Annotated in this window: 289 protein-coding genes, 3 tRNA genes and 14 pseudogenes; 197 read left to right on the top strand and 109 right to left on the bottom strand. The window is 70.2% G+C overall.

The window, feature by feature from the left end; all coding sequences use genetic code 11:
• The 6 genes and pseudogenes from DDP54_RS16890 to DDP54_RS16865 form a co-directional block, all read left to right on the top strand.
• Positions 1-418: pseudogene (locus DDP54_RS16890) on the top strand (UxaA family hydrolase); the annotation flags it as partial.
• A 53-nt stretch (positions 419-471) separates the two neighbouring features.
• A complete protein-coding gene (uxaC, locus tag DDP54_RS16885) occupies positions 472-1,893 on the top strand; it encodes a glucuronate isomerase (RefSeq protein WP_109133134.1) in 1,422 nt (473 codons plus the stop codon).
• Between the two features lie 17 nt (positions 1,894-1,910).
• Positions 1,911-3,251, top strand: a complete 1,341-nt coding sequence (locus DDP54_RS16880) for a mannitol dehydrogenase family protein (RefSeq protein ID WP_242448551.1) — start codon at positions 1,911-1,913, stop codon at positions 3,249-3,251.
• Positions 3,252-3,295: 44 nt separating this feature from the next.
• Complete coding sequence (locus DDP54_RS16875; RefSeq protein ID WP_109133133.1) at positions 3,296-4,684, top strand: MBL fold metallo-hydrolase; 1,389 nt, start codon at positions 3,296-3,298, stop codon at positions 4,682-4,684.
• A gap of 381 nt (positions 4,685-5,065) precedes the next feature.
• Positions 5,066-6,031, top strand: coding sequence for an aminoglycoside phosphotransferase family protein (locus DDP54_RS16870; protein ID WP_109133132.1), 966 nt, complete (start codon positions 5,066-5,068; stop codon positions 6,029-6,031).
• A gap of 36 nt (positions 6,032-6,067) precedes the next feature.
• A complete protein-coding gene (locus DDP54_RS16865) occupies positions 6,068-6,628 on the top strand; it encodes a dihydrofolate reductase family protein (RefSeq protein WP_109133131.1) in 561 nt (186 codons plus the stop codon).
• Positions 6,629-6,644: 16 nt separating this feature from the next.
• Here DDP54_RS16865 and DDP54_RS16860 read toward each other — a convergent pair whose 3' ends face one another.
• Positions 6,645-7,181, bottom strand: coding sequence for an Lrp/AsnC family transcriptional regulator (locus tag DDP54_RS16860; protein ID WP_109133130.1), 537 nt, complete (start codon positions 7,179-7,181; stop codon positions 6,645-6,647).
• Between the two features lie 125 nt (positions 7,182-7,306).
• On the opposite strand from DDP54_RS16860, the pseudogene ald reads away from it, so the two are divergent.
• From ald to DDP54_RS16840, 4 genes and pseudogenes are all read left to right on the top strand, one after another.
• Positions 7,307-8,427: pseudogene (gene ald, locus DDP54_RS16855) on the top strand (alanine dehydrogenase).
• A gap of 54 nt (positions 8,428-8,481) precedes the next feature.
• Positions 8,482-9,048, top strand: coding sequence for a GNAT family protein (locus DDP54_RS16850; protein WP_109133129.1), 567 nt, complete (start codon positions 8,482-8,484; stop codon positions 9,046-9,048).
• Between the two features lie 64 nt (positions 9,049-9,112).
• A complete protein-coding gene (locus DDP54_RS16845; protein WP_109133128.1) occupies positions 9,113-11,203 on the top strand; it encodes a M3 family metallopeptidase in 2,091 nt (696 codons plus the stop codon).
• A 21-nt stretch (positions 11,204-11,224) separates the two neighbouring features.
• Positions 11,225-12,598 carry a M20/M25/M40 family metallo-hydrolase gene (locus DDP54_RS16840; RefSeq protein ID WP_109133168.1) on the top strand — a complete coding sequence of 458 codons (1,374 nt, stop codon included), beginning with the start codon at positions 11,225-11,227 and terminating at the stop codon, positions 12,596-12,598.
• 2 nt (positions 12,599-12,600) lie between these two features.
• Here the strand turns inward: DDP54_RS16840 and DDP54_RS16835 are convergent, their stop codons facing one another.
• Entirely contained in the window at positions 12,601-12,834 is a 234-nt protein-coding gene (locus tag DDP54_RS16835) for a DUF5703 family protein (RefSeq protein WP_109133127.1), read from the bottom strand.
• A gap of 113 nt (positions 12,835-12,947) precedes the next feature.
• Between DDP54_RS16835 and DDP54_RS18290 the strand changes: the two genes are divergently transcribed.
• Positions 12,948-13,268, top strand: coding sequence for a primosomal protein (locus tag DDP54_RS18290; protein ID WP_158274566.1), 321 nt, complete (start codon positions 12,948-12,950; stop codon positions 13,266-13,268).
• A 33-nt stretch (positions 13,269-13,301) separates the two neighbouring features.
• Here DDP54_RS18290 and DDP54_RS16825 read toward each other — a convergent pair whose 3' ends face one another.
• Complete coding sequence (locus tag DDP54_RS16825; RefSeq protein WP_109133126.1) at positions 13,302-14,264, bottom strand: aldo/keto reductase; 963 nt, start codon at positions 14,262-14,264, stop codon at positions 13,302-13,304.
• Positions 14,265-14,350: 86 nt separating this feature from the next.
• On the opposite strand from DDP54_RS16825, the gene DDP54_RS16820 reads away from it, so the two are divergent.
• The gene (locus tag DDP54_RS16820) at positions 14,351-15,244 is read left to right on the top strand and encodes an undecaprenyl-diphosphate phosphatase (protein WP_109133125.1); all 894 of its coding nucleotides are present in this window, start codon (positions 14,351-14,353) and stop codon (positions 15,242-15,244) included.
• A 70-nt stretch (positions 15,245-15,314) separates the two neighbouring features.
• Positions 15,315-16,577 (top strand): cysteine--1-D-myo-inosityl 2-amino-2-deoxy-alpha-D-glucopyranoside ligase, encoded by a 1,263-nt coding sequence (gene mshC, locus DDP54_RS16815; RefSeq protein ID WP_109133167.1) that lies wholly within the window; start codon positions 15,315-15,317, stop codon positions 16,575-16,577.
• A 37-nt stretch (positions 16,578-16,614) separates the two neighbouring features.
• Here the strand turns inward: mshC and DDP54_RS16810 are convergent, their stop codons facing one another.
• The 4 genes from DDP54_RS16810 to DDP54_RS16795 form a co-directional block, all read right to left on the bottom strand.
• Positions 16,615-17,478 carry a PAC2 family protein gene (locus tag DDP54_RS16810; protein WP_109133124.1) on the bottom strand — a complete coding sequence of 288 codons (864 nt, stop codon included), beginning with the start codon at positions 17,476-17,478 and terminating at the stop codon, positions 16,615-16,617.
• Positions 17,479-17,637: 159 nt separating this feature from the next.
• Positions 17,638-19,935, bottom strand: coding sequence for a glycoside hydrolase family 3 C-terminal domain-containing protein (locus DDP54_RS16805; RefSeq protein WP_109133123.1), 2,298 nt, complete (start codon positions 19,933-19,935; stop codon positions 17,638-17,640).
• A 50-nt stretch (positions 19,936-19,985) separates the two neighbouring features.
• Positions 19,986-21,485, bottom strand: a complete 1,500-nt coding sequence (locus DDP54_RS16800) for a glycoside hydrolase family 43 protein (RefSeq protein WP_197711473.1) — start codon at positions 21,483-21,485, stop codon at positions 19,986-19,988.
• Positions 21,482-23,671 carry a beta-galactosidase gene (locus tag DDP54_RS16795; protein WP_109133122.1) on the bottom strand — a complete coding sequence of 730 codons (2,190 nt, stop codon included), beginning with the start codon at positions 23,669-23,671 and terminating at the stop codon, positions 21,482-21,484. The genes DDP54_RS16800 and DDP54_RS16795 overlap by 4 nt, the downstream gene beginning before the upstream one ends.
• Before the next feature lie 283 nt (positions 23,672-23,954).
• Here DDP54_RS16795 and DDP54_RS16790 point away from each other — a divergent pair, with 283 nt between their 5' ends.
• From DDP54_RS16790 to DDP54_RS16765, 6 genes are all read left to right on the top strand, one after another.
• Entirely contained in the window at positions 23,955-24,944 is a 990-nt protein-coding gene (locus DDP54_RS16790) for a LacI family DNA-binding transcriptional regulator (RefSeq protein ID WP_242448550.1), read from the top strand.
• A 215-nt stretch (positions 24,945-25,159) separates the two neighbouring features.
• Entirely contained in the window at positions 25,160-26,689 is a 1,530-nt protein-coding gene (locus tag DDP54_RS16785; RefSeq protein WP_109133120.1) for an ABC transporter substrate-binding protein, read from the top strand.
• A gap of 61 nt (positions 26,690-26,750) precedes the next feature.
• Positions 26,751-27,692: an ABC transporter permease gene (locus DDP54_RS16780; RefSeq protein WP_109133119.1), complete on the top strand. Its 942-nt coding sequence runs from the start codon at positions 26,751-26,753 to the stop codon at positions 27,690-27,692.
• Positions 27,689-29,509, top strand: a complete 1,821-nt coding sequence (locus DDP54_RS16775) for a dipeptide/oligopeptide/nickel ABC transporter permease/ATP-binding protein (RefSeq protein ID WP_109133118.1) — start codon at positions 27,689-27,691, stop codon at positions 29,507-29,509. Before DDP54_RS16780 ends, DDP54_RS16775 begins: the two co-directional genes overlap by 4 nt.
• Positions 29,509-30,372 carry an ATP-binding cassette domain-containing protein gene (locus DDP54_RS16770; protein WP_109133117.1) on the top strand — a complete coding sequence of 288 codons (864 nt, stop codon included), beginning with the start codon at positions 29,509-29,511 and terminating at the stop codon, positions 30,370-30,372. Before DDP54_RS16775 ends, DDP54_RS16770 begins: the two co-directional genes overlap by 1 nt.
• A gap of 86 nt (positions 30,373-30,458) precedes the next feature.
• Complete coding sequence (locus DDP54_RS16765) at positions 30,459-31,196, top strand: HAD family phosphatase (protein ID WP_242448549.1); 738 nt, start codon at positions 30,459-30,461, stop codon at positions 31,194-31,196.
• A 46-nt stretch (positions 31,197-31,242) separates the two neighbouring features.
• Here DDP54_RS16765 and DDP54_RS16760 read toward each other — a convergent pair whose 3' ends face one another.
• Positions 31,243-32,133, bottom strand: coding sequence for a PD-(D/E)XK nuclease family protein (locus DDP54_RS16760; protein WP_242448563.1), 891 nt, complete (start codon positions 32,131-32,133; stop codon positions 31,243-31,245).
• A 261-nt stretch (positions 32,134-32,394) separates the two neighbouring features.
• Here DDP54_RS16760 and DDP54_RS16755 point away from each other — a divergent pair, with 261 nt between their 5' ends.
• From DDP54_RS16755 to dop, 4 genes are all read left to right on the top strand, one after another.
• Entirely contained in the window at positions 32,395-33,528 is a 1,134-nt protein-coding gene (locus DDP54_RS16755) for a site-2 protease family protein (RefSeq protein ID WP_109133116.1), read from the top strand.
• Positions 33,529-33,567: 39 nt separating this feature from the next.
• On the top strand, positions 33,568-34,644 hold the full coding sequence (locus DDP54_RS16750; protein WP_242448548.1) for a tRNA (adenine-N1)-methyltransferase: 1,077 nt from the start codon (positions 33,568-33,570) through the stop codon (positions 34,642-34,644).
• A gap of 76 nt (positions 34,645-34,720) precedes the next feature.
• Positions 34,721-36,355 (top strand): proteasome ATPase, encoded by a 1,635-nt coding sequence (arc, locus tag DDP54_RS16745; RefSeq protein WP_109133115.1) that lies wholly within the window; start codon positions 34,721-34,723, stop codon positions 36,353-36,355.
• 55 nt (positions 36,356-36,410) lie between these two features.
• The gene (gene dop / locus DDP54_RS16740; protein ID WP_109133114.1) at positions 36,411-38,018 is read left to right on the top strand and encodes a depupylase/deamidase Dop; all 1,608 of its coding nucleotides are present in this window, start codon (positions 36,411-36,413) and stop codon (positions 38,016-38,018) included.
• 54 nt (positions 38,019-38,072) lie between these two features.
• Here the strand turns inward: dop and DDP54_RS16735 are convergent, their stop codons facing one another.
• Positions 38,073-40,856, bottom strand: a complete 2,784-nt coding sequence (locus DDP54_RS16735) for a hypothetical protein (RefSeq protein ID WP_146192466.1) — start codon at positions 40,854-40,856, stop codon at positions 38,073-38,075.
• A 140-nt stretch (positions 40,857-40,996) separates the two neighbouring features.
• Positions 40,997-42,733, bottom strand: a complete 1,737-nt coding sequence (locus DDP54_RS16730) for a hypothetical protein (RefSeq protein ID WP_109133112.1) — start codon at positions 42,731-42,733, stop codon at positions 40,997-40,999.
• A 113-nt stretch (positions 42,734-42,846) separates the two neighbouring features.
• Between DDP54_RS16730 and DDP54_RS16725 the strand changes: the two genes are divergently transcribed.
• Genes DDP54_RS16725 through hisF form a run of 6 tightly spaced genes read left to right on the top strand, consistent with a single transcriptional unit; the run spans position 42,847 to position 47,831 of the window.
• On the top strand, positions 42,847-43,044 hold the full coding sequence (locus DDP54_RS16725) for a ubiquitin-like protein Pup (protein ID WP_109133111.1): 198 nt from the start codon (positions 42,847-42,849) through the stop codon (positions 43,042-43,044).
• Positions 43,045-43,050: 6 nt separating this feature from the next.
• The gene (prcB, locus tag DDP54_RS16720) at positions 43,051-43,899 is read left to right on the top strand and encodes a proteasome subunit beta (RefSeq protein WP_109133110.1); all 849 of its coding nucleotides are present in this window, start codon (positions 43,051-43,053) and stop codon (positions 43,897-43,899) included.
• A complete protein-coding gene (gene prcA / locus DDP54_RS16715; protein WP_109133109.1) occupies positions 43,896-44,714 on the top strand; it encodes a proteasome subunit alpha in 819 nt (272 codons plus the stop codon). The genes prcB and prcA overlap by 4 nt, the downstream gene beginning before the upstream one ends.
• A gap of 49 nt (positions 44,715-44,763) precedes the next feature.
• Positions 44,764-46,125: a Pup--protein ligase gene (pafA, locus tag DDP54_RS16710; protein ID WP_109133108.1), complete on the top strand. Its 1,362-nt coding sequence runs from the start codon at positions 44,764-44,766 to the stop codon at positions 46,123-46,125.
• Between the two features lie 59 nt (positions 46,126-46,184).
• Positions 46,185-47,045, top strand: coding sequence for an FKBP-type peptidyl-prolyl cis-trans isomerase (locus DDP54_RS16705; protein ID WP_242448547.1), 861 nt, complete (start codon positions 46,185-46,187; stop codon positions 47,043-47,045).
• Between the two features lie 15 nt (positions 47,046-47,060).
• The gene (gene hisF, locus DDP54_RS16700; RefSeq protein WP_109133107.1) at positions 47,061-47,831 is read left to right on the top strand and encodes an imidazole glycerol phosphate synthase subunit HisF; all 771 of its coding nucleotides are present in this window, start codon (positions 47,061-47,063) and stop codon (positions 47,829-47,831) included.
• 10 nt (positions 47,832-47,841) lie between these two features.
• Here the strand turns inward: hisF and DDP54_RS16695 are convergent, their stop codons facing one another.
• Positions 47,842-48,486, bottom strand: coding sequence for a TIGR03085 family metal-binding protein (locus DDP54_RS16695; RefSeq protein WP_109133106.1), 645 nt, complete (start codon positions 48,484-48,486; stop codon positions 47,842-47,844).
• Between the two features lie 158 nt (positions 48,487-48,644).
• Between DDP54_RS16695 and DDP54_RS16690 the strand changes: the two genes are divergently transcribed.
• The 16 genes and pseudogenes from DDP54_RS16690 (at position 48,645) to pyk (ending at position 69,971) form a co-directional block, all read left to right on the top strand.
• Entirely contained in the window at positions 48,645-50,492 is a 1,848-nt protein-coding gene (locus tag DDP54_RS16690) for an ABC transporter ATP-binding protein (RefSeq protein ID WP_242448546.1), read from the top strand.
• Positions 50,489-52,300 carry an ABC transporter ATP-binding protein gene (locus DDP54_RS16685; protein WP_242448545.1) on the top strand — a complete coding sequence of 604 codons (1,812 nt, stop codon included), beginning with the start codon at positions 50,489-50,491 and terminating at the stop codon, positions 52,298-52,300. Before DDP54_RS16690 ends, DDP54_RS16685 begins: the two co-directional genes overlap by 4 nt.
• A 25-nt stretch (positions 52,301-52,325) precedes the next feature.
• Entirely contained in the window at positions 52,326-52,811 is a 486-nt protein-coding gene (hisI, locus tag DDP54_RS16680) for a phosphoribosyl-AMP cyclohydrolase (RefSeq protein ID WP_277949609.1), read from the top strand.
• The gene (locus DDP54_RS16675) at positions 52,808-54,370 is read left to right on the top strand and encodes an anthranilate synthase component I (protein WP_109133105.1); all 1,563 of its coding nucleotides are present in this window, start codon (positions 52,808-52,810) and stop codon (positions 54,368-54,370) included. The genes hisI and DDP54_RS16675 overlap by 4 nt, the downstream gene beginning before the upstream one ends.
• Positions 54,367-54,939, top strand: coding sequence for a Trp biosynthesis-associated membrane protein (locus DDP54_RS16670; protein WP_158274565.1), 573 nt, complete (start codon positions 54,367-54,369; stop codon positions 54,937-54,939). Before DDP54_RS16675 ends, DDP54_RS16670 begins: the two co-directional genes overlap by 4 nt.
• A gap of 82 nt (positions 54,940-55,021) precedes the next feature.
• Positions 55,022-55,342, top strand: a complete 321-nt coding sequence (locus DDP54_RS16665) for an HGxxPAAW family protein (protein WP_109133103.1) — start codon at positions 55,022-55,024, stop codon at positions 55,340-55,342.
• Positions 55,343-55,488: 146 nt separating this feature from the next.
• Positions 55,489-56,094, top strand: a complete 606-nt coding sequence (locus DDP54_RS18860; protein ID WP_109133102.1) for a DUF4190 domain-containing protein — start codon at positions 55,489-55,491, stop codon at positions 56,092-56,094.
• Positions 56,095-56,110: 16 nt separating this feature from the next.
• Positions 56,111-56,539: a DUF2752 domain-containing protein gene (locus DDP54_RS16655; protein ID WP_109133101.1), complete on the top strand. Its 429-nt coding sequence runs from the start codon at positions 56,111-56,113 to the stop codon at positions 56,537-56,539.
• Positions 56,540-56,726: 187 nt separating this feature from the next.
• Positions 56,727-57,539, top strand: coding sequence for an indole-3-glycerol phosphate synthase TrpC (gene trpC / locus DDP54_RS16650; RefSeq protein ID WP_109133100.1), 813 nt, complete (start codon positions 56,727-56,729; stop codon positions 57,537-57,539).
• Between the two features lie 44 nt (positions 57,540-57,583).
• Positions 57,584-58,849, top strand: a complete 1,266-nt coding sequence (trpB, locus tag DDP54_RS16645; RefSeq protein WP_242448561.1) for a tryptophan synthase subunit beta — start codon at positions 57,584-57,586, stop codon at positions 58,847-58,849.
• A gap of 32 nt (positions 58,850-58,881) precedes the next feature.
• On the top strand, positions 58,882-59,682 hold the full coding sequence (gene trpA, locus DDP54_RS16640) for a tryptophan synthase subunit alpha (RefSeq protein WP_242448560.1): 801 nt from the start codon (positions 58,882-58,884) through the stop codon (positions 59,680-59,682).
• Positions 59,679-60,599 carry a prolipoprotein diacylglyceryl transferase gene (lgt, locus tag DDP54_RS16635; RefSeq protein ID WP_109133098.1) on the top strand — a complete coding sequence of 307 codons (921 nt, stop codon included), beginning with the start codon at positions 59,679-59,681 and terminating at the stop codon, positions 60,597-60,599. The genes trpA and lgt overlap by 4 nt, the downstream gene beginning before the upstream one ends.
• A gap of 156 nt (positions 60,600-60,755) precedes the next feature.
• The gene (gene gltB, locus DDP54_RS16630) at positions 60,756-65,327 is read left to right on the top strand and encodes a glutamate synthase large subunit (protein WP_109133097.1); all 4,572 of its coding nucleotides are present in this window, start codon (positions 60,756-60,758) and stop codon (positions 65,325-65,327) included.
• Positions 65,320-66,797 (top strand): annotated as a pseudogene (locus tag DDP54_RS16625) (glutamate synthase subunit beta). The gene gltB and the pseudogene DDP54_RS16625 overlap by 8 nt, the downstream one beginning before the upstream one ends.
• A 179-nt stretch (positions 66,798-66,976) precedes the next feature.
• On the top strand, positions 66,977-68,449 hold the full coding sequence (locus DDP54_RS16620) for a glutamate synthase subunit beta (RefSeq protein WP_109133096.1): 1,473 nt from the start codon (positions 66,977-66,979) through the stop codon (positions 68,447-68,449).
• Between the two features lie 109 nt (positions 68,450-68,558).
• Complete coding sequence (pyk, locus tag DDP54_RS16615) at positions 68,559-69,971, top strand: pyruvate kinase (RefSeq protein WP_109133095.1); 1,413 nt, start codon at positions 68,559-68,561, stop codon at positions 69,969-69,971.
• A 75-nt stretch (positions 69,972-70,046) separates the two neighbouring features.
• Here pyk and DDP54_RS16610 read toward each other — a convergent pair whose 3' ends face one another.
• From DDP54_RS16610 to DDP54_RS16600, 3 genes are all read right to left on the bottom strand, one after another.
• Complete coding sequence (locus DDP54_RS16610; RefSeq protein ID WP_109133094.1) at positions 70,047-71,204, bottom strand: bifunctional 2-methylcitrate synthase/citrate synthase; 1,158 nt, start codon at positions 71,202-71,204, stop codon at positions 70,047-70,049.
• 111 nt (positions 71,205-71,315) lie between these two features.
• Positions 71,316-72,209: a methylisocitrate lyase gene (prpB, locus tag DDP54_RS16605; protein WP_109133093.1), complete on the bottom strand. Its 894-nt coding sequence runs from the start codon at positions 72,207-72,209 to the stop codon at positions 71,316-71,318.
• Entirely contained in the window at positions 72,209-73,735 is a 1,527-nt protein-coding gene (locus tag DDP54_RS16600) for an MmgE/PrpD family protein (protein WP_109133092.1), read from the bottom strand. The genes prpB and DDP54_RS16600 overlap by 1 nt, the downstream gene beginning before the upstream one ends.
• Before the next feature lie 138 nt (positions 73,736-73,873).
• Between DDP54_RS16600 and DDP54_RS16595 the strand changes: the two genes are divergently transcribed.
• Together DDP54_RS16595 and DDP54_RS16590 are read left to right on the top strand one after the other, a co-directional pair.
• A complete protein-coding gene (locus DDP54_RS16595; protein ID WP_109133091.1) occupies positions 73,874-74,377 on the top strand; it encodes an RNA polymerase sigma factor in 504 nt (167 codons plus the stop codon).
• A complete protein-coding gene (locus tag DDP54_RS16590) occupies positions 74,374-74,994 on the top strand; it encodes a methylated-DNA--[protein]-cysteine S-methyltransferase (protein WP_109133090.1) in 621 nt (206 codons plus the stop codon). Before DDP54_RS16595 ends, DDP54_RS16590 begins: the two co-directional genes overlap by 4 nt.
• Positions 74,995-75,014: 20 nt before the next feature.
• On the opposite strand, the gene nhaA is transcribed toward DDP54_RS16590, so the two are convergent.
• Positions 75,015-76,319, bottom strand: coding sequence for a Na+/H+ antiporter NhaA (gene nhaA / locus DDP54_RS16585; RefSeq protein ID WP_109133089.1), 1,305 nt, complete (start codon positions 76,317-76,319; stop codon positions 75,015-75,017).
• A gap of 255 nt (positions 76,320-76,574) precedes the next feature.
• On the opposite strand from nhaA, the gene DDP54_RS16580 reads away from it, so the two are divergent.
• From DDP54_RS16580 to DDP54_RS16565, 4 genes are read left to right on the top strand one after another with little or no spacing between them, the layout of a single operon-like run.
• Positions 76,575-77,156, top strand: coding sequence for a 2-oxoacid:acceptor oxidoreductase family protein (locus DDP54_RS16580; RefSeq protein ID WP_109133157.1), 582 nt, complete (start codon positions 76,575-76,577; stop codon positions 77,154-77,156).
• The gene (locus tag DDP54_RS16575; RefSeq protein ID WP_109133088.1) at positions 77,140-78,333 is read left to right on the top strand and encodes a pyruvate ferredoxin oxidoreductase; all 1,194 of its coding nucleotides are present in this window, start codon (positions 77,140-77,142) and stop codon (positions 78,331-78,333) included. Before DDP54_RS16580 ends, DDP54_RS16575 begins: the two co-directional genes overlap by 17 nt.
• Complete coding sequence (locus DDP54_RS16570) at positions 78,330-79,328, top strand: thiamine pyrophosphate-dependent enzyme (RefSeq protein WP_109133087.1); 999 nt, start codon at positions 78,330-78,332, stop codon at positions 79,326-79,328. Before DDP54_RS16575 ends, DDP54_RS16570 begins: the two co-directional genes overlap by 4 nt.
• Entirely contained in the window at positions 79,328-80,974 is a 1,647-nt protein-coding gene (locus tag DDP54_RS16565) for an NAD(P)-binding protein (protein WP_197711472.1), read from the top strand. Before DDP54_RS16570 ends, DDP54_RS16565 begins: the two co-directional genes overlap by 1 nt.
• A 27-nt stretch (positions 80,975-81,001) precedes the next feature.
• Here the strand turns inward: DDP54_RS16565 and DDP54_RS16560 are convergent, their stop codons facing one another.
• Positions 81,002-81,988, bottom strand: a complete 987-nt coding sequence (locus tag DDP54_RS16560; RefSeq protein ID WP_109133085.1) for a PIG-L family deacetylase — start codon at positions 81,986-81,988, stop codon at positions 81,002-81,004.
• A 170-nt stretch (positions 81,989-82,158) separates the two neighbouring features.
• On the opposite strand from DDP54_RS16560, the gene DDP54_RS16555 reads away from it, so the two are divergent.
• On the top strand, positions 82,159-84,555 hold the full coding sequence (locus DDP54_RS16555; protein WP_242448544.1) for a lysylphosphatidylglycerol synthase transmembrane domain-containing protein: 2,397 nt from the start codon (positions 82,159-82,161) through the stop codon (positions 84,553-84,555).
• Between the two features lie 14 nt (positions 84,556-84,569).
• Here DDP54_RS16555 and DDP54_RS16550 read toward each other — a convergent pair whose 3' ends face one another.
• The 3 genes from DDP54_RS16550 to DDP54_RS16540 all read right to left on the bottom strand — a co-directional run bounded on the left by DDP54_RS16550 (position 84,570) and on the right by DDP54_RS16540 (position 88,496).
• Positions 84,570-85,037, bottom strand: a complete 468-nt coding sequence (locus tag DDP54_RS16550; RefSeq protein WP_109133156.1) for a VOC family protein — start codon at positions 85,035-85,037, stop codon at positions 84,570-84,572.
• A 134-nt stretch (positions 85,038-85,171) separates the two neighbouring features.
• Positions 85,172-88,057, bottom strand: coding sequence for an EAL domain-containing protein (locus tag DDP54_RS16545; protein ID WP_158274564.1), 2,886 nt, complete (start codon positions 88,055-88,057; stop codon positions 85,172-85,174).
• 94 nt (positions 88,058-88,151) lie between these two features.
• Complete coding sequence (locus DDP54_RS16540; protein ID WP_109133083.1) at positions 88,152-88,496, bottom strand: NifB/NifX family molybdenum-iron cluster-binding protein; 345 nt, start codon at positions 88,494-88,496, stop codon at positions 88,152-88,154.
• 139 nt (positions 88,497-88,635) lie between these two features.
• On the opposite strand from DDP54_RS16540, the gene DDP54_RS16535 reads away from it, so the two are divergent.
• On the top strand, positions 88,636-90,429 hold the full coding sequence (locus DDP54_RS16535) for an ABC transporter ATP-binding protein (protein WP_242448543.1): 1,794 nt from the start codon (positions 88,636-88,638) through the stop codon (positions 90,427-90,429).
• Between the two features lie 51 nt (positions 90,430-90,480).
• Here the strand turns inward: DDP54_RS16535 and DDP54_RS16530 are convergent, their stop codons facing one another.
• From DDP54_RS16530 to DDP54_RS16505, 6 genes are all read right to left on the bottom strand, one after another.
• The gene (locus DDP54_RS16530; RefSeq protein ID WP_109133081.1) at positions 90,481-92,829 is read right to left on the bottom strand and encodes a TIM-barrel domain-containing protein; all 2,349 of its coding nucleotides are present in this window, start codon (positions 92,827-92,829) and stop codon (positions 90,481-90,483) included.
• Positions 92,826-94,052 carry a glycoside hydrolase family 15 protein gene (locus DDP54_RS16525; RefSeq protein ID WP_242448542.1) on the bottom strand — a complete coding sequence of 409 codons (1,227 nt, stop codon included), beginning with the start codon at positions 94,050-94,052 and terminating at the stop codon, positions 92,826-92,828. The genes DDP54_RS16530 and DDP54_RS16525 overlap by 4 nt, the downstream gene beginning before the upstream one ends.
• Positions 94,053-94,103: 51 nt before the next feature.
• Positions 94,104-95,390, bottom strand: a complete 1,287-nt coding sequence (locus DDP54_RS16520; protein ID WP_242448541.1) for a sugar ABC transporter substrate-binding protein — start codon at positions 95,388-95,390, stop codon at positions 94,104-94,106.
• Between the two features lie 83 nt (positions 95,391-95,473).
• Positions 95,474-96,229: a carbohydrate ABC transporter permease gene (locus DDP54_RS16515; RefSeq protein ID WP_242448559.1), complete on the bottom strand. Its 756-nt coding sequence runs from the start codon at positions 96,227-96,229 to the stop codon at positions 95,474-95,476.
• Positions 96,230-96,356: 127 nt separating this feature from the next.
• Entirely contained in the window at positions 96,357-97,337 is a 981-nt protein-coding gene (locus tag DDP54_RS16510; RefSeq protein ID WP_109133078.1) for a sugar ABC transporter permease, read from the bottom strand.
• Positions 97,334-98,563, bottom strand: a complete 1,230-nt coding sequence (locus tag DDP54_RS16505; protein ID WP_109133077.1) for an ROK family transcriptional regulator — start codon at positions 98,561-98,563, stop codon at positions 97,334-97,336. Before DDP54_RS16505 ends, DDP54_RS16510 begins: the two co-directional genes overlap by 4 nt.
• Positions 98,564-98,894: 331 nt before the next feature.
• Between DDP54_RS16505 and DDP54_RS16500 the strand changes: the two genes are divergently transcribed.
• Together DDP54_RS16500 and DDP54_RS16495 are read left to right on the top strand one after the other, a co-directional pair.
• Positions 98,895-99,743, top strand: coding sequence for an SMP-30/gluconolactonase/LRE family protein (locus tag DDP54_RS16500; RefSeq protein ID WP_158274563.1), 849 nt, complete (start codon positions 98,895-98,897; stop codon positions 99,741-99,743).
• Positions 99,744-99,872: 129 nt separating this feature from the next.
• Positions 99,873-100,829, top strand: coding sequence for a GGDEF domain-containing protein (locus DDP54_RS16495; RefSeq protein ID WP_109133075.1), 957 nt, complete (start codon positions 99,873-99,875; stop codon positions 100,827-100,829).
• Positions 100,830-100,849: 20 nt separating this feature from the next.
• Here DDP54_RS16495 and DDP54_RS16490 read toward each other — a convergent pair whose 3' ends face one another.
• The 3 genes from DDP54_RS16490 to DDP54_RS16480 all read right to left on the bottom strand — a co-directional run bounded on the left by DDP54_RS16490 (position 100,850) and on the right by DDP54_RS16480 (position 103,684).
• On the bottom strand, positions 100,850-101,188 hold the full coding sequence (locus DDP54_RS16490) for a P-II family nitrogen regulator (RefSeq protein WP_109133074.1): 339 nt from the start codon (positions 101,186-101,188) through the stop codon (positions 100,850-100,852).
• Positions 101,188-102,471: an ammonium transporter gene (locus DDP54_RS16485; RefSeq protein ID WP_109133073.1), complete on the bottom strand. Its 1,284-nt coding sequence runs from the start codon at positions 102,469-102,471 to the stop codon at positions 101,188-101,190. Before DDP54_RS16485 ends, DDP54_RS16490 begins: the two co-directional genes overlap by 1 nt.
• 157 nt (positions 102,472-102,628) lie before the next feature.
• Positions 102,629-103,684: a zinc-dependent alcohol dehydrogenase family protein gene (locus DDP54_RS16480; protein WP_109133072.1), complete on the bottom strand. Its 1,056-nt coding sequence runs from the start codon at positions 103,682-103,684 to the stop codon at positions 102,629-102,631.
• A gap of 242 nt (positions 103,685-103,926) precedes the next feature.
• On the opposite strand from DDP54_RS16480, the gene DDP54_RS16475 reads away from it, so the two are divergent.
• A complete protein-coding gene (locus DDP54_RS16475) occupies positions 103,927-106,200 on the top strand; it encodes a glycoside hydrolase family 3 C-terminal domain-containing protein (protein WP_242448540.1) in 2,274 nt (757 codons plus the stop codon).
• A gap of 65 nt (positions 106,201-106,265) precedes the next feature.
• On the opposite strand, the gene DDP54_RS16470 is transcribed toward DDP54_RS16475, so the two are convergent.
• Entirely contained in the window at positions 106,266-107,462 is a 1,197-nt protein-coding gene (locus DDP54_RS16470; protein WP_109133071.1) for an EAL domain-containing protein, read from the bottom strand.
• A 184-nt stretch (positions 107,463-107,646) separates the two neighbouring features.
• On the opposite strand from DDP54_RS16470, the gene DDP54_RS16465 reads away from it, so the two are divergent.
• Together DDP54_RS16465 and DDP54_RS16460 are read left to right on the top strand one after the other, a co-directional pair.
• Positions 107,647-108,600 (top strand): siderophore-interacting protein, encoded by a 954-nt coding sequence (locus DDP54_RS16465; protein WP_109133070.1) that lies wholly within the window; start codon positions 107,647-107,649, stop codon positions 108,598-108,600.
• Positions 108,601-108,627: 27 nt separating this feature from the next.
• Positions 108,628-108,831, top strand: a complete 204-nt coding sequence (locus tag DDP54_RS16460) for a rhodanese-like domain-containing protein (RefSeq protein ID WP_158274562.1) — start codon at positions 108,628-108,630, stop codon at positions 108,829-108,831.
• Between the two features lie 6 nt (positions 108,832-108,837).
• Here the strand turns inward: DDP54_RS16460 and DDP54_RS16455 are convergent, their stop codons facing one another.
• The gene (locus tag DDP54_RS16455; RefSeq protein WP_109133068.1) at positions 108,838-109,485 is read right to left on the bottom strand and encodes a hypothetical protein; all 648 of its coding nucleotides are present in this window, start codon (positions 109,483-109,485) and stop codon (positions 108,838-108,840) included.
• Between the two features lie 107 nt (positions 109,486-109,592).
• Here DDP54_RS16455 and DDP54_RS16450 point away from each other — a divergent pair, with 107 nt between their 5' ends.
• The 6 genes from DDP54_RS16450 (at position 109,593) to DDP54_RS18750 (ending at position 115,295) form a co-directional block, all read left to right on the top strand.
• Complete coding sequence (locus DDP54_RS16450; protein ID WP_109133067.1) at positions 109,593-110,954, top strand: deoxyribodipyrimidine photo-lyase; 1,362 nt, start codon at positions 109,593-109,595, stop codon at positions 110,952-110,954.
• An 85-nt stretch (positions 110,955-111,039) separates the two neighbouring features.
• The gene (locus DDP54_RS16445) at positions 111,040-112,053 is read left to right on the top strand and encodes a magnesium transporter CorA family protein (RefSeq protein WP_109133066.1); all 1,014 of its coding nucleotides are present in this window, start codon (positions 111,040-111,042) and stop codon (positions 112,051-112,053) included.
• A gap of 92 nt (positions 112,054-112,145) precedes the next feature.
• The gene (gene arsB / locus DDP54_RS16440) at positions 112,146-113,255 is read left to right on the top strand and encodes an ACR3 family arsenite efflux transporter (protein ID WP_109133065.1); all 1,110 of its coding nucleotides are present in this window, start codon (positions 112,146-112,148) and stop codon (positions 113,253-113,255) included.
• Positions 113,256-113,335: 80 nt separating this feature from the next.
• On the top strand, positions 113,336-114,337 hold the full coding sequence (locus DDP54_RS18760) for a metalloregulator ArsR/SmtB family transcription factor (RefSeq protein WP_242448557.1): 1,002 nt from the start codon (positions 113,336-113,338) through the stop codon (positions 114,335-114,337).
• An 89-nt stretch (positions 114,338-114,426) separates the two neighbouring features.
• A complete protein-coding gene (locus DDP54_RS18755; RefSeq protein ID WP_242448556.1) occupies positions 114,427-114,783 on the top strand; it encodes a hypothetical protein in 357 nt (118 codons plus the stop codon).
• Positions 114,780-115,295, top strand: coding sequence for a GNAT family N-acetyltransferase (locus DDP54_RS18750; protein WP_242448539.1), 516 nt, complete (start codon positions 114,780-114,782; stop codon positions 115,293-115,295). Before DDP54_RS18755 ends, DDP54_RS18750 begins: the two co-directional genes overlap by 4 nt.
• 11 nt (positions 115,296-115,306) lie before the next feature.
• On the opposite strand, the gene DDP54_RS16425 is transcribed toward DDP54_RS18750, so the two are convergent.
• From DDP54_RS16425 to DDP54_RS16415, 3 genes are all read right to left on the bottom strand, one after another.
• Positions 115,307-115,522: a hypothetical protein gene (locus DDP54_RS16425; RefSeq protein WP_146192464.1), complete on the bottom strand. Its 216-nt coding sequence runs from the start codon at positions 115,520-115,522 to the stop codon at positions 115,307-115,309.
• 14 nt (positions 115,523-115,536) lie between these two features.
• Positions 115,537-116,184: a hypothetical protein gene (locus tag DDP54_RS16420; RefSeq protein WP_146192463.1), complete on the bottom strand. Its 648-nt coding sequence runs from the start codon at positions 116,182-116,184 to the stop codon at positions 115,537-115,539.
• Between the two features lie 85 nt (positions 116,185-116,269).
• On the bottom strand, positions 116,270-117,589 hold the full coding sequence (locus DDP54_RS16415; RefSeq protein ID WP_109133061.1) for a SulP family inorganic anion transporter: 1,320 nt from the start codon (positions 117,587-117,589) through the stop codon (positions 116,270-116,272).
• A gap of 111 nt (positions 117,590-117,700) precedes the next feature.
• Between DDP54_RS16415 and DDP54_RS16410 the strand changes: the two genes are divergently transcribed.
• Entirely contained in the window at positions 117,701-118,555 is an 855-nt protein-coding gene (locus DDP54_RS16410; protein ID WP_109133060.1) for an SDR family oxidoreductase, read from the top strand.
• 52 nt (positions 118,556-118,607) lie between these two features.
• On the opposite strand, the gene DDP54_RS16405 is transcribed toward DDP54_RS16410, so the two are convergent.
• From DDP54_RS16405 to DDP54_RS16385, 5 genes and pseudogenes are all read right to left on the bottom strand, one after another.
• Positions 118,608-119,978: a sensor domain-containing diguanylate cyclase gene (locus DDP54_RS16405; protein ID WP_109133059.1), complete on the bottom strand. Its 1,371-nt coding sequence runs from the start codon at positions 119,976-119,978 to the stop codon at positions 118,608-118,610.
• Between the two features lie 71 nt (positions 119,979-120,049).
• On the bottom strand, positions 120,050-120,781 hold the full coding sequence (locus DDP54_RS16400; RefSeq protein ID WP_109133058.1) for a glutamine amidotransferase: 732 nt from the start codon (positions 120,779-120,781) through the stop codon (positions 120,050-120,052).
• A gap of 13 nt (positions 120,782-120,794) precedes the next feature.
• A complete protein-coding gene (locus DDP54_RS16395; RefSeq protein ID WP_109133057.1) occupies positions 120,795-121,211 on the bottom strand; it encodes a VOC family protein in 417 nt (138 codons plus the stop codon).
• A gap of 79 nt (positions 121,212-121,290) precedes the next feature.
• The gene (locus DDP54_RS16390) at positions 121,291-122,883 is read right to left on the bottom strand and encodes a GGDEF domain-containing protein (protein ID WP_109133056.1); all 1,593 of its coding nucleotides are present in this window, start codon (positions 122,881-122,883) and stop codon (positions 121,291-121,293) included.
• Between the two features lie 174 nt (positions 122,884-123,057).
• Positions 123,058-125,345, bottom strand: a pseudogene (locus tag DDP54_RS16385) (glycoside hydrolase family 3 N-terminal domain-containing protein).
• Positions 125,346-125,534: 189 nt separating this feature from the next.
• Here DDP54_RS16385 and DDP54_RS16380 point away from each other — a divergent pair.
• The 3 genes from DDP54_RS16380 to DDP54_RS16370 all read left to right on the top strand — a co-directional run bounded on the left by DDP54_RS16380 (position 125,535) and on the right by DDP54_RS16370 (position 127,086).
• On the top strand, positions 125,535-125,930 hold the full coding sequence (locus tag DDP54_RS16380) for a VOC family protein (RefSeq protein ID WP_109133055.1): 396 nt from the start codon (positions 125,535-125,537) through the stop codon (positions 125,928-125,930).
• 3 nt (positions 125,931-125,933) lie between these two features.
• Positions 125,934-126,149, top strand: a complete 216-nt coding sequence (locus DDP54_RS16375) for a hypothetical protein (protein ID WP_109133054.1) — start codon at positions 125,934-125,936, stop codon at positions 126,147-126,149.
• A 169-nt stretch (positions 126,150-126,318) separates the two neighbouring features.
• Complete coding sequence (locus DDP54_RS16370; protein WP_109133053.1) at positions 126,319-127,086, top strand: methyltransferase domain-containing protein; 768 nt, start codon at positions 126,319-126,321, stop codon at positions 127,084-127,086.
• A gap of 109 nt (positions 127,087-127,195) precedes the next feature.
• On the opposite strand, the gene DDP54_RS16365 is transcribed toward DDP54_RS16370, so the two are convergent.
• The 7 genes and pseudogenes from DDP54_RS16365 to DDP54_RS16335 form a co-directional block, all read right to left on the bottom strand.
• Positions 127,196-130,660 carry an HYR domain-containing protein gene (locus DDP54_RS16365; protein WP_158274561.1) on the bottom strand — a complete coding sequence of 1,155 codons (3,465 nt, stop codon included), beginning with the start codon at positions 130,658-130,660 and terminating at the stop codon, positions 127,196-127,198.
• Between the two features lie 267 nt (positions 130,661-130,927).
• Complete coding sequence (locus DDP54_RS16360) at positions 130,928-131,425, bottom strand: DUF6326 family protein (RefSeq protein WP_197711471.1); 498 nt, start codon at positions 131,423-131,425, stop codon at positions 130,928-130,930.
• A gap of 479 nt (positions 131,426-131,904) precedes the next feature.
• Positions 131,905-132,846, bottom strand: coding sequence for a polysaccharide deacetylase family protein (locus tag DDP54_RS16355; protein WP_109133051.1), 942 nt, complete (start codon positions 132,844-132,846; stop codon positions 131,905-131,907).
• 108 nt (positions 132,847-132,954) lie between these two features.
• Positions 132,955-133,595 (bottom strand): annotated as a pseudogene (locus DDP54_RS16350) (helix-turn-helix domain-containing protein).
• Positions 133,596-133,600: 5 nt separating this feature from the next.
• Entirely contained in the window at positions 133,601-134,035 is a 435-nt protein-coding gene (locus DDP54_RS16345) for a VOC family protein (protein WP_109133152.1), read from the bottom strand.
• A gap of 148 nt (positions 134,036-134,183) precedes the next feature.
• On the bottom strand, positions 134,184-136,337 hold the full coding sequence (locus DDP54_RS16340; RefSeq protein WP_109133050.1) for a DEAD/DEAH box helicase: 2,154 nt from the start codon (positions 136,335-136,337) through the stop codon (positions 134,184-134,186).
• Positions 136,338-136,896: 559 nt separating this feature from the next.
• Complete coding sequence (locus DDP54_RS16335; RefSeq protein ID WP_347338543.1) at positions 136,897-140,772, bottom strand: glycoside hydrolase family 2 TIM barrel-domain containing protein; 3,876 nt, start codon at positions 140,770-140,772, stop codon at positions 136,897-136,899.
• A 345-nt stretch (positions 140,773-141,117) separates the two neighbouring features.
• Here DDP54_RS16335 and DDP54_RS18285 point away from each other — a divergent pair, with 345 nt between their 5' ends.
• A complete protein-coding gene (locus tag DDP54_RS18285) occupies positions 141,118-141,429 on the top strand; it encodes a YciI family protein (protein ID WP_158274560.1) in 312 nt (103 codons plus the stop codon).
• Positions 141,430-141,573: 144 nt separating this feature from the next.
• Here the strand turns inward: DDP54_RS18285 and DDP54_RS16325 are convergent, their stop codons facing one another.
• The 4 genes from DDP54_RS16325 to DDP54_RS16310 form a co-directional block, all read right to left on the bottom strand.
• Entirely contained in the window at positions 141,574-142,005 is a 432-nt protein-coding gene (locus DDP54_RS16325) for an SRPBCC family protein (RefSeq protein WP_242448538.1), read from the bottom strand.
• Between the two features lie 5 nt (positions 142,006-142,010).
• On the bottom strand, positions 142,011-142,718 hold the full coding sequence (locus DDP54_RS16320) for a hypothetical protein (RefSeq protein WP_146192462.1): 708 nt from the start codon (positions 142,716-142,718) through the stop codon (positions 142,011-142,013).
• 691 nt (positions 142,719-143,409) lie between these two features.
• Entirely contained in the window at positions 143,410-144,033 is a 624-nt protein-coding gene (locus tag DDP54_RS16315) for an MFS transporter (protein WP_109133045.1), read from the bottom strand.
• A gap of 43 nt (positions 144,034-144,076) precedes the next feature.
• Complete coding sequence (locus DDP54_RS16310) at positions 144,077-144,946, bottom strand: LysR family transcriptional regulator (protein WP_109133044.1); 870 nt, start codon at positions 144,944-144,946, stop codon at positions 144,077-144,079.
• A gap of 89 nt (positions 144,947-145,035) precedes the next feature.
• Between DDP54_RS16310 and mgrA the strand changes: the two genes are divergently transcribed.
• The 4 genes from mgrA (at position 145,036) to DDP54_RS16290 (ending at position 149,001) form a co-directional block, all read left to right on the top strand.
• Positions 145,036-146,067, top strand: coding sequence for an L-glyceraldehyde 3-phosphate reductase (gene mgrA, locus DDP54_RS16305; protein WP_109133043.1), 1,032 nt, complete (start codon positions 145,036-145,038; stop codon positions 146,065-146,067).
• Between the two features lie 55 nt (positions 146,068-146,122).
• Entirely contained in the window at positions 146,123-146,995 is an 873-nt protein-coding gene (locus DDP54_RS16300; protein ID WP_158274559.1) for an NAD(P)-dependent oxidoreductase, read from the top strand.
• A gap of 150 nt (positions 146,996-147,145) precedes the next feature.
• Positions 147,146-148,006, top strand: coding sequence for an aldo/keto reductase (locus DDP54_RS16295; protein WP_109133041.1), 861 nt, complete (start codon positions 147,146-147,148; stop codon positions 148,004-148,006).
• Positions 148,007-148,068: 62 nt separating this feature from the next.
• Positions 148,069-149,001 carry an aldo/keto reductase gene (locus DDP54_RS16290; RefSeq protein WP_277949608.1) on the top strand — a complete coding sequence of 311 codons (933 nt, stop codon included), beginning with the start codon at positions 148,069-148,071 and terminating at the stop codon, positions 148,999-149,001.
• A 955-nt stretch (positions 149,002-149,956) separates the two neighbouring features.
• Here the strand turns inward: DDP54_RS16290 and DDP54_RS16285 are convergent.
• The 3 genes from DDP54_RS16285 to DDP54_RS16275 all read right to left on the bottom strand — a co-directional run bounded on the left by DDP54_RS16285 (position 149,957) and on the right by DDP54_RS16275 (position 154,945).
• The gene (locus DDP54_RS16285; RefSeq protein WP_158274558.1) at positions 149,957-152,137 is read right to left on the bottom strand and encodes a bifunctional diguanylate cyclase/phosphodiesterase; all 2,181 of its coding nucleotides are present in this window, start codon (positions 152,135-152,137) and stop codon (positions 149,957-149,959) included.
• A 1,482-nt stretch (positions 152,138-153,619) separates the two neighbouring features.
• Entirely contained in the window at positions 153,620-153,988 is a 369-nt protein-coding gene (locus tag DDP54_RS16280) for a cupin domain-containing protein (protein WP_109133039.1), read from the bottom strand.
• 480 nt (positions 153,989-154,468) lie between these two features.
• Positions 154,469-154,945: a CoA-binding protein gene (locus DDP54_RS16275; protein ID WP_109133038.1), complete on the bottom strand. Its 477-nt coding sequence runs from the start codon at positions 154,943-154,945 to the stop codon at positions 154,469-154,471.
• A 269-nt stretch (positions 154,946-155,214) separates the two neighbouring features.
• Between DDP54_RS16275 and DDP54_RS16270 the strand changes: the two genes are divergently transcribed.
• The 9 genes and pseudogenes from DDP54_RS16270 to DDP54_RS18025 all read left to right on the top strand — a co-directional run bounded on the left by DDP54_RS16270 (position 155,215) and on the right by DDP54_RS18025 (position 165,885).
• Positions 155,215-156,279, top strand: a complete 1,065-nt coding sequence (locus tag DDP54_RS16270; protein ID WP_347338542.1) for a LacI family DNA-binding transcriptional regulator — start codon at positions 155,215-155,217, stop codon at positions 156,277-156,279.
• Entirely contained in the window at positions 156,276-157,805 is a 1,530-nt protein-coding gene (locus tag DDP54_RS16265) for a sugar ABC transporter ATP-binding protein (RefSeq protein WP_109133036.1), read from the top strand. The genes DDP54_RS16270 and DDP54_RS16265 overlap by 4 nt, the downstream gene beginning before the upstream one ends.
• A gap of 112 nt (positions 157,806-157,917) precedes the next feature.
• A pseudogene (locus DDP54_RS18950) lies at positions 157,918-159,821 on the top strand (substrate-binding domain-containing protein).
• 97 nt (positions 159,822-159,918) lie between these two features.
• Positions 159,919-160,884 carry a ribokinase gene (locus DDP54_RS16250; protein ID WP_109133034.1) on the top strand — a complete coding sequence of 322 codons (966 nt, stop codon included), beginning with the start codon at positions 159,919-159,921 and terminating at the stop codon, positions 160,882-160,884.
• Positions 160,881-161,270: a D-ribose pyranase gene (rbsD, locus tag DDP54_RS16245; protein ID WP_109133033.1), complete on the top strand. Its 390-nt coding sequence runs from the start codon at positions 160,881-160,883 to the stop codon at positions 161,268-161,270. The genes DDP54_RS16250 and rbsD overlap by 4 nt, the downstream gene beginning before the upstream one ends.
• A gap of 383 nt (positions 161,271-161,653) precedes the next feature.
• Positions 161,654-163,051 (top strand): EAL domain-containing protein, encoded by a 1,398-nt coding sequence (locus tag DDP54_RS16240; RefSeq protein ID WP_109133032.1) that lies wholly within the window; start codon positions 161,654-161,656, stop codon positions 163,049-163,051.
• 172 nt (positions 163,052-163,223) lie between these two features.
• Positions 163,224-164,417 carry an EAL domain-containing protein gene (locus tag DDP54_RS16235; protein WP_109133031.1) on the top strand — a complete coding sequence of 398 codons (1,194 nt, stop codon included), beginning with the start codon at positions 163,224-163,226 and terminating at the stop codon, positions 164,415-164,417.
• A 153-nt stretch (positions 164,418-164,570) separates the two neighbouring features.
• Entirely contained in the window at positions 164,571-165,644 is a 1,074-nt protein-coding gene (locus DDP54_RS16230; RefSeq protein ID WP_109133030.1) for an IS630 family transposase, read from the top strand.
• A 4-nt stretch (positions 165,645-165,648) separates the two neighbouring features.
• Entirely contained in the window at positions 165,649-165,885 is a 237-nt protein-coding gene (locus tag DDP54_RS18025) for a hypothetical protein (protein ID WP_146192461.1), read from the top strand.
• A gap of 55 nt (positions 165,886-165,940) precedes the next feature.
• On the opposite strand, the gene DDP54_RS16225 is transcribed toward DDP54_RS18025, so the two are convergent.
• Complete coding sequence (locus DDP54_RS16225; protein ID WP_109133029.1) at positions 165,941-166,342, bottom strand: heavy metal-responsive transcriptional regulator; 402 nt, start codon at positions 166,340-166,342, stop codon at positions 165,941-165,943.
• 54 nt (positions 166,343-166,396) lie between these two features.
• On the opposite strand from DDP54_RS16225, the gene DDP54_RS16220 reads away from it, so the two are divergent.
• The 9 genes and pseudogenes from DDP54_RS16220 (at position 166,397) to DDP54_RS16180 (ending at position 173,403) form a co-directional block, all read left to right on the top strand.
• Positions 166,397-166,753 carry a thioredoxin family protein gene (locus tag DDP54_RS16220; protein ID WP_109133028.1) on the top strand — a complete coding sequence of 119 codons (357 nt, stop codon included), beginning with the start codon at positions 166,397-166,399 and terminating at the stop codon, positions 166,751-166,753.
• A 14-nt stretch (positions 166,754-166,767) separates the two neighbouring features.
• Positions 166,768-167,140, top strand: a pseudogene (locus tag DDP54_RS16215) (FAD-dependent oxidoreductase); the annotation flags it as partial.
• Positions 167,141-167,143: 3 nt separating this feature from the next.
• Positions 167,144-167,380: pseudogene (locus tag DDP54_RS16210) on the top strand (GuaB3 family IMP dehydrogenase-related protein); the annotation flags it as partial.
• A gap of 245 nt (positions 167,381-167,625) precedes the next feature.
• On the top strand, positions 167,626-168,387 hold the full coding sequence (locus DDP54_RS16205) for a DeoR/GlpR family DNA-binding transcription regulator (protein WP_109133027.1): 762 nt from the start codon (positions 167,626-167,628) through the stop codon (positions 168,385-168,387).
• A complete protein-coding gene (gene pfkB / locus DDP54_RS16200) occupies positions 168,384-169,331 on the top strand; it encodes a 1-phosphofructokinase (RefSeq protein WP_109133026.1) in 948 nt (315 codons plus the stop codon). Before DDP54_RS16205 ends, pfkB begins: the two co-directional genes overlap by 4 nt.
• A gap of 1 nt (position 169,332) precedes the next feature.
• Positions 169,333-169,788 (top strand): PTS sugar transporter subunit IIA, encoded by a 456-nt coding sequence (locus DDP54_RS16195; RefSeq protein ID WP_109133025.1) that lies wholly within the window; start codon positions 169,333-169,335, stop codon positions 169,786-169,788.
• Entirely contained in the window at positions 169,785-171,269 is a 1,485-nt protein-coding gene (locus tag DDP54_RS16190; protein WP_109133024.1) for a PTS fructose transporter subunit IIBC, read from the top strand. The genes DDP54_RS16195 and DDP54_RS16190 overlap by 4 nt, the downstream gene beginning before the upstream one ends.
• Positions 171,270-171,367: 98 nt before the next feature.
• Positions 171,368-171,688, top strand: a complete 321-nt coding sequence (locus DDP54_RS16185) for an HPr family phosphocarrier protein (protein WP_109133023.1) — start codon at positions 171,368-171,370, stop codon at positions 171,686-171,688.
• On the top strand, positions 171,685-173,403 hold the full coding sequence (locus tag DDP54_RS16180) for a putative PEP-binding protein (RefSeq protein WP_109133022.1): 1,719 nt from the start codon (positions 171,685-171,687) through the stop codon (positions 173,401-173,403). Before DDP54_RS16185 ends, DDP54_RS16180 begins: the two co-directional genes overlap by 4 nt.
• A gap of 133 nt (positions 173,404-173,536) precedes the next feature.
• On the opposite strand, the pseudogene DDP54_RS18745 reads toward DDP54_RS16180, so the two are convergent.
• Positions 173,537-173,611 (bottom strand): annotated as a pseudogene (locus tag DDP54_RS18745) (bifunctional hydroxymethylpyrimidine kinase/phosphomethylpyrimidine kinase); the annotation flags it as partial.
• A gap of 962 nt (positions 173,612-174,573) precedes the next feature.
• Positions 174,574-175,197, bottom strand: coding sequence for a TetR/AcrR family transcriptional regulator (locus DDP54_RS16170; RefSeq protein WP_158274557.1), 624 nt, complete (start codon positions 175,195-175,197; stop codon positions 174,574-174,576).
• A gap of 100 nt (positions 175,198-175,297) precedes the next feature.
• Here DDP54_RS16170 and DDP54_RS16165 point away from each other — a divergent pair, with 100 nt between their 5' ends.
• The 3 genes from DDP54_RS16165 to DDP54_RS16150 all read left to right on the top strand — a co-directional run bounded on the left by DDP54_RS16165 (position 175,298) and on the right by DDP54_RS16150 (position 177,254).
• Positions 175,298-175,906 (top strand): carboxymuconolactone decarboxylase family protein, encoded by a 609-nt coding sequence (locus DDP54_RS16165; protein ID WP_109133019.1) that lies wholly within the window; start codon positions 175,298-175,300, stop codon positions 175,904-175,906.
• Positions 175,903-176,895 carry a DoxX family protein gene (locus DDP54_RS18740; protein ID WP_242448536.1) on the top strand — a complete coding sequence of 331 codons (993 nt, stop codon included), beginning with the start codon at positions 175,903-175,905 and terminating at the stop codon, positions 176,893-176,895. The genes DDP54_RS16165 and DDP54_RS18740 overlap by 4 nt, the downstream gene beginning before the upstream one ends.
• Before the next feature lie 137 nt (positions 176,896-177,032).
• On the top strand, positions 177,033-177,254 hold the full coding sequence (locus tag DDP54_RS16150) for a PLD nuclease N-terminal domain-containing protein (RefSeq protein WP_158274556.1): 222 nt from the start codon (positions 177,033-177,035) through the stop codon (positions 177,252-177,254).
• 159 nt (positions 177,255-177,413) lie between these two features.
• Here DDP54_RS16150 and DDP54_RS16145 read toward each other — a convergent pair whose 3' ends face one another.
• The 4 genes from DDP54_RS16145 to DDP54_RS16125 form a co-directional block, all read right to left on the bottom strand.
• The gene (locus DDP54_RS16145) at positions 177,414-177,941 is read right to left on the bottom strand and encodes a hypothetical protein (RefSeq protein WP_109133017.1); all 528 of its coding nucleotides are present in this window, start codon (positions 177,939-177,941) and stop codon (positions 177,414-177,416) included.
• 12 nt (positions 177,942-177,953) lie between these two features.
• Positions 177,954-180,161 carry a tyrosine-type recombinase/integrase gene (locus DDP54_RS16140; protein WP_109133016.1) on the bottom strand — a complete coding sequence of 736 codons (2,208 nt, stop codon included), beginning with the start codon at positions 180,159-180,161 and terminating at the stop codon, positions 177,954-177,956.
• On the bottom strand, positions 180,158-181,360 hold the full coding sequence (locus DDP54_RS16135) for a tyrosine-type recombinase/integrase (protein ID WP_109133015.1): 1,203 nt from the start codon (positions 181,358-181,360) through the stop codon (positions 180,158-180,160). Before DDP54_RS16135 ends, DDP54_RS16140 begins: the two co-directional genes overlap by 4 nt.
• Positions 181,361-182,076: 716 nt before the next feature.
• Entirely contained in the window at positions 182,077-183,261 is a 1,185-nt protein-coding gene (locus DDP54_RS16125; RefSeq protein WP_242448535.1) for an ROK family protein, read from the bottom strand.
• 109 nt (positions 183,262-183,370) lie between these two features.
• Here DDP54_RS16125 and DDP54_RS16120 point away from each other — a divergent pair, with 109 nt between their 5' ends.
• The 5 genes from DDP54_RS16120 (at position 183,371) to DDP54_RS16100 (ending at position 189,395) form a co-directional block, all read left to right on the top strand.
• Positions 183,371-184,891, top strand: coding sequence for a sugar ABC transporter ATP-binding protein (locus tag DDP54_RS16120; protein ID WP_197711470.1), 1,521 nt, complete (start codon positions 183,371-183,373; stop codon positions 184,889-184,891).
• A gap of 83 nt (positions 184,892-184,974) precedes the next feature.
• Positions 184,975-185,934: an ABC transporter permease gene (locus DDP54_RS16115; RefSeq protein WP_242448555.1), complete on the top strand. Its 960-nt coding sequence runs from the start codon at positions 184,975-184,977 to the stop codon at positions 185,932-185,934.
• An 84-nt stretch (positions 185,935-186,018) separates the two neighbouring features.
• Positions 186,019-187,080, top strand: coding sequence for a substrate-binding domain-containing protein (locus DDP54_RS16110; protein ID WP_109133012.1), 1,062 nt, complete (start codon positions 186,019-186,021; stop codon positions 187,078-187,080).
• Positions 187,081-187,176: 96 nt separating this feature from the next.
• The gene (locus DDP54_RS16105; RefSeq protein ID WP_109133011.1) at positions 187,177-188,379 is read left to right on the top strand and encodes a Gfo/Idh/MocA family oxidoreductase; all 1,203 of its coding nucleotides are present in this window, start codon (positions 187,177-187,179) and stop codon (positions 188,377-188,379) included.
• An 11-nt stretch (positions 188,380-188,390) separates the two neighbouring features.
• Positions 188,391-189,395, top strand: a complete 1,005-nt coding sequence (locus DDP54_RS16100; protein WP_109133010.1) for a sugar phosphate isomerase/epimerase family protein — start codon at positions 188,391-188,393, stop codon at positions 189,393-189,395.
• 8 nt (positions 189,396-189,403) lie between these two features.
• Here the strand turns inward: DDP54_RS16100 and DDP54_RS16095 are convergent, their stop codons facing one another.
• Positions 189,404-190,429 (bottom strand): hypothetical protein, encoded by a 1,026-nt coding sequence (locus DDP54_RS16095; protein WP_109133009.1) that lies wholly within the window; start codon positions 190,427-190,429, stop codon positions 189,404-189,406.
• A gap of 135 nt (positions 190,430-190,564) precedes the next feature.
• Between DDP54_RS16095 and DDP54_RS16090 the strand changes: the two genes are divergently transcribed.
• Both DDP54_RS16090 and DDP54_RS16085 read left to right on the top strand, forming a co-directional pair.
• Entirely contained in the window at positions 190,565-191,980 is a 1,416-nt protein-coding gene (locus tag DDP54_RS16090) for an IS1380 family transposase (protein ID WP_109130614.1), read from the top strand.
• A 369-nt stretch (positions 191,981-192,349) separates the two neighbouring features.
• Positions 192,350-193,575, top strand: a protein-coding gene (locus DDP54_RS16085) for an IS3 family transposase (RefSeq protein WP_109130919.1) whose coding sequence is annotated in 2 segments (ribosomal slippage) — positions 192,350-192,659 and positions 192,659-193,575 — 1,227 coding nt in all. Because the reading frame shifts where the segments join, the coding sequence is not laid out codon by codon here.
• 1,462 nt (positions 193,576-195,037) lie between these two features.
• Here the strand turns inward: DDP54_RS16085 and DDP54_RS16075 are convergent.
• From DDP54_RS16075 to DDP54_RS16060, 4 genes are all read right to left on the bottom strand, one after another.
• Positions 195,038-196,168 carry an ATP-binding protein gene (locus DDP54_RS16075; protein ID WP_109133007.1) on the bottom strand — a complete coding sequence of 377 codons (1,131 nt, stop codon included), beginning with the start codon at positions 196,166-196,168 and terminating at the stop codon, positions 195,038-195,040.
• Complete coding sequence (locus tag DDP54_RS16070) at positions 196,168-196,905, bottom strand: response regulator transcription factor (RefSeq protein WP_109133006.1); 738 nt, start codon at positions 196,903-196,905, stop codon at positions 196,168-196,170. Before DDP54_RS16070 ends, DDP54_RS16075 begins: the two co-directional genes overlap by 1 nt.
• 134 nt (positions 196,906-197,039) lie before the next feature.
• Positions 197,040-199,355 (bottom strand): heavy metal translocating P-type ATPase, encoded by a 2,316-nt coding sequence (locus DDP54_RS16065; protein ID WP_109133005.1) that lies wholly within the window; start codon positions 199,353-199,355, stop codon positions 197,040-197,042.
• A gap of 107 nt (positions 199,356-199,462) precedes the next feature.
• Positions 199,463-199,681: a heavy metal-associated domain-containing protein gene (locus DDP54_RS16060; protein WP_277949607.1), complete on the bottom strand. Its 219-nt coding sequence runs from the start codon at positions 199,679-199,681 to the stop codon at positions 199,463-199,465.
• Positions 199,682-199,913: 232 nt separating this feature from the next.
• Between DDP54_RS16060 and DDP54_RS16055 the strand changes: the two genes are divergently transcribed.
• The 4 genes from DDP54_RS16055 (at position 199,914) to DDP54_RS16040 (ending at position 202,205) form a co-directional block, all read left to right on the top strand.
• On the top strand, positions 199,914-200,144 hold the full coding sequence (locus tag DDP54_RS16055; protein ID WP_242448534.1) for a hypothetical protein: 231 nt from the start codon (positions 199,914-199,916) through the stop codon (positions 200,142-200,144).
• A gap of 169 nt (positions 200,145-200,313) precedes the next feature.
• Entirely contained in the window at positions 200,314-200,637 is a 324-nt protein-coding gene (locus DDP54_RS16050; RefSeq protein ID WP_242448533.1) for a glutaredoxin, read from the top strand.
• Between the two features lie 3 nt (positions 200,638-200,640).
• Positions 200,641-201,582 carry a cytochrome c biogenesis CcdA family protein gene (locus tag DDP54_RS16045; protein ID WP_109133004.1) on the top strand — a complete coding sequence of 314 codons (942 nt, stop codon included), beginning with the start codon at positions 200,641-200,643 and terminating at the stop codon, positions 201,580-201,582.
• Entirely contained in the window at positions 201,579-202,205 is a 627-nt protein-coding gene (locus DDP54_RS16040; RefSeq protein WP_109133003.1) for a redoxin domain-containing protein, read from the top strand. The genes DDP54_RS16045 and DDP54_RS16040 overlap by 4 nt, the downstream gene beginning before the upstream one ends.
• Positions 202,206-203,193: 988 nt before the next feature.
• Here DDP54_RS16040 and DDP54_RS16035 read toward each other — a convergent pair.
• Together DDP54_RS16035 and DDP54_RS16030 are read right to left on the bottom strand one after the other, a co-directional pair.
• Complete coding sequence (locus tag DDP54_RS16035; RefSeq protein WP_242448532.1) at positions 203,194-204,006, bottom strand: prolipoprotein diacylglyceryl transferase; 813 nt, start codon at positions 204,004-204,006, stop codon at positions 203,194-203,196.
• Between the two features lie 235 nt (positions 204,007-204,241).
• A complete protein-coding gene (locus DDP54_RS16030) occupies positions 204,242-204,571 on the bottom strand; it encodes a DUF2933 domain-containing protein (RefSeq protein ID WP_197711469.1) in 330 nt (109 codons plus the stop codon).
• 565 nt (positions 204,572-205,136) lie between these two features.
• Between DDP54_RS16030 and DDP54_RS16025 the strand changes: the two genes are divergently transcribed.
• From DDP54_RS16025 to DDP54_RS16010, 4 genes and pseudogenes are all read left to right on the top strand, one after another.
• Positions 205,137-205,436, top strand: coding sequence for a heavy-metal-associated domain-containing protein (locus tag DDP54_RS16025; RefSeq protein ID WP_109133001.1), 300 nt, complete (start codon positions 205,137-205,139; stop codon positions 205,434-205,436).
• Between the two features lie 18 nt (positions 205,437-205,454).
• Positions 205,455-208,216, top strand: a pseudogene (locus DDP54_RS16020) (heavy metal translocating P-type ATPase).
• 58 nt (positions 208,217-208,274) lie between these two features.
• Complete coding sequence (locus DDP54_RS16015) at positions 208,275-208,556, top strand: metal-sensitive transcriptional regulator (protein ID WP_109133000.1); 282 nt, start codon at positions 208,275-208,277, stop codon at positions 208,554-208,556.
• Positions 208,557-208,602: 46 nt separating this feature from the next.
• A pseudogene (locus DDP54_RS16010) lies at positions 208,603-209,085 on the top strand (ATPase P); the annotation flags it as partial.
• Positions 209,086-209,131: 46 nt separating this feature from the next.
• On the opposite strand, the gene DDP54_RS16005 reads toward DDP54_RS16010, so the two are convergent.
• Positions 209,132-209,557, bottom strand: coding sequence for a hypothetical protein (locus DDP54_RS16005; protein ID WP_197711468.1), 426 nt, complete (start codon positions 209,555-209,557; stop codon positions 209,132-209,134).
• 346 nt (positions 209,558-209,903) lie between these two features.
• On the opposite strand from DDP54_RS16005, the gene DDP54_RS16000 reads away from it, so the two are divergent.
• From DDP54_RS16000 to DDP54_RS15945, 12 genes are all read left to right on the top strand, one after another.
• Complete coding sequence (locus DDP54_RS16000) at positions 209,904-211,469, top strand: multicopper oxidase family protein (protein ID WP_242448531.1); 1,566 nt, start codon at positions 209,904-209,906, stop codon at positions 211,467-211,469.
• A gap of 315 nt (positions 211,470-211,784) precedes the next feature.
• Complete coding sequence (locus DDP54_RS15995) at positions 211,785-212,423, top strand: DUF3105 domain-containing protein (protein ID WP_242448530.1); 639 nt, start codon at positions 211,785-211,787, stop codon at positions 212,421-212,423.
• A 301-nt stretch (positions 212,424-212,724) separates the two neighbouring features.
• Complete coding sequence (locus tag DDP54_RS15990) at positions 212,725-213,396, top strand: metalloregulator ArsR/SmtB family transcription factor (RefSeq protein ID WP_109132998.1); 672 nt, start codon at positions 212,725-212,727, stop codon at positions 213,394-213,396.
• Positions 213,397-213,481: 85 nt separating this feature from the next.
• The gene (locus tag DDP54_RS15985) at positions 213,482-213,832 is read left to right on the top strand and encodes a DsrE family protein (protein WP_109132997.1); all 351 of its coding nucleotides are present in this window, start codon (positions 213,482-213,484) and stop codon (positions 213,830-213,832) included.
• On the top strand, positions 213,832-214,992 hold the full coding sequence (locus DDP54_RS15980) for an FAD/NAD(P)-binding oxidoreductase (RefSeq protein ID WP_109132996.1): 1,161 nt from the start codon (positions 213,832-213,834) through the stop codon (positions 214,990-214,992). The genes DDP54_RS15985 and DDP54_RS15980 overlap by 1 nt, the downstream gene beginning before the upstream one ends.
• Positions 214,993-215,011: 19 nt before the next feature.
• Entirely contained in the window at positions 215,012-215,305 is a 294-nt protein-coding gene (locus tag DDP54_RS15975) for a sulfurtransferase tusA (protein WP_109132995.1), read from the top strand.
• Positions 215,302-216,504 (top strand): cysteine desulfurase family protein, encoded by a 1,203-nt coding sequence (locus DDP54_RS15970; protein WP_109132994.1) that lies wholly within the window; start codon positions 215,302-215,304, stop codon positions 216,502-216,504. The genes DDP54_RS15975 and DDP54_RS15970 overlap by 4 nt, the downstream gene beginning before the upstream one ends.
• Positions 216,505-216,751: 247 nt before the next feature.
• A complete protein-coding gene (locus tag DDP54_RS15965; RefSeq protein ID WP_109132993.1) occupies positions 216,752-217,024 on the top strand; it encodes an SHOCT domain-containing protein in 273 nt (90 codons plus the stop codon).
• Complete coding sequence (locus tag DDP54_RS15960; protein ID WP_109133141.1) at positions 217,024-217,677, top strand: sulfocyanin-like copper-binding protein; 654 nt, start codon at positions 217,024-217,026, stop codon at positions 217,675-217,677. Before DDP54_RS15965 ends, DDP54_RS15960 begins: the two co-directional genes overlap by 1 nt.
• A gap of 102 nt (positions 217,678-217,779) precedes the next feature.
• Positions 217,780-218,538, top strand: a complete 759-nt coding sequence (locus tag DDP54_RS15955) for a response regulator transcription factor (RefSeq protein WP_109132992.1) — start codon at positions 217,780-217,782, stop codon at positions 218,536-218,538.
• The gene (locus tag DDP54_RS15950; protein WP_109132991.1) at positions 218,535-219,695 is read left to right on the top strand and encodes an ATP-binding protein; all 1,161 of its coding nucleotides are present in this window, start codon (positions 218,535-218,537) and stop codon (positions 219,693-219,695) included. Before DDP54_RS15955 ends, DDP54_RS15950 begins: the two co-directional genes overlap by 4 nt.
• 213 nt (positions 219,696-219,908) lie before the next feature.
• Positions 219,909-220,754, top strand: a complete 846-nt coding sequence (locus DDP54_RS15945; protein WP_109132990.1) for a site-specific integrase — start codon at positions 219,909-219,911, stop codon at positions 220,752-220,754.
• Positions 220,755-221,360: 606 nt separating this feature from the next.
• On the opposite strand, the gene DDP54_RS15940 is transcribed toward DDP54_RS15945, so the two are convergent.
• Complete coding sequence (locus DDP54_RS15940; protein ID WP_109132989.1) at positions 221,361-221,576, bottom strand: hypothetical protein; 216 nt, start codon at positions 221,574-221,576, stop codon at positions 221,361-221,363.
• 53 nt (positions 221,577-221,629) lie between these two features.
• On the opposite strand from DDP54_RS15940, the gene DDP54_RS15935 reads away from it, so the two are divergent.
• Positions 221,630-222,862 carry an IS256 family transposase gene (locus tag DDP54_RS15935; protein ID WP_109130386.1) on the top strand — a complete coding sequence of 411 codons (1,233 nt, stop codon included), beginning with the start codon at positions 221,630-221,632 and terminating at the stop codon, positions 222,860-222,862.
• A gap of 40 nt (positions 222,863-222,902) precedes the next feature.
• Here the strand turns inward: DDP54_RS15935 and DDP54_RS15930 are convergent, their stop codons facing one another.
• From DDP54_RS15930 to DDP54_RS15890, 9 genes are all read right to left on the bottom strand, one after another.
• Positions 222,903-224,315 (bottom strand): FGGY-family carbohydrate kinase, encoded by a 1,413-nt coding sequence (locus DDP54_RS15930; protein ID WP_146192460.1) that lies wholly within the window; start codon positions 224,313-224,315, stop codon positions 222,903-222,905.
• Between the two features lie 17 nt (positions 224,316-224,332).
• The gene (locus tag DDP54_RS15925) at positions 224,333-225,124 is read right to left on the bottom strand and encodes a fructose-bisphosphate aldolase (protein WP_109132987.1); all 792 of its coding nucleotides are present in this window, start codon (positions 225,122-225,124) and stop codon (positions 224,333-224,335) included.
• A 52-nt stretch (positions 225,125-225,176) separates the two neighbouring features.
• Positions 225,177-226,142 (bottom strand): sugar-binding domain-containing protein, encoded by a 966-nt coding sequence (locus tag DDP54_RS15920; RefSeq protein WP_158274554.1) that lies wholly within the window; start codon positions 226,140-226,142, stop codon positions 225,177-225,179.
• 99 nt (positions 226,143-226,241) lie between these two features.
• Positions 226,242-227,309, bottom strand: a complete 1,068-nt coding sequence (locus DDP54_RS15915; RefSeq protein ID WP_109133140.1) for an autoinducer 2 ABC transporter substrate-binding protein — start codon at positions 227,307-227,309, stop codon at positions 226,242-226,244.
• A gap of 105 nt (positions 227,310-227,414) precedes the next feature.
• A complete protein-coding gene (locus DDP54_RS15910; RefSeq protein WP_109132985.1) occupies positions 227,415-228,395 on the bottom strand; it encodes an ABC transporter permease in 981 nt (326 codons plus the stop codon).
• A complete protein-coding gene (locus DDP54_RS15905; RefSeq protein ID WP_109132984.1) occupies positions 228,392-229,435 on the bottom strand; it encodes an ABC transporter permease in 1,044 nt (347 codons plus the stop codon). Before DDP54_RS15905 ends, DDP54_RS15910 begins: the two co-directional genes overlap by 4 nt.
• Entirely contained in the window at positions 229,432-230,958 is a 1,527-nt protein-coding gene (locus DDP54_RS15900) for a sugar ABC transporter ATP-binding protein (RefSeq protein ID WP_242448529.1), read from the bottom strand. Before DDP54_RS15900 ends, DDP54_RS15905 begins: the two co-directional genes overlap by 4 nt.
• Positions 230,959-231,826: 868 nt before the next feature.
• Positions 231,827-233,221 carry an IS1380 family transposase gene (locus DDP54_RS15895; RefSeq protein ID WP_109131250.1) on the bottom strand — a complete coding sequence of 465 codons (1,395 nt, stop codon included), beginning with the start codon at positions 233,219-233,221 and terminating at the stop codon, positions 231,827-231,829.
• Positions 233,222-233,483: 262 nt separating this feature from the next.
• Positions 233,484-234,917, bottom strand: a complete 1,434-nt coding sequence (locus DDP54_RS15890; RefSeq protein ID WP_109132982.1) for a Cof-type HAD-IIB family hydrolase — start codon at positions 234,915-234,917, stop codon at positions 233,484-233,486.
• Positions 234,918-234,979: 62 nt separating this feature from the next.
• Here DDP54_RS15890 and DDP54_RS15885 point away from each other — a divergent pair.
• Positions 234,980-235,757 (top strand): annotated as a pseudogene (locus DDP54_RS15885) (FAD-dependent oxidoreductase); the annotation flags it as partial.
• A 25-nt stretch (positions 235,758-235,782) separates the two neighbouring features.
• Here DDP54_RS15885 and DDP54_RS15880 read toward each other — a convergent pair.
• On the bottom strand, positions 235,783-237,381 hold the full coding sequence (locus DDP54_RS15880) for an IS1634 family transposase (protein ID WP_242448528.1): 1,599 nt from the start codon (positions 237,379-237,381) through the stop codon (positions 235,783-235,785).
• A 110-nt stretch (positions 237,382-237,491) separates the two neighbouring features.
• On the opposite strand from DDP54_RS15880, the pseudogene DDP54_RS15875 reads away from it, so the two are divergent.
• Positions 237,492-238,129: pseudogene (locus DDP54_RS15875) on the top strand (FAD-dependent oxidoreductase); the annotation flags it as partial.
• A gap of 378 nt (positions 238,130-238,507) precedes the next feature.
• Here DDP54_RS15875 and DDP54_RS15870 read toward each other — a convergent pair.
• Both DDP54_RS15870 and mobF read right to left on the bottom strand, forming a co-directional pair.
• On the bottom strand, positions 238,508-238,834 hold the full coding sequence (locus DDP54_RS15870; RefSeq protein ID WP_109132981.1) for a hypothetical protein: 327 nt from the start codon (positions 238,832-238,834) through the stop codon (positions 238,508-238,510).
• A 73-nt stretch (positions 238,835-238,907) separates the two neighbouring features.
• Complete coding sequence (mobF, locus tag DDP54_RS15865) at positions 238,908-241,811, bottom strand: MobF family relaxase (protein WP_109133138.1); 2,904 nt, start codon at positions 241,809-241,811, stop codon at positions 238,908-238,910.
• Between the two features lie 308 nt (positions 241,812-242,119).
• Here mobF and DDP54_RS15860 point away from each other — a divergent pair, with 308 nt between their 5' ends.
• Both DDP54_RS15860 and DDP54_RS15855 read left to right on the top strand, forming a co-directional pair.
• Positions 242,120-242,371 (top strand): type II toxin-antitoxin system prevent-host-death family antitoxin, encoded by a 252-nt coding sequence (locus tag DDP54_RS15860; RefSeq protein WP_109132980.1) that lies wholly within the window; start codon positions 242,120-242,122, stop codon positions 242,369-242,371.
• On the top strand, positions 242,368-242,643 hold the full coding sequence (locus DDP54_RS15855; protein ID WP_109132979.1) for a Txe/YoeB family addiction module toxin: 276 nt from the start codon (positions 242,368-242,370) through the stop codon (positions 242,641-242,643). The genes DDP54_RS15860 and DDP54_RS15855 overlap by 4 nt, the downstream gene beginning before the upstream one ends.
• A gap of 54 nt (positions 242,644-242,697) precedes the next feature.
• On the opposite strand, the gene DDP54_RS15850 is transcribed toward DDP54_RS15855, so the two are convergent.
• The gene (locus tag DDP54_RS15850) at positions 242,698-243,657 is read right to left on the bottom strand and encodes an HIRAN domain-containing protein (RefSeq protein ID WP_158274553.1); all 960 of its coding nucleotides are present in this window, start codon (positions 243,655-243,657) and stop codon (positions 242,698-242,700) included.
• 405 nt (positions 243,658-244,062) lie between these two features.
• On the opposite strand from DDP54_RS15850, the gene DDP54_RS15845 reads away from it, so the two are divergent.
• The gene (locus DDP54_RS15845; RefSeq protein WP_109132977.1) at positions 244,063-247,116 is read left to right on the top strand and encodes an SIR2 family protein; all 3,054 of its coding nucleotides are present in this window, start codon (positions 244,063-244,065) and stop codon (positions 247,114-247,116) included.
• Here DDP54_RS15845 and DDP54_RS15840 read toward each other — a convergent pair.
• A complete protein-coding gene (locus tag DDP54_RS15840; RefSeq protein WP_158274552.1) occupies positions 247,088-248,290 on the bottom strand; it encodes a site-specific integrase in 1,203 nt (400 codons plus the stop codon). The two genes, DDP54_RS15845 and DDP54_RS15840, sit on opposite strands and share 29 nt — an antisense overlap.
• Positions 248,291-248,367: 77 nt before the next feature.
• Positions 248,368-248,441 (bottom strand) — tRNA-Leu (locus DDP54_RS15835).
• A 181-nt stretch (positions 248,442-248,622) separates the two neighbouring features.
• Between DDP54_RS15835 and DDP54_RS15830 the strand changes: the two genes are divergently transcribed.
• Positions 248,623-249,231 (top strand): response regulator, encoded by a 609-nt coding sequence (locus DDP54_RS15830; RefSeq protein WP_242448553.1) that lies wholly within the window; start codon positions 248,623-248,625, stop codon positions 249,229-249,231.
• 205 nt (positions 249,232-249,436) lie between these two features.
• On the top strand, positions 249,437-250,702 hold the full coding sequence (locus tag DDP54_RS15825) for an ABC transporter substrate-binding protein (RefSeq protein WP_109132974.1): 1,266 nt from the start codon (positions 249,437-249,439) through the stop codon (positions 250,700-250,702).
• 223 nt (positions 250,703-250,925) lie between these two features.
• On the opposite strand, the gene DDP54_RS15820 is transcribed toward DDP54_RS15825, so the two are convergent.
• The 4 genes from DDP54_RS15820 to DDP54_RS15805 are packed head-to-tail and all read right to left on the bottom strand — an operon-like array spanning position 250,926 to position 254,978.
• Positions 250,926-251,741: an ABC transporter ATP-binding protein gene (locus tag DDP54_RS15820; RefSeq protein ID WP_109132973.1), complete on the bottom strand. Its 816-nt coding sequence runs from the start codon at positions 251,739-251,741 to the stop codon at positions 250,926-250,928.
• The gene (locus DDP54_RS15815) at positions 251,738-252,655 is read right to left on the bottom strand and encodes an ABC transporter ATP-binding protein (protein WP_109132972.1); all 918 of its coding nucleotides are present in this window, start codon (positions 252,653-252,655) and stop codon (positions 251,738-251,740) included. The genes DDP54_RS15820 and DDP54_RS15815 overlap by 4 nt, the downstream gene beginning before the upstream one ends.
• Positions 252,645-253,631: a branched-chain amino acid ABC transporter permease gene (locus tag DDP54_RS15810; protein WP_109132971.1), complete on the bottom strand. Its 987-nt coding sequence runs from the start codon at positions 253,629-253,631 to the stop codon at positions 252,645-252,647. Before DDP54_RS15810 ends, DDP54_RS15815 begins: the two co-directional genes overlap by 11 nt.
• A 12-nt stretch (positions 253,632-253,643) precedes the next feature.
• The gene (locus DDP54_RS15805; RefSeq protein WP_242448527.1) at positions 253,644-254,978 is read right to left on the bottom strand and encodes a branched-chain amino acid ABC transporter permease; all 1,335 of its coding nucleotides are present in this window, start codon (positions 254,976-254,978) and stop codon (positions 253,644-253,646) included.
• A 324-nt stretch (positions 254,979-255,302) separates the two neighbouring features.
• Here DDP54_RS15805 and DDP54_RS15800 point away from each other — a divergent pair, with 324 nt between their 5' ends.
• Positions 255,303-256,013 carry a GNAT family N-acetyltransferase gene (locus tag DDP54_RS15800; protein WP_109132969.1) on the top strand — a complete coding sequence of 237 codons (711 nt, stop codon included), beginning with the start codon at positions 255,303-255,305 and terminating at the stop codon, positions 256,011-256,013.
• Here the strand turns inward: DDP54_RS15800 and DDP54_RS15795 are convergent.
• Positions 255,926-256,330 (bottom strand): hotdog fold thioesterase, encoded by a 405-nt coding sequence (locus DDP54_RS15795; protein WP_109132968.1) that lies wholly within the window; start codon positions 256,328-256,330, stop codon positions 255,926-255,928. The two genes, DDP54_RS15800 and DDP54_RS15795, sit on opposite strands and share 88 nt — an antisense overlap.
• Before the next feature lie 176 nt (positions 256,331-256,506).
• Here DDP54_RS15795 and DDP54_RS15790 point away from each other — a divergent pair, with 176 nt between their 5' ends.
• The 30 genes and pseudogenes from DDP54_RS15790 (at position 256,507) to DDP54_RS15655 (ending at position 271,054) form a co-directional block, all read left to right on the top strand.
• A complete protein-coding gene (locus tag DDP54_RS15790; RefSeq protein WP_109132967.1) occupies positions 256,507-256,947 on the top strand; it encodes a hypothetical protein in 441 nt (146 codons plus the stop codon).
• A gap of 408 nt (positions 256,948-257,355) precedes the next feature.
• Positions 257,356-257,643 (top strand): hypothetical protein, encoded by a 288-nt coding sequence (locus DDP54_RS15785; protein WP_146192459.1) that lies wholly within the window; start codon positions 257,356-257,358, stop codon positions 257,641-257,643.
• 574 nt (positions 257,644-258,217) lie between these two features.
• Positions 258,218-258,526: a hypothetical protein gene (locus tag DDP54_RS18735; protein ID WP_242448526.1), complete on the top strand. Its 309-nt coding sequence runs from the start codon at positions 258,218-258,220 to the stop codon at positions 258,524-258,526.
• On the top strand, positions 258,490-258,990 hold the full coding sequence (locus DDP54_RS15775; RefSeq protein WP_158274550.1) for a hypothetical protein: 501 nt from the start codon (positions 258,490-258,492) through the stop codon (positions 258,988-258,990). Before DDP54_RS18735 ends, DDP54_RS15775 begins: the two co-directional genes overlap by 37 nt.
• The gene (locus DDP54_RS18275) at positions 258,987-259,157 is read left to right on the top strand and encodes a hypothetical protein (RefSeq protein WP_158274549.1); all 171 of its coding nucleotides are present in this window, start codon (positions 258,987-258,989) and stop codon (positions 259,155-259,157) included. Before DDP54_RS15775 ends, DDP54_RS18275 begins: the two co-directional genes overlap by 4 nt.
• A 190-nt stretch (positions 259,158-259,347) precedes the next feature.
• Positions 259,348-259,611: a hypothetical protein gene (locus tag DDP54_RS15770; RefSeq protein ID WP_146192458.1), complete on the top strand. Its 264-nt coding sequence runs from the start codon at positions 259,348-259,350 to the stop codon at positions 259,609-259,611.
• 10 nt (positions 259,612-259,621) lie between these two features.
• Entirely contained in the window at positions 259,622-259,984 is a 363-nt protein-coding gene (locus tag DDP54_RS15765; RefSeq protein WP_146192457.1) for a hypothetical protein, read from the top strand.
• On the top strand, positions 259,981-260,637 hold the full coding sequence (locus DDP54_RS15760) for a hypothetical protein (protein ID WP_109132961.1): 657 nt from the start codon (positions 259,981-259,983) through the stop codon (positions 260,635-260,637). Before DDP54_RS15765 ends, DDP54_RS15760 begins: the two co-directional genes overlap by 4 nt.
• Complete coding sequence (locus DDP54_RS18270) at positions 260,634-261,086, top strand: hypothetical protein (RefSeq protein ID WP_109132960.1); 453 nt, start codon at positions 260,634-260,636, stop codon at positions 261,084-261,086. Before DDP54_RS15760 ends, DDP54_RS18270 begins: the two co-directional genes overlap by 4 nt.
• On the top strand, positions 261,083-261,610 hold the full coding sequence (locus tag DDP54_RS15750) for an exonuclease domain-containing protein (RefSeq protein WP_109132959.1): 528 nt from the start codon (positions 261,083-261,085) through the stop codon (positions 261,608-261,610). The genes DDP54_RS18270 and DDP54_RS15750 overlap by 4 nt, the downstream gene beginning before the upstream one ends.
• A gap of 4 nt (positions 261,611-261,614) precedes the next feature.
• Positions 261,615-262,313 (top strand): AAA family ATPase, encoded by a 699-nt coding sequence (locus DDP54_RS15745; protein ID WP_109132958.1) that lies wholly within the window; start codon positions 261,615-261,617, stop codon positions 262,311-262,313.
• Complete coding sequence (locus DDP54_RS18265; RefSeq protein ID WP_158274548.1) at positions 262,310-262,456, top strand: hypothetical protein; 147 nt, start codon at positions 262,310-262,312, stop codon at positions 262,454-262,456. Before DDP54_RS15745 ends, DDP54_RS18265 begins: the two co-directional genes overlap by 4 nt.
• Complete coding sequence (locus tag DDP54_RS15740; RefSeq protein WP_242448525.1) at positions 262,444-263,481, top strand: dATP/dGTP diphosphohydrolase domain-containing protein; 1,038 nt, start codon at positions 262,444-262,446, stop codon at positions 263,479-263,481. Before DDP54_RS18265 ends, DDP54_RS15740 begins: the two co-directional genes overlap by 13 nt.
• Positions 263,478-264,047, top strand: coding sequence for a hypothetical protein (locus DDP54_RS15735; protein WP_109132957.1), 570 nt, complete (start codon positions 263,478-263,480; stop codon positions 264,045-264,047). Before DDP54_RS15740 ends, DDP54_RS15735 begins: the two co-directional genes overlap by 4 nt.
• On the top strand, positions 264,044-264,283 hold the full coding sequence (locus tag DDP54_RS15730) for a hypothetical protein (protein ID WP_109132956.1): 240 nt from the start codon (positions 264,044-264,046) through the stop codon (positions 264,281-264,283). Before DDP54_RS15735 ends, DDP54_RS15730 begins: the two co-directional genes overlap by 4 nt.
• Before the next feature lie 97 nt (positions 264,284-264,380).
• Complete coding sequence (locus DDP54_RS15725) at positions 264,381-264,593, top strand: hypothetical protein (protein WP_109132955.1); 213 nt, start codon at positions 264,381-264,383, stop codon at positions 264,591-264,593.
• On the top strand, positions 264,590-265,060 hold the full coding sequence (locus DDP54_RS15720) for an HNH endonuclease (protein WP_109132954.1): 471 nt from the start codon (positions 264,590-264,592) through the stop codon (positions 265,058-265,060). The genes DDP54_RS15725 and DDP54_RS15720 overlap by 4 nt, the downstream gene beginning before the upstream one ends.
• Positions 265,060-265,530 carry a hypothetical protein gene (locus tag DDP54_RS15715; RefSeq protein WP_109132953.1) on the top strand — a complete coding sequence of 157 codons (471 nt, stop codon included), beginning with the start codon at positions 265,060-265,062 and terminating at the stop codon, positions 265,528-265,530. The genes DDP54_RS15720 and DDP54_RS15715 overlap by 1 nt, the downstream gene beginning before the upstream one ends.
• A complete protein-coding gene (locus DDP54_RS15710) occupies positions 265,527-265,832 on the top strand; it encodes a WhiB family transcriptional regulator (protein WP_109132952.1) in 306 nt (101 codons plus the stop codon). Before DDP54_RS15715 ends, DDP54_RS15710 begins: the two co-directional genes overlap by 4 nt.
• Complete coding sequence (locus DDP54_RS15705) at positions 265,829-266,212, top strand: CHC2 zinc finger domain-containing protein (RefSeq protein ID WP_109132951.1); 384 nt, start codon at positions 265,829-265,831, stop codon at positions 266,210-266,212. Before DDP54_RS15710 ends, DDP54_RS15705 begins: the two co-directional genes overlap by 4 nt.
• Positions 266,193-266,711 carry an HNH endonuclease signature motif containing protein gene (locus tag DDP54_RS15700; protein ID WP_109132950.1) on the top strand — a complete coding sequence of 173 codons (519 nt, stop codon included), beginning with the start codon at positions 266,193-266,195 and terminating at the stop codon, positions 266,709-266,711. Before DDP54_RS15705 ends, DDP54_RS15700 begins: the two co-directional genes overlap by 20 nt.
• Complete coding sequence (locus tag DDP54_RS15695) at positions 266,708-267,382, top strand: hypothetical protein (RefSeq protein ID WP_109132949.1); 675 nt, start codon at positions 266,708-266,710, stop codon at positions 267,380-267,382. Before DDP54_RS15700 ends, DDP54_RS15695 begins: the two co-directional genes overlap by 4 nt.
• On the top strand, positions 267,382-267,810 hold the full coding sequence (locus tag DDP54_RS15690) for an HNH endonuclease signature motif containing protein (protein WP_109132948.1): 429 nt from the start codon (positions 267,382-267,384) through the stop codon (positions 267,808-267,810). Before DDP54_RS15695 ends, DDP54_RS15690 begins: the two co-directional genes overlap by 1 nt.
• Before the next feature lie 20 nt (positions 267,811-267,830).
• The gene (locus DDP54_RS15685) at positions 267,831-268,556 is read left to right on the top strand and encodes a ribonuclease H-like domain-containing protein (protein WP_158274547.1); all 726 of its coding nucleotides are present in this window, start codon (positions 267,831-267,833) and stop codon (positions 268,554-268,556) included.
• 2 nt (positions 268,557-268,558) lie between these two features.
• Positions 268,559-269,248 carry a hypothetical protein gene (locus DDP54_RS15680; RefSeq protein WP_109132946.1) on the top strand — a complete coding sequence of 230 codons (690 nt, stop codon included), beginning with the start codon at positions 268,559-268,561 and terminating at the stop codon, positions 269,246-269,248.
• A pseudogene (locus DDP54_RS18730) lies at positions 269,245-269,463 on the top strand (glutaredoxin family protein); the annotation flags it as partial. The gene DDP54_RS15680 and the pseudogene DDP54_RS18730, both read left to right, overlap by 4 nt.
• A 209-nt stretch (positions 269,464-269,672) precedes the next feature.
• Positions 269,673-269,894: a hypothetical protein gene (locus tag DDP54_RS15670; protein WP_109132944.1), complete on the top strand. Its 222-nt coding sequence runs from the start codon at positions 269,673-269,675 to the stop codon at positions 269,892-269,894.
• Entirely contained in the window at positions 269,891-270,160 is a 270-nt protein-coding gene (locus tag DDP54_RS15665) for a hypothetical protein (protein WP_109132943.1), read from the top strand. The genes DDP54_RS15670 and DDP54_RS15665 overlap by 4 nt, the downstream gene beginning before the upstream one ends.
• A gap of 17 nt (positions 270,161-270,177) precedes the next feature.
• Complete coding sequence (locus tag DDP54_RS15660) at positions 270,178-270,657, top strand: hypothetical protein (RefSeq protein WP_109132942.1); 480 nt, start codon at positions 270,178-270,180, stop codon at positions 270,655-270,657.
• Positions 270,650-271,054 (top strand): hypothetical protein, encoded by a 405-nt coding sequence (locus tag DDP54_RS15655; protein WP_109132941.1) that lies wholly within the window; start codon positions 270,650-270,652, stop codon positions 271,052-271,054. The genes DDP54_RS15660 and DDP54_RS15655 overlap by 8 nt, the downstream gene beginning before the upstream one ends.
• Before the next feature lie 317 nt (positions 271,055-271,371).
• On the opposite strand, the gene DDP54_RS18725 is transcribed toward DDP54_RS15655, so the two are convergent.
• From DDP54_RS18725 to DDP54_RS18250, 14 genes are all read right to left on the bottom strand, one after another.
• On the bottom strand, positions 271,372-271,587 hold the full coding sequence (locus DDP54_RS18725) for an HNH endonuclease (RefSeq protein ID WP_277949611.1): 216 nt from the start codon (positions 271,585-271,587) through the stop codon (positions 271,372-271,374).
• Between the two features lie 71 nt (positions 271,588-271,658).
• A complete protein-coding gene (locus tag DDP54_RS15640) occupies positions 271,659-271,874 on the bottom strand; it encodes a hypothetical protein (RefSeq protein WP_109132938.1) in 216 nt (71 codons plus the stop codon).
• Positions 271,871-272,041, bottom strand: a complete 171-nt coding sequence (locus DDP54_RS18260; RefSeq protein ID WP_158274546.1) for a hypothetical protein — start codon at positions 272,039-272,041, stop codon at positions 271,871-271,873. Before DDP54_RS18260 ends, DDP54_RS15640 begins: the two co-directional genes overlap by 4 nt.
• Before the next feature lie 129 nt (positions 272,042-272,170).
• Positions 272,171-272,566, bottom strand: coding sequence for a hypothetical protein (locus tag DDP54_RS15635; protein WP_109132937.1), 396 nt, complete (start codon positions 272,564-272,566; stop codon positions 272,171-272,173).
• A complete protein-coding gene (locus tag DDP54_RS15630) occupies positions 272,563-272,925 on the bottom strand; it encodes a hypothetical protein (protein WP_109132936.1) in 363 nt (120 codons plus the stop codon). The genes DDP54_RS15635 and DDP54_RS15630 overlap by 4 nt, the downstream gene beginning before the upstream one ends.
• Complete coding sequence (locus DDP54_RS18255) at positions 272,922-273,092, bottom strand: hypothetical protein (protein ID WP_158274545.1); 171 nt, start codon at positions 273,090-273,092, stop codon at positions 272,922-272,924. The genes DDP54_RS15630 and DDP54_RS18255 overlap by 4 nt, the downstream gene beginning before the upstream one ends.
• Positions 273,089-273,478 carry a hypothetical protein gene (locus DDP54_RS15625; RefSeq protein ID WP_109132935.1) on the bottom strand — a complete coding sequence of 130 codons (390 nt, stop codon included), beginning with the start codon at positions 273,476-273,478 and terminating at the stop codon, positions 273,089-273,091. The genes DDP54_RS18255 and DDP54_RS15625 overlap by 4 nt, the downstream gene beginning before the upstream one ends.
• Positions 273,475-273,663, bottom strand: coding sequence for a hypothetical protein (locus DDP54_RS15620; RefSeq protein WP_146192451.1), 189 nt, complete (start codon positions 273,661-273,663; stop codon positions 273,475-273,477). The genes DDP54_RS15625 and DDP54_RS15620 overlap by 4 nt, the downstream gene beginning before the upstream one ends.
• A 372-nt stretch (positions 273,664-274,035) precedes the next feature.
• On the bottom strand, positions 274,036-275,049 hold the full coding sequence (locus DDP54_RS15610; RefSeq protein WP_109132932.1) for a hypothetical protein: 1,014 nt from the start codon (positions 275,047-275,049) through the stop codon (positions 274,036-274,038).
• Positions 275,050-275,148: 99 nt separating this feature from the next.
• On the bottom strand, positions 275,149-276,357 hold the full coding sequence (locus DDP54_RS15605) for a DNA polymerase III subunit beta (RefSeq protein WP_109132931.1): 1,209 nt from the start codon (positions 276,355-276,357) through the stop codon (positions 275,149-275,151).
• A 111-nt stretch (positions 276,358-276,468) separates the two neighbouring features.
• Entirely contained in the window at positions 276,469-277,026 is a 558-nt protein-coding gene (locus DDP54_RS15600) for an antirestriction protein ArdA (protein WP_109132930.1), read from the bottom strand.
• Between the two features lie 67 nt (positions 277,027-277,093).
• Entirely contained in the window at positions 277,094-277,411 is a 318-nt protein-coding gene (locus tag DDP54_RS15595) for a hypothetical protein (protein ID WP_109132929.1), read from the bottom strand.
• A gap of 93 nt (positions 277,412-277,504) precedes the next feature.
• The gene (locus DDP54_RS15590; protein WP_109132928.1) at positions 277,505-277,855 is read right to left on the bottom strand and encodes a hypothetical protein; all 351 of its coding nucleotides are present in this window, start codon (positions 277,853-277,855) and stop codon (positions 277,505-277,507) included.
• Positions 277,856-277,938: 83 nt separating this feature from the next.
• On the bottom strand, positions 277,939-278,094 hold the full coding sequence (locus DDP54_RS18250; protein ID WP_158274544.1) for a hypothetical protein: 156 nt from the start codon (positions 278,092-278,094) through the stop codon (positions 277,939-277,941).
• Between the two features lie 1,057 nt (positions 278,095-279,151).
• Between DDP54_RS18250 and DDP54_RS15585 the strand changes: the two genes are divergently transcribed.
• From DDP54_RS15585 to DDP54_RS15525, 14 genes are all read left to right on the top strand, one after another.
• Positions 279,152-280,993, top strand: a complete 1,842-nt coding sequence (locus tag DDP54_RS15585; RefSeq protein ID WP_146192450.1) for a hypothetical protein — start codon at positions 279,152-279,154, stop codon at positions 280,991-280,993.
• A gap of 3 nt (positions 280,994-280,996) precedes the next feature.
• Positions 280,997-282,823, top strand: a complete 1,827-nt coding sequence (locus DDP54_RS18245; RefSeq protein WP_158274543.1) for a hypothetical protein — start codon at positions 280,997-280,999, stop codon at positions 282,821-282,823.
• Positions 282,824-282,839: 16 nt separating this feature from the next.
• Positions 282,840-283,088 (top strand): hypothetical protein, encoded by a 249-nt coding sequence (locus DDP54_RS15575; RefSeq protein WP_109132926.1) that lies wholly within the window; start codon positions 282,840-282,842, stop codon positions 283,086-283,088.
• Positions 283,075-283,554, top strand: a complete 480-nt coding sequence (locus DDP54_RS15570; protein ID WP_109132925.1) for a hypothetical protein — start codon at positions 283,075-283,077, stop codon at positions 283,552-283,554. The genes DDP54_RS15575 and DDP54_RS15570 overlap by 14 nt, the downstream gene beginning before the upstream one ends.
• 12 nt (positions 283,555-283,566) lie before the next feature.
• Positions 283,567-288,411, top strand: a complete 4,845-nt coding sequence (locus DDP54_RS15565; RefSeq protein WP_109132924.1) for a DUF3659 domain-containing protein — start codon at positions 283,567-283,569, stop codon at positions 288,409-288,411.
• Complete coding sequence (locus tag DDP54_RS15560; protein ID WP_109132923.1) at positions 288,411-289,295, top strand: hypothetical protein; 885 nt, start codon at positions 288,411-288,413, stop codon at positions 289,293-289,295. The genes DDP54_RS15565 and DDP54_RS15560 overlap by 1 nt, the downstream gene beginning before the upstream one ends.
• Before the next feature lie 8 nt (positions 289,296-289,303).
• Positions 289,304-289,840, top strand: coding sequence for a C40 family peptidase (locus DDP54_RS15555; protein WP_109132922.1), 537 nt, complete (start codon positions 289,304-289,306; stop codon positions 289,838-289,840).
• Positions 289,841-289,850: 10 nt separating this feature from the next.
• Complete coding sequence (locus tag DDP54_RS15550) at positions 289,851-290,924, top strand: peptidoglycan-binding domain-containing protein (protein ID WP_197711466.1); 1,074 nt, start codon at positions 289,851-289,853, stop codon at positions 290,922-290,924.
• A 1-nt stretch (position 290,925) separates the two neighbouring features.
• Positions 290,926-291,765 carry a hypothetical protein gene (locus tag DDP54_RS15545; protein ID WP_109132921.1) on the top strand — a complete coding sequence of 280 codons (840 nt, stop codon included), beginning with the start codon at positions 290,926-290,928 and terminating at the stop codon, positions 291,763-291,765.
• Positions 291,766-291,895: 130 nt separating this feature from the next.
• A tRNA-Asn gene (locus DDP54_RS15540) sits at positions 291,896-291,968 on the top strand.
• Between the two features lie 65 nt (positions 291,969-292,033).
• Positions 292,034-292,104: transfer RNA gene (locus DDP54_RS18240), tRNA-Trp, on the top strand.
• A 119-nt stretch (positions 292,105-292,223) separates the two neighbouring features.
• Complete coding sequence (locus DDP54_RS15535; protein WP_109132920.1) at positions 292,224-292,754, top strand: hypothetical protein; 531 nt, start codon at positions 292,224-292,226, stop codon at positions 292,752-292,754.
• A gap of 39 nt (positions 292,755-292,793) precedes the next feature.
• Complete coding sequence (locus DDP54_RS15530) at positions 292,794-293,774, top strand: N4-gp56 family major capsid protein (RefSeq protein WP_109132919.1); 981 nt, start codon at positions 292,794-292,796, stop codon at positions 293,772-293,774.
• 285 nt (positions 293,775-294,059) lie between these two features.
• On the top strand, positions 294,060-294,614 hold the full coding sequence (locus tag DDP54_RS15525; protein WP_109132918.1) for a hypothetical protein: 555 nt from the start codon (positions 294,060-294,062) through the stop codon (positions 294,612-294,614).
• Between the two features lie 521 nt (positions 294,615-295,135).
• Here DDP54_RS15525 and DDP54_RS18020 read toward each other — a convergent pair.
• Entirely contained in the window at positions 295,136-295,753 is a 618-nt protein-coding gene (locus DDP54_RS18020; RefSeq protein ID WP_146192449.1) for a hypothetical protein, read from the bottom strand.
• On the opposite strand from DDP54_RS18020, the gene DDP54_RS18015 reads away from it, so the two are divergent.
• From DDP54_RS18015 to DDP54_RS15475, 9 genes are all read left to right on the top strand, one after another.
• Positions 295,731-296,156 (top strand): hypothetical protein, encoded by a 426-nt coding sequence (locus tag DDP54_RS18015; protein WP_146192448.1) that lies wholly within the window; start codon positions 295,731-295,733, stop codon positions 296,154-296,156. The genes DDP54_RS18020 and DDP54_RS18015 overlap by 23 nt on opposite strands.
• Complete coding sequence (locus DDP54_RS15515) at positions 296,153-296,482, top strand: DUF2746 domain-containing protein (RefSeq protein WP_109132916.1); 330 nt, start codon at positions 296,153-296,155, stop codon at positions 296,480-296,482. Before DDP54_RS18015 ends, DDP54_RS15515 begins: the two co-directional genes overlap by 4 nt.
• A gap of 67 nt (positions 296,483-296,549) precedes the next feature.
• Positions 296,550-297,467, top strand: a complete 918-nt coding sequence (locus DDP54_RS18235) for a peptidoglycan-binding domain-containing protein (RefSeq protein WP_158274542.1) — start codon at positions 296,550-296,552, stop codon at positions 297,465-297,467.
• Positions 297,467-297,712, top strand: coding sequence for a hypothetical protein (locus DDP54_RS15500; RefSeq protein WP_109132913.1), 246 nt, complete (start codon positions 297,467-297,469; stop codon positions 297,710-297,712). Before DDP54_RS18235 ends, DDP54_RS15500 begins: the two co-directional genes overlap by 1 nt.
• Positions 297,712-298,611, top strand: coding sequence for a hypothetical protein (locus DDP54_RS15495; RefSeq protein ID WP_109132912.1), 900 nt, complete (start codon positions 297,712-297,714; stop codon positions 298,609-298,611). Before DDP54_RS15500 ends, DDP54_RS15495 begins: the two co-directional genes overlap by 1 nt.
• Before the next feature lie 3 nt (positions 298,612-298,614).
• Positions 298,615-299,748 (top strand): hypothetical protein, encoded by a 1,134-nt coding sequence (locus tag DDP54_RS15490; RefSeq protein ID WP_109132911.1) that lies wholly within the window; start codon positions 298,615-298,617, stop codon positions 299,746-299,748.
• Between the two features lie 15 nt (positions 299,749-299,763).
• Positions 299,764-301,671: a hypothetical protein gene (locus DDP54_RS15485; protein WP_109132910.1), complete on the top strand. Its 1,908-nt coding sequence runs from the start codon at positions 299,764-299,766 to the stop codon at positions 301,669-301,671.
• Positions 301,668-302,069: a peptidoglycan-binding protein gene (locus DDP54_RS15480; RefSeq protein WP_109133136.1), complete on the top strand. Its 402-nt coding sequence runs from the start codon at positions 301,668-301,670 to the stop codon at positions 302,067-302,069. The genes DDP54_RS15485 and DDP54_RS15480 overlap by 4 nt, the downstream gene beginning before the upstream one ends.
• Entirely contained in the window at positions 302,066-302,317 is a 252-nt protein-coding gene (locus DDP54_RS15475; protein WP_109132909.1) for a hypothetical protein, read from the top strand. Before DDP54_RS15480 ends, DDP54_RS15475 begins: the two co-directional genes overlap by 4 nt.
• Before the next feature lie 72 nt (positions 302,318-302,389).
• Here DDP54_RS15475 and DDP54_RS15470 read toward each other — a convergent pair whose 3' ends face one another.
• Together DDP54_RS15470 and DDP54_RS15465 are read right to left on the bottom strand one after the other, a co-directional pair.
• Positions 302,390-302,638, bottom strand: coding sequence for a hypothetical protein (locus DDP54_RS15470; RefSeq protein ID WP_109132908.1), 249 nt, complete (start codon positions 302,636-302,638; stop codon positions 302,390-302,392).
• Positions 302,639-302,969: 331 nt separating this feature from the next.
• Positions 302,970-303,992, bottom strand: a complete 1,023-nt coding sequence (locus DDP54_RS15465) for a tyrosine-type recombinase/integrase (protein ID WP_158274541.1) — start codon at positions 303,990-303,992, stop codon at positions 302,970-302,972.
• Positions 303,993-304,316: 324 nt separating this feature from the next.
• Between DDP54_RS15465 and polA the strand changes: the two genes are divergently transcribed.
• Complete coding sequence (gene polA, locus DDP54_RS15460; RefSeq protein ID WP_277949610.1) at positions 304,317-307,034, top strand: DNA polymerase I; 2,718 nt, start codon at positions 304,317-304,319, stop codon at positions 307,032-307,034.
• 27 nt (positions 307,035-307,061) lie between these two features.
• Here the strand turns inward: polA and DDP54_RS15455 are convergent, their stop codons facing one another.
• On the bottom strand, positions 307,062-307,886 hold the full coding sequence (locus DDP54_RS15455) for a class I SAM-dependent methyltransferase (protein WP_109132905.1): 825 nt from the start codon (positions 307,884-307,886) through the stop codon (positions 307,062-307,064).
• A 239-nt stretch (positions 307,887-308,125) separates the two neighbouring features.
• Here DDP54_RS15455 and rpsA point away from each other — a divergent pair, with 239 nt between their 5' ends.
• The 6 genes from rpsA to DDP54_RS15425 all read left to right on the top strand — a co-directional run bounded on the left by rpsA (position 308,126) and on the right by DDP54_RS15425 (position 315,559).
• Positions 308,126-309,601 (top strand): 30S ribosomal protein S1, encoded by a 1,476-nt coding sequence (gene rpsA / locus DDP54_RS15450; RefSeq protein WP_109132904.1) that lies wholly within the window; start codon positions 308,126-308,128, stop codon positions 309,599-309,601.
• A gap of 145 nt (positions 309,602-309,746) precedes the next feature.
• Positions 309,747-310,376 carry a dephospho-CoA kinase gene (gene coaE / locus DDP54_RS15445; protein WP_109133135.1) on the top strand — a complete coding sequence of 210 codons (630 nt, stop codon included), beginning with the start codon at positions 309,747-309,749 and terminating at the stop codon, positions 310,374-310,376.
• An 83-nt stretch (positions 310,377-310,459) separates the two neighbouring features.
• On the top strand, positions 310,460-312,556 hold the full coding sequence (gene uvrB / locus DDP54_RS15440; RefSeq protein ID WP_109132903.1) for an excinuclease ABC subunit UvrB: 2,097 nt from the start codon (positions 310,460-310,462) through the stop codon (positions 312,554-312,556).
• A 181-nt stretch (positions 312,557-312,737) separates the two neighbouring features.
• A complete protein-coding gene (locus DDP54_RS15435; RefSeq protein WP_109132902.1) occupies positions 312,738-313,760 on the top strand; it encodes a TerC family protein in 1,023 nt (340 codons plus the stop codon).
• Positions 313,761-313,769: 9 nt separating this feature from the next.
• Positions 313,770-314,774 carry a TerC family protein gene (locus DDP54_RS15430; RefSeq protein WP_109132901.1) on the top strand — a complete coding sequence of 335 codons (1,005 nt, stop codon included), beginning with the start codon at positions 313,770-313,772 and terminating at the stop codon, positions 314,772-314,774.
• A gap of 50 nt (positions 314,775-314,824) precedes the next feature.
• Entirely contained in the window at positions 314,825-315,559 is a 735-nt protein-coding gene (locus DDP54_RS15425) for a peptidase E (protein WP_109132900.1), read from the top strand.
• Positions 315,560-315,592: 33 nt separating this feature from the next.
• Here the strand turns inward: DDP54_RS15425 and DDP54_RS15420 are convergent, their stop codons facing one another.
• The gene (locus DDP54_RS15420; protein WP_109132899.1) at positions 315,593-315,883 is read right to left on the bottom strand and encodes a YciI family protein; all 291 of its coding nucleotides are present in this window, start codon (positions 315,881-315,883) and stop codon (positions 315,593-315,595) included.
• A 58-nt stretch (positions 315,884-315,941) separates the two neighbouring features.
• Between DDP54_RS15420 and DDP54_RS15415 the strand changes: the two genes are divergently transcribed.
• Entirely contained in the window at positions 315,942-317,105 is a 1,164-nt protein-coding gene (locus tag DDP54_RS15415; protein ID WP_109132898.1) for an acyl-CoA dehydrogenase family protein, read from the top strand.
• 39 nt (positions 317,106-317,144) lie between these two features.
• On the opposite strand, the gene DDP54_RS15410 is transcribed toward DDP54_RS15415, so the two are convergent.
• Entirely contained in the window at positions 317,145-317,849 is a 705-nt protein-coding gene (locus DDP54_RS15410; RefSeq protein ID WP_109132897.1) for an MBL fold metallo-hydrolase, read from the bottom strand.
• Positions 317,849-319,681 (bottom strand): glycoside hydrolase family 15 protein, encoded by a 1,833-nt coding sequence (locus tag DDP54_RS15405; protein WP_109132896.1) that lies wholly within the window; start codon positions 319,679-319,681, stop codon positions 317,849-317,851. The genes DDP54_RS15410 and DDP54_RS15405 overlap by 1 nt, the downstream gene beginning before the upstream one ends.
• Positions 319,682-319,774: 93 nt before the next feature.
• On the opposite strand from DDP54_RS15405, the gene uvrA reads away from it, so the two are divergent.
• The 6 genes from uvrA (at position 319,775) to gap (ending at position 328,978) form a co-directional block, all read left to right on the top strand.
• Positions 319,775-322,636, top strand: a complete 2,862-nt coding sequence (uvrA, locus tag DDP54_RS15400) for an excinuclease ABC subunit UvrA (protein ID WP_109132895.1) — start codon at positions 319,775-319,777, stop codon at positions 322,634-322,636.
• A 99-nt stretch (positions 322,637-322,735) separates the two neighbouring features.
• Positions 322,736-324,811 (top strand): excinuclease ABC subunit UvrC, encoded by a 2,076-nt coding sequence (uvrC, locus tag DDP54_RS15395; protein ID WP_109132894.1) that lies wholly within the window; start codon positions 322,736-322,738, stop codon positions 324,809-324,811.
• Entirely contained in the window at positions 324,808-325,749 is a 942-nt protein-coding gene (rapZ, locus tag DDP54_RS15390) for an RNase adapter RapZ (RefSeq protein ID WP_109132893.1), read from the top strand. The genes uvrC and rapZ overlap by 4 nt, the downstream gene beginning before the upstream one ends.
• On the top strand, positions 325,746-326,726 hold the full coding sequence (yvcK, locus tag DDP54_RS15385; RefSeq protein WP_109132892.1) for a uridine diphosphate-N-acetylglucosamine-binding protein YvcK: 981 nt from the start codon (positions 325,746-325,748) through the stop codon (positions 326,724-326,726). Before rapZ ends, yvcK begins: the two co-directional genes overlap by 4 nt.
• 19 nt (positions 326,727-326,745) lie before the next feature.
• A complete protein-coding gene (gene whiA / locus DDP54_RS15380; protein ID WP_109132891.1) occupies positions 326,746-327,726 on the top strand; it encodes a DNA-binding protein WhiA in 981 nt (326 codons plus the stop codon).
• Between the two features lie 247 nt (positions 327,727-327,973).
• The gene (gap, locus tag DDP54_RS15375) at positions 327,974-328,978 is read left to right on the top strand and encodes a type I glyceraldehyde-3-phosphate dehydrogenase (RefSeq protein ID WP_109132890.1); all 1,005 of its coding nucleotides are present in this window, start codon (positions 327,974-327,976) and stop codon (positions 328,976-328,978) included.
• Positions 328,979-329,035 lie beyond the last annotated feature (57 nt).

Genomic DNA, 329,035 nt, shown 5'->3' with positions numbered 1-329,035 from the left:
TGCGGTGGCGAAGGCGGGCCAGGCCGATCTGGCTGCCGTCTACGAGTACGCGGAACCGGTCACCGAGCGGGGCCTGGTGTTCATGGACACCCCCGGCTACGACCCCGTGTCCGTGACGGGCATCGTGGCCGGCGGTGCCACGGTGGTCTGCTTCACGACCGGCCGGGGCTCCGTCTTCGGGTGCCGTCCGACCCCGTCCATCAAGCTCGCGACGAACACCGAGATGTTCGAGCGGATGAGCGAGGACATGGACATCAACTGCGGTCGCATCGTCGACGGCACCGCGAGCCTCGCCGACGTCGGTGACGAGATCTTCGAGCGTATCATCGCGGTCGCCTCCGGTGACCTCACGGTGAGCGAGGACCTCGACATCGGGCAAGAGGAGTTCGTCCCCTGGCAGCTCGGCACCGTCACCTGAGCGCCGCGCGCCGACGTCCGCCGCCCGTCCGACCACGTGAAGAGAACGGAACCATGTCCCCCCAGCCTGCCCCGCTCGCCCTGCACCCTGACCGGTTGCTGCCCGTCGACCCCGCCGTGCGCGCCGTCGCGAGGCGTTTGTATGACGAGGTGCGTGACCTGCCGATCCTGTCGCCGCACGGTCATGTCGACCCGCGGATGCTGCTGGACGACGTGCCGTTCCGGGACCCGGCGCAGCTGTTCGTGACGCCCGACCACTACGTCACGCGTCTGCTGCACGCGTCGGGTGTCCCGCTCGAGGAGCTGGGTGTCGGCGAGGGTCCGTTGTCGGAGCCGGCCGCGCGTGAGGTCTGGCGCCACCTGTGCTCACGGTGGGACGTGTTCCGTGGCACCCCGGTGCGTTACTGGCTGGAGTCGGAGCTCGCGGACATCTTCGACGTCACGGTCCGGCCGTCGGCCGACACGTCGGACGTCATCTACGACCACCTGGCCGAACGGCTCGGCCAGGACGCCTACCGTCCGCGCGCGTTGTTCGAGCGGTTCAAGATCGCCGCGCTCGCGACGACCGACGACCCGTGCGACGACCTGTCGGTGCACGCTGCTCTCGTGGCGGACGACACGTGGCACGGCCGTGTCATCCCGACGTTCCGTCCTGACCGGTACCTGGAGGCGTCCGACGCGGGGTGGCCCGCCGCCGTCGCGCTGCTCGGGGCGACCGCGGGTGTCGACACGTCCGGCTACGCGGGCTGGGTCGCGGCCATGGAGAACCGGCGCCAGTACTTCATCGAGCACGGTGCCCGGTCGGCCGACCACGCCCACCTCGACGCGGGCACCGCGCCCCTGGACCCGGCCGAGGCCGAGCGCGTCTATCGCTCGGCGCTCGCCGGCACCGCCACCCACGCCGAGGGCGTCGCCCTGCGCCGGCACATGCTGCTCGAGATGGCGCGGATGTCGACCGAGGACGGTCTGACGATGACGCTCCACACCGGTGTCCTGCGCGGTCACCACGACCCCTCGAAGCGGCGGTTCGGCCCGGACACCGGGCACGACATCCCGATCCGGGGCGACTTCACCGAGCCGCTGCGGCCCCTCCTCGAGCGCTTCGGGACCCACCCCAACCTCAAGCTCGTGCTCTTCACGCTCGACGAGACGGTGTTCTCCCGCGAGCTCGCGCCCCTCGCCGGCTTCTACCCGGCCGTCTACATCGGTGCGCCGTGGTGGTTCCTCGACGCCCCGGACTCGGTCCGGCGCTGGCGGGCCGCGGTCACCGAGACCGCCGGGCTCTCCCGGACGTCCGGGTTCATCGACGACACGCGGGCGTTCTGCTCGATCCCGGCGCGCCACGACATGTCCCGACGCCTCGACAGCGGCTACCTCGCCCAGCTCGTGGCGGAGCACCGACTCGACGAGGACGAGGCGGCCGCGGCCGCGGTCGACCTCGTCAGCGGCCGCCCCCGCGCGGTCTTCGGGCTGTGACCGAGCTCTCCAGGACTGTGAGCGCACCGCCGGTGCGCCACGTCCACCTCGGCCTCGGCAACTTCTTCCGCGCCCACCAGGCCTGGTACACCGACCACGCCGCGGACGGCGCCGAGTGGGGGATCGCGGCGTTCACAGGTCGGTCGCCTGACCTCGCCGCGGCGCTCGCGGCGCAGGACGGTCTGTTCACGCTCGTGACCCGCGCCGCGGACGGCGACCGGTTCGAGGTGGTGCACAGCCTCTCGCGCGCCCACGCCGCGGACGACCAGGCCGCGCTCGTGCGGTACCTGGCTGACCCGCAGGTCCGGATCGTCACCACGACCGTCACCGAGGCCGGCTACGTGCGCCGCGCGGACGGTGGGCTCGACGTCGACCGACCCGAGATCGTCTCCGACGTGGCGACGCTGCGCGCCGACCCGACCGCTCTGGTGCGCACGGCGCCCGCGAAGCTGGTGGCCGGCCTGGCCGCACGTCGCCGGGCCGAGGTCGGGGGACTGACGATCGTGCCCTGCGACAACCTGCCCGAGAACGGCGCGGCGGTCGCCCGGGTCCTGGGTGAGCTCGCGGAGCTGGTCGACCCGGGCCTGGCCGCGTGGATCGGCGAGAACGTGGGCTTCGTCACGACGATGGTGGACCGGATCACCCCCGAGCCCACGGCGGAGGACTTCGCCACCGTCCAGGCGCAGACCGGCGTCCACGATCGGGCTCCCGTCGTGACCGAGCCGTTCACCGAATGGGTGCTCAGCGGGCAGTTCGTCGCCGGCCGACCACGGTGGGAGGACACCGGTGCGACGTTCACCGACGACGTCGTCCCGTTCGAGGAGCGCAAGCTCTGGCTGCTCAACGGGGCGCACTCGATGCTGGCGTACGCCGGCTCGTTGCGTGGTCACGTCACCGTGGCCGACGCGATGCGCGACGCGACCTGCCGCGCGTGGCTCGAGGAGTGGTGGGACGCGGCGTCGTCCCACCTGACCCTTCCGCCCACCGACATCGCCGCCTACCGCGCTGCCCTCACCGAGCGCTTCGCCAACCCGCGCATGCGGCACCGGCTCGACCAGATCGCCTTCGACGGGTCGCAGAAGCTGCCGATCCGCACGCTGCCGACGCTTCGCCGCGAGCTCGCCGCGGGTCGGATCTCGCCGGGAGCCACGCGACCGGTCGCCGCCTGGGTGTGCCATCTGCGCGGCCACGGTGCAGCGGTGACCGACGCGCGGGCCGCCGAGGTCCTGCCGCTCGCCGCCGGTCCGCTGCCCGGCGCGGTCCGCCGCGTCCTCGAGGTCCTCGATCCCGAGCTCGCCGGCAACGACGCACTCGTCGCAGCGGTCCTCGAGCAGGCCCACGAGCTCGAGAGCCCCTGACCCATCCGGTCGCGGTGCAGGGTGGTCCGCGGGACGCTGAGCGCATGAGCCAGCAGGAGTCGGCCACCCTGACGTTCCTCGGCGCCGTCGGGACCGTGACCGGGAGCAAGTTCCTCGTCGAGCACGGCGGCCGGCGGGTCCTCGTCGACTGCGGGATCTACCAGGGCGACCGCGAGTGGCGTCGCCGGAACTGGGACCCGTTCCCGGTCCCGCCTGCCGACATCGACGACGTGATCCTCACGCACTGCCACCTCGACCACAGCGGCTACCTGCCCGCGCTGGTCCGTGACGGGTTCGCAGGGCCGATCTGGATGACCGAGGGCACGGCGGCGCTGACCGCGATCGTGCTGCGGGACAGCGCGCACCTGAACGAGCGGGACGCCGAGTTCGCCCAGGCGGGGGGCTGGTCCAAGCACGAGGTCCCGCTCCCGCTGTACCGGGAGGTCGACGCCGAGAAGGCCATCACCCAGTTCCGCACCATCGCCTACGACGCCCCGACCGAGCTCGGCGGGGGAGTCGGCGTGACGCTCGTCCGGGCGGGGCACGTCCTGGGCGCGGCGAGCGCGCTCGTGACGGCAGGTGCAGCCCGCGTGCTGTTCTCGGGCGACCTCGGCCGCACGACCCACCCGATGCTTCGGCCTCGATCGGCCCCGCCGGCCGCCCGCACCGTCGTGATGGAGTCCACCTATGGCGACCGGACGCACCCCAGGGTCGAGGGGAGGCCGCACGCGGCGCTGGCGGCCTCGATCCGTCGGACTGTCGAGCGTGGCGGCTCCGTGCTCGTGCCGGCGTTCGCCGTCGACCGCACCGAGCTGGTGCTCAAGGCGCTGTCGGAGATGAGGCGCCGCGGCGAGCTGCCGGTCGTCCCGGTGTTCGTCGACAGCCCGATGGCGCTCGCGGCGCTCGACGTCTACCGGCGATCCAGCCTGCGTGGCGAGCTGCGCGACGACGTGTCGCCGGAGCTCGTGGACCTGCCGACGCTCAAGACGGCCCGGACGGCCGAGGAGTCGATGGCGCTCAACAACCCTCGGGTGCCGTGCGTGGTCATCTCGGCCTCGGGGATGGCGTCGGGCGGCCGGGTGGTCCATCACCTGCGCCACATGCTGCCGGACCGGCGCAACACGGTGGTGCTCACCGGGTACCAGGCGGTCGGGACGCGCGGGCGGGCGTTGCTCGACGGGGCGACCGAGCTCAAGATGCACGGCCAGTACGTGCCGGTGCGAGCCGAGATCGTCACCGACGAGGAGTTCTCCGTGCACGCGGACGGAGACGAGCTGGTCGCATGGCTCCGCGAGATGCCTGAACCGCCCGAGACCGTCTACGTCGCGCACGGTGAGCAGGGGTCGACCGAGGCCCTCGCCGCCCGGATCCGCAAGGAGCTCGACGTGACGGCTGTGGTGCCGCGCCTGGGTGAACGAGTCCGCCTGAGGTGACGTGTGGTCGAGGCGGGGAATATCTCGTGTACTGTGGACGCTGAGCAGTACAAGATCAAGAGCTCCCGATCTGCGTGGTGGTGTCAGCATCCCCCGCGAAGGATCGGCTCGGACGCGGAGTACGTTTCCCTAGCGAGGGATGGACGGACGCGGTCCGAGTGGCTCGTGGCCGACAGCCCCGAAGCAAGGCCTGGGGTGGTTCAAGTCGCGCGTGTTGAGAACAAGCGAGCGCGATGGACGGTGACGTAAAGATGCTGACGGCGGCCGACGGCCCCGGATACCAGGCGACAACGCCGGAGTCCGGGGCCGTTGCTGTACCCGGATGTCAGCTGTACCTGGACATCTGCTCGCCTCGGACGTCCCCGACGAAAGGCTGAACCCGTGCGACCGGTCGAGCTGGACATCCCCGCGGTCCTGCTGGGCGGTATCGGCCGCACCGATGGCGGGTCGGCCTGGATCGACCGGCTCCCGGAGCTCGTGGAGCGGGCAATGGTGCGCTGGGGGCTCGAGCTCGGGGAGCCGTTCCGCACCGGCTACGCCTCGTGGTGTGCGCCGACCACGACGCTCGGCAGCCAGGATGCGGTCCTCAAGATCGTGTTCCCGCACGACGAGGCACGGCACGAGGCAGTTGCGCTGCGCGCGTGGGACGGCCGGGGCGCCGCACGCCTCCTCGACGACGCCCCCGAGGACTGGGCGCTCCTGCTCGAGCACGTGCGGCCGGGCACACCGATGACGGAGTGGGATGCGCCCGCCGAGGAGCGCCTGGCCGCCGGTGCCGACGTCCACCGGGACCTGTGCAGCACGCCGGCGGGCCCGGACCTGGCCGCGATCGACCTCCAGGCGGCGCTGCCGTCGGTGCTCGAGGTGTGCCGAGGCTGGTCCGACCTCCTGGCCGACCGCGCCTCGCGCGCGGCCGTCGAGGGCGACCTGGACCTCGACCCCGGCCTGCTCGGACTGGCCATCACGTCCCTGCGCGACCTGCCGGCGTCGGCCGACCGCGACGTCGTCCTGCACGGTGACCTCAACCCCGGGAACCTCCTGCGCGCAACCGACGGCCGATGGGTCGTCATCGACCCGAAGCCGACGCACGGCGACCCCGCCTACGACCTGTGGCCGCTGCTCAGCCAGGTCGCCGACCCGTTCCGCCAGGCCCGGCCGGCTGACGTCCTGCGCCCGCGGCTCGCGCTCGTCGCGGACCGCGCGGGGCTCGACGCGCAGCGCATCGCCGCGTGGTCCGTGGCGAGGGCGTGCGAGCAGGCGCTGTGGACGTGGTCCGAGCTCGGTGACCTCGCGCTCGCGGACAGGCAGCTGCAGCGCGCCGCCGTCTGGGCGTCGCTGGTCGGCTGAGCGCGCGATGTCGGTGGCCGCGGGCACGATGGGTGGATGACACGCACGCAGTACTACGTGGCCGCGAGCATCGACGGGTACATCGCGGACCCGGCCGGATCGCTCGACTGGTTGACACCGTTCGAGGAGGTTCCGGGCGTCACGGCCCACTTCGAGGGGTTCCTCGAGGGCGTCGGCGCGATCGCGATGGGCGCATCGACGTACGAGTTCCTGCTCGGCATGGGCATGGACGAGTGGCCGTACCCGCATCGGCGCACCTGGGTCTTCACGCACCGGGACCTGCCCCGGTTCCCGGGCGCCGACCTCGAGCTCACCGCGGAGGACGTGGGCGCCGTGCACGCCCGCATGGCGGTCGCGGCCGCCGGGAGGAACATCTGGCTCGTGGGCGGCGGCGGCCTCGTCGCCCAGTTCGCTGCGCTCGGGCTGCTCGACGAGCTGTGGCTCGGGGTGGTGCCCGTCGTCCTGGGTGGCGGCGCGCCCGTCCTGCCGCTGCGGCTCCCCGGGAACCTGACTCTCGAGGACGTGACGCGGTTCGGCGCCGGGTTCCTCGAGCTGCGGTACCGGGTGGGCGCGGCGGCCGCGGAGGGCGAGGCCTGAGGAGTGTGCTCAGCGGTCAGCCGCGGGTCGAGCCACCGGGCGTCATGTGCTCGAAGATGAGGCTGGTCTGCGTGACCGCGACCTCGGGGCGAGCGCTGAGCTGGTCGACGACGAACGCCCGGAGCGCCTCGGTGTCGCGGACGGCGACGTGCACGAGGAAGTCGTCGGCGCCGGCCAGGAAGTACACGTCGAGGATCTCGGGCCGTGCAGCGATGTGCCGGGCGAAGGCGGCGAGCTGTTGGCGCGAGCCGGGCTGCATCCGCACCGCCACCATGGCGCGCAGTCCCCGGCCCAGCGCCGCCGGGTCGATGTCCGCGTGGAAGCCCCGGATGACGCCCGACTCACGCAGGAGCCGCACGCGCGCCAGGCAGGTGGACGGGGCGATCCCGACTGCCTCGGCCAGCGCGTTGTTGGCCATCCGTCCGTCGCGCTCGAGCAGCGCGAGCAGGCGCCGGTCGACGTCGTCCAGCCCCGGTCGCCGCCCGCGGTCGGTTCGCAGATCGTTCGGTGCATCGCCTCGGCCAACCGGAGACGGCGAAGGGTGTACGGCCATGAGGTGAAAGTACCGCAGCAGATGCGGTCGTCATCCACATGAAACATGGAAAGTTCACGCTGAGCATGAGACGTGATCGATGCCACACCGCCGCCGCCCAGTGGCCGGACAACCCAGGAGTCGTCATGAGGGTCGGGATCCCCAGCGAGATCAAGAACCGTGAGTACCGCGTCGCGATCACCCCGGCGGGCGTGCACCAGCTCGTCGCCCGCGGTCATGACGTCCTGGTCCAGGCAGGCGCGGGGGAGGGCTCGGCGATCTCGGACGCCGAGTACGTCTCAGCCGGCGCGCGCATCGTCGCCACGGCGGACGAGGCGTGGGCAGGGGCCGATCTGGTGTGCAAGGTCAAGGAGCCGATCGCGGCCGAGTACGAGTTCCTCCGCAAGGACCTCGTGCTCTTCACATACCTGCACCTCGCCGCCGACCGTCCCGACACCGATGCCCTGCTCGCCTCGGGCGTGACCTCGATCGCCTACGAGACGGTGCAGGTCGCGGACGGCTCGCTCCCGCTGCTCGCACCGATGAGCGAGGTCGCCGGTCGCCTGTCGGCGCAGGTCGGTGCGTATCACCTCATGAAGAACGAGGGCGGCTCGGGGCGGCTGCTCGGGGAGTGCCGGGTGTCGACGCCGCGAAGGTCGTCGTGCTCGGCGGTGGGGTCGCGGGACTGCACGCCGCCGAGATCGCCCTCGGCATGCGCGCTCACGTGACCGTCCTCGACCTGTCCGTGCAGCGGCTGCGCGAGCTCGACGTCGCGTTCGGCGGCACCGTACGCACGCTCGCCTCGAACGCGTACACGCTCCAGCAGGAGGTGGCCGACGCGGATCTCGTCATCGGCGCGGTCCTCGTCCCGGGCGCACGCGCCCCGAAGCTCGTGACGGACGACCTCGTCGCCACGATGCGGCCCGGGTCGGTGCTCGTGGACATCGCCGTCGACCAGGGCGGCTGCTTCGAGTCCACGCACCCGACGACGCACGACGACCCGACGTTCACCGTGCGCGGCTCGGTGTTCTACTGCGTGGCCAACATGCCAGGCGCTGTCCCGGTGACGTCGACCCGCGCCTTGACGAACGCGACCCTCCCGTACCTGACGGCGTTGGCCGACCGCGGCTGGGTCGGGGCGCTCCGGGCCGACCCCGCACTGGCACGCGGTCTGATGACCCACGCGGGCGAGCTGTGCAGCTCTGCGGTCGCCGAGGCGCACGGCTACGCCGCGACATCAGTCGCGGATGTGCTAGCGGTCGCATGAGGCGGTCCGGCGAAACACCATGACGACCGGGTAGCAGGCATGCGACCCTGACGCATGGAGCTGATCGAGCTGACCGATGGCGTCGTCCACCTGCGCGCGCCCGACGACCGGGACGTCGACGCGATCGCCGCGCTGTGCCAGGACCCGGCGATCCAGGAGTTCACCACCGTGCCCAGCCCGTACGGTCGCGCCGACGGCGAGGGGTTCGTCCGTCAGGTCGTCCCGGCCGGCTGGTCGTCCGGCACGAACCTCACGTGGTCGGTTCGAGACGCGGCGACCGACCGGCTGGACGGGATGATCGGCCTCTTGGTGCAACCGCCGGGCTCCGCCGAGATCGGCTACTGGCTCGGTGCGCACGCCCGCGGTCGAGGACTGATGTCCCGCGCGACCGCGCTGGTCGTCGATCTGGCGTTCGACCCCGAGCGGCTCGGGCTCGAACGGCTGAGCTGGACCGGCTTCACCCACAACGTGGCCTCGAGGCGGGTCGCTGAGCGGGCGGGCTTCCACATCGAGGGCCACATCCGGGGGTACGCCCTGCAGCGCGGCGGACGACGGGACGCGTGGGTCGGCACGCTCCTCGCGACAGACGCCCGGCCGGTCCGTCCGGCCGTCGACGGCTGAGCGCGAGCGTCCGCGCGCGGCGGAACAGAGTCGGTGCCCTCCGACGGTCGGGGATGATGAGGGCATGACCTCCAGCTTCCTCGACCCGGCCAACCCGTTCGCGACCCCGTCGACGTTGCCGTACGGACTGCCGGACTTCACCGTGATCCGCGAGGAGCACTACCTGCCGGCGCTGCTGGCGGGCATGGCGGAGCAGCGGGCCGAGATCGAGGCCATCGCGACCGACCCTGAGCCCGCGACGCCGCAGAACACGCTGGAGCGGCTCGAGCGGTCGGGGCGCCTGCTGCACCGCGCTGCGACGACGTTCTTCAACCAGTCGAGCGCTGACGCGGCCGCGGGGCTCGACCAGATCGAGGAGCAGGTCGCCCCCCTGCTCGCGGCGCACCACGATGCGATTCACCAGGACGCCCGGCTGTTCGCGCGCCTCGAGGCGTTGCACGCCGCGGCACAGGCCGGTGACCTCGACCTGGAGCCCGACACCGCCTGGCTGCTGCACCGCCTGCGCATCGCGTTCGAGCGCTCCGGCATCGCGCTCGACGCTCCCGCGCAGGAGCGGCTGCGTCGGCTGAACGCCGAGATCACGTCCCTCGAGACGGTGTTCGGCCGGCAGATCCTCGCCGGCGCCAACGCGTCGGCGGTGCTGGTGGCCGACGAGGCCGAGCTCGACGGGATGCCGTCCGACGCACGTGCCGCGGCTGCCCAGGCCGCGACCGAGCGCGGTCACGACGGGCAGTGGCTGATCGAGCTCCAGCTGCCCACCCAGCAGGGTGTGCTCGCCGGGCTGCGGCACCGTCGGCTGCGTGAGCGTGTGCACACCGCCTCCATCACGCGGGGATCGGGCGGTGACGACCACGACACCCGCGGGACCGTCCTCGCGCTCGCACGCCTGCGTGCCGAGCGGGCGCAGCTGCTCGGGTACCCGCACCATGCCGGGTACGTGGCCGCGGACGCGACCGCGCGGACGGCCGACGCGGTCGAGGAGATCCTCGGTCGCCTCGCGCCCGCCGCCGTCACGAACGCACGCGAGGAGGCCGCCGATCTCCAGCGCGCCCTCGAGCGCGACGAGCCGGGCGCCAGCCTCGAGGCGTGGGACTGGGCGTACTACGCCGAGCGTGTCCGCAACGAGCGGCGGTCGCTCGACGACGCCCTCCTCCGGCCGTACCTGGAGCTCGACCGCGTGCTGCGGGACGGCGTGTTCCGCGCTGCCCGTGAGCTCTACGGCCTCACGTTCAGCCCGCGGCCGGACCTCGTCGGCTACCACCCGGACGTCCGCGTCTTCGAGGTCCACGAGGAGGACGGCACCGGGCTCGGGCTGTTCCTCGGCGACTACTGGACGCGCGAGTCGAAGCGGGGCGGCGCGTGGATGAACACGCTCGTCGACCAGTCCGACCTGCTCGACGAGCGTCCCGTCGTCGTCAACAACCTCAACATCCCCAAGCCGCCGCCCGGCGAGCCCACGCTCCTGTCGTGGGACGAGGTCATCACCATGTTCCACGAGTTCGGCCACGCGCTGCACGGCCTGTTCTCCGACGTGCGCTACCCGTCGCAGTCGGGCACCGAGGTGCCGCGCGACTTCGTCGAGTACCCCTCGCAGGTCAACGAGATGTGGGCGTGGGACCCGGCGATCCTGCGCTCGTACGCCGTCCACCACGTGACGGGCGAGCCGATGCCGTCCGAGTGGGTCGACACGCTGCTCGCGGCCCGTCAGGACGGCGAGGGCTTCGCGACGACCGAGTACCTCGCCGCCGCACTCCTGGACCAGGCGTGGTACCGGCTCGCGCCCGACGAGGTCCCGACCGACCCGGCCGAGGTCGAGGCGTTCGAGGCCGCGGCCCTCGAGCGGGCCGGGATCGCGTTCGGGCCCGTGCCGCCGCGGTACCGGACGGCGTACTTCAACCACGTCTTCGCGGGCGGCTACTCGGCCGGGTACTACTCGTACATCTGGTCCGAGGTGCTCGATGCGGACACCGTCGAGTGGTTCGGTGAGCAGGGCGGGCTGTCGCGGGCGAACGGCGAGGAGTTCCGGCGCCGGCTGCTGGCCCGCGGTGGGTCGACCGACCCGATGGGTGCGTTCCGCGACCTGCGGGGACGTGACCCCGAGATCGCCCCGCTGCTGGCTCGCCGCGGCCTGCTGGCGGCCACGACCGAGGTCTGAGCGGCGGGTACGGTGAACGCCATGCCCACCGGCCCCGCTCGCCCGACGTCCGCCGCCCCCGCAGGGCTCCCCACCGGACGCGCCGGGTCCAGCGCTGCCGAGGACGAGGTCGTCGGCCTGTGCCAGGACCTGATCAGGATCGACACGTCGAACTACGGCGACGGCTCGGGACCGGGGGAGCGCGCGGCGGCCGAGCACGTCATGGGGCTGCTGACCGACGTCGGCCTCACCCCGGAGCTCTTCGAGAGCGAGCCGGGACGGGCCAACGTGGTGGTGCGGCTCGAGGGGGCGGACCCGGGCCGGCCCGCGCTCGTGCTGCACGGCCATCTCGACGTGGTGCCGGCCCACGCGCCCGAGTGGCAGGTCGACCCGTTCGCGGGCGAGCTGCGCGACGGCCTGGTGTGGGGCCGCGGCGCGGTCGACATGAAGGACATGGACGCGATGATCCTGGCGGTCGTACGCCAGATGGTTCGCGAGGGCCGCAAGCCGGCGCGTGACGTGGTCGTAGCGTTCTTCGCGGACGAGGAGGCCGGCGGCGCCAAGGGAGCCAGGTGGGCGGTCGACCACCGACCTGAGCTGTTCGCGGGCGCGACCGAGGCGATCAGCGAGGTCGGGGGGTTCTCGGTGGACCTCGACGGTCGCCGGGCCTACCTGCTGCAGACCGCCGAGAAGGGCATCGGCTGGCTCCGGCTCGTCGCGGACGGCCGGGCGGGGCACGGCAGCCAGGTCAACGCAGACAACGCCGTGACGCATCTCGCCGCCGCGGTCGGGCGCATCGGGCAGCACCCGTGGCCGCTGTCGCTCAGCCCGACCGTGCGCACGTTGCTGCAGGGTGTCGCCGACCTCGTGGGCCTGACCTTCGACCCCGAGGACGAGGGTTCGATCGACGCGATCCTCGCGGCGCTCGGGTCGGCCTCGCGGTTCGTGGGGGCGACGACCCGCAACACCGCGAACCCGAGCGGCCTCACGTCCGGCTACAAGGCCAACGTCATCCCCGGCCACGCCGAGGCGACGGTCGACGGCCGGTTCCTGCCGGGGCAGGAGGACGAGTTCCTCGCGACCCTTGCCCGGCTGGCCGGTCCGGACGTGACCCTCGAGCACATCCACCGAGACGTCGCGCTCGAGGTGCCGTTCTCGGGCGGGCTCGTGGACGCCATGGTCGGCGCGCTGGTCGCGGAGGACCCGGGTGCGGTGGTCCTGCCGTACATGCTCTCCGCCGGGACGGACAACAAGTCGCTGTCACGCCTCGGCATCGCCGGCTACGGCTTCGCGCCGCTGCGGCTGCCCGCCGAGCTCGACTTCGCGGGCATGTTCCACGGCGTCGACGAACGTGTGCCGGTCGACGCGCTCCGTTTCGGCGTGCGCGTCCTCGACCGGCTCCTGCGGACCTGCTGAGGTCAGCCGATCGTGTAGTCGAGCGTGCTGCGCACGCGGATGATCCTGCGCCGCAGGGTCACCTTGCGCTCACCCCCGACGTAGAGCACGACGCGGGCGAGCTCCCAGCGGCCGTACTCCGCCTCTTCGGTCAGCCGTCTGCTCGCGTCGCCCTGGCTCGTGGATCTCGGGATGCTCAGCACCCGGAACTCGTACTGCGCGCTCTGCGCCGCCGGGTCGCCCCGAAGGCTCCGCACTGCTGCTGTCTCTGTCACTCGTCACCGTCCGATCTCGCCACAGACCGGGCGGCGCGGGCGCCGTCAGGCCGATTGCAGTGCCATTGTGCACGGTGCGGAGATACCGTCATGCCATGACCGTCGACCCGCGCGCCGCCCTGGACCGCCTGATTGCTGCTCTCGAGGCGCACTTCAACGCCGTCGCCTCCCGTCGGGGCGAGGACGATCCCGGTGTCGACGACGCCTACGACGTCCTCGCGGACGCCTTCGAGGCCTACGACGACGCCCTCGGGACCGTGTACAGCGAGGCCACGCCGTTCTACCTCGCCGAGGAGGACGACGACGAGGACGAGGACGACGAGTCCGAGGGCGAGGACGCGGAGGAGTCCGACGACGCGGACGACGAGTACGACGACGACGTGCTCGTCGACGAGCTCACCACCGAGGACCGCTGAGCCTCGGCGGGCTTCAGGTCAGCGTCTTCCAGGTCAGCGCCGTTCGGGGTAGCCGAGCTGCGGCGCGCTGATCTCGTCGAGCGCCCGCACGATCTCCTCGGGGAGCTCGACGTCGTCGGCGGCGAGCGACCCGCGCAGCTGCGCGGCCGTGCGTGCCCCGACGATCGACGACGTGATCGGCGTGCGCAGGCGCAGCCAGGCGAGCGCGACCTCGAGCGGCGTGCAGTCGAGCCCTGACGCGGCGGTCGCGACCGCCTCGACCACGGCGAGGGACTGCGAGCCGAGGTACGGCTGGACGAACCCGGCCAGGTGCGGGGACGCGGCGCGCGAGTCGGCGGGGATCGTCCGGCGGTACTTGCCGGTCAGCACCCCGCGCCCGAGCGGTGACCAGGCCAGCACGCCGATGCCCAGGTCGGTCGCCGCGGGCAGCACCTCGCGCTCGATGCCGCGTTCCAGCAGCGAGTACTCGACCTCGACCGCGGCGAGCCCGACGTCGTCGGCCAGGAGCGTCGCGGCGCGCGCGACCTGCCAGCCGGGATGGTTCGAGAGCCCCACGTAGCGGGCGCGCCCGCTGGTCACCGCGAGCCGCAGGGCCGAGACGGTCTCGGACAGGGGCGTGTGCGGGTCGGGGACCTGGACGAGCCAGAGATCGACGTGGTCCGTGCCCAGCCGGCGCAGCGACGCGTCGAGCGTGCTGAGCAGGCCGCCTCGGGACGCGTCGGCGCCGCCGCCGGACGCTGCGCTCCGCACCCCGGCCTTGGTGCACAGCACGACGTCCTCGCGAGCGACGACGTCGCCGAGCAGCGAGCCGATCAGCTCCTCGGCGCCACCGTCGGCATAGGACGCCGACGTGTCGACCAGCGTCCCGCCCGCCTCGACGAAGTCCCGCAGCTGCTCGCGGGCCTCGTGCTCGTCGGTGTCCCTGCTCCAGGTCAGCGTGCCGAGGCCGAGGTGGGAGACTCGCAGGCCGGTACGGCCGAGCTGACGCTGTTCCATGACGCGAAGGTTAACCGGCGAGTGTGCTCCCCACCTGGCTGCGGCGCGCACCCGCTCGGCTATCGTTGCGGCTCGTGACAGCAGGCATGGGTGCAGCGGAAGCGATCGTCCTCGGTTTCGTCCAGGGCCTGACCGAGTTCCTCCCGATCTCCTCGAGCGCGCACCTGCGCATCGTCGGCGAGCTCATCGGGCAGTCCGATCCCGGTGCGGCGTTCACGGCGATCACCCAGATCGGGACGGAGACCGCGGTCCTGCTGTACTTCCGGCGCGACATCGCCCGGATCTGCACGGCGTGGTGGCGCGCGGTCCGCGGCGACCACGGCACGGACCTGCGCTCGCGGATGGGTGCGCCGGAAGGGGCGCCGCTCGACCGGGACGCGCTCATGGCGTGGTTCATCGCTCTCGGCAGCATCCCCATCGTGGTGCTGGGGCTGGCGTTCAAGGACTCGATCGAGAGCACGTTCCGCAACCTGTGGCTGATCGTGCTCACGCTCGTCGTGTTCGGCCTGATCCTCGGGTGGGCCGACCGGGTAGGTGCGAAGCACAGGACGATCGACCAGCTGACGCCTCGCCATGCCGTGGCGTTCGGGTTCGCCCAGTCCCTCGCGCTCATCCCGGGCGTCTCCCGCTCGGGCGGGACCATCACCGCGGGACTGCTGCTCGGCTACACGCGCGAGGCGGCAGCCAGGTACTCGTTCCTGCTCGCGGTCCCTGCGGTGCTCGCCTCAGGGCTCTACCAGCTGGTCAAGAGCGTCGGCGACTTCGGCAAGGCAGGGACGCCCGGCGTCGGTGCGACGCTCATCGCGACGGTCGTGGCCTTCGCGGTCGGCTACGTCGTCATCATCGCGTTCCTGCGTCTCATCTCCACGCGCAGCTTCATGCCGTTCGTCATCTACCGGATCGTGCTGGCCGCCATCGTCGTCGTGCTCCTGCTGACGGGTGCGCTGGACGCGGTCGGGGCCGCGCCGGTCGCCGGCTGACGCGGCGCCGGCTGAGCCCGCGGGCCGGACGCCCGCGGTGCCCCGGACCGGTGCCGGTTACTCTGGGGGTGTGCTCACCTGGCCGCCCCCGCAGATCCCTCGGCTCCCTGGACGTGGCGGCCCCGTCCGGGTCCGGGACACCTCCACCGGCGAGCTCGTCGTCGCAGCGCCCGGTGACACCGCGACCCTGTACGTGTGCGGCATCACGCCGTACGACGCGACCCACCTCGGCCACGCCGCGACGTACATCGCCTTCGACCTGCTCGTGCGGTCATGGCTCGACGCCGGTCAGCGCGTGCGTTACGCCTCGAACGTCACCGACGTCGACGACCCGCTGCTCGAGCGTGCGCTCGCAACGGGTGTCGACTGGCGCGAGCTCGCGATCGAGCAGACGGCGCTGTTCGCGGAGGACATGACGGCCCTCGGCGTCGTCCCGCCCGACGTCTACACGGGCGCCGTCGAGTCGATCCCCGCCGTCGCCCAGGCTGTGCGCGACCTCCTTGCGGCCGGCGCTGCGTACCGCGTCGAGGAGCCGGACGCGACCGGGCACGGCCGCGGTGACGTCTACGCGGACCTCAGTGTCGACCCGGACCTGGGCCGCGTCGCCGGCCTAGACCGCAAGGAGATGCTCGAGCTGTTCGCCGAGCGGGGTGGCGATCCTGCCCGCGCCGGCAAGCGCGACCCGCTCGACCCGCTGCTGTGGCGTCGGGAGCGTCCGGGCGAGCCCGCGTGGGACGGCGGCGAGCTGGGCAGCGGTCGGCCCGGCTGGCACATCGAGTGCGCCGTGATCGCGCGGGACGGACTCGGCCTGCCGTTCGACGTGCAGGGCGGCGGCGTCGACCTGCGGTTCCCGCACCACGAGATGAGCACGTCGCACGCCCGGCTGCTCGACGCGGGCCAGGGTGCGCGCATCCACGTGCACGCCGGGATGGTCGGGCTGGACGGCGAGAAGATGAGCAAGTCGCGCGGCAACCTCGAGCTGGTCTCGCGGCTGCGCACGCAGGGCGAGGACCCCATGGCCGTCCGGCTCGCGATCCTTGCGCACCACTACTCGTGCGACTGGGACTGGACCGAGGGGGACCTCAAGCTCGCCCGCGCGCAGCTCGACCGGTGGCAGCGGGCGGTGTCGGGGAACGGTGGACCGGATGCCACGGCCACGCTCGCGGCCGTCCGGTCGGCACTCGCCACCGACCTCGACGCGCCGGCGGCGCTCACGGCGGTCGACGCCTGGGCGGACGACGCGCTGCGGACGGGCGGCACAGCCGAGGCCGTGATCGGTGCTCCGGGCGTCATCTCACGGACGGTCAACGCGCTGCTGGGCATCCGGCTGTAGCGGTCAGGCGCCGGCTGCCCTCAGGCGCTGGTAGCCGTCAGCCGCCGGTCCCCTTGTCACGACGCCGCAGGTACCGCTCGAACTCCTGCGCGATGGCCTCACCGCTCGCCTCGGGCAGGTCGGCGGTGTCCTTCGCCTGCTCGAGCTGGTGCACGTACTCGGCGATCTCGCTGTCCTCGCTCGCGAGCTCGTCGACGCCGGCCTGCCACGCGATCGAGTCGTCGGGCAGGTCGCCGAGCGCGATCGGCTCACCCAGCAGCCCCTCGAGGCGCGTGAGGATCGCCAGCGTGGCCTTGGGCGACGGGGGGTGCGCCACGTAGTGCGGCACGGCGGCCCACAGCGACAGCGCGCGCATGCCGCGGACCTCGGCCTCGTGCTGCAGGACCCCGACGATGCCGGTCGGCCCCTCGTAGGTGTTCGGGTCGACTCCGAGCAGCTCACGCACCGCGGGGTCCTCGCTCGTCGCGGTGACCGGGATCGGGCGGGTGTGGGGCACGTCCGCGAGGAGCGCGCCGACGGTGATGACGGTGTTGACGCCGAGTCCCGCGGCGATGTCGAGCAGCTCCGTGCAGTACCGGCGCCAACGCATCGACGGCTCGATCCCGTGGACCAGCACGACCTGCCGCCCGGACCGTGGTGCCGTCGCGACCGCGACGGCCGTCGTCGGCCAGGTGATCTCACGGCGACCGTCGGGGCCGATGCCGAGCACCGGCCGGTTCACCTGGAAGTCGTGGTACTCCTCGGGGTCCAGCTCGTCGACCTGCTCGGCGCCCCACACCTCGTGGAGGTGCTCGAGGGCCTGGCTCGCTGCGGAGCCCGCATCGTTCCAACCCTCGAAGGCGGCAAGCAGGATCGTCTCCCTCGGGGGGAGCTCGGTCGGCGGGTGCGCCTGCTCGGTCATCCCGTCAGCCTAGGACGCCCACGCACGGGCGGGCAGCGGGACCGCCCCGGCGGGTCGCTCGGTGGCGGCCGGAGGCCCGGCTTTGTCCCTGGTCCGGGCCCGACCGGGGCCCGACCAGGTGCCTGGCCTCGCGGCTCGAGCAGGCACCCGGCCGAGAGGTCACCTGTGCGCGTTCGCCTCGGCCGCCAGGTCCGCGATGTCCTCCTCGCGGACCGGGAAGCCGGGGAACCGGCTCAGGCGGACCAGGGGGATGGCGCGGATCATCGCGCCGTTCTGCGGGTCGAACAACATGTCGGCGACACCGCCGCTCGCGGCCTGGAGCTGAGCCAGGAGGCGCGGCCCCGCGGTGGGGTGGTCGAGCCACGCCGACGCGGTGGAGTCCGGGGCGAGCGCCGGGGTGAGGTCGTCGCCGGGCAGCTCGATCGTGACGGTGCTGCGGATGTCGCGCGAGGACGAGCCGACCCGGATCTCGAACGTGCCGCTCTCCACGACCCAGCGGTGCAGCGACGTGTGCCACCACGAGAACGCGCGAGCATCGAGCTCGATCGTGACGCGCGTGCTCGCACCCGGCTCGAGTGACACCTTGGCGAACCCCTTGAGCTCCTGCTCGGGACGGAACACCTCGCTGTCCGGGTCGGCGACGTAGACCTGCACCGTCTCCTGACCTGCGCGGTCACCGGCGTTGGTCACCGTGACGGAGACCGCGACGGTGGTGTCGACGTCGTCCAGCACCTCGACCTCGACGTCGGAGTAGGTGAACGTCGTGTAGGACAGCCCGTGCCCGAACGGGTAGGCGACGGCCATGCCACGCGAGTCGTACCACCGGTAGCCGATGAGGAGCCCCTCGCCGTAGCGCACCTGCTCGTGCTCGCCGGGGAAGGCCCCGACGGTGGGGTTGTCGACCTGGCGGAGCGGCAGCGTCTCGGCGAGCTTCCCTGAGGGGTTGACGGTGCCGAGGAGGAGGTCGGCGACGGCTGACCCGCCCGCCTGGCCGAGCAGCCAGCCCTCGAGGACCGCCCGGGCGTGGTGCTCCCACGGCATCGCGACGGCGGACCCGTTGGAGAGCACGACGACGACGTTGCTGTTGACCGCGGCGACGGCCTCGAGCAGAGCCACCTGCGGGTCGGGGAGGTCCATGTGGTCGCGGTCGTAGCCCTCGGACTCGTACGACGCGGGCAGGCCGAGGAACAGCAGGACGACGTCCGCGTCGCGGGTTGCCTCGACCGCCTCGGCGACGAGAGCGGGGTCTGCGGCGTCGGACTCGACGACGTAGCCGGCAGCGAAGCTGACCGGTCGGGCGCCTGCCACGGCGCGCGTGAGCGCCGACAGCGCGTCGTCCAGCCGCATCGGGCACACCTGCGAGCTGCCTGCGCCCTGATAGCGGGGAGTGCGAGCGAGCTCGCCGATGACCGCGATGCGGCCGCCTCGGCCGGCGTCCAGCGGCAGCACGCCGCCGTCGTTCTTCAGGAGCACCGCACTGGCCGCCGCGGCCTCACCGGCGAGGGCGTGATGGGCGTCGACGTCGAAGTCGGGCGCGGGCACGAGTGCCGGGAGGGACCGGTTCACCAGCCCGAGGACCCGGCCGGCGGCGCGATCGACATCGGCCTCGTCGAGCGTGCCGTTCGCCACGGCCGCGACGATCGTGCGTGCTCCGGCTCCGCTCGAGGACGGCATCTCGAGGTCGAGCCCGGCGGCGACCGCCAGGTCGCGCTCGTTGACGGCGCCCCAGTCGGACACGACGAGCCCGTCGTAGCCCCACTCGTCCCGGAGCACCTCGGTGAGCAGCCAGTGGTCCTCCGAGGCGTACACCCCGTTGATCTTGTTGTAGGAGCACATGACGGTCCACGGCTGCGCGGTCGCGACGACGTGCTCGAACGCCGGGAGGTAGATCTCGCGCAGGGTCCGCTCGTCGACCTCCGCCGAGACCGTCATGCGGTCGGTCTCCTGGTTGTTGGCGGCGAAGTGCTTGAGCGAGGTGCCCACCCCGCGGGACTGCACCCCGCGCACGACCGACGCGGCCAGCCGGCCGGCGAGGAACGGGTCCTCGGAGAAGTACTCGAAGTTCCGGCCGCACAGCGGCGAGCGCTTCATGTTGACGCCGGGGCCCAGGAGGACGGCGACCTGCTGGGCGCGGCACTCGTCGCCGAGCGCCTCGCCGACGCGATGCAGCAGGTCGACGTCCCACGAGGACGCCAGGCCGGCGGCCGGCGGGAAGCAGGTCGCAGGCACGCTGTCGCCGAGGCCCAGGTGGTCACCGTGCTCGGGCTGCTTGCGCACGCCGTGCGGGCCGTCGGTAACCATGATCGCGGGCACGCCGAGCCGCTCGATCGGCTCGGTGTGCCAGAAGTCCGAGCCGTCGAGCAGGGCGGCCTTCTCCTTGAGGGTGAGGTCCGCGAGGATCGCGGGGATGTCGAGGGCCGGGGGTGCGACCGGGGCGTGCGGATCGATGGTGGTCATGACTCTCCGAAAGCAGTGGTGGGTGCGAGGGGGGCTCAGGAATCCGCGGGTCAGTCGTCGCGGCCGTCGTACCGGACGGTGTCGACGGCGATGAGGCCGTCACGGGCGTACACGCCCAGCACACGGCCGGTGAAGGACGCGGTGACCTCGGCGGAGAGGTAGCGGCCGTCGAGCTCGGCCAGTGCGACGGGTCCGTCGGGACCGTCGTACCCGAGGCGGACGGTGTCCGAGCCCATGTTCTCGAACCCGCTGAACTGGACCGGCACGGTCTCGATCCACAGGGTCAGCGGAGCCTCCGGAGCCGGTGCCGGGGTGCACCACGTCTGCTGAAGGCTCGCGAGGTGGCCCCGCGCGACGATGATGCCGTCCCCCACCTCGATGTCGTAGTGGTGCGCCTCGTCGTAGCGCAGGGTCAGCCCGCCGGTGCCCGCCGTGGCGTCGACGTCGGCGGCCCAGCGCATGCGGTGGTGCGCCTGCCGGAACCCGACGAACTGCGGCCGTGAGCTGGACATGTCGGTGCCGTCGCCGTGCAGGACGAGGTGGCCGGGGCGCTCCGTGAGGTCGGCGACCTCGGCGGGCAGTCGGCGCACCGCGATCCACTCCCCGCCGAGCTCGGCCTCGTCGAACGTGTCCTCGAAGCTGCCCGACGCGGGTGCGGTGAGGATCACGGGCTCAGCGGTGGGCCACCCGTCGACCCAGGTGACGTGCGTGGAGAAGGTCTCGCGACCCATGGGGGAGAACGCGCGGGTCCCGCCCGTGGTGCGCATCCCGAGCAGGACCATGACCCACTCGCCGTCCGGGGTGCGCACGAGGTCGCCGTGCCCGGTGTTCTGGACGGGCCGGCTGGTGCTCCGGGCGGACAGGATGGGGTTCGCCGGGTTGCCCTCGAACGGTCCGTCGGGCCGGCTGCTCCGGGCGATGCTGACCGAGTGGCCACGCTCCGTGCCGCCCTCGGCGATCATGAGGTACCACCAGCCGTCGCGCTGGTAGAGGTGCGGGGCCTCAGGGAACATCAGGCCGGTCCCCGACCACATCGACCGCGGCTCCTCGAGCGCCTTGGCGGCATGGGGATCGATGCGGACCTGCTCGATGCCGTGGTGCGTGCCGAGCTCGTCGCCGACGAGCCGCAGGGCCGAGTACGTCATGTAGCACGTGCCGTCCTCGTCCCAGGCGAGGTCCGGGTCGATGCCGTTGATGCCCTCGACGGGCACGCCGTCGCTCCACGGCCCGGCCGGGTCGGTCGCGCTGAAGAGCATCGTGTTCCGCCCGAGCGCGTCGGTGATCGCGATCCAGAACGTGCCGTCGTGGTACCGGATCGTCGGCGCCCAGGCGCCGCCCCCGGTCGGCACCTGCTCGACGGCGAGCTGCCCGACCCGCTCGGCGACGTGACCGATGAGGGTCCACGTCGACAGGTCTCGGCTGTGGAACACCGGGATGCCGGGCAGGTACTCGAACGTCGAGCAGGCGACGTAGTAGTCCTCGCCCACGCGGACGACGCTGGGGTCCGGGTGGAAGCCGGCGATGGACGGGTTCTTGAGGTCGATCGTCATGAGCTGCTCCGGTCGTCAGAAGGGTGGTCCACGAGGACACGGACGTCCCACGGGCCGAGCCGGATCGTGTGACCGGCGAGCACCGTGGTGTCCGGTGCCAGGACGTCGTCGAGGTCGCGAGGGCAGGTGACGTCGGCCTCGCCCCACGCCCAGTGGTGGAGGAACCAGATGCGGCGCCCGCCCGCAGCCCGTGAGGTCGTCACGCGCACCGAGTCCGGGAGATCGACCCAGTCCTGGGTCACGCGGGTCGGCGTCGCCCACCGCAGGAGCGACGTCGCCAGCGCCTGGTTCGGCACCGTGCCGACGACCGTGATCCGGCCGTCGCCGTGGCGCTGAGTGGTCACCGCCGCCCAGCTGCCGTGGTGCGGGTGGTCGTACCCGACGAGCACGTCGGCGGTCGTGGGCACCAGGTAGTCGCTCCACGCGGTGGCCGCGGCACCCTCGTCGAGACGCAGCTCGGCCGACGCGGATGCCGGGCCGGGTGTCACAGTCACGGGGGAGTGCAGGTTGCTGGACTCCTGGTAGCTGACGCCCGCGGCCGCCGACACGATCGCGGGCTTGACCTCGACGCGAGCGCGGCTCTCCTCGTCGCCGTAGCCCGTGCGGGGTCCGACGACGAGGTGCCCACCCGCGGCCGCGTACGCGACGAGCCACTCCAGCTGGGAGTCCGTCGCGGTGAACTGGCCGACCACGACGAGCACGGGTCGCCGCGCGGCGAACTCCCGCGGGTCCTGAGCCGGTCGGCCGCCCGGGTCCCCGAAGAGCTGGCGCGGGCGGATCGTGTTGACCTGGAGCCCGGCGTCGAACGCTCCCCGGTAGAACGGGAGGGCGAGGCCCCGGTAGGAGTCGGCGTCGCCCCACCCGGTCGCCCCCGGCAGGGGGGACAGGGGGCCGAAGCTCAGCGCCCACTTGGAGTCGCTGTCGTAGAGGAAGGCCACGTCGGCGTCCGGCTCGGCGTCGGTGAGGACCTCCTCGGCGGCGCGGAGCTCGGCTCCGATCCGCGCGATCTCGGCGTAGGCGCGGCCCGGACGACCGTCGTGGGGGAGCACCCCGCCCCAGAACGTCTCGGTGCCGAAGGGCAGCGTGTGCCAGTGCCAGTACTCGACCATCCGGGCCCCGCGGGAGACGAGCGCCCACGCGGACTGCCGCCACTGCCCGTCGTACGCGACCGAGTTGACCGAGCCGTGGCCGATGGACCCGGCATTGGTCTCGGTCACCAGGAACGGCGCCTGGCGCGAGGAGTACATGAGGTCCGCGAGCTGGTAGACGCCCCAGACCCCGCTGACGATCCAGCCCGGCGACATCGGCTCGGTGCTGGGGTAGGTGAGTGCGTCCTGCATCTCGTAGTACGCGTTGCCCGACGCGATCGTCAGCCGGTCGGAGATCCGCTCGTCCTCGACCCCGAGCTGGTCGTACGAGATGCAGGTCGTCACGAACCGTTCGGGGTGGGTCTCGGCGACCTCCTCGCGGACGATGTCCGCCTGCCAGCCGATGTACTCGGTGACGAGCTGCGCCTGGAACCGGCGCCACGCCAGGTCGTACTGGGGCTGCGCGTTGCCGTCCGGCACCCACAGGTCGGCCCAGGTGGACAGGCGGTGCGACCAGTAGACGAGCCCCCACGCCTCGTTGAGCCTCTCCACGGTGCCGTACGTCGCGCGCAGGTGGTCGACGAAGCGCTGGAAGACGCCCGTGTTGTACAGGAGCCGGATACCGGGCTCGTTGTCGACCTGGTAGCCGATGATCGCGGGGTGGTCGAGGTAGCGGCGGATGATCGCGCGGGAGACACGTTCGGCGTAGAAGCGGAACGCAGGGTGCGTGAAGTCCATCTCCTGGCGCGAGCCCCAGCGCATCGGGGTGTTCGTGGCCGTGTCGCCGACGATCTCGGGGTGCAGCCGCGCCATCCACGGCGGCGCGGCGTAGGTCGGGGTGCCGAGGATCACCTGGATCCCGCGGGCGTAGGCGCCGTCGAGGACCGGCTCGAGCCAGTCGAGGTCGAACCTGCCCTCCTCGGGTTCCCAGGTCGACCACACCGACTCGCCGACACGGATCACCGTGAAGCCGGCCTCGACCATGAGGTTGAGGTCGCGGTCCAGCTGCGGCGTGGGCCGGTACTCGTGGTAGTACGCGGCACCGAACAGGACGCCGCTGGGGATCTCTCCCGGGTCGCGCGGGGCGTCGGCGCTCATCGGGCCGGACCCGTCGCGGGGCGGTGGTGGACGTGGCTCGGGGTGCCGTGAAGCGGCCTGTGACAGAGCATCGGTGGTCTCTCCCAGCGCGCCCATCGTCGGGTGCGATCGTCGGGGTCGTCCGCGGGACGACACTGGCTCAGCCGGCTCGGCCGGGCTAGTGGTGTCTATGCCTACACTGCACTCATACGAATAAGCAAGTGTCTTCGTGAGAACGTGCGTGCGAGAGTCAGGCTCTCGCGCTGCCGTTCGCAGCCCGGACCGTCACCGGAAGGATTTGCCAGTGGACCTCAAGCGCATCACGGCTCGCGACGTCGCGGCGCTCGCTGGCGTCTCGCAGAGCACCGTCAGCTACGTGCTGAACGACACGCCGACCCAGTCGATCTCCGCGGCGACGACCGAACGCGTGCTCGCCGCTGCTGCCGAGCTCGGCTACACGCCGTCGGCGGCCGCCCGCGCCCTGCGCCGGGGGACCAGCGAGACGGTCGTCGTCCTCCTGCCGGAGGTCCCGGTGGGCGGGACCATCAGCGCGTTCCTCGAGCAGTTCTCCGACGAGCTGGAGCCGCACGGCCTGACGACCATCTACCGCCGTCAGCGGGCCGACCAGGGCTTGTTGCCCCTGTGGCAGGAGCTCATGCCGGCGGCCGTCGTCAACGTCTTCGCGCTGCCGCTCGCCGACGTCGCGAGGATGGAGGGACGCGGCATCCCGATCATCGGCTCCCACCTGGACCGACCCGAGGACCGCGGCCTCTCGGTGCCGCAGGAGGCCATCGGGCAGATGCAGGTCCGGCACCTCGCCCAGCAGGGCCATGTCCGGATCGGCTACGCGGCCTCCATCGACCCGCGCGTCACGGCCTTCCTCAAGGCTCGCATCGCGGGAGCGCAGCAGGCCTGCCTCGAGCTCGGCCTGCCGGCGCCTGTGGTGCTCGACGTGGCACCCGACGTCGGGCTCGCGGCCGACGCGGTGCGCGTCTGGCGGGCGGGCGCGGAGCCCGTGACCGCCATCTGCGCGTACAACGACGAGGTGGCCTTCGCGGTGATGGCCGGGCTGCGCCGGCTCGCACTCAAGGTTCCGCAGGACGTCGCTCTCATCGGCGTCGACAACGTGCTGTTCGCGCCGTTCGCGGATCCGCCGCTGACCTCGATCGACGTCCACACCGAGCTGCTCGCGCGCCAGCTCGCCCAGATGGTCCTGAGCCGGCTGAACCTCGGCGGACCGGTCCCGGACACCCAGGTCGCGGTGATCGAGCTCGTACCTCGCGCTTCGGCCTGACGGGGGTGGCAACCCCCTGACGTGGGCGAACGCCTCGTCGGGCGGGTGCTGAGAAAAGTGGGACTTGTGCAGTCGTGGCGCGCCATGTACGTTGCTCATACGTCACAGTACCGATACGAATAAGTAGCGGTTTACACCAGCTGTGCGGCGCGTCATCGACGCGATCAATCCCCCGAGCGGCACTGCCGGGCGGGTCTCATCAAGGGAGATGACTCATGCGACGACGCACACTCGCGCTGGGGCTGGTTGGCGCGGTTCTCCTCGCCGCAGGCTGCAGCGGGCAGGGCGGTACCTCGACGGACTCCACCGCAGGTGGGTCGACGTCGGCCCTGATCCTCGGGCAGACCGACATCCCGTCGACGTTCGACATCCAGGGCTACGCCTCGGGTACCAAGACGCAGTACTTCACCGCGGTCTACGACACCCTCCTGCGTCAGGACGGCACGGGCAAGATCGTCCCCGGCCTGGCGACCGAGTGGTCGTACGACGACTCGCGCACCGTGCTGACCCTCACCCTGCACGACGGCATCACCTTCACGGACGGTGCGGCGTTCGACGCCGCCGCGGTCGTCGCGAACATCGACCACTTCCGCCAGTCGAGCACCCCCGACCTGTCGAACGCCGCGTACGTCGCCGGCGAGACCGTCGTCGACCCGACGCACGTCCAGATCACGCTGTCGCAGCCCGACCCGATGATGCTCAACTGGCTCACGCAGCCCCTCGGGTACATGTCGTCGCCGGACTCGTGGGACAACCCGGACGTCGCGACCAACCCGGTCGGCACCGGCCCGTACGTGCTCGACACGAGCGCGACGGTCGTCGGGTCCACGTACGCCTTCAAGAAGAACCCGACGTACTGGGACACCTCGTACACGGTCTACGACACCCTGACGATGAACTACTACGCCGACCAGACGGCGCTCCTCAATGCGCTCCAGGGCGGTCAGGTCGACGCGGCGTCGTGCTCGAACTACTCGGCCCTCAGCCAGGTGCAGTCGGCCGGATATGACGTGAACACCTCCCAGCTCGACTGGCAGGGCCTGATGCTCCTCGACCGCGACGGCGCCATCGACCCCGCGCTCGCCGACGTGCGGGTCCGCCAGGCGATCAACTACGCGATCGACAAGGCGGGCATCCTCACGGCGATCCTGCTCGACCACGGCACCGTGACCAGCCAGATCTTCGGCCCGTCGACCGCCGGGTACGTCAAGGAGCTCGACAGCGCCTACGGCTACGACCCGGCCAAGGCGAAGGAGCTGCTCGCCGCGGCGGGCCACGCGAACGGCCTCACGTTGACGCTGCCGTCCACCGCCGCGATCAACAGCAGCCTGCTGACGACCATCCAGCAGCAGCTGGCCGACGTCGGCATCACCGTGAACTACACGGACGTCGGGACGAACTTCATCTCCGACCTCATGGGCGCCAAGTACTCGGCCTCGTGGATGCAGCTGGCGACGTCGAGCGACTGGCAGACCGCCACGTTCGCGATCACCAAGGACGCGCTGTTCAACCCGTTCAAGACCGAGCGGCCTGAGGTGGACGCGCTGCTCACGACCATCCAGTCCGGGACGGACGAGGCGGCCGGCGCTGCAGCGCAGGAGCTCAACCGGTACATCGTCGAAGAGGCGTGGTTCGCGCCGTTCTACTTCGTCGACAACATCTACGTCAGCAAGCCGGCGGTCAAGGTGACCATGGCGGCCGACATGGTCATCCCGTACATGTACCTCATCCAGCCCAAGGCCTGATCCGGTCGAGGGGGCGGGCGTCAGCCCGCCCCCTCACCACGGCGTCCTCGGAGGAGCCAGCATGGTCAACTTTCTGGTCCGTCGCCTGCTGACGGGCATCGCGATGCTGATCGTCATCAGCACCTTGGCGTTCTCGCTGCTGTACCTGACGGGCACCGACATCGCCCGGAACCTGCTCGGCGACAACGCCTCGGTGCAGGCGGTCGAGCTCCGGGCGCACCAGCTGGGCCTCGACCAGCCGCTGATCAGCCGGTACCTCGACTGGCTCGGCGGCGCCGTGCACGGTGACCTCGGCAAGTCGTGGTTCGGCGGGTCGCCGGTCCTGGACCTGCTCGTCTCCCGCCTCGGCGTGACGCTCTCGCTCGTCGTGATCTCCACGATCATCTCGGCCGTCATCGCCACCGGCCTCGGCGTGTGGGCGGCGGTGCGTCGCGGTGCGGTCGACCGGGTCGTGCAGATCCTGTCCCTCGGTGGCGCCGCCATCCCCAACTACCTCATCGCGCTCGGGCTCGTCACGCTCTTCGCGATCAACCTGGCGTGGTTCGCACCCACCGGGTACACCCGCCCGACCGCGTCCCTCGGCGGCTGGGTCGCCTCGATCACCCTGCCGGTGGTCGCGCTGACGATCGGCTGCATCGCCGGGACCGCCCAGCAGATCCGCAGCGCCATGATCGACGCCCTGCGGCAGGACTACGTCCGGACGCTGCGCAGCCGCGGTCTCTCCGAGCGGAGCGTCGTCTACAAGCACGTGCTGCGCAACGCCGCCGGCCCCGGCCTGTCGGTGCTGGCGCTGCAGTTCGTCGGGCTCCTCGGCGGAGCGGTGATCATCGAGCAGATGTTCGCCGTCCCCGGCCTCGGCTCGCTGTCCGTCTCCAGCACGATCCAGGGCGACATCCCCGTCATCATGGGCGTCGTCGTGATCGTGGCCGTCATCGTGATCGGGGTCAACCTCCTGATCGACGTGGCCCAGGGCTGGCTCAACCCGAAGGCGCGTGTCTCATGAGCGAGCTCACCGCGGCGACCGCTCCGGTCGCCGACCCCACCCGCGCGGTCGACCGCTCCCTCGGGCGACGCCTGCTCAGCGACCCGCTCGCGGCGGTGTCCCTCGGGTTTCTCGTGCTGGTCGCGCTGGCGGCCGTCATCGCCCCGGTGCTCACCCCGCACGCCCCGAACGTCGCGGTGCTGAAGAACGTCCTCGCGGCCCCTGGCAACGGGCACCTCCTGGGCGGCGACAGCGCGGGGCGCGACGTGCTCGCCCGCCTGCTCTACGGCAGCCGCTTCAGCCTCCTCGGGGCGCTGCTCGCGCTCGGTGTCGCGATGGTCGTCGGCGGGGTCAGTGGCCTGGTCGCCGGCTACTTCGGTCGCTGGTTCGACACGTTGTCCTCCGCTGCGGCCAGCGTGCTGATGGCGCTGCCGGGCATGGTCGTCCTGCTCGCGGCGCGGTCGGTCATCGGCACGTCGGCCTGGTGGGCGATGGCGATCTTCGGCATCCTGCTGTCCGCCTCGGTCTTCCGCCTCGTGCGCCACACCGTGCAGTCCGTCCGCAACGAGCTGTACGTGGACGCCGCGCGGGTCTCCGGCCTCAGCGACCTGCGCATCATCTTCCGGCACGTCCTACGGGTCGTCCGGGCGCCCGTCATCATCCAGGCGGCCTCCATCGCGTCCGTCGCGATCGCCATCCAGGCCGGTCTGGAGTTCCTCGGCCTGGGTGACATGAAGATCCCCACCTGGGGCAGCATGCTCAACGACGGGTTCTCCCGCATCTACCAGCAGCCGCTGCTCATCCTGTGGCCGAGCCTGATCATCGCGCTGGTGTGCCTCGCGCTGACCCTCGTGGCGAACTCGCTGCGCGACGCGCTCGAGGGCACATCCAGCCGGCGCACCGCGCCACCGGTTGCCGCACGCCCCGCGGCTGCACCTGCCGCCACGACGTCGGCCGTGACGAGCCCGGCGGCCGCCGCCGAGGGCGAGCACATGCTGCGCGTCGAGCAGCTGCGCATCGGGTACGCCATGGGCGACGGCTCGACCAAGGAGATCGTTCACGGCATCGACCTCGAGCTGCGCCGGGGCGAGGTCCTCGGGCTGATCGGCGAGTCCGGCTCGGGCAAGACCCAGACGGCGTTCGCCGTGATGCGTCTGCTGTCCGAGGGCGGCGGGATCCTCGGCGGCCGCGTGCTGTGGAAGGGCCGCGACCTCGCTTCGCTCCCGGAGCGTGAGATGACGCGGATCCGCGGCAAGGAGATCGCGTACGTGCCGCAGGAGCCGATGAGCAACCTCGACCCGACCTACACGGTCGGCAGCCAGCTGGTGGAGCCCATGCGGATCCACCTCGGGCTGAACAGGGCTCAGGCCCGGACCCGCGCGCTCGAGCTCCTCGGCCGGGTCGGCATCCGCGAGCCGGAGCGCGTGTTCCGTGCCTACCCGCACGAGGTGTCGGGCGGCATGGCGCAGCGCGTGCTCATCGCGGGCGCGATCAGCTGCGAGCCCGAGCTGCTGATCGCCGACGAGCCGACCACGGCCCTGGACGTCACCGTCCAGGCCGACATCCTCGACCTGCTGCGTGACCTGCAGGCCGAGCTGCACATGGGCGTGCTGCTCGTCACGCACAACTTCGGGGTCGTGGCCGACCTGTGCGACCGCGTCGCGGTCATGCGCGAGGGGCTGATCGTCGAGCGCGGCACGACGCGGGACATCTTCGCCCACCACGACCACCCGTACACGACCCAGCTGTTCGACGCGATCCTCACCCCGGACAACGTCCGTCAGCCGTACCACGCGCCCGCCGGCCACGTGGCCCGCACCAGCGAGAGGACCCTGTGATGGCCGAGCTGCTTCTCGACGTGCGGGACGTGGTCGTCGAGTTCCCGGGGAAGGGCCTGCGCGGCAAGCCGTTCCGGGCACTCAAGGGCGTGAGCCTGGACATCCGAGCCGGTGAGTGCGTGGGCCTGGTGGGGGAGTCCGGCTCGGGCAAGACCACCCTGGGGCGCGCGGTGCTCGGCCTGGCGCCGGTGACGTCCGGCTCCATCCGCTTCGACGGGCACGAGATCGGCTCGCTGCACGGCCGTGCACGGCGCCGCCTCGGCAGCGACATCCAGGTCGTCTTCCAGGACCCGTACACGTCGCTGAACCCGTCGATGACCATCGGCGACATCCTCGCCGAGCCGCTCACCGCTCGGAACGTGACCCGGAAGGCGGCCCGCGACCGGGTCGCCGAGCTGCTCGACCAGGTGCGGCTGCCCAGCGATGCGGTGCGGCGCCTCCCTCGGGAGTTCAGCGGTGGTCAGCGTCAGCGTGTCGCCATCGCCCGGGCCCTGGCGCTCGACCCTCGCCTGATCATCTGTGACGAGCCGGTGTCGGCGCTCGACCTGTCGACCCAGGCGCGAGTCCTCGACCTGTTCGTGGAGATCCAGCAGCGCACCGGCGTCGCCTACCTGTTCGTCACCCACGACCTCGAGGTCGTGCGGCACGTCAGCCACCGGGTCGCCGTGATGCACCAGGGGGAGATCGTCGAACGCGGCGAGACCACCGTCGTGACGTCGGCACCCGAGCACCCCTACACCCAGCGGCTCTGGATGGCCTCGCCCGTCCCGGACCCGATCGCGCAGGCCCAGCGGCGTGCTGACCGCCGACGGCTGCTCGTGGCGCAGGCGGCGCAGGACGAGCAGGCGGGGGCGGTCGCCTGACGGTCCCGCTCTGTGGGGGTGGCGTAATCTTCGGTGCGTGGCTTGCTGCACGGCGTCGGCATGCACGGCGACGACAGGAGTGCAGCGTGACCGAGAGGTCTGACAGCATCTCCGCGGGTCACCCCGCGCACCGCGACGACAGCCTGCCCGCCGCCGTCCTGTGGGACATGGACGGCACGCTCATCGACACCGAGCCGTACTGGATGAGCGCGGAGACCGAGCTCGTCGAGGCGCACGGCGGGATCTGGACGCGCGAGGACGGTCTCGCCATGATCGGCAGGCCGATGTCGGCGTGCACCGCGGAGCTGCGATCGCGCGGGGTGGACCTGCGCGACGACGAGATCCGCGACTTCTTGCACAGTCGGGTCGCCGCCGGCGTCGCGTCGGGTGTGCCGTGGCAGGCGGGCGCCGAGGACCTGCTCTCGGCACTGGCGGCCGCAGGTGTGCCGCTCGCGCTGGTGACCTCGTCGTTCGCCGTCCTCGCCGATCCGTTCGCCCGCATGGTGGGGCTCTTCGACGTGGTCGTGAGCGGCGACGAGGTGCGTCACAACAAGCCACACCCTGAGCCCTACCTGACGGCGGCCGAGCGGTTGGGCGTGGACATCGCACGATGCGTCGCGATCGAGGACTCGGCGTCGGGGCTCGCCTCGGCAGGGTCCGCCGGCGCACGCGTGGTCGCGGTCGAGGTCCTGGTCCCGGTCGTGGCTCCCGTCGGGGTGAGCCGCGTGCGGTCGCTCGAGGCACTCGGTCTGCGCGAGCTGGCCCGGATCGCTGCCGGCGACGTGCTCGACCTCCGCGACGTCGAGGCGACCGCCCGGGGCTGACTCCGGATGCTCCGGCCGGGATGCGGAGGACTCGACCGGGCCGCGGCTAGGCCGTGACCGGAGCTGCGCCGAGGGTCGGGGCGATGCCGATCGCTGCCTCGACGGCCCCGTCGGGCACGGTCGGCGGCACGCCGCCGAACGCCGGGCACACGGCCTTGAACGAGCACCAGTCGCACAGCTTCGACGGCCGAGGACGCCAGTCGCCCGAGCGGGCGGAGTCCTCGATCCCGGCCCAGATCGACCGGACCCGGCTCTCGAACGTGACCATCTCCGGCTCGCTCGGCTCGTGCCGCACGATCTGCCCGTCGCCCAGGTACTCGAGCTGCAGGAGCGTCGGCAGCACGCCGCGCTCGCGCCACAGCACGTAGGCGTAGAACCTCATCTGGAACAGCGCCGAGCTCTCGTAGCCGGCGCGCGGCGAACGGCCCGTCTTGTAGTCGACCACGCGGACAGCGCCGTTCGGTGCCACGTCGACCCGGTCGATGATCCCGCGCAGCTGCGGGCCGCCCTCGAGCTGCGTGCGGACGAACACCTCGCGCTCGCTGGGCTGGAGCCGGTTCGGGTCCTCGAGCCTGAAGTACGTGTCGAGCAGGTCGCGCGCACTGGCGAACCACGCGTCCCACTGCTCCGTGGCATCGAAGAGGTCCAGGTACGCGGGTTGCTCGGTGTGCAGCGTCTGCCATGCGCCCGGCAGCATCTCGACCGCGGCGTCGCGTGTCCGGTCGCCGGCAGGCAGGTCGAAGAGCCGCTCGAGGACCGCATGCACGAGCGTCCCGCGGGCCGCGGCCGCACTGGGCGGCTCGGGCAGCCGGTCGATGACGCGCAGCCGGAACAGCAGGGGGCACCGCAGGAAGTCGTTGGCGCGCGACGGCGACAGGCCGGGTGTCGAGCGTCGGGCGATCCCGGCCGGGACCTCGGCTGCGACCTCGCCGGGCAGGTGGGCACCCGCATCGCCGACGATGTCCTCGACGACCTCCTCGGCAACCTCCTCGAGGACATCAAGGGTCACACCGGCGTCGACGACGTCGTCGGCCACGGGCCCGGCGACGAGCGTCGGGTCCGAGGGGGCGGCGGACGTGCGGCCGCCAAGCGGGTCGGGGAGCGCGGTCGAGGTCACTGCTCGAGCCTAGGTGCCGGGCCTGACACCTGGGCGCGCCACGCGTGCGAGGTGCTCAGGGCGGGCACCTAGGCTGACGCGGTGAGCAGCAGCGGCAGTCGACGTGGTGGCACCAAGGGCTGGGTGATCGGCCGGGCTGCCGGCGCCCCGATCATCCTCGCGCCCAGCTGGCTGCTCGCTGCCGTCGTGCTCACCGCGATCTTCGCGCCGACCGTGCAGGCGCGGGCGCCCCAGCTCGGCGCTCTCACCTACGTCGTCGCGCTCGGGTTCGTCGTCCTGCTCTTCGTGTCCGTCCTCGTCCACGAGCTGGCGCACGGCCTCGTGGCGCGGTCGCGCGGTCAGGTCGTGCACGAGTTCGCGATCACGCTCTGGGGCGGGCACACCGCCTTCGGGGGCGCGGCGCCGACGCCCGGGACGAGCGCACTGGTCGCCGTCGTCGGGCCTGTGGCGAACCTGGTCATCGCGGTCGCGTGCTGGGCGGCCGCCCAGGCCGTGCCCTCCGCCGGCCTCGCCGGACTGCTCCTGTACGCCGGCGCCTTCTCGAACGGCTTCGTGGGGCTCTTCAACCTCATCCCCGGGCTGCCGCTCGACGGCGGCCGGGTGCTCGAGGCCCTCGTCTGGCGCGTCACGGGCGACCGGCACCGCGGCGCGGTCGTCGCCGGCTGGGGTGGGCGGGTCGTGGCCGTGGCCGTCGTCGCCTGGGCGCTCGTGCTGCCGATCCTGGAGGGCACGACCCCGGACCTGTACACGATCGTGTGGACCTTCCTCATCGGCTCGTTCCTGTGGAGCGGTGCGACCAGTGCGATCACGGGCGCCCGGACCGGCCGCGCCGTGTCGGCGATCACCGTCGCCGCGGTCGGGCTGCCGGCGACCGTCGTCGAGGCGCACGCGACGCTGGCCGACGCGGACCGGGCCCGCGGGGCTGCGGGTGTCGACGACGTCGTGGTCCTCGCGCCCGACGGACGACCCGCCGCCTACGTCGACCGTGCCGCGGCGGCCGCCGTGGCCCCCGAGCACCGCGCGAGCACCCCGGTCGTGGCGGTCTCGGTCGTGCTACCCGTCGGGGCCGTCGTGGATGCGTCGCTCGAGGGCGCGGCGCTCGTCCAGGCCGTCGGTCAGACCACCCGGATGTCACCCGTCGTGGTGGCGCTGCTCGGCGGTCGCGTCGTCGCGCTCGTGCGAGCCGTCGACGTCATCGCCGCGCTCCGCTCGTAGGCGCGCCCGAGCTCGCAGGCACTCCTAGACTGGTCGACCGTGACCGACCCCACCCTCGCACCCGAGCCCACCGCAGCCCCGACCGCCACGGGGGCGGAGCAGCGCCGCGGCCCTCTGCGGGTGGGGGACCGGGTCCAGCTGACCGATCCGCGCGGCCGCCTCCACACGATCACGCTCACGCCCGGTGCGTCGTTCCACACCCACAAGGGCTACTTCACGCACGAGCAGCTCATCGGCGCACCCGAAGGCTCGGTCGTGCGCAACACGGCCGGGATCGAGTACCTCGCGGTCCGTCCGCTGCTCGCCGACTTCGTCCTGTCGATGCCGCGCGGCGCCGCAGTCGTCTACCCGAAGGACGCCGGACAGATCGTCGCGATGGCCGACATCTACCCGGGTGCGCGGGTCGTCGAGGCCGGCGTCGGCTCCGGCGCCCTGACCATGTCCCTGCTCCGCGCGGTCGGCGACGCCGGCTCGTTGCACTCGATCGAGCGGCGCGAGGACTTCGCCGCGATCGCCCGCGGCAACGTCGAGGGGTTCTTCGGCGGCCCGCACCCCGCGTGGCAGCTGTCGGTCGGTGACCTCTCCGACGTCCTGCCGGGTGCCGTCGAGCCGGGGTCGGTCGACCGCGTCGTCCTCGACATGCTCGCGCCGTGGGAGAACCTCGACGCGGTCGCGACCGCCTTGTCGCCGGGCGGTGTGCTCATCGCCTACGTCGCCACGACGACGCAGCTGTCGAGGCTCGCCGAGGACCTGCGCTCCGACGGCCGGTACACCGAGCCGTCCGCGTGGGAGTCCCTCGTGCGGGGCTGGCACCTCGAGGGTCTCGCGGTGCGCCCCGAGCACCGCATGATCGGGCACACGGGTTTCCTGCTGACCACGCGACGCCTGGCCGACGGGGTCGACGCCCCGCAGCGCCGTCGTCGCCCCGCGAAGGGTGCCTACCCCGATGCCGAGGGCAACACGGGCGTGGCCGTCGACCCGACGATCGTGTCGTCCGACGTCCGCGTGCTTCCCGACGACGCCTGGTCGGCGGAAGCGCTCGGCGAACGAGCCATCTCGGACAAGAAGATCCGGCGCGTCCGGCGTGACGTCGGCCAGGCTCCCGCGATCGATTGACACGACTGGTTAAGGTCGAGCGAGAGCAGCGCACACCGGCGTGCACCGTGAGCGGCACGGAACGGAGGCACACGCCATGACTGACCCGTCCACGACAGGCCGTGACCTGCAGCGCGAGCTGGCGCTGCTGTCGGCGCGCAACGAGCGCATCACCGAGGCGCTCGTCGCTGCGCGCGACCAGATCATCGAGCTCAAACGTCAGCTGGACGAGCTCGCGAAGCCACCGGGCACCTATGCCACGTTCCTGTCGGCACGTGCCGACGGCACCGTGGACATCATCTCGGCGGGCCGCAAGATGCACGTCGGAGCGAGCCCCACGCTCGACGTGCACCACCTGCGCCCCGGCCAGGAGGTCATGCTCAACGAGGCTCTCACCGTCGTCGAGGCAGGCGGCTACGAGGAGGTCGGCGAGCTCGTCACCGTCAAGGAGCTGCTCGGCACGGGTCGGGCGCTGGTCGTCGGGCGCGGCGACGAGGAACGCGTCGTGCGCTTCTCGGGGCAGCTCCTCGAGGCGTCGGTGCGGATCGGCGACGCATTGACGATCGAGCCGCGGACCGGCTTCGTGTTCGAGCGGATCCCGCGGTCCGAGGTCGAGGACCTCGTGCTCGAGGAGGTCCCGGACATCGACTACTCGGACATCGGTGGGCTCGGGCCGCAGATCGAGACGATCCGCGACGCCGTCGAGCTGCCGTTCCTGCACCCCGAGCTGTTCCGCGAGCACGGCCTCAAGCCGCCCAAGGGCGTGCTGCTGTACGGCCCGCCGGGGTGCGGAAAGACGCTCATCGCCAAGGCCGTCGCGCACTCGCTCGCTGCGACCGCCGCCGCGGCCCGCGGCGAGGATGCCGCGGACGCGCGCAGCTACTTCCTCAACGTCAAGGGCCCGGAGCTGCTCAACAAGTACGTCGGCGAGACCGAGCGGCACATCCGGCTGATCTTCTCCCGCGCTCGCGAGAAGGCGTCGCAGGGGCACCCGGTCGTGGTGTTCTTCGACGAGATGGAGTCCCTGTTCCGGACGCGCGGCACCGGGGTGTCGAGCGACGTGGAGACGACGATCGTGCCCCAGCTGCTCAGCGAGATCGACGGTGTCGAGAAGCTCGAGAACGTCATCGTGATCGGCGCCTCGAACCGTGAGGACATGATCGACCCGGCGATCCTGCGCCCGGGCCGCCTCGACGTGAAGATCAAGATCGAGCGGCCGGATGCCGAGGGTGCGCGGGAGATCTTCGGCAAGTACCTCACCGCGTCGCTGCCGATCCACCCGGACGACATCGCCGAGCACGGTGGAGACGCGGCCGCGGCGGTCGAGGCGATGATCAACCGAGTCGTCGAGCGCATGTACACCGAGAGCGAGGAGAACCGCTTCCTCGAGGTGACCTACGCGAGCGGCGACAAGGAGGTCCTGTACTTCAAGGACTTCAACTCGGGGGCGATGGTTCAGAACATCGTCGACCGCGCCAAGAAGTCCGCCATCAAGGACTTCCTCGCGAGCGGGCAGCGCGGCATCCGCGTCGACCACCTGCTCACGGCCTGCGTCGACGAGTTCAAGGAGAACGAGGACCTGCCGAACACGACCAACCCGGACGACTGGGCGCGGATCTCGGGCAAGAAGGGCGAGCGCATCGTGTTCATCCGCACGATCGTCCAGGACAAGAAGGGCAAGGACGGCTCGCGGACGATCGAGACCGTGACGAGCACCGGGCAGTACCTGTAGCCGCACCTTGCGGACCGACCCAGGCCGCCTCGTGCCTCTCGCCTAGGCTGGCGGCGTGAGCGTGCGCCGCGTGATGGGGATCGAGACCGAGTACGGGGTCCTGCAACCGGGGCGTCCGGGGGCCAACCCGATGCTCCTGTCGAGCCACGTCGTGGCCGTGCACGCGACGGCTCGGGAGAGCGCGCGGTCGCGGGCCCGGTGGGACTACGACGACGAGGACCCCCTGCACGACGCGCGCGGCTTCCGGCTGCAGCGCGCGTCCGCGCACCCCTCGATGCTCACCGACTCCCCGTCGAAGCCCGCACCGTCCGGCGACGGCCCGCAGCTGCTCGCGCGCTCGGGGATCGAGGAGTACGACGACCCCGGTGCCGCGAACGTCGTCCTGACGAACGGTGCACGGCTGTACGTCGACCACGCCCATCCCGAGTACTCGTCGCCCGAGGTCACCGGGCCGCTCGACGGGGTGCGCTGGGACCGGGCCGGGGAGCTCGTCATGCTCGCGTCGGTGCGCGCGCTCGCGTCGACCCTCGCGATGCCCGACGTCGCCCTGTACAAGAACAACGTCGACGGCAAGGGCGCGACGTACGGCACGCACGAGAACTACCTCGTCGACCGCTCGGTTCCGTTCTCCGACCTGGCCGCGCGCCTGACCCCGTTCCTGGTGACCCGCCAGGTCTTCACCGGTGCTGGTCGCGTCGGACTCGGCCAGCGAGGCGAGCTGCCGGGCTTCCAGCTGTCGCAGCGCGCGGACTACATCGAGGCCGAGATCGGGCTCGAGACGACGCTGCGTCGGCCCATCATCAACACGCGCGACGAGCCGCACGCCGACCCGGAGCGCTGGCGGCGCCTGCACGTGATCATCGGCGACGCGAACCTCCTCGAGGTCGCCACGTACCTCAAGCTGGGCACGGCTTCTCTCGTCCTGTGGCTCATCGAGCGCTCGGTCACGGAGGGCGGCGCGGGAGGCGCCCTCGCGGCGATCGACCGGCTCGCGCTGAGTGACCCCGTCGACGCGGTGCACGTCGTGAGTCGCGACGTCGCGCTGACCGCGCGCCTCGAGCTCGTGGACGGCCGCCGGCTCACGGCGCTCGAGATCCAGGGCGAGTACCTCGATGCGGTCAGGTCCGCCCTCGAGCACGCCGGCGGCATCGGGGACGACGAGACCCGCGATGTCCTCGACCGCTGGGCCTCCGTGCTCCAACGGCTCGCGGACGACCCCGCGAGCTGTGCCCGTGAGGTCGAGTGGCTCGCGAAGCTGCGGCTCCTCGAGGGGATGCGGCGGCGCGACCACCTGGCCTGGGACCACCCCCGGCTCGCGGCCGTGGACCTGCAGTGGTCCGACGTCCGTCCGGAGCGGGGGCTGTACCACCGGCTCGTCGAGGCGGGTGCGGTCGAGCTGCTCGTCGCGCGCGAGCTCGTCGAGGCCGCCGTCGTGCACCCGCCGGACGACACGCGCGCGTACTTCCGGGGCGAGGCGATCGCACGCTACGGCGGCCAGATCTCGGCGGCGAGCTGGGACTCGGTGATCTTCGACGTCCCCGGGGCGCCGACCCTGCAGCGGGTGCCGATGCGTGACCCCCTGCGTGGCACGCGCGAGCACGTGGGTGCGCTGCTCGACCGCAGCCCCGATGCGGCGAGCCTGCTCGCGGCACTGGGCGCCTGACCGACGGCGCTGCGCGCGGAGGGTCAGGCACCGCGCGACTGAGGGTCTCGACCGTCAGCGCATGCCGGCCACGAACCGCACCGCCTCCTTGGCCTCGCGTAGCCTGCGCTCGTACGTCAGGCCGAGGCCCAGCAGGATCGCCCCGCCGACCGCGAGCAGCATCCACCACTCGACCACGCGCAGTGCCGCGGCCGAGGCAGGGGACAGCTGGACCAGGGCGAGCGCCATGAGCACCGCGCTGCCGACGGCGAACGGAGCCTGCCACCGGCGCACAGCTCCGACGAGGACGGCGACCACGGCGCCCACGAGCACGAGCAGCAGCCGCCACGCCGTCGGATGGGCCCAGCCGGTCGTGAGCGGCACGACGAGCGTGAGGACGAGCCCGGGCCCGAGCCTGCGCCAGGTCGACCGCAGCCTCACCGCGGCCATGTCGAGCGTGCCCACGACGAGCAGCAGGCAGCCGGCGACCACGATGGGCAGGTCAGCGGGCTCTGGTCCGTCGCGCAGCGTCCATGCGACGGTGACCACCGCCGTGAGAGCGAGCCCGAGGTCGCGACGGGCGCCGCCGGCGCTGAGCGTCCCGCTGATCGCGAGGGCCGCACCCGTCGTCACCACCGCAGCCACCCGGAGGAGACCTGTCGTGGACCCGTCCACCGCGAGCAGGCTCGGGGCCACCGCCACGGTCAGCACCGCGGCCAGCCCCCAGCGGCGCTGACCGGCAGCTCGGGAGCGTGCGGCGTCCGGCCGGGAGCGCACCAGGGCGAGGACCGCGACGCCGATCAGCGCTGCCGCCGGGAGCGACCACGACTCGACCGCGAGCATGCGGGCAGGGTCGGGGCCGCGGACGGCGGAGATCGTCGCCCGGACGCCCGGACCGGCCGCAGCGAGCATCGCGCCGCTCCCGAGGAGCAGGTCTCGGGCTCGGTCCGTGGTGCCCCGCGCGGCGGGGTCATGGCCCACGTCGGCTGCCTCGGGTGCGGGCGGCGCGAGCCGCAGCCCGACGGCGACGAGAACGGCCGCCCCCGCGAGGGCAGCCGGGGTGCGCCAGATGCCGGCTTGGTCGATCGCTGCAGGAGCCAGCAGGAGCGGGCCAGCGAGCGGCCACGGAGCCGTGAGCCACGGCGTCATCAGCCAGGCGGCTGTCGGCGAGTGAGCCGCGACCGCCAACCGGCGCCAGCGGGCCACACCCGCCGCGGTCACGACAGCGCCAAGGATCGCGATCGGGACGTCGGGCGGCAACGGGCTGCGCGCCGCGGCAGCGAGAGCGGCGGCGGCGGCGAGCGTGAGGCCGAGGCTCACGAGCAGCGTCCGGTCGGCCCGGCGGGCCGTGCGCTGACCGGGTGCGAGGCTTGGCCGCTCCGGGGTGCGGGCACCGTGGACCGCCAGCGCACCGCCGATCGCCAGGGGGATCGTCCAGCGGACGAACCCGGCCGGCGTGCCGTCGACCGCGACGAGCGATGGTGTGGCGGCGACCGCTGCGACGAGCCACCAGCCCCAGGTCCGGGGCGAGTACCCCGCCCAGCACCACAGCCGCGTGAGTCGGACCGTCGCCGTCGCGACGACGAGGGCGGCAGCACCCGACCATGCCTCGATGCGTGCGACTCCGAAGCCGGCAAGGTTCGGTGCGGACCCGTCGGACGTGGCGATCGCGGCGCTCAGGGCGTGCCGCGCCGGCCCGAGCACGACCACGAGCAGGCCGATCAGGAGCAGGACGTGAACCGCGTCGATCGAGGCCCGTCGGGACGCTGTCCCGTCGTCCGGCGGGGTCGCAGCTCGCAGGCGGAGACCGATCGCGACGACCAGCGCACCGGCGGCGAGCGTCAGGGCGACGCGAGGGACCCGGCCCGCGAGGGCGCCGTCGAGCAGCGCCGTCGGGACCAGGGCAAGTGCCAAGCCCGCGGCGAGCAGCGGAACGTCGTCCGGTGCGCCGAGTCGCCGCCGCCGAGCTCCGACGACCGTCAGGACGACGCCGGCGGGCACGAGGTAGGCCTCGGGGACACCGACGTCGCCTGCGTGGAGCAGGACCCAGGACGCCGCGGCGCCCAGGACGAGGACTCCCCACCGGGCGGTGCGGCGGTCAGGGTGCAGCGACCACGCACCCGCGGTGATCGCGCCGACGAGCAGCACCAGCGCGAGGGCGCCCGGCCCGACGGCGACGGCGACGACGAGTGCGAGGCCTTCGGTCAGCCAGCCGGTCACCTCCAGGACACGCCGCAGGACGGCGTCCGGCGAGCGGCGAGGCTGTGCGCCGGTGGTGGCCAGCGGGAGTGCCAGGAGAACGCTGGAGGCGCCGATACCGGCGATGCCGGCAGCCAGCCCCGGACCGCCCCGGGCGCCGAGTGCGACGTGCAGGCTCACGACGGCGCCCGTGAGGACGGGGGCGAAGAGGGCTCCTGCGACGCGACGCGCCCGGTCCCCGAGGAGCTCGCCGCCATCGACGAGCACCCCGATGATCGCGACTGAGGCGAGCACCCCGACGAGCACGAGGAACGGCGCCAGAGCGGGGGGGTGACCGGCGCGGCCGGACGCCACGAGTCCGGCTACCCAACCGGCGGCGGCCAGCACGCTCGTCGTCGCGAGCGTCGTGCAGCGGTCGAGGCGTTGCCACCGTGCGTCGGGCGACAGGGCTGCCGGCGCCACCACGACCAGGCCGGCCCCCGCAGCGAGCAGCGCACCGAGCGGGCTGCGCACCCCGGCCGCGGCGAAGCCGACGAGCACGGCGCTCCAGGTCGTGACCACGGCCGCTGCCGCGGCGGCGGCCTGTGCCCGGGTACGGCCGACCAGCCATGGCCGTACGCCGATGGCGAGCGCCGCGATCGCGGCGAGGCTCGCAGCCACGAGCCAGCGTGAGCCGTGCGTGGCAACGAGTGCACCGGGTGCTGCGAGTGCACCCGACGCACGCAACGGCGCACGGAGAAGCTTGCTGGCGGGTCGTGTGCCCGGAAGTCGTCGATCGGCGCCGTAGGCGACCGCGCCGGTCAGGAGATAGAGCGCGACGGTACCGGTCCGCCCGAGGGGATCACAGCACCTGCGGCAGCGGGAGCACCGAGCGCGACCGCGGCGCCGAGCCACACGGCGCACCGACGAGCCGGTCTCGTGGCCGCCGACGGGCGAACCGCGAGCCCCAGCAGCGCTGCGACCACGGCTGCGCCCACGACCGAGGCCACGGCGAGGACGGCGCGGTTCGAGCCGGCGGGTTCGATGGCCGCCCGAGCAGCCGCGAACGGGAGCACCAGGACGGCGGGCGCGCCCACGGCGAAGCCGACCAGCAGCGAGCCGTCAGCAGCACCGTCGATCACGCGGACCGTCACCTGTCGCCGCAGCCCGGACGGGCGGTCTGCGGCGAGAGCCGGCAGGGCTCCACGCGCGCGTGCGCCGGCTGCCGCGACGACCGCGACGACCGCTGCGCTGGCGCCGGGCACGACGGCGAGAAGGGAGCCGCCAGCGAGGTCGAGCCGTGCGCAGGCCACGACCGCTGCCGCGCCGGCTGCGGTCGCCGTCAGAGCGCCCGCGGCCGCGGCCCACCACGTCGCCGAGTCCACCGTCGTCCGCCACGAGCGAGCAGTCACGGTGGCCGGACCGGTGCTGGTCCTCGGCACGATGCGGGCGAGCCAGACCTGCAGCGCGCCCAGTCCCGCGAGTGCACCGAGCGCGCCGACCGCCACCGGCCCGTCGCCCCTCGCGTCCGACAGGACGCCACCGACGGCGAGCAGCGCGCCCGCCGCGGTCATGAGCCACGCCGCACCGGTCAGGACGTCCGTCTCGAACCACGCGCGGGGCGCCGGCGACGGGACAGCCGGCGTCGTGCGGTCGAACGCGAAGCGCCCACCCGCCAGCGCGACCGAGGCGACGAGGAGCCAGGCCGCCACCGACGGGCTGGACGCGACGGGGACGAGGAGGACCGGTGCGAGCGGAAGGAGTGCGGTGCCCACCACGCGAGCGACGCGCAGGTGCGTCACCCGGCTCCCTACCAGGAGGAGCGCAGCGCAGACGAGAGCGGCCGCTGCGGCGTACCCGCTGGGCGAGGCCACTGTGACGAGCCCGGTCGCGGCCACCGCCCATGCGTCCAGCAGCAGCATGACCGTCCCGAGCGCCCCGACCGCCTCGGCGCTCGACCGCAGAGCCGCCCGCCGCAGTCGGTCGGCGAGCGCGAACACCACGACCGTGCCGACCGCGACCGTCACCGCACGGCCGGTCAGGCCGATCCAGCCCCAGCTGAAGACGAGGAACACGATGCTCGCGGCGGCGAGGAGGCCGACGCCGAGAACCTGCAGCACGGTCTGGACGCGCCAGTGCGGTCGGGCGGCCCGCGGGGGGACAGGGCCGCGGACGGCGACCGGGTGGTGGGCCGCCGCCGGGAGGCTTCCGCTCATGGTTGTCGGGGCGGGTGCAGCGGTCCGCTGCACCGGTGTCGGCGCGCCCCGGACCGTCCCCGTGACCGCGGGACGTGCGGTGGCCCGGGACGCCGCGGCCGCGTGGTCAGCCTGCTGCGCTCGCATCGCCCGCAGGTGCCCGTCGCGTCGGCTGAGCGCGTCGGCGGCGTGCCGGGACAGGTCCCAGAGGTGCTGGCCCGGCGCACCGGACAGGTCGAGGCCGCACGCGTCGCACGTGCTCCGGGTCAGCGCAGCGGTGCAGTCGGGGCAGCGAGCGGCGTCGGCGAGCAGCTGCCGGACGACGGCGTACGGGGTGGCCGGAGACGTCGGCGCAGATGGCATGGGCGCATCCTCGCGGATCGACCGGCGTCGCGGGTGCGTTGTGCACAGACTCGACTGACGGGCAGGGCCTAGGGTGTGTTCAGCAGGCCCGTTGACGACCCCAGGAGGTCACCATGGCTGGTCAGGAACACGCGCAGTCCCGCCGCGACGACGACGCGCCGGCCGCCGGCCCCGACACCCCGACGCCGGCGACCCCCGCCGCCCAGGCTCGTGATGCCGAGGTCGACGCGCTCCTCGAGGAGATCGACGACGTCCTGGAGACCAACGCGGAGCAGTTCGTGCGCGGGTTCGTGCAGAAGGGCGGTCAGTGACCGCCGATGGGCCAGGACCACAGCGCTGCGGGCCGGTTGCCGGCCGCGTTCACGACACCGGGCTCGTCCTCGTTCGTCGATTTCCTCGCCGGGCACGCCCCCTCGCTCCTGCCGGGGAACAGGCCGCTGCCGGCCGGTGAGGTGCCGCTCGCACCCCACGCCACGACGATCGTCGCGCTCGTCTTCGACGGCGGAGTGGTCATGGCGGGCGACCGCCGAGCGACGATGGGCTCGATGATCGCGAGCCGCGAGATCGAGAAGGTCTTCCCCGCGGACGACTTCTCCGCGGTCGGCATCGCCGGCACGGCGGGCCTCGCGGTCGAGCTCGTGCGCCTCTTCCAGCTCGAGCTCGAGCACTACGAGAAGATCGAGGGCGCGCTGCTGTCGCTCGACGGCAAGGCGAACCGGCTCGCGACGATGATCCGCGGCAACCTCGGCCTCGCGATGCAGGGCCTCGCGGTCGTGCCGCTGTTCGCGGGGTTCGACCTGGACCGGGGCCTGGGACGGATCTTCTCCTACGACGTCACCGGCGGCCGCTACGAGGAGCACGAGCACCACAGCGTCGGATCCGGCTCGGTGTTCGCGCGCGGATCGCTCAAGAAGCTCTGGCGCCCCGGCCTGGACGCCGTCGCCGCGGTGCGTGTCGCGGTCGAGGCGCTCGTCGACGCCGCGGACGACGACTCGGCCACGGGAGGTCCCGACTCCTCGCGCCAGATCTGGCCCGTCGTCGCGACGGTGACGTCGAGCGGGTACCGCCGGGTCGGGCAGGACGAGCTGGGTGCCGTCGTGGAGGCGGTCGCCGAGCAGCGCCGGACCGAGCACGCGCAGGGTCGCCCGGGGGGTGAGTCCCGATGAGCATGCCGTTCTACGTCTCGCCCGAGCAGCTGATGAAGGACCGCGCCGACTACGCGCGCAAGGGCATCGCGAGGGGGCGTTCGGTCGTCGTGCTGCAGTACGACGAGGGCATCGTCTTCGCGACCGAGAACCCGTCCCGTGCCCTGCACAAGATCTCCGAGATCTACGACCGCATCGCCTTCGCCGCCGTGGGCAAGTACAACGAGTTCGAGAACCTGCGCGTCGCCGGGGTGCGGTACGCCGACCTGCGCGGGTACTCCTACGACCGCCAGGACGTGAACGCACGCGGGCTCGCCAACGCCTACGCCCAGACCCTCGGGACGGTGTTCACCACCGAGTCCAAGCCGCTCGAGGTCGAGCTCGTCGTGGCGGAGGTCGGGGCGAGCCCGGAGGGCGACCAGATCTACCGCCTGTCGTACGACGGCTCCGTCGCCGACGAGCACGGGTATGTGGCGATGGGAGGGCTGGCGGACCGTCTCGTCACCCAGCTCGCCGACGCGTGGCGTGCCGGTCTCACGCTCGCCGAGGCCGTACGGATCGCCGTCCTGGTCCTCGGCACCCAGCCGGAGGGCGAGCCGCGTCAGCTGCCGGCGAGCCAGCTCGAGGTCGCGGTGCTGGAGCGGTCGCGCCCGCGCCGGGCGTTCCGGCGGCTGACCGGTCCGGCACTGGACGCCATGCTCGCGGCAGCGCCGAGCCAGCACGAAGCGCCGAGCCAGCACGAAGCCTCGAGCCCGCCCGACGCGCCGAGCCCGCCCACCGAGGCCGGACCGGCCGAGCCGACCGCGTCACCCGAGGCGGACCCGCCGACGCCGTGACGGCAGCGTGACACCGCTCGACGCAGACCCACACGGAGGGGAGGGGCGCATGGACCGCCGCATCTATGGCCTCGAGACCGAGTACGGGGTGACGTGCGCGTCCGACGACGGCCGAGGGCTGTCGGCGGACGAGGTCGCCCGGTACCTGTTCCGGAAGGTCGTCGCGTGGGGGCGTTCGTCGAACGTGTTCCTGCGCAACGGCTCACGGCTGTACCTCGACGTCGGCTCGCACCCGGAGTACGCGACCGCCGAGTGTGACGACGTGCGCCAGCTCATCACGTACGACCGCGGCGGTGAGCGCATCCTCGAGGGTCTCGTCGCGGACGCGCAGCAGCGCCTCGAGCACGAGGGCCTCGCCGGGCGGATCCACCTGTTCAAGAACAACACCGACTCGGCAGGCAACTCCTACGGGTGCCACGAGAACTACCTCGTGCGCCGCCAGGGGGACTTCTCGCGGCTGTCGGACGTCCTCGTCCCCTTCCTGATCACCCGTCAGGTCCTCACCGGTGCCGGCAAGGTGCTGCCGACGCCGCGCGGTGCGGTCTACTGCCTCTCGCAGCGGGCCGACCACATCTGGGAGGCAGTCTCGAGCGCGACGACGCGGTCCCGGCCGATCATCAACACCCGGGACGAGCCGCACGCGGACGCCGAGCTGTACCGGCGGCTGCACATCATCGTCGGCGACTCCTCGATGTCCGAGACGACCACGATGCTCAAGGTCGGCGCGACCGACCTGATCCTGCGCCTCATCGAGGCGGGCGTGCCCATGCGCGACATGGCTCTCGAGAACCCGATCCGCGCCATCCGCGAGATCAGCCACGACATGACGGGGCTGCACCCGTTCCAGCTCTCGAACGGCCGGACGGTCACCGCGGTCGACCTCCAGGAGGAGTACCTCGGGCGCGTCAAGGACTTCATCGCGGCCGATGTCGACCCGACGCCCGACATCAAGCAGGTCGTCGACCTGTGGGAACGGGGCCTGCACGCGCTGCGCACCGGCGATCTCGCCCTCGTCGAACGCGAGCTGGACTGGGTCATCAAGTACCGGATCATCGAGCGTTACCGCGCCAAGCACGGTCTCGAGCTGGGCGACCCTCGTGTCGCGCGCCTCGACCTCGCGTACCACGACATCTCGCGGTCCGAGGGCCTGTACAACCTGCTTGCGGCTCGAGGGCTCGTCGACCGGGTCACGACCGACCTCGAGGTGTTCGAGGCGACGGCCGTGCCGCCGCAGACCACGCGGGCGAAGCTCCGGGGCGACTTCGTGCGCGCCGCCCAGGAGGCCCGGCGCGACTACACGGTCGACTGGGTGCACCTGAAGCTCAACGACCAGGCGCAGCGGACGGTGCTGTGCAAGGACCCGTTCCGGAGCGTCGACGAGCGGGTCGAGAGGCTCATCGAGTCGATGTGAACGCCCCCGGGCACGCACCGTACAGTGTGGCCGGACATCCGACCGGGGGAGGGATCGACGTGCGACGTCTGGTGGCGGCATGCCTGGCTGCCGTGCTCCTGGCCGGCTGCAGCGCGGTCACGGCCCCCGAGCCGGATGTCCTCGTGACGGGTGACCCGGGCTCGCGGCCGACCCTCACGTACGTGACGCCCCTCGCGGTGAGCAAGACGGTCCACAAGGTCGTATGGCAGGGAGCCGGGAGCCCGCTCGTCGACGGTGAGCCGGTGCTCGTGGACTTCTGGCTCGAGGACGCGAGCGATGCGACGGTCGTCAAGGAGAGCTACTCGAGCAGCCCCACACCTCGCCCGCTCACCGTCGAGGACCTCGGCCAGGACCTCTACGACACCCTGCACGGTCAGCGGGTCGGGGCGCGCCTGCTGCAGATCAGCCCCGCTCCGGGCAGCGGCGCGGCCGACTACCCGACGGTGACGGTGCTCGACGTGCTCGCCACGCGAGCCTCGGGCGAACCCGTGACCCCGCGCGAGGGGCTCCCCCCGGTCACGCTCGGCAGCGACGGCTCGCCGTCGATCACGGCGTCGACCGCCGCGCCGCCGACCGACCTCGTGACGCAGCCGCTGATTCGAGGTGCCGGCGCCCAGGTGGCGGACGGCGACACGGTCACCGTGCAGTACACGGGCTTCGCGTGGACGACCGGGGAGCCGTTCGAGTCGACGTGGACCAACCGCAGCCCGGTCTCGTTCGATCTCACGATGGTGCCGGCGTGGGCAAGCCTCGTGGAGCAGCCCGTCGGGAGCCAGGTGATGCTCGTGGTGCCTCCGACGTACCCGCTCGGTGCGACGCAGAGCGAAGAGCTCAAGGGCCAGACCATCGTGTTCGTCATCGACATCCTCGCGACGGGCCCTGCGCCCGTCGCCGGCTGACAGGAGACCTGGCACATGACGCTCGCGCTGCGGGTCATCCCGTGCCTCGATGTCGACGCTGGTCGCGTCGTCAAGGGCGTGAACTTCGAGAACCTGCGCGACGCCGGGGACCCGGTCGAGCTGGCCCGCCGGTACGACGCCGAGGGTGCGGACGAGATCACCTTCCTCGACGTGTCGGCGTCGTCGGGCGACCGCGCCACGATGTACGACGTGGTCAGGCGCACGGCCGAGGAGGTGTTCGTCCCGCTGACGGTCGGTGGCGGTGTGCGCTCGGCGGACGACGTCGACCGGTTGCTGCGGGCAGGGGCCGACAAGGTCGGGGTCAACACGGCCGCCATCGCGCGACCTGAGCTCATCGAGGAGATCGCGGAACGGTTCGGCAGCCAGGTGCTCGTCCTGTCGGTCGACGCGCGCCGGGTGACGGGTGACGTCCGCACCGGGTCGGGGTACGAGGTGACGACGCACGGTGGCCGTCGGGGCACCGGCATCGACGCTGTGGAGTGGGCGGCACATGCTGCGGCTCTCGGCGCCGGGGAGATCCTGCTGAACTCGATGGACGCCGACGGCACGACGGCCGGCTTCGACCTCGAGATGCTGCGCGACGTGCGGAGCGAGGTCACGGTCCCGCTCATCGCGAGCGGCGGTGCCGGGACTGCGCAGCACTTCGTGGAGGCGGCCAGGGCGGGGGCCGACGCGGTGCTCGCCGCGAGCGTCTTCCACTTCCGGACGCTCACGATCGGCGAGGTCAAGGACCACTTGCGGGCCGCGGGCATCACCGTCCGATGACGCCGGGCGGTCAGGCTGTCGGCAGGACCGCCCGCACGGCCTCGACGTCCTGCGGCGCGCCCTCGATCCTGACCTCGGCGGCGGCGCCGCGACCGAACGCGTGCAGCAGCAGCTCTCCGACCTCTCCACGGATCACCACCGTCCCGTGCCCGCCCGGCGCGCGGCGTACCCGTCGGCGCACGCCGTCAGGCCGGACGAGGACGACTCCCGTCGGTACGCGCCGGTAGATCGACGTGCCACGGGTGAGCGAGCTCCACAGCGCCTCGACGTGCTCGGGCTCGAGCGCGCGCGGCGGCACCGGCCCGCCGCCCCGCCGCACGTCCTCGGTGTGCACGAAGAACTCGACGAGGTTCACCTGTTCGCCGGCCCAGGACAGCGGGCTCCACGCGGCGGGCTCGCTCGCAACCCGTGACACCAGGTCGCGGTAGGCCCCCTCGGACCGTGCGGTGTCCCCGAGCTCCTCGACCGCCCGCTCCGTGCGTGCGGCGAGGGCCGGGACGACGATGCCTGCCCCCGCGAGCGGCGAGTGCTCGCGAAGCACGAGGTGCGCCGCGAGATGGCGGCTCTGCCACCCCTCGCACAGCGTCGGGGCGTCGGGTCCGGCGTCGGCGAGAGCCTCGGCGAGCTGTGCGCGGGCGGTGCGGTGCCATGTCATGCCGGAATAATCCCATGGCCGCAGGGGGCTCACGTGCGATGATGCTCGACGCCCCGCCACCGGAAGGTTCTCGCTTGCACCCGCGCGACCGAACACCGACGCGGGCCGCGCTGACAGGTTCGGCGCTGCGCCGTTCGGTCCAGCTCCTGAGCCGGGGGATGGCCTCCGAGCCTCGCACCTACGCGTTCGCGGTCGGGTCGTCGGCCGTCTTCGGTGCGACGACCGTGGCGATCAGCCAGGTGCTGGGCAAGGTGACGAACGAGGTCGTGGTGCCGGCGCTCGACGGGTCCGCGAGCGCACGCGACGGCATCTGGCCGGCCGGGCTCGCCATCGCCGCGGTGGCGCTCGCGCTCGCGGCCGGGGTCGCCGGACGCCGGATCTTTGCGGGGATGGGCTACGTCGACCTGCAGGCCGGCCACCGGACGCGCATCACGCGCCAGCTCCTGCGCCTGCCGATGTCGTGGCACCGACGCCACGCGACCGGCCAGCTGCTGTCGAACGCGAGCTCCGACGTCGAGGCGGCGACCTCGGTCTTCAACCCGCTGCCGTTCGCGCTCGGTGTCGTGGTCATGTTCGTGGTCGCGGCCGTCGCTCTCCTGACGACCGACGTGTGGATCGCGCTCGCGGCGTTCGTCATCCTGCCGGTGGTCATCGGGGTGAACGTCCTGTTCGAGCGCCGGATGACGCCCGCCGCGACGCGCGCCCAACAGCTGCGGGGGGAGGTCGCCGACGTCGCCCACGAGAGCTTCGAGGCGGCGCTCGTCGTGAAGTCGCTCGGGACCGAGGACCGGGAGGAGGCGCGGTTCGCGGAGCGGGCGATGCGCCTGCGGGACGCCAACATCCGCCTCGGCGTCGTCCGTGCCGTCTTCGACCCGGTGATGGACCTCCTGCCGGGGCTCGGGACGCTGCTGGTGCTCGTCGTCGGCACGGCGCGCGTCGCCGCGGGCGCCATGAACACGGGGGACATCGTGGCTGCCGCATACCTGCTGACCCTGCTCGCTGTGCCGGTCCGCGCGTTCGGCTGGGTCCTGGGCGACCTGCCGCGCGCCCTGGTGGGCTACGAGCGCATCGCCGGCGTGCTGGACGCCGGTGGCGAGCGGGCGCACGGCGACCGGGAGCTGCCCGCGAACGGCCGCGGTGCGCGGGTCGAGCTCCGCGGGGTCGGTGTGCGGGTGCCGCTGCGGCCGAGCCTGCCGCAGAGCGCCTCCGACCCGGAGGACGCGGTCCTGCTCGAGGACATCGACCTCGACCTGGCGCCGGGCCGGACCGTCGCGCTCGTCGGGCCGACAGGCGCCGGCAAGACGACGCTCGTCACGCTGCTCAACCGGCTGTGGGACCCGACGTCGGGCACGGTCCTGATCGACGGGGTCGACGTGCGGGACGTCCGCCCGGCCGACCTCGCCGCGCAGGTCGCGCTCGTCGCGCAGTCGGCGTTCGTCTTCGAGGACACCGTCCGCGGCAACGTGACGCTGTGCGACGACGGGGAGCCCGGGGCGCCCACGGACGGGGAGGTCTGGGACGCGCTGCGCCTGGCGCGCGTCGACGGGGTCGTGGCTGCGCTGCCCGGTGGTCTCGACGCGCCGCTCGGGGAGCGCGGTTCGAGCCTGTCGGGCGGTCAGCGGCAACGGCTCGCGCTCGCCCGGGCGCTCGTGCGGTCGCCTCGTGTGCTGGTGCTCGACGACGCGACGTCCGCCGTCGACCCGCGCGTCGAGCAGCAGATCCTCACGGGTCTGCGGGCCACGGCGCCGGGTGACGGGCGTGCGTTCGCGCCGACGGTCGTCATGGTCGCCTACCGGATGTCCTCGGTGCTGCTCGCCGACGAGGTCGTGCACCTCGACTCCGGGCGGGTCGTGGACCGCGGCACGCACGACGAGCTGTTGGAACGCGACCCGGGCTACCGCGACCTGGCGACCGCGTACGAGCGAGAGTCGGAGCGCCGGGCCGTCGCGGCGGACGTCGACAGCGAGCCGCGGGGCCAGACGCCGCCGCCGGGGCTGGGCCGGTGACGGACACGGACGCGTCGGCGGACCACACCATCGGCTCGTCGGGGACCCTGGGCGTGTGGGCGACCCTGCGCCGCGGCGTGCAGGTCTCGCCGCAGCTGCTCGAGGGGTTCCGGGTCACGATGCTGCTCGCGGTGCTCGCGGCGTGCGGGCGCGTCCTCGTGCCGATCGCCGTGCAGCAGACCATCGACTCCGGAGTGCTCGCGTCCGCCGGTCCTGACGTGGCACGGGTCGCCGGCCTCGCTGCCCTCGCCGCGGTCGGGCTGCTGCTGGGCGGCGCGTGCGCGGCGCTCGTCAACGTGCGGCTCATCCGGGCGAGCGAGCGCGGGCTCGCGACCCTGCGGGTCACGGCGTTCCGACACGTCCACGACCTGTCGATCCTTGCTCAGGACACCGAGCGTCGCGGTTCGCTCGTGTCGCGTGTGACGTCGGACGTCGACACCATCTCGCTGTTCGTGCAGTGGGGCGGCATCATGCTGCTCGTCTCGATCCTGCAGATCGCGGTCGCGACGGGCCTCATGGCCGTGTACTCGTGGCAGCTCACGGTCCTCGTGTGGCTGTGCTTCGTCCCGCTGCTCGTCATCCTCGGTCCGCTGCAGAAGCGTGTCAATGTCGCCTACACGCGAGTGCGGGAGCGCGTGGGCGCGCTGCTCGGTGCGATCTCCGAGGCCGTGGTGGGGGCCGAGACGATCCGGGCGTACGGCGCCCAGGCGCGCACGCAGCGGCGCATCGACACCGCGATACGTGCGACCCGTGACGCCGCGGTGCGCGCCCAGAACCTCGTCGCCCTCGTGTTCTCGAGCGGGGTGCTCGTCGCGAACCTCGTCCTCGCCGTCGTCGTCGTGGCCGGGACGTACCTGGGTGTCGCGGGCGCGCTGTCGGCCGGCAAGCTGTTGGCCTTCCTGTTCCTCGTCCAGCTGTTCACCGGTCCGGTGCAGATGGCGACCGAGGTGCTGAACGAGCTCCAGAACGCCGTCGCGGGCTGGCGTCGGGTCCTCGCCGTGATCGACACCCCCATCCAGGTGGTCGACGCCGGTGCTGCCGGCGTCGCGTCGCCGCGAGGACCCGCGACCATCGAGCTGCGCGGAGTGGGGTTCGCCTACCCGGACGGTCCGCCCGTCCTGAGTGGCATCGACCTGACGATCCCGGCCCGGACCTCGGTGGCCGTCGTCGGCGCCACCGGGTCCGGCAAGACGACCGTCGCCAAGCTCATCGTCCGGCTCATGGACCCCACGCACGGCCAGGTGCTGCTCGACGGCGTCGACCTGCGCGCCATCCGGCTCTCCGAGCTCCGCGGCCGCGTCGTCATGGTGCCGCAGGAGGGGTTCCTGTTCGACGCGACCCTGCTCGAGAACGTCGTGTACGGGCTGCCGGGCCTGGACGTCCCCTCGTACGAGCCGGTGGTGCGCGTCGCCGTGGAGAACCTCGGCCTGACCGGCTGGCTCGACGAGCTGCCGCAGGGGCTCGCGACCCCGGTGGGGCAGCGGGGGGACCGGCTGTCAGCGGGCGAACGTCAGCTTGTCGCTCTCGTGCGCGCCTACCTCGCCGAGGCCGACCTGCTCGTGCTCGACGAGGCGACCTCGGCGGTCGACCCGGCGACGGAGGTACGGATCGCTCGCGCGCTCGACTCGCTCACGCACGGGCGCAGCACCGTGACGATTGCGCACCGGCTCTCCACCGCGGAGGCGTCCGACCTCGTGGTCGTCGTCGACGCCGGCCGTGTGGTCGAGGTCGGCCACCACACCGACCTCGTGGCGGACGGCGGCGTCTACGCCGCGATGCACCGGTCGTGGGTCTCCCAGACACGGTGACGGGGCGCCGTGGCAAGATCGCGGGGTGCCCGACCAGCCCACCTCCGCCGCAGCCCCTTCGACCGCAGCACCCTGGACCGCCAGCTCCTCGACCGGGCCCGTCGCGTCGACCTCGTCGGCGCTCGACCCCGAGATCGCTGCGCTGCTCAAGCGCGACGACGCGGGTCTCGTCGCCGCGGTCGTGCAGCAGCACGACACGGGGGAGGTCCTCATGGTCGGCTGGATGGACGACGAGGCGCTGCGACGGACCCTGACGAGCGGGCGCGTGACGTTCTGGAGCCGGTCGCGCAGGGAGTACTGGCGCAAGGGCGACACGTCGGGCCACGCGCAGTACGTGCAGTCGGTCGCGATCGACTGCGACGGCGACGCGCTCCTGGTCCGTGTCGACCAGGTCGGCGCCGCCTGCCACACCGGCGCACGCACGTGCTTCGACGCGGGAGGCCCGCTGCCGGCCGTCGTCGGCCACCGCCCGACCCCGGGCGTCCCGTCGAACCCCGAAGGAGCCTCATGACCACGCCCGCCGCCGCGCCCGCCCCGGTGCAGGTCCCGTGGGGCTCGACGTGGCCGGCGCTCGCGGACTTCCGCACCCTCGCGTCGGACCGTCGGGTGATCCCGGTGGTCCGCCGGCTCCTCGCGGACGACGTCACACCGGTCGGCCTGTACCGGACGCTCGCCGGCGGGCGACCGGGCACGTTCGTGCTCGAGTCCGCCGAGCAGGACGGCACCTGGTCGCGGTACTCGTTCATTGGCGTGCGCTCGCGCGCGACCCTGACGACCCGCGACGGCCAGGCGGTCTGGAGCGGCGACGTCCCGGTCGGGGTCCCGCTCGACGGCGCGCCTCTCGACGTCCTCGCCGAGACCCTCGAGGTCCTGCGGACGCCGGCGGTGCCCGGGCTGCCGCCGCTCACGAGCGGTCTCGTGGGCGCGCTCGGGTGGGACATCGTGCGCCAGTGGGAGCCGACCCTGCCCGCCAAGGCGCCCGAGGAGCTCGGCGTGCCCGAGATGACGCTGTGCCTCGTGAGCGATCTCGTCGTCGTCGACCACCTCGACGGCTCCGTGTGGCTCGTGGCGAACGCGATCAACTTCGACAACACCGACGCGCGCGTGGACGACGCGTACGCCGACGCGCTCGCGCGGCTCGGGGCGATGCAGGACGCGTTGCAGCACCCGGCGCCGCCGGCGGCCGCGGTGCTCGCCGACGCCGGGGAGCCCGAGCTCGAGTTCCGCTCGACGCGCGCCGAGTTCGAGGCGTCGGTGCGCACCGGGCAGGAGGCGATCCGCGACGGCGAGGTGTTCCAGGTCGTCATCTCCCAACGCCTCGACCTCGACTGCCCCGCCGCACCGATCGACGTGTACCGCGTGCTGCGGACCATCAACCCGAGCCCATACATGTACTACCTGCAGCTCCAGGACGCGGACGGCAACGACTTCGCCGTCGTCGGCTCCAGCCCCGAGACGCTCGTGAAGGTCACCGACGGCCGGGTCGTGACGTTCCCGATCGCCGGGTCACGGCCCCGCGGCGCGACGCCCGAGCAGGACCTGGCGCTCGCGGACGAGCTGCTCGCGGACCCCAAGGAGCGTGCCGAGCACATCATGCTCGTCGACCTGTCCCGCAACGACCTGGTCAAGGTCTGCGAGCCGGCGAGCGTCGAGGTCGTCGAGTTCATGGCGGTCAAGCGCTTCAGCCACATCATGCACATCTGCTCGACGGTCGTCGGGCACCTGCGCGAGGGGGCGACCGCGCTCCAGACGCTGATCGCGGCGTTCCCGGCCGGGACGCTCTCCGGGGCGCCGAAGCCCCGCGCGATCGCCTTGATCGACGAGATCGAGCCGGCACGCCGGGGGATCTACGGCGGGACGGTCGGTTACTTCGACCTCGCGGGTGACATGGACATGGCCATCGCGATCCGCACGGCTCTCATCCGGAACGGTCGGGCGAGCGTCCAGGCGGGCGGGGGGATCGTCGCCGACTCGGTGCCGGGGCTCGAGTACGAGGAGTCGCGCAACAAGGCGGCTGCGGCGGTCAGGGCCGTGCAGATCGCCGCGCGGCTCAGATCGGCCCGCGGGTGAGCGAGGGCTCTCGCCGCGGCCGATGGGTCGTGGCGCTGCTGGTCGCTGCGGCCGCGACGGCCGGCTCCACCGTGCCCGCGTGGTTCAGGGCGTCCGGGACGAGCGCGCTCACCGGTGGCGTCGAGGTCGCGGTCCCGGGTGGCCAGGCGGCGCCCGGGGTCCTCGCGGCCGCGGTGGTGCTGCTCGCGGCCGCGGCCGCGGTCGGACTCGTCGGGCGGCTGGCCCGCTGGGTCGTCGTCGCGGTCGTGGCTGCCGCGGGTGTCGTCGTCCTCGTGTCGGTCGTCGGCGTGCTCCGGGACCCCGAACCGGTCGCCACGGTCGCCGTCGCTGCTGTCACGGGGGTGACCGAGCTCGCCGGTCCCGTCGCAGCGACACCATGGCCCTGGGTCGCGTGCGCCCTGGGGCTGCTCGACCTGCTCGCAGGGCTCGGCCTCGCTCGTGCCTCGGCGCGGTGGGGTGCGTCGTCGCGCCGGCACGAGCCGACGACGTCGGCCGCGACCGCCGAGGTCGACGACGACCGGTCGGCCTGGGACGCCCTGACCCGCGGCGACGACCCGACCGCGGGCTGAGCACTCGCCGTGATCGCCGAGGATCCGGACGAGGTGTCAGATACGCTGGGCGTCGATCCGAGAACGAGGAGCGTCGCCCCCCATGGCCGATCAGTCCGTCGAACGTCGCGCCGAGCGCGCGGTCCCCGCGCAGGCCCCCGTCCGTGACCTGTCCTACCTGCCGCCGAGCGCACCTCCGACCAACCACGGGCACACGACCGCGGCCTGGACGACGGTCATCGTCGTGCTCGTCGGCGCGGTCCTGTCCTCCGTCGCGATGATCTTCGCGGCCGTCCCGCTCGTCTGGGCCGGAGGCGTCGTCATCGTGCTCGGGATCGTCGCGGGCAAGGTCCTCCAGATCCTCGGCTACGGCCAGGGCGGCGCAGCGACGCTGGCCAAGCAGGCGCGCACCGGCGGCCACTGAGCCGCAGCGCATCGCTTGCTGACGCGGCGCCGGTGTCGGCGCATCGACGCGTCCGGACCCGTGCCGGCAGCCGACGCGCTATCGTCCAGCACAGTGGCGGTCGTCACACGTCGTCCGTCCGGCCCGACGCGATCTCAGGAGGCCTGATGTCGACCCCGAACGAGCCGCAGGACCCGTATGCCGTCGGCGGCCAGCCCGTGCAGCCCGGCGACGGCCCACCCGAGCCGCCCGCTGAGCCCACGTTCCCCGCTGCCCCGCCGTACGGCGCACCGCCCGTCCAGCCTCAGCAGCCCGGGTACCCGGTCGGCCAGCCCGGCTACCCGGCGGCGCCGCCCTACGGCGCACCGACCGTCCAGCCCGCCGACCCGGCGGCCCCGCCCTACGGCGCGAGCCCGCCCTATGGCGCGACCCCGTACCCGGCGGCATCTGCGTACGGTGCTGCGCCCGGCTACGGCGGCGCGTACGCCTACCCGAAGAACAACCTCGCGATCTGGTCGATCGTCCTCGCGGTCCTCGGCATCGTCCTGCTGTGCGGCCCGTTCACGGGTATCCCCGCGGTGATCCTCGGGAACAACGCGAAGCGAGCCGTCGCGTCCGGAGAGGCCAACAACGGGAGCCTGGCGACGGCCGGGATCATCGTCGGATGGATCGCGATCGGCCTCGCGGTGCTCGGAGCTGCGCTCTTCGCCCTCCTGGTGGCCAACGCGGGCAGCTGGAGCGACTACGTCGACACGTACTCGACCACGCGCTAGCGGCGGCCTCGCGGTCGTGCGGCACCCCGTGGCGGACCTCGACCGCCTGCGGGGACCCCTCGTCGTCGGCGGGCTCGTGGCCGCCGCGACGGCGTACGTGGCGGTCGTGGACCCGAGCTCGCCCGGCCACTACCTCGGGTGCCCGCTCTACGTCCTGACGGGCCACTTCTGCGCGGGGTGCGGCGCGCTGCGCGCCACTCACGACCTCGCGCACGGTGACCTCGCGGGAGCCTGGGCGATGAACCCGCTGTGGGTCGTGGTGGTGCCGCTGCTCGTCGTCGCCTGGCTGTGCTGGACCGCCCGATCATGGTGCGGCCCGGCCGCAGCGAGCGATGTTCCCGCCGTCCGGCGTGGCGTCTGGGTCCCGTGGGTCGTGCTCGTGGTGACCGTGGCGTTCACGGTCCTGCGCAACGTGCCGGTCCTCGCGCCGTGGCTCGCGCCCTGATCCACACGCCCCGGGTGCACCGCGTCAGCCGGACGGCCGGCGCTGCTGGCGAGGCGGTCTGCGGTCGACGGGCGACGTCCGAGTCCTGATCGCGTGGTCTGTCCCCCTCGCGGTCGCCTCTACGATGGCGGCAGGGCCGCGGCCGTCACAGGCGCGGCGGCTCGACGACGAGGGGAGTGAGGCACCGATGACCGTGCTGGACGAGATCGTCGCAGGCGTTCGAGAGGATCTGGCGCAACGCGAGGCCGCGACGCCATTGGCAGCAGTCAAGGAACGCGCAGGCCGCATGACCGAGGCCAAAGACTGCATCAGTCGGCTGCGCGTCAGCGACGCCGTGACGGTCATCGCCGAGGTCAAGCGCTCGAGCCCGAGCCGCGGCTCCCTCGCGTCGATCGCCGATCCCGCCGCGCTCGCGCTCGAGTACGAGAAGGGCGGCGCCGCCGTCATCTCGGTCCTGACCGAGCAGCGGAAGTTCAACGGCTCGCTCGCCGACCTGGACTCTGTCCGGGGCGCGGTCGACATCCCCGTGCTGCGCAAGGACTTCATCGTCACCCCGTACCAGGTCTGGGAGGCGCGAGCGCACGGCGCCGACCTCGTCCTGCTCATCGTCGCCGCCCTCGAGCAGACGGTGCTGACGTCCCTCATCGAGCGCGTGCACTCCCTGGGGATGACTGCGCTCGTCGAGGTGCACGACGTCGACGAGGTCGCCCGGGCGGTCGATGCGGGCGCCAAGGTCATCGGGGTCAACGCGCGCAACCTCAAGACGCTCGACGTCGACCGGACCACGTTCGCCCGGGTCGCACCGTCGATCCCCGCGGGGATCGTGAAGATCGCCGAGTCGGGTGTCCGCGGCCCGCACGACGTCATGGACTACGCGCGGGCAGGGGCGGACGCCGTGCTTGTCGGCGAGGCGCTCGTCACCGACGAGGCTCCCCGCAAGTCGGTCGCCGACCTCGTCGCCGCCGGGGCGCACCCCTCGTTGCGGGCGGTCCGGCAGTGAGCGGGTCGTCCACCGAGCCCGTCACGACCGCGCTCCAGGACGCGCTGGCGTCAGGGCCGCTGAGCACCCACGCGGGGCCGTACTTCGGCAGCTTCGGGGGCCGGTTCGTGCCCGAGGCGCTCATCGCGGCGCTCGACGAGCTCGACGCCGAGTACCACAAGGCGCTCACCGACCCGGCGTTCGGCGCCGAGCTGGCACGGCTCCACAAGACGTACACGGGGCGGCCCAGCCCGCTCACGGAGGTGCCGCGGTTCGCGACGCACGTGGGCGAGGGCATCCGGGTGTTCCTCAAGCGCGAGGACCTCAACCACACCGGCTCGCACAAGATCAACAACGTGCTCGGACAGGCGCTGCTGGTCAAGCGCATGGGCAAGACCCGGGTCATCGCCGAGACGGGTGCGGGCCAGCACGGCGTCGCGACCGCGACCGCCGCCGCGCTCATGGACCTCGAGTGCACGGTGTACATGGGCGAGGAGGACATGCGCCGCCAGGCCCTCAACGTCGCGCGCATGCGCCTGCTCGGTGCCGAGGTCGTCCCCGTGACGATCGGCACGCGCACGCTCAAGGACGCGATCAACGAGGCGCTGCGGGACTGGGTCGCGAACGTCGACTCGACCCACTACCTGCTCGGCACCGTCACGGGGCCGCACCCGTTCCCGGAGATGGTGCGCGACTTCCACAAGATCATCGGCGAGGAGGCCAAGGTGCAGCTCGCCGAGGAGATCGGCCGGTTGCCCGACGCCGTCGCGGCCTGCGTCGGCGGCGGGTCCAACGCGATGGGGATCTTCAACGCGTTCCTCGACGAGCTGGGCGTCCGGCTGTTCGGGTTCGAGGCGGGCGGCGAGGGCATCGCCTCCGGACGGCACGCGGCGCGGTTCAGCGGTGGGGCGACGGGTGTGCTGCAGGGCACCAAGTCGTACCTGCTCCAGGACGAGGACGGCCAGACGCTCCCGAGCCACTCGGTCTCGGCCGGGCTCGACTACCCGAGCGTCGGCCCCGAGCACGCCTGGCTCCACGACATCGGCCGGGCCGAGTACCGCCCGGTGACCGACGTCGAGGCGATGGACGCGTTCCAGGTGCTGTGCCGCACCGAGGGGATCATCCCCGCGATCGAGTCCGCGCACGCCCTCGCGGGGGTGATCAAGCTCGGTCCCGAGGTCGCAAGCTGGTCGCTCCCGGCGGGGCAGGCCCCGGTCATCCTCATCAACCTGTCGGGACGCGGCGACAAGGACGTCGCGACCGCCGCGAAGTGGTTCGGGCTGATCGACGAGCAGGCTGCCGCCGCGCCCACCGAAGGGGCGCAGCTGTGAGCCCCGTCGAGGTCCGGCGTCGCACTGGTGACCTGCTCACCCGGCTGGCTGCCGGGACCGCGGACTCGCCCGGGCGCGCGGCATTCATCGGCTACCTGCCGCTCGGCTACCCCGACGTGCCCGGGTCGGTCGACGCGGCGCTCGCCATGGTCGACGGCGGCGTGGACATCGTCGAGCTCGGCCTGCCGTACTCCGACCCGGTCATGGACGGCCCGACCATCCAGCACGCGGTCGAGCACGCGCTCGCCGGCGGCGCGCGGGTGCGGGAGATCTTCGGGGCGGTGGAGCGGGTGGCCGCGTCCGGCGCGCCCGTGCTCGTCATGTCGTACTGGAACCCCGTGCTGCGCTACGGGGTCGAGAAGTTCGCGCGTGACCTGGCCTCCGCCGGCGGTGCGGGGCTCATCACCCCCGACCTGATCCCGGACGAGGCGGGGGAGTGGATCGCCGCGTCGGAGGAGCACGGCCTCGACCGGGTCTTCCTCGTGGCCCCCAGCTCCACCCCTGAGCGGCTCGCCTCGACGTCGGCCGCGTCTCGCGGGTTCGTCTACGCGGCGTCGACCATGGGCGTCACGGGGGAGCGCGGGACCGTCGGGACCCACGCCGAGCAGCTCGTCGCGGACACGCGAGCCGCGGGCGCCGAGCACGTGTGCGTCGGCCTCGGGGTCTCCCGCGCCGCGCAGGCCGCGGAGGTCGCGCGGTATGCCGACGGCGTGATCGTGGGGTCGGCCCTCGTGCGGGCGCTCCTCGAGGCGGACGACCGCACGTCGGGGCTCGACGCGCTGAGGGCGGTGGCGGCCGATCTCGCGGCGGGCGTGCGCGGGGCGCGACGATGACGGGGACGGCGCTGACGGCTCTCGCGGGCAAGGCGGGGGCGCTCGCGCTGCCCGCGTCGATCCCCAGCCCGTCGCAGGGTGTGTGGAATCTCGGACCCTTCCCGCTGCGGGCCTACGCGTTGGCGATCCTGCTGGGCATCGTCGCCGCTGTGATCCTGACCCGACGGCGTTGGGTCGAGCGTGGCGGGATCGCCGACGACGTCCTCGAGATCGTGTTCTGGGCCGTGCCGTTCGGCATCGTCGGCGGCCGGGTCTACCACGTGATCAGCTCGCCCGACGCGTACTTCGGGCCCGGGGGGCACCCGTGGAAGGCCTTCGCTATCTGGGAGGGCGGGCTCGGCATCTGGGGTGCGATCGCACTCGGCGGGCTCGGCGCCTGGATCGGATGCCGTCGCCAGGGCGTGCGGACGCCGGCGTTCGCCGACGCGGTCGCGCCCGGCCTCCTCGTCGCCCAGGCCATCGGCCGGCTGGGCAACTGGTTCAACCAGGAGCTGTTCGGCGGTCCGACCACGCTGCCGTGGGGCCTGCAGATCGATGACGCGCACCTCCCCGCCGGGTACCCCTCCGGGACGCTCTTCCACCCGACGTTCCTGTACGAGCTGCTCTGGAACCTCGCGGCGGCAGCGGTCCTCATCTGGCTCGACCGCCGGTTCAAGCTCGGTCACGGTCGGGTGTTCGCCCTCTACGTGGTGCTCTACACGAGCGGGCGGCTGTGGATCGAGCTCCTGCGCATCGACCCCGCGCACACCATCGGCCCGTTCCGGCTCAACGTCTGGACCTCCATCGTCGTCGGCCTCGGAGCGCTGGTAGCGTTCGTCGTGGTCTCACGGCGGCATCATGGTCGCGAGACGACGCTCCTGCGAGATCCACCGGCAACGCAGGGCGACGAAGAGACGGCACCGGAAGCCACCCGCTGACCGCGGCCGTAGTGTGACCTACCACACAAGTATCGACGAGACTGCCCCGAAACCCGGGCGGGTATCGTCGCCACGCGTTCGGGCCGATGACGTCCCGCGTAACCCTTCTGTTCGTGTTGGGCCCCGATAGCCGGGGAAATCGTGAGGACGGTTCAGATGTCCGCGTCGCCCGTGATCCCCGGTGGACTGCGTGCCCCGTCCGCACTCGGTCTGTACGACCCAGCGACCGAGCGTGACGCGTGCGGCTTCGCCTTCGTCGCGACCCTGCGGGGGACGCCCGGCCGCGACATCGTCGACGCCGGGCTGACGGCGCTGCTCAACCTCGACCACCGCGGCGCCGTGGGCGCCGAGGAGGACAGCGGCGACGGTGCGGGGATCCTCACCCAGATCCCGGACGCCTTCCTGCGCGACGTCGTCGACGCCGAGCTGCCGCCCGTCGGCCAGTACGCGATCGGCCTGGCGTTCCTGCCGGTCGAGCAGGACGCGATGTGCGCCGCGATGCGCGCGATCGAGGCGATCGCTGCCGAGGAGAAGCTCGACGTCCTCGCCTGGCGCGACGTCGCCGTGACCGTGGACCTCGTCGGGCCGACCGCGCGGTCGTCGATGCCGGCATTCCGCCAGCTCGTCGTCGCGGACCCGTCGCGTGAGCTCGCGGGCGTCGACCTCGACCGCCGCACGTACCGGCTGCGCAGGCGCGTGGAGCGCGAGGTCGGCGTGTACTTCGCGTCGCTGTCGTCCCGCACGATCGTCTACAAGGGCATGCTGACCACCGGCCAGCTCGAGCCCTTCTTCGCCGACCTGTCCGACCCGCGCTACGCGAGCGAGCTCGCGCTCGTGCACTCACGGTTCTCGACGAACACGTTCCCGTCGTGGCCGCTCGCCCAGCCGTTCCGCATCGTCGCGCACAACGGCGAGATCAACACCGTGCGCGGCAACCGCAACTGGATGTCGGCCCGCGAGGGGACGCTCGAGAGCGAGGCTCTGGGCGACCTGGCGCCGCTCCTCCCGGTCTGCACCCCGGGCGGCAGCGACTCCGGCAGCTTCGACGAGGTCCTCGAGCTCCTGCACCTCGCGGGGCGCCCGTTGCCGCACGCGATCATGATGATGATCCCCGAGGCGTGGGAGAAGCATCAGCAGATGGACCCCGCGCGGCGGGCCTTCTACGAGTACCACTCGACTCTGATGGAGCCGTGGGACGGTCCGGCGGCGATGACCTTCACCGACGGCACGCTCATCGGAGCGGTCCAGGACCGCAACGGGCTGCGTCCGGGACGTTTCTGGGTGACCGAGGACGGTCTGGTCGTGCTCGCGAGCGAGGCCGGTGTGCTTGACCTCGACCCCTCGACCGTGGTGCGCAAGGGTCGGCTCGAGCCGGGTCGGATGTTCCTCGTCGACACCGGGCAGGGTCGGATCATCGAGGACGACGAGGTCAAGGCGCAGCTCGCTGCGCAGCGGCCGTACGCGCAGTGGGTCCGGGAGAACTCGATCTCGCTCGACCAGCTCCCCGAGCGCGAGCACGTGCGCCACTCGGCTGCGTCGGTGCGTCGTCGCCAGCGCGCGTTCGGCTACACCGAGGAAGAGCTGAAGATCATCCTCGGGCCCATCGCCACGAACGCGGCGGAGCCGCTCGGCGCGATGGGCTCGGACACCCCGGTGGCCGTGCTGTCGAGCCGGCCGCGTCTGCTCTTCGACTACTTCACCCAGATGTTCGCGCAGGTCACGAACCCGCCGCTCGACGCGATCCGCGAAGAGCTCGTCACGGCGCTCGCCGGCGCGATCGGACCCGAGCCCAACCTGCTCGACGACACCCCGCTGCACGCGCGCAAGCTCCTGCTGAACTTCCCGGTGCTCGACAACGACGAGCTCGCCAAGATCGTGCACATCGACCGTGACCCCCAGCTCGCGGGTGTGTTCCGCGCGATCACCGTCCGCGGCCTGTACAAGGTCGACGGTGGCGGCGCCGCGCTCGAGGCACGACTCGAGGAGATCTTCGCGCAGGTCGACAGCGCGATCGCGGCCGGCGTGTCCTTCATCGTCCTGTCGGACCGTGACGGCGACGCCGACCTCGCACCGATCCCGTCGCTGCTGCTGTCGAGCGCCGTGCACCATCACCTGCTGCGTCAGCGCACCCGCACACGCGTCTCGCTCGTGGTCGAGGCGGGCGACGTCCGCGAGGTGCACCACGCCGCGCTGCTCATCGGATACGGCGCGGCCGCGGTCAACCCGTACCTCGCGATGGAGAGCGTCGAGGACCTGGCACGCAGCGGCTACCTGCCGGGTGTCTCGCCCGAGAAGGCCGTCGCGAACCTCATCAAGGCGCTCGGCAAGGGCGTCCTGAAGGTCATGTCGAAGATGGGCATCTCGACGATCGCGTCCTACCGCGGCGCGCAGGTGTTCGAGGCGATCGGGCTCTCGCACGCGCTCGTCGACCGGTACTTCGCCGGCACGACCAGCAGGCTGGACGGCATCGGGCTCGACGTCATCGCTGCCGAGGTCGCGGCGCGGCACGCCGACGCGTACCCGGCGAGCGGCAACCGGCAGCCGCACCAGCGTCTCGCGGTCGGCGGCGAGTACCAGTGGCGGCGCGACGGCGAGGACCACCTGTTCGACCCCGAGACCGTGTTCCGGCTGCAGCACGCGACCCGGACCCGGCAGTTCGACGTGTTCCGCCAGTACTCGAACCGCGTCAACGAGCAGTCGAAGCGGCTCATGACGATGCGCGGCCTCCTGACGTTCCGGACGGGGGTGCGCCCCGCGGTCCCGATCGACGAGGTCCAGCCGGTCAGCGAGATCGTCAAGCGGTTCAGCACGGGCGCGATGTCCTACGGCTCGATCTCCGCCGAGGCCCACGAGACCCTCGCGGTCGCGATGAACTCGATGGGTGCGAAGTCCAACACCGGCGAGGGCGGCGAGGACACCGAGCGCCTCCACGACCCCGCCCGTCGGAGCGCCATCAAGCAGGTCGCCTCCGGTCGGTTCGGCGTCACCTCGGAGTACCTGACGAACGCCGACGACCTCCAGATCAAGCTCGCGCAGGGCGCGAAGCCGGGTGAGGGCGGTCAGCTGCCGGGTCACAAGGTGTACCCGTGGATCGCCGCGACCCGGCACTCGACGCCTGGGGTCGGCCTCATCTCGCCGCCGCCGCACCACGACATCTACTCGATCGAGGACCTCGCCCAGCTGATCCACGACCTGAAGAACGCCAACCCGGTCGCGCGCATCCACACGAAGCTGGTCAGCGAGTTCGGCGTCGGCACGATCGCCGCCGGGGTCGCGAAGGCCCACTCGGACGTCATCCTCATCTCGGGTCACGACGGGGGCACCGGCGCGAGCCCGCTCACGTCGCTCAAGCACGCCGGCACGCCGTGGGAGCTCGGGCTCGCCGAGACCCAGCAGACGCTCGTGCTCAACAACCTGCGGGACCGCGTCGTCGTGCAGGTCGACGGACAGCTGAAGACCGGCCGGGACGTCCTGGTCGGAGCGCTGCTCGGCGCCGAGGAGTTCGGCTTCGCGACGGCTCCGCTGGTCGTCTCGGGCTGCATCATGATGCGCGTCTGCCACCTGAACACGTGCCCGGTCGGGGTCGCGACCCAGGACCCCGAGCTGCGCGAGCGGTTCACGGGCAAGCCGGAGTTCGTCGTGACGTTCTTCGAGTACATCGCCCAGGAGGTGCGCGAGCTGCTCGCCGAGCTCGGCTTCCGCAGCATCGAGGAGGCCGTCGGCCACGTCGAGCTGCTCGACACCGTGCCGGTCATCACGCACTGGAAGGCCCAGGGCCTCGACCTCGAGCCGGTGCTGGCCGTCCCGTCGCCCGTCGAGGGCTCCTCGCTGCGGCACACGACGGGTCAGGACCACGGCCTCGACCGTGCGCTCGACCACCAGCTCATCGCGCTCGCGCAGCCCGCGCTGGACGCCGGGACGCCGGTCCACATCGCGCTCCCGGTCCGCAACGTCAACCGCACCGTCGGCACGCTGCTCGGGCACGAGGTCACGAAGCGCTACGGCGGCGCGGGCCTGCCCGACGGCACGATCGACGTCGAGGTCACGGGTTCCGGCGGGCAGTCGTTCGGCGCCTTCCTGCCGCGCGGCATCACGCTGCGGCTCTTCGGCGACGTCAACGACTACGTCGCCAAGGGCCTGTCGGGCGGCCGCGTCGTCGTGCGCCCCGACCGCAACGCGGTGCTGACGGGCGAGCACAACGTCATCGCCGGCAACGTCATCGGCTACGGCGCGACCTCGGGTGAGGTCTTCCTCCGCGGGCTCGCGGGCGAGCGTTTCGGGGTCCGCAACTCGGGCGCGACGCTGGTCGTCGAGGGCGTCGGGGACCACGGCTGCGAGTACATGACGGGCGGGACGGTGCTCGTGCTCGGGCGGACGGGGCGCAACTTCGCCGCCGGCATGTCGGGTGGGGCGGCGTACGTGCTGGACCTCGAGCCTGCCCTCGTCAACATCGACGCCGTGCGCACGGGCGAGCTGTCGCTCGACGCGCTCGACGACGACGACGCCGAGGTGGTCGAGAGCCTGCTGCGGCGCCACCTCGACGAGACGGCCTCCCCGGTCGCCGCCCAGCTTCTCGTCGACCTCGCCGAGACCCGTGGCCGGTTCACGCGCGTCATCCCCGCCCAGTACGTGCGGGTGCGTCGCGCGCTCGCCGAGGCCGCGGCCGACGGCCGGGACATCGGCGCGCCGGGAGTGTGGGACGAGATCTTGACGGTGGCCCATGGCTGACCCCACGGGCTTCCTCAAGGTCCGGCAGCGCGAGCTGCCGCCGTACCGGCCGGTGCCGGTGCGGATCCTCGACTGGCGTGAGGTCCGGGTGGACCCGGACCGCGCCGAGCTGCCGATGGTCGCCCGGCAGGCCGGGCGCTGCATGGACTGCGGCATCCCGTTCTGCCACAACGGCTGTCCGCTGGGCAACCTCATCCCGAGTGGAACGACCTGGTGCGCACCGGGCACTGGGCGGACGCGAGCGAGCGTCTGCACGCGACGAACAACTTCCCGGAGTTCACCGGGCGGATCTGCCCGGCGCCGTGCGAGTCGAGCTGTGTGCTCGGCATCAGCCAGCCGCCCGTGACGATCAAGAGCGTCGAGGTCACGATCGTCGACGAGGCCTTCGCCCGCGGGTTCGTCGTCCCGCAGGTGCCGCAGCGGCTCACGGGTCACACCGTGGCCGTGGTGGGCTCGGGCCCGGCAGGGCTCGCGGCGGCTCAGCAGCTGACGCGCGCGGGGCACACCGTCGTGGTCTACGAGCGCGACGACGCGATCGGCGGGCTGCTGCGCTACGGCGTCCCGGACTTCAAGCTCGAGAAGCGGCACATCGACCGCCGGCTCGCTCAGATGGAGGCCGAGGGGACGCGGTTTCGCGCCGGGGTCGAGATCGGCCGCGACCTCACCTGGGAGCAGCTGCGCGCACGGTTCGACGCGGTCGTGCTGGCTACCGGCGCGACGGTCCCGCGCGAGCTGGCGCTGCCGGGGCGCGAGCTCGACGGGGTGCACGTCGCGATGGACTACCTGCACCAGTCCAACGCCGTCGTCGCGGGCACCGAGGTGCCGGACCAGATCACGGCGGCGGGCAAGCACGTCGTCGTCATCGGCGGCGGCGACACCGGATCCGACTGCGTCGGCACCGCGGTGCGTCAAGGCGCCGCCTCCGTGACGACGCTGGCGATCGGCAAGCAGCCGCCCACCGAGCGACCCCCGAGCCAGCCGTGGCCGACCGACCCGACCCTGTTCGAGGTCTCGAGCTCGCACGAGGAGGGTGGCGAACGCAGCTACCTCGCCTCGAGCGTCGCGTTCGTCGGTGGGGACGGCGATGCTGCGGGCCGCGTGCGCGCGCTGCGCCTGGCGCGGACCGAGTACCTGCCCGACGGCCGTCGCGTGCCGACGCCGGGCACCGAGCACGACATCCCTGCGGACCTCGTGCTCATCGCGATGGGGTTCACCGGCCCGGAGACGGCCGACCTGACCGCACAGACGGGCGTCGAGCTCACCGGCCGCGGCCTCGTCGCGCGCGCGGAGGACTTCGCGACCTCGGTGCCCGGGGTGTTCGTCGCGGGCGACGCCGGCCGCGGTCAGTCGCTCGTGGTCTGGGCGATCGCCGAGGGGCGGGCCGCCGCAGCGTCCGTCGACCTCTACCTCTCCGGCGGCACCGAGCTCCCCGCGCCGGTCACGGCGACCACGGTGGCCCTGCGCCCCTAGCCCACCCCGACCGACGTCATCGTCGGTACCCATCGAGGGTTCGGACGTCCCGTCCGGCACCTGATCACGACACGAAAGGCCCGGTCAGCACATGCGCGCAGCACGCGTCGATGCCGACGTCGCGGCTACCGGCGACCCGGCGGCGACATCGGTCCGGGACCAGCACCTGGAGGCAGAACGTGGCTGACCCGACCGGATTCCTGAAGGTTCGTGAGCGCGAGCTGCCACCGGACCGCCCCGTCGCGGTGCGGCTGCTCGACTGGTCCGAGGTGCATGCGCACCGCCCGGGCGACACCGGCGACCTCGAGGTCCTCACGCGGCAGGCGGGTCGCTGCATGGACTGCGGCGTGCCGTTCTGCCACAACGGGTGCCCGTTGGGCAACCTCATCCCGGACTGGAACGACCTCGCGTGGCGTGGGCAGTGGGCGGACGCGAGCGAGCGTCTGCACGCCACGAACAACTTCCCGGAGTTCACCGGGCGGATCTGCCCGGCGCCGTGCGAGTCGAGCTGCGTCCTGGGCATCAACCAGCCGCCGGTGACCATCAAGAACGTCGAGGTCACGATCGTCGACGAGGCCTTCGCCCGCGGGTTCGTCGTCCCGCTGATCCCCGACCGGCTGACGGGTCAGACGGTCGCCGTGGTCGGCTCGGGGCCGGCCGGCCTGGCCGCGGCGCAGCAGCTCACGCGTGCGGGGCACACCGTGGCGGTCTACGAGCGCGCCGACCGCGTCGGCGGCCTGCTGCGCTACGGGATCCCCGAGTTCAAGCTCGAGAAGCGGCACGTGGACCGCCGGATCGCCCAGATGGAGGCCGAGGGCACCGTGTTCCGGACCGGCGTCGAGGTGGGTGTCGACATCTCGGGGCGCGAGCTGCGCGACCGGTACGACGCCGTCCTGCTCGCGGTCGGCTCGACCACCGCCCGGGACCTCGTCGTGCCCGGCCGGGAGCTGGGTGGCATCCTCCAGGCGATGGCCTTCCTGCCCGACGCGAACCGTGTCGCCGTCGGCGACGTCGTCGAGGCGCAGGTCACCGCGGCAGGCAAGGACGTCGTCATCATCGGCGGCGGCGACACCGGGGCGGACTGCCTCGGGACGTCCCTGCGGCAGGGCGCGAGGTCGGTCGTCCAGCTGGAGATCATGCCGCACCCGCCCACCGCCCGGCCGGACGCCCAGCCGTGGCCGACGTACCCGATGCTCTACCGCGTCGCGAGCGCCCACGAGGAGGGTGGTGAGCGGCTGTACGCGGTCAGCACCCAGGAGTTCCGTGGCGACGACGACGGCAACGTGCGTGCGCTGCAGCTCGTCGAGGTGGCGATGGTCGACGGCCGGTTCGAGCAGGTCCCGGGGACGGAGCACGAGATCCCGGCCCAGCTCGTCCTGCTCGCCCTCGGCTTCACCGGGCCCGAGCAGGGCCCGCTGCTCGACCAGCTCGAGGTCGAGCTCGGCCCGCGCGGTGCTGTCGCGCGGGCGGACGACTTCGCGACCTCGGTCCCCGGTGTCTACGTCGCGGGCGACGCGGGTCGCGGTCAGTCCCTCGTCGTATGGGCGATCGCCGAGGGCCGGGCAGCTGCGGCCGCGGTGGACACCTACCTCACGGGTGGCACCGAGCTGCCCGCTCCGGTGGCGGCCACCACGATGTCGCTGCGACCGTAGATCACCCGCCCACAGACCCCTCCGACCGAGCTCGATACCTGTTCTCAGACCCCCGGGCCGGGACGTTCGATCCAGGACCCGCCCACGATGAAAGGCCTAGGCTTCACCCATGCGCAGAGCAAAGATCGTATGCACCATCGGTCCCGCGACCGAGTCCGTCGAGCAGATCCAGGCACTCGTCGACGCCGGTATGGACGTCGCCCGGCTGAACCGCAGCCACGGCGACACCGAGGTCCACCAGCGCGTCTACGACAACGTCCGCGCCGCGTCGCAGGCGTCCGGCCGCTCGGTCGCCGTCCTCGTCGACCTGCAGGGCCCGAAGATCCGCCTCGGCCGGTTCGTCGAGGAGAAGCACGAGCTGGCGGTCGGCGACACCTTCACCATCACGACCGAGGATGTCCCCGGCACCAAGGAGCTCGTCTCCACGACCCACAAGGGTCTCCCGAACGACGCCCGCGTCGGCGACCCGATCCTCATCGACGACGGCCGCATCCTCCTGCGGGTCACCGCGGTCGACGGCCCCCGCGTCGTCACCCGCGTCGAGGTCGGCGGTCCGGTCTCGAACAACAAGGGTCTGAACCTGCCGGGTGTCGCCGTCTCGGTCCCCGCGATGAGCGACAAGGACGAGGCCGACCTCCGCTGGGCGGTCCGCGTCGGCGCCGACATCATCGCGCTGTCGTTCGTCCGCTCCGCGGCCGACTACGACGACGTCCGCCGCATCATGGAGGAAGAGGGCCGGGTCCTCCCGGTCATCGCGAAGATCGAGAAGCCGCAGGCCGTCGAGAACCTCGCCGAGATCGTCGCCGCGTTCGACGGCATCATGGTCGCGCGTGGCGACCTCGGGGTCGAGCTTCCGCTCGAGCAGGTCCCGGTCGTGCAGAAGCGGGCCGTCGAGCTGGCCCGCCGCAACGCCAAGCCGGTCATCGTCGCGACGCAGGTGCTCGAGTCGATGATCACGAACCCGCGTCCGACGCGGGCCGAGACGTCGGACTGCGCGAACGCCGTCCTCGACGGTGCGGACGCGGTCATGCTCTCGGGCGAGACGAGCGTCGGCGACTACCCGATCGAGTGCGTCCGGACGATGGCCCGGATCATCGAGGTGACCGAGGAGCTCGGACGTGAGCGGATGGCGCCGCTCGGCTCCACGCCGCACACGCGTGGCGGGGCGATCACTCGCGCTGCTGCCGAGATCGGCGAGACCCTCGGGGTGAAGTACCTCGTGACGTTCACGCAGTCCGGTGACTCCGCGCGGCGGATGTCGCGGCTGCGCTCGGCGATCCCGCTGCTCGCGTTCACGCCGCTCACCGCGGTGCGCAGCGTGCTCTCCCTCACGTGGGGCGTCCAGACGTACAAGACGCCCACGATCACCAGCACCGACGAGATGGTCAAGCAGGTCGACCAGACCCTGCGTGCGAACGGTCTCGCGGAGGTCGGCGACTACGTCGTGGTCGTCGCCGGCGCACCGGTCGGTGTCGTCGGGTCGACCAACTCGATCGTCGTGCACAAGATCGGTGACGAGTAGGACTCACACGGCCGCGTCGCCTGACGCGCCCTGACCGACGGGCCCCGGGGTACTCCCCGGGGCCCGTCGGCGTTGTCAGGCGAGGGGGACTGCCCGCAGCGCCGGGCCCTCGTACTGGCTCAGGGGTCGGATGAGCGCGTTGGCGGCGTGCTGCTCCATCACGTGAGCGGTCCAGCCGACGACCCGGCTGGCGGCGAACAGCGGCGTGAACGTCGGGGCGTCGAACCCCATGAGGTGGTAGGCGGGGCCCGTGGGGTAGTCGAGGTTCGGTTCGATCCCCGTGTGCGCGCGCATCGCTGCCTCGAGGGTGTCGGCGACCTCCGCCAGGTCCTGGCGACCGAAGTGCGCGACGAGGCCGTCGAGCGCGGCCTTCATCGTCGGCACCCGGGAGTCGCCGTGGCGGTAGACGCGGTGACCGAACCCCATGACCTTGGCCTTGCGCGCCAGGGTGTCCGTGAGCCACTGCTCGACGCGGTCGGGCGTGCCGATCTCGAGGAGCGTGGCCAGGACGGCCTCGTTCGCCCCACCGTGCAGCGGGCCCTTGAGCGCGCCGATCGCGCCCGTGACGGCGGAGTAGAGGTCCGACAGGGTCGACGCGATGACCCGGGCCGTGAAGGTCGACGCGTTGAAGGAGTGCTCGGCGTACAGGACCATCGAGATCTCGAACGCCCGCACGACCTCAGGGTCGGGCACGGACCCGAATGTCATGTTCAGGAAGTTGTCGGCGTAGCCGAGGTCGTCGCGCGGCGCCACGAGCTCCTTGCCGTGTCGTCGGCGCTGGTCGAACGCGACCATCGCGGGCAGCTGGGCCATCAGCCGGACCGACCGGGCCAGCTCGCCCTCACGGGACAGGTCGCTCGAACCCGTGTCGAACGCCCCCGTCACGCTGACCGCGGTGCGCAGCACGTCCATCGGATGGGTGGAACGCGGCATGGCCGTGATCGCCGCGATCACGGGGTCCGGCACCGCGCGCTCGGACCGTTCCGTGTGCTCGAAGTCCTCGAGCTCGTCGTCGCTCGGCAGCTCGCCGTGCCACAGGAGGTAGGCCACCTGCTCGAACCGGCACCGGGCCGCGAGGTCCGGCACGGGGTAGCCGCGGTACAGCAGGGTGCTGGTGGCCTTGTCGATCGACGAGATGGTGGTCGTGTCGACGACGACCCCCGCGAGCCCCTTGTGGATCGTCGGGCGGTCGTCGGTCGTCGGGGTGTCGTCAGCGCTGCGGTCGGTGGTCATCAGCGGGAAGCCTCCATCGTCGTTGACGGGTGCGGTGCGGCGGGCCGGTGCGGTGGTCGGGTTGCGGTGGTCGGGTTGCGGTGGTCCGCACGGTGGTCCGGGTGCTGCGGCTCAGAGCTCGAAGTCGAACACCCCGGCGTCGAACTGTCCATAGCCCGCGTAGTCGACGAGGTCGTACAGCGCAGACCTGTGCTGCATCCGGTCCAGCAGCGATGCCTGCGTGCCCTCGGCCAGGATCGTGTCGAGGCCCGCCTCGGCGGCGCCCATCGCGAGCCGCAGGAGCGTGACCGGGTAGATGACGATGTTGTAGCCAAGCTCGGCGAGCTGCGTGGCGGTCAGGAGATCGCCCTTGCCGAACTCGGTCATGTTGGCGAGCAGCGGGACGTCGATCGCCGCGCGGAAGGCCTCGAGCTCGGCCGGGCCGAGGAGCGCCTCGGGGAAGATCGCGTCGGCACCGGCGTCGACGAGGGCCTTGGCGCGGTCGATCGCCGCGTCGAGCCCCCGGACGGCGCGGACGTCGGTGCGCGCCATGACGAGGAAGTCCGGGTCGCGTCGGCCCTCGACGGCTGCGCGGATCCGCTGGAGCGCCGCCTGCTGGTCGACGACCTGCTTGCCGTCCAGGTGACCGCAGCGCTTGGGGTTGACCTGGTCCTCGATGTGGCAGCCGGCCACGCCGGCGTCCTCGAGCGCCTGGACGGTGCGCGCGACGTTCATGGGCTCGCCGAACCCGGTGTCGGCGTCGACGAGCGTCGGGAGGTCGGTCATGCGCGCGATCTGCCCGGCGCGTGCTGCGACCTCGGTCGCGGTCGTCAGGCCGATGTCGGGCAGGCCCAGGTCGGCTGCGACGACCGCGCCCGAGACGTACACGCCGTCGAACCCCTTGGCCTGGATGAGCCGGGCCGACAGGGGGTTGAACGCCCCGGGCAGGCGGAGCAGGTCCCCGCTCGCGAGGCGTGCGCGCAGGGTCTGGCGCTTGGCCGACGCCGTGGTCGTGGCATAGAGCATCAGAACAGTCCTTCCGGTGCGGTGACGCCCGCCAGGAGGCCCTGCCGGGCCGTCACCGTCACATCTGTCACCTCGCCGGCCCGGAGCTCTCCGAGCCGCTGCACCACTCCGAGGAACCGGTCGACCTCAGCGTCCTCGAGCACCCCGGCCGCGAGGGTCCGGAGCTTGCGGACGTACTCGGGACGGGCGAACGGCCGCGCGCCCAGGGGATGGGCGTCCGCCACGGCGATCTCCTCCACGATCACGCTCCCGTCGTCGAGCGTGATCTCGAGCCGCCCGCCGAACGCCTTCTCGGCCGGGTCGTCAGCGTGGTAGCGCCGGGTCCACCCGGCGTCCTCGCGCGTGGTGATCTTGTGCCAGAGGGCCACCGTGTCGGGCCGGGCGGCGCGTGCGGGGGAGTAGGAGTCGACGTGGTGCCAGCCGCCGTCCTGCAGGGCGACCGCAAGGATGTACGGGATCGAGTGGTCGAGGGTCTCACGCGTCGCGGTGGGGTCGTACTTCTGCGGGTCGTAGGCGCCCGAGCCGATCACGACGTGCGTGTGGTGGGACGTGTGCAGAACGACCGAGCGGACCCTCGCCGGGTCGCCGGTCTCGGGGTGCTCCCGGTGCAGCCGGCGCGCCAGGTCGATGAGCGCCTGCGACTGGTACTCGGCGGAGTGCTCCTTGGTGTACGTCTCGAGGATCGCGCGCTTGGCCTCGCCGGGTCCCGGCAGCGTCACCTCGTACGCGGCCTCGGGACCGTCGAGCAGCCACGCGATGACCCCGTCCTCGCCCTCGTAGATCGGGGTCGGTGAGGTCTGACCGCGCATCGCCCGGTCGACGGCCTCGATCGCGACCTTGCCGGCGAACGCGGGGGCGTAGGCCTTCCACGTCGAGATCTCGCCCTTGCGTGACTGCCGGGTCGCCGTGGTGGTGTGCAGCGCCTGCCCGATGGCATGGAACGTGATCGCGGGATCGAGGCGCAGCAGGGTGCCGAGCCCCGCGGCGACGGCCGGGCCGAGGTGGGCGACGTGGTCGATCTTGTGCTCGTGCAGGCTGATCGACCGCACGAGCGAGACCTGCACCTCGTAGGCGGTCGCGATCGCGCGGACGACGTCGTGCCCGCTCGACCCCACATGCTGCGCGACGGCGAGGATCGGCGGGATGGTGTCGCCCGGGTGGGAGTACTCCGCCGCGAGGAACGTGTCGTGGAAGTCGAGCTCGCGGACCGCCACGCCGTTGGCCCACGCCGCCCACTCGGGACTCGTCCGGTCGCTGCGCTCGAGACCGACCACCGTCGCGCCGACCCCACCCCGGGAGGCCGGGTGCGTCAGGGCCTGGGCGCGGGCCGCGACGACGGGGGCGCGCAGGAGCGACGCGGCCGCGACGGCCATGTCGTCGATGACGCGGTTGACGATCATCTCGGCCACGTCGTGGTCGACCTCGACCGGGTCGGCCGCCAGCTCGGCCAGGGCCCAGGCGAGCTGCGCGGACCGGGGGAGCAGTTCGGCGCTCGGGTGGACCCGCACGGTGTGGCGGACGCTCATGCAACAACCTCCGGTCGCCCGAGCGGTCGGACTGGTTGCGTCGCGTGCATCTCGACCTCCTCGTCCCGGTCAGGCTATGCGCCCGCGGCGCTCCGCACACGGACCTCACGTTCGACGCGGCCCCAGCGTCTGCACAATGTGACCGTGCATGAACCCTTCGAGCTCGTCGTCGCCCGCCATGGCGGGACGGTCCTGCGCGTCTGCCGGGCCGTCCTCGGGCCGGTCGACGCCGACGACGCGTGGTCGGCGACGTTCCTGTCGGCGCTCGTCGCCTACCCCGAGCTGGCCCCGGACGCGAACGTCGAGGCATGGCTCGTGACGATCGCGCACCGCAAGGCGATCGACATCGTCCGGGCGACCTCACGTCGCGCGGTCCCGGTCGACGTCCTGCCCGAGACGAGCACCACGCCCGGAGCCGACGCGCGCGACCTCGACCTGTGGGCCGCGTTGGCGGCTCTGCCGACCAAGCAGCGCGAGGTGGTCGCCTACCACCACCTCGGCGGCTTGCCCTATGCCGAGGTCGCCGACCTGCTCGGCGGGACCGCCGTCGCGGCTCGTCGGGCCGGCGCCGACGGCATCGCGACCCTCCGCCGTACGTACGGCACCACCGCACCAGCCTCGACCTCTCGGAGAGAACCATGACGAGCACCGACCTCGACCCCGAGGCACGCGACCTCCTCGCGACCGCGGGTCCCACCGATCTGGACCTCGCCCGGCTGCATGAGCGGCTCGTTGCCGCCGCGGACGATGCCGGGGTGCTGGACGTCGCCTACCGCACGATCGACACGCCGGTGGGCGCGCTGCTGCTCGTCGCCACCGAGCTCGGGCTCGTGCGGGTCGCGTTCGCCGCCGAGGACCATGACGCGGTGCTGGCGTCGATCGCGGCACGCATCAGCCCGCGGATCCTGCGCGCGCCGGCCCGGCTCGACGACGCGGCCCGTCAGCTCGGCGAGTACTTCGAGGGGCGGCGCCACGCGTTCGACCTGCCCCTCGACCTGAGCCTGTCGACCGGGTTCCGCCGGACCGTCCTCAGCCAGCTGCGGGAGATCGAGTACGGCCACACGGCGAGCTATGCGTCGATCGCGGTGGCGGCGGGGAGCCCGCGGGCCGTCCGGGCGGTCGGCAGCGCGTGCGCGACGAACCCGCTGCCCGTCGTCGTGCCGTGCCATCGCGTCGTGCGCTCGGACGGCACGATCGGTCAGTACCTCGGCGGGACGGACGCCAAGCGCGCCCTCCTGCAGCTCGAGTCGGCCGCCTGAGCCACCGCCGGCTGTCGTCGTCAGGCCGAGTCGCCCGACCGGCCGCGGCCTGGCCCGAAGACGTCGGGCACGCCGTCCGCGTCCGCGTCGAGCTCCTCGAGCTCCGCGATGCGGCGGTAGGTCCGGTTGCGGGCGCGCAGCAGCGCGGCGGAGAGCAGCGACGCGAGGACCGACGCGGCGAGGACTGCCACCTTGACGTGCTCGTCACGCGCGCTGCCCGCCCCGAACGCGAGGTCGCCGATGAGGAGCGACACCGTGAACCCGATCCCTCCGAGGGTCGCGATGCACAGGACGTCGAGCCATCCCAGGCTCGCGTCGAGATCGGCACGGGTGAACCGGGCGACCAGGTAGGTCGTCCCGAGGATCCCGACGGCCTTGCCGACCACGAGACCGGCGACGATGCCCAGCGCGACGCTGTCCGTCAGCGACTGCGTGAGCCCTGAGGTGCCGCCGACGGTGACGCCGGCCGCGAAGAACGCGAACACCGGGACCGCGATCCCTGCGGACAGCGGCCGGAAGCGGTGCTCGAAGTGCTCAGCGAGTCCGGGACCAGCTTCCGGGCCGCCCGCCGCGTGGCTGCGGACCACGGGGACGGCGAAGCCGAGCAGGACGCCGGCGACCGTGGCGTGCACGCCCGAGGCGTGCATGAGCGCCCAGGTGGCCACCGCGAGCGGCAGGAGCAGCCACCACGACCGGATCCGGCGCTGGACCGCGACCCAGAACAGCGCGAGCACCGCCAGCGCTCCGAGCAGCGCGAGCACGGACACGTGCGACGTGTAGAAGACCGCGATGATCGTCACAGCGAGCAGGTCGTCGACGACGGCGAGGGTGAGCAGGAACGTGCGCAGGGCCGCGGGCAGGTGGGTGCCGACGACCGCCAGGACCGCCAGCGCGAACGCGATGTCGGTCGCGGTGGGGATCGCCCACCCCCGCAGCGCGCCGTCGCCCGTGGTGAGGTTGACGAGCACGTAGACGACGGCAGGGACGGCCATGCCGCCGACCGCAGCCAGGACGGGGAGCGCGGCGCGGCGCGGGTCGCGCAGGTCGCCCGCGACGAACTCGCGCTTCAGCTCGAGCCCGACGACGAAGAAGAAGACCGCCAGCAGACCGTCGGACGCCCAGCCGCCCAGGGTCAGGTCGAGCCCGAGGGCAGCCGGCCCGACCCGGACGTCACGCAGGGTCGCGTAGGAGTCCGAGAACGGGGAGTTCGCCCAGACGAGCGCCACGACGGTCGCCACGAGCAGCAGCGCGCCGCCGACCGTCTCCTTGCGCAGGATCGCGGAGACCCGGGCCGTCTCCGACCACGACCCTCGGGCGAGGAGCACGGCACGGGGGAGGGGCTGCGCACGGGAGGGGCTCCTTCGGGGTCGACAGAATCATGCCGACCAGGCTTCCCGGCGCGCCTAGGACCATCATAGCCGGGCGCCGAACCCCTCGTGACCAGCCACAGGACCATGGTCACGAGGCCCGGGACCCAGGTGTCCGACCCGCGCCGGGAGCAGAGTGGCACGGTAGGACGAACGTCCTGTTCGCGCCTCGAGAACCAGGGCTACCAAGGGGGGGAGGACAAGGTGGTCATCATGTTTCAGGTTCGCATCCACGGGCGTGGCGGACAGGGCGTCGTCACAGCAGCCGAGCTGCTCTCTGTCGCAGCCTTCAGCGAGGGGCATCACGCGCAGGCGTTCCCCAGCTTCGGATCGGAACGCACCGGCGCGCCGGTCGTGTCGTTCTGCCGGATCTCCGAGGTCGCGATCCGGTCGCACGACCCGGTCGCCGAGCCCGACGCCGTGATCGTCCAGGACGTCACGCTGCTCGGTCAGATCGACGTCCTCGGCGGGTTGAGCCCCACCGGGTACGTCCTGCTGAACACCGAGCAGCCGCTCGCCGAGCTCGGCCTGGCTGCGGCGGAGCGGGCGTTGCCGCCCGGACACCTCGTCAGCATCCCTGCGACCGCGCTCGCGCTCGAGCACGTCGGCCGCGCGGTGTCCAACGTGCCGCTCCTCGGCGCGTTCGCCGCACTGACGGGGCTGCTGTCCATCGACTCGGTCGTCGCGGCGATCGAGGCCAGGTTCTCCGGTCCGGTCGCGGCGAAGAACGCCGCAGCCGCCCGCGCCGCATTCGAGCTCGTCGTCCAGGAGGCCGCACATGTTGCAGCAGGTTGAGGGTTCGAAGGCGGTCGCCGTCGCGGTCGCCGCGTGCCGCCCCCAGGTCGTGTGCGCCTACCCGATCTCTCCGCAGACGCACATCGTCGAGGAGCTGAGCCGGATGGTGAAGGCCGGGGAGCTCACCGGGTGCGAGTACGTCAACGTCGAGTCCGAGTTCGCCGCGATGTCGGGTGCGATCGGTGCGAGCGCCGTCGGGGCGCGGTCGTACACCGCGACCGCGAGCCAGGGCCTGCTCTACATGGTCGAGGCGGTCTACAACGCCTCGGGCATGGAGCTGCCCATCGTCATGACCGTCGCGAACCGGGCGATCGGCGCTCCCATCAACATCTGGAACGACCACGGTGACGCGATGTCGCAGCGGGACTCCGGCTGGCTCCAGCTCTATGCGACGAGCAACCAGGAGGCCGCGGACCTGCACGTCCAGGCGTTCCGGATCGCCGAGGAGCTGTCGGTCCCGGTCATGGTGTGCATGGACGGTTTCGTGCTGACCCACGCGACCGAGCAGGTCGACATCCCCGAGCAGGGCCAGGTCGACGCGTTCCTCCCGTCGTTCGTCCCCCAGCAGGTTCTCGACCCGGACAACCCTGTCTCGATCGGGGCGATGGTCGGTCCCGAGGCGTTCACCGAGGTGCGCTACCTCGCCCACCACCGCCAGCTCGACGCGCTCGAGACGATCCCGCGGGTCGCGGCCGAGTTCGCCGCGGTGTTCGGCCGCGACTCCGGGGGCCTCGTCCGGCCGTACCGGATCGACGGCGCCGAGACGGTCGTCATCGCGCTCGGCTCGGTGTTCGGGACGCTGCAGGACGTCGTCGACCTCGAACGTGACGCAGGCGTGCCCGTCGGGCTGCTGGGCATCACGTCGTTCCGGCCTTTCCCCTACGACGCCGTGCGTGAGGCGCTCGCCGGGGCGAAGCGGGTGGTGGTGCTCGAGCGGGCCCTGGCCGTCGGCGTCGGCGGCATCGTCGCGAGCGACGTCCGGTCGGCACTTGCCGGTGGCGACATCGACCAGCGCACAGTCATCGCCGGCCTCGGCGGACGGCCGATCACCGTCACGTCGCTGCGCGGGATGGTGACGACGGCGGTGGCCGGGGAGCTCGAGCCGCTGACGTTCCTCGACCTCGACACGACCGTGGTCGACAGAGAGCTTGCGCGAGTGGACGGGGGCGCGCGATGAGTGCGGTCGAGGTGAAGTTCTACCAGGTCGGCAGCTACGCGGTCGGCAACCGGCTGCTGGCGCCCGACCAGGCGAGCGGGCAGTCCGACATGGCGCGGACCAACGCGCTGACGTCGGGGCACCGAGCGTGCCAGGGCTGTGGCGAGGCGCTCGGCGCCCGCTACGTGCTCGACGCGGCGATGCGCGCGTCGAACAGCCGGATGGTCACCGTGAACGCGACGGGCTGCCTCGAGGTGTTCTCGACGCCGTACCCGGAGACGTCGTGGCGGGTGCCGTGGCTCCACTCCCTGTTCGGCAACGCGCCGGCCGTCGCGACGGGCGCGGCTGCAGGTCTGCGGGCCCTCGGCAAGGACGACGTCCGCGTCGTCGCCCAGGGTGGCGACGGCGGCACGGTCGACATCGGCTTCGCGTGCCTGTCGGGCATGTTCGAGCGCAACGACGACGTGCTCTACATCTGCTACGACAACGGCGGCTACATGAACACCGGCGTCCAGCGGTCGGGTGCGACACCACCGGCCGCTCGCACCTCGACGACGCAGACCGTGGGACCCGAGCCGGGCAACGTCTTCGGCCAGGGCAAGGACGTGCCACGCATCGCGATGGCCCACGAGATCCCGTACGTGGCCACCGCGACGGTCGCCGACCTGCGCGACCTCGAGGCGAAGGTCGAGCGTGCGATGAGCATGCACGGCGCGCGCTACCTGCACGTCATGGTGCCGTGCCCGCTCGGCTGGGGCTCGGCGTCGTCGGACACGGTGAAGCTGGCCCGGCTCGCGACCGAGAGCGGCTTCTTCCCGGTGTTCGAGGCCGAGCGAGGAGAGGTCACGTCGGTGCGCAAGATCCGTCACCAGGTGCCCGTCGAGGAGTACCTCACGCTGCAGGGCCGGTACGCGCACCTGTTCCGCCCCCAGCGTCGTGACGACGTGATCGACCGCCTCCAGGCGATCGCCGACCGCAACATCGCCCGGTACGGGCTGCTGGAAGAGGTGCTCTGATGGACACACCGTTCGCGATCACGCTCGGCGTCGGATCGTCCCTGGCCAACCGCACGGGCGCCTGGCGCGTCGAGCGGCCGGAGTACGTCTCGCTGACGGCGCCGTGCGCGCACGCCTGCCCAGCGCACGAGAACCCCCAGGACTGGCTGTACACGGCCGAGGACGGCTCGTACGAGGAGGCCTGGCACGCGCTCGTGGTGGCCAACCCGTTCCCGGCCATCATGGGTCGCGTCTGCTACCACCCGTGCCAGACGGCGTGCAACCGCGGCAAGCTCGACGAGGCCGTGGGGATCAACGCGGTCGAGCGGTTCCTCGGCGACCTCGCGATCGAGAAGGGCTGGGCCCTACCCGTCCCGGAGACGACGTCCGGCCGTCGCGTGCTCGTGGTGGGCTCCGGCCCGGCCGGACTGTCCGCGGCGTACCACCTGCGCCGGCTCGGGCACGAGGTGACGATCCGGGACGGCTCGAAGACGCCCGGCGGCATGATGCGGTACGGCATCCCCGCCTACCGGCTGCCCCGCGCCGTGCTCGACGCCGAGATCGCCCGGATCGAGGCGACCGGCGTGAAGATCGAGATGCAGACGACCGTCGCGTCGGTCGTCGACGCCATGGCCGAGGGCTTCGACGCCGTCTTCCTCGCGGTCGGCGCCCAGATCGGCAAGCGCGCGTACGTCCCGGCGGGGGAGGCTGCGCGGATCCTCGATGCGGTGACCCTGCTGCACGGCGTCGCCGACGGCGAGATGCCCATGCTCGGTCGGCGCGTGGTGGTCTACGGCGGCGGCAACACGGCCGTCGACGCCGCCCGCACCGCGCGTAGGCTCGGCGCGACCGAGTCGGTCATCGTCTACCGGCGTACCCGCGACCGGATGCCCGCGCACGACTCGGAGGTCGAGGAGGCCCTCGAGGAGGGCGTGACCTTCCGCTGGCTGTCGACGATCACGCACGCCGACGCCGGTCACCTGATGGTCGAGCGCATGGAGCTCGACGAGACGGGATTCCCGCAGCCGACCGGTGAGCTCGAGGACCTCGAGGCCGACTCGCTCGTGCTCGCCCTCGGCCAGGAGACCGACCTGTCGTTGCTCGACGGCATCCCCGACCTCACGTTCGTCGACGGCGTCGTGCAGATCGACGACCGGTTCATGACCGGCCACCCGGGGATCTTCGCGGGTGGTGACGTGGTGCCGGCCGAACGCACGGTCACGGTCGGTGTCGGGCACGGCTCGCGCGCCGCGGACTCGATCCACGCCTACCTCGCGCAGCTCGACGGTGTGGCCGCCGGCCCGGCCGAGCCCGTCGAGGCACCGATCGCGGAGTACGAGCGGCTCAACACCTGGTACTTCGCCGATGCCCCGCACGCGGTGCGCCCGCACCTCGAGGCGGCTCGGCGGGCGACCGGGTTCGACGAGGTCGTCCAGGCGCTCGAGCCGGCGACCGCGCTCTACGAGGCGCGTCGGTGCATGTCGTGCGGCAACTGCTTCGAGTGCGACAACTGCTACGGCGTGTGCCCCGACAACGCGGTCATCAAACTGGGGGTCGGCGAGGGGTTCCGCTTCGACTACGACTACTGCAAGGGGTGCGGCATCTGCGCGACCGAGTGCCCCGCCGGGGCGATCCGGATGGTGCCGGAGCCGACGACTGCGATCTGATCGTCGGGGCGCCTGGCGGCCGTCGGCTCAGCTGTCGGCGGCCGCGACGTCGCCCGTCGCCTCGCTCGCGACGATGTACTGGCGCGCCAGGCGCAGCGTGGACACCAGGTCGCCCGGGCACCACGGCTCGAGGCAGATCTTCGGGTCGTGGGCCGCGTAGGCCTGGAAGGCGTCCTTCTTGGCCCTGAGGTCGGTGCCGGTGACGTTCGGCAGCCGGGTCCACATCGGGTAGCCGCCGTACGCGAGGAGCGTGTGGGCTGAGCGGTAGCCCTGGTCGGCCTGTCGCGTGAACAGGGCCGTCGCGGTGTGGTCGGCGTTGTCGCCGTGGCGGAACTCGATGGTCCAGTCCTGGGTGCGCACCGTCGTGGGGCGGAACGCGGTCATGAGGTCGGTCAACGTGCTGGTGAGCGACGCGTCCGTGTAGGTGGCCGAGCCGTCGACCGCGTCGATCGCGGCGATGTCGCCGTCCCAGAGCCGACGCAGGCTCTGGTGGTCGTGCACCAGCATCCCCGTCCCGGCCCGGTTGCCGTCGGGCAGGCGCAGGAAGACGACCGACACCTGGGGGGCGTCCGTCAACGTCATGAGCCGCACGGTGTGGCCGGGCACGCCGGCGTCGGACGAGCTCCAGCGGTCCGCGACGCCGGCCATCTGCGCGTACGCGGCCAGGCTGCCCGCCTCGCGGCCGCGCCAGTACGTCTCGCCCTGGGCGGCGTCACCCGCGGTGAGGAAGACCGTCCGCACGCACCGGCCCGCCAGGACGTCCTGGGCGAGGTCGGGGCTCTGGAACAGCAGGTCGTCGTCCTCGTGGGCCACGACCTGCATCGCGCCCGCCGCGCAGGGGGCCGTCGAGGGCACCTGGAGCGCCACGGGCGCGGCCCCGAGGGGCACGGACACCAGGACCACGGAGATCAGCACACCCCGCGTGAACCACAGGGTGCCGAGGACGCCGAACGCACCGAGGGCCCGTGCGAGCCTCGCGCCGGTACGGCGAGCGGGGTGACGCCGCTTGATCACGCTCGTCCCTCGCGGTGGTGTCGACCGTACGGATGTCGGTGCTGGTGAGCCGCGATAATACGCCGGTCGCGCGCACTCATGGTGGAGCCGAGCCGTCCCAGTTGTGGCGACATGCGCCGATAGACTCGCCGGATGGCCCCTACGCCGACGCCTGGACGCGTGTCCGCGGCGTGAACGAGCCCCCGAAGGACGACACCCGCGCCCCGGGCGTGCAGATCGTCGACGCGCCGACAGCCCGCGTGCACGACCCGAGCGACCTGCTCGGTCTCGTCCTGTCCGCCGTCGGCGTCCTGGCCGTGCTGGTCGCAGTCGTCTCTGCGCAGGGCACCACGGCCGGGGTCGCCCAGGACGTCCGCGGCTTCAGCTGGCTGCTCCGGCGCGTGCTGGTGTTCCCGGTGGCCGTTCTCGAAGGGCTCGTCACGCTCATCGCGCCGGTCGCGGTCCTCGCCGAGCTCGCGGTCCGACGGAACGGTCGCCAGCTGCTCCAGGTGGGAGCAGCCGGTCTCGTGGCACTCGCCCTGTGCGTCGCGACGACCGCCGCTCTGACCGCGTTCGGGTCCGCCGAGCTCCTGCACGGACTCTCGGTCTCGCGTGACGGCCGCTGGGTGCTGTCGGTCCCGGCGTCGGTGGCCGCCCTCGCGGGCGTGCTGACCGCTGCGGGCCCGCGTGCGCGTCGCCGGACGGTCCTGTGGTCCTGGAACCTGCTGTGGTTCTCGCTCGGCGTCGTCCTGGTGACCGGCCAGGTCTCGTTGTCCGGTGCGGCCGTGGCGCTGCTCCTCGGGAGGGTCGCCGGCCTGGGGGTGCGCTTCGTGTCGGGGGTGCGGTCCGAACGCGCCTACGGGGCGGCGCTCGTCGCAGGGATCCGCCGCGCCGGGTTCGACCCCGCGCGGCTCGTCCGGGTCGGCGACGCCGACGAGCACCGGATGTACGACCTGACCACCGCCGCGGGGCAGGGCCTGCGCGTCGTCGTGCTCGACGGTGACCGGCAGGTCGTCGGCGCGCTGTCGAGGCTCTGGCGGTCGGTACGGCTGCGCGGCATCGAGGGGCGCTCGCTCGTGTCGCTGCGCCAGGCCGTCGAACGCACGGCGCTGCTCGCCTACGCGGCCCGCGCAGCCGGGGTGCGCACGCCGCAGCCCCTCGGCATCGCCGAGGCTCAGGACTCGATGCTCGTGATCGAGGCGTTGACGGGCGCGGTGCCGCTGCGGCTCGTCGACGACGCACAGCTCTCGGACGAGCTGCTGCACGCGATCTGGGGCCAGCTGAGGTCGGCCCACGACGCCGGCATCGCGCACCGCGCGCTGACGTCGGACACGATCCTGGTCGAGCTGGGGGCCGGGGAGCCGGTCGTGTGGCTCGTCGGCTGGGACTCGGGCGACGTCGCCTCGACGGAGCTCGCGCGCCGGATGGACCTCACGCAGCTCGTGGCCCTGCTCGCGGTGCGGGTCGGCGCGGCGCGTGCCCTCGAGTCGGCCGCAGCCGTCCTGCCACGCCAGGACCTCGCAGCGATCGGGCCACTGCTGCAGAGCGTCGTCCTGCCGCAGCGCACCCGCGACGAGATGCGCGCGCACCCGGGGCTGCTGGCCCAGCTGCGGTCCGCGCTCGTCGAGCGGCTGCCCGGCACCGACGTCGAGCCCGAGCAGGTGACCCGCTTCGGCGTGCGCACGGTGCTCACCGTGGTGCTGCCGGTGGTGGCTGTCGTCGTCATCCTCACGAGCATCAACGTCGACGAGATCGGCACGGCGCTGACGTCGAGCGACTGGCGCTGGAGCGCCGTCGCGTTCGGTCTGGGCCTCGCCACCTACGTGGGGGCCGGTCTGACGTTCGCCGCGTTCGCTCCGGTCAAGGTCAGCCTGCGGTCGGCGACGCTCGTGCACGCCGTGGGGGCCTTCGTGTCCCTGGCCGCGCCCGCCGGCGTGGGATCAGCGGCGCTGAACCTGCGGCTGCTCACGCGGCGCGGGGTCAGCACGTCCCTCGCGGTCGCGACCGTCGCACTCGTCCAGGTCTCGCAGTTCATCGTGACGATCGCACTGCTGCTGCTCCTGTCGCTCGTCTCCGGCTCGAACGACACGTCACTGTTCGCCCCGGGGCCAGGGGCACTCGTCGCGATCGGCGTCGTCGCTCTCGCCCTGGCGGCCGCGCTGCTGTTCCCGGGCGTGCGCCGCTGGGCCGTGCGGACGTCGATGCCCACGGTGCGGCAGACGTGGCCGCGGCTCGTCGACGTGCTGGGACACCCTGGCAGGGTCGCCCTGGCGATCCTCGGCAACGTGATGCTGACCATGGGCTATGTGCTCGCGTTCGACGCCTCGCTCGCCGCGTTCGGCCAGCACCGGGGCATCGTCGAGGTCGCCGTGATCTACCTCGTGGGCAACGCGGCCGGGGCGGCCATCCCGACCCCCGGCGGGATCGGCACGATCGAGGTGACGCTCATCGGCGGGCTCACGGCCGCAGGGATGAACCCCGGGGTGGCCGCCTCGGCGGTCGTGCTCTTCCGCCTGCTGACCTTCTGGCTCCCGATCCCGCTCGGCTGGCTGGCCATGCGCCACATGCGACGCACCGGCGAGCTGTAGCCCGGCGCTCGCCGTCACCCGTCGGCGGAAGCCCGCAGCGCGGCGATGTCGAGCTTGGCCATGCCGAGCATCGCCTGCATGGCGCGGCCGGCCCGAGCGGGGTCGGGATCGGACAGCAGCTCGCCGAGGACCGGCGGGACGACCTGCCACGACAACCCGTAGCGGTCCCTGAGCCATCCGCACCGGCCGGGCTCGCCGCCGTCCGTGAGCTTGGCCCACAGCTCGTCGATCTCGTCCTGCGTCTCGGCCTTCACATACAGCGAGACGGCCTCGGTGAACGGGAAGCCGGGACCCCCGTTGAGTGCGATGAGCTCGAGCCCGTCGAGGACGAACGTGACGACCATCGCGGTTCCGGGCTTCGGCGCCCCCTCGCCGTAGCGACTGACGTCGAGGATCGAGGACCTCGGGAAGACCGAGGTGTAGAACGTGGCGGCTTCCTCGGCCTCGTCGTCGAACCACAGGAACGGGCTGATCGTCTGCATCATCGGCCTCCGGTCGGCTTTGACACGGCTCGGGACGGGCAAGTTGCTGGTCGTGACCCACCGTAGCGAGGTGCTTCAGACCCCGTCGAGCACCCGGTCGGGCCGCCGCAGCGGTCCCGTCTCGTGGTAGCGGTTCACAGGACCGCAACGGCTGCCGATCGCGGGGTGCCGGCTCGGAGCGACGCGGTCGGGGCGATCGTCCGGACGTGCTCTGCCGGCCCTGGACGGCCGAGCAGGTAGCCCTGCACGAGGAGGCAGCCGGCGTCGCGCAACGCCTCGAGCTGGTCGACCGTCTCGACCCCTTCCGCGATCACCTCGATGCCCAGCTCGTGCGCGAGCGCCAGGACACCCTTGACGAGCGCCAGCGCCCGGGGGTCGGGCAGCTCCATGGTGAAGCTGCGATCGATCTTGATCTGGTCGACCGGAAGGGTCTGCAACCAGGACAGCGTCGAGAATCCGGTCCCGAAGTCGTCGAGCGAGATGCGCACACCCAGCTGACGCAGCTCGATGAGCCGTTCGACGACGCCCGGGAGGTCGACCAGGGACCTGCTCTCGATGATCTCGAGGACGAGCCGGTCCGGGGCGAGCCGGTTGTGGCTGAGCGCCGCGCGGACGGTCGGGAGCAGACGCGGATCGACGAGGGTGGCACTCGCGAGGTTGACCGCGACCTGCAGCGACGCGGGGGCCGGGTGCCGGGCCGCGAGCGCCGCGCAGGCGGCGCCCACCACCCACAGGTCGATCTCGGTGACGAGGCCGGTGTCCTCGGCGAGCGGAAGGAAGGCTGCCGGCGCGAGGAGACCGAGCCGCGGGTGCTGCCAGCGGACGAGCGCCTCGCAGCCGACGATGACCGGTGCGGCTGCGACGGAGACGTCGACGACCGGCTGGAAGTGCAGGCGCAGCTCGCCGCGGGCCACGCCGATCCGCAGCTCTGCCTGGAGGGACGGGCCGGGTGCCGTGCGCGGCGCCTCGGTCGCGAGCGCGACCTGGTTGCGACCGCGCTTCTTCGCCTCGTACATCGCGCGGTCGGACGCCGCCAGCAGCCGCCCGCCGTGGCCATCCGGACCCGGGTGCACGGCGACGCCGACGCTCGTGGTGATGCGCAGCTCGCGCCCCTCGATCCGGAACGGCACGTCGAGGCTGTCGACCATCCGCCGCGCCAGGACCGCTGCGGCGCCGCCACCCTCGCAGTCGTCGACCACGACGGCGAACTCGTCGCCGCCCAGCCGCGCGATGACGTTCTGGGCTCCGACCGCGTCGCGCAGCCGCTCGGCGACCTGCCGCAGCAGCTCGTCGCCCGCACCGTGGCCGAGGTCGTCGTTGACGTGCTTGAAGTTGTCGAGGTCGCAGAACAGTATCGCTGTCGTGCGGCGCTCGTCTGCGGCCTGCAGCGTCGCGTCGAGGCTCTGCGCGAACATCACCCGGTTGGGCAGTCCCGTCAGGGAGTCGTGGAGCGCCTGGCGACGGACCGTGCTGAGCAGTCGGGCGTTCTGCAGGGCTGCGGCTGCCTGCTCGCTCACGCCCCCGATCCGGTCGAGCGCGGTCTGCTGCACCTCCGCCCCGACGTCCGGGTCCCAGGCCGCCGCGGCGACGCCCAGCAGCGCATCGCCCGCCAGCAGCGGCACGACGACGGCGCTCGGTGTCCCGGCGGCCGCCAGCAGGGCGGCGAGCACCGGGCTCGCCTCGCTCGCGCAGAGCACGGTCGGGCTGTGGTGCGTGAGCATCTCGACGAGCTCGGGTGTCTCGTCGGCACGGATCCGGGTCGCCAGGAGGAGGGCCCGCCTGGCCGGATCCCGGTCGGACACCGCGGCGACCTCGAGCGCACCGAGGTCGGGGTCCCACAGCAGCACGGTGGCGGCCCGGCACCCGACGATCCGCGGCAGCGCGTTCGCGACGACCACAGCGACGGCGACCGCGTCGTTCGAGGAGGCGAGCTCGTGCGCGAGCGTGAGCAGCGCCGTCGCGCGGCTCTCCTCCAGCCGGCTGTCCTCCAGGGCGATCAGGAGGTCGAGGGCGGCAGCCGCGTGGTGCGCGTACGCCTCGAGCAGCGACCGGTCGCCCTCCATCGGCCGGTACCCCGGGGCGTAGACCGCGGCGAGCCTGCCGTGCACGTGGCGGGTCGACGCGACGTCTGCCACGACGGCTGCGTCGCCCAGGTCGTCGCCGCGCAGCAGCCGTCCGGTGAGATCGGCGGCGGCCTCGGGGTCGAGACCCTGGTGCCGGACGACCGGCTCGCTGCTGTCCGTCCCGAAGACCACGAGCAGGTAGGACGGCGCGAGGATGGCCGCCGCGGCACGGCCGACGATCCGGTCGAGCACCTGGTCGATGTCGTTGCTGCTCACCAGGTCGGCGGCGGCCTGCTGGAACTCCTCCAGCTGGGCGTGCAGCGCGGCGACGGCGATCCGGTCCGCCCGGCGCCTGCCGACGACCGAGTACCACCGGCGCAGCCGGGTCCAGGCCACCCGGTAGACGCATGCGGGGTACCCGTCCGACGCACACTCGTGGTGCTCGACGTGCGCCCGCGGCAGGCCGAACATGCAGGGCACGGCCGCGAAGAGGCCCTGCGCGTACTCGCAGTCCAACCGGGACGGCGTGAAGCCGGCGTGCAGCGTGTACCGGATCGTCGCCGAGGTCTCGGTGCACTCGACGGCGTCCATGGTCGACGTCGATGTGAACTTCGGCACCGTGAGCGGCAGCTGGCGGTAGACCTCACGGGGCGAGCCGAACGCCCGCAGCAACGGCACGATCGCCGGATGGACTCCGTGCTTCAGCCCGGTCGCGCCGATCTCGAACGCCGTGCGGGGATCCCCCAGGACGGCGGTCGCGGCCTCGAACAGGCGGAGCCGCGTGGCGTAGCTGACCCACGTGGAGGTGTCCTGGAGCGAGTCCACGGAGTACGGCACGTCAGCGAGCGCGAGCGTCGCGGCGACGGCCCTGTCCCCACCCTGGTCACGGACGTAGCGCAGCAGCAGGTTCGTCGTCGCGCCCGACGTCTCGCGCGGTTCGGTGCTGTCGGAGGCCACACGTCCCTATCGGCTGCGCGGCTCGCAGGCTGAGGGGATCGCCGTGGCTACCGTTCGTCGGGTCGCGAACCGAACCAGCCGGTCGGCAGTGTGGTCACACGGGCCCCTCGAGTGCGGGGAGCGCGGCCAGCACAGCCGCGCGGGCGTCGCCGTCGGCGTCGAAGGATGTGCGGATCCTCATGGTGCCCAGCATCCGGGACATCGGCGGTCCCATGTGGCCGGTGACGACCGCCTCGACGTGGTTGTCGATGAGGAAGCGGGCGATGCGCGCGTGGTGGGACCCTTCGGTCCCCTCGTCGTGGGCGGTGTCCCAGCCGACCTCGACGTCGCGCCAGTCGGTGATCGTGCCGTCGGACGTGGTGGCGAGCGCGACGCGGTGCGCACGACCCCAGCCGCCGCCCGCGCGGCCGTCCTCGGACACGGTGATGCAGACGATCATGATGGTTCCCTCCGTGGCTGGCGGCGTGGTCACGCCCGGGGCCGACTGTACGTCGGGCGGGAGAGGATGGTGCAGTGCGGCACCCGTCGGCGTCGCGCGCGCTGCTCGTCCGCCACCACCGTCAGGGAGCCAACCGCCCGTGCGCAGCATCGTCCGGATCCTGTTCGTCGCGCGCGAGCTGTGGCCCTACTACGCAGCCATCGTCGTGTGCTCGCTGGCGGTGGCGGTCACCGGGCTGCTGACCCCGTTCATCATCAAGTCCGCCACCGACTACGTCGTCGCCGCGCACGCCGGGCAGGTCTCGGGGATCTCGACGGTCCTCTGGCTGGCCGCCGCGCTGCTCGCCGCCGACCTGGCGAACACGGTGCTCACGAACATCGGCGGCTACCTCGGCGACACGATGGCGTCGAGGCTCCGTGCGCGGCTGTCCGGCACGTACTTCGCCAAGCTCCTCTCGCTGCCGCAGCGGTACTTCGACAACGAGCTCACCGGGACGGTGATCAACCGGCTCTCGCGGTCCATCACGGAGACCACGGGCTTCCTCAACATGTTCGCCAACTCGTTCTTCCAGATGGTCCTGACCGTGGCCGCTGTGCTCGCGATCACCGCGTTCTACTCCTGGCCCCTGGCTCTGCTGCTCGCGGTGATCTACCCGGTCTTCGCCTGGCTCACGACGATCACGAGCGCGCGCTGGCAGGTGCTGGAGGGGGAGAAGAACCGCACGTTCGACGTGGCGGGCGGCCGTTTCGCGGAGGTCGTCGGGCAGATCCGCGTGGTCAAGAGCTTCGTCCAGGAGCGGCGCGAGCTGACCAGCTTCAACGACCACTACGACCGGACGATCCAGACGACGCGGCGGCAGTCGCGGTACTGGCACACGATGGACGTCTCCCGGCGGGGTGCCCTGAACCTGATCTTCTTCGCGGTGTTCGCGATCATCTTCGTCCAGACCGTCCGGGGCGCCTTCACGATCGGGGCGATGGTCCTGCTGATCCAGCTCGTGAACATGGCCCGCCAGCCGGTGTTCTCCATGAGCTTCCTGGTGGACTCCTCGCAGCGGGCCGTCGCGGGGAGCCGCGACTACTTCGCGGTCATGGAGGAGCTGGCCGAGGCCGAGGTGCTGCCCATGGTCCAGGCGCACCCGCCGGCGCACGGTCACAAGCCGGCCGCGATCGAGTTCGACCACGTCGACTTCGGCTACCAGGGCGGCGAGGTCGTGCTGAGCGGTGTGAGCTTCGCGGTCCGCCGAGGCGAGCACGTCGCCTTCGTCGGCGAGAGCGGTGGCGGCAAGACGACGCTGGTCAGCCTCCTGCTGCGGCTGTACACACCGACGGCGGGCACGATCCGGATCGGGGGGACCGACGTCCGGTCGCTCGCCCTGCAGGACCTGCGGGCGGACATCGGGGTCGTCTTCCAGGACCCGTCGTTGTTCTCCGGGACCATCCGGGAGAACATCGCCTACGCGCGCCCGGACGCCTCGGACGACGACGTCGTGGCCTCGTCGCGGTCCGCCAACGCACACGAGTTCATCGCGCGGTTCGCCCAGGGCTACGACTCCCAGATCGGCGAGCGGGGCATCAAGCTCTCCGGTGGTCAGAAGCAGCGGATCGCCGTGGCCCGCGCGATCCTCAAGGACGCGCCCATCCTGATCCTCGACGAGGCGACGAGCTCGTTGGACTCCAAGTCGGAGCGGCTGGTCCAGGAGGGCCTCGACCACCTGATGGCCGGCCGGACGACGCTGATCATCGCCCACCGGCTCTCGACGATCTCGTCCGTCGACCGCATCATCACCCTCAAGGACGGGCACGTCGACGAGATCGGGACGCCTGCTGAGCTGGCCGCGACGGGCGGCATCTACGCCGAGCTGCTGGCCCTGCAGGCGTCGGCCTCCAAGAAGGATCGCCGGCGCCTCCAGGAGTTCGACATCCGCGCGTAGGCGGAGGAGGGTCCGAGACGGCACGTCAGCGCTCGAGCGTCGTCGACCCGGTCAGGCCTCGAAGATGCGGCGCAGCGCACCCCAGCGTTCGGCGCGGCAGTACACGGGGACGACGTCGCGCGGGACGTCGCGCTGCGTGACCTGCGCCCCGGCGTGCGTCGTACCGGTCCAGACGTCGACCCAGGTGCCCGCGGGCAGGTAGGTCGACCAGGTGGCCGCTCCCGGGCTCGTCACAGGGTTGACGAGGAGGTCGTCCCCGAGCAGGAACTGACCGGGGTGGTCCCAGACCGCGGCGTCGTCGGGGTGGTCGAAGAACAGCCCGCGCATCAGCGGCCGGCTCGTCGCGACGGCAGCCGCGGCCTGCTCGGACAGGTAGGGAACCAGGCGTTCGCGCAGCTCGGCGTACCGCCGGAACGTGTCGACGACGCCGGGGTCACCGTTCGTCTCCGCGACGAACCAGGGCGTGCGGTCGCGCAGCGGTCGGCGGTGGTGGTTGAACTCGGAGTGGTACTGCATGATCGGCATGAAGGTCGCGGCCGCGGTCGCGCGCAGGTAGAGCTCGGAGTCCGGGACCGGCCCGGAGAACCCGGCGAGGTCCCAGCCCCAGTAGACGATCCCGCACGCCGCCGCGGTGATGCCGGCTGTGACCGAGTGGGCGAACGCCTCCCAGGTGGAGTCCTCGTCGCCTGCCCAGAAGATGCCGTGCGCCTGCGACCCCGTGAACCCGGCACGCGAGAAGGTCACCGGGGCCTTGCCGCACGAGCGCAGCAGGTCGCCGAAGGTCCGCGCGTAGTGCACCGGGTAGAGGTTGTTGCCCTCGTCGCCGCGTCGACCGTCGCCGTAGCGCAGGTCATGACCCCACGCGTGCTCGCCGCCATCGGTCTTGAACCCGTCGACGTCCAGGTCCTCGACGAGGTAGCGCCGCTTGGCCGTCCACCAGTCCCGGCTGCGCGGGGTCGTCAGGTCGGCGAGCAGGGCCTGCGGGAACCACCAGCCCCGGTTGTGGTACGGCGAGCCGTCGGCCTCGAGCACGGCGTGACCCCCGTCGACCATGGCGCGGGCGTCGGCGAGCACCTGGCTGTCCTGCCCGACGCCGGGGCCCAGGTCGAACTCGGTCTTCTGCAGCGGGATCTGCCACAGGATGACCTTGATCCCTCGCTCGTGGAGCTCGTCGATCATGGCCTTGGGGTCGGGCCACGCGCCGTCCGGCGGGTAGGTGAAGTCGGCCGCCTGGTGCGCGGCCCCGTCGAGGTTCACGTCGTACCGCGCGTCGCGGAAGATCGTGATCCCCTCCTCGTCGCTCCATGCCTCGATGACGACCGCGCCGACCGGGATCTCGAGGTCGCGGTGGGAGTCCATGCGGGCCGTCACGATCTGCTGCGTGTTCCACTCGTTGCCGGAGGCCCAGAGCCGGAACACCCACTCCGGCAACAGCTCGGCGCGGCCGACCTCGTCGCCGAACGCGTGCAGGACCTCGTGCGGGGCGCCGTGGTAGACGGCCACGTCGAGGGTCTCGTCGGCAGCCCCCTCGAGCGCGGCCTCGACGACCAGCTGGTCGGGGTCGGACGCGCCGACGTCGAACCAGGTGCGGCGCGCCGTGCGGACGTGCAGCCCCCACCCCGGCTCGCCGGACTCGTCGATGACGTGCGCGAACGGCATCGGCAGGTAGGTGCGCCCGTGCCGGCCCTGGGACTTGTACTGCTCGAACACGACGGCGTCCAGGCGCCGACCCCGCTGGTCGACCGCATCGAACCGCTCGCCGAAGCCGACGACGTGCTCGGTCGGCTCGAGCCGCAGCGCGAAGCGGACCCGGTGGACGCCGTCGGCATCGCGCAGCCACCGGACCGACCCGGGGACGAGGCGAGGGTGGTCGGTCACGAGGCCGGTCTCGGGCTCCGTCGAGCGGGTCGCCGCCCGGTCCGTCAACGTCAGGCGGCCGCCGTCGGCCACCCACACGCCGGCCGAGACCTCGAACCACGGGGTCATCTCGTCCTGCGGGTCGCCGGCGCCGGCTTCTGCGGGCGTCTGTGCGACGAACCGGTACCGGTAGCGCACGCCGGCCTCGAGGGCCGGGCTCTCGACCTCCCAGCCGCCCGCGGAGGTCAGCTGTGCCGCCTGGGCACCGGCGAGGTGACCGTCACCTCCCGCGAGCGCCGCGGCGTCGGTGGCGTCCGGATCGACGGTGCCGAGCTGGAGGGTGGTCGCGGGCTCGCCGACGCGCTGCCACTCGCACGTGACCGCCGAGACGTCGGGCCGGCAGACCACACCGAGGTGCACCGACTGCCCGGCCTCGGGACGCACGGGACGGCGCTGGTCGGCGGACGTCGCGTAGGGGTGCTCGATGCCGAACGGCCGGTGGAGCACGGCGGGCTCGTTGGCGTGCGAGGTCGTGCTGGTCATGAGGCGTCACCGTTCGGGAGCAGGCCGAGCTCGTCGGCGAGGATCAGGTACATGCCGTGCGACCACAGGAGCGGGCTCGCGACGGGACCCCAGCGCGCCAGCCACTCGGCGCGGTGCTCGGGGTGCAGCAGGTGGTCAGCGACCTGCTCGGGCATGTCGCCGCCGGGCAGGAAGTGGTCGGCGGCCCACACCAGAGAGCGCAGGGCGCCCTCGCGATCGCCGGCGGCGGCACGGTTCCACCCGAGGAGGCAGGACAGGAGGAGCCACTGGCCTCCGCCGTAGAACACGTCGGCGGCGAACCGGTGCACTCCGCCCTCGACCTCGAGATCGCGGGCGATCGTCTCGAGGGTGGCCGTTGCGAGCGCATCGGTGGGCTCGAGCAGGCCGAACGGGACGACGCATGCGGCCAGTGACCCGTCGACGTCGGCCGAGCCGAGCCACTTCGCCAGGTGGGGCGTGCCGTCGTCCCCGGTCGTCGTGCCGGCGTGCAGGACGACGTCGCGCGCCGCTGCGGCGGCCGTCAGGGCGCGCGACTGCCGTGCGGCCTCAAGCGTGCCGGTCGTGGCGACTGCCCGCAGCCCCCCGTAGATCGCACCGAGCGTCGACACGTGCCGCTGCTCGACGTGCTCCTCCCACCAGTCGTAGCAGGGCCGGTCCCAGAAGGTCGTGAGGTAGTCCACGGCGACGTCGATCCCGGCCTGCCAGGGCTCGAGCGAGAGCCCGTGGCGTCGGGCGTGCTCGACGACCGACCACAGCCACGTCCCGTAGCCGTCCGTCTGAAAGTCCCACCAGGGGTCCGACCCGACGCCCCCGTCGAACGTGAAGCGGGTGGGCAGCATCCGGTCGAGAGCCACGTCCTCGCCGCGGGCAGCCGCTGCCCGGAGGTCGGCGACCTGGTCTGCTCGCCCCGCCAGCACTCCCGCCGCCCACGTGTGGAAGTGGCCGGCGGAGGCGACGTCCCCGTAGCGCGAGACGCCCTCCGCGGTGAAGGCCCCGTCGCGCAGCCACGCATAGCCTCGATAGGCGGAGAACGTCGGAGACGCCGGGTACGCCCCGCCCGCGTCCTGGTGCCGGGTGATCACCTCGTGGCTGGCGCGGGCGAGGTCCACCAGCCGCGGCGCATCGACGGCGGGAAGCTGGGCGGGGGAGTTCTCGGTCATGTCGGGGTGTCCTGGGGAGTCGGTGCCGGCGAGGTCCGAGCCGGCTGTCGTGACAGTGGTCACCTGTGCTGGGTCCGGGCCGGTGCTGCCGTGGCCCGGACCCAGCAAGGAGGATCAGCCCAGGAGTGCGTCCACCCTGGTCTGGGCGTCCGTGAGCGCCTGCTCGACGCTCTTCCGGCCCGCTGCGGCGTTGCCGAGCTCCTCGGTGACGACGTCCTGCATCTCCTGCTGGGACTCGATCACCGGGGGCAGGACGACCGCGTCGAGCGAGTCGAACACGGCCTGCCGGTTGGCGGGAGGCGTGATGTCGAGATAGGCGCCGAGCTTGGACTCGTCGACCGGCGGAAGCTCCCAGGCGGTCTTCAGCCTGGTGGCGACGGTCGTGTCAGAGGCGGTCAGGAACTCGATCCACTTCTGGGCCGCCTCCTGGTGCTTGCTGGCTGCCGAGACGACGACCCCGTTGGTGAACATCGCCGAGGCCTTCTGCGTGTTGCCCGGTTCGACGGCGACGTCCCAGCTGAGGTCGGAGGCCTCGCTCAGCCCGCTGAACATCCAGATGCCCGAGTGCCACATCGCGAGCTTGCCCTGCTTGAACAGGTTCGTGTCGAAGTCGGGGGTGCCGGCCCCGTCTGCCTCGGTGGGCATGCTCGCCCCGGACTTCGCGACCAGCCACGTGGCCGCCTCGATGCCCTGCGGCGACGCGAACGTCGCCTTGGTCTTGTCCGCGTTGAAGAACTCACCGCCGGACTGCGCGAGGGTCTTGTAGAACTCGTGGAACGACACCGGCTGGTAGTCGCCCCACACCCCGGCGGCCTTGTCCGTCAGGGCCACGGCTGCCTTCTTCTCGTCCGCCCAGGTCCAGCTGGAGGTCGGCGTGGCGATGCCGGCGGCGTCGAACAGTGCCTTGTTGTAGAAGAGCACGACGTTCGAGAACGACTCCGGGAGGCCGTACTGCACCTTGTCGTTCGTGAACGCGGTGAGCAGGGACTCCTTGTAGGTGCTCGGGTCGACACCCTTGAGCTCGGCGAGGGTCCCGTTGGCCGCGTACGTGACGAAGTTCTCGTAGTTGAGCTCGAACGCGTCCGACGCGGTGCCACCGGCGACGGCCGTCTGCAGCTTCGTGAAGTAGTCGGCGTACGGGATCGTCTCGACCTGGACGGTGATGCCGGTGTTCGCGGCCTCGAACGCGGCCACGATCGCGGCGAGGTCGGCCTCGTGGCCGTCGTTCGCCGAGAAGTTCATGTAGCGAACCGTTGTCGGCCCGGCCGACGTGGAGTCGGCGGCCGCGTCGGAACGCGTCGCGGAGCCCTGAGCGCAGGCCGTGAGGGTCAGCGCGAGGGCGACCCCCGAGACGAGGGCGGCCACCATCCGCGGACGGCGGGAGGTCGTGCTGCGGTGCATTGTTCGTCCTTTCCTGGCGGGCGGCATCGTTACCGCCCGGTGTGGGCCTGGGATGTCTGGTGCGGACGCGGTGCGCGCGAGCGCTACTTGAGGCCGGTGTGCGCCATGCCCGCGATGATGTATTTCTGCGCGAACAGGTAGACGACGGCGATCGGCAGGATGGACACGACCGAGCCGGCCATGACCACGTTCCACTGGGTGGTGAACTGCCCCTGGAGCGTGGACAGCCCCAGCGGCAGGGTCATGAGCTCCGGGGAGCGGATGGCGACGAGTGGCCACAGGAAGCTGTTCCAGCTGCCCATGAACGCGAAGACGGCGAGCGTCGCGAGGGCGGGCCGGATGAGGGGCAGCACGATGGAGGTGAAGATGCGCAGGTGACCGGCACCGTCGATGGTGGCCGCCTCGTCGAGCTCGCGGGGAACGCCCTCGACGGCCTGCTTGAGCAGGAAGATGCCGAATGCGGCGGCGATCGACGGCGCGAGGAGGGCGAAGTAGGTGTCCTGCACGTGGAGCTTGGTCATCTCGATGAACAACGGCACGACGAGCACCTGCAGCGGGACCATCAGGGTCGCCAGGTACAGCCCGAAGAGCACGTTCTTGCCGCGGAACTCCAGACGGCCGAAGGCGTAGGCAGCCATCGACCCGGTGATCATCTGGAGCACGGTGGAGGCGATCGCGATCCCGAAGGAGTTCGCCACGATCCGCCACATGGGCATCGAGGCGAACAGCGTCGTGTACGCCTCGAGGGTGGGGTTGTCGACGACGAGGGTCGGGCCGCCGGCGAGCGTCCCGTCGGGTGTGATCGAGGTGATGACCGTCCACAGGAACGGGAACAGCATCGCGACCGCCCCGACGACGACCCCGACGTACAGCGCGACGCGGGCCGGCCGCAGGGTCCGCCGCCGTGGCGCGCGGGTGGCCGACGTCACCGCGGCGATCGCCCGTGCGGGTGCACGGTCCGTGATCTCACGCATGGGTCACCCACCTCCTCTGCCCGCGCAGCTGGAGCGCGGTGATGGCCAGGATCAGGATGAACAGCAGCCAGGACAGCGCGGAGGCCTCACCGGCCCGTCCGTAGCGGAACGTCAGGTCGTAGATCTGGCCGACGACGACCTGGCTCGAGCCCGCCGGGCCGCCGCCGGTCATGACGTAGACCTGGTCGAACACCTGGAAGCCGTTGATCAGCGAGATCACCAGGACGAAGAACGTCGAGGGGGACAGCAGCGGAAGGGTGATCCGGCGGAAGCGTTGCCAGGCGTTGGCACCGTCGATCCGCGCGGCTTCCTGGACGTCCGCGGGGATCGCCTGCAGCCCGGCGAGCAGGATGACCATGACGAAGCCGAGGTCCTTCCAGGCCGAGGCGACGATGACCGAGGGCATCGCCCACGTCGGGTCCGTCCACCACCCCGGCTGGGGGAGGTGGAAGACCGCCAGCACCTGGTTCACGAGCCCGTTCTTGGGGTTCAGCAGCCACTGCCACACCAGCGCGACCACGACCCAGCTCGTCACCACCGGCAGGAAGTACGCCGCACGGAAGAACGAGCGGCCGCGAAATGCCTGGTTGAGCGCCATCGCGAGCACGAGCCCGCCCACGTAGACGAGCGGCAGGTACCCCGCGATGTACAGCAGGGTGTGGCCGAACACCCGCCGCGTGCCCGGATCGCTCAGCAGCTTCGTGTAGTTGTCCAGCCCGACGAACTCCATCGCCGAGATCAGGTTCCACTTGTGCAGGCTGATCCACGCGGAGGTGACCATCGGGATCAACGTGAAGGCCACGAGGGGCACCGCGCTCGGCAGGAGGAAGAAGAGCACCCATGCGGTGTTCTTCCATCCACGGCTGCGACCCGCGCGGGACGCGGCCGTGCGGCGGGGCGCCAGAGCCGTCGGGGTGGCTGCGCCCGGCGCGGTGAGGACCGCGGACGTCGGCACGGGCTGCGCGGCGGTCATCGGGGTGCCCCGGCGGCGATGGCGGGACCGCCGGCCTGCAGGCGGTCGCGCACGAGCTGACCCTGGTCGCCGGCGGCTCCGGCGGAGTCGAACGGCGTGGCGAGCACGAGCGCCGCGGCGCCCAGCGCCCACTTGTCCTCGGCCCACGGCTCGACGATGAACGGCAGGCCACGCCGCGCGGGCATCAGGTGGCTGCGCAGGGACTGCTCGAAGCCGAGCTCCCAGTGCGGCCAGGCGTCGATGCCCTCGCCCAGGAGCACGACGACCTCCGGGTCGACCGTGTGCACGACACCGGCCAGGGCCCGTCCGAGGACCGCGCCGGCCTCGCGGTAGATCCCCTGCGCGGCCGGGTTGCCGAGTCCAGCGGCGACCTTGAGCCCGTCGAGAGTGCCGCGCGGTCCGATCACCCCGGCTTCGAGCGCCTGGCGGACCAGGGCGTCGTCGCCGATGTGCGCCTCGAGGCAGCCGCGCGAGCCGCAGCCGCACAGCGGACCGTCGACACTCATGGGGATGTGGCCGATCTCGCCCGCCCCTCCCGACGCGCCGCGGTAGATCGCACCGTCGACGACGATCCCGCAGCCGATCCCGCGTCCGATCGTCACGACCAGGTAGGAGCTGTAGTCGCGTCCCGTGCCGTAGAGGCGCTCGGCAACGGCGAGGGCGTTCACGTCGTTCTCGACGAGCACCGGCACGCCCAGCATCGTGCGGAGCACGGCGCCCACATGGGCGTCCGCCCAGCCGAGCGTCGGCGCGTTGACGACTCCCGAGGCCTGGGTGTCGACCGCGCCGGGGATCCCCACCCCGACGCCGAGCAGGTGGCCGGGGTGGTCGTCGACCGCTGAGCCCAGGATGTGCCCGAGGACGTCCAGGGCGTTCGGCGCGTCCGGGTCGAACCGGTGAGACGTCGAGCTGCGCACCGTGCCGTCGACGTCGACGTCGACGATCGCGACATGGTCGGCCGTCACCTTGGCGCCGATCGCGCCACCCGCGGAGCGGACGAGCCCCAGGAGTCGTCCGGGGCGTCCACCCTGCGACGGTGCGGTGTCGAGCTCGGCGACGAGGCCGCGAGCGATGAGGGCCTTGGTCAGCTGCGTGATGGTGGCCGGGCTGACGTCGAGCGCGCGGGCGACGTCGGCACGGGAGGTCGGCCCGCGCGTGCCGAGCAGCGCGAGCACCGCCGAGGGGACGAGGTCCCCGCGAGCAGTGGGACGGGACGTGCCAGCCATGGAACACCTTCGTTCAGTGGTTAATAAAGTGGAAAACTAACAGGCGTTCGTCGGGCCGTCAAGGCGCGGCGGGCCGGGGGATCCTGCCGTGAGCGGTCCCGTGAGCGGACGTGCTGGTCACGGCCACGCACAGCCTGAGCGGGTGCCGCGAGCTCTCGCGGCCGAGGGTGGCGTCCGCCAGGTCGCGGCCGCGAGATCAGACCCAGGACGTGCTCCCGTAGTCCCTACGTCCCGGGTCCGACGGCGCGCTGCGGAGCATGATCTGGCTGGGCAACGGCGCCGCTTCGAGCAAGAGGATGGAACGTCAATGACGATGTGGGCAGATCAGTCCGTGACAGAGATCTCCGCCGAGCGCGTCTCGGGGCCGGTGGATGACGACGGTGCGAGCCCCGTCTGGGATGCCCGCTCGAAGGCGCTGCGCTACGTCGACGTCAGCCGCGGCGACATCCTCACGTTCCACACCCAGACCGGCCTCGCCGAGCGCCAGCACGTCCGCGGAGGCGCTGTGGCGCTGCGCGCGCGCCGCGGCGGCTGGGCGCTCGTCACGCAGCACAACGTCGTGGCGCTCGACGCCGGGCTGCGACCCGAGGGCCTGTCGGTGCCGCTCGGTGAGGGCTGGGGTCCGGTCAACGACGCGCAGTGGGGCCCCGACGGCCTCCTGCACGTGGCCACGTCGGCGTCGGGCACCGCGTCAGGAGCCGTGCACCGCCACCGGTCGGACGGAGGCTGGGAGACGCTGGCCGAGGGCCTGGCCGACCCGCGCGGGTTGTCGTTCGACCCGGTCAGGGCGCGCCTGTACGTGACGGACGCGCCCGCGGCGGTGCTGGTGGCCGACCTCGACGACGCGGGACGGTGCGGCGAGCTGCGGCCGTGGGTGACCGTCGCGGCGCACGGCACGCCGGGCGGCACGGCGATCGACTCCGACGGCGGCGTGTGGGTCGCCGTGCGCGGCGGCTCCCTGGTGCTCCGGTACGCCGTCGACGGCGCGCTGGACCGAGTGGTCCATGTCGCCGCGAGCCAGGTCACCGGGTGCGCGTTCGGAGGGCTCGACCTGGGCGACCTCTACATCACGACGTCGCCCGTCGACCCCGGACGTGCCGGCAAGCCCCTGGGCTCGTTGTTCCGCGCTCGGCCAGGGATGGTCGGCGCGCCCCTCACCACTGCGCTGCCGGTGCTCTGAGCCGGGGCACCGGCGGAACGGCGGCGCTCGCGGCCTCACGGTCGGTGGCGGCCTGCCGATAGAGGAGAGGGCTTCGCAGCGATCAGTGCTGCGGCTCGACGCCCCCCTTTGTGACGCCAGGAGACCCCGATGCCTGTCCCGAGCGGACCCGATCCGATCGACGAGCTGGTCGCCCAGCTCGCCGAGAGCCGGCGACTGCTGAGATCGGTGATCGACCAGGTCCCCGCGATGATCGGGTACTGGAACCGCGACCTGCTCAACGTGCTGGCCAACGAGGCCTACGTCGAGTGGTTCGGCAAGTCGCCCGACGAGATCCTCGGCATCCACATCCGCGAGGTGCTGGGTGAGGAGCTGTTCGAGCTGAACCTGCCCTACATGCAGGCTGCGCTCCGTGGCGGCGCGCAGCACTTCGACCGGACGATCGTCGACGCGAGCGGCCAGACCCGGTACTCGCAGGCCGACTACGTCCCCGACGTGGATGCAGCCGGGCGAGTGATCGGCTTCTTCGTCCTCGTCAGCGACGTCACCGCGCGCACCAAGGCAGAGATGGCGCTCGTCCCGCTGCTCGCCGAGCTCGAGCACCGGGCGATGACGGATCCGCTGACGGGGTTGGCGAACCGCCAGGAGCTCGGTCGTCGGTCGGAGGTCGCGCTGGCGGACCTGGACCGGCACGAGCCAGGCACGCGCTTCGTGGGTCTGCTCGCCCTCGACCTCGACGGCTTCACGTCGGTCAACGACAGGCTGGGCCACGACAGCGGCGACGAGCTCCTGATCGTCGTGGGCCGCCGCCTGGCCGGCGCGGTACGGGGGGCCGATGTCGTGGCCCGGGTGGGGGGCGACGAGTTCGCCATCCTGGTTCCCGACCTCGCCGACGCGCTCGACGCGCAGAGGCTCGCCGATCGGCTCCTGCCGCTGCTCCAGCAGCCGATCCGGCTCGGCCCGGACGAAGGCGACCTCGTCCGGATCGGCGCGAGCATCGGGGTCGTCGTGGCCGCCGCGGGAACGCCCGACCTCGCGCTGAGGTCGCTCCTGCGCGAGGCCGACCGACGCATGTACCTGGCCAAGAACGCAGAGGTCGCGCCCTAACGCGCGCCACTCCGGTGTCGTCAGACGGCGTCGTCCCCGCGCTCGTTGGTCCGGACCCGCACGACCTCGTCGACGGTCTGCACCCAGACCTTGCCGTCGCCGATCTTGCCGGTGCGCGCCGCGGTGACGATCGTGTCGACGACGTGCGCCACCGTGTCGTCGGTCACGAGGACCTCGACCCGAACCTTGGGCACGAAGTCGATCTGGTACTCGGCGCCGCGGTACACCTCGGTGTGCCCGCCCTGGCGTCCGTAGCCCTGGGCGTCGGAGACCGTGAGGCCGCGCACCCCGATGCTGCCGAGGGCGTCGCGCACGTCGGCGACCTTGAACGGCTTGACGATCGCGGTGACGAGCTTCATCAGGAGACCCTTCCCATGCTGGAGGTTGCGGTGAGCTCGTAGGCGCTCTCGGCGTGCTGGCTCGAGTCGAGGCCCTCGTACTCCTCTTCGGGCGTCACCCGCAGCCCGATCGTGGCGCGCAGCGCCCAGGCGATGGCGTACGACGCCGCGAAGGCGAAGGCCGAGGCCGCGAGCACGCCGAGCACCTGGTGCCCGAGCTGCGTGAGGCCGCCGCCGAGCAGGAGGCCCTGATGGGTGACCGCGGGGTTGACGGCGGTCGCGGCGAGCAGGCCGATCGAGAGCGTCCCGATCACGCCGCCGACGTAGTGCACGGCGACGACGTCCAGGGAGTCGTCATAGCGGAAGCGGAACTTCAGCCGGATCGCGAAGAGGCAGACGATCCCGGCCGCCGCGCCGACCAGGATCGCCGGGACGGGCGCGACGAAGCCTGCCGCGGGCGTGATGGCCACGAGCCCCGCCACGGCGCCCGTGGCGCCACCGAGCGTCGTCGCCTTGCCCGTGAGCCGCTTCTCGAGGGCGAGCCAGCCGATCATGCCGCCCACACCCGACAGGTGCGTGGCGAGGGCTGCGCTCGCGGCGAGGTTCCCCGCGGTCAGAGCCGAGCCGGCGTTGAACCCGATCCAGCCGAACCAGAGCAGACCGGCACCGAGCAGGGTCAGCGGCAGGTTGTGCGGCGCCATCATCTCGCGCGGCCACCCGCGTCGCGGGCCCAGCACGAGGACGAGCGCCAGAGCTGACGCACCCGAGCACACCTCGACGACCGTCCCACCGGCGAAGTCGAGCAGGCCGGCCCGGTGGAGCCAGCCGTCGGGTGCCCAGACCCAGTGCGCGATCGGTGCGTAGACGACGACGGACCAGACGGCGATGAAGGTCACGAAGGCACCGAACCGCATGCGGTCCGCGGAGGCGCCACTGATCAGGGCCGCGGTGAGGATCGCGAACATGAGCTGGAACGCGACGAAGGCGAGCGGTGGGACCGTGAGGGACAGGCCGGGCACCGCGATCTCGGCGTGCGTCAGGCCGACCAGATGGAGCCCGCCGACGAGGCCCCCGCCCGCATCGCTGTCGAACGCGAGCGAGTATCCGACGACCACCCACGTCACCGAGACGACGCCGATCGTCGCGAAGCTCTGCATGATCATGGCCAGGGCGTGCTTGGACCGGACCATCCCGGCGTAGAAGAAGGCCAGCCCGGGCGTCATCAGCAGGACGAGGGCCGTGCAGACGATGATCCACGCCGTGTCTCCGGCGTCGACGGCTACGGCAGGGGGCAGGAGGTGCATCGGCCCAACTCTCTCGCGTGGCGGCCGGTCGGTCCCGTCCGTGGCTGCGCCGCCCGCGAGCGTACTGGCACCGGACACCCGATCGCGCAGGCCGTCCGTCCCGGCCTGCGCGATCGATGTCCCGCCGGGGGACCGTGAGGTCCCCCGGCGCCGACGGCTACCGGCTGATCGCCACCTTGAGCGCCTTGGTCTCCGCCGCACGGCCGAAGGTGTCGTACGCGTCCATCATCTGGTCCAGCTTGAACCGGTGGGTGACGAACTTCTCGGCGGGCAGCTTGTGCTGAGCCACGAGGCTCAGCAGCATCGGCGTCGAGCTCGTGCTGACGAGCCCGGTCGTGATGGTGACGTTGTGGATCCACAGGTTCTGGAGCGCCAGGTCGACGGACTTGCCGTGCACGCCCACGTTCGCCACGTGACCGCCGGGGCGGATCGAGTCGACGCACATCGTGAAGGTCGCCGGCAGGCCGACGGCCTCGATCGCCACGTCGACGCCGAGCCCGTCGGTCAGGGCCTTCACTTGCTCGAGCCAGTCGGCGTCGCCGGAGTTGACCGTGTCCGTTGCGCCGAACGTCCGGGCGAGCTCGAGGCGGTTCGTGTCGAGGTCGATCGCGATGATCCGCGCGGGTCCGCGCAGGCCCGCGGTCATGATCGCGGCCAGGCCCACCGGGCCGGCACCGACGACCGCCACGACGTCGCCGGGGTGGATGTCGCCGTTGAGGACCCCGATCTCGAACCCGGTCGGCAGGATGTCGGAGAGCATGACGCCCTCTTCGTCGCTGACGCCCTCGGGCACCTTGTAGACGGAGTTCTCGGCGTAGGGGACGCGGACGAGCTCGGCCTGGGTGCCGTCGATGAGGTGGCCGAAGATCCAGCCCATGCCCGACGCGCCCTCGTCTCCGAGGCAGTGGGAGTACAGGCCCTTCTTGCAGAACGAGCACTTGCCGCACGACTTGATGCACGACACGATCACGCGGTCGCCGACACTGAGGTCGGAGACCGCCGAGCCGATCTCGACGACTGTGCCGACGGCCTCATGACCGAGGATCCGGCCGGGCGTGACCGCCGGGACGTCCCCCTTGAGGATGTGCAGGTCGCTGCCGCAGATCGTCGTCATGTCGACGCGGACGATCGCGTCGGTGGGGGACTGGATCGTCGGGTCGGGGACCTCATCCCACGACTTCTGTCCGGGGCCGTGGTAAACGAGTGCCTTCACGGTGGAACTCCTTCAGGAGTGATGTGCCGCCGTCGACTCTGACGGCGATCCCCCCAGTCAATGACCAAGGTCCTACGGGAACACGTGACCTTGGTCCTACCACCTGGGGCTACGGTCCCGCCTCGGCCGAGGCAACATGTGGCAACGCGTTGACCGGGAATGCCCTCCGACGACTGAATCGGGTCACCGCCGGGGCCCACAAGGGAGTGCGCCCCGGGGATCCACTCGAAGGAGAATGGACCTTGAGAACTCGCTCTCGTCGGACGTGGCTGGCCATCGTCGCCGTCACCGTCCCGCTCACGATCGTCGCCACGGGGGCCGCGACAGCGGCGCCCGGCCAGGCGGGATCCGCCGCACACCAGTCCCGGGGCCCAGCAGCATCGGCGTGGACAGGTCTGCCCTGGATGGACCCAGCGCTCGCTCCCGCACAGCGGGCGGAGCTGCTGATCAGCGCGATGACGCTCGACCAGAAGATCCAGCAGATCGCGATGAAGCCCGTCGCCAACACCACGATCCCCGGCTGCGACTTCTCGGCCGGGGGCCGGCACGTCGAGGGCATCCCCGAGCTGGCGATCCCCACGCTGCGGATGACCAACGGTCCGTTCGGTGGCGGCGACTGCGCGGTCGCACCGACATCGACAGGCCTCACCAGTGCGCTCACGGTGGCTTCCTCGTGGGACGCCGCGGTCTCGACCGCGTGGGGCAACATCATCGGAGAGGAGACCCGCGCCAGCGCGCACAACGTGCTCCTGACGCCGGGCATCAACCTCGGCCGGATCGCGAACGCCGGCCGCAACTTCGAGTACTTCGGAGAGGACCCCTACCTGGCCGGAACCATGGCCGTGGCCCAGGTGAACGCGGTGCAGAGCTGGGGCGTCCAGTCCGTGGCCAAGCACTTCGCCGCGAACGAGCAGGAGACCGGCCGCAACACGATGGACACCGTCGTCGACGACGCCACCATGCACGAGCTGTACCTGCTGCCGTTCGAGATGACGATCCAGGAGGCCAACCTGGCCTCGGTCATGTGCTCGTACCCGCACCTCAACGGCGTCTTCGCCTGCGAGAACCCCGAGCTCCTGACCGACTGGCTGCGCGACGACCTCGGCTTCACGGGCTACGTCATGTCCGACCGTGGAGCGACGCACAGCACAGCCGCCGCGATCAAGGCCGGCCTCGACCTGGAGTTCGCCAGCCCGCGCTGGTTCACCCCGGAGCTCATCCACGCCGCGCTCGACGCGGGAACGCTCCAGGTCGCGGACATCGACCAGCAGCTCGACCGCCGGTTCACGGTGATGTTCGAGCTGGGCCAGTTCGACGACCCGATCAGCTCGCTGACCCCGATCGACTTCGCCACCAACGGCGAGCGGGTCAGGGAGATCGGCGAGCAGGGCAGCGTGCTGCTCAAGAACGCGAACAGCGCTCTGCCGCTCGACGCCGGGTCGCTGGACTCGGTGGCCCTGATCGGCCCGCGGACCTTCGCCGGCCAGGCGAAGTTCAACTCGCAGGGTCCGTCGAACACCATCGTGGTCACGTCGCCCTACACGGTGACGCCCGAGCAAGGCCTGAAGAACGCGCTCGCGACGCTCGGGTCGACGGCGTCGGTGACGTACGACGACGCCACGGACATCGCGGCCGCTGCCGCGCTCGCCGCTGCATCGGACGTCGCCGTCGTCATGGTCGGTGACATCTCCCGTGAGGGTGTGGACCGCACGACGCTCGCCCTTCCGGTCACGGACGGTGTGGACCAGAACGCGCTCGTCGCCGCGGTCGTCGCCGCCAACCCCCGCACGGTCGTCGTGCTGAAGAACGGCGGGCCCGTCCTGCTGCCGTGGCTCGACAGTGTCCCGGCCGTCCTCGAGGCCTGGTACCCCGCGCAGGAGGACGGGAACATCGTCGCCGACCTGCTGTTCGGGATCAGGAACCCGTCGGGCAAGCTGCCGATCACGTTCCCGACCCAGGAGCGGGAGGCCGCCAACGCCACGGTCGCGCAGTGGCCGGGGATCGACCCGGACGGTGCCGGTCCGCTGCCGCTGACGGCCACCTACAGCGAAGGCCTCGAGATGGGCTACCGCTGGTACGACGCCAACGACGTGGCGCCGACGTTCGCCTTCGGTTACGGGTTGTCGTACTCGAGCTTCGAGCTCTCCAAGCTGGAGGCGACGCCCAGGACGCTCGACGGCACCCACCCGATCAAGGTGCAGTTCACCATCACCAACACCAGCCAGGTGACGGGTGCGGAGGTCGGGCAGGTCTACCTCGGCCTGCCCGCCGCAGCGAACGAGCCGCCCAAGCGGCTGGTCGGATTCGAGAAGGTCACGCTCGATCCCGGGGAGAAGAAGAGGGTCACCGTGACGATCGACCCGTCCGCAGCGAACCATCCGCTGAGCGTCTGGGACGCTGCGGCCGACACGTGGACAACGGTTGACGGCGAGTACACGGTGTACGTCGGCAACGCGTCGAACAACGTGCTGCTGTCCCAGTCGATCACCGTACGGACGCCCGCGGGCCGCGAGTAGTCCCGAGAGACGACGAAGCGCGCCGCCCGCACCAGGGGCGGCGCGCTTCGCCGTGTGCGGAGCCGTCAGTGCAGCGGGGCCATGGCGACGATGAGCGGGCTCGACGACAGCGCGGGGAGCGCGGCCGGGTACCCGACCAGGTAGCCCTGCACCGCGTCGGCGCCGAGCGCGGACCAGAGCGTGAGATCGGTCGCGTCCTCGACGCCCTCGACGACGAGCTTGGCACCGCTGTGGTGGGCGAAGTCGATCAGCGCGCCGGCCATGGCCCGCCGGAACGGGCTCGACCCGGCGTGCTGGGTCAGCGAGATGTCGAGCTTGATGATGTCGGGAGCCAGCTGGACGATGTGCTGCAGGCTGGCGATGCCGGCACCCGCGTCGTCGACGGCGATCTGCACGCCGAGGACCCGCAGCTCGACGAGCCGCTCCTTCATCAGGTGGTAGTCCTCGATGACCGCGTGCTCGGTCACCTCCACGGTGAGCTGTCGCCCGTCGCACGCCCGGACGAGCTCGATCAGGCTGGGGTGACCGAGGGTCGCGGGGGAGGCGTTGACCGAGAGGCTCACGTCGGCCGGCAGGTCCTCCGCCGCGACGATGGCGGCCGCGATCGCCGCGATCTCGAGCTCGACCCCGCGTCCGACGTGCGCGGCGGCGGCGAACCAGAGGTCGGGGGTGCGATATGGCAGGACGTCGAACCGGGTCAGCGCCTCGACCGCGACCAACCGTCCGTCCGCGAGCGCGTAGATCGGCTGGAACACCGGGTGGAAGGTCCCGCCGTCGATCGCGGCGTCGATCAGGGGGAGCAGAGCCCCGTGCGCGTGGTCGTCGTGGGTCGTCGGCGTCATTGCGGAGCGGATCTCGGTGGACAGCTGCTGCGCGTCGGCGCGCTCGCGCATGACGAGGGCGAGCGAGGCGACGGCGCCCACCAGGATGAACATCGCGCCGCGGAGCAGCCAGCCGAGACTGGTCTGGGGCTCGCCTGTCGAGACGTCGAGGGGCATGGCGGGACCCGCCAGGACCGTCGCGACCAATGCCGTCACCCCGGCCCCGCGAAAGCCGAAGGCCAGCGCGGCCAGGATGATCGGGAGGTAGAAGAGGTGCGGCAGGGCCACCTTGGTGCCGCCGGTCGCGTAGACCAGCAACCAGATCGCGACGAGCATCGCGACGAGCACGGCGATCACCAGAGCCATGGGCGCCCGGGCGCCGCGCACGACGGCACGGGTGAACAGTGCCGACCAGTCCTGCCGATGCACGGCCGATGCCACCCGCTTCCCCTTGTCCCGCCGGTCAGAGCGGAACGCGTGTTCCTCGCTGGTCTCTCTATCGGCGATGCGGGGCGCTGACGTGAGCAGAGTCACGGAGAGAGACGGGATCAGGGTAGCGACCGAGGGTCGTCATGGGGTCGAGACGGAAGGTTAGGGTAGGCATACCTACAGCGAAGGACTTCTGGTGACCACGACCGTCGCGCCTGCGATCACCCCGTTCCGCCTCTTCGACGTCGAGCTGGCGCGCGTCGAGCGGCTGTGCCCGAGCTTCCGTCGGCTCACCCTCACAGGTCCGGAGCTGCACCGGTTCGCGGACAACGGCTTCGACCAGCGGATCAAGCTCCTCATCCCCACCACGGCGCCGCAAGCACGCGCCTTGGGCCGCCTGACCGGGCCCGACGCGGTCGCAGCCGACTGGTACGGCGCGTGGCGCACGCTGTCCGACGACGAGCGGCCGGCGCTGCGGACCTACACCGTCCGTGCGTCGCGGCCACGCATGCGCGAGATCGACGTCGACGTCGTGCAGCACGGCGACCTCGGGCCCGCCTCGCGGTGGGCGGGGGCTGCGCGGCCCGGGGATCGCCTCGTGGTCTGCGGGCCCGACGCGCACCACCCCGGGCCGCACGGCGGCGTCGACTTCGCCCCACCCGCGCACAGCCGCGCGGTGCTCATGGCCGGCGACGAGACGGCCGTCCCGGCGATCGCCTCGATCATCGAGCGGCTCCCTCGCGATGCCCGCGGCGAGGTGCTGCTCGAGGTGCCGTGCACCGGTGACCAGCTCCCGATCGACCGCCCGACCGGCATCACGGTGACGTGGCTGCCGCGGGACGGCTCCGGGCACGGGACGCGTCTGGTCCCCGCTGTGCAGGCCGCCGCCGCCCGGCTGCTCGGGTCCCAGGGCCGGCCGCACGACATCCACCTGGACGACGTCGACGTGGACCAGGGCCTGCTGTGGGAGGTGCCGGTGGACGCCGACGGCGGCCCGCTGATCGCGACCACCGAGCTGTACGCGTGGCTCGCCGGGGAGGCCGGGGTCATCAAGGCGCTGCGGCGCCACCTCGTGTCGGAACGCGGCATCGACCGACGGTCGGTCGCCTTCATGGGCTACTGGCGGCTCGGGCGTGCGGAGAGCGCGTGACCACGTGCGGCGCGCGACGCGATCAACGTGGCCGTCCAGGCGAGCGACTTCGCTGCGCGAGTCGCGGAGCTGGACACCTCCGCGTCCTACGCCGTGTACTGCCAGAGCGGGCACCGCTCGGAGCTGGCCCTCGAGAAGCTCACCGCCGCCGGGTTCACGCACGTCGTCGACCTCGCGGGCGGCGTGCCGGCCTGGACCGCGGAGGGGTACCCGTTGGTGGGCGCCCCCTGAGCGTCGTCAGGGGAACTGACCGTCACCCGGGGTCAGGTCGAGCGCGCGGTCGGCGGCGCAGTCCCCGCTGACGTACTCCGCGGACATCCGGGGGTAGACGTCGCGGTAGTACCGCTCGGCCAACGCGGTGGCCTGCGTCCGCGAGGCACCGAGGAACCGGGCGGCGTCCGCGTCCTGCTGCATCGCGAAGCACTCGGCTCTCGCCTCGTTGAACTCCCCGCGCACGTGCATGGCCTCGTGGACGGTGATGTGCAGGGCTCGGACCTGGCCGTCGGTCGGAGCGCGCTTGCTGCTCAGCAGCCACGCGTACAGGTCGTTGCACACCGTTCGGCGCAGGTGGGCGACGTTCTGGCTGTCGGAGAACACGAAGCCCGACGTGACGGAGAGGTCGACCAGCTCGGGGGTGAACCGCTGGCAGTCGGCCTGCGCCTCCCGTGACCCCGAGACGTGCACGACGAGCGCCGTGGCGCGGGCCTGCACCCACTGGTGCTTGAGCTCGAAGCCGCCCGCCGTGACCAGCAGGGCGACGCAGACGACGAGCATGCCGGTCGCGAAGCCGCGGGCTGTGTGCCAGTCGCGGCGCAGCACGACGACGCGGCGCAGCACCAGAGCCACCAGGGCCGCGACGACCACAGTCAGGACGCCGACGTCCACCCCAGCACTCCTCTCCGCTCGGCACCCCACGGGCGCCGCTTGACCAGCCGACCCGACCCTACCCAGGCGCGCGCCTGCGGGGACGCGGGTCGCTCTAGGCTCGCCGCATGACCAGCATCCTGTGGCTGAGGCGCGACCTGCGCCGCAGCGACCACCCTGCGCTGGTGGCCGCGCACGACGCGGCGGGTGCAGGGGGCGTGCTGCCGGTCTTCGTCGTCGACCCGACCCTGACCGCTTCTGCGGGACCCGCGCGCCTGGCCGCGCTGCACGAGGCGCTCAGCGGTGCTCGAGAGTCCTTCGACGACGCGCTCGTGGTGCGCCACGGGCGACCGGAGGAGGTCCTCCCCGCCCTGGCGCGCGAGGTCCGGGCCGCGAGCGTGCACGTCACCGCCGAGACGACCCCCTACGGGCGCCGCCGGGACGAGCGCGTTCGTGCTGCCCTGTCGCCCGACGTCCCGCTCGTCATGACAGGCAGCCCGTACGCCGTGACCCCAGGACGGGTCCGCACGGGCGGCGGGACGCCGTACCAGGTCTTCACGCCCTTCTCGCGGGCCTGGCGTGACCATGGCTGGCGGCGACCCGCCGCGGCGCCACCCGGCGTGCGATGGCACAGGGGCGTCACGTCCGAGCCGCTCCCTGCGGGCTCCGACGGACCGTCCGCCGCGCGGTCGCGTGTCGACGAGCGTGGCGCGCTCGAACGCTGGCACGAGTTCCTCGACGCCGGGATCGAGACCTACGCCGTCGACCGCGACCGACCCGACCTGGCGGGCACCTCGGGCATGTCCGTCCACCTGAAGTACGGCACCATCCACCCGCGCACGATGCTCGCCGACCTCGCTGCGGTCACTGCGGACCGCGGTCCGGACGTGACGACGTACGTCAACGAGCTGTGCTGGCGCGAGTTCTACGCCGACGTGCTGTGGCACCGGCCCGCCTCGGCCTGGGCCGACCTCCGACCCGGGCTGAGCGCCATGGCCTACGACGACCCGGCGACCCCAGCCTTCGCGGCGTGGCAGTCCGGGCGGACGGGCTACCCGCTCGTGGACGCCGGGATGCGCCAGCTGCTCGCGGAGGGATGGATGCACAACCGGGTGCGGATGGTCACGGCGAGCTTCCTCGTCAAGGACCTGCACGTGTGGTGGCCCCACGGTGCACGGCACTTCCTGGCGCACCTGCGTGACGGCGACGTCGCCTCCAACAGTCACGGCTGGCAGTGGGTCGCAGGCACGGGCACGGATGCCGCTCCGTACTTCCGTGTGTTCAACCCGGTCGCTCAGGGGGAACGGTTCGACCCGCTCGGCGACTACGTGCGCCGGTACGTCCCCGAGCTCGGTCACGTCGCCGGGCGCGCGGTGCACCAGCCGTGGAGGGTCGCCGGCGCGTACGACGGCGGGTACCCCGCACCGATCGTCGACCACGGCGCAGAGCGGGACGAGGCGCTGCGTCGGTATGCGGCCGCGCGCGGCTGACACGTCCGGACGGCACGGGGGACCGGTCCCCGGCGTGGGCCGCCAATCCGCGTGAACGAGTCGCCCGTGGAGGCAGACTGGGGCCATGACCTCATCGGACCGGATCCTCCGAACCCGGCTGTGGCGCAACGGTGTGCTCGAGACGGAGGACTTCCCGTTCGAGGACGTCTCGGAGTACCTCGGGCAGGCGGACTGCCTCGTGTGGGTCGACCTGTGCGCGCCGGACCCCGACCATCTCGACGAGCTCGCACGCGAGCTCGGTCTCGTCCCGCAGGCGGTCGAGGACGCCTTGGCGCGGCAGGAGCGGGTCAAGTCCATCCGCTACGCCACCCACACGTTCCTCACGGTCTACGCCACCCGGCTCGCAACGGGCGACGGCGTCGAGCCCGGTCACGCGCCGAGCCTGGAGGTGTCGCGGATCTCGGCGTTCATCCTGCCCCGCGGCGTCGTCACCGTCCGGCAGGACTCGGGCTTCGACATCAACGAGGTCGTGAGCCGCTGGGACGACAACCCCGACCTGATGAAGTTCGGGGTGTCCGCCCTCGTGCACGGGCTGCTCGACGCCGTCGTCGACGGCCACTTCGAGGCCGTCGAGGTGCTCGACGAGGCCATGGAGGGTCTCGAGGACCTCCTGTTCGACGACCGTGCCCCGACCACCGAGCTGCAGCGCCAGACGTACCGGATCCGGCGCGACCTCGTGGAGCTGCGCCGGGTCGTCCTGCCGATGCGCGAGGTGGTCAGCGCCGTCGTCCGCCACCGCAAGGACCTGGACTCACCGGCCGAGATGGACCCGTGGTACGACGACCTGTACGACCACGTGCTGCGCGCGTCGGAGTGGACCGAGTCGCTGCGCGACATGGTCACGACCATCTTCGAGACCAACCTGTCGCTGCAGGACGCGCGGCTCAACACCGTCATGAAGAAGCTCACGGCCTGGGCCGCGATCATCGCCGTGCCGACCGCCGTCACCGGGTGGTTCGGGCAGAACGTGCCCTACCCGGGGTTCGCGCAGCCGTCGGGCTACATCCTGAGCGTCGTCGTCATCGTCGGGTTCGGCGTCGGCCTCTACATCTCGTTCAAGCGCCGCGACTGGCTGTAGGCGCGACCTCGCGGGTCGAGTTGACTCTTGATTCGACGAACGTCAATATAGACGCGGCTACATACAGCCGGCAGCCGACGACAGGATGTCCCGTGCCCCAGGTCACCACCGCAGCCCCGCAGCTCGATCAGCGTCGGCTGTCGACGCTCGACCGCTGGCTGCCCGTCTGGATCGGCCTGGCGATGGTCGGGGGTCTGGCGATCGGGCGGACGGTGCCCGCGCTCGCGGGCGTGCTCGGCGCGATGGAGGTCGGCGGGATCTCCGTGCCGATCGGCCTGGGTCTGCTCGTCATGATGTACCCGGTGCTGGCCAAGGTCCGCTACGACCGGATCGCTGCAGTCACGGGCGACAAGCGCCTGCTCGTCAGCTCCCTGCTGCTGAACTGGGTCGTCGGTCCGGCACTCATGTTCGTGCTCGCCTGGGTGTTCCTGCCCGACCTCCCCGAGTACCGCACCGGGCTGATCCTCGTGGGGCTGGCGCGGTGCATCGCGATGGTCGTCATCTGGAACGACCTGGCGTGCGGTGACCGAGAGGCCGCGGCGGTGCTCGTCGCGATCAACTCGCTCTTCCAGGTCGTGGCGTTCTCCCTGCTCGGCTGGTTCTACCTGACCGTGCTGCCGGGGTGGCTGGGTCTGGACCTGCAGGGCCTCGACGTGTCGGTCGGCCAGATCGCGCTCAACGTCCTCGTCTTCCTCGGCGTCCCCCTGGCGGCCGGGTTCGCCTCGCGTCGGGTCGGCGAGCGCGCGAGGGGACGGGCGTGGTACGAGACCACGTTCATCCCGCGGATCGGCCCCTGGGCGCTGTACGGGCTGCTGTTCACGATCGTGCTGCTCTTCGCACTGCAGGGCGACGCGGTGACCCGTCGTCCCCTCGACGTCGTCCGGATCGCGCTGCCGCTCCTCGTCTACTTCGCCGTCATGTGGAGCGTCGGTCTTGCCGCGGGCAGGTCCCTGGGTCTGGGCTACGCGCGCTCCACGACCCTTGCGTTCACGGCGGCCGGCAACAACTTCGAGCTCGCGATCGCCGTCGCGATCGGGACGTTCGGTGCGGGATCCGGCCAGGCCCTGGCCGGGGTCGTCGGACCGCTGATCGAGGTGCCGGTGCTCGTCGGCCTCGTCTACGTGTCCCTGTACGGTGCGCGCCGCTGGTTCGCCGACGGTCCGTCACGCGTCCCTGGCCCCCGCGAGGAGGTCTCCGCATGAGCACCCGGTCGCCGTCCTCGGCAGCTACGGTCGCGCAGGGCAGCGGCACGCCCTGCGCGACCCCGGCCGAGGCCCGCGCCATGGGCAGTGCCGCGGCCGTGCAGGTCGCCGAGATGCTCAAGGCCCTGGCCGAGCCGCTGCGCCTGCGGATGCTGTCGTTCATCACCACGAGCTCGACGGGTGAGGCGTGCGTCTGCGACATCGCCGGCGTGGCCGACGTGTCCCAGCCGACCGTGTCCCACCACCTCAAGGTCCTCAAGGACGTCGGCATCGTGACGTCCGAGCGGCGCGGCACGTGGGTGTACTACCGGGTCGCTCCCGAGGTCCGCGAGGCCGTCTCGACGCTGCTGCAGTCGTTCGCCCCGAGCGCGCTCGACGCGCACCATCCCGAGCAGACCCCCCTGACGGGACTGCGCGACGTCGATGCGGCCTTGACGCGCGTCAGCGACGACCTGGCCGCGAGGTTCCCCGACCTCGCCGCCGACGTCGTCCTGCGCACCGTCCGCGAGTCCTACGCGGCCCTGGTGCGCAACGCAGGACTGCGCGCCCACCTCGTCCCGACGACGCAGCGGTTCGCTGAGCAGCGACTGACGGACATCGTCCGCGCCGGCGCCGACCGGTCGGCCGGGGTCCCGCAGGTGCTGTTCGTGTGCGTCGCCAACGCCGGTCGCTCGCAGCTGGCCGCGGCGCTGCTGCGCCACCACGCCGGGGACGCGGTCGTCGCACGCTCGGCCGGCTCGGCGCCCGCCGGTGCCGTGCACGCGACGGTCCGGGGCCTCCTCGACGAGCTCGGGGTCGACGTCGACGCAGACGAAGCCTTCCCGAAGCCGCTCACCGATGACGCCGTGCGCGCTGCCGACGTCGTCATCACGATGGGCTGCGGCGACACGTGCCCCGTCCTGCCGGGCAAGCGGTACGAGGACTGGGTCGTCGGCGACCCTGCCTTGGCATCGCCCGACGGGGTGGCCGCCATCCGCGACGACATCGACCGACGGGTCCGCGCGCTGCTCGCCGACCTCGTCCCGGCTGCCCACCCCACGACCCCCCACAGCCCGCCCACCCACCCGAGGAGCCCCCTGTGACCGAGAACCCCACGACCGCGCTGCCCGACGCTCCGGCGACCCGACCCAGCGTGCTGTTCGTCTGCGTGCACAACGCCGGGCGGTCGCAGATGGCGGCCGGCTTCCTGACGGCGCTGTCCGGTGGCGCCGTCGAGGTCCGCTCGGCCGGCTCCATGCCCGCCGACCAGATCAACCCCGCTGCGGTCGAGGCGATGGGCGAGGTCGGCATCGACATCCGCGCCGAGAAGCCGAAGGTCCTGACCACCGACGCGGTCAAGGCGTCCGACGTCGTCATCACGATGGGCTGCGGCGACGCGTGCCCGTTCTACCCGGGCAAGCGGTACGAGGACTGGGTCCTGGAGGACCCGGCCGGACAGGGCGTCGCGGCGGTCCGACCGATCCGGGACGAGATCCGCACCCGCGTCCTGACGCTGCTCGGCGAGCTCGGCGTGGAGCCGGTCGCGTGACGGGCGCACCCGAGGTGACGGTGGTTCCGCTGACGGCCGAGCACTGGCCGGCGGTCCGTGACATCTATGCCGCGGGGATCGCGACCGGGCACGCCACCTTCGAGTCCGAGCCGTCCACCTGGGAGCAGTTCGATGCGGCCAAGCTGCCTGCCCACCGGGCCGTGGCCCTCGACGCGGACGGCTCGGTGCTCGGCTGGGTGGCGGCCACCGCCGTCTCCGACCGGTGCGTCTACGCGGGCGTCGTCGAGCACTCCGTCTACGTCCACCCCGACGCGCGCGGCCGGGGCGTCGGACGGACGCTGCTCGAGGCCCTCATCGCCTCGACCGAGGCCGCCGGGGTCTGGACGATCCAGTCCGGGGTGTTCACCGAGAACGCGGCCAGCCTCGCGCTGCACGCGGCTGCGGGGTTCCGCGTCGTCGGCACCCGCGAGCGTCTCGGTCGGATGGCGTACGGGCCGCTCGAGGGTCAGTGGCGCGACGTGGTCCTGCTCGAGCGGCGCAGCCGCGGCTGACGGCCGCGTCGTCAGCTCGCGGGGGAGACCTCGACGTGCACGGTCCAGGTCGCGGGCGACCCCGGCTCCAGCCACTGGCAGCGCCCGTCGGCGCGAGACCCGCTGAGTGCCTCCCGGGACCCGGTCGACGGCTCGAGGGCGATGACGCGCTCCCGTGAGTGCAGACCGGCGTCGACCCACAGTGCGAGGTAGGGCACCAGCGCCGGGTCCCAGGACAGCCGAAGCATCGTCCCGTCGGCCGTCAGGAGCCCGGCCCACGCCACGGGCCGGTCGGGGTCGACCCAGTACTTGAGGGCGCCCCGTCGGGCAGGGCATCGACGCGGGCGAGCTCGTCGGTCCACGGCTGGCGGCCGTCGACCCCGTAGATCCCGTCCACGTGGAGCACCTGCGGGGGCAGGACGACCCGTGAGCCCGGGGGAGCGACGAACTGCGGGTGGGCCGCCCACTGGAACGGCACAGGGCCGCCGGCCGTCGCCTCGGCGGTGTAGACGAGGTCCAGCCCGGTGCCGGTCGGCTCGATCCGCCGGCTGAACCGGTAGGGAAGGCTCCGGCCGTCGTAGCCCCACGCGCCCGCGGCGCGTGACGTCCACGGGGTCGTCCATGCCTCACCGTGGTCGGCCAGCGGCGTGCCGTCGAGAGTGTCGGCGTCCACGGTCGGCGCGCACTCGTCCCAGCCGCACATCTCGGCGTCCACGAAGGAGACCGGGCCGCGCGCAGGCGCCGGCAGCGTCGGACCCGGCTGCGCGAGCCACTCGCGACCTGTCCCGTCGCGCAGGGAGGCGATCTTCCCGCCGCGTCCCGGGACGACGAGCGCCGTCAGTCCGGTGCCGCCGACGACGCGGTGCGCCGGCTCGTCTCTCCACGTGGATGCGGTGGGCGTCAAAGTCACGGGGGTCGGTCTACCAGAAACGGGGGCGCGACGGCGCCCGACCGGCCGACGCCCCCGCCCGAGACCGCGCCCCGGTCCTCCCGGTTCAGAGGTCGTACGTCTTGCGATACGCCTTGACGGCGCTGTTCACGGTCGGGAAGAAGTGCTCGGGTCCGAACCTGCTGCCGACGCCGAACCTGACCAGGCGATCCTTGATCGGGCCCTTCATCTCGGCGAACACCAGGCTGATGCCCAGCCGGTCGAGATGGTCGTCCAGCTCGACGAGGTCGTCGAGCGCCGTCGTGTCGATCCCGGTGAGGGCCTCGGCCGCAACGACCACGCACCGGACGGGTCCGGGCGCGCCCTCGACCAGACCACGGACGAACGTTTCGAAGACTGCCCCGTTGGCGAAGAACAGCGGGGCGTCGAACCGGGCGATCACGAGGCCCGGAACACGTTCCCCGTCGGGATGCCTGCTCAGGTCGTGGTACCCGGGCACGCCGTCGAGGCTCACGAGCTCGGTGCGGTACGGATCCCACGCCTGGCGGACGAACGCCAGCAACGACAGCCCGATCGCCACGACGACGCCCTGCAGCACGCCGATGAAGGCGACCCCGAGGAAGGCTGCGACGAGGAGTGCGGTCTCGGTGCGGCTCATGCGCGCGAGCCGGACGAGGGTCCTGATGTCCACGAGCGATGCGGCGGAGACGATGACGACCGCGGCGAGCGTGCTGGACGGCAGGTACGCGGTGAGACCGGGCGCCACGAGCATGAAGACGACCAGGAGGCCCGCGGCGACCACCCCGACGAGCTGCGTGCGAGCCCCTGCCTGGACGGCGACGGGCGTTCGCGAGGCGCTCCCGGACACGGGGAAACCGCCGAGCAGCCCGCTGGCGGCGTTGGCGACACCCAGGGCGCCCATCTCCTGGTCGCCGTCGACGTCGTAGCCGTGTCGCGTGCCGAGGCTTCGGGACAGCACGCTCGTGTCGGCGAAGGCGATCAGGGCGATGCCGGCGGCCGGCCCGACCAGGGCCACGACATCGGCCCAGCGCCCGAGCGCCCGGCCGACGATCAGGATGAGACCCATCATCAGCGCGAGCAGCCCGGCGAGCGCGACCGCGCGCTCGGAACGTGCGACAGCGAGCGGAAGGATGGTCGCCGCGATCATCGGTGCGAGCGAGGAGTCGGGTCCCAGGATCAGGACCCGCGACGGACCGAAGACGGCGTAGGCGACCAGCGGCACGATCGTGGTGTAGAGACCCGTGACGGGCGGGAGCCCGGCCGCCTCGGCGTACGCCATCCCCGCCGGGATCACGAGGGCGACGAGAGCGGCGCCCGCGGTCACGTCCGGCCGGAGCCACGAGCGTTCGTAGCTCCTGGCCACACCCACGGCGGGGACCAGGCGCTCGACCCGTCCGCGGTCCATGTCGTCAGCGTAGGCCGCGCCCGACGCGCGGCATCCGGCGGTCCCGGAAGCAATCACGGCCCGACGGCGTTGCAGCGTCGTTCGCCGTACCCCCCCCGAGAGGAACGCATCGTGTCTGTCGTCGTCACCGGAGCCACCGGCCACCTGGGTCGTCTTGTCGTCGAGAACCTGCTGGACCGGGGAGTGCCCGCGGACCAGGTCGTGGCGGTCGGCCGCCGTGCAGAGACTTTGGCTGACCTGGCCGGACGCGGTGTGCAGGTGCGCCGCGCCGACTTCGGAGACCGCGCGTCGCTCGACGAGGCGTTGCGCGGTGCCGAGTCCGTCCTGCTCGTCTCGGGGAGCGAGGTCGGCCGGCGCGTGGCGCAGCACGCTCAGGTGATCGATGCCGCCCAGGCCGCCGGCGTCAGGCACCTGGCGTACACGAGCGCCCCGCACGCCGACACCACGTCGCTCATCCTCGCGCCGGAGCACAAGGCCACCGAGGAGCTGATCCGCGCCTCGGGCCTGCCCTTCACGTTCCTGCGCAACAGCTGGTACACCGAGAACTACCTCGGTGACCTCGAGCAGGCGCGCAGCACCGGAGAGGTCCTCTCGAGCGTCGGCGAGGGGCGGGTCGCGAGCGCGTCGCGGGCCGACTATGCCGCCGCCGCGGCCGCGGTGCTGACCGGGACGGGCCACGACGGCGCCGTCTACGAGCTGTCAGGTGACACGGCGTGGGACTTCGCCGAGCTGGCCGCCGCGATCTCCCAGGTCATCGGCCGTGACGTCGTCTACCGCTCGGTCACGCCCGCCGAGCGGCTCGCAGGGCTGCTCGCCGCGGGCCTGGACGAGGGGACCGCGCAGTTCGTGGTCGCGCTCGAGGGCAACACGAGGGACGGTCTGCTGGCAGAGACGACTGGTGACCTCGCCCGGCTGATCGGCAGGCCCACGACGCCGCTCGTCGACGGGCTGCGCGCCGCCCTCTGAGCGGCCGCTGACCGGCCGCTGACCGGCACGGTGACATCTCAGGGACGGACGATCAGCCGTCCCTGAGGTGGAACTGGTTCCGGCCGTTCGTCTTCGCGAGGTACATCGCTCCGTCGGCCCGGCTGAGCAGGTCCGAAGGGCTCGACGCCGGGTCGTCCGTCATGGCGGCGCCGACGCTCGCCGACACCTCGATCGTCGTCGTCCCGTCGCGGTAGGGCTCAGAGAGCGCTGCGACGAAGCGGTCGCCGATGTCGCGGACATGGGCGAGGTTCGACACGCCCTCGCAGAGGACGACGAACTCGTCGCCACCGAGCCGCGCCACCGTGTCGTCGCGGCGGGCGAGGCCGGTCAGGCGATCGGCGAGCTGGACGAGCACCTTGTCGCCCCGGTCGTGGCCGTAGGTGTCGTTGATCGACTTGAAGTTGTCCACGTCGACGAAGAAGAGCACGTGCTGGCGTGGGGCGCGGTGGAGTCGTTCGAGGGCCTGCTCGATCGTCTTCATGAGCAGGTGCCGGTTCGCCAGGCCGGTGAGGTGGTCGTGCATGGCCTGGTGGGCGAGGGCTTGCTCGGCGAGCTTGAGCTCGGTGATGTCGCGGGTCGACGCGAGCACACCCACGACGGCGCCTCCGGGCTCCCGGTCGGCGGCGAGGGTGGTGTGGTGCCACCGCTGGCCCTCGCTGCTCTCGTCCGTGAGCCAGAACTCCACCTGCTCCGGCCGCCCGGTCGCGATGACGCGCCGCAGAGCCGGCTCCCACAGGGCGAGCGCGTGCTCCTGCATGCCGATCTCGCGGTCGGTGCGACGGCGCAGCTGGTCGAGCCGCAGGCCGCGCAACCGCTCACCGGCCGGGTTGATGTACCGGTACCGCAGCGCCAGGTCGTAGCGCGCGATCGTGTCCGTCGACCCGTCGAGGACTGAACGGAGCTGCGCCTCGACCTCCTTGAGCCGCCTGTTGGTCGCCTGCGTGGCCAGCGCCAGCCGGGCGCTCTCCTGCTCCGCGAGGACGCGGCGGGTCACGTCGCGGGAGATCCCGAACGTCCCGGTGATCGTGCCGTCGGGGTCACGGAACGGGAACTTGCTGCTGGCGACCCACGTGTCGGGCCGCCCGCTCCACCGCTCCCGCTCCTCCTTGTTGACGACCGCCTCGCCCGTCCGGATGATCTCCTGCTCGTCCGCGAAGGCCGCGCGCGCGTGGGAGACGTCGAAGAGGTCGAAGTCCGTGAGCCCGATCATCTCGTCCTGCGTGCGGCGATGGAGCTGGGCGCAGCCGAGGCTGACGCGAACGAACCGGCTCTCGAGGTCCTTGAAGTAGATGACCTCCTCAGCGGCATTCAGGAGGTTGCGGCTGTACAGGTCGTCGAACGCGGAAGCGTCTGCGGGCGTGAGGCTGTCGACGCTCTCCTTCGAGCCTTCGAACATCTCCATCGGTGCGTCACCTCGCTCACCGCACGCATCGGCCGACGCGGGGGCGACATGAGGGATATGACCCGGATGCGTCAGCGCGCGTACCGGCGCACGAAGTTCGCGAGGATCTGGTGCGGCTGCTCGACGGGAACGGTGCCGAGCCGTGCGACGACGTCGTCGAGCTCGTCGGGGGCGAAGTAGCCGGCGTAGCGGTAGGCGGCGACGCGGTGAAGGATCCCGGGCAGGTCGAGCTCGGGGTGGAACTGCGTGGCGTAGACGTTGGTGCGCACGCGGAACATCTGGACCGGGCACGCCGCCGAGGACGCGAGCAGCGTCGTCCCCGGCGGCAGGGTGCGGCACGCCTCCTTGTGCCCCACGAATGCGGTGAACGTCGGTGGGACGCCCTCGAGGAGTGGATCGGAGAGGCCCTCCGGGGTGAGGTTCACGTCGACCGGGCCGACGGGCTCGGCGTAGGTGCCGTCGACGACGCCGCCCTGGTAGCGGCTGAGCGTCCCGACGCCGTAGCAGGCGCCCAGGAACGGCACATCACGCCGCACGACCTCCGCGACGAGGGCGTCGAGCTCCGCCTCGACCCGTCGCTGCACGGGGGTCTTGTCCGGGTCGGGGTCGCTCGAGGTGAACGGGCTGCCGCCCACGACGATCCCGGACCAGTCGTCCAGGTCGAGGTCGGGCAGCGGGGCCGCCTCCAACCGCACCCGCCTCAGCTCGCCGTCCGCGAGCCCGCCGAACCGGACGAACGCTTCGTACTCGGCGTCCGCGACGTCGTCCTCCGGGCGCGTGGCGAGCAGCAGGAACGGCTTCACCTCGGCCGGCGGCCTACGGCTGCGAACCGGAGATGTTGACGAGCCAGCTCACGCCGAACTTGTCGGTGAACATGCCGAAGGCGTCGCCCCAGGGTGCCGTCGTCAGCGGCTCGCCGATCGTCGCGCCGACGGTGAGCTTGTCCCAGTACCCGCGCAGCTCGGCGTCGTCCTCCCCGCTCAGCGAGACCGAGTAGTTGGAGCCGACGGTGTAGTCCATGGTGTTCGGGGTGTCGGCGCCCATGAGCACCAGACCGTTGTCGGTCGTCAGCTGCGAGTGCATGACCTTGTCCTGCTCGGCGGGGTCCTCGCTCGCGTGGAACTCCGCGAAGGTGCTGACCGTGAGCTCGCCGCCGAACACCGACTGGTAGAACTCCATCGCCTGCCTCGCCGTGTCCCGGAAGGTGAGGTAGGGGTTCAGACGTGTCGCCATGGCACTGCCTCCTCGGACATCACTGCGCGCGGGTGGTCCACGTCACACTGCCGTCAGCAGGGGATGGGCGTCAAGCCGGTCACCGGGCGATGACGATGCGGTTGCGGCCGTTGCGCTTCGCGGACAGGAGCGCGACGTCGGCGGCCGTGAGCGGGTCGGGTGAGGAGTCGACGGCCTGGCCCACGCCGATCGAGACGGTGACGCCCAGCCCGTCGGCGATAGAGCTCCAGGGCCCTGCGGCGACCGCCTCGTGCACGCGGTGCGCGACCGCGACGGCGGCATCCTCCCCGCCCGCGGGAAGGATGAGGAACTCGTCTCCGCCATAGCGGACGAGGAGGTCGGCGTCGCGGGACTGCGCTCGCAGGATGTCGGCGAGGGCGATGAGCACGCGATCGCCGGCGGCATGGGAGTAGGTGTCGTTGATGTGCTTGAAGTCGTCGACGTCGACGAACACGGCCCAGGCGCGCCCGGGGGTCTGGTCGACGAAGTCGTCGAGGACGCGACGGTTGCCCAACCCGGTCAGTGGGTCCTGCATCGCGGCCTGGCCGACACGGTCGGTCTCGGCGGCGAGCTCACGCAGGTGGTCGTGGTCGCGCAGGGCGGCGAACCGCGTCTCACGTTCCGACCACACCCGGATGAGCGCGTTGCGTGCGACGGTCCGCCACTCGTCCAGGCCCGGGTGCGGGCCGAGCTGAGCCTCGAACACCTCGGCGAGCGAAGCCCGCGCCGTGGCGGACCACACCTCGCGTGAGGCGATCTCGGTGTGGGAGATCAGCGACGTCAGGCGCTCCTGCGCGTCGGTGAAGCTCCCGGCCGTGGTGGCCTCCTGGGCGAGCACCAGCTGCATGAGGAGCGTCTCCACGAGCTCCGGACGGGCCACGAACTGCTGGGCCGCGGCTCGCACGCGGGCGGCAGCCAACGCGAGCTCTCCGAGGTGCATGGCCGTGTAGGCCTCGATCACCTCGCCGCGCGCGACCATCTGACTGTCGCCCTCAGCGGCGGCGAGCCGCACCATCGCACGCGCCCGGGACGCGCCGACCACGAAGTGCCCGGCGGCCTCGCGGTCGTAGCCGATCAGCAGGAGTGCGGCACCCCAGTAGGTGCTCAGCAGTGCCAGCTCCTGCATCACGTAGATGTCGGCCGCGGCGTCCTGGCCGCCTCGGATGTGTGAGAGCGCCGCATCCGCCTGCTCCAGGAGGCTGAGCGACCGCAGGGCGAGCGCGACCGCCATGCTCGCGGAGAGATGCCCGTAGGTGTCCGTCGGGATCGCTTGCAGCAGCCAGTCGGCCTCAGCGAGGGCGGCGATCGCATCACCGTGCCGGCCCAGCCTGGTGCTCGACTCGGCGACGACCGACAAGGCCTTGGCCCGCCACATCGGCTCCAGGTCGTCACCGAGGTTGGTGAGGAGAGCCCGGGCCACGGAGATCGCCTCGTCGTTGAGCCCGCGATCCTCGAGCGCGATGGCTTCGATGTAGAGGAGGTATCGAGTCGTGATCACGTCGCCGGCCGCCACCGTCAACGGCAGCCACCGTTCGCACGCCGAGATCGCCTGCTCCGAGAATCCGTCGACGTAGTACCGGTGGGCGATGTCCGACAAGAGGTCGAACGGGCCGAACTCCGAGAGGCTGGCGAGCGCGCGGCAGGTGCTCACCTGGACCGGTGCGCTGCCCATGCCGTTGCCCCTCCCTATCGCTGGGTCCGCTGTGTCGATGGCCTGCGTGGCACGGAGGCGGAGCTGCCGGACCGCGCCGGCGTCGAGGCCGTCGTCGTTCTATCGACGCGCGACGGCGCCACATTGAGCGCGTACGGCCATCGCACGCACCGCCAGAATGGTGCCAGTTCGAGGTCAGCCCAGCACGTCGAACGGGGCGCGCAGCAACACCTCGTCGCGGGAGGACGGTCCGACGAGAAGCTCGAACCGGCCAGGCTCGACGACGCGCCGACCGTCGGCATCGACGAGGCTGCAGTCGGCGACGGGGAGCTCGAGGTCGACCGTGCGTCGCTGGCCGGGGGCGAGGTCGACGTGGCGGTAGGCCTTGAGCTCCTTCTCGGCCCAGGTGACCGAGGTGACCGTGTCGTGGACGTAGACCTGGACGGTCTCGCGCGTGGGGCGCGTGCCGGTGTTGTGCACCGTGACCTGGGCGTGCACGGTGTCGTCGGGGCCGACCGCCGGGTTCGTGACCCGCAGGTCGGCGTACTCGACGCTCGTGTAGCTGAGCCCCTCGCCGAAGGCGAACGGCGCACGCTGGGTGAGGTCGGCGTACCGGCTCCCGTGCTGGCCCGCGACCTGGTTGTAGTAGACCGGCAGCTGGCCGACATGCTCCGCGAACGACACGGGCAGCCGACCGGACGGCTCGATCAACCCGAGGACCAGCTCGGCGAGCGCCCGTCCGCCGCGCATGCCCGGGTTGGCTGCCCACACGATCGCGGCCGCGCCGCGGGCCGACGGCGGGAGGACGAGCGGCTTGGAGGCGATGACGACGACCACCATCGGTGTGCCGGTCGCCGCGAGGGCGTCGAGCAGGGCGACCTGACCGCCGAGGAGGTCGAGGGTCGCGGTGGACCTGCCCTCGCCGACGAGCTCGATGCGGTCACCCACGACGGCGACGACCCAGTCGGCCGCCTGCGCGGCGGCCACGGCGTCGGCGATCAGGGCGTCGTCCACCGCGGCGGGGAGAGCGAACGGGGGTCGCGGCTGCCCGTCGGGGAAGAACTCGCCGTCAGGGTGGGTGCCGCTCGTGACGATGTCGGCGCCGCGGGCGTGCGTGACCGTCCAGCCGGTGGGGGCGTGGGCGCGGAACCCGTCGAGGACGGTCTGGGTCATCGCGCGCGGCTGGCCGTCGGGCAGCCAGCCCACCTGGCCGCTGTTGCCCGCCCAGTCCCCGAGCTGGGTGTCCGGGTCGTCGGCGTTGGGGCCGACGACGGCGATCGTGCGGGCGGCGCCGTCGCCACCGCTCGCCCGTCCGTCGGCGTCGGCCACGAGGTCGCGGCCGAGGGGAGCGTTCCGTCGTTCGTCAGGAGCACGAGCGAGCGACGCGCGACCTCGAGGTTGAGGTCGGCGTGCTGCCGGCAGCCGATGACGGCGGCCTGGCGGGCGGCGTCGGGGTGGCGCGGGTTCTCGAAGAGGCCGAGCTCGAGCTTCAGGGTCAGGATCCGCCCGACCGCCGCATCGATGAGCGCCTCGTCGAGCATGCCCAGGCGCACTGCCTCGAGCGCGCCCTCGAAGAAGCGGGGTGTCGTCATGATCATGTCGTTGCCCGCTCGGACCGCCGCCGCGGCGGCGTGCGCGTAGTCGGGCTGGGTGTGCTGCTCCCAGACCATGCGACCCACGTTGTCCCAGTCGGTCACGAGCGTGCCGGTGTAGCCCCACTCGCCACGCAGGACGTCGTTCAGCAGCCAGTCGTTGACCGTGATCGGTACCCCGTCCATCGACTGGTACCCGAGCATGAACGTCCGGCAGCCCTCCCTCGCGACCCGCTCGAACGGCGGCAGGAACCAGGAGCGCAGCTTGCGCCGGGAGAGGTCCGCCTCGCTGGCGTCGCGCCCGCCCTGCGTCTCGGAGTACCCGGCGAAGTGCTTGGCGGTCGCGAGGATCGCCGTCGGGTCGTCGAGTCCGCCCCCCTGGTACCCGCGGACCATCGCCGAGGCGAGCTCCCCGATCAGGAACGGGTCCTCGCCGAACGTCTCGCTCACCCGCCCCCAGCGCAGGTCACGCGTGATGCACAGCACGGGCGAGAACGTCCAGTGGAGGCCCGTCGCGGCCACCTCGACCGCCGTCGCACGAGCCACCTGCTGCAGCAGGCCCGCATCCCACGTCGCCGCCATGCCGAGCTGGGTGGGGAAGATCGTCGCACCCTCCCAGAACGAGTGGCCGTGGATGCAGTCGTCCGCGACGAGCAGCGGGATCTGCAGGCGGGTTCGCGCGGTCAGCTCGTGGCCCTGGCGGACGCGCTCGCAGGACGTGTGCAGGATCGAGCCGACGTGCAGGTCCATCACCAGGTGCTCGACCCCGTCCTGGGAGTTGAGCTGCAGCATCTGCCCGACCTTCTCCTCGAGCGTCATGCGCCCGACGAGATCGGCGACGCGGTCCGCTACCGCAAGGGCGGGGTCCCAGTAGGGGAGCAGTGAGGTCATGGGATAGTCCGATCAGGAGGCGCGGCGCGTCGACCGCCGCGGGGCGTGGATCGAATCGATCCGAGCAGGTCCGGCGCGAAACTCTACAACGTGAGACTGCCGTCATCTGGCCCCCGGCGGCAGCATCACCCGGTCGCGGGAGCACGTCCGTGCCAGACTCGGTGAGGTCTTCCAGCGAAGGAGATCACCATGTCCCGTGTCGTGCACTTCGAGATCCAGGCCGACGACGTGGAGCGCGCCAAGTCGTTCTACGCGGCGGTGTTCGACTGGTCGTTCGAGGACTACGGCCAGATGGCCGGCTCGGCCTACTGGGGCATCACGACTGGCCCGGAGGACGAGCCCGGCATCAACGGCGGACTGCTCCAGCGGCCCGCGCCCGCACCGGGAGCGGGCCAGGGCACCAACGCGTTCGTCTGCACGATGGGCGTCGGCGACTACGACGAGACGGAGCGGCGCATCCTCGCGGCGGGCGGCCAGGTCGCGATGCCGAAGATGGCGCTGACCGGCATGGCGTGGCAGGGCTACTACCTCGACACCGAGGGCAACACGTTCGGCATCCACCAGCCCGACACCTCGGCGGCATAGCCCATGACTCCGCTGGCGTGGATCGTCGTCGCCACCCTTGTGCTCGCCGTGGCGGGGCTCGCGCTTCGCTCAGTGCGGCGCAGGGCGGACCGCCCACGTCCCGACTCGAGCGGTGAGGATACCGCTCGTGCCGAGGCGCTGGCGCAGATCTCCCGAGACATCGAGCGCGGCCGCAGCGCCGGTCACGACCTCACGTCGCAGCAGGGCACCTTCCTGTAGTCGGCGTCGGGCCGGTCGGCGTCGGGCTTCTCGGGCACCGATCCTCGGGATCTGTCGATGCCCGGTGCCCCCGGGTAGCGTCAGGAGATCACCAGCCGGGCAGCTGGGTGCCGACCGCGACGACGACAAGGGGCCGAAAATGATCGTCTCGGTGATCAACGGCTGAGCGATGAGCTTCGACGTCGCTGCCGAGTCCTACGACCGGTTCATGGGCCGGTTCTCCCGCCCGCTCGCCCCCGTGCTCGCCGACTTCGCCGACGTACGGCCGGGCCAGCGCGCCCTCGACGTGGGCTGCGGGCCCGGAGCGCTGACCGGCGAGCTCGTCAGGCGTCTGGGGGCCGGTGCGGTCGCCGCAGTGGATCCGTCAGCGCCCTTCGTCGCCGCACTCGCCGAGCGATTCCCGGGCGTGCAGGTCGCCTCGGCGGTGGCTGAGCACCTGCCGCACCCCGACGCCTCCTTCGACCGGACGCTCGCCCAGCTGGTCGTGCACTTCATGAACGACCCCGTCGCGGGCGTCCGGGAGATGGCACGGGTGACGCGGCCGGGCGGGGTCGTCGCGGCCTGCGTCTGGGATGAGGCGTCAGACGCCGGCCCCTTGCAGGCCTTCTACCGGGGGTTCGCCGAGGTCGTGCCCGACGTCGACACCGAGCGAGGCCTCGTCGGTGTCCGCGAAGGCGACCTGGAGGCCGTCTACGAGGCTGCAGGTCTCACGGGAACCGTGGCGCAGGCGTTGCATGTCACGGTGCCGTTCGCCTCGTTCGACGAGTGGTGGGAGCCGTTCACGCTCGGCGCCGGACCAGCCGGCGCCCAGCTGGCCGCCCTCGACCCTGGCCGGCGGGAGGACGTCCGCGCGCGGTGTCGCGCGATCCTGCCCGCGGGTCCGTTCGTGGTCGACGCGATCGCGTGGGCCGTGCGCGCGGTCGTCGAGATTCCTTGAGACGCGACTCGCGCGCCGAACCCGCGCGTCGATCGTTCCGTCGGACGAGCGGGACCCTCCGTGGGGAGACCGTTCTGGCTGGCCTCCCCACGGAGAGCGGTATCCCTCGCTACTTCAGCTGGAAGGTCGCGGAGTGGGACGTCCCATCTGTCAGGCCGATGATGATGGTGTAGCAGGTCCCCGGCTTCTTCGGGGACTGCCAGTTGTAGATGAACTGGTGTGCGGTGGAGTCGTAGCGCAGCTGGGTACCGCCGGTGGAATACGCCTCCAGGTCATCCACCAGGGCACCGGTCGCGCAGATCGCGATGCCGGAGGTGGTCTTGCTCACGATGGTCAGGTCCGGGACGTAGCCGCCGCCCTGGTTCGAGACCTGCCACTTGATCGGTGCCGTCGAGCCAGCCTTCATCCCGTTGAGGATCGCGTTGTCCACAGGGGCGAAGAAGCCCGTCCAGTCGAAGCGCACGATGACCTTGAAGGTCCGCGAGGCGGAGTTGCCGGCCGCGTCGGTCGCCGTGCAGGACACCACTGTGTCGCCCGGCTTGAACAGACTGCCCGACGGTGGGGTGCAGACAGCCAGGCTGTTGCCTCCGACGGCGTCGGAGGCGGTCGGCGCGGCGAACGTGACCACTGCTCCGGCCGCCGACGTCGCGAACGTGGCGACGTTCGCCGGCACGCTGACCACGGGCGCTGTGGTGTCGACGACGGTGACGGCGAAGCTGCCGGTGGCCGTGTTGGCGTGGGCGTCGGTGGCGCTGCAGGTCACCGTGGTGGCCCCGAGCGGGAAGGTGGCGCCGCTGGCCGGCGTGCAGGTGGGGGTGAGTGTGCCGTCGACGAGATCGGTGGCGCTCGAGGCGAAGGTGCCCGGAGCCCCGTTGGCGCTGGTGGCTTCCAGCGTCATGGTGGCTGGCACAGTGACGGATGGCCGCGTCGTGTCCTGCACGGTGATCGTGAACGACTGGGACGGCGCGTTGTTGCCGTGAGAGTCGGTCGCCGAGCACGTGACCGTGGTGGTCCCGAGGGGGAAGGTGGCGCCGCTGGCGACCGGGTCACCACCTGCCGTGCAGGTCGGGGTGACGACGCCGTCGACGAGGTCGGTAGCGGTCGCGGTGAAGGTGGCCGGTGCACCGCTGGGGGCGGTGGCCTCGAGGGCGCTGTCACCGGAGACAGCCAAGGTCGGTGCGGTGCGGTCGAGGACGGTGACGGTGAAGCCGCCGACGCCCTTGTTGTGGCGGACGTCGTAGGCGGTGCAGGTGACCGCGGTCGCGTTGCCGAGGGGGAAGACGCTCCCGGAGGCTGGGTCGCAGGTGGCCGGGAGCGGTCCGTCGACCAGGTCGGTCGCGCTGGCGTCGGTCCAGGACGCTGCCGCGCCGTCGGGGCTGGTGGCTTCCTCGGTGATGTTGGCCGGGACGGCCAGCGCCGGACCGGTGCTGTCGTGCACGACGACGGTGAAGGTCGAGCTGCCGGTGTTACGGGAGGAGTCCGTGGCCGAGCAGGTGATCGTGGCCACGGTGTCGATGGCGAAGGTCGACCCGGAGGCCGGGTCACAAGTGACCGCGGGGGAGCCGCTGACGGCGTCTGTGGCGGTCGGTGCCGTGAAGCTGACGACCGCGCCGTCCGGGCCGGTGGCCTCCGGGGTGAGGTTCTCCAGAACGCCGACCAGCGGAGCGATCGTGTCACTGACCTTCACGGTGAACGTCTGGTCACTGACGTTGCCCCGAGTGTCGGAGGCGACGCAGGTGACCGTCGTGGTGCCGAGCGGGAACGTGCTGCCCGAGCCGAGTCCAGAGCTCGACACGCACAAGACCGCGCGATCGCCATCGACGAGGTCGACGGCCGTCGGTGACGCGAACGTGGCGACGGTTCCGTCGGCGCCGGCGGCTTCGAGGGTCTGGTCACCAGGGCCGGCACTGAAGACGGGCGCGGTGGTGTCGACGACGGTGACGGTGAAGCTGCCCGTCGTGGTGTTGGCGTGGGCATCGGTGGCCGTGCAGGTCACCGTGGTGGTGCCGATCGCGAAGGTCCCGTTGGCAGGGTCGCACGAGGTGGCGACGGTGCCGTCGACCAGGTCGCTGGCGAGCACGCTGTAGGCGATGTCGCTGCCGGTGGACTTGGTGGCCTCCTCGCTGATGTTGCCGGGCAGCGTCAGCACGGGTCCCGTCGTGTCCGTGACCGTGACGGTGAAGTGGCCCGGGGTGGTGTTGCCGTGGGAGTCAGTGGCTGTGCAGCTGACCGTGGTGTCGCCGACCTGGAAGACGCTGCCGGTCGGGTAGTCGCACGTCACCGGGACGGTGAGGTCCACGACGTCGGACGCCGTCGCCGCGTACGTGACGGTCGCCCCGCTGGGGCCGGTCGCCTCACGAGGCGCCACGGTTGGCAGCGTGAGGGTTGGCGGGGTCGTGTCCTGGACGGTCACGCTGAACAGGCCCTGCGCGTGGTTGGCATGGGCGTCGGTTGCCGTGCAGTCGACAGTCGTCGTGGTGATCCCGAAGGTGGTCGCCGAGGCCGGGGTGCAGGTCGGGGTGAGGTCGCCGTCGACACTGTCGGTGGCCGACGCGGAGTACGTCACGGACGCACCGCTGGGACCGGTCGCTTCTGTCGTCGAGCTGGCAGGCAGCGTCAACAGCGGTGGGGTCGTGTCCTGGACTGTGACCTGGAACTGCTGGGTGGCCTGGTTGCCCGCGACGTCCGTGGCGGTGCACCCCACCAAGGTCGCGCCCAGGGGGAACGTGGCGCCGGACGTGAGCCCACCGGCTCCGGAGCACGCAACGGCGGGTGAGCCGTCGACCGCGTCGGTGGCTGATGCGCTCCAGGTCACCACAGCGCCCGAGCTGCTCGTCGCCTCCGCGGTGAGATCACCCGGCACCGTCAGGATCGGCCTCGTGGTGTCCACGATCGTGTAGGAGGCTGCGGTCGTCGAGGTGAGTCCGCCCGTGTCGGTGGCGGCGCAGGTGGCGGTCCGGCCGCCGAGGCCGTAGCTCGTCAGCGTGCCGGTGATGGCACTGAGCGTGGCGGCGAAGGTGCGCGCCACGTCGTGGTCATCGGTCACGTTGCACATCGCCGCCGGCACCGAACCGTGCTCATAGCTGGCGCCCTGCAGGACGCCGCTGACGGTCACCGTGGGCGGCTGGTTTGGACTGACGACGTGCAGGGTGAAGTTCGAGGCCGTCGTCGTGAAGAGCGAACCGGTCTTGCCTCCGGTCGCGGAGGACGTGACCGAGTAGTCGCCGGGTGACGATGCCGAGAAGGTGACGGACTGCGCGGTGCTGCAGTCGGTGAAGATCAGGGCCGACGGGGAGGCCGTCACGTTCGCCGCCGGCAGGATCGTGACCGTGACACCGCCGCCCGGCTTCGTCTGCGCATTGCAGCCCTGCAGGTCGCCGACCGGGTTGTTCTCTGCGGTGAGCGTGTAGCTGACGGTAACCCCTACCCCCGTGTCAGTCCGGACACTCTTTGACCCGTCTCCAGCGACGACCGCGTTCGTCACGGCGACGGTGTCAGCCAAGGCAGGCACCGGCACGGCCACGACAGCGGCCACTGCCAGCATCGTGGCGCCGACTCTCCAGCTGAGCTTCACGGGAATCCTCCTCATCGGACCAGGAAGACTCGGGTCCCCCATAGCTCGCACAGTGGCACGAACCAGGCAAAGCGGGCATGGGCCGAACGGGTGCCGACCGCGTTCTGACGGGGTGAAGTCTGAAACGTCTCACGGGCGCCGGACTCGGGAGCGGTCGTGCGGACGAGGCGGAAGCTCAGTCGACCCGAAGGCTGCCGAGGCGCGCCCTTGTGCGTGCCCCCGGTTCCGCGACCAACAAGCGCCCCAGCGAGGGCTGTCCTCGCTTGCCTATGGCAGCGCGGGTGCGATCTGAGGTGCCGGCCACGTCCAGGCGGTCCGGGCGACGGCGGCGAGGAGCATCACTTCAACGATGCTTCCGAGGAAGTAGTAGATCCACGTCTCGCCGACGGCCGACCCGATGATGGTGACGATGTAGACGAGGCTGACGACGATGTTGACGATCCGGTTGACGCGTGGTGGGAGAACGAGCGACAGGACCACCATCAGAGCGGCGATCAGGATGTAGACCAGGGTGAGGCTCAGGAATGTCTGGTCGATCGTGAATCCCGTGGTCGCCACCTTGCCGTCCAGCGCTGCGTTGAGAACGTCAGCGCGATAGAACCCGAAGATGTCGACGTAGGCGAACACGAACAGCATCGCGATCCACAGCGCACAAAGAACGAGCTTGACATCGACGGGGACGTCTCGGTACCGCCTGGTCGTCGTCGTCCCGGAGGTCTGCTCTTCTGGTCGGGCACTGCGGGCGGCATAGTTCTGAGGGTTCATCTCGGCGCTTCCTTCGGTGGGAAACCGCTTCGCTTGTTCTCCTACCCGCCCATCGCGTCACGCCCCGAGGGCGGCACCTGAATCGTCCCGCTGGCGCGAGGACTGTGCGAAGGGTCATAGGTCCCGGTCGTCCCTGGCGTGCGGCAACCCGGCGACAATTGTGTGCGTCGGCGTCACCACTCGGGGGAGAGACCACCCCGTCGTGCGCAGCGTCAGCGCGGATCCCGAGCTCCGGCCATCAGCCCGACCTGCTGGTGACGGGGCACTACTGACCGCGCTTTCGATGGTTCGTCTGGACGGCCTCCGGTGAGCCTGGCGGGGATTGCTTCTTCGCGTCCGGGCGGTCCTCCGGTCACGGCCCTTTCGCGCGTGGCACGAATGCCCCACGTCCAACGCAACGCCGCGTCGCCAGTCCGGCACAGCGTCGAGGTTCGCGAGTGAGCTTGACGGGCAACGCGGGCCGCAGCCGTCGCGCCGACTCAGCCGCGCAACCGGTCCACGGTGACGAAGCTGTACCCCGCGGCCCGCAGGCGCGCGATGACTTCCGGAAGGGCATGGGCGTCCAGGATCGTCCCGTCGTCCGGGTTCGCGCCGACGTGCATCAGGACGATCTCACCCGGCTGGGCGGCGCCCAGGGTGCGCTGCACCACGGTTGCTTTCGTCTGACCGCCGCTGGTGCCCTTCCAGCCGAGGGTGTCCACCGTCCATGGCACCGGGACGTAGCCCGCGGCGTTGACCGCCCGGATGTCCCCGGACGTGCGGTCGCCGTACGGGAACCGGAACCACGGCGCCGCAGTCGCGCCGGCAGCGACGATCGCCGCCTCGGCGTGTCCGAGGTCGTCAGAGATCTGCGCATCCGTGAGGGCCGGGTAGTGCTCGTGGCTGTCGCTGTGGTTCCCCACGCGGTGACCGGCCGACGCGATCGCGGCGACCTGGCCGGGGTAGCGCCGGGCGAAGTCGCCGGTCACGAAGAAGGTCGCAGAGACGTGCTCGGTCGCCAGGGTCGACAGGATGCTCGCCACCGCTGAGTCGCTCGATCCGCTGTCGAACGTCAGCGCGACGACGCGGTCTGTGGTCGGCAGGCGTTCCCAGTCGGTCCCGAGGAGAGCCGTCGGGACGTGAGTGTCGGGTGCGGGGGGAGACGGGGTTGCTGGGGCCGGCGCGGGCGCCGGTGGGGCGGGGGCGGGGACAGAGGGCTGAGCCGTCGAGGGTGGCGCGGCGGTTCTGGTGGCGGCCGGTGTGGTCGCTGCGGCCGGTGGCGAAGCAGGTTCGTCGTCGGAGGCCGACGGACGTGGCGACGGTGCCACGGTCGAGGTCGGGGAGGCAGTCGTGGGGCGCGGAGCCTCGTCAGGGCCGCCACAGCCCGCCGCGAGCAGCAGGAAGGCCAGCACGACGACGACCGACGCCCGACGACGCCTCATGTCTTCATCCTGCGCCGCTCGCTACTGCCCGTACAGGGACGTCGTTCCCAGCGACCAAGCGGCGGTCAGAACCGCGTCGCGAGTCGCCGCGCGCGTTCGTGGCTCGGCTCAGGCGGCCAGGTGGAACGTGCTCGCGAAGCGGTCGAGGAGGTCGCCGCGCCCGCGCAGCACCTCCACCACGCCGGTTGCGATCGCGCGATCCGGGGCGAGCTCGCCGGAGATGACCCGGCGGATGCCCGGACCCGCGGCAAAGGCGAGGTCGACCGGTCCATCCCGCGCGTCACGTCCAGGGTGGGGCCGGCCACCCGGATGAGCAGCTCGGCGGGACCGAAGCGCGCCGCGTAGGCGGTCGCGGGCAGGTTCGCCGCCACCTGCGGCCGGAAGGCAGTGCGCAGGGCCATGGTCATCGAGTCGGGGGTGATGATCTGCTCCTCCCGCGGCTCGCCCATCGCCTTGAAGCCCCAGGCGCCGAACGCGAGCACGACGGGCTCGAGCTCGCGGCCGTAGGGCGTCAGCTCGTAGACGATGACGCGCGAGTGCGGTACCCGGCGGATGATGCCGGCTGCCTGCAGCTCCTTGAGCCGCGCCGCCAGGATGTTGCTCGGGATGCGGGGGAGCCCCGCGGCGAGCTCGCCGTAGCGGCGCGGCCCGACGAGCAGGTCGCGAACGATGAGCAGTGCCCAGCGCTCGCCCACGAGCTCGAGGGCTCGCGTGACGCCGCAGTACTGCCCGTACTCGCGTGCGGCCATCGACCTCAGGCCTGCTGGTTCATGTAGGCCTCGGGGCCCTGCGCGGCGGCGACCGGGTCCATCCAGCCGAACTCGAGGGCGTTGCCGTCGGGGTCGGTGAGCTGGCGCTGGTACATGAAGCCGTAGTCGGTGGCGGGTTGCGGCTCCGAGCCGCCCGCTGCGAGGCCGTCGGCGACAGCCTTGTCGACGGCCTCGCGGCTGTCGAGGAAGATCGCCGTCGACGCCGACGGGTTCACTGCGGGGTCGCCGATCGGCAGCTCGGTGAAGGTCTGGAAGTACTCGCGCGTCAGGATCATGAAGTAGCTGTGGTCCTCCTCGACGACGACGCAGGCCGCGTTGTGGTCGCTGAAGGCCGGGTTGATGGTGAATCCGATCGCCGTGTAGAACGCCTTCGCGCGTTCGAGGTCGGTCACCGGCAGGTTGACGAACATCGAAGTCATCATGCTCTCCGTCTCGTGGGCCCGGTATGTGGCGGTACCCACACTTGCAAATAGCAAGTGTCGCGTCAAGAGCTCGACAGCACCGTCCGGCCCGGCTGCTCGACAGGGCCCGACGGGGTTGCACGGCTCGACTGGGTCGTCCGGTGGCTCAGCCCACGCCCTCGGCGGCGAGCGCGTCGGTGAGCAGACCGACCAGGGCCTCGAGCTGAACGTCCGTGGACGAGGAGACGTCCTCGTCCGCTGCTCCGTCCAGCGCGCGGGCGGCCAGCCCCGATTTGCTGTCGATCAGCTTCGCGATCTTGGCGTCGATGGTCTGCGCGGCGATGATCCGCCACGCGGTGACGGGCTCGGACTGGCCGATCCGGTGGATCCGGTCGATGGCCTGGGTCTGCTCGGCGTCGGTCCAGGACAGCTCGGCCAGCACCAGGTTGGAGGCGACCTGGAGGTTCAGCCCCACACCCGCGGCCATGAGGGAGCACACCACGATCGACACGTCGGGGTCGTTCACGAACGCGGCGATGTTCTTCTCGCGCACCTTGGGCGTCTGGTCGCCGCGGATCGAGGCGTAGCGGATTCCCCGTTCGGCGAAGGTCTTCTCGGCCAGATCCATCACGTCGACGTGCTTGGCGAAGAACACCACCTTGCCGACGTTGCGGGCGAGCTGTGCGGCGTAGTCGGCGGCCAGCCCGGCCTTGGCCTGGCCGATCCGGCGGACCATCGTGAACACGTTCTCGCCACCGGTCTGCGAGCTCGAGTCCTTGAGCTCCGCCGCCGCCACCCGGCGAGCGAGCTCGTGGTCGATCCCGTCCACCACCGCCCCGCCACCGCCGGTACGCACCTCCATGGCGGACCGGTAGCGCCTGACCAGCTCGCGGGCGAGCGCGGCCTCGGCGGCGCGGATCGAGCGGCCGGCCGCGCCGTCGAGCTCGACCGGCAGGTCCGCCACCCGGCGGGCGGGGATGTCGGCGACGACGTCGGCCTTGCGGCGACGCACGATGCCCATGTCGATCACGCTGGCCCGCGCGGCGGCGGAGAAGCCCGGGTCGGCCGGGGTGAGCCCGGTCTCCTCGAGCGCGGTCTGCAGCGCGCCGAGCGGCTTGGTGTCGTCGATCCAGCCGAGGAGCTGCCAGATCGCTCGGAAGTCCTCGATGTCGTTGATCAGCGGGGTGCCGGTGAGCGCCATCAGCAGCGGCCGGGATGTGCGGGCGCGGATCCGCTCCGAGAGTGCGAGGACGTGCTGGGAGCGCTGGGACGTCTTGTTCTTGATGAAGTGCGCCTCGTCGACGACCATGCCGCGGAAGCCGAGGTCGCCGAGCCAGCCGACGTGCCGGTCCAGGAGCTCGTAGTTCACGATCACGACGTCCGCGAACGCGTCGACCCGGTCACCGTCACCGTGGACCACCGTGGAACGGCGCGACGGCGTCCACATCTCGACCTCGTGCGCCCAGTTCGTCTTCACCACGTTGGGCACCACGACCAGCAGCGGGTAGGCGCCGGCCACCTGGGCCGCGAGCAGCGCCTGGGCGGTCTTGCCGAGCCCTGGCTCGTCGGCGAGCAGGAACGTGCGATGGCCGCGGGCAGTGGCCGTGACGACCTGGGCCTGGTGCGGCATCAGCTCCCGGCCGGGTGGAACGGACACCGAGCGGGCCTCGGGTAGCGGCATGCAGGCGGGTGCACCGGGTGCGGCCTTCTCGAACGACCTGAAGAGCGGTTCGAGCAGCTCCCAGCCGGCCAGCCGACGGGCCCGTGAAGCGATCCGCTCGGCCGCGCCCTCGTAGTCCGGGGCGAGGAACGGGTTGGCGAGCTGGCGCGAGATGACGGACCGGGGCACCACCCGGTTCTCGGTGCCGGGCACCGGTGCGACCGGCGCGGCGTGCGCGGGCTCCTCGGGTGGCTCCAGCCCGCCGGCGCGCATCACGGACGCCTTGAAGGCGCGCGCCGCGTCGGAGACCCGCGCGTCCTCGGCGAGCAGCGCGAGCAACGAGGTGTCGCGGGCAGCGGTCCTGGCCAGCAGCGTCGCCACCCCGTCGAGCCGCTTGAGCTCCTTGGTTCGCGCAGGCTCCGTCAGAGCGCCGTCGGCCTTCACCCGGGCCCGCTCCTCGCGCACGAGCAATGCCACGACCTGGAACTTCGTGCGCACCGCCGGGCGTGTCGGGGGTCGCTGCACAGCGCTGTCGACCTCGCGGGCGACCTCGGCGAGGACCGGGATGATCCCCTGCTCGGTGGGACGCGAGGCGCGGCGTCGCTGAGCACCGGGATCAGTGCGCGTGCCACCGGACCGGCGTTGGCCAGGTCGTGCCACATCTCCTCCTTCTCGCACACCCGCACCGCGTCTGCGGCGCAGCGCGACGTACCGTGCTCGCACGGGACCGACCGGGCGTCGGCCCCGTGCCTCGTGCTCCGTGCAGTCCGCGCCAGGGTGCGGAGATCGGGCGCCACGTCACCGCGCAGCGTCCCCGCCCGCGCCGCCCGTCGGCCCGTGCTCACGCCGATGGTGCGGGCGTCTCGGTCAACCACCGCGGGGCACGGCCGTGGCCCCGCGCGATCGCCGGAGAACCTGGAGCTTCCCGCCGGACACCGCGATCGAGTCTTCCGGGACATCGATCGCGTGCGACGTCCCGGTCAGGCCGCTGGCTGGCGGAGCGGCATACCGTTCGCACGGTCCTGCCGCGTCTGAAGTGTAGAACGGGCCGGGCGGATGCTCGACGACAACCGCGGCTCCGGAGCGCCTGCCTGTCCCTGTGACGGGTGAGCGCCGTCCGGTCGACCCGCTCCGACGGGTGTCGCCGCTCCACGCCCGCTGCTGCGGAGGGACACCCCGCCACGCCGATCGCTGCGATGCGCGCGAGCTCACGCAACCGCTAGTCGACCGGCGAGTCGGTGACGACGCCAGCGGCGACCTGTTGCCGCGCGAGGATCATCGGGTCCTCGCCGGCGGTGAACGGCGTGAGGTTGTAGCTGTAGGCGTAGGCGTGATCGGCGAACAGCGTGTACTCGTCGTGCACCGGTGCGCCCCAGCTGTCGTCGCCGCCGACGCCCATCTGATGGGCGTTGACGCGCAGCACGACCTCGGCCCGTGGCGGGGTGTCGTACCAGTGCTGCCCGTTGCGGCTGATCACCTGGGACAGGTCCTCCGGCGCGTAGTGGGACGCGTTCACCTCGAGCGGGGTGTCGGAGGAGACGAGCAGGCCGTTGCCCTCCGCGTCCGTCAGGGTCGCCCAGCGCACGTCGGTCTTGTTGCCGGACTCCTGCGGCCGGAGGTACCTGGTCACCTGGTCGCTCACTGCCCCGCTGTAGAGGCCGACGTCGGTGGCCGACGTGCGGTCGAGCATCGACTCGCCCGGTCCGCGGCCGTACCAGGTGAGCGTCTCGAGCTCGCTCGGCACGGTGAGCACGGTCCCGACCTCCGGGATGTACGGCAGGTCGCTCGCGCCCGGCTGCAGGGTGCTGTCCACCCGGACCTGCCCGTTGCCGAAGACGGTGTAGGTCATCGTGACCTGCGACGGCGTCGTCGTGGGCACCGTCCCGGTGAACGTCACGCGGACCGCCTTGTCGAGCAGGGGGGTCACCTGCACGTCGTTGATCCGCCAGTCCCGGCCGGCGTGGCGCCACGTGCGGGCGACGGTCGGCATGCTGTTGCCGATGTCGTTGTCGGTCGGGGCTCGCCAGTAGTTCGGGCGCGGGCCGGACGTGATGAGCTCCTGGCCGTTCCGCGTGAGCGAGCTGACCGTCCCCTGCTCCTTGTCGATGGTGACGGTGAAACCGGCGCCGGTCACCTGGACCTCGGCGTCGTCGTCGACCGTGGTCAGCGACGGCACCGTGGACAGGGCAGCGGGCTCGAGGTCGGGCGCTCCGAACGGCACCTCGAGCTGTGCCTTCGCCTGGACGAAGCCCTTCTCCGCCCACAGCTCGTCCCGGCGCAGGCGGAACTGCACGTCGAGCCAGTACTCGCTGCCGGCCTGCAGGGTGGCCGGGGCGCTGAACGTCGGCAGCGTCACGACCTTGCTCTCACCGGGTCCGATGTCCGTGGCGGGCGCGGAGAGCTCGCCGGCCTCGATGACCTCGTCGTCCTGCTTGAGCTGCCACGTCACGTCGTAGGAGCTCACGTTGGTGAACAGGTTCTCGTTCGTGATCTCGATCGTGCCGCGGGCGACGTCGGCGCCCGTGACCTGCACCGGCTGGTAGACCTGCTTGACCTCGGCCGTCTTGGGCGTCTCGGTCCGGTCGGCGAGGAGGATCCCGTTGCCGATGAAGCCGCCGTCGTTCGGGTCGTCACCCCAGTCGCCGCCGCGCGCGAGGAACGTCTCGCCCGAGGCTGCGGCCTGCGTGATGGTGGACTGCGACGCGTCGAACCACAGGCGCACGGCGGGATCCTGGACCGTGCGAGCGCCGTCGGCGACCTCGGTCGCGGTGAGCGCCCGGTCGTAGAGCCGCACAGCGGCGATGTCACCGAGGAAGTCCCGGTCGGCATTGTCGGCGTTGCCGCCGATCATGAACGGTGCCGAGGTGGGGCCGACGGGCCCAGCCACCAGCGCGCTCTCGGCCGCCTGGCCGTCGAGGTAGACGCTCGGCGTGCCCGCAGCCGGGTCGTACACGCCGGTCACGCGGTGCTCGGTCCCCGTCCAGTCGGTGGGCGTCGCGGCCGACACCATGGTCCGCTGCCCGTCGGTGGAGTAGACGGAGAACGAGACCTCCTCGTCGTCGTGCGCGAGCTCGAGCTGACGGTCACCCGTGCCCACGATCGCGTCCGAGTACGTCGACACCGTCTCGGGTGTGACCACGGCCTCAAGGGTCAGCGGCCCGGCGAGCCCGACCACGGCCTCGACGCCGAACGTCGCCGTGCCACGCAGGCCGGACGGCTCGATCATCGCGTCCGGGTCGACCGTCGCGGTGAGCAGCCCGGGCCCGGCCTCCTGCAGGGTCCGCGTCGCAGGCACGTCGGTCCACAGCGACTGGTCGGCGAACACCCAGATGAACCCGCCCTGGAGGCGGTCCGGGTGGGCGCGGATGACGTCCCAGTAGTCCGCGAGGTTGCCGTTGCTGTTGCCCATGGCGTGGGAGTACTCGATCAGCACGAACGGCCGCGGGTCGGCGCTGGTCTCGGCGTAGGCCTCCATGGCGTCGGCCGTCGTGTACATCTGGCTCATCACGTCGGACACCCGTGCCGGGCTCCCGCCGCCCTCGTACTGGACGGGACGCTGGGGGTCGTAGGACGTGACCCAGTCGTACATGGCGTCCTGGTTCGTGCCGTAGCCGGCCTCGTTGCCCAGCGACCACATGATGACGCTCGCGTGGTTCTTGTCCCGGTGCACCATGTCCTGGATGCGAGCGAGGACGGCCTGGGTGAGCTCGGGCCGGTCCACCGGGATCTGGGTCGACGCGCCGTGCGTCTCGAGGTTCGTCTCGTCCACGACGTAGATGCCGTACTCGTCGGCGAGCTCGTACCACTGCGGGTCGTTCGGGTAGTGCGAGGTGCGGACGGCGTTGATGTTGTTGCGCTTCATGATCGAGATGTCCTCGACCATCTCGGCCCGGGTGAGCGCCCGGCCGTTGACGGCAGACATCTCGTGCCGGTTGACCCCGCGGATCGAGACCGGCTGGCCGTTGATCGTCAGCAGGTGGGTGGCCGCGTCCATCGTGACCTCCCGCACCCCGGTGCGCGTCGAGATCGTCTCGATCACCTGGCCCTGGGGGTTCTTGAGCTGGAGCACCGTCGTGTACAGGTTCGGCTGCTCGGCCGACCACAGCAGGGGATGCTCGATGGCCTTGCTGCCGGTGCCCGTCTGGTCCTGCCCCGCGGCGGACGGTTCGACACCGACGGGGATGGCGAGCGGCTGTGTCCAGACAGGCTCGTCGTCGTCGTAGAGCATCGCCTCGACGGTGTAGGTGCCCGCGGCCTGTCCCGCGTAGTCGCGCAGGGCCACCTGTACCTCGAGCGCCGCGGAGCGGTAGTCCTCACCGAGCGGCGTCTGGATCCGGAAGTCCCGCAGGTGCACCTGCGGGGTGGAGAAGAGGTAGACGCTGCGGAAGATCCCGGCGAGTCGGATCATGTCCTGGTCCTCGAGCCAGGAGCCGTCCGACCACCGGTACACCTCCACCGCGATCTGGTTCACGCCGGGTTCCAGGAGATCGGTCACGTCGAACTCGGAGGCGTCGAAGCTGGACTCCCGGTAGCCCACCTTCACCCCGTTCACCCACACGTAGAAGGCCGACTCGACGCCGTCGAAGTGCAGGAAGGTCCGCCGCCCGTCCCAGGCCTCCGGCAGGGTCATCGACGTCCGGTACTGGCCCACCGGGTTGTAGCGCGTCGGCGCGAACGGGAACTCGGGGTCCTCGTCGTCGCCGTTCGCGCCCATGAACGGGTAGGTGATGTTCGTGTAGATGGGGACGTCGTAGCCCTGCGTCTGCCAGCTCGACGGGACGGTGATCGTGTCCCAGCCGGAGTCGTCGACGTCGGTGGAGAAGAAGTCGACCTGTCGCGATGCCGGGTTCTCGGACCACTGGAACTTCCAGTCACCGTCGAGGCTCTGCCGGTAGGGCGAGTCCGTGCGGTCGGCCGCGAGAGCCCGACGAACCGTGTCGTAGGGCATCAGCGTCGCGTGCGCGGGCTCGGACCCGACAGCGAAGACCTCAGGGCTGTTGTTCCACTCCGGGTAGTCGTCCGCAGCCCGGACCGTGTGGCCGATCGCGGCCGCGGCGCTGCCCACGAGGGCTACCGCGGCGACCAAGGCGAGCACGCGTCGTCGTGCAGCCCGGGGAGACTCCTCGCGCCGAAGGAGCCAGCTGGACATGCGCGCCTCGCAGGGGGTTGGCACCGCTGACGTGGGACGTTCCCGGCGAAGCGAGCAGCGTCGTGCGGGCTCAGACGCCGAGGTCACCCTAAGGGACGCGTGCGACCCGCTGAACGCACCGAGGTCGAGACGTTGTTCGGCAGCCCGCGCGCGCATCGGCGCCGGTGTCGCCTTGCGGCGATCGGGTCGGTGATGCTCGGTGGATCGGCATGTGCGCGGATGCGCGGCGGGCATCCCGTTCCATACTGGGAAGCGTCGGCATCGGGCCGCGGACCAGCAAAGGAGCCAGCCATGTCGCACTACTTGCTCATCTACCGGGCGGACCCGGCAGCGATGGCATCGATGCCGCAGCCGACGCCGGAGCAGATGCAGGAGATGTCGGCCGCGTGGTTCGGGTGGCGGGACCGGGTCGGGTCAGCGATGGTCGACTTCGGCGATCCGACGGCGCCGGTCAGCGCGGATGCCGATCCGACGGTCGGCGGATACTCGATCGTGGAGGCCGACAGCCACGACGCCGCGCTGGCTCTGCTCGCCGGTCACCCACACTCCGCGATGGGCGGCCGGATCGACGTCTACGAGGTCACGCCATTCGCGATGGGCTAGTGGGCCAAGGGTGACCGCTCGTGGTGTGCGCACCCGACGCTCAGCCCGAGTGGGCCACGTCACGACGACCGCCCGTGAGCCTGACGGGCGCCCGGCGCGCATTCCCGGCGCACTCGATGAACCGTCGTGGCCGCCGCCGCGGGTCTACGTGTCCCGGCCCTCGAGGTGGTGTTTGAGGCTCGTCCAGATGGTGCGCTCCTGGCGTCGCCCGATCACACCGACCAGCGGCCCGGCGAACCGGCCGGGTCCAGAGACCGTCACGGTCCAGTCCCAGGAGAACCGCGTGCCGCTCGGGGTCGGGTCGCACTGCACGTGCCCCTCGGCGATCGCGTCTGCCATGACGCTGCGGCTGACGATGCGGTGCGGGCGGTCGAAGGCGGTGTACTCGATCGTCACCGGGAGCGGCTTGCCGCGGCTGAGAACCTTTGCACCGAAACGGGTCCCGACGCCGAGCGGGCCGTCGGTGAGCATGGTCGCTTCGGTCATCTTGGGGTTGAAGCTCGGCTCGTTGCGTTGGTCGGCGACGAGGTCGAAGACCTCCTCGACCGGGCGGGCGATGTCCAGACTTCCTCGCACCCGGCTCACGAGGTGCGCCGACGGTCGAGTCGAAGGAGCTTCCAGCCCACCAGAGCGAACCAGGTCGGCAGCAGGAGCCCATACAACAGGTAGGCCGACCCGATCATGGGTCGCAGCGACTCGGAGATGATCCCGGCCGCGCCGGCGACAACCCCGAGGATTCCGACCACGCTGCCGAAGTGCGCCTTCCGCATGATCAGGGACAGGACGAGGATCGCAGCCGCTGTCAGGATCCCGGCCCAGGACACCGCGTTGGTGGCCGCGATGAGTGCGTCCGCCGCGCTGACCGGGCCGGCCCGTTCGGCGTCCGTACCGGCCGCCAGGTAGGAGTCGCTGAGCACGACCAGCCCGCCGTGCAGGGACTGAGGGCTGCTGCCCAGGGCAAGTGCGATGGCCTCCGAGGCGATCCCGAACAGACCGCCGATGGCCGCCATGCTCTTGTTCGACCGCCCCAGCGCCACAGCCAGGGCGCCGAAGACGATGAGTGCGGGCACGCTCAGCCCGACGAAGCACACCAGCTCGGTCAGGTAGACGACCTTGTGGGCGGCGATGTACTCGAGCAGCTCGCGTCCGTCAGTGGGCGGGACGGGCGCGACGAAGACCAGCACGACCGGCACCAGCACGAGCAGCACATAGAGCAGCGCCGACAGAGCGCCGGCCCGGTACAAGGACGCCCATGACATGTCCAGGTCCGCCGGCTCAGCGGCGTTCACCCGGGGAACGTTGACCTTCGTGGCGCGATCCATCACCGTCGTCGCCCCGGTCCGCCGGAGCGGGAGATCGGGGTCGGCCGCCTCATCGGAGTCGACATTCGAGCGCCTCCACAACGCGCAGACTCAGCCATCGCACCAGTCGCCTCACGTCCTGACAGCCAGACTTCCACTGTTGGACGCGCGACGCGACCGATGGTGCCGGCACTTAGGATTCGGACAAATCGGGCCGTTGGTCCCTTGAGCGCCAGGTGGGGAGTAGCACTCCCAGCACGCCGGTTCGCCGAGGTCCCGGGACTGTGCTTCCAGGGGTCCGATTGCGAGGTCCGTCGCCGCACCTAACTGGTCGAGGCGGCCAAACAACCCGGAGGCTGAGCAGTCTGCTGAGACGGTCAATCCTCGCGGGCTCGAGTTCGGCGACCGTGACGGAGCGTTGGCCGCGATCTGCCTCTTGCTGAGCAGCACGCAATACAGGCTCAGGCAGCTCCCGGGACGCAGCGAGCTGGATCTGGGCGACCAGCGGAGCGCGCTCTGCATGCATCACCCTGTGGAGTCTGCCGCGCTCACCGCCAGAGTGGTCATTCCTGAAGCGAGCGCCTCCCCTGAAGCCCCGCACGTTCACCGTCCGCCATCGCGACCGGCGAGATCGACGGCTCGCTTGCGGCCGAGCCTTGGACGGTCGAACCGGGCGAGCTCATACCTCGCGATGACGTACGGGCATGAGCCTGGCTGACCGTCGGACGCCACGTGTGTGCCGGGCCGCGAGCCACAGGACGGGGATGATCAGCGCGCCGGAGATCCCGGCGAGCCACGCGAAGCCGAGCGAGACCATGATCGCTCCGGACCCGATCGCCCCGAGCGCCGCCGCGGCGTTCATCGCCGAGTCGCCGGCGCCCTGGACCAATGGGCGCGACGCCGCCGGCACCGACTGCGACAGCATCGTTGAGGCCGGTACGGTGACGATCGACCAGCCGAGCCCCAGAAGGAACAGGCCCACGACGACGACACCGGCGGACGACGGTGCCGCCACGTTGAGAATGGCGGACAGCGCGAGGACGCCCTGACCGGCGAGGATCACGGGCATCCGGCCGAACCGGTCCGCCGCCGACCCGACCAGCGGGGCGAAGGCGTACATCCCCAGGACATGCACGCTGATCGTGATGCCGACGATGGTGATCGAGTGACCGTGCATCGCGAGGCTCACCGGCGTCATCGTCATGACCGACACCATCGCCACGTGCGCGAGGACGAGCGCGGTCAGGGCGAACTTCGCGGTGGGGACCTGGCGGATCTCGCTCAGTGCTCGTCGCAGATTCACGGGCGAGGGCGCGGGGCCCGTCGTCGGTGCGATGTTGCGGTACTCAGCCTGCGCGCAGGAGGTCGAGGAGGGCTGCGGCGGCGGGGCTTGGTCGGTCGGGCACCGCTGCAGCCACGGTCCACACGGGCTGTTCTCCGTGCAGCGGTGTGGCGTGCAAGACGTCGGGGCGCTTGGCGGCGATGGACGCGGGCACGATGGCGATGCCGAGGTTCTGCCCGATCAGGTCGAGCATCGTGTGGACGTCGTTGACCTCGAGCTCGACGCGGTGCGGCAGGTCGGCGGCGGCGAACGCGCGGGTCGCGAGGACCCGTGCGGCCCAGTCGGGTTTGAAGCCGATGAACGTCTCGTCCTGGAGGTCGGCGAGCGCCACCGATGCGCGGGCGGCGATGGGGGAGTCGGGGTGCGTGAGGACCACGAGCCGGTCGGTCGCCATGGGTTCGAGGTGGACGCCGGCGGGGATCGGACCGCAGACGGCGACGATCGCGAGGTCGAGCTGGCCGGACCCGACCTGCTCGAGCAGCAGCGCTGACCCGTTGAAGGTGAGACGGATGGCGACGCCGGGGTGTCGGGCGCGGAAGCGCGCGAGCTCGCGGGGCAGGTCGACCGCTCCCAGGCACTGCTCGGCGCCGACCGCGATCGCGCCGCCCATCACGCCCGAGACGGCCTCGACCGCGTCGCGAGCCGCCGCGGCGCTGGCCAGGGTCCGATGCGACTCAACCAACAGGGCGCGCCCCGCCGCGGTGAGCTCGACGCTCCGGGTGGTGCGGATGAACAGGGCGGCGCCGAGCTCGAGCTCGAGGGCGCGGATCGAGGCCGACAGGCCCGACTGGGAGATGCGCAGCGTCTCCGCCGCGTGGGTGAAGTGGCGTTCCTCGGCCACGGCGACGAAGTGCTCCAGCTGGCGTAGCTCCATCGCGCCAGCCTAGATCCATCGATGGGATCGAACAATCCGATAGTTCTGACCTGTTGGACGTGTGGCTCGGCCGAGACCACCATGGGTGCATGACCTTCACGCCCCGCACCGATCGGTACGAGTCCATGCGTTACCGGCGCGTGGGCGCCTCCGGCCTCGATCTGCCGGCCATCTCGCTCGGGCTCTGGCAGAACTTCGGCGACCTGTCCCCGTTCGAGACCCAGCGTGCCATTGTGCGGCGGGCTTTCGATCTTGGCATCACCCACATCGACCTGGCGAACAACTACGGGCCTGAGGCGGGAGCAGCCGAGCGCAACTTCGGGCGGATCCTTGCCCAGGATCTGCGCGCGCACCGTGACGAGCTGATCATCTCCACCAAGGCGGGCTACGCCATGTGGCCGGGGCCGTACGGCCAGGGGGGTGGGTCGCGCAAGTACCTGCTGGCGAGCCTCGACCAGTCGTTGGCTCGGATGGGGGTGGACTACGTCGACATCTTCTACTCCCACCGGTTCGACCCGACGACGCCGCTCGAGGAGACGATGGGCGCCCTGGACACCGCGGTGCGGTCCGGGCGGGCGCTGTATGCGGGCATCTCGTCGTACAGCCCGCGCAAGACCCGCGAGGCTGCCCGGATCTTGCGTGAGCTGGGCACTCCGCTGCTCATCCACCAGCCGTCGTATTCGATGGTCAACCGGTGGATCGAGTCCGAGGGCCTGCTCGATGCGCTGAGCGAGGTCGGCGCCGGGTGCATCGCCTTCTCCCCGCTTGCCCAGGGCATGCTCACCGACAAGTACCTCGCCGGGATCCCACAGACCTCGCGCGCGGCCCGCCAGACGTCGCTGTCCCCGACGTTCCTCAGCGCCGACGTCCTGGCCCACGTCGCAGCCCTCAACGACATCGCCGCCGGTCGCGGCCAGTCGCTGGCCCAGATGGCGCTCGCATGGGGGTTGCGGGACGCGCGCGTGACCTCGGTCCTGGTCGGGGCGAGCAGCGTCGCCCAGCTCGAGCAGAACGTCGGGGCGCTCGACCGCCTCGACTTCACCGCCGAGGAGCTCGCCAACATCGACGAGCATGCCGTCGATGCCCACGTGGACCTGTGGGCGACGTCGCGCGAGGTGTGAGCTGGACCTGCGCCCACGAACATCGACAGCGAAACACGTTCAGGAGGAGGCACCCATGGACCCCACGCCGACGACGGTCGCCGTCCTTGGCCTTGGCACGATGGGTCTGCCCATGGCGCTCAATGTCCGCAACGCTGGGATCCCCACGGTCGTCTGGAACCGCACGCCACCTCCCGCTGCCGTGCTCGATGGTCTGCAGGCGGTCCCGTCCGCTGCCGGGGCGGCCGCAAGCGCGGGGATCGTCGTCACAATGGTCGCCGACGCTGACGCGGTCCTCACGATCGCGCGAGACCACGGCATGCTCGCGGCCCTTGCCCCCGGCGCCATCTGGGTGCAGATGAGCACGATCGGTGTGGCAGGCACAGCAGGACTGATCGAGCTCGTCGCCGCCGAGCGACCGGACGTCGTGTTCGTCGACGCACCCGTCTCGGGCAGCGCGGAGCCCGCGCGGAACGGGACCCTGACCGTGTCGGCGTCCGGCCCTGTCTCGGCACGCGTCGCGCTCGAACCGCTCTTCGGCGCGGTGGGGGAGCGCACGGTCTGGGTCGGGGAAGCGGGCGCGGGATCGCGCATGAAGCTCGTCGCCAACACCTGGCTCGCCCTCGCCACCGAGGCCGTCGCGTCGTCGCTGTCCCTCGCGCACCGGCTCGGCCTGGCGACCAGCGCGGTCCTCGAGGCTCTGGACGCCAGTCCGCTCATCAGCGCATGGCAGGGCGCCAAGCTCCGCCGGATCGCCGCCGACGACTTCTCAGCGCAGTTCGCCCTGTCGCTCGCGCTCAAGGACGTCCGGCTGGCGCTCGACGCGGCGGGACCGGACTCGCTCCCCACTCTCGAGGCCCTGTCGGCCCAGTGGCAGCGCGCGGTCGATGAGGGATACGGGAATCAGGACCTCACGGCCGTCCTCGCCGCTCTCGACGCCAGGGCATGACTTCGGGTGCCATCTGCTCCCGATTGATTGATCGACTCCGCTTCTACGCTTTATCTGGTGCAGTCGTTGGACTTCTAGGTTGGCTCTCCCTAACGTCACGGGTGGGCCCGACCCGGGTGTCCCCAGCCGTTTCGACGTGAGGAAGTTCCCATGCAGCAGCGCACCCTCGGCGAGCGGACGGTCTCGGCGATCGGCCTGGGCGGCATGCCCATGTCGATCGAGGGCCGGCCCGACGAAGCTCGCTCGATCGCGACGATCCACGCCGCCCTGGACGCCGGGGTCACCCTGATCGACACCGCCGACGCCTACCACCGCGACGCCGGAGAGGTGGGACACAACGAGGAGCTGATCGCCCGCGCCCTGCGCGAGTACGGCGCCGACACCTCCGACGTGATCGTCGCGACCAAGGGCGGACACCTGCGACCGGGCGATGGCACGTGGACGCAGAACGGCGACCCGGCCTACCTCAAGGAGGCGGCCAAGGCGTCGGCGAAGAGGCTCGGGCTCGAGGCCATCGGCCTGTACCAGTTCCACCGCCCGGACACGCGCGTGCCCTACGCCGACTCCGTCGGAGCCCTGGTCGAGCTGCTCGACGAGGGCGTCATCGTCCGCGCCGGGATATCGAACGCCGACGTCGGGCAGATCGACCTCGCCGACGAGATCCTCGGCGGACGCCTGGTCTCGGTCCAGAACCAGTTCTCACCGCGGTTCCGCTCGAGCCTCGGCGAGCTTGAGCACTGCGCGCGGCGCGGCATCGCGTTCCTGCCATGGAGCCCCCTCGGTGGCATCGCCGGTTCGGCAGAGCTAGCCACCAGGCAGCAGGCGTTCGCGCGGGTCGCCGCCGACCACGGAGTCAGCGTCTATCAGGTGACCCTGGCCTGGGAGCTGGCCCTGGCCCCCGTGGTAATCCCCATCCCGGGCGCCTCCCGTCCAGAGTCGATCCGCGACTCGGCCGGTGCGCCCGACGTGAGCCTGACGCCCGCGGAGATCGCAGCGCTCTCCCAGGCCTGACCGTCACCACAGCCCGAGGGCGCCCGCCCTTCGCGGCCCACCCTGATCGAGGAGCACCACCCGTGCGCAGAGTTCCACTGTCCGACTCCGACGTGACCGTGCCCAACGTCGTGCTGGGCCTGATGCGGATCCAGGACAAGACCGACGAGGAGATCCGCACCCTCGTCGGCACCGCCCTGGACAACGGCATCGACTTCTTCGACCACGCCGACGTGTACGGCACGCCCGAGCACGGCTGCGAACGCCGGTTCGCTGAGGCGACGCGGTTGAGCCCGGCGCAACGCGCGGAGATCGTCCTTCAGACCAAGTGCGGGATCGTTCGCTCAGGCCCGTACTTCGACTTCTCCGCCCAGCACATCCTCGAGTCAGTCGATGGGTCGCTCGACGCGCTCGGGACCGACTACATCGACATCCTGCTCCTGCATCGCCCGGACGCCCTGGTGGAGCCGGAGGAGGTTGCCGAGGCCTTCGACGCGTTGCACGCCGCCGGCAAGGTGCGGGCGTTCGGCGTGTCCAACCACACCCCGGGGCAGATCGACCTGCTCCGCCGGTACGTGCGCCAGCCCATCGTCGCCAACCAGGTCCAGCTCTCGATCACCCACGCCCCACTCGTCGCACACGGCGTCGCGGCGAACATGGCGGGGCTGAACCAGTCCGTCGACCGTGACAACGGCATGCTCGACTACTGCCGCCTGCACGACATCACCATCCAGGCCTGGTCACCGCTCCAGGCGGGCTTCTTCACCGGACCGTTCCTCGGCTCGCCCGAGTACCCCGAGCTCAACGCCGTCATCGACCGCCTCGCCGCCCGCTACGGGGTGCCGCCCCTCGCGATCGCCACCGCGTGGATCACACGCCACCCCGCCCGCATGCAGGTCGTCCTCGGCACCACCACACCGCAACGGGTGGCCGACGCGGTCGCCGGGTCCGACCTGCCGCTGACCCGGGCCGAGTGGTACGAGCTGTTCCGGGCCGCTGGGTACGCGGTGCCCTGACGCGTCCCGGCCAGCCCGACGGGCTGAGACCCGAGCCTCCACCAGTGACATGAGGTAGGGGTCCGCAGCTCCCATGATCAGGCAACCGTAGGCAACGGCACGGTGTGTCGGATGGGGCCCCGGCCCAGGTCATCGGAGCGCATGTCCCAAACGATCGGGAGCGTCAACGGCGTGGCAGCACTTGCGCACCAGCGCCGCACCGCCCGGGTCGCGCCGCCTCCGGGTCGGCGACAGGTGGACCGTGATGGTCGTCGGGCTCTCGGCGGCGACGCCCGCCACCGGGCCGCCGCGGCAGCGACAGGACGGGTGCGGTCAGTGCTCGGGGGCCGCGCCTGAAGTGGGAACGCATTGACGGGCACCTGGGCCGTGCCGTGGTCAGCGCCACGGCCGCGGAGGAGACAGCGTCGAGACGCTGTCCGACGCTGGGTGGCGGCTCGCCGCGCGGGTGGCCGGCGATGTCGGCCGGGGGAAGACCCCACGTTCCACGGACCGATCCGGACCGCGCGGAGCGGCGGGGGCCGGATCTTGCATCCGACCCCCGCCGTGTCAGGGCACACAGGCAAACGCGTCCGCCGAGATCCGTCCGTGCGCGTCTGTGCAGGTCAGTCGGCGGTAGGCACAGGCAGACATCACCGGATGAGGGTGGCCATGACGCGGTTGGGTTACGCGTCGTGTAGGGGCGACAGGTGGCATGGGAACCGCGACGAGTTGAGTGGCCGAACGCTGTGCCGAGTGGCCACGACGGTTGCGCGAAAGCAGGTGAGGTTGCTTCGGCGATGATGGGTTCCACATGGCGACGTCCACGTCGGCGGCGCTGAGCATGAAGTAGTTGCGCGCGTGCAGGGGTCGCACGTTGTGGTCGGCGCCGAGCGCCAGGGTGCGCTGGCTCTGGAGCCACGCTCCTTCGATGGCTGGGGCCGCTCAATGGGCGTCCGGCCGAGGACTGTTCCGGCGATCAGGCGCTCGGATCCTGTGGCATGACGGCGTCGTCAAGGCCGGCGGTGGGAGTTCGGGCTTCGCCCTGCAGCATGCGGTCCACGTCGTCGGTCGACATCGGTCGACCGAGCAGGTAGCCCTGGCCGTCGTCGCAGGTGAGCTCTTCGAGGTTGTTGAGCTGGGTGGTCGTCTCGATTCGCTCTCCGACGACCCTCATGCCCAGGCCGTGCGCCATCGCGATGACCATCGCGGCGATCCGGCGATCATGGGCGCTCGCGGACAGCTTCTCGAGCTTGACGACGCTGACCGGGAATTGCGGCAGCCGTGAGAGCGACGTATAGGTGGCACCGAAGTTGTCGACGGCGAGCTGGACGCCGAGGGCGGCGAGAGCCGTGAGGGTCTCGCGTGCAGTCGGGTTGTCGATGGCCAGTTCGCGTTCGGTGATCTCCAGGCACAGCTGCCAGGGTGCGATCCCGTGGTGGTTGAGGGTGTCGGAGACGAGTTCCGCGAAGTGGGGCTCGCGCACTTGACGTCCGGACACGTTGACCGCCATGGCGAGTGTGGTTGCGGCGGGGTGCTGCCCAGATGTCCATGCACCAAGCTGGGCACACGCGGTGTTCAGCACCCATGCGCCGATCGGGATGATCAGTCCGCTGAACTCCGCGGCGGCGAGGAAGTCGGCGGGGCCTAGCGTGCCGCGCTCGGGGTGATCCCAGCGCAGCAGGGCCTCGAATCCCAGGATCTGGCGGTCGCCGAGCGCGAGCCTCGGCTGGTAGAGGAGCTTGAGCTCGTGGGCCTCGAGGGCAGATCTGAGCTCGACCTCGAGTGCGTTGCTGGTAGATGAGTCCGAGCGTGTCCTCGGGTCGAAGACCTCGAAGCGGCTGCGACCGGCCACTTTGGCCCGGTACATCGCGGAGTCCGCTCTTTGCAGGAGCCCCGATGCGCCGATGGTCGGGTCCTCTGCGATCGCCGCTCCCACGCTCGCCGATAACTGGAACGTCACGGCTCCATCAGAGAAGGGTCGGGCAAACGCCGCGACGATGCGCTCGGCGATCTCGGGGACGTCGTCGTCGGTCATCTCGTCGTCGAGGAGCAGGATGAACTCATCCCCGCCGAGCCGGGCGACGGTGTCACCTCGGCGCGCGACATGTTCCAACCGTCGAGCTACGTCCACGAGCACGCGGTCCCCGACCTCGTGGCCGTAGGCGTCGTTGACGTCCTTGAAGTGGTCGAGGTCGATGAAGAACAGCGCCACGCTGGCCGAGGATCGTTCCTTGCGCTCCAGGGCGTGGCTCAAACGGTCGGTCAGAAGGTACCGATTCGCGAGACCCGTCAGGGAGTCGTGCATGGCCTGGTGAGCCAAGGCATGCTCGGCGCGTTTGAGATCAGTGATGTCGCGCGTCGAGCTGAACACGCCGACGACAGCGCCGGTGTCGTCGCGGTCCGGTGACAGCGAGACGTGGAACCACACCGAACTCTCGTCCGGGGCATCCGGCGAGGAGAACTCCACGTCGTTCGGCTCACCGGTCCCCAGCACGCGATTCAAGGCCGCTTCCCATATCCACAGCGAGCTCTCCGCCATGCCGGTCTGCCGGTCCGTGCGACCTTCCAGCTCGGCGAGCGACAAACCGCGCAGCCGTTCACCGGCGGGGTTGATGTACTGGTACCGGAGCCCCTCGTCGTACTTGGCGATCGCATCGGTGGAGCCATCCAGGACAGCACGAAGCTGAGCCTCCGCGCGGGCCACTGCGGCGTGGGCCTCTGCCGCCTCCTCCGCCATCCATATCGACTGCTGCTCGGCGAACTCGCGCCGGGTGACGTCTCGGGAGATGCCGAAGGTCCCAATGATGCTTCCGTCTGCGTCGCGCAGCGGGAACTTGCTCGTCTCGACCCAGGTCCCTGGCTGGTCGACGAACCGGTCGACCTCCTCCTTGTCGATCATTGGCACACCGGTGGCGATGATGCGCTGCTCGTCCGCGAGGAGCGCGCTCGCGTTGGCGTAGTCGGTCAAGTCGAAGTCGGTGAGCCCGATCATCTCGCCCTGGGTCATGTCGTTCACCCGGGCGCAGTCCACGCTCACCTTGATGAACCGGCTCTCCAGGTCCTTGAAATAGATAATCGCCCACGGGGAATCCAGGAGATTGTGCGCACAGATCAGATCCACGCTCAGCCGCGGGTCGGCGCACAGCGCCGCGTCCATGGGCTCGTCTTTGGTCATCATTGCGCCAATCACCGGGTGAAGGGGGCCATGCGGGACTATGACTATTTCGCTGTGGGGGCTTGACCCCGAGACGTAGACGCGATTTGTGGTTACGCGGCCACCTGCAGGGTAGCCGCGGCGGTGGCGTGCTCGTCGGTGACGGGGGCTGCGGTAGCCGCAGGTGGAGTAGCGGTGGCGGATGGGGTCACACGTGATCCAGGCGAACGCAGCGCGGGGGACCGCGTGCGCGCCGTTTGTCCCTCGTCGAAATGAGGGGGTCGGGCAGCTGGGCCGAGGCTAGAGCTGGACGTATGCGCGCTCATGCCTCGACCTCGACGTCCCGAGCAGCCGGGCGCCTACACCACTGACATGCTCGTCTATGGCGACATCGTCTTGGACCTTTGGACCGAGCCCTTGTGAAGGACTCGGGCAACCTCAGAAACGCTATGTCGTGGGAACGCTCGACACGGCTCGACCTAGCGATGGGCGTCTGCTCGACGTCGGGCCCGCGGTCGACAACGTGACGATCTACGTCAGCTATCGCCCCGAGAACCGCATCCACAGACGGGAGGACGCCGCCCATGAGCCCTCAGCCCAGCAGCCCGTAGACCGGCGCGACCAACGGGATCGGGTTCACGTTGGCGCTGTTCGTCCGTGCTCGGTTCGGCCCACCATTCGGAGCTGACGTGCCGCGGTTGACACCTCGGGTCGAGCTGATCCCCATGCCCGGGACGGTCCTGACGATCGACGTTGTGGCGTGGGACCGATAGCGGACTCAGCTTCCAGCCTGGTCGAGCGCGGTCGCTGTTCGGCGCGCCGCTTCGCGGAGGGCACGGCGTCCTCGCGACGTTGGGTTTGGACCCATGCACACGCTGCGCAAAAGGCGCCATGGAGCTCGATCGTGCGCCCTGTTCACAGCGCTTGATCGGGAGTAGAACTGGGGAGAGCCGGGGTTAATCTGCCGTGCGGCCGGTGTTCGATGTGGAGGCCCGTCGATCGGCCCGGTTCTGCTACTGGTCCGCGCGCACGGGGATGGTGGCCCTTGAAGCCGCGCCCGGTCAGGCAGTCGCGGTTCGCTGAGGACGTGTGGGCCTTTGTCCGCCAGGATCCAGGCCGGGCGTGTGCGCGGCCGAGCGCGGTTGTCTGTGCACACCGTGTTGCTTTCCAGCACGGCTTCGAGGAGCCGTGTGTCGGCGGTGTGTCTCGTGTCGACTTCGATAGAGGTTCTGGTGTGTCCGGCGTGCGGCACCGACGGGTGACGACCCCGCCTACCGCGCCCCGTCGTGCTGTCAGCCCGCATCATCTGGACGCGCATGTTGGAGACACGCTCAAGCGGCCGGCACTCTTCCCTGGTGCGCAACTCTCGGGGCCTTCGGGTCATCGCGTGCATCCCGCGGTGAACGTCCGTGGGCTTGGGTACGACGGAGCTGCCGGGTGGCCGGCGCCGCGATGGGCGCCGGCTCCCGTCGGTTCTACCGCTGATCAGGCGCTGTGCGTGGTGGCGTAGGCCGGGGACGCCCCGAAGTCGACGGTGATGCAGGGCTCGTCACCGATGACCCAGGCGTCGTGGCCTGGTTCGATGCGCACGACGTCGTTGGGCGCGGCCTCGGCTTGCGTGCCGTCGTTCATCTCCACCTTCATCCGCCCAGAGATCACGTAGAGGAAATGGGGTGACTGGCAGCTGTCCGTGCCAGCAATAGGGCGGAGGTGTTCTGACCACCGCCAGCCTGGTTCAAACCGGGCCTTGACCACCGTGCTGCCGGCCAGCGTCACGACCTGCGCCGCACCCTTGTCCGTGAACGGACGAACGTCATCAGGTGCATCGAAACTCTTCGACTCCAGTCCAGCCATCAGAAGCCTCCTCGATCGAGTGATCCACTCGACTCTACGCCGGTGCCTGACGTCGAACAACGGGGCTCATCACCGTCCTGAACGGCGCCCAACCGCGCGGCGCTGGATGCGATTCGGACGAGGGTGTTGCCCGTTTTCGGCGTCCGTTGTGCGGGCCCCAGACGATGGTTCCTTGATGTGACCGCGCCGGCCTTCGGAGTCGTTGTCGCTCAGCTCTTCAGGCCCTGCTCGCGTTCGTCGACGGGTGGCCCGAGGAGATTGGCCCGCCGTGAGCACGGCAACCTTGTGACGTGGGTCCGCGTCGCATCCGCTGTGAGCGCGTCCGGGCGAGGTATGGAGCAGGTCACGTTCGACGGGTTGTGCGGTACGGCGGAGGTCCGAGCGAAGTCGGTGACCACGTTGCGCCTGGCGTTGTGGTCCGAAGTAGTGACTCTTGATCTGCTTGCCGGGTCTGCGATGCCTGGCGGCCGCCGACGGGCCTCAGACGGTGCGGGGTACGCGACCTGTCAAGGTCATGAGTCGGCACATCACCCGGTGCGTGCGGTCAGATGGAGGCCCGAACATTAGGGGACACCCACCGTCGATCACCGTCACGCCGTGGGCGCGGCCGTAGGTGGTGGCCTCCGCGTCGACGCTTCCGGCGTCGACCGAGCGGTGCATCCACACATGCTTGATGCCCAGGTCTGCTGCCTCCCGGACGGTCGCTGCGGTATGGGCGGGGCGGGTGGCGATCACGACCGCTTCGACTCCACCGGGGATCGAACTCAGGTCCGGGTAGCAGGGGTCGCCCTCGACGGTGTCGGCGTTGGGGTTGACCGCGAACACCTCGTACCCGGTGTCTCGCAGTCGCTGGTAGACGACGTTGCCGCCGTGGCTTCCCGGGGTGCGCGAGACCCCGGTGACCGCGATCCGCTTGGCTGCGAGGAACTGCTCGGCTGCGGCCTTGATGCTCGTCATCGTTGCTCTCCGCATCCCTCATCATTGATCGCGCTCGTCAACGTAGTGGCAGTCCGGTCCTGAGGGCCGGGACCATCGGCCCTCTACGGCGCCGTTCTGCGCGCGCAGGTCGCCGAGACTGCTGCAAGACATCGTCGGCGTTGATGCCAGTGCTGGCTGCGGCCTGCTGCGATGGAGATGTCATCGGATCTGCGTGAGCGGCTCGGACCGCTTGACGGATGCGCAGCTCTGAAGTATCTTCATGCAATCGATTACATGTAATCGATTGCATGACGGTCGTGACCGTGAGGGCTGGCGCAGTGTGGCGCGAGGGAAGGACGTTGATGGCGACGATCAAGGACGTGGCGCAGGCGGCGAACGTCTCGACTGCTTCCGTGTCCCGAGTGCTCAGTGGGCACCCAAGCTCGTCTGAAGCCATGCGCAAGCGTGTGCTTGCCGCCGCAGCCGACTTGAACTTCCGGCCCAACGCCGTGGCGCGTTCGCTGCGGACCACCGGCACGCGGACCGTCGGCCTCGTGGTCTCGGACCTGCTCAACCCGTTCTTCACTGAGCTCGCCCGAGCGGTCGAGGACACCGCACGGGCCGCCGGGTTCTCCGTGATCGTCGGCAACGCCGACGAGGACCCGACCCAGCAGGACCATTACGTCCGGATCCTGCTCGAGCGTCAGGTGGACGGACTCATCGTCGTCCCGACCGTCGAGACGTCGCCGTTGCTGCGTGAGGCGGCAGAGCAGGGGCATCCGCTGGTTCTCGTAGACCGACCGGCCGCGGATGTGCATGCGCCGATCGTCATGGCGGACGGTTCTGCTGCTATCCACGATCTGGTCGACCACCTCGTAGCAACGGGTCGCCGCCGCCTGGCCATCGTCACTGGTCCTGACCAGGCCGGCACGTCGCGCGAGCGGTTGGTCGCGTTCCGCGCGGCCCTCGCGGGCCATGGTTTCGACCTCCCTGACGCGTTCGTCGTGCACGGTGACTTCAGGGCCGGGTCCGGGCACGACGCCTTGGCGTCCCTGCTTGCCTTGCCGGATGTCCCGGACGCGGTGTTCGTAGCGAACGGTCCGATGGCGCTCGGAGCACTGCAGCTGCTCAGCGAACACCAAGGTTCCTCGCGGGTGAGGATCCCGAACGACCTTGCGCTGGCCGTCTTCGACGACATGCCGTGGTTCACGCTGCTCCGCCCCACCCTCACCGCCATCGCCCAGCCGACCTCGCTGCTCGGCGAGCGCGCCATGCAGATGCTCCTCGACCGGATCGGCGGCAAGGACGTCGAGGACGAACGCATCGCCTGCCGGCTGGAGCTGCGGGAGTCCACCCAGAGGAGGAACTCATGACCGAGAGCCCGACTGTCGCGCCCGTTGGACCGGAGCTCCTGCGGGTCGAGGGCCTGGTCAAGAAGTTCCCCGGGGTAGTTGCGTTGGGCGGGGTCTCGTTCGACCTGCACGCGGGGGAGGTGCACGTGCTGCTCGGCGAGAACGGCGCCGGCAAGTCAACCTTGATCAAGTGCCTGGCCGGGGTGTATCAACCGGACGGCGGACAGGTCGTCGTCGACGGCCGACGGGTGAGCATCACGACGAGCGCGCGCGCTGAAGCCCTGGGAATCGCCACGATCCACCAGGAGTTCAATCTCGTCCCGCAGCTCAGCATCGCCGAGAACGTGCTCCTGGGACGTCAGCCTCGCAAGCTCGGACTCGTGGACAAGCGGCGCATGTATGCCGAAGCCCGCGTCGCGATGGCCTGGGTCGGCCTTGATCTCGACCCTCGCACTCCTGTCGCGGGTCTGGGCGTCGCTCGCCAACAGCTCGTCGAGATCGCCAAGGCTCTGAGCCTGGATGCCCGCGTCTTGATCCTTGACGAACCGACCGCGGCGTTGACTGATGCCGAGGTGGACCGGCTGCTCGAGCTGATGGACGAGCTGCGGGCGCACGGTGTGGGCCTGATCTTCATCTCGCACCACCTCGATGAGATCCGGCGCATCGGCGACCGGGTCACGGTGCTGCGGGACGGCAACTCGGTCGGGACGGTCCCTGCCAGCACGTCCACCGATGAGCTCGTCCGGATGATGGTGGGCAGGTCGATCGAACAGCAGTACCCGCGCGAGCGTGGCGACGCCGGAGACGAGCTGTTGCGTGTCGAGCACCTGACGTCCCATGGCCGGTTCGACGACATCTCGCTGAGCGTCCGCGCCGGTGAGGTCGTCGGCATCGCCGGCCTGGTGGGGGCGGGGCGAACGGAGGTGCTCCGCGCGATCTTCGGCGCCGACGCCTACGACGCAGGCAGCGTCGCCGTGCGCGGCAAGACACTGCCGCGTCACGACGTCCAGGCCGCCATCGGCGCGGGTCTCGGGCTCGTCCCTGAAGACCGCAAGGCCCAGGGACTCGTCCTCGGCGCCTCCGTGGGGGAGAACCTTGGTCTGGTCGCGCTCGGCCGAGCCACAAAGCGGGGGATCGTCAACCGGCGCTGGTTGTGGCAGCTGGCCGCCGACACCGTTGATGACCTGAGCATCCGGACCCCGAACACGCAGGTCCTGGTCAAGAACCTGTCCGGGGGCAACCAGCAGAAGGTCGTCATGGGCAAGTGGCTCTCTGCCGACCCTGCGGTCCTGCTCCTCGACGAGCCGACCCGCGGCGTCGATGTCGGCGCCAGGGTCGAGATCTACCAGCTCGTCAACAAGCTCACGAGCTCGGGTCGAGGCGTCCTGATGGTCTCCTCCGACCTGCCCGAGGTGCTCGGGATGTGCGACCGAATCCTCGTCATGGCGCAGGGCCGCATCGTCGGCGAGCTCACCCACCAGGAAGCTACCCAGGACGCCGTCATGGCACTGGTTGTCAAAGATGTGGAGCCCACCCGTGTCAACTGAGACTGCTGCCCCTCGCCCCGCGTCCGTGCGGACTCGTGGCCTCCTCACGCGCGTGCAGACCATCGCCGGCCAGAACGGCGCCTTGGTGGCGCTGATCCTGCTCTGGGCCGTGATGTCCCTCCTCAGCCCGGTCTTCTTCACGGCACAGAACATGCTCAACGTCGGGATCCAGGCAGCTGTGGTCGCCATCCTCGCGTTCGGCCAGACGTTCGTGATCGTCTCGGCCGGCATTGATCTGTCCGTGGGCTCGGTCGCAGCCCTCGCAGCAGTCGTGACCGGGTACGGAGCCACGATGATGGGCCTCAACCCCGTGATCGCGATCCTGTTCGGCATGATCACCGGCATCCTGGCCGGTCTGGCCTCAGGAGTCTTGGTCTCCTACGGCCGGCTTCCGGCGTTCATCGCCACCATGGCGATGCTGTCCATCGCCAGAGGCCTTGCCCTCGTGCTGTCCCAGGGTGTCCCTCTGGCGCAGCCGAGCGCGGTGGCCTGGTTCGGCAAGACGGTTGGTGGATGGCTGCCGATGCCTGTCGTGATCATGGTCGTCCTCGGGGTTCTCGCATCCTTCATCCTCGGGCGCACGTACACAGGCCGCGCCATGTACGCGATCGGCGGCAACGAGGAAGCCGCGCGCCTGTCGGGCATCAACGTGCGGCGGCAGAAGCTGATCATCTACGCGCTCTCGGGACTCTTCGCGGCCGTTGCCGGGCTGGTGCTGGCCGGCCGCCTCGTCTCCGCGCAGCCGCAGGCCGCGTCTGGGTACGAGCTCGACTCGATCGCCGCCGTCGTCATCGGTGGAGCGAGCCTGGCAGGCGGGACCGGACGGGCGTTCGGCACGTTCGTCGGAGCCCTCGTGCTCGCCGTGATCCGCAACGGCCTGAACCTCCTGAACGTCTCGTCGTTCTGGCAGCAGGTGGTCATCGGTGCCGTCATCGCCCTCGCGGTGCTCACCGACACCCTGCGCCGCCGCCGGGCCTGAACACCACAGACACCCCTGCCCTCACTCACAGGCACGACCCCGGGAACAACTCCCGGACCAACCAGGAAGGAAAGGTTTCGATGAAGAAGCCCGCCATGAAGCTCCTCACCCTCACCGCCGTCAGCGCGCTGCTGCTCGCCGCATGCGGTTCAGGTTCGACCACCGGCAGCTCTACTGCCACCGGCGGTGCATCCGCCGGCAGCAAGTCCTCCGACGTCAGCATCGGTCTGGCGCTGTCCACCCTCAACAACCCGTTCTTCGTGTCGTTGCGGGACGGCGCACAGGCGGCGGCCGACGCCGCCGGCGTCAAGCTTGTCGTGACCGACGCCCGCGACGACGCCACCCAGCAGGCGAACCAGGTGCAGAACTTCCAGGCCCAGAAGCTCAGCGGTGTCATCATCAATGCGGTCGACTCTGACGCCGCCGGTCCCATCGTCGCGCCGCTGATCGCAGCCAAGACGCCGGTCGTCGCGGTGGACCGCGCGGTCAACGGCGCGACGGTCGACTCCTTCATCGCCTCGGACAACGTCGCCGGTGGCGCTCTGGCCGCCGACGCACTGGCCAAGGCGATCGGGGACAAGGGCAAGGTCATCGTCCTCCAGGGCGTCGCGGGAACCTCGGCCTCGCGCGACCGCGGCAAGGGGTTCACTGACGGCATCAAGAAGCACCCGAACATCCAGGTGGTCGCGACCCAGCCCGCCGACTTCGACCGCACCAAGGGGCTCGACGTCGCCACCAACCTCTTGCAGGCCCAGCCCGACGCCGTCGGCATCTTCGCCGAGAACGACGAGATGGCTTTGGGCGCGATTCAGGCCCTCGGCGACCGCGCCGGCAAGAGCGTCTTCGTCGTCGGGTTCGACGGCACGGCCGACGGGGTCGCGGCGATCAAGGCGGGCACCATGGCCGCCTCGATCGCTCAGCAGCCCGAGGAGCTGGGGAAGTCCGCAGTCACCACCCTCCTGGCCCTGATCGACGGCAAGACCGCCGAGAAGACCATCGGTGTCCCGGTCGTCGTCCTCACCAAGGACAACGCGTAGTCCAGACCCCACCGGGCCCAGCCGTTCAGCGCGGTGGTTCACCGCGGTGCGTCGAGCACGCCCCGCGGTGAACCATCCGATCACAAGGAGACTCAACATGAGCGCGCACAAGGTCGTCGTCGTCGGGTCGGCCAACGCTGACCTCGTGCTCGACATCGACCACCGGCCTGCTGCCGGCGAGACCGTCCTCGGCTCCGACGTCGTCACGACCGCCGGTGGCAAAGGTGCCAACCAAGCCGTCGCGGCCGGGCGCCTAGGGTTCGACGTCGCCTTCGTGGGCTGCATCGGCGCCGACTCCCACGGCGAGCTCCTCCGCGCCTCGTTGACAAGCGCGGGCGTCGACCTCGACGGCGTGCGCGTCGTGGACGCGCCGACCGGTAATGCCATCATCTTGGTCACACCGGACGGTGAGAACTCGATCATCGTGTCGCCGGCAGCAAACCGCTTCCTCACCCCGGCCCTCGTGGACGAACTGAAGCCCGTGTGGGCCGGCGCCTCAGTGCTCGTGGCCCAGCTGGAGATACCGCTGGAGACCATCGCCTCGTTGCTCCCCGAGGCGCACAGATCCGGCACCCGCGTCGTGCTCAACGCGGCACCCGCCGCGGTCCTGCCCGACGGGGTCCTGAGCGTCGCCGATCCGCTCGTCGTCAACGAGTCAGAGGCAGCCTTCCTTCTGGCGCGCGCCAGCACGGCGCCCCCCGATGCCGCGATCGTGGACCCCGGCGATGTCGCGAAGGCTCTCTTGGCCCTCGGGCCACGGTCCGTCGTGCTCACACTCGGCGGCGCCGGCGCCGTGCTCGTCGAGCGGTCGCGCGACACCGTGGGTCGCGACAGTGCGCGCGTGGCCGCTTCGCAGGACGTCGTCCACGTCCCGGGCCACACCGTCGAAGTCGTCGACACCACCGGCGCCGGTGACGCCTTCGTCGGCGCACTGGCCGCACACCTGTCCGACGGTGTGGACCTGGAGGAAGCCGTGCGCCGCGCCAACGACGTCGCAGCTATCGCTGTCACGCGCCGCGGCGCGCAGGAGTCCTACCCCACCCGCGAGGAGATCAACCGATGAAGAAGCGCGGCATCCTGAACAGCGCACTGTCCGGCGCGCTGGCCGAGCTCGGACACACCCATCGCGTCGTCGTCGCCGACTGCGGGATGCCCCGCCCCCACGGCGTGCCCGTCGTCGATCTCGCGCTGACCTTCGGGATCCCGACCTTCGCCCAGGTCATCGAAGCCCTCGCGCAAGAGCTCGTCGTCGAGCACGTGACGGCCGCCCGCGAAGCGACGGTGACCAACCCTGCGGTGCTGGCCCTTCTGACCGACCATTTCGGCGTGCCCCAGCTCGTGTCGCACGAAGAGCTCAAGGCCGAGTCGGCGACGGCACAGCTGTTCATCCGCACCGGAGAAGCCACCGCTCACGCCAACGCGATCCTGCACTGTGGCGTGCCGTTCTGACGCATCCGAACGTCATCGGCGCCGGCTGCCTGGTCAGCAGGGCCATGCTGGCCTCGTGCGACCAAGCCGTCGCCGTGCGCCAACGCACCCACGCGGCGGTGCTCGCGCTGTCTCCCGCCCAGCCCCGCGTCCCACGGCGCGCACCTCGCCGTGGACGCCGCAAGTGAACGACGGCGCGAACCTCGGACTCAATCTCGAGAATCCTCCGAAGTCGTGTCATTTCTTCCGCGACTTGACGTCGCCAGCGACAACACTGGCAATGTCGACTAGTCTCGATCGCGGCTGACTTCGGGCTCATTGCGCATCCGCGACATAACACTGTCTTCAAGTTCGGGGCAGCAGATCGGGCTGAGAACCCGCTAGACCAGGAGAGGCGGACAACGATGTCCGGCCATGGGGATGCTTCGACCGCCCACGGTCCGTCCGACGATGAGGCGGAGACCGCCGGCGACCTGGCGGGACACGAGTTCGTTGGCTTACTTGAGCGCCGCAACGTGCACGTCGTGTTTCAGCCGGTGCTGGACCTTCGCTCTGGTGAGACTGTCGCGTTGGAGGCGCTGGCCCGCGGACCGCTGTCATCACCGTTCGAGACCCCGCGAGCCTTGTTCGATGCGGCGCGTCGGTGCGATCGGGTGGCAGAGCTCGATTGGGTTTGTCGCGCCGCCGCCTACCACGCGTTCTTGGCGGCGGACATTCCGCCGGCGATGTCCCTTTTCGTCAACATCGAACCGGAAGCGTTCGCGAACGAGTGCCCCCCAGATCTCGTGCACCTCGTGGCTCGAGCCGAATCCGTGCTCCGCGTGTTCGTCGAGGTCAACGACCGGGCACTGACAGCCGATCCTGGTGGCGTCCTGGCAGCGGTCGACCGGGCGCGTCAGACGGGTTGGGGGATCATCCTCGACGACGTCGGCGCCAGCCGTGCGCGCTTGGCCATGCTGCCGATCGTGCACGCTGATCTCGTCAAGCTCGACCTGAGGCTTCTGAACGAGGCAAGCGCCGAGGACTCCGCGGCAGTCATCACCAGTGTGCTGCGCCACGTGGAGAGGACCGGCGCATCGTTGCTGGTCGAGGGCATCGAGAGCGAGAGCGACGCCCAGTGGGCGCGCACGCTGGGCGCCAGCTACGGCCAAGGGATCTACCTGGGCGCTCCCGCGCCGCTGGACGACCAGTACCTCCCGCCACGGGCTCCTGTGCCCCTGATCCAGGTCGCCTGGGCAGACCCCCGGGTCGGTTCACCCTTTGAGCTGGTGGCGGATCGTGTCCACGAACGGATGGACGGGGAACACCTGCGCCAGCTGGCGCAGGTGATCGCTCCACCCGGCCGCGGCCTCACGGGCGCCTGGCCGGTCGTCCTCGGCTGCGTCGGCCGGGACCATGAGCTCAGCCAGGCCATGGCCGAGCGCGCGATGGGACGCAGCCAGGCCCCGCTGTGTGTGATCTTCGGTGCTGGCCCTCTCAGCGAGCCGGCACCGGGCGTGCGCATCGTTCATGTCGACCCGCAGGACCCGCTCGCCGACGAGAGATTCCTCATCATCCTCAGCGACCAGGCGCCGATCGCCGTTCTGGCACGAAGCTCGTCCGATGGGTTCTTTGACGTGACCGTCACCCAGGATCCAGAACTTGTCCACGTCATCGCGCACCACCTGATCCGCCGGGTGCCCGGTCCGGGTCACGGCGACAGTGCACTCCGTGTTCCGGCCCGCGAACGGGAACGTTTCGAGCAGGAGGACCCGGCTGCGCCTGTGGCCCCGTCGAAGCGGGGCTGGCGGCGACGCTCGTGACTACGCATGTGGCTGCGGTTGGCCTCGAATCGTGCGCCGGAACCACGCGGTGCACCTCCACGCAGCCCTCGCCGTGCCGCGTTGCACACTCTCCGTGGTCGTCGGCTCGTGGCAGGCTCGCGAATCCCAATTCAGCTGTGGACCCAGTCCCCGTGGCACCGAGGGGATACGCATGCCAACCCAGAAATTGACGGAGGCCGCTCGCCCTCAGACAACATCGCGAGTCCGCGAGCGTATTGGTCGAGGATTCGATACCTCATTGAGAACGGGCGCCAGCTTTGCGACGGCTCTCGTGGTTCTCGGGGTCGCGGCCGCCTGGCTCGGCACGTATGAGGCGGGGGGAACCAAGACCGTCCTCCCACAACTGTTCTACCTGCCGATTGTCTTCGCGGCGAGCCGCTTCGGCTGGCGAGGCACCCTTGTCACCGCGGTCGTTGCGGGTGTGCTGGCCGGACCGGTGATGCCACTCGATGTCATCGCTGGCACCCCGCAATCCGTTGCCGCGTGGGCTGCACGACTCCTCATGTTCCTGACGATTGGTCTGCTGGTGGCGTGGCTCTCGGGGGAGTCGAGCGACTCGATCATCAGCTCCGCGCTCGACGCACGCGGGGCCCACAACCTGCGCCGCGCCCTCGACCGGTTCGAGTTCGACGTCCACTACCAGCCCATAGTCAACTTGCGAACGGGGCGCACCACGGGGTTCGAGGCGCTCTGCCGGTGGCAGGATCCGGCCCGCGGGACCGTCCCGCCCTCGGCGTTCATTCCACTCGCCGAACGCACCGGCACAATCATCCCGATCGGTGCATTCGTGCTTCGAGAGGCCGCCCAGCAATGCGCCACGTGGGAGGCGGACGGGGTCGGTGACCTGATCGTCGCCGTCAACGTCTCCGCTCACCAGCTGAGCCAACCGGACTTCTTCACGCAAGTCCGCGACGTGCTCCACGACGCCGGCCTCAGGCCTTCGCAGCTGTGCATCGAGATCACTGAGACCGCGATAGTCCGCGACCGACCCACAGCGCTGCAACACATCAACGCCCTGCACGACATGGGCGTCTGCATTGCCCTTGACGACTTCGGGACCGGACAAGCCTCACTTGCCTACCTGCAAGACTTTCCCGTCGACGTCCTCAAGATCGACCTATCGTTCATCAGTACCGTCGATACCGATCAGAAGAGCGCTACTCTCGTCGCGGGAATCATCCAGCTAGCCCGGGCGCTCGGAGCATCGACCATCGCGGAGGGTATCGAACGCCCCGCACAGCTCGAAACTCTGCGGGCCCTGGGCTGCAGCTACGGCCAGGGCTACCATCTCGGACGGCCCTGCCCACCACCGCTGATCAAGACGAACACAGGCACCACCGGCTGAACGCTCGCCCCGCTCATTCAACCGACTGAGGCAATTCTGAGCTGTCACGATCGATCAGCAGATGCAGACAACCGGCTTGTTCGACGCATGGAGGAGCATCTAGTGTTGCGTGTCGTTAGTGGTTAGACAGTTGGTGGTTCGCAAGAATGGGGTATGGCACATGCTCCGGCTCCTGCGCTGGTCCTTCGTGAGGGCGACGAGGACGAGCTGAGACGCTGGGTGCGGTCCTCGGCGGTGCGGGCCGGGCTCGCGCAGCGGGCACGGATCGTGCTGCTCGCGTCCGAGGGGATGGCGAACACCGAGATCGCCGAGCGGGTCGGCGTGGCGCGCCAGAGCGTGCTGTCCTGGCGGTCGCGGTACGCCCAGTCCGGGTTGGCCGGCCTGGGTGATCGGGAACGTTCGGGTCGTCCGCGGGAGGTGGACGCGCGCAAGGTCATCACTGCGACGTTGACGCCGCCGGCGAAGTCGACCGGGCTGACACATTGGTCGTCGCGCGAGCTGGCGAAGAAGCTGAAGATCGGCAACGCCACGGTCGCGCGGATCTGGCGTGAGCATGGCATCCAGCCGTGGCGGTCGGAGGGGTTCCGGTTCTGCACCGACCCCGAGCTCGAGGCCAAGGTCATCGACGTCGTGGGCCTGTACTTGGACCCGCCGCAGAATGCCGTCGTGCTCTGCGTCGATGAGAAGTCGCAGATCCAGGCTCTGGACCGCACTGCTCCGGTGCTGCCGATGGCCCCGCACCTGATCGAGCGCCGCTCACCGGACTACGTCCGCAACGGGACCACGACGCTGTTCGCGGCGCTGAACACCGCGACCGGAAAGATCACCGCCCGCTGTCAGCCACGCCACCGCCACCAGGAGTTCCTGGTGTTCTGCCGCCAGGTCGCCCGCGCCTACCCGGGCGTCGAGCTGCACCTGGTGATGGACAACTACGCCACCCACAAGCACCCCGCCGTCAAGGACTGGCTCGCCGACAACCCGCGGATCCACGCCCACTTCACCCCCACCCACGCCTCGTGGATGAACATGGTCGAGATCTTCTTCGGCATCGCCGAACGCCAAGCCATCCGACGCGGCACGTTCCGCTCGGTCCGCGAGCTCACGACCACGATCCGCAGGTTCATCGACCACTACAACACCGACTGCGAACCGTTCACCTGGACCAAACCCGCCGACCAGATCCTCAAGAAGGCCAAGCGTCCAACCACTTCAGAGACGGGACACTAGCAGTATGGACGAAGGCAGTGGGTTGCTTGGACTGCGCCTAGCTCAAGCAATCGCCGATGTGCAACACGACCCGGCGTGGACCAGCACCACACCCGACGACCAGTTGGCCGAGGTCCTGCGCCGGCTCGGCGAAGACGCGCCCGCCGCGCTCGACGACGCCCGAGCAGCGCTGGTAGCCGACATGGAAGCCCGACTACGGGTCTGGATCGACAACGCCGATGCCGAACCGCCAGGGGCTTGACCCAAGTCAATGCGCACGAGGCGTGACCCTTCTGCTTGTCGGGTGTGCGCCCGGTCTAGCCGTGGCGGGCGAGGATGTGGCAGACGTCGGTGTTGGTGCAGTCGGCCGGATCGAGTCGTCGGCCGCGTTCGCGGAGCTGTTCGAGCTCTGCCTCCAAGGCTGTGAGCTCGCTGAGGCGCCGTCGGACGTCGACGAGCTTGCTGTCGATGAGCTCAGCCACGTGGGTGCATGGGGCCTCGCCGTGGTCTCGGAGATCGACGATGCCGCGGATCTGGGCGAGGGTGAGTCCGGCGGCCTGGGCGGCGCGGATGAGGTCCAGCCGCGTGATGGCGGCGTCGTCGTAGCAGCGGTATCCGTTGCCGCCACGTATAGGCGGATGAAGGAGGCCTCGTCGCTCGTAGAAGCGGATGGTCTGGCTAGGCAGACCGACGGTCTGTGCGAGCGCTCCGATCAGCATCGGTCCAATGTACCCATTGACCTTGTAGCACGGATCAAGGTCTAGCGTCCGGGCATGGAGATCACTTTGCTGTATTTCGATGGCTGCCCCAACTGGGAGATCGCCGACCAGCGGCTCGCTCAGATCGCCTCGGAACGTCCCAGCGTCACCGTGACCCGGCATCGGGTGGAGACCACGGAGGAAGCCGAACGGACCGGATTTCATGGGTCGCCGAGCATCCTGGTCAACGGAGTCGACGCGTTCGCGGGTCCCGTTGCCGGGGTCGGCCTCGCGTGCCGCCTCTACGCCACGCCGGAGGGCCTGGCGGGTGCACCGACGCTCGAACAGCTCCGTGAGGCGGTGCCTGACGCCGGGCACATCGGCTACGGCATCGCGGCCGGCGCGGCCCCGGGCGCGACCGAACCCTCCTGAGAGGACACATTGAGATGACCACGGCTCGCGACCTGATCGTGATCGGCGCCGGCATGGCCGGCGTGACGGCAGCCAACAAGTGCGCGACGCAAGGCTGGGATGTCGCGATCGTCGACGCGGTACGGCGGGACGTGCGCGCTGCGCGGTTGTGACCCGAAGAAGATCCTGCGCCGCGGCGCTGAGATCATCGACGCCGCCCGACTCATGCGCGGCAAGGGGATCGAGGACGCGGGGCTGGCGATCAGCTGGGCCGACCTGATGAAACACAAGCACCGCTTTACCGATCCGGTGCCGGGCAGCATGGAGGCGGGTCTTGCGCGCAACGGCGTGGAGACCTTGCACGGCGACGCAAGGTTCACGGGCACGAACCGCCTCGAGATCAGCGGCGGGCACTGGGGCCCCGAGGCGCACCACCCGAAGCTGCCCCGCGGCGAGCGCGTGCGCGTGGGGACGGCCGGCACGCTCTCGGAGATCCTGTTCGGCCCGGGCCGGACGGCCGACGGCACGCTCAACCTCATCGGCGCCCTGCGACGGGCCATGGCCACGACCGGCTACTCCGACCTCAAGGAGTTCCAGCGCGTCGAGGTCGTCGTCTCGCCGTACCAGCCGCTCAACCGGCCTGTCTGACGCGAGCAGCGGGCGAGCGCCCGGCTGTCACGGAACGACCGTTGCCCCGCCCTGCAGCAGGCATGCCCGCTGAAGGGCGGGGCACTCGTCTGTCCCGGTGGTGCGTTCACCTGCGCAGATGCCCGTTCGAAGGTTTGTTTGCCCCCGCATGTGTCCGAATGAGTTGACATCGGTCGGGATTTGCGTCACCGTTTCCGTTACGCGACGCCGGTGGGAGCACCGACGACACAGACGACGGAGTTGATGTGTTCGCAACCGAGCGGTACCAGCAGATCCTGGGACGCGCCCGCGCCGACGGTCGGGTCGATGTCAGCGCCCTAGCCCACGAGCTCGAGGTCACACCGGAGACCGTCCGGCGCGACCTCTCGACGCTGGAGCGTCATGGCCTCGTGCACCGCGTCCACGGCGGTGCCATCCCCGTCGAGCGCCTCGGCTTCGAGCCCGGCCTCGCCGATCGCGAGGGTCTGCTCTCGGTCGAGAAGGAGCTCATCGCCAAGGCCGCGCTCGACGAGCTGCCGGACGGCGGCTCGATCATCCTCGACGCGGGCACAACGACGGTCCGGCTCGCGGAGATGCTGCCGACCGACCGCGAGCTGACGGTCGTCACTCACGCGCTGCCTGTCGCGATCGTCCTGGCGACCAGGCCGGGCATCGCGCTGCACCTTGTCGGCGGCTCCGTGCGCGGGCGGACGCTCGCCGCAGTCGGCTCCTGGGCGCTGCGCGACCTCGCGGACATCCAGGCGGACGTCGTCTTTCTCGGCACGAACGGTCTGACGGTCGAGCACGGACTGACGACGCCGGACCTCGCGGAGGCCGCGGTCAAACGCGCGCTCGTCGCCGCAGCCCGGCGCGTCGTCGTCCTCGCCGACCACACGAAGATGGGCCGAGCCGACTTCGCGTGCGTCGCGCCCCTCTCGGACGTCGACACCGTGATCACCGACACCGGGGTGGCTCCTGAGCTCGTCGAGGAGATCGAGACGGCGGGGCCGCGGGTGGTGCGCGCATGATCGTCACGCTCACCCCCAACCCGAGCCTCGACCGGGCGCTCGACCTCGATCGCCTCGCCCTGGGCGAGGTGAACCGGGCCGCTGCCGTGCACGTTCACCCGGGCGGCAAGGGAATCAACGTCTCGCGTGCACTGGTCGCGCAGGGAATCGCCTCGCTCGCGGTCCTGCCGGTCGGCGGCGCGCCGGGCGAGCAGCTCGTCACCCTGCTAGCGGAGCAGGGCGTCCGGACCGTGCCCGTCCCGGTGGTCGGCCCGACCCGGACGAACATCACCGTCGTCGAGCACGCGGGGGTGACGACCAAGATCAACGCTCCGGGAACGTCCCTGGGTCTCGAAGAGATCGATGCGCTGCTGGCGGCCGTCGAGGAGCAGCTCGCGGGGGGGCCGCGTTGGCTCGTCGCCGCAGGCAGCCTTCCGCCCGGTACTGGCGACGCGTTCTTCGTCCGGGCCGCCGGGCTCGCCGACCGGTACGGCGTGCCCCTTGCGCTCGACACCTCGGGTGTGCCGCTCGTGCGTGCCGTCCGCGCCGGGGGCTTGCGCGTCGTCAAGCCCAACGACGACGAGCTTGCCGAGCTCGCCGGCGGTGAGCTTACGACCGTCGGCCACGTCGTCGAGGCGGCTCGCGAAGTGATCGCGGCCGGCAACGGCGACGTTCTCGTGAGCCTCGGTGCGCACGGTGCGCTGCTCGTGACCGTCACCGGGACCTGGTGGGCCGGCGGCCCGCCGCTTGCAGCGGTCTCGACGGTCGGTGCGGGGGACACGACCCTCGCGGGCTACCTCGGTGCCACCGGGTCGCCCGCAGAGCGCCTCCGTACCGCCGTCGCCTGGGGCCGCGCAGCCGTCCAGCTGCCCGGCAGCGCGGTGCCCTCGCCCACAGACATCGATGCCGGGACCGTCCGAGTCATCGACACCCCCGATCCGCGTCTCACCCTGAAGGAGCTGTGACATGAACACCCCGCTCATCACCGCCGACCTCGTCGCCGTCGACGTCGTCGCCACAGACCGCGATGAGGTCACTCGTCGGCTCATCGATCTGCTCGTCGCCGCCGGTCGGGTGACGGACGCCGAGGGATTCCACGCCGACGTGCGTGCCCGCGAGGCCCAGATGGCCACCGGCATGCCCGGCGGGATCGGGCTGCCGCATGCGCGCTCGGCCTTCGTCACCGTGCCGAGCCTGGCCGTCGCCAAGGTCCCGGCGGGTGTCGACTTCGGCGCCCCTGACGGCCCGGCCACGCTCGTGTTCCTGATCGCGGCTCCCGCCGCGGGGGACAGCGACCACCTCCAGATCCTCGCCGCTCTCGCGCGGCGTCTTGTCCACGAGTCGTTCCGGACATCCCTGCACCAGGCCACCGACGCCGGCACAGTCGCCGACATCATCACCCGAGAGGTCGTCCCCTCATGAAGTTCGTCGCCGTCTCCTCGTGCCCCACGGGGATCGCCCACACCTACATGGCCGCTGAGGCACTCGAACAGGCCGGCAAGGCAGCCGGCCACGAGGTCTTCGTCGAGACCCAGGGAGCCGCCGGCTCGACGCCGTTGGATCCGCAGATCATCGCCGACGCCGACGGCGTCATCTACGCGGCGGACCTCGAGGTCAAGGACAAGGGTCGGTTCGCCGGCAAGCCCACGATCGACGTCGGCGTCAAGAAGGCCGTCCACGACCCCGTCGAGGTGATCGCCATGGCTGTCGCCGCGGTCGAGGCCGCGCCCAAGAAGGTCGCGGGAGCAGCTGCTGCGCCCGCACCGGCGCCGGCGGCACGCAAGATCGGCGTCGGCACTCGGATTCGCCAGTACCTGATGACCGGTGTCTCGCACATGATCCCGTTCGTCGCTGCGGGTGGGATCTTGATCGGCCTGGGCTTCATGCTCGGCGGCTACAAGGTCTACGAGTTCGCCGAGACGAGCCTGTTCAACGGTGACTTCAGCCCGACCTCGAAGATGGCCTGGGGCGCCCTGCTGTTCTGGGCCGGCAAGGCGGCTTTCTTCTTCCTGGTGCCCGCTCTGTCGGGATACATCGCCTACGCGATCGCCGACCGACCTGGAATCACCCCCGGGTTCGTCGGCGGTCTTATCTCGGCGACTGTTGGCGCCGGGTTCCTCGGTGGTCTGGCCTCCGGATTCATCGCCGGGTTCCTCGCACTCTGGATCTCCCGCTGGAAGGTCCCGAAGGGCGTGCGCGGCATCATGCCGGTGGTCGTCACTCCCCTTCTTGCCGTGGTCGGGACGGCCCTGATGATGTACCTCGTCCTCGGACGTCCGATCGCCGCTCTGATGGAGGCGCTGAGCAGCTGGCTCAACGGGATGAGCGGCGCCAACATCGTCATTCTCGGAGTGATCCTCGGGCTGATGATGGCGTTTGACATGGGCGGCCCGCTCAACAAGGTGGCATACGTGTTCGCCACGACCGGTCTCCAGGCAGTGCTCGCCAACCCGACGACCGACGCGACGCAGTTCAAGATCATGGCGGCAGTCATGGCTGCCGGCATGACGCCGCCGCTCGGCCTCGCGCTGGCGACCTCCGTGCGCGGTGCGCTGTTCACCGAGGAGGAGCGGGAGAACGGCAAGGCCGCCTGGCTGCTCGGGGCGTCGTTCATCACCGAGGGAGCGATCCCGTTTGCGGCCGCCGACCCGCTGCGCGTCATCCCGTCCCTGATGCTCGGCTCGGGTCTCACCGGCGGTCTCGTGATGGCCTTCGGATCGACCCTGAGGGCGCCGCACGGTGGTGTCTGGGTCTCGCCGCTTATCGGTCAGCCGCTCGGGTTCCTGGCGGCTGTCCTCATCGGCACCGTCGTCACGGCGGCCGCGGTGGTCATCGTCAAGGGCGCGCGCCGCAGCCCGACCGTGGATGCCGCAGTCCCGGCCACCATGGGCGCCGTCGCCTGACCCGCACGGTGCCCGGCGGCTCTGCGCCGTCGGGCACCGTGCACATCCTCAATGTCCCTGCACCTCAGCGCGTCACGCGCATCGGAAGGACCCCTGTCATGGTCGAGCGCACCGTCATCGTCGCGTCCCGGGTCGGGCTGCACGCCCGCCCCGCGATGCTCTTCACTCAGGCTGCCGCAGCAAGCGGGCTCGCCGTCACGATCGCCCGTCCCGGCGGTGAGCCCGTCGACGCGGCCAGCATCATGTTCGTCATGTCGCTCGGCGTGCCGAACGGCGAGGAGGTCACGCTGACCGCCGACGGGCCGGGGGCCGAGGGTGTTCTCGCCGAGCTGGTGGCGCTGCTCGCGACCGACCTCGACGCGCCAGACAGTTCGGGTGCCCCGCAGGCAGGTGGCGGGCAATCGGCGGTCGTGTCGTGACCCCGCCGCCGGCTGCCACCAGCAGCCAGGTCCTGCACGGCGTCGGGGTCGGGCGTGGCGGCGTCGTCGGACCCGTCGCCCACGCGCGGCAGGCGCCGGCCGTGTCGCCCGACGCCCGCGTGCTGGTCGACGGGGTACCGGCGGATGCGGCGACGACCCGGGCGACGCTCGAGGCAGCCTTCACGGGCGTCGCTGCCGACCTGCAGTCGCAGTCGGACCGTGCGACGGGCACGATCCGCGACGTGCTCGCCGCGACCGCACAGATGGCCGCCGATCGTGCGTGGCTTGGTCAGGTGCTCACCCGCGTCGAGGCGGGGGAGCCGCCGGTCGCGGCGATCGACGCCGTGGTGGCGACCTTCGCTGCGATGTTCGAGCAGGCCGGCGGATATCTTGCCGAACGGGTGACGGACCTGCTCAGCGTGCGTGACCGGGTGGTCGCCCGTGCACTGAGCCTGCCGGACCCGGGTGTTCCGGAGCTGCTGGTGCCGTCTGTCGTGGTCGCCCGGGACCTCGCGCCGGCGGACACTGCAGCGCTCGACCTCGACCACGTCCTCGCGATCGTCACCGAGCTCGGCGGCCCGACCGGGCACACCGCGATCATCGCGGGGCAGCTCGGGCTGCCGTGCATTGTGCGGGTCGCAGGCGCGACGGAGCTGCCAGAGGGAGTCGAGGTCGCCGTCGACGCGTCCGCCGGCACAGTGACGACCTGGCCCGACGAGGATCTGCGCACAGAGATCTCTCGGCGCGCGACGGCGGAGCATGCCCTCGCCGAGGACATCGCGGCCGGTGGAACCGCCGACGGGCACGCGGTCGCGCTGCTCGCCAACATCGGGACGGCCGCCGACGCCGAGCGTGTCGCCGCCGGCGCGGTGGAGGGCGTCGGGCTGTTCCGCACCGAGGTGCTGTTCCTCGAACGGGCCACCGCCCCGACCGAGTCCGAGCAGGCGCAGGTCTACGCCCAGGCGCTGCGTGCCCTCGGGGGACGCAAGGTCGTCGTGCGGACGCTCGACGCCGGCGCCGACAAGCCCCTGGGCTTCGCGACACAGCCAGATGAGGAGAACCCCGCGCTGGGCGTGCGCGGCTATCGCCTGGCGCGCACGCACCCCGAGCTCCTCGACACCCAGCTCGCCGCGCTCGCCCGTGCGCAGCGGGACACCGGCGTGGCCCCGTGGGTGATGGCGCCGATGATCGCCACACCGGGTGAGGCCCGGGCGTTCGCGACGGCGGCGCGCACCCACGGCGTCGCGACTGTCGGGGTCATGGTGGAAGTTCCGGCGGCAGCACTGCGAGCTCGGGAGATCCTCGCCGAGGTCGACTTCGTCTCGCTCGGCACGAACGACCTCGCTCAATACACGATGGCGACGGACCGGCTGCGCGGCGAGCTCGCCGACCTGCTCGACCCGTGGCAGCCCGCCGTCCTCGACCTTGTCGCTGCGACGGCCCGCGCGGGCGTCGAGGCCGGCAAGCCTGTCGGCATCTGCGGAGAGTCCGCGTCGGACCCCCTGATGGCCCTCGTCCTGACCGGTCTGGGCGTCACCAGCCTGTCGATGGCGGGCGCTGCGGTTCCGGCCGTCCGGCACGCACTTCGTCGTCACACGCTGGCCGTGTGCCGCCAGATGGCGGACGCCGCGCTCGCATCAGACTCGGCCGTCGAGGCACGCCGCGCAGCCGCGGACCTTCTCGACCCGACGGTTCGGGACCTGCTGAGACTCTGAGCCGTTCCGCGACATGATCGCGTCGCATGGCGCACGACCCCGGGCATGCGCACCTGTCGACCGCGAACGCACCTGCTCGACTCATGTGCCCGAGCCCGAGGACATCAGCAGACGTTCCGGGATCTGGTCGGCCCGGGCGGAGGGCAGCGATCGCTGCCGAGAAGGTGCATCCGGTGCCGTGGGTGTTGCGGGTCATCACGCGGGTCGCGTCGATCCGGGTGGTCCTTTACCGATCCGGTGCCGGGCAGCATAGAGGCGGGTCTTGCGCGCAACGGCGTGGAGACCTTGCACGGTGACGCAAGGTTCACGGGCACGAACCGCCTCGAGATCAACGGTGAGAGCCACAACGCGAAGCACTTCCTGATCGCCACCGGTGCCAGCGCGCGCGCCCTCGACTTCCCCGGGCACGACCACCTGATCGACAGCACCCAGTTCCTCGACCTCGAGGCTCTCCCGTCTCGGATCCTCTTCGTCGGTGGCGGATTCATCTCGTTCGAGTTCGCCACATCGCAGCACGTGCCGGCAGCTCAGTGGTCATCATCGACCGAGGTCCCTCGCCCGCTGAGAGCCTTCGACCCCGATCTCGTCGGGATCCTGGTCGCGCGGAGCGCCGCGGCCGGGATCGAGGTGCGACGCACCACGACGGTTGAAGCGGTGGAACGGACCCCGTCGGGGTTCCAGGTCGTCGTCAAGCTGAGCCAAGCGCTGATCGTCCATGCTCAGGAGGCGCTGCGCCTCAGCCTTCGCGGCGCGCACGACGTCGGTTGTCACCACGGGTCAAACGGTAGGGCCGTCGAGGGACCGACTCCGGACCGGGCGGCTCCTGAGGGCGCACAGCTCGTCGAGAACGGCGCCGACGCGCGCGCCGGTCTCGACGATGCGACGACACGTCGGGAGCTGCGCGGGTTCCGCGTGGTGCACGTCTTCGACCCGTTATCCCGAGAATGTCGTTCCCGGTCTGCCATTCACCACGCCGGCGAGTGCGCTCTCGATTATCGCAGGAGCAAGGGGTCTGCGGAAGAACAGGGTCGGCGAACTGGCAAGTTGTCCTCGTCCGGTCTCGGGACCACAGTGCCAAGTGGCGCCCCACCCCGGTGTGGCGTGCGCATGGTTGGTCGGAGACGCGGTTGAGCGTGTCCTGGCGAGGAATAGTGGCATCGAGCCAATCGATCAGCGCCGGGCTCGGGCGGTCAGCTTGGGGGGGAAGACCTGGTTGACGATGGCCTCGGGGAGGGACGGTGGGATGGGCCGGTGGGCGATCAGCCGCCGGTAGAAGAACGGCGCGGTGAGCAGGTCGACGAGAACCTCGAGGTCGGCTTGCGGGGAGATTTCGCCGATGTCCCGGCCGCGTCGGAGCACCTCGAGGACTGGGCCGCGCCGGCTCGAGGTGAGGTCGACATGCAGACCGGCCAGCGCGGGGTCGCGCTCGGCGAGATCGACGACCGCCGCCATGAGCCGGGGAAAGCGCGGGCCCTCAAGGAGCGCCGCTGCCATCTGGAGCAGCGCAACGACATCGGTGCGGAAGGCTCCCGTGTTCGGAACCGGGAGTGTGGCGAACGTCGTGGTCATCGCGTCGACGAGCAGCGCGGATGCCGAGGGCCAGTGCCGGTACAGGGTCGCTTTGCTGGCGCCGGCCCGGCGGGCGATGGCCTCCATGGTGAACCCGGCTGAACCTTCCTCGGCGAGCTGCTCCAAGGCGGCGGCCATGACGCGACGGCGGGCATGCTCACCCCGGCCGGTCGGCTCGGGTCGGACCTCGCCCGGCACGAGCGTGGGAGGGGTGAGACTCGCCATGCCTGGAGCAGAAGTCGCCGCCATGGTTGACCTTTCATCGGCACGCGGGCGTACAGTCATGATCGAAACGCAATCGTATCGTTAGCGCTGGGAAGATGCCATGACCCGCCTCGCACCCGTCCGCACCGCCACCGCCAAGGGATGGCTTCGGATCACCTACTGGTTCACCGCCCGGGCCATCGAACGGCTCACCGACCGGCGGCTGGAGGCGATGATTGAACCGATCCAGGTCTATGCCCGTAATCCTCGGCTGCTGCGCGGGTATGCCGCGATCGAACGCGCCACAGCCGGGCTCCACGCCCTGCCCAAACGGCTACGGGCCCTTGCCGAGCTACGGGCCGCAACGATGATCGCGTGCCCGTTCTGCATCGACCTCGGCTCCCAGGTCGCGCGGCGGTGGGGCCTGACCGATGAGGAGATCCTCGCCCTGGCGACCTACCGGTCAAGCCCGTTGTTCAGCGGCCTCGAGAAGGTTGTCCTCGACTACGCCACAGCGATGAGCAGCACCCCTGTCGTCGTGCCCGACGAGCTCTTCACGGCCTTACGTGAGCACCTCGACGACGCCCAGCTCCTTGAGCTCACCCACGTCATCGCTCTGGAGAACCATCGTGGCCGCTTCAACCTGGCCCTGGCGATCGGCGCCGCCGGGTTCAGCGCCGGCGCTGCCTGCGCCGTCCCTGCCCCGGCCATCAGCCATCAGAATTCATGACCGCCACCCAGCTCGTCGCCCCCGTGAAGGGGCACTCGCGCCGGCGCGCCATCGCGTACTGGACCGCGACCGTGCTCCTCGTGACAGAGTCCCTCGTCGGCGGCACCTACGACCTGTTTCGCCTCGACCCGTTCTTCGCGATGCTGGCCCCGCTCGGCTACCCGGCGTACCTGGCCACCATCCTCGGAAGCGCCAAGATCCTCGCCGGCCTCACCCTGAGCCTTCCCCGCCTGCCCCGGCTCAAGGAATGGGCCTACGCGGGCATCCTGATCAACATGCTCGGCGCAGCGGCCTCGCAGATCGCTGTCGGCAACGGCCCCGGGGACTACGTACCGCCCCTGGTCTTCGCTGTCATCGCCCTCACCTCCTGGGCCTACCGCCCAGGCAGCCGCCGACTGTCCGCACCGACGGTCCAGCCGACAGGAGGAGCGGCCATGGGAAGGTCCGCGGCTGCGATCACGAGCGCGGCGTGGTTCGTGGTCACTGGCGGGGTCGGTGCCGTGCTGGTGCCGTGGTGGCTGACCGGTTGGCAGGTGCTGCGCCCGCTGGCCTGGTGGTCGACGGCCGAGGCGGTGGGCGTCGTGCTGATCCTCGCGGGTCTGGTCGTGGCAGCGGGCGTGTTCATTGCGTTCGTGCGGGCGGGCGGGACACCGCTGCCCGGCGCGATGACCGAGCACCTGGTGGTGACGGGCTTCAACCGGTACGTGCGCAACCCGATCTACCTGGCAGCGATGACCGTCTTCATCGGGGAGGCGCTGCTGCTCGGACAGCTCAGCCTGGTCATCTACGCGATCGCGGTGTGGGTCGGGGCGGCAGCCTTCGTGCGCTGGTACGAAGAACCCGCGCTGGCCGCCCGGTTCGGTGCGGACTACGAGGCCTACCGTCGCGCGGTGCCCGCCTGGCATCCTCGGCTGCACCCCTGGACCCCGAGCGACCCGGAGCACCCCGAGGTCGGCAACGGCGACGCCGGCGCATCGAGCGCGGGCTGACATCTCGGCGAGAGCAGACCTAGGCTCTGATGCAGTGCAGTGCAGTGCAGTGCGGTGCGGTGCCCGGTCGGGAGACGTGCACCCGGCAGATTGGGGCGGCCGCCAGCCGCGGGTTCGTGTCCGAGGACGGGATGGTCATGGCGAGCAGCGAAGCCTCGGTACTCGCCGGGGTCGTGGTGGTCCTCCCCCTGGTCGCGTTGTGGGCCTACTGCCTGGTCGACTTCACCCGGACCGACGAGCAACGGATGCGCACCTTTACCAAGCCGATGTGGATGGTCGTGCTGGTGTTCTTCAACGTGGTCGGGGGCGTGATGTGGCTCCAGCTCGGGCGCCCCCAGCGCCCGGCACGCCATCCGTAACACGTTCTGGGTGGTCTGCATGTCCCTGGCGCCAGGGTGGGGTTCGTGCCAGGCCCCGGCATCAGCGCCGACGGCTTCGAGCACGACCTTGTGCAGGTTGATGACCTGGTCGTGATCAGAGTGTTGGTAGCGACGGATCTGCATGGTCATGGCCCGTTGTCACCGCTGCCGCTGCCATGGTCCGATGCTGGGCAGGTCGACACCCTTGGTGTTCTTGGGCGTGGGGTCTTCGCCGTCGTCCCCGTCCCAGGCTCGGCCGTACTGGTCGGGGATGGATCCCCAGCCCCAGTAGGGCAACGGCCGGGTCGGGACGATGCCGAGCTGCTCGGCCGGGTCGATGCGCCGCGGGGCGACGGTGCACAGGTGCAGCCAGCTGTCACCGAGGTCGAACTCGTAGACGAACTTATCGCCCGCCTTGAGCCGACCGAGGGTCAGCCGTGCCCCGTCGAGGACCTCGTCGTCGACGTCGTCAGCCCACTGCGGGTCACCAATCCGGGGACCGTCGGCGAGGTAGAACTGGTGCAGATGCGAGCGGTCCCAGCGGGCGAACGCGTCATCGATCGCCGTGGCGAGCTGGTTGAACGTGTGGCTGCGGGCGGCAGCGAAGATCCGTCCCGGTCGGGGCCACAACTCATCGGCGCGACCGGAGACGAGGTCGACGCGGATCGACAACCAGGTGCTGCTCACGTTCTGATCGTGTCAGACCGCGGCGGCTTCCAACGCCGCAGCCGCGTCTGCGGTGAGCTCCTGGGCGCGCTGGAGCGCACTGCTGATCCGCTCGACCTCCAGTTCGCGGGCAGCGAGCTGTCCGGCGGGTTCACCGGCCTCGCGGGCCCGCTCGAGCGCGCGCGTGTGGGACAGGAGCATCCGCCGGAAGATCGGGGTGGCGCTCTTCTTCGGCTGGGCGTGCCCGCAACCCAGGCAGACCAGCCCGCGCGGGCAGTGCTCACCGGTCGGCAGCGCACACATGTGGGTGCCCATGTCACGCATCGAGCAGTTCGCGGTGAACACCGCCCACTCCTGGTCTGTCGGCGCACGGCTGGCCTCGGGTCCGTAGACATCGCCGTACAGGCCCCGCATCGCGCGGCGGTACTCCTCGACGAGCTGGGTCGGGTAGAGCTTGGCGTAGATCATCACGGTGTTCACCGTGGCGTGTCCGAGCAGCGCCTGGATGACGTGTACCGGGGTGTTGCTGTTGAGGTGTTCGGAGGCGAACACCCGCCGGCAGTCGTGCGGGGTCAGGGCCAGCGGCCGACCGTCGCTGTGGGTGGCGCCGGCGGCCAGCGACAGGGCGCTCAACCGGCCCCGGATGGTCTGGCTGTTCAGCGTGCTCGGGTGGGTTCGGCCCTGCAGCAGGTAGGGCGCGCACGCCAGTGCCCGCTTCTCGTGCTCATCCCTGCGGTCGCAGGCCGGGACGTGGTCGCTGCCGTAGAAGCCACGCACGTGCCGGATGATCTCGGCGATCACCCGGCCGAGCTGGTCTCCGATCGGGATCACCCGGGCCCGGTCGAACTTCGAGGGTTTGACGTGCAGCAGGTAGTACAACCTGCCGTCGGGCAGCGCCCGCTTGAGGATGTCGAAGGTGGTCAGCTCGCAGGCCTCCTCGATCCGCAGCCCGCTGGTCAGCAGCAACTCCAGCAGCGCCCAGTCCCAGAACGCGATCCGTTCCGCACGCTGCAACCCCTCGCCGCTCTCGTCGAGCGTCAGGGCCTGCTGGGTCTCATGCCAGCGACGCAACGCGAACGCCCGGATGTTCGGGATCTCCCGTTCCAGGTCCAGCACGGTCCGGGTGAGCCGGGCTTCGGTGCGCTTGCGGGCGTCGGCGAAGCCGCTGTCGAGCAGGTCGTGGCGGGTCAGCGGGACCACGCTCGGGCAGTGCGCGGCGAACGGCGAGTCAGCTTCGGTGGCCCAGGTGCACAGGTCGGCGAAGAAGCACCGGACATCGACCAGCCAGGCGTGGGCGCTGGTGGTGTCCCCGCTGCCCTTGTGCCGTCCGCGTTGCACGGTCCTGGCCTGCTCCACCGCATGGCCGACGAAGCCACGCGCCTGTGCCGGGGTGATCTGCGCGCACGACGTCACCTGCGGATGGGTGGCCTGAAGGTAGGTGAAGAAGTGCGCCAAGGCCCGGGCCTTGTGCTGCAACGTCGCGTAGTTGTCCGACAGCCGCCGGGAGTAGTGCTCCAAGTACAGACCAGCGACCTGCCGGAACATCTCCGGGACGCCCGCGACACCAGCGAGGTCTGCTGGCTCGCGCCGTCCAACGCTTCTCCAGCGCAAGGTGCCGCGCTGCGGGGTCCGGGTGAACACCCCGAGCTGGCAGAGCGCAGCGTCCAGGACGTCGGCGCCTTTGCCCCGACCGGCGGCGCGCAGATCCGCCTCAGTCAGCCCCGACAGCTCATCAACACCGCAGCGGAGCAGCGCCCGCAGTCCGCGATTGACAGCGTTCATCGCGTACATCGGTGTCCCGAACGGCAACGCCGCCGTTGCGGTCACCAGCTGCTCATGCGCGCTGGTCATGGGGTCGTCAAAAGGAAGACGTGCGACCCACTGCGTGGTGCGGGTCCAGGTGAGGAACGGCCACGACGGTCGGACCAGCCGCGAGGTCACCAACGCCCACATCCCCCACGTCCAGGTGTCGTGCACCGGCGGCCTCCCGTCACCGGTGAGCCACCGCGGCCAAACCTGCGCCTCGAACGCCTCCCAGCGATCGGCCAGCCGCTCGCCGGGCAGCCGGTCGAGCGCGTCCAGGGTGAACCCGGTCGCGCGCAGCATCCGCTGCCCCTCAGACCGATGACGAAACCGGTAGCCGGCGACCTCCGCACCCAGGTGCGCGAGCACGCCAGCGCGGTCGTAGGGAGCCACGGCGAGTTGCCGGGCGGCGGCCAGCTGCGCGGCGCGCCCGGTCATCGCTGCTCCTTGTTGACCAGTCGCGGATGGGCGAGTGCGTCGAGTTCCTCGATCGTGCGAAGGTCGTAATGGAACGCGTACTTCTCGTGGCCTGCGTGGCTTCTCGCGCGATCGATCACCGGCCGCTGCTCAAACGCCGACACGGCCTCGACGAGACTGTTGCGGTCGACGTGGGCATAGACATCGACAGTGGTCCCGACGTGACGATGTCCCAGGACGGCTTGGGCGACCGCGACACCGGAGTGCTCCACCAGAGCAGTCGCGACGGTGTGACGGAACATGTGCGCTGTCACCGGGATCCCGACCTTGCCGCCCAGGTGCCGCAGCCCGGCCTCGAACGCCCCATACGACAACGGCCGACCACGGCCACGTCGCGCACCGACCCACACCGCCTGGGTGGGTGGGTCGCCGCGCTCGTCGGTCAGGTAACGGTCGAACGCGACCCAGAACGGTGCGGTGACCGGAACGCGATGCTCATCGCGCGCACCCTTCAACAGCACGGTCACGGTCGAGGTGCGCCGGTCCAGATCGGCCAGGGTCATCCCGAGCACACCGTGCCGGCCGTGCTCGGTGCTCCAGTCACCGATCCGCTGACCGGTGCGCGACAACAGGATCAACAACGCCCGGTCACGCGCGGATGGCGCCGCGTCGATCAGTCGTTGCACGTCCGCCGGGTCCAGATCACGTGGCAACTTGCGGGGCTCGCGCCGACGCAGCTCAGCGCGACCACGTACCGGTGCGTCACCGCCACCCGGACGCCCGTGCCGTGGACCGACAGCCGGGGCCTGCGGCACCGGGCTGACCCTGTCAGCCCAGGTGCCCTCACCCGCCTCGGTGTCGCGGTCGATCAGGTAGCCGAAGAACGACCCCAACACGCTCAGCCGATGGTTCACCGTGCGGGGCGCGCGCCGTCCATCGGAACCCCTGGGCTGCTTGGACCTCAGCTCGACGACCGACGTGCGCTGCTCGCGTGGCGGTCGCCCACCGGTGCGGTGGCCGCGGGCGAACGCATCGACGTAGGCCTCCACATCTGCGCGGGAGACACCCTCCAGCGACTGCTCACGCTCAGTAAGCCAGCAACCGAAGTCCTGCAAGCCCAGTCGGTACGCGCGGGTCGTGTACGACCCGCGGCCCCGGCGGGCCAGATGCTCCAAGAACTCCTCGACAACCTGTGCCGGTACACCGAACTCGATGGTCATGACCGTTCCTACTCGACGCCGGACGCTACGAACAACCCCGCGTCCACGGGAACCTCAGACCAAGACCACGAAATCTCGAGAGAAGACGTCACCCAGACCGACTGGGAACCCCTACCAGAGGTTCCCCCTGAACTCCTCGTCGGCCCGGCACCGGACCACCTGTGGGAACGCCTCGCTTGTCTGGCCGAGGCCGACGGCTATCGGATCGAACGAGGGCCGTGCGGAGGCGCCAATGGGTACACCTCGTTCGCGCAGCGATTGGTGCGGATCCGCGACGACGTGGACCCAGCCCAAGCGGTCAAGACACTCGCCCACGAGATCGGCCACATCCACGCCGATCACGAGAACCGCTTCCCCGACTACGCCACTGATCGCGCCTGTCGGGGCAGGCCGAGATCGAGGCCGAGTCCATCGCCTACCTCGTGACATCCGCTGCCGGGCTTGAGTCACCGAGCTACTCGGTGCCCTACATCGCGGCGTGGCTGCCCGACGACGTCACGGGGATCAGGCACACCGCGGCCCAGGTCCTCGGGACCGTGCGACAGATCAACGACGCGCTGGCAGGCGTCGATGATCGGGTGAATGCCGCGGACCGGACGCGTGCCGCAACTGGCGCGTTGCGCGCGAGTGCCCAGGACCTGCCGCGGTCGCACAGGCGATCTCTCATCCGTCGTGAATGGCGCGCTGCGCTCGGTGTTAGTCCGTACCACTGCAGGTCAGTTGATGAGGTTGTCGATCGCCTCGGATGACAGGAAGTGCTCGGCGGCCATGGCGCTCGCCCCGAGGACGCCGGCCCGGCCCTTGGTGTGGCTCGCCACGATGCGCAGGTGTTGCGTCGCGAGGGGCAGCGATCGGGTGTAGATGACCTCGCGGATGCCGGCCAGGAGGTGCTCCCCGGCCTCGGCGAGGACGCCGCCGATGACGATCATCGACGGGTTGAGCATGCTGACGCACGCTGCGAGGACGCCACCGATCTCGCGGCCGGCCTCGCGGACGGCTTGGCTGGCGACGAGGTTCCCGCCGCGGACCAGGGCGACGACGTCGACGCTGTTGGCGACCTCGAAGCCCTGTGCTCGCAGGCTCGTGGCAACGGCCTGTCCGCTCGCTACCGCCTCGAGGCAGCCAGCGTTGCCGCATCTACACGGCACATCCGATCCGCCGGGGGCGGCGATGTGCCCGAGGTCCCCGGCTGCTCCCTGCGCGCCGCGCAGGATGTGGCCGTCGCTGATGATCCCCGCGCCGATCCCGGTGGCGACCTTGACGAAGAGCAGGTGGTCGACCAGGGGATATTCGGTGGCGTGCTCGCCGAGCGCCATGATGTTGACGTCGTTGTCCACCAGTACGGGGACGCCCAGCAGTTGACCCAGGTGACCGGGGACGTCGGCGTCGTCCCAGCCGGGCATGATCGGTGGGTTGATCGGGCGCCCGCTGGAGTGCTCAACGGGGCCGGGAAGCCCGACTCCGACGCCGGCGAGATCAGCCACGCGGCGCCCCGCGTTGCCGATCAGTCTGAGCGCGATCGTCGCGACGCGGTCGAGCACGATGTCCGGCCCGTCCGCGATCGCGAGGGGTTCGTGGTGCTCGGACAGCACGGTGCCGGCCAGGTCTGTGACGGCGAGCCGTACGTGCGTCGCACCCAGGTCGACGGCGAGTACGACCCGTGCGCCGGGATTGAACGCGAAGGTCGCGGGGGGGCGGCCGCCGGTCGAGGCGGCCTCGCCGGTCGGGGTCACGAGGCCCGCTGCGAGGAGAAGGTCGACTCGCGCGGCGATGGTCGAGCGAGCCTGTCCGGTCGTAGCGGCAAGGTCGGCCCGCGTGCGTGGCTGCCCGTCGCGCAGCAGCTGGAACATCTCGCCCACGCCGGTCGGGCGGGTCGCGAACTTCACGTTCTCCTCGGCCATAGGGGTCAGTGAACCACGTCGGCTTCCGTCGTTCACAGTTACGCAACTGTGACGTTCGGTGCGCGGCTTTTGATTGACACCCGACAGAAGTCTCCGTAGGTTGCTCCGCATGGTCACAGCAGACCCCGCTCACCCCTTCCTGCAGATGCGCGGCATCGTGAAGGTGTTCCCGGGCGCTCGCGCTCTGGACGGTGTCGACCTCGACATCCGGTCCGGCGAGGTGCACTGCCTGCTTGGTCAGAATGGTGCGGGGAAGTCGACGCTGATCAAGGTGCTCGCCGGTGCGCACCAGCCCGACGCGGGCGAGATCCTGATCGACGGCGTGCTCGTGACCCTGCCGAACCCGGTCGCAGCGCTCCGACACGGCGTGGCCACGATGTACCAAGAGCTTGATGTGGTGGACGGTTTGACCGTGGCCGAGAACATCTTCCTGGGCCACGAGCTCGCCACGGGGGGTTTCTCCCAGCGGCGCGCGGCGCGCCAGCACACCCACAACCTCCTGAGCCGGCTCGGGCACGGCGACATCTCGCCTCACCAGGAGGTGGGACGTCTGTCCGCCGCCGGCAAGCAGGTGGTGAGCATGGCGCGCGCGCTGTCGCATGACGCTCGAGTCATCGTGATGGACGAGCCGTCGGCGGTGCTGGACTCCAAGGAGGTGGCCAACCTGTTCCGGGTCGTGCGCGAGCTCGCTGCCGCAGGCGTGGCGGTGGTGTACATCTCGCACCGGCTCGAGGAGATCCGTCAGATCGGTGACCGGATCACGGTGCTGAAGGACGGGCGCACCGTGGCGAGCGGGCTCCCGGTCGCTGGCACGTCGACGTCGGACCTGATCAGGCTCATGACCGGGCGCACGCTCGAGCACGCCTTCCCGGCGCGCCCAGCGATCTCCGCTGACCGGCGCCCCGTGCTCCGCGTGGAGGGCCTTGGGCTGCGCGGAGTCTTCTCGGACGTGTCCTTCGAGGTGCGGCCCGGCGAGGTCGTCGGCCTGGCAGGTCTGGTGGGGTCGGGACGCTCGGAGATCCTCGAGACGATCTTCGGAGCTCGCCGTGCGACGTCCGGCCGGGTCGAGGTCGACGACGCCTCGCTCCGCTCGGGCTCGGTCCCCACGGCGGTCCGCGCTGGCATCGGGCTGTGCCCCGAAGAACGCAAGAGTCAGGGACTCCTGCTCGACGAGCCGATCTATCGGAACGTCACCTTGTCCACGTTCGCCAGGTTTGCGCACGCCGCGCTGCTCGACGAGCGAGCCGAGCGTGCCGCAGCGAGCATGCAGATCGCGGCGCTCGACCTGCGACCGGCGGACCCGGACCGCCCCGCGCGGACGCTCTCGGGCGGCAACCAGCAGAAAGTCCTGCTCGCGCGCTGGCTCGTGCACGGGTGCCGTGTGCTGCTCCTCGACGAACCCACCCGCGGCGTCGACGTCGGCGCGAGGTCCGAGATCTATGCGCTGATCCGTGACCTGTCGGCCGCCGGCGCGGCGGTCGTCGTCGTGTCGAGTGAGATCGAGGAGGTGCTCGGCCTGTCCGACACGGTGCTCGTCGTCTCGGAGGGCCGGGTCGTGCACTCCGGGCCTGCGGCCGATATCGACGAGCACCGAGTACTCGACCTCGTGATGGAAGGAAGTGCCGCGTGAGCGACCAGAGCGTCACCCAGGGGATCGCCCCGGAACACGCCGCACGCAAGGCGACGGCGACGACGACCACCCGCTTCCACAAGATCTTCGGCGGATCGGTGGGTCGCAACCTCGGCCTGGTGATCGCCTTCATCGCCCTGTGCGTCGTCGGCATCGCCACCGCTGGCGACCGGTTCGCCAGCGTTGACAACATCATGACGATCCTGCGCCTGGCCGCCGTCATCGGTGTGCTGAGCGTCGGGATGACCTTTGTCATCACCGCCGGCGGCATCGACCTGTCGGTCGGTGCCGTGGTGGGCCTCTCGTCCGTCTGGGCCACGACCCTCGCGACGCAGACCATGGCGCAAGACACGAGCTGGATCGTCATGGTGGGCGCCGCTCTCGCTGTCGGAACGGTGTGCGGGCTCGTGAACGGGGCGCTCATCGCGTACGGCAAGGTCGTCGCGTTCATGGCCACGCTCGCGATGATGGTCGGAGCCCGCGGACTGGCCGAGATGATCTCCAACCGCCAGACGCAGATCGTCAAGGTGCAGGGCTTCCTCGACTTCTTCCGCTCCGACCTTCTCGGTGTACCCATCCTGATCTGGATGTTCGCCGTCGTCGCCGTCGCCGGGTGGGTCCTGCTCAACCGGACGACGTTCGGTCGACGCACAGTCGCCGTCGGCGGCAACCCTGAAGCCGCACGACTCGCCGGCATCAACGTCCGTCGCCACATGGTGTACCTGTATGGCCTGGCGGGCCTGACCGCCGGGATCGGCGGTGTCATGATGCTCGCCCGGACGACTGCGGGGACATCGACGCACGGTCAGCTCTACGAGATGGACGCCATCGCCGCCGTCGTCGTCGGCGGGACCCTGCTGATCGGTGGGCGCGGAACCATCGTCGGAACCGTCTTCGGCGTCCTGATCTTCTCCACCCTGACGAACGTGTTCACGCAGAACAACCTGTCCACCTCGGCACAGGCCGTCGCCAAGGGCGTCATCATCGTCGCCGCCGTGCTGCTCCAGCAGCAGATCGCGTCCCGCAGCCGCAGCGTCACCTGACGCGACCGCACTCCCGGACCGGTCGGCTCCGGGTCACCAGCGCCACCCCCAGCACACCGCACCACCCGATCAAGGAGGATCGTCATGTCCGCATCATCGACTCTGCGCCGCAGGTTCGCGATCGTCGCCGGATCTGCAGCCGCTGTCGCACTGCTCGCATCCGGGTGCACCTCGAACACGCCCGCTCCCGCGACAACCAGCGCGCCCGCCGGCGGCACGGTGGCCGTGGCCGGCGGCAACGACACTCTCGGAGAGAAGGTCGTCATCGGCTTCTCGGGACCCGCCGCCGACCATGGCTGGATGGGTGCGATCAACAAGGCTGCGCTCGCTGAGGCCGCCAAGTACTCCGACATCGACCTCAAGGTCGCCGAGGGCACCAACGACGCGAACCTGCAGATCAGCCAGGTCGAGACGTTCATCAATGACAAGGTCGACGCGATCGTTCTCCTGCCGACCGACGGCGCCGCACTGACCGACGTTGCGATCAAGGCGATGAACGCAGGGATCCCGGTGATCAACGTCGACCGTGAGTTCTCCAGCACGTTCGGCGCCCGCACGACGATCCTGGGCGACAACTACGGCATGGGCGTCAGCGCGGGCACGTACATCTGCACCCAGCTCAAGGACAAGAAGGACGCCGTCGTCGCAGAGATCGCAGGCATCGACTCCCTGCCCCTGACACAGGCGCGCAGCAAGGGCTTCGCCGAGTCCCTCGCGGCCTGCGGGCTGAAGGTCAACAACCGGGTCGCCGCCGACTTCACGATCCAGGGCGGCGAGGCTGCCACGGCCAACCTGCTCCAGGCGGCACCGAAGATCGACGCCATCTGGAACCACGACGACGACCAGGGCGTCGGAGTCCTCGCCGCCATCCAGGCAGCGAACCGCAGCGAGTTCTTCATGGTCGGCGGCGCCGGCTCGGCGAACGTCATGCGGTCGATCAAGGCCGGCGACTCCGTTCTCAAGGCGACCGTCATCTACCCGTCCACGCAGGCCGCCGACGGCATCCGACTCGCCCGGCTGCTCGCCCAGGGCAAGGCGCTGGGCGACCTTGTCGAGGCACAGGTGCCGCGCGTGGTGCAGCTGTATGCGCCCGTTGTCACCAAGGACAACGTCGACCAGTACCTCGGGTCCGCGTTCGAGTCCTGATCAACCCCGGTGCGGTGCGGGGAACGGTCCCGCACCGCACCCCCGGGTTCCTGCACCAGGCAGCGGATCCGGGCGCACACAGTGAGGAAGCCACTGATGGCACACGACCTACCGCCTCGCCTCGGCGTGGGCATGATCGGCTACGCGTTCATGGGCAAGGCGCACTCGCACGCCTGGCGGACAGCCCCGCGGTTCTTCGAGCTACCCCTGCACCCGGAGATGACAGTCCTGGCGGGCCGCCACGAGTCCGCCGCCCGCGCAGCCGCACAGACGCTCGGCTGGGACGGGGTCGAGACCGAATGGCGCCGGCTGGTCGAGCGCGACGACGTCGACCTCGTCGACATCTGCTCCCCGGGCGACACACACGCCGAGATGGCGATCACCGCGCTCGAGGCAGGCAAGCACGTGCTGTGCGAGAAGCCGCTGGCCAACTCGGTGGCCGAGGCCGAGCTGATGGCCGCGGCCGCCGAGAGGGCCGCCGCCCGCGGCGTGGTGGCCATGGTGGGCTTCACCTACCGTCGGGTTCCAGCGATCCAGCTCGCCCGTCAGCTCGTTGCTGATGGTCGCGTCGGCACCGTGCACCACGTGAGGGCCCAGTATCTGCAGGACTGGCTCGCCGACCCCGAAGCTCCCCTGTCGTGGCGGCTCGACAAACAGAAGGCCGGATCGGGCGCGCTCGGCGACATCGGAGCGCACGTCATCGACCTTGCGCAGTTCATCACCGGTGAGTCGGTCACCGGCGTCGCCGCCATCCTCGAGACGTTCGTGCACGAGCGGCCCGTCGCGGCAGAGTTCTCCGGCCTGCACGGCACAGCGGGGTCGGCTCGCGGACCGGTCACGGTCGACGACGCAGCGATCTTCGTCGGGCGCATGAGCGGCGGGGGACTGGCCTCGTTCGAGGCGACCCGGTTCGCCTGGGGACGTAAGAATGCAATCCGGATTGAGGTCAACGGCTCGCGCGGGTCAGTGGCCTTCGATTTTGAAGACATGAACGTCCTGCACTTCTTCGACGCCGCTGACCCGGCGGCCGAGGCAGGGTTCCGCCGCGTCGTCGTCACCGACCCTGCCCACGCCTACATCGCGTCCTGGTGGCCCGCCGGCCACGGCCTCGGCTACGAGCATGCCTTCACCCATCAGGTCGTGGACCTCGTGCGCGGGATCGCTACCCACGAGAACCCCGCGCCGACGTTCGCGGACGGTCTCCAGGTGCAACGCGTGCTGGCCGCCGTCGAGGACAGCAGCACGGCCAACAGCGCCTGGACCGCTGTCGAGCACGGTCAACCCGTCACAACGCACTGAGGAGCAACGACATGTCACGACCGATCACCCTCTTCACCGGGCAGTGGGCGGACCTCCCCTTCGAGGAGGTTGCCCGTCTCGCGTCGGGCTGGGGCTACGACGGCCTGGAGATCGCCTGCTGGGGCGATCACCTCGACCCATGGCGGGGCGCCGACGACGACGCCTACATCCAGGGCAAGCTCGACATTCTGGAGAAGTACAACCTGAAGGTCTACGCGATCTCGAACCACCTGAAGGGCCAAGCGGTCTGCGACGACCCGATCGACCAACGGCACCGTGACATGCTGCCCGACATCGTGTGGGGCGACGGCGACCCCGAAGGCGTGCGGCAGCGCGCCGCCGAGGAGATGAAGCTCACCGCGCGCACCGCGGCACGGCTCGGGGTCAAGACGGTGATCGGCTTCACGGGCTCGTCGATCTGGAAGTACATCGCGATGTTCCCGCCGGTGTCCCAGGAGCTCGTGGACGCCGGATACCGCGACTTTGCCGACCGGTGGAACCCCATCCTCGACGTGTTCGACGAGGTTGGAGTCAGATTCGCGCACGAGGTCCACCCGAGCGAGATCGCCTACGACTACTGGACCACGACGCGCGCGCTCGAGGCGATCGGGCACCGCGAGGCGTTCGGGCTCAACTGGGATCCGAGCCACTTCGTGTGGCAAGACCTCGACCCGGTCAGCTTCCTGTGGGACTTCAAGGACCGGATCTATCACGTCGACTGCAAGGACACGAAGAAGCGCATGACGAACGGTCGCAATGGCCGGCTCAGCTCCCACCTGGCGTGGGCCGACCCCCGTCGGGGTTGGGACTTCATCTCCACGGGCCATGGAGACGTGCCGTGGGAGGACGCGTTCCGCATGCTCGCCACGATCGGCTATGACGGTCCATTGTCGATCGAGTGGGAGGACGCCGGCATGGACCGGCTGATCGGTGCACCCGAGGCGTTGGACTTCGTCCGGAAGCTGGCCTTCGACGCGCCGACGGCCGCGTTTGACGCCGCCTTTAGCTCGCGGTGAGGCAGCGCTCACGGGCGGCGCTGACTCCGTCGCCCGTGAGCGCACGTTGCGATCTCAAGTTCAACCGAAAGGTGCCAGCCTGGCCCCGGGCAGCGACTGACGTCCCCGCACGAACGAGGTGCCAGCCCTGACATCCAGCGGCTAGACCGCGACCGGGACCGGGAAGATCTCGACGGCCGGGTGACCAGTGCGCTCGTGGATGCGCTGGACCGCTTCGGCGACCCACACCTCACAGCCCAGCTCCCTGAGGGCGGCTGTGAGCGATTCACCCGGCCCGAGATCGCGGCGATCTGCTTGGGGTCGAGGTGGCAGGCGGGCAGTAGGGTGTGCCAGCGGCGGGTGGCGGCGTCGGTGGCGAGGGTTTGGCGGATGGGTTCGAGGTGGTGCAGGGATTCGGCGTCGTCCAGGGCGCGGGCCAGGGTCTGGGTGGCGGACAGTTCGGCGCCTTCGGTGGCCAGGATGCGGGTGAGGATGTCGCGGCCGGGGGAGTCTCCGGCGGGGTCGGGCAGCCGGTCGCACGCCGCGTCGACGCCGTCGATGGCCACGTAGGCGTGGTTCCGCGTGCTCCCGCGGGTCATGGCCACGTAGAGGTTCTCCCGGGTCATTCCTGGTGCGGGCAGGACGTGGGCCTGATCGACGGTAATGCCCTGGGCGCGGTGAGTGGTGGTGGCGTACCCAAGGTCGACGTATTCGGCCACGTAGTCGGGCGCCAGCCGCAGCGTGCCCGACCGCTCGTCGTTGCCGGCGGGGCCGGAGCCAGATCGGTGTGCCCGGAGCACGGTGAGGGACCCGTCGGGGTGGGTGGCGACCACGTCCCAGAGGTCGCCGTTGCGTACGTACGTGCCGCCGCTCGTGCGTAGGCGGCGGGCGTTCTGCCGGGTCAGGACCCGGTCCCCGGCACCGATCAGCGCCCCGGACGCGGTCGTGATGCCGGTGGGGGCGACGGTCCCGTCGGTGACCCGGTCGGTGTGGCCCGCCCGAGCGTCGGTGGTCAGCCGGGATGGTTTTCGGTGAGTGAGCGGTGACCGGATCAAGTCTCGGACGCTGGACGGCTCATTAGCCTGGAGATTTCACGGCGCGGTCGTGGCGTAGACGAGGAAAGTGCTCCTGACCTGGGATGATGTGTCTTGCGAGGGACAGATCAGACCAGTTCGAGGAGCACCTTCCAGGTGAACGCTATCGGGTTCTACCCGCGTGTCCGAGTCGATGCTGCGCCGGTGGCCGCGGCCGGATCGGCCGGCGGGGTGCTGCTGACCCAGACGGTGCGGGCCGCGGGTCTGGACGTCGCGCTGTCGCAGGCGTTGGACCGGTGGCGCTCACCGTTCGCGGTGCACGACCCCGCGAAGGTCCTGACTGATCTCGCGGTGGCGCTGGTGCTGGGCGGGGACTGCCTGGCCGACGCCGCGCTGCTGCGCGGCGAGGCAGAGCTGTTCGGGTCGGTGGCCTCCGAGGCGACGGTCTCCCGGGCGGTGGCGGCGCTGGGGGTCGATGCGGACAAGGTCCTGGCCCAGATCGCCCGGGCCAGGAAGCAGGCCCGGGCCGCGGTCTGGGCCGCGGCCGGCGAGCACGCCCCGACGCACCAGATCAGCGCTGCCGCGCCGTTGGTGATCGACCTGGACGCCACGCTGATCACCGCCCACTCGGAGAAGGATCAAGCCGCCCCGACGTTCAAGCGGGGCTTCGGGTTCCACCCGCTGTGCGCGTTCGCCGACCACGGCGCCGAGGGAACCGGCGAGCTGCTGGCGATGAGCCTGCGGGCGGGCAACGCGGGCTCGAACACCGCCGCGGACCACATCGAGGTCACCCGCGCCGCGCTGGCCGCTGTCCCCGGGATCAACCCCTCCCGCCCAGGTCGCAAGGTCCTGATCCGCACCGACGGCGGTGGCGGGACGAAGGACTACGTCACCTGGCTGGCCGGCCGCGGGGTCTCCTACTCGATCGGGTGGACCCTGCCGTGGGCCCACATGCAGGGCATCTACGCCCAGATCCCCCCGGCGGCCTGGACGGCGGCCCTCAACGGCGACGGTGCGGCCCGCGACGGCGCGGACGTCGCCGACATCACCGACCTGCTCGCCGCCGGCGGCCACCTGGGCGGATGGCCGGCCCACATGCGCGTGATCGTGCGCCGCGAACGACCCCACCCCGGAGCCGGGGTGTCCCAGGGGCGCCTGGACGACGCGGGCGGCTACCGGCTGACCGCGTTCGTCACGAACACCACGACCGGGCAGCTGCAGGACCTGGAGCTGCGGCACCGCCGCCGCGCCCGCTGCGAGGACCGGATCCGCGCCGCCAAAGACACAGGACTGCGGAACCTGCCGCTGAAGAACTTCGGCGCCAACCAGATCTGGTGCGCGATCGTGGCACTGGCCTCGGACCTGACGGCCTGGACCCAGCTGCTCGCGTTCGCCACCACCGCGGCCCGCCGCTGGGAACCCAAACGCCTACGAACCCGGCTCCTGCACGTGCCCGCGACGCTGGCCCGGCACGCCCGCACCCTGATCCTGCACGTCAAGGACACCCACCCCTGGGCCGAGGTCCTGACCACCGGTCACCAACGACTGACCGCCCTACCCGCCCCGCCCTGAGCCGTCGACCTCGTCTCTGACCGCCACCAGCACCCGCACGACCGGCCGGAACCGGCGCCCACCGCGACGACACGCGGCCCTTCGTCGCACCCCGATGCCACAATCAGCACCGAACGCCGACAACGACGCCGCGCTCCAGACCGACCGAGCTCCATGAAAGATCCGGGTTAGCCACAGCAAACCTGCAGGTCAGAGCGTTGAGATGGTGCCCCGAGTGGGATTCGAACCGTCTTTCAGTGCTGTAGGGGTGCGGAATGGAACGGCTTCACGTTCGCCGATTGTGCCTCTGATCAGGTGGTAGGGCCTTGACCCCTGAGGGTGGACACGCTGATTCCAGGTCTGGCCTGGAGGAAGCGAGAAGATCTGATCATGGCGAGGAAGACGTACTCGGCGGAGTTCCGCCGCGATGCGGTCGAGCTGTACCGCTCGACGCCGACAGCGACGGTCGCGGGGATCGCGGCTGATCTGGGGATCATGGACACGACCCTGTCGGGTTGGATCAAGGCCGCTGGGGTGGCGATCCGCGGGCAGTCCCGGCCGGCATCGACGGCCCCGCCGCCGGGTGAGACACCCGAGCAGGAGCTCGTGCGACTTCGCTCGCGGGTGCGTGAGCTGGAGGACTCCGAGCGCAAGCTGAGCACCGAGCGGGAGATCTTGCGCGCGGCGGCGAAGTATTTCGCCGGGGAGACGAACTGGTGAGCCGCTTCCAGTTCGTCGCCGACCACCAGTCCACCTTCGAGGTGAAGCGGTTGTGCCAGGTCGTTCAGGTCGCACGGTCCTCGTTCTACAAATGGCTGTCCGCAGCCCCGGCCCGCGCGGCACGCCAGACGGCCGATGCGGCCCTGGCCGCGCGGATCGCCGCGGTGCACGCCACCGACAGTGCGTGCGGGGCGCCGCGGATCACCGCCGAGCTCAACGACGGCGCCGGCGAGCAGGAGCGTGTCAACCACAAGCGCGTCGCCCGGGTGATGCGCGCCCATCACATCGCCGGGATCCGGCTGCGCCGACGGGTGCGCACCACCGTGCCCGACCCGGACGGCCAGCTGGTCCCGGACCTGCTCGAGCGTGACTTCACGGCCCACGCACCGAACACGAAGTACGTCGGGGACATCACCTACCTGCCCTGCGGGGCCGGGCAGTTCCTCTACCTGGCCACCGTGATCGACTGCTACTCCCGGCGCCTGGTCGGCTGGTCGATCGCCGACCACATGCGCACCGACCTGGTCGCCGACGCCCTGCGCGCAGCCGCCCGAGAACGCGGGTCGCTGGCCGGGGCGATCTTTCACAGCGACCACGGCGGTCAGTACGTCGCCAAGGACTACACCGCGCTCTGCGAGCGGCTGGGCGTGACCCGCTCCATGGGCGCCGTGGGGACCTCTGCGGACAACGCAATGGCCGAGTCCTTCAACGCCTCCCTCAAGCGCGAGACCCTCGCCGGCTCCCACGGGTGGCCCGACGCGACCACCGCACGTCGGGTCGTGTTCGCGTGGATCACCCGCTACAACACCCGCCGCCGCCACTCCTACTGCGACTACCTCAGCCCCATCACCTACGAGAACACCCACTACGCGGCTACGCTGGCCACCGCCGCGTGAAACCCACCGCGTGTCCACCACCGGGGTCAAGCCCCGTAGACCCGGCACGCTGTGGCGTGGTGGTGAACGCCGCGTAGGGTGGCCTATTCCACGTTATTCCACGGCGCGGGGTGTGCCGAGGTCACGATCACCAGGATGCTCGATTCCAGGAGCGCGGGCGTTCAGTGAATCCAGCGCATGTCAGCCGCGCTACTGGGCCGAGAGTCAGCGCCTCTGGCCCGAGGCCCACGCACTGATATCTGCTCCGCGTCGGCGGCCCCCTGCCCCCTGTCGGTCGTACGGCGATAGCAGCCCAGCCGCGCCTTCCGGTCAGGAGTCTGCGCCGCCACCGGCCGTGAGGGCGTCAACTCCCGGGACGTACTCCCAGTGCCACGGTTCATAGGATCCGCCGCCGCCGCGATGGGCCCAGGCCGGATTCGCCCATCCATATGCCCGGCCCACGTCGTGGAGCCACACGCCTCGGGTGCCCGCGTAGGCGGCAGGGCACAGGTCGACGGCGAGCCCCCAGCCGTGGTTGCTCTGACCTGCGCCCGCCGCGATTGCGCCCTTGGCAGCGCGAAGCGCGAGTTGTTGTTCAAACGTTCGGTATCCGGAGCTCAAGCAGATGTCGGTACCGAACCGTGCGAAGTAGGCGCCGTTGAGTGCGATCAGGGTGACTGCGGCGTCAGCGCGGGCCTTGTATGGGGCATGCAGAGGTCGCACAGCTCGGACGGTGGGAGCCGACCATTGGTGCCCTTGCCGGTCGCTATCCCGTCGCAGCCGGGAATCGCGCTTCGCTCGACGCCGCGCGACGCTCGTTCGACCGCTGATGGTCCGGGGCTCGGAGCGGCGAGCGAGGACGGTGGAGTGAATGCGAGTTGGACCGAGAGGGCGTCAACGGTGCTGATTGTTGCGCGGGCCTGCGGCTGAGCCGCCGCCGGAGCAGTGCCAACCCGGTAGGCGGTGCCGGAGATCGAGATCACCAGGGCCAGCAGCAGGACCGTGCGCGCGGAGCCCCGCCCCAAGCGGCCAAGGCCGCGGCCCGCTCGCTGAGGGCCGGTCCTGTCTCGCATTCCCGAGTGGTCAGGGTCAACGCCTGACGAGCGCTGTGCGTGACCACCCGGCGACCGCGACGCCTCGCGCAGGGAGCGTCGCGTAAGGGTTGCCTCACCGGGCTCGACCGGGCATGTTCGATGTGGACCATCCGGGGAGGAGGGCTGCGATTCGATGACTCTGCTCCGTCCTGTCGGCCTTGTCGTGCAGCGACTGAACGGCGAGCAACGGCATCGCCTCGACGCGGTGTCGACCGCCATCGTGAATCGTCCTGCGTGACCTCCTATCAAGGATCGGCATCGACGAATCGCTTCCGATCAACTTGCGATGAAGGTTCGATCAAGAAGGCGGCGGACCAGGGGATGCGCACCTGTAAACACGTCGAGGAGCGGCTTGCGACGGTGGGCCGCACCTTCTCGACCCGTCCGCCTCAGCTGGCGGCGTTGGCTGCCAGGAGGAGGATCTCGAAGCGGCTGCCGTGGCCGGGTCCGGCGCTGGTGGCAGTGATGGTTCCGCCGTGGGCTTCGACGAGCGCCTTGGTGATCGCGAGCCCGATGCCCGAGCCGCCGTGGGTGCGGTCGCGGGCGGTGTCGACCCGGTAGAAGCGTTCGAAGAGGTGGGGAAGGTGCTGGGGGTCGATGCCCTCCCCGGTGTCCTCGACGACGATCCGCACCGCCCCGGGGTCGACGGATCGGGCGCTGACAGTCACGACCCCTCCGGGGGGTGTGTGTCGCAGTGCGTTGTCGAGGAGGTTGCCGAGCACCTGTCCCATGCGGTCGCGGTCTACGTCGAGCGGCGACAGGTCGGGGTCGACACTGTTGGTGAGCTCCACGCCGCGTGCCGCGAACCGGTCGCCGGCGGACAGGGTGGCCGCTGCGACGATCTCCTGCGGGGTGACGAGCGCGCGCTGCAGCACGAGCTCGCCGCTCTCGGCCTGAGTGACGGCGGCGAGATCGTGGGCGAGCAGGGTCAGGCGAGAGGCTTGCGCGCGCAGGACCGCGACCGTCGCCGGAGTCAGCGACTCGACACCGTCTTCCAGTCCCTCCAGGTAGGCCGTGAGGGTCGCCACCGGGGTGCGGAGCTCGTGGGCGACGTCGGCGAGCAGGCGCTGCCGGAGCGCCTCGGAGTCGTGGAGGCGCGCCGACATGGCATTGAACGCATCGGCGAGCTCGTCGAACTCGACCCCCAGGTGGGGGTTGGTGACGTGGGCGTCGAACCGCCCACCGGCCACCCGCGCGGCGGCGGTCGACAAGGCCGCCAGGGACCTGCCGATGCGCCGGGTCAGGAACAGGCTGACGGCGAGCGCGGCCAGGACCGCCGCCGCGAGGGCCACGGTCAGCGAGAGGGCGCTGGCCGACCGGAACGCCTCCTCGGCGTGCAGCACCGCGACCGGGTCGTGGCTCGCACCGGCTTGGAGCATGTGGCTGTGGAACGTCGCAGGTCCGATCGCCCCGGCAACCAGCCAGGCGGTGACGCCGGCGGTGACCACCACGAGCGCGATGGCTGCCAGGAGCCGGGAGGCCAGCCCGGACCGGCCTCGTCGCGGGTCCGGGGCGACCATCAGCCCTGACCCATGCGGTAACCCACCCCGCGCACGGTCCGCACGAAGCGCTGCTCTTCGGCGGTGTCCCCGAGCTTGCGCCGGACGTGCAGGACGTGGACGTCGACGAGGTGCTCGTCGCCGACCCAGTGGTCACCCCAGACCGCCTCGATCAGCGCGCGTCGACTGAAGGCCATGTGAGGTCGGCTCGCGAGGGCTGCAAGGACGTCGAACTCGGTGCGGGTCAGGTCAGCGAGGGTCCCGTCGACGTGCACCTCGCGAGCAACGGTGTCGATAGAGACAGATCCGATCACGAGCGGTGGTGCGGGCGGCGCGCTCTCGGGGCCTGGGGTACCTGCCGTCGACCGTCGGGGCCGGCGCAGCATCACGCCGACGCGCGCCGTCAGCTCACGCGGGCTGAACGGCTTGGTCACGTAGTCGTCGGCACCCACCGCGAGCCCGATGAGGGTGTCGACCTCGTCCGCGCGTGCCGTGAGCATCACCACGTAGCAGTCGGAGAAGGTCCGCAGCTCGCGGCAGACCTCGACGCCGTCCATGCCCGGCAGGCCGAGGTCCAGGACGACGACGTCCGGGTCGACCGACCTGGCCAGCTCCAGGGCATCGAGACCGTCGAACGCCACGTGCACCTCGAACCCGTCACGTTCCAGGTAGCCGGCCACCAACCGGGCCAGCGGCTCCTCGTCGTCGACGACGAGAGCGCGATGGGCAGCGGGCCCCGCGGCGGGCGCCGGCGTCATGGGGCCCATTGTGCCGACCCGTGCGGTCGAATACTGGCGTTGACTCGCACGTCAGGGAGACAGGTCACTGTTGAGTCCATTCTCGGCAATGCCACTTCGGATGAACGTCGTGCGCTCGGTGCGTCGCGATGGCCTCACGCGTGGGGAACAGGCGAGTCGGCGGTCTGGGCGTCCAGGGTGGACCAGGCCGCAAAGCGTCGCAGGCGCAGGGAGTTGGACACGACAAAGACACTGGAGAAGGCCATGGCGGCGCCAGCAAGCAGCGGATTGAGTCGACCCGAGGCCGCCAGGGGAAGTGCAGCGACGTTGTAGGCGAGCGCCCAGAACAGGTTGCCCTTGATGGTGGCGAGGGTGCGTCGAGCCAGACGGATGGCGTCCGCAGCTGTCCGTAGGTCTCCACGCACCAGGGTCAGATCGGATGCCTCGATGGCGGCATCGGTTCCGGTTCCCATCGACAGGCCGAGGTCTGCCTGAGCCAATGCGGCGGCGTCGTTGACCCCGTCGCCCACCATGGCGACGACGCGTCCCTCTCCCTGCAGCCGTGTGATGACAGCCACCTTGTCCTCGGGGAGGACTTCCGCGAAGACGTCGTCGATCCCCAGCTGGCCGGCCACGGCGCGGGCCGCGCGATCGTTGTCCCCGGTCAGAAGCACAGGCTTGAGCCCCAGGGCTCTGAGCTGTGCGATCGCCTCGGCGGACGTGGGCTTGATGGTGTCCGCAACGACAAGCACTGCGCGCGCCGCGCCATCCCAGCCGGTCAGCACCGCTGTGCGCCCGGCCTGCTCGGCCTCGTCCAGCGCAGCGACGAGCTCGACTGGCACCGGAGAACCCTGACTGATGAGCCACGTGGCTCGGCCGGCGAGTACCTCGCGTCCGCCGATGGATCCGCGCACTCCCTGGCCGGGTGTCGACAGGAATCCCTCCACGGCAGGGACAGCAATCCCTGCCTCCCGCGCTGCCGCGACGATCGCAGCGGCAATGGGGTGCTCAGATGCATCTTCAAGTGCTGCCGCGAGCTGGAGTGCCTCGGTGGCGTCGACACCGGTCGCGGGCACGACGTGCACGAGCGACATCTTCCCCGTCGTCACCGTTCCCGTCTTGTCCAGAACGATCGTGTCGACCTTGCGGGTGGACTCGAGCACCTCTGGGCCCTTGATCAAGATCCCGAGCTGGGCTCCGCGACCCGTGCCGACGAGAAGTGCGGTAGGTGTCGCGAGTCCCAGCGCGCATGGGCACGCGATGATCAGGACTGCCACGGCTGCGGTGAACGCAATTGCTGGTTCACCGCTTCGACCGAGCCAGAACCCGAGCGTGACGACTGCGAGGCCGATCACGATCGGCACGAAGACTGCTGACAGGCGATCTGCCAGACGCTGGACTGCCGCCTTGCCGGACTGGGCATCCACGACGAGTCGCGCGATCTGGGCCAGCTGGGTGTCCGCTCCGACACGAGTCGCCCGGACAACCAAGCGTCCGCCGGCGTTCACGGTTGCCCCGGTCACTGTGTCGCCGGGTGCGACCTCGACCGGTACCGATTCTCCCGTCAAGAGAGCGGCATCGATGGCAGAAGTGCCTTCGACGACAACGCCGTCCGTCGCGACCTTCTCGCCGGGTCGAACGACGAATCGGTCGCCGACGCCGAGCTCTTCGATCGGGATGCGGTGCTCAGTGTCGCCGTCAGGAGTCGCGCGAAGCACCGCGACGTCCTTGGCGCCCATCTCGAGGAGCGTATGAAGGGCCGCACCGGACCGACGCTTGGCGTGGGCCTCGAAATACCTGCCCAGCAGGATGAACACGGTCAGTCCAGCAGCGATCTCGAGGTAGATCTCACTGGTCCCCGACCCGGCTTGGGGGATGAGCGTGAAGCCCATCCGCATGCTCGGTGTCCCCGCGTCGCCCACGAACAGAGCCCACAGCGACCAGCCGAACGCGGCAGTCACTCCCATCGAGATGAGCGTGTCCATCGTGGCGCTGGCGTGGCGCAAGTTCTTGAGAGCCGCACGATGGAAGGGCAGGGCGCCCCAGACGACGACAGGCGCCGTCAACGTGAGAGATAGCCATTGCCAGTTGTCGAACTGAAGCGCGGGCACCATCGCCAGCGCCAAGACCGGTGCGGTCAGCACTGCGGAGATCGTCAGCCGATCACGCAGGGCGTCCACCGCGTCGTGGACGGGCGCGTCCGGTTCGCCCGCAGTGCGCGCTTCTGGAGCGGCCGGAGGAGCTGCGGTATAGCCGACCTCCTCGACGGCGGCGACGAGGTCGGCGATGGTGACGTGATCGGCGTAGCTCACCTTCGCCGATTCCATGGCGAAGTTCACCGTCGCGGAGACGCCGACCACCTTGTTGAGCTTCTTCTCGATCCTAGCGGCGCACGACGCGCAGGTCATCCCACCGATCGTCAGCTCCACGGAGCGGGCGGCGGTCACGGCGGCCGTCTCGATCTCTGCCATCGTGTCGCCTCCTCAAGGCCGCAGTGCGACGCCGAGGACGTACGCAAGCGTGAAGGCGGCAGCGAGGGCAAGGGCATAGAGAACAAGCGTCCCGATCGCGGCGCGCGTCACGCGTGGACGCCGGTCAGCTCGTAGCCGGCGGCGTCGATCGCTGCCCGCACCGTCGCCAGCTCCAACGGTGCCGTCGAGATCACCGTGACGCGTCCTTGTGGCAGGTCGACCGCAACGTCGTCCACAGATCCGAGGGCGCTGACCTCGGTCGTGATGGCGCGCACGCAGTGCTCGCAGGTCATCCCGGCGACGTCGTAGGTCGTGGCAGTCGTCACAGTTGGACTCCATTTCGGTCGGCTGGCGCGGGCGGTCTCGCGGTGCATCGCCACGGATCCTCGCGCCGCCTTTCGACGGTAGGCCCGCCGGGACGCACCGCCGGCGATGTGGAGCGCTTAGGCGAGGATCTTCAGCAACTCTTCATCGTTCGTGGGTCAGTTGTTGATGGCGGGCCCGGACCGTGGGTGTCAGGTGCCGCTGGGTACCGGTTGCGACGGTGGGGAGACGGCTGTGAGCCTGTGGTGCGCGCAGACGGGCGTGGGTGGCTGGATCGCGATGGTCGCCCTCTGGGTCCTCGTGGTGGGTCTGGTGGTGTGGGGGGTCGCTCATCTCTTCCCAGCGCGAGCGGACGACGATTCATTCACTGTGCTCGACGCCCGCCTCGCGGCCGGGACGATCGACCTGGCGACCTACGAGCGGATCCGGTCCGAGCTGGACCGTCCCGCCCGCACGTCGATCTAAGTCCGACAGTCCCGGTCCGAGTCCGAGTGCGTCCTCGTGCGACGTGCGCCGTGCGATCCGCGCTGGGTGCCACAGGAAGTCTTCATCGGATCTTGATCGAACGTCGATCGGTTGAGCAGGGGTGCGGGTCGAAGGTGGGGTGTCCGACCGACGCGCGCAGGAGGCTCTCGTGGTGGTTCAGCTCGACACGTCACCGATCCCGGTGACCGTGGTCCACGCCGAGGCGTGCCACTTCTGCGACGAGGCCGAGCGTGAGCTCGCCGGGTTGGCCGAGCAGTTCGCGCTCGCGGTGCGGGTGGTCCCGCTCGACTCCGCGGAGGGTCGCAGCCTGGTGGATCTGCACCGTCCTGCCATGAACCCACTGGTGCTGGTCGACGGGGTGTACTTCAGCTCGGGCCGCCTGCCGCGCAAGAAGTTCATGCGGCTGCTCGCCGCTCGCACGTCCGTGGCGGCGCTCGACGCAGTCACGGGCGCCGCGCCGGTGGGGCACTGAGTCGTGGGAGCCGACCTGCTCACGACCGGCAGCATCATCGCGGCGTTCTTCGCCGGTGGGGTGGCGCTGTTCGCACCCTGCTGCATCGTGTTCCTCGCGCCGAGCTACCTGGCCGGTGCCGTCAAGAACCGGCTGTGGCGACTGCTGCCGCTGACGTTCATCTTCGCCGCCGGCCTGGCGCTCGTCCTGGTCCCGCTGACCATGGGGATGAGCCTGCTCGCGGGGGCGATCGCCCGCTACCACGCGCCGTTGTACTACGCGGGCGGGACCTTGATGATCGTCCTCGCGCTCCTGGCGCTGTCGGGGAAGATGTGGTCGTTGCCCAGCGTCATGCGCACGCCCGACACGACGCGGGGGGACTCGGCGAGCTTCTTCGCCCTCGGGGTCTTCTCGGGGATCGCGTCCAGCTGCTGCGCCCCCGTCCTGGTCGGGGTGATGACGTTGTCCGCGCTGTCCGGGTCGGCGATCGGCGGCCTCGCGCTCGGGCTGGCGTTCGTGTTCGGCATGGTCTTCCCGCTGTTCGTCATGGCCCTGCTGTGGGACCGGGCGCGGCTGGGGGAGCGCAAGCTGTTCCGGGCGAAGCTGGTCCGCATCCGCCTGGGCGCCAGGCTCCTGGTGACGAACACGCTCAACGTGGGGGTCGCGGTCGCGTTCGTCGTCATGGGCGGCTTCATCATCGCGCTGGCCGGCAGTGCCGACATGACCGGCGGGACCGCCTTCCAGGCCTCCGCGGGCCAGGCCCTGGCCGACGTCTTCCTGCGGATCCAACGGTGGACCGAGCCGGTGCTGGGACTCGCCCTGCTGGCCCTCGCGGCCGTGTTCGTCTGGGCCACGCTGGTCGGCCGGCACCGACGCCCCGTCCGGCCGACGGGTGATGTGCCCACAGATGGCGACGACGCCCCGTCGTGCCACGACACCTCGACAAGCCAAGGGAGTGGTCGATGACCTCCGGGACCGCCAGCAGACGCGAGCACGAGCGCCAGGCCGCGCTGGATGCGGCCAAGAAGCAGCAGGGGGCCGCGGCCGCGCGGCGTCGACGGCTGGCGATCATCGCCTGGACGACGGGACTGCTCGTGGTGGTCGGCCTCGTCGTGGCCGGGCTGGTGTCCGCGCGACCGACGCAGTCCTCCGAGGCGCGCACGGCACCCGAGTTCACCCTCCCGGCGACCGACGGCACGAGCATCTCGCTGGCGTCCCTGCGCGGTACGCCCGTGCTCCTGTACTTCAGCGAGGGGGCCGGCTGCGACGCCTGCCTGGTGCAGATGGCCAAGATCGAGAGCGACCCGGCCTTCACCGCGACCGGCATCAAGGTCCTGCCCATCGTCATGAACACCGCCGCGCAGATCACCCCCGACATGACCCGGCTCGGGGTCACGACCCCGTTCCTTCTCGACGACGGCACCACGTCCAAGGCCTACGACACCCTCGGCAAGGGCATGCACGAGGGCCTGCCCGGCCACGGCTTCGTCCTCATCGACGCCCAGGGCGTCCAGAAGTGGTCCGCCGACTACCCCTCCATGTGGATCGCACCCGCCGACCTGCTCACCGAGGTCAAGGCGCGACTCTGAGCTGTCCAGCGCACCATTCCCCAACAATCGGAGACCCTCATGGATGACTGCTGCAACAATCGCACGGACGACGCGACGTGCTGCTCGAGTGGCACGGTGAAGCTCGAATCGACCCACGCATGTGCCTGCGGACATGACAATACAGAAGCTGCGGTTGCAGAAGTCCGCAATTAGCGACACCTCGCAGTCTGCGACCCGCGCCGCCCGGCTGAAGCTGGGCGGCGCAGCTGTGTGCCGCGTGCCTATCGGCTCGCGTCGGCATGCCTGGACGGCCCAGCACGATGACGGCCTGCATGCTTTCCAGAATTCCGTCGGCCGTTGCTCATGCATACGATCCCGACCATCATCAGTGAGCAGACCAGTACGGCGGCGGGCGGGAGCGACAGAAGCCTGCTGAAGACGGGCTGCGCCTGTCTCACGGAGTGTCCGGATGCCTCGTAGGGCGCCTCCGCATCTCCATCGATGCGCGAGGCGCCGTCGCGACGCCCGAGAGTCACGCGGCTGTCCCAGACGTCAGACAACGTCGCAGTGCTGAAGGCGATACCCGTGGTCACGCTCGCAACGGCCGTGGTCGACCAAGCGCGTCGACCTGCTCAGCGGACAGCACACGCCAGGCGGCCTGGCTCTCCACAGCTCTGGAGGTCGACGGCCTGGCCCGGCGGGTGACCATCGCCGGGAGCTGCTGTCAGCGCGGTGGGCTTGATCCACCGCCGGCGCACCAGCGGCCACCGGCGAGCGCGTCGCTGCCGACCTCTTCGCAGACCTGCCCAGTTGGCCCATCCCCGAGTCGCTCGCCTCGGACGAACCCTACGAGCCTGGCGGGCCCAGGTCCTGGCCTACGTCGACTCCGGCGGCGTGACCAACGACGGGACCGAGGCCACCAACCTGATCGCCGAGACGCCTGACTCGCCCGCCTGCCCGTGGTCTCCGTACCTCGGACCACACCTGCAGCCGCCCCGGAAGGCCATGCGCAGACCCGAGGGGCCAGTCATCCGCGGGAGGCTGACGAGCTCTCGGTGATCAGGGGCTCAGTGCCCGCCGCGACTGTCGTCCGAGCGCCGATCGAGCGGTTCGTGCGGGCGATCAGTAGAGCGCCGGCCGCGATCGAGACGATCGACCACAGCTGAGGCTGGGTCAAGCCGAAGAGCGCAGGTTCATTGATGCGCAGCATCTCGACAAGGAACCGTGAGATCCCGCTGAGGATCAGGTAGGCGCCGAAGATGGTCGGAGGGTTCCACCGTCGGGCAAGCGCCCACAGCACGGCGGCGATCACGAGCGACGCCAAGGCCTCGTACAGGGGAGTGGGGTGAACGGGGACGGTCGTGGGGACAACTCCGCTGGAGAACGTCATGGCCCAGGGCAGCGAGGTCGGCTTGCCGTAGGTGCCGTCGCCGGAGAGCAGGCAGCCGATGCGCCCGATGCCGTAGGCAAGAGTCAGCGGAATGGCCGTGGCGCCGGCGACAACTCCGAGCGGAAGATGGTGGCGTCGGATGATGACGAGAGCGGCGATGACACCGCCGATGAGGCCGCCATACCAGGTGAATCCCATCCCACCAAAATGATGCAGGCTGAGGGTGTCGATGTGCTCGAGGAGGTAGTAGATCTTCGCGCCCACAAAGCCCCACACGGTGGCCCACAGCACGAGCGAGTGGGCCGAGTCACGGCGGAGTCCGACTCGCTCGAAAGCGCGGCCGAGCAGGTACGCCGCGACAAGCGCGGCAATAGCCTTGCTTGCGCCGTAGGACGAGAAGTCAAGGCCAAAGATCGAGAACAGCACCGGACGCACAAGGTCTCCGATCATCGGGGGTATACGGCGGGGTCTGATGCGGTCGCACAGGTCCGAACCCGCTACATCGTCGCCGGGTGAAATGAAGGTTCGTCCACAGGATCGATGGTTCTTCAATGAAGATGCAGCGGTAGCCAGCGCACGGCTCCGACACCGAGGCCGCTAGGCGTCGTCGAATGAGTCGACCAGCCGCTGTGGAAACGCCTGAGCGTCTCCACGCAGGCGTCGCCGACGTCACGAGCCAGAGCGGCTAGTGGTGGTGGCCCTGGGCGCGATCGCTCGTCGCGGGGGCGTCGATGATCCCGGTGTCTCCCGGGACAGCCTGCCGCGCGCCGAGATCTGTCTCGCTACCCCTTGCGCCACCGTGACCTGCATGACCGTCATGTCCGGCGTTGTCCTCGCTGCCACCGTGCCCACCGTGCCCGCCAAACATCATGCCGACCATCATCAGCGGGCATGCGAGAGCCAGGGCGTAGCTGAAGGCTTCGCCGGCCGGCTTGCCGAGCAGGAGGAGGACAACGAAGGCCCCGCCCGCTATCAGTGCCATCCCCTTGAGGTGGCCCGCGCCGCTGTGCTTCATGATCTACCCGTCCCGTGATGTGTCGACGACGACCGCGGCAACGTCCACCCGACGGGGCTATGCGCCCCAAGTCGGCCGCGGCCGCGCACCGGAGATTCCTCCGGTTACCGGTCATGCAACTGCACGGACATATACGTCCTGCTCAGCGTCGATGGAGATTCGCTGAAGGTTCGCTCCCAGGCATGAGCTCGGGACCAGAGCGTGCGATGTCCCCCCGGACCGAGGTCAGCGGGCCGCCGTCGATGCGGACCCATGGCATGTGGTGTCAGTTGTCGAGCGCATGCGGTTCGAGCGTGGCTGTCCTACCGCCGTCGATCCCGAGCTTGCGCTGAGCATGTGAGCCCCATCAGGAAAACCGGGCGCCGACCGGCGTCGGGAAGGAGTCGCCGGCGACGGGCTGTGGCGCGCGGGCCGGGCGTTCAGCCGCTCGATCCGTGAGTGAACCGGAGGGCGCGCCGATCCTTGATCGGATCTTCATGGTTGCTGCCTCGAAACGCCACATCCCCGGGAGTAGATTGGACATACCCCCCGGGGGTACCCGGGGGGCGTGTGGAGAGGTGGGCACGTGACTGTCGCGACATTCGTCGTCGAGGGGCTGACCTGTGGGTCGTGCCTGGCCGAGGTGCTTGAGGAGCTGCGCGCGCTGGACGGCGTGACAGGCGTCGCCGTCGACCTCGTCAAGGGCGGGCTATCGCCCGTGACCCTGACGAGCATCACGGTCCTCGGTGCGGTCGAGGTTCGAGCGGCGGTCAGGCGTGCCGGGTTCGTGGTGGCGGGGCCGGATCGGTGGGCGCTGAGCTGCACCCATGAACCACCCCCCCAGCGCTGCTCCCCGACCTGGGCCAGTCCGCGCGTATCAACATGACTGTGGAGGCGTGATCTGATGAGCGGCAGCGAGATCGTCATCGTTGTGGCGGCTGTGGTCCTGACGGGCGGACTGGGCTGGTTCTTCTTCGGCCCCAAGAAGGCGCGCGTGGCCCAGGTCGACCAAGGAGTCCAGGTCGTCAAGATCAAGGTCCAGGGTGGCTACAGCCCGGACGTGATCCAGGTCGTGCGCGGTGTACCGGTACGGATGGAGTTCGACCGTCAGGAGTCGGGCGACTGCACGTCCCGGGTGGTCATGCCCGACTTCCGGGTCAACCAGCTGCTGCCGGCCTACGCGACCACGGCGGTGGACCTGGTGCCTGATCGGGTGGGCTCCTTCGAGTTCGCGTGCGGCATGAACATGGTTCGAGGGCGTCTGCAGGTCGTCGATGGCGTCGCGCCAGCCGAGGCCCACGTCGTCCCTGCGGGCAGCAGTGTGAGGTCGCTACCCGCTGGCGACGATGTCGAGACCACCGTGACCGTTGCTGTGCCGCGCCGGCCGAGCTCTCTCGCCGAGCCGCAGGACGACGAGGCGGCCGAGCGCAATGCCGAGATCGCCGACCTGCGGCGCCGGGTCGTGTGGGGCGCGGTCCTGACCGCGCCGTCCTGGTCGCCGTCATGGCCGTGTCGCTGTTCGGGGCCGACTGGGTGCCGTCGGTCCTGATGAACCGTTGGGTCCAGCTCGCCCTGATCGCTCCGGTGATGTTCTACACGGGCTGGCCGATCCACCGCACCGGGTGGCAGGCCATGTCGCATCGCACCGCTGACATGAACTCCCTGATCACGCTGGGCACCATTGCCGCGTTCGGGTACTCCGTGGTGGTGACTGCCCTTCCCGGTGTGCTGCCCGTCGAGACCCGCGAGGTGTACTACGAGGCCGTCGGCGTGATCATCACCCTGATCCTGCTCGGTCGCCTGTTCGAGACGAAAGCCAAGGCCGGGACCGGCGAAGCGATCCGGACCTTGATCGGCCTGGCGCCGCGGACTGCGCGCGTCGTGCGATCCGGCACCGAGGTGGACATCGGGATCGACGAGGTCGTGGTCGGGGACGTCGTGGTCGTGCGGCCGGGGGAGAAGCTCCCGGTCGACGGCGAGATCCTCGAGGGCCGCTCAGCCGTAGACGAGTCCATGGTGACCGGTGAGTCGATCCCGGTGACGAAGTCGGCCGGCGACGTGGTCATCGGCGCGACCATCAACCAGACGGGCACGTTCCGCTACGTGGCGACCAAGGTGGGCTCGGACACGCTGCTGGCTCAGATCATCGACCTGGTGCGTCAGGCGCAGGGCTCGAAGGCACCGATTCAGCGCCTCGCCGACAAGGCATCGGGCTACTTCGTCCCTGCGGTCATGGGCATCGCGATCTGGACGTTCGTGGTCTGGGCGTTGGTCGGCCCCCCGCCTGCCCTCGTCTTCGCGCTGGTCGCGGCAGTCTCGGTCCTGATCATCGCGTGCCCGTGTGCGTTGGGGCTTGCCACGCCGCTGTCGATCACCGTGGGTACCGGGAAGGGGGCGACGGCGGGCATCTTGATCCGCTCCGCGGAGGCGCTCGAGACGGCGCACAAGCTCAACACGGTCGTGGTGGACAAGACCGGCACGATCACCCAGGGACGCCCGGTCCTGACCGACGTCCTGCCCGCCCCCGGCTTTGCGGCGGACGACGTGTTGCAGCTGGTCGCCTCGGTCGAGCGCTTCTCCGCGCACCCCCTGGCCGCGGCGATCGTCGCCGGTGCCCAGGAGCGCGGTCTGCCGCTGGACGACGTGTCCGAGTTCGACTCCGTCACCGGCCAGGGCGTAGGTGCACGACTGCGCGGCCACCATGTCCTGGTGGGCAACGCACGGCTCCTGATGGGGTCAGGGATCGACACCGCGATCCTGCTGCCGGACCAGGTCCGTCTGGCCGCCTACGGCAAGACCCCGATGCTGGTGGCGATCGACGACCGTCCGGCCGGCGTGATCGCCGTGGCCGACACCGTCAAGGACGGCGCGGCAGCCGCCGTGGTTGCGCTCCAGCTTCGTGGTGTTCACGTCGTGATGATGACCGGAGACAACCGCACCACCGCGGCCGCGATTGCCCGGCAGGTCGGTATTCGCCGGGTCGTCGCCGAGGTCATGCCCGAGCACAAGGCGCGTGAGGTCGAGCACCTGCAGGCTGAGGGGCGCGTCGTGGCCATGGTGGGTGACGGAATCAACGATGCACCTGCGTTGGCACAGGCTGATGTCGGGTTCGCCATCGGCACCGGCACCGACGTGGCCATCGAGTCCTCGGACATCACGCTGATCTCCGGCGCGTTGTCGGGGTTGGTCACGGCGCTTGACCTGTCCAGGGCCACCATGACCAACATCCGCCAGAACCTCGTCTTCGCCTTCGTCTACAACGGGCTGGGCATCCCCATCGCCGCGGGCGCGCTGTATCCCGCCTTCGGCCTGAGGTTGAGCCCGATGATCGCCGCGGCCGCGATGGCACTGTCGTCCCTGTCCGTCGTGACCAACGCCAACAGGCTGCGCCGGTTCACCCCGCCCGCCATCACTGCGGACGTCACAGTCTCGGTCACCGAACCGGTGGTCGAAATCGGAACAGATGATCAATCGGAGGAAACCATGTCCGCTCACACCACCCTCACCGATCCCGTCTGCGGGATGAGCGTCGAACCTGCCCACGCCGCCGCCAGCGTCGAGCACCAGGGCACCACCTACTACTTCTGCTCCCGCGGCTGCCACGCGGACTTCACCGCCGACCCTGGGAAGTACCTGGCGAGTGGTGAGCACACCCACACCCACTAGGTCGCCGCGCTGACCGCCGGCCCGGCCATCACCCACCATCACGCGACAGGAGAAGGAGATGGCCGGGTACAGCGCGACCAAGGGCGCACACCTCAACCGACTGCACCGCATCGAGGGTCAGGTCAGAGGGATCGCACGGATGGTCGAGGACGACCAGTACTGCATTGACGTCCTCACCCAGATCGCAGCGGCCTCCAGGGCCCTGCAGTCCGTGGCCCTGGAGCTGCTCGCTGACCACATGAACCACTGCTTTGCCGCTGACGGCGAGCTCGACCAAGCAGCGCGAGACGCCAAGCTCAAGGAAGCCACCGACGCGATCACACGACTTGTCCGCAGCTGAGCTCGGACGGGATCCTGGACTCGCACGGCAGTGTCGAGTTGGTGACCTGTAGTCGCCGATCGGCCGGAAGGTGCTCGGGTTCAAAGTGGCCGCGCCGTTCGGTCTGCGCGACGACGTGTTCGCGCTGGTGTTGTCGCTGCCGGTGACCTTCTACTCGGCGTGGATCTTCTTCGAGGGTGCCTACCGGGCGCTGCGCGCACGGACGCTCGACATGATGGTGCTCGTCGCCGTCGCTGTCGCCGTCGCCGTCGGCGTGGGCGCCGGGTGGGTCTACAGCCTGGGCGTGACGCTCACGGGCGGTGGCGAGGTCTTCTACGAGGCGGCGACAGTGCTGACCGCATTCGTGCTGCTCGGGCACTGGTTCGAGATGCGCGCCCGCGGTGGGGCCAACGACGCGGTGCGGACGTTGCTCGAGCTCGCCCCGCCGACGGCCCTCGTCCTGCACGGCGACGAGCCCGTCGAGGTCCCGACGGCTGACGTGCAGGTGGGGGACCTCCTGCTGGCGCGGCCTGGTGCGAAGATTCCGGTTCCGTCAAATGTCGAACGGTGGTGTCCGGCTCTGCCGCAGGCAATCCTCACGGCGCGTGATGCGAGACGTGGTCGACCGGAGAGACGTCCGGGCCGGATCCTGCAGGCGAGCTGATGAGGGGGCCGATGAGGAAGGCGGAGATCAGGAACATCGCCGTGAAGACGCCCAGGGCGATCGCCGGGGCCCACCAGTTGGAGAATCTTCGTCTGAGCTTGATGAGCATCGGCACGGACGCGAGGAGACCCAGGGCGCCGAACAGCGCCGTGCCTCCAGCACCGGCGACCAGTGCGGTGCCGATGAGCGGTCCGATGTGGTGCAGGACGTGAGGGGCCAGCCCGACGACACCGCCGACGGCTCCTGTGAAGAAGGTCCATGCCGTGCGGCGCCGTGGGGGCTGGTCGCCTTCGGGGTGTCCTTCGTCAGCCAACGAGGCGCCCTGGGCCGGGGGTGTCACCGTGTCGTCTGTTCTCACATTCGATGGTTGCTGCAGGATCGTGCCCATCCGCTTGAGAACGGATGAAGATTCGGCGAAGTAGCTCAGTGCCTGCCGGCATGCTCTTGCGCCGGTCTCGGGCGTGTCGCGACAGCGCCGGTTGGGGCACGGGTGCGCTCGCCCGCGTCGGCGCCGCGCCAGTCGGGGCCGGCTCCGACTCAGGGTCGGAGCCTTCAGCGAATCTTCATGGATGCTTCGTAGGACCTTAGTCCCGGCTGCGTAGGTTTCACGGAGCCGCACAGCGCCAGCCCACGGCCCGTGCTGCGTTCCGATGCGTTCCTTCCGTTCTTTGGAGTCCGACTTGGCCTCGACGTCCCGACCGTCTGTGATCCGCTCGGCCAGGGGGCTCGATCGCCGCCGATTCCTGCAGCTCGGAGCCGCGGGCGTCGTCGTCGTGGGAGCTGGTGCGTTCGCCGGGGTGCGACTCCTCGGTGCGTCGAGACCTGTCGGCCCAGCCGACGCGATCGTTGCCGCGACCGAGGCTGCTCGGCACTCGACGGGGAACATCGTTCGGCGTGAGCTTCGGGCTGCTCCGACCACGATCGACCTCGCGGGCAGGACGGTGCAGACGTGGGCCTTCGACGGCACAGTGCCAGGCCCGGAATTGCGGGTGCAGGCTGGGGACGAACTCCGGATCCGTCTGAGCAACGGTCTGCCGGCGCCCACCAGCGTCCACTGGCACGGGATTTCTCTGCGCAACGACATGGACGGCGTCCCGGGGATCACCCAGGACGCGGTCGCGGCCGGCGACACCTTCGACTACACGTTCGTGGCTCCCCACCCAGGGACCTACTGGTTCCACCCCCATGTCGGGGTCCAGCTCGACACCGGACTCCAGGCCCCCCTCATCGTCGAGGATCCCAACGAGCCGGGACGCTACGACGAGGAGGTCGTCCTGGTGCTGGACGACTGGACCGACGGCTGGGGCGACTCCCCGGACCAGATCCTCGCGCGGATGAAGCGAGACGGCATGACGATGTCGGGCTCGTCGATGGCGGGTATGGCGATGGACGGCATGGCGATGGGTGGGTCGGACACGGGCTCGATGTCCATGTCGGACAGCATGCCGTCGGCAGATCGGCCACTCGGTGCGGACACCGGCGACGTCGCCTATCCGGTCCATCTCATCAACGGCAGACCCCCGCAAGATCCCTTCGTCATCAGCGCCTCACCGGGTCGGCGGATCCGGCTGCGGATCATCAACGCCGGCAGCGACACCGCCTACCGGTTCGCCGTCGGAGGTCACCGCCTGACCGTGACCCACACCGATGGCTTCCCCGTGGACCCCCTCGAGGTCGACACGCTGATCCTCGGCATGGGCGAGCGCTACGACGTCGTGATCACGGCCGGCGACGGAGCCTTCCCCATCGTGGCGGTGCCGGAGGGCAAAGCCGCTGCACCAGCAGCGGCCGTCCTGCGAACCGCGTCCGGTCCCACACCGCCCGCAGACGCCCGGCCGGCCGAGCTCGAGGGTCGCCTCCTCGCCTACGCCGACCTCACCCCGACAGCGGCAGCGGCGCTCGAGTCACGGGCACCCGACAGCGAGCTCGAGCTCAACCTGCAGATGGTCGACGGCGGGCGGCAGTGGTTCATCAACGGCGCGCCATTCGGCGACCACGATGCTCTGCAGGTCCGTGCCGACGAGCGCGTCCGGCTGGTCATGACCAACGCCTCCATGATGTTCCACCCCATGCACCTCCACGGGCACACGTTCGCACTCGTGGGCGCGAACGGTCGCCCGGGGATCCGCAAGGACACCATCAACGTGCTGCCGATGGGAACGGTCGCCGTCGACCTGCAGGCCGACAACCCGGGTCAGTGGGCCCTGCACTGCCACAACACCTACCACGCCGAGCTCGGCATGATGACCGTCCTGTCGTACGTCGCATGAGCCCTACAGCGCCGCTCGGGACGACAACGCTCCGCTACAACGACTCGTGCTCGACACAGTCAATGGACGCGATGGTCGTCAGGCCTCCAAGCGTGAGTCATCGATCCAGGCGCGTCGGCCGACTCCGTCGCGACCGAGCTCACGGGGTCTTGATCGGATCTTCATCGGCTCCGGCTCGAGACTTCACACTGGGGGTGGAGTGTGGTCGGTGCCTACGCGTGTGTCGGCGCCGGGCAGGGGCGAAGCGAGTCTCGCCTTGATAGGTCGTCTCGTGTGCGGTCGCTGAGGCGCACCGTCCGAAATCTGAGGAGTCACGTGAGCAAGCGCGCGAAGCAGGCAACTGATCGTGCAGTCCTGGTGAACGCCATGCGCACCGAGCAGAAGCGTCAGGAACGACGCAGGACGGCGCTAGTCACGGCCGTAGTGGTCGTCCTCGTCCTGGTGCTGGGCGGTGTCACGGCGGCCGTGCTCGTCCGGCAGCAGGCACGCAACTCAGAGCTCGCTGCAGCCGCGAGCGCGCCCATCGCGGGCGTGACCGAGTACCCGAACCTGGCGCGCGACCACGTGGTGGGGGCCGTGACCTACCCCCAGACGCCGCCCGTGGGCGGCGACCACGCGGAGACCCTGACGAACTGCGGCGTCTACACGACGCCGGTGAAGAACGAGCAGGCCGTGCACTCCCTCGAGCATGGCGCGGTCTGGGTGACGTACAGCCCCGACCTGCCCGCGGACCAGGTGGCGATCCTTGCCGGCGTCGTCGGCAAGAACTCGTACGGCCTGCTCAGTCCGTTCCCGGGGCTGAGCTCACCGGTGGTGGCGAGCGCGTGGGGCTTGCAGCTGACCATGAGCAGCGCATCCGATCCTCGGCTGCCGGCGTTCGTCGCGAAGTACGCGAATGGCCCCCAGACGCCGGAGCCCGGCGCGGCGTGCTCCGGTGGTGTCGGCGCCAGCTGACGCTGCAGGGCAGCAGTCGGCGTGCTCGTCCGTCAGAGCCATTACGTGGCACCTGGATGGTGCCGGTGTCGACCAGCGCAGGGTCGCCTGCGCCCCGTCCTGTTCGGCTCCGCGCTGGACGTTGCGGCGCACCTGGCGCACAACCTGTTCCACCTGGTGACCGAATTCGGGCCGGTGCACTCCACCCTGGCCGCCCCTGTTCGGCGGCACCCCTAGCCGTGTCGACCGGTCGAGGCGTCCTACCGAATCCGCTCGATTCGTATAGTCTATTGATCCATTGAATACGAGATCGGGTGGTGGCGTGGAGGGCAGGGAGTTCAAGGACGCGGTGTTCGAGCAGTTCGCGCGCGTGGCGTCAGCGTTCGCCAGCCCGAAGCGGCTCGAGGTCGTCGATCTGCTCGCGCAGGGACCGCGCTCGGTGGAGTCGATCGCCGCGCAGACGTCGATGACGGTCGCGAACACGTCTCGCCACCTGCAGGTTCTGCGGAACGCGGGGTTGGTGACCTCCTCGCGTGACGCGCAGCGCGTGGTGTATCGGGTGGCCGACCCCACCGTCCTTGATGCCTACCGGTCGTTGCGGCAGGTCGCCGAGTCGCGTATCGCCGAGGTGCGATACCTCGCGGAGGCCTTCTTCGGCGAGGTCGACGGCGTGGAGCCCCTCGACATCGCCCAGCTGCTCGAGCGCCGCACGCACGGTGACGTCGTCGTGGTCGACGTGCGTCCGCCGGAGGAGTATGCGGCGGGGCACATCGCCGGTGCGTTGAGCATGCCGCTGGCAGACCTCGCCGGACGGATCTCCGAGCTTCCGGAAGGGTCGACGGTCGTCGCGTGCTGCCGTGGTCCGTACTGCGTGCTGTCCGCAGCTGCGGTTCGCCGGCTGCGTGCCGTCGGCGTCCCGGCGCAACGCCTGGACGCCGGTGTCGACGAGTGGCGACGGGCGGGCCAGCCCATCGAGATCGGCGCGGCTTCGTGACCGCGCTGCCGTGTGCCGGTCGCCGACGCCGAGGTTCCCACCCCACAGATTCCACAGTTGCCCACCCCACCACCAGGAGAGACCTGTGAACGTTCTGATGATCATCAATGGTGCGGCCTACGGTGCCGACGTCACCTACAACGCGGTGCGCCTGGCTGCGGCGTTGGCCAAGCGCGATGAGGTGACGGTGCGGGTCTTCCTGATGGGCGACGGCGTCACCGTCGCGATGAAGAACCAGAAGACTCCGGACGGCTACTACAGGCTCGACCGCATGATCTCGATCGTGCCGCGCAACGGCGGGCAGATCCTGTGCTGCGGTACCTGCATGGATGCCCGCGGCATCAGCGAGGACCTGCTGATGGAGCACGCCAGCCGGTCCACGATGGAGGATCTCGCGACCCTGACCCTGGCGGCAGACAAGGTGCTGGTGTTCTGATGGCCGGCGCACCGACTGGGCAGACGATCCTGGTGCTGGGCGGTGGCATCGGCGGGGTTGTCACGGCGAACCGGCTGCGACGCAAGCTGGATCGTCGCCACCGTGTCGTGCTGGTCGATCGTGACCCGACCTTCAGCTTCGCTGCGTCCTACCTGTGGGTCATGACTGGTAAGCGCACCCCACGGCAGGTCACCCGCCCGCTGCAGGGGCTGACGCGGCGCGGCATCGAGGTCGTCATCGGCGACATCGAGTCGATTGAGCCCCGTTCTCGCACCGCCACTGTCGACGGGCGCGAGCTGACGGCGGACCATCTGGTGATTGCACTTGGAGCCGAGCAGGTGCCGCAGATCATTCCTGGCATGGTCGAGGCGGGGGAGACGTTTGCCACGCTGCCAGGCGCGCGCAGGCTCGGGATCGAGCTCGACGCGATCGACCACGGTCGGATCCTGGTGGTGACCGCGGGTCCCGTCTATCGCTGCCCGGCGGCTCCGTACGAGGCTGCCTTCCTCATCGACGCGCATCTGCGCAGCCGCGGCGTCCGGGACCGCGTCGAGGTCGCGGTGCACGCGGCGGAACCGATGCCGATGGGTGTCGCTGGAGCGAACGTCGCCGAAGCGGTCAAGGGTCTCTTGGCAGCCAGGGGGATCTCGTACCGGCCCAACCACCAGATCGCGTCGGCCGACACTGGTCAGGCGGTGTTCTATGACGGCCAGACAGAGGCGTTCGACCTGCTGGCGTACATGCCTCCGATCGCTGCACCGGCCGTGATCGCGCGCTCGGCTCTCGCCGGCCCGGGCGGGTGGATCGAGGTCGATCGCGAGACGCTGTGGACCGGGTATGAGAACGTCTACGCCATCGGAGACAACGTGCAGATGCTCTTGGGCATCGGCAAGCCGCTGCCGCGGGCGGGCATCTTCGCGCACAGCCAGGGCAAAGTGGTTGCCGACGCGATCGTCTCGAGCATCACGGGCAGGCCGTCCACAGCACGGTTCGACGCGCGCGGCGGGTGCTTCATCGAGGTCGGCGACGGACGCGCCGGGTACGGGTCGGGCGACTTCTACGCCGAACCGTCTCCCTCGATCCGGGTCCGCCCGCCGGCCCGCCGGTGGCACCTGGGCAAGGTCGCCTTCGAGCAGGAGGTGATGCGCCGATGGCTGTGACCGCGTGCCCGGGGACGACATGAGCAGCACGCCCGGCGAGCAGGGCGTGCACCAGCTCGACGGCGGAGCCCTCGGGTGCGCACGGCTGCTCTTGCTGTTGCGTGACTTTGCTGCTGGACTCCCGGACGAGGCCGTCATCCACCTGACGACGACGGACCCTGTGGCACCGATCGACCTGCCCGCCTGGTGCCGGCTGACCGGACATACCTACCTCGGAGCCGTGCCGGGTCCAGGCAGGCCGACGTATGCAGTCCAGATCACCGCAACCCCACTTCCCACCCGCACCGACGCACCATGGAAGGTCGTCCGATGACCGCATCGCCCAGCCGGGCGACCACTGCGCCGCAGCTGCCGGAGGGCCTGCGCGGGGGCCCGATCTACCTGGACCACAACGCCACGACCCCGGTGGACCCCCGTGTGGTCGAGGCGATGCTGCCGTACCTGACGACGCATTTCGGCAACCCCTCGAGCGCCCACGGCTACGGCCGGGTGCCGCACGCGGCTCTCGACACGGCACGGGCGCGGATCGCCGCGCTCATCGACGCGCGTGCCGACGAGGTGGTGCCCATGGGCAGCGGGTCCGAGGCAGACGCCACGGCCATCCGGGGCACGGTGGCCGCTGCCCGCCGGTCCGGGGTCACCCGCCCGCACGTCATCACCCAGTCGACGGAGCATCCGGCGGTGCTGTCCGCGTGCGGCTATGCAGAACGCCACCACGGTGCCGAGATCACGGTGATCGGCGTCGATCACGACGGCCTGGTCGACCCGGCCGAGCTCGCGGCCGCGATGCGTCCGGAGACCGTCCTGGTCTCCGTCATGCATGCCAACAACGAGACCGGTGTCATCCAGCCCATCGCCGAGCTCGCACGAGTCGCGCATGATCACGGTGCGATGTTCCACACCGACGCCGCTCAGAGCGTGGGCAAGATCCCCGTCGATGTCGCGCTGCTCGGCGTCGACCTGCTGACGGTCGTCGGGCACAAGATGTACGCGCCCAAGGGCATCGCTGCCCTGTACGTGCGGTCCGGCGTCGACCTCGAGCCTCTCGTCGGTGGCGGCGGGCAGGAGAGCGGCCGACGGGCCGGGACTGAGAACGTCGCCGGCGCCGTCGCGCTCGGCACCGCGGCCGACCTGGCTCGTGCCGAGCTGGCAGCAGGCTCGCCCATCCGTCTTGAGGCGCTGCGAGACCAGCTCGAGCACGAGCTGGAGATGCGCCTCCCGGGTCAGGTCGAGCTGAACGGCGCACGGGCACCGCGACTGCCGCAGACCCTCAATGTCAGCATCCACGGCGTCGAGGGCCACGTCGTCCTCGAGTCGTGCACTGCGGTGGCCGCATCGACCGGGTCAGCGTGCCACTCGGGGGACTACGAGCCGTCCCCGGTGCTCAGCGCGATGGGCATGAGTCGCGAGCGCGGGCTCTCCGCCCTGCGGCTCACGCTGGGCAGGTGGACGACGGAGAGTGACGTGACCGCGTCGGCGGACGCGCTCGCCCGAGCAGTCCAGGAGAACTGAGGCGGCGCGTGATGCCGGCACACCCACGACGCCGAGCACCCGCACGAGCACTACCCCGACGCGCGGCACCGCCACCCGCACTGACTCAGCGCTCACGTAGTTCGGCGAGCGCGTTGACATCGGCACGATGGCGCCCGAGTGCCGCCCGATCTTTGCGGGAACTTCATCGTTCCTCGGGGGCTTCCTCGTATCGAGGCGAGACGCTGGTGGCATACCGAAGTCACGTACACGAGCGAAGGAGACGGACATGATGGGTTGGTATGGAGGCGGCATGGGTGGCGGCGCGTGGATCTTCATGGGGCTGTTCTGGATCATCTTGATCGCAGCGATCATCTGGCTGCTGGTCCGGCTGCTCCCGTCGAGCTCGCACTCGGGTGCGACGACGACACCGCCGCACGAGGTGTCGGGCAAGGACTCGCCGCTGGACATTCTCGACCGTAGGTTCGCCGCCGGTGAGATCGACCTCGCGACCTACCAGGCGCAGCGCGCGGCGCTGATCGCCGCCCGTGGTAGCCGATGATGGCGACGACGGTCAGGCGGGGCTGGCTGATCGCGGCACTGACCGTCGCGGTCGCGGTCTTGCTCGGCTCCGTGCTGGCGGCCTCGGCGTGGGCCGGTGCCTTCGGTCCTGGCGCCGCGGCCACCACCAGGACCCGGCTCGGCGCTGCCGGTTCCGGTTTCCTCTCCGGCACATCTCAGGCAGTTCCGGATCTGCCAGGAGCTGTCGTGAATGTATCCCTGACCAGCATGGGGGGACCCATGATGGGCGGCCCCACGATGGGCGGCCCCATGATGGGCGGCCCCATGATGGGCGGCCGCAACCACATGGGCGGCGGTGTCATGCGGCTGAGCGTTGACCGAATAACCGTGCCCGCGGGGAGCGTGTCCTTCGTGGCCACGAACTTCGGCAACATCGAGCACGAGCTGGTCATCCTCCCGCTGGGTGACAACCAGAGGGCGGGCACGCGCCCGATCGGTGCCGACTCCAAGATAGACGAGGAGGCCAGCCTCGGAGAGGCTTCCGCGAGCGGTGCCGCAGGTGCTGGCGACGGTATCCGGCCGGGTTCCTCAGGTTGGGTCACGCTCACTCTGGCGCCCGGGCGCTATGAACTGGTCTGCAACCTTCCAGGTCACTACGGCGCAGGGATGTCTACCGAGCTGACCGTCTCCTGACGTCGTCGCCCAGTGCTGTTGAGCCAGGTAGGGCAAGGCGAGGGTCCCGGGGAGCGCTGCACTCGCGGCTAGAGATTCGACGATGCGGGAGAGGCTTCGAGCATGGCGACACGTGAGGGGTCCACGTCTGACGCGGGCCCCTCGCCGGTGCCGCGCGTCAGGGCGCTGGTGGTCGATGACGAGCCTGCGTTGGTCCGCGTAGTGGCTGCGTATCTCGAGCGCGAAGGCTTCGACGTCGCCACCGCCGCCGAGGGGAATGAAGCGCTCCGCCTCGCGCGCGAGTTCACGCCGGACGTCGTCGTGCTCGACTGGATGATGCCGGGGATCGACGGGATCGAGGTCTGCCGTCAGCTGCGCACGTTCAGTGACGCGTACGTCATCATGCTCACCGCGCGCACCGAGGAGATCGACACCCTTGTCGGGCTGTCAGTCGGGGCCGACGACTACATGTCCAAACCCTTCTCCGCGCGGGTGCTCGTCGCCAGGATCCGCTCGATGATGCGCCGGCCCCGGACCGCGACCGCCGTCGCAGGGACAGCCGCGCCCGCAGACGCTGAACCGCTGCGCCGATTCGGAGACCTGGCGATCGACCCCGAGGCCCGCGAGGTGTGGCTTGGCGACCAGCTGGTTGCTCTGACGCCCATCGAGTTCGATCTCTTGGAGGCCCTGTCCTCCCGTCCCGGCATGGCGTTCAGTCGAGCCCGACTGATCGAGCGGGTCTGGGGACCGAACTGGTTCGGCGAGGATCGAATCGTGGACATCCACCTCGGACACGTCCGCCACAAGCTGGGCGACGACGTCGCCGCACCTCGGTACGTCCGCACGGTGCGCGGCGTCGGCTACCGGATCGGACTCGGATGAAGACCCCACGTCGCAGGCGCGCCCCCCTCGGCTTCGTGTGGCGCCTCGCGGCGTCCCTCGCGCTCGTCGTGCTCTCTGGCGGCGCGACCCTCCTCGGCGTCGCACTGGTCATCGCGCCTGCGATCTTTCAGTCGCACCTGCGGATGGCCATGGGATCCGGGATCGAACCGGGCGTGCAGACCCACGTCAACGAGGCGTTCGCCAATGCCGTCTTCGTCTCGCTGGGCGTCGCCATGCCGGTCGCCACTCTGACCGCGGCCGTGGTCACGTGGATCGTGGCTCGACGCCTGGCAGGATCTGTGGCCGCCGTCGCGGTGGCAGCCGACCGGATCGCCCGAGGAAACTTGGATGCCCGTGTCGAGGCGCCAGCGATCGGCCCTGAGTTCACCCAGCTCGCCGACTCCTTCAACGCGATGGCCGCCCGCCTGGCCGAGACCGAGACCACGCGCCGTCGCCTGATCGGTGACCTCGCCCACGAGCTGCGCACGCCACTGGCATCGCTCGACGCGACAGTCGAGGCCGTCGTGGACGGCGTCTTGCCCGCCGACGATGCCACGATGGCCACGTTGAGAGAGCAGACGCTACGACTCCAGCACCTCGTGGCCGACATGGGCGCCGTCTCACGAGCCGAAGAACGCCAGCTCGACCTGCACCCCCAACCCGTCGACCTCGCGGCGCTCGCTACAGAAGCAGTAGCAGCGGCCCGCGCCCGCTACACCGCCGCTGGAAGGCGGCTGGACATCAAGGTCGCCGGAAGAGCGCCGATCGTCCTGGTCGACCGCCAACGCCTCGCAGAAACCCTCGCGAACCTGCTCGATAACGCCCTGCGCCACACACCCGCCGGTGGCACGGTGCGCGTGGTCGTCGACGCAGAGCCCACCGGCGCCACGCTGAAGGTCATCGACACGGGCGAAGGCTTCGACCCTTCGAACGCCGAACGGCTCTTCGAGAGGTTCTACCGTGCCGACACGTCCCGAACTCGCACCACGGCGGGCAGCGGCATCGGCCTGACCATCGCGCGTGCGATTGTCCAAGCCCATGGTGGAACCCTGACCGCCTCGAGCAAGGGCCCAGGAACTGGCGCTACCTTCCGGATCCACTTCCCCACGCACTCAACGGGCCGGTATCGCGAGCACCGACGGGCAACTCCTCCCTGACGGCGAGACCTCAGGCCAGCGAGGGCAGCCACCCGCATGGCGGCCAGTCTGACCGTGGCGCAGGCTCGCCACGACGCGACCGGGATTCCACGGTGATCGACGGTGGGTGCCCCCGCGGAGCTCGAGGTGAGATGCGCGTCAAGCCGCAGACCCTTGACCGCTACCGCGGCATCATCAACCACTCGATCGTCCCGGCGTTGAGGGGAGCTGCGTGTGCGGGAGCTGTCGGTGTCGGTGACGGACCGCTTCCTCAAGGCCTACGCCGCTAGGAGCCCTGCACAGGCACAGTCCGTCAAGCAGGTGCTCGGTCAGATCATGGGGTTGGCGGTTCGCCACGACGCGATCGCGATCAACCCGGTCCGCAATGTCGGCCGCCTGCGCACGACGAAGAGGACCATCCGCGCGCTCGACCAGGCCGAGCTCGAAGCGGTACGGGTGGCAGTCCGCGCCTGGAGGGCGGGAGAAGGCGCCGATGGCCGCCGGCCGCTCGGCCCGCGGCCGAACGGCGATCTGGCCGACATTATCGACGTCGCCCTGGGGACGGGTCTGCGGATCAACGAGGTCCTGGCGATCCGATGGTGCGACGTGGACCTGGACGGTCCACGGCCGACACTCACGGTGACGGGAACGTTGGTGCAGCTCAAGGACGCGGGCATCGTCCGCCAGGACTCTACGAAATCGGCGGCCGGCCTGCGGACACTGTTCCTGCCCGGCTTCGCCGTCGACGTTCTGCGCCGCCGGCGAGCGAAGGCTCCGGCGAACGGCCTCGATGCGGTGTTTGCGACGCGCAACGGGACCTGGGTCTCGGCCCACAACGTGCGCCGACAGTGGCGGGCCATTCGAGACGAGGCGGGCCTGGACTGGGTCACGCCCCACGCCTTCCGCAAGACGGTCGCCACGATCATCGAGCGCGAGTTCACCTCCAAGGGCGCAGCCGCGCAGCTCGGCCACGCCTCCGAGGCCATCACCGAGAACTACTACGTCGTGAAGAACCTCGAGGCCCCGGACTTCACGCGCGTCTTGGACAGGCTCGGCCCGCAGGGCACGACGCACGGATGACCACGCTCTGCTGCGTGTGATCCCAGTCCCCAAGCTCGGTGCGAGGCAGCCTCGCCGCGCGGCGGCGGTGCCACAGTGCCCGGACTTCGCCTCGCCGGGCGCCCACACCGCCCGAGCATCCGTGGTCAGCCGGGATGGTTTTCGGTGAGTAAGCGGTGACCGGGTCGAGTTTCCGACGCTGGTTGGCTCATCAGCCACAGCAAACCTGCAGGTCAGAGCAGTTGAATGGTGCCCCGAGTGGGATTCGAACCGTCTTTCCGTGCCGTGGGGGTGCTGAACCGGGCGCCTTCGCGTTCCCGGATTATGCCTCTGAACTGGTGATACGCCTGGAACCTTGTGGCATGGTGATGAACGACGCGTATGGCGTCCTATTCCACGTTATTCCACGACGCTGGGCGGAGGTGGGGCATGCGCAGACGCTCCGGCTTCGGCGGTGTCGAGCGACTGGGCTCGGGTCGCTACCGCGTCGGCTACGAACAAGAGCGGGAACTACACCGCCTCATGGGACGGCACCGAGCGCAGACAGGTCCTGAGACATCGACCGACATCGAAATCGGTGCCTTCCGTGGTCAGGCGTGCGTTCTCGCGTCTTCAAGCAGTCGCGTCTTAGCGGGTGTCTTGCTTGGACTCCTGTGCAGCGGGCATCTGTTCCATCCAGTCCGCTGTTGCGACGTATCGCGCGTACCGCACCTCGTAGTGGTCTACCGAGTCAGCATCAGGCGTGAAGACAACCCGTCCGGGTTCGAGAAGAGGGGTGGCGTCCCGTGAGGTGGTGTAGTTCTCGATCTTCTTCGTCGTGGTGACCACGACGGAGAAGGCCATCGTGCGATGGTCGGTGAGACCGGACTAGGGAACTCACGGAAGGACATCGCACGATGGCTATGGACCAGTCTGCCCTGCTCGACCTGCTCGCCGCATTGAAGGACACCGACGTCAGCGACCGGATCCGGACCGCGACCGAGCACCTGTATCAAGAGCTGATCGACGCCGAGGCGACCGCGGTGATCGGCGCCGGCCCCTGGCAGCGCACGCAGGCCCGCACGGCGTTGCGCAACGGGTCGCGGGACCGGGTGTTGACGACCACGGCCGGGGACCTGGACCTGCGGATCCCCAAGCTGCGCACCGGGTCGTTCTTCCCGTCCTTGCTCGAGCGGCGCCGCCGGGTCGACCAGGCACTGTTCGCGGTCGTGATGGAGGCCTACCTGCACGGGGTCAGCACCAGGAAGGTCGACGACCTGGTCAGGGCCCTGGGGGCCGACACCGGGATCTCCAAGAGTGAGGTCTCCCGGATCTGCGCGGGCCTGGACGAGGAGGTCTCGGCGTTCCGTGACCGGTCCCTGGCCGACGCGGGGTTCCCCTACGTGTTCCTGGACGCGACGTACTGCAAGGCCAGGGTCGGGCGCCGGGTGGTGTCCCAGGCCGTGGTCATCGCCACCGGGGTCCGCGCCGACGGGCACCGTGAGGTCCTCGGCTTCGACGTCGGAGACTCCGAGAACGGCGCCTTCTGGACCAGCTTCCTGCGCTCGCTCAAGGCCCGCGGGCTGGGCGGTGTGGCGCTGGTCATCTCCGACGCCCACGAGGGCCTGAAGACCGCGATCGCCTCGGTCCTGCTCGGCTCGTCCTGGCAACGCTGCCGGGTCCACTTCACCCGCAACGTCCTCGACGCGGTGTCCAAGACGAACGCCGAGATGGTCGCCGCCGCGATCCGCACGATCTTCGCCCAACCCGACGCCGCCCACGTCGCCGAGCAGTTCGAAGTCATCGCGACCATGCTGACCCGCTCCCACCCGAAGGTCGGGCACATGCTCACCGACGCCCGCGAGGACCTGCTCGCCTTCACCGCGTTCCCCGCCAGCCACTGGAAGAAGATCTGGTCGACCAACCCCCTGGAACGACTGAACAAGGAGGTCAAACGCCGCACCGACGTCGTGGGGGTCTTCCCCAACCCCGCCGCCCTGCTGCGCCTGGCCGGCGCCGTCCTGGTCGAGGCCCACGACGAATGGGCCGCCACCGACCGCCGCTACCTATCCGAGAACTCCATGGCCCAACTCGCCACCATGACCCTGACGACCCAGGAGGTGGACCACACCGAACTCCTCACGGCATGATCTGAGCACTGACCCGCACGGTGTCGAGAAACTCCACCACTCAGCGGGACGTCACCAGAAGAGGGGCCACCGCCGACGCAAAGTCCTTCAGTACACCCACGCCTACTCCTGCGACGGCGGCGGCTCCGACCACGCCAAGTTCTTGGGACCCGGAGACCTCGACTGCCCGAGCCGTCACGTCTGCGAATCGCTGCGCCCAGGTCGCGCTCTTGGCTGCGCCTCCGGAGAGGCGTAGGGGCAGTCCCGCTGACGTGGGCGACAACCGCTCGATGTGTCGGCGGTGCTCCATGCAGACGCCCTCGACGACGGCGCCGAGCAGCGCGCCCTCGTCATTCCACGACGAGACGTTGACCCAGCCGCCGCGCGCCGCGGGGTTGTCCCTGCTCCCATCGAGGTAAGGGACGAACAGGGGTTCGTCGCGTTGCGGCGGGAGCGCTGCGACGCGACGCAGAGCGAACTCGAAGACGTCGGTCCCCGCCGCCTCGGCCTCGTGCCCCACACCTCTGAGAACCTGCTCAAGCGCCCAGGCAAGCGTGCTCGCGGACGTCGGGCTCGCTTCGATCAGTAGCGCAGTACCCGGCAGCACGTTCGAGCAAGCAGCGAACGGAACATCAGGGCCACTCCACGACCTGCGCAACATCTCCTCGCGGGAGACGAGCAACTGGTTCACACTCCACGTGCCGGCAGCGACGCAGATGGCCGAGCCGTCCAACACGTCTGAACCGAAGTGCAGCGCGACGTTGTCCACCACGCCTGCAACGACCGGCGTCCCGTAGGGAATCCCCGTAAGCTCGGCGGCCTCTCGAGTGACGTGCCCGACGACGTCTGCCGAGGACACAGGTGCTGGGACGAGGTGCTTCAGGTCGGGGATGTCGAGCGCCTTGAACACTTCCGCGCTCAGCTCGTCGCGTGAGTTGTCGTACAGGCCGCTGCAGCTCAGGTCTGTCAGTTCCGTGGAGATCTGCCCGACGAGTTGCGCACGGACGAAGTCTTTGCACTGCAGCGCGTAAGACGCATCCGTGACGGCGTCGGGCTCGTTCTCGCGCAGCCAGGCGAGCACGGGACCGGGCTGACCTGGCCACAGTCGGTTCCACGTCAGCGGCGCGAGCCGGTCCTGGACGCCCCTGTCGATCCATCTCCGAACCTGGTCCGCTGCACGCGTGTCCGACGCCATCACGGCATTTCGAGTCGGTCGCCCCTTGTGGTCGACGAGGTAGAGACCGTTGCCGTGACCTGTGATACCGACGGCTTCGACGCGCCTGTCCGCAGGTAGAGCGTCCATGACCTGGTGCACTACCTCGGCGACCGCGTGCCAGATGACTCGAGCATCGCGCTCATTGTGGCCGGGCGCCGGATGGAGTACTGGAACGGCTTTGCCGCGCGTGACCGCGACACTGCCGTCGAGGTCGAACGCGGTTGCCTTGACGTACGAGCCGCCTACGTCAAGGCCCACGAGAAAAGGATGTCCCACTACGCGTCGCCCCTGGGACCATGAACGACGCCGGCGAGCGCGGCCGAGACCGCAGCACAGTCCTCGCGCTGCCAAACGTTGCGGCCGTAGATCACCCCCGACGCGCCTGCCTCGAGCGAGTCGGCCGTGTATCTGAGCAATTCAGGCACGCCCACACGTGGTCCGCCGAGAACGAAGACGGGTACGGGGCAGCTGTCGACGACCATGCGCATGTCATCGATTGACCCCACGTACTCGGTCTTGACCGCGTCCGCACCAAGTTCAGCGGCGATCCTGGCGGCCTCCGCGACCAGGCGAGGTTCGCGCGGGTCTTCTGCCTCAGCGCCCCACGGCACCGCCTCCACGATAAGCGGAAGGCCGACGCGACGCGCCTCCTGGGCAACCTTGCCGATCGACGCGAGGTTGTCAGCCCACGGGCCCTTCTCCCGGTACCCGAGAGTGTGGAACATCACGACGGCGTCGGCTCCCAATGCAGCCGCCTCTTCGACGGACGCGATGAGGCGGAACGCCTCCCCGGTTCCGCGGTCCGCGGGTCCAAGGAAGGGGAAGTCGATGCGGCAGACGATGGCAGGCGCATTTCGGTACGCGAGCAGGTGGCCGTGCTGCTTGACCAGCCCGGGGCTGAGCAGGATGGCGTCGGCGCCGTTGGCCGCGATGGCGGTGATCGTTGCTCCGCTGTCCTCGGCGTATGGCTCGGGACCCATCGCGAGCGTCCGGTCGAAGGCAACCATGAACGAGCGTCGTGACTCCTTGTTGAGTAACCGGCCGAGACGAACCGCGGCACCGGACATGTGATCCTCCAGAAGGTTTCTTCGTGTGGGCTGACGGCAGGGTCAGGGGTGTTCAGCCGCCGCCGAGAAGCAACTCGGCGACGGCCTCGTCCGTGACAAGCACGTCCAGATAGCCGCCCCTGAGAGCGCCGGCGATGGCCGCGAGCTTGTCCAGGCCGCCAGCGACGCCAATGACGTTGGGCATCTCCCGCAACTGGTTGATGCTCATGCCAATCTTTCGATCCGACGCCGCGCCGACGAGCGCGGTCCCGGCGGAATCGAACCACTCCCCGAGCATGTCGCCGACCGCGCCCAAAGCACGGAACTCGTCAACCTGGTCTTGGTTGAACAGACCGGAGCGGACCGAGCTGGCTGCGGCCTTGCTGGACCCAATCCCGGTGAGTGTCGCGACGGCGCCCTCAGCGAGTTCGAGAACGCTCGTGACGGAGGCATCCTGACGCAGGGCGATTGCGATGCTCGCCGAGGACGCGATCAGTGGCGCGGGGATGAGTCGCAGGTGCTCGTTGACGCCGTTGGTGCTCAAGGCGCTGACCTGGCGTGTGTAGACGTTGATTCCGCCAGCGACCGTCGCGATCGTGACTCCCTCGAGTGAGTCGCGGGAGAGCCCGAGCAAGACCCGGGTGACCGTGTCGCCCCAGCCGACACCGATCACGGCACCTGGCTTGAGGAATCGTTTGATGTACTCAGCCGCCGCTGCGGCGACTCGTTCGTTGGTTCGTCGAGAGGTCTCGGTGCTAGCGCCGCGCGGAACCACGATTGCGTCGGTCAGCCCATAGCGATCACGGATCTGGACACTCAGCTCGAAGGCCGCGAGGTGGTCTGCGCTGATCTCGAAACGAACGATGCCCTGGTCGCGCGCAGCGTCGAGCAAACGTCCGACGGTCGCGCGGGAAACAAACAGCCGCTCAGCGATTTCGGCCTGGGTGAGATGGTCCTTGTAATAGAGCCACGCCGCGCGCACCAGGATCGCCTGCCGGTCCTGTTCGGCCCCCGACATGCTGAGCGGGGCGTTGCTCACCATCAATTCCTCCAAACCGGGTCTCGTCGCCTGCATGGTCCTCCCGGCCGACCTCCAGGCGCGCTTCGCACGCTGGGAGATCGACCAGGAGGAGAAGCCTCAGAACTGGTACTTGTCGATGTTGTCTGCCGTGAAGATGAGGGGCTTGTTGTAGTCGACCTCGCCGTCCTTGCCCACCGTATACTTCCCGGCTGTGCCTGCGTCGACGATGTCGCCCTCCTTGCCGGTGATCTTGCCGGTGACAAGTTCATTCGCCGCGACGGTCGCGATGTAACCGAGCTCGGCAGGGTCCCACATCATGAACGCCTTCGAATTGCCGCCCTTGATGAAGTCGCGGACCGAGCTAGGCAGCGCAACGCCGGTCGCGAAGACCTGACCACCCTTGCCTGCGTCAATGATGGCCTGCTCCGCGGCGGGGGCTGAGACTGCCGAGGACGAGATGATCACCTTGAGGTCGGGGTGAGCCTGCATCAAGTTCCGGGCGATCTCCTGGCTCTTGGTCGCGTCGTCGCCAGCGAACTGGACCGTGTCCACGTAGGTCAGCGACTTGTACTTCGGGTCCGTGTCCATGAACTGCTTCATGAACTTGACGTGAGCCGCGTGGTTAGGGGCAGAGGGAGAAGCCGAGATGAACGCCACCAGGCCTCCGCTTGGAGAGTTGAGCAGCGCGGCATCGAGCATCGTCTTTGCGGCCAGCTCGTACGTGAGCTGGTTGACGAAGATGTCCCGCGCGGCAACGGCGGCATCTGCGTCGTACGTCACGACCTTGATACCAGCAGCGCGCGCCTGCTTGAGTGCCGGTGCGACGGCATCGCCATCGATGGCGCTGACGACTAGCGCGTTCGGGTGCTGAGGAATCGCGTTGGTGAGTGTAGCGATCTGTTCACTCGCTTCTGCCTTGTCCGACCCGATGTACTGGAAGTTGATGCCCAGGTCCTTCGCCGCCTGCTCGCCGCCCTTGCGGGCAACTTCGAAGTAGGCGAGGCCTGTGAATTTCGGAGCCATGAAGATCTTGGTCGTGCCCGCCGACGACCCACCGGCCGCGGCCGTCGCGTTGCCGGTCGTCGTTCCGGGCGCCTGCGTCGAGCAGGCGGTCAGGAGGACGATGGCGGTTGCGAACGCCGCCGTGACGCCGGCGATTCGCCGGGATCGCTGAATTCGACTCATCAGGTTCACCTCTCTTGTGTCGTCGAGCTGCGGATGCAGCTTCGTCGTTTCGCGCCCGGTGCCTCACCCAGATGCGGGTTCGCCCAGGCGTGCGTCTCTGGCGCTCTAGCTGCGAACGGTTGCGGCCAGGTGTGCTGACCCGAACCGCTGGCGGATCAGCTGGACCGCGCGCGGTAGACCGATGCTCCCGATCAGGAGCGCACCGATGACCAGTGTCTGGCTGGTCCCCGGAACATTGGCGAGCTTCATTCCGGTCTGGATGGTGCCGAGGAGCAACACCGACAGGAGCACTCCGATCGCCCTCCCGCGTCCACCTTTGAGCGACACTCCGCCGAGTACCACCGCGGTCAGGACGAACAGGATTGAGCCGTCCGCGTTGTCTCCGCGTGCTGACTGGTACTGGCTCACCCACACCAAGCCAGCGAGGCCCGACAGTCCGCCGGCGAGCGCGTAGGCCACCACGCGGGTGCGGTTGACCGGCACAGCTGCCATCCGAGATGCGGCCGGGCTGCTCCCGAGCGCGTAGCTGTACCGACCGAAGGATGTGGTTCCCATGACGACCGCGAGCACTACCGCAATGACCAGCGCCAGCACTACGGACGACGGCACGATGCCGATCCAGGAGCTCCCGAGCAGGAGGTAGTCCGGTGAGATGCCGGTGACGCCGGCATCTCCGGCGAGCAGATAAGCGAGCCCGCGGTACGCGCCGAGCGTTCCGAGCGTCACTGCGAGAGAGGGTAGACCGGCGTAGGCGACCAGCACCCCGTTGATTGCCCCGAGGGCGGCGGTGACCGCCAAGACGATGGGCAACGCGACGAGGAGCGGAAGTCCGTGGACCGACAACAGGCCGAAGGTGACGCTCCCGACGGCCAAGGTCGATGCCAGTGAGATGTCTATCTCCCCTTGGACGATGATGGGGAACAACCCGAAGGCCATCAAGGCGAAGATCACAAAGAATTGCGCCGAATTGAGGAGATTGATGGTGTCGAGGAAATACGGCGACAGGGTACTCGACCAAATGGCGGCGAGAACGATGAGCGCCACGAGGATGAGTTCGGAGGTGTAGTTGCGAAGAAACTTGGTCATGCTGCCACCTCCATGATCTTGCGTCTGTTGGTCGCACTCTGGATTCGTCTCTGGACAACGGCATCGACTGCGACCGCTGCGATGATCGCAACGCCCTGAAACAGCAGTCGGTAGAACTCCTGGACGCCCAGGAGAACGAGCCCGTTGTTGATAGTCGCAAGGACGATCGCGCCAACCGCGGCGCCATACACGCTGCCGGAACCGCCCCAGATGCTGACGCCTCCGATGACGACCGCGGCGAGGACCTGCATCTCGATGCCGTAGGCGAGCAGTGAGTTGATGTTGCCTACCTGGGCCCCGAGGAGGAGCCCGACGAATGCAGCGATTACCCCTGCTCCGATGTAGGCGCTGATGACGATGCGGGAGGAGCTGAGGCCGTAGAAATAGGCGGCACGGGGGTTCGAGCCGTATGCGTAGATCTCGCGACCCCAGGGCAGCGTTCGGAGGGCGTAGCCGACGAGGACGACGAGCGCGACTGCGATCCATACGTACGAGGAGGTTCCGAGCCAGTTGGCGCTTGCCAGGTGTCGCGTCCACTGGGGCAACTGGCCGCTCGTGACCTCTGTGGCGTGAGCGTAGAAGGACACGAAGCCGCGGTAGACCGACAGTGTCCCTAGCGTCGCGACGATCGATGGGATCTCGAGGACTGCCACCAGGTACCCGTTGATCGCGCCGAGGGCGACCCCGAAGACGACCGCAACGACGACAACCAGCGGCTTGAGCACGGGCGCCTTGTTGGCCAGGTCGTACACGACGTACGCGGTCAGTCCCATGATGGATCCGACGGACAGGTCCAAGTTGCCCGTCAAGACGACCAGCGACTGGCCCACCGCGGCCATCGCGAGGATCGCTGCGGTGAAAAGGATGCTTTGCAGGTTCCCCCAGCCGATGAAGCGGGGAACGAGTGCTGTGAACAGGACCATGAGGAGAACTTGGAACGCGAGCACGCCCACGAATCGGATGCGAAGTGCGGCGGCGCCCCCGGACAAGTTCAGTCGCTCCTTCAAGCTTCCTAACACAGTCTCGACATCGGCGGTCATGCGACGGCGTCCTTCCTGTTTGACGCGCCGGTGGCGGCCGCGAGGATGCGTTCCTGGGTCGCCTCCGCGATGGGGATGTCGGCTGCGAGCCGGCCGCGCGCGATCACCAGCACGCGGTCGCTGACCGCCAGAATCTCGGGCAGGTCGGACGAGATCATCAAGATCGCCATGCGGCGTTCACGGGCAAGGGCGCGCATGATGTCGTGGACCTGAGCCTTGGTCCCGACGTCAATGCCATGAGTCGGCTCATCGAGCAAGAGAACGCGCGGGTCGGTCGCGAGCCAACGCGCAAGGGCGACTTTCTGCCGATTGCCGCCGGACAGCGAGCTGACGGGGTCCTGCACGCGGCCCTTGATGCTGAGCGCGGCGCTCTGTTGTGACGCGAGCTCGCGCTCCTGGCGGGACTGCATGAAGCCGAACCGGCTGAGCCGGTGGGTGCTTGGCAAGGCGATGTTTGCTGCGATGCTCAGGCTCGAGATGATCCCCTCGGCGTCCCGGTCTTCCGGCAGGTAGACCACGCCGTGCTCGGCCATCTCCGCAGGGCTGCGGGGCTTGACCTGCTTGTCACCGATCCGCACGATCCCTGTCATCCGCGGGCTGAGTCCGAAGATGCCCTGCGCGATCTCGGAACGTCCCGCCCCGACGAGCCCGGCGACACCGACAATCTCACCTTCGGCCACTTGGAAGCTGATGTCGTCGAAGACGCCTGCGAGGCTCAGGTGCTCGACGGCAAGCCGCGGCGGGCCGACGGGCTCCGTTCGGGCCACCCGGTCGAGCACCACGGAACGGCCGACCATGAGGCGGATCATCGTGCTGTCGTCGAGCTCGGAGGCAGGCGACGTCTGCACGTGACCGCCGTCGCGTAGGACAGTGATCGTGTCCGCGAGAAAGCGAACCTCTTCCATGCGGTGTGAGATCCACACGACCGTAGTGCCGAGGGCTTTGAGCCTGCGGGCGACGGCGTAGAGCTTCTCGGCCTCGCTGGGCGTCAGCGCGCTGGTTGGCTCGTCAAGGATCAGGACCTTGAGTCCCGTGTCAACGGCCCGAGCGATCTCGACGAACTGGGTCTCCGCGACGGTCAGCCCTGCTACCAGCTGGTCCACGTCGAGATCGAATCCAAGGTCGGACAGCTTTGCCTGAGCGTCGCGCGTCATGGCCTTGCGGTCGACGAGGGCACCCGAACGCGGATAGTTCCCGGTGAAGATGTTTTCCGCCACCGACAGGTGCGGGAAGAGATTGGGGTCCTGGAACACGGCAGTCACACCCGACGCCCGAGCCTCCAGCGGGTTGCGGAAGCGCACCGACTTCCCGTCGAGCTCGACCGCTCCAGCGTCGGGTGTGAGGAGGCCTGTGATGACACCCACGAGCGTGGACTTGCCCGCCCCGTTCTCGCCAACGAGGGCGTGAATCTCGCCAGCCGCGAAATCGAACGACACGTCGTTCAGTGCACGCACCGCTTCAAAGTGCTTGCTGATTCCTGAGATCCGCAGTCGGGGCGTCGACTCCGACGTCACGCCTGCCACATGTGGCTCATTCGACATTGTGTCGGCCAGCCTCTCGAATATTCCCCGAACATCGTTGTGCGGGCCGGTCGTCCTCGACCGACGTGCCGAACCTACCCCTGCTGTGTCGTGTGGGCAAGGATCCGCTCACAGGCTGAGCATTTGCTCACCCGTCTCCGCCAGCGCGCTGACCTGCATAGTCGCTAGGGATGACTCGCCAGGACAACGGATCGACCTCGACCCGTCTAGTGCGGCCTCGGCATCGACGGCCGGACAGCCCCCTGACCTCCGGCCGTTGGCAGGGAGCCGGAGAATCAGAAGGCCGTCGCTTCGGCCAGGGCTGTCCGAATCGTTCCGTGGCCACGCCTATTGTGGGATGCGTTCCCCGTGGGGAATCGTCGAGACGCCAGCGACCGAGGCTCGTGTCGAAGCTGGACGAGGCTCGCGAATGGCGAAACAGGCGCTCCGTGAGTCGCAAGATTCCTGGAATCACGCGAATGCCTTGCCGTCCGTTGGTTGCGACGGTGCCCGCGACAGCTATCGGCCGCACGGCGACTGAGCCCTCTGGCCCGGTGGGAAGGCTGCACACCGTCGCCAGACCACAGCGCTGCGGCGAGAGCCGAGCCAGACGGCGTCAGCGATTCCAGGAGGTCTTCAGCGATCGGGATCGAACGAATCGTTGCAGCCGCCCGGTGTTATACCCATCTCGCGGACCCCTAACCTCGATCTTTCATCGGGCCCGGTCGTGCGGGTTGTGCGCGGCTCGGTGTTCGCGTTCGAGGGCGATTTTGGTCTGAGGATGTGACGCAGGGCCCGCTGTCGTGCGGGTGGGCGCCGGTTCCACTGGCCGGGTGTCGTGCTCGGGGTCGTCGGGACGGGGGCGCCGGGGTCAGCCGGGCGCGAGGGCGCCGAGCCTGGCGAGGCCGTTCAGGGCGAGTGGGGTGAAGGGCGATCGGGTGGATAGGTGCAGCACGACGCGCCGGCCGGTGCGGGCCACGGTGGCGGGGATGGTGAAGAGCCGGTAGCGGAGCTTCTTGGGTTCCCAGCGGCGGGCGTCGTGGTCGTGCAGGGCGAGCAGTTGCATCCAGGCGGTGATCTCGGCGGCCATGGCCACCACTGCGCACCAGATCCGGTTGGCGGCGAAGGAGGCCAGGGGCAGGTTCCCCAGGCCGGTGTCCTTGGCCAGGCGGATGCGGTCCTCGCAGCGTGCCCGGCGGCGGTGGCGTAGCTCCAGATCGGCGAGCTGGCCGCGGGTTGTGTTGGTCGCGAAGGCGGTGATCCGCATGCCGTCGACGTCCTCGAACCGCAGCTGTGCGCCGGGGTGGGGTCGTTCCTTGCGCACGATGACCCGCATCCCGGGCGGCCAGCCGGTCAGGTCCATCAGGTGCGTGATCTCGGCGACCCACGCCCCGTCGCGCACGGCGTCGTGGGCGTCCAACGCCGGGGCCCACACCTTGGCCGGGATCAGCTTCAGCAGGTCGGGGGTGTTGTCCGGCAGGGTGAAGCCGACCGAGTACGACAGTCGCTGCCCGGTGATCCACTCGATGACCTTGTGGGTCGATCCGGCTCCGTCGATCCGGACCAGGACCTTGCGCCCGGGACGGGTCCCGGGCCGGTGCCCTGGCAGCTGGGCGAGGGCGGCGCGCAGCACCTCGATGTGATCGGCGGCGGTGTTCGACCCGGCGTTGCCGGGACGCAGCTTGATCGTCAGGGGTTCACCGGTGCCGGCCGGACCGTGGTCGACGAACGCGCACAACGGGTGAAACCCATACCCCCGCTTGAACGTCGCGCGAGCTTGCTCCTTGTCCGAGTGCGCGGTCACCAACGTCGCGTCCACGTCGATCACCAGCGGGCTCGATGCGCTGGCGTCGTGGTCGGGTGCGTTCACCCCGGCGAGCTTCCAGACCCGGGCCCGGGCGGCCGCGCGGGCCCGGGCGATCGCGGGCAGCACCCGCGTCACGTCCTTGGCCAACGCCGCGATCACGCGCGAGGCGGTCGGATCGGAGGCGACCGGCCCGAACAGAGCCGGCTCGGCCCGCACGACGGCCAGATCCGAGCAGGTGTCCCCGCCCAGAGCCAACGTCAGCGCCAGGTCCACCAGGACCTTGGCCGGGTCGTGCACCGCGAACGGCGACCGCCATCGCGACAACGCCTCGCTCAACGCCGCGTCCAGGCCCGAGGCGCGCACCGTGCCGGTCAGCAGCACCCCGCCAGCCTGACCGACTGCTGTGCTGGTCTTCGTGTCGACGCGGGGACGGGGATAGAACCCGGTAACCTTCTTCACCTGGAAGGTGCTCCTCGAACTGGCTGATCTGGACCTCGACAATCCACATCATCCCAGGTCAGGAGCACTTTTCACGTCCACGGCACGCCACCGGGGTGAAATCTCGAGGCTAAGGGTAGCGGGGCGCTGCGGAAGTCCCCGGTCGAGCTTCGCGGGGGTGCAGGGTCATGTGGGCACAGGTGCAGGTATCGGGCCGCGGCCGCGCCTCGTTCGGTCCGCTGATCCGGGTATCAGCCCGAACGGCGACTGTCTCGTGCCGACTTCAGCCTCCATCAGACCCAGCACGAGACAGGGGGCTGCAGTATGGATTGAGCGTTGCGGGCCGGTCGAGGTCGGGACGGTGGTTCGCCAGAAGGTCCCGCAGGGTGACCGCGATGCCGTCGTCGGCGTTGGAGGGGGCGACGTGTCGGGCCGCGGACCGGGCTTCCTGGGTGCCGTTGGCCATTGCGTAGGACCGCCCGGCCCACTTCAGCATGCTGATGTCGTTGTCCGAGTCGCCAAACGCCACGATGTCGCTTGCTTGGACCCCGAGCACGCCCGCGAGCCGTCTAAGGGCTCTTGCCTTTGATACTCCTGCCGCCATGACCTCGACGTTGCCGCTGAGGGAGGACGTCAGGGCCAGCTCCGGGATTTCCAGCAGGCGCGCGACGATCGCGCGCCGCTCGTCTGGTGCCACACCGCTGATGTTGAACTTCTCTGTGCCCCCACGGGCGAGCAGGGGGAGCATGCTGTCCACCAGGTGGGTGTGGGCCAGGAGGTGCGCGGCGAACCCGGGTGCGAAGCTTCGTCGGAAGACCTGGAGGCGGCTGCGCTCGAGGTAGGCCGCCCCGTCCTGGTAGAGCTCGAACGAGACGTCGTACGGCTCGAGCACCGCGTAGATCTGACGCGCCCGAGGTACGGGGAGTGTCTCTGCCGGCACGACCGGACGAGAAGCAGACCGGTCGAACACACTCGCGCCGTTCGAGGACACCAGGTAGTTGACGAACGGCAGTTGGCCGAGCTCGTGCGCCATGAGGCCTCGTGTCCGCCCTGTGGCGGGTACCACGTGCACTCCCTCGCCTGCCAACTCGGCTAGAACTTCGATGGCCGAGGCCGGAACAGTCTGGTGGTCCTGGCCCAGGAGCGTGCCATCGAGGTCCAGCGCGATCATGGAGATCATCGCATCGGGCTCCGTTCCGGTCGTTGTGCCAAGCGGCCAGACCGGGGCTCGGAGTGACGGCCCCGCCTGAGGGGGGCCGTCACTTTTGGCGCGGGTTGTGGTCTCACAAGGCTGTGATGCTCGTGTCGCCGTAGACAGCCGCCCAGTCGTCGGCGAAGTCGCTGACGCTGCACCGAAGGCTTCGTGGAGCAGATCAGGACGCACCGTTACTGTGTGCGCACCGGCCAGGAGGGCGTCGTTGACCTGGGCGATGTTCTTGCAGCTCGCCGCGACGATCTTCGTGCTCGCCCCGGTCCGGGAGATCATATCCGCGATCGCACTGATCAGCTCGTGGGGGTCGACGTCGAGGTTGGCGATCCGGTTGACGTACGGCGCGATGAAGTCGGCGCCGACGGTGATCGCCATGAAGCCCTGCACCTTGGTGTAGACCGCCGCGGCCGTGACACCCACGCCCTGACGCTTGAGAACCTGCATCGCAGCCAGGCCCTCTTCGGTCGTCGGCACCTTGATGTAGACGGCGTCGTCGACCTTCTCCAACCCGCGCCCCAGCTGCGGCCCACCTGGGCTGTCTGACCGACTCCCGGCGGCGAAGGAGCCACATGCATCTGATCGCCATCGGCGGCAGTGACACGGGGATCAGCGCCGCGCTGCGAGCCGCGAGCTCGACCCGTCGTGTGAGGTCACCGTCGTCCTGGCCGACGACTACCCCAACTTCTCCATCTGCGGTCTTCCCTATTACGTCTCTGGTGATGTCCCCGACTGGCACAGCCTCGCTCACCGCACCCGCACCGACCTCGAGGGCGCCGGGCTCCAGCTGCGCACCCGCACGCGAGCTACCGCCATCGCGGCCACCGAGCACACCGTCGAGCTCTTCGGCCGGGCGGCCGCGCCGAGCTCCTGGCGTACGTTGCCCTGGTGATCGGCGCCGGCGCCGTGAGCGTCGTGCCGCCCATTGCGGGACTCACCGGCCCAGATGCGCTCGGAGGTGCCGACGGGGTCCACACCCTGCACACGCTGGGCGAAGTCCACGCGGTGATGGACACCTTGCACCGGCGCAGCGCGGCCACCGCCGTCGTGGTCGGCGCCGGCTACATCGGCCTGGAGATGGCCGAAGCCCTGACCATCCGAGGATGCGCCGTCACCCAGATCGAAGCCCTGCCCGAGGTGCTGCCGACGCTCGACCCTGAGCTCGGCCAGCTCGTCCGCGCCGAGCTCGAGCCTCACGGCGTCGAGGTGCTCACCGCCACCACCGTGTTGAGCATCACGCGCACCCCAGCGCCTGGCCCGGCCCTGGTGGTCCGTGCGGAGTGCGCCGACGGCAGCAGCGTGTCCCGCACGGTCGACATCGTCCCGGTCGTGGTCGGAGTCCGCCCCGACCCCGACCCGACTCGTGCCACTTGCCTTAGTGACCGGTTTCGAGTCGGTTGAGGATGGCGCGGGCGGTCTCGGTGAGGTCGGGGTCGAGGGTGAGGCGTTGGCCGTTGATCTCGATGGTTGCTGAGCGTGCGGTGCGCAGGGCCTGGACGATCTTCTTGATGCTCATGCCGGTGAGGTCTTGCAGATGGCGGGCGACGGCCAGGGCGGCGAACACCACCGTCAGGTGGGCTTCGATGGCGTCGCGTTGGTGGTGGAACACGGGCCGGGCTCGTAGGTCGGACTTGGTCATGCGGAACGACTGCTCGACGTGCCATAGGTCGTGGTAGGCCGCGATGACCGCCGCGCCGTCCATCGTGGCGGTCGGCAGGTTGGTGACGTAGCCCTTGAGGCCCGCCAACTGGCGGGCCCGGTCGATGGTGGCCTGGTCGAGTTCCTTGGTGGCTCCGGTGATCTTGAGGAACCGGGCCTTCTTCAACGGGGCGCGGCCGTCGGCGATCTTCTCGGCCCGGTCGATCATCGCGTTGATGGCCTTGTTGTCGTGCTGCTCGCGGGCGAACTTCCACTGGTAGACCACCCGCCGGGCCCGGGCCGCCTTGCCGGTGCCCATGTCCCGGGTCGATTCCAGGACCTGCCCGTCGGTGAAGTAGTTGCCGTGCCGTTCGAAGTGATCGGCCAGGTCGTAGGGGGCCCGGGTGATCCGCGAGCCGACGATGAAGCAGAACCCGGCGTCCTCCAGGGCGTTCAGGTTGCCCGCCGAGAGCATCCCGGCGTCGGCGACGACGACCAGGTCCGTGACGTCGTGCCGCTTGCCGAACGCGGTCAGTACGGGGATCAGAGTGGTCGTCTCGGCCTTGCTGCCCTCGAACAGGTGCACCTCGAGCGGGAACCCGCCCGGGTCGACCAGCAGCCCGACCTGAACCTGGGGGTCCACGCGGTGCTCCTTGCTCATCCCGACCCTGCGCAGCTCGTCCTCGTCCGGCCGCTCGAAGTGCAGCGTCGTCACGTCGTACAAGATCAGGACCGATGTCCCGGTGGTGCGGACCGAGTGCGCCCACGCGGCCCTGGCCAACGTGTCGCGGTAGTCCGGGGCCTGGCACCGGGCCAGCGACCGGAACAACGTGCGCAGGCTGACCGCCGGTGCGTCGAGTTCGTCCAGGACGCGGACGACCTCGGCCTTGGAGGTCGGCTCCACGATCCGTGCCAGGACCATCGCCCGGAACCCGTCATCGCCCAGGACGTCGAACCCCAGCCGGGTGTATTCGCTGGTCAGGACCTTCCACAACAGGTCCGCGGAGGTCCCCACGACCCGCCCACCTGCGGCGACGGCCGCAGGACGCCCACCGGCCGCCGGCGTCGCCGGCTGCAGGAGCAGTTCCGGTTCGGCGGTCCAGTCCGCGACGTCGTCCATCCGCGCCGGGACCACCAACAGGTCCCCGAGGTCCAGGGCGTCTTGGCCTGGGGACAGCCGCTCACGCGCTACGGCCAGCAGCAACGCGAGCTCGGCATCGCTATGCGCTGACCCGACGTGCTCGACCTGTTCGACCTGCCGGCCCCGGCGCGTGACGATCTGGACCGCGACCGCTCCCGAAGCGGTGCGGACCTTGCGCACGAACCGCGAGACCACCCCCGAAGGCTTGCACGACGAGGTTCTTAGTGACCACATCGCACCCGAGCGCACAACGAAACAGCAGGTCAGCGACCCGCGCCCACCCTCGAGGACCGAACGTGGCACGAGTCAGGCCCGAGCTGGCCGAGAGCGCCGGAGCGCGCCTTGGCGTGAAGGGCGCGGTCCAGGTGGACACGCGCAGGGCCACGAACCTGCCAGACGTGTACGCGGCGGGGGACTGCGCGATCACCCACCACCGCCTGCTGGGTCAGACCTGGCTCCCGTTGGGCACCACTGCGCACAAGCAGGGCCGGGTCGCCGCAGAGAACGCTCTCGGCGGAGACAAGCGGTTCCAAGGAAGCCTCGGCACCCAGGTCGTCAAGGTCTTCGACCTCGTCGCCGCACGCACCGGGCTTCGCGACCGGGAAGCGGCCGCTGGAGGGCGGGGCTGGGCCCCACGGACCTTCGCGAGCAGGGCAGACGACCACAAGGCCTACTGCCCCGGAGCAACCACGATCGACCTCCGAGTCACCGGAGACACCAGGTCGGGACTGCTGCTGGGGGCCGAGCTGGTCGGCAAGCGCGGGGCCGAGATCGCCAAGCGCGTCGACGTGTTCGCCGCTGCCCTGTTCAACACCATGACGGTCGACGGGCTCAACGACCTCGACCTGTCCTATACGCCGCCGCTCGGCTGTCGCTCGGCTCACCCTGGGATCCGGTCCAGATTGCCGCGCAGGCCTGGATGCGAGCCGCCGCCATCGGGTGACGTTGCGTGGGCGCGCCCGGAGTCGCGTTCCGCTGAGCGGCAACGGAGACGGAAGTGGACGGTGAGCGGAGCCTCGCCAGATGGTTCCTCGACAGCGTCGAGCCGCCAGCGCGCGAGGCATCGAGGGGCTCGTTGCAACGCACTCCAGCGGGGGATCCGCACCAGGCCTTATTCCACGCACGTCTGGCACTGCAGCGTCTCCGCAGGTCAGAGCGTTGCGATGGTGCCCCGAGTGGGATTCGAACCCTCCAAATGCTGAGATATGCGTCCATGCGTTGGACGCGCAGGTCGTTGATCTGCGCGAACGCTCGGACCCCTTGGGACCTCTTGTGACCGCTGGGGCGGTCGTGTCCCCACCGGGGACGCCATTTCGGGCCGTCAGGTGGCCTCGCGAGATGCTGACGCGGGGGAGTGGTGGGACCGGTGGGCGCCGAGGGAGCGGACCGTCGCGCCGAGGACGGACGCGTCGGTTTGCTCAGGTTGGCGCTCCGTGCGGGTGGTGTCCTCGCGGACCGTGGCGCGTTCGACGAGGGTGGCGACCTGAGTGGCGGTGAACCGGATGCGGCCCTTGCCGACGCGAAGGTGCGCGGCGCGGCCGGAGCGAGCCTGTTCGCGGACCCACCAGGCGGAGGTGCCGAGAATCTGGGCGACGTCCTCGGGGCTGAAGGTGCGCTCGGGGACATGGGCGGGAGTCGGGTCGGTCATCCTTCAGTCCTCTCGGTGCTGGGTCCGTCTTGGCAGGGTTGCGAGGCCGGCAGCGGCCGGACGGCGAGTGCTGTCACGGCCAGCTCCGTTCGATGACCGGGACGTCGTACCGGCTCGGTGACGCGAGCGCCGACGGTGCGGCCTGGAGCGAGCTCGGCCTGCTGAGGTCGCCGCGCGGGTGGAGGGGCGGGATGGGTGGTGGCTGGTTGGGGTGGTAGGTCTCCCAGGTCTCGGTGGCGCTGAGCTCGGCGTGGGAGGTGGCGAGGATGCCGCGCAGAACGTCGAGTGCCGACGGCGACGGCTGAGCAGTGCCGGGCAGGCACTCGTCGGCGGCCGGTTCGGTGATGACGTAGGTGTGGTTGAGGTCTCGGCCGCGGGACATGGCGACGTAGAGGTCTTCGCGGGCCATGCCGGGGGCGGCGATGGTGTGGGTCTGGTCGACGGTGATGCCTTGGGTGCGGGCGGTGGTGGTGGCATACCCGAGCTCGACGTGGTCGGCGACGTAGGCGGCGGGCAACCGGACCGTGGCCCGGGCGTCGCGGCGGCGACCTATCTCTGCGGGTTGGACGTGGAGTGATCCGTCGGGGTCGATGGCGGCGACGTCCCACAGGGTGCCGTTGCGGACGAACCCGTCGGGGGTGTGTAGGTGGCGGTGGTTGTTGCGGGTGACGATGCGGTCGCCGACGCCGGCGGTGAGCCCGTCGTGCAGCTCGACGCCGTGGCGGGTGACGGTGCCGGCGCGGATGCCGGCGGTGCGGGCGGCGTTGTTGAGGTCGCGGACGGTGTGGTTGTCGGCGGCCTGCAGGACGGCGGTGTGCCCGTGGTCGCGGGCGTCGGTCCAGGCGGTCAGGGCGGTGGTGAGCATCTGGTCGTGGGTGCCGCCGGTGAGGGCGCCGTGGGCGTCGTAGGTGTCCAGGACGCTGGGGTGGGCGCGGCGTAGCTCGAGGCTGGCGCGGGCTTCCCAGGGGTGGGTGAACCGCCACAGGGAGGTGAGTTCGGCGGTGGGTCCGCGGCGGGCGAGCATCGCGAACGCCCCACCGGCGTCGACCGATCCGCGTTGCAGGTGGTCCCCGACCAGGAGCACGCGGGCGTCGGCGGCGGAGGCCTGGGCGACGAGCGCGGCCAGGGTGCGGGTGTCGGCCAGGGACGCCTCGTCGATGATGACGAGCTGGCCCGGGGTCAGGCGCCACCGGTCCTGCTCGGAGCGTGCCCGCGCCTGGGCTGCGCGGGCGTCGCGGATCGCTAGGACGTCCGTGGCACTGGCTTCGGCCTCGACGGCTTGGGCGTAGGTGGCGGCGCGGGTGTGGGCGCCGGGTCCGACGGACTCGTGCAGCCACTTCGCGGTCGTGTCACACGCCACCCCCAGGGAGCGTTGCAGGGTGTGCGCGGCGGTCGCCGACGGCGCCAATCCGAGGACGGGTCCGCAGGTGGACCGCCACGTGACGGCGACCGCGGCGAGGGTGGTGGTCTTGCCCGACCCGGCGGGTCCGACGAGGGCGTCGAGCAGGTGCGGTGAGGTCAAGATCGCTTCGGCGGCGATGCGTTGGTCGCCGACGAGGGTGTCCAGGGCCACCCGGGTCCGTACCGAGGCGCTGGCCAGGTCGCCCAGCTGGCGGGGCAGGTGCGCGGGGGTGGTGGCGGCGTCGATGAGGGTCTTCTCGGCGGCGAGGAGCTCGGTGGACGTGAACAGGGACTCACCCATGCGGCGCCGGTCGGGGTCGCGGGTGTCGTCCAGGTGCACGCACGCCGCCTCGGCCGAGACGGTCAGGTCGTTCAGCAGGCGCAGGCGTTCGGTGGGGGAGGCCATCCGCAGCGGCTTCGATGCCCGCAGCGCGGCGGCGCCGAGGTTCCAGGTCGTCCAGATCGACCGCCTGGTCGAGACCTCCTCGACGACCTGCGCGACCATGGCGGCGCGGACCTCGGGCCCGACGTCGTGCGCATGCAGGGCCCGCCCGTAGGTGCCGGCCAGGGCCCGGGCGGCGAGGTCGACCGGTTCCATTCCGGTCAGGGCCCAGGCCCGGTTCGCCCAGTCCGCCCGCAGGTCCCGCAGCGGCCGGATCACCTTGGGTGGGCGGGTGACCCGGGCCAGGTGCTGACGGGCGCGGGTCGTCTCGATGCGGGTCGGCTCCCGCCCGTGCTCGGCTGCGAAGGTGGCCGTCCAGTCGACCTCGGCGTCGTGGATCTGCTCGGCGCGGGCGGAGAACAGGGCCAGGACGTCGTCGCCGATGCCGTCGACCTCGAACGCGGGGTTGCGTCGCGGCCCGCGCTCACGCCGGGAGAATCCGACGGGCAGGCGCCGGGCGAGCTCGTCGGCCAGGAGAGTGTCGTACAGCTCGGAGACGGTGACCGCCGCGGCGTAGATGGCCTTGCCGTCCAGGGACCGCCACAACCCGTCGGGGCCCTGGACCTTGTTGGCGAGCACGACATGTGTGTGGAGGTTCGGGTCGCCGGCCCGGGTATCCCAGTGGTCGAACGCCGCGGCGATCATCCCGCGGGTGGTGACCTGCCGGCAGCCGCCGTCACCGACCCGGGTGCGGACCACGGTGTGCTCGACGAACGCCAACGCCTGGTCCAGGGCCGCCCGGTGGGCGGCGTACACGGCCGCCCGGGTCGGGTCGTCGCCCAGCCCCCACAGCACCGAGACGGACTTCAGCGCCGTGAACGTCAGATCGAACCCCACCACCGGCCTCTCACCCTGGAAGCCCCGACCGAGGGGTTCGCCGGTGATGGGGTCGTGTCCGTCGCGGAACACCGCGGCCATCGCCTCCTCGGTCACCCGGTCAACTGCCCGAACCCGGTGGGCGGGCTCGATGCCCAGGGCGTCCAGGCCCTCCCCGCACCACCGGCCGGGCGGGTTGCCGGTGGTCTCGTAGTACGCGGTGAGCGACGCGCCAGGTTCCAGACCGGCATCGCCCGCGGCGACCTGCCGGGTCAGGTAGGCGTACCCGTCACCTGCGACCAGCTTGTGCATCGACATCACCGCCATCACCTCCCGACCTGTCGACACCGTCAGGAGCAGGTAGGCGCGGATCGGCGCAACATGCGCAGCCCGCGGCCGCCAGTCCTCAGCGACGCCTCACCCGTAGGGGTGTTGGGGGAGGGCGCAACACCGGGTTGGGCCCCTCTTGATCGATAGCCGCGGCGATGACGGCCGCGACGCGGCAGGTCAGCGAGGCGATGATGGCCACCGCCACCGGGTCGGCGAGGCAAATCTGCCTGCCGGAGCCCCTTGGCGAACCCGCGCAATCAACGTACAGTTTTCTGTACAACGTGGGGAGGTGTGCGGTGAAGACCATGACGTACTCGCAGTCTCGAGCCCGCTACGCGGAGACTCTGGACGCCGTCGTGAACGACCGCGAAGAGGTCGTCATCACGCGTGCGGGCCATGACCCGGTCGTGATCGTCTCTCTCGCGGACTACGAGTCCCTGAAGGAGACGGCGTACCTGCTGCAGAACCCGGTCAACGCCCGCCGGCTGCTGAACTCGATCGAGCGCCTCGAGTCCGGTCAGGGCGTGGAGCGAGAGCTCGTCGAGTGAGGTTCGTCTGGGACGCCGACGCGTGGTCGGACTACCTGTACTGGCAAGTCCAGGACCGCCGGACCCTCAAGCGGATCAACGAGCTGCTCAAGGACATCGCCAGGGGCGCGGGTCAGGGCACCCCACACGAGGGCATCGGCAAGCCCGAAGCGCTCAAACACGGGCTTCACGGGTACTGGTCCCGCCGCATCACCGACGAGCACCGGCTCGTCTACAAGGTCGTCAACGACGAAGTCCGGATCGCGGCATGCCGCTCCCACTACGCACCCTGACGCTCGGAGTGCAAGGCGGGTCGTGCACGCACGGTGGTGTGTCTGCCGGGGCCGTCAATCGACCTTCGGGAGGGAGAGTCGAACCTCGCGGTAGCGCGGGCCAGCGAAGATCTCGGCTTCGCAAGCAATGACCGTGCCCCGATTCAGCAGTGCGCCGTAACGCGCGCCCTGCGCTGCGGTCATGGTCCCGACCACCTTGCCGTCGATGTGCGCTTCGACCGTGGGTGCGCCCGACTGATTGCCAGTGGGCACGATGCCAGGGTGCAGGGTCGCCCACACCGGACCGATCCAGCCTCCGCGCTCCAAGAGGGCGTCCTGGAAGTGCTGCTCACCTGTCACTGCGCACTCTCGCTCCGCCTCGAGAAGGATGGCACCGACGGGCGCACTGTTGCCGGGAACTGCTCTCTCCGGTTCTGAAAGGCGCAGGACGACCTGGTGACCGTCCCCGCGGCCGGCCTGGTAGATGCACGCCAGGCAACTCGCGACCAAGCCCGTGCTCTCAAGCTCTCTGAGCGTCGGCTGCCACCTCGCGGCGTCGTCGCGGGGGAGATACCCGACGGTGAGCCACTGCTCGCCGACCGCCATGCGCACTCTGACGGCGTTTGGGTCGTGCTTGTTGCGCGGTTCCCGCTCGAGCAGGGCGGTCTCACGCAGCCCGCCGTCCCAGTCGCCTACCGTCCCCGTGCGACGCCGCCCGACGACCCGGGCGAGGTCGTTGGCCCTGTAGTACTCGCCAGCGACGCTCTGCCGGCCTTGAGAGAAGAGCCGAACCGACCTGTTGGTACTTGCGAGCACGGACTCGGTCGGGGCTGGGTTCGCGGTGGCGCCGCTCGATCGCCCGGAGGACGGGGTCGGACGTGCGGCAGGCGTGGGCTTCTTGTAGTGCCGGTAGAACCAGACTGCTGCCACAACGATGAGCACCGCAAGGGGACGCCCCACGAAGGGCACTTGAGCAATGAGTGCTCCGGCAACGACGACTGCGCCGAAGTACAAGAGCCAACCCAGGGGACCCATGCGCCGACCGTAGCGTTTGCCGCGAGTTTCAACCGGCGTTCGGGGCATCGGATGCGATGACGGTCGGCCAGACTCCTCTTGCACCTCGTCGGAGCGGGGCTCGGCAGGCGATGGGCAGTGCCCGCAGCACCTTGGTCAGGGGTGGCGAAAGTCCAGACGCACCTCGGCCATCTCACCCCATGGTTCCGCGCAGGCGCATCGCCGCGGATCGTCCACAACACAGTTGAGGTCACGCTGACGCGGACATGATGGGGACATCGGCGCGCGTCCGGACCGCCCACGGGCTCGCCGCCCGCTGATGCGCGCAGGTCGAACTGCCGAGGTCGCTGATCCCGGACTTGAACCGAAGTTGGGCTGGTCCCACTACGGTGTAACTCACCCGCGCATAGAAAGGCTGTGCCGCACATGGACCTCCCTCTTGGTTTGGCGACCGCTCTGGAGTCCGGCAAAGGCGTCCTCTTCATTGGCGCGGGTGCGGGGCACGAGATGCGCACGCCTTCAGGAGCGCATGCTCCGACTGGAGAAGGTCTGGCTGCGTCGCTCGCGTCGCACTTCAAAGTCGACGCCGGTGATTCGCTCGATCTCGCCATGATCGCGCAAGTTGTGGAGAATCGGCATGGTCGCGCCAAACTGATCGCACATGTCGAGCGTGAACTCGCTAGCCTTGAGCCGAGTCAAGACCTTCAATGGCTAACCTCGCTGACCTGGAAAGCCATTTTCACAACGAACTACGACAACGCCATCGAGCGCGCCTATCAGCGGTCTGCTAATCCCACACAAACGCCGGTCACTGTTGCGACCAACTCCGAGGTGACGTCGTGGGATCCCCGATTCGAAGTTCCCATCTTTCATCTGCACGGCAGCCTGGCCTCGTCAACTGCGCGCGACGCTATCCTAATCACCCAGTCGGACTACGCGCGATTTCGTGTCCGGCGACAGATGCTCTTTGATCACTTCCGACTCTCATTCGCAGAATCGCCGATCCTGTATTTCGGCTATAGCCATCGAGATCCCAATTGGCAGATGATTACCCAAGAGGTCCGGGCTGAATTCTCGCCCAAAGACCCGCCGCCGTCCTATCGAATTGCCCCCGAGACGCCCGTACTCGAACGAGAATTGTTGGCCTCGCAAGGCGTAACGACACTCGACGGCGACCTCGGCCAGTTTCGATCGACGGTTGAGCTCGTCCTGGGATCGATACGCGTGGAGCCTTATAGGCTCGATGAACTTCGCTCGCACATTCCGACTGACCTGCATGAAGCGTTCGCTACGTCGCCCGCGGCCGTCTCGCGATTGCTCAATTCGTGGGACTATGTGAATCAAGCCGATTTTGCCAGTGCGCCGAACACGCGAGCCTTCCTAAGGGGGGATCGCCCCACATGGTCGCTTCTCGGCCAAGGGATCGGCTTCGAACGCGACCTCGAACAGCGTCTCGTTGACCGACTGCTCGATTTCGCGACAGATCCGAAGCCGCGAGTTACTTGCGAAGTCGTGCTGGGCCCTGCTGGCTATGGAACCACGACTCTCCTTATGGCGGTGGGGGCCTGGTTTGCGCGCAATCGAATCGGAAGAACCTTCTACCTAAAGCCGGGCATGGCACCAACGTCCGGTGATGTCGAGTTTGCGGCACGTTCTTACGACGGTCCTGTGGTCTTCGTCGTCGACAATGCTTCTGATCACATCGACGCCCTCGATGAGATTACTGAACTGCTCCGGAATATTCGGGTTCCAGCCTTTCTGCTCCTCGGTGACCGGCTAAATGAGTGGCGTGAACGTCGACCTTCGATCAAGCCATTCGAGTATTTGCTAGAGCCACTTTCAGATGACGAGATCACTCGACTTCTTGAGCGGCTGGAGACCCTTGGCGAACTCGGTTCGCTGAGTGCGCTATCAATCGAACTCCGAATCGCAGCAATTAAGCAGCGAAATCAGCAGGAGCTTCTCGTGACCATGAGAGAGGTCACGGAAGGAAAGGCCTTCGACGCGATTATCGAGGATGAGTTCAGGAATATCGCCGACCCCGCCGCCCAAGAGCTCTATGCGCTGGTCTGCGCATTCTCGCGGTCGCGCGCATTGGTGCGCGACATGCTTTGCGCGGAAGCGCTCGGGCACTCCACTTCGCGACTTTACGAAATTCTGGGACATAGCCTTGATGGAATACTTGCGTGGGAGACCGTCGATGCGGCGCGTGGCATCGAGGCCCTGAGGGCGCGTCACCAAGTAATTGCAGACATTGTATGGGACAGGTGCATTGACCGCCTCGAGCGGGAGCGACTCCTTCTCGCCGCGATTTCTGGCATCAACCTTACGTACGGACTGGATGCCAAAGCGTTTGAAGCGTTTACCCGAGATGACGATGCAGTCGACAGTCTCCAGACCCTCGAAGCCAAGACTCGATTCTTCGAAGACGCCTGTCGAAAGGATCCCGGGAACGCGTACGTGCTTCAGCATTACGCGCGAATGCTCAGGCGAGAAGGGCGGATCGAGTTGGCTCTCGGTCAAATTGACTCGGCAATACGCTTGGCGCCGAACGCGCGAATTCTGCAGCACACTCGAGGCGTAATCCTTCACGACGCAGCCATGGAAGCCACCAGCAGAGAAATGGGTCGACGCCGTCTAGCTCAGAGCGAGGATGCGTTCCGGGGGGCGATTAGGCGCTCTCCTAGAGATGAGTATAGTTTCCAGTCGCTCGCTGAGCTCTATCTTGACTGGGCCAAGCAGGCTAGTACGGATGCGGAGGCGATTGACTACGTCGCGAAGGCTCAAAACGTCGTTAGCGATGCTCTAGCCGTAGTGCGGAACCGCGAGGGCATCTATCTCGTTTCTTCGAAGATCGAGAAGTTTCTCGGAGATGAGTCTCGTCGGTTGGATGCCCTTCGTAGCGCTCTCGCTTCAGCCCCCACGAGCGCCGTCGTTCGCTATCTGCTCGGAAATGCGTTGCGGTTGACGGGCGCGTTCGGGGAGGCCGAGAGTGTCTTGAGGCTTGGTCTTCAAGATCATCCCGACGATCCGAACCTGGCCTGGGCGTTTGCGGTGACGCGATTCCAAAGCACCGGCTCATACGACGAATCTCTTGCCGTATTGCATCTTGCAAGATTGCGCGGCGAGCATGACCCCCGATTTATCGCAACGCTTGGTGGCATGCTAGTGATGAGCGGGCAACTCGATGAGGCTCAGGAGGTCTGGCGCAGGGCCGCGTCGCGGAATTTCGCGTTCGAGGATCGTGCACGGGTTGGTTTCCGTCCGGAGCCAACGAATGGACCAGTTGAGTTGCTGGGCCGTGTTCTGAGAGTGGCGTCGGGCTTTGCGTTCGTCGGGTCCGTCGGGATGCCCGACTTCTTCTGCCACAGTTCTCGATATTCCGGGCTGGTCTTGCGACCCGACCTTCCCGTCTATTTCACGGTCGGATTCTCGGCGCGAGGTCCGGTTGCTACCGCGATTCGGGCCGTGGGCCAGTAGCCCGATCGCGCGCGCGGAGCCGACTCAGCGCGGCCGCCGCGACGTTCGCCGCGACAAGTTGCTGTGCCGGCATGAGGTGGCTGTACCGCGAGTCCGTCGTCGCGTAGGTCTCGTGCCCCAGCCGTCGGGACAGAGTGAACATGTCCATCCCCTCGGCGAGCATCCAACTCGCATGGGTGTGGCGCAGGTCGTGGATCCGCGGCCGCTTCGACAGGCGCCGCGCGTCAGGGTCGGGCTCACCGTTCGAGTCCACCGGGTTCTGTGCCTTGGTGATCGCCGGCGTCCAGTGCGTCGCCCAGAACGTGTTGTTGCGGATCGGCCGACCGGCGACGTTAACGAACACCAGGTCGGTCCCGCGCCGGCCGGCAGTGACGTCCCGAAGCATCTCCGCAAGGTCGGGGGACAGCGAGATCGTCCGCCGCGACCGAGCCGACTTCGGCGCCCCGATGAACGGCTGACGGTCCCCGTCCTGCTTCCACGCCTTGTTGATGCGGATGGTCGGCGGGTGGGCGTCGAGCGAGAGGTCCTCGACGTGCAGCGCGGTCGCCTCTCCGAAGCGCATGCCGGTCCCGACGAGGGTGATGATGAACGGCCGGTAGTGCTCGATCAGGTTGTCCAGGATGAGGTCGAGGTCTTCCGGCTCGAGCACCACCATGTCGTCGCCGGCCCGCTGGTTGCCGGGGAGCCGCACGGCGGCGCACGGGTTGTCGGGCCGGTAGCCGAGTCGGACGGCCGTGTTCATGGCTGCCGAGAGCAGCCCGTGGACGTTGGCGATCGTCTTGTGCGATAGCCCCTTGGTCTGGAGCTCGCGGATCCACAGGGTCACCTGCTGCCACGTGAGCGCCTTGACCGGCAGCGCGCCGAGGTACGGGGTGATGTGGTCCCGTGCCCGCAGTCGGTACCCCGTGCGGGTGTCCTCGCCGACGCGATTGAGGAGCTCGATGTGCTCGCGGACGGCGTCCTCGACCGTCGGGCCGCCCTGGCGGATCGCGTTGGCCACTTCGACGGCGAGCGTGAGCCGCTGCCCGTTGGCGTCGAGCAGCTTGATCGTCTGCTCTGCCTGGCGCCGATCGTCGAAGGTCAGCGACTGCCGACCGGGCTGCGTGGGGTCTCGCCAGACGACGCGGAAGGCCACTGTGCCGTCCCCGCGAACGCGCTTTTCGATGCTCGCCACGTCACCATGGTGCATCTCATGGGGACAGATTTGTCCCCCTGTGGGGACCAAGCGTGCGTTTCCGCAGGTCAGAAGGGTGCCCCGAGTGGGATTCGAACCCACACTGGATCGGGTTTGAGCCGAACGCCTCTGCCGATTGGGCTATCGGGGCCGTGCAGCAGGGTACCGCGGGGCGGCGTGCTGACGCTCACAGCCCGATGAGCACGGAAGCCGCGCGCTCCGGCATTACGCTGCTACCTGTGAGCACCAACGACGCGACGCCGACCACCCCCGCCGAGTCGGCGAACAGCCCCTTCGACCTGACGACGCCCCCGCAGGCGCCTGCGGTCGAGCTGCCCGCCGCTGACGCCCCCTCGCGCCCCGCGCGCCGTGCGGTCGTCGCGGAGGACGAGGCGCTCATCCGCATGGACGTCGTCGAGTCGCTGCGCGAGGCGGGCTTCGACGTGGTCGGCGAGGCCGGCGACGGTGAGACGGCCGTGAAGCTGGCGATCGAGCTCAAGCCGGACGTCGTCGTGATGGACGTCAAGATGCCGATCCTCGACGGGATCACGGCAGCCGAGCGGATCGGCAAGCTCCACCTCGCGCCGGTCGTCCTGCTGACGGCCTTCTCGCAGAAGGAGCTCGTGGAGCGTGCGCGCGACGCCGGCGCGATGGCCTACGTCGTCAAGCCTTTCAGCCCGGCGGACCTGCTGCCTGCCGTCGAGATCGCGATCTCGCGCTACGCGCAGATCACGGCCCTCGAGTCGGAGGTCGCGGACCTCGCGGAGCGCTTCGAGACCCGCAAGCGCGTCGACCGCGCCAAGGGCCTGCTCATGACGAAGATGGGCCTGACAGAGCCGGAGTCGTTCCGCTGGATCCAGAAGACGTCGATGGACCGTCGCCTGACGATGCGTGAGGTTGCTGACGCCGTCATCGAGCAGGTCGGCGGCGCGGCGAGCTGATCGCCGTCGGGCGCGAGTCGCCCGATGCTCGTCCATGGCGGGCGCCGTGGGCTCTGCGGGCTCTGGTCACGGTTCGGCAACGACCTCAGACCGACCAATGATCGTCACGTCGCCGACACATGGTGTGCGTAGTTTCCGTCGAAAGCCCCAGGGGCCTTCGACGGCCCCCGGTTCGCTGCACTCGGACAAAGGGGAGTACCCGCACATGACTCGTACGACGTACGCGGCCCGTAGCGCCGCCCTGATCGGCGCCCTCGCTCTGACCCTCGCTGCCTGTGCCTCATCGTCAGCAACCCCGGGCAGCACCGCGAGCGCCAGCAGCGCTCCCGCCAGTGCCGGTGGCCTGGTCGTCGGCACCCTGCTGCCGCAGACTGGTTCGCTGGCCTTCCTCGGCCCGCCCGAGATCGCGGGCGTCAACCTCGCGATCAAGGACATCAACGACGCCGGTGGGGTGCTCGGGTCGGACGTCACGGTCGAGCACGCCGACTCCTCCGACGGTGACCACGCCGAGGTCGCGACCCAGTCGGTGACGGACCTGATCTCCAAGAAGGTCCAGGCCATCATCGGTGCGGCGTCCTCGACGGTCACGCTCAACGTGATCGACGACGTGACCGCCGCCAAGATCGTCCAGATCTCGGGTGCGAACACGGCCACCAAGCTCTCCGGCTACTCGCCGTTCTACTTCCGCACCGCACCGCCGGACACGGTCCAGGGCGCCGCACTGGGCTCGCTGATCGTGTCGGACCAGGTCAAGAAGCTCGGCATCCTCGTGTTCAACGACGACTACGGGACGTCGCTGCGCGACGTCATCGTCAAGACCGTCGAGGAGAGCGGGGTCGAAGTCACGTACGGCAAGGCGGGCCAGGAGTTCGACCCGGCGGCGAGCGACTTCAAGAACGACGTGACGTCGGTCCTCGCGACCCAGCCTGACGCGATCGCCATCGTCGCGTTCGACCAGACGAAGCAGATCATCCCCGACCTCGTGGCTGCCGGGTTCGACGCCTCGAAGCTCTACCTGGTCGACGGCAACACGTCGAACTACTCGAAGGACTTCCCGGCCGGCACGCTCAAGAATGCGCAGGGGACGATCCCCGGCGCCTTCCCGACCGAGGAGTTCCAGGGTCGCCTCAAGAGCATCGACTCGACGCTGACGGACTACTCGTACGCGGCCGAGTCGTACGACGCGACCATCCTGGCCGCACTCGCAGCCGTGGCCGGGAAGGGCACGGACGGGGCGACGATCCAGAAGAACATGGCGGCGGTCTCTGGCGCCGACGGTGGTGACGAGTGCACGTCCTTCAAGGACTGCGTCGCGCTGCTCGACTCCGGCAAGGGGATCACCTACAAGGGTCAGGCGGGCGTCGGTCCGTTCAACGCCAAGAACGACCCGTCGTCGGCGTACATCGGCGTCTACCAGTACCAGGACGACAACTCCTACAAGTTCATGAAGTCGGTCTTCGGCGAGAGCTGATCGACCGCAGTCGCAGGGCCTGAGCACGACGACGGGGCCCGGTGGGGGAGTGATCCCCGACCGGGCCCCGTCGTCGTGGGTGCACGTCCGCGGTGGCGGGGCAGCGGTGATGGGGCCGTGCAGGACGGTTCGAGGTCGGCAGCGGCGCGCGTCAGCCTGTGTGGGCGCGCGTGACCGGCTGACGCGCCCTGGGTAGTGGAGGCACGCCAGCCGGTGAAGTCGATCAGCTGGCTGCGGCGTCCTTGTCGACGTCGGCCGCGAGGGTGCCGAGGTACAGCTCGATGACCTTCGGGTCGTTCATGAGCTCGCGGCCGGGGCCCGAGTAGGCGTTGCGCCCCTGGTCCAGCACGTAGCCCCGGTCACAGATCTGCAGGGCACGGCGCGCGTTCTGCTCGACGATGACGATCGAGACCCCAGCCTTGTTGATCTTCCGGGTCCGGATGAACGTCTCGTCCTGGCGGACGGGGGAGAGGCCGGCGGACGGCTCGTCGAGGAGCAGGACGGACGGGTTCATCATGAGCGCGCGCGCCATGGCGACCATCTGCCGTTCGCCGCCCGAGAGGGAGCCGGCACGCTGCTTGCGCCGGTCCCCGAGCACGGGGAAGAGGTCGACGATGAACTCGAAGCGCTCCGTGAATGTGCGCGGCGCCTGGTACACGCCCATCTGCAGGTTCTCCTCGATCGTGAGCGAGGGGAAGACGTTGTTGTTCTGCGGGACGAACCCGACCCCGCGACGCACGAGCGCGTCGGCGCGGTGGTTGGTGATGTCCTCGCCGGACAGAGTCACGCGGCCCGACCGGACCGTCACGAGCCCGAAGAGGGCCTTGAGGAGGGTCGACTTGCCGGCTCCGTTGGGGCCGATGACCCCGACGAGCTCGCCGGGGTGCACGACGAGGTCGCACCCGTTGAGGATGTCGACCCCCGGCAGGTAGCCGGCGACGAGGTTCTCGGCGATCAGCAGCGGCTCGCCGGCGGGCGCACCCCGGTGCGTGTCGGGTGCGGTGGTCGCAGCGGCGCTGGACGGCGGGACGGCGGTCATGACTGCCCCTCTCGGGCGCGCGGGGGGACGTCGTCCTCGAGCAACGAGTCGTCGCCGAGATCGGTGTCGTGGTGGGCGCCGAGGTAGGCGTCGATGACGGCGGGGTCCTTCATCACGGACTCGGGTGGCCCCTCGGCCACGATGCGGCCCTCGGCCATCACGACGACCCAGTCGGAGATGTGCCGGACCATGTGCATGTCGTGCTCGACGAAGAGGACCGTGGTGCCCTCGTCGCGTAGCGCCTGGATGTGTCCGAGGAGCGACTGTGTGAGGGCCGGGTTCACCCCCGCCATCGGCTCGTCGAGCATGATCATCGTCGGCTTGCTCATCAGTGCGCGCGCCATCTCGAGCAGCTTGCGCTGGCCGCCCGAGAGGCTTCCCGCGAAGTCGTCGCGCTTCGTCTCGAGCTTGAACCGGACCAGCAGCTCCTCGGCCTGCGCGGTGATCTCCCGCTCGCGGGGCCGCCACAGGCTCGGCACGAGGGCCGCGAAGAGGTTCTCTCCGGGCTGGTGCGTCGCACCGAGCCGCATGTTCTCGATGACGGTCATGCGGTTGAGGGCCTTGGTCAGCTGGAAGGTGCGGACCATCCCGGACCGCGCGACCCGGGCGGCGCTCACTCCGGCGAGCGGGGTGCCCTCGAACGTCCACCGCCCGCTGCTCGGCCGGTCGAACCCGGTCATGAGGTTGAACAGGGTCGTCTTCCCGGCGCCGTTCGGGCCGATGAGGGCGGTGATGGCGTTGCGCTGCACCTCGAGGTGGGCGACGTCGACGGCGGCGATCCCCCCGAAGTGCCGGGTCACGTCGTCGGCCACGAGGATCGGGTCGGGCTTGACCGCTCCGGGCTTGCGGTGGACGTGCTGGAGGTCGCGCGCGGCTGTCGTGCGGAAGTCCTGGCCGGTCTGCTCAGCGGACATTGATCGCCAGCTCCTTCTTGTCGCCGAGGACTCCTTGCGGCCTGAAGATGACGAGGAGCATGAGCGTGACGCCCACGATCACCCAGCCGAGCTGCTCGATCTGCCCGGTCGACATCACCGTGTCCGGGATCCCGTCGCGCATGAGCGACTTGATGAGCATGAGGCCGGCCCAGAACACGATCGAGCCGAGCACCGGACCGAACACGGTGGCCGCACCGCCGAGCAGCAGGATGGTCCACACGAAGAACGTCATCGGGCGGCCCATCGAGTCGGGCTGGACAGCTCGCGGCAGCACGTAGACGATGCCGGCGAGGGCGCCGATGACGCCGCCGAGCACGAGCGACTGCATCTTGTACGCGTAGACGCTCTTTCCGAGCGATCGGACCGCGTCCTCGTCCTCCCGGATGCCCTTGAGGACGCGTCCCCAGGGGCTCCGGAGGAGCAGGAACACGAAGAGGCACGCCAGCGCGACGACGGCCCACGCGACGATCCGGATCCACCAGCTGTTGGAGAAGTTGTTCGAGTAGCTGAACGGCCCGATGTCGGTCGTGCCGTCGGGCAGCGGGGACAGCGCCTGGAACGTGGCCTTGTAGCTGTCGCCGCGCAGGCCGGACGACGCACCCGTGAGGGAGGTCAGGGCGGTCGAGCGACCGATCAGCCGGACGATCTCCGCGGCGGCGATCGTGACGATCGCGAGGTAGTCACCGCGCAGCTTGAGGGTGGGGATGCCGAGCACGAGGGCGAACACGGCCGCGGCCGCGATCGCGACGAGCGCGGCCGCCCAGATGGGCCAGCCGGCGATCGTCGCGATGGCGAAGCCGTACGCGCCGAGCAGCATGAACCCGGCCTGCCCCATGTTGAGGAGCCCGGTCAGGCCGAAGTGGATGTTGAGCCCGATCGCGGCCAGCGCGTAGGCCGCCGTCGTCGGGGCGATGATCTCGCCGGCGACGTTGGTGAGGATGCGTGTCCAGTCCATGGGAGACCTCCGTTAGCCGATGCGCTCGGCGCGGCCGAGGATGCCCTGGGGCCGGAACAGCAGCACCAGGATGAGGATGAGAAGTGCGCCCGCGTAGCGCATGTCGTTGGGGATCACGAGGCTCGACATCTCGACGACCAGGCCGATCACGAGCGAGCCGGCGAGGGCACCGAACGCCGCGCCGAGCCCGCCGAGGGTCACGGCCGAGAACATCAGGAGCAGCATCGCGCCGCCCATGTTCCAGCTCGTCGCGTTGAGGTAGAGCCCCATGAGCACGCCGCCGAGCCCGGCGAGGCCCGCCCCGAGCGTCCACACGATGCGGACGATCTTCTCGACGCTGATGCCCGACGCGGCCGCCAGCGCGGGGCTGTCGGAGACGGCCCGGGTGGCCCGCCCGACCCGTGTCGCGAGCAGGAAGTACGACACTGCGGCGAGCGTGATGATCGCGATGACGACCGAGATGATGGTCATCCGCGTCAGCGTCACCGGACCCATCGTCACGACGTCGGGTGCGGTGGTGATGATGCGCAGCTTGTCGCCGCCGAAGAAGAACTGGAACCCGTACTGCAGGGCCATCGACAGGCCGATCGTGACGATCATCTGCTGGGTCGTGCCGACGCGGCGCCGGCGGAGCGGGTGCCACAGCCAGGCGTCCTGCGCCCACCCGCTCGCGGCCGACAGGGCCACGGCGACCACTGCCGCGACGATCAGCGGCAGCCCGACGAGCTGGCAGAACACGTAGGCGAGGATCGCGCCGAGGGTGACCTGCTCGCCATGGGCGAAGTTGCTCAGGCCGGTCGTGCCGTAGATGAGTGACAGACCGATGGAGGCCAGCGCGAGCAGCAGGCCGAAGACCAGCCCGCTCGCTGCCTGCTGCGCGACCCGGGCCCCGTTGAAGCCGCTCCCGCTCCCGGCCTCGCTCGCGACGTCGCCGCCGTCGGAGGCGCCGGGGGTGGCGGACGCCGTGCTCCCGGGGCCCGCGGATCCCATCCCGCTGACGAGGGCGAACCGCACGTTCGTGGAGGAGGCGAGGCGGACCTGCGTGGTGCGCGGGTTCGTCGACGTGTCGGACAGCGCCTGCCCCGGCGGGAGGGTCGCGACGTCGAGCGTGACGGTGTACTTGCCGTCCGCCGTCACGGGAGCGCTCCAGGTGCCGTCGGCGCCCGTCGTCGTGCTGACGCTGCCCGCGGCGCCGTCGACGGTGATGCCGACGGCCGCAAGAGGCTGACCCGCGGACGACCGGATCGAGCCCTCGACACAGCCCGTGGCGGCGTCCGGGAGGCACGGGCCGTCGGCGACCGCTGGTCCGGCGGTGAGGAGAGGGAGGGCAAGCGCGGCGAGCGTCACGACAGCGAGTCGTCCCCGCCAACCGTTCAGTGCTCGGCCCAGCGCTGACGCACCACGCACGGGGGACCTCCGTTCGGTGGCCGATCGTTCGCTGTGGCAGATCACAGCGCGTCTCGGCGGGTCTCACGGACAGTAGGAGCCGTATGTGTCGTCGGCGTTTCGGGCGGTGACGCGGCCGTGTCGGATCTTGACCCGGTTTGTGGACTAGGCACGGGGGGTCGGAGTTTGCCATGATGCGACGGGCGTCGGAGGCGGGGGACTGCGGCCACGCGGCGGACGGGTGAGCCCGTTCTGCCGGGCATTCCACGACGAAGGAGGTCCGACGTGCGTTCAAGCGTTCAGGTGCGTGCGGCCGAGCCGGACGACCTCACCTCGCTGGTCCGGCTGTGTCTCGAGGCGCGCGCCGAGTCCACCGTCGGGGCCCAGCTTTGCTCGAACGACAGCGAGAGCCTGCGGCACCAGATCGGTGCCCTGCTCGCCGCACCCGGCGGCGTCGTCCTCGTCGCGACGGTCGACAGCGCGCCCGCCGGCCTGCTGCTCGCGCGCCTCGTCGGGCCCAGCGTCTTCAGCGACCTCGTGAGCCTCGCGGTCGAGGCCGTCTACGTGGCGCGGGACGACCGGCGTCGCGGCGTCGGGCACGCGCTCCTGGCGGGTGCCGTGGACGTCGCGGAGGAGGGCGGTGCGACCGACGTGTACGCGTCGCCGCTGCCCGGTGCCCGCGGGATGCTGCGGTTCTTCGCCCGCATGGGATTCGCACCCGCCGCGACGCACCGGGTCGTCAGCACCGCATCGCTTCAGCGTCGGCTCGCGGGTGAGGCGGCCTCCGGCCTCGGCGCCCGACGCGGGGGACGCGCGATCGAGGACCTCATCGCACGCCGTCGGCAGGTCCGCGCCGCGAGCCAGCTGGACCCCGCGGACGTCCGGATGGTCCGCGGGTCGAGCGCGGATCAGGTGCGGGGGGCGGCGATCAGCATGCAGGTCAGCCGCGCGGTCGCGAGCCGTCGCGCCTCGGAGTCCTCGACGACGATCTCGTAGGACGCGAGCGACCCACCCCGGTGCGCGGCCGTCGCGACCCCCGTGACGATGCCGGCGCGCGCCGAGCGATGGTGCGTGATGTTGAGCTCGATCCCGACCGCGATGCGCCCGGGCCCGGCGTGAGCGGTGGCGGCGAGCGAGCCCAGCGTCTCCGCGAGGACCGCGGAGGCCCCGCCGTGCAGCAGCCCGTGCGGCTGGGTGTTGCCCTCGACCGGCATCGTGGCCACCGCGCGCTCGGCGCTGACCTCGAGCACCTCGATGCCCATCCGGGCCAGGAGCGTGCCGGGAACCTGCTGTGCGGAGCCGTCGTCGGTCATGGCCAGTAGTTTGGTGCGGACCGCCACCTGCAGTCTAGCGGGGTTCCATGCCGCTGGACCTACGATCTACGTGGTGTAGCGCTGTGACTGGACGCGCGCAACGCACATCAAGTATCATGGCGACAACAGAACCAGTGCCCTGGGGCGGGCACCGCGCTCGGGAGGAGGAGAGAAGGATGCCCAAGAAGCTGATCCCGGACTTCAAGGTCCGCCAGATGCTTCGCGCCGGCCACACCCACAAGGAGATCGTGGAGGCCCTGGCCCGCGAGGACTACATCACGGTGACGCCGCAAGCCATCTCCGCCTGGGCCCGACGCAACGGTGTCGACACGCCATCCCGAGCCCGCACCGGGTACCCGTGGCGGATCGCCCCGGAGCACCGGCAGATGCTGCCCGTGCGCGCGATCCAGTGGTGGACGCGGCAGGAGGCGGGGGAGGTTCTGCCGGCGGGCGCGAAGCGTCGACTGGACGCCGTGCTCGAGAAGCTGGACGCTGCCGACGCCGTGTTCCACTACGACCCAGACACGATCGAGGGCTGGTGGACGGTTCCCCGTCGCCCGGGCGATCACAGGATGTACCGGGACATCACCCGCAACCCGGTGGACGTGGACGCCTGACCGCGACACGCCCGACACGCCGGTGAGGCGCCCGAAGGGCAGACCGTTCATGGAGCCTGGGTACACTGTTTGTACCAAGCAATCATGACAATAGGCGAGCGCATCAAGCGCTCGCCATTGCTTTGTTACTAGCGATGTGACGCGCGCGAGAGCGCGCCCCGTCCGGTTCGTCCGGTTCGCCCTGGACCCTCACAGCCGAGGCACAGCGATCACCCGAACGGCCCAGTTGACAGCGGTACGCGCCGGGACTAGACCAGGTGTACCGGCCTTTTGCACGATCCCACCGCGCCACCGCGGCCCCACGTACATCAGCGTCGGGGACGACACGCCGATGTGTCGCAGGTGCGGCACCGCGGCGTGGTACGCTGTAACATGTACCCAGGAGAAGCCGTTTCGGAGGTGCAAGCGATGACCAGCATGACAATCACCCCGGTCCCGGTGGGCGTCTTCCCGTCGACAATGCCTGATGAACAAGTGCAGGTCGGGGTGCTGGTGTTCACCCCGGAGCAGTGGGAGCTGGACGTGCAGCTCGGTGAGGCGGTCACGTCGATCGCTGACGAGGCGATCCGTGCCGCTCACGCCGACGGATGGAGGTCGTTCAACTCCGCGTTCGCGTACGCCGAGTACGACGACGACGGCGACGAGCCGGACCCGGTGGACCTGGACGCGGTGATGTTCTACCGGGTGATCAAGTGACGTTCGTCGGCCGGCCGCCCCGCGGCCTGTCCTACTCGCAGCGCAGCAGCTTCACCCGCTGCGGTGAGGCGTACCGGCTCACCAAGATGTTCCGCGTCCCGGAGAACCCAGCCTGGAACCTGATCGGCGGGTCCGCCGTGCACAAGGTGACCGAACTGGAAGACCTGGCCGCGCACGGCGCGGACGTGAAGGTGCTCACCTTTGCGGAGGCGCTGCAGCTGGGCATCGACGAAGCCGTCGAGAAGTCAGGGCTCCCCGAGTCGGAGTTCCGGGCATCCGGCCGCAAGTCGAACGCGTGGCCCGACAAGGAGAACAAGGCGTGGTGGCTGCACCACGGCCCCGTCATGGTGCAGCGGTGGCGCGACTTTGTGCGCACCGTGCCGTGGGACCTGGCCGAGTTCCCCGACGCTGAGGGTGAGCTGCGGCCGGCGGTGGAGATCGAGCTGGACATTCAGGTGTCCGGCACCACCATCAAGGCGTTCGTCGACCGGGTGTTCCGCCGGCGGGCGGACGACGCGCTGGTGGTGGTCGACTTGAAGTCGGGTGCCGACCCGTCCGCCCCGATCAGCTGGGCGTGTACAAGGTGGGGCTCGAGCAGGCGTTCGGTGAGCCTGTCGCGTGGGGCACGTTCTGGATGGCCCGCACCGGGTCCACCACTGAGGTGTTCCCGATGGCCCCGTTCACGCACGAGCGGTTGGAGTGGGAGTACGAGACGTTCCGGTTCTCCCGGGACACCGGCCTGTACCTGCCCAACCCGGGGCAGATTTGCTCGTACTGCTCGGTGAGCGAGTTCTGCTACGTGCAGTCGGGTGCCCGGGCCGACGAGATCCCCCGCCCCTGGGAGCAGTGGCAGGGCAACCAGGAAGGGACGTCAGCGGCATGAGTGTTGTAGCGTACAGCGGGCGGATCGACGCAACCAACCCGTACAGCAGTTCGGGCGACTTCGATGTCGCCTACGACCACGGCGCGGAGGCGGCGATCGAGGCGCTGCTGCTCGGGCACTCCGTGTCGAAGGTGGCGGAGGATCACCTGCTGCTCGACGACGGCACACTGCTCCGCCTGGTGGGCAACGAGGGCGGGTGTTCATGCGGCGGGGGCGACTACGACCTGACCGAGCTGAACGACGTGGACAACATCATCACGGCCGTCGAGTTCGAGGTGGGCGACGGCGCCGACTACTTCACCGCCTACCGCATCTTTGTGCTGGCCGGCGACAAGCGGATCAACCTGGCCACGTTCGAAGGCGACGACGGAAGCGGCTACTACGGCACCGGCTACTACGTGATGGTCCGCCGCCCCGCGGCCGAACCTGGTGTTGCAGCGGACAGCGCAGGGGTGCCGCGGTGAACGCGCACCGGCGACTGTTCTCCTGCCCGTCGTGCCACACGATCCTGTCCGAGTGCGCGGAGCCGCACTGCAAGACGAAGTGCCCGGTCGGGTGGGTGCGGTGCAAGAAGTGCCACATCACCATCAACCCGGCCACCGGCCGGTTCTTCGAGAACGTCGGGGCGTGACGTGACCAGCCCTTGCCGCGTATGTGGGGACTGCGGTCGCACGTTCACCGTGGACCGCCCCAGCCGTCGGAGGCGGTTCTGCAGTCGGTCGTGCGCGATGCGGACGCGCTGGGCGGAGACGCCTCACCGAGGGGTCGATGCGCCCGCCTACAGGGATGGCCACACCCTGCACCCGCTCTACCAGACGTGGTTGACCATGCGTCGGCGGTGCAAGTCGCCCACTAATTCGGCCTACGCCAACTACGGCGGCCGCGGCATCACCGTGTGCGACCGCTGGGACCAGGACTTCTGGGCGTTCGTGGAGGACATGGGCCCTCGGCCGCTCGGGCTCACCTTGGACCGGATCGACAACGACGGTCCGTACGCCCCCGGCAACTGCCGGTGGGCAACCTACTCGGAGCAGCGGCGCAACCGCCGCTCGCCCGCCCGCCAGCGGGCAGCAGAGGGGAACTGACATGGACAGCATGTCCGACAAGATCGCGGGCCTCATCAGGCACGAGTGGGGGAACAGGCTGATCGACCTGCCCGACGGGGAAACCCGCTGGGTGCCGCCGGTTCGTGACGGCGGAGCCACCGACCAGCTGATCACGCTGTCCGTCGGCATCGCCCTGGCCTTGATCGGTCAGGCCCACGCGGCGGAGGGCGACGTGAAGCGCGGCGACACCGTGCTGGTGGAAGGGGTGGTCGCGGAGGTCACCCCCGGTGAACCGTTCGGCACGGTGACGGTGGCGTTCCCGTTCGCCACCGACCCGGACGGCCTTCTCGACGGCGTGGCTGTTGTAGCGCCGCGGGTGATCGTGTACGCAACAAGCGAGGAGAGCAAGTGAGCGACGAGCAGGCCGTGCTGACGGCATCGTTCAAGGGTGACGGCGGGTTCGACGCGCCGCTGCTGGTGGTGCGGGCCGAGACTCCGCACGACATGCTGCAGCGTCTGGACGCGCTGGCCTCCACGGGGATCCTGGCGAAGGTGGCGCAGATCGCCCGGGAGATGCACGGCGTGTACGCCGCCGACCAGGGCCTGCGGCCGACCGCCACCGTGGTGGTCCCGGATCCCGCGTACCCGCAGCCCCCGATCTCGCAGCCGCAGGTCCAGCAGGCCGCGTACCCGCAGGCGCCCCCGCAGATCGTGCCCGGCCCGGACGTGAACAACAACGGGTGGGGCGCGACGCAGCCGCAGCCCGGGTACCAGGCGCAGGCGGCCGGCGGCTACCAGCCGGCCCCCGTCCCGCAGCAGCAGCCGGGCGCTCCGTTCACGGAGACGGACCGGTACGGGAACACGTTCGTGTACAACGACCCGGCCGCACCCATGTGCGCGCGTGGGCCCATGGTGAAGGCCACCCGCATGAAGCGGGACAACAGCGGCACCTACACGATGTGGCTGGACCCGGCCCACAAGGCGTGCCCGCTGTGGAAGAAGCAGGGCAACCCGCCGGTGGACCCGTCCCAGCTGGCCCCTGACCAGTGGCTGAACAAGCGATGAGCACCGTCATCAAGTCCTCGTTCCTGCGGACGCCCTTGACCCTCACGGACGAGAACGGCCGCACGGTGGGCGTCTCCCTCCGGGGTGAGCGGACAACCATCTGCGGGTCGTTCAACCGCACCGGGCTCCTGGACGCCGTGCAGTCGGAACTGGGTGTGCGGCTGGTGCCGGACGACGCCATCGTCATCGACAAGGCCGACCTGCCTCCGGTGTCGAGCGGTGATGGGACGAGGGGCGCGACGCGTTCCTTCCTGCTGTGGGACTCCGACACGTACGACTCGCTGATGGCGGACGCCCGCGCGCTGATCGCCCTGGCCGAGCACCGGAAGGTCCACCCGCCGGTCGACGAGGCGCAGGTGAAGGCGCTGGCCAGGCTGATCGACGTCCAGGACCCGGACGTGATCGCGCGTGCGATCCTCCGCTCCGGCAAGGTCACGGTGACCCTGTGAGCGCCCTGGTGTTCCTGGACACCGAGACGACCGGCCTGGACGAGGACGACCACATCTGGGAGTTCGCGGCCATCCGGCGCGACTCGGACGGTCAGGAGACGCAGATCCAGTTCCAGCTCGAGCACGACGTCACCAAGGTGGCGCACCTGCCCGAGAAGTTCCGGGTCGACCACGACGCCCGGTACAACCCGGACGAGGCACTACCGGCCGTGCTGGCGGCCGCACTCATCGACGACATCACCCGGCCCGACGACCGGACGGGCGCCAAGATGCGCCCGGTCGGCGCCGTCGTCGACTTCGACATGCGGCGTCTGGAACGGCTGCTCCGCCAGTACGGGTTCACCCCGCGGTGGAACTACCACACGCGGTGCGTCGAAACCTTGTACGCCGGGGCGACCGGTGAGGACGTGGACGGGCTGTCCCGCGTGGCCGACGAGCTGGGTATCGAACACCCGGCTGAGCACACCGCCATGGGCGACGTGCTGACCACGCGGGCCGTCTACAACGCGGTGATGGGGTCCTGAGCACGTGCTGACCGCCAGTCGTTCGCTGGGCCGGGCCGTCGAGACCGGGCGGCCCCTGCCCGAGGTGCCGGGACTGGAAGACCTCTACCGAGGCTACTTCCGGTGCCGGCCCCGCCGGGGGCAGGTGTGCCTGATCGCCGGCCAGCCTGGCGCCGGGAAGTCGGGGCTGGCGTTGTGGTGGGTCGACCAGATGAACATCCCCGCCCTGTACCACTCCGCGGACATGGCGCCGCACACGGCGGTCACCCGGCTGGCCGCCATCCGCACCGGCGACGCCGTGTCGGAGGTGTCGGAAGGCTTGGCGGGTGCCGGGGACGCGTACTACGCGGCGGCGTTGGAGTCCAGCAAGATCCGGTTCTGCTTCGACCCGAACCCGACGTTGGACACCATCTACGAGGAGATCGAAGCGTGGGTGGAGCTGACCGACTCGTTCCCGCAGGTGATCGTCATCGACAACCTGATGGACGTGTTGGGGGACGGCGACAACGAGACGGCCATCTACAAGGCGGTCCTGTTGGAGGCGAAGACGATCGCCCGTGAGACGGGCGCGGCCGTGTTCGTGCTGCACCACATGTCGGAGGCGGCCGGGCACCCGGACGACCCGCCTGCCCGCAAGTTCATCTTGGGGAAGGCCGCGCAGACGCCGGAGGTGATCCTGTCGGTGGCGTTGGGGAGTCCGGCGAGTTCAAGGTGTCGGTGGTGAAGCACCGCAACGGCAAGCAGTCGGCGTCCGCGCAGATTTTCCTCCGGTTGCGGGCCGACCCGGCGCACAGCCGGTTCGAGAAGTGGGTTCCAGGGTCCACGCCGGCGGCGCCGGCGCCCGAGGAGAAGTGGTGGCAGTCGTGAGTGGTCAGCAGCGGGGCAGTCGCATCGAGGTGATTCACGAGCCGACGCCGGAGCAACTGGCGCCCGTGTTCGTGGAGGACGAGACGACGAAGATGCACGTGTACGTGGCCGGCCCCATGCGGGGCATCCCCGGGTTCAACTTCCCGGCGTTCAACGACGCCACGGCCCGCCTGCGGGCGGCCGGGTTCGCGGTGTTCAACCCGGCGGAGCGGGACATCGCCCACGGGTTCACCGGTGAAGGCATGACCGGGTTCGAGGACCTGAACGACGGCGAGAACCGGTTCAACCTGCGGGACGCACTCAACGACGACCTGTCGTGGATCGCGCAGCACGCCGACGCCATCTGCGTGCTGTCCGGGTGGGAGAACTCGGCCGGCGCGCAAGCGGAGATGGCCCTGGCTGCCGCACTGGGGCTGCGGGTCGGGTTCGTCTTCGAGTTCGAGGATGGCCGCACACTGGCGACTGCGGCGGACGCGCTGCGGCAGGCGGCGGACGAAGACCGGTTCATGCGACCGCCGCAGCGGGTCCACTACCTGACCCCGGAGGAGTTGCCGTCCATGCGGCACGCCGTGCTTGATCCTGGTGTTGCAGCGTACAGCGGTGAGCTGCACAGGCTCGAGGACGTGGCCGCAGAGTTCGGGGTCGACCTGGACGGCGAGTACGTCGTCTCTGACGAAGTGCGGGTCACCTCGAGCACGGGTGGGCAGAAGGGCAAGAAGCCGGCCCAGTTCAGCCTGATCCCGACCGGACCGCTGAACTTGCTGGCCAAGCACTACGGGCGCGGCGCGCAGAAGTACGCGCGGGTGAACGGCAAGGACAACTGGCGCAACGGCTATGAGTTCTCGCTGTCCTACGACGCCGCGCTGCGGCACCTGACCGCGTTCTGGGGTGGTGAGGACGTGGACCCGGAGACGGGCAGCCTGCACGTCATCTCGGCGGCCTGGCAGTGCTTCACGCTGGCCGAGTTCCTGTCCCACCCCGAGCTGGTGGCCCAGTTCGACGACCGACAGGACGGTGCAGCGTGACCGCCGACCGGATCGAACTGGCGCGAGTGATCCGCGATGTGACCGACGCGTGGGAGGAGCCTCTCGACGAGGTTCACGACGTGCCGCAGATCGTCAACGCCGTCCTGGCATGGCAGGCATCCCGCCCAGACGTCCCCGCGGGAGCGAGCGGTGTAGATCGCTGCTCATACTGCGGGCGAGTCGATCAGCACGTCGAGGTCGGCACAGAGGACAACGGGGTGCCAACAGCCATCTGCGGCGACTGCGAGCAGGAGCCGCAGTATCTGACGGGCGTGCCAGAGGACTGGATGTTCGATTCGAAAGACGAGCTCGTGGAGAAGGCGTTCGAGGCCGGGTGTGCCTGGCACCACTACCATCACCACGACCCGTCCGCACTGGACATCCCCGCCGCTGGTCTGCGGGTCACGCGGGAGGCGGTGACCGATGTCGAGGTCGGCCGATTCCTGAGCGAGTGGTTGGACGACAATGCCCCGCTGAACGAGCGCCGATACCTGCATGCGGCTCGTGCGCTCGCCAGGAAGTACCCCGCCCTCGGCGTGACCGTCGCGGATGAGGTGCAGCCGTGAGCGCCCCGTTCGAGGCCCGGTTCGCGGGCCTGTGCGCTGAGTGTGACCGGCGGATCCTGCCCGGCGACCTGGTGCGGTTCCAGGACGACGAGCTGGTGCACGACGACCACGCGAACGACCCGCCGGCCACCCGGCCGGACGGCCCGGTGTGCCCGCGGTGCTGGCTGACCCGGCCATGCGAGCACGACGACGACTTCAAGCTGATCGTCCCCAACCCTCTGGGAGGTGCGTCGTGAGCGACCTGACCGTGTTCGTGGGCGGCATGGTGTTCATCCTCATCCTCACGTTCGGCCTCCTGTGGGGATGGTCCGGCGACGACGACGAGGGCGACTGGTGAGCGGCCAGTACGCGGAAATCCCGGACATCTTCAACGGGTACGCGGGTGGGGTGCTGATCGGCGTGGACGGTGACGACGACGTGACCGTGCTGGTGAACGTGAAGAAGTACGGCGCCACGCACAACCCGAACGCGGTCATCTCCCGCCGGGCGCTGCTCACCGCGCTGACACAGCTGGGTGTCATCGGACCGAAGGAGGCCGCGGCGTGACCAACCGTCCGAAGGACATCGGCCTGGCGGACAAGCTGGCCGCCAACGTGCGGCCCGACGCCAACGGGTGCCTCGTGTGGCAGGCCGGTCGCATCTCCACCGGGTACGGCAAGCTCAACTGGAACGGGCACCAGATGACCGCCCACAGGGCAGCCTGGGAGTCGGTCAACGGGCCGATCCCCGAAGGCATGTTCGTGCGCCACAAGTGCGATAACCGCCCGTGCTGCAACCCTGACCACCTCGAGCTGGGGTTGCACGCCGACAACATGCGCGACATGACCGATCGGGGACGGCAAGCCACAGGCGCGCGCCTGCCGCAGACGCGCCTCACCGACGACGAGGTTCGAGAGATCCGGCGCGCCGTGGCGGGTGGCGAACTGCAACGTGTTGTAGCGGCGCGGTTCGGGGTGACGCAGGGTTACGTGTCAACCTTGGTCGCTCACGCCTACCGGAAGGATGTGGCCTGATGACCAACCGCAGCAAGGACGTGGGCACTCGTTTCACGAGCGACACCATTCGGTATCTGAGGGCCAACGGGTTCCCCGGTGCGGAGCTGCGCAACCAGGCCGGCGTGCGCGACAAGGGCGACATCATCGGGTGCATCGGAGTCTGCTGGGAGTGCAAGGGCGGGCACGCTGCGGAGCAGGCGTCCGACGGGCAGGTCGCCGCGTGGCTGCTGGGGGAGACGGAGACGGAGCGGGTCAACGCCGGGGCGGACGTGGGGATCCTGGTGACCAAGCGGAAGGCGATCGGTGCCCGCTTCGCCGGGCTGTGGTGGGCGCACATGACGATCGGCACGGTGGTTGAGCTGGTGATGGGCCGAGGCAAGTCCAACCGCCTGCCCACCTGGCTGTCCGACGCACCCATCCGGATGCACCTGGCCGACGCCGTGATGATGCTGCGTCGCGCCGGGTACGGCACGGAGGTGGGCGCGTGAGCGTGCAGGTGGACATGTCGACGGGCGCCGACTGGCGCGAGCTGGCCGTGTGCCGGTCGATCGGACCGGAGCCGTTCGACACGCCGGACAACATGTCGTCGTCGGCGCTCAAGGCTCACTACGACCGGGCCCGGGTGTTCTGCGAGTCGTGCCCCGTCCAGTACGAGTGCCTGGCCTCCGCCCTGAACGAGGAGGAGGGCGTGCCCCGCGACGAACGGCAGGGCGTGCGCGGCGGGTTCGGCCCCCGGGCGCGGTACAACCAGGGCCCGTTTCTTCTGGAACGTGTTGTAGCGTCACGATGAGGCGCGACGCACTGCGACACAGGGACGGTGCCAAGCCGCCCATCGGGCCCGTCCTGGACCTGTACGGCGTGCACTACGTGCCCAACCACGCCGGCTGGCAGCCGATCCTCTGCCCTATCCACGACGAGTCCAGGCCGTCCTGCACGGTCAACCTGGACGACTGCTACTTCACCTGCCATGCGTGCCCGGCCCACGGAGACGTGTGGGACCTGGTGATGTTGAAGGAGAGCTGTGACTTCCGCGAGGCCCAGCAGCGTGTCGCCGCGATCACAGGGGAGACCGCCGCTACGACGCCCGCCGGTGCCGCGATTAGCGGCCCCGGCTATCTGCCCCGCTACCGACGTTCGGGAGGGGGAACCCATGCGCGCACAGTTCGCTAGCGACCCCCACTGGCGCCCCGTGCCGTCCGACGAGACGCACTGGGTCAGCGACTGGGGCCTGATCGTGAGCGTCGATGACACGCAGGTGCGGCGGTTGGCGACCGCGCCCACATACGACGGCTATCGCTCGGTCGTCCTCTCGGTTGCCGGGCAGAGGACGTACTGGCGGGTGCACCGGCTTGTCCTGTTCGCCTTCGCGGGCCCGCCGCCCGACGACGACTGGGAGGCGTGCCACCTGAACGGTGACCGCTCCGACAACCGGCTGAGCAACCTGGTGTGGGGTACGGCGGCGGAGAACCAGTCGCACCGCACGGGACACGGCACGGATCAGGTGGGTGAGCGCAACCCGAACGTCCGGTTGACAGCCGAAGACGTCCGGTGGATGCGCGCGGAGTACGCGAAAGGCGTCTGGACGTACAAGCAGCTCGCGGAGCTCTTCGGCGTGAGCGCCCCGTGCGTCTACAAGATCGTCCGCCACAAGACCTGGGTGTCGGCATGACGAGCAAGCCGCTCGACGTCGAGTCGCAGAAATCGTTGGAGACGGCGACCCGGACCTTCCAGGCGGCCCTTCCGGGGAGCGCGCCGGCGGTGGAGTACCTGGCGGGAAGGGGTATCTCCCGCGATACCGCCGAGCGGTTCCAGCTGGGGTTCGTCACCGAACCGGTCCCGGGTTTTGAGCGGTTCATGGGCATGGTGGCCATCCCCAACATCTGCGGCGGCGACCGCCCGCACGTGGTGGGCATCAAGTTCCGGCGCCTGCCGGACGAGGAAGGCAAGAAGTACGACCAGCCGTCCCAGCCGACCCGCATGTTTAACGCCCGGGCGATCGACGAAGCGGACGAGGTGCTGTGCATCACGGAGGGCGAGCTGGACGCCGTGATCCTCGAGCAGCTGGGCCTGCACGCCATCGGCGTGCCCGGCAACACGGCGTGGAAGGCGCACTACTGGCGGCTGCTCGAAGGGTTCCCGCGGCTGGTCCTGTTCCGGGACAACGACGACCCGGGGCTGGTGCTCGAGAAGGAGATCCGCAGATACGACCTGCCGTTGGTGAGCTACGTGCCGCCCGGGGTGGGGGAGAAGGGCGACGTCACCGACTCGTTCCTGTCCGGCCACGGCCCGGAGCTGGTGTCGCTGGCGCTTGGTGTGCACGACGAGATGAGGGCGGCGTGATGAGGGTCCTGTTCATCGACGACTGCATCGACCATGGCCAGGTCGGAAACACCGAGGGGTACGGGACCGCGTACATCCTCACCGAGTTGGGGACCGTGCGCCGAGGGGCGCACCGCGTCGTGTTCTACATGTTCTACGGCTACTGGCCCGAGGCCGTCATGCACACGTGCGACAACCCGCGATGCGTCAACATCCGTCACCTGGTGGGCGGCACCCGTGACATGAACAACAAGGACCGTGCAGCCAAGGGGCGCAGCGCCCGGGTGCAGCCGCTGCGCCGAAAGTTGACCGACCAGCAGGCCGCCGAGATCCGGCAGCGCTACAACCCGAGGCGGGACAAGGACAACGGGGTCGTCGCGCTGTCGCGCGACTTCGGTGTCGACGTGAACGCGATCTATCAGATCGTTCAGGGAAGGACGTACCGCTGATGCGGGTTCTCTTTTTGGACGTGGAGACCGCCCCGGCGGTCGTGTACACGTTCGGGTTTTTCAAGCAGTACATCCGGCCCGAACAGGTGATCGAACCGCCGCGCATGCTGTGCTTCGCCGCCCGGTTCCTGGACAAGAAGCGCACCGAGTTCTACTCGGAGTTTCACAACGGGCACCTGGCGATGGTCAACGAACTGCACCGCGTCCTGGATGAGGCGGACGTGGTGGTGCATTTCAACGGCAAGAGCTTCGACGAACCGTGGGCGCGCACGGAGATCCTGCAGGCGGGCCTGCGGCCGCCGTCCCCGTACCGGTCGGTGGACCTGTACCAGCAGTCGAAGCGGTTCTACCTGCCCAGCCACAAGCTCGAGTACGTGTCCACCCGGCTGATCCCGGCAGGCGGCAAGGAGTCGACGGGCGGGTTCGGGTTGTGGGTGCGGTGCATGGCCGGCGACCCGAAGGCGTGGCGACTCATGCGCAAGTACAACCTGCAGGACGTGGACGTGATGATGCCCGTCTACAACGAGATGCTGCCGTGGATGACGTCGCTTCCCAACGTCAACCTGTACGACGACGGCACGGAGGACCGGTGCCGGGTGTGCGGTTCCACCAGCCTGCACCGCCGCGGGTTCGCATACACCACGCAGGGCAAGTTCCAGCGGTACCAGTGCACGGAGCCTGGCTGTGGCGCGTGGTCCAGGTCGACGCACCGCCTGGCCGGTGTGTCCCTGGTGGAGGTGAGGTAGCAGTGGACGACACCTGGCTGGTTGAGGTGGGCGCGATCGTGGACCGTGCCGCGTCGGCGGTGGCCCGCCGGTACGGGTCGGTGACCACGGTGGACGACATGCGGCAGGACGGGTGGGAGTGGGCGCTGAGCAACCGGGCCCGCTTGGAGCACTACCGGTTGGAGGACGGCACCCTGTACCGGGCTGGTGCCGTGTCTGATCTGATCCGGCACCTCACCAAGCTGGCGAAGCATGAGCGGGCCGTGGTGCAGGGCGACGTGTCAGGCGACCAGTACCAGTACAACGCCGGGGTGGTGGAGCTGGTGCTGCCGGCTGTGTGGGACGGAGACTACCGGCCGCCGGCGGTGGAGGCGCGCACCCGGTCGGTGGCGGACCCTGCCGTGTCCGGCAACTGGGAGGCGATGGTGGCGGACGTGCGCCGGGCGGTGGACGACTTGCCGTTGTCGCAGCGCCGGGTCCTGTTCGCCTACTACGGGCACGCCGGGGGCGCGGGGTGGCGTGAGGCTGCGGTCGCGTTGGGCATGTCGAAGACGGCGGCCAACGACATTGGCCGGGAGGCGGTGGCGTCCCTGGTGGACGCCCTGAACGGGATCCCGGACGACCTGGGGGAGCCGAAGTATGTGGGCACCCGGCGGGTGGAGTCGAACGCGTCCGCGATGGCGCGTACCTCGAGCGATTGGGGTGGGGAGTGAACGTCGTCGTGTACAGCCAGCCGGGCTGCACCCGCTGCACGGCAACCATGCGGATGATGACCAAGCTGGGCGTCCCGTTCGACGTGGTGGACATCCGGCAGGACCACGCGGCGGCGGACCGCCTGCGTGCCATGGGGTACCTCGAGACGCCCGTCGTGGAGGTGGGCGACGTGTCCTGGTCGGGGTTCCGACCTGACGCGATCAAGGAGCTGGCCGGCACGGCGGCCGGCCGCGGGAAGCTGCACGGGAAGTACCGGGTGGAGCGGATCGGTGGCACCCCTGGGAAGCATGACGACTGCCGGTATTTCGTCCTGGACCCGCAGCATGACGAGCACGCCGCGGCTGCGATGCGCGTGTACGCGGACGCGGTGCGCCCCACCCTGCCCGGCCTGGCGGCGGACATCGACGAGTGGCTGGACGCGGCGTGAAGGTGACCGTCCACGGCCACGACGACGACAGGGCCACCCGGGACACGGCGGGGATGTTGCGCCGAGCGCACATCCCGTACGTGCAGGTGGAGGCCGACCCGGACGTGAAGGTCACCCCGGTGGTGGAGGCGTCCTGGTCGACCCCGTACGCGGAGCACGTGCAGTCGTGGACGGGGCACCAGCCGGACCTGCTCGAGGCGTTGAGGCGGCACAGGTGACCGCCGTGGCTGTGGACGTGGACGTGCTGACGGACCTGGACTTCCAGCCGACACTGCCGTGCGAGCTGCGGTCCCACGACCAGCTTGACGCCGGGAACCTGCCGGCGGCGTGGCGGGCGTTCGGGTGGTGCCCGGGCTGCCACCACCGCGTCGACTTCCTGCTGTGCGAGCCGGGGCGGTTGCGCAAGCAGTCGTCGATGTCGGGCTGCGAGCTGTGCGGCCACACCCACTGGTGGGCGGATGCGTTCACCGTCGTTCCGATCTGAGAAGGGAAGACCAAAGCATGAGGACCCGACTGCGCCTGGCGATCGACGAGCGAGACATGTGGCGGCGCTCCGCGGAGGTGGCGTGGAGGTGGGCGGCCCAGATGGCTGAGCGGAGCGTCGACATGGCGATCAGGAACCTTGACCTGGCGCTCGAGCTGGACGCCCGGGACGCACGCGACATGGAGCGGGAGGCGGATGAGGGTGCGGCTGGCAACGACCACGACCGTCACCCGTACGTGCCGGAGGCCACGATCCGGTTCACCACCCAGTCGGGTGCCACCTACCTGCTGCGGGACGATGGCACGCACGCGTCCCTGATGCGCGAGTCGGGCCCGATGAACGCGTGGATCCGCCGCGGCAACGGGGAGTGGGCGGACGTGGTGGGCACCTACACGGTGGCGCTGGGTGAGTCTGCGGTGTTCGAGCTGGCGGACGGGGTGGTGGCGCACGTCACCACGCCGGTGCTGACGATTGAAGTGGTGATGCCCGATGCGTGACGGTGACGTGCTGACCCACGCCGCCATCGGTCGGGCTGTTGATGCCATCCGGGGCACCGAGTCCGCGGTCGAGATCGGCGGTGTGCGCATCGAGGAGTGCGACGAGTTCGGAGCGACGGCCACAACCCGTGAGCGTGACCGCGCGGTCCGTGAACTCGAGCGAGTAGCCGACGAGCGGGACCAGTACCGGGAGGCGCTGGTGGACGCCAACCGCCAGCTCGACGTCGCGCGCACCGCTCGCCGGGAGCTGATGGCCATGCTCGCGTCGCCGCCGTCCGGGTGGTTCGTCCTCGGCTCGCACATCGACGACCCCGACGTTGACCTCGAGTTCTGGGGCAACGACGCTGGCGTGCCGCTCTGGGAGCGGCCGGCCGCACCAGACGGCGGGGCCTCGTAAGCGGCCGCCCCGCGCACAACAAGTCGCCCCTCGGCTTCGGCCGGGGGCGTTCTTGTGTGTCTACCAGACGGGCCGGTTCCACACGATGATGGACCCGTCGTCCTCAGCGGTGATCCGGTGGCAGTCGCCGTCCGCACTGTGCAGGGCGAAACGAAGGGCCCTCCCGTCACACGCGCAGAGCGCGGGGGGAAGGGCCCTGTAGCTGTCCGCCATGGCGTTCAGCGTTGAGTCGACGACGGTTGCGAGGGATGACATCGCGGTCATCCTGCGACGCTACGCCACAGGTGCGGCGCGGGGGAAGGGCAACGCTGTGCGGGTCATGCTGCGACCGTTGTGAGTCCACGACGTGCCGCGCCCAACATGCCCCCGGTCTCACTGTTGCATGGGCCGCACGCCGGCCGGATGTTGCCGCGCACGTACCGACCGCCTTCCGCGCCGGGGATGATCCGGTCGACGGTCATGGTGGTGAACGTGAGCCGGATGCCGCACCGGTAGCAGGGTGCGGTGGTGCCGTCCCCGAACACCACTAGCATCCACATCTTGCGTCGTCGGCGGCCCTCAGCTGAGCCTCGAGCGTTCCGGTTGGTCGTTCCGCGGCGGCACATCATGCCGCCCGTTGCCGGTAGTAGTCCCGGGTGATGCCGGTCCGCTGGTGCCCCACGTGCCAGGCGCCGGAGACCGGGCACCGGTACACGTGCAGGCCGTGCCCGCCCAGCGACTGCCGGGCGGCCTTGGCGAACTGCTTCTGTTCGTAGCCGCGTTTCCCGCACTGGCACACCACGTACCGGGCCAGCACGGAGCGGTTGGTGATGAGGCTCACAGCGCACCGCCAGCCCGGCCGTGCGCGTAGTCGTACGCCTCCCGCCACGTGTCGAACGTCCGAACGGACGACGTGGCCGTCGTCGATGCGTGCCATGCCGCGGTGCGGGTGTTCGGGCCGTGATGCCCGACGCAGCAGCGCCACACCGCCCACTTGATGCCTCTCATGTTCCTTCCTCCTGTGTCATGCGGTGTGACGCTGACACACCAGGCCCAAACATGCCCGTCTCGCTTGCGACGTTGCCGCGTGGCGGGACAACATGCCGGGCCCGGTGTGTCAGCCTTGGGGCCTGTTTCTCAGGCCGCCTGCGAGTCGTCCTGGCCGACGACCGTCGCGTTGAACACGTCGGCCATCTGCACCAGCTCCGGGTCGGTCTGCGCGTGGTTGCGCTCGAGCACGACCTCCGGCGGCAGCTTGCCCTCCGGCACCACCACGTAGTTGATGGCGGACTCCGGGTCGTCCCCGAACTTCTCGATGTACCGGTCGCGGCCCGGCCCGGTCGGCCCCACGTGGGTCGGCCCGTCCGTCGCTTCGCCGGCACCGAAGATGGCGGCCAGCTCCGGGTCCAGGACGTACCCGACGGCCAGGACGTCGCCGTCCTCCGCGATCGCCACCCACAGGTTCTCGAGCGGGGTGCCGCCGTTGATGAACGCGTACACGTTGGTGCGGTCGGTGCTGCTGTCAGTGCTCATCGTGCTGATCCTCTCGGTTTGCGGGCCCGCGGTTCGGGCCCGGTGTTGGAACTCTTGGGGGGCGCCTCGAGCGTTGCCTGACGCTGCAGGGTGCCCTGGGCGGATGCCACGGGCAGGACCATGCGACGGAACCCGCCGCCCAGCTCTGCCAGCTCCGCTTGACGTTCGGTGGGGGACAGGCCGTACGCGATCGTCAGCCCGTCCACGTCCACCACGGTCAGCCACCACTCGCGGCGCAGCAGCGCGTCGAACGCCGTCTTGACGATGGCCTCCGCCAGCTTCTGCGCGTCCGGGTAGGCGTCCGACTCGAGCAGCTGCACGATCGGGTCCGTCTCGCTCTTGCGCGGGGTGATGTTCACCGGCCACCGCCGATCAGCAGGATGACCGTCTCGTCGTCCACCTCGCGCTTCGGAGGGGGCGCCGGCAGCCACCGGGCCAGCAGGATGGTGAGCAGGCCGTACGTGACCAGGCCGGCCATCCCGCCGAACATGAGGGACAAGGCAATGAACGCGGCGGTCACGGTCACCACACCCGAGCTTCCGACGGAGACTTCGACCACAACGGCTTACACCTACCGCGGTCGAACATCACCTGGACTTTGCCATGCAGTACCCGGCACTTGGGCACCCGGTACGCGACCACACGGAACCCGCGGTGGTCCAGGGCCGCACCCCACCCGGCGAACCAGGTGCGCAGTGCTGGCAGGGTCGGCAGCCCGCACACGTACGACGCCTCGAAGTCCCACCCGATCCCGTCCGTGTACGGGCCCGGGTGTGCGTCGTCCGCGTGGGCGTCGTTGATCCGCGTGCCCCGCAGCCTGACGCTCTCCTTGTACGGGCCCACCCCGTACTCGTTCTCCACCCTGTACACGGTGCAGCGGGGCAACGTACGACGCTTCCGGTTGTCGCTCATGCGACTCGCCTCCGCAGCCCGTCGATGACCTCCGGGCGCACACGTTCGTCGATCGTGTACACGTTCCAGCGGCCCACACGTACCGCCAGGTCGTCCAGGTAGTCGCGGATCTCCGCCATGGTCACGGCGAACTCGTACGACAACTCGGCCACCGACTTGGGGCCCGGACCGTTCTTGTGCCTCACCTGGACCACCACCCTCGACGGGTGCGGTTCGCGGGGCGTGGGCGCAGCTCCGGGTCAACCGGGCGCAGCCAGGACGCCGGGACGGTTGTCCGCGTGTCCGGGTGATCCAGGTTGACGCACTGCACGGCGTCCCCATCCACCCAGACCACCGTGTGCACGGCCGCGGCACCCTTGATCACCACACGGTCCTGCTCATGGGGGGACCAGGGGAGGGGTGCCGGATCCGGCCGGCGACGCGTCAGGCGCAGCATGGTCAGCTCCTTCCCGTCGGGCCCCACCTCGCGCGGGGCTCCTCGTGCCCGTCCACGGCTCGAACGTGGATGCCTGCCAGCCGGGCGCCCGTCACGTCGTAGCGGCGTGACGCTGCAACACCTACGCCGACTTGCGCACGTCCACGTACGCGTCCGCCTCCGCACGCGTGTGGAACGACGCCACCAGCTGCCCGTCGGGGTCGCGCACGTCGAACGGCAGGCTCTCGTCCACCTCGTCGTCCTCGTCCGGGTCCACCTCCACCCGCCAGGTGCCGGCCGTGGGCCCGAACGCGCTGTTGAACTCACGCAGCGCCTCCCCGCACCACCCGAAGAACGCAGCGGCCCCGGTCACCCGGTCGCGCAGGTCGGCCACCGTGTAGGTGCGGTGGGTGGAGGACGTCTTGCCGTCCAGGAACGCGGCCGCGTCCGCCTGGTACACGAACCGGGCGATCAGGTCGCCCCAGTGGTCGCGGACGATGTACTGCAGGTCGGCGTCGGCGTCCATGCCGAGCTGGTACCGGGCGCCGAGTGCGACGATGAACCGCTCGCCGTCCCGCTCGAGACCGTGCACCGTGGCCGCCTTGCGGATCGCCGTCACCATGACGTCGTACGGGATCGTGGTGGTGTCCGTGTACGCGATGTGCGGCGCGTCGGCGGGCCCCGCCGGAGTCCCGGGACGGCCGGTCAGCTTCACGTAGGCCCCCGCCCACACGTGGTGATCGGACATCGAGTTGTAGCCGATCACCCCGCCGGGCGACCCCAGTCGGCCACTGCCAGAGTCGACCGTCAGGACGTCACCGCGGCGGGACGGGTAGTGCCAGTCGAGCGGGGTGTCGCGGACGATCCCGATCACGTCACCGCGCGACACCGGCGGATTGATCGCCACGCCCGTGTAGCAGAAGTACTGAACCCGGTCCGGGTCGGGCTGCGCCATCAGCGGGTGCGCACTAACCCCATCGGTCGACTCGAGCGTCATCACTCGGCCGATGTCGTCGGTCCGCGAGTACGCGCCGGTCACCAGGAACTCGGCCCCGAGCGTCAAGGGTGTGCACGTGGTGTCCACCAGGTGCAGCCACGGAAGCGGCTCCAGCTGGGTGATGTCGACCGCCGGTGCTGACTCGGTTGTGATGCTCATCGGTCTGCCTTTCGTCAGGTTGGGTGATGCTCGAGCGCCGGGTGGGGGACTCGGACCCCCGGGACGGCCATACCGTCACCCGGCCACCGCTTGCGCGGCCTAGCCGCCGAACCGGATGGGCACCAGCAGCACGCGGGCCGGCCCGCCGTCCGTGAACTCGACCGGCTTGAGGACGAACGCGGCACCCTGACGCACCTGGTCGGACATGTGCAGGGTGACCGTGGGCCCGTCCAGGGCCTCGAGCGCGTCCACCAGGAACGACGGGTTGAACGCCACGCCGTCCATGCCGTCCACCTGCACACCGGCCTGGACGGGTGCCGCCGACATGGGCGCCTCCGTGTCCCCGTTGTGCACCGTCAGGCAGTCGATGCCGAAGTCGAGACGCACCGGCATGTTGCGCTCGCAGAACGGCTGCACCGTCTTCACGGCGGCCAGCAGTGCCGCCCGGTCCACCACCGCGGTGTGCGGCGGGTTGTCCGGCCACAGACGATCCACCGCCGGGTAGTCCCCGTCGATCGACAGCAGCAGGACGTCCGCACCCGGCCACGACAGGCGGGCCCACACGTCCCGGGTGTCCCGCACCGACACGACGACGGTGACGTCCTCCCCGGCCGGCACCAGCTTGACCAGCTTGTGCAGCAGGACCGCCGGCAGCAGCACGTCCGCCGGCAGGTCGGCCGTCGACATGGGGGACGCCGGCACGGTCGCCTCGTGCAACCGGTAGCGGTCGGTGGTGACCATCTGCACCGTGTCCGCGGTGAACGTGACACGCGCACCGGACAGGAGGGGCAGCGTCACGTCGCGCGACGCCCCGGCCGCCACCGCACCGGCCGCCCGGGTCAGCTTGTCGCCGTCCACCGTCACGGACGGGCCCACCACGGCGGGCAGGTCCGGCAGGTTGTCAGGGTCGATGTGCATGCGCGCCACGGTCGGCTGCGCACCGTTCGGGCCGTGCACCTGCACCGGGCCGTCCGCAGGCACGGTCAGGGTGACGTCCGCGGTGACGCGCGCCACCGCGCGCACACCCAGACCGGCCGCCTTGAACGCGTCCAGCAGTGCGCGACCCTCGAGCACGACGGGCCCGAAGTCGTCGCCGTCCATGCGCGACAGCACCCGGCCGCCCGTCGCGTAGTCGAACGACTCGAGCGACACCACGCCGGCGCGGCCGGTCACACGGATGCCGCCCGTCTCCCGCGCGATCGGGCGAGACGGGAGGGTGACGCGCAGCAGCTTTGCCGCGCGGTCCAGGTCCAGCAGGGACACCCGGGCCGTCGTGGTGACGGCGGGCGCCTCGAGTGTGGCAGTCATGGCGATCCTTCCGAACAGCGGGCCAGCGGTTCCGGCCCGTTCGTGCCCCGGGGGAGGCTCGCACTCCCCAGTGCCGCTAGATTCGGGGCGATGTTGCAGCGCGCGACGCTGCTACACGTTGCGGAAGACGTAGACGCCGAAGGGTGACTGAACAGACACGTAGTCCGTGAACAGCTCACGCGCCGCTTGCTCCCAGTCGATGCACGTACACGGCCACGTCGCGTCAGATGAGATGGCGCCGATGGACTCCGCCAAGTCCTGCGCGTACTCCTCCTCGGAGTGCCACTCGCCGGCGTACGCGTCCTCGAACGCTTCACGCGTCGGCTTGTCCCACTCCTCGAGGTCCGCGCCGCACCAGTCGTGCCACGCGACCACGGCACTCACGGGGTAGGCGTCCGCGACGATCGCGGCGTGCAGTTCGCCCAGCCGCCGCGCTTCCGCGGGGGAGCACTCACCCGTGAACAGGCCGGATGTGTCCTCGAAGTCGAAGCACCACAACTCCTCGTGAGCCTCGAGCGCGTGCGCCCCGGGCACCTTCACTCCGGCGGCCGCGAATTCCGCCATGTCCTGCGGGGCGTCGGTCGCGTCGAACCACGCGCCCACCAGTGCGCCACCGTTGTAGCAGCCCAGGCACCCGACCCAGACGGTAGGTGCGTCGTTGTCAGCCATTGTGTTTCCGCCTTCCGTTCCGTCGATACTGTCAGCGTACCGCGTTCAGCACGCCGCTACAACATTGTCAGCGATCCGACCACACGCAGAAAGGCGCGTGAGGGTCCGCGATGTGTTCGGCGCACACTGTGCACCGATCGTCCGGGCCGAACGTGGGACCGTACGCACGGTCACGCAGCCCGAATGCGGGCGCGGTCGCGCGGGGGATCTGCACCACGTCCCACAGGTCGGAAGCGTGCTCGAGCCGGAACGACCACCCGGCCGGGTCCGCCTCGAGCTGCGTCGCGTGCGCCACCCGCGGCGCGTGGCTGAACCTTGCCACCAGCTCCGCGCGGATCCGCTGCGCCTCGGCAACCGTCAACGCGTCACGCGTCAGAATCGACATGCCAGCTCCCCTCTCGTGCTCTGCCTCGCGCGACGTTGCGTCGCGTCTCGTGCCCGTGCGCCGATCCGTGAGCGCACGCACGGGCTGCCGTGCCTAGTCGCGTCGACCGAACGCCGCCAGAACCTGCGCACGGGTCACGCCGAAGTCGGCAAGCGCCATCGGGTCCAGGTACGGGCCCGGGTCCGTCGCCCCGTCCTCCGCCATGTCAGCACGCACCGCGTCCACCGCGCCCGACAGGTCCGACCGACCGTCCGCCAGGTCCAGCCGCGACAGGTCACCCGACTGCACCGGGGCGATCCTGTCCGACAAGCGCTGCACCCACGACCGCGCGTCGCACGGGTCCTCACCCGGCAACGGCTCACCCGTGGTCAGCTCGAGCGGCACCGGTGTCAGGTGCACCGACAGGTGACCACCAGACGTCTCGTGCATGCTGTTCCGGAACATGATTCCTCCCCTTGACGTTGACTTCCCAGTGCCCGCCGGCGGAATCGAACCGCCGAACCGCCACCATGGCGGGCCGTTTGTGCCTAGTCGACGTACGCGATAGAGCCGTGGTCTTCGGGGTCGGTCTCGACGCGTTCGATCGCCAGGTTTCGCGCGTCGCGGGCGCTCAGCGCAGTGACCGGAATGTTGTAGCCGTCAGCGAATTCGACGATGTACGTGCGCGCAGCCATGATGCTCACCCGTTCCGCTAGTCCCTGTTGTTCCCCCAGTATGGGCGCAGCGGGACGCGTGCACAACACGCGCACATCACCCGAACGGGTGAAAGCTGCACGCGCACACAACACCCAGGCACGCGCCAGCAGGCAGCACGCAGCTACGCCCACATGCAACCTGCTGGTTGCACATCGGATGGACGCATCGACGCGTGTCGACGTCTCGGATGCACAACGTGTGACGCACACGTGACACATACGGATGGACAGTCGTGCGATTCGGGCTCTTTGTGCCACGATGTTGGTACAAAGCCACGTAATAGGGCCCTGACCTGGACAAGTAAGGGCAACCTGAGCTGATCCCTGCCCTCCGTGCCTGACTACCCCTGGTGACAGGCACTCATGGGCCCGTCAGCAGGGCAGGGGAGGGGGGAGGGTGGGGCCCCCTCGCGTGGCCGCACTTGACCCGGGGGATGCTAAGCGCGGCTCGTCTGTGTGGGGGGTACTGTCCCCGTCTACATCCCGCTCCGTGTGGGGGGCACGCCCGGATGCGTTGCAACTTGGACCGGTTCTTCGGCGTGTCGTCGCAGGTCAGGACAGGGATCTGTGGTCCGACGGATTCTATATAATGGAGCGACATCGAGGGTGCCGTAGGCACCCGATGATGGAGCGACCCGGCACTGCTCAGTGCCGCACGCTGTGGTGCGTGCGGCTTGAGAACAGGCTTGTATGACGCGCACGCGCGCGAGGCGCGTGTCGTTGCGGGTGGGTGCGAACGGTTCGCCCTGGGCTGGCGCGGCAACGCCGCTGGGCTCGAGCTGGCACCCCGGCTGGGTCCTGTGTGCACCCTGGGACTGGCCGGCGGGGTTCGTGTGGTGTGCGGCGAGGTCTGGACAGCTCGCCCCCACAGGTGGCCCCCCACCCCACCACCGTGCATAGCGGTTTGCATACGCCCCCGTGTTGCCGTGCGGCGTGTCGTTGAAACATGAACCTGCGCGTCTGCCCTGCGGCGCATGAAACACCTTGGGGGTGCTCTGTGCCGGTGCCCGGTCAGGTGTCGATCGGTGAGGCGAAGAAGCGCGTGGTGGACGCGATCGCACACGGGGTCCTGGTGGAGGACGCCATGGCTGCGGTGGGGCGCACAACCCGCACCTACGAGGAATGGCGGCGGAACGACAAAGAGTTCGCCGGCCAGGTGAACAAGGTGCGCGCGGACCGGGCGTCCGCGAAGAACCGCGGGCTGGACTCCGATGCGTACGCCCTGGATTTCGCAGCGTGGCGGAAAGAGTTCCTGGGGTACGACACATACGAGCACCAGCAGCAGTGGGTTGACGTTCTGGAAGGCCGCGACCCGACACCCATTGAAGGGTGCAGCTGGGACAAGCGGAACCCGAACCGGCTGATCGTGAACGTCCCCCCTGGGCATTCCAAGTCGCAGACGATCACCGTCGACTACGCGACGTACCGGATCTGCATGAACCCGAACGTCCGCATCCTGATCATCTCCAAGAAGCAGGAGTTCGCGGCCTCGTTCCTGTACCAGATCAAGCAGCGGCTCACCTCGAACCTGTTCGCCAAGCTGCAGGCCACGTACGCGCCGGACGGCGGGTTCAAGCCGGAGGCTGGCCGTGGGTCGTTCGGTGCGAACCGGATCTACGTGGCCGGCATCGACCGGGACCAGAACGACCCGACCGTGGAGGCCCTGGGTCTGGGGTCCACCATCTACGGGCACCGCGCCGACCTGATCATCCTGGACGACGTGGTGACGTTGGACAACGCCGCCCAGTACGAGCAGCAGCTGCGCTGGATCGACTCTGAGGTGGAGTCCCGGGTTCACGACGGGAAGATCCTGGTTATCGGCACCCGCCTGGCGTCCACCGACCTGTACTCGGAGCTGCGGGCTGAGGACCGGTACCTGTCGGGTCGGTCCCCGTGGTCGTACCTACGGCAGCCGATGGTGCTGGCGTTCGGGGACACTGCGGACGACTGGGTGACCCTGTGGCCGTGGTCGTCCACCGCGTACGAGCCCGGCCAGGAGCCGGACCCGACGACGGGCCTGTTCGAGATGTTCCCTGGTGCGCGGTGCGAGAAGATCCGCAACGCGAAGCCGGCGGCCGTGTGGGCGCTGGTGTACCAGCAGCAGCAGGTGGCGGACGACGCCACGTTCCAGCCGGTGTGCGTGCAAGGGGCGGTGGACCGTCGGCGGAAGCCGGGCCCGTTGACCGCCGGGGCGTGGGGTCACCCCCGCAACGGCAAGGAGGGCATGTACACGATCGCCACCATGGACCCGGCGATGGCCGGGGACACGTTCACGGTGGTGGGCAGCGTGAACCGGGCCGACAAGAAGCAGTACCTCGAGAACGCCTGGGTGCAGACCCACCCGACCCCCCAGTACATCCGGGAGACCATCAAGCGGGTGACGGAGGAGTACGGGGTGCAGGAGTGGGTGATCGAGTCGAACGCGTTCCAGCTGTTCCTCACCCAGGACCCTGAGATCACGTCGTACCTGGCGGCGCGCGGGGTGCGGCTCATGCCGCACTACACGTCCAAGAACAAGACCGACCCCGACTTCGGGGTGGCCTCCGTGGCGACCGTGTTCGGCAGCGCCCGACGCATCCACGAGGGTGCCGGTCGGTCGGTGCACAACGGCGACAACCTGCTGTCCCTGCCCGACCCGGACTACTCGCAGGGCGTCAAGCTGCTCATCGACGAGCTGTTGGTGTGGCGGCCGGGGGTGCGCGGCAAGGATCTGCGGCAGGACGGGCCGATGGCCTTGTGGTTCTTCGAGATCGCCGCACGCCGGATCCTCGGGTTCGGCCAGAGCGGTCAGACGCAGCAGTTCATGCGGTCACGGTTCACGTCCAGGGCGCGCGCAGCACGCCGGATGGTGGTGCCCGCGGCCGACTACGACTCCCGGGAGGAGTGAACCGTGGACCTGGTGACCTACGTCAACCCCGAGCTGTCGCAGCACGTGGACGCCATCAAGTCCGGGTTCGTCGACCGGGACCGTCACATGGCTGAGGTGCGCGCGGTACGCAAGGGCGACTTCGACAAGGTGGCCCCGGGCGCGTTCAACGAGGACTGGCCGCGCCCCATCGTCGCCAACATGATCAACACGATTGCCCAGCACGCGGCCGCAGCCCTGTCGCCGTTGCCCACCATCACGTGCTCGAGCCCCAGCATGACGTCGGACGCGGCCCGAACCCGGGCGGACCGGCGCACGAAGATCGCCAACGGCTACTACAAGGCGTCCGGCGTGGAGCTGCAGCGGCAGACCAGCTGCGACCAGTTCTTCACGTACGGCCTGATGGTGGCGTCGGTGGAGCCGGACTGGGACGAGCAGGGTCCTGCGGTCATCTACGAGAACCCGATCGGGTTCTACCCCGTGTGGGACCGCCGCGGGCGCACCGTGAAGGTGGTGCGCGAGTTCACCCGGCGCGTCGTGGAGCTGGCCGTCGAGTACCCGCACCTGGCGCCGACGCTGAACAAGAAGATCATCGGGGTGAACGGCCGAGACGTGGCCGCCACCATCCGGGTGGTCAAGTACGTCGACAAGGACCGGATCGTCATGTACGCCCCGGACATGGGCGGCCTGGTGTTCACGGACATGGCCAACCCGCTGGGCCGGTGCCCGTACGTGTGCACCAAGAAGCCGAACCTGGACGAGGAACAGCAGGGCACGTTCGACGACCTGATCTGGGTGCAGATCGCCCGGCACTTCATGCAGATGCTGGCCGTCGAGGCGGCCGCTGAGGCGGTTGAGGCTCCCATCGTGGTGCCCAACGACGTCGTGGACGTCCCCGTGGGTGCGAACGCGATCATCCGCACCGCCACCCCTGGCGGCGTGGGCCGGGTCCGCCTGGACGTGCCGGCGCAGGTGTGGGCGTCCATCGACCACTTGAAGCAGGAGATGCAGTACGGGGCGATCGCCCCGGAGGCTCTGGGTGGTTCCATCGACGCGTCCGTGGTCACAGGCCGCGGCGTGCAGGAGCTGATGGCCGGGTACTCGCAGCAGATCGCCATGTGCCAGGGCACGATCGCCCGGCACGACGAGCAGGTGCTGGCTCTGTGCTTCGAGATGGACGAGAAGTTCTGGCCGGAGGCCGTCAAGTCGATCCGGGGCCGCCTGTCCGGCGCCCAGTACCAGATCACGTACACGCCGTCGAAGGACATCGCCGGGGACTACACGGTGGACGCCATCTACGGCGGGGTGAAGGGCTTGGACCCGAACCGTGGCCTGGTGTGGCTGCTGCAGAACCTGGGTGGCGGCATCGTGTCGAAGGACTACGTGCGGCGCAACGCGGACGCGGACATCAACCCCTCCGAGGAGGAGTCGAAGATCCAGCTCGAGCAGATGCGTGACACCCTGGCGCAGGCCATGAGTGCGTACGGGCAGTCGATGCCGGCGCTGGTGCAGCAGGGCCAGGACCCGTCGGAGATCGTGTCTCGCATCGTGCAGGTGACCCGCGGTCTGCAGAAGGGTCAGTCGTTCGAGGACATCTTGGAGAAGGTGTTCCCGCCGCCCGCACCGGCACCCGCACCGGGTGCCATCCCGGGTGCCCCCGGTGACCCGGCCCTGGCCGCGGCCGGCGGCGGCGCACCTGGTGCAGGCGACATGTTCGCGCCGGTCGCCGGCGCACCCGCAACAGCCGGTCCTGGTGGCCGGCCCGACCTGCAGACCCTGTTCGCGGGGTTGAGCGGTGCCGGGAACCCGAACATGTCGGCCGGGGTCTCGAGGATGATCCCGGCCGCCTGACTCAGGGAGGTCCGCGATGGACGACGACGAGGACGAGCAGCAGGTAACGGTGGCCGCCGCGGTCCGCATGGACTGGGTGGACGGTCCGCTCATCGTCTTGGGCCTGGTGGCGGACATCCTGGAAGCGTTCAACACGGCGGCCGTGCGTGCGCAGATGATCCTGGCGATGCACGGCAACTGGCGGCTCGAGCGGAGGCGGTTTCGTGCCGCCGTCGACCGGGACATCGACGAGCTGACGAAGGGTCGCACCGATGACGCAGGGTAACGGCCAGCACGGCGGGTACCGCCAGCCGACCAACCCGGCGCAGACGTCCGGCCCCGGCCGGTTCGCACGCCGCACCGACGGGCAGCCACAGGTGGACCTGCCCAACGCCGGCTACGGCGAGAACGCGGCCTACCAGTCGATCCAGGCGGGGGCCCCCGTTGCGGGCGCCCCGGGGATCCCGGACGCCGCCGGCGGTGCGCCGGACGTGGCCGGCATGTTGCAGTCCCTGGTGGGACTGAACGCGCCCACCACCCAGCCGGGCGTCCCGGTGACGGACGGTGCCGCGCTGGGCCCGGGCGCCGGGGCGGAAGTGCTGGGCCTGCCATCGAACCCGGCCGAGCTTGACCTGGCCGACGCCGAGAGCTTGCGGCCCATGCTCGAGGCGATGGTCGCCGCGGCGTCGTCCCCGAACGCCACACCGTCCTACCGGAACCTGGTGCGGACGGTCCTGCAGAACCTCAGATGACAGGAGGGCCCGATGCCGTCGACCGTGTGGGACAGGGCGGGGCTTGCGTTCGCCCAGGGTGCCCCGGCGGGTGCGTCGGTGAACATCGGGCAGACCGCCACCAGCTCGAAGCAGGCGACGACGGCGGGTAAGGCGTTCGGCCTGGCCAACCAGACGTACACGTCGGGCCCGGGCATGGGCACCGCCACCAGCCCCGGTCAGGCGGTCACGTCCGGCCCGGGGACGGGAAACACGGGCGCCTCGGTCGCGCCGTCGAACGGCGTGTCGGAGGCTGTGGGCGCCGGCGTCTCGAAGGTGATGGACGCGGCAGCGTGGCCGTTCCGCACCCTGATGAACTACTACAAGGAGAACACCCGCTACCAGGCGGCCCAGACGGAGGACAAGCCGGGCGCGTGGTGGAAGCAGTACCTGTCGTCCACCCTGTACTACATCCCGGGCGTGGGCATGGCCGACCCGGAGTTCCGGGCGATCATGCGCTCGCCGGAGGGCTCCAACGGTTCCGTCGGGCAGACGATCGAGCGCGCCGTGAACGCGAACGGCGACTTCTCCCTGCTGGACGACCCGGCGAAGGCCGCCGAGAAGGTCGCCTACTACGACTCCGCGAAGATGCGGTTCACCACGGGCGTGTTCGACTTCGCGCTGAACATGACCATGGACCCCACCATCCTGGTGGGCAAGGGGCTGTCGTCAGCTCGAGCGGCCAACAAGCTGCTCACCGCTACCGACGTCGTGAAGGCGTCGGACCGCACCATCACCCAGCTGTCGGGCCGGCAGGCGAAGGCCCGCAGCATGATCGACGAGCTGGTGGAGGCGACGGAGCCGGGTCGGATGACCGACGGCACCGTGTCCGCCCTGGCCCGGTCGCAGGCTCTGTCGCAGACCACGGACGCCGGCCAGTTCGCGTACCTGATGGGCCGGGCCAACGGCCTGCCCGAGTTCGCGGACGACGCGGTGGCCCGGGTCAACTTCAAGCGCGACCTGATCCAGGCGGGTATGGGCGACCAGGCGTCGCTGACCCGCGTGGGTGAGCGGTCGAAGGTGCTGCAGGCGGAGCTGTACGCGATGGGTGAGGACGTGTCTGGGGCCCGGTGGGCGAACCAGCTGTCCAAGCCGGGCGTCGACATGGACTCGCTGTTCGCGGACATGCACTCGGACCCGTCGTGGCTCCGCCAGATGGAAGCTCACAAGGCCGACATCGAGAAGGAGTACGAGGCGCTGCGCCGCGTCGTCGGCGTGGGCGACGTGGCCGACACGGGCGTGCAGGGCGTGGGCGGGATCCGCATGGTGACCGGCGGCGCTCGAGCGACCCGCCGCGACCTGGTGCGCCAGGTGAACTACGTGCAGGCGGGCCGGTTCCTGGACCCGGTGCACATCATGACCGGCATCCACGTCCCGCAGACGTTCCGGCTGTCCGCCGACGATGCCCCTGAGGTGTTCGACGCCGCGCTTCGGCGCGCGTCCGGCGTGGTCGACAAGGCCACCCTGGCGCAGCTGCGCGACCGGTTCTACACGACGATCGCCCACGGCCCGTCCACGAAGGTGGACCGGGCGGCGATTCTGCGCGACTTCAACACTGAGGTCGAGAAGGGCCTGGCCGCGAAGTACGGCAAGGACCCGGAGCAGATCGCGGCGCTCATGCGTGAGGCGGGGCAGCGTCGCAACTCGGAGTTGAAGGCCCTGGTGTCGCGCGTCTACCAGGCGCAGCCGGGCGAGCGGGTCACGTTCAACACGGGTGACGCCTCGTTCGCGTTCGACGACGCCATGGCAGCGGAGCTGCGGAAGACCGGCGGCGTGCTGGACATTCACAAGCCTGTGCTGGCAACCCAGATGGAGGACTGGGTGTCCCTGCTGGACCCCAAGGCGATCGACCGGTACATCGGCAAGCTGTCGGCCGGCGGCTGGGAGGGTCACTTCGAGCGGGGCGCCGACAAGGCGTGGCACCTGTCGGAGACGGCCTTGACCGCGGCCAACCACCTGTGGAAGTTCGCGGCCCTGTTCCGGCTCGCGTACCCGGCCCGCGTGCAGATCGACTCGCAGGCTCGCCTCATGTCGTACCTGGGCCCGTTGCAGTACATGGCGACGGCCGCCAAGGGCACCCGGAACATGCTCTACAACGACCTGACCAAGGTCGACGTCGGGGTGCTGCGCGACTTCACGCAGCGCACCCGGTGGGCGGAGCAGCTGGACGACGTGGAACGCAACCTGGCGTCGTGGGGTGCGCAGGACGTGCGCCGTGAGGCGTTGCTGTCGCAGCAGGACAAGCTGCGGACCCTGCTGGACACGCCGTCGGAGATCAAGCTGACCGGCAACAAGGTGCGGGTGCGTGGCACCGACATGGAACGGCTGCTGGGGAAGCGCCGGCTGGACGTGAAGACGGGTCGCCTCGGCGGCGACGTCACGGACGCGTACCGGAACACGGGCGAGTTCCTGGCGGTCCACGAGATGATGGACGCCCGCAACAACATCATCGGCCTGATGACCGACGGTGAGGGCCGGCGGGTGTCGCAGATGCGCGGCACCGGCAACTGGGACCAGATCACGGGTGACCGTCCCGAGTGGGCGCAGTCGTACCTGCGAGCTGTGAACCAGCAGGTCCGCAACGACCCGGCCGGGCGGATGATCCTCGAGGGTCGCAGCGACGACGAGATCCTGACGTGGCTGGACTCCACCGACGAGGGCCGTTCCTACTGGCGCTCGCTGGCGCCCACCTGGTCGCACGAGCCGTCCGCTCTGAACGCCGCCGAGTACGGGACATTGGGGCGCGAGGCGTGGCTGTCCGCCACGCGTCGGCACGTGAACACCCTGGTGCCGGACGAGGCGACGAAGCAGATGGTGCTGCAGTCGTCCCTGGACAGGGGCGCCTTGGAGAAGATGTGGCCGGTCCCGTCCGCGCGACCGGTGGTGCCGGGGGAGATCCTGGCGCCCACCGGCGGCATGAACGTGGGCAACATGGCGCGTGCCACCAGTGAGACGTGGTTCAAGTTCGCCAACGACATGCCCGAGCAGATGATGGCCCGGCACCCGTTCTACCAGGCGGCGTACCGCGGTCACATGCAGCAGCTGATCAACAACACGGGGGTCGGCAAGGATGCGCTGTCGGTCCGCCAGGTGAACGCTCTCCGCAAGGAGGCCGCGATCCAGGCGCGTCGTGACGTGGGCAAGGTCATGTTCGACACGTCCCGGCAGACCAACCTCGGCTACCACATGCGGTTCCTGTCGCCGTTCTACGCGGCCTGGTACGACACGATGTCCAAGTGGGGCGGCATCATGGGCACCCACTTCGAGGTGGCCCCGGTCGCCTTGAAGGTGTTCGCCGCACCCAACGCGGCCGGTCTGGTCGTCGACAAGGACGGCCGGCTGATCCGGTCGAACGGTGACATCGTGGATCTGCGCCGCGACGACCAGGGCAACCTGGTGGGCGACGGTGAAGTGGTGGGTCACGCGAACGTGTTCAACGACGGCACCATCGTGGTGCCGATGCCGGACTGGTTCGAGAACGGGATCCCGGCGCTGAAAGGCACCCACTTCCCGATGGGCCCGCTCAGCGTGTTGAAGGACGGCACCGGGCAGTCGGACGCGCTCATCTCGAAGGGCACGCTGAACGTCATCTTCCAGGGCAACCCGTTCTGGCTTCCCAGCCCGGGCCCCCTGGTGGAGATCCCGGTCAACCAGGTGCTGACCAAGGTGTTCCCGGAGGCGGGCCCTGAGTTCGCGGGGACCGCGATCGGGCAGTACCTGACGTCCGGCTTCGGCCTGACCGACGAGAACCCGATGGTGCAGACGCTCCCGCAGTGGGCGAAGAACCTGTACCTGGCGGTGTCCGGCAACGCGTCGGACCCGCGGTTCGCGCAGGCGTACGTGCTCGAGTACCAGACGCTGCTGGCTGAGGTGGAGTCGGGTGTTCGTGGCCCGATGAGCCCGGACGAGCTGATGGACCTGACCGCCACCCGCACCCGGAACAAGTTCATCATGCAGTTCTTCGGGTCGTGGGGCGTGCCGGTGTCGACACGCACGGGTGGCCGGATGCAGTTCTACCTGGACACCTACCGGGACTACCAGTCGAAGTACGGGATGGACGCGTACGAGCGGTTCGCCACCGACTACCCGGAGTACACGGAGCTGGCAATCAGCCTGTCCGCGAACGAGACGGGTGTGAACGCGACCGTGCCGGCGTGGGAGTCGGTGCAGCCGTACCGGAAGGCGATGGCCCGGGAGCCGGAGTTCGGCTGGGCGTTCGCTGGGGCGAACAACCTGATCGGCCAGTTCGACCCCAACGTCTACACGATGGAGCGCGGCAGCCAGATCGGCCCGGGCACCACGAAGACGTTCCGGTCCAGCCGTGACCCGCAGGAGGCGATCACCCAGAACGCCGTCCAGAGCGGGTGGCGCGAGTACGCGAAGGCCACCAGCATGATCGACTCCGCGGCGAAGGCCGCCGGGTTCAAGTCGGTCAACTCCGCCGGCGCCGACCAGTTCAAGGCGTTGAAGGAGAAGTACGTGGCCGACCTGGCGGGCCGCAACAAGGACTGGGGGGCGGCCTACAACTCGGGCCTGTCCGGCAACACGGCGGTGCGGTTCATGTCGTGGGCGGTCGAGCAGGTGAAGGAGTACCCGGAGCTGGGCGACCGGCCCGACTTCCAGGCGCTCGCTCAGTACATGCAGGGTCGCCAGATGATGCAGGAGCAGCTGGCGAAGCTCGGGGTGAAGTCGATCACGTCGCAGGCGGCGCAAGACGCCGGACTGACGGAGGCGTGGGACACGTTCACGTCCACCCTGGTCGACTCTGACCTGGGGTTCGAGCAGATGTGGAGCCGGGGTCGGCTCGAGAACGACAACCTGACGGGGGAGGCGTACTAATGGCGTTCAGCCGGAAGCCGATCGACGACTTGGGCGCCGCCCTGCGGCAGACGTCGGCCACTGGGTCGACCAACACGTCGAAGGCCAACGACCCGCCCGTCTACATGGGCGGGGTCGTGGCCGGCAACGCGAACCCGGTCCTGGACCGGCTCAACCCGAGCCGGCCGGGGTCGTCGACCGGGAACCCCATCATCGACATCCTGCACCCGGCCCAAGGCCGGAAGGTGCCGTCCCCTGCCATCCCCGGCACGGCGACGGTGAAAACGCAGTCGGAAGCGATGCTCGAGTTCTACCAGTGGTCGCCCGCGCAGCGGGACAAGTGGGGCGACTACCTGGTGTCGGTCGGGTACCTGCCGGCGTCGAAGGCGCACGACTACAACTCGCTGCGCACCGCATGGAACGACGTGATCGAGCAGGGTGCGGCGTTCACGGCGGCCGGGAAGTTCCTGACCCCGAAGGACGTGGCGAAGCTGATGGCCCGCGGGTCGGACAGCTCCGGCTCGGGCAGTGCCGGCGGCTACACCGGCACCAAGTCGGCCACCTCGAAGTCGGTCGACCTGACCGACCCTGAGACGGCGAAGGCCATGGTGAACGACATCCTGTCCAACGCTCTGGGTAGGGCGGCGTTGCCGGAGGAGCTGGCCACGTTCCGGCAGACGCTGAACGCGGCGGAGAAGGCGAACCCGGTGACCACGACGACGACGGGCACGTACAAGGACGGCGACCAGGTGTCGCAGTCGTCTACGCGCTCGGGCGGGCTGGATTCGGCCGGCAAGCAGCAGGTGCTGCTGGATGAGGCGAAGAAGACACCGGAGTACGGCGCCTATCAGGCGGCGCGCATGGTGCTGGGCTGGTTGGGCCAGGCCATCGCGGCGCCAGTGTGAGGTGAGCGATGACCCTGACGTCGGAGCGCACGTACGACCCGAAGTCGGTGAAGCAGGCAGGCGAGGGTGCGGTGCGGGTGGAGAACCCGTACGCGAAGGACCCGTTCAGCCTGCCTGACGTCACCCAGGAGGAGTACGACGCAGCTCGAGCGGCCGGCACCAGCAACGCCGGCCCGTCCAGCAACGCGGACAAGCTGATCGCCTACGCCAAGAAGTACATCGGCACCCCGTACAAGTGGGGCGGGTCCAGCCCGCTCGGCTTCGACTGCTCCGGCCTGGTGCAGTACGTGTTCAAGTCGGTGGGTATCGACCTGCCGCGGGTGTCGTACCAGCAGGCCAACTACGGGAAGCGGATCAGCCTCGACAAGCTGCGCCCGGGGGACCTGGTGGCGTGGGACAACAGCCCGCGCAACGCGGGCGCCGACCACATCGCCATCTACATCGGCAACGGCCAGATCATCGCGGCGCCCAAGCCGGGTGACCGCGTGAAGATCCAGGGGCTGTTCGACACCGCCCACGCCTGGGGCGTGGCAATGAACCTGTGAGGGGTGGGACGTGTCGGTCAGGCAGTATCAGCAGGCTCTGAAAGCGGCTGGGTTCGACCCGGGCCCCATCGACGGAATCAAGGGCCCCCGGACCATCGCGGCCATCAAGGCGTTCCAGCGGTCCCGCGGCCTCGAGGTCGATGGGATCGTCGGCCCCATCACTACCGCGGCCCTCCGCGGCGGCGCCCCGGCCGCGGCCCCCGCCCCGGCCGCGCCGGCTCCTCAGCCGGTGGACGAGGCGACCCTGGCAGCACGCTACGGGTTCGCCATGGCGGTCCTGCGGTCCGACGGCGAGCTGTACGCCCTGTTCCAGCGGGCCGTGTCGCAGACGTACACCCAGGAGCGGTTCACCGCGGAGCTGCGGGCGACCAACTGGTACCAGTCGCGTTCGGAGACGGCGCGCAACGCCGCCATCTTGAAGGCGACCGACCCGACCACGTACGCCAACAACGTGGCGCAGGTGAAGGCCCGCCTGTCCATCATGGCCGCCCAGATGGGCGCCGTGATGAACGACGGCCAGGTCGGGCAGATGGCGGAGACGTCGTACACGCTCGGCTGGGACGACAACCAGCTCGAGCAGAACATGGCGACGTACGTCCAGTACACGGACGGCCGGATGCTCGGTCAGGCCGGGCAGTGGAACACGATGCTGCGCGAGTACGCGCGGAACATGGGCATCACCCTGGCGGACGACACGTACCTGAACTACGTGCGGGCCGCGTCGTCGGGGACATCCACCATCGACGACCAGAAGACGAAGATCCGCGAGATGGCGGTGTCCGCCTTCCCGCACCTGGCTGACCGCCTGCGGGCGGGGGAGACGCTGCAGGACATCGCGTCGCCGTACGAGCAGGCGATGGCGTCCACGCTCGAGCTGAACCCGCAGTCGCTGACGGTGGCCGACCCGACCATCCAGCGGGCACTGTCGTCCATGGACTCCACGGGCCGGCCGGTGCTGCGCACCCTGTACGACTTCCAGACGGACCTCCGCAAGGACACCCGCTGGTTGAAGACGCAGAACGCGCAGGACGCGGCCATGGCCACTACGCGCAAGATCCTCTCCGACTTCGGGCTGGTGGGTTGACATGGCAGACCAGTTCGGTGGGCTGACCGGTGCGAACCGGGACGCCTACGCGGCGTTGACGAACATGTTGAAGACGTACGGCCTCGAGTCGTTGGCCGGCACCGTCCTCAGCTTCATCCAGCAGGGCTACTCGCAGGACACGGTGACCGTGCTTCTGCAGAACACGGACGCCTACAAGCAGCGGTTCGCGGCCAACGAGGTGCGCCGGCAGAAGGGTCTGCCGGTGCTGTCGCCGTCCGAGTACCTGTCGGTGGAGCAGTCGTACCGGCAGATCATGTCGTCGGCCGGGCTGCCGGTCGGCTACTACGACCAGACGTCCGACTTCCAGAACCTGATCGCCAACGACGTGTCCCCGTCGGAGGTGCAGCAGCGGGTGACGGTGGCGGGGGAGCTGGTGAACAGCATCGACCCTGGCGTGCGGGCGCAGTGGAACCAGTGGTACACGAACGGCGACATCGTGGCGTACGCGCTGGACCCGACACGGGCCCGGCCGGTGCTCGAGCGCCAGTACCGCGCGGCGGAGGCTGGCGCATTCGGGAAGGCGCAGGGGCTGAGCTTGACGGTCGGCCAGGCGGAGCAGGTGGCCGCCACGGGCGCCTCCGAGTCGGAGCTGCGGCAGGGCATGGCCACGGCGTCGGCGCTGGCGTCGTCCGGCGCGAAGCTGTCCGGGATCTACGGCGGCACGTACACCCAGCAGGACGCGCTCTCCGAGACGTTCATGGGTGATGCCACGGCCACGGAGAAGCGCCGCAAGCTGGCGTCGCAGGAGCGGGCCGCGTTCGCCGGCGGCTCCGGCGTGACCGAGAAGTCGCTGTCCCGGCAGGTGTCCGGGCAGCGCTGACCATCCAGAATGTCGCCCCGCCGGCAACCAGATTGTCGACGGGCGCGCGATCCCGCACATAGTCGGCCGAGAAGGCTACTAAGTGCGCACAGCATTGCTCCCCGCCCTCCCCATGGGACTGGCGGGGCTTTGGCGTGTAGCTCAACTGGCAGAGCGCCCGGCTGTTACCCGGGTCGTTGCAGGTTCGACTCCTGCCACGTCAGCGATCACGGAAAGGTCGCGGCAGCCAGGTAAGTGCCGCACACAGGGTGGCGACCCACCGCCGCCTGTCATCGAAGTGTTACGGCAGCACGGACGGCTCCAACCCGTTCGGCCCAGGTTCGACTCCTGGCGATGGCGCTCCACCTCGGATCGACCGGCCCCGAGCGTGCGTATGAGACCCCGGTAGTAGGAGCCACCCACTTCCTCCCCTGGTTGTGAGTGCGGCCTGCGAAAACACAGAACAGGGAGACACCCACATGGGCGAGTACATCGACGACGAGCAGCTTGGCGTCGACCAGGAAGGTGACACCGACCTGGTGAAGCAGCTCCGCCACCAGATCAAGTCCCTCGGCACCGAACTTCACCAGACGAAGGCCGAACGGGACCAGCTCAAGACGGCGGGCCGCACCACGACGATCACGCAGCTCCTCGACGAACACAAGATCACCAACGCGGCGAAGGTCGCCAAGCTCATCCCCGCCGACGTGGAGGCCACCAAGGGTGGCATCGACGCGTGGCTGGGCGAGTTCGGGGACGTGTTCGGCATCCAGAAGCAGGCGACCCCGACGGGGGAGACGCCCGCTGCCGGCACCGAGCAGGCACCCGCGGTTCCCGGGCAGCCGACGCTCATCCCGTCGGACGTTCAGGCCCAGTGGTCGGCCGTTCAGGCGGCCGAGCAGCAGGCCCAGGTGATCGCCCCCGTGGGGCTGGACCGCACGATCCAGGAACTCGAGGCCCTGCGGGGCAAGGGGTTCGAGGCGGTCCAGGAGTACATGCGGACGCACTAACCGATGGTGCGGCCGCCACATCAAACGAAAGGCTGACAGGTGGCTAACCAGTTCACCTCCGTCGCCACAGTCCCGGGTCTCGCAACCGAGCTCGTTCAGCCCGTGTATGACGTCGCCGTTGGCGAGGCTCTGCACGCTCTGCCGACGATGCGCGCGTTCGTGCACAAGACCCCCGGCAACCCGGCGATGCGTGGTTCCAGCACGACACTCGAGAAGTTCGAGTGGTTCAGCGAGGCAGCGGTCACGGCCGCGAAGACCCCGCTCACTGAGGAACTCGACGTCGACTCGACGAAGATGCCTCAGCCGTCCAAGGTGACGGTCACCCCGAAGGAGTACGGCTTCGCCGTCACCAGCACTCGCAAGCTGGCCAACCGGGTGTTCGCACCGTTCGACCCGTTCAAGGCCCGCGCGATCGCGGATCACCAGAACCGGGTTCTGGACTCCCTCATCCAGGACATCCTGATCGCCAACGGCACCAACGTGTCGTGGGGCGGCGCGGCCACGTCGAACGCCACCCTGGCGGCCGGCGACAAGATGACGGCGGCGATCGTCCGCCGGGCCGTGGCGCGGTTCCGCGCGCAGGCTGTGCCCACCTACTACGGCGGGTTCTACGCCGCGGTCGCACACCCGTACACGGTGCTGGACCTCCGCGAGGAGACCGGTTCCGGTGCGTGGCGGGTGCCCAACGAGTACGGCACCGACCAGAGCAAGATCTGGGCCGGCGAGTTCGGTGAGTTCGAGGGCGTGCGGTTCGTCGAGAACCCGCTGGTCCGCTGGGCTCTCGACGGTTCCGGCACCGGTGGCGCGCAGATCCGCTCCGTCCAGACGTACTTCCTGGGCGACGGCGCGATCGTCGAGCAGGTGTACGAGGAGCCGTCCGTCGTGGTCGGCCCGGTCGTCGACAAGCTGCAGCGTTTCGCCACGCTCGGCTGGTACGGCGACCTGGACTGGAACGTCTACGAGCAGAAGTCGTTCCGTCGCGTCTCGCACGCGGTGTCCCTGAACACCGACCTGGTGTGAGCATGACCCCTGGGGGCGCTGGCTTCGGCTGGCGCCCCTGGGGCGCACGACCTTTCACGTGGTCGCTGAAAGGAGTGTGAACCGTATCTGCACGTCCCCACCCCCGCACCCGGAGGGACGCGCGCTTCACCTGGTGCCGGCGCGAGCGTGAGCGCCGCAGCACGTCGACACGGCCACCCGTCAGACAACCCGTCCCTGTGACGCGAGCACCCCGTGACCGACCGCTGACCCTTCCACGCTCCCGTTTGCAGCCGCCCCGCACTACCGTTCGCCGGAGGAGTACCCATGGCTATCGTCGCCACCGACATCCTGTTCAAGCTGTCCATCAAGACGGGTGCGGCGGGGAACGCCTCGGCGCAGGCTGACCCGAACGCGTCCCTGGGCACCTACATCTCCACCACGCAGCTGTCGGCCACAGCCCTGAACAACCTGTTCGACGACATCTCCGGCGCTGACAACGCGAACAGCGTCGTCGAGTACCGCTGCGTGTTCGTGCACAACGCGCACGCCACCCTCCCGCTCACCAACGCGGTCCTATGGCTGTCCGGTGGTGACCCGGCGGGCGGCGCCGTGGTGACCGTCGCCGTCGACAGCACGGCTGCGTCCGCGATCGGTTCGGCCACAGCACAGGCGCTCACCGCCACCACGGAGACGGCACCCGGTGCAGGGGTGACAGGCCTGGCATATTCGGCGCCCACCACGTCGGGCACCGGCCTGGCGCTGGGCACCATCGGGGCCGGGCAGTGCAAGGCGTTCTGGGTGAAGCGTGCCGCCGCCAACACTGCCGCCGTGACCGCGGAGACGGTCACGTTCGCTGTCACCGGCGACACCGCCGCCTGACCGATGACCGTCGCGTTCGGTGACGCGGGCTTCACCGAGGTTGTCACCGCCACCGCCGCATGGTCCCTCGCCATGCCGGGCACGGCAGCCCCCGGTGACGTGCTGCTCATTCATGTCACCACCGGCGCCTCCACTTCGACCGTCACGGCAGCGCCTGGTGCAGTGTCCCTGTTGCACTCCGCAACTGGGGGCTCCGCGGCTGGGTATGCGTACACGTACGTGGTGCCCAGCAGCCCGCCTGCCACGTTGGACTGGACGATCAGCGCCACCGCCGTCGGGTCGATCGCGTGGGCGCGGTTCACCGGTGTAGACAACACGACCCCCGTGGATGTCGCGGGCGGCTACGCCCCTGCGTCCGGCACAACCTCAGCGACCACATGGACCCCGCCGTCGATCACCACCGTCACCAATGGCACCATGGTCGCGGGCGGGCTGACCGTACCGTCCGGTTCCCGCACCGTCACCATCCCTACCGGGTGGACGCTTGCCACCAAAGCGACCGGGCGCATCGGCACCATCGCCTACAAGGGCACGCAGGCCGTGGCTGGGGCCACCGGTACCGCGTCGGCGTTCACCATCTCGAGCACCGCCCTAGCCGGGTGGGCGTACCAGGTGGCGTTGCGGCCAGCCGCGTCCGGCACCACCCCGGTCACATCCACGGTCGCCTCCGCGTGGTCGACGCGCTCCCTGATCACCGACACTGCCGCGTCGTCCTGGTCTGTGCGTGCCGCTGTCACGCAGACGAAGGATGTGGCATGGACGGTTCGCACGCCACTGACCGCCACGGCGTCTGCCGCGTGGTCGGTGCGCACGGTTGTGCAGCAGACGAAGGCTTCGGCCTGGTCTCTGCGTTCGCGGGTGCAGCAGTCAAAGGCGGCCGCCTGGAACATCCTGTCGTCGGCCATCTCCGTCACCTCGAGCAAGACGTCCGCCTGGTCCGCTCGAGCGCAAGTCGCGCAGTCGAAGGCTGCGGCGTGGAACGTGCTGGCGTCCAGCGTCCCGGTGACGTCGACCAAGGCTGCGGCCTGGTCGGTACGGGCGGCGATCACCGACACGGTGTCGACGGCCTGGTCGATCCGTGCTCGGCTCTCGAGCACTCGTCCAGTCGCATGGAACGTGAAGGTCCCGCTGACTTCCACCCGGGCAGCGTCCTGGGTGCTGCGGGTGCTGCTGACCGCCACGAAGTCGACCGCATGGTCGGCCGGTGGGCGGGTGACCGGAACCGCGACGTCGGGATGGGACGTCCACATCGAACGGGGGCTCATGTTCACGCCACCGCCCCACCAGGACATGTTCCTCGTCCGGGACCTCACCTCGCACGGCGTCCATCACCTGTTCGACCGGCTGGCCCGGCCTCACGGCGTGACGGTGTTGAAGACGAACGGCACGTACCGGCAGGTGGAGGGCCCCACCGACGAGGAGCTGGCGGCCGCGGACATCGCCTACCTGGGTGGGCGCACGTACACGGTGACCCGCGCGGAGGGCGCAGAGCTGACCGCGGCTGGGTACGGGGCGTGGGTCGCTGAGGCGGGGGACGCATGAGCGACGACATCATCATCGCCATCATCGGGGCGCTGGCAGCGGTCACCGCCGCACTGATCGCCCAAGGCCGTGCGCTGGGTCGGATCCGGCGGGACACGTCGGACGTGAAGTGGCAGGTGCAGAACACGCACACCACCAACCTGCGTGAAGACCACGACGCGATGGCCGCCAATGTGGACCGGGTGCTGAAAGGCCAGCAGGCGTTGACCCGGCGGTTCGACAAGTTCGCCACCGCCGCCCATGAGGACAGCGTGCGCGTCAACCAGCGGGTCACTGACCTGGACGACCGGCTCACCGACCACATCGACCAGGCGGGCACCGCCTAACCCCCCAACAACCTCACCCCGCGCCAAACGGCGGCGGGGTCTCACCCATGCCCGGAGGCGCACCCTCATGCTCGACTGGCTCACCTACGACGGCCTGTCCATGCAGCAGTTTTTCAACCCGGACGTGCTCGCGTGGAAGCGGGCCCCGTCGATCATGGTCCTGCACTCCACGGAGGGCGCCGGCTTCCCGTCGCCTGCCACGTACGGCAACGGCCGCCGGGCACCCCACTTCACGGTGCACCCGCGGGCTCGTCAGGCGCGGCAGCACTACCCGCTGACGCAGGCCGCGTGGGCGCTGGTCGCCCCAGCTGACGGCACGCACACGAACACGGGCGGTGCCATCCAGCTCGAGATCGTCGGCACGTGCGACCCTCGCAACGGCGTCCTCCCGTCGGTGCTCACCCTGGACGACGGCGACCTCGGCTACCTGGCCGGGCTGCTGCGGGTCATCTCCGACGCCGCCGGCATCCCGCTGGTGACGTCCGTCGACTGGCGACCGTACCCGGAGTCATACGGTGCCAACGGTGTGCGGCTGAGCCGGGCGCAGTGGGAGGCGTACGTCGGGGTGCTGGGACACCAGCACGTGCCCGGCAACACGCACGGTGACCCAGGCTCGCTGAACATCGGCAGGCTGCTCGAGCTGGCGGCCGGTTCGGTGACCGTCGTGTCCAACCCTGTGACACCTCCGCCGCCGCCGCCGGAGCCGCCGGCGCCTCCCGCTCCCACCGGCCTGGTGGTGGACGGCATCTGGGGCGACCTGACCACGAAGGCCCTGCAGCGGGCGCTGGGTGTGACCGACGACGGCATCATCGGCCCGATCACCCGGAAGGCCCTGCAGCGGCGCATCGGCGTCACCGCGGACGGCATCTGGGGTCCGATCACGCACAAGGCGCTGCAGCGTCACCTGGGTGTGACGGCGGACGGGATCTGGGGACCGATCACGGTCAAGGCCCTGCAGGACCGCCTGAACGCGGGGTCGTTCTGATGGCCGGCGAGCACTGCACGTCCAGCTGCCGCACCCGCGACCACGAGTCGTTCGGTGAGTGCGTCCGGTCGAAGCGCGTGAACGCCATGTGGCTGGGCGGCGAGCAGCCGTCCGCCACCGACCAGAAGCGGTTCGACCGCACCAACCAGGAGTTCCGGCAGGCGGTGAAGGACGGGCTCAACCCGACCTCCGTGTCTGACCGTGCCATCCACGCCGCCTACGAGCAAGCATCTGGGGGTTCCTGATGGCCGTGACGCTGGGTCAGCTGGTGGGTGGCATCCGGTTCAAGCTGTCCGGGCTGGGCGCCGTGGAGGACACGTCCACTGAGCTGCGGATCCCGATGCCGATCGACGCCACCACCATGTCGGTGGACGACGCCAACGGGTTCTCCCGCGGCGTGGCGGAGGTTGACTTCGAGCTGGTTCGGGTGCGAGCGGTGGACGTGGGCGCCCGTCTGATCACGCTGCCGTCGTACGGCCGCGGCTACAAGGGCTCGACGGCGACGGCACACGCGCAGGGCGCGGAGGTCACGTTTAACCCGATGTGGCCGAAGTCGACGGTGGCTGGGGCGATCAACGGCGTCCTGTTCGAGCTGTACCCGGACCTGTACGCGGTGCGCACCGCCACCACCAGCGTCCCCTTGGACGCGGGACCGGTCACGTTGCCCACCGACGCGGTGGGTGTGATCGCCGTGTGGCTGGCGTCCGACGAGGTGGCGGGCACGTGGGTGCCCACCGACCACTGGGACTTTGACCCGGACTCGCACGACGCGGGGCGCACGCTGCGCCTCCGGTACGGCGGGCTGGGTCAGGGCGTGCGGGTGCTGTACGCGGCCCGGCCGGGCACGTTCAACCTGGCGGCGACCAACCCGCTCGCCCAGGACTTCACGACGGTCACCGGCCTGAACGAACGGGTGGCGGACGTGCTGGCTCTGGGTGTGGCGTACCGGCTGGCCCCGTTCATCGACGTGGGGCGGCTGCAGGTGGCGGGCGCTGAGGTTCGGTCCGACCCGCAGTCGAAGCCGGTCGGGTCGGGTGCCGACGCCAGCAAGCTCCTGTACTCGGAGTTCAGGGCGCGCGTGCAGGCGGAGCAGTCGGTGCTGGTGAAGGAGCACCCGATCAGGGTTCACAGGACGGGGAGGTAAGCGGTGCGCTACTACTCGAGCATCGCCCAGCTGGCGGCGCTGACGACGGCCGTGGACTCCTCGGCCACCACCATGATCGTGTCCACTGTGGCCGGCTGGCCGCTCACCTGCCCGTTCACCGTGGTGGTGGACGACAGCACCCTGTCGGAGGAGATCGTCACGGTGACCGCCGTGGCAGGCACCACGCTGACGGTGGTTCGCGCGCAGGACGGGTCCGCCGGGGTGTCGCACAGCGTGGGCGCCACGGTCCGGCACATGGTGACCGCCCGGGATCTGCGGGAACCGCAGGAGCACATGGATCGCAGCGCGGAGGTGCACGGCCTGGACTACATGTCCGACGTGGTGGGCACCAACGCCATCCAGGCCCTGTCGAACAAGACGATCCACGGCGACCAGAACACCATCGACGAGATCGACCAGGCGTCGGTGATCAACCTGCTCACCGACCTCGGCAACCTGTACGGGTACACGAAGCTGGCGGGCAACACGCTGCGGGCCACTTCCTACAACGCCGGCGACGTGATCGTGCGGCCGGACGGCACCCTGTGGAAGGCGAAGGTCTACTTCATCTGCGACGGCACGTTCAACGTGGCCAACTGGGATCCGGTGGCGGTGCCCATCTTCCCGGTGACGACCCAGGCGGCGCGTGACGCGCTGCCGGCGGGCACGGCGACGAAGCCGACGTACGCGGACTGCCTGTACGACAACACGCTGCAGCGCAACGTGGGGTCCGGCTGGGTGGTGATCGCCCGCACGGGCGGGGCGTGGACCCCGTACACACCGGCGTTGGGGTCCATCACGCTCGGCAATGGGGCGGTCGTCGGGGCGTACCAGCTCGTCGGCAAGACGTTGGACTTCTCGGTCACGCTCACCTTCGGGTCGACCACGACAGGCACGATCGGTTCGCTGACGATCGGCCTGCCGGCCGGGCTCACGGTTGCGCGCGCGCAGACGGCGCCTGTCTGGATGTTCCACGTGGCGAACGGGTTCGACTACATCGGCGTTGCCCGGTTCTCCGGCGGCGCGTTCTACATCGCGAACAACGCCGGCTTCACCGTGTCGATCGGCGGTGGGAGCCCGTTTGCCTGGGGCAACGGGGACACGCTCGCGGTCTCTGGCCGCATTGAGGTTGCGTGAGGGTAGGGGGCTGACATGACGCTGTACGTGTCCGCGACCCCGGACGTCACCGAACGGCTCCCGTTCCCCATCGGCGGCATCGCGGTGTCCGCCTACCCGGAGGACGCCGGCTGGGATGTGACGTTCGGTCAGCTCGGGTTCCGGCTGCACGCCACCAAGGACACCCCGTACCGCCGGGAGACCGACCAGGTGCAGAAGCAGCAGTTCGACACCTCCGACGAGGCTGGCGAACAGTCGCTCTCGAGCTGGTGGCTGCGGTCGCAGTCCAGCTGGCACATGGGCGCCGGCATCCGGTGGTACGAGCCAGGGTCGGAGCCGGACACGAAGGACCGGTTCGCGGACTCGTGCGGTGTGGACGTGTGGACGGTCGGCCAGCTGGCGCTTCTGCGTTCCTGCGTGAAGCTCGGGCCGTTCACCGGGCCCAACTACATGTCGACCATGCGCAAGGCGGGCGTGGACGGCTACCTGCACACGTACAACAACAACGTCGGCTTCCGGGCTGACGGTGTGCTCGGCCCGTACGCGGGCACGGGCGGCTCGGGTGTCACCCAGCCGGCCATCAGCGTCGGCAAGGCGTGGCTGGGGTTCAGCGGCGGCGTCAACCGGTACGACGTGGAGACGAACGTCACCACGTTCCCGCTGACATCCGCTGTGCCCTGCCGGGCGTGGTGGGTGAAGTCGCGGCTGATCGTGGCTGCGGGTCCTGCCCTGTACGAGGTGTCTCCGACGGCGACCGGCGTGTTGCAGACGGTCGGCACGCTGCTGTACACGCACCAGGACGCGGCGTGGGTGTGGTCGGACGTGGACGAGGCCCCTGGCGCGGTGTTGGCCGCGGGTCGCGGCGCAGCCGAGTCGGCCATCTTCCGGTTCTCGGTGGAGAACGACACGACGGGTCAGCCGAAGCTGACCGGCGCCAGCCAGGTGGCGAAGATGCCGCCCGGTGAGCAGGTGCACACGATGCGCACCTACCTGGGTGCGTACATCGTGTTGGGCACCACGTCGGGTCTGCGGGTGGGCGCGATCAACGCGGCTGGCGACGTGCAGTACGGCCCGCTGACGTTCACCACCACCAACCCGGTGGTGTCCTTGGCGTTCCGGGACCGGTTCGTGTACGCGCTGGCGTCCCGCTGCCAGCCGGACGGCACCACGGGGTGCGCTCGCGTGGACCTGTCGGCGCCGGTCGGTTCGACCGGCCGGTACGCGTGGGCGTGGGATGCGACCACGGGCGGCACCGACGACGCGACGTCGATCTGCCTGTACGGCAACAAGGACCGGGTGGTCATGTCCGCCGGGGACTACTGGTACGTGCAGACGACGAACGTCCCGGTGGCGAGCGGGTGGGTGCTGGGTGGCAACATCCGGTTCCGCACCGCGGAGATGAAGGCGTTCCGATTCGCCCGCCTCAACTCGGAGGTGAACGACGGGTCGATCACGTTGACCACGATCGCCGCCGACGGCTCGGAGCACCGGGTGTACTCGTACAACACGCAGGACGCCACCACGTCCGACGTGGGCATCCAGATCCCCGGGCGGCCGACGAACCAGCACCTCGCGTTCAGGATCACGCTGACCGCGAAGCTGCCGGTCGGCCAGCCGTCCCTGTCGCCGCACGTGACCGGGTTCGCCGTGAAGGCGGTCCCGGCGGCCACCAGGATGCGTCTGGTCCAGTTCCCGGTGTCCCTGTTCGACTTCGAGGTGGGCCGCGCCGGGCAGAGGTACGGCGTGGAGGGCGGGGCGTTGGCGCGGATGCTGGCGCTCGAGGCGTTGGAGGACTCGGCCACACCCGTGTCGGTGCGCCACCTGGCGTCGGGGGATGCGTTCGTGGGGATCATCGAGTCGACCACCTTCTCGTCGGCGGCACCACCTGACCGCAGCCAGTCCGGGTTCGGCGGGGTGGGGCTGGTGACGGTGCGCAAGCTGTGACCCCGCACTGGTTCACGCGCCCGCTGGCGGCGGGCGACGTCGGCCCGGATGTGGCGGTGGTGCAGCGGAAGCTGGGCGCCGTCCCGGACGGCGTGTTCACGTCGGGCCTGGCGGCTGTGGTGCGCGGCTTCCAGGCTACGCGTGGACGGTCCGCTACCGGACAGGTGGACGAGGACACCGCCGCGGCGTTGGGGGAGGAGGCCGGGTACGGCCGGATCCCTGACTGGTACGGCACCGATCAAGGCCCTGGTGTTGTAGCGGACCTGCTGGGGGTGACGTCGCCGGACGACGTGCGCGACGCAGTGAAGCGGTTCCAGGGCAACAGCGGTCTGCCCGTGACCGGCGTGGTGGACGAGCTGACCGCACGCAAGCTGGGTGACAAGGCGGAGGGAACATGAGCAAGTTCTGGCGTGACGCGCTCGAGCGGATCGCATGGTCGACGGCGGAGGGTGCCTGCACGGGCGCTTTGGCCGGGTGGGGCGCTGCGGCGTTCACCACGGTGTCCGGTCTGCAGGCGTTCCTGACTGGCGTGGCTGTGCCCGCCGGCATGGCCCTGTTCACCGCCATCAAGGTGCTGGCGGCGAGGCGGGTCGGTGATGCCGACTCGGCGGCCATCGGGTCGGACTCGGGCAAGCACGAAGCCTGACATCTCACACAAGAAAGCCCCTCATTCCTAGCGGGATTCCGCCGGGAGTGGGGGGCTTTTCTTGCGCGCCCTTTACCGGAGCCGGTAGTCGGTGCGCTGCAGGAGGCGCCGCCGCCGGCGCTCCACCAGCGGCATGGTGAGGGCGGCCAGTCCGTGCAGGGCGAGCGCGCCCAGGACAAATGCGACGAAATCGAATTGGTTAGGCCCGGCCATTGTCGCGTTTACTACCCAGCCGGCGAACAGCGACAGCACCGTGACGCGGGCCCCGTCGCCTCTCCACCACCGCGCGAACCGGTCGGAACGGCTCTGTTGCTCCTCCACGCCCCTACCTCCCCGACGCTCACCCTCGGATGACCCTCCACGGCTTGCGACGTTGCCCGGTGAGCGAGTTGCAGCGTCGTGCCGCTACAAGTGGGCCTACTGTTCCAACGCGGCGCGTCTGCGACGAGCCTCCGCGATCTGGTCGTCGGGCACCGGCGTGAACATGTCGTGGTGCTCGCCGGCCTGGTGCAGCCGGGCCACTGGCGTGGCGCACTCGTTGCACAGGTCCAGGCTCCGGGACACTCCGGCGTGCGTTATTCGCCACTGGGTGACCGGTCGGTCTTTTCCGCAACTATCACAAACTGTGACGGTTAGTCGACGAACACCCATTTCAGCCAGCGACCTTTCGTATTGCGGCCGCCTTCACCGCGGCCGGGAACATGACCTCCCCGCGCAGCATAGTGTCGCGGGCGGTCCTGTCAGCGTCCAAACCGATGTACAGCTCGGTGGTGGAGATCTGCGAGTGGTGCAGCATCGCCTGCACGTGCCGTAGCGCTCGGTCCACACCCATCTCCGACAGCGCGTCAAACCTAGCGCGCGCCGCTGATCGGCGCAGGGTGTGTACGCCTTCACGCAACGACTTGCCGTCAGCGTCGTGGGTGACGAACCCGGCCCCCACCAGGGCGGCCTGTACGGAGCGGTGCGGCGTTGAGTACGGCCGGTCCGGCATGAACCTGACCGAGGGCGCCACCCGGTACAGGCCGTCCGGCTGCCGCTGGATCTTCGACCTCTCCCAGGCGGGCACCAGGGCGTCGTTGGGCCGCAGGCTGCGAGGCGTGTGCTCCGCGTAGTACGTCATCCACCGGCGCAGCTCCGTGTCCAGCTCGGTGCAGATCGGCATGGTGTCCGCCTTGGCCGACTTGACCACCAGCACGTCCATGCTGCCCGCCGCCAGGTTGACGTCCCGGATGCGCAGCAGCCGGATCTCCGACTCGCGCAGCAGCAGGTACAGGCCCAAAGCCACCACGATGCGGTCCCGCGGGTCCGGGGCGGCGTCCAGGAGGCGGGCGAAGTCGACCACCGGCACCCGCATCCGGGTGCGCTTCGCGGACTTGTACGGGCGGCGGTTGGCGGTCGGGTCGTTGGCCGCCGCCACGTACCGGCGCTGCACGCAGAACCGGAAGAAGCCGGACACCGCGGCCAGCCGCAGGTTCAGTGTTGATGCGGACAGGCCCCGCCCGGCGCCCTCCGACATGAACGAGTCGATGTGCCGGTACGTGACGTTCTTCACCTGGATGTTGCCCACCACCTCGAGCAGCTGGTGCAGGTTGAAGTCGTCGTTGCGGACCGTGTTGGGCCGGTAGCCGGCGCTCCGCCGGGCCACCAGGTACTCGTCGATCACGTCACTCAGCATGTTCGCCATCGTGCTGCCCTCCGTTCGTACCTATGTTGTCATGCGTCACGGTACTCCTGGTGTTGTAGCGGCGCAACGCTTCGGGACAGCCAAGCCCAGTAGTCCGGTTCGGGGGCTGACCTGCAGCGACGCAGGCCCCCGTGCTGTGCGACCTTCACTTTGCCGCCTTCGCTGTGTGTCGGTCCGCAGCGCAACCACCTGCCGGACGCTCCAAGATTCTCCGTGACGACCTACCGCGCCACCCGGCGTGGATCAGCGCGTGTTACAGCGGTGCGCCGCACCACGCCAGCCAAGGCCAGTAGGTTGGCACCCGTGAGCGACGAACTGCCAACCGACACCCCCTCCACCGCCGGCGCACCGCGTGGGGCCGGTGGTCGGCTGCTGATCATCGACGGCCACTCGATGGCGTACCGGGCGTTCTTCGCCCTGCCCGTGGAGAACTTCTCGACCTCGACCGGTCAGCCCACCAACGCGGTGTACGGCTTCACGTCGATGCTCGCGAAGATCCTCGCCGACGAGGCGCCGACCCACCTCGCGGTCGCCTTCGACGTCGGGCGGACGACGTTCCGCACCGAGCAGTTCCCCGCGTACAAGGCGACCCGCGACGAGTCGCCGCTGCCGTTCCGCGGGCAGGTGCCGCTCATCAAGGAGATCCTCGCCACGATGCGGGTGCCGGTCCTCGAGAAGGAGAACTACGAGGCCGACGACATCCTCGCGACCCTGACGACCCAGGCGCACGCCCGCGGCATGGAGGTGCTCGTCTGCTCGGGCGACCGGGACACGCTCCAGCTCGTCAACGAGTCGGTCACGGTCCTGTACCCGGTCCGGGGGGTCTCGGAGCTCACCCGGATGACTCCCGAGGCCGTCCGAGCGAAGTACAGCGTCGAACCCTGGCAGTACCCGGACATCGCCGCGCTCGTCGGGGAGACGAGCGACAACCTGCCGGGCGTGCCCGGGGTCGGGCCCAAGACCGCGGCCAAGTGGATCGCGACCTACGGCGGGCTCGCCGGGATCGTCGCGGCCGTCGACCAGATCCCCGGCAAGGCCGGGGAGTCGCTGCGAGCCCACCTCGACCAGGTCATCCTCAACCGGCGGATCAACCACCTCCTGACCGACCTGGAGCTGCCGCTCGGTCCGGCCGACCTCGCGCTGCAGCCCTGGGACCGGGAGGCCATGCACCGCGTCTTCGACTCGCTGCAGTTCACGACCCTGCGCGAGCGGCTCTTCGCGGCGTTCCCCGACGAGACCGCGCCGCTCGTCGAGGGGACCGACGTGCGGCTCGAGCAGCTCGGCGCGGACGACCTGGGCCCGTGGTTGACCGCCCGGGCCGGTCGCACGCTCGGCCTCGACGTGCGGGGCAGCGTCCGTCCGGCCTGCGGCGAAGCCTGGGCGATCGCGATCGCGGACGACGCGGGTGTTGCCGTCGCGCTCGACCTCACCTCGATCGGCCCGGACAACGAGCTGGCGCTCGCGGCCTGGCTCGCCGACCCGGCCGCCCCGAAGTCGGTGCACGCAGCCAAGGGTGCGTGGCACGCGCTCGCCGGGCGCGGCCTCTCCCTCGCGGGGGTGGTCTTCGACACCGAGCTCGCGGCGTACCTGTGCCACCCGGACCAGCGCGCCTACGACCTGCCGAACCTCGTCACCCGCTACCTGCACCGTGAGCTCGGCTCCGCCGCGGGCACCGAGGAGGCGGGCACGCAGGGGGCGTTCGACCTGGAGCTCGACGGCTCGGACGAGGCGCAGCGCGCGGCGGGTCGCGCGGCCGGCGTCATCGAGCTGACCGAGGTCCTGGCGGGCGAGCTCGCGGACCGCGGCGCGGACCGACTGCTCGGCGACCTCGAGCTGCCCCTCGAGGACGTGCTGGCACGCATGGAGCAGCGCGGGATCGCCGCAGACGTCGACTACCTCACCGAGCTCGAGTCGTCGTTCGACGCGCAGGTGCAGACCGCGGCGCTCGACGCCTACGACGTCATCGGCCGGGACGTGAACCTCGGCTCTCCCAAGCAGCTCCAAGAGGTGCTCTTCGACCAGCTCGGCATGCCGAAGACGAAGAAGATCAAGACCGGCTACACGACCGACGCCGCCTCGCTGGCCGAGCTGTACGAGCGCACCGAGCACCCGTTCCTTGCGCACCTCCTCGCGCACCGGGACGCCATCCGGCTGCGGCAGACGGTCGAGGGCCTGCTGCGCTCGGTCGCCGACGACGCGCGCATCCACACGACCTTCCAGCAGACCATCGCGGCGACCGGCCGGCTGTCGTCCACGGACCCGAACCTGCAGAACATCCCCATCCGGACCGAGGCGGGCCGCCAGATCCGGCGAGCGTTCATCGTCGGGAAGGGTTACGAGACGCTCCTGACGGCCGACTACTCCCAGATCGAGATGCGCATCATGGCGCACCTGTCGGGGGATGCCGGGCTCATCGAGGCGTTCCGGTCGGGGGAGGACCTGCACAGCTATGTCGCGTCGCGGGTCTTCTCGGTCCCGACGACCGAGGTCACGCCGGCGATGCGGTCGAAGATCAAGGCGATGAGCTACGGGCTGGCCTACGGGCTGTCGTCGTTCGGCCTGTCGAAGCAGCTGAAGATCGAGGTCGGCGAGGCGGCCGCGCTCATGGACGACTACTTCTCACGGTTCGGCGGCGTGCGCACGTACCTCACCGGGGTCGTCGACGAGGCCCGGGCGACGGGGTACACCGCGACGATCCTCGGACGTCGGCGCTACCTGCCGGACCTCACGAGCGACAACCGTCAGCGCCGCGAGATGGCCGAGCGGATGGCGCTCAACGCGCCCATCCAGGGCAGCGCGGCGGACCTCATCAAGGTCGCGATGCTGGGGGTCGAGCGCGAGCTCACGACGCGCGGTCTGGCCTCCCGCATGCTGCTGCAGGTCCACGACGAGCTCGTCGTCGAGGTCGCGCCGGGGGAGCGGGACGAGGTCGAGGCGGTCCTGCGCGAGCAGATGGGCTCGGCCGCCGACCTGTCCGTGCCGCTCGACGTCTCGGTCGGCTCCGGCGCGAACTGGCACGACGCCGGGCACTGACGGCTCGTCGCGCCCCGTCGGCGGTCGTCAGCGGTGCGTGACGAAGATGGCCGTCCCGGGCAGCCGGGCACCTCGCACCGGCCCCCAGCCACCCCAGGTGCGGTCGTTGTCGCTGGGCCACTCGGGCTCGACCAGGCGGTCGAGGACGAAGCCCGCCGCCGCCAGCTCGGCGATGTGGTCGCCGAGCGTGCGGTGGTACTCGGCGTACAGCACCCGGCCGGACGCGCCGATCTCCACGTAGGGCCGACGGTCGAAGTACGAGCGGGTCGCGGTCAGGCCGCCCTCCCCGGGGTCGTCGGGGAACGCCCAGCGCACAGGGTGGGTGACGGCGAAGACCCAGCGCCCACCGGGCCGGAGCACGCGGGCGACCTCACCGTGCACGCGGTCGGCGTCGGGCACGAACGGGATGGCGCCGAACGCCGTGAACGCGACGTCGAACGACGCGTCGGCGAACGGCAGGGCACGCGCGTCGGCGTGGACGAGCGGTGTGTGCGCCCCGACCTGGGTGTCATAGCGCGCGCCGGCGGCCAGCATCCCGCCTGACACGTCGGTCGCGACGACCTGCACGCCGCGCCGCGCGAGCCAGCGCGAGCACTGGGCGGCGCCTGCACCGATCTCGAGCACGCGTGCGCCGTCGAGCTCGCCGAGCAGGTGGGCGTCCGTCTCTCGCAGTCCCTCCGGGCACCAGCAGAAGTCCGCGGGGCCGAGGAAGTCGCCGTGCTCGTCGAGGTACTCGCGGGCGTTGGCGTCCCACCAGGACCGGCCGACACGGCCGCCCTCGGCCGCCGGGACCTCGCGGTAGCCGGCGTCGGCCAGCGGGTCGACGGGCTGGCCGTGCGTGGGCTCGCTCATGCGGCCGCTCCTCGGAGGTGCGTGACGTGGTGCGTGGACGTGTGCGTGGACCGTACGTGCTTTGACCCTTCCTACGCACGGAAGATAGGGTGGACGGCGGTGCCGCGCGACTGAGAAGCGCTCTGCTCGTGGGGTCGATCCCGACCCCGCCAGCGGCTGCGTCCGCGGTGGTCGGCACCGTCAATCCAGCATGATCCCTGTCCGCACTAGATCCTGTCCGCAACGGAGCCCACCCCTACATGAGCATTTCCACCCCAGCGAAGTCCGCCACGCCGCAGGTCGCCATCAACGACATCGGCACGGCCGAGGACTTCCTTGCTGCGATCGACGCCACCATCAAGTACTTCAATGATGGCGACATCGTCTCCGGCACCATCGTCAAGGTCGACCGCGATGAGGTCCTCCTCGACATCGGTTACAAGACCGAAGGCGTCATCCCCTCCCGCGAGCTGTCCATCAAGCACGACGTGGACCCCGGCGAGGTCGTCAAGGTCGGTGACGAGGTCGAGGCGCTCGTCCTCCAGAAGGAGGACAAGGAGGGTCGGCTGATCCTGTCCAAGAAGCGCGCACAGTACGAGCGCGCCTGGGGCACGATCGAGAAGATCAAGGAAGAGGACGGCGTCGTCACCGGCACCGTCATCGAGGTCGTCAAGGGCGGCCTCATCCTCGACATCGGCCTGCGCGGCTTCCTGCCCGCGTCGCTGGTCGAGATGCGTCGGGTGCGCGACCTCCAGCCGTACGTCGGCAAGGAGATCGAGGCCAAGATCATCGAGCTCGACAAGAACCGCAACAACGTCGTCCTGTCGCGCCGTGCCTGGCTCGAGCAGACGCAGTCCGAGGTGCGCTCGACCTTCCTGCAGACGCTGCAGAAGGGCCAGGTCCGTCCGGGCGTCGTCTCCTCGATCGTCAACTTCGGTGCGTTCGTGGACCTCGGCGGCGTCGACGGGCTCGTGCACGTCTCCGAGCTGTCCTGGAAGCACATCGACCACCCCTCCGAGGTCGTCGAGGTCGGTCAGGAGGTCACCGTCGAGGTTCTCGACGTCGACTTCGACCGCGAGCGTGTCTCCCTGTCGCTCAAGGCGACGCAGGAAGACCCGTGGCAGGCCTTCGCCCGGACGCACGCCATCGGCCAGGTCGTCCCCGGCAAGGTCACGAAGCTCGTCCCCTTCGGCGCGTTCGTGCGCGTCGAGGACGGCATCGAGGGCCTCGTGCACATCTCGGAGCTGGCCGTGCGCCACGTCGAGATCCCGGAGCAGGTCGTCCAGGTCGGCGACGACGTCTTCGTCAAGGTCATCGACATCGACCTGGAGCGTCGCCGGATCTCGCTGTCGCTCAAGCAGGCGAACGAGGGCTTCGACCCGACGAGCGACGACTTCGACCCCGCGCTGTACGGCATGGCGGCGGAGTACGACGAGGCCGGGAACTACAAGTACCCCGAGGGCTTCGACCCGGCCACGAACGAGTGGCTCGAGGGCTACGAGGCTCAGCGCGAGGTGTGGGAGGCGCAGTACGCCAAGGCCCACGAGCGCTGGGAAGCCCACCGCAAGCAGGTCGCGGAGGCCGCCAAGGCGGACGCCGAGGCAGCGAGCGGCGACGGCGGCGGCGCTGTCGCGACCGCGTCCTCGTACTCCTCGGCCCCGGTCGAGGAGGCCACCGGAACCCTTGCGTCGGACGAGGCGCTGGCGGCTCTGCGCGAGAAGCTCACGGGCAACTGACTCAGCCGGGGCACGTGCTGCCCTGACGGTCGCAGGCGGGCCGGTCACCTTCGGGTGGCCGGCCCGCGGTGCGTCCGGGCCGGCTGCGATCCAGGGGAGGAGCGGCCGGGGGCGGCTCTCGGCGGGATCGGGCAGGATGAGGTTCATGCAGCGGATCGGACTGACCGGCGGGATCGCAGCAGGCAAGTCGGTGGCGGCGCAGCGGCTCACGGAGCTGGGTGCGGTGGTGATCGACGCCGACCAGCTGGCGCGCCGAGCACTCGCGCCAGGCTCCCAGGGCCTCGAGGACGTGGTCGCCGAGTTCGGGCCGTCCATCCTGACGAGCGACGGCGAGCTCGACCGGCCGGGGCTCGCGAGCATCGTCTTCGGGGACCGCGCAGCGCTCGATCGACTCAACGCGATCGTGCATCCGATCGTCCGGCGGCTCGCGGCCGAGCTGGAGGCCGCCGCTGCGACGCTCGACCCGGATGCCGTCGTGGTGCATGACATCCCGCTGCTTGTCGAGTCCGGGCAGACGGGCACGTTCCACCTGGTCGTGGTGGTGGACGCTCCTGCGGTCCTGCGCGTCGAGCGCCTCGTCGGGACACGGGAGATGTCTCGCGACGAGGCCGAGGCCCGGGTCTCGGCGCAGGCGTCGGACGCCGAGCGCCTCGAGGTCGCGGACGTCGTGCTCGACGGCACGGGCAGTGACGCCAACCTGCGCTCCCAGATCGACGACCTGTGGGCCCGGCTGGCGGCCGAGCGTGCCGCGGAGGCCGCTGCGGAGCGTCCGTGAGCGACCTGCCGTCGACGGGCCGCTCGGCGTCCCGCGGTCACCTGCAGGGCGTCCGTGTCAGACGTGCGACGTACGGTTGAGCCATGCGTCCTGTCACTGATCTGCAGCGGACCATGGCCCCGTTCGAGGTCGTGTCGGACTACACACCCTCGGGCGACCAGCCGACGGCGATCGCCGACCTGACCGCACGGATCCGCGCCGGCGAGAAGGACGTCACGCTGCTGGGCGCGACCGGGACGGGCAAGTCCGCCACCACGGCGTGGCTCATCGAGAAGCTGCAGCGCCCGACCCTGGTGATGGCACCGAACAAGACGCTCGCAGCGCAGCTGGCGACGGAGTTCCGCGAGCTGCTGCCGAACAACGCGGTCGAGTACTTCGTCTCGTACTACGACTACTACCAGCCCGAGGCGTACATCGCGCAGACGGACACCTACATCGAGAAGGACTCGTCGATCAACGACGAGGTCGAGCGGCTGCGCCACTCCGCGACGTCCTCGCTGCTGACCCGCCGCGACGTCATCGTCGTCGCCTCCGTGTCGTGCATCTACGGCCTGGGCACCCCGCAGGAGTACGTCGACCGGATGGTGCACCTGGCCGTCGGCGACCAGGTCGAGCGGGACCAGCTCCTGCGGAAGTTCGTCGGGATGCAGTACACGCGCAACGATATGGCGTTCACGCGCGGGACGTTCCGGGTGCGCGGCGACACCGTCGAGATCATCCCGGTCTACGAGGAGCTCGCGATCCGCTTCGAGTTCTTCGGCGACGAGATCGAGTCGATCCAGACGCTGCACCCGCTCACCGGTGACGTGATCCGCACCGAGAAGGAGATCCACGTCTTCCCGGCGACTCACTACGTCGCCGGGCCCGAGCGGATGGAGCGGGCGATCGGCTCGATCGAGACCGAGCTCGCGGGCCGGCTCGAGGAGTTCGAGCGGCAGGGCAAGCTGCTCGAGGCTCAGCGCCTGCGCATGCGCACGACGTACGACATCGAGATGATGCGCCAGATCGGCTCGTGCTCCGGCATCGAGAACTACTCGCGACACATCGACGGCCGCGACCCGGGCACGGCACCCAACACCCTGCTCGACTACTTCCCCGAGGACTTCCTTCTCGTCATCGACGAGTCGCACGTGACGGTGCCCCAGATCGGCGCGATGTACGAGGGCGACATGTCACGCAAGCGCAACCTCGTGGACCACGGGTTCCGCCTGCCGAGCGCGATGGACAACCGGCCGCTGCGGTGGGACGAGTTCGTGGAGCGCATCGGCCAGACCGTCTACCTCTCCGCGACGCCCGGGAGCTACGAGCTGTCGATGTCTGACGGCTTCGTCGAGCAGATCATCCGGCCCACGGGTCTCATCGACCCCGAGGTCGTGGTCAAGCCCACGAAGGGCCAGATCGACGACCTCCTCGAGGAGATCCACCTCCGGGTCGCGAAGAACGAGCGGGTGCTCGTCACGACGCTGACCAAGAAGATGTCGGAGGACCTCACCGACTACCTGCTCGAGAAGGGCGTGCGCGTCCGGTACCTGCACTCCGAGGTCGACACGCTGCGCCGGGTCGAGCTGCTGCGCGAGCTGCGGCTGGGCGAGTACGACGTGCTGGTCGGGATCAACCTGCTGCGTGAGGGGCTCGACCTGCCCGAGGTCTCGCTCGTGGCCATCCTCGACGCCGACAAGCAGGGCTTCCTGCGCTCGGCGACGTCGCTGATCCAGACCATCGGCCGTGCGGCGCGCAACGTGTCGGGCCAGGTGCACATGTACGCCGACCAGATCACCCCGGCCATGGCCCAGGCGATCGACGAGACGAACCGTCGTCGCGAGAAGCAGGTTGCCTACAACACCGCGAACGGCATCGACCCGACGCCGCTGCGCAAGCGGATCGGCGACATCACCGACATGCTCGCTCGCGAGGACGTCGACACCCAGGAGCTGCTCGCAGGCGGGTACCGGCAGGCGGGTCGAGGCAAGGCACCCGTGCCCGGGTCGGGCCCGAAGCCGACCGAGCGGAGCAGGCTCGCCGGCGTGGCGGCAGGCGACCTCGCTGGACTCATCCAGGAGCTCACGGACCAGATGCACGCGGCGGCCGCCGAGCTGCAGTTCGAGGTCGCGGCACGGCTGCGTGACGAGATCTCGGGTCTCAAGCGGGAGCTGCGCGGCATGCAGACCGCGACCGCCTAGGAGTCGACCGGGGGTCGCGCCGGGCCGTGCCGTATGCTTGCACGCGTTGGAGGGGAGTATCCCGCCACGGCGCTCTCGTCATCACGGTCGACTCAGTGGTCGGCCCGGTAGCGCCGGCTCGGTCGCGTGAGCGCCCGAGTGGGAGAGACCTCCGGTACCCAGTTCCGTACCGGAGGTAACCATGTCTGTCCCCCTGTGGGTGTGGGGCGCTACAGCTGCACTCGTCGTCGCGATCATCGTGTTCGACTTCTACGCGCACGTGCGGACCCCGCACGAACCGACCTTCCGTGAGTCCGCCCGGTGGTCGCTCTTCTACATCGCGTTCGCGCTCGTCTTCGGCGTCGGCCTCGGCATCGCCTGGGGCTGGGACCACGGCTCGGAGTACTTCGCGGGCTACGTGACCGAGAAGAGCCTGTCGGTCGACAACCTCTTCGTGTTCCTCATCATCATGACCGGCTTCGCGGTGCCGCGCGCCTACCAGCAGAAGGTCCTGCTCGTCGGAGTGGCGATCGCCCTGGTGCTGCGGACCGTCTTCATCCTGCTCGGGGCTGCCGTGATCGCGCAGTTCTCGTGGGTGTTCTACCTGTTCGGCGGCTTCCTCGTCGTCACCGGCATCAAGCTCGCCCGCCAGGACCACGACACCGGCGACGATCACGGGGCCGCGCAGCGGAGCGACGGGCTGGCGGTCCGCCTGCTCAAGAGGGTCGTCCCGACGACCGACGAGTACCACGGCGACCGGATGACGACGCGGATCGACGGCACCCGCTACCTCACGCCGATGCTCCTCGTCATGGTCGCGATCGGCAGTACGGACCTCCTGTTCGCACTCGACTCCATCCCGGCGATCTACGGGCTCACGAAGGAGCCGTACATCGTCTTCACGACGAATGCGTTCGCCCTGCTCGGCCTGCGCCAGCTGTACTTCCTGCTCGGCGGGCTGCTGACGCGCCTCGTCTACCTGTCCCAGGGCCTGGCCGTGATCCTCGGCTTCATCGGGGTCAAGCTGGTGCTCGAGGCGCTGCACACCAACGAGCTGCCGTTCGTCAACGGCGGCAGTCACGTAGCCTGGGCCCCGGAGATCCCGATCTGGCTGTCCCTGGCGGTCATCGTCGGAACCCTTGTGGTGGCGACGGTGGCAAGTCTCCTCAAGACCCGGGGCGACGCCGCGCGCGTCGCCTCCGCGGACTCAACCCCGGTGAGCTGAAAGGTCCTCGTGCACGTCTCCCTTCTCGTGTGGATCGTCTCCCTCGGCCTCTCCGGCGCCCTGCTCGTCGTGGACGTCGCCGTCGTGGGGCGCCGCCCGCACGTGCCCAGCACCGGTGAGTCCCTGCGCCACCTGGCGCTCTACATCGGGCTCGCGGTGCTGTTCGGCCTGGGTGTCTGGGGCGTGTCGGGAGCGCAGTACGCGGGGGAGTTCTACGCGGGCTGGCTCACCGAGTACTCGCTCTCGGTCGACAACCTGTTCATCTTCTTGCTGATCATGACCAAGTTCGCCGTGCCGCGGGCCTACCAGCAGACGGCACTGCTCGTGGGCATCATCCTGGCGCTCGTGTTCCGAGGGATCTTCATCGGCCTGGGCGCCGCCGTCATCGCCAACTTTGGCTGGGTGTTCTACCTCTTCGGCCTGTTCCTCGTGTGGACCGCCGTCAAGGTGGCGCGCGAGGGCGAGGCCGACGAGGAGGACTACACGCCGCCGCTGCTGCTGCGCATCGTCCAGAAGCGACTCCCGGCGACCGACGACTACCGGGGCGTGCGGCTGACCCTCGTCGAGGGTGGACGCCGGCTCGTGACCCCCATGCTCATCGTGCTGGTGGCACTCGGTGCGACCGACCTGCTGTTCGCGTTCGACTCGATCCCCGCGATCTTCGGGTTGACCCGTGAGCCGTACCTCGTCCTCATGGCCAACCTGTTCGCGCTCATGGGGCTGCGCCAGCTGTACTTCCTGATCGGGGGCCTGCTGACCCGCCTGGTGTACCTGAACATCGGGCTCGGCGTGCTGCTCGGTTTCATCGGGGTGAAGCTCGTCCTGCATGCGATGCATGAGAACGAGGTGCCGTTCATCAACGGTGGCCAGCCGGTCGGGTGGGCGCCTGAGGTGCCGATCTGGTTGTCGTTGAGCGCGATCGTCGGGATCCTCGGAGTCACCACGCTCGCGAGCCTGGCGGCGTCACGGCGCGATGCCCGTCGTGAGGCCAAGGGCGTCGTGCCGAGCGTCTGACGCAGCTCGCGTGGCGGGGCGTGGCGGCGACCCTGCGCTAGCCTCGGCGCGTGACGACCACAGCGCCCACGATCCTGGCAACCTCCGGAGGGCATGTCGCGGGGGTGCGCACATCCCTCGAGTTCGGACCCCTCGTCCGCCATGCCGTCGATCTCTCGGGGGTCACCGGTCGACCCCGGGTCTGTCATCTCGGCACGGCCGGCGGTGACCAGGCGGGCTTCCGCGGCGAGGCCGACGAGGCCGCTCGGCTCGCTGGCTTCGACCTCGCGCACCTGCGGCTCTTCACGATGCCGAACGTCGAGGACATTGAGGGGTTCCTGCTCGACCAGGACGTCGTCTGGGTCGGGGGAGGCTCCGTCGCGAACCTCCTGGCGGTGTGGCGCGTGCACGGCCTCGACCAGATCTTCCGGCGCGTCTGGGAGGCAGGCGTCGTCCTCGCCGGTGTCAGCGCCGGCTCGATCTGCTGGTACGTCGGAGGCACGACCGACTCGTTCGGCCCCGACCTGCGCGCCGTGACGAACGGCCTCGGCCTGCTGCCGTTCGGCAACGGCGTGCACTACGACTCCGAGGCGGGGCGGCGTCCGCTCGTGCACCGGCTCGTCGCCGACGGCTCCCTGCCGACGACGCACTGCACGGACGACGGTGTCGGGCTGGTGTACCGCGGGACGGAGCTCGTCGGAGCCGTCTCCGAGCGCGCGGGCAAGGGCGCCTACATCATCCGGGCAGTCGACGGCACCGCGGTCGAGGAGCGCATCGAGCCGGTTGCCCTCCCGGGGTCGCGCTGACCGGTGGGGCGCCGGCGGAGCCGATGGGCGGTGTCAGACCCCGTCGGCCCACCCGCCGAGGACGAGGTCCCACGTCCGGACCCTGGCCTCGGCGATGAGGCCGACGACCGCGAACGGGTCGGCCGCGAGCAGCGTGTCGAGAGCCGCGCGCCCGTCGACGCGGAAGACGAGCAGAGCGCCGGGAGACCCGTCGGTGTAGGGACCCGAACCGAGCAGGCGTCCGTCCTCCGCGAGCGACCCCAGGTAGGCGCGGTGACGCGCGAGCTCCTGCGTGCGGAGGTCGGGAAGGTCGTTGTACGTGTACTCGACGGCGAAGATCGACATGACGTCATCCTGCCGGATCGGGTGGGCCCGTGGCGCACCCCGGTGAGAGAGTGCAGCCATGACGACAACTCCCGATGCCCTGAGCGACGAGCTGCTGGCCCGGATCGCCGGTCGTGCTGCCGGCTACGACCGCGACAACGCCTTCCCGCACGAGGACCTCGCTGACCTCGCTGCAGCCGGCTACCTCAAGGCCTTCGTCCCGGCGTCGCGCGGAGGACTCGGCCTGAGCCTCGAGCTCGTCGCGCGCGAGCAGGTGCGGCTCGCCGCCGCCGCGCCCGCCACGGCGCTCGCCGTCAACATGCACCTCGTCGTGACGGGCATCGCGGCGGCGCTCGTCGCGCGCGGCGACGAGTCGCTCGCCTTCGTGCTCGACGACGCGGCCAACGGCGAGGTCTACGCGTTCGGCAACTCCGAGGGCGGCAACGACCTCGTCATGTTCGACTCCCGCACGCGCGCCGAGCCGCAGCCCGACGGGGGCTACCTGTTCACGGGCACGAAGATCTTCACGTCCCTGTCCCCGGTCTGGACGCGGATCGCGCTGTTCGGTCGGGACGACACCGACCCCGCCGCGCCGCTGCTCGTGCACGCCGTCGTCGACCGCGACGCGGGTGGGATCGAGGTCGGCGACGACTGGGACACGCTCGGCATGCGTGCGACGCAGAGCTGCACGACCCGGTTCACCGCTGCGCCCGCGCGGGCGGACCGCGTCTACCGGCGGCTACCCGTCGGCCCGAGCCCCGACCCGTTCATCTTCGCGCTGTTCGCGACCTTCGAGATCCTGCTCGCCGCCGTGTACACGGGGATCGGGCAGCGGGCCCTCGAGCTTGCCGTCGCCGCGGCGCACCGGCGGACGTCGATGAAGAACGGCGGCAAGTCGTACGCCCAGGATCCCGACATCCGCTGGAAGGTCGCCGAGGCAGCCATCGCGCAGGATGCGATGCTGCCTCAGGTCACGAGGCTCGCGCGGGACGTCGACGAGCTCGCCGACCACGGGACCCAGTGGTTCCCGCGGCTGGTGGGGCTCAAGGTGCGGGCGACCGAGAGCGCCCGGTTCGTGGTCGACCAGGCGCTGCGGGTCGGTGGGGGATCGTCGTACTTCGCCGGCAACGAGCTCGGCAGGCTCTACCGCGACGTGCTCGCGGGGATCTTCCACCCCTCCGACGGGGAGTCGGCGCACGCGACCGTCGCGAACGCCTGGCTCGGCCCGGTGCAGCGCGACTGAGCTGCGCAGTCGCCAGCCGGGCAGTCACCAGCGGCGCAGTCACCAGCCGCGCGCGCGCCACTCCGGGACGTGCGGGCGCTCCGCGCCGAGGGTTGTCAGATCGCCGTGACCGGGGTAGACGAGCGTCTGGTCGTCGAACCGCGCGAACACTCGGGCCTCGAGATCGTCCATCAGGGTGGTGAAGGTCGCCGTGCTCGTCGTCCGGCCAGGGCCGCCCGGGAACAGCGAGTCGCCCGTGAACAGGTGGACGCGCCCGGGGACCGCCCCGGGGGCGCTCACGTGCTCCGGCTCGCGATACGCCAGCGCGATCGATCCCGGCGTGTGACCCCGGAGCGCGACGACCTGCAGGTTGAGGTGGCCTGCTGTCACCGGGTCGCCGTCGTGCAGGCGCCGGACCACCGGGGTCTCCGTGGCCTGGGCGATGGCGTCGGCGTCGTCCGCCCCCGCGGCGACGGGGGCACCGGTCACGGCGACGACGGAGCGCAGCGCCTGCAGGTGGTCGGCATGCCGGTGCGTCGTGACGACCAGGTCGAGTCGCGCCGAGCCGGACCCCTCCCGGACGAGCGCGATCAGCCGGTCGGGGTCGTCGGCGGCATCGACGAGGAGCTGCGCACCGCTGCGGCGGCAGCTCAGCAGGTAGGCGTTGTTGTCCATCGGGCCCACCGCGACCGTCCGGATGACGATCTCGTCGAGCGTGCGTGCAACGGTCGGACCGCCGGGGGCGACGTGGTCGGTGTCCGTCATCATGACCTCCCGAGCGTGCTGGCCTGTGCGCAGAGCCTGCGGGCGACCGCCTCGTCGTGGCTGTGGACCGCGCGGACGAGGGCGAGATGGCTGAGCGCCTGAGGAAAGTTGCCCGCCATCTGGCCGGTGCGCGGATCGTACTGCTCCGCGAGCAGGCCGACATCGTTCGTGAGCCCGGTGAGGACGTCGAGGACGGCGGTCGCCTCCTCGAGCTCGTCCCGGCGGCTGAGCGCGTCGGCGAGCCAGAACGAGCACGCGAGGAAGGGGTGCTCGGTTCCGGCCACCCCGTCGTCGGTCCGCTCGGGCAGGTAACGGTGCACGAGCCCCGGGGCGACCTCGAGCTCGCGCCGGATCGCCGCGATCGTGCCCGTGACCCGGTCGTCGCCGGGCGGCAGGAACCCGACCTGGACGAGCTGGAGCAGCGCGGCATCGGTGTGCTTGGCACCGTAGGACTGGACGAACGTGCGCTGCTCCGGGTCCCAGCCGTGCGCCAGAACGTCGGCCCGGATCGCGTCGCGCTCCGAGCGCCACAGGTCGATCGGCCCGTCCAGGCCGTGCTCCTCGATGCCGAGCACCGCGCGGTCGAGCGCGGCCCACGCCATGATCTTCGAGTGCGTGAAGTGGCGGGGGGCTCCCCGCACCTCCCAGATCCCCCGATCGGGAGTCCGCCAGTGGCGCGCGAGGTGGTTGACCAGGCGTCGCTGGAGCGACCACGAGTCGTCGGACTCCGCCAGGCCGGCCCGTCGTGCAGCGTGCAGGGCGCACATGACCTCGCCCAGGACGTCGTTCTGCACCTGACCGACGGCGGCGTTGCCGAGCCGCACCGGAAGCGAACCGGCGTAGCCGGGCAGGTGGTCGAGCGTGCGCTCGGGCAGGTCGCGGCGACCGTCGACCCCGTACATGATCTGCAGGTCCCGCGGGTCACCCGCGACGGCGCGCAGCAGCCAGTCGCGCCACGCGGTGGACTCGTCGCGGAACCCGTGCTCGAGGAGCGCGTGGATGGTCAGTGCGGCATCGCGCAGCCAGCAGTAGCGGTAGTCCCAGTTCCGTTCACCACCGAAGTCCTCGGGCAGCGACGTCGTGGCCGCGGCGACGATGCCGCCTGTCTCCGAGCTCGTGAGCACGCTGAGCACGAGCAGCGACCGCACGACCTTGTCCCGATACGAGCCCGTGTACGGGCAACCGTCAGCCCATGCGCTCCATGCCGTCGCGGTCTCCGCGAGCCGGTCCCGGATGGGCAGCGGCGCGGGGGTCGGCTCCCAGGAGCTGACCCAGGTGCACACGAGCTCGACGCTCTCGCCCGCGTGCAGCTCGAACTCGTCGTGGTGCCGGTGGCCGGCGGCGTGCGGCAACCGGTCGCCGCGCAGGACGAGGGAGTCGGGTCCGGCGATCGCGCGGAGGGCCTCGCGCCCGTCAGCGTCGACGACGCGGTGCAGCCACGGGACGATCGCGCCGTACCCGAACCGCACGACCCACTCGTGCTCGACGGCAACTGTGCCCTCGGTGCAGGTGATGCGGCGCACCAGGTCGGCGCGCCCGTCGGCGAGCGGCATGGCGTCCTCGACGACCGCCGTGCCGCCGGGGGTGGTGTAGACGGTCCGCAGGACGAAGGAGTCGTCGAGGTAGCTGCGCTCCACGCGGGTCGCGTCCGGCACGGTCAGCAGCCAACGACCGTTCTTCGCCGTCCCCAGCAGCGAGGCGAAGCACGCGGCCGAGTCGAACCGGGGGAGGCACAGCCAGTCCACGGAGCCGCGTCGGGAGACGAGCGCCGCGGTGCGGCCGTCACCCAGCACCGCGTACTCACCGATCGGGACGGTCTCGTCGTTGGCCACGCGTCCATCATCGGGGGTGCAGTGGCGCACGACACGTCGACAGAGCCTTCGAACAGGTGTACGGATGTCAGTCGCGCACCGTAAACTGTCCCGGTGAATGATCGACTCGTCATCCAGGGTGCCCGAGAGCACAACCTGCGCAACGTCGACCTGGATCTCCCGCGGGACCGGCTCATCGTCTTCACCGGGCTGTCCGGCTCGGGGAAGTCCTCGCTCGCCTTCGACACGATCTTCGCCGAGGGTCAGCGCCGGTACGTCGAGTCGCTGTCGGCGTACGCGCGGCAGTTCCTCGGTCAGATGGACAAGCCCGACGTCGACTTCATCGAGGGTCTGTCCCCGGCCGTATCGATCGACCAGAAGTCGACCAACCGCAACCCCCGGTCGACGGTCGGCACCATCACCGAGGTCTACGACTACCTGCGCCTGCTGTTCGCTCGCGCGGGCACCCAGCACTGCCCGGTGTGCGGCGAGCGCGTGACGGCCCAGACGCCGCAGCAGATCGTCGACCGGCTGCTCGAGCTGCCCGAGGGCACCAAGTACCAGGTGCTCGCACCGGTCGTGCGCGGCCGCAAGGGCGAGTACGCCGACCTGTTCAAGGAGCTCCAGGCGAAGGGGTTCGCGCGCGCCCGGGTCGACGGCGGCGTCGTGCAGCTCACCTCGCCACCGACGCTCGAGAAGAAGCTCAAGCACGACATCGAGGTGGTGGTCGACCGTCTCGTCGCCCGGGAGGGCGTGCAGCGTCGCCTGACCGACTCGGTCGAGACGGCGCTCGGACTCGCCGGCGGCCTGCTCGTCGTCGAGCTCGTCGACGCGGACATCGACGACCCGGCCCGTGAGCGACGCTTCTCCGAGACCCGTGCCTGCCCGAACGACCACGAGCTGACGCTCGAGGAGATCGAGCCGCGGACGTTCTCGTTCAACGCGCCCTACGGCGCATGCCCCGAGTGCACCGGCATCGGGTCACGTCTCGAGATCGACCCCGACCTGGTGATCCCGGACGAGGAGGCGTCGCTCGCCGAGGGCGCCGTGGCTCCGTGGGCCCAGATCTCCAGCGAGTACTTCCAGCGGGTCCTGACGGCGCTGGCGAGCGACCTCGGGTTCTCGATGGACACGCCGTGGCGCGCGCTGCCCGAGCGAGCGCGGCACGCGGTGCTCTACGGCGAGAACCACGAGGTGCGCGTCAAGTACAAGAACCGCTGGGGTCGCGAGCGCCAGTACTCGACCGGGTTCGAGGGCGTGGTGACCTTCCTCGAGCGCCGGCACGGCGAGACCGAGTCGGAGTGGAGCAAGGAGAAGTACGAGGCCTTCATGCGCGAGGTCCCGTGCCCCGTGTGCGAGGGAACGCGGCTCAAGCCCGAGGTGCTCGCCGTCAAGATCGGCGGTCGCTCCATCGCCGACGTCTGCGCGCTCCCGATCCGAGAGGCGCGCGACTTCCTCGACCTGCTCGAGCTGGGCGAGCGCGAGGCGGCGATCGCCCTGCAGGTGCTCAAGGAGATCCAGGCGCGGCTCGGGTTCCTGCTCGACGTCGGCCTCGACTACCTCTCGCTCATGCGCCCCGCGGCGACTCTGTCGGGCGGCGAGGCGCAGCGCATCCGGCTCGCGACGCAGATCGGTTCGGGTCTCACCGGTGTGCTCTACGTGCTCGACGAGCCGAGCATCGGCCTGCACCAGCGCGACAACCGTCGCCTGATCGACACCCTGACCCGGCTGCGCGACCTGGGCAACACGCTGATCGTCGTCGAGCACGACGAGGACACGATCCGCGCGGCCGACTGGATCGTCGACATCGGTCCGGGCGCCGGCGAGCACGGCGGCCGGGTCGTGCACTCGGGCGACCTGCCCGGGCTGCTCGCGTCGAAGGAGTCGCTGACCGGCGCGTACCTGTCGGGCCGCCGCTCGATCCCCATGCCGGACGGCCGACGCCCGATCGACCCGGAGCGCATGCTCACGGTCTTCGGGGCGCGCGAGCACAACCTGACGGGGATCGACGTGTCGTTCCCGCTCGGCACGCTGATCGCGGTGACCGGGGTGTCGGGCTCGGGCAAGTCCACCCTCGTCAACTCGATCCTGTACACGGTGCTGGCCAACCAGCTCAACGGGGCGCGCCAGGTGCCGGGCCGGCACACGCGCGTGACCGGGCTCGACACCCTCGACAAGGTGGTGCACGTCGACCAGGGACCGATCGGGCGTACCCCGCGGTCGAACCCCGCGACGTACACAGGCGTCTGGGACCACGTGCGCCGGCTGTTCGCCGAGACCACGGAGGCCAAGGTCCGCGGCTACGCGCCGGGTCGCTTCTCGTTCAACGTCAAGGGCGGCCGCTGCGAGGCGTGCTCGGGCGACGGCACCCTGAAGATCGAGATGAACTTCCTGCCCGACGTGTACGTCCCGTGCGAGGTGTGCCACGGTGACCGCTACAACCGCGAGACCCTCGAGGTGCACTTCAAGGGCAAGACGGTTGCGGACGTGCTCGCGATGCCGATCGAGGAGGCCGCCGAGTTCTTCGCTGCCGTCCCGGGGATCGCGCGCCACCTGCGCACGCTCGTCGACGTCGGACTCGGGTATGTGCGCCTGGGGCAGCCCGCGCCGACGCTCTCCGGCGGCGAGGCCCAGCGGGTCAAGCTCGCCGCAGAGCTCCAGAAGCGCTCGTCGGGTCGCACGATCTACGTGCTCGACGAGCCGACCACGGGCCTCCACTTCGAGGACATCCGCAAGCTGCTCGGGGTCCTGCAGTCGCTCGTCGACAAGGGCAACAGCGTGGTCGTCATCGAGCACAACCTCGACGTCATCAAGAACGCCGACTGGGTGATCGACATGGGTCCCGAGGGCGGCAACGGCGGCGGTCGCGTCATCGCGGAGGGGACTCCCGAGCACGTGGCGACCGTCGCGGCGAGCCACACGGGCAGGTTCCTCGCCGAGGTGCTCGAGCCGGAGCGGGTCGCCGTCGGGGCGTGACCCCGCGATGCCCTGATCAACGGTCTGCGGTGCCCTGACCCGGCAGCGCCATGACCGGCGGTGCGCGTGGCGTCGGTGGCGCGAACTACCCTCGTAACCATGGCCGATCCTGCGACCTATCGCCCCGCACCCGGTGAGATCCCCGACTCTCCGGGCGTCTACCGCTTCCGGGACGAGCACGGCCGCGTCATCTACGTCGGCAAGGCGAAGAGCCTGCGCTCGCGTCTCGCGAACTACTTCCAGGACGTCGCCAACCTGCACCCCCGGACGCAGACGATGGTCACCACGGCGGCTTCGGTGCAGTGGACGGTCGTCAGCACCGAGGTCGAGGCGCTCGCGCTCGAGTACTCCTGGATCAAGGAGTTCGACCCGCGGTTCAACATCAAGTACCGCGACGACAAGTCCTACCCCTACCTTGCGGTCACGCTCGCCGACGAGTTCCCACGGGTTCAGGTCATGCGCGGCGCCAAGCGTCCCGGCACCCGGTACTTCGGCCCGTACGCGCACGCCTGGGCGATCCGCGAGACCGTCGACCTCCTGCTCCGGGTCTTCCCGGTCCGGACGTGCTCGACGGGCGTGTTCAAGCGGGCGCACCAGCAGGGCCGCCCGTGCCTGCTCGGCTACATCGACAAGTGCTCCGCTCCGTGCGTCGGGCGCATCACCCCCGAGGACCACCGCGCACTGGCGCAGGACTTCTGCGACTTCATGGCGGGGGACGCCGCGAAGTTCACGCGCCGCCTGACCCAGCGCATGCGGGATGCCGCCGCCGAGCTCGACTTCGAGCAGGCGGGTCGGCTGCGCGACGACATCGCGGCGCTCGAACGGGCGATGGAGCGGAACGCGGTGGTGCTCGCGGACGGAACGGACGCCGACATCTTCGCGCTCGTCGGCGATGAGCTCGAGGCCGCCGTGCAGGTGTTCCACGTCCGGGACGGGCGGATCCGGGGACAGCGCGGCTGGGTCGTCGAGAAGGTCGAGGACGCCACGGATGCCGACCTCGTCGAGCGCCTGCTCGAGCAGGTCTACGGCGCCGAGCAGTCGGCCGACACCACGCAGCGCGGCGTCACCGGCGATGCCCGCGCGGTCCCGCGCGAGGTCCTCGTCCCTGTGCTGCCGACCGACGTCGACCAGGTGCAGGCCTGGCTGACCGGGCTGCGGGGCGCTCGCGTCGACATCCGCGTGCCGCAGCGTGGCGAGAAGCGTGAGCTCGCCGAGACGGTGCGGCGCAACGCCGAGCACGCCCTCGCGCTGCATCGCACCCGCCGGGCCGGTGACCTGACCACGAGGAGCCAGGCGCTGCGCGAGATCCAGGAGGCTCTCGACCTGCCGAGCGCACCGCTGCGGATCGAGTGCTACGACGTGTCGCACAACCAGGGGACGTTCCAGTCGGCATCGATGGTCGTGTTCGAGGACGGCCTCGCCCGCAAGAGCGAGTACCGGCACTTCAGCATCAGGGGTGCCGAGGGCGAGGGTGCACGCGACGACACCGAGGCGATGCACGAGGTCATCACGCGCAGGTTCCGCCGGTACCTCGCCGAGCGGGCGACCTCGGGGGACGTCGAGCTCGATCTGGACGAGGGCGGGTCGGACGACGACGCGCCCTTGCGCTCCGGTCCGGTCGACCCGAGCACCGGACGTCCGACGAGGTTCGCCTACCCACCGAACCTCGTCGTGGTGGACGGCGGCCAGCCCCAGGTGGCCGCGGCGGCGGCGGCCCTCGCGGAGCTCGGCATCGACGACGTCGCCCTGTGCGGGCTCGCGAAGCGTCTCGAGGAGGTCTGGTTGCCGGGGGAGGACTACCCGGTGATCCTCGAACGCAGCTCGGAGGGGCTGTACCTGCTGCAGCGACTGCGGGACGAGGCCCACCGGTTCGCGATCAGCTCGCACCGCAAGCGGCGCAGCAAGGGCATGACGGTCTCGGCCCTCGATGCGGTGCCGGGGCTCGGGCCGGCGCGGTCGGCCGCGCTGCTCAAGCACTTCGGGTCGCTCAAGCGGCTGCGCCTGGCGTCGGTCGAGGAGATCGCGTCGGTCCAGGGCATGGGCGCGCGGACCGCTGCGACGGTCGTGGCGGCGCTACGGACCGACGCCCGACCTGACGCTGCGCCGGGCGGTGCCGACGACGAGGCATCCGCCGCCGAGGGCGTGGGCGTGAACACTGGCATGCTGGGGTCATGAGCGACGAGGTTTCGCCGATCACCGTCCCGTCCGGCATACCTGCCCTGGAGGCGGCGACCGAGGCGCCCCGGCTTCCGGCGCCGCAGGTCCTGATCATCACGGGCATGTCCGGAGCGGGCCGCTCGCGCGCTGCGGCCGTGCTTGAGGACCTCGACTGGTACGTCGTCGACAACCTCCCCGCGCAGATGCTCACGCACCTCATCGGCATGATGCGTCACGGCGCTGCGGGCGACGGTCAGCGCCTGGCGGCCGTCGTCGACGTCCGCACGCGGGAGTTCTTCTCCGACCTCGCGCAGGTGCTGTCGGGTCTGCGCGAGTCGGGGATCGACTACCGCATCCTGTTCCTCGACGCGTCGGACGAGGTCCTGGTCCGGCGGTTCGAGACGGTGCGTCGTCCGCACCCGTTGCAGGGCGACGGGCGCGTCCTCGACGGGATCGCCGCCGAGCGCGCGCTGCTCGCCGACGTCCGCAAGCGCGCCGACATCCTCATCGACACCTCCGAGCTCAACGTCCACGACCTGGGGCGGCAGGTCCGGGCCGTGGTCACGGCGACGGGCGACGACCCGCTGCGGGTCAACATCGTGTCGTTCGGGTTCAAGTACGGCATCCCGCTCGATGCGGACCATGTCGTCGACGTCAGGTTCCTGACGAACCCGTACTGGATCAGCGAGCTGCGCCATCTGTCAGGGCGTGACGCCGCCGTGCGCGACTACGTCCTCGGCCTGCCCGGCGCCCTCGAGTTCGTCGACCGTTACGTGTCGGCGCTCGAGCCGGTGCTCAACGGCTACCTGCACGAGGAGAAGCGGTACGTCACGATCGCCGTCGGCTGTACAGGCGGGAAGCACCGTTCGGTCGCCATCAGCGAGGCGATCGCGGCCCGGCTGCGGGACCAGGGTCACCGGGTGACCGTCGGCGCCCGCGACCTCGGCAAGGAATGAGGGCCGGGCACCAGCCGGATCCGGCATTCGTCGCACTCGGCGGTGGTCACGGGCTCTCGGCGACGCTGTCGTCCCTGCGGCTGATGTCGGACCAGCTGACCGCCGTCGTCACGGTGGCCGACGACGGAGGGTCGTCGGGGCGGCTGCGTGACGAGCTCGGCGTCCTGCCGCCCGGTGACCTGCGCATGGCGCTGGCCGCGCTGTGCGACGACTCCGAGTGGGGGCGCCTGTGGCGCGACGTGATGCAGCACCGCTTCGCGTCGTCGGGGGACCTCGACCAGCACGCGGTGGGCAACCTGCTGATCGTCGCGCTCTGGGAGCTGCTGGGTGACACGGTCGAGGGCCTCGACTGGGTGGGCAAGCTGCTCGGTGCGCGCGGGCGCGTGCTCCCGATGGCGGCCGTCCCGCTCGCCATCGAGGCTGACGTGGACGACGCGTACGGCGGCCACCGCGTCGTGCGCGGGCAGAGCTCGGTCGCCGTGACGACCGGGCGGATCACCCGGCTGCGCCTCGTCCCCGACTCGCCCCCCGCGTGCCCCGAGGCCGTCGCGGCGATCGATGCGGCCGACTGGGTCGTGCTCGGACCGGGCTCGTGGTTCACGTCGGTGCTGCCGCACCTGCTCGTGCCCGGGCTCTCGGACGCCCTGCACCGAACGCCGGCCCGACGGATCGTCGTGCTCAACCTGTCAGCGGGCACCGGCGAGACCGCCGGGATGCCGGTCGAGCAGCACCTCGACGTCCTGCACCGGCACGCGCCGGACCTGAGGATCGACGCCGTGGTGGCGGACCCGTCGGCGGTCGGGGACGTCGCGGAGCTCGTCGCCCGGGCCGACGAGCTCGGTGCGCGGCTGCTGCTCCGGCAGGTCGGCGTGAGCGACGGGTCGCCGCGTCATGACCCGCTGCGCCTGGCTGCGGCGCTGCGCGACGTGGTCGAAGGGACCTTCGGGGATGTCGGGACCCGCACCAGCGACCGGTAGGTGATGGCAGGATGACGCCATGGCGTTGACGGCACAGGTGAAGGACGAGCTCGCGAGGCTCAAGGTCGACAAGACGTCATGCCGCAAGGCCGAGGTCTCCGCGACGCTCCGGTTCGCTGGCGGACTCCACATCATCTCGGGGCGGATCGTCGTCGAGGCCGAGCTGGACACGGGCATCGCTGCCCGACGGCTGCGCCAGGCGATCGCTGAGGTCTACGGGCACACGAGCGAGGTCATCGTGGTCTCGGCCGGCGGCTTGCGTCGGGGCAGCCGGTACGTGGTCCGGGTGGTCAAGGAGGGCGAGTCCCTCGCGCGGCAGACCGGCCTGCTGGACAACAGGGGTCGGCCCGTCAGGGGCCTGCCGCCCCAGGTCGTCTCGGCCGGGATCGGCGAGGCGGAGGCAGCGTGGCGCGGCGCCTTCCTGGCGCACGGCTCGCTCACGGAACCTGGTCGGTCGTCGTCGATGGAGATCACGTGCCCCGGCCCGGAGGCCGCGCTCGCGCTCGTCGGCGCAGCACGCAGGCTGGGCATCGCGGCGAAGGCGCGCGAGGTCCGCGGCGTCGACCGGGTCGTGATCCGGGACGGCGATGCGATCAGCGCGATGCTCGCTCGCCTCGGAGCTCACGACACGATGCTGCTGTGGGAGGAGCGCCGCGTCAGGCGCGAGGTGCGCGGCACCGCGAACCGGCTGGCGAACTTCGACGACGCGAACCTCCGTCGCTCCGCGCGCGCTGCGGTGGCCGCCGGAGCACGCGTCGAGCGTGCGTTCGAGATCCTCGGCGCGGACCTTCCGGAGCACCTCCGCGAGGCCGGCGAGCTGCGCCTGGCCCACAAGGAGTCGTCGCTCGAGGAGCTGGGCAAGCTCGCCGACCCGGTCCTCACGAAGGACGCGGTGGCGGGGCGCATCCGGCGCCTGCTCGCAACCGCCGACAAGCGCGCTGCCGAGCTGGGGATCCCGGACACCGAGGCCGGACTGTCGCCCGAGTACCTCGATCTCTGACGACTCGACGTGCAGGTCGGGACCCGATGAGGGTGGTTCCGTGCATGCCTCGGGAGCCCGCTGCGAGCGGACCATGGTCCCGTCGACACCTGCGGCATCCGTGTAGGCTCGACTCATCCGATGGGGCCGCGGTCGGCGAGCTTGCTCGCAGGTCGGACGCCATCGGAGAGGCGCACAGCGGCGTGCGCGCTCGTCTCTGACCGTAACTGTGTGCGCCGGCTCTGTCGGCGCGTGCCGAGGAGGGCAAGTGACCATCCGCGTCGGTATCAACGGCTTCGGCCGTATCGGACGTAATTTCTACCGGGCCATCCTGGCGTCCGGGGCAGACATCGAGATCGTCGGTGTCAATGACCTCACGGACAACAAGACCCTGGCGCACCTGCTGAAGTACGACACGGTCCTGGGCCGTTTCCCGCTCAGCGTGTCGTACGACGAGAACAACATCATCGTCGACGGCAAGCCCATCCGTGCCCTCGAAGAGCGCGACCCGGCGAACCTGCCGTGGGCCGAGCTCGGCGCCGACATCGTCATCGAGTCGACCGGCTTCTTCACCGACGCGACGAAGGCCAAGGCGCACATCACGGCCGGCGCCAAGAAGGTCATCATCTCCGCCCCGGCGAAGAATGAGGACGGCACCTTCGTCATGGGCGTGAACCACACGCAGTACGACGCAGCGACGCAGCACATCATCTCCAACGCGTCCTGCACGACGAACTGCCTCGCCCCGGTCGCCAAGGCGCTCAACGACGCCATCGGCATCGAGCGTGGTCTCATGACCACGATCCACGCCTACACGGGTGACCAGAACCTCCAGGACGGCCCGCACCGCGACCTTCGTCGTGCCCGTGCCGCTGCGGCGAACATCGTTCCGACCTCGACGGGTGCGGCCAAGGCCGTCTCGCTCGTGCTCCCGGAGCTCAAGGGCAAGCTCGACGGCTTCGCCATGCGCGTCCCGACCATCACGGGCTCCGCCGTCGACCTGACGTTCACCGCATCGCGTGAGGTCACCGTCGACGAGGTCAACGCCGCGGTCAAGGCCGCTGCCGACGGCCCGCTCAAGGGCGTCCTCGAGTACACCGAGGACGAGATCGTCTCGAGCGACATCGTGACGAACCCGCACCAGAGCATCTTCGACGCGAAGCTGACCAAGGTCAGCGGAGACCTCGTCAAGATCGTCGCCTGGTACGACAACGAGTGGGGCTACTCGAGCAGCCTCGTCTCGCTCACCGAGTACGTCGGCGAGCGGCTCTGACGGCTAGCGCCTGAGCACGCAGCACGTTGCACGGCCATGCGTCCGCGTGCGCCACGC

Source organism: Cellulomonas sp. WB94 (assembly GCF_003115775.1).
Taxonomy (GTDB): Bacteria; Actinomycetota; Actinomycetes; order Actinomycetales; family Cellulomonadaceae; genus Cellulomonas_A.
Note: the sequence above shows the minus strand (reverse complement) of the source record. Positions and strands in the feature narration are given on the sequence as shown.

Bases quoted from the DNA above. Each gene is read 5' to 3' on its own strand.
- uxaC (WP_109133134.1), top strand. From the start codon at position 472: ATGTCCCCCCAGCCTGCCCCGCTCGCCCTGCACCCTGACCGGTTGCTG.
- DDP54_RS16875 (WP_109133133.1), top strand. From the start codon at position 3,296: ATGAGCCAGCAGGAGTCGGCCACCCTGACGTTCCTCGGCGCCGTCGGG.
- DDP54_RS16865 (WP_109133131.1), top strand. From the start codon at position 6,068: ATGACACGCACGCAGTACTACGTGGCCGCGAGCATCGACGGGTACATC.
- DDP54_RS16860 (WP_109133130.1), bottom strand. From the start codon at position 7,181: ATGGCCGTACACCCTTCGCCGTCTCCGGTTGGCCGAGGCGATGCACCG.
- DDP54_RS16850 (WP_109133129.1), top strand. From the start codon at position 8,482: ATGGAGCTGATCGAGCTGACCGATGGCGTCGTCCACCTGCGCGCGCCC.
- DDP54_RS16845 (WP_109133128.1), top strand. From the start codon at position 9,113: ATGACCTCCAGCTTCCTCGACCCGGCCAACCCGTTCGCGACCCCGTCG.
- DDP54_RS16840 (WP_109133168.1), top strand. From the start codon at position 11,225: ATGCCCACCGGCCCCGCTCGCCCGACGTCCGCCGCCCCCGCAGGGCTC.
- DDP54_RS18290 (WP_158274566.1), top strand. From the start codon at position 12,948: ATGACCGTCGACCCGCGCGCCGCCCTGGACCGCCTGATTGCTGCTCTC.
- DDP54_RS16825 (WP_109133126.1), bottom strand. From the start codon at position 14,264: ATGGAACAGCGTCAGCTCGGCCGTACCGGCCTGCGAGTCTCCCACCTC.
- DDP54_RS16820 (WP_109133125.1), top strand. From the start codon at position 14,351: ATGGGTGCAGCGGAAGCGATCGTCCTCGGTTTCGTCCAGGGCCTGACC.
- DDP54_RS16810 (WP_109133124.1), bottom strand. From the start codon at position 17,478: ATGACCGAGCAGGCGCACCCGCCGACCGAGCTCCCCCCGAGGGAGACG.
- DDP54_RS16805 (WP_109133123.1), bottom strand. From the start codon at position 19,935: ATGACCACCATCGATCCGCACGCCCCGGTCGCACCCCCGGCCCTCGAC.
- DDP54_RS16800 (WP_197711473.1), bottom strand. From the start codon at position 21,485: ATGACGATCGACCTCAAGAACCCGTCCATCGCCGGCTTCCACCCGGAC.
- DDP54_RS16795 (WP_109133122.1), bottom strand. From the start codon at position 23,671: ATGAGCGCCGACGCCCCGCGCGACCCGGGAGAGATCCCCAGCGGCGTC.
- DDP54_RS16785 (WP_109133120.1), top strand. From the start codon at position 25,160: ATGCGACGACGCACACTCGCGCTGGGGCTGGTTGGCGCGGTTCTCCTC.
- DDP54_RS16780 (WP_109133119.1), top strand. From the start codon at position 26,751: ATGGTCAACTTTCTGGTCCGTCGCCTGCTGACGGGCATCGCGATGCTG.
- DDP54_RS16775 (WP_109133118.1), top strand. From the start codon at position 27,689: ATGAGCGAGCTCACCGCGGCGACCGCTCCGGTCGCCGACCCCACCCGC.
- DDP54_RS16770 (WP_109133117.1), top strand. From the start codon at position 29,509: ATGGCCGAGCTGCTTCTCGACGTGCGGGACGTGGTCGTCGAGTTCCCG.
- arc (WP_109133115.1), top strand. From the start codon at position 34,721: ATGACTGACCCGTCCACGACAGGCCGTGACCTGCAGCGCGAGCTGGCG.
- DDP54_RS16730 (WP_109133112.1), bottom strand. From the start codon at position 42,733: ATGCCATCTGCGCCGACGTCTCCGGCCACCCCGTACGCCGTCGTCCGG.
- DDP54_RS16725 (WP_109133111.1), top strand. From the start codon at position 42,847: ATGGCTGGTCAGGAACACGCGCAGTCCCGCCGCGACGACGACGCGCCG.
- prcB (WP_109133110.1), top strand. From the start codon at position 43,051: ATGGGCCAGGACCACAGCGCTGCGGGCCGGTTGCCGGCCGCGTTCACG.
- prcA (WP_109133109.1), top strand. From the start codon at position 43,896: ATGAGCATGCCGTTCTACGTCTCGCCCGAGCAGCTGATGAAGGACCGC.
- pafA (WP_109133108.1), top strand. From the start codon at position 44,764: ATGGACCGCCGCATCTATGGCCTCGAGACCGAGTACGGGGTGACGTGC.
- hisF (WP_109133107.1), top strand. From the start codon at position 47,061: ATGACGCTCGCGCTGCGGGTCATCCCGTGCCTCGATGTCGACGCTGGT.
- DDP54_RS16695 (WP_109133106.1), bottom strand. From the start codon at position 48,486: ATGACATGGCACCGCACCGCCCGCGCACAGCTCGCCGAGGCTCTCGCC.
- DDP54_RS16690 (WP_242448546.1), top strand. From the start codon at position 48,645: ATGGCCTCCGAGCCTCGCACCTACGCGTTCGCGGTCGGGTCGTCGGCC.
- DDP54_RS16675 (WP_109133105.1), top strand. From the start codon at position 52,808: ATGACCACGCCCGCCGCCGCGCCCGCCCCGGTGCAGGTCCCGTGGGGC.
- DDP54_RS16665 (WP_109133103.1), top strand. From the start codon at position 55,022: ATGGCCGATCAGTCCGTCGAACGTCGCGCCGAGCGCGCGGTCCCCGCG.
- DDP54_RS18860 (WP_109133102.1), top strand. From the start codon at position 55,489: ATGTCGACCCCGAACGAGCCGCAGGACCCGTATGCCGTCGGCGGCCAG.
- trpC (WP_109133100.1), top strand. From the start codon at position 56,727: ATGACCGTGCTGGACGAGATCGTCGCAGGCGTTCGAGAGGATCTGGCG.
- lgt (WP_109133098.1), top strand. From the start codon at position 59,679: ATGACGGGGACGGCGCTGACGGCTCTCGCGGGCAAGGCGGGGGCGCTC.
- gltB (WP_109133097.1), top strand. From the start codon at position 60,756: ATGTCCGCGTCGCCCGTGATCCCCGGTGGACTGCGTGCCCCGTCCGCA.
- pyk (WP_109133095.1), top strand. From the start codon at position 68,559: ATGCGCAGAGCAAAGATCGTATGCACCATCGGTCCCGCGACCGAGTCC.
- DDP54_RS16610 (WP_109133094.1), bottom strand. From the start codon at position 71,204: ATGACCACCGACCGCAGCGCTGACGACACCCCGACGACCGACGACCGC.
- prpB (WP_109133093.1), bottom strand. From the start codon at position 72,209: ATGCTCTATGCCACGACCACGGCGTCGGCCAAGCGCCAGACCCTGCGC.
- DDP54_RS16600 (WP_109133092.1), bottom strand. From the start codon at position 73,735: ATGAGCGTCCGCCACACCGTGCGGGTCCACCCGAGCGCCGAACTGCTC.
- DDP54_RS16590 (WP_109133090.1), top strand. From the start codon at position 74,374: ATGACGAGCACCGACCTCGACCCCGAGGCACGCGACCTCCTCGCGACC.
- DDP54_RS16580 (WP_109133157.1), top strand. From the start codon at position 76,575: ATGTTTCAGGTTCGCATCCACGGGCGTGGCGGACAGGGCGTCGTCACA.
- DDP54_RS16575 (WP_109133088.1), top strand. From the start codon at position 77,140: ATGTTGCAGCAGGTTGAGGGTTCGAAGGCGGTCGCCGTCGCGGTCGCC.
- DDP54_RS16570 (WP_109133087.1), top strand. From the start codon at position 78,330: ATGAGTGCGGTCGAGGTGAAGTTCTACCAGGTCGGCAGCTACGCGGTC.
- DDP54_RS16565 (WP_197711472.1), top strand. From the start codon at position 79,328: ATGGACACACCGTTCGCGATCACGCTCGGCGTCGGATCGTCCCTGGCC.
- DDP54_RS16550 (WP_109133156.1), bottom strand. From the start codon at position 85,037: ATGCAGACGATCAGCCCGTTCCTGTGGTTCGACGACGAGGCCGAGGAA.
- DDP54_RS16540 (WP_109133083.1), bottom strand. From the start codon at position 88,496: ATGATCGTCTGCATCACCGTGTCCGAGGACGGCCGCGCGGGCGGCGGC.
- DDP54_RS16530 (WP_109133081.1), bottom strand. From the start codon at position 92,829: ATGACCAGCACGACCTCGCACGCCAACGAGCCCGCCGTGCTCCACCGG.
- DDP54_RS16520 (WP_242448541.1), bottom strand. From the start codon at position 95,390: ATGCACCGCAGCACGACCTCCCGCCGTCCGCGGATGGTGGCCGCCCTC.
- DDP54_RS16515 (WP_242448559.1), bottom strand. From the start codon at position 96,229: ATGCTGTTCCCGTTCCTGTGGACGGTCATCACCTCGATCACACCCGAC.
- DDP54_RS16510 (WP_109133078.1), bottom strand. From the start codon at position 97,337: ATGACCGCCGCGCAGCCCGTGCCGACGTCCGCGGTCCTCACCGCGCCG.
- DDP54_RS16505 (WP_109133077.1), bottom strand. From the start codon at position 98,563: ATGGCTGGCACGTCCCGTCCCACTGCTCGCGGGGACCTCGTCCCCTCG.
- DDP54_RS16495 (WP_109133075.1), top strand. From the start codon at position 99,873: ATGCCTGTCCCGAGCGGACCCGATCCGATCGACGAGCTGGTCGCCCAG.
- DDP54_RS16490 (WP_109133074.1), bottom strand. From the start codon at position 101,188: ATGAAGCTCGTCACCGCGATCGTCAAGCCGTTCAAGGTCGCCGACGTG.
- DDP54_RS16485 (WP_109133073.1), bottom strand. From the start codon at position 102,471: ATGCACCTCCTGCCCCCTGCCGTAGCCGTCGACGCCGGAGACACGGCG.
- DDP54_RS16450 (WP_109133067.1), top strand. From the start codon at position 109,593: ATGACCAGCATCCTGTGGCTGAGGCGCGACCTGCGCCGCAGCGACCAC.
- DDP54_RS16445 (WP_109133066.1), top strand. From the start codon at position 111,040: ATGACCTCATCGGACCGGATCCTCCGAACCCGGCTGTGGCGCAACGGT.
- DDP54_RS18760 (WP_242448557.1), top strand. From the start codon at position 113,336: ATGGGCAGTGCCGCGGCCGTGCAGGTCGCCGAGATGCTCAAGGCCCTG.
- DDP54_RS18755 (WP_242448556.1), top strand. From the start codon at position 114,427: ATGGCGGCCGGCTTCCTGACGGCGCTGTCCGGTGGCGCCGTCGAGGTC.
- DDP54_RS16425 (WP_146192464.1), bottom strand. From the start codon at position 115,522: ATGCTTCGGCTGTCCTGGGACCCGGCGCTGGTGCCCTACCTCGCACTG.
- DDP54_RS16415 (WP_109133061.1), bottom strand. From the start codon at position 117,589: ATGGACCGCGGACGGGTCGAGCGCCTGGTCCCCGCCGTGGGTGTGGCC.
- DDP54_RS16405 (WP_109133059.1), bottom strand. From the start codon at position 119,978: ATGGAGATGTTCGAAGGCTCGAAGGAGAGCGTCGACAGCCTCACGCCC.
- DDP54_RS16395 (WP_109133057.1), bottom strand. From the start codon at position 121,211: ATGGCGACACGTCTGAACCCCTACCTCACCTTCCGGGACACGGCGAGG.
- DDP54_RS16390 (WP_109133056.1), bottom strand. From the start codon at position 122,883: ATGGGCAGCGCACCGGTCCAGGTGAGCACCTGCCGCGCGCTCGCCAGC.
- DDP54_RS16380 (WP_109133055.1), top strand. From the start codon at position 125,535: ATGTCCCGTGTCGTGCACTTCGAGATCCAGGCCGACGACGTGGAGCGC.
- DDP54_RS16375 (WP_109133054.1), top strand. From the start codon at position 125,934: ATGACTCCGCTGGCGTGGATCGTCGTCGCCACCCTTGTGCTCGCCGTG.
- DDP54_RS16370 (WP_109133053.1), top strand. From the start codon at position 126,319: ATGAGCTTCGACGTCGCTGCCGAGTCCTACGACCGGTTCATGGGCCGG.
- DDP54_RS16360 (WP_197711471.1), bottom strand. From the start codon at position 131,425: ATGAACCCTCAGAACTATGCCGCCCGCAGTGCCCGACCAGAAGAGCAG.
- DDP54_RS16355 (WP_109133051.1), bottom strand. From the start codon at position 132,846: ATGAGGCGTCGTCGGGCGTCGGTCGTCGTCGTGCTGGCCTTCCTGCTG.
- DDP54_RS16345 (WP_109133152.1), bottom strand. From the start codon at position 134,035: ATGACTTCGATGTTCGTCAACCTGCCGGTGACCGACCTCGAACGCGCG.
- DDP54_RS18285 (WP_158274560.1), top strand. From the start codon at position 141,118: ATGTCGCACTACTTGCTCATCTACCGGGCGGACCCGGCAGCGATGGCA.
- DDP54_RS16310 (WP_109133044.1), bottom strand. From the start codon at position 144,946: ATGGAGCTACGCCAGCTGGAGCACTTCGTCGCCGTGGCCGAGGAACGC.
- mgrA (WP_109133043.1), top strand. From the start codon at position 145,036: ATGACCTTCACGCCCCGCACCGATCGGTACGAGTCCATGCGTTACCGG.
- DDP54_RS16300 (WP_158274559.1), top strand. From the start codon at position 146,123: ATGGACCCCACGCCGACGACGGTCGCCGTCCTTGGCCTTGGCACGATG.
- DDP54_RS16295 (WP_109133041.1), top strand. From the start codon at position 147,146: ATGCAGCAGCGCACCCTCGGCGAGCGGACGGTCTCGGCGATCGGCCTG.
- DDP54_RS16285 (WP_158274558.1), bottom strand. From the start codon at position 152,137: ATGGACGCGGCGCTGTGCGCCGACCCGCGGCTGAGCGTGGATCTGATC.
- DDP54_RS16280 (WP_109133039.1), bottom strand. From the start codon at position 153,988: ATGGCTGGACTGGAGTCGAAGAGTTTCGATGCACCTGATGACGTTCGT.
- DDP54_RS16275 (WP_109133038.1), bottom strand. From the start codon at position 154,945: ATGACGAGCATCAAGGCCGCAGCCGAGCAGTTCCTCGCAGCCAAGCGG.
- DDP54_RS16270 (WP_347338542.1), top strand. From the start codon at position 155,215: ATGACGGTCGTGACCGTGAGGGCTGGCGCAGTGTGGCGCGAGGGAAGG.
- DDP54_RS16265 (WP_109133036.1), top strand. From the start codon at position 156,276: ATGACCGAGAGCCCGACTGTCGCGCCCGTTGGACCGGAGCTCCTGCGG.
- DDP54_RS16250 (WP_109133034.1), top strand. From the start codon at position 159,919: ATGAGCGCGCACAAGGTCGTCGTCGTCGGGTCGGCCAACGCTGACCTC.
- rbsD (WP_109133033.1), top strand. From the start codon at position 160,881: ATGAAGAAGCGCGGCATCCTGAACAGCGCACTGTCCGGCGCGCTGGCC.
- DDP54_RS16240 (WP_109133032.1), top strand. From the start codon at position 161,654: ATGTCCGGCCATGGGGATGCTTCGACCGCCCACGGTCCGTCCGACGAT.
- DDP54_RS16235 (WP_109133031.1), top strand. From the start codon at position 163,224: ATGCCAACCCAGAAATTGACGGAGGCCGCTCGCCCTCAGACAACATCG.
- DDP54_RS16230 (WP_109133030.1), top strand. From the start codon at position 164,571: ATGGCACATGCTCCGGCTCCTGCGCTGGTCCTTCGTGAGGGCGACGAG.
- DDP54_RS18025 (WP_146192461.1), top strand. From the start codon at position 165,649: ATGGACGAAGGCAGTGGGTTGCTTGGACTGCGCCTAGCTCAAGCAATC.
- DDP54_RS16225 (WP_109133029.1), bottom strand. From the start codon at position 166,342: ATGCTGATCGGAGCGCTCGCACAGACCGTCGGTCTGCCTAGCCAGACC.
- DDP54_RS16220 (WP_109133028.1), top strand. From the start codon at position 166,397: ATGGAGATCACTTTGCTGTATTTCGATGGCTGCCCCAACTGGGAGATC.
- pfkB (WP_109133026.1), top strand. From the start codon at position 168,384: ATGATCGTCACGCTCACCCCCAACCCGAGCCTCGACCGGGCGCTCGAC.
- DDP54_RS16195 (WP_109133025.1), top strand. From the start codon at position 169,333: ATGAACACCCCGCTCATCACCGCCGACCTCGTCGCCGTCGACGTCGTC.
- DDP54_RS16190 (WP_109133024.1), top strand. From the start codon at position 169,785: ATGAAGTTCGTCGCCGTCTCCTCGTGCCCCACGGGGATCGCCCACACC.
- DDP54_RS16185 (WP_109133023.1), top strand. From the start codon at position 171,368: ATGGTCGAGCGCACCGTCATCGTCGCGTCCCGGGTCGGGCTGCACGCC.
- DDP54_RS16170 (WP_158274557.1), bottom strand. From the start codon at position 175,197: ATGGCGAGTCTCACCCCTCCCACGCTCGTGCCGGGCGAGGTCCGACCC.
- DDP54_RS16165 (WP_109133019.1), top strand. From the start codon at position 175,298: ATGACCCGCCTCGCACCCGTCCGCACCGCCACCGCCAAGGGATGGCTT.
- DDP54_RS18740 (WP_242448536.1), top strand. From the start codon at position 175,903: ATGACCGCCACCCAGCTCGTCGCCCCCGTGAAGGGGCACTCGCGCCGG.
- DDP54_RS16150 (WP_158274556.1), top strand. From the start codon at position 177,033: ATGGCGAGCAGCGAAGCCTCGGTACTCGCCGGGGTCGTGGTGGTCCTC.
- DDP54_RS16140 (WP_109133016.1), bottom strand. From the start codon at position 180,161: ATGACCGGGCGCGCCGCGCAGCTGGCCGCCGCCCGGCAACTCGCCGTG.
- DDP54_RS16135 (WP_109133015.1), bottom strand. From the start codon at position 181,360: ATGACCATCGAGTTCGGTGTACCGGCACAGGTTGTCGAGGAGTTCTTG.
- DDP54_RS16125 (WP_242448535.1), bottom strand. From the start codon at position 183,261: ATGGCCGAGGAGAACGTGAAGTTCGCGACCCGCCCGACCGGCGTGGGC.
- DDP54_RS16120 (WP_197711470.1), top strand. From the start codon at position 183,371: ATGGTCACAGCAGACCCCGCTCACCCCTTCCTGCAGATGCGCGGCATC.
- DDP54_RS16110 (WP_109133012.1), top strand. From the start codon at position 186,019: ATGTCCGCATCATCGACTCTGCGCCGCAGGTTCGCGATCGTCGCCGGA.
- DDP54_RS16105 (WP_109133011.1), top strand. From the start codon at position 187,177: ATGGCACACGACCTACCGCCTCGCCTCGGCGTGGGCATGATCGGCTAC.
- DDP54_RS16100 (WP_109133010.1), top strand. From the start codon at position 188,391: ATGTCACGACCGATCACCCTCTTCACCGGGCAGTGGGCGGACCTCCCC.
- DDP54_RS16075 (WP_109133007.1), bottom strand. From the start codon at position 196,168: ATGGTCGCCCCGGACCCGCGACGAGGCCGGTCCGGGCTGGCCTCCCGG.
- DDP54_RS16070 (WP_109133006.1), bottom strand. From the start codon at position 196,905: ATGACGCCGGCGCCCGCCGCGGGGCCCGCTGCCCATCGCGCTCTCGTC.
- DDP54_RS16065 (WP_109133005.1), bottom strand. From the start codon at position 199,355: ATGGCAGAGATCGAGACGGCCGCCGTGACCGCCGCCCGCTCCGTGGAG.
- DDP54_RS16040 (WP_109133003.1), top strand. From the start codon at position 201,579: ATGACCTCCGGGACCGCCAGCAGACGCGAGCACGAGCGCCAGGCCGCG.
- DDP54_RS16035 (WP_242448532.1), bottom strand. From the start codon at position 204,006: ATGATCGGAGACCTTGTGCGTCCGGTGCTGTTCTCGATCTTTGGCCTT.
- DDP54_RS16030 (WP_197711469.1), bottom strand. From the start codon at position 204,571: ATGAAGCACAGCGGCGCGGGCCACCTCAAGGGGATGGCACTGATAGCG.
- DDP54_RS16015 (WP_109133000.1), top strand. From the start codon at position 208,275: ATGGCCGGGTACAGCGCGACCAAGGGCGCACACCTCAACCGACTGCAC.
- DDP54_RS15980 (WP_109132996.1), top strand. From the start codon at position 213,832: ATGGCCGGCGCACCGACTGGGCAGACGATCCTGGTGCTGGGCGGTGGC.
- DDP54_RS15975 (WP_109132995.1), top strand. From the start codon at position 215,012: ATGAGCAGCACGCCCGGCGAGCAGGGCGTGCACCAGCTCGACGGCGGA.
- DDP54_RS15970 (WP_109132994.1), top strand. From the start codon at position 215,302: ATGACCGCATCGCCCAGCCGGGCGACCACTGCGCCGCAGCTGCCGGAG.
- DDP54_RS15965 (WP_109132993.1), top strand. From the start codon at position 216,752: ATGATGGGTTGGTATGGAGGCGGCATGGGTGGCGGCGCGTGGATCTTC.
- DDP54_RS15960 (WP_109133141.1), top strand. From the start codon at position 217,024: ATGGCGACGACGGTCAGGCGGGGCTGGCTGATCGCGGCACTGACCGTC.
- DDP54_RS15955 (WP_109132992.1), top strand. From the start codon at position 217,780: ATGGCGACACGTGAGGGGTCCACGTCTGACGCGGGCCCCTCGCCGGTG.
- DDP54_RS15950 (WP_109132991.1), top strand. From the start codon at position 218,535: ATGAAGACCCCACGTCGCAGGCGCGCCCCCCTCGGCTTCGTGTGGCGC.
- DDP54_RS15940 (WP_109132989.1), bottom strand. From the start codon at position 221,576: ATGGCCTTCTCCGTCGTGGTCACCACGACGAAGAAGATCGAGAACTAC.
- DDP54_RS15935 (WP_109130386.1), top strand. From the start codon at position 221,630: ATGGCTATGGACCAGTCTGCCCTGCTCGACCTGCTCGCCGCATTGAAG.
- DDP54_RS15925 (WP_109132987.1), bottom strand. From the start codon at position 225,124: ATGTCCGGTGCCGCGGTTCGTCTCGGCCGGTTACTCAACAAGGAGTCA.
- DDP54_RS15915 (WP_109133140.1), bottom strand. From the start codon at position 227,309: ATGAGTCGAATTCAGCGATCCCGGCGAATCGCCGGCGTCACGGCGGCG.
- DDP54_RS15910 (WP_109132985.1), bottom strand. From the start codon at position 228,395: ATGACCAAGTTTCTTCGCAACTACACCTCCGAACTCATCCTCGTGGCG.
- DDP54_RS15905 (WP_109132984.1), bottom strand. From the start codon at position 229,435: ATGACCGCCGATGTCGAGACTGTGTTAGGAAGCTTGAAGGAGCGACTG.
- DDP54_RS15870 (WP_109132981.1), bottom strand. From the start codon at position 238,834: ATGACCGACCCGACTCCCGCCCATGTCCCCGAGCGCACCTTCAGCCCC.
- mobF (WP_109133138.1), bottom strand. From the start codon at position 241,811: ATGTCGATGCACAAGCTGGTCGCAGGTGACGGGTACGCCTACCTGACC.
- DDP54_RS15850 (WP_158274553.1), bottom strand. From the start codon at position 243,657: ATGGGTCCCCTGGGTTGGCTCTTGTACTTCGGCGCAGTCGTCGTTGCC.
- DDP54_RS15845 (WP_109132977.1), top strand. From the start codon at position 244,063: ATGGACCTCCCTCTTGGTTTGGCGACCGCTCTGGAGTCCGGCAAAGGC.
- DDP54_RS15825 (WP_109132974.1), top strand. From the start codon at position 249,437: ATGACTCGTACGACGTACGCGGCCCGTAGCGCCGCCCTGATCGGCGCC.
- DDP54_RS15820 (WP_109132973.1), bottom strand. From the start codon at position 251,741: ATGACCGCCGTCCCGCCGTCCAGCGCCGCTGCGACCACCGCACCCGAC.
- DDP54_RS15815 (WP_109132972.1), bottom strand. From the start codon at position 252,655: ATGTCCGCTGAGCAGACCGGCCAGGACTTCCGCACGACAGCCGCGCGC.
- DDP54_RS15810 (WP_109132971.1), bottom strand. From the start codon at position 253,631: ATGGACTGGACACGCATCCTCACCAACGTCGCCGGCGAGATCATCGCC.
- DDP54_RS15795 (WP_109132968.1), bottom strand. From the start codon at position 256,330: ATGACCGACGACGGCTCCGCACAGCAGGTTCCCGGCACGCTCCTGGCC.
- DDP54_RS15790 (WP_109132967.1), top strand. From the start codon at position 256,507: ATGCCCAAGAAGCTGATCCCGGACTTCAAGGTCCGCCAGATGCTTCGC.
- DDP54_RS15785 (WP_146192459.1), top strand. From the start codon at position 257,356: ATGACCAGCATGACAATCACCCCGGTCCCGGTGGGCGTCTTCCCGTCG.
- DDP54_RS15765 (WP_146192457.1), top strand. From the start codon at position 259,622: ATGTCCGACAAGATCGCGGGCCTCATCAGGCACGAGTGGGGGAACAGG.
- DDP54_RS18270 (WP_109132960.1), top strand. From the start codon at position 260,634: ATGAGCACCGTCATCAAGTCCTCGTTCCTGCGGACGCCCTTGACCCTC.
- DDP54_RS15715 (WP_109132953.1), top strand. From the start codon at position 265,060: ATGACCAACCGCAGCAAGGACGTGGGCACTCGTTTCACGAGCGACACC.
- DDP54_RS15705 (WP_109132951.1), top strand. From the start codon at position 265,829: ATGAGGCGCGACGCACTGCGACACAGGGACGGTGCCAAGCCGCCCATC.
- DDP54_RS15700 (WP_109132950.1), top strand. From the start codon at position 266,193: ATGCGCGCACAGTTCGCTAGCGACCCCCACTGGCGCCCCGTGCCGTCC.
- DDP54_RS15695 (WP_109132949.1), top strand. From the start codon at position 266,708: ATGACGAGCAAGCCGCTCGACGTCGAGTCGCAGAAATCGTTGGAGACG.
- DDP54_RS15690 (WP_109132948.1), top strand. From the start codon at position 267,382: ATGAGGGTCCTGTTCATCGACGACTGCATCGACCATGGCCAGGTCGGA.
- DDP54_RS15660 (WP_109132942.1), top strand. From the start codon at position 270,178: ATGAGGACCCGACTGCGCCTGGCGATCGACGAGCGAGACATGTGGCGG.
- DDP54_RS15655 (WP_109132941.1), top strand. From the start codon at position 270,650: ATGCGTGACGGTGACGTGCTGACCCACGCCGCCATCGGTCGGGCTGTT.
- DDP54_RS18725 (WP_277949611.1), bottom strand. From the start codon at position 271,587: ATGCTAGTGGTGTTCGGGGACGGCACCACCGCACCCTGCTACCGGTGC.
- DDP54_RS18260 (WP_158274546.1), bottom strand. From the start codon at position 272,041: ATGAGAGGCATCAAGTGGGCGGTGTGGCGCTGCTGCGTCGGGCATCAC.
- DDP54_RS15635 (WP_109132937.1), bottom strand. From the start codon at position 272,566: ATGAGCACTGACAGCAGCACCGACCGCACCAACGTGTACGCGTTCATC.
- DDP54_RS15625 (WP_109132935.1), bottom strand. From the start codon at position 273,478: ATGAGCGACAACCGGAAGCGTCGTACGTTGCCCCGCTGCACCGTGTAC.
- DDP54_RS15610 (WP_109132932.1), bottom strand. From the start codon at position 275,049: ATGAGCATCACAACCGAGTCAGCACCGGCGGTCGACATCACCCAGCTG.
- DDP54_RS15605 (WP_109132931.1), bottom strand. From the start codon at position 276,357: ATGACTGCCACACTCGAGGCGCCCGCCGTCACCACGACGGCCCGGGTG.
- DDP54_RS15600 (WP_109132930.1), bottom strand. From the start codon at position 277,026: ATGGCTGACAACGACGCACCTACCGTCTGGGTCGGGTGCCTGGGCTGC.
- DDP54_RS15595 (WP_109132929.1), bottom strand. From the start codon at position 277,411: ATGTCGATTCTGACGCGTGACGCGTTGACGGTTGCCGAGGCGCAGCGG.
- DDP54_RS15590 (WP_109132928.1), bottom strand. From the start codon at position 277,855: ATGTTCCGGAACAGCATGCACGAGACGTCTGGTGGTCACCTGTCGGTG.
- DDP54_RS15575 (WP_109132926.1), top strand. From the start codon at position 282,840: ATGGACGACGACGAGGACGAGCAGCAGGTAACGGTGGCCGCCGCGGTC.
- DDP54_RS15570 (WP_109132925.1), top strand. From the start codon at position 283,075: ATGACGCAGGGTAACGGCCAGCACGGCGGGTACCGCCAGCCGACCAAC.
- DDP54_RS15565 (WP_109132924.1), top strand. From the start codon at position 283,567: ATGCCGTCGACCGTGTGGGACAGGGCGGGGCTTGCGTTCGCCCAGGGT.
- DDP54_RS15560 (WP_109132923.1), top strand. From the start codon at position 288,411: ATGGCGTTCAGCCGGAAGCCGATCGACGACTTGGGCGCCGCCCTGCGG.
- DDP54_RS15555 (WP_109132922.1), top strand. From the start codon at position 289,304: ATGACCCTGACGTCGGAGCGCACGTACGACCCGAAGTCGGTGAAGCAG.
- DDP54_RS15545 (WP_109132921.1), top strand. From the start codon at position 290,926: ATGGCAGACCAGTTCGGTGGGCTGACCGGTGCGAACCGGGACGCCTAC.
- DDP54_RS15535 (WP_109132920.1), top strand. From the start codon at position 292,224: ATGGGCGAGTACATCGACGACGAGCAGCTTGGCGTCGACCAGGAAGGT.
- DDP54_RS15525 (WP_109132918.1), top strand. From the start codon at position 294,060: ATGGCTATCGTCGCCACCGACATCCTGTTCAAGCTGTCCATCAAGACG.
- DDP54_RS15515 (WP_109132916.1), top strand. From the start codon at position 296,153: ATGAGCGACGACATCATCATCGCCATCATCGGGGCGCTGGCAGCGGTC.
- DDP54_RS18235 (WP_158274542.1), top strand. From the start codon at position 296,550: ATGCTCGACTGGCTCACCTACGACGGCCTGTCCATGCAGCAGTTTTTC.
- DDP54_RS15500 (WP_109132913.1), top strand. From the start codon at position 297,467: ATGGCCGGCGAGCACTGCACGTCCAGCTGCCGCACCCGCGACCACGAG.
- DDP54_RS15495 (WP_109132912.1), top strand. From the start codon at position 297,712: ATGGCCGTGACGCTGGGTCAGCTGGTGGGTGGCATCCGGTTCAAGCTG.
- DDP54_RS15485 (WP_109132910.1), top strand. From the start codon at position 299,764: ATGACGCTGTACGTGTCCGCGACCCCGGACGTCACCGAACGGCTCCCG.
- DDP54_RS15475 (WP_109132909.1), top strand. From the start codon at position 302,066: ATGAGCAAGTTCTGGCGTGACGCGCTCGAGCGGATCGCATGGTCGACG.
- DDP54_RS15465 (WP_158274541.1), bottom strand. From the start codon at position 303,992: ATGCTGAGTGACGTGATCGACGAGTACCTGGTGGCCCGGCGGAGCGCC.
- DDP54_RS15455 (WP_109132905.1), bottom strand. From the start codon at position 307,886: ATGAGCGAGCCCACGCACGGCCAGCCCGTCGACCCGCTGGCCGACGCC.
- rpsA (WP_109132904.1), top strand. From the start codon at position 308,126: ATGAGCATTTCCACCCCAGCGAAGTCCGCCACGCCGCAGGTCGCCATC.
- coaE (WP_109133135.1), top strand. From the start codon at position 309,747: ATGCAGCGGATCGGACTGACCGGCGGGATCGCAGCAGGCAAGTCGGTG.
- uvrB (WP_109132903.1), top strand. From the start codon at position 310,460: ATGCGTCCTGTCACTGATCTGCAGCGGACCATGGCCCCGTTCGAGGTC.
- DDP54_RS15435 (WP_109132902.1), top strand. From the start codon at position 312,738: ATGTCTGTCCCCCTGTGGGTGTGGGGCGCTACAGCTGCACTCGTCGTC.
- DDP54_RS15420 (WP_109132899.1), bottom strand. From the start codon at position 315,883: ATGTCGATCTTCGCCGTCGAGTACACGTACAACGACCTTCCCGACCTC.
- DDP54_RS15415 (WP_109132898.1), top strand. From the start codon at position 315,942: ATGACGACAACTCCCGATGCCCTGAGCGACGAGCTGCTGGCCCGGATC.
- DDP54_RS15410 (WP_109132897.1), bottom strand. From the start codon at position 317,849: ATGACGGACACCGACCACGTCGCCCCCGGCGGTCCGACCGTTGCACGC.
- uvrC (WP_109132894.1), top strand. From the start codon at position 322,736: ATGGCCGATCCTGCGACCTATCGCCCCGCACCCGGTGAGATCCCCGAC.
- rapZ (WP_109132893.1), top strand. From the start codon at position 324,808: ATGAGCGACGAGGTTTCGCCGATCACCGTCCCGTCCGGCATACCTGCC.
- yvcK (WP_109132892.1), top strand. From the start codon at position 325,746: ATGAGGGCCGGGCACCAGCCGGATCCGGCATTCGTCGCACTCGGCGGT.
- whiA (WP_109132891.1), top strand. From the start codon at position 326,746: ATGGCGTTGACGGCACAGGTGAAGGACGAGCTCGCGAGGCTCAAGGTC.